This is a genomic window from Brevundimonas sp., assembly GCF_965227765.1.
GTDB lineage: Bacteria > Pseudomonadota > Alphaproteobacteria > Caulobacterales > Caulobacteraceae > Brevundimonas.
This window is the reverse complement of record NZ_OZ245778.1, coordinates 2,896,019-3,277,500: the sequence shown is the minus strand read 5'-3', so window position 1 is coordinate 3,277,500 and position 381,482 is coordinate 2,896,019. Positions and strand designations below refer to the sequence as shown.

The window sequence follows — 381,482 nt, the reverse complement described above, 5'->3', positions numbered from 1 at the left end:
AAGGGGAGTGAAACAGATCCTGAAATCGGAAGCCTACAAGCAGTCGGAGCCCCCAAGCGGGGTGACGGCGTACCTTTTGTATAATGGGTCAGCGACTTCATGTGTCGAGCAAGCTTAAGCCGTTAGGTGTAGGCGCAGCGAAAGCGAGTCTGAATAGGGCGCTAAGTTCGACGTATGACGACCCGAAACTAGGTGATCTATCCATGAGCAGGTTGAAGGTAAGGTAACACTTACTGGAGGACCGAACCCGTGAATGTTGAAAAATTCTGGGATGACTTGTGGATAGGGGTGAAAGGCCAATCAAACCTAGACATAGCTGGTTCTCCGCGAAATCTATTTAGGTAGAGCGTCCGACGAATTCCTTAGGGGGTAGAGCACTGGATGGTTGCGGGCTGCGCGAGCGGTACCAATACTAACCAAACTCCGAATACCTAAGAGAAATATCGGGCAGACACACGGCGGGTGCTAACGTCCGTCGTGAAAAGGGAAACAACCCTAACCATCGTCTAAGGCCCCCAAGTACTGGCTAAGTGGGAAACGATGTGGGATTGCTTTGACAATCAGGAGGTTGGCTTAGAAGCAGCCATCCTTTAAAGAAAGCGTAACAGCTCACTGATCAAGCGATCCTGCGCGGAAAATGTAACGGGGCTCAAGCCAGTCGCCGAAGACATGGGTTTGCACTTTGTGCAAGCGGTAGCGGAGCGTTCCGTAAGCCGGTGAAGGTCAGGCGTGAGCCTGGCTGGAGGTATCGGAAGTGAGAATGCTGACATGAGTAACGATAGGAGTGTGAGAGACACTCCCGCCGAAAGACCAAGGGTTCCTGCGTAAAGCTAATCTGCGCAGGGTTAGTCGGCCCCTAAGGCGAGGCTGAAAAGCGTAGTCGATGGGAAGCAGGTAAATATTCCTGCACCAGCTGGAAGTGACGGATGGCGTAACTCGTCAGGGCTTATTGGATTGCTCCTGGCGGGGAAGTTGTCCCTGGAAATAACTCCAGCAGAGACCGTACCCGAAACCGACACAGGTGGTCAGGTAGAGTATACCAAGGCGTTTGAGAGAACTGTGCTGAAGGAACTCGGCAAATTGCACGCGTAACTTCGGAATAAGCGTGACTCTCCTTGCGCAAGCAGGTGAGAGTGGCACAAGCCAGGGGGTAGCGACTGTTTAGCAAAAACACAGGGCTCTGCGAAGCAGCAATGCGACGTATAGGGTCTGACGCCTGCCCGGTGCCTGAAGGTTAAAGGGAGTTGTGAAAGCGACGAACTGAAGCCCAGGTAAACGGCGGCCGTAACTATAACGGTCCTAAGGTAGCGAAATTCCTTGTCGGGTAAGTTCCGACCTGCACGAATGGCGTAACGACTTCCCCACTGTCTCCAGCACAGGCTCAGTGAAATTGAATTCCCCGTGAAGATGCGGGGTTCCCGCGGTCAGACGGAAAGACCCTATGAACCTTTACTATAGCTTCGCCTTGGCGTTAGCGACCGTATGTGTAGGATAGGTGGGAGGCTATGAAACCGGGGCGCCAGCTCTGGTGGAGCCATCCTTGAAATACCACCCTTACTGTCGTTGACGTCTAACCGAGGGCCGTTATCCGGTCCCGGGACATGGCGTGGTGGGTAGTTTGACTGGGGCGGTCGCCTCCTAAAGTGTAACGGAGGCGCGCGATGGTGGGCTCAGACCGGTCGGAAATCGGTCGTCGAGTGCAATGGCATAAGCCCGCCTGACTGCGAGACTGACAAGTCGAGCAGAGACGAAAGTCGGCCATAGTGATCCGGTGGTCCCGAGTGGAAGGGCCATCGCTCAACGGATAAAAGGTACTCTAGGGATAACAGGCTGATTTTGCCCAAGAGTCCATATCGACGGCAAAGTTTGGCACCTCGATGTCGGCTCATCACATCCTGGGGCTGGAGCAGGTCCCAAGGGTTCGGCTGTTCGCCGATTAAAGTGGTACGTGAGCTGGGTTCAGAACGTCGTGAGACAGTTTGGTCCCTATCTGCCGTGGGTGTTCGAAGCTTGAGAGGATCTGTCCCTAGTACGAGAGGACCGGGATGGACATACCTCTGGTGGACCTGTCATGGCGCCAGCTGTGCAGCAGGGTAGCTAAGTATGGAATAGATAACCGCTGAAAGCATCTAAGCGGGAAACTAACCTCAAAACAAGGCTTCGCTGAGGATCGTGGAAGACTACCACGTTGATAGGCCAGGTGTGGAAGTGGGGCGACCCATGAAGCTTACTGGTACTAATAATCCGATCGGCTTGATCGTTTCTCAGCAAAACTCATTCGATTTTCGAATACGACAATGTCTTCTCTCATTACAGTCTGATATCCGCCTGGTTGACCCGGTGGTTATGTCGGAGGTTCCCCACCCGATCCCATCCCGAACTCGGTCGTTAAGCCCTCCAGAGCCAATGGTACTATGTCTCAAGGCATGGGAGAGTAGGTCGCCGCCGGGTCTACCAGCCGGATATCTCACTGTAATGTCTCTCGAACATCTTCCTTCACACTACCGTTTGCCGCGGGATGGAGCAGCCCGGTAGCTCGTCAGGCTCATAACCTGAAGGTCGTAGGTTCAAATCCTACTCCCGCACCCAAGATTCTAACCCGCTATCCTCAAGGATAGCGGGTTTTTCTTTGACCAAATTCCAGACCCAAATCCCCCGCTGGAAGCCTCGGGGAAGCGGCCGGGCCTCAAACCCAGGCTGGGAGGGCCCAGATCACGTCTGCGAGAGGGCGTTACCAGCGCCGCCCCGCCCGCGACATTGCCGCTGGTCCGTCTCGGATACTCAGCTCACCTCAACGGCAATCAGCGGTTGCTCGAAGTGGGGCTTTTGTTGCTGAGCCTCCGTTCTCTGGTGCTCAATTCCAACAAAACAAGGATCGTTGGCGATGCTGTCGGGCCAACGCTAACTCTTCTCCTCTGGGGTCAAAGGGCCTGAACGGGCTGCTCCTGGCCATATGACCAAGCCAGGCAGCCAGTCGATCCGGCGAGGGTTTGGCTGACAGAGCCGGTGTGATCGGTTCTCCACAGGTCCCACGTCTTGAGAGAAGCTGCGCGGCGCCAAGTCGCTCTCGTCGTCGCCCGGACCTAAGATCGGGGCAGACGGAGGAAATATGGTCAGCCCATTCGAAGACGCGGCGCAACGCCTGAGAAACGCCTACAATGGCGAAACCATCGAGCCTCTGAGGACCGTACTGGCTAGCGACGACGTCGATGGCGCCTACAGCATTCAGGCCATCAACACCCGGATATGGTTGGGCGAAGGCCGGCGGATCGTGGGGCGAAAGGTCGGCCTGACCAATCCCGCCGTACAGAAGCAGTTGGGCGTCGATCAGCCCGATTTCGGCGTTCTGTTCGAAGACATGCAACTGGATCCCGACAGCACGCTGGATCCGGGCAAGCTCATCCAGCCCAAGGTCGAGGCCGAGATCGCGCTGATCCTGGGCGCCGACCTGCTTGACCCGCAATCGGTGGAGGATGTCGCCGAGGCGACATCGGGGGCCATGGCTGCGCTGGAGATCGTCGACAGCCGGATCGCCGACTGGCGGATCACCTTCGCCGACACGGTGGCGGACAATGGCTCGTCGGCCTTCTTCGTCCTGTCCGGCGATCAGCGGCCCCTGTCGGACCTCGACCTGACCGGTTGTCGGATGCGCATGACCATCAACGGAGAGGTCGCATCGGAGGGAAGCGGGGCGGCGTGTCTCGGCAACCCACTCAACGCCGCGCTCTGGCTGGCGCGCACGCTTGCGGATCAGGGCGAACCGCTCCGCAAGGGCGATATCGTCATGACCGGCGCCCTTGGGCCGATGGTGGTGCTCACGCCCGGCGCCGTCGTGCGGGCCGAGATCGACGGGCTGGGTTCCGTCGGCTTCGAGGTGGGGCAGACCCATGAAGGCTAAGGTCGCCATCATCGGGTCGGGCAATATCGGCACCGACCTTCTGATCAAGATCAAGCGGCTGTCCGAGGTTCTCGAGATCGTCGCCATGGTCGGGATCGACCCAGAATCCGACGGCCTCCAGCGTGCGGCCCGCCTGGGCGTCGTCGCCATCCCCAACGGGATCGATGGTCTGATCGCCATGCCCGGATTTGAGGATATCGAGATCGTGTTCGACGCCACATCCGCCGGCGCGCATCGGCGCCATGATGAGGTGCTGCAGTCCTACGGCAAGACCGTGATCGACCTGACGCCCGCCGCCATCGGGCCGTTCGTGGTTCCGAGCGTGAACCTGGACGATCACCTAGCGTCGACCAACCTCAACATGGTCACCTGCGGGGGGCAGGCGACCATCCCCATGGTGGCGGCGATCAGCCGGGTGGCCCCCGTTCATTACGCCGAGATCATCGCCTCGATCGCCTCGCGATCTGCGGGCCCCGGCACGCGGGCCAATATCGACGAGTTCACCGAGACGACGTCACGCGCCATCGAAATCCTGGGCAAGGCGCGCAAGGGCAAGGCGATCATCGTCCTCAATCCCGCAGAGCCGCCGCTGATCATGCGCGACACGGTCTACTGCCTGTGTGACGACACGGACCGGGATGCGATCCGGGCGTCCGTCGCCGCCATGGTGGAAGAGGTCCAGGCCTATGTTTCCGGCTACCGGCTCAAGCAGGCCGTCCAGTTCGAGACCATCGGCGACAATGATCCGGTGCATATCCCCGAGGTGGGCCGAGCCATGACCGGGCTGAAGGTCACTGTCTTCCTCGAGGTGGAGGGGGCTGCCCACTACCTGCCGGCTTATGCCGGAAACCTCGACATCATGACCTCTGCGGCCGTGCGGACGGCCGAGCGGGTCGTCCAGGCCAAACGTTTGAAAGAGGCCGCCTGATGGGTTCGCAGCCGGCGCAACGCCTCTACATCCAGGACGTCACCCTGCGTGATGGCATGCACGCCATTCGCCATCGTTACGGGCTGGACCATATCCGCGAGATCGCCCGCGCCCTGGACGAGGCGGGCGTCGACGCCATCGAGATCGCCCACGGCGACGGGTTGTCGGGCTCCAGCTTCAACTACGGCTTTGGCGCCTGCACGGACTGGGAATGGATCGAGGCCGCGGCGGATGTGGTGCGTCGCGCCCGTCTGACCACCCTGCTTCTTCCCGGCATCGGCACGGTCCACGACCTGAAACGCGCCCACGATCTGGGGATACGTTCGGTCCGCATCGCCACCCACTGCACCGAGGCCGACGTTTCGCGCCAGCATATCGAGGCGGCCCGCGCCCTCGACATGGACGTGTCGGGCTTTCTGATGATGAGCCACATGGCGCCGCCGGATGTGCTGGCGGGTCAGGCCCTGCTGATGGAATCCTATGGCGCCCACTGCGTCTATGTTACGGATTCCGGTGGGGCCATGACCATGGACGACGTGGCCGCCCGTCTGGCGGCCTATGATCGAGTGCTCAAGCCCGAGACCGAACGCGGCATCCACGCCCACCACAATCTCTCGCTCGGCGTCGCCAACTCCATCGCGGCTGTTCAGAACGGATGCACGCGGATCGACGCCTCCCTGGCGGGGATGGGGGCGGGGGCCGGCAACGCGCCGCTGGAGGTCTTCATCGCCGTGGCCGACCGCTATGGCTGGGAGCACGGCTCCGACCTGTTCAGGCTGATGGACGCGGCCGACGATCTGGTTCGCCCGTTGCAGGACCGACCTGTTCGGGTCGACCGTGAGACGCTGAGCCTGGGCTATGCAGGGGTCTATTCCAGCTTCCTGCGCCATGCGGAAAAGGCGGCGGTGGATCACGGCCTGGATGTCCGGCAGATCCTGTTGGAGCTGGGACGCAGGCGCATGGTGGGCGGACAGGAAGACATGATCGTCGACGTCGCACTGGATCTGGCCAAGGCGAATACGCAAGCGGCGCCGCTCGGCGCCTGAGAGAGGACTGGACGATAATGGGTCGGTTGATCGCTTTGCTCGGGGTCGCGGCCTCGATTTTCGTCCCGGCTCTGGCGCAGGCGCAACCGGCGCCTAGCCCGCTCGCCGATCCCGTCGCCGCCTGCACAGCGCTTGTGCAGCTTGATCTGACGCGCGACCCCGAGGCTCCGGCGACCGTAACGAGCGCGTCGGTGGTCGAGGCTGCGTCGGGCCAGGAGGCCTATTGCCGTGTGATCGGGGTCATCCTGCCGCAGATCCAGTTCGAGGTGCGCCTGCCGACAACAACCTGGAACGGCCGATATTTCCAGACGGGTTGCGGCGGGTTCTGCGGCATGACCCCCATCGACAGCTGCGCGGACGCCCAGGCCAAGGGCTTTGCGGTTGCCGCCCAGAACATGGGTCATGTCGGCTCGATGCTGAAAGATCCTCTATGGGGCGCGAGCCCGGAGATGCGGCGCGACTATGGGCGACGCTCGACCCATGTGACGGCGGTGACAGCCAAGCGCCTGGTCCGGGCCTTCTACGGCCGTGAAGCAGACCGCAGCTATTTCCGGGGCTGCTCGACCGGCGGACGCGAGGCCCTGGGCGTCGCCCAATTTTACCCCGAAGATTTTGACGGCGTCATCGCCGGTGATCCTGCATTCCCCTCACGTCAGGGGGCCATCGCCAACCTCTGGGACACCCGTCAGCTTCTGCGCCGAGACGGCACGGAGGTTCTGCCGCACGCCGCCGTAAGTCTTCTGCATCAGGCGGTCATGGCGGAATGCGACGGATTGGACGGCGTGGTCGACGGCATTCTGATGGATCCACGGCGTTGCGCGTTCGACGTCGGCGCTCTCGCGTGCGGCGCTGCCCCGGCCGGCGATTGCCTGACCGACGAACAGGTCGGCGCCGTGCGCCGTCTCTACGACGGCCCCAGAAACAGCCGCGGCGAACGGCTGGCCCCGAGCGGCCGGATGCTGGGCAGCGAGCTGTCTTGGGAAGCCGGAACCCGCGCGGGCCTGGCGGAAGGGTTCGTGCGCTTCCTGGCCTTCGAAGAGAATCCGCAGCCGGACTATACGATCTGGGATTTCGACTTCGACCGGGATGTCGAACGTCTCGAGGCCTGGGCCGCCGTCTATGATCCCGTCGCGCCACATGCGGCGCCCGATCTGCGGGCCTTCGAGGCGCGCGGCGGCAAGCTCATCATCTATCACGGCTTTGCGGATGCCACCGTCTCACCAGTCAATATGATCGACTTCCACGCCCAGGTTCTTCATCGCCAGGGCGGCCTGGATAAGGTTTCGACCTGGGCGCGACTGTTCCTTGTGCCGGGGATGTTCCATTGCCGCGGAGGCGACGCTCCGAACCAGTTCGACATGCTCGAACCGATGGTCGCCTGGGTCGAGACCGGCGTCGCTCCGGATCGGATCATTGCCAGACAAAGCGTCGATGGCGCGGTGACGCGGACCCGCCCGCTGGTCCCCTATCCGATGATAGCCACCTACTCAGGCGAGGGCGACGTGAACGCGGCCGAGAACTGGAACGGGGTCAGGCCGGACGCTCTGGCTGACGACCGGGTGGACTGGATCTGGGCTCCGCTGAACTAGGCGTTGCGGAGACTGGGCTTGCCGCTCGCCGAAGGCTTCGGTGGAGGGCGCAAGCAGGGACTGGCCGACGTTGTAAGGACTGGCCGACACTGTGCGGCAACCCCCGGGGCGACTGTCCCGGGGGTTTTTCTCGCCAGGATCCCGGTTCTTCTCAGCCTTTGGGCCCCGCCTCGTCCCGGGCGGCGATCTGTCTTGCGTACCGGTTGGCCAGGCTGGCGCAGACCAGAAGCTGGATCTGGTGGAAGATCATCACCGGCAGGATGATGAAGCCGGCCTGGGCGGCCGGAAACAGGGCGCTGGCGATCGGGACGCCGGAGGCCAAACTCTTCTTTGAGCCGCAGAAGACGATGGCGATCTCGTCCTCGGTCGACATGCCCGCGCGCCGCGCCGCCCAGGTGGTCAGCGCCATGACGAAGGCCAGAAGGACGCTGGAGAAGGCCAGCAAAAGCCCCAGCTGAAGCAGCGAGACCTGGGCCCACAGCCCTTCCACCACCGAGGCGCTGAAGGCGCTGAAGACGACCAGCAGGATCGAGCCGCGATCCACCTGAGTGACCAGAGGTTTATGCGACCTGATCCAGTCTCCGACGAAGGGCTGGGCCAGTTGGCCGAGCACGAAGGGCGCCAGCAGCTGCAGCAGGATCTTCCAGATCGCCTCCAGAGAAACGCCGACGGCGTCGCCGCCCGACATGAACAGGGCGACGAGGGCGGGGGTCAGGAAGACGCCCAGGATGTTGGACACCGAGGCCGCAACGACGGCCGCCGGGACATTGCCGCCGGCGATGGCCGTGAAGGCGATCGAGGACTGAACCGTCGAGGGCAGCAGGGTCAGGAACAGAAGGCCTGCGGCCAGCGATCCGCCGAGCAGGACGCTCGCCAGGGGATGCAGCGCCAGTCCGGCGATAGGAAACAGCACGAAGGTGATCCCCAGCACCATCAGGTGCAGCCGCCAATGGGTGAAGCCGGAGATCACGGCCTGACGCGGCAGCTTGGCCCCATGCAGGAAGAAGAGCAGGGCGATGGCGGCTGCGGTGAGAACGGCGAGCCATTCCGCCACGACCCCTCGGGCCGGCAGAAACGACGCCAGCACGACCATGCCCAGCAGGGCCAGGCTGTAGCGATCAATCTTCGAAATGATGCCCCGCATCACAGTCTCCTCATTGTCGTCAAACGTATTATTGTCATACAAAGATAGGATCAACAGTCTTCGAGGCGGCGATGTTCACGACCAGGCCCGATATCTACGGCACCTTCGGCGTCGCTTCGACGACTCACTGGATCGCCTCCCAGACCGCGATGGCCATGCTGGAAAGAGGGGGCAACGCGTTTGACGGCGCCGTCGCCGCCGCCTTCGTGCTTCTGGTGGTCGAGCCTCATCTGTGCGGGCCAGCCGGCGAAGCGCCGATCCTGTTTCGAAAGGCGGGCGAGGACGAGCCTCAGGTCCTGTGCGGCCAGGGCGTCGCCCCCCAGTCCGCCAGCATCGCTGCGTTCCAGGCGCTCGACCTGGACCTCGTCCCCGGTTCGGGGCTTATCGCCGCCGTGGTGCCCGGCGCCTTCGACGCCTGGATGACACTGTTGCGCGATCACGGCACGATGGAGCCGCAGGCGGTCCTCGAGCCCGCCAGGCGTTACGCGCGTGACGGCTTTCCGATCAGCGCCGGCGCAGCGGCCGCCATCGCCGATGTGGCCGAGGTCCTGAACAGCCACTGGACCACCTCCGCCCAGGTCTGGCTTCCGGGAGGAGAGGCGCCGATCGCCGGCTCCTGGTTCCGAAACCCGCTGCTTGCCGACACCTGGGAGAAGCTCCTGGCGGCGCAGGGGCAGGGCGGGAGAGAGGTGCGGATCGACGCCATCCGGCGCGCCTGGCGAAGCGGCTTCATCGCCGAGGCCATCGACCGCTTTTCGACCGCCGAGCCATTGATGGACGCCAGCGGAAGGCCTCATCGCGGCTTCCTGACCGGGCAGGACATGGCCCAATGGGAGGCGCGTTACGAGCGGCCCGTGTCGATCGAATACGCCGGCTGGCGGTTCTACAAGACCGGACCGTGGGGGCAGGGGCCGGTGCTGTTGCAGACCCTGTCCATCCTCAAGGCCTTTGATCTGGACGCGCTCGACCTCGAATCCGTAGAGGGCGTCCATCTGGTGCTGGAGGCGCTGAAACTGGCCTTTGCGGATCGGGAAGCCTTCTATGGCGATCCGGACTTCGTGGACGTGCCGATGGATGTGCTGCTGTCCGACGCCTATGGCGCCAAACGCGCGGCGATGATCGAAGCGACGGCGTCCAAGGCGATCCGTCCCGGCCAAATCCCGGGTTTCGAGGCCCAGGCCCTGCGCTCCCTCGGACAGGTTCGCGAAGCCGGCGATCTAAGCGCGGGCATCGGCATCGGCGAGCCGACCATGATGCACCTGCGCCCGACCCGGAAGCCTGGCGATACCGTCCACCTCGACGTGATCGACCGGTGGGGCAATGTCGTCAGCGCCACCCCTTCGGGCGGTTGGCCGCAGTCCTCACCGATGGTCCCGGGTCTTGGCTTCGCCCTCAATACGCGGGCGCAGATGTTCTGGCTCGAACCCGGCGCCCCCGCCTCGCTGGAGCCCGGCAAGCGGCCGCGCACCACCCTGACGCCGACCCTGGCGCGCGGACCCGACGGCCAGTGGCTGAGCTGCGGCACGCCCGGAGGCGACCAGCAGGATCAATGGCAGGTTCCGCTGATCCTGCGTCATCTGCATGGCGGCCGGTCCCTGCAGCAGGCCATCGACATGCCGCTGTTCCACAGCCTGCATTTCCCGTCCTCCTTCTTTCCACGCGAGGCCCTGCCGGGGATGGCGGTGGTCGAGGAAAGCTTTGGCCCCGACATCATCGCCGGCCTTCGCCGCCGGGGTCACGATTTGCAGGAAGCGCCCGCATGGTCGGCGGGTCGCCTCACCGCCGCCCTGCGCGAGCCGAACGGCCTGTTGCGAGCGGCGGCGACGCCGCGGCTGATGCAGGCCTATGCGGTGGGACGCTGAGCGGCGGTTCTCAGCGCTTGCGGGTAAAGATCGCGCCGTCCTCGATCACCACGGGATAGGTGCGCAGTCCCTGTTTGCAGGGCAGGGCCAAAGCCTTGCCGCTGCGGATATCAAAGCTGCCGCCATGAAGCGGGCAGAAGACGGTGTGTCCATCCAGCCTGCCTTCGGACAGAGAGGCGATGGCGTGGGTGCATTCGTCCTCGACCAGGTGGAAGGCCTCGCCGCTGTTGCACAGCAAGAGGGGATCGAACCCGTCGAGCTCGAACAGGCGCATTTCCCCCGGGACGAGATCCTCGACGGCACACAGACGAATGAGGTCGCTCACGCTCGAAATCTCCAAAAGTTTGTCATACAGTAATATAAACTTGGAGGGTGATTGCAATGCGTTTGGTGGTGATCGACGCCGGCGGGACCATCAGCGCTTCCGACTTGGGGCGGGGATATGAGGGTGCAGGCCTGACAGCGGACATGCTGGAACCGCTCCGCTCGATCTGGTCGCGGGGGGCGATCGAGGTGCGACGCGCCTATGCAGGTCTCAGCGAGGCGATGGGCTTTGACGACGCGGTCGCGATCGTCGATGCGATCCGGCAGGCGTGCGATGATCCCTCGGTCGGGGCGGTGGTGATCGCCCATGGCACCGATGCGATGGAAGAGGTGGCCTGGCTCTGCGATCTGCTGATCCAGACGACCAAGCCGGTCGTGTTCACCGGGGCGCAACGGACGCCGGACGCCGCCGACTTTGACGGCTGGCGCAATCTTGGCGACGCGGTGCGGGTCGCCGCCCGGTCCATGTCGGCGGGTGTTCTGATCGTGTTCGGCGGCCTGGTCCTGACGGCCGTGCGGGCGCGCAAGGTTCACGCCCAGGCCCTGAGGGCTTTCGGGCCAGACGCGGCGGTGGTGGGGCGGGTCGATGACGGCGGGGTTCGAATGTCGAACACGCCGCCTCGGGTTCAGGGCCTGGAGTGTCGCCGTCCTTGCCCCTCCATCGAGATGGTCGCCCTGGGCATGGGGACGGGTTCTGTCCTGTTGGACGCGGCCATCGCGCCGCCGACGCGGGGTCTGATCCTGCAGGCGATGGGCTGCGGCAACGCCTCGGCCGGGGTGGTGGCGGCGGTCGCTCGGGCGACGGACGCTGGTCTTCTGGTCGGCGTCGTCACGGGATGTTTCGAGGGGCAGGCGGTCGCCGTCTATGAATCCGGCCTTCGCCTGGCCGAGGCGGGGGCCGTCGCCATGGATGATCTGGATGCGCGACGCGCGCGCATCCTCATGGCCTGCGCCCTGGGGGATGATCGCGGCGCGGACGAAGCGGCCATGCGGCTGCGCCAGGCGCTGACCCAGCTCAGGCGCGCAGGCTGAACCGCTCGGATCGGATGGCCCGCGCCGGCACGTCGTGCTGTCGCAGAAAGGACTGAGCCGCCGTCACCATCATTGGGGGGCCGCACAGGTGGACGGCGCAGCCCGCTTCGAGATCCTCTGGGCGCAGAAGGTCGACCGCCGTTCCTTTGGCGATGCCATCGACCTCGCCCGACATCACCGCGATGCGCACCTCAAGGTCCGTTCGAGCGGCCTGGAGCGCTCTCAGGGTCTCGATGTGAAAGAGGTCTGTGGGGGTCGAGCACCCGAAACACAACAGCCGCCGACCGGTGGAGGCGTCGCTGGCCTGGATCATCGACAGCAGCGGGGCGAGGCCTGTCCCGCCGCCGATGAAGATTTGGCGGTCGCTGCGATCATCTCTGGCGAACCCGCCCAGCGGAGCCTGCAGGCGCACGACCTGGCCTGGGGCGGCGCTGGCTTCGAGCCATCCCGAGACCGCGCCACCCGGAACGTGGCGGATCAGCAGTTCGATCGAGGGCAGGTCCGCTGGGGTGCTGGAGATGGAATAGGGGCGGGCCACCCTCAGGCCGGGCGGACGCAGGCGGACGTACTGCCCCGGCGCAAACCAGAGATCGTCGGCGTCAGACAAAAGCAGCCTGAGCCGCGACGTCGTCCCATTGAGCTGGTCCACGGCTGTGACCGTCGCGTCGTATCGATTGGCGGCGGTTGGCGCCGGCGTCAGCGGATAGTCCAGTTCGAAGGCGGCGTTCGAGGCGAGGCGGGTCTGGCATGTCAGCGCCAGCCCCTCGCGGCGCTCTTCCTGTGTCAGCAGTTCCGTCGGGTCGCTTTCGATATCGCCGGACGTGTGCCGGGCGATACAGGCGCCGCATTCCCCCGACAGGCAGTCCTGACGCGTGGGGAGGTCCAGGCGCTGGGCCGCCTCCGCCAGGGTTTCGTCGGCGTTGACTGCGACGTCGAGCACGCCCCCGTCCTGAAAGACCAGTCTCGCTTCGAACATAACAGACCTCCGACACTTGTCAGATTGTCATACAATCATATAGCGTCGTGGCAAGCCGACTGCCGCAACATCGCGGCGCCGGAGCTATCGAGGGCATGCGATGAGTGGGGATTCCGTCGTCAACAGCGAAGTCGCGGACATGGTCGGCGATTGGAAGGGCTATGTCGAAGCCAAGCTTGGCTTTCGAAATCACTGGTATCCGGTGCGCTTTTCCAACGAACTGACCGAGGGCCAGCTCCAGGTCGTGGAGATCTTGGGGGAGCGGCTTCTGGTCAAGCGGATCGACGGCAAGGTCTACGCCATGCGTGACCGCTGCCTGCACCGCGGTGTGCCGCTGTCACAGAAGCCCGACTGCTTCACCAAGGACACCATCACCTGCTGGTACCACGGCTATACCTATCGCTTCCAAACGGGCGACCTGGTCAACATTCTGGCCGTGCCCGACAGCCGTCTGATCGGACGACGCAAGATCGTCACCTATCCGGTGGAAGAGGCCAAGGGGCTGATCTTCATCTTCCTGGGCGACGAGGAGATGATCCATCCCCTGCATCGCGATGTGCCGCCCGGCTTCCTCGATGACAACCTGATGGTTCTCGGCAAGCACCGGGTGGTCGAGTCGAACTGGCGGCTCGGCGCCGAGAACGGCTTCGATGGGCTGCACATCTTCATCCACAAGGACACGACCCTTCGGCATTACCGCACCTTCAACTTCCCCATCGGCCACACCCCGCGCGCGGGCGCGGTGCAGACGGTCGAGGACGAGGACGGCCCCAAGGGCGTCACGGACGACTTCAGCCAGCACGACCCGGTTTGGGACGGCGTCATCGATGGCAAGGTGGTCATCAGCGGACCGCGCTCGGCTCAGGTCCACGGCACGTCGGCCTCGGTCGGCACGTCGATCTGGATGCCGGGCGTGCTCAAGGTCGACAGCTTCCCCAACCCCGGCCTGACGCAGTTCGAATGGTATGTCCCCCTGGACGCCAAACGCCATCTCTATGTCCAGACCATCGGCAAGCCGGTCGAGACCGACGAAGACCGCGCGACCTTCGCCAGTGACTTCGAGGCCGTCTGGAAGCCGCATGGCCTGGACGGGTTCAACGCCGACGACATCTGGGCGCGGGAAGTCACCGAGCCCTTCTATGCCGACGATTACGGCTGGGTCGACGAGATGCTGTGCGAACCGGACAGCACCCTGGTGGAATGGCGCAAGCTCGCCAGCCGCCACGGCCGGGGCATCCAGACGCCGTCACATCTGCGCTAGGGGCCAGGATCATGGAAATCCAGTCGAACTTCGTCGACGCCGGCGGCGTGCGGACCCACTATCTCGAAGCCGGCCAGGGCAGGCCTCTGGTCCTGGTCCATGGCGGCGGCGCCGGCGCGGACAGCCGCGGCAACTGGGCGGAGACCATCGCTCATTTCGCGCGCGACCGACGCGTGATCGCGCCGGACATGATCGGCTTTGGTCTGACCGACAAGCCCGACCCGGCGGTCTATCTCTATGATCAGCCGGGACGCACGACGCACCTTGTCGATTTCCTCGACGCCCTGGGCCTGTCGGATGTGGACATGGTCGGAAACTCCATGGGTGGGGCCACCGCGATCGGCGTGGCGCTGAACCGTCCCGAACTGATCCGCCGGCTGGTGCTGATGGGCAGCGCGGGCCTGCCGATTCCGGAACGGCCGTCGCCGCAGCTTCTGCACAATCTGCAGTACGACTTCACGGTCGAGGGGATGCGGCGGGTCATCGCCGGGCTGACGGCGCCTGGGTTCGCACCCACGGAGAGCCTGGTAAAATACCGGTTCGACATCGTCGATGATCCGGCGTCCCGCGCGGCCCTGTCGGCGATCAATGCAGAGACCCGCAAGGGCACGCTGAACTACGACGAGGATCTGCTTCGCGGCATCCAGCACCCGGTTCTGGTCGTCAACGGCAAGGAGGACGGTGTCTCGATCCTGCCGCGCGCCTACCGCTTCCTGGAACTGTTCCCGAACAGCTGGGGCTATATCGTCCCTCATTGCGGTCACTGGGCGATGATCGAGGCCCCGGACGACTTCAATCAGGCCGTGGCGCTGTTCCTCGACCGAGCCCTGTGATGGCGACGGCGGAGACCCCCAGCGCCGTTCACGATCTGATCGAGCACCTGGTGGCGACGCCCGCCGACCGGGCGCTGATCCGCACCGACCTGGACGGCCTGTTGCAGCGGTTCGAGGTCCCCGAAGCGCATCGCGCCGTGATGCGCGAGGGCCAGCGCGACGACCTGGCCCGCCTCGGCATCCACGGCAACTATGTGATCAAATGGCTTATCTGGTCGGGACGGCCCTCCATGCCCTTCTTCCCGATCAGCCATTATTTCGACAGGAGGCATTGATGGGGCGCATCGTCGGCGGGTTCGCCATGTCTCATGTTCTGGGCGCGCCTGCGGGCGTTGAAGCCCAGTCCGAGATCGTCTTCGCGGGCATGAAGGAGATCGGCGCGCGCATCCGCGCTCTGGCCCCTGACGTGCTGGTCGTCGTGTCCAGCGATCACCTCAACAACTTCAGGCTGGGCCAGCCTGTTCCGGTGGGCGTCGCGGTCGACGCGGTCCTGACGCCGCTGGGCGACATGGGGCTGCCTAGGGATCCCATCCGGGGGCACGCGGCCTTCACGACGGGATTTGCGTCGTTTGCCCGGAAAGGCGCCTGCGCCGAGGTCGTTCCGCTGGAGGGCGTACAGCCAGACCACGGCATTATGATCCCGCTGGGGATTGTCGATCCCGAACGGCAGTTCGCGGTGGCGCCCGTCTATGTGAACACCGTGTTCGACGATGCGCCAGAACCCGCGCAGTCCTATGCGCTGGGCGGACGGCTCAAGACCTATATCGAAACCGTTCGTCCGGCCGACGAGCGGGTCGTGATCCTGGCGGGCGGCGGACTGTCCCATTGGCTGGGCGTTCCAGAAGAGGGACGCGTCAACGTCGATTGGGACAATGCCTTCGTCGATCTCATGATCGGTGGCGATCATGCCGCGCTCGCAGAGATGACGAACCTGGAAATCGGCCAGGAGGCCGGCAATGGCGGCCTGGAGGTCAACGCGTGGATCGTGCTGGCGGGAGCCATGCCCGGCAATCGCGGAGAGCTGGTCTTCTACGAACCCATCCCACAGTGGGCCAGCGGCATGGGTGGTCTGGCCTTGTCGCCTGACATCTGATCACTCAGGCGCCGGCGCGGCGCAGGCCTCTGCGCCGCTGGGGCTCAGGGTCACGGGCAGGCGCGCCAGGGTGTCTGCCGCGGCCTTGAGGCTGGCCAGCTGCCGCGCCTGGGTTCGGGCATCGAAGCGTCTGCGCTCGCCCGACACCGAGATCGCCGCCCAGATCAGGCCCGACGGATCGGTCACGGGCGTCGCCAGGCAGGCTAGGCCGGGCACCACTTCGCCATCCTCCATCGCCCATCCGTTCGTCCGGACGAGAGCCAGTTCGGTTCGCAATCTGTCGGGATCGATGATGGTGTTCGGCGTCAGGGCCACCAGACTGCCGCCGGCCAGATAGCGGCCCAGCTCGTCATCGGCCATTGCGGCCAGGAGAACCTTGCCGATGCCCGAGCAGTAGGCTTCGAGCTGCATCCCTTCGCGGGTGAAGAGCGGCGTGCATTCCGCGCTCGCCTTGCACAGATAGGTCACCATCTGGTCCTCGAGCACGCCCAGATGCGCCGTCATGCCGAGATTGCGCGACAGGGTCATCAGCACCGGTCGCGCCATGGCCACGAAGACGGACCGACGCGGCATCCCCTCCGCCATCTCCAGCAGGGCCGGTCCGGGCAGATACCGGCCGGCTTTTTGTCGGACGATCAGCTGGCGGCTTTCAAACACGGCGCCAAAGCGACGCGCTGTCGAAAAGGGGATGCCGACCGTCTCGGCGATGTCGGCGAAGGACTGGCGACCTCCATCGACGCCAAGCGCGATCAGGAGATCGAGCGCCTTGTCCAATGTTCTCGAGTTTGGCTTGGACATCGTCCGCTCTCAGCTGATGAGAAGTTCTGCGACTATAATGTTGCCCTAATGTGAAACTCGTGACTACCTAGGAAGGTCATATCGTCAGACAAACTTAGAGTGAGTGTCCGGCAGTCAGTCGGTCTTGGTCTGTGTCTGTTGCGTGGACGGAAGCAACCGGCGCCCAAGTGGTGTCAAATACAAGCAAGCTCAAACGAGACTTCGGTGCCGTCAAACTAAGAATAGAATTCAAGCTGCAATAAAAACTACGATTGACGCCGACGACTGGTTTCGCTTTTCGCATGGGGATGCATAGTGGATACGAAGCGTAGAACCGTTTTTTTGACTGCCTGTTCGGCCTTGGCTTTGGCCGCCTACGCGGCGCCTGCGATGGCCCAGACATCGGAGCCTGAGGGTCAGGCGGCCTCCGTTCTTGAAGACGTCGTGGTCACGTCGACGCGGCGATCATCGACCACCAAGGATACGCCTGCCGGCGTCGCGGCCGTGGGGGGCGAAGCGATCGAGGAGGCCCAGGCTTTCAGCTTTGAAGCCTTCGCCCGGTTGAACCCGTCGGTTCAGACCAACAGCCGGGGCATCGGCGACAACCAGATCATCGTTCGGGGCATTTCCTCGTCGGGCAAGCCCACGGTCGGCCTCTATTTCGACGAGACCATTCTGACCGGCATCGGTCTGGACGGCGGCAGCGACAACCAGCCGAACATCCAACTTCACGACGTCGCACGCGTCGAGATTCTCAAGGGACCGCAGGGCACGCTGTTCGGCGCCAGCTCGATGTCGGGAACCGTGCGCATCATCACCAACAAGCCGGACCTCGACACGCTGAGCGGAGGCTTCACCGCCTCGACCGCTTCGGTGTCGGACGGCAACGCCTTTCACCAGGGTGAAGCCTACGTCAATCTTCCGCTCATCGAGGACCGGCTGGCGGTCAGGGCGGTCGCATGGGCCGACAGCGGAGGCGGCTATATCGACCGCGTCGGCCCCATCGCGGCCGAGAACGTCAACGACCAGACCGTGACGGGCGGGCGCATCATCGCCCAGGCCCGCCTGACGGACCGGATCAGCGTCACGGGCACCATCCTGCGCCAGGATCAGGAGGTCGAAGGGCCGCAGTATTTCGAGTTCGATCAGGGCGCCTATCGCACCACATCGCCGACCGTCGAGAATTTCGAGGACTCCAGCAATATCTACAGCCTGGTCGCCGACATCGATCTGGACTTCGGCACGCTGACGGCCTCCACCTCGCTGCTCAAGCGCGACATGACCCTGCTGCGCGACAGCACCCCGACGGCCCGGCGGTTCGGCATTCCCGGCGTTCTGGCCTATAGTCAGGGTCAGGAACTGAGCAACTGGTCCAGCGAACTGCGCCTGGCCTCCACGCTGAACGGGCCGTTGCAGTACGTCGTCGGCGGGTTCTACAGCAAGCAGGATTCGGACACCTACACCCTGGCGGTTCTGGCCGACCCCGCGACGGGCCTCGCCCCTTGCTTCACGGCTGCCGACTGCCGCGCCAATGGGTTCGCCACGTCCGACATCAACTCGTCCTTTGGTTCGACGGCGATCGAGCAGTACGCCGTGTTCGGAGAGGCGGTCTATGACCTGACGCCGCGGCTGAAAGCTACTGCCGGCCTGCGTTACTATAACGCCGACATCCTCGATTATCGCGTGACGACCCAGCGTCTGAGGTTCCCGACCTCGCCGGTGCAGACCGTCGACCAGGTCGCACTCGACGCGGCGACCACAGAGGACAGCGTGAGCTACAACTTCGCGCTCGCCTATGCGGCCTCGGCCGACACCACCCTGTACGCGCGTGCGGCCTCCGGCTTCCGCCCCGGCGGCGTCAACGACGCGGACGGCGCCGCCCAGTTCGGCGTGGTGGTGCCCGAAGGCTATAGTTCCGATGAGCTGTGGAACTATGAAGTCGGGGTGAAGTCCTACTTCGGCGATCGCAGATACTATGTCGAACTGTCGGCCTATCGCATCGACTGGACGGATCAGCAGATCGCGGTCACCGATCCGGGCGGCACCTTCGTCTATATCGCCAACGCCGGCGAGAGCGTGGTCAACGGCCTGGAGGCCCAGATCACGGCGCGGCCGATCGATGGCCTGTTCATCAACTTCGGCGCCACCTACACCGACGCCAAGCTGACCGCCGATCTGCCCTCGACGGCTTCGGCTGCGGGCAGCGACGGCGACCGGATCCCATACTCTCCGGAATGGTCGTATGCCGGCCAGATCTCGTACGAGGCTCCGCTCGGCGCCGAGGCGACCTGGAAGGTGGGCGCGAACTTCAACTATCGCGGAGAATCCTTCACCGGGTTCAATGACCAGGATCCCAACCAGGCGCGCCTGGACGACTATTTCCTGGTCAATGCTACGGTGGGTTTGAACTATCGCGACTGGTTGGGAACCGTCTTCATCGACAATGTGACCGATACGGTTCCCGAGATCGGCCTGCGGGTCACCGGGGATGGCTACCGGGTCTATACGGTGCGTCCGCGCACCGTGGGCGTGCGGCTCAGCCGAAGCTTCTGATTGCCGGCGGGGGCGGCGCGGCCGCCCCCTTTTTCCTGTCGGCGGCGTCCCCGCCCGATGACCGAAACCCATAGTAGCCATGACCGCTGACGCGCTTTCCTCCCGTCCCTTTGTTCGCGGCTGGCTTGTCGTCGGCGTGGCATTGTTCGGCATCTCGACAGGCCCGGCGGCCTTCGGGCTGGCCTCCATGGGGCTGGTCAGTTCACCGCTTGCGGCCGAGTTCGGCTGGAGCATGTCGCAGATCAGCGGCGCCGTTTCCCTGATGATGCTGGCCACCGCAGCCTGCATGCCGATCGCGGGAAAGATGGTCGACAAATGGGGTCCGCGCCGCGTCCTTCTGCCGTCCATCCTGGTCCTGGCGGCGACCTTCCTGCTGGCCCCCTTCATTCGCAACTACGCCCAGTTCCTGGCCTTCTACATCGCCATCGGCACGGTGGCCGTCGGCACCAACAGCGTCGCCTATATGCGGATCCTGTCCTCTTGGTTCGACCGGCGGCGGGGTCTGGCGATCGGTGTCGCCGGCAGTGGAACCGGGCTCGGCTTTGCCTATGTGCCCCTGCTCAGCGCCGCGCTTGTGGCCCAGTTCGGCTGGCGGGGATGCTACATCGGACTGGGCTGCATCCTGCTGTTCGTGACCCTGCCGCTGGTCTTCTTCATCATGAAGGAGACGCCCCAGGATGTCGGACTGGCCGTCGACGGCGGGATCCCGTCCGAGACAGCGCAGCCTGCCCTGGGCGGCTCCTCCTTGTCGGAGGCGCTGCGTTCGCGCGACTTCTGGGTTCTGCTGGCGGTTTTCGTCGGCCTGGCGTTCGCCCTCTATGGTCTGATGCCGCACCTGGTTCCCCTGCTGGCGTCGCGGGGGATGGGGGAGGCCGCCGCCGCCTCGATCGCGTCCCTGTTCGGGCTGGCCGCCTTTGGCGGGCGTCTGCTGATCGGCTTCCTGCTGGACAAGTTCGACGCGCGGCGGATCGCCCTGATCTTCTTCTCGCTGTCTGCGATCGGGCTGTTCGCCCTGACCCTGTCGCTGCCCTACTGGGCCTTCGTCGTGGCCGCGATCCTGCTTGGGGGCAGTCTGGGCGCCGAGGTGGATATGCTGGCCTATCTGATCAGCCGCTATTTCGGTCTCAAGGCCTTTTCGCAGATCTTTTCGGTGATGTTCTCGGCCGTGCTGATGGCCATGGGCACGGCGCCGCTGATCTTCGGCATCGTGTTTGACCGGACGGGGTCCTATTCGTCCATTCTGGCGCTGTGCGCGCCCATCTGCCTGGTCGCCATCGGCCTGGTCCTGCTGCTGCGGCCCTATGGCGCCAAGGCCCGCGGCGCGGCCCTGTCGTCGACCTGACAAGCAAAAGCCCCCGCTGCGGATCGCAGCGGGGGCTCTGGTCGTTCGCCGCTCAGACTAGGGTCTGATCGCCGTCCTCGATCTGGACCCGATAGCCCGAACGGACCTGCGGGAAGTAGTCCCAGATCGCCAGGTGCTGGGTGCAGCGGTTGTCCCAGAAGGCGACCGAATGCGGCTCCCAGCGGAAGCGAACCTGGAAGTATTCGTTGGCGCAGTGGTCGAACAGGAATTTCAGAACGGCCTCGCTCTCGGCCGGCGCCAGTTCGTTGATCCGGGCCGTGAAGCCGCGGTTGACGTAGAGCGCCTTGCGGCCGGTGATCGGATGGGTCCTGATCACAGGATGGACGGCCGTGGGAAACTGACCGGACGGGTCAAACCGTCCAAAGGCCAGACGGCCGTCATGAAAGGCGGTCAGGCCTTCGAGGTAGGTCTTCATGCGGTCCGACAGGGCGTCATAGGCCGCGTACATCGAGGAGAAGGCGGTGTCTCCACCCGAGTCGGGCAGGGTGTGCAGGTACAGGATGCTGCCCATGGGAGGGACGGCGGCGCACGACATGTCGGTATGCCATTCTTCGCCAGCGACGTGCTTGGACGTGGCGTCCGCGTGAAGCTTGCGCACCTCCGGATGGTCGGGAAGGCCCTTCAGCGCATGGATCTGCAGGGGACCAAAGCGCTGGCCGACCGCCTTGAGCGTCGCCGGATCCAGGGGCTGGTCGCGGAAGAAGATCACCTGATGCTCGGCCATGGCGCGACGGACCTCGTCGAACTGAACCTCGTCCATGTTCTTCAGGTCCACGCCGCCGATGATCGCTCCGATCCGTGGCGTGAGTTGGTCGATGGTGATGGTCTGATACGTCATCGAAGCCTCTGGTGATGTGGTTCGCCAAGGCGACTGCCATGGGATACTGTATACCGTATTCTGCGCGTGGAATCTGCGCCATGCTCGCGGCGTGGCAGAGGCGTCATCGACTCTCATAATCTGATAGAAGCTGGAAATCCGACATGCCCCCGGTCCGACCCATCATGCCGGCGCTCAGATTGCGCGATCAGGTCTATGATCGAATTCGCGCCGATCTGGAGGAGGGGCGGCTGGCCGCGGACCAGCGGTTCGTCGAACTGGACCTGGCCGCGCGCTACGGCGTGTCGCGCACGCCCGTCCGCGAGGCCCTGCTTCAGCTCTCTCGTGAAGGCGTGCTCGAACGGCTGGACCGGGGGTATTCGGTGCAGACGGCCGATCTCAAACAGGTGTTGGACCGCCTTGAAGTAAGGCGGATACTGGACGTGCAGATCGCCAGAAAAGCTGCCGATCATGCGTCGGCCGCCCAAATCCGCGCTGCCGAAGTCGCCCTGGCCAAGGCGCGTTCGGCCCATGAGCGAGGCCGGCATCGGGAGTTCGCCTCGGCGCAACAGCAGGTCCGTGATGTGCTGCGCGAGGCCTGCGACAACGACACGCTCGGCCGGTGCTCCGCCCTGGTGGATGACAGTTTCCGGTTCGTGCGGACCCGCCTGTTCGAGAATGCGGAGAACCGGCGACAAACACTCGACGGCATGGAGTCGGTGCTGAAGGCCGTGGCTGCAGGCTCGCCCGACGCGGCCGGCGCGGCAGCGAACCTGTTTGTCGATACGCTTTCGGCGTTCCACCGGAAAGCTATGGGAGGTTGAATGCGGAGTGTAGGACCGTCATACAAAGATCATGACGCAACCTACCTCTACTGCGCGGCGCATGGCCCTGATCGGTCACGGCGCCATTGGCTCGGAAATCACCGCCTGTCTGGATCGGCTCGGAGAAGCGTACAGTCTGAGCGCTGTTCTGGTGCGGCCAGGGCGGACGGCCCCGGCTGCGGTTCATGACCTCGACGCCCTGATCCGCACGGCCCCGGATGTCGTTCTGGAGTGCGCCGGACATGCGGCGGCGCTGGAGCACTGCGCGCCCCTGCTGCGGGCCGGGATCGACGTCGTCCTGTCATCCGTCGGCATTCTCGCCGACGGGCAGGTGATGGCGGACATGGTTGAAGCCGAAGCGGCGGGGGGCGGTCGATTGCTGTTGGCCGCCGGAGCGGTCGCGGGCCTGGACGGCCTGACCGCAGCGGCGCTCGCGGGGGTCGAGGCGGTGACCTATGTGTCCTACAAGCCGCCGGCCGCCTGGCGCGGCACGCCGGCGCAACAGATCATTGACCTGGATCACACCGAGGAGGAGGTGGTCTTCTTCGAGGGAACAGCAAGGGACGCCGCGCGCGACTATCCCAAGAACGCCAACGTCGCCATCTCTGTCGCCCTGTGCGCTCTGGGGGCGGATCGGACGCGGGTCAGGCTGGTCTCATCCCGCCGGGTGGATGACCCCCTGGGCGTGATCGAGGCGCACGGGCCATTCGGGCGTTTCCACTTCGATATTCTGGCGCTCGCGGCGGCCAGCAATCCCAAGACATCGGCCCTGACCGCATACAGTCTTTTACAGTGCGCAAGATTGGACGCGGGCCTGCCGATCCTGCTACTTCCGGGTGCAAAAGCGGGTTTCGCCACAACGCGAGCCTGACAAGAAGAAGGCGGCGGGTGCGCGGCCGAGGAAACGGTTGAGGACAATCCATGCAAGCCGAAGACATGCTTATCGTCGAAGCGCCGACGCTCGTGCGCGAGCATGCTGCGAGAAAGCTGCGGGACGCGATTGCGGCCGGCCTCTACAAGCCGGGCGCTCGCCTGGTCGAGCGTGAACTGTGCGAGGCGCTGGGCGTCAGCCGCACCTCGGTTCGCGAGGCCATGCGCCAGCTGCAGGCCGAGAATCTGATCAACGTCGGGCCGCGACGCAATATCAGCGTGACGGTTCTGACCGCAGAAGACGCCTCGGACATCTATCATCTGCGCGAGGCCGTCGAGCCCGAGGCGCTTCGACGCTTCGTCGCCAGCGCCAACGCCCAGGCCATGAAACATGTGGCGACCACCTGGGCTGTCATGCGCAAGGCGTCCGACAAGAATGATATGGTCGGTCTGGCGAGGGAGGCGACCGGCCTCTACGAGCATTTTCTGACCCACTGCGGCAGCCAGGTCTACAAGGACAGCGGCCAGCAATTGCTGAACCGCGTCAGCTATTTGCGTCTGACTGCCATGTCGACGCCGGGGCGTCTTGATCGCGGAATGGAAGAATGGCGCGCCATCGTCGAGGCGGTTCAGCGCCGCGATGCCCAGGGCGCGGCCAAGGCGCTCGCAGTCCATATCCGCAATGCGCGCAAGGCGATCGAGGGCAATCTGAAACTCGGCTAAAAGTCTTGTCGTATTTTATGATTGTCATACAAACTTGCCGCCTCTAGTCTTTCCTCGATAGAGGAGACGCGCGCATGTCGGCTGAAGATCGGGTTCTTGTCGTCGGCGCCGGGCCCGTCGGGGCCGTTCTCGCTCTGGCGCTCAGGCAGGCGGGCATTCCCGTCGTCCTGATCGAAAAGCTGGCCCAGCCCGAGCACGATTGCCGCGCAGCCAGTTGCCACCCGCCGACAATCGCCATGCTGGAACGGCTCGGCCTGCTCGAAGCCGGTCTGGATCAGGGGCTGGTGTCGCCGGCCTTCCACTATCTCGACCGCATCACCGGAAAGCTGGTGGGCCGGTTTGACCTGGAGGCGATGCGCGAGCCGCCGGCCCACGCCTACGTCCTGCAGTGGGAGCAGTGGAAGATCGCCGAGACCGTCCTGGCGCGGCTGGAGAATGACGAGGGCGCCGAGATTCTGATGGGGCGTTCTCTCGAAGGCTTCACCCAGGACGACGGCGGCGTCACGATCCAGATCCGGTGCGAACAGGGCGAGCAGACCGAACTGCGGGGGCGTTATCTGGTCGGCTGCGACGGGGGACGCAGCACGGTTCGCAAGATTGCGGGCGTCGATTTCGAGGGCTTCACCTGGCCGGAGCGGTTCATCAAGATCGACACGCGACAGGATTTCTCGGCCCTGGGCGCGCACATCTCAAATCGCAATTACTTCTCTGCGCCGAACGACTGGATGAACGTCTTCAAGGCGCGCGGCGAGGACGGCGAGGGCATGTGGCGCGCCGTCAGCCCGGCTCCGCTCGACCAGACCGACGAGGAGGTCACGGCGCCCGAAGCCGTCGAAGCCCGGCTGCAGAGGTTCTGTCCCAGGCCCGAGCCCTATGATGTGGTGACCACCGCCATCTACCGCGTGCACCAGCGCGTGGCGGCGACGTTCAATCTGGGGCGGGTGCTACTGGCCGGCGACGCCGCCCACGTCAACAATCCGGTGGGCGGCATGGGCATGAACGGGGGCATCCACGACGCGGTGAACCTGGCCGACAAGCTGGCGATGATCTGGTTCGATGGGGCGGACGCCGACGCCCTACTGGATCGATACACGCGCCAGCGCCGCAAGGCCCAGATCGACGGCGTCCAGGCCCAGAGCATCGCCAACAAGCAGTTGCTGGACGAACAGGACCCCGCCGCCCGCGCCATCAAGCTGGACGGCATCCGCAAGGCCGCCGCCGACCCCGTGTTGCATGACGCCTTCATCCGCCGCGCCTGCATGATCGACAGCTTCGCCGCAGCCGAAGCCACGCTTTAAGGACCTTCAAATGACGAACGTCGCTCGCCACGCCCGACCCGCCGACCTCATCGACGCCTCGCTCGAAGACATCATGGCGCGCTATGTGAAGCGCTTCAGCGAAACCGTCGCCGACTGGAACGCCTTTTCGGACGCCAGCATCGAGGGTTACCACAGGGCGCAGCACCGCTTCGTCGGCGCCGGAGCCTCGGGCAAGCATGGGGAGGGCTCCGCCATTCCCCCCGGCGGCTTCACCCTGTCGATCATGAACGTCCCCCCGGGCCAGGGGAACGCGCCCCATACCCATGAGGTCGAGGAGGTCTTCTTCGTCCTGCAGGGCGAGTGTGTCGTCTTCATCGAGGACGAGGACGGTCGCCGCCTCTCCCAGACCCTCACGCCATGGGAGATGATCGCCTGCCCGCCCGGCGTGATCCACGGCTATGTCAACGAGGCCGCCGAGCCGTGCTTCCTGCAGGTCATGCTGGGCAAGGGGCGTCCGGAAACGGCCGGCTTCGCGGACAGCGCTTTGTTTAGCCGCCGAGATGACCACCTGGCTTGAACTATCGGCGAGTGGTGCTGTCAGGTTCAGCCCGTTGCGACCTCTTTTCTGTCTGCCCTGGCCGATCCCACCTCCGCCGCTAGGCGTCTTGACGCCGAGCAGATCGCCGGGAAACGACCGCGTAATGTGCGGCGCCAGCGCAGCATCTCGTGATAGGCGTCCGCCAATTCCAGAAGTTGGGCGTCCGTCAGTTGGTCGCCCAGGCCGATGAAGCTCTGGCGGATGACGGAAAAGTCGGCTGCGCTCACAGGATCGGGCGTAATCATCTGGTCCTCATTCAGGGAAAACAAGAGGCGGGCCGTCGCAGAGGCGCCTCGGTCCGTCGCGCTTGCGGTCAGAACCGCCAGCCGACGCCGGCATTGCCGCCGATGTGGTCCTGGGTGTCAAAGGTGGCGCCCGCACGGAACACCATGCTGCCGTCGCCCAGAGCCCGCGAGAAACCGACCGCCATGGCGGATTCGCCCTCATAGGTGCCTACGCCGAGCGACATCATCGACTGACCGCGCTCTGAAATCAGAGGCATTCCGGCGGCCGCCAGGGCGCCTGCCGTGCCGGCGTAGGCCAGCTTGCGAACTTCCCTCAACGAGTAGTTCATCACCGCCAGCCGCACGTCGGTGTAGGCGTTGGCCTGCTGGACCGCGCCCGCAAGCCCCTCGCGCAGTTGCTGGACGTTGACCGCGTCGCCGGCCTCGACCCCAGCAGCCAGGTTGCTGACGGTGACGGCAGGACCGCCGGCGCGGCCGAGCACCACACGACTGCGATCGGCAGACGAATACTGGATCGAGTTCTGACCCAGGGTCAGGGCCTCGTCCGCCGTGGACTGGGCGGTGACGACCGCGCGGTTGGTGTCGAACAGCTGGGATCCGTTGATCGCCTGGGTCGAGGTGGCGGTCACCGCGCCGTTGGCGACATTGTTCAAGGTGACGGGCGCCGAGGCGTCGCCGCCCTGAAGGGTCACTGTGTTGGTGCGATCCCCTGCAGCATTGGTGTCATACTGGATGGCGTTCACAGAGGCCGAGGCCAGAGCATAGACCTGGCCGCCATTGACGGCGTCGGTAGATCCGGCGGCGATCCGGCCGTCGGCGACATTGTGCAGACCGACTGCGCCGCCGCTGACGCCGACCAGGGTCAGGTCGTCGGTGCGCGTACCGCCGTTGGGGACCTCGGGGGCGGCCGGATCGCTGTAGCGGACCGGACCCAGGCTGCCATTGGCGACATTGTCGGCCAGATCGGCGATTGCGGCGGTATTGGCGGCGACATTGGTATTGGTTGCGAACAGTTGTGCGCCGTTCACGGCGTCGGTCGAAGTGGCGCTGAGCTGGCCATTTGCAAGGTTGGTCACGGTGGTGCCGTTCGTCCCGGCCAGGGTCAGAACGGCGCCCGAAGTATCGTCGTACAGCACCGCGCGGTCGGCCACGGCGTCAACCCGGTCAGACACGCCCTGGAGTTGGCCGACGTTCACGGCGTCGGTTGCGGCCGAACCGGCGGCGACATTGGTCAGTTGGCGCTCCTGTCCGGCGCTGCCGAAAGAGACGCTGCCGACCGAGGATTGCGGCGCGCTCAGGCCCAGGGCGACATAGGCGGCCTGGGGCGCGCGATTGGCGAGCGCGCCTGCGCCGATGGCCACGCTGTTGGCGGCGTCGGCCTGAGCATCGGGTCCAATGGCGACGCCGTCCAGTCCGACGGCCGAGGCGGGGGCTCCGGCCGAGTTGACAGCCAGGTAGGCGGCGCCGCCGCCGGCTGCGCCCGAGACGGCGTTCAATGCCGCCTGGACACTGTCATAGCTGACGCCCTGATAGGTCAGATCCGCAGTGACAGCGCCCGTTGCCGCGTCATAGACGGCGTCGGGTCCGAAGGCCTCGGCCACGCCGGTTCCCAAGTCGAACATCTGGCCGCCGTTCACCGCGTCTGTCGAGGCCGCACCGACCAGGCCGCTCGCCAGATTATGCAGCACGACAGGGCCGTTGAGGGCGCCGACAAGGACCAGGTCATTGGTGGGCACGCCGCCGTTTGGCGTGTTGGGCGTTGCGGCGTCGGAATACTGGACGACGCCTATGCCGCCGCTGTTCAGGTCATTGGTGATGTTGGTGATGGCCGTGGTGTTGGTGACGATGTCGCCCGAGTTTGTCGTGACCTGGGCATTGGTGGCGAAGAGCTGTGATCCGTTGACGGCTTCATTGGACGTGGCGCTGAGCTCGCCGTCCGCGACATTGGCGATCACGGTGCCGCCTACGCCTTGCAGGGTCAAAGTCGCCGAGGTTGCATCGTCATAGGTCACGGCCAGGGCCGAGGTCGCGGCGATATCGGCGATAGCGTCGGTGTTGGTGGTGACCTGGGTGTTGGTGGCGAACAGCTGCGATCCGTTCACCGCTTCGGTGGAGGTCGCGCTCAGCTCTCCGGCGGCCAGGTTGTCGATGACGGTGCCGGTGACGCCCGCCAGAGTGACGCGCCCGGCCAGCAGGTCGTCGTATTGGACAGCTGTGTCGGAGAGGTCGCCGAGGTCGGTGGAGATGTCGGCGATGGCGTCGGTGTTGGTGGTGACCTGGGTGTTGGTGGCGAACAGCTGCGATCCGTTGACGGCCTCGGTCGAGGTGGCGCTCAGTTCTCCGGCGGCTAGGTTGTCGATGACGGTGCCGGTGACGCCCGCCAGGGTGACGCGCCCGGCCAGCAGGTCGTCGTACTGGACAGCTGTGTCGGAGAGGTCGCCGAGGTCGGTGGAGATGTCGGCGATGGCGTCGGTGTTTGTGGTGACCTGGGCGTTGGTGGCGAACAGCTGAGCGCCGTTGACGGCCTCGGTCGAGGTGGCGCTCAGTTCTCCGGCGGCCAGGTTGTCGATGACGGTGCCAGTGACGCCCGCCAGGGTGACACGTCCGGCCAGCAGGTCGTCGTACTGAACCGCCGTGTCGGAGAGGTCGCCAAGGTCGGTGGAGATATCGGCGATAGCGTCGGTGTTGGTGGTCACCTGGGTGTTGGTGGCGAACAGCTGCGATCCGTTCACCGCTTCGGTGGAGGTGGCGCTCAGCTCTCCGGCCGCCAGGTTGCCGATGACGGTGCCGGTGACGCCCGCCAGGGTGACGCGTCCGGCCAACAGGTCGTCGTACTGAACCGCCGTGTCGGACAGGTCGCCAAGGTCGGTGGAGATGTCGGCGATGGCGTCGGTGTTGGTGGTGACCTGGGTGTTGGTGGCGAACAGCTGCGATCCGTTCACCGCTTCGGTGGAGGTCGCGCTCAGCTGGCCGGCGGCGAGGTTGTCGATGACGGTGCCGGTGACCCCCGCCAGGGTGACGCGCCCGGCCAGCAGGTCGTCGTACTGGACAGCTGTGTCGGAGAGGTCGCCAAGGTCGGTGGAGATGTCGGCGATGGCGTCGGTGTTGGTGGTGACCTGGGTATTGGTCGCGAACAGCTGGGAGCCGTTGACCGCCTCGGTCGAGGTCGCGCTCAGCTGGCCGGCGGCGAGGTTGTCGATGACGGTGCCGGTGACCCCCGCCAGGGTGACGCGCCCAGCCAGCAGGTCGTCGTACTGGACCGCCGTGTCGGACAGGTCGCCGAGGTCGGTGGAGATGTCGGCGATGGCGTCGGTGTTGGTGGTGACCTGGGTATTGGTCGCGAACAGCTGGGAGCCGTTGACCGCCTCGGTCGAGGTCGCGCTCAGCTGGCCGGCGGCGAGGTTGTCGATGACGGTGCCGGTGACCCCCGCCAGGGTGACGCGCCCAGCCAGCAGGTCGTCGTACTGGACCGCCGTGTCGGACAGGTCGCCGAGGTCGGTGGAGATGTCGGCGATAGCGTCGGTGTTGGTGGTCACCTGGGTGTTGGTGGCGAACAGCTGGGCGCCGTTGACGGCCTCGGTAGAGGTCGCGCTCAGCGCGCCGGCGGCCAGGTTGTCGATAACGGTGCCGGTGACGCCGGAAAGGCTCAGGCTTGCCGCTGTGGGGTCGTTGTAGATGACCGCGAGGTCAGCCAGATCCGCCAGGTCGTCGGCGACGCCGGTCAACTGGCCGACGTTGACCGCGTCGGTGGGGGCGGCGCCGGCTGCGACATGGGTCAGCTGTCGCTCGAGCCCGGCGGCGCCGAAGGCGACCTCGCCCGCGGAGGACTGAAGCGTGTCGAGACCCATGGCGGCGTAGTTGGCCTGGGCGCCCCGGACAGCGGAACTGTCGGCGCCCAGGGCCAGGCTGTTGGCGACAGAAACTGTCGCGTCGGCGCCCAGGGCGACTGATCCGATCGCGCCGGGCAGGATGCGGCTGTCGCGACCCAGGGCGATGGCGTCGGCCGCAGTGCCAGCGGTCGTGGCGCCATTGCCGAAGGCGATGGAGTTGAACTCGCCCGCAACGGCGATGTCGCCTCCGGTTCCCAGTCCAGTGATCTGGTTGCCTCCGATGGCGATGCCGGCTTCTTCGGCCAGGGTGAAGCCGTCGGCCTGGTTCACGCAACCGTCCTCGGGGGCGACGATTTCGCCGTCGAGGTCCAGGACGTTCAGGGTGATGGGATCGCCGTTGGCCGCCGACGTCAAAAGGCTGGTGGCGTTGAGGGCCAGGTTCGGAAACACAGCGCCGACGAGCGGGATGATTTTGACCACGCCCAGGATCGAGTTGACGCTGGATTCGATCGGGCTGGCTATGCCCGTGATCACCGGCTTCATGATGTCGGTCACGACGGATCGAGGAAGGCTGACACCGGAACAGGCGCTGACAACCGGAATGGATTGGGCCGCCGTAGCGCTGGGGGACAAGAGTGGCAATAGCGCCAGGATCGCCGCCAGGACGTTCCCCACGACACGGCCCAGAGCGCTTCTCAGCGCGCAGGCCGGGATGGGATTGCGGCGAATATTCCTCACTCCAGATCTCCAGACTTCTGCGGTCACGCCGGAGCGCCGCAGCGGGAAGAACATCGGTTATCGGCTCGCGGCACATCCGGGAGTTGCCTTGGTAGGATACGCATCACGCCGTAAGGGTTTTGCTAACCATATCAATCGCTGGGAGGGCCAAGGATGCCCAAAAGGCCGCTGAGGGATGGCCGGTCTGACCGGCCCTACCACCTAAAACGCGCGGTATGGCTGATCTCGGCGGGAAGCGGCTTGAGTAAGGGGTGTCCCTTATATGGCTGGAATTAAAGGTGTAATACTTAGAAACCTGTGGAATATACCTATGCAGACTGCGCGGTTAGGCTATCGTCGAAGCGCGGTGATGGAGGATCGAGTTGGCGTCTTTCAAGCGCGGACAGCAATCCGATGGAATGCCTCTGTGGGTTCGACGAGGCGATGGATTCGACGTGAATTGGGCCGATACGGCGATGGGGCCGCGCTCGGCTTGGCCCGAGGAACTGGATCAGGTCTGGGCTCTGATCCTGCACGCGCGCCAACCCATGGTAGTGGCCTGGGGAAGCCAGCGGGCCATGCTCTACAATCAGGCCTTTGCGCCGATCGCGGAGGGCAAGCCACTCGCCCTCGGCCAGCCCATGGGCGACATCTTCTTCGAGGCCTGGGAGTCTGTCGCCGACTTCTTCATGGCCGCTGAGGCGGGCGATAGCGTCTATGTCGAAGACCACAAGGTTCCGCTCCTGCGCCACGGCAGCGTCGAGAACTCGTGGTGGACCCTGTCCTACTCGCCTGTGCATCTGCAGTCGGGAGAGATAGGCGGCGTCCTTTGCATCATGCACGAGACGACCCGAGCCCATGTCGCAGAACAGAAGGAAGCCGCACTGCGCCGCGAGCTGAGCCTGGTCACCGACCTGGTGCCCAGCCTGTTATGGAGGGCGGACAGGTTCGGTCGCCCAAACTGGCAGAACGGTCGACTGCGGACCCTGTCCAGCGCCAGCGGCGGCTGCGAGGTCGGGAACCTGTGGAAGCATCTGGTGCATCCCGAAGATCTGCCGGTCGTCGTCTCCGGGCTGGCCGAGGCCAAGATCGACCGCAAGCCCTTCGCCCGTCCGGTGCGAATCCGCGATATCGATGGCTCCTATCGCTGGCATCTGGCGCGTTCCCAGCCGACCTTCGACGACACCGGCTCCATCGCGGGATGGTATGGCGTGGCCACCGACATCCACGACGCTCAGGACGCCATAAGGACGCTGGACGAACGCGAGGCCCTGTTCGCCAAGTTCGCGGCCAACTCCGCCAGTCTTCTCTGGACCGTCGATTTCGCCACCTGGGACCTGAAGCGGCTCAGTCCCAACTTCGGCGAGGTCTGGCCCGGCCTGGATGAACGGACTGACTGGGGCTGGCGGGACTTCCTCGGTTCGATCCATGACCTGGATCGGTCGGCGGTCGAGGCGGGTTTCTCGCGCGTCCGTCTGGGCGAGGCGGCGAGCGGGCGGTTCCGGGTTCGGGTCAATGGCGACGGCCTGCGACTGCTGGATGCAAACACCTTCCCCATCTTCGACGCCGCTGGGCGGGTGCAGGGGATGGGCGGATCCCTCAAGGACATCACCCCGATCAACCGATCCTACATCCATGTCATCGACGCAGACGCCGCCCGCCAGAACGGTCTGTCGCACGCCCTGCGAAAGCGCGGCTTCACCGTCCGTGTCTTCGACAGCGTCAACGACTTCGTCAGCGTCGCGGGCGCCCTGCGGCCGGCGCCCGTGCTCTACCGCTTCGATGGCGCAGAACCTCTGGATCAGTTGTCAGGCTTTCTGAGCACGGCCCTGCCGGAGTCTCCATGGATGGTCATACTCCCAGGCGATCCCACGCCCGGCCTGGCGGTCCAGATCATGAAGCGCGGCGCATCCGATGTGCTGGAGGCAGGTGCGGAAACGGACGAAATCTGCCTGGCGATCGGCGCCGTCTGCCTGGGCAAGGAAGCCATTGACGGCGCGCCTCTGCCGACGGAGCAGGCGATCCATCGCCTAACCCTGCGCGAGCGACAGGTGCTGGACGGGTTGATCACCGGCGGCACCAACAAGACCATCGCCGCCCGCCTGGCCCTCAGCCCGCGAACGGTCGAGGCGCATCGCAGTCGCTTGATGGAGAAGCTGGGCGCCCGCACCCTGGCCGAACTGGTCGCCCGGGCCACCAGTCCTGACTTCCGGACAGCTCAGGCGCGGGCCTAGAGGCGCCAAAGCTTTGGAGCGGGCGGCGGGAATCGAACCCGCACGAAAAGCTTGGGAAGCTTTCAGGCTACCACTACATCACGCCCGCGGAAGCGAGGCGCAAACTAGCGATAAAGGCGCGGGGCTCAAGTGCTGATTGCAGCCCGGCGCAGGAGCGCAGACACTGAGCCGCCGCCGCGGGCACTGTTGCCGATTTCACTCGGTGAACGCGGGTTTGAAAGCTTGGCCGTCGCGGAGGTCTTGATCCGGCAAAGTGACGAATGATACCGGCGTTCAACTAAGATATTGGGCGCTCTGATGATTTTCAAACTATCGGCCAGCGTTATCGCGCTTACGGCGGCACTGGCGGCCTCGAACGCGTCGGCTCAGGACGCTGAGTATGCGGCCCAATGGGGCCTCGGCCTGATCAACGCCCAGGCGGCGTACGATCTGGGCTTCACGGGCCAAGGCGTCGTCATCGGTGAACTGGATAGCGGCGTCGACATCCAGCATCCCGAGCTGGCGGGCCAGCTGGCGGGCACGTCCTGGGACACGATCACCGACGGCGTGCTGACCCAGGACTACGACGGTCACGGCACCCATGTCGCCGGGATCATGGTGGCGGCGCGCAACGGCTTGGGTATGCACGGCGTAGCCTATGATGCGGGGCTGACGGTCTTCGCCCTCAACGCCTCGAACCCGACCACGGTCAACGAGTCTGTCGGCCTGTCCTATGCCTTGGCGCTGGAACAGGGCGTGCGGGTGTTCAACAATTCCTGGGGGCAGGATTTCTACGTCGGCAGCCCCGCCGGCCAGCTGCATTTCGAGACCCAGATGGATGGCCAGATCGCCGCCTTCCGCGCCGCCGCTGCGCTGGATTCGGTCATCGTCGTTTCGACCGGAAACGAGTATCAGGCCCAGCCCAACGTCCAGGCCGGACTGCCTTTCTATGTGCCGGAGCTGCAGTCGAATTGGCTGGCGGTGACGGCGGCGACGATCACGGGTGCGCTGCCCGACTACGCCAACCGCTGCGGTCTGGCGGCGGCATGGTGTCTGGCCGCGCCCGGCGGCGACGGTGACGAGCACCAGATCAACTCGACCCTGCCGCCCGGTCACGAAGACGACGTGGACGGGGATGGGTTTGGCCCGTCTTCCGGAACCTCCATGGCCGCGCCCCATGTGACGGCTTCGGTCGCTATCGCCAGGCAGATGTTTCCCAACGCCTCGGGCGCCGAACTGACCCGCTTGGTCCTCGCTACGGCCACCGATATGGGCGTGGCGGGTATTGACGCAGAGTATGGCTGGGGCCTGCTGAACCTGGGCAACATGGCCGCCGCGCGCAGCGGCCTGGGCGCAGAACTGTTCAGCAACGCCGTCTGGGCTGCTGATCGGGGCCAGGCGGTGCTGATCGAGGGGCTGGACACGCGGCTGCGCGGTCGGGCCGGAAACGGGAAGGGCGCCTGGGGCGCTGCCCTGGGCGGTTGGAGCCGCCACGATGAGACGGCGACGGCGAACGAGGCCGAGGCCGACAGCGTGGGTCTGGTCGGGGGTTATGATTTCGTCGCCGGCGAAGGCGCGCTGTTCGGCGCGGCCCTGTCCTGGGTCACGACGGACCTGGATGAACCCGGACTGTCCAACTCGGCAGAGGTCGAGGCGATCGCCCTGGCTGTCTATGGCGCGGTGACGCGCGGCGCAGTCTTCTTCGAGGGCTCGGCCGGCGGCGACCGGCGCGACTATGACTTCACGCGCGGAAGCCTCGCCGGTGGGGCGGGCACCGTGCTGGAGGGTGTCGGCACGACGGGACGGGCCGAAACGGACGGATACGGTCTTTTCGCCGACGGACGCATCGGCATGAGCTTCATGGCCGGGATCGGCGAGATCCGGCCCTTCCTTCACGCCCGGGTCTCGCACCAGGCGTTCGACGGTTTCACTGAGACGGGCGCCGACGTGTTCAGCCTGACGGTCGCCGACATGGACCAGACCCGCTACGAAGCAGGACCGGGGCTGGAGATCGCCTTCCCGTCGCGCGCGATGGGTTCGGCTGTGGTCTCGGGCGATGTGGGGGTGCGCTATGACGCCAGCTGGGGCGACGAGGACTACGAGGTCCGCTCGGTGATGCTGGGTTCGAGCCTGTCGGGCCGTCTGGGCGAACTGGACGATCCGGTGACTCTGTCCGGCGGGTTGTCGGCCGACTGGGGCCGGGTGCAGGGGTCGTTGCGCGGCTTCTACGCCCGGGCCGACGATCAGGATGCAGGCGGGTTGAGCCTGGGGATGCGCCTGACCTTCTAGGGTTTGCCGTCAGGCTGGAATTTCAAAGGGCGGGGCGTGCAGGCGCCCCGCCCTTTTCAGTAGGCGAAGTCGCGGTACATGCGGCTGACGTCGCCCTGCCATTCGCCGTGATACAGGGCCAGCAGACGGTCAGCGGGGGTGAGCCCCGAGTCCGCGATCTCTTCCAGCTCAACCAGATAGCCGCGCTCGTCCACCATGCCGCCGGACAGGCGGTTGCGGTTCTTCAGGCCTTCTGACGCGATGGCCACCATGTCGACGGCGATGTCGCGCACCGAGCGACCCGCCACCTCGGCCTTCAGGCCCAGACGGGTCACGTCGCGGCGCAGGCGTTCGTGGTCGGCGATGTCCCAGTCCTTGCACAGGTCCCAGGCGGCGGCCAGCGAAGGGGCGTCGTAGAAGATGCCGGTCCACAGGGCGGGCAGGGCGCAGATGCGGCTCCACGGGCCGCCATCGGCGCCGCGCATTTCCAGGTATGACTTCAGCCGCACCTCGGGGAAGAGGGTGGTCAGGTGGTCGTTCCAGTCCTTGATCGTCGGCAGTTCGCCGGGCAGGGCGGGCAGATCACCCTTCAGAAAGTCGCGGAAGGACTGGCCCGAGGCGTCGATATATTTGCCGTCGCGCTTGGCGAAATACATCGGGGTGTCCAGCGCATAGTCGGCATAACGTTCGAACCCGAAGCCGTCCTCGAAGACGAAGCCGATCATGCCGGTGCGGTCGGGATCGGTGTCGGTCCAGACATTGGCGCGCGCCGAAAGGAAGCCCGAGGGCTTGCCCTCGACGAAGGGCGAACAGGCGAACAGGGCCGTGGCGATGGGCTGCAGGGCCAGGGAGGTGCGGAACTTCATCACCATGTCGGCTTCGTCGGAGAAGTCGAGATTGGCCTGGATGGTGCAGGTGCGCAGCATCATGTCGAGGCCCAGCTTGCCCTTTTTGGGCATGTAGGCGCGCATGATGTCGTAGCGGCCCTTGGGCATGACGGGCACGTCCTCGCGCGTCCATTTCGGGTCGAAACCGGCGCCCAGGAAGCCCAGGTTGATCTGGTCGGCGACCTGTTTGACCTCCATCAGATGCTGGCCGGTCTCGTTGCAGATGTCGTGCATCGTCAACAGAGGCGCGCCCGACAGCTCGAACTGACCGCCCGGCTCCAGCGACACCGAGGCGGTGAAACCCTCGGCGTTCTTGCGCTCCAGGGCGATGACGTGGCCGCCTTCCTCGACGGGGCTCCAGCCGAAGCGTTGCAGGCCGGTCAGCATGGCGTGGATGCCGCTGGGGCCGTCATAGCCGGGGCGGCGCAGGGTGGAGCGGTCGAAGCCGAATTTCTCGTGCTCGGCGCCGACCCGCCACTGGTCCTTGGGCTTGGCGCCGTCGGCCATGACGGCGATGAGCTGGTCTTTGGTCAGCGTGTCTTTGGCGGCCATGCGTCGGTCTTCCCTGTCCGACGAACGTCGGCCTGTCGCGGCTAGATGGGCGGGAATGTGGCGAGGCTCAAGGGGGAGATCACCGTTTCCTTGATCGGCTTAGCGCTCCCAGTCGCCGACGGCGGCCTGCCACAGGGTCATGGCGGCGATGGCGGCGGTGTCGGCGCGCAGGATGCGGGGGCCCAGAGACACGGCGGTGGTGAAGGGCAGGGCGCGCAGGCGCTCGCCTTCCTCGGGCGAGAACCCGCCCTCTGGGCCGATCAGGATGGCCCATTTTCCGGCGCCCGAAAGACCCAGCGCCCCGATGGCGGGGGCGCCGCCGGTTTCGTCGCAGAACATCAGTCGGCGCCCCGATATCGGATCTGCGTCCCAGCCGTCGAGTATGGCCTCCAGTTTCACCGGATCATCGACCGGGGGCACGTCCAGACGCCCGGTCTGTTCGGCGGCTTCTTCGGCGATGGCGTCGAGGCGGTCGAGGCGGACCTTTTCGACATTGGTGCGGCGTGTGATGGCCAGCCGCACGCGCGCGGCGCCCAGTTCGGCGGCCTTTTCGACGATGGTCTCGACGCGGGCCTTCTTGACCAGGGCGACGATCAGTTCGAGGTCGGGGCCGGTGGTCTGCTCGCGCGTCCGCTCTTCGCATTTCAGAATGACGCCGCGCTTGTGCACCTCGGCTAGGGAGGCGCGCCATTCGCCGTCGCGGCCGTTGAAGACCAGCAGGTCGTCGCCCAGGCCCAGGCGCATGACATTGGTCAGATAGCGCGACTGGTCCAGCGTCGGCGCCACGGCGGCGTTGGCGGACAGGTCGTTGGTGACGTGAAGTCGGATCATGGCCCTGCATATCCCATCCGGCGGTCCGAACGGAACAGGGGGCAGGCTTGGCCGTTGTCTGGGTGATGTTCGGGGCCCTTATCGTTGCTGCGCGTGACCGCAAACGCCTTGCCGAGATCGGCGGGGTGGCGACGCGGTTCGGCCTGGATTCCCTGCTCGCACGGTTGGGTCTGGGAGGCGGCGGGGGCGGCGAGGCGGCCGAGCCCCTGTCGCGACGGACGCGGCTGGCGCTGGAGGCCCTGGGGCCGACCTTCGTCAAGCTGGGCCAGATCCTGTCGACCCGCTCGGACCTTCTGCCGCCCGACTGGATCGCCGAGCTGGAACAGCTTCAGAGCGCGGCGCCGACGCTGGATTTCGAGATTCTGAGGCCGGCGGTCGAGGCGGCGCTGGGCGGCCGGCCGGAAGACGTCTTCGCCGAGTTCGAGGTCATGCCCCTGGCTGCGGCCTCCATCGCCCAGGTGCACCGCGCGACCCTGCAATCGGGCGCCCAGGTGGTGGTCAAGATCCGCCGCCCCGGCATCCGGCCGCAGATGGAGGCGGACCTGCGCCTGATCGGCGAACTGGTCCGCACCGCTGAACGCTCAAGCGCCGAGGTGCGCCGCTATCGGCCGCAGGAACTGGTGCGGCAGCTGACCGAGGCGGTCCTGGCCGAGCTGGACTTCACGGCCGAGGGCAGGAACGCCGAGCGGTTCGCGGCCAACTTCGCAAAACGCCCCGCGGTGGTCATCCCGGCCATCTACTGGGACTTCACCTCCGAGACCGTGCTGGTTCAGGACTATCTGGATGGGGTCGCCCCCACCGAGGCGCGCGCCCTGATCGAGGCCGGACTGTCGCCGCGCGACCTGGCCGAGGTGGGCGCCAAGGCCGTGCTGGACATGATCCTGGTCCACGGGCTGTTTCACGCCGATCCGCATCCCGGAAACCTGCGCGCCATGCCGGGCGGCCGACTTGGGCTGCTGGACTTCGGCATGGTCGGTCAGGTCAGTCCGCGCCGCCGCACCGAACTGGTCGGGTTCGTGCAGTCGCTCGTCTCGGGCGACGCCCAGAGGATGGGCGAGATCCTGGCGACCTGGACCGAGGGCGCCGACGTCTCGACCGAGCGCATCACCCAGGGCGCAGAGCGGTTGATCGGACGCCACGGCCAGGGCGAGATCGACCTGCCGGCCATCGTCGCCGACATGATGGCCCTGATGCGCCAGGAGCGTGTCGCCGCGCCGCCGGATCTGGTGCTGATCCTCAAGGCCCTGGTCACGATCGAGGGGGTGCTGTCGCGCGTCGATCCGGACTTCGATCTGGTCAGCGCCATGAGTGGAGCGTGGAAATCCGCCCTGTTCGCGGGCGCCTCGCCCGACGCGGTGCGCGACCGGCTGATCGGCCTGTTACTGGATCTGTCGGCGCTCAGGGACGACCTGCCGCGGCTGGTCCGAGCGGCGTCGAAGCGATTGACCTCTCCCGAGGCCGAACCGCCCCGCGACCTGGCGACGGCAGCGGCCGTCCGGTCGGCGGGGATGTGGATCGCTGGCGGACTGGTGCTGGCCAGCCTGATCCTCGGCGGCGTTATCTGGCTCACCGCATCAGCCGTTTAGATCGCGACCTTTGTCATCCCCGACGAAGCGAAGCGAAGATCGGGGACGACAACGCAACCTTGACCACTCCCGGACAACCCGCAAGGGTTGAGCCGGGAGGCCGGTCATGCAGAAACCTTCTATGTCTATCTGCTCGCGAGCGGCCCGTTCGGCTGGCTCTACGTCGGTGTGACCAATGACCTTGTGAGGCGGGTGGCTGAACATAAGCAGGGGCTGGTCCCCGGCTATACCGCCGAACACGGGATCGATCAGTTGGTCTGGTACGAGAGCCACGCCTACATCAACAACGCCATCCTCAGGGAGAAGCGGATCAAGCGCTGGCGTCGGGAATGGAAGTTCGCTCTCGTCGAGCAGGATAATCCGAGGTGGCTCGACCTCTATGGCGAGTTGCGGGCGCGGCAGCCTGGGCCCGGTTCGGCAGAGCCGACCGGGCCTGTGGGTTAGCGGCGAGGCGTCCCCGATCTTCGCTTCGCTGCGTCGGGGATGACAAGGCGTTCTTCCCGCTCCGATGGGGATGAGAAGAGCGGCTGAGAGGCCCCTCAAAGGCTGCGCGCGATCAGCACCTTCATGATCTCGTTGGTGCCGCCGTAGATGCGCTGGACGCGGGCGTCCTTGTAGAGCTGGGCGATCGGATATTCGTTCATATAGCCATAGCCGCCGTGCAGCTGGAGCATCTCGTCCAGCACCTCGCCCTGGATGTCCGTGACCCAGTATTTGGCCATTGAGGCGGTCGTCGCGTCCAGCTGACCCTTGAGGTGCAGGCCGATGCAGTGGTCGACGAAGACGCGGGCGACGGTCAGCTTGGTCTTGACCTCGGCCAGCTTGAACTGGGTGTTCTGGAACTCGAGGATCGACTTGCCGAAGGCCTTGCGCTGCTTGACGTATTCCAGGGTCTGTTCCAGGCCGCGCTCGGCGGCCGCGACGCCCTGCACGGCGATGTTCAGCCGTTCCTGAGGCAGTTGCTGCATCAGCTGGATGAAGCCCTGGCCCTCGACGCCGCCGATGATGTTGTCGCCGGGGACCTGAACGTCATTGAAGAAGAGCTCGGAGGTGTCGTTGCCCTCCATGCCGATCTTGTGGAGGTTGCGGCCGCGCTCGAAGCCATCTGCGCCATCGGTCTCGACCACGATCAGCGACGTGCCCTTGGCGCCCGAGGCCGGGTCGGTCTTGGCCACGACGATGATCAGGTTGGCCAGCTGGCCATTGGTGATGAAGGTCTTTGAGCCGTTCACGACATAGCCGTTGCCGGACTTGATCGCGGTGGTCTTCACCCCCTGCAGGTCCGATCCGGCGCCCGGCTCGGTCATGGCGATGCAGCCGACCAGTTCACCCGAGGCCAGCCGCGGCAGCCAGCGCTTCTTCTGCTCTTCGGTGCCGTAGTGCCAGATGTAGGGGGCGACGATGGCGTTGTGCAGGCTGATGCCGAAATGGTCGGCGCCCTTCCAGCCCAGCTGACGCATCAGCACGACCTCGTGGCGATAGTCGCCGCCCATGCCGCCGTCTTCCTCGGGCATGGACAGGCCCAGCAGACCGGCCTCGCCGGCCTGGTTCCACAGTTCGCGCGGGACCGACGAGTTGGCGATCCAGCCCTGCACGGCTTCGGGGGGCGCGTGCTCATCGATCCATTTGCCGACGCTGTCGGAGAACATGACGATGTCCTCTTCCAGCATGAAATCGGGGGAGGGGGTCGTGATGACGTTCATGGCAGCAACTCCGGCGTTCTTTCCCTCCCCCGCGGGGGAGGGTGGCCGCGTAGCGGCCGGGTGGGGACGGCAAGGCCATACGGCGCTGAGCGGAACGGGCCGGATCGGAGTGTGGCTCGCCTTGCCCGCCCCACCCGGTCTCCGCTTCGCTTCGACCACCCTCCCCCGCAGGGGGAGGGAAAGGTCAGTGCGTCTTCAGAACGCCTCGACCGGCATCTGCATCAGAACATCCGCGCCGGACTTCAGCTTGATCAGGTGGGCGCCGGCGTCGGGCAGGATGCGCTCGACGAAATACTGGCCGGTCTGAAGCTTGGTCACATAGAAGGGATCGTCCGAGCCGGCGTCGATCTTGGCCTGGGCGGCCTTGGCCATCTGGGCCCAGAGATAGGCCAGGGCCGTGACGCCGAAGATGTTCAGGTAATCGGTCGAGGCGGCGCCCGCGTTGTCGGGGTTGGCCATGCCGTTCTGCATCAGCCACATGGTGGCCTCCTGCAGCTTCTTCTTGGCGTCGGCCAGGCCGTCGACGAAGGGCTTGATCGGACCTTCCGCACCGTTCTCGGCGACGAAGGCGTCGATGTCGGCGAACCAGCTCATGATGGCGCGGCCGCCGGCAGCGGGCAGTTTACGGCCCACCAGATCCAGCGCCTGGATGCCGTTGGTGCCTTCATAGATCATGGTGATCCGGGCATCGCGCAGATACTGGGACGCCTGGAAATGTTCGGTATAGCCGCTGCCGCCGTGGACCTGCATCCCCAGCGACGCGACGTGGAAACCCTTGTCGGTCAGATAGGCTTTGAGGACCGGGGTCAGCAGACCCATGTAGTCGTGGGCCTTCTGCGCCGTCGCCTCGTCGGCGGATTTCTGCAGGTCGGCCTGAAGCGCGGTCCACAGGATGAAGGCCTGGCCGCCTTCGACAAACGCCTTGGATTCCAGCAGCATGCGGCGCACGTCGGGGTGGACCATGATGCTGTCCGCCGGGCCGTCGGGGTTCTTCGGCCCCGTCAGGGAACGGCCCTGGACGCGGTCCTTGGCGAACTCCAGCGCGGCCTGATAGGCGGCGGCGCCGATGGCCAGGCCTTGCAGGCCGGTGCCGAGGCGGGCCTCGTTCATGACCACGAACATGTTGTTCATGCCCCGGCCTTCCTCGCCGATCAGCCAGCCGGTGGCGCCGTCGTACTGCATGACAGCGGTGGCGTTGCCGTGGATGCCCATCTTGTGCTCGAGACCGGCGCACATCAGCGAATTGCGCTTGCCCAGGCTGCCGTCGTCATTGACCATCACCTTGGGCACCAGGAACAGGGACAGGCCCTTGATGCCCGCCGGAGCGCCTTCGACGCGGGCCAGGACGGTGTGGATGATGTTGTCGGTGAAGTCGTGCTCACCGGCCGAGATCCAGATCTTCTGGCCGGTGATCTTGTAGGTGCCGTCGCCCTGAGGCACGGCCTTGGTGCGCACCATGCCCAGGTCGGTGCCGCACTGGGGCTCCGTCAGGTTCATGGTCCCGCCCCACTCGCCGGTGGTCATCTTGGGCAGGTACTTGTCCTTGAGTTCCTGCGAGGCGTTGGCGTGGATGCCCGCGTGGGCGCCCGCCGTCAGGCCGGGATACATCGAGAAGGCCGCCGAGGCGCCGGCGGTGAACTGGCCGAACGCCATGCCGACGACCGAGGGCATGCCCTGGCCGCCGTATGCGGGGTCCGCCGACAGAGCGGGCCAGCCCGCCGCTACCATGGCCTGATAGGCCTCTTTCCAGCCCTTGGGTCCGGTGACGACGCCATTGTCCCAATGGCAGCCTTCCTTGTCGCCCGAGTGGTTGATCGGGGCGATGACCTCTTCGGCGAACTTGGCGCCTTCTTCCAGGATCTGCTGCACCAGGTCCGAGGAGATGTCCTCGAACCCGGCCTGGTTGGAATAGCGGTCGATCTCCAGAACTTCGTTCAGGATGAAGGTCAGGTCGCGGACGGGCGCCTTGTAGGCCATGGGGTCAGGCTCTCAGCTTGAACGGGTGATGGGCGTGTTGGTCGAGGTGTTCGCGCAGCACCGAGGCATATTCCTCGGCCCCTGGCAGAAGGTCTGGCCGCATCTCGGTCAGACGGACCTCCATGGCGGCGCAGGCGTCCTCGGCGGTGGTGATGGCGGCGTCGAGATCATCGCGCTGCTGCTTCAGGGCCTCGATCTGCGCGCGGTGGCGGCGCAGGGCGATGGCCATCTGATGAACATTACCGTCCTTGTTGTCATACAGATCCAGCATGTCCTGGATCTCCTGCAGGGTGAAGCCGATGCGGCGCCCCCTCAGGATCAGCTTCAGCCTGGCGCGGTCGCGGGCGTCATAGACGCGCGTCTGGCCTTTGCGAGCGGGGGTCAGAAGACCCTTGTCCTCGTAGAATCGCAGGGCGCGCGCCGTCGCCCCGAACTCGCGGCAGAGCTGGCGGATCGAATAGGTGCGGTGATCGTCGGCTGTCGACATGCAGTCTATGTATCGCGAACTTGACGCGGACGTAAAGGGAAGCTTTTACGGGGGCCGCAGTTCGACTGCACAGGGAGCGTTCGGCCTGGCCCGAAAACACGTCAATGACGCCGGAACGGACAAGCGGGACCTGCCGCAGAAGACCTGCGTCTGCTGCGGACGACCCTTCTCGTGGCGCAAGAAATGGGCGCGGGACTGGGATCAGGTCAGGTTCTGCTCGGACCGCTGTCGCTCGGTCGGCGAGGCCGGCGAGGTTTAGGCGCGGCGGCCCAGCAGGATCGGAACCGTGATGGCGATCAGGAAGATGTTGACCAGGGACAGGCCCAGATCGAGGCCGATCACATGAACGCCCAGCATCAGGGTCTCGATGGCCAGAAGACCGGTCGCCGCCGCCAGCAGGACGGGGCGGCCGATCTTCCATGACAGAAGGGGCGCCAGCACGCCCAGAGCCAGCAGCAGTTCGGCGACGCCAAGGCCGCGCACCAGGGGCTCGGCGACCAGAGCCGGCCAGGTCATCAGGGCGGCCAGATTGTCCATCGACTCGGTCATCTTGCCGTAGCCGGCGGCGATGAAGAACATCGCCAGCCAGCCCTGGAAGGTCCAGAGGGCCAGGTTGCGATAGTTGGCGTGCAGACGCGCGCGCGGGTTCGACCCGGAAGAAAGGGTAGCGGCCATGTGGGGCTCTGGTCAGGACGCCGGGGAGGGCGTGGGATGAACTGCAACAGTCACGGATATTGTAAGCCCGTCGGCTGTCTGCAAGACCCTTTATGGCACAGCTGACATATTTTGTCATCAATTGATGACATCAGTTGATGACTTAGCGGCGATAACCTGCCCGATTTCGCAGCAAGCGATTGAATTCAGAGTTCTATTTTATACGCCGTGCGCGCCGCTTCGAGGCGGTTCAGCTTATCGGTGAGAGGCGTCCAATCATCGGAAACGGCGATGGCCGCCCACAGGGTCTCGACCTCCTCGATCAGCATTTCTTCGGGTTCGGGGGCGGCGAAGACGGGTGATTCCAGTCGTTCGGGACGGTCAGGTTCGTGCTCGAACACGGCGAAGCGGAAGGCGTCGAAGGCCTCGCCCTGATAGACGGCGCTGCGCAGGCCGCTGAGGGCACGAGCCGACGAGGCGAAGCCGCCGAACCAGTCAAAGAACAGGGGCTCCCACCGCAACCGCTCGCCGCCCTCGCGCAGCAGGGCCAGGGTGGCGTCCAGCAGCCTCTGATCCGCCGCCTCGCCCAGGGACCGAACGCCCAGCCGGGCCAGGAAGGCGGCGCGCAACTCGCGGATATAGGCGGGGCCGAACCCGTTCAGCGCGTCGGTCAGGGGCTGGGCGTCGGCGACCAGTTTCAGGCAACCGGCCAGCTGGGTCAGGTTCCAGAACACCGCCTCGGGCTGGCGGGCGAAGGCATAGAGGCCGGTCTGGTCGAAATAGGCGGCGGTGAAGCCGGGCTCGTAGGCGGGCAGGAAGCGCCAGGGGCCATAGTCGAAGCTCTCGCCCGTGACGTTCAGATTGTCGGTGTTCAGCACCCCGTGGACAAAGCCCGCCGCCACCCAGCGCGCCGTCAGCTTGGCCGAGGCGGCGACGATGGCGGCCAGCAGACCGGGGGCGTCTCCGGCAGCGACCTGGGGGTGATAGAGTTGGCGGACATGCTCGACCAGGGTCTCGATCATGTCGGCCCGCTGGAAGAAGGCGGCGCGCTGGAAGGTGCCGAACCGGACATGGCTGTGCTGCAACCGGACCAGGACGGCGGATCGGGTCGGCGAGGGCTCGTCGCCGCGCTCGAGTTCCTCGCCCGTCTCGATCAGGGACAGGGCGCGGCTGGTCGGGACGCCGAGGGCCTCCAGCAGCGTCGCCGCCAGGATCTCGCGGACCCCGCCCTTCAGTGTCAGTCGTCCGTCGCCCGAGCGCGACCACGGCGTCGTGCCCGAACCCTTTGTGCCGAGATCCAGAAGGCGATTGTCGTCGGCTCTCAGTTGCGCCGCCAGGAAGCCGCGCCCGTCGCCGAGGTCGGGGTTGTAGTTGCGAAACTGATGCCCGTGATAGCGCATGGCGACCGGGCCGGGCTGGCCGGGCAGGGGTTCGAACCGGCCGAAATGGGCGATCCATTCGGCGTCGCTCAGCGTGTCCAGCCCGACGGTCGCCGCGGCCCTCTGGTTACGATAGCGCAGGAGGGTCTGCGGGAAGTCCGCGGCGCGCACGGCGTCGCCATATTCGTCGCCCAGGTCGAAGAAGCGCGGGTCGGGATGGTAGTCGGCAGAGACGGGCATGGGCGTCAGATGCGGTGGCGAAGGCCGCAAAGCAATGACGCCAACGAGATCCTTCTCCGAAAGAAGACTTCTGCGGGCGCACGGGTTTCGGTTGAAACCTTTGCCAGGCGGGGTATCCTGATCCGCAGAGATCAGGCCTCTCGGGGCCAGGCTGGCGCTCCCTTCGCGGGACGAATCCGGTCCGGCGCCCGTCGATAACCGGGCGTCACGGAAACAACCTTCCAGATCGGAGGCCGCCGTGGCGCGCACACTGACCCTAGACTTTCTGAAGACCGAGACCGCATCGGCCGCCGCCCTCGGTGCGGCGGCGCTGGCGGCGCTGATCGTGGCCAACTCGCCTCTGGCCGGCGATTACTTCACCTGGCTGAAAAGCGTGCACGTCCTGCAGATCGGACCTCTGCGGATGGAGGAGACGATCTCGGAATGGATCAAGGAAGGCCTGATGGCGGTCTTCTTTCTCGTGGTGGGGCTTGAGATCAAATACGAGATCCTCAGGGGCGAACTCAGCGATCCGCGAAAGCTGGCGACGCCCGTTCTGGCGGCCCTGGGCGGGATGGTCGGCCCGGCCCTGGTCTATCTGGTGGTGGCCGGATCGCTGGGCGGGCCGCACGCTGGCTGGCCTGTGCCCCTGGCCACCGACATTGCATTCGCCCTGGCGGTCTTCGGTCTGGTGGGCAAGGGATTGCCATCGTCGCTGCGCGTCTTCCTTCTGACCCTGGCCATCGTCGATGACCTGGGCGCCATCGCCCTGATCGCCGTCCTGTTCAGTTCGGGCGTGGCCCTGATGCCGCTGTTGGGCGTCGCGGTCCTGCTTGTGGCGGGGGCGATCTGGGGTAGGACGATGCGCGTGCCGGCGCCTTTCTGGGTCCTGGGGTTCGCCCTCGTCTGGTGGCTGACGGTCGAGGCGGGGCTCAGCACCTCCCTGACCGCCGTGGCTTTCGCCGCCATCGTGCCGATCGCGCCACGCAGCGAGGACGGCCAGTCCCCGCTCAAGGAGGCGATGCACGACCTGCACCCCTATGTCGCCTGGCTGGTGCTGCCGCTGTTCGCCTTCGCCAAGGCCGGGGTGTCGTTTGCAGGTCTTTCGCTGGATCAGGCCTTCGCGCCCCTGGTGCTGGGGATCGCGCTCGGCCTGTTCGTCGGCAAGCAGATCGGCGTCTTCGGCGCGGCCTGGCTGGCCTCGGCGCTGAAGATCGGCGCCCGGCCCAGCGGCGCGACCTGGCGACAGGTCTATGGCGTCAGTCTGTTGTGCGGCGTCGGTTTCACGATGAGCCTGTTCATCGGAACTCTGGCCTTTCCCGGCGCCGTCGATTCGCCCGAGCAAATCGAGGTCAAGCTGGGGGTGCTCGGCGGGTCACTTCTATCAGCGATCGCGGCGGCGCTGGTCTTCGCAACTGCGAAAAACGATGCAGGGAACGCCGAGTAACTTACGCGTTACTGACAAAACCCGCCGAATATTGACCTAGGGTCATCGGTTTCTGTCGCTTTTGCGCCACACAGTTTGCCGGGTGGGGCGGAAATGGGGCGGCGGCCCCCGCGGCTGCTTGTCGCGTGTAACGGCTTGCCCTACGCCTTTGGAACTGAGACCCGCAGTCACAGAAGATGACGCGGGCTAGGGAATACAGGAACGCCGCGATCGCCGTTCAGGTGGTCGGGCCATGAGCCGGGAGCCGTCCATGCGTCTTACTCGAATTCTCCGTAACACCGCCTCGGTTGCGGTCGTCAGCGCCGCGGCCTTCGGCTTCGCCGGCGTCGCCGCTGCACAGGACGCGCCGTCCAGCGTCGACGACATCATCGTCACCGCCCAGAAGCGCGAGCAGAGCCTTCAGGATGTGCCGATCGTGGTCACGACCCTGAATGAGGCCGCCCTGAACGGTGCGGGCGTTCGCGACATCAAGGATCTGCAGATCCTGACCCCCGGCCTGATCGTCACCTCGACGACCAGTGAATCGGTGACCACCGCCCGGATCCGCGGCGTCGGCACGGTCGCCGACAACCCCGGCATCGAAAGCTCGGTCGGCATCGTCATCGACGGCGTCTATCGCTCGCGCAACGGCGTCGGCTTCGGCGACCTGGGCGAGCTCAGCCGCATCGAGGTCCTGAAGGGACCCCAGGGCACCCTGTTCGGCAAGAACACCTCGGCCGGCGTTATCAACATCATCTCGGAACAGCCCTCGTTCACTCCGGGCGCAGAAGTCGAGATCACCGGCGGCAACTTCAACGCCTGGGGCGCTTCGGCCTCGGTGACCGGACCGCTCAGCGAGCAGATCGCGGGTCGCTTCTACATCGCCAAGCGCGAGCGCGACGGCTTCTACGACGTCAACGTCGTGAACGGCCCGCGCACCGAGACCGATGACCAGAACCAGAACTTCTGGACCGCTCGCGGCCAGCTTCTGATCCTGCCCTCCGACACGGCCTCGATCCGTCTGATCGCCGACTATTCGAAGCGCGAAGAATACTGCTGCGTCGCCAGCCAGGTCGTCACCGGCCCGACCGGCGCGATCGTCAACCTGGTGACCCCGGGCGGGGAGGGCATCCGTGGCCCCATCTCCCCCAACTACGCCAACCGCAATGAACTGCCCTTCTCTCGCGATGTCTTCGCCAACCGCGAGACGAGCCAGGAAATCGAGGACATGGGCATCTCGGCGGAAGCCAATATCGACATCACCAGCTGGAACGCCTCGCTGACGTCGATCACGGCCTTCCGCTCGTGGGAGACGGTGAACGGTTCCGACATCGACTTTACCGGCGCCGACCTCTTCTACCGCCTGCCGAACGGCGACTTCAGCTTCGGCCTGGATCAGATGAGCCAGGAGTTCCGCCTGGCCGGTACGACTGACCGGTTCGACTGGCTGGTCGGCGTCATCGGTTCGAAGGAGGACCTGCAGCGCAACGACAGCTTCATCTTCGGCGCGGCCTGGAACCCCTATCTGTCGGGCCTGCTGGCCAGCCAGCTCGCCCCGGCGATCGCCGGCGCCCTGGGCGACCCCTCGCTGGCGCCGTCGCTGATCCCGGTCATCGCGCCCAACGTCCTGTCCTGCCTGACCGCGCCCTTCCCGGCCAACGTCCTTTGCGGCGCACCGCCGACCTCGGGCGGAAACTTCTTCCTGGGCGGGCCGCCCATCGCGCCCGGCACCGGCTATGCCGCCGGATCGGGCTATGTGGACCGCTACGGCCAGGACTCGGACTCGATCGCGCTGTTCACCAACAACACCTGGCGCGCGACCGAACAGCTGCAGGTCACCCTGGGTCTGCGCTATACGCGTGAGAGCAAGACCCTCAACACGGCTCAGGACAACATCGGCGGCAATGGCGCCGTCTGCGCCGCCGCGCGTCAGAACCCGCTTCTGGCCGCCGGATCTCCGTTCAACGCCTTCCTGGGCGGCGGGCTCTGCATCAACCAGACCAACCCGGACTTCGACGGTCGCGCCTATACCCAGAAGTGGGACGACGACGATCTGTCGGGCAAGCTGGCGGTCCAGTACCGCTTCAGCCCCAGCCTGATGGTCTATGGTTCGGCCGCTCGCGGCTTCAAGGCCGGCGGCTTCAACCTGGAACGGTCTTCGGCTCCGACTTCGGCGACCAACAGCAACCCGACGCCGGTCGACGACACCTCCTTCGCCTCGGAAACCGTCGACAGCTATGAACTGGGCTTCAAGAGCACCCTGTTCGACCGTTCGCTGCTGTTCAACGTGACGGCCTATCAGCAGGACTTCCACGACTTCCAGCTGAACACCTTCGCCGGCATCGCCTTCATCGTCGAAACCATTCCCGAGCTGAACTCCAAGGGCGTGGACATGGACTTCGTCTGGTTCACCCCCATCGAGGGCCTGAGCCTGTCCGGCGGCGCCACCTATACCGACAGCACCTATGGCGAGTTCGGCGCGTCCGATCTGCAGGTTCCGTCGCGGTTCCCGGCTCTCAGCCTGCTGCCGGGCAATACCGTCTCGTTCGCGCCGGAATACACCGCGTCGGCGTCGATCGCCTTTGATCGCTCGATCGGCATGGGCCTGCGCGCGGGCTTCAACCTGTCGGCCAAGTACACGACCGAATACAACACGGGCTCGGACCTGCTGCCGGCCAAGATGCAGGACGCCTTCACCCTCCTCAACGGTCGCGTCACCATCGGCTCCGAAGGCGGCGGCTGGGCTCTGGATGTCTGGGGTCAAAACCTGACGGACGAGGAGTATTACCAGGTCGTGTTCAACGGTCCGCTGCAAGGCAGCCCGTTCTCGGCGACGCAACAGACGGACGGCAGCTTCTACAATCCGGCCGCCGACACCACGACCTACAACGCCTTCCTGGGCGCGCCCCGCACGTTCGGCGCGACCCTTCGCCTCAAATACTGATCACCCGCCAAGGGTGACGACTTCAGCCGGCCGGGGGAAACCCCGGCCGGCTTTTTATTGTGCGCAGGGAAGTCTCAGGCGCCTGGGCGGCGCCTTCAGGCCTCAGCCCCCGGCGAGGCCTGGGCCGAAGATGGCGATGGCTGCGACCACGCCGCCGATGACGGCAGCAGCGGCGCCGGCCACGAAGGCCATGGCGGTGCGATTGCGGCGACGACGCATTCCGCCGGTCTTGACCGAGCGGATAATGACGGACGGCGTCCGGTTGAAGGCTTCCGAACCGCTGATGTTGTGCTGGGACATTTACGCGCTCCCCGACTGATGGCCCGCCCCGGACGTGGGACAGCCCTTCAAGGGACGCGAGGTGGGGCCAAACAAAGGCGAACAGCGCTCACCGACGAATCCGTGATCGGACGGATATCAGCCGCAATAGACCAATCGCCCGCTATAGGCCCGGTAATAGCCGCTTTGCGGGTCATAGGACCGATAGGCCGACCGGCACCATTCGATGCGGCCCTGATTGCGATTGCCGTAGCCGCCGTGCCCGTAACCCTGGCCATGACCCCCATAGGACGGGCCATAGCCGCCGGTCGGAACGGCATAGACTACATCAGGCTGGCCATAGGCTCCGTAATAGGTCGTGCCCCGTCCGTAGCCTCGACCCGACTGGCTGGAATAATAGTTGCGGCCGGCCTGGTTCCCATCGCCGCCACGGCCATAGCTCGCGTTGTAGCCATAGCCGTAACCACGCTGGTCTCGCCAAGAAGCGTTGCAGTCGTTGCGTCCGCGATCCCAATAGGCATCGCAGCGATAGTCGCCGGGCACGTCGCGCTGACCCCCGTAGCTGTAGTCGTAGCCGCCGCTGTAGGCGCCGCCATAATAGCCGCCCTGACCGTAACGGCCGTAATCCTGCTGGCCGCCACTCTGGTAGGCATAGGACTGCTGGTTCCCGTAACCCTGAGAGCCATAGCCCTGAGCTCCATGACCCTGGGACCCGTAATAGGCCTGGTTTGCGTAATGGTCCTGGGCGCCCGCCGTCGCCGGCAGGGGTGACAGCAGGACAGGAAGGGCGGCGAACGCGGCGATGGCTTTCATGGTTAACGCCTCCTGGCGGCCGATGTCCGGACCGCGATGTGAACGACGAAACGCCTACTGATTACGCGGACTGTGTTGGCCTACATATTGACGGTGATGACCCGGCCGCCGCGCGTCTCGATACGACGCATCAGCACGATCCGGTCGCCGCCGGCGCTGACCGGAGCGATCAGAAACCAGCCGCCGTCAGGCAGGCCCGAGAACGAGAACCGGCCATCGGCGCAGGTCGAAGAGCGGACGAAGGAGCGGTAGTCGGCATTGGGATCGGCGACGGTGCGGGCGCGCACGATGGCCTCGGGGATGGCGGCGCGCTCGGTCGAGCCATACAGGCTCTGGAACCGGGCACGGGTATATGGGGTGTCGGGCGTCAGCGCCACCGAGCCGGTGCAGCCATAGTCGACGCCCTCGCGCGAAAAGGCCACGCGGCCATCAATGCCGCCGCCGCCCGGACGCGCGGACCAGCCAAAGGCCTCGGTGCTGAAGGCCGACGACATGGGACCAGACGAGAAGGTCGCCGGCGCAGTCGCGCAGGCCGACAGGGCGCCCGCAACAAGGGCGATGGCGAGAAGGGGGCGGGTCGACATGGGCGTTTCCTTGGCGAACTCGGTGTGTCCGATGGTTTAGGCTTCGGGCGCAGATCTGGACCGGACTCGCGTCCGGGGCGATTCCGACTAACGCCTAACGCATCGCCCAAGGTCAAGGTTGCCGCTTGTCGCGCCCGGCGCCACAAGCGGGACAAATGCGTGCGCGGGACGGGTCCCGACGCCGCTCTCAGGCGCCGGGACAACGGCGCGACAGGAAGGCTCCATGACCGTCGTTTTCGCCGATATCCAGGCCGCCCAGGCGCGCATCGCCGGCCAGGTGGACCGCACGCCCGTGCGCCATTCGCGCCGCCTGTCCAAGCTGACCGGCGCCGAGGTCTGGGTGAAATACGACAACCTGCATTTCACCGGCAGCTTCAAGGAGCGGGGCGCCCTGAACCGGCTGATGCAGCTGACCGAGGCGGAAAAGGCGCGCGGCGTCGTCGCGGCCTCGGCCGGAAACCACGCCCAGGCCCTGGCCTATCACGGCGGACGGCTGGGCGTGCCCGTGACCATCGTCATGCCCGAGGGCACGCCCTTCACCAAGGTGGACGGCACCCGCAGCCACGGCGCCAATGTGGTCATCAAGGGCGCCGACTTCACCGGCTCGACGACCGAGGCCCATCGGCTGAGGGACGAGGAGGGCCTGATCTTCATCTCGGCCTTCGACGACGAGGGCGTGGTGGCGGGCCAGGGCGTCTGCGCCATCGAGTTCCTTGAGGACGCGCCCGATCTGGATGTGCTGATCATCCCCATCGGCGGCGGCGGTCTGATCGCCGGCTGTTCGGTGGCGGCCAAGGCCATCAAGCCGGACATCCGCATCTTCGGCGTCGAGGCGGCCATGTATCCGTCGTTTTCCGCACGCCGGAACGGGACCGAAGCGCGGTGCGGCGGCGCGACCATCGCCGAGGGGATCGCGGTCAAGGACGTGGGCGACATCCCCTTCGCTTTGGCCGATCCCCTGGTCGAGGATGTGCTGGTCTGCGCCGAGGAGGATTTCGAAAAGGCCGTGGCCTTCTACGCCACCTATGAAAAGACGGTGGCCGAAGGGGCGGGCGCCGGGGGGCTGGCGGCCCTGCTGGCCTATCCCGACACGTTCAGGGGCCTGAAGGTCGGGCTGGTGCTGTGCGGCGGCAATATCGATGCGCGGATGCTGGCCGTGGTGCTGAACCGCGAGATGGTGCGCGAGCGTCGGCTGATCGTCTATCGCATCCTGGGCGACGACCGGCCGGGGATGCTGTCGGCCATGGCGGCGGTGATCGGCGGCCTGGGCGGCAATATCATCGATGTGGTCCACAACCGCCTGGCTCTCGACGTCCCGGCCAAGGGCGCCGAGTTCGACATCATGGTCGAAACGCGCGATAGCGCCCACGCCGACGAGATCGGGCAGGCGTTGAAGGACAAGGGTTATGCGCTTCGGATGGGTTAGTGTTCTGAGTGTCGGGGTTCTGGCCTTGGCCGGATGTGGCCGCAGCGCCGTGTCGTCCGCCGACCTGGAACAGAACGCCCGCGCCGCCGCCTTCTTCATGGAGGCGAACGCCAAGGAAGAGGGCGTACAGACCCTGGCCAGCGGCCTGCAATACAAGGTCGTCCAGTCCGGTCCGTCCGGCGCGGCCAGCCCCGATTCCAACGATCTGGTGCGGGTCGATTACGAGGGCGCTCTGACCGACGGCACGGTGTTCGACAGCTCCTTCGCCAAGGGCCAGCCCTTCGTCACCTCGCCCGAACAGGTCGTGCCCGGCTGGACCGAGGCGCTGCAACGGATGAAGGCCGGCGACGAATGGCTGCTCTATGTGCCGCCGGCCCTGGGCTATGGCGAGCGCGGCGGGGGGACCAAGATCCCCGGCAATGCGGTGCTGGTGTTCCGCATCAAGCTGCTGGATGTCGCTCCGGTGCCAGGCGGCAACCGGGGCGTCGGCGTCGCGATGGGCTAGGGTTTCAGGTCTCCTCCCCGTTGCGCTACGCGACAGGGAGAGGGACCGGGTCTTCGCGGGGGAGGGTTCTTGACGCGGCCTCAGACTGCGCCTGCTTCAAGAACCCCTCCGTCTCGTCGCCAAGAGGCTCCGAGCCACCTCCCCATCGCTACGCGACAGGGAGGAGACCTTGTCGCCATTCGTTCTTTACGTCCTGATCCGTTTCGCTCGCCAGCCGCGCGGTTCTGAGGGCGGCGAACCCCTTCGCCTGCATCAGACGCGACGCCGCCCAGACCGCCGCGCCGCGCACCAGGGGCGAGGCGTCGTCCAGCAACCGCACAGCCGTCGCGACCAGGGCCTCGTCCCCGCTGTTGCCTACGGCGTACAGCACGTTGCGCACGAACCGATCGCGGCCGATCCGCTTGATCGGGCTTTTCGAGAACAGCGCCCGGAACGCCGCGTCATCCAGCGCCGCCAGGTCGGCCAGCCGGGGCGAGACCGAGGCCTCGCGCGCCTGCAACCGCGTCTCTTTCGAGGCGGCGGCGAACTTGTTCCAGGGGCAGACGGCCAGGCAGTCGTCGCAGCCATAGATGCGCGAGCCGGTCAGGGCGCGGAACTCCACCGGCCACGGCCCCGGATATTCGATGGTCAGATAGGACAGGCAGCGTCGGGCATCGAGCTGGAACGGCTGGGGAAAGGCCTTGGTCGGGCAGGCGTCGAGGCAGGCGGTGCAACTGCCGCAATGCTCGATCTCGGCCGGGTCCGGCTCATAGTCGGCGGCGCTAAGGATGACGCCCAGGAACAGCCAGTTGCCGTGCGTTCGACTGAGCAGGTTGGTGTGCTTGCCCTGCCAGCCCAGGCCGGCGCGCTGGGCCAGGGGTTTTTCCATCAGGGGAGCGGTATCGACGAAGACCTTGACCTCGGCGCCGGTCCGAGCCGCGACCTGGCCGGCCAGTTGCTTCAGCCGGCCCTTGATCAGCTCGTGATAGTCGTCGCCCCGCGCATAGACCGAGACATAGCCCGCCGAACGGTCGGCCATCTCGGGCAGGGGGTCGTGCTCGGGACCATAGTTGAGGCCCAGGACGATGGCGGTGCGGGCCTCCGACCACATGGCCGTGGGGTGGGCGCGGCGCTCCAGCGTCGTCTCCATCCAGCCCATGTCGCCGTGCCGCCCGGCCTCGACGAAATAGGCCAGCCGCTCGCCCGCGCTCCACGGCTCGGCGGCCGAGGCGAAGCGGCAGACGTCGAAGCCGAGGTCTGAGGCGGTCTTGCGGATGTGATCGCGGGGATCGGCGGGCATGAAAGCCTCATAGCCAATCCTCCCCCCTTGGGGGAGGTGGCGCGACGCCTCTTGGCGGCGTGACGGAGGGGGCTTCCCCTCGGCGACGGTGTTCCCGGTGGCCCCCTCCACCCCCGCGCAAGCGCGCGGCGGTCCCCCTCCCCCGATGGGGGAGGATTAAAAGTCCAAATCCGCGTAGTGGGGGGCGGCGGCCAGACCCTGGAATTTGTCGGCCAGCAGAGGGCGGAAACAGGGGCGCGACTTCAGCTTCATGTACCAGAGCTTCAGCGACGGATAGGACCGCCAACTGATCTCGCCGAAGTAATCCAGCACCGAGACGTGGGCCGCCGCGACCAGATCGGCCTGGCTGAGGCGGCGTCCGGCCAGCCATTCGCGCGAGGCGGCCAGGGGCTCCAGCATGGCCAGGTGATCCTTCAGCGCCGCGCGTCCGTCTCGCAGGGCCTTGGCCTCGGGCGGGCCGAGCCGCAGCAGGGGCTTCTCCAGCCGCTCATGCAGCAGGACGGCGTTGACCTCGTCGGTGAAGCGGCGGTCGAACCAGGCGGTCAGGCGCCGGGCCTCGCCCCGTTCCGCATGGTCGGTCGACAGCAGAAGCGGTGTCTTCTGCTTGTCCTCGATCCAGCCCAGGATGGCGGGGGCCTCGCACAGGGTCAGGGGCTTGCCCGCCTCGGTGGTCTGCAACACGGGCGGCATTCCGGACGGGTTCAGTCCCGCGACCGGACAGTCGGGCTCCCACGGGCGGACCACGATCTCCTCGTGGGCGATCTTGGCCTCTCCCAGCGCCAGACGCGCGGAGCGGGAACCGGGATCGAAGGGGAAATGATACAGGACTGCGGCCGACATGGCCGATCCTTGCGCGCAACGACGTTAAATCCGCGTTTACTGCGTCGCGATGACGCGCGGAATCAGGCCCATGGCCCCTTGGGCGTCGTGACCGGTTCCGACGGCTCGCCGGGGGCGTCGCGAGGGGTCTCGGCGGCGGCTGTTACGGCCTCGGCGGCGGACCAGTCCACGGCGCCGCGCGGGTCGGGATGGATCAGGATGTCGGCACGCGGGATGGCGGCGCGGATGCGATCCTCGGCCGCCGTGACGATGGCATGGGCGTCGGCCAGGCTGAGGCTAGGCTCCAGATCGATATGCATCTGGATCATGGTCACCGGCCCGACGCTGCGGGTCCTCAGGGCGTGGACGCCGCCGATGCGGGTGTCTGACAGGACCGCCGTGGTGATGGCGCTGCGCTCAGTATCTCCGACCGAACGATCCAGCAGGGGATCGGCGGCGCTGCGCAACAGGCCGAACGCGCCCCAGAACAGCCAGACCGCCACCACCAGACCGGCGGCTGCGTCCAGACCGGGCGCGCCCAGCCAGGCGCCGGAGATGACGCCGATCAGGACCACGATCCCGGCGGCCATGTCGGCGGCGTAGTGGCTGCGGTCGCCTGCGACAGCTAGGGAGCCGGTCGCCTTGACCGCCCGGTCCTGCATCCAGATCAGGCCGCCGGTCACCAGGATGGAGATGACGATCACCCCCACGGCCCAGCCGCCCGCCTCGACCGGGCGAGGATCGAACATCCGCTGGACGGCCTCCAGCCCGATGAAGACGGCCGAGGCCAGGATCAGCCCGGCCTGGACCAGGGCCGCCATGGCCTCGCCCTTGCCGTGACCGAAGCGGTGCTCCTCGTCCGGCGGGGCGGCGGCCCAGCGCACGGCGAAGAAGGTCACCAGCGAGGCCGCGAGGTCCAGGGAACTGTCGGCCAGAGAGGCCAGGATCGACACCGACCCCGAAGCCCCCAGGGCGAAGGCCTTAAGCGCGATCAGCACCACGGCGGTGGCGACCGACAGGGTGGTGATGCGCCGCGTAATGGCATCGGCTTCGGCGGCGGTCGGGACGTTGGAGGTCATCGAGACCCTTGTCGCCGAATCGCCCGCCCTTGCCAATGCCGGGCTGCTGGGCAAGGGTGGCTTGACGGTAAGCTTGACGTTGGCGACCGGCCACGAAAACGCCTCACGACGGGCGCGGACTGCGTGTCCAGGCCGGGTTGCGAGGACGCCGACGAGGCCGGGAATTGGGACGCGGGGGCGCATGACCAAGACCGAACGCTGGATCGCGCGCGACGAGGCCCTGTCGCGTCTGCGGATCAAGACCCAGACGCTCTATGCCTATGTCAGTCGGGGTCGGATCGCCGCCCGGCCCGATCCGGCCAATCCGCGCCGCAGCCTGTACGCCGTCGAGGACGTGCAGAGGCTGATCAGTGGCGAGGCCTCGTCGCCGTCCGCCGACATCCTGCCGTTCGAGGGACCGCCGCTGCGGGGTGAGGCCCTGGTGCAGTCATCGTTGACGGTCATCGCCGGGGGCAATCTGTTCTATCGCGGTCGCGACGCCGTCGATCTGTCCGAAACGGCCACGGCCGAGGAAACAGCCGCTCTGTTGTGGGATCTGCCGCAAGCCCAGATGTTCGCCGGCATCGCCCCGCGCCTGACCAATGCCGGGGGCGTCACCGCCCGGATGCGGCTGTTCTCGGCCCTGGCCCGGCGCGCCGAAGAGGATGCGCCCGCGACGGGCCGGTCGCTTGACGCGTTGAAGGCCGAGGCGGCGGCTGTCCTGAACGAGGCCGTCGACGCCATCGCCGGGCCGGGCCCGAGGCTCTATTTCCACCAGCGCCTGGGTCGGGGCTGGAAGGTGGTCGAGCGCGACAATCCGCTGATCCGCCGCGCCCTGGTCCTGGCCGCCGACGAGGCGGTCGATCCCTGCGTGGTCGCCACCCGCGCTGCTGCCGGGGGCGGAGCCTCGCCAGCCGCCGCGGCCTTCGCAGGTCTGGCGACATTCTCGGCCTCGCCGCTGTACGCCTCCGTCGCCCGCGCCGCGGTCTTCGTGCAGGAGGCGCGGCGTGAGCCCGCAGCCGTCATCGCCCGCCGCATCGCGCGCGACGGCGTCCTGCCCGGCTTCACCGACGACACCTGGCCCTCGGCCGACCCCCGCGCCGAGGCCCTGCTGCTGGCCGCCGACCTGCCTGCCGATCTCAGCGCGGTGTTGCAGCAGGGCGAGGCGATCTCCGGCAATCCGCCGGGGTTCGACCTGGCCCTGGCCCTGCTGGCGCGGCGACTGGACCTGCCCAGAGACGGCGCCTGCGACCTTTTGCTTGTCGGTCGATTGATCGGATTGCTGGGTCATGCCCTGGATCAGGTCAGTGACGGGTCGCCAATCGCCGCAAGGTTGCGCTATGTCGGCCCTCGACCCGGCGCCGGCTGACATTCATCCGACGGCGCCCATCCACCGAGGAACGGCATGACGGACTGGCTTGCGGCGATCATCCTGGGCCTCGTCGAGGGGCTGACCGAGTTCATCCCCGTGTCCTCGACCGGTCACCTGCTGCTGACCCAGCATCTGCTGGGCCTGACGGACGGCCGCTGGAGTTCATTCGTCGTTCTGATCCAGCTGGGGGCGATCCTGGCGGTCGTCGCTCTGTATTTCCAGCGACTATGGGGCGTGCTGATCCGCCTGCCGACCGATCCCACGGCGCGCCATTTCGCCATCAGCATCGCGGTGGCCTTCCTGCCGTCGCTTCTGGCCGGCGCCTTTCTCTATGACTTCATCAAGCAGTATCTGTTCGAGAGCCTGGTCACGATCTGCGTCTCGCTGATCGTCGGCGGCTTTCTGTTGCTGGCGCTGGAGCGCTGGGCCCCCAAGCCGACCAGTGACGACGCCATGACCGTCAGCTGGAAGAAGTCGCTGCTGATCGGCCTGTTCCAGTGCCTGTCGCTGGTGCCGGGCGTATCCCGCTCGGGGGCCACGATCTCGGGCGGGCTGGTGCTGGGCCTGCAAAAGCCCGCCGCCGCCGAGTTCTCGTTTTTCCTGGCCATCCCGACCATGGTCGGCGCCTTCACCTATGATCTGATCAAGGACGGGGCGGGGATCGACCCCGATTTCGCCTGGCTGATCGCCATCGGCTTCGTCACATCCTTCGTCAGCGGCCTGATCGTCATCCGTTGGATGCTGAACGTGGTGGCCAAGCATGGCTTCACGCCCTTCGCCTGGTGGCGGATCGCGGCGGGGAGCGCTGGCCTGGCGATGATCTGGGGCGGGCTGCTGGGCTAGGGCCTCAGGCCGGGAGCGGAAGCTCGCCGCTGGCCGACGGGTTCTCGGCGAACTGGCCGCCCTGGCGATAGCGCCACAGATAGGACGGGGCGATGGCCTCCAGTCCGGTGGGTTCGATGCCGAGTTCAGCCAGGCCCTCGGCGCTCTCGGCGACGACATTGTCGCTCTGCAGCAGCACCACCTGATCGCGCGTCAGGACGGGCGGGATGCCCACGATCGCGGTCAGTTGCGCGAACCCGCCGATGATCTTGGCGAGGAAGAAGGGCAGGGGCGCCAGCATCCGCTGTTCGCGGCGCGTCTCGCGCAGGATGTATTTCAGGATGGCCTCGAACGACCAGACCGCCGGTCCGCCCAGCTCGAAGGTGCGGCCGCCCACGTCGGCGCGGCCTGTGGCGCGCGCGATGGCCTCGGCGACATCGCCGACATAGACGGGCTGGAATTTGGTCTGGCCGCCGCCGATCAGGGGCAGGGCCGGGGCCATCGTCGCCATCTTGGCGAAGCGGTTGAGGAAGCCGTCGCCCTTGCCGAAGATGATGGAGGGCCGCAGCACCACCGCGTCGGGCTTGACCTCGCGCACGGCCATTTCGGCGGCGGCCTTGGTGCGGGCGTAGTCGCTGTCGCTCTCGGGATTGGCGCCGATGGCCGAGACCTGGACCAGCCGGTCGACGCGCAGGGCGGCGCAGGCCTCGGCGATGTTGCGCGAGCCCTCGACGTGCAGGCGTTCGAAGCTGCGTTTGCCGCCTTCGTGCAGGATGCCGACCAGGTTTACGGCCGCATTCGCGCCCCTCAGCGCCGACGCCACGTCCGCCGGATCAGTGATGTCGCAGCGCACCGGCTGGATCTGGCCCACGTCGCCCTGAGGCTTGAGTGCATAGGCCAGGGTGGGCTTTCTGACGGCGACGCGCACGCGCCAGCCGTCGCGGGCCAGGGCGCGAACGGCCTGGGCGCCGACGAAGCCCGATCCGCCGAACACGGTGACCAGGCCGGGACCGAAGGCCGCAGGGCTGGTGGTGCGGGTGTCAGTCATCGGGGCGGCTCTCTCGAAAAATAAATTGCGGGCGCGAGAAGCCCGTCCTGCGGGGGATAGACGATGCGCCGACGCCTCGCAACGCGCCCGCGAGACCCTGTCCGTGAAGCTGTCTTCGAAAGAGTGTCATCAAGCTGTTGACCGGCCCGGATCACTGCCTTAAGGGTCCGCGCCTTCCCGACGGAAACGGCTTTCAAGCCCGCTCCGCAGGAGGCCCAGGTGGCGGAATTGGTAGACGCGCTGGCTTCAGGTGCCAGTGATCGAAAGGTCGTGGAGGTTCGAGTCCTCTCCTGGGCACCAATTCTCAAAGGCGTCGTGTCGCAAGACACGGCGCCTTTTGTGTTTTCGGGCATTTTTGCTTGGAGAAGGCGCCTATCGCTTCGGCCGCGGGCCTCCGCTACTTGAGGCCTGATCCAGTCGTGCGGGTTGTTTTGGCCGCGCTCGACTGCATGTGTATGCTCACCCGATGAAAGCCTTCCGCCCATGACCGTCCATTTCCACGAGGGTGACCTGCCCGACGGCCTCGACCTGGGGCCGGAAGTCGCCGTCGATTCCGAGACCATGGGCCTGCGTTATGGCCGCGACCCCCTGTGCGTAGTGCAGTTGTCGTCCGGCGACGGCGACGCCCACGTCGTGCGGCTGAACCGGCCCGCCTATGACTGCCCCAACCTGAAGCGGCTGATGGCCGATCCGGACGTGCTGAAGATCTTCCACTTCGGCCGCTTCGACATCGCCATGATGCAGCTGCACCTGGGGGTCGAGACCCGCCCGGTCTATTGCACCAAGATCGCCTCCAAGCTGGCCCGCACCTATACCGACCGGCATGGCCTGAAGGACGTGGCGCGCGAGATGGCCGGGGTCGACCTGTCCAAGGCCCAGCAGTCGTCCGACTGGGGCGCCGCCGTCCTGTCGCAGGCCCAGCTGGAATATGCGGCCTCGGACGTTCTGTATCTGCACGCCATCAAGACCCGGCTGGACATGATGCTGGAGCGCGAGGGGCGGTTCGAGCTGTCGCGCAAATGTTTCGACTTCCTGCCGACGCGGTCGCAGCTCGATCTGGCGGGCTGGGACGAAATCGACATCTTCGCGCATAGCTAAGGGCCGATGACCGAGGGCTTCCCCGATCCTGGCGAGGACCGCCGCCGCGCCGACGAAGCCCGCCTGTCCGAGGCGGCCGATAAATGGCGTGCGCGCTCGCGGCGGGTGCGGCTGTATCGCCGGCTGCTGCCCATCCTGATCGTGGTTCTGGCCGGCGGCGCCCTGACCTGGACAGTGTTCCGCACGGTGATGTCGGGGGTCGAGCGCAAGGCCAGCGAAAGCCGTGAAATCCGCCTCGACAACCCCATGTTCCACGGCCAGGACGCGCAAGGGCGCTCGTTCGTCATCGGCGCCCAGGGCGCGATCCGCGATCCTGCGACCGGGCGGTTCCGTCTGGTCGGCCCTCTGCTCAGGCTGAACCTGGGCGGGCGCAAGGTGACGGAGATTTCGGCCGATGGCGGCGTCTATGACGAGACCAAGCGCGCGGTCACGGTCGGTCCCAATGTGAAGATTTCGGACGGGGGGTCCGGTTTCACGTTGCTGACGCCAGAGGCCGTGATCGACACCACGACCGGCGTCATCACCGGATCCAAGGGCATCGAGGGGCGCGGACCCCTTGGAACCATTTCGGCTTCGTCCTATGCCATCTATGATCAGGGCGAGCGCGTCACCTTCAACGGCGCGGGCGAGACCAAGATCCGGGGCGTGTTCAACGCAGCGGGTTCCTGACGGATGAAACGGGCATGACGACCATGAAGCCATCAATCTTCGCGAGCATCGCCGTCGTCGCCCTGGCGGCAATCGGCGGCGTCGCCACCGCGCAAAGCCGCCAGGCGGTCAGCGACCAGCCCGTCATGGTGGGCGCCGACGGCGGCGAACTGACCGAGACCGGCTTCGCCCTGACCGGACGGGCCGAGGTGACACAGGGGGAAAACCGGATGCGCGCCGACGCCATCACCGGCGTGCGCTCCAACGGCGCGGTGACCCGCGTCACCGCCAACGGCAATGTCTATTACGTCACCCCGACCGAGACGATCCGGGGCGACCGAGCCGAATACAATGTCGCGACCGCCACCATCGTCATCTCGGGCGATGTCATTCTGACCCAGGGCCGCAACGTCCTGACGGGGGCGCGCCTGACATACAACACCGACACGGGGTCGGCGAACATGGACGGCGGTTCCAACAACCGCATCCAGGGCGTCTTCTATCCGCAAGGCCGCGCGAACTAGCCCCCGGGCCGGTCCGCCAGATTCCGCGTGGCGCGCAAGGAACTCTCCGCTCTGAACCTGGACGACGCCCCGGCGTCGACGGTTCCCGTTGCGTCACAGCCGGTCGCCGAAAAAGGCCTGCGCGTGCGCAACATCGCCCGCAGCTTCGGCCAGCGGCAGGTGGTGCGCGACGTCTCCCTGACCGTCCAGCGCGGCGAGGTCGCCGGCCTTCTGGGGCCGAACGGAGCGGGCAAGACCACCTGTTTCTACATGATCACCGGCCTGATCCCGGCGGATTCGGGCTCAATCTGGCTGGACGGCGAGGATGTCACCGCCCAGCCCATGTACCAGCGCGCCCGCATGGGCCTGGGCTATCTGGCGCAGGAAGCTTCGATCTTTCGCGGCATGACGGTCGAGCAGAACATCAAGGCGGTGGTCGAGCTGCGCGAGAGCGGCAAGGCCATCGAGGTCGAGACCACCCGCCTGCTGGAAGAACTGCATATCGACCACCTGCGCCACGCCCCGGCGCAAGGTCTGTCGGGCGGTGAGCGGCGCCGGGTCGAGATCGCCCGGTCCCTGGCGGGCAAGCCCAGCTTCATGCTGCTTGACGAGCCCTTCGCCGGCATCGACCCCCTGGCCATCGCCGACATCCGCCAGGTCATCCGCTATCTGGCGGGCGAGGGGATCGGCGTGCTGATCACCGACCACAATGTGCGCGAGACGCTGGATATCATCGACCGGGCCGCGATCATGGCGGGCGGAACGGTGCTGTTCGAAGGCACGCCTGACGAGATCATCCATGATCCCGAGGTGCGGCGCGTCTATCTGGGCGACCTCTACGGGTGATAGCCCCACAGACGTCGGTCGGCCCGACCGCTTAGACCGGCGTTAACCCCTTGGCGGCATTGTCGCCCTTAGCAAGTTCCGGGCCATGTCGGCCGGCGTGCTTAAGGGGTTGGGCGACGTGGTCGGGCAGAGGCTGGAAATCAGGCAGGGGCAGGGGCTCGTCATCACGCCCCAGCTGCAGCAGGCGATCAAGCTGCTGCAACTGTCGAACCAGGAACTGGACGAATACGTCGAGAGCGAACTCGAGAAGAACCCCCTTCTGTCGCGCGACGAGAGCGACGGCGCGTCCGACCGCGAAGGCGGCGATGCGGCCCGCGAGACGCCGGTCTCGACCCTGACGGAAAGTTCCGAACTCAGCTTCGGCGACAACGACGCGGCCGAACGCGGCGCCAGCGTGGATGTCGGCGACAGTGATCTTTATGGCGACGCTTCGCCGGGCGAGCGCGGCGCCGACCGGATGGGCGACGAGGCCCAGCCAGGCCTGTCCGACTGGTCCCAGGCCGGCAAGGGCGGATCCTTTTCCGACGGCGAGGGCGGCGAGCGGCCTGACCATCGCCAGGCGACCCTATGGGAGCATCTTCAGGCCCAGGCGTCCTCCGCCGGCTTCAGCGCCGCCGACCACGCCATCGCGCTCAGCCTGATCGACGGGGTGGACGAGGGCGGATACCTGCGCGGCGAACTGGCCGAGATCGCCGACCGCCTGGGCTGCGGCCTCGACCGCGTCGAGGCGGTGCTGGGCGCCTGTCACGGTTTCGAGCCGACCGGCGTCATGGCCCGGTCGGTGCCCGAATGCCTGAAGCTGCAACTGGTCGAGCGCAACCGCTTCGACCCGGCCATGGCGGCCCTGCTGGACAATCTGGACCTGCTGGCCAAACGCGACCTGTCGGGCCTGCGTCAGGTCTGCGGCGTCGACGGCGAGGACCTGGCCGAAATGATCGCGGAGCTGAAGGGTCTGACGCCGCGTCCGGGCGCCGGCTTCGGCGGCGAGACGGCCCAGACGGTCATCCCCGACGTCCATGTCCGCCCCGATCCGGCCGGCGGCTGGAAGGTCGAGCTGAACGCCGACACGCTGCCGCGTCTTCTGATGGACAAGCGCTATCACGCCACCATCGCGGCGGGGGCTCGCAGCGACACTGAGAAGACCTTCGTCGCCGAATGCGCCGCCCAGGCCAGTTGGCTGGTCAAGTCGCTGGACCAGAGGGCCAAGACCATCCTCAAGGTCGGGTCCGAGATCGTGCGCCAACAGGACGCTTTCCTGGCCTTCGGCGTCGAGTTCCTGAGACCGCTGAACCTGAAGACGGTCGCGGACGCCATCGGCATGCATGAATCGACCGTGTCGCGCGTCACATCGAACAAATACGTCTCGACCCCGCGCGGGGTGTTCGAGCTGAAATTCTTCTTCACGGCCTCTATCAACGCGACCGGAGACGGCGCGGCCCACTCCGCCGAGGCGGTCCGTCATCGCATCAAGTCGATGATCGATCACGAAGGTCGTGATGGCGACGTTTTGTCCGACGACCGGATTGTCGAACTTCTGAACGAGGCGGGCATCGATATCGCCCGACGCACCGTGGCGAAGTACCGGGAAGCGCTCAGGATTCCGTCCTCGGTCCAGCGCCGGCGGATGCTCAAGACGGCCTGACGCACACTTAAGCGTGACCGCAAATTCGATGATCTCCGTTGACACCAAAAGCGGACGGTCGCGTTCTACTCACATGCAAGTTCAAGTGAGCGGCAAGCACGTGGATGTCGGCGAAGCGTTAGGCTCGCGCATCTCCCAGGAACTCGAAGAGGGCGTCGGAAAATACTTCGAACGCGGCGGTGAAAACGCCGAGGTCGTGGTGTCCAAGGACGGCTTCGGCTTCAAGGTGGACTGTTGGGTCCGCCTGGCGTCGGGGCAGACCCTGGTCACGACGGGGAGCGGCGGCGACGCCCATTCCGCCTTCACGGAAAGTCTCGACAAACTCGAGAAGAGGGTGCGTCGCTACAAGCGTCGGCTGAAGGATCACCACACCGGTCCCAAGGGCTTGTCGCCCGAGAAAACCGAAATGGCGGCCGCAGCCGTCGCGCGCAGCATCGTGTTCCGCGATCCCGACACCGTCGAGGATGAAGACTTCGGCGATGCTGGAGCGGACGGCCCGCCGCCCGTCGGCATGGTCATCGCCGAAACCCAGTCCGAGATCCGCACCATCACGGTGGGACGGGCGGTGCTTGAGTTGGATATGACCGGCTATCCGGTCGTGCTGTTCCGCAATGCGGCCCATGGCGGCCTGTCGGTCGTCTATCGTCGTCCCGACGGAAATGTGGGCTGGATTGATCCAGAGCGCACGGTGACGAACGGCGCGGCCAACGGCGCCGACAAGGCCAATGGGCACAGTTCAGTAAGCGCTTAGGGCGCATAAGGCTTTCCCGCGACGGGCGAAACGTCTAAACGGCGCGCGCCCGTCCGGGATGGCCGAATGCCGCTGGAGGCGAAGCGTAGTTTCGGGGTTTGCTATGGATATTGGTGAATTGCTGGCGAAGGACGGCATCGTCCTGCGTGGCGGAGCCTCGTCTAAGCGCCAGGCTCTGCATGTCGTGGCCGAGGCTGCGGCCCAGGCTCTCGGCGTTCCCGAGGCTCAGGTGCTGGACGCCCTGATGGAGCGCGAAGCCCTGGGTTCCACCGGTCTGGGTTCGGGCGTGGCCGTGCCTCACGCCAGAATTCCTGGTCTATCCCAGGTTGTGGCCGTCTTCGTCCGACTGGATACGCCAGTGGCTTATGGTTCCGTGGATGATCGTCCGGTGGACCTGATGCTGGCCTTGTTCGCCCCGCCGCGCGATGGCGCGGCCCATCTGAGGGCGCTGGCGGCTGTGTCGCGCGCCATGCGTTCGCCCGAACTGCGCGAGCAACTTCGCCAGGCCCGCACCCCCGACGCCGTGCGCGCCCTGTTCGTGCGTGATCAGCAGCCCGCCACGGCGGCCTGAGGGCACCTCGCCAGGCCGACTTGGGTCAGGCCAAGTCCGTCAGGCCAAGTCTGGCGCCTGGATTCTTTCGCAACCTGCTTGAAGTGCGTCCCGGCTCGGTCAGTGCACCGAAACAGGCGCCAGTTCGTGCGCCACGGCGGCGGCAAAGGCCGTTTCGCGGTCCAGCATGACGGCCAGCCGCTCGCCGTCCGCGCTGTGGACGGCATAGAGGGTCTGCTCTGGATCGATCTCGACGCCATGGGCGTCGGTCTGCACATCCAGCAGGACATCGGCGGCCGTGATTTCGCGGACATAGACCAGGTCGGGAGCCCCCAGTCCGGCAAAGTCTTCCTTGGTCATTCTCGTGGGCGTCATGCGACCGCCTCCTTATATTCAGGTAACGCCCCAGATCAGGAGCGGTTCGGCGCCGATCCGGCGGCCGCGAAAGTCTGTCGTGGCGTCACCCCGCGCGGATCGGGATCCGTCGCACCGCCTCGGTGTGCTCTGGCCGCTTCAGGTCGACGTGCAGCAGGCCGTGGTCCAACGAGGCGTCCTCGACCTCGAGCCCATCGGCCAGGACGAAACTGCGCACGAAACCGCGCGCCGCGATGCCCCGATGCAGATAGGCCTGGGCTTCGCCGCCCTTGGCGTCCTCGCGCTTGCCCGCGATGGTCAGTTGCCGACCCTCCAGGCTGATCGCCAGGTCATCGGCGGTGAAGCCGGCCACCGCCAGGGTGATGCGGACCTCGCGCTCGCTCAGTTGCTCGACATTATAGGGGGGATAGCTTTCGGCCGCGGCCTTGGCGGCGCGGTCGATCAGGGCGCGTGTCTGATCGAACCCGAGCAGAAAGGGGCTGTCAAACAGCAGGGTGCGTGTCGTCATCGTCAGTCCTCGAAAAGCGACTGCGACACCGGCCATCCCCCTGAAGCGGCAAGACCCGGCGTCGTCCATAGGGATATGGTATTTGCAGGGGATCGCATCAAGCGGGCAGTGGAGCGGGCCTGTGAGTCGAGCGCCGGATTCCAGCCGCTTGATCCCCGGCGACCTTTCCGCTATAGCCGCGCCTCTTCAGATTTCCGCGCTGTGGACCCACGTCCGCGGCGCTTTTTGTCTCATAGGTTTTTCGATGGCCAACAACGCCGGCGCCCGCAAGGCGATCCGCAAGATCGCCGCCCGCACCGAAGTGAACAAGGCGCGCCGCACGCGTGTCCGCACCTTCCTGCGCAAGTTCCAGGAAGCCGTGACCGGCGGCGACGCCGGTGCAGCCAAGACCGCCTTCATCGAAGCGCAGTCCGAACTGATGCGCGCCGTCTCCAAGGGCGTGGTTCACAAGAACACCGGCTCGCGCAAGGTGAGCCGTCTGGCCGCCCAGCTGAAGAAGCTGTCGACCGCCGCCTAAGCGACGGGTTCGGCGCTTTGTCGGCTGACTAACTTAAGGCCGAGGCGTCTCGGCCACAGTTGTGCCGATACGAGAAAATGCAGCGATTACAACGGCGAGAGGGCATCTGCTCTCTCGCCGTTTTGCCGTCTGCGGATAAGTTGGCGTTGGACGAACCGTGCTCGCCTCGGTGGCGAATATCGTGGTTAGCGACATTTTCCCAAGCCGCGTCTGCCTTTAGCGGAGTCAACGAATTTAACTGCAAATCGATTCGCGAATCAGCGTTGACCCGACCCGTCCCGAGGCTAAGTTTTGGGCTCTAGCGCACCTGCATCCCACGGATGAGGACGGCGCGGGGATCACACCCCGCGACGGCGCGAGACGTCAGAATGTGAGGCCTCTCAGGCTCGGCAAAGCGCAGGCTTTTCCGAGACAGGAGAACGCGTCCCTGCTGACGTCCGCTGCGTGAAGGTCGTCGGTCATCGTGACCGAGGGCGGGCGACCCGGTTCAGGGTCTGGAACGGGTCTAGGGACGATGCAGATGACTGGGGGGCAAATGGCTGGCGGGCTGGCGATGGCGAACACCACGGATCTGAATCAGATCTGGACCGAGGCCTCCGTGCGTCTGCGCGCCGAGATCGGCGACGGACCGTTCAGCTCCTACATCGCCCCGTCGTCGGTTCGGGCCGATGGCGCCGGCCAACTGATCCTGGTCACCCCCACCGCCTATGCCCGCGATTGGGTGCGCAAGAACGCCCTGCGCCGCATGAACGAACTTTGGCTGGGCCTGGACGGCCTGTCGCGTCGCCTGGATGTCCGCTGCCGCGCCGAGGTGGGTTCGCCCCCGCCGGCGACCGCCACGGGCGTCGAGCCTTCGGCCATGGCGTCCATGGCGTTCGCTGCTCCCTCCGCCACCGTGCCGCCCGTCACCGATGGCGCTCGCGCCGTTCGCGCTGCTGGCCTGCAGGAACGCCTGACCTTCGACAGCTTCGTCGAAGGCCAGGGCAACGCCTTCGCCCTGGCGGTCGCCAAACAGACGGCTGCGTGGGCCGACGGCCATTTCAACCCGATCTTCTTCTGCGGCCCCTATGGCTACGGCAAGACCCACCTGCTGAACGCCATCGCCTGGGAGGCGCAGCGCCTGCGTCCCGACGCCAAGGTGGTCTATCTGACCGCTGAACGCTTCCTGTCGACCTTCGTGCGGGCCATGCAGGACCGTTCGACCGCCGCCTTCAAGGAAAGCCTGCGCTCGGCCGACATGCTGCTGCTGGACGATGTCCAGTTCGTCGGCGGCAAGGCGAGCACCCAGGAAGAACTGCTCTCGACCCTGACCGCCCTGATCGAGGACGGTAAACGCATCATCCTCTCGGCGGATCGCGCGCCGATGGCCCTGACCGAGGTCGAGCCCCGCCTGCGCAGCCATCTGTCCGCCGGCCTGACCTGCCCGGTCGAGCCTGCCGACCGGGCTCTCAAGATCGCCGTGGCCCAGAACCGCCTGGCCGCCTTCGCCCGCATGGGCATCGTCACCGGCGAGGCGCCGCGTGAGGTGCTGGAACAACTGGTCGACCGCACGCCCGGTTCGGTCCGCGAGCTGGAAGGCGCCGTCAACACCCTGGCCGCCGCCGCCGGGACGCGTCTGGCCTCGCTGGGCGTGGACGAGGCCGCCAGCCTGCTGGGCGCCGCCCTGCGTGGCGGCCCCGAGCGCCGCATCACCGTCGATGAGATCCAGAAGACGGTCGCCGAGCATTTCCAGATGAAACAGGCCGATCTGCTGAGCGAGCGCCGCACCCGCGCCATCGCCCGTCCGCGTCAGATCGCCATGTACCTGTGCAAGCAGCACACGACCCGCTCCTATCCCGACATCGGCCGTCGCTTCGGCGGGCGCGACCACACGACCGTTCTGCACGGCGTGCGCAAGATCGAGGAACTGCTGACCCAGGACGATCAGATCGCCCGCGACGTCGAGGCCCTGACGCGCAAGCTGCGGGGCTAGGCCGCCGCCGTCTCCCGCCTCGAAGGGGAGGGAGAAGTCTGTGGAACATTGCCCGCTTCCTTGCCCCATCGCGTCAATTCGCTAGTGTCCGAAGTCATTCTATCGCGCGGGGCCGATTCCGCCGCGCCGGACTTTGAGACGATATGCAACTGACCATCGAACGTTCCGCGCTTCTGAAGGCGCTCGGCCACGTCCAGAGCGTCGTCGAACGCCGGAACACCATCCCCATCCTGTCCAACGTCCTGCTGTCGGCGGGCCGCGACACCCTGAGCTTCGCCGCCACCGACCTGGATATGGAAATGGTCGACCAGGCCGACGCGGTGGTTCAGGTCGAGGGCCAGATCACGGCCCCCGCCCACACCCTGTACGAGATCATCAGGAAGCTGCCCGACGGCGCCGAGGTCTCATTGACCTACAACGGCGACGATCCGCGCCTGACGGTCTCGGCGGGCCGCTCCAAGTTCAACCTTCCGGTCCTTCCTGCAGGCGACTTCCCCGTCATGTCGACCGACAGCGGCGGCACGCGCTTCACCCTGCCCAAGGAAGACCTGACCCGGCTGATCGACAAGACCCGCTTCGCCGTTTCGACCGAGGAGACGCGCTACTATCTGAACGGCCTTTACCTGCACACGGTCGCCGAGGGCGGCATTCCCCTGCTGCGCGCCGTGGCCACCGACGGTCACCGTCTGGCCCTGGCCGAGACGCCTGCGCCCGAAGGCGCGGCGGGCGGCCCCGGCGTCATCGTGCCCAGGAAGACCATCGACCAGGTGCGCCGTCTGCTGGACGACGGTTCCGGCCAGGTCGAGGTCCAGGTCTCGCCCCAGAAGATCCGCTTCGAGTTCGGCCAGGCGTCCTTGACGTCGAAGGTCATCGACGGCGCCTTCCCCGACTATATGCGCGTCATCCCCAAGGGGAACGACAAGCAGGCCGACATCGACAACTCGGTCTTCGCCTCGGCGGTGGATCGCGTCGCCACCATCTCGGCCGAGAAGAGCCGGTCGGTGAAGCTGGCGTTCGAGTTGGACCGCGTCACCCTGACGGTGCGCAACATGGAGGCCGGGCAGGGGGTCGAGGAGGTCGAGATCGGCTATTCCGAAGAGCCCTTCGAGATCGGCTTCAACGCCCGCTATCTGCTGGACGTCGCCGGCCAGATCACGGGCGAGAACGCCACCTTCATGTTCGCCGATCCCGCCAGCCCGACCCTGGTGCTCGATCCGGGCGATCCGGGCGTGCAGTACGTGCTGATGCCGCTGCGCGTTTAAGAACCCCGCTCATCCCGGCGAAGGCCGGGACCCAGTGCTTTTGCGAGTTCCGGGAGGTCGAGTTGGCGTTCTTCACCTACATCGTCGCCAGTCAGCGGAACGGGACGCTCTACACGGGCTCTACCGACGATCTGATCAAGCGGACTGGCGAACATCGCGAAGGTTTGCGTCACGGGTTCACCGCCAAGTACGGTGTCCACCTCCTGGTCTGGTATGAGTTGCACGATACTCGGCACGCCGCCTTCCGTCGCGAGCGCCAGATCAAGGAATGGAAGCGGGCCTGGAAGCTGGAACTGATCGAGAAATCGAACCCCGCCTGGGCCGATCTGTGGGATGGGTTCTGGACGGTCGACGGCGTCTGAGCAAAAGGACTGGGTCCCGGCTTTCGCCGGGATGAGCGGAAGAATTTGATCGCCTCTCTCACCCTCACCGACTTCCGGTCCTATGCGTCCGCGACCCTGCCTGTTGGCGCGGGGGGCGTGGTGCTGCATGGGCCGAACGGGGCGGGAAAGACCAACCTGCTGGAGGCGCTCAGCCTGTTCACGCCGGGCAAGGGTCTGCGCTCTGCGACGGCGCAGGAGATGGGGCGCAGGGAGCCGGGCGAGGCGGTCGGCCGGGCCTGGGCCGTGGCTCTGACGCTCGACGGCGGTGATGGCGACGAAATCCGCCTCGGCACGGGAACGCAGAGCCCCGGCGCCTCGCGACGCATCGTCCGTATCGACGGCGAGACGGCTCAACCGGGCCGGTTCCTCGACTATCTGCGGCCGGTCTGGGCGACGCCGGAACAGGACCGGCTGTTCTCGGACGCGCGGGTCGAGCGGCTGAAGTTCTTCGACCGTCTGGTGTTCGCCGCCGACCCCGGCCATGCGGCCTCGGTCTCGGGCTATGACAAGGCCCTGCGCGAGCGGCTGCGGCTGCTGAGCGACAGCGCCGAGCAGAACCGCGCGCCCGACGCCCTGTGGCTGGACGCGCTGGAACTGCGGCTGGGCGAGGCCGGGGCGCGCGCCGCCATCGCCCGCGCCGCCGCGCTCAGCGCCCTGCAATCGGGCATCGACGCGCGCGGCGACCGGCCCTTTCCCCAGGCCGACCTCGGCCTGACCGGCGAGGCCGAGGCCATGGCGCTGGAGGGCCTTGAGGCAGACGACATCGCCGCCCGCATCCGCGAGGGCATGGCCGGCTCCCGCGCCCGCGACGCCGCCGCCGGGCGGTCGCTGTTCGGGCCGCACCGCTCGGACTTGACGGCGCTCCATCGCGAGAAGAACCGCCCCGCCGCCGAGGGGTCTTCCGGCGAGCAGAAGGCCCTGGTCCTGAACCTGATCCTGGCCCAGGTGACGCGGCTGAAGGACGAGGATGGCGCCGCGCCCGTCCTGCTGCTGGACGAGGCCCCCGCCCACCTTGACGCGCGCCGCCGCGCCGCCCTGTTCGACGAGATCGAGGCGCTTGGCCTTCAGGCTTTCATGACCGGCACGGAGGCCGTGCTGTTCGAAGAACTGAAGGGCCGCGCGCGCTTCGTCCGGGTCGAGGGCGGAACCCTGGCGGCGGAGGCCTGAGACCGCCGCTTTCCCTCGCTTTTCGTGGGGGAATTCCTATATAAACGTGACATCGAATCCGCCTGAATCGGCGGGTCTCGCCAAGCTCATACCAGCGGGCCGGGTCGCGTTCATCAGACCCCTCAGCCGCCCGCGTCTCCGGACGATTGAATGACCGACCAGAACGAAAACGCCCGCCACGAAGACACCGCCGAAGAAGCGGCCTATGGCGCGGAATCCATCAAGGTTCTCAAGGGTCTGGACGCCGTTCGCAAACGGCCCGGCATGTATATCGGCGATACCGACGACGGCTCGGGCCTGCACCACATGGTCTATGAAGTCGTCGACAACGCCATCGACGAGGCCCTGGCCGGCCACGCCGATCTGGTCGAGGTCATCTTGAACGCCGACGGTTCCGTCACCGTCACCGACAACGGCCGCGGCATCCCCGTCGACATCCACGCCGAAGAAGGCGTCTCGGCGGCCGAGGTCATCATGACCCAGCTGCACGCCGGCGGTAAGTTTGACCAGAACTCCTATAAGGTCTCCGGCGGTCTGCATGGCGTGGGCGTCTCGGTCGTCAACGCTCTGTCGGACTGGCTGAAACTGGTCATCTTCAGGAACGGCAAGCGCCATGAGATGAAGTTTGAGCGTGGCGACACGGTCGAGAGCCTGGTCGTCACCGGCGATGCGCCCCTGCGCGACAACGGCAAGGTCCTGTCGGGCACCCAGGTCACCTTCTATCCCTCGGTCACGACCTTCAGCCACATCGACTTCGACCTGAAGACCCTGGAACACCGCCTGCGCGAGCTGGCCTTCCTGAACTCGGGCGTGGTCATCAAGCTGCAGGATCATCGCGGCGCCGAACCGGTCGATATCCTGCTGCATTACGAGGGCGGCGTGGAGGCCTTCGTGCGCCACCTCGACAAGTCCAAGTCGCCGATCCTGAAGGACGTCATCGTCATTCGCGGCAAGAAGGACAATATCGAGATCGACCTCGCCCTGTGGTGGAACGACTCCTACCACGAGACGATGTTGTGCTTCACCAACAACATCCCCCAGCGCGACGGGGGCACCCACCTGTCGGCCTTCCGCACCAGCCTGACCCGCGTGATGAGTTCCTACATGGAAAGCTCGGGCGCGCTGAAGAAGGAGAAGGTCGCGCCGTCCGGCGAGGACGCCCGCGAGGGCCTGACCTGCGTCCTGTCGGTCAAGGTGCCGGACCCGAAATTCAGCTCACAGACCAAGGACAAGCTGGTCTCGTCAGAGGTCCGCCCGGCCGTCGAGGGCCTGTGCACCGAGGGTCTGGCCCAGTGGTTCGAGGAACACCCGGTCGAGGCCAAGCTGGTCGTCTCCAAGATCATCGAGGCGGCGTCGGCCCGTGAAGCGGCCCGCAAGGCGCGCGACCTGACGCGGCGCAAGTCGGCGCTGGATATCTCCAGCCTGCCCGGCAAGCTGGCCGACTGCCAGGAACGCGATCCCGCCAAGTCCGAACTCTTCATCGTCGAGGGCGACAGCGCCGGCGGCTCGGCCAAGCAGGCGCGTAACCGCGAGAACCAGGCCGTCCTGCCCCTGCGCGGCAAGATCCTGAACGTCGAGCGCGCGCGTTTCGACCGGATGCTGTCTTCGGAACTAATCGGGACCCTGATCCTGGCCCTGGGCACCGGCATCGGTCGAGACGACTTCAACGCCGACAAGCTGCGCTATCACAAGATCATTCTGATGGCCGACGCCGACGTCGACGGCGCCCACATCCGCACGCTTCTGCTGACCTTCTTCTATCGCCAGATGCCCGAGCTGATCGAACGCGGGCACGTGTATATCGCCCAGCCGCCGCTCTATAAGGTCTCGAAGGGCAAGAGTTTCCGCTACCTGAAGGATCAGGCGGAAATGGACGCCTATCTGATCGAGGAAGGCTCGTCAGAGGCCTCGCTTGACCTGCCGGGCGGCGAGCGTCGCAGCGGCCAGGACCTGCAGGCCCTGGTGCGCGAGGCCAAGGCCTTCAAGGCCGGCGTCGATCGCCTGAGCCAGCGCGCCCCGATGTTCGCCATCGAGCAGGCGGCCCTGGCCGGTCTGTTCGCCGATGACGGTGCCCCCCTGGCCGACAAGGCTGCAAAGGCGGCGACCCGCTTCGACCTCTATGCCGAAGAAGGCGACGGCGGCTGGGCCGGCGAGCCGGGCGAACAGGGCGCGGTGGTGTTCAACCGCACCAAGCGCGCCGTGCTGGAAAAGGTCGTGCTGGAAGAGGCCCTGATCCGCTCGCTGGACGCGCGCCGTCTGGCCGATCGGGCCCTGGCTTTCGAGGGGCTGTTCGACGCCCCGGCCGTCTATCGCCGCAAGGACAAGGCGACCACGGTGCGCGGTCCCATGGACCTGCTGAACGCCGTGCTGGACGCGGGCAAGAAGGGCCTGGCCATCCAGCGCTACAAGGGTCTGGGCGAGATGAACCCCGAGCAGCTGTGGGAGACGACGCTGGACGTCAACGCCCGCACCCTGTTGCAGGTCAAGGTCAACCACGCCGACGACGCCGACGACCTGTTCGCCAAGCTGATGGGTGACGTGGTCGAGCCCCGCCGCGAGTTCATCCAGGCAAACGCCCTGGACGCCGCCGTCGACGTCTAGGGACGAAGGTTAGGGGGTAGAGGTGGCGACGCCTCTAGTCCTGGCGTGATCTCAGTCCGGACTCGGCGCTGTCGCGGATGGGGCCGGAGACGCGGACGACGCAACGCAGGGGCGGGGCGCGGAACTGGCCGACCGCGACATTGGCCTGACCGCCGACGCAGACGCGCGGGCTGACGCTATTGTAGGGTTCGACGCCCAGGCTCTCGGTGCCGACGCTGAAGCAATTGGGCGGCGAGTCGAGGCGGAAGACATAGCCCTGACGCGTCGAGACATAGGCTGTCTGGCGGTCCCGCACGTTGAAGTTATTGACGTCCTGGCCAAAGAAACAGGTGCTCGGCCCCTGGGGGCCCAAGACCTGCGTCATGCCTCCGCCATAGCCGCCGGAGTTAGGGGCGGTACAGCCGGTCGCCGCCAGGGCCGCCAGGGCCGCCAGAACCATTGGTGATTTTGTCATCGAACCCTCCATGCCCCCTGATGACCAAGACGCGAACGGGGGTTCGGTTGCCTTGTGAGCCTTCCAAGGGATCATGACGCGGATCGCTGGCGGCGCAAAGGCGAAGCTTGCCGGCGTTATTTCGGAAAAGGCCGGCTGAGGTAGGGTGAGCCGCGAAGGCCGAACCGCCAGGGCGTCTCCACCCCCTTGGTGATGCCGATCCTGGGGCCGACGATGATGTCGGCGGCGTTGCCCGGCCTTAGCGCGAAGGGCTCAAACGTCAAATCCGCGCCGTTCAGGTCGCCTGTGACGGCCAGGGCCTGGGCCAGCTTGCCGGGGCCGGAACACAGGCTGCGGACGCCTGCCAGGCCGCGCCGCTCGACCATGGTTTCGATGCCGACCGTGGGCTCCAACGCGCGGATCAGGACAGCGCTGCCCCTCGCGTCGGCGTCACAGACGACGTTCAGGCACCAGTGCAGGCCATAGATTCGATATACATAGGCGCGGCCCACCGGTCCGAACATGACCGCGTTGCGCTGGGTCGGCCCCGGAAAGCTGTGGGAGGCCGGGTCGCCGAGATCATAGGCCTCGGTCTCGACGATCCGCCCGCCAACGCCGTTTACGGTCAGCTCGACGCCGATCAGGGCGCGGGCGACAGCCTCGGCCGGACCGTCGAAGACAGAACGACCGAGGCGCATCAATCGCTCAGAGCGCGATCGTGTGGCGCCAGTTATGGCGGTCGTCGCGCGAACCGCGCTGGATGCCGGTCAGCTCGTCGCGCAGGGCGGTGGTGACGGGGCCTTCGACGCCGCCTCCGACCAGTTGCTCTCCGCCGTTCCAGCGGATTTCACCCACGGCTGCGACCACGGCGGCGGTGCCGCAGGCGAAGGCCTCCTTCAGGCGGCCGCTGGCGGCGTCGGCCTTCCAGCTGTCGATGTCATAGGGGGCCTGCTCGACCTTCAGGCCCTGTTCGGCGGCCAGGGTCAGGATCGACTCGCGGGTGATGCCCGGCAGGATGGTGCCCAGGGGCGGGGTGCGCAGGGTGTTGTCGTCGAAGACGAAGAACATGTTCATGCCGCCCAGTTCCTCGACCCAGCGGTGTTCGGCGGCGTCCAGGAAGACGACCTGGTCGCAGCCCTTGGCCACGGCCTGCTGCTGGGCGACCAGGCTGGCGGCGTAGTTGCCACCGCATTTGGCCGCGCCCGTGCCGCCGGGCGCCGCGCGGGTGTAGTCGTCCGACACCCACAGCTTCACCGGCTTTGCGCCGCCCTTGAAATAGGCGCCGGCGGGCGAGGCGATGACGCAGAACATGTATTCGGTCGCGGCCCGGACGCCGAGGAAGGACTCATTGGCGAACATGAAGGGGCGCAGGTAGAGGGTCGCGCCCTCCTGTTCCGGGATCCAGTCGACATCGGTGCGAACCAGGGCCTCGACGGCGGCGATGAACAGGTCGTCGGGCAGGACCGGCATGGCCAGACGCTCGGCCGAGCGGGCGAAGCGGGCCGAGTTCTCCAGCGGCCGGAACAGGGTCACGGCGTTGCCCGAACGATAGGCCTTCATGCCCTCGAAGATTTCCTGGGCGTAGTGAAGCACGCTGGCGGCGGGGTCGATCTGGAAGGGTTGGCGCGGCCCGATCTGGGCGTCGTGCCAGCCCTGTCCCTCGCTCCAGCGGATGGTCACCATATGGTCGGTGAACACCTTGCCGAAGCCGGGATCGAGCATGCGCTTGGCGCGCTCGTCGGCGGAGGTCGGGTTGGGGTGTTTCACGATCTGCAAGGCGAACTCTCCTCAGGGTCGATGCGCGATCCGCGCATGCGCGGACCCCTTTAGCGCGTCTTTCCGCATTGGCACACCATCCTCCGACGGTTTCGCAGCGAGAAACTGCCTTGTCCCCGGAGCCTGGACCTGCGTCAGGCGCGGCGACTGAGCGGCTCGCTTGCGGCGGTGGCGCCGAGGCCGATCAGGGGCTCGAACAGGCAGTCCGCCAGATGCCGCACAACCGGCACGACCACCCCGTCGCCGGTCAGGTGATAGGCCTGGGAATAGCGCCGCGGCAGGACATAGGTATCGGGCAGGCCCATCAGCCGGGCGGTCTCGCGCGCCGAGATCAGGCGTGAGCGGACCGACTGGCCCTCGACCACCATGATGGTCTGGCGGCTGGACCCGCCGCCCGGTGTGCGCAGGCAGCCGGCGACATCGTCGAAGCGGACCTCTGCGCGCTGATGCTTCTTGCCATCGGCGTCGGTGCGGGTGCGGCGATAGACGCCTCCGACCATCCGGCGACCCGCGCGCATGGCGGCCGAGACCTTGGCGCGGTTGACCGGGGTCATCATGGCCAGAAGCCGCGTCGTCTCCTCGGGCGTGTGCCAGGCGGGTTCGCCGGTTTCCGAGCCTGCGGGCGTGTCCTCGACCAGATCGGCGAAGACGGTCGCGCGGCGCTCGGGCGTCGGCAGGTTCCACCAGATCATGGAGGCGCGGATCGCATCGGGCAGGCGGTCCACCGCGCGGCGCAGACCCGGCGTATGGAAGGGCTCCAGCGGCTCGGGCGAGGTCAGGGCGGGGTCTATCGCCACCCGCTCGTGCACGCCGATGATGAAAAGGCGCGGACGGGACTGGGGCGTGAACAGTTCGGCGTTGATGACCAGGGCGCCGCAGCGATAGCCGGCCTCGGCATAGGTCCCGCAGATGGCCTCGAAATCGGCCCCGCCGCGCGAGGTCAGGGCGCCGCAGACATTCTCGACGGCGACGATGGCCGGGGCGCGGTCCTCCTCGGCCAGGGCGCGGATCAGGTCCCAGAAGGGATAGAAACTGCCTGATCGGTCGCTGGCCAGACCCTTGCCGGCCCCCGCCTGCGACAGGTCCTGACAGGGAAAGGAGCCCCAGACCAGGTCGGCGACGCCGGGCAGTTGGGCGGCCGTGACCTTTCGCACATCCCCGACATGAAGCTCGCCCCCGAGCCCCCAGTTGGCCTGATAGGACAGGCCCTTTCGCGCGTCGAAATCATTGGCGAACAGGCAGCGCCAGCCCTCGCCCAGCCCGGCGCGGACCATGCCGCCGCCGGCGAAGAACTCGTAGAAGGCGGGGGATTCGCGCATTCCGGCAGGGTGAACTGCGTCAAGCGCCGGGTCCAGTTGGGGAGTAGGCGTTAGGGAGTAGGGATTAGGGGAAGGCAAGCAACGCAATCAGCGCCCTAATCCCTACTGCCTACTCCCTAACCCCGCCGGTTCAGCGCCCCTTGAACACCGGCTTCCGCTTCTCGACGAAGGCGGCCATGCCTTCCTTCTGGTCCTCGAAGGCGAACAGGGAGTGGAACAGGCGGCGCTCGAACTGGATACCTTGCGTCAGGGTGGTCTCCAGGGCGGCGTTGACCATTTCCTTGTTGGCCATGATGGCCAGCGGGCTCTGGAAGGCGATCTTGGCGGCGATCTTGCGGGTATCTTCCAGCAGGGTTTCGTGGGGCACGACGCGCGACGCCAGACCGGCGCGCTCGGCCTCGGCGGCGTCCATCATGCGGGCGGTCAGGACCATATCCATGGCCTTGGACTTGCCGACCAGACGGGTCAGGCGCTGCGAGCCGCCGATGCCGGGGGCGACGCCCAGGTTGATCTCGGGCTGACCGAACCTGGCCTTGTCCGAGGCGACGATGAAGTCGCACAGCATGGCCAGCTCGCAACCGCCGCCCAGGGCGAAGCCGTTGACCGCCGCGATGATCGGCTTCCTAAACCGGGTGATGCGGTCGTGGCCCAGGGCGAAATAGTTGCCCGCATACATCTGGGCATAGGACTGGTCCGCCATCTCCTTGATGTCGGCGCCGGCGGCGAAGGCCTTCTCGCCCGAGCCGGTCAGGATCAGGCAGCGCACCGTGTCGTCATGCTCGACCGCGTCGAGGAAGTCGGCCAGGTCCTTGAACAGGGCCGCGTTCAGCGCATTCAGCGCCTCGGGCCGGTTCAGGGTGACCACGGCGTATCCGTCGGCGTGGCGCTCGATCAGCAGGTTGTCATAGGTGTCGGACATCGGCGGGCTCCCTTGATATGGCGTCTGCTTACAAAGCCCGGCCCGGCGGCGAAACCCGCTTTGATGCAGGGCGGGGCGGCGATTATGCCGGAGCCGCCTCTAGCGGCGGGGGATCAGCGCCAGGGTGAAGGCGGCCCGCGCCAGTTCGGCGACCACCACCATGGCCAGAAGGGCGTTGGCGGCGATGACCGGCAGGTTGGGCGAAGTCAGCGACGGCGACCATCCGAACAGGCCCGCGATCGACAGGCCGGCCGCCGAGATCAGCACCAGGGCGACCAGGATCATCAGGGCGACGTGGCTGGCCTTGAGCGCCGCCTGAAGCGTGGGGCCGTCGTCCAGCTGGCGGGTCCGCCAGCGGAACAGCCAGGCGATCAGGCCGGTCGCTGCGGTCTCGACGATGACCATGACGACCAGCGCGCCCACGAACCACCAGACCAGGCCGCCGACGTCTCCGGCCCCAAGCGCGCGCACCACATGGGTGAAATAGGCGCCCCAGACGCACAGGCCGACGACCAGGCTGATCCACAGATGGGTCTTGCGATAGGTCATGCCGCTATGTCCGCTCCGACCATTTCCGCCAGTTTCAGCACTGTGTTCCAGTTGCGGCCCGTGCCCATGCCCAGCATCTTCGGCGTCGCCTTCTTGAAGACGTCGGAGCCGCCCTGGCCGTTGGGGAACCAGAAATAGAGCACGCCGGACGTCCACGCGATCGCCTCGCCGTCGCGACACAGGGCCTGGACGGCGGACAGGCCGCCGGTCGCGATGCCGTCCTTCATCACCATGGCCACGACCTTGGCCGGATGCGCCCTGGCCTCATCCTGAAACGGATTGGCGGCGATCAGGTCGGCCCATTGCTCGGGCGTCCGCGCCATGGCGACGATCTTCAGATCGAAGCGGTGGGACATCTCGGTCTCGACGGCGGCTTCCAGCGCAGCCGTGGCCATGTCCGTCTCGACCACCAGGTTGCCGCTGGCCTGCAGGGTGCGCGGGTTCTTCAGTCCCATGGCCTCGGCCATCGTCCGCTGCTCGCCGACCGGCGCGCGCACGCCGCCGGTGTTCATGCCGCGAAACAGGATGATGCGCTGGTCGTTCACCGTCTGCGCCTCATCGCTTCTGGCAGGAGGGGCAATAGAAGGTCGAGCGCCCGCCCTGGACGATGCGCTTGACCACGCCGGTGCAGTCATCGGCGTTGCAGGGCTGGCCCTCACGGCCATAGACGTCGAAGCGGTGCTGGAAATAGCCCTGGCCGCCCTCGACATTGGCGAAGTCCTTCAGCGTCGAGCCTCCGGCCAGGATGGCGTCGTTCAGCACGTCGCGCACCACGGCGGCCAGGGTCTCGAGCCGGGGCCTGGACACCTTGCCCGCTGCGAGCAGGGGCGAGATCCGGGCGCGGTACAGGGCCTCGCAGACATAGATATTGCCCAGGCCCGCCACGGTCCGCTGATCCAGCAGGCTGACCTTCACATTCTGCGTCTTGCCCGCCCAGGCCTGCGCCAGGTGGGCGCCGGAGAAACCGTTGCCGAGCGGTTCGGGACCCAGGGCGGCGAACCAGGGATGGGCCTCGACCAGATCCGTGGCGATCAGTCCCATGAAGCCGAAGCGGCGCGCATCGGCATAGCCCACCCGCGTCGTGGCGCCGTTTCGCGTGGCGCACAGGCTCATGTGCTCGTGCTTGCCGGCGATGGGGGCGGGCTCCTCGAACTCGCCCAGCTGGGCGCCGTCCAGGGTGAAGCGGCCGGTCATGCCCAGGTGGGTGACCCAGGTCTCGCCGGTGTCGAGCGCCGCCAGCAGGTATTTGGCGCGCCGGTCGATCCGCTGCACGGTCGCGCCCTCCAGCCGCTCGACGAAGCGGTCGGGAAACGGAAAGCGCAGGTCGGGGCGGTTCTGGCGCACGCGGGTCAGCCTGGCGCCGACCAGGACGGGCTCCAGTCCGCGTCGGACGGTCTCGACCTCGGGCAGTTCGGGCATCTAGAGCCAGCCCTTGCGGCGGAACCAGATCAGGGGCGACAGGCCCGAGATCAGCATGGCCAGGATGGCCAGGGGGTAGCCCTCGATCCAGCGCAGCTCGGGCATGTGCTCGAAATTCATGCCGTAGATGGCTCCGATCAGGGTCGGCGGCATCAGGCAGACGGTGACCAGCGAGAAGACCTTCACGATCGAGGACTGCTCGATATTGATCAGGCCCAGCGCCGCCGACAGCTGGAAATTGATCCCCGCCGCCACGGCCTGGTTGTGGGCGATCAGCGAGGCGGCGTCGCTGCTGAGCGACTTCAGATGTTCGCGCGCGTCGGGCACATGGTCGATCCGCTCGTCCGAGGCGACATAGACGAAGATGCGGGCCAGGCCCGACAGGCTCTGTTCGATCCGGGCGTTGACGATATGGGCGCGCCCCAGCTTGGTGATCAACTTCTGGAAGCCGACCGTCTTGCCTTCGGAAAAGACGTGATTGGCCACGGCCTCGACCCGCGCCGCATTGACCGACAGGATGTCCGAGGCGCGGTCGACTACCGCCTCCATCAGCTGCAGGAACAGGTCGGCCCCGGTGGTGCACAGGTTGGGCTGTCGCTCCAGCTTCTCGATCAGCATGGCGAAGGGCTTGGGATCGAAATAGCGGATCGTCACCAAAGGCCCGGACGTCAGGACGAAGGTGACGGGATCGACGCTGGGCAGGTCGGCGTCGCCGTTATGGATGATGTCCGAGGTGACGTAGGTCGCCCCGTCCTCGCGGTACAGACGGCTGGAGGCTTCCAGCTCGGCCATCTCTTCGCGGGTGGGGATGGACAGGCCGAGCGCAGTCTCTACGGCGCTGTCCTCGTCCGGGACGGGATCGACCAGGTCGATCCAGATCACGTCGGGGGGCAGGGTCCAGGTCGCCAGGTCGGCGGTCACGCGTTCGAACGTCGTCGCGCCGCTGCGATAGATGCGGATCATCGGCGGAAAGGCTCCGCCGCCGTCAGGACAGTGTTACTGGTGACGTGACCCCCGTTTCTCATCCAGCCATAACGAGAGTCCTTTGGTGATCTGAACTGGTGTTGGCGGGGTTGGCAATAGGCCGGTCTGAGCAGCCATCAACCAGCGCAGCAGACCGGCCGCTGTGTCCGGTGAGCGCCTGTGCGTAGGCCTTGGGCGTCAGCCATCCCAGCTTCGAGTGCGGCCGGGTTTCGTTGTAATCGCGCCGCCAGGCTTCGAGCACGACACGGGCGTGCGGCAGGGAGCGGAACAGCGTCTCGTTCAACAGTTCGTCGCGCAGCCGACCATTGAAGCTCTCGTTGAAGCCGTTCTGCTGGGGCTTGCCGGGCGCGATGTAGTGCCAGCCCACCCCGGTGTCGTCGGCCCAGGCGAGGATGGCGGTGGACGTATATTCCGTGCCGTTGTCGCTGATGATCGTGTCCGGCCGTCCCCGCCCCAAGATGATGGCGTCGAGCTCGCGCGCCACCCGTCGGCCCGACAGAGACGTGTCGGCGACGAGCCCGAGGCATTCGCGGGTGCAGTTGTCGATCACCGTCAGGATGCGGAAGCGCCGCCCGTCCGTCATCTGGTCGGAGACGAAGTCCAGCGACCAGCGCTGGTTCGCGACCAGAGGAATCTCCAGCGGACGCCGCGTGCCCATGGCGCGTTTGCGCCCGCCGCGCCGGCGCACCGTCAGATTCTCCTCGCGGTAGATCCGCTGGACCCGCTTCCTGTTGACCGCATGCCCCTCGCGCCGAAGCATCACATGCAGACGGCGATAACCGAACCGGCGGCGCTCCTGGGCGAGGGCCTTCAGCCGATCCCGCAGGGCGCCGTCGTCCGCTCGTGTCGCCTGATAGCGCACGCTCGTCCGATCCACGCCCAGCACCCGACAAGCCCGCCGCTCGCTCATCGCGTAGGCTGATTGCAGGTGCGCCGCCGCCGCTCGATGCGCAGCGGGCGTCACCACTTTTTTCCCAGCAGATCCTTCAGCGCGACGTTGTCCAGCATCGAGTCCGCCAGCATCCGCTTCAACTTGGCGTTCTCCTCTTCCAACGCCTTCAGACGTCGGGCCTCCGACACGTCCATGCCGCCATACTTAGCCTTCCACTTGTAGAAGGTCGGCGAGCTCAGCCCGTGCTTCCTGCACAAGTCTGCCACCGGAACACCGGCCTCCTGCTCGCGCAAGATTCCGATGATCTGCTCTTCCGTGAACCGTGATCGCTTCATTCTGTCCGTCCTTTCGAGGGGCGGACTCTAGCTATTCCTGGAGGAGTTTCAGGGGGTCACGTCACTGGCTGCCGCCGCTGGAGGTGTTCGCAGCCATCTGGCGGCCGCCCTCGAACGCGTCGCGAGCGCCGTTATAGATGAAGCCATAGGTCGGATAAACGGTCGTGCCCAGGTCATGGATCGGGCTGTACCACACCTTGACCTGGCTCCAATCGCCCGCGCCGGAAACGTCGACGACGGTGACGTTTTCCTCGACCTTGCCGCGGCTGCCGCCCCAGTTGGCGTGGGTCACCTGGATGACGCGGTCGGTCAGGATTTGAGAGACGACGGCGACGTGGCCACGGCTCATGCGGCCTTCGGGGCGGAAGACCAGGACCGAGCCGGTCTCGGGCGCGCCGCCGGTGCGGAAGCGGTCCGTGGCCTGATTCCACCAGGTCCAGGCGTCACCGAAGATGTTGATGCCCGAGAACATCCGGGCAAACGTCACGCACTGCCAGTAGGGAGCGTCCGCTGAAGCCGGCGCGGTTCCCACCGCGAAAAAGGCCAGGGTCGCTGCAACCGCAGCGGCTGTGACGCGTTTCTTCATGCTGAATATTTCTGACTGTTACGCCCGGCCTTCAGCCCTAAAGCATATCGCTCTCGGGTTGAAGCACCCTTTTCAGGCGAGTTGCTGGGCCGGTTGGGCAGGCTTTTTCGCAGCGGAACGGCGAGTGCGCCAACCCCTCAAAGCCTTGCGGGCGGGGTATTCCACCAGATGGTACGAGACCGCCGCTACGATCGGCAGGCCGGCCATGATCGCCAACCACACGAAAAGTTGAAGTTGCTTGTCGGGCGCATCCGTCAGCTTGGCCGCAAGGTTAACGGCCAGCAGCTTCCACGGAACCACGACCATATAGACCGAGTAGCTGATCTCTCCGAGATAGACGGCGGGCTTGGACGCCAGCAGGCCGGCGCGGGCGTTGGACAGGGAGGCCAGGCTCAGGATCAGACCGCCGGACAGGGCGACGATGATGGCGTCTGAAACCTGCCAGGATGCTGCAATGATGATCAGGACGGCCAGACCGGCAGCCAGCAGGCCCGCTCGGGGCAGGGGGGCGCGACGGAACAGGAGATACAGGGCGCAGCCATAGGCGAAGCAGGGCACGATCCTGAGAGCGCCCCAGCGGATGGTGGCCTCCGTCAGGGGAAAGCCGGCCAGTCGCTCGAACCCGGCATAGAGGGCGGTCATGAAGACGATGGCGCCAATGACGGCCGCGACCGGGCGATGGCGCAGCTTCCAGGCCACGAAGGCGAAGGCGGGGAAGCAGAGATAGGCGAACCACTCGGCCGAGATCGACCAGGAGGGGTGGTTCCAACCGGCCTCGGGCGCCAGGCCCCAGGCATGGACCATGAAGATGTTGGCGGGCAGGGACGACCAGCTCAGCACGTTGGAATCGATGGCCATGCCGGCCATGGTCGCGCCCAGGCCCAGCACGCCGACCCCGATCAGGGTGGCGATATGCAGGGGGTAGACCCGAGCGACGCGCGCCCACAGGAAGTCCTTGTAGCTAAAGCGTTTCTCGCCGTGCGCCGCCAGATAGACGTGGCACAGGATGAAGCCGGACAGGACGAAGAAAAGCTCGACCCCCAGATAGCCCTTGCCTACTAGGCCCGGCATGGTGGGAAGGCCCAGGCTGGCCACGTCCAGGTTCGGCCAGAAGGCGAACAGGGCCACCCACATCGCCGCCAGGAAGCGCAGAGAGGTCAGGGGGCGCAGGTCTGCGGGCGCGGCTTCGTGCGGCATGGGCGCAAGGCCGTTATGGGCTGGAAGTCCATTCTGGACGGGGGAGGCACCTTGGGTCATGCCGCAATCCTTAGGATCGCTTCGCTTTTGGAACCGTTAAGGCCCGACCATGAATCGCAACATCGACACGCCGATTTCCATCGAGGCCCTGATCGCGCAAGCGGCCGAGGGCGCGGGTCTGGACCTGGATCAGGCGCGCGCCGCCCTGGTCGGGGCGCTGGGTCTGCTGGACAAGCACGCCCAGACCGGCCCCCGAGACGCCTTCTACGCCGCCGTGCCGGGCGCTGAGGCCCTGGCGGGGTCCGACGAGGCCAAGCCTCGGGCGGGGGGATTGTTCGGCGGGCTGATGAAGAGCACGGGCGGCCTGTCTGGCGCCGCCATCGCCGACGCCATGGGCCTGCTGGATCGGCTGAAGCGTCAGGGCGTCGACAAGCCCGAACTGAAGCGGGTGTTGCCTGCCGCAAGGGAGCGGGTGCGCGCCGCGACGGGCCAAGATCTGCTGGGCGATGCGGTCAAAAGCATTCCCGGCGTCGGCGCCCTGCTGGGCGCCGACTGAAGCAAAAACCTAGGGCGCAGCGAAACTCAGGGCGCGGGCGCGGTCATCAGGAAGGCTTCGCTGGCGGCGCAGCCGTTGCGGGTGTCCTTGCCGATCTCGACCTTGGCGGTCAGGGGATAGACCCGGTCGCTCATGCCGTCCGAACATTCTGTGGCGATTAGGGTCACGACCATGACGACCCCGCCCTGGGTCGCAGCCGTATAGACGGCCGTGGTGCCCTGAATGACGGGGTCGGGAGCCGATGCGCGCTGATCCGGCTGGTCGATGCCGGTATAGATCATGTTTTCGCCGCTGATCTCGACGCCCCAGAAGGGCTCGGTCCCCACGGCCCGAACGGGCTGATTCAGGTCCACACCGCCCAGAACCGCAGCCGGTTTGGGGCCGGGCGGAGGCGCGGCCTTTTCGATCGGCTCGGAACAGGCTGCCAGGATCAGCACCGGCAGCAGGATGGCGGACGGAAGGATTGCTGAAACAAGACGCATGGCGGGCTTCCTCAAAGGCGAATGCGACAGCCTAATACAGAAACCCGGCCTCGTCGCGGTCAGCGCTCGCGGTGCTCCGGCGCTGGATCATCGCGGGCATCCACCTGAGCATCCCAGCCCTCGCTGTCCGAGCGGAAGGCCAGAGCCATGAGCACCCAGGCCAGGGCGACCGTCCCGAACAGGCCCAGACCCAGGGCGATCCAGCCGTGAATCGACATCGCCCCGCCGCCGATGGCGGTCCAGACCCAGTTCAGGCCGAATGTCGCCGCCGTCGCCAGCAGGCCGGCCAGCACGGCCGACCTCATCAGTTTGCCGATCCGGCCCGCCATGGCTCAGCCGCCTAGCGACGAACCCATTGGCCCGAGGCGTTGCGGTACCACTGGCCCGACGAGATGCGCGGCAGAAGCTGGGTCTCGAACATCCGGGCGCCGGCCACGTCGGCGGTCGTACCCGCCTGAGAGGCGCTGGCGGCATAGACGCTGCGGCGCGCGGCGTTGGTGGTGGTCACCGCCGCCTGCAGGGCTGTGTCCGAAGACGGGGTGTGAAAGCCCAGATAGCCGTCGGCCTGTTCGCCCACGACGCCCTCGGACTTGGCGGTGTCGATCAGCGCCTTCTGTGCGGCGGATTGAGCCCAGGAGGCGGTGGGAACGGCGGCGGCGGCGGCGACGCCCAGGGCCATGATCGCGGCCCCGGCGACGAAAAGCTTGCGCAAGGTCATGACGGTTTTCCTTAGAACAGGTTGGGGTTTTCGCGCAGCAGATCCTGCAGTTCCTGGTCCAGCTTGATGCGCACGTCGGCGTCGAGCTTGGCGTAGATCTGGATCGGATCGACCTGGAGGCGAATGGTCGGGGTGCAGGCGGCCAGCGCGCCGCCCATCAGCGCGGCGCTAAGCCCGGCCAGAGCCAGCCGTCGTGCGATCGCTGGTGAGGTTCCGATCTGGTTCATGGGCGGTCCTTCGGCAGGGCGAGATCAATGGTGAGGCTTGAATGCGACTTAGACAGTGAACGAGGGCTGAACGCTAGGGAGCCGCAGGCGATGCACCCTGAATGGCGGAATCCTCAGCCGGTGGGGGCGTCGGCTCGACCACTGGGCTGACGGCCGGAGCGGCGTCCGCCTCGCCGGCGCGGGCGCGGTTGACGGCCAGGAGGTCGCTGATCACCTGGTTCAGGTTCAGGTTGGTGTCCAGCGTCAGGTCGATCCCCGTCCCCGACGGCAGGGGCAGGGGCCGGTTCAGGAAGTCGCGGCTGATCAGTTCGGGGATGGTCAGGCGCAGCTCCTGGCGCTGGGGCGGATCGTGGCGGCCCTTGATGTGGAACAGCACCCCGATCCGGCCTTGGTCCAGACTGTTGAGCTCGGCGCTCAGGGTGTCGAACGACAGGTTCTCCATCGCCTGATAGGCCAGGTCCTCGACGGTGTTTGGCGGGATGGCCCCGCCGCCGCCGGCATCCAGATCGGCCAGAGCCTCGCGCGGGATCGACAGCCGCCCCGACTGCACCGCCCCCAGCGTCCCGCCGATCACCTTCGCCCCGGTCGCGAGGTCATAGGTGAAGGGGATACGGCCCGAGACCACAGCGTCCAGCTGAAGCTTGTCGCCCAGCCCGGCGCCCTTGACCACCTCGCCAAGCTGGATCCGGTCCAGCACGATCACGCCCACGGTGGGCTGGGCCGGGTCCAGGGGCACGAAGAAGGGCTCGACGCTGACTGTGCCGCCCGCCGCGCGGATGGCGCCGCCATCGACCCGGATCGCCGATGCGTCGATGTCGAAGACCACGTCGAGGTCAGTCAGGGGGGTGACCGTCTCCAGCCCGTCGATATGCAGGGCCTGATCCGGCGCGGTCAGCAGGGGCGCCAGGCTGGTGAAATCCACGGTCCCTTTGAGACCACGGACAGGGCCGGCGGGGCTGGTGAAGTCGATGCCGGGGATGACCAGGCGGCCCTGGCTGGAGCCTTCGGGCAGGGCGGGGTCCCAGGCGAACCGGCCGGTGAACCGCGCCGAGCCCGAGACCGGCGCCTGGACGATGTCATCGACCAGCGGCGTCAGGTCCGAGGGTTGCAGGCCGCTGGGCGCGAACATCAGGTCGCGGGTGTCGAGGTCGATGCCGCCGATGCCGGTCAGTCCGTTGTGGGCCAGGGTCATCCGGGCCAGCGGGTGGCCGCCCGCCACGATATCGAAGCCGCCGCTCCAGTTCTCGTCGGCCAGGGCGACCTCGCCCGACGCCGTGAGGGGATGGAAGCGGACGGGGTCGGTCGCGTCGAGGATGCGGGCCGAGGCGACGCGCGCCTGAAGCCCCAGGCCCACCGGGCCGCCGGTGACGCCGAAAGGCGCCTCCACATCGGCGAACTTCATCTCCAGGAAGGGGGCGGAGGCCGACAGGCCGCGCACGATCCCGTCCGCGCGCCAGCGACCGTCGCGCACCGTGACCAGGGGCCGGTCGGTCGGGCAGGCCCGGCCCGCCACATCGACTACGTCGTTCTCGTCCAGATCCAGGGTCTCGACCGTGAAGGGAATGCAGTCCGAGGCCGCATAGGTCAGCACCCCGGTATCCGACGTCAGCAGACCGGCGGTGCTCAGTTTCAGCCCTCGCGCCAGCCCGAAGTCGAGCGCGGCGCGCGCGTCCAGCCGGGCCGTGAATCCGCCGGGCGTCAGCCGCCACTCGGGCACGGCGACCGTGGCCTCGGGCAGACCCCTGCCGCGCGTGGCGGTCAGGGCCAGGGCGCCGCCGCCAAGCTGGCCCGGCTCGGCGACATAGATAGGGCGGGACACCGGATTGATGGTCAGCACCCCGCCGTTGGCGGGCGTCAGGCGCGCAGGGCGCGTCAGTTCGACCTGGGTTCCGGGGCTGCCGCTGGTCAGGTGGAAGCCGGGGACTTCCAGCGCGAAATCGCCCAGGGCGCGTTTCATTTCGGCCAGTTCTGGCACGTCGTCTGCGGTGACCGGACCGAACAGGGGCCAGGCGCCGCGCGGCGAACGCAGCGCGCCGGTGGCCTCGATCAGGGTCGCCCCCTGGTGGGTCACGTCCAGGTCCGCCGTGCCTGTAACGTCGTTCAGCACCAGATCGCCGAACGCGAACCGGCCGGTTGTCAGGGTCACGGGGCCGGATGCCTCGAACGACCCGCCCCGCCCGCCGGCGGAAAAGGCGTTTGAGCGCGCGGCGACGGTGGTCAGGGTCATGCCGATGGCCTCGGCCTGGGCGGCCCGCACCGTCAGCGGACCGTTCACGCTCCAGCCCAGGCCGCGATCACCCCGGTTCAGGTCAAGCCGGCCATTGTCGATCCGCGCGTTGAGGCTGCGGGCGCCGAGGCCCGGCCCGGCCACGCTTTCGGCTGTGAGCGCGCCCGTGGCGCCGCCCGCGATGCGGAAGGTCTCGATCCAGCCGGTCGTGGTTCCGTCAAAGGCCACGGTGGTCGCCAGGCCGCGCAGGCGCGTGTCTCCGGCCGTCAGCCCGGCCGCCTTCATCGCCAGGTTCAGCGCCGCCCGGCCATCGCCGCCGCGCGCAGAGGCGTCTGCGCGCGCCTTCAGGTCGGGATAGGGCAGGTCGCCGCGAGCGCTGAAACTGGCCGTCTCGCCCGACACGCCCGTGGCTGCGAACCGCTCGGCGGCCAGGTCGACGGCCAGGGCGACGCGGTCGCCGGTGGTGGTCAGGTCGATGGTCCCGCCCAGGCCGCGCGCCTCGACATCGCCGCTCTTGAGAGAGGCCGCCGGCATCTGGGCCGCCAGCCGCATCAGCTTGCCGTCGTCCATCCGGGCGTCGGCCAGGACCTGAAGCGGGCCGTATTCCGTGTCCAGCCGCGCCACGCCGCGCTCGACGATGACCAGGGGGCTGCGGCTGTCGGGCCGGGGCGGCTTGCCGGTGAACTCCTCGACCAGCGGGTCCAGCGAGCCGAGCGAAAGCTTGCCGTCCTTCCAACTGGCGCGCAGCACCGGCCGCACCAGGCGGATGCGCCGCGCCGTCAGGCCCAGGCCGTTCGAGGACCAGGGCGCGGCGATGGCGTAGTCCACCTCGGCCCGTTCGACGGTCAGGTCGGGATTGTTGGGATCGCCGATGCGGATGCGGCCGACGAAGCCGTCCAACTCCAGCCGTTCGATGGTGACGTCGGCTTCGATGCCGCGCTGGTCCAGCCAGCCGATCAGCACCTCACGCGCCGCTGCCCGGCGATTCAGGTAGAGGGCCGCCGCCAGAAGGGCGAGGACGACCAGCAGGATCAGCAGAACAAGGCCTGTGCGCCGGGCGACTTTGGCGGCTCTATCTCTGCGCCTGACCTTGGAGGGTTTGCGCGGTTCGCCTGTCTCGAAATGGGGCGCGTCGGGCGCCGTGTCGGCCCCGCTCATGGACGCAGAGCCCCGGATCGGTCGGCTTCAGCACAGGTCGAATTGTGGCTGAATATCGGCACGGCAAACGGCACGGCTAGAGCCGTTGCTTTCAGGCAACTTTCAGTGGCGCCAAAGACACCTTGAGTCATGTGGTCTGCATACGCCGTCGAACACGCGAAATCGTGGACATGTCTTTGGTTATAGACTGTTCCGCCCAACCCCCAACAATGGCTTTACAGGCGAGGTTATCAGCCATTTCGAGCACGATTAACGGTTTGTAACAGGATGCTTCCCAATCTTGGACTCGCGAGCTATAGGTTTTAGCTCGTGTCCCGGAAGCGGGGCGCGTTCCTTGCATACCAGTGGCTTGGCGCCGACCGGCGTCGTTATTCCTCGGGGACCGATGGCTCAGTTCGATCCACGCCGCCAACCGACGCGCTTTGCGCCGCACCTGCTGACCGCTGTCGCGGCTCTGTCGGTGGCGCTGCTCGCCGGTCGGGTCTATCAACCCGCCATCGCGTCGGAAGTTCCCGAACTGACATCACAACAGGTCGCTGCGCTCGAAGCGCGCGCCTTCGCCGCCGCCGCCGCTCCCGAAGGTCTGATGAGCCCAGAGGCCGTCGACGTTCAGATCCGCAAGGGCGAAACCTTCGAACAGGCCGTGCGCCGCACCGGCATCGGCGCCGATGACGCCCAGGCCCTGGTCGCTACCCTGGCCAACGCCCTCGACACCTCGGCCATGCGGGCCGGCCAGAAGTTCGAGACCGCCGTCTCGCGTCCGCGCGGCGGACGGGGCGACGCCCGCCTGATCGGCCTGACGATGCGCACCGGCCCGGCCAGCCAGCTGACCGTCTCGCGCAGCTTCGACGGCGCCCTGCGCCTGCGCGCGCTCGAGGAAAAAGTCACCCACGAGACCGTCGTCCTCAAGGGCGACGTGCGCGGCTCGCTCAGCGCCACCGCCGCCCGCCTGGGCGCCACCGACAGCGTGCGCCGCAAGGCCGGCCAGCTGTTCGCCCACAAGTTCGACATGGACCGCGATATCCGCGCCTCGGACCTGTTCACCCTGGTGTTCGATCGCTCGGTGACCGAACAGGGCCGCACCATCGCCAGCGGCGAGCTGTTGTTCGCCGAACTGAAGGGCGTGGTCTTCTATCGCTTCAAGCCCGCCGGCGCCCGCGAGGCCATGTATTTCGACGCCACCGGCAAGAACATGCGTTCGGGCATGATGCGGACCCCGCTGGACCGCGCCACCCGCATCAGCTCCAATTTCGGTTTCCGCCGTCACCCCATCGCCGGCTATCGCAAGATGCACCAGGGCATGGACTTCGCCGCCGGAACCGGCACCCCGGTCGTGGCGCCCGCCGACGGCGTGGTGGTCGAGGCCCGTCGCTGGGGCGGCTACGGCAACTGGCTGCGCATCCGTCACTCGAATGGCCTCGAGACCGGCTATGGCCACCTGTCGCGCTATGGTTCGGGCATCCGCGCGGGCCAGCGCGTCTCTCAGGGTCAGGTCGTCGCCTATGTCGGTTCGACCGGCGCCTCCACCGGCCCGCACCTGCATTATGAAATCTGGCGCAATGGTCAGCGGATCAATCCCGCCGGCATCCGCACGGATCTGAGCACCACTCTGGCCGGTTCGGACCTGGCCGCTTTCCGCGCCGAAAAAGCCCGGATCGACCGCATCATCGCTGCGGGTGGCGAGCGTCGCCAGGCCGCGCCCCAGATCGCCCTCGCCGATGGCCTGCGTCCGGCACAGGGCTAAAGACACCCCTCGCCGCGCGAAGGCGTGGGGAGGACAGATTACGCTGCAATCAAAGGGGCGACGCGGTGATGCCGGGTCGCCCCTTTTTCATTTCCGCATCGCCTCGACCGTATTGATCATCCGGCGCAGATCGGCGGGCGTGGACAGGCGGTGGTCTCCACCCTCGACCAGGTCCAGCAGCACGTCGCCGCCCTTCAGCCGTTCGACCAGGGCCATGGCATGGCTCCAGGGCACCACGTCGTCGGCCCGGCCCTGCAACACATGAACGGGGACGGGAATGCGGATGTCTGAATCCAGCAACATCCAGGCTTTCGCCTCCTCGAACATGGCGCGCGTCAGGGCATAGGCGCCCAAGCCCTCTTCGACCACGGTGGTTTCGCCGTCGCGCAGGATGGCCTGGCGCTGATGATCGGCCAGGCCAGGCCACATCAGCCGCTCGGTGAAGTCCGTCGCTGGATTGATCAGCACGACGCCCGCTATCTTGTCCGGTCGGGCGACGGCGGCGAGCAGGGCGACCCAGCCGCCCATCGACGACCCGACCGGAATGACCGGACCGTCCAGGCTGTCGATCATGGCCAGAGCATCCTCGCGCCACCGGCCGATGGTGGCGGACTTCCAGTCGCCCGAGGACAGGCCGTGGGCGAAATGGTCGTAGCGAAGGTAGGACCAGCCCCGCGCCTGCGCCGCCTCTTCCAGCGCCAGGGCCTTGGTCCCCTCCATGTCCGAACGGAACCCGCCGACCCAGACCACGGTGGGGCCTGCGCCCTCGACCTTGCGAAAGGCCAGGGTCTCGCCGTCCGGCCGGGTCAATCGCTGCACGTCGTCCAGCGTCGTCGTTTGGGTGTTCATCGGCTCGCCTCTCGCGTCTGACCTGTCCGCCTGATAGCTAGCGGATACACCAGAGCGAAGGCCATCCCGCGCGTGACGACCGACAAAATCCTGTTCATCTCCCCCAACCGCATCGGCGACAGCACCATCGCCTCGGGCGTGGTGCGCGAGCTGGGCCGCCAGTTTCCGGGCGTGCCGATCACCGTGGTGACCAGCGGTCCGACCGCCGCCTTCTTTCGTTCGGCGCCCGGCGTCGAGCGGATCATTCCGATCAACAAGAAGAAGAACAAGAGCCACTGGCCCGAGATGTGGCAACAGGTCGTCGGCACGTCCTGGCGGCTGGTGGTCGACACGCGCGGCTCGACCATCCCCTTCCTGATCCGAGCCAAGGAGCGTCGGGTCTATTCGCGGCGGTTCGAGACCGGCCAGAACAAGGTCGAGGTCATCACCGCCCTATTGCGCGCCGATCATCCGTTGGAGCCGGAGCTTTACATCGACGACCGCGCCCGCGCCGAGGCGGCGGCGGTGATCGATCCGCAGCTGGCGACGCCGCCCGGACAGCCCCGCCCGCCCATCATCGCCCTGGCCCCAATCGCCGTGCAGCCGGGCAAGAGCTGGCCCGCGGATCGCTGGGGCCAACTGGTCGAGCGGCTGAAGGCCGAGCCCCGCTTCGACGGCTGGCGCTTCATGGCCGTGGGCGGACCCGGCGACGACGCGCCCAGTGCGCCCGCTCTGGCCGCCGCCGGCCCGCGCGGCATCGACTTCGTCGGCAAGGGCGACATCCTGGCCTCGGCCGCCGCCATCCAGTCGGCGACGCTGTTCGTCGGCAATGATTCCGGCCTGATGCACGTCTCGGCGGCGGCGGGGACGCCGACGCTGGGCCTGTTCGGTCCGACCCAGTGGTGGCTGTACGGCCCGCGCGGACCGCGCACCCGGACCCTGGCGGCCAACAGAGAGATCAACAAATACGCGCCGATCGAGGACCTGAGCGTCGATCAGGTGTTCGAGGCCGTGCTCGACCTGCACGACGCCTACGTCGGGCAGGCCTCTGGAGACGGGGCAGCCTGATGGCCGAGCGCCCGCAGGTCCTGTTCATCAACGGCGACCGGATCGGCGACTGCGTGATGATGTCCGCCGCCCTGCCGATCCTGCGTCGGCAGTTTCCGGGCTGCGCCATCACCATGGCCTGCGGACCCCATGCCGCCCCCCTGTTCCGCGCCGCGCCGGGCGTCGAGCGCGTCATTCCCCTGCCCAAGAAGAAGGGCGGGATGCACTGGCTGGACCTCTATCGTCAGGTCGCCGGAACCCACTGGGATCTTGTCGTGGACATCCGCGGCTCCAGCATCGCCTGGCTGCTGAGGGCGCGCGAGCGGCGGGTCTATAACCGCGCGTGGGAGACGGGCCAGCACAAGGTCGAGATGGTCTCGCGCATGATGGGGGCCGACCATACCGCCGACCCCGAGATCGTCATCGACGCCGCGGCCCAGGCGCGAGCGGATCAGATCATCGGCGCCGACACCCGCCCGATCATCGCCCTGGCGCCCATCGCCTCCCTGCCGATCCGCAGCTGGCCGCTGGATCGTTGGGCGGGTCTGGTGGAGGGACTGAAGGCCGAGCCGCGCTTCGATGGCTGGCGCATCATGATGGTCGGCGGGCCGGGCGACCGGGACGCTGCGGCGCCGTCACTGGCCGCAGCGGGCGACAGAGGCATCGACTGCGTGGGCCAGAGCGACATCCTGGCCTCGGCCGCCGCGATCCGCCGCGCCGCCCTGTTCGTGGGCAATGATTCCGGCTTGATGCACGTCTCGGCCGCCGTGGGCACGCCGACGCTGGGCGTCTTCGGTCCCAGCGAGTGGTGGCACAAGGCGCCGTGGGGCGAGCGGGGCCGGATCGTCGCCGCCGCGCCCGAACGCGGGACCTTCGCCCCGATCGAGGTCCTGGGCGTCGATCAGGTCCTGGCGGCCACACTTGCCCTGCACGACGCCTTCATCCCCGCGAGACAGCACCCCGTACCTTGATAAACGGGGCTTTCCGGCTCATATAGGCCCCTTGCAGGAAACGCGGCGCACGTCCGCGCGCCTAGCCCTGCAGCAAGAACCGACTTTTCGAACACATAAGGAAACGACGCACATTCGCCGTCCGATGAACCAGCCGCCCGTCAAGGATGGGCCGCCCATGAACCAGGATATCCGCGCGCCGCGCGTTCTGTTGATCGATCAGAACGGCGAGAAGCAGGGCGTCATGCCCACGTCCGCCGCGCTGGAAGCCGCCGAAGAGGCCGGCATGGACCTGGTTCAGATCGTGTCCACCTCCGAGCCGCCGGTGGCCAAGATCCTCGACTACGGCAAGTTCCGTTTCCAGGAGCAGAAGAAGAAGGCCGAGGCCCGCAAGCGCCAGAAGGTCGTCGAGCTCAAGGAAATCAAGCTGCGTCCCAATATCGACGTCCACGACTATGACGTGAAGGCCAAGGCCATGACGCGCTTCTTCGACGAAGGCGACAAGGTCAAGGTGACCCTGCGCTTCCGTGGTCGCGAGATGGCGCACCCGGAATTGGGCATGAAACTGCTCAACAAGGTCCAGGCCGACTTTGACGAGGTCGCCAAGGTCGAATACGCGCCGCGTATGGAAGGCCGCCAGATGATCATGATCCTGGCGCCGCGCTAAGCCGACCGGATCACCATCCATCGACACAGACGCCCCGGTTCGCCGGGGCGTTTTGCGTTTCCCAGGGCTTTGTGTTTCCCGGGGTTTTGCGATTCGGCCGGGCGAGGCTAAGCGAAAGCCATGACCCAGCCGGCGACCGCTTCCCCCAACCCCCGTCGTCAGGCCCCGGTCCTGGCCGTGCTGTTTCTGGTGGTGTTCATCAACCTGGTCGGGTTCGGCCTGGTCGTGCCGCTCCTACCCTTCTTCGCGCAAAGCCTGGATGCGCAGGCCTGGCAGATCACCCTGATGTTCTCGGCCTATTCGCTGGGCCAGTTCTTCGCCGAACCCTTCTGGGGGCGGCTGTCGGACCGGATCGGGCGCAAGCCTGTGCTGCTGATCACCCTGGCGGCCAATGCGCTCGGCTATCTGGTCCTGGCCTTCGTGCCGAACATCTGGCTGGCCATCGGGGTGCGACTGTTCACCGGCCTGGGCGCTGGCAATATCTCGACGGTCCAGGGCTATATCGCCGACGTCACGCCTCCGGCCGAGCGGGCAGGGCGGATGGGGATGATCGGCGCCGCCTTTGGCCTGGGCTTCATCGTCGGGCCGGGTCTGGGCGGTCTGCTGGCCCAGCCGCAGATGGGGCACATCGGCTATCAGTTGCCGATCTTCGTCGCCGCCGCCCTGGCCGCTCTGGCTGCTGTGGGGGTCTCCGTCTTCCTGAAGGAAAGTCGCGCAAAGGCAGATCCAGCCGCGCCACGGCCGGCCTTCCTCGCCGGGTTGAAGGACGCCCGCGCCAACCCCGTCGTGTCGCGCGTCCTGCTGGTGACCCTGATCTACATGGCCGGCTTTTCGGCGATGGAGAGCGTGTTCGGCCTGTGGGCCGAGGACCGTTACGCCTGGGGCGCGCGCGAGGTGGGCTTGAGCTTTATGGTCGTGGGCATCGTCTCGGCCCTGAACCAGGGCGTGTTCACCGGCAAGCTGGCCAGGCGTTTCGGCGAAACGCGGGTGCTGACGACCGGGATGCTGATGTTCGGCGCCTCCCTGCTGCTCCAGGTCGCCGCCCCTGTCGCCTGGTTCCCCGCCCTGACCCTGGACCTGGGCGTCTTCACCCTGCCTATCGTGCAGGGATGGATCATCCCCATCGTCATGGCCTTCGGAGCCTGCGGCATGTCGATGGCCATGCCCAATATCTCGGCCATGATCAGCAGGACGACGCCGCCGGATCGGCAGGGCGCGATGCTGGGGCTCAACATGGCTTCTGGCTCCATCGCCCGCATCTTCGGGCCCATGCTGGCGGGGGCGCTGTTCTCGGGCCTTGGCCACGACTGGCCCTTCATCGTCGGCGCCGCCCTGATGATCCCCGCCGCGATCATGGCGATCAACGCCGGTCGGGCGATGCGGCGAGGACAGGCGGCATAAACGCCGGTCCAGACCCGCGATCGAATATCGTCGGAAACTACTTGAGATTGCGTGGCCGGTCATAGAAGGTTGAAGCCTTACTGTATGAGGCGGGGGTCTCCTTTCTATGCGTTCTGTTTTTCATAGCGGCCTTGCGGCCGTGTTCGCGGCTGCGTGCGCCGTAAGCCTGGTCTCGGCATCGCCAGCGAGCGCGCAAGCTGCGGCCGAGCCGGCGCCCATCGCCGCCTACGGCGCCCTGCCGTCCATGGAGTTGGTCAAGCTGTCGCCATCGGGCAGCAAGATCGCCTTCGTTACCGTTTCCGGCGAGGACCGGTTGCTGGTCCTGTTGGATCTGACCACCCGCGCACAGATCGGCGGCGTCGGGGTCGGCCGCGCCAAGGTGCGCGATCTGGAATGGATCGGCGAGGAGCGCGTCCTTGTCACCACCACCAAGACCGAGACCATCCCGCAACTGGGCATGGTCAATGGGGAACTGGCGACCGGCCAGATCTATGATCCGGGCAAGAACCGGCTGGTGACCATGCTGGACAACACGCGCGATCTGTTTCCGGCTCTGTTCAGCGACGTCGGTGTAGTCGACAACAATGGGCCGCAGGTGCTGGTCCGGGCCTATGCCTTCGGTAATCCGGAGCGGCTCGACCTGTTCAGGGTGAACCTGGAAACGGGCCGTGCGGCTCTTGCCGAGGTCATGGGCCTGAATGTGACCGACTTCATCCTGGATCCGACGGGGCAGTCCATCGCGCGAAGCGAGTACGAATCCCGCTCGCAGGTCTGGAGCCTCTACCTGCGTCAAGGAAACGGCTTCCGGCGGGCCTGGGACACGACGGCCCCCATCGACACGCCCAACCTGCTGGGCCTGGGCATGACGGGTCAAAGCGTGATCGTCGCCGCCGACCGCCCCGACCTCAGCCAGCCTGGCCGCGAGGACGCCGAGTTCTTCGACGTCAACATGACGACCGGCGCCTGGCGCGCTGTCCGGTTCGAGTTCATGCCGGACGCCCTCTATTTCCACCCTGTCACTCGCCGGATGATCGGTGCGAGGCGGAGCTCGGACAGTGGTCCAATCTACGCCTTTGCAGATGAGCAGGCCCGCGCCCTGTACGACAGCATTCAGCAGACTTTCGCGGGTCAGGGCGCCGAGGTCGTCAGCTGGAGCGACAACTTCCGTCAGGCGGTCGTCTATACTGGCGGGGATCAGGATTCGGGCACCTACAGGGTGCTGAACCTCGACACGGCGACGGTTACACCCGTTGGTGGGGCCTATGAGGCCGTGACGTCGGACAGGGTCGCGTCCGTGGAGCCGGTCAGGTATCCGGCCGCAGACGGGCTGGAAATCCATGGCTATCTGACGCTTCCGCCCGGCATGCAGAATGCGCGGGGCCTGCCCTTGGTCGTTCTGCCGCACGGCGGCCCTCAGTCACGAGACGTGATGACTTTCGACTATTGGGCTCAGGCCCTGGCCTCGCGCGGCTATGCGGTGTTGCAGCCGAACTTCCGCGGCTCGACAGGCCGTGGCGATGCCTTCGTCGAGGCGGGCTATGGCGAGTGGGGCAAGAAGATGCAGACCGATCTGTCCGATGGCGTCCGCTATCTGGCCGCGCAGGGAACGATCGACCCGGCGCGCGTCTGTATCGTCGGCGCCAGCTATGGCGGATATGCGGCCCTGGCCGGGCCGACCCTGGACCCCGGCGTCTATCGCTGCGCCGTGTCGGTCGCAGGTGTGTCGGATCTGCGGATCATGGTCGATGACGAGGCGTCCCGTGGCGCGCGGCGCGAGAACCAGACGACCCGCTACTGGAACCGTTTCATGGGCGCTGATCGTCTGGGCGACCGGTCGTTGGACGAGCGGTCGCCGGCGCGACTGGCGGACCGGGTGACGGCGCCGATCCTGCTTATCCACGGTCGCGACGACTCGGTCGTGCCGATCGAGCAGAGCCGCCTGATGGAACGCGCCCTGCGCCGGGCCGGAAAGCCTGTCGAGTTCGTCGAACTGACGGGCGAGGACCACTGGCTCTCGCGCGGCGAAACGCGGACGCGGATGCTGACCGAGACGCTGCGGTTCCTGGAAGCCCACAACCCCGCAAACTAGACTCAGCTTGCTTTGAAGGCGCGGTTCGCTTACTAGCCGCGCCTTCGCGTACGGACCGCCGGGCGAACAGGCATGCCTGGGCGGTTCTGAATCCAGCGGCGACCATTCCTCGGGCTCAAGCAGCTCGGAGAGCGGTAGCCCACAAAAAGGGAACCAAAATGCCGAAGCTTAAGACGAAGTCGGGCGCCAAAAAGCGCTTCTCTTTCACTGCGACGGGCAAGGTGAAGTCCGGCGTTGCGGGCAAGCGTCACCGCTTGATCAGCCACAACTCCAAATACATTCGCCAGAACCGCGGCACCAAGGTCATGGCCGATGCCGACGCCAAGAAGATCAAGTCCTACATGCCCTACGCCTGATCGGCGTCCGCTCAGACTGATCTTCCGTCACACTGAATTTGAAAGGATTGCGACATGGCTCGCGTCAAACGGGGCGTAACGTCCCACGCAAAACACAAGAAGGTTCTCGAACAGGCCAAGGGCTTTTCGGGTCGCCGCAAGAACACCATCCGCACGGCCAAGGCCGCCGTCGACCGCGCCGGGCAATACGCCTATCGCGACCGTCGCACGAACAAGCGCAACTTCCGCGCCCTGTGGATCCAGCGCATCAACGCCGCCGCCCGTATGGAAGGCTTCACCTACAGCCAGTTCATCCACGGCCTGGGCAAGGCCGGCATCGAGCTTGACCGCAAGGTCCTGGCCGCGATCGCCGCCGATGAAACGGGCTTCAAGGCCATCGCCGACAAGGTCCGCGCCGCTCTGGCCTAAGGCCGGTACCGACGCCTGAACGATCAAAGGCCCTCCGGTTCGCGCCGGGGGGCTTTTTGCTTTGCCCCCGAACCGCTAGACGACACCCCACATGACCGACCTAGCCCAACTCGAACTCGACCTGATCAACGCCATCGGCTCTGCGACCACGGTCGCCGAGGTCGAGGCCGTGCGCGTCTCCGCCCTTGGCAAGACGGGCGTCATCTCCGGCCTGCTGAAGGGGATGGGGGCCATGAGCCCCGACGAACGCCGCGAACAGGGGCCGATCATCAACGGCCTGCGGGACCGCGTCGGCTCGGCCCTGGCCGCCAAGAAGGCCGAGCTGGAAGCCGCCGAGCTGGATGCCCGCCTGTTGTCGGAGAAGGTCGACCTCAGCCTGCCCAGCCGCCCGCGTCGCAAGGGCGGGGTGCATCCGACCATGCAGGTGATGGACGAGATGGTCGCCATCTTCGCCGACATGGGCTTCGCCGTCGCCGAAGGTCCCGACATCGAGGACGACTTCCACAACTTCACGGCCCTGAACTTCCCGCCCAAGCATCCGGCGCGCGAGATGCACGACACCTTCTTCCTGAGGCCCGACCCGGAAACGGGCGAGCGCAAGGTGCTGCGGACCCACACCAGTCCGGTGCAGGTCCGCACGATGATGTCGCAACAGCCGCCGATCCGCATCATCGCGCCGGGCCGCACCTTCCGTAAGGATTCGGACGCCACCCACACGCCGATGTTCCATCAGGTCGAGGGTCTGGTGATCGACCGCGACATCCACATGGGGCATCTGAAGACGACGCTTGAGACCTTCATCGCCCGGTTCTTCGAACTGGACGCGGTGGATGCGCGGTTCAGGCCGCACCACTTCCCCTTCACCGAGCCCTCGGCCGAGATGGACATCCGCTGCGACCGCTCGGGCGGCGCCCTGAAGTTCAACGAGGGGACCGACTGGCTCGAGATCCTGGGCTGCGGGATGGTGCATCCCAATGTGCTCAGAAACTGCGGCATCGACCCGGATGAGTATCAGGGCTTCGCCTTCGGCATGGGGGTCGATCGCCTGGCCATGCTGAAATACGGGATGAGCGACCTGCGCCCCATGTTCGACGCCGACACCCGATGGCTGGCCCACTACGGCTTCTCCGCCTTCGCCGCCCCTAACGCCGCCAGCGGACTGTCCTGATGAAATTCACCCTTTCCTGGCTCAAGGATCACCTCGAGACCGAGGCCGACGCCGCGCGTGTCGCCGAGGCCATGACCATGGCCGGGCTGGAGGTCGAGCACGTCACCGACCCCACCATCGCCCTGGCGCCCTTCACCGTGGCCAGGATCATCTCGGCGGCCCAGCACCCCAACGCCGACCGGCTGCAGGTCTGTCAGGTCGAGACCGTCGACGGCATGAAGGAGATCGTCTGCGGCGCGCCGAACGCGCGGGCGGGCCTGACCACCATCTATGCCCCCATCGGCGCCTATGTGCCCGGCCTGGGCGTCACCCTGGTCGAGAAGCCGGTGCGCGGCGTCGTGTCCAACGGCATGCTGTGCTCGGCCTCCGAGCTGCAACTGGCCGACGAGTCTGACGGCATCCAGGAACTGCCGCCCGAGATCCCGGTCGGCACCCCGGTCGCCAAGCTGTTCGGCGCCGAGCCCGTCATCGACTTCGAGGTCACCCCCAACCGGCCCGACTGGCTGGGCGTCATGGGCATCGCCCGCGACCTGGCCGCCGCCGGCGTCGGCAAGCTGAAGCATTTCGACATCGCCATGGTGCGGGGCGCCTTCCCGTGTCCGATCACCGTGCGGCTCGATGCGCCGGAACAGTGCCCGGTCTTCGCTGGCCGCCTGATCCGCGGCGTCAAGAACGGGCCTTCGCCGGCCTGGCTGCAGACCCGGCTCCAGGCCATCGGCCTGCGCTCGATCAACAGGCTGGTCGATGTCACCAACCTGATCGCCTACGACCGCGCCCGGCCGCTGCACGTCTATGACGCCGCCAAGCTGGTCGGAACCGAGATCGTGGTGCGCGCCGGTCAGATCTCGGCCGCGACGCCAGGCCACGAGGGGGGCGAGCACGAGCATCTGATCGCCCTGGACGGCAAGACCTATACGGTTGATCCGTCGATGAGCGTCGTCGCCGATGCGGGCGGCGAGCGCCCCATCGGCCTGGGCGGCGTCATGGGCGGCGAGAGCACCGGCTGTTCGGACGAGACGACCGACGTCTTCCTGGAAAGCGCCTGGTTCGACCCCATCGTCACGGCCCAGACCGGCCGCGCCCTGACCATCAGTTCGGACGCCCAGTACCGGTTCGCGCGCGGCGTGGATCCGGCCTCGGTCGTGCCCGGCCTGGAACTGGCCACCCGGCTGATCCTGGACCTGTGCGGCGGCGAGCCGTCAGAGATCGTCCTGGCGGGCGAACATCCGGCCAATCCCGAGGCCTTCAACTTCGATCCGGCCTATGTGAAGCGGCTGTCGGGCCTGGACCTGCCCGACGACCGGATCGGCACCATCCTGGGCCAGCTCGGCTTCCTGATCACGACGGGCGAGCCCTGGACCGTGACCCCGCCGTCGTGGCGCCGCGACGTGGACGGCCCGGCCGATCTGGTCGAGGAAGTCGCCCGCATCGAGGGCTTCGACGCCCTGCCCGATACGCCCCTGCCGATCCTGAACCGGTCGTCCAAGGGCGTGCTGAGCCCGCGTCAGGCCCGCGTCCGCACCGCCCGCCGGGCGCTGGCCGCCATGGGCTATGCCGAGGCCGTCACCTGGTCCTTCACCAGCCAGTCCATCGCCGCGATGTTCGGCGGAGGGGATGACCGTCTGGTGCTGGAAAATCCCATCGCCTCCGACCTGGACTGCATGCGGCCTTCCGCCCTGCCCAACCTTATCCAGGCGGCGGCCAGGAACGCCGCGCGGGGTCGTCCCGACGCCGCCCTGTTCGAGATCGGCCCCATCTATCTGGACGACCAGCCGAATGGGCAGCGCACGGTGATCGCCGGACTGATCGCGCCCCACGCCGCGCGTCACTGGACGGGAACCGCCGACGACGCCCTGTTCGGGCTCAAAGGCGACCTGATGGCTTTGCTGGAGGAGATCGGCGCGCCGGTCGGCTCGCTGCAACTGGCCCAGGGCCAGAACCGCGACTGGTGGCACCCCGGCCGCTCGGCCCGGCTGCAACTGGGCCCCAAGACCGTCATCGCCGAGTTCGGCGCGGTCCATCCGCGCGTGCTGAAAAGCCTGGACGCCGACGGCCCCATGCTGGCCTTCGAGATCGTGCTGGACAGCGTCCCCGACCCCAAGTCGAAATCCAAGACGCGCGGCTCGGCCAACCTGTCGGCCCTGATGCCCCTGACCCGCGACTTCGCCTTCGTGGTCGAGGACAGCCGGGCGGCGGGCGATCTGATCAAGGCCGCATCGGGCGCCGACAAGGCCCTGATCGAAGAGGTCCGGGTGTTCGACGTCTATCGTGGCCAGGGCGTGCCCGAAGGCCACAAGTCGGTGGCCCTGGAAGTCGTGATCCAGCCGCGCGAGGCGACCCTGGCCGAGGCCGAGATCGAGGCCGTCTCGGCCAGGATCGTGGCGGCGGTCGAGAAACTGGGCGGCAGGCTGAGGGGCTGAACATGGGTCTGAAACCGAAACTCGAGACCGCGTTCGAACGCCTGCTGTTCCAGTCGCGATGGTTGATGGCCCCCTTCTATGTGGGGCTGGCCATTGCTCTGTTCATGCTGATGATCGTCTTCCTGCGAGAGCTGGCCTACTATGTGCCGCAGGCCTTCGCGGCCGGGCACGGCATGAGCTCGAACGACGCCATCCTGGCCGTCCTGTCCCTGGTGGACCTGTCGCTGGCGGGAAATCTGCTGCTGATCGTGATGTTCTCCGGCTATGAGAATTTCGTCTCCAAGCTGGATCTCGATGGGGAAACCGACCGCCCGCCGTGGATGGGCACCGTCGATTTTTCGGGCCTGAAGATGAAGCTGATCGCCTCCATCGTGGCGATCTCGGGCATCCAACTGCTCAAGTTCTTCATGAATATCGGCAAGGACGGGGCTCCGGTCGATCAGGCCGAGGCCATGTGGGGCGTGCTGATCCACCTGACCTTCGTCACTTCCGGCGTGCTGCTGGCGCTGATGGATTGGCTGTCGAGCAAGACCGACAAGCATTAGGTTTGGGGCGCTTCGCGCCGGGCGGACACCGCAAGCCGGCGCTCAAGCAGCGCCCAAACGGGTTTCAGTAAGCTCCGGTTAACCTTGCCGCCGCAAGGCTGACGCAAAGCCCGGCGACGCTGCGACAGGCCCGCGCGTCGGGTGACTCCCAGTTTCGGAACCATCGCCATGCACCGTCGCCACCTGATCCAGACCGGTTTCGCCGCCGCCGCCACCACCGCCCTGGGCGCCTGCGCCAGCAGCGCGCGTCAGGCCAATGATCCGGCCTACCCGATCGCCTCGGACAGCCGGGCGCCGGCCTATACCTCCGACGAACTGGTCGCCGCAGGGTCGCGCGAACTGGGCATCGCCGCCGAGGCCATGGGCGCCGCCATCGAGCGCATCTTCGCCGACCAGGGCGACCGTCCCACCGCCTATATCGCGGGCGAAGAGGGCGCCGGCGCTGTCGGCCTGGGCCTGCGCTATGGCCGGGGCGCCCTGCACATGAAGGACCAGTCGGTCTCGCAGGAGGTGTTCTGGCAGGGCATCTCGATCGGTTGGGACGTGGGCGGGAATGCTTCGCGCGTCTTCACCCTGGTTTATGGCCTCTACAACGCCGACGCCATCTATCGCCGCTATCCGGGGGTCGAGGGTTCGGCCTATCTGATCGGCGGCCTGGGCGTGAACTATCAGCGCGCCGACGGCATCGTCCTGGCGCCCGTCCGCACCGGCGTCGGCCTGCGCCTGGGCGCCAACGTCGGCACCATGGCCTACAGCCGCCAGCGGAACATCGTGCCCTTCTAAGCGGGGGCGCTAACGCTCGGCTCGCGGAGCCTCGCTGCTTGAGCGCAGAGGCGTCTCGGATGTGGGCCGCCAACCCGCGCTCAAGCAGAGAGCGACCGCGTCGCGGGCGGTAGCGCGCTAAAGGATGGCTTCCAGCCCCTCGCGCCAGGTCGGATAGAGCGGGCGCCACCCCAGTTCGGCCTTGGCCCGCGCGTTCGAGATGCGCTTTGAATCCAGATAGAAGCGCCGGCTCGCATCCGAGACCGAGGGATCATAGAGATCGACCTCGGGCGGCGTGGGCAGGCCCAGCCGCTGCGCCGCCCAGTTCATGACGGTCTCGGCCGGGGCGGGCGCGTCGTCGGTAAGGTTGTAGATGCCACCCGGGCGGGGGCGCGCCATCGAGGCGAACAGGCCCCCGACCACATCCTCCACATGGACCCGGTTGAACACCTGTCCGGGCTTTCTGATCGTGCGCGCAGAGCCGTCGCGCAGCCTGTCCAGCACCGAGCGTCCGGGGCCATAGATGCCCGGCAGGCGGAACACCTGCACCGTCAGCCCCATGCCCGGGCCGCCGCTGAGCCAGTCGGCCTCGGCCCGCACCCGGCGCGCGCCCTCCAGGGTGGCGGCGTTCAGGGCGTCGTCCTCGAACACCCAGCCGCCCGCCCGGTCGCCATAGACGGAGGTGGACGAGATATAGCCGATCCAGTCGGGCCAGGCCGCCGACGCCGCCTGGGTGCTGCCCAGAGATCTCAGGCCGGGGCATCCCTTGGCGTCGGGCGCGGCGGTGACCAGGACGGTCGTCGCCTCGGCCAGGGCCGACGACAGGGCGTCGGCGTCGTTGGGGTCGATGGCGGTGATCCCCTCGGCCTGAAGCGAGGTGCGGCGATCCGCATCGCGCGAGGTGGCGGTCACCCGCCAGCCGCGGCGCAGGGCCTCCGCCGCCGCGGCCCGGCCGACATAGCCGCCGCCGAAGACCAGCAGGGCGGTCAGGCGACTACCGCCCGGATTGGGGTCACGTCGGCGGTTCGGGCGGGCGCGGCGGGCTTCGCGGCCTCGACCGCCTCGGCCCGTTTGGCGTTCCAGGCCGAGACGCAGGCGATCTTGCTGAGGTCGGCGCGGTCGGCATAGCGGCGGGCGATGCCGGTCACATCTTGCATCAGGCCCTCGGCCAGGGTGATGGGGCTCAGGCCCAGGTCGCGGAACTGGTCGTTGGCGACGACCAGTTCGTTCTCGTCGGCCTCCTGACGCGGATTGGCGACGGTCTCGACCACGGCGCCCGTCATCTGGGCCACCATGGCGGCCAGGTCGCGGACCCGGCGGCTTTCGGTCATCTGGTTCAGGATCTTGACCCGGTCGCCGGGGGCGGGCGGGTTATTCAGGGCCAGTTCGATGCAGCGCACCGTGTCCTGGATATGGATGAAGGCCCGCGTCTGGCCCCCCGTGCCGTGCACCGTCAGGGAGTATCCGACCGCCGCCTGCATCAGGAACCGGTTGAGCACGGTGCCATAGTCGCCATCATAGTCGAAGCGGTTGATCAGCCGCTCGTCCTTGCGGGTTTCCTCGGTCTGGGCGCCCCAGACGATGCCCTGGTGCAGGTCGGTGATCCGCACGCCGTCGTTCCGGGCGTAGAACTGGAACAGCAGGGCGTCCTGGGTCTTGGTCATGTGATAGATCGACCCCGGATTGGCCGGGAACAGGATTTCCTGACGACAGGGTCCGTTGTCGGTGTCCACCGTGACGGTCAGATAGCCCTCGGGGATCTTGAGGCCGGCGGTGCCGTAGCCATAGACCCCCATGGTGCCCAGGTGGGCCAGGTGGGCGTCCGATCCGCTCTCGACCATGGCGGCCAGCAGGTGGTGGGTGGCGTTCAGGTTGTTGTCGACGGTGTAGAGCTTGTGCCGCGCCGACTTCATCGAATAGGGGGCGGCCCGCTGTTCGGCGAAATGGACGATGCTGTCGGGGCGTTCGTCCTTCAGCAGGGAGACCAGGCGATCGAACTCCTTGCCGACCGTCATGTTGACGAAGCCGATTGTGCGGCCGGTCAGTTCCTGCCAAGCGGCGATGCGCTCGCCCATGGTGCGGATCGGCGTCAGGGACTGGATTTCCAGCTCGTTGTCGATGTTCCTGCGGCTCAGGTTGTCGACGATCGTGACGTCCCAGCCCCTGGCCGACAGATGCAGGGCCGTCGGCCAGCCGCAGAAGCCGTCGCCGCCCAGAACCAGAACCTTCATGTCACGCCACCCTGGTGATGCTGCAAATCCCCGACACCCTGCCTAGACCATGACGATGACAGGGGCAAAGCGGAGCGGTGGCTTAGAACGGGCGGGACGCCTATATCCCCGCCATGTCCGAAGACACCGCGCCAGCCGAACCCGCTTTCAACCTCGATGTTCCCGGCGCGACGCGTGAGCGCCCCCTGACCGACGCCGCCCGGCGCGCGCTGGAAGAGGCGGCGGCCCGGCGCGATCAGGCCGAAACCGAGATGGCGACGGAACACGGCGGACCCTCGGGACCTGAACCCACCCGCTATGGCGACTGGGAAAAGAAGGGCCTCGCGGTCGACTTCTGAGAAGGCTTTGCGCACGCACTGGTCTTTTGGCGCCATCCCCTGTAAGAGGCGCCGCTTCTTCCCCGATCTGCGCCCGTTTTCAGCGGCACGGCCTTTCCGTGACCGAACACAGTCCGCCCGAGCCCTAAATGAACCTTCGTAACGTCGCCATCATCGCCCACGTTGACCACGGCAAGACCACCCTGGTGGATCAGTTGCTTGCCCAGTCCGGCGTCTTCCGAGCCAACGAGGCCACGACCGAACGGGCGATGGACTCCAACGACCAGGAAAAAGAGCGCGGGATCACCATCCTGGCCAAATGCACCTCGGTCCTGTGGAACGGCGAAGCGGGCGAAACCCGCATCAACATCATCGACACCCCCGGCCACGCCGACTTCGGCGGCGAAGTCGAGCGCATCCTGGGCATGGTGGACGGCTGCGTCATCCTGGTCGACGCCGAAGAGGGCGTCATGCCCCAGACCAAGTTCGTTCTGACCAAGGCCCTGAAGATGGGCCTGCGTCCCATCCTCTGCATCAACAAGGTCGACCGCGCCCACGCCGATCCCGACCGCGTCCACAACGAAGCCTTCGACCTGTTCGCCGCCATCGGCGCGACGGACGAACAACTGGACTTCCCCCACATCTACGCCTCGGGCCGCGCCGGTTGGGCCACGATGGACCTGTCCAAGCCCAACGACACCCTGGCCCCCCTGTTCGACCTGATCGTCAAGCACGTTCCGGCGCCCAAGGTTCAGGAGAACAAGGACAAGCCCTTCCGCATGCTGAGCGTGCTGATCGAATCCGACCCCTTCCTGGGCCGCATTCTGACCGGCCGTATCGAGAGCGGCAAAGCCGTCCCCGGCATGGCGATCCACGCCCTGGACCGTGAAGGCAAGGAAATCGAGCGCGGCCGGATCACCAAGGTGCTGGCCTTCCGTGGCCTGAAGCGTCAGGCGCTGGACGAGGGTTCGGAAGCGGGCGACATCGTCGCCATCGCCGGCCTGTCCAAGGCGACCGTGGCCGACACCCTGTGCGCCATGGAAGTCGTCGACGCGCTTCCCGCCCAACCGATCGACCCGCCGACCATCTCCATGACCGTCTCGGTCAACGACAGCCCGCTGGCCGGTCGCGAAGGCGACAAGGTCCAGTCGCGCGTCATCCGTGACCGTCTGCTGAAGGAAGCCGAAGCCAACGTCGCCATCCGCGTCACCACCACCGAAGGCGGCGACGCCTACGAAGTCGCCGGCCGTGGCGAACTGCAACTGGGCGTTCTGATCGAAAACATGCGCCGCGAGGGCTTCGAGGTCTCGATCTCGCGTCCGCGCGTGGTCTTCCAGACCGGCGAGAACGGCGAGAAGATGGAGCCCATCGAAGACGTCATGATCGACGTGGACGACGAGTTCTCGGGCATCGTCATCGAGAAGCTGTCGGCCCGTAAGGCCGAAATGACCGACATGGGCCCGTCGGGCGCCGGCAAGACCCGCATCAGCCTGAAATGCCCGTCGCGCTCGCTGATCGGCTATCAGGGCGAGTTCCTGACCGACACGCGCGGTTCGGGCGTCCTGAACCGCGTGTTCAGCCACTATGAAGCCTACAAGGGCGAGATCGCCGGTCGCCTGCGCGGCGTGCTGATCTCCAACTCGGACGGTGAGACGGCGGCCTTCGCCCTGTGGAACCTGGAAGATCGCGGCGTCATGTTCGTCGGCGCCGGCGAGAAGACCTACGAAGGCATGATCATCGGCGAGAACGCCCGTTGGGACGACCTCGACGTCAACCCGATCAAGGGCAAGCAACTGACCAACGTGCGCGCCTCCGGCAAGGATGAGGCCGTTCGCCTGACCCCGCCGCGCCAGATGTCTCTGGAACAGGCCATCGCCTACATCGGCGACGACGAACTGGTGGAAGTGACGCCCAAGTCCATCCGTCTGCGCAAGCAGATCCTGAACCCGTCGTTCCGCAAGAAGCGCGCTCGCCCGGAATAGGGTTCGAACGGATGCTGAGATCAGGGGCGGGCCGAAAGGTCCGCCCCTTTTTCGTTCAGCGGCGCCCCTTGCCGATCCCCAGCAACCCGCGCCAGCCGCCGCTGGTCAGCAGGGCCACGTCCAGCAGGGCCATGGCCAGGGGCGTGGAGGGCGGCGCTGCGATAAAGCGCGGGCGCCATTCGGGGGCGAATTTCGACTTGAAGGCGCGCAGGCCCTGGAAGCCGTACAGGGCGCCGCCCTCCTCGAACACCAGGGCGCCGACGCGGGCGAAGATCGGGGCCAGCCGCCGATCCTCCAGCCCCGCCAGGGGCGCCATGCCCAGGTCCAGCCCCTGATAGCCTTCACGCCCCGCCCACTGGATGGCGCGGATGAACAGATAGTCCATGACCCCCGGGGGGGCGTCGGGCCGATGCCGCATCAGGTCGATGGCCAGGTCGCGCGGCTGGCCGGCTCCGGGCAGCAGATTGGCGAAGGCGACGATCCGCCCCCGGTCCCCTGATGCAGCGCCTAATGCAGCGCCGGGCGTCGCGACATCGACCTGGCGAACCACGGCCAGGGGTGTCAGATCTAGATAGGCGGCGTCGAACCGGCCCAGAGAGAAGGTCTTCTCGGTCCCGTTGTGATGGTCCAGCCAGGCGTCCGACACCGATTTCAGCTCGGCCGCCAGCGCGCTGGCGGATCCGGGCGGCAGGATCTCGAAGGTGGCGCCCTCGCGCTCGGCGCGGCTGACGGCGGTGCGCAGGTTCTGCTTGGACTTGCCTTCCAGCGAGAAGGCGGCGACGGGCACCACCGCGGTTTCGCCGACCTTGCGCATCGCCATGCCCATGGTGGCCAGATCGGCCAGCAAATCCTCGCCCACCGAATAGAAGACCGCTGCGGCGCCGTAGGAATCGGCCTGTTCGGCAAAGCTCCACAACAGTTCGCGCCGTTCCGAGCGCAGGCCGGCGGGCTCGCCCATCGCAATCCAGCGACGGCCCCTGACCCGATAGGCCAGGACGCTGCGGCCCGACTGGCTGAACATCAGGGTTTTGTCGCCCAGAGCGGCCAGCCAGGCCTCGGGCGTGGCGCGGTCAGCCTGGGCCAGGGCTGCCAGGGCCAGGGCGTGATCCTCGGCGTTGCCCAGGCGTCGGCGGCCCGAACCCGGCGCCGAGACCAACGACACCACGGCGATGGCCAGGGTCAGGATCGACAGGACGGCGGCAGCGCGGATGAAGCCGGAAGCCTGGCGGTTGGTCAGCAGCTCCCACCACAGGCCGTCGGTATAGGCGACGTCGCGATAGGCGAAGAAGCCCAGCCACAACACGGCCAGCACGGAGCCGACCAGCAAGGCCAGCCAACCAGGCCGCAAGGGCTCGAGCAGGCGCGAGCGGCGATTGAAGGCGGTCTTGCAGGGAAACAGCAGGGCGGCCACGACCATCAGGATGGCGGCTTCTTCCCAGTCCAGCCCCTTGAGCAATGAGAAGACCGCGCCTGCGACCAGGGCGGCCAGGGTGGTCCAGTAGGCGCCGCGCCTGCGCCGCCACAGGCCGGCGGACAGCAGCAGCAGGAACAGTCCGATCACGCTGGAAGCGAAATGGGACAGGTCGATCAGGCGGGGCGACACGGCGCCCGACAGGGCGCGCAGCCGGTCGGCGAACTCGGGCGTCACCGCCGAGACCAGTGTCAGGGCCCCGCCGGCGAAGACGGCCACGGCGAACATCTGCGGCGTGGCCTCTCCCGCCAAGGCGAGCAGGCGGCGGACGACGCCTTTTCGAGGATCGGTCGATGCGGTCATGCGTGAAGGCTCATGAAGCAACGATATCGTGAATCGCGGGATCTGAAGCGCGCACGGCCTGTAGACACGAAAAAGGGGCGGCCCCGGCGGGACCGCCCCTTCTGTCTTGGCGTGTCGCTTCGTCTTAGCGGCGCTTGACCAGTCCCAACAGGAACAGAAGCAGCACGGCGCCGCCGAATGCGACCAGCAGGGTCACAAGATTGAAGCCGCCGACGGGGATGCCGAGCAGGTTCTGAGCAATGAAACCGCCGATCAGGGCGCCGACGACGCCGACGATCAGATTGGTGACCAGGCCGTGGTTACGACCCATGACTTTTTCAGCCAGCCAGCCGGCGACGATGCCGATGACGATCCAGCCGATGATACCGAGACCCATGATGTAATCCTTCCAAGCTAAGCTGCTTGCTCCGATAATGCTCGGCTGCGGCGTAGGTTGCGTCCTGTTGTCGCTGCAATCTGAAAACCTGTGTTCAGCCACATTCCCCGCTGGGGCGAAACCGGCACGTCCCTTGCGCCGATCAAGGCGAGCCGTTCCGTTTCGGGACAGTCCGCTGACAAGGGGTTTGGGGCCATGGCCACCGATATCGATCTTCACCTGGGACGCCGTCTGCGTCGTCGTCGTCGCCTGCTGGGGCTGACCCAGCAACAACTTGCGCTGCAAGTCGGCATCCGCTTCCAGCAGATCCAGAAGTATGAATGCGGCGCCAATCGCATCTCGGCCGCCCGCCTGTGGCAGTTGTCCGAAGCGCTGGAGGCGCCGGTCAACTATTTCTACGACGGCCTGTCCGAGGCCATGGAACGCAAGGAGGCGGCCGGCGCGAACGGCGGCGAGATGTTTTCCCGCAAGGAAACCCTCGACCTGATCCAGGCCTACTACCAGTTGGGCGAGCGTCCGCGTCGTCGCCTGCTGGACCTGGCCAAGTCGCTGCACGCCGAAGAGCCGGCGGTCGTCTGAAGCTTTGATGTCGTGACTTGCCGGCGGGGCTTGGGGTATGCCCGCCGGTGATGACCGAATTTGAATCCTTCGCCGTCGAGCTGGCCCGTGAAGCGGCGGGCGTGACCTTGCCCTTCTTCCGGGGCGACTATGCTCAGGAAAACAAGGCAGGACCGGGGGCCTTCGATCCGGTTACCCAGGCGGACAAGGAGGCCGAGGCCGCCATCCGCCGGCTGATCGCCGCCCGCTATCCCGATCATGGCGTCATCGGCGAGGAGTACGGCGAGGACCGCCCCGACGCCGAGCACGTCTGGGTGCTGGACCCCATCGACGGCACCCGCGCCTTCATCGCCGGCCTGCCGCTGTGGACCACCCTGATCGCGCTGCGCACCGCCGGAACGCCCAGCGTCGGCGTCATCGCCCAGCCCTATCTGGACGAGATCTTCCTGGGCGGACCGTCCGGCGCCATCCTGATCCGCGACGGGGCCTCGACGCCCCTGGCCGTGCGGTCGTGCGAGAAGCTGACCGACGCCCTGATCGCCACCACCGATCCCGACATCTTCACCGGCTCGGAACTGGGCGCCTGGACCCAGGTGCGCGCCGCCGCCCGCCTGGCCCGGTACGGCTGCGACGCCTATGCCTACGCCATGGTCGCGGCGGGGCGAATCGACCTGGTCGCCGAAAGCGGCCTGAACGTCTGGGACTGGTCGGCGCTCCAGCCCGTGGTCGAGGCCGCGGGCGGTCAGGTCACCGACTGGCGCGGCGGCCCCCCGAACGGCAATGGCCAGATCATCGCCGTGGGCGACGCGCGGGTGCGCGAACAGGCCCTGGTCGCCTTCAAACGCGCGGCGCTGTGACGCCTTTCTGATCGGCGGGTGACACCCCGGAACGGATCGGGCACAACCCGCCTCATGCTCGCCGATTCAGCCGACCTCGACGCCGCGCGCGCGACCCTGAATCGCGTCTGGGGCCACACCGACTTTCGCGGGCGTCAGGCCGAGGTGATCACCGAGGTCCTGGCCGGGCGCGATGTCCTGGCCGTGCTGCCGACCGGCGGCGGCAAGAGCGTCTGCTATCAGATCCCCGCCATCCTGCGTTCCGGCCTGGCCCTGGTCGTCTCGCCTCTGATCGCCCTGATGACCGATCAGGTGGAGGCGCTGAAGCAGCAGGGCGTAGCCGCCGCCCGGCTGGATTCCGGCGTGTCGATGGACGACCGCTCGGCCATCTGGCGTCAGGCCAACGCCGGCGAACTGGACCTGCTCTATGTTTCGCCCGAAGGCCTGGCCCAGCCGCATCTGATCGACCGGCTGCAACACCTGCCCCTGTCGCTGATCGCCATCGACGAGGCCCACTGTGTGTCTCAGTGGGGCCACGACTTCCGCCCTGACTATCGCACCCTGGGGCGGCTGGCCGAGATGTTCCCCGGCGTGCCCCGCATCGCCGTCACCGCCACGGCCGACGCGCGGACGCGCGACGACATCCTGAAGTCCCTGCGGCTGGACGGCGCCCGCGTCGTCGTCGACAGCTTCGCGCGGCCCAATCTGCAGCTCTCGGCCGAGCGCAAGGAATCCTCGTCGCGCGCCAAGACCGACGCCCATGTCATCGACCTGGTGCGCCAGCGAAAGGGCAAGTCGGGGGTGGTCTATTGCGGTTCGCGCGACGGCTGTGACCGGGTGGCCCAGGCCCTGCGCGACGCCGGGACCAACGCCATCGCCTATCACGCGGGCATGGGGACCGACGACCGCGACCGGCGGCTGGCCCGCTTCCTGGCCGAGGAGGGCGCGGTCATGGTCGCGACCATCGCCTTCGGCATGGGGGTGGACAAGGCCGACGTGCGTTTCGTCATCCACGCCGATCCGCCGGGGTCGCTGGAGGCCTATTGGCAGGAGATCGGCCGGGCGGGGCGCGACGGCGAACCGGCCGAGGGCATCACCCTGTATGGCCCCTCCGACATCGCCTGGACCCTGCGTCGCCTCGACAGTCGACCGATGGCCGAAGAGGTCAAACAGGTCCAGACCCAGAAGGCGCGGCGCCTGTTCGCCATGCTGGACGGCGCCGTCTGTCGGCCCCAGGCCGTGCGCCGTTATTTCGGCGAAACCGACGCCGACCCCTGCGGCGTCTGCGACATCTGCTCGGACCCGCCCGCCCTCTATGACGCCACGGTCCAGGCCCAGAAGGCCCTGGCGGCCGTGCAGCGGCTGGGCGGCCGGTTCGGGCGCGGCCGGGTGGTGGACCACCTGCTGGGCAAGACCAAGGAGGTCCAGCCTTGGGAGGCCGCCCTGTCCACCTGGGGCATCGGCAAGGACACCGCCATCAGCGGCTGGCGCGACATCATCGACCATCTGCTGTTCGAAGGCCTGCTGCTGGAAGACCCCAACGACGGCAAGCCCCTGGTCGGGCTGGGCGAGGCCGAGGCCGTGCGCGCGGTCTATAAGGGCGAGCGACCCATCGAGGTGCGCCGCGCCCCGCCGGGCTTTGACGTCGCCAGCCGCGCGGGCGCGCCGCGCAACCGCGTCCGCAATGACAGGAACGCCGCCGTCGAGGCCCTGAGCGACGATGTCCGCGCCCGGTTCGAGACCCTGCGGGCGTGGCGTCGGGAACGGGCCGGCGAGCAGCACGTCCCGCCCTATGTCATCTTCCAGGACAAGACCCTGCTGGAGATCGCCCTGGCCGAGCCGGGTTCGCTGGATGCCCTGGGCGCCATATCCGGCGTCGGCCAGTCCAAGCTGGATCGCTATGGCAAGGGCGTGCTGGACGCCCTGGCCGCCGTCTAGGGGGCCAGAAAGCGGTTCAGGACTTCCATGAACCGCGCCGGCTGGTCGATCATGACCATGTGCTCGGCGCCCTCGACCGGCTCGAACCGGGCGGGGGTTCTCAGCGAGCGATAGCCGGCGCGAAACAGGCCGTCGATGTGGGCGCGGGGCGAGGCGTCGTCGCGGCTCCAGCCATAGACCACGGTGACGGGGGCGCGCACGTCGGGCAGGCGCGAGCGCAGGTCGGTGGTCATGACCTCGTACAGGCTCTGGGCCAGGGTCGCGCGGTCGCCGCCCTGCCAGCCCATGGCCCCGAACAGACTGTCCGACGCCCCGCCCAGTTGAAAGCCCATGGCGGTCCCTTGCGTCCTCAACACCTCGTCGCCCAGGAACATCAGGGCCTGATAGCCGATGCGGGCGATGGGCTCGATGTCGCCGACCGTGGCGCCGGGGCTGATCAGGGAAGGAAAGAAGGGCGAGGCGTCCACCGCCATGACCCGGCCGACGCTGGCGCCGCCGCCCGCAGCCACCCTCAGGGCGATCAGTCCGCCCATCGAATGGCCGACGATGGCCGGGCGATCCAGCCGCTGGGAGGTGATGTAGCGCCGCACCTCGGCGGCGACGGGGGCCAGCACCGCGCCCTGTCCATTGGCGCCGACGGGGATGTCGCCAAAGCCCCGGATACTGACCAGGTGCACGCGGTAGCGGTCGTCCAGCCGGTCGGCGGTGCGTCGCCAGACCTCGGCGGTCGAGGCCAGGCCGGGGATCAGGATCACGTCGGGGCCGCTGCCCTGGGCGGTGACCACGATACGGTCGGACTGGAAAGCCGGAATGGGAGCAAAAGCCGAGGCGGCCTGTTCCCTGGCCTGGGCAGGCAGGGCTGCAAGCGGTGCGAACAACAGCATCAGCAGAAAAAGACGGCGCATCATCACCCCCTAACGCGCGATCATGGCCGAAGTCGCGCCTGACTTGCCAAGCTTGAGTGGCGCGCGGATGATGTTCGCATTCGGAGTTTGAACTGTTCTGGGGAGGACGCAGATGAAGCCGAAGATGACGATGCTCGCCCTGATTCTGGCCAGCGCCGGTGGCGTAGCGGGGGCCGCGACGGCGCAACAGGACTCACCACAGACGGTCCCGTCCGCCTCGCCAGCGGCCGCACCGGCCGAGGCGGCCGGCTGGGTTCCGCTCTCGCGCAGTTCGCAGCGGGTCTATCTGATAGATCCGTCCAAGATCCGCCGCGAGGGCGATGTGACCACGGTGGCCGTGGCGCGGACCCGGCTCGAACGTCTCGCGCCCGACGACTATTCCTATGATGTCGATGAGCTGGAGCTGCGCTGCGCCTCCGGCCAGTCGCGGGCGACGACCAGTATCGCCTACGGCTCTGACGGCGTCGAAACCGACCGCTACGACGATCCTTCGCCCTGGAGTGGGATTGCGCCCGACACCTTGGACGCCTTCGCCAGCAGCGTGGCCTGCGAAGGTCATGAACTGAGCCCGACCCGCTGGGCCACCATCCGGGCTTTCATGGAGGCAGGCCAGCCCTGAGCGGCGGCCGGCGCCGGACGTGGGATTCCGATCACGGTCACCCGGCAATAGGCTGAGATCGCACGATATTTGTGCTTCTGGATGGCGCGATTTCCGAGCTTGCGCATTCAGGTGGCATGACACCAACAATCGCTTTTGTCGGCGCGGGGCCGACCACCATCTACACCTTGGCCGCCCTTCTGGCCCACACGCCCCGCGACTTCGCCATCACCGTGTTCGAGGCCCAGCCGACGGCGGGGCTGGGCACGCCCTATCGGCCCGGTTGGAACGACCCGGCCATGCTGTCCAACATCGCCAGCATCGAGATCCCGCCCCTGGGTGAAACCCTGCTGGCCTGGCTGGAACGCCAGTCGCCGGACCAGCTCGCCTCGATGGGGGTCGAACAATCGGCGCTGGACGAACGCGCCTTCTATCCCCGCGTGGTGCTGGGCCGATATTTCCGCGACCAGTTCGACGCCCTTGTCGCCCAGGCTCAGGCCGAGGGCGTGCAGATCGAAGTCCGTTCCAGATGCCGGGTCATGGACGTGGCCCATGTCGAGGCGGGCATGCTGCTGACGGTCGCTCCGCGCAAGGGCATCGTGGACCGGATCCTGTTCGACCACGTCGTCTTGGCCACGGGCCATCAGTGGCCGGCGGAGCAACAGGTTCGCCCCGGCTATTTTCTCAGCCCCTGGCCGGCGGAGGCCCTGGCCGGGATCGGGCCGGTCGAGGTCGGTATTCGCGGGTCGTCCCTGACCGCGATCGACGCCGCCGTCGCCCTGGCCGGGAGCCACGGTGTGTTCGTCCGGCGCGGCGAGGAACTGGTCTATCAGGCCCGGCCCGGAGCCGAGGGGTTTTCCCTGACAATGATGTCGCGCAAGGGCCTGTTGCCCGAGGCGGACTTCTTCTTTCCCCTGCCGCACACGCCTCTGTCCATCTGCACCGTCGAAGCCGTCGACGCCCTGATTCAGGCTGACGCCGAGGACCTGCTGGATGCGGCCTTCGACCTGTTCCGGCGCGAACTGATGCAGGAGGATCCGGCCTATGCCGAGGCGGCGGGCCTGGCCGATGCGACGCCCGAAAGCTTCTGCGACGCCTATTTCGCCGAACGCGCCGCCGCCGATCCGTTTCAGTGGGCCAGGGACAATCTGGCCGAGGCCCGGCGCAACCACGCCGACCGGGTGACCGTGGCCTGGCGCTACGCCATTCTGCGGATGCACGAGGTTCTGGCCGTGATCGTGCCGCATCTGGACGACCGCGAGTTCGAGCGCTTCAACCGCACGCTCAAGCCCGTCTTCGTCGACGACTATGGCGCCGTGCCCCATGAATCCATCGAGCGCATGCTGGCCCTGCATGAGGCCGGAAAGCTCGAGGTTCTGGCGCTGGGCGACGGCTACCGCATCGACACCCATCGGCCCGAAGGCGGGGTCGTGGTCCAGATGGGCGATCGCACCCGCCATTTCCCCGTCTTCATCGAGGCGACGGGCCAGCGTCCCCTGTCGGCGATCCAGTTCCCCTTCCTGTCGTTGCTGGAGCAGGGCGTCGTCCGCGACGAACCGGCCAATGACGGGGCGACGAGCCGGGGCGTGGCCATAGACGAGGTGTTCCGCGTGGTCGCCGACGGCATTCCATCCGACCGGCTGTTCTGTCTCAGCCTGCCCTTCCTGATGGGCCGCCACCCCTTCGTGCAAGGCATCACCAGCTCGCATGAGATGGGCCAGATCGTCGGCAACGCATTGGCTGCGGCCGTGTCCAAACCCCACGCAGCCGAGGCCGCATGATGATGAAACTGTTTGCGATCTACATCGGCGGCGAGCACCCGGGCGCCAATATCGAGGTCCACGACATGAGGTTCGTCGTCGCCCCTTCGATCGAGGAGACCTACGACACCCTGCTGCGCGAATGGTGGGGCAAGCCCGGTAGCCTGCATCTCGACTGCTGGTCTGAGATCAGCCACGCCGACGGCTATGAGGTGACCCTGAAACCCGAACCCTTCGAGGGAGCGGAACAGCTCTATTACGTCAACCTGGGCGGCTATGACGGTCGCGACTTCGCCGAGAAGCACCGCAACGTCTTCGTCGTCGCCGACACTGTGGCCAAGGCCAAGTCGCGGGCCATCAAACTAGCCAAGGGCTGGGATGCGCCGCACCGCGACGAGATGTACGAGGCCGAACAGGCCTTTGCCCTGGATGCGCCGGTCTCGGCCCAACGCCTGCACATTCACCTGACGCCCAAACTGTTGTCCGGCGACCCGCCCTTCACCTGCGAATACCGCCCTCTGAAATAGGGGCGGCCGGGCCGGGCGTCAGTGGTCCGATTTGTCGGGAGCTGCGGCCTGGGCGTCCATCTGCGCCTGCATCTGGGCTTCGATCTGGCGTTGGGCGCTGTCGACCTGCAGTTCCTCGCGGCGCTGTTCGGCGGTGACTGGCGCGGTGGGCGCAGGCTCGGCGGCCGGGGCGGGCGCAGGCGCGGGCTCTTGCTGGCAGGCGGCCAGGCCGGTCAGCAGAGCTGCAGCGGAGATGACGGGAGCGGCGATTTTCATGTCAGCTTTACCTTACAATCAGTCGGCGGCGTCGGCGAAGGCGACCCGGCCGGCGCCCAGCAGGGCGGCGTGCTTGTGCAGGATCACGTTCGTCGGGATGGAGGCCATATAGTCCTGGAAGCGTCCCTTGCGCTCGAACCGTTCCCGGAAAGGACTGGCCTTGAGGAAGGGAAGGATGCGGGGCGCTATGCCGCCGGCGATGAAGACCCCGCCGCGCGAGCCCGTGGTCAGGGCGATGTCACCGGCCACGGCGCCCAGGATGGCGCAGAACCGGGCCAGGGTCGCGCCGCAATGGCTGTTCATGTCCTCCAGCGCCTCGGTGGTGATCTGGGCCGGGTCCTCGATATGGCTCTCGCGCCCGTCGATCTCGGCCAGGGCGCGGTGCATGTTCAACAGGCCCGGCCCGCAGATCAGCCGCTCGATGGAAACGCGGTCATAGCGTTTCCTCAGGATACGGAGGATTTCGTCCTCGATCGGATCGCCGGGCGCGAAACAGGCGTGGCCGCCCTCGGACGGCATGGCGATCTCGGTCCCGTGGACGTCGCGGGCCAGGGCCGAGACGCCGAACCCGGTGCCAGGGCCAAGCACCGAGATGGCCGCGTGTTCTTCGCCCTCGTCCGGGCCGCCGAGCGAGGCGAGTTGGTCCCTGGGCACCACGGGCGCGCCCCAGGCCAGGGCCTCGAAGTCGTTGATCAGGCGCACGGGGTTGAGGCCAAGCGTGCCGAGTTCCGCCTCGGACACGCGCCAGGGCGAGTTGGTCAGGTCGATCTCGCCGTCCGTGACTGGGCCGGCCACGGCGATGATGCCGCCGGTCGGCTTGACCTCGCAGCCGTCGATGAAGGCCTTGACCCCGCCCAGGAAGGTCGGGTGTTCGGCCGCCGGGAAGCTTTCGTGGTGTTCCAGCGTCAGCACGCCGTCGATGACGCGGGCGATGGCGAAGCGGGCGTTGGTGCCGCCGACATCCCCGACCAGCAGGGTCTTGTCGCTGGGCGCCATACGCTTGGACAGTGCGGCCATCAGTGGGCTTCCTTGACGAAACAGACCGAGGCGCCTTCTTCGGCGGTGGTCACCAGGGCGCGGAAGGCGCCGAACATCTCACGGCCATAGCCCCAGGCGCTGGCGTCGGTATTGGCCTGCGACCGGCGGGCGCGCTCGCGCGTGTCAAGCGAACCTTCCATGTCGGAAAGCTCCAGCGTGCCCGTTTCGGGGTCGAGGCGGATGATGTCGCCGTCCTGCACATAGGCCAGCGGACCGCCCTCGATGGCTTCGGGCGAGACGTGGATGGCGGCGGGGGTCTTGCCCGAGGCGCCCGACATGCGGCCGTCGGTGACCAGGGCGACGCGGAAGCCGCGATCCCACAGGACGGACATCAGGGGCGACAGGGAATGCAGTTCGGGCATGCCGTTGGCCTTGGGGCCCTGGAAGCGCAGGACGATGACGACATCCCGGTCCAGCTCGCCGGCCTTGAAGGCGGCCGAGACGGCTTCCTGGGTCTCGAACACGGCGGCGGGCGCCTCGACGATGCGGTGCTCGGGCTTGACCGCCGAGATCTTGATGACCGCGCGGCCCAGGTTGCCGGCGACCAGACGCAGGCCGCCCTCCTTGTCGAAGGGATCGGAGGCGGGGCGCAGGATGTCGAGGTCGAGGCTTTCTGAGACCCCGTCGCGCCAGACCAGCTCGCCGTCGATCATCGACGGTTCCTGGAAATAGTGATGGATGCCCACGCCCATGATGGTGGTCACGTCCGAGTGGATATGGCCGGCCTGGGCCAGTTCGCGGGCGATGTAGGCCACGCCCCCGGCGGCCTGGAAGGCGTTCACGTCGGCCGAGCCGTTGGGATAGACCCGCGCCAGCAGCGGCGTGACGGACGACAGATTGTCCATGTCGGTCCAGTCGATGATGACCCCCGCCGAGCGGGCCATGGCGACCAGGTGGATGGCGTGGTTGGTCGATCCGCCGGTGGCCAGCAAGGCCACGATCATGTTGACGATGGACTTCTCGTCGATGACGTCGGCCATGCGGCTTTCGCCCGAGACGGCCAGTTCGACGGCGCGCTTGGCCGCCGCCGCCGTCAGGGCGTCGCGCAGGCCGGTCTCGGGGTGGACGAAGGCGGTCGAGGGCATGTGCAGCCCGCCCAGCTCCATCATCATCTGGTTGGAGTTGGCCGTGCCGTAGAAGGTGCAGGTGCCGGGCGAGTGATACGACCCGACCTCGCTTTCCAGCAGGGTCTGGCGGTCCACCTTGCCTTGCGCATACTCGGCGCGGACGCGGGCCTTTTCGGCGTTGGGAATGCCCGAGGGCATCGGCCCGGCGGGGGCGAAGATCACCGGCAGGTGGCCGAACGCCAGTGAGCCCATGAACAGGCCGGGCACGATCTTGTCGCAGACGCCCAGGCAGACGGCGGCGTCGAAGGCGTCGTGGGTCAGGGCGACGCCGGTCGACATGGCGATGACGTCGCGGCTGAACAGGCTCAACTCCATGCCGGGGCGGCCCTGCGTGACGCCGTCGCACATGGCGGGCACGCCGCCGGCGACCTGGGCCGTGGCGCCCAGTTCACGCACGGCCTCGCGGATGATGTGGGGGAAGCGCTCGAACGGCTGGTGGGCCGAGAGCATGTCGTTGTAGGCGGTGACCACGCCGACATTGGGGGTCTTGCCGCCCATGGCCGTCAGCTTGTCGGCGATGGTCTGGCCGGCGAAGGCGTGGGCCCAGTTGGCGCAGCTCAGCTTGGCGCGTCCGACGCCGCTGTCGCGCGCGGCGTCCATGCGGCGCAGATAGTCGGCGCGGGTCTCTTTCGAGCGTTCGATGATGCGGGCGGTGACTTCCGCGACCTTGGGGTGAAGGGCCATCAGTTCGCCTCCGTCCAGATGACTTCGAGCGGGACATTGGCCGCCAGCATGGCCGCGATGGGCTGGATCTTGGGGGCGCCCAGGGCCTCGCGCTCATAGACCTCGCGCTTGGCCGCGCCCTTGAGGCCCAGGATCACGCGCCCGGCCTGGATCAGATAGGGCAGGTTGATCGACAGCCGTTCCAGCGTCGGCGCCGCCCCGTCGCGGCCATGGGGCACGCCCAGAACTGTGGGCTTCAGGTCGGGGGTCAAAAGGGTCTTCAGGGTCGGGCTGTTGGGGAACATGGAACAGATATGGCCATCCTCGCCCATGCCCAAAAGGACCGCGTCGAAACGGCCGGCCCCTTGCTTGGCGGCGTCGGCGAAGGCGTGCGAGGCGCGGGCGGCGGCGCGGTCGACCGTCACCTCGGAATGATACATGGGCACGAAGGTTGCGGCGGCGGCCTTGCCCGTCAGCAGCACGTCCTTGATCAGCCGGGTGTTCGAGTCCGGTGAGGTCTCGGGGACATAGCGTTCGTCCACCAGGGTGACGGCGACCTTGGACCAGTCGATGTCGGCCTGGGCCATGCGGGCATAGACCGGCGAGGGGGTCGAGCCGCCCGGCCCGGCGAAGAAGGCGTGGCCATTGGCGATGACGGCGGCGGCCAGGCTCTCTTCCAGCCGACCGGCGATGGCGGCGGCCCACGAGTCCACGTCAGGGAAGGATTCGATGCGATCAGACATCGGCCGTGTTCCATTCGCGGCCGGTGCGGGCCATCAGCATTTCCGACGCGCCCGGACCCCAGGTCCCGGCCGTATAGGTCTCTGGCTTAATGTCGCCGTCGGACCAGGCCTGGGACACCTCGTCGATCCAGCGCCAGGCCTGTTCGGCCTCGTCGCGCCGCACGAACAGCGTCGAGTCGCCGTTCATGGCGTCCAGCAGCAGCCGCTCATAGGCGATGCGGCGGCGCGGCGGCTTGGTGGTCTTGGCCGCGCCCGCATCTGCGACACCCCATGACAGGGACATCTTGATCGGCTGCAACTGCATGCGCTGATCCAGGCCCGGCCGCTTGTTCATCACCGTCAGGGAGATGTCCTCCTCGGGCTGAAGCTCGATGACCATGCGGTTTGCGGGCGGCTCGCCCTCGTCGGAATCGAAGATCGAGTGGGGCACCGGCTTGAACTGGATGACGATCTCGGTGCGCTTTTCCGGCAGGCGCTTGCCGGTGCGCATGAAGAAGGGCACCCCGGCCCAGCGCCAATTGTCGATGTCGGCGCGGATGGCGACGAAGGTCTCGGTGTCGGAATCGGCGCCGCGCTCTTCGTCATAGCCCTTGGCCGGCTGGCCATCGACGCTGCCGGCCACGTATTGGCCGCGCACCGTGGTGCGTTCGGCCTCTTCGTAGGTGATGCGGCGAAGCGAGCGCAGGACCTTGACCTTCTCGTTGCGCACCGAGTCGGGATCCAGGTCGCTGGGCGGCTCCATGGCCACCAGGCACAACAGCTGGAGCATGTGGTTCTGCACCATGTCCCTGAGCGCGCCGTACTCGTCGTAATAGGGCCAGCGGTCGCCGACGCCCACCGTCTCGCCGATGGTGATCTGGACGTGGTCGACCGACAGGTTGTTCCACAGCGGCTCGAAGATGGTGTTGCCGAACCGCATGGCGATCAGGTTCTGCACCGTCTCCTTGCCCAGGTAGTGGTCGATGCGGAACACCTGGTTTTCCGAGAAGGCGTGGCCCACCGCGTCGTCGATCTCGAGGAAGGATTTCAGGTCGCGCCCGACCGGCTTTTCCAGCACGATCCGGTCGTCGGAACCGGCCAGGCCGGCTTCCTTCATCGCCGTGACGATGCCGGCGTAGAGGGACGGCGACACGGCCAGGAAGGATGTCACCACCCCGTCGCCGGCCTTTTCGCGCAGGGGCTTGAGGCTTTCGGCGTTGGTCGCGTCGACCGCCAGATAGTCGAGCCGGTCGGCCATGCGCGACCAGATGGCCTCGTCCCAGGCGTCGTCGGCCTTGGCCTTGCCCTCGACGCTGTCGCGGACCTTGGCGATATATTCCTCGCGGCTCTCGGCCGAGCGGGCGGCGCCGATGATCTTCAGCCCGTTGGCCAGCAGGCCGTCATGCTCCAGGAAATACAGCGAGGGCAGCAGCATACGCATGGCCAGGTCGCCGCCGCCGCCGAACAGCACGAGTGCCGCCATCTGCTCTCCTCCCCCGTATCCGGGTCAACCATGGGACCAATAGGCCCTTCTTACGGTGTGTCTTTGGCCGGTTGGGCGCGCTGAGCCAACACGTCGAGCACGTCCTGAAACACCATGTGACGCGCCCGTAACAGGACCAGCAGGTGATAGATCAGGTCCGCCGCCTCGCTGGCCAGTTCCTCGTCCGGCCCGGCGACGCCGGCCAGCGCCGTCTCGACCCCCTCTTCGCCGACCTTCTGGGCCAGGCGTTTGGGCCCTTCGGCCATCATGCGGGCCGTGTAGCTGACCGACGGATCCTGGGACGCGCGCTCGGCGATGGTGCGTTCCAGGGCGGCGATACGTCCCAGGCCCGGCGCGTCCTCGGCGCCGAAACAGCTGGTCGTCCCCAGATGGCAGGCCGGACCCATGGGCCGCACGCCCAGCACGAGGGAGTCGGCGTCGCAGTCGGCGGTGATCGAGACGACCGTCTGGCGATTGCCCGAGGTCTCGCCCTTCCTCCACCGCCCGCCGCGCGAGCGCGAGAAGAAGGTGGCCTCCTTGGACGCGATCGTCTCGTCCAGGGCGGCGCGGTCCATATAGGCCAGGGTCAGGACCTGCAGGGTGTCGGCGTCCTGCACGACGACCGGGATCAGGCCGTCGCCCTTGGCGAAGTCGAGAGTGTTGGGGTCGATCATTTAATCCTCCCCCGCCGGGGGAGGGGGACCCCGAAGGGGTGGAGGGGGCTAACCTCACACACCTGCATTTGGGGCGAGACCCCTCCACCGCGAAGACGCGGTTCCCCTCCCCCGATGGGGGAGGATTTCAGTGCAACGATCATAATCTCACCTCTACACCCGCCGCCGCCAGCGAGGCCTTCAGGTCGGGGATGGCGATGGCGCCGGTGTGAAAGACGCTGGCGGCCAGGGCGCCGGACACGTCGGCCTTGTTGAACACGTCGAGGAAATCGGCTGTCGATCCGGCCCCGCCCGAGGCGATCAGGGGGATGGTCAGGCGCGCGCGGGCGTCGGCCAGCTGGGCCACGTCATAGCCGCGCCGGACCCCGTCCTGATCGATGCAGTTCAGCACGATCTCGCCGGCGCCGAGCGTCTGCGCCTCGACGATCCAGTCCATGGTGCGACGGCCGGCCAGGCGGCGGCTGTCGGGATCGCCCGTGTATTTGTGCACGACATATTCGCCGGCTTCTCGCCGGGAATCGACGCCGACGACGACGCACTGGCTGCCCAGGCGGGCGGCCATCTCGCCGATCAGGTTGGGGCGTTCCAGGGCGGGCGAATTGATCGACACCTTGTCGGCGCCATGATCCAGACAGGCGGCGGCCTGATCCACCGTGCGGATGCCGCCGGCGACGCAGAAGGGGATGTCCAGCAGCCGCGCGATCGACTTGACCCAGCCATAGTCCAGGGTGCGACCCTCCGGGCTGGCGGTGATGTCGTAGAAGACCAGTTCGTCGGCGCCCTCGTCGCGATAGCGGGCGGCCAGTTCGGCCGCGTCGCCCATGTCGACGTGGCCCTCGAAGCGCACGCCCTTGACCACGCGGCCGTCCTTGACGTCGAGACAGGGGACGATGCGTCGAGCCGTCATTTGACGGCTCGCTTTTTCATCGAAGAGGGGGCCGTCATTTGATGGCTCGCTTTTTCATCGAAGAGGGGGCCGTCATGCGACGGCCCGAATGGCCTGGCCGGCGGTGAAGCGGCCTTCGTAGATGGCGCGGCCGACGATGGCGCCGTCGCAGCCGATGGCGGCGCAGGCGGTCAGGTCGTCCAGCGAGGAGACGCCGCCGGACGCCTGGACCTTCAGGTCGGGCCGGGCCAGGCGGATGTCGGCCAGCAGGTCCAGATTGGGTCCGGTCAGGGCGCCGTCGCGGCCCACGTCGGTGACCAGGACGTGGCGCACGGTCCCGGCGGTATAGCGATCCAGCGCCGCCCACAGGTCGAAGTCCGCCGCCTGGGTCCAGCCCTTCAGCGAGGGGGTCGGCACGCCCCGCTCGTCGACGCGCACGTCGAAGGCCAGGGTCAGTTTCTCGGGGCCGAACCGCTCCAGCCACAGGGCGACCTCGTGCGGGCGGGTGACGGCCAGGGACCCGACCACGACCCGGTCCACCCCGGCGGCCAGCAGGCGTTCGACATCCTCGACCGTGCGGACGCCGCCGCCGGACTGGATCTTGACCTCGATGCTCTTGGCCAGTTGTCCGATCAGGTCGTGCTGGACCGCGCGGCCGGCCTCGGCGCCGTCCAGATCGACAATATGGACCCACTCGGCGCCCTCAGCGACGAAGCCGGCCAGCCGGGCGGGGGGCGACGCATCATACTCGGTCACCTGGTCGAACCGGCCGTGCATCAGGCGCACGCAGACGCCGTGGCGCAGGTCGATGGCGGGATAGATCAGCATGGAAGGCTCAGGAAGTTTTGCAGGATGCGGGCGCCGGTCTTGGCCGAGCGCTCGGGGTGGAACTGGCAGCCCCAGCGGTTGCCGCTGCGGACCACGGCGGGCACGCGCAGGCCATAGTCGGCGGCGACCAGGGTCGCGGGACCGTCGGGGCAGACGAAACCGTGGACGAAATAGGCGTATTCCTCGTCGGCCACGCCCTCGATCAGCGGGTCGGCCTTGAGGCGCTCCAGCTTGGTCCAGCCCATGTGCGGCACGGGCAGGCGGGGCGGCAGGTCGAAGGCGGTGACCACGCCGGGGATGAACCCCAGCATATCCACGCCGCCACCTTCCTCGCTGCGTTCATAGAGAAGCTGCTGGCCCAGGCAGACGCCCAGAAGCGGGCCGGCGAAGGCCTTCAGCGGCTCGATCAGGCCCAGGGCGTCAAGCCGTTCCATGGCGTAGCCCGCCGCGCCGACGCCCGGCAGGATGACCCGTTCGGCGGAGGCGATGACCTGGGGATCGGCGGTGATGACGGGCTCGCAGCCCAGCCGCTCCAGCGCGAACTGGACCGAGGCGGTGTTGCCCGCGCCGTAACCGATGATGGCGACCGCAGTCATAGGACGCCCTTGGTGCTCGGCACGGCGTCGCCCTCGATGCGGATGGCCTGACGCAGGGCGCGGCCGAAGGCCTTGTAGACGGCTTCGGTCTTGTGGTGGTCGTCGTCGCCGGTGACCTTGACGTGGACGGCGGCGCCCATGGCCTCGGCCAGGGAGCGGAAGACGTGGGCCGTCAGGTCGGTGCGATATTCGCCGATGAAGGGGGTCGCGAATGTCCCTTCGAACAGCGGATAGGGACGGCCCGACAGGTCGATGGCGATGTGGGCCTCAGCCTCGTCCATGGCCAGGACGAAGCCGTAGCGGGCGATGCCGCGGCGCTCGCCAAGCGCCTGTTTCAACGCCTGGCCCAGGGCGATGGCGCTGTCCTCGATGGTGTGGTGCGGATCGGTGTGCAGGTCGCCTTCGCAGGACAGGCGCAGCGAGAATCCGCCGTGGGCCGCGATCTGCTCCAGCATGTGGTCGAAGAAGCCGACGCCGGTGTGGATGGTGATGGGGCCGGGCGAATCCAGATCGACGGCGCAGACGATGCGCGTCTCCTTGGTGTCGCGAACGGCCTGGCCGATGCGGGCCGGACGCGAGCGGGGCGGGGTCAGGCCCAGGGCGGCCAGCAGCCGGTCGTTGACCTCGGGCTTGAGCGACACGGGCAGGCGCAGCCGATCGCCGGAGCGGTCGGCGGCGACGCCGTATTTGGACAGCTCGGCCAGGGTCGCGGCGATGTCGTCCGGGCGGGCCATGAGGATGGGGCCGACGCCGGCGTCGACGGTCATCAGCCGGCCGATCTCGCGGGCGAGGCGGGCGCGCTCACGCTTCACGCCGCCGATACGCTCGGCCGTCTCCAGCATCCGCGACGGATCCAGCGCCTGTTGCGCCAGACGGACCAGGGGCTCGGGCAGGGCGTAGGGTTCGAGCACGCTGGCCAGGCGGGCCAGGGTCTGGGGCTGGGCGATGGCGGCGCCGACGCGGGCGCCCGCCAGACCATAGGCCAGGGACAGGCTGCGCAGGACCACCAGATTGGCGTGGTCGGCGACGAGGGCGGCGGCGGATGCAGCGTCGGCGAATTCGATCAGGCCCTCGTCCACGACCAGCAGGGCGGGGGCGACGCGTTCGGCCATCTCGGCGACCGCTTCGGGCGAGCCGAGCGCGCGGATGACGATGGCGGCGGGCTCGGATTTCGACGCCGGATAGATGGCGGCCAGGTCGCTATAGGGGCTGGCGTCGGGCGCCTGGACCGAGCGGCCTTCGCGGGCGGCGAGACGCCAGACCAGCTCCAGCCCATGGGTCAGGCCGCGCACCGGCAGGACCTGATCCACGGCCACGCCATAGATCTGGGCCATGCGGGCGCCGAGCGCCGAGGGGTCGGCCGGATAGCGATCCAGGCCCTCGCCGCCGGACACCAGCGGGGCATAGGGGGCGGGCAGGGTCATTGTGATCCTCCCCCGTCGGGGGAGGTGGCGCGGCGCGTCTTCGCGGCGTGACGGAGGGGGCTAGACGCGAACAGGGCGCGTGGGGCTGGCCCCCTCCACCACTTCGTGGTTCCCCTCCCCCGACGGGGGAGGATTTGTGCGGTCGAGATCATTCTCCGCTCCTCAAATCGGCGGCGCGGGCGTGGGCTTCGAGGCCTTCCAGCCGGGCGAGGCGGGCGGCGACGGGGGCCAGGACGCGGGCGCCTTCGTCCGAAACGGTCTGGACCGACATCGAGGTCATGAAGCTGGCGGTGGTGATGCCGCCCAGGGTCCGCGCGCCGCCGTCGGTCGGCAGGACGTGGGACGGGCCGGCGGCGTAGTCGCCCAGGGTCTCGGCGGCGTTCCTGCCGACGAAGACGGCGCCGGCGGCGGTGATCGAGGCGACCAGACGCTCGGCCTCCTCGGTCTGGATGGCCAGGTGTTCGGGGCCGTACAGGTTGGCGACCTCGCAGGCGGTCTCGATGTCCTTGACCTTGATGGCGCGGGCCTCGGCCAGGGAGGCGCGGGCGATGTCGGCGCGGGGCAGGGTTTGCAGCTGTTCCTCGACGGCTTCGAGGATGGCGTTGATCGTGGCGGTCGAGTCCGAGACCAGGATGACCTGGGCGTCGGCGTCGTGCTCGGCCTGGCTCAGCAGGTCGGCGGCGGCGATCTCCGGATCGGCGGAGCCATCGGCGATGACCAGCAGTTCGGACGGACCGGCGGGCATGTCGGCCGAGGGACCGCCGGGCAGGGCCGAGGCGTAACGCTTGGCCTCTGCGACCCAGGCGTTGCCGGGGCCGAACAGCTTGTCGACCGGGGCGATCTCGCCGTCGTCCAGCACGCAGCCGAAGGTCAATGCGGCGATGGCCTGGGCGCCGCCCAGCAGCCACAGGGCGTCCAGACCGGCCTCGGATGCGGCCAGGATCATGGCGGGGTGTGCCGAGCCGTCTTTGGATGGCGGGGTTACGGCGATCCGCTGACCCACGCCCGCGACGGCGGCGGGAATGGCCAGCATCAGCAGGGACGAGAACAGGGGCGCGGTGCCGCCGGGTACATAGAGGCCGGCCGCCCGGATGGGCCGCCAGACCAGCCTGGATTTCACGCCGGGCGTGGTCTCGATCCAGACCGTGTCGGCGGGCCGGGTCATTTCGTGGAAGACGCGGATATTCTCGGCCGCGATGCGGATCGAGCGCGCGTCTGCGGGCGCCAGGGCGTTCCTCGCCTCAGCCACCGCATCGGGGGTGATGGCGATGCGGCGCGGCGGGGCCTTGTCCAGCTTCACCGCCCAGTCGGTCACGGCCTGACCGCCGCGCGCCTGCACGTCGTCGAAGATTTCGCGCACCACGTCGGTGACGCGCGCCTCGGTCCTCTGACGCGGACGCGCCAGGGCGGCCTTGCGGCCTGCGGCGTCCAGGGATGCCCAGTCCAACCTTTTCATCACATCATCTTCTCGATGGGCAGGACCAGGATGGCCGAGGCGCCGGCCGCCTTAAGCTTCTCCAGCGTTTCCCAGAAGACCGCTTCCTGACAGACGGCGTGGACGGCGACCGCGTCGTCGCGACCCATCAGGGGCATGACGGTGGGCGCGCCGGCGCCGGGCAGGATGGCGGTGATCTGATCCAGGGCCGAGCGCGGCGCGTTCAGCATGACGTATTTGGCCCCTTGCGAGGACACCACGCCCGCCATCCGCTCGACGATGGATTCCAGCAGGTGGGCCAGTTCAGGCTCAGGCCCGGCGGGCGAGCGGATCAGCACGGCCTGGCTTTCGAACACCGTCTCCTTGGCGATCAGGCCGTTGGCCTCCAGCGTGGCCCCGGTCGAAACCAGGTCGCAGATGGCCGAGGCCAGCTTGAGCCGCGGGGCCACCTCGACGGCGCCGCGCATGACGATGATGTCGGCAGCGACGCCCTGTGAATCGAGATAGCGCCGCAGGATCTTGGGATAGGAGGTGGCGATCCGCTTGCCGTCCAGCGAGCCCGGCCCGGCATAGTCCAGGGTCGGGGGCACGGCCAGTTTCAGGGTGCAGCGGCCAAAGCCCAGGGGCATGACGATCTCGGCGTTGGGGCCGCCGTTGCGCCCCTCCTCCAAAACGTTCTCGCCGACGATGCCCAGGTCGCACACGCCGTCGGCGACGAAGGTGGGAATGTCGTCGTCGCGCACCCGCAGCAGGTCGATGGGATAGTTCTCGACCCGGTACAGCAGGTCGTTGTTGCCCTTGACCACGCGCAGGCCCGCATCCCTCACGAGGTCGAGGCTGCGGTCGGCCAGGCGGCCGGATTTCTGGACGGCGATGCGAAGCCGCCCCTGGACAGTGCTCATTGGAAACTCAGGCTTTCGTCTTCAGCCGGTCCAGGGCGATGCGATATCCCTGCTGCGGCATGTCTTTGAGATACCGGGCGACGCGCACGACGGTGGTCGGGCTGGCGTGCGCCTCGGCGGCGATTTCACGGTATGACTTTCCGCCGGCGTCCAGCAGGCGCGCGACCTGCCAGCGCTCGGCGAAGGCGCGCAGTTCGGCAGGCGTGCACAGATCGGCCAGAAAGGCCTCGACCTCCTCGGCCGTCTTCAGCGAGAGCAGGGCGTCGACCAGTGCGGCGTTGGCGGGCGGGGCGTTCATGCGCGTTCCACTAAGATGTTACAGTGGAACGGTCAAGGCTTGGGTTGAGAAAAGAGGGCGCGGGTCTCTTGAATCGGTCGTCCGGGTTCGGCGGTAGGCTTGGAAGGGGCCTAGCGCTTCAGGCGGCGACGATCTGTTCTGGCTCTGCCGGTTCCGCCAGGCGTTCGACAAGGTCCGCCAGGGCGACGGGTTTGCCGATCAGGTATCCCTGGGCGATATCGCAACCCATGCCGCGCAGCAGGGCCAGGGCCGTAGGGGTCTCGACGCCTTCGGCGACGACCTTGAGACCAAGGCTGTGGGCCAGGTCGATGGTGGATTTCACCAGCAGCGCATCGCGCGAAGATTCGTCCAGCGACAGCACGAAGGCCTTGTCGATCTTCAGTTCGTCGGCCCTGATCCGCTTCAGATAGGCCAGGGACGACAGGCCCGAACCATAGTCGTCGATAGAGACGCAAATGCCGGCTTCGGCGAAGCGGTCGATGACGCCAAGAGCGATCTCGGGGTTGTCGATGACGGCCGTCTCGGTGATTTCGAAACACAGGTCGGCGCCGGAGGTGACCACCTCGTTCAGGGCGAAGGCGGCGAAGTCCTCGTCCGAAAGCAAACGGCCCGAGATGTTGACCGAAACCGTCAGGGCGTGCCCGGCCGCAGCGAGCAGTCTCTGGTCCTGAATGGCCTGGCGGATGACCCATTCGGTCAGCGGACGGATATGGCCAGTCTCTTCCGCCATGCCGATGAACAGGTCGGGCGAGACGAAGCCCCGGCGCGGATGACGCCAGCGCATCAAGGCCTCGCAGCCGTTGATGCGGTCGGCGCGCAGATCGTATTTGGGCTGATAGGCCAGCCAGACCTCGCCGTTCTGAACGGCTGTCATCAGTTCAGAAATCAGCGACAGGTTGCCGCCCGGATCGCCATAGGCCGGGGCGTCGAACATACCGCAACGTCGCCGGGCGGCGCGCGTCTGGTCCAGGGCGATGGCGGCGCGATCTACGGCGGAATCGACGCTGGACAGGCTCTGACCCGCACGCGCCAGACCGGCGCTGAGGGAGACGTCGACCGTGGCGCCGTTCAACCGGACCGGCTGTTCGGCGGCCTCGCAGATTTCGGCGATGATCTCGAGCGCTTCGGCATCCTCGCCGGCCTCGAACACAAGACCCAGGGCGCCGGCGCCGACGCGGGCGATTGCGGCTCCGGGCGTCAGGTCGGCTAGGCGCGCGCCCAGGGCGGCCAGAAGTTGGGCCATGGAGTCATAGCCGATGGCGTTGCGCACGATCTCGAAGCGGTCCACGCCGATCAGGGCGACATAGCCGCCCGGCGTATTGCCCGCGCCACGCTCCAGCGAGCGACGGTTGGGCAGGCCTGTCTCCTGGTCGTGCATGGCCATGTGGGTCAGACGCGCTTCGCGGTCACGGATGTCGCCGGCCATGGCGTTGAAGCTGGAGGCCAGACGGCCGATCTCGTCGGTGGACCGCACCTCGACCTCGGCGTGCTCACCCTGTTGCAGGCGGTGGACGGCGTCGTCCAGCGCGCTGATCGGCCGCGTCAGTCCGCGCGCCAACATCCAGGTGCCGAGCATCAGCATGCCAAGACCGGCCAGACCGATCAGGGCCAGGGCCAGGAACAGGGATTCATAAGGCTTCATGGCTCGATTAAGCGGATAGTCGAGCACAAGCACGGCGGCCGAGGCTTCGTCGAAACTGGGCAGGGGGCGGGCCAGGAGCATGGCGGGCCCCTCGGGCATGGCGGCCGTGACCGGGCGGGGATCGTCAGCCTTGGCCTGGCTTTCGATGGTATCGCCGAGCGGCGTTGTGGAGCCGCCCATGTCGCGCCACCCGGCCTGGGAGCGGGTCATCACCGTCGCCGACAGGGGGATGGCCGACAGGCTTTCCAGGGTCTGCATCTGCGTCTGGTCGAGGCGTTCGACAAACACGACCCAGCCGATCAGCACCGGGGCCATGATCGGGGCGGCCACGACCTGGTACGGCTGTCCGCCGATGCCCAGAACCCCCGCGTCCCGATCGCCGGATTGCAGGCCCCGGAACAGGGTGTCGATGGAGGCTTCGTCGGGATTCAGCCCGGCGGCGGTGACATAGCCGTCGACCCCGACGATCATGGCGCCGTTGACCTTCTGGCGGACACGCAGATTGTCGAGGGCCGAGCGGACCGTGGCCTCGTCGTTCGTGGCGACGGCTTCACGGAATCCGTAGTCCTGGGCCAGGACGGCGGCGCCCTGTCGAAGCTGTCCCGAGCGCGCGGCCCAGATCTGGTTGTAGACCTGCCCCGAGGCCCTGAGTTCGCCGCGCACAACCGTCTGGGCGCTGCGGGTCACGGCGGTGACCACGGCGATCGCGACCAGCACCAGCGCCACGCCGAACAGCCCCATGTAGAGGACCGTCAGCCGGGTTTGCAGGCGGTTGAAGCGGATCATCTCAGCGGACCGAGGCCCGGCCGCTGAAGTCGCCGGTAATGAACTGCCGGCTTGGACCCGCAGCCATTGTGAAGACAGTGGCGATCTCGTTGCCGCGGTTGGTCAGACGTGGATGCCAGACCCGCAGGGTCGCGCCGCCCGCCGGGATGCCGGTCACGACCACATCGCCAGTCGGCCCGGTGCGGGCCGCCCAGGGGGTATCGACCACCTTCACATAGGCCAGCATCTGGTCGTGGATATTGCAGCCCAGGGCCGCGACGCCCGGCGCCGTGAAGACATGGCTGCGCGTCTGGTCGCGACCATAGAGTTCGATCTCGAAACGGTTGCCGCGAGAGAAGGAATAGACGTGGTGGCGCACCCGATCCAGATTCGGAAAGCTGACGGTCCCGCCCACCGGGACGATCAGCACATAGGGATTGAACTGCAGATCCTCCTGGCTGATCCGCAGGGGCCACGGGAAGCGGATCGGTCCTGCCGGCACGCCGCTGTTGGGATGGACGGTGATGACCGCATCTCGGACAGGTTGCCCTGATCCATCCCTTACCTGGACTGTCAGGTCCCCGGCGAAGGCCGGAGTACTGAATATTAGGGCGATGATCAGCGATGTGAGAAGGCGCATTCTCTATAGCTAGCTCAAAGCTATAAAATTTGAGTAAATCATCACACAACTTTGGGTTGTGCGCCCTCAAGGTGTCAAAACTACTTAAGTAGTCTGTAGCTTTATTTGATATTAACGTTGATTCGGTTTGTTTCCGATCTCTCCTTCAGCGTCGAGATCCTATGGGCCGCTCTTTCGTAACCGTCGCCGTCGTATCCATCGTGGCCCTAAGCGCCATCGCCGGGTCGGCCGCCGCGCAATCGCGCTGGATCCCCGAGAGTCGCGCAGGCGGCAAGCTTCTGCTGACGGGCGGGGTCTCGACCATCGAAGGTTCGGGCGGCGGCGGACTGGCGACCTGGGCCCTGACGTCCGGTTATGGCGCCGAGGACGGCGTCGGCGCCAATCTTCACGCCACCTACGTCAACCTGCCCGACTATGAGTTTCGCTCGGTCGGGGCGGCTGTCGGCCTGTGGGACCGGGTCGAACTGTCGGTCGCCCGCCAGGAGTTCGACACCGGCGACACGGGCGCCCTGCTGGGCCTGGGCAAGGACTTCACCTTCACCCAGGACGTGGTGGGGGTGAAGATCAAGGTGCTGGGCGACGCCGTCTACGGCCAGGATACCTGGCTGCCCCAGATCGCCGTGGGGGCGCAGTACAAATCCAACGACCAGGGCGCGATCATCTCGGCGGTCGGCGGGAACGACGACGAGGGCGTGGACTATTATGTCGCCGCGACCAAGCTGTTCCTGGCTGAGAGCCTGCTGGTCAACGGCACGGTGCGCTGGACCAACGCCAACCAGACCGGTCTTCTGGGTTATGGCGGCGATCGCAACGACGACCTGGAGCCGCAGTTCGAGGGTTCTGTCGGGTATCTGCTGAGCCCCAGACTGGTCGTCGGCGCCGAATACAGGACCAAGCCGGACAACCTGGGCTTCGCCAAGGAAGACGACTGGTACGACATCTACGCCGCCTATGCGCTGAACAAGCATGTCTCCGTCACGGCCGCCTATACGGACCTGGGCTCGATCGCCACGTTCGAGGACCAGCGCGGCCTCTATCTCTCGCTCCAGGTTGGGTTCTGAAAAGATGATCCGTTCGCTGCTTCTGGCCGCCTGTCTGGTCGGCGTTTCCGCCCCCGCCCTGGCGCAGGAGGCCGAGGATGATTTCGCGCCGCCGCCCATCGTCATGTCGAGCGAACATCCCGACGAGGAGGCTGTCGAACCCTATGAGCGATCGAACGCCCATGCCGGGGCTACGCCCTTCGAGGGGGCGGCCATGTTCGAGGCTTTCCACGGCGCCGAGGGCGTCAGCCGCATCGTCGACGACATGGTCGCGCGCAGCATCGCCGATCCGCGCATATCGCCCATCTTTGCGGCGTCGGACCTGGTGCGTCTGCGTCGCACGCTGAAAGAGCAGTTCTGCTACATGCTGGGCGGGGGCTGCGACTATTCCGGCATGGCCATGGCTTCGTCCCACGCGGACCTTGGATTGCAGAGCGCCGACATGGGGGCTCTGGTCGAGAACCTGCAGCACGCGATGGCTGCCGAGGGTGTGCCGTTTGCGACCCAGAATCGCTTCCTGGGCAAGCTTGCGCCCATGAAGGGCGACGTCGTCACACGCTGACCGTCTAATCGACGCTGCGCTGCAACATTTCTGTTGCGCGGAACCTCTGGTGCGGCTCAACCTTATGCCAGACGCCAAAAGTTCGGGCGCCAAAAGTTCGGGCGCCGAAGTCGGCGCTGAAGGTTTGGCCAAGGCAAGGGGAGCAGGGCCACGTTCGACGAGATGTCAGGCACAGGCGGATCCGGTGAGGTCCGCGCATGTTATCGGACCCTGGCCCGGTGGCTGGACGCCGCGCCGCCAGACCTGTTGCAGTCGCGATCTCGTCAGGCGGAGCTGTTCTTCCGTCGCATGGGGGTGACCTTCGCCGTCTATGGCGACGTGGAATCCAACGAACGGCTGATCCCCTTCGACGTCGTGCCCCGCATCATCGGCGCCAAGGAATGGACCGATCTCGAAAAGGGCCTGAAGCAGCGCGTCTCGGCCATCAACGCCTTTCTGAAGGACATCTACGGCCCTCAGGAATGTATTCGCGCCGGCGTCGTCCCCGCCGACCTGATCCTGACCAATCCCCACTATCGGCCCGAGATGCAGGGCCGCCGTCCGCCTGGCGACATCTGGACCCATATCTGCGGCGTCGACCTGGTCCGCACGGGCGAGGACGGCTTCGTGGTGCTGGAGGACAACTGCCGCACGCCATCGGGCGTCTCCTACATGCTGGAGAACCGCGAGATGATGATGCGGTTGTTCCCCGACCTGTTCGCCGAACACCGCATCCGGCCGGTCGAGACCTATACGGATATGCTGCTGGCCAGCCTGGTCGCCTCGGCGCCGGCCCACGCGGGGGGCGATCCGAACATCGTCGTCCTGACGCCAGGCCCGTATAATTCCGCCTACTACGAACACTCGTTCCTGGCCGACAAGCTGGGGGTCGAACTGGTCGAGGGCGGCGATCTGCTGGTCAACGACGACATCGTCTATATGCGCACGACCCAGGGGCTGAAGCGGGTCGATGTCATCTATCGCCGGGTCGACGACGACTGGCTGGACCCCCTGACCTTCCGCCCGGATTCTGCGGTCGGCATTCCCGGCCTGATGGCGGCCTATGTCGCAGGAAACGTCACCCTGTCGAACGCAGTCGGCACAGGCGTGGCCGACGACAAGGCGGTCTATACCTATATGCCCGAGATCATCCGCTTCTTCTCGGGCGGGGATCCGATCCTGGGCAATGTCCCGACCTGGCGCTGTCGCGAGCCGGACGCCCTGAAAGAGGTGCTCGACAAGCTGCCCGAGCTGGTCGTCAAGGAGGTCGGCGGATCAGGCGGTTACGGGATGCTGGTCGGACCGGCCTCGACCAAGGCCGAGATCGAGGCTTTCCGCGCCAAGCTGATCGCCGACCCCGACGACTTCATCGCCCAACCGACCCTGGCCCTGTCGACGGCGCCGACGCTGGACGGCGGGACCCTGTCGCCGCGCCACGTCGATCTGCGGCCTTTCGTGCTGTCCAGCCCCGCAGGCGTCCGCGTCGCGCCGGGCGGACTGACGCGGGTGGCGCTGAAACAGGGCTCGCTGGTGGTGAACTCCAGCCAGGGCGGCGGGACCAAGGACACCTGGGTGCTGGATGACTAATGCTTAGCCGGACCGCCGACAGCCTCTACTGGACTGGCCGCTACATGGAGCGGGCGGACTTTCTCGCGCGCATTCTTGAAGCCGCAGTGCGTCTGGCCGCGCTTCCGGCCAAGGACGGCGCCGCGGCGACCGCCTGGGCCAGCGCCATCGCCTCGGCCGGGGTGTCGCGGGCCTTCGCCGCCTCGGGCCGGACCCCGAACGAGAAGTCGGTGCGGGAATATCTGGCGTTCGCCCCGGACAACACCTCGTCGATCCGCGCCTGTATCACCGCCGCCCGGACCAATGCGCGCTCGGTGCGCACGGCTCTGACCATCGAGCTGTGGGAAGCGATCAACGGCGCCTGGAACGGGTTGAACGAACTGGGCGAGCCGACCAAGCGCGACGACTTCGTGCGCTTTCTGGAATGGGTCAAGAACACCTCGCTGAACGTCGAGGGCGCCTCGTCGCGGACCATGTTGAGGAACGACGCCTACTGGTTCCTGCGGCTGGGCATGGCGATCGAGCGGGCCGACAACACCGCCCGGCTGCTGGACGTGAAATACCATCTGCTGCTGCCCGCAGACGAAAGGGTGGGCGGACAGCTCGACTATTTCCAGTGGACCACCCTGCTGCGCGAGGTCTCGGCCCTGACCGCCTATCGCTGGGTCTATCGCGAAAGCGTGCGGCCCTGGCTGGTCGCCGACCTGATGGTGCTGAACCGCCAGATGCCGCGGTCCCTGGCGTCCTGCCAGGGCATGATCGTCAGCTATCTCGAGCGTCTGGCCACCGACTATGGACGTCGCGGTCCGGCGCAGCGACTGGCCTCGGCCCGTCTTGCCCAGTTCAACGAGGCAAAGATCGAGGACATCTTCCAGTCTGGCCTGCACGAATACATCCTGGGCTTCCTGTCCGAGAACAATGCGCTGGCGGGCGCCATCCACGACCAGTACCTGGTCTGATCCATGCGTATCCTGATCGACTACGAAAGCCGCTATTCCTATTCCCGCGCCGCGCGTTTCATCGTCCAGGCCCTGCGCCTGACGCCGCGCTCGACCGAGGCGCAGCAGGTTCGCGACTGGCGGATAGAAACCGATGTGGACACGCGGCTGAGGCGCTCGGAGGACGCCTTCGGCAACATCGTCCATACCCTCTATACCGAGCGGCCGACCGACAGCCTGACCGTCCGGGTGACGGGAGAGGTTGCGACCAGCGACACCGGAGGCGTGCTGAAGGGGCTGCCTGAGCGGCTGCCGCCTATCGTCTATCTGCGTGACAGCGACCTGACCCATGCCGATCCGGCCCTGCGCGCCTTTGCCGATACGGTGGGTTCGGGCGACGACCTGTCACGACTGCACCGACTGAACGCGATGATCCACGACGAGGTCGCCTTCATGGTCGGCTCGACCACGGCCGACCACACCGCCGCCGACGCCTTCGCCCAGAAACAGGGCGTCTGTCAGGATCACGCCCAGGTCTTCATCGCCTGCGCCCGGCGTCTCGGCATTCCGGCCCGCTACATCTCGGGCCATCTGCATCGCACGGATGGCGCGATCGACCAGGACGCGGCCCACGCCTGGGCCGAGGGCTGGGTCCAGGGCCTGGGCTGGGTCGGGTTCGATCCGGCCAACGGCATCTGCCCGACCGAACACTATGTGCGGGTCGCCTCGGGCCTTGACGCCCTGGGCGCCTCGCCGATCCGGGGGACCAGCTACGGCGGCGGCAAGGAGACGCTGAGCGTCAATGTGCGTGTGCGCCAGATGCAACAGGGTCAGCAACAACAACAGCAGCAGCAGAGCCAGGACCAGGGTTCGGCCCCATCGTGATGGGCGCGCCGTTCGAATCTGTTAGGCTGAGCCGTTGCTTTGCGAGCGAGGCCCGACTGGCGTCATGACTTACTGCGTTGGAATGATGGTGGAGGACGGTCTCGCCATGATCGCCGATACCCGCACGAATGCAGGCGTGGACAATATCTCGTCCTACAAGAAGCTGCACGTCACCGAGATCGCGGGCGACCGGGTCATCTCCATCGCCACCGCCGGCAACCTGTCTGTGACCCAGACGGCCCTGGCCATGGTCGCAGAGGGCATCAAGATGCCTGGCCACGACGACATCGAGACCCTGGCCAACGTCCCCTCCATGTTCCGCGCGGCCCAACTGGTCGGCCATGCGATGCAGCAGGTGAGGAAAGAGATCGCGCCGTCTCTGGAGGCCGACAGCCTGAAGGTCAGCGCCTCCATGCTGTTGGGCGGTCAGATCAAGGGCGGCAAGATGAGCCTTTACCTGATCTACGCTCAGGGCAATTTCATCGAGTGCAGTTCGGACACCCCCTATCTGCAGATCGGCGAGCTGAAGTACGGCAAGCCCATCCTGGACCGGGCCTTGCGTCCCGACACGCCGATGGGCGAGGCGGTCAAGCTGGGGCTGATCTCATTCGATTCCACCATCCGCTCCAATATCGCGGTGGGTCCGCCGTTCGACATGATCGTCATTGCGCGCGACAGCCTGCATGGCGAACAGCGCCGGATCGAGGCGGACGATCCCTATTTCAAGGACTTGGGTCGTCGCTGGTCCGAAGCCTTGGCCAATGCGCACCGCGCCATGCCGCCGCCGCCCTGGCTGGAGCCTGAGGCGGACGCGCGACCGAACATAGCGGTCGCCAGCTAGAAAGCCGTCTGGCGCGGGAGTGAGGCTGACGATGGCCTCGCTTCTCAGATCCCACAGCTGATTGGTCTCCTCGATAACGAGGCCTGTAATTCTTCAGGCCTCTTCTCCGGAGCGGGGATTCGCGCACCATCAAGATGACAATCGTCACAACATAACGCGAAGCATTCGCAATTAAGGTTGAACTTGGGCGAGTCAGTGGTATTGCGAGCGCTTCGCACTACCAACTATCTGGATCATCTCCCCATGTCCGACACCCGTTCCGCAGCCGTCCTGCGGGCCCTTCTGTTCGCGTCCACTGCAGCGGGCATGCTGGGCGGGGCGCCCGCATTCGCCGCGACCCTTTCCGGCGACATCACGAGCGCGACCGACGAGGCCGATCCGGATCCGGTGACTGTCGGAGACGTCGATGTGAACGGCCATCGCATCAACCGCGAACCGGCTTCCCCGCAGTTTGTCGCCGCCCTGGTCGATACGCCGCGCGCCGTGACCGTCATTCCCCAGCGGATCATCGAACAGACCGCAGCCACATCGCTGCAGGACATTCTGCGAACCTCGCCGGGCATCACCTTCGGCGCGGGCGAGGGGGGGCAGCCATTGGCCGACCGGCCCTTCATCCGCGGCCAGGCTTCGGGCAACAACATCTTCGTCGACGGCATCCGCGACACCGGCGGCCAGCAGCGCGAGGTCTTCAACCTGGAGCAGGTCGAAGTCATCAAGGGGCCGGACTCGGTCTATTCGGGCCGTGGATCGGGCGGGGGCAGCATCAACCTCGGCAGCAAGGCTCCCCGCCTTGAGACCTTTGTCCATGGCTCGCTCGGCGGCGGAACCGACGACTACGCCCGCGGCACGGTGGACGCCAACTGGCAGGTCAGCCCGACCGCCGCGATGCGCCTGAACCTGATGGCCTCTCAGGGGGACGTCGCCGGGCGCGACGCCGTCAACTTCGACAAATGGGGCGTCGCCGCCTCGGTGGCCGCTGGTATCGGCACGCGGACCACCGTCACCGCCAGCTACTATCACCTCGATAGCGAGCAACTTCCCGACTACGGCATTCCCCTGTTCACGAAGATCGGCGTCCGCACGACCGACAGCGGCGTCCTGGATGTGCCCTACGACAGCTTCTACGGCCTGAAAGCGCGCGACTATCTGGACAACACGGTCGACAGCCTGACCCTGGATTTCGAACATCGGCTTAGCGACACCCTGACGCTGCGGAACGTCACGCGATACTCGCAGTCGCTGAACGACTATGTCGTCACCAATCCCGGGGATGGCGGCAGCGTCACCTCCACGCCGGTCCCCGGCGCGGCGCTTGTCGACGGCGTCTGGTGGATGAAGCGCGGAACCAAATCACGCTGGAATCCGACCGACACCCTGGCCAATGTCACCGACCTGCACGGATCCTTCCTGACGGGCTCGATCAAGCATAGTTTCGATATCGGGCTCGAGCTGTCGCGTGAGAAGAACCGCAACGCCAGCTACAGCGTGGCCACTCTGTCAGGCACGGCCTGCCCGGCGCCGCTGGTCGGCTTCGACTGCACCCCGGTCTATGATCCGAATCCGAATGATCCCTGGACAGGCACGATCACGCGCGGAAACGTCAGCCACAACCGGACCGACACGATCGGCGTCTATGCCTTCGATTCGATCGCCTTCGGTGAAAAGTGGATCCTGAATCTGGGCCTGCGCTGGGACGATTATTCGGTCCAGGGCGCCGACTGGGTCAACGTCGGCACGCCTGCAGTCGCGACCCTGGTCCCGCGCAGCGGCGACTGGGACTTCGTCAACTATCAGGTCGGGCTGGTCTACAAGCCCACGGCCAGCAGCAGCATCTACGCCTCCTACGCCACCTCCTCGACGCCGCCGACCATTTCGGCCGGCGACCAGAACAGCGGCAACGGCCTGGGTACGGGCAACCTGGCCACCGAACTGCTGGACCCGGAAGAGACCCAAAGCTTCGAGATCGGCGCCAAGGCCAACCTGTTCAACGATCGCCTTGCCGTCAGCGGCGCTCTGTTCCACCTGGTCCGCAAGGACGCGCAGATCCAGATATCCGACGGTGTCTACGAGCAGGCCGGCGAGACTGAGGTTCAGGGTCTGGAACTGGGCGTCTCGGGCAATGTCACGGACAAGTGGCAGGTCTTCGGCGGCTATACCTGGATGGATTCCGAGCTGGTCAGCGGCGCCTTCAACAGCGTCAACCTCGGCGAGGCCCTGGCCAATACGCCCGAGCACACCGCCAGCCTGTTCACCACCTACCGCGTCATGCCCAGGCTCAGCCTCGGCGGCGGCGTCTATTATGTGTCCAAGTCGTTCGGCGGCAACCAGGGCGGTGCGGGCGGCGGCGCCAACCGCGTCTATGCGCCAGAATATACGCGCGTCGATCTGTTCGCCTCGTATGAGATCAACGACCGCGCGGCGCTGCAACTGAACGTCCAGAACGCCGGGGACGAGGACTACATCATGCGAACCAACGGCGTTCACCACGCCGATGTCGCGCCCGGCCGCTCGGCCATCCTGACGCTGAACGTCCGCTACTAAGGCGCCCTCTACTGGGCAGCCGCGTTTCGCGCCATCATGCAAAGGCCCCGTCGCTCTTCAGAGCGGCGGGGTCGATGCGTTGTCGGACGATGAGGAAGAGCCATGCTGCTGCACGTCCCTGAAGTCTTCACCAAGGCCGAGGTCACGGCCCTGCGCCGGACCCTGGACGCGGGGCCATGGACCGACGGCAACGTCACCTCCGGCCATCAGTCGGCGACCGCCAAGCGCAACATGCAACTGCCCGAAGGCTGCGCCCCGTCCCTGGAGGTCGGGCGGCTGGTGACCCAGGCGCTGGAGGCCAATCCGGTCTTCGTCTCGGCGGCCCTGCCGCACACGATCTATCCGCCGTTGTTCAACCGCTATGAGGGCGGACAGGCGTTCGGGGTCCATGTCGACAACGCCATCCGCCGCCAGGGCCGCGACGGCCTGCGCATCCGCAGCGACCTGTCGGTGACCCTGTTCCTGTCGGAACCCGAGGATTACGACGGCGGCGAACTGATCATCGAGGAGATGTACGGCTCGCAATCGGTCAAGCTGCCGGCCGGCGACTTGGTCCTCTATCCATCCAAGAGCCTGCACCGGGTGATGCCGGTGACGCGCGGCGCGCGGGTGGCCAGCTTCTTCTGGCTGCAGAGCCTGGTGCGCGACGACGCCGACCGCGAAAGCCTGTTCAAGCTGGATGTCGCGACCCAGAGGGTGAACCTGGACAAGGGGCCGAGCGACCCGGCGGTGATCGAACTGACCGCGCTGTATCATAACCTGCTGCGGCGCTGGGCCGAGGTCTGACCGGACCGGGGTCTCTAATAGACGTCGCGGCGATAGCGGCCGGTCTCGACCAGATCGACCACCCACTCGGCGCCCAGCACGCTCTCCAGCGCGGCCTGAACGCCAGACGCCATGCCTTCAAGACTGCCGCAGACATAGACGACGGCGCCGCGTTCGATCCAGGCGGCGACCTCGGCCCCCTGTTCGGTGATCAGTTGCTGGACGTAGCGGCCGTCGCCGGCGTCGCGCGAGAAGCAGCGGTCGAGCCGGGTCAGGGAGCCGTCGACCAGGGCGGCCTGAAGCTCGGCGTCATGGAAGGCGTCATGGGCCGCGGTCCGCTCTCCGAACAGCAGCCATGTTCCTGCATTGGCGCCCTGTCTGGCCTGCAGATGGGCGCGCAGCCCGGCCAGGCCCGTGCCATTGCCGATCAGGATCATCGGCGTAGCCGGATCGGGGCCGTGGAAGCTGCGGTTGGTGCGCACCCGCATCGAAACCGCGTCGCCGACGACGGCGGTTCCGGTCAGCCAGCCCGAGGCCAGGCCCGGCGTGCCATCGGGGCGGGTCATGAGCCTGACCAGAAGCTCAAGCCGTCCGTCCGCGGGCAGGGAGGCGATGGAGTATTCGCGCGCAGCAGGGGCCTGCGCCCCGTCGCGCGCCGGGACGCCGATCTCGACGATGTCGCCGGCCTGCCAGTCCGCAGCATGGTCCATCGGTTCGAAGGCGAGGTGATAGGCCTCGCCCCCAGGACTGCCGGGGTTGAGCAGCCGCCGCTCGACCAGTCGCCAGGCGTCATAGGCGGGCGGCGTCCAGTCGGGCGCGGCGGTCGACCCGGTGATCTGGTTCAACTGATTCTGCCAGTGGCGGATGGCGGCCGGGTCGGCGTCGTCCACCTCGACCAGATCGAACAGGGCGGTCGCGCCGCTGCGCCTCAGCCAGCCGTCGACCGCGTGGCCAAAGCCGCAGAAGTCCCGGTACTCGCGGTCGCCGAGAGCCAGCATCCCATAGGAAAGGCGCGGCAGATCGCCTTCCGTCCCCAGGACCTGGCGCAGCGCGCGGGTGGCGCTGTCGGGGGCGTCGCCCTCGCCCGTCGTGGCGACCACGAAGAGGGCGCGGCGGGCCTGTTTAAGCAGATCAATGTCGAGGTCGGCGAAGGAGACGACGCGGGCGCCCACGCCCCCGGCGTTCAGAGCCTGGGCGGTCATAAGGGCCAGTTCCTCGCCGAACCCGGTCTGGCTGGCGAAGGCGACCAGAACAGCATCCTCGCCCGCAGCCTCAGCCTGGGCCCTGGCCTGCGCCCGCTCGCGGCGTCGGGACAGATAGGCGGACAGATAGACTCCCGCCGTGAAGACGAGCCACAGGGCGACGGCGGCGGCCGCCCAGATCAGCCGCGTCGGATCGGCGGTCACGCTTCGTCTTCGTCCATCATGGCGGTCCAGGCGGGGGTCATCCGCTCGACCGGACCCTGATCGGTCTTCATGATGAAGTGGGCGGCCAGTCCCATGGCCTCGGCGAACTCGGGGCCTTCGTCGGGCCCCAGCACGGTCAGGGCGGTGGCGTAGGCGTCGGCCTTCATGGCCGAGGCGTGCAGTACGGTCACCGAGGCCAGGCCGTTGTCGACAGGGGCTCCGGTTGCGCCGTCCAGCGTGTGCGACCGCAGCCGACCTTCGGCCACGTAATAGCGGCGATAGTCGCCCGAGGTGGCCACGGCCAGTCCGTAGAGAGCGACGACGGTTGGGGGCGCCTTGCCGCCGATGGCGTCCATGAAGGGCGGCTGTTCGATCTCGACCCACCAGGGTTGGGCGTCGGGCTTGACCCCCTCGCCGCGCAGTTCGCCGCCGATCTCGACCAGGTGAGAGGTCGCGCCCATGGCGGTCAGGCGTTCGGAGACACGGTCCACGGCGTGGCCCTTGGCGATGCCTGAGAAGTCCAGCCTCATGCCGCCGACCTGCATGGCGGCGCGCGCCTCGCGATTGAGACGGAGCTTCTGCCAGCCCGAGACGGTCAGGGCGGCTGCGATCTCGTCATCGTTGGGGATCGTGCCGATCGGGCGCGGGCCTGGCGGGCCAAAGCCCCACAGGTCGACCAGGGCGCCGAGCGTCGGATCGACCGCCCCATTGGTGTCGTCGGCGATGTCCATGGCCGCATCCAGCAGCGACCACAGCGGCGAGGACAGGGCCCAGACGCCTGCGGGCGCGGCGTTGAAGCGGCTGATCTCGCTGCCTGGCTCCCACGGACTGAAGACCGCGACGACGGCGTCCAACTCCTGCTGAACGGCGGCCTCGAAGACGGCCTGATCCGCGTGCGGCGGAGCCACCATCCGCACCGACCAGGTGGTTCCCATGGTCTGGCCGTCCAGCGACCACAGGGCGTCGCCTGCAGGCAGTGGCGGGGCCTGGTGCATGACGGGAATCAGGACGCGGTGATCCGCCCGGTCCTCACCGGCCTCGGCGTCGCCGCCGATGAGGAAGGGCGGCGGCGCGCCTCGTGAGCCTCGCTGGCTCAGGGCAGGACTTCCACGCTGCCGTTATAGGCCGAGGATGAGGCGAGTTGATCGCCCGCCGCCTCGGTCCTGACATTGGCGCCGATCCAGTACATCCCGGCTTCCGGCCATGTGACGGTAAAGGTGCCATCGGCGTCGGTGGTCACGGTCATGTCGTCGGTGGCGTTGCGATAGCGGACGCCGCCGCGCGCGATGGTGACCGTCAGGTTGGCGGCAGGCTGGCCGTCGTTCACCAGCTTGAAGGTGGCGGGTTCGTCCACGACCAGATCGGTCGGGTGGGTGACCGGGACCAGTTCCAGACCCTTGCCCGTGGGGGCCAGGGCGGTGGTGTTGGGCGCGCCCAGGGTGACGAAGGTCTCGGTCCGGCCGCTGTTCATGGAGGGGCGAACATCGGTCGCGCCGGCGGGCAGGGCGGCGGGGAAGTCGGCGGCGGCGCCGCGCCAGCGCTTCTGTTCGCCGTCCAGGGTGTAGCTGGCCATCATGCCGCTGCTGACATTGGCGATCCGGTAGGTGCCGGCCTGGGTCAGGTGCAGGTCGAAGGTCGAACGATAGCGGGCCTCCAGCGCGTTCTCGGCCGTGGCCGCCGTGCCGTCGGGGGCGGTGATGGTCAGGCCGGCCAGGCGCATCCCGTTATGATCGGGCACGAAGACGCCGTTGGACGAGCCGCCGTCGAACGACACCCAACCGTCATCCCCCGACAGGCTGGTGAAGGCGGGCATCAGCCACTGGCGGTGGGCCTGGGCCGACAGGGGGGCGGCCAGGGCGGCGGCCAGGGCGACGAGGGCGAGGGTCTTCTTCATGGGATGATCCTTACGAAAAATCAGCGCGAGACGGCGACGGAGACGGCGCCCAGTTCGGTCGCGCCCGTGACGCGACCCGTGTTGGCGGCGCCCCAGCGGAAGGGCACGCGGACCGCCTCGCGGCCGCCCAGTTCGCGGGCCGCCTCGACGACGATATTGTACTGGCCCGGCTGCAGTCCGGCCAGGCGGGCAGCGGGGATGGTGATGGTCTGGCGGCCAGGCGCGCGCGTGGCGCCCGAGACGCCGTCGGCGGGCATGGTCATGGCGCGGCCGCCCTTGCGCCACCAGGTGCGCAGGTCCTTCAGCCAGTCCTTGCCGTCGCCCTCGTTGTTGCGGGTCTGCTGATACCAGATGGCCAGGGTGCGGACCGCCGTCTGGTCCGTTGTCTCGATCCAGACCGCGACATAGGGGCGGTGATAGGAGGCGACCGGGATGCTGGGCAGTTCGACCGTGACGGTGAGGTCGGCGGCCATGGCGGGGACAGCGACGGTCGAGATCGCGGCGGCGGTCAGGGCAAGAGTGCGGCTACGCATGGCGGACAACTCGATCAGTGAATGAAGATCAGGGCGATGACGACGGGGATCAGCAGACCCAGACCGACCAACGGCCAGGTCAGGGGACGGCTGCGCGCGTGCAGCCACAGAAGGGTCAGGCCGGTCAGGGCGAAGACCAGGCAGGCGACGGCGAAGATGTCGATGAACCAGAACCAGGCCTTTCCGGCGTTGCGACCCTTGTGCAGGTCGTTGAGGTAGGCGACCCAGCCGCGCGTGGTGGTCTCGTGCAGGGCCTCGCCGTTTGAACGGTCGATGGTCAGCCATCCGTCGCCGCCGGGCGAGGGCAGGGCGATATAGATTTCGTCGGCGGTGGTTTCGGTCGGCTTGCCAGCGATGGAGACCTTGAAGGCGTCGGCGGCCCAGCGGGCGACGGCCTCGGGCGCGGGGTCGGTGGTTTCGTCGGGGAAGGCGCCCAGCCGCTCCAGCAGGGGGGCGGGCAGGGTTGCGGTCTGCTCGGCGGTGACCGGCGTCGCGGGGATCTGCGCGGCGTGGTTCAGGGTGATGCCGGTGACCGCAAACAGGATCAGACCGACCAGGCTGACGGCGGCCGAGATCCAGTGCCAGTGATGCAGTTGTTTCAGCCAGAAGCCACGCGCCGCGTTGATGCCCGGCGACTTGCGCGCGGGCGTCGTCTGTTGCGGGGCCTTGGCAGGCTGCGAGGCGGGGGCGTCAGTCACGGATCGCCTTTGCCATGGATTGCGAACGACTTGCAATAGAAGCTTCGGTGACTACCCGCCAATGCGACATCTCGCCCGTCAGTAGCGGTGTCGTCAGAGCCGCGTCAGCAGATCCTGCGCGAACTCCGAGAGGGTGTCGTCGCGGGCGCCCATGACGATGATCCGGTCGCCGGGGCGCGCCAGTTCGACCAGCCGCTCGCCGCAGGCCGGACGGTCGGCCAGGGCCTGCGCCTGTCGGCCCGCGCCACGGACCCCGGCGGCGATGTCCTGCGACCCAACGCTGCGATCCGTTGTGCCGCCGAAATAGACCGGCTCGGGCATCAGCAGGATATCGTCGGGACGCATCAGGCCGGCGAAGCCGTCGATGAACTCGGCCTTCATCAGCTTCAGCGGGCCAAAGCCGTGCGGCTGGAACAGGATCAGCAACCGCCCGTCAAAGGCGTGCAGGGTCTTCAGGGTGGCGGCGATCTTGTCGGGGTTGTGGGCGAAGTCGTCGATGACGGTGACGCCATTCTTCGTACCCACCACCTCCATCCGTCGCTTGATGCCGGCAAAGGTCTCCAGCGCCGCGACCGCCTCGGACAGGGACACGCCCAGGGCCCGAACGGCGCCCAGGGCGGCCAGGGCGTTGGCGACATTGTGGGCGCCGGGGACGTTCAGCCTGACGGCGACGCGGGCGCCGCTCGACCGCTCTGCCAGGTCGAAGGTCATGCCGGTCGGCAGGGGTTGAAGGTCATGCGCCGCCAGGTCGGCCTCGTCATTGCCCAGGGCGAAGGTGAGCACGGCCTCGGCGCGTCCGTCATCGACCATGGATTGGGCCAGGGCGGCCGTCTCGAGGTTGTCGAGGTTGAGCACCGCCTTCTGCGCCCGGCCGGTGAAGCCGCCGAACAGGTCGCGCAGCTCCTCCATCGACTTGTGGTCCAGCGAGATGTTGGACACCACCGCCACCGTCGGATCATAGCGGGCGATGGAGCCGTCGCTCTCGTCCACCTCGGCGACGAACAGGTCGCGTTCTCCGATCAGGGCGCTGGCGAAGGGGTGGTCGGCGTCGGCGAAATTCTTCATCACCGCTCCGTTCATGACAGTCGGTTTGCGACCCGCCTGATCCAGAATCCAGGCGACCATGCCGGTGATTGTGGACTTGCCGCTGGTGCCCGCCACGCCGATGGATGTGGGCGCCGCATTGAACAGCTGGCTCAGCAGTTGGGGCCGGGTGACGATGGTCGCCCCCGCCCGCCTGGCCGCGCCGATGTCGGGCACCGTATCCTCGACCGCGCCGGTGGCGACGACGATCTGTTCCGGCCGCGTCACGCCCGACCCGTCCTGGGGGTGCAGGGTCACGCCATGCGCCCGCAGCCAGTCGAATTTGGCCGGGGTGCGCCCCTGATCCAGCGCCCGGTCGGAGCCCTCGATCCGCGCCCCTTGCGCCTGCACGATCATGGCGAGCGGCAGCATGCCGGACCCGCCGATGCCGCAGAAGAAGTAGTCTTTGTTGGCGCTCATTCAGCCTGAGTAGCGAGGCGGGCCCGGCAGGGAAAGACGTGCTGGCGGCGATTGCGGCGAAGAAGCCTTTGCAGGTCGCCCGCCGCCACCTAGGTTGGGGCGATCTACTATGGTTCTGCTCATGATGCCTTCGCCCCGTGAAAGCCTGAAGGATCGGATGCTGGACGCCATGTTCGGCAGGCGCTTCACGCCCGAGGAGCTGGTGTTCGCGAAGGCTGCCGAGCCGCCCGAGTACATGCGCCGAATCTACCATGTCATAATGATTGGTTCTGTCTGCGCGTTAGTGGTCATCTTGCTTTGGTCATGGGGATGGCTGTCTTTTCTCAACTCGCGAATAGATTGGCGCCTGACGTCTTGGGTCGTCGTCCCGAACGTTGTCGTCAGACTGGTGTGGGAAGAATGGATCATCAAACACTATAAGCGCCGCGCGAAAGCCACTCGAGCCAGCCTGTATGACCGCCACCTTCAAGATCGGAATCGTCGCCGTCAGTTCGCGCTTCGCCAGAGAGCGCGCCGACGCCGTCAACGCGTGGGTGGCGGCGCATTATCCTGACGGCTCGGTCTCGGTGGTCTTCCATCCGGCCAGCTTCGCCAAGCACGGCCACTTCTCGGGCGACGACGCGTCGCGCGCCAACGCCTTTGTCGAGTTCGCCAACGATCCCCGGTTGGACGCCGTCTGGTTCGCACGGGGCGGATACGGCTCCTGCCGCGTCGCCGAAGCCATCCTGCCGCGCCTGACCGAGGTGGCGAAGAAGAAGCGGTATCTGGGCTATTCCGACGCGGGCAGCATCCTGGCCCTGCTCTACAAGGCCGGATTTCCTCATGTCGCCCACGGGCCGATGGCCTCGGATTCGGTGCGTCGTGACGCGGCGGCGTTTCGCGCCATCAACTGGCTGAGGACGGGCGACGCGACCTCGTGGGAGCCGTCGCTGGCGACCGATCCGCGCCCGGCGGTCGCCTTCAACCTGTCGATCATAGACGCCCTGGTCGGCACGGTGCTGGAGCCCGACCTGAGCGGCCATGTCCTGATGCTGGAGGACGTCTCCGAGCCGCTCTACCGCATCGACCGGATGATGTTCCACCTGACGGGGCAGGCCTCGATCCGCCGGGTGGCGGGCATTCGCATGGGGCGGGTGTCGGCTGTCGTCGAGAACGACCCGGACTTCGGCCTGACCGCCGACGAGATCTGCCGCTACTGGTGCGCCCGCTCCGGCATCCCCTATCTGGGCGTCGCCGACATCGGCCACGACACCGACAACAAGGTGGTCCCCTTCGGCCCGCGAGGTTGAGCCAGAGGCCTTTCGCCTGGCGGGTGAGGATTAACCAGGGCCGCCGTCTTGTGGCGGGAGAATGATGCACAGCGGCCACGGCGGGTTAACAACTTCTTAACAGGGGGTCGACTCCAGCTTGGCCGTGAGGCCAGATGCGGGGGATGGAGCCCTACGGCTCGGCCGCGGCGGCGACGGGGGTACCGGGGGGTGCCGCCGCAGCGTGCTGGAGCCGGAGCTTCATCACCAGCGACGGGGCCCGCCTTCATGATCGGGAGGCGGGCCCTTCGCTGGGCGACCCGAAGACGCACCGGCCCGTGACGTTTCGCTGGCCGCCGTTTTCGGGCACAGGGGCGCGATGGCGACCTCCACCCAGATATTCGACTGCCTGATCGTCGGCGCCGGCGCCGCGGGCATGATGTGCGCTATCGAGGCCGGGCGGCGAGGACGCCGTGTTCTGGTGGTCGATCACGCCCGCGCGCCGGGCGAAAAGATCCGCATCTCGGGCGGCGGGCGCTGCAACTTCACCAATACGGGGACCAGCCCGGCCAACTTCCTTGGCCGCAATCCGCGCTTCGCCGCCTCGGCCCTGAAACGATACAGCCAGCACGACTTCATCAAGCGGGTCGATCAGGCGGGCATCGCCTACCACGAAAAGACCCTCGGCCAGCTGTTCTGCGACGACAGCGCCAAGCAGATCATCCGTATGCTGACGGATGACATGAGGGCGGCGGGCGTGACCCTGCGGCTGGGTACCGGCGTGACGTCGGTCGAGCGGGTCGGCGAGGGGTTCGAGGCGGTGCTGTCCGACGGAACGATGGTTCGCGCGGCCTCGGTGGTCATCGCCACCGGCGGCAAGTCCATCCCCAAGATGGGGGCGACCGGCTGGGGCTATGACACGGCGCGGCGCTTCGGCCTGGCCATCACCGAGACCCGTCCGGCCCTGGTGCCCCTGACCTTCGAGGCCGGGTTGCTGGAACAGCTTTCATCCCTGTCGGGCGTGGCCCTGGACGTGGTGGCCAAGGCGCAAGGCCGCGATGCGCCCCCGTTCGCCGAGGCCATGCTGTTCACCCATCGCGGCCTGTCCGGCCCGGCCATCCTGCAGATCAGCTCCTACTGGCGCGAGGGCGAGGCCATCACCCTGGACATGGCGCCCGGCGTTCCGGTGTTCGAGCGGCTGCGTGAGGCCAAGATCGCCAATGGCAAACAGGCCACCCACACGGCGCTCGGCCATATCGTGCCGCGCCGGCTGGCCGAGGCGGTGGTCGCGCGCCACGGCATGGGCATGAAGCTGGCCGAACTGGCCGACGCCAAGCTGAGGACCCTGGCCGCCGACATCGGCGCCTGGACGGTCAAGCCGGTCGGATCCGAGGGCTATCGCACCGCCGAGGTCACTCTGGGCGGCGTCGATACGGACGGGCTGGACCAGCAGACGATGCAGGCGAAATCGGTCCCGGGCCTCTATCTGATCGGCGAGGTGGTGGATGTGACCGGCTGGCTGGGCGGCTATAATTTCCAGTGGGCCTGGTCGTCGGGATGGGCGGCCGGTCAGTCCTGTTAGGCATCGGTGCTGAGGGTCTGGTGGGGCTCAATCCCGATCTCTCAAGGGTGCGTCATGTCGCCTCGTTGTCCCTGGGACAAGCGCGCTTAGGTTCGTAGGGCGGGACGGGCCCCTCTGGCGCGACGACCCGGCCAGGACGGCTTCCCCCCGATGATTGTCCCGGCCAGTCGCAGCGTGATGTCGGACCGCATCGGGTGCGCCCGGTCGTGGCCTGTCCTTGCGACGGACTTCTGCCGGGCGGCCCGATATCCATTCAGATAATCAGAGGATGGGCCGATGCCCCTGTTGATGTGCCCGAACGACGACGCCGCCATGCAGACGCTGGAACGCGGCGGTGTTCAGTTCGATATGTGCCCCACCTGCCGAGGCGTCTGGCTGGACCGGGGCGAGCTTGAAAAGCTGATGGAGTCCGCCACCGCGGAGGGTCGCGCCTCAGTTCCGCAGGCCGCGCCGCAACCCGCCTACACCACCCCGCCGCAGCAGCCGCCGCAACAGCCTTGGGGCCAGCAACCGGCCTATCGCGACGACCGCTACCGGCGCGACGAAGACTATCGCTACAAGAAAAAGAAGCGCGACAGCATCTTCGACATCTTCGACTGACGGACTCAAGCAGCGCGGACGCGCGGTAGGCCAAGGTCGAGGCCTCAAGCAGCGCGGACGCGCGTTAGGCCAAAGTGAAGCCCTCAAGCCGCGCGGACGCGCCTTAAGCTGACAGGACGGTCAGGCCGCCAGTCCGACCGCCTGCATCAGACCCTTCAACTCGACCAGACCCTCGGGTTGGGCGGACAGGGTGGCGCGGGCATCGGGCGCGCGGAAGAGGCGGATAGCCTCGGCCTTGGCGCGGTCGGCCGCCGGGCCGGTCGGCGCGCCTTCTCCTGCGGCGAGGCGCAGCAGGGCGGACAGTTTCTGCACCAGGGGCGCGGGCGCGCGGGCCAGTTGCGCGGTCAGCTTGGCCTCGGCCTCCACCACCCCGCCGACGACGCCGATGGCGCCGACGATCTGGGTCTCGTCATGTTCGGCCAGGGCGCAGCTGCGCACCGATCTCTGAAGCGCGGAGAGAACCACCAGCTTCTGGCTGGCGCGGACGGGCGATGTCCGCATCTCGCTTTCAAACCGCAGAGACGTGACGCAGGCGCTGAGCCAGCGCGCTGCGGCCCGCTTGTTGGCGGCCCCCGTGACGTTCTCGCACAGCCTGGCCAGCATCTCGGCCTCGCACAGGACCGTGTCGCAGCCTGTCACATACGACGCCACGAAATCGGCGGTGACCAGGCTCTTGGAACGCTCGATAAAGGCGTTCTGCACCTCGTCCAGGGTCAGCAACCGCCCCGCCGTGGCGGTCAGGGACATGGCCAGGACGCGCAGGATGTCGATCTCGCCGACCGCTTCGGTCGGGCGCAGCCGGCGCGGGCCCATCAGCTCGCGCAGCACCATCCGCGCCAGAGAGGCGGCCAGAATGGGGAAGTCCCCCGCGGCCAGACGCTCGCCCAGCTTGGCGGCCGGGCCTTCGACCGCAGGCATCAGGATGGCCATGCGCACGTCGTTGCGCATCAGGGCGTCGATCTCGCGCGGGGCGACCATACGGACCACGGCCGCCAGGCTGCCGCCCTGATCGAGCGACGGCCCCAGGATGTCGGCCAGACTGGTGCGCGCGCCTAGCAGTTCGCACAGCAGCTGTTCCAGCGCGACCATGACCAGCTGGCGCGGCGGCCCGCTTTCCGGCGCCGCAGCGGCCAGCTCCATCAGCTTGCCCAGACGCGCCCGCGCGCCCTTCACCCCGACCAGGGCGCGACACAGGACGCCGCCGATGACGAACGCCCGGTCGGGCGCTCCGGCCAGTTTCGCGGCGATCTCGGCCAGCGGCCGTTTGGCGACGTCGGGGAACAGGTCGCGGCGACCTGCGCCGATGACGCGTTCCATCGCCTTGTCCGCCAGGGCTTGGTAATGGCGGATCAGCTCATGCGTCGCTTGGCCGGTGGACTGGCTTTCGGGGATGGAAATCTTCTGGATGGCGTGCTGCACCTCGACGCCAGAGGCCTCCAGCTTCTCGACCAGGTCGGGCCGGTGAAGCAGCTCGAAGGCGGTCGCGCTATTGCGCATCAGCCAGTCTTCCAGCACCCGACCCAGCAGTTCGCGGGCGTGCGGGGCATAGAGGTCCTGGGGTTGGGCGCAGTTGGGGGCGGCGTTGTCTGGATCGACCAGCCGCTTCTTCGGCGGCTCCGGCGCGCCTCGTGTCAGGACGGTGACGGAGTTGAACTCCATCGTGTCGGGATCGAGGGTTTCCTTGGTCACCCGCACGGCGACGGCCCGTTGATCCTTCAAAAGCTCTTCGGCCGTCTCGATCGCGTGCTTGCGATCTTCGCTCGCCATCATCAGAGACCACGGCGATGGCGCCGTTTTGCGTATGTAAACTTCGTAATGAACTGGTCCGGCCATGCGACCAACCTGGCCTACGAGGGTTTAAGGCGAGGTTGCGTCCGGTTTTGTTTCCCTTGATATTTTTGGCGAGCCGATCTGGGGTTCTCAGTCCTTGGCTACGGCGGGCTGTGGCCCTAATGTCACCACAGGACGATTGAACGGTGACGCTTGCGGCGCGTTCAGGGTTTCGAGCGCGACGCGGTTTGCGCAGAACGTCTTTTAGGAGCGCCTCTTTGGCCAACATCACCCTGGTCGACGACGACGAGAACATCGTCGCCTCTGTTTCGCTGGCGCTGGAAAGCCACGGGCACAAGATTACGGCCTATCACGACGGCGCAGCGGGGCTTGAGGCCCTGGAGGCGACGCCGCCCGACCTGGCCATTCTGGACGTCAAGATGCCCCGCATGGACGGTATGGAGGTGCTGCGCCGCCTGCGTCAGACCTCGCAGATCCCGGTCATCATGCTGACGTCCAAGGACGAGGAGATCGACGAAATCCTCGGCTTCAACCTCGGCGCCGACGACTATATCCACAAGCCCTTCAGCCAGCGTCTGCTGATCGAGCGGGTCAAGGCCCTGCTGCGCCGGACCGGCGCCGACGGCGGAGAGCCGGAGCCTTCGGCCGAGATTTCGGGCAAGGCGATCAAGCGCGGTCCCCTGGTCATGGACCCGGCCCGCCACGAGAGCACCTGGAACGGCAAGCCGGTCAAGCTGACGGTGACCGAGTTCCTGCTGTTGCAGGCCCTGGCCCAGCGTCCCGGCTTCGTGAAGAGCCGCGACAACCTGATGGACGCCGCCTACGACGATCAGGTCTATGTCGACGACCGCACCATCGACAGCCACGTCAAGCGGATGCGCAAGAAGTTCCGGGTGGTCGATCCCGAGTTCGACGCGATCGAGACCCTGTATGGCGTCGGTTACCGATACCGCGAAGCCTGATCCCGCCGGCGGCGGAACCGAGGACGAGACGACCCCCCGACGCGTAAGACGCTTCGGGGGTTCGCGTCTTGGCGGGCTGATTTTCGTCCTCAACCTGATCAGCCTGCTGATCCTGCTGGGCGGGGCCCTGGCGCTGAACGAATGGCGGCGCGGCCTGGTCGAGGCGCGTCAGGAATCCCTGACCGTCCAGGCTGAACTTCTGGCCAACGTCCTGGGCCAGTTGGGCATCACGCGCGGCGAGCCCGAGCCGATGCTGGACCCCTTCGCCGCCAACCAGTGGCTGGTCGACAACTTCATCCCCAGCGGCCAGCGAGCCCGGCTCTACGACATCGACGGCCTGCTGGTCAGCGACAGCTATGCTGTGTCGGAAAAGATTCCCGGCGCGCCCCTGCCGGCCGCCCGCCCGGCGGGGACGCCCCTGCCCGATACGCGCGAAGCGGATCAGAAACGCTCGGCTGCCGCCGAACGGGCCAGCGAAGCCCTGTTGTCCGAGGTCGAACTGGCCCTGGACGGCGAACCCCAGGCCAATGTGCGCCGCTCGGAGGATGGCGACCGCGTGGTCTCGGTGTCCATCCCCGTGCGCCATGTGCAGCAGGTGCTGGGCGTGCTGACGCTGGAGGCCGGCGACGTCGACGAGATCCTGGGCGCCCAACGGCGCGCCCTGACCCCCTTCGCCCTGGTGGCCCTGGCGGTGAACCTGCTGGCGTCCCTGTTGCTGCACCTGTTCGTGGCCCGGCCAGTGCTGCGTCTGTCGGCGGCGGCGGACGAGGTCAAACAGGGTCGGGCGCGCGCCATCTCCCTGCCCGATCTGGAGGGCCGCAAGGACGAGATCGGCGATCTGGCGCGGTCGCTGGAATCCATGACCGAGACCCTGTCGGACCGAATGGACGCCATCGAGCGCTTCGCCGCCGACGTCAGTCACGAGATCAAGAACCCCCTGACCTCGATCCGTTCGGCGCTGGAGACGCTCGACCTGGTCAAGGACAAGGCGCAGCGGGACCGGTTGACGACCCTGTTGCAGAATGACGTGCGTCGGCTGGACCGGCTGATCACCGACATTTCCAACGCCTCGCGACTGGATGCGGAACTGTCGCGCGACCGGCCGCGCGCCATCGAGCTGGACGGGCTGCTGCGCGATATCGTCGGGGTCTATGAGCATTCGGTTCGCCCCGGCGAGGCCACGGTGGCCTTGGCGCCGATCACGGCGGCGGCTTCGGGCGCAGCGGCTCGGGTCATGGGGCGCGACGGGCCGCTGGGCCAGGTCTTCCGCAACCTGATCGACAACGCCCGCTCCTTCAGCCCGGCAGGCGGCGAAGTCAGGGTGTCCCTGGCGCGCGACGAGGCCGATCCGACGCGCATCCTGCGGATCACGGTCGAGGACGACGGGCCGGGCATCCCTCCCGACAACCTGGAGACCGTATTCGAGCGCTTCTACACCTCGCGGCCCAAGGGCACCGCCTTCGGCGCCAACTCGGGCCTGGGCCTGTCGATCGTGAAACAGATCGTCGAGGCGCACGGCGGGCGGGTCGAGGCGCACAACCGCATGGGCGCGGACGGCCAGATACTGGGCGCGCAGTTCTCGGTCTTCCTGCCCGCAGCCTCCGGGGCGGTGAGCGGACGCCGGACGTGAGCCCGATCCACGCGACCAGCGTGGCCCGGCGCACCCCGGACGGCTGGCGCGGCGTCCTGCTGACGGGGCCTTCCGGGGCGGGCAAGAGCGATATGGCGCTGCGGCTGATCGGCCGGGGCTGGCGGCTGGTGGCCGACGACTACAGCCTGGTCTGGCGCTCGGCAGACGCCCTGTACGCCGCCGCGCCGCCGGCCATCGCCGGGCGGATAGAGGCGAGGGGCATAGGCATCGTGCCCGCACCCTGCATCGGACTGGCGCGCATGGTCCTGCTGGTTGAATGCGGACATGAGCCCGTCGAGCGTATGCCTGAGTTTCGCACCGTGACGATCGCAGGCGTGGTCCTGCCCAGCATGCGCCTGGACATCCGGTCTGCGTCGGCGGTGGAGACCGTGTTGGCCCGGCTGGATTCGGGTCTGGGCGCGCCTTGATGTCGCGGTGCTTTAAACCCGCGTCGGTTTCCTCTATCTAGGCCGGCTTGCGGTCCAAGCCGGGGTCTTTATCCGGTGGATGGTGGCCGAGGGGGCGTTGAGTGGTGAAGCCTTCATGATTGGGCTGGTGATCGTCACCCACGGAGGTCTGGCCTCCGAATTCCTGTCGGCGATGGAGCATGTCGTGGGGCCTCAAAGAGGCGTCGCGGCCATCTGTATTGGGCCGGAGGACGACATGGAGCGACGCCGTCGCGACATCGTCGACGCCGCCGCCGCCGTCGATGACGGCTCGGGCGTCATCCTGCTGACCGATATGTTCGGCGGCACCCCGTCCAACCTGGCCATCTCGGTGATGGAACAGACTCACGCCGAGGTCATCGCCGGGCTGAACCTGCCCATGCTGATCAAGCTGGCCAGCGTGCGGGGCCGCGAGACGCTGGAATCCTGCGTGGCCCACGCTCAGGACGCCGGGCGCAAATATATCTCGGTCGCCTCCTGGGTGCTGGCGGGGGAAAAATGAGCCAGGCGGTCACGGCCACGGTCGGCATCTGCAACACCCGCGGCCTGCACGCCCGCGCCTCGGCCAAGTTCGTGAAACTGGCCTCCAGCTTCGAATCCGAGGTCCAGGTCATCCGCGACGGCACGACCGTGGACGCCCGCTCGATCATGGGCCTGTTGATGCTGGGCGCCGGGAACGGCTCGTCCATCGACATCTCGGCCGAGGGGCCGGATGCGGCCGAGGCCATCGAGGCCCTGTCCGATCTGGTCGCGCGCAAGTTCGACGAAGACGCCTAGGCCTTTGTCGCCTTGGCTCCCCGGGGCCTGATCCAGCGCAGGGCCGCCAGGGCCGCGAACCCGACCACCAGACCCCAGAAGGCCGAGCCGATCCCGAACAGGGCCAGGCCCGAGCCCGTGGCCGCAAAGGCCAGGACCGCCGCCTCGCGCTCGTCAGGCACGGCCAGCATGGTGGTCATCGAGTTGCTCAGCGTCGCCACCAGGGCCAGGCCGGTGATCATGGCCAGGGCGGCGGGCGGCATGGCGATGAAGATCCCGGCCGTCGGCGCGGCGAACAGGCCGACCAACAGATACAGGGCGCTGTAGATGACGCCGACGATCCAGCGCTTGTCCGGGTCGGGATGGGCTTCCGGTCCGGTGCAGATCGCCGCCGTGATGGCCGCCAGGTTGATCCCGTGGGCCCCAAAGGGCGCCATGAGCAGGGTGCTGATCCCCGTGGTCAGGATCAGCCGGTTGGCCGGCGGCTGGTAACCGGCGGCCCTCAGCACCACCAGACCCGGCAGGTTCTGCGAGGCCAGGGTCACCAGAAACAGCGGAAAGCCCAGGCTGACCGCGATCTTCCAGTCGAAGGCGGGCATGACCGGTTCCAGCCGTCCGAACAGGCCGGTCCCCTGGGGCAGGCCCAGGTCGCCCTGCAGGGCCATGACGCCGATGGCGACCAGCAGCACGACGGGAATGGCCCAGGTGGCCCACAGCCGGCGCATGACGATGAAGACGGCCAGCAGCATCAGCCCCAGCACCAGGGCCGACGGCATGACGCTGAACAGTTTCAGCACGAAGGGCAGCAGCACCCCCGCCAGCATGGCCGAGGCGACCGAGGCCGGGATCCGCTGCGCCAGCCGTCCTAGCACGGGCAGCAGGCCGGTCAGGGTCATCAGGGCGCCCGCCACCACAAAGGCCCCGACCGCATTGGTCCAGCCCAGGCCCAGGGTCGAGGCTGCCAGCAGCGCCGCGCCCGGCGTGGACCAGGCGAAGACGACGGGTATCTTCAGCCGCCAACTCAGCAGGACGCCGGGCACGCCGATGCCGATGCACAGGGCCGTCACCATGGAGGTGATCTGGGCCGGCGATCCGCCCATGGCCTGACCGGCCTGGACGATCAGGGCGACGACGCCGCCAAAGCCGATGACGATGGCGACCGCGGCCGAGGAAAAGGCCGAGGGGATGAACAGTCTGGTCGATGAACTCACGATGGGTCGCCGATGCGTCGAGCCGGTTGCGGGCGGCGCCGGGCCGCCCGCGTCATTGCTTGGGTTGGATGGGGCCTCAGGCCTCTTCGTCGCCCGACAGGCCCATCATGTGGAAGCCGGCGTCGACGTGGACGACCTCGCCCGTGGTCGACAGGCCCAGGTCCGAGCACAGCCACAGGGCGGCGCCGGCGACGCCCTCCATCGAGGTGTCCTCCTTCATCGCCGACATGGCGCGGCCTTGGGCGATCATGCCCCGGCCGCCCGAGATGCCGGCCAGCGACAGGGTGCGCATGGCGCCCGCCGAGATGGCGTTGACGCGGATGCCCTTGGGACCCAGGTCGCGGGCGATGTAGCGGGTCGCGGCCTCAAGCGCGGCCTTGGCCACGCCCATGGTGTTGTAGTTGGGGATGGCGCGTTCCGAGCCGAGGTAGGTCAGGGTGATCATCGACCCGCCGTTCGGCATCAGCTTCGAGGCGCGGCGCGCCACGTCGACGAAGCTGAAGGCCGAGATGTTCATGGCCAGCAGGAAGCTGTCGCGCGAGGTGTTGTCCACGAACGAGCCCTTCAGCTCGTCCTTGTTGGCGAAGGCGATGGCGTGGACGACGAAGTCGATCGTGCCGAACTCCTTTTCCAGCTCGGCGAAGGCGGCGTCCATCGAGGCGTCGTCGGTGACGTCGGCCTGGATCAGCAGCTTGGCGCCGACGCTTTCGGCAAGGGGACGCACGCGGCGCTCAAGACCCTCGCCCAGATAGGTGAAGGCCAGCTCGGCGCCTTGCGCGGCCAGTTGCGAAGCGATGCCCCAGGCGATGGAGTTGGCGTTCGCCACCCCCATGACCAGGCCCTTCTTGCCCTTCATCAGTTCGCCGGTCGGCATGTTCCAGGCGGATTCAGCGGCCATGGGAAATCTCCTCGTGATTTGCGAGGAGGGTTAGCAGGGGCGGCGCAACGACGAAACCCTCTCCCAGCGGGAGAGGGCGTGACTGCCTAGGCCTTGGCCAGAATCAGCGTGCCGTTGGTGCCGCCGAAGCCGAACGAGTTGGACATGACCGTCGTCAGCTCTGCATCCTTGCGCGCGCGCAGGATGGGCATGCCTTCGAAGGCCGGATCGAGGTTTTCGATATGGGCGCTTTCGGCGGCGAAGCCGGCCTGCATCATCAACAGGCAGTAGATGGCTTCCTGAGCCCCGGCGGCGCCCAGCGAGTGGCCCGTCAGCGACTTGGTCGAGGAGATCATCGGCATGTCGTCGCCGAACACGGCGCGGACGGCTTCCATTTCCTTGGAATCCCCCACCGGCGTCGAGGTGCCGTGCGGGTTCAGGTAGTCGATCTTGCGATTGCCGGCCTGGGCCATGGCGATCTTCATGCAGCGCTGGGCGCCTTCGCCCGAGGGGGCGACCATGTCGTAACCGTCCGAGTTGGCGCCGTAGCCGACGATCTCGGCATAGATCTTGGCGCCGCGAGCGACTGCGCGCTCGTACTCCTCGACCACCACGATGCCGGCGCCGCCGGCGATGACGAAGCCGTCGCGGGCCGCGTCATAGGCGCGGCTGGCGACCGAGGGGTTGTCGTTGAAGTCCGAGGACATGGCGCCCATGGCGTCGAACATGTTGGACATGGACCAGTCGATGTCCTCGCAGCCGCCGGCGAAGACCACGTCCTGCTTGCCCAACTGGATCTGTTCCGCCGCCGCCCCGATGCAGTGGGCCGAGGTCGCGCAGGCCGAGGAGATGGAATAGTTGACGCCGCGCATCTGGAACCAGGTCGACAGCACGGCCGAAGGCCCCGACGCCATGGCCTTGGGCACGGCGAACGGGCCGATGCGCTTGGGCGAGGTCTTTTCGATGGTGGTCTGGGCGGCCTGCAGGATGATCTGGGTCGAGGGGCCGCCCTCGCCGACGATCACGCCGATGCGGTCGTCGCGGATTTCCTCGGGGCTCATGCCCGAATCCTTCAGGGCTTCCTCGAAGGCGATGTGGGCCCAGGCCGTGCCGTTGGCCAGGAAACGCGACGCGCGGCGGTCGACCCGACCGGCCCAGTCCTCGCCGGTCGAGCCCATCGAGGGCGGCGCCCAGACCTGCGAACGGAAGCCGTATTTGATGTGATCGGGCGCAGCGATAACGCCCGACTTCGCCAGACGCAGCGATTCGGTGACCTCTGCGGCGCCGTCGCCGATGGAGGAGACGATGCCCAGCCCAGTAACGACCACTCGCCGCATTGCTGTTTCCTTCTTGTCCTTGTCCCTCAGATGGGGACTGTCGCGTTCGCCGCGACTTTGTTCTGTCAGTCGGCCCTTGTGGGCTTTTGTCTATACCTAGGCGGCGGCCGGAGCGGCAGTCTCATTTGTCGCACCAAACAGGCCGACCCGCATATCCGTCGCCGTATAGATAACCACGCCGTCGGCTTCCAGAACCCCGTCGGCGATGCCCATGACCAGCTTGCGATTGATCACTCGCTTCAGATTGATCTTGTAGACCACCTTCTTGACGTCGGGCGTGACCTGACCGGTGAACTTGACCTCGCCGACGCCGAGCGCGCGGCCCTTGCCGGGGCCGCCGATCCAGCCAAGGTAGAAGCCGACCAACTGCCACATGGCGTCCAGGCCCAGGCAGCCGGGCATGACGGGGTCGCCGATGAAGTGGCACTGGAAGAACCAGAGCGACGGGTCGATGTCGAGTTCGGCCTCGATATAGCCCTTGCCGTGCTCGCCGCCGTCATCGTTGATGGTGGTGATGCGGTCGAACATCAGCATCGGCGGGGCCGGCAGTTGGGCGTTGCCCGGTCCGAACAGCTCGCCGCGGCCCGAGGCCAGCAGGGCGGCATGATCGAAGGACGAGGGGTACTGGCTCACAGGCGCGTCTCTCTTATGGCGCGTTCCGTCTAAAGGAACGGCGGGTTGCGCGGGGTTACACGAGCCGGGCGGGCGGCTCAACCAGCAGCGTTACCGTGAAGGTCTGGCGGCGGGCGGCGCAAGACCGGCCGGACGGGACGCGTCGCACAGGGCGCGGGTTTCGCCGCCGAACACCCCGGCCTGGGGCGTCCAGCCGCGCAGACGACGGGCGCGAACCTCGCACCAGCCGTCTTCACAATCGTTTACGGCCACGATGGAGCGGGGCGCGAGGCGGGCGCGCAGGGGGGCGGTATCGGACTTCCCGGCCCGGATGGGCAGTTCGTGATTCGAGGTGTTGAACACGGCGCGGCGGCTGGACACCACGCTGCGATGGACCCAGGCGACAGCGCCGTCGGGGTCGCAGATCTTGCGCCATTCGCGGGTCTCGGCGATCACCTGCACCGGCACTCCGGCGGGGCCATAGATCCAGAGAATTCGGTAATCCAGGCCCGGCCCCATCCGCGCCCGCGCCTCCGACGACTTCAGCGTCAGCCAGCGTGGAACAGGCTGGCGCGTGGGGGTCGGGCGGCCGTCCGGCATGGCCGAGGCTGCGCCGACCACCAGGGCCATGCCGACCACGGCGAGGGTCACGCCAACGGGGCGACGCGACAGACTGCGCAACAGCCTTTGGAAGAGGGCGACAGCTTTGCTAGACACCGAAGGCTCGTTTCCGACGCGTCTGTGAAATCCAAGGTCCCCATGTCCACCCGCAAGCTTAAGGTCGTATTAACCAGACGCCTGCCGGACGCGGTCGAGACGCGGATGCGCGAGCTGTTCGACGCAGAACTGAACCTCAAGGACGTGGCCATGGACCGCGCTGCCCTGGAGGCCGCCGTGCAGCGGGCCGAGGTCCTGGTCCCCACCATCACTGACACCATCGACGCCGACCTGATCAACGGGGCGGGCGAGCAGTTGAAGATGATCGCCAACTTCGGGGCGGGCGTGGATCATATCGACATCGACGCGGCGGTGGCGCGCGGCATCATCGTCACCAACACCCCCGGCGTCCTGACCGAGGACACGGCCGACCTGGCCATGGGCCTGATCCTGGCCGTCAGCCGACGCATGATCGAGGGCGCACAGGTCGTGGCGGCGGGCCAGTTCGAGGGCTGGACCCCCACCTGGATGTCGGGCCGCAAACTGTACGGCAAGCGTCTGGGCATCGTCGGCATGGGCCGGATCGGCCAGGCCCTGGCGCGTCGGGCCAAGGCCTGCGGCATGCAGGTCCATTATCATAACAGGAAGCCCATCAGCCCCCGCATCGAGGAGGAACTGGGCGCCACCTACTGGGACGATCTGGACGAGATGATCGCCCGCATGGATCTGGTGTCGCTGAACTGCCCGGCGACCAAGGAGACCCACCACCTGATGTCGGCCGAGCGGCTGGCGCGGATGCCCGCCCACGCCATCCTGATCAACACCGCGCGCGGCGAGCTGATCGACGAAGCCGCCCTGGCCGAGGTTGTGGCGCGGCGCGGTCTGGCGGGCGTCGGCTTGGACGTGTTCGAACACGAACCGGCGATCCATCCCGGTCTGGTCGGCCAGCCCAATGTGGTGCTTCTGCCCCATCTGGGTTCGGCGACGCTGGAGACCCGTCAGGACATGGGCGACCGCGTCATCCTCAATGTCATGACCTTCCAGAATCAGCACCGTCCGCCCGACCGGGTCATCCCGGCGATGCTGTAGGGCGCAGCGAGGCCGCTGTGACCGCGATTTAACTCGCGGGTTTTCAGAGATGTCCGTAAAGCCCAATCCTCTGGTGGGGGTAGGGCGGCATGAATCTTAGTTCGATCGCGGCGGTGCTGTCGTTGGCCAGTCTGTCGCTGGCCAGTCTTTGCGCAACGTCCGCCCACGCCCACGTCCAGACCAATGCCCAGGCCGTCGCGCCGCTCCCCTTCGCTGAGCGGTTGGCGCAGGCGGGATCTCCGCTGACCGTCCGGCCGGAGGGCCTGTCCGGTCCGGGCGCCGCCATCCTGTCAGACGCCGTCGAGGCCAGCCGATACGTCCTCATCGGCGAAAGCCATATGTCGCGCGAGATCCCTGCGTTTACGACGAACATCTGTCGTTTGATGGCGCCCGGAGGCCTGACGGCCATGGCCGTCGAGGTCGGACCCGAGGGCGCAGGGGCGGTCAACGCCCGGCTGAGAGCGCCGGATCAGGAACAGCAGATGTCCGACTTCCTGAGCGCCCACCCCTCCGTCATCGCCTTCCTCAACGGCCGCGACGAGGCTCAGACGGCCGCCGACTGCGCCGCCGCCGCGGGGCCGGACTTCACGCTGTGGGGGCTGGACCAGGAGTTCCTCGGCGCGAGCGGCTATCTGTTCGAACAGATGCTGGCGGCCGATCCAGGGCCTCTGGCCCGCGCCCAGATCGAAGCCCTGGCCGAACAGGATCGCGTGGCGACCCAGGCTGCGCTGGCCTCCGGCTCGCCCTTTGACCTGTTCCTGCTTTCGGCGACCGACGCGATGCTGGACCCGGCGGGGGCGGCCATCGAGCAGGACGGCGGCGACCGGGCGAGGGCCTTGTTCGCCGCCTTGCGCGAGACCCGCGCCATCTATCAGGCCTCACAGGCCCGCAGCGGCGACCCGAACGGGCGCAGGGCGCGGCTGATGAAGCGGACGCTGGCGGCGCATTTCGCGCAGGCGCCACAGGCCCGGGTGCTGATGAAGTTCGGCGCCTATCATCTCTACACCGGCTTCAATCCGCTGGGTCAGCGCGACTTAGGCAACTTCGTCGCCGAACACGCCGACGCTGAGGGCGTGAAGGCGCTGAACATGATCGTCGTCGGCGCGCGCGGCATGCAGGCCAGCTTCAACGGCGTCGGCCGTCAGGTGAAGGTGAGCCCGTTCGACGTCATGACGGACGAGGAAGCCGATTGGAGCCGGGATGTGATGCTGGCTCGCCCATCGGATATGGCGCCGGACGACTGGTTCCTGGTGGATCTTCGCCAGCTGCGCAGCGCCGATCTGGAAGCCCTGACGCCGGAATGGCGCGAGATCATCCGCGGCTATGACCTGGCGGTCGTGGCGCCGGAACTGTCTGCCTCCACTGTGTTGGGGGTTCGCGACGCCCCTTAGCGGGCAGCGGCCTTCAGTGACCGATCAGGCGTCGCCGCAGACGGGGCAGGCCGGGTCCGCCACGACCTTCACGGTTCGCGCCGTCGCCGCCAGGCCGTCGTAAAGCATCAGCCGGCCGGTCAGAGGCTGGCCCGCCCCGGTGATCAGCTTGATGGCCTCCAGCGCAGCCATGGCGCCGACGACGCCGGCCAGGGCGCCGATCACGCCGACGCGGGCGCAGGTCTCGGCGTCGGGCGGGGCTTCCGGGACCAGGCACTGGTAGCAGGGCTTGCCGGCGAAGACGCAGACCTGGCCGGTCCAGCGTCCCAGCGCCCCGGACACCAGGGGTATGCCCGCCGCCACGCAGGCCGTGTTGACAGCGAAGCGGACAGCGAAATCGTCTGTGCCGTCCAGCACCAGGTCGTGGCCGGCGATCAGGTCGGCGGCGTTCTCGGCCGTCAGGGCGCGGGCGTGGGTCTCGACCCGGATGTGGGGGTTGAGGGCGCTAAGCCGCTCTGACGCAGCGCCCACCTTGGAGCGGTCGATGTCCTCGACCGAAAACTGGATCTGGCGCTGCAGGTTGGACAGAGCCACGTCGTCAGGGTCGATCAGGCCCAGCATGCCGACGCCCGCCGCCGCCAGATAGAGCGCCGCCGGGCCGCCGACGCCGCCCATGCCGACGATCAGCACCCGCGCGCGGGCCAGCCTCTGCTGACCGGGGCCGCCGATCTCGGCAAGCACCAGATGGCGGGCGTAGCGTTCGACCTCGTCGTCGGAGAAGGACATGGGGCGGGTCTAGAGCCAAACCGCGCGCCCGCGAAGGGGGATGGGCGTTAAGCCGCCATTCCCGACTGGATGACGCCCGTCGTGAACAGGGCCTCGGCGTCGGACAGGGACAGGGCGTCAAGCATCCGGTCGCCCAGGATGTCGGCGACGGCGCCCTCGACCGGGACCTGGGCCATAGGCGCGCTGCCGAACCGGCGATCGTGCGCCGAACCGTCGAGCAGCATGCGTATATTGCCGTGACGGACATCGGCCCGCAGTCGTTTCATCAGGCGGTCGATATCCACGCGCGCGCCCTCGATCACCTGCATGAACTGGCCGCGATGATAGATCAGCATCCCGGTCACGTGGTCGCGGCGATTGTTCGCATCGGACGCGCCAAGGATCAGGGCCATCGACAGAATCGTCGACCCTTGCGCCCCTGCGGCGTCACTGACGTAGATCGCGCGCTGGAGCACTGCGAGGGTTTTCCTGATCCAATTCGATGGAGAATGCCGGTGATACCGCTCACAAGGGGCGAAACTATGGCTAGCACCCGTTTTTCGACAAGATTCTTGCTAGGCTTGATCCGCATCCGCAGGAACGCCATCTGTTTTGCATGAACAATTCGCATGATCCCCGCGCCGATACGGCATCTCCCGGCTGGCACGGCACCACCATCCTGGCGGTCCGCAAGGACGGCCGCACCGTCATCGCCGGCGACGGTCAGGTCTCGATGGGCCCGACCATCGTCAAGGGTGCGGCGCGCAAGGTGCGGGTGCTTGCGGGCGGCAAGGTACTGGCGGGTTTTGCGGGCGCGACGGCCGACGCCTTCACCCTGATCGAGCGCCTGGAAGCCAAGCTGGAGCAGTACCCGGACCAATTGGCCCGCGCCTGTGTCGACCTGGCCAAGGACTGGCGAACGGACCGCTATCTGCGCCGGCTGGAGGCCATGCTGCTGGTCGCCGACGCCTCGTCCATCTTCACCGTGACCGGGGTCGGCGACGTGCTGGAACCTGAACACGGCGTGGCGGCGGTGGGATCGGGCGGCAACTACGCCTTGTCGGCCGCCCTGGCCCTGCTGGAGAACTCCGACCTCGACGCCGAGGCCATCGCGCGCAAGTCGATGGCCATCGCGGCCAGCATCTGCGTCTACACCAACGGAAACCTGACGGTGGAAACGCTTGCCTAGAAACCCGCTATCGCTCGCGGCGTGAGCGTCATCGGAGTTTGGTTCAGCCGCCGCCGAAATCCAGGTCCTTGCGGGCCGCGATGATGGTGACGATGAAGCCGGCCAGGACGTCCAGCATGACCATGGTCACGATCAGGAAGAAGGTCGAGGTGGCGAAGCCGCGGATCAACAGGAACTCGACCAGGCAGACCACGAAGACGATCAGCGACAGGGCGTGATTGACGATGGCGACCTTCTGGCTCGAGGTTGATTTCAGCAGTTCGAAGAACAGCAGGATCAGCGACAGAAACAGGATCAGGTCGCCGACCCCGACGCTCCAATTCGCGCCCGAGGTCATCGGGATCGAGAACAGCGGATCGCGCAGAATGGCGTCGGCCTCGGCCATGCCGCCGCCGCCGGTCGCGCCAAACAGAATGACGATATTGTAGAGCACCACCGGGATCAGCAGCAGGGGGAGGGCGATCAGCATGGGCCAAATCCTGACAAAGACGGCATCCTGAAACGAAGGCCTCGGCGCGGTCTCGATGCAACGGCCGCGCTTGTTAACGATGCATAGCCCGGTTCGCTCCTTATCGCTACGTTCACTCGCCTGACAGGCGAGCGGGGCGAGCCCCGTCAGACCGCTAGCATGCAAAGCCTGCCGTGTTAGGAAGGTGAAATGTCGCCGCGCCCGAATCTGGATCGATACATCGCCGGTTGGCGAGGGCCGGCTCTCGCGGCTCTGCTAGCGCTGGTCGCAGGCCTGCCGGGTCTTCTGCTGCTGCCGCCGCTGGACCGTGACGAAAGCCGCCACGCCCAGGCTTCGGCCCAGATGCTGGAAAGCCGCGACTTCATCGACATCCGCTTCCAGAACGAGCCGCGCTGGAACAAGCCGGTCGGGGCCTATTGGATGCAGGCGGCCTCGGTCGCCCTGACATCCGGAGTCGAGAACCGCGACATCGCCGCCTATCGCCTGCCGTCGCTGCTGGCGGCCATGCTGGCTGCGGCGGCCTGCGCCTGGGGCGGGGCCGCCCTGTTCGGTCAGAGGGCGGGTTTCCTGGCCGGCGCCATGCTGGGGACGACCTTCCTGCTGTCGACCGAGGCGGGCATCGCCAAGACAGACGCCATCCTGTGCGCCGCCGTGACGATCGCCATGGTCGCCTTGGCCCGAATCTATATGGCCGCTCGGGCCGGAGAGGCGCCTCGAGATCCGCGTCTGCGACCGCTCAAGCTGGTGTTCTGGCTGGCCGTCGGCATCGCGATTCTGGTCCGGGGGGCTGCGGGCCTGGTGGTCATCATTCCAGCCGTGGTCGCCCTGTCGGCCTGGGACAGGGACGTGCGCTGGCTGAAGAGGCTGGGGTGGGGCTGGGGCCTGTCGGTTGTCGCCCTGATCGTCGGTCCCTGGGCCATCGCCATCACCGTCGCAACGGATGGAAACGTCTGGCGTCACGCCCTGGACGGTGGATGGTTCGCCGGCCCCCTGGGCGCCGAGGGGCGGCGCGCGGCACTGGGGGCCCACACCCTGACCAGTCCTCTGTTGCTGTTTCCCATGACCCTGCTGGCCCCGGCCGCCCTGGCGACCGGCTGGACGCGGCGGAGCGAACCGGCGGTGCGGTTCCTGCTGTGCTGGCTGGTTCCTGCGTGGCTGATCCTGGAGATCGCGCCGGCCCAACCGTGGTCGTCGGTCCTGCCCCTGTTCGGCGCCCTAGCCCTCCTGGCCAGTGCGGCGGTGGTCCAGCCGATCGGTGACTGGCCGCGTCGCATCGGTTCCGGCCTGGCCATCGTCGCCGCCGCCGCCATCTGTCTGTTCACCGTCTATGGCCTGACCATCCATGGCGATCAAAGCGCGCGTATCTGGGTCTCGGTGACAGTCGTCTGCGCCGCCGTGGCCGGGGCGGGCGGAGCCTTCCTGTTGATGAACAGGGCGGCGGTTTCGGCGGTAGTCGCGTCGATCGTGTTCGGCCTGTTCGCCCATACGGCTCTTGTCGGCGCGCTAAGCCATTTCCGCCCTCTGTCCGTCGCGCCCAAGTTGATGCGGACGCTGGAGGAGGCGGGTCTTGCCCCGCAACAGGGCCTGACCCCTGGCCCGGTCGCCATTACCGGCTTCCACGAGCCCAGCTTCGTCTTCCTGAGCGGCACCGATACCCAGCTGACCGATGCCCAGGGCGCCGCGCGCGCGGTGGGCGAGGGGCGCCCCGCCATCGTCGAGGCTCGCGACCTTGCCGCCTTCCAGGCCGCCACCGCGGCATTGGGCGCGGCGCCGCGCGCCGTGGGCACGGTCAGGGGCTTCAACTATTCGCGCGGCGAGGACGTCAATCTGGTCGTCTACGCCCCGTCTGGCGCGCCCGTCGCCGAAGATCCTTCCGACCGCCGCCGAGAGACACCTGCCCTATGAGTCGCCCTATCCAGATCGTCGAAGTCGGTCCCCGCGACGGCCTGCAGAACGAGAAAACCATCCTCGATCCGTCGGTACGCGTCGAACTGGTTCACCGCCTGGAAGCCGCCGGCGCCCGGCGGATCGAGGCGGTCAGTTTCGTCCATCCCAAATATGTGCCCCAGATGGCCGGCGCCGAAGAGGTGATGGCGGCTCTGCCCCGTGCCGAGGGCCGCAGCCGCATCGGACTGGTCCTGAACGGCAAGGGCTATGACCGCGCCCTGGGCACGGCGGTGGACGAGGTCAACATCGCCATGTCCGCCACCGACGGCTTCGGGCTGAAGAACCAGGGCCTGTCGGTGCGCGACCAGGTCGGGATGCTGTCCGACATCATCGCCGGACGCCGCAATGCAGAAGGCGAGCCCGGCGCGACGCCGGCCCTTTCGGCCACGATCAGCTGTGTCTGGGGCTGTCCGTTCGACGGGGAGGTCTCGGCGGATCAGGTCGCCGATCTGGTCGGCGAGATCGCGGCCCTGGGCGTCGCCGAAATCGCCCTGGCCGACACCATCGGCGCGGGCGATCCCTGGGCAGTGACGAAGAAGGTCGAGGCGGCGCGCAAGGTCTCGGGCGACGCGATCCTGCGCCTGCATTTCCACGACACCCGCAACACCGGCGTCGCCAACGCCTATGCGGCGGTCGAGGCGGGGATCGACGTGCTGGACGCCTCGGTCGGCGGCATCGGCGGCTGTCCCTTCGCCCCCGGCGCCACCGGCAACGTGGCGACAGAGGACCTGGTCTATATGCTGGAGAGGGCGGGCTATTCGACCGGCTATGACCTCGACGCCCTGATCGCCACCGCCCGCTGGGTCGGCGAAAAGATCGGCCGCCCGGCCCCCAGCGCCCTCAGCCGCGCCGGAGGCTGGCCGAAAAGCTGAGGGCAAGATGACCTCGAATTAAGGCGGGATCGCCGGAAAGTCTTGTTACCCAAGGTCCGAAGTCAGAGGACCCCGCATGACGGCAGCTGAAATCCAGGTCATCCCGACCGCGTCTGCAACGCCCAAGGCCCGCATCCAGGCCTTGGACCTGATCCGGGGGCTGGCGATCCTGGGGATCCTCGCCGTCAACGCCGACGGGTTCGCCGCGACCATCTCGGCCTCGCTCCGACCCGAGACCTGGCCCTTCCCCAACGAGGGCTGGACGGCGATCTCGTTCTGGATCGTGAAGACCTTCTTCCACGAGAAATTCCTGACCATCTTCTCGATGCTGTTCGGGGTGTCGCTGTTCCTGGTCGGAGGCGAGCGGGCGGACAGGGCGCGCGGCCGGGTGCTGTGGCGCAGGCTGGCGGTTCTGTTCGGTCTCGCCATGCTGCACGGCTTCGGCATCTGGTGGGGCGATATCCTGTCCCTTTACGCCGTGACCGGGATGATCATGCTGTTCTGCCGCTCGTGGCGGCCCCGGACCCTGCTGATCGTCGGCATCGCCCTGTACGCCGCCATGGGGATCAGGGATCTGCCGCCCGCTGTCCTGTCCTTCGGCTCGCATGAAGTCGTGGCGACGACCCAGCCGGTCGATCAGGCGGCGCAGCAGGCCACCAGCGAGCGCCGCAAGGCTTCGGCCGCAGCCGACATCGCCGAGGCCCGCAGTTCCTGGAGCGCGGCCTATGCCGCCAACACGAAATCCTATCTGCGGCTGCTGTCGGGCTATCTCCACATCTGGCCCTCGACCCTGGGGCTGATGATGATCGGCCTGGGGCTGTTCAAGTCCGGCTTCCTGGCAGGCCGGTCGAGCGCGCGCGTCTATGGCGCCGCCATCGGCGTGGGCGCGGTCGCCCTGACGGTCGTCGGCTGGCTGGCCTGGCGCAGCGTGATCCTGGAGAGCCCGGTTCTGGCCAGCCACAGCCTGGACTATACCCTCGCCCCGCTGATCTCTCTGGGCTACGTCGGCGCCCTGATCCTGTTGTGGAGAGCGGGAGCGGCCCTGGCGCCTCTGGCCGCCGCCGGGCGCATGGCCTTCACCAACTACCTGACCCAGTCCCTGATCATGACGACCATCTTCTACGGCGGTCGCGGCGGGTTGATGGGCGAGATCGACCGACCGGGCCTGTGGGCCATCGTCATCGGCATCTGGACCCTGCAACTCATCTGGTCGCCGCTGTGGCTGTCGCGCTTCGAGATGGGGCCGCTGGAATGGGTGTGGCGCTGCCTGACGGTTGGCCGTCGCGTGCCCTTGCGCAAGCAGGCCTGACGGACCGAAGTCCGCCAGGCCTGCTGGACCGGCTAGAGGTTCAGCAACGCCGGGTCGCCGCCCTGGGCCGAGATGTTGTTGCTGATCGCCTTTTCCGACGCATAGCGGATCAGGGAGTTGGGGCCGCCCGCCTTGGGGCCGGTGCCCGACAGGCCCTCGCCGCCGAACGGCTGCACGCCCACGACCGCGCCGGTGATCGAGCGGTTGATATAGACGTTGCCGGCAGGGACCAGACGCACGACCTCCTCGGCGAAGGCCTCGATGCGGGAATGCACGCCGAGCGTCAGGCCATAGCCGCGCGCGGCCAGTTTCCCGGCGACGCTCTTCAGGTCCTTGGGGTCATAGCGATAGACGTGCAGGATCGGGCCGAAGACCTCGCGTTCGAGGAAGTCGGGCGTCGGGATCTCGGCGATGGTCGGGGCGAACAGGTGGCCTTTGGACGCGCCCTCGGGCGTGGCGGCGCGGGCGATGATCCTGGCCTCTTTCGACAGGCGTTCGACGTGGGCTTCCAGCGCGGCATGGCTCTCGGCGTCGATGACCGGGCCGATGTCGGTGGCGGGATCGGTCGGGTCGGCGACGACCTGGACGGCCAGGGCGCCTTTCAGGCCCTCGATCAGGCTGTCGGCCGAGTCCTTGGGTGCATAGAGGATGCGCAGGGCCGAGCAGCGCTGGCCGGCGCTGCCAAAGGCCGACAGGATGACGTCGTCGATGACCTGTTCGCGCAGGGCCGTGGTGTCCACGAACATGGCGTTCAGGCCGCCCGTCTCTGCGATGAAGGGGATGATGGCGCCGGGCCGGGCCGCCAGCGCGCGGTTGATGCTGGACGCCGTGTCCGTGCCGCCGGTGAAGGCGACGCCGTCGATGCCGGGGTGGCTGACCAGCTTGGCGCCCACCGTCTCGCCGCGTCCGGGGACCAGGGCCAGGAGGTCGGGGTTGAGTCCGGCCTTGTGATACAGGCGCACGGCCTCGGCGGCGATCAGGGGCGTCTGTTCGGCGGGCTTGGCCAGCACAGCGTTGCCGGCGGCCAGGGCCGCTGCGATCTGACCCGTGAAGATGGCCAGGGGGAAGTTCCACGGGCTGATGCAGGCGAAGACGCCGCGTCCGTGCAGGATCAGCTGGTTCACCTCTCCGACCGGACCTTTCAGCGTCTCGGCGCCGCCGAAATCACGCTCGGCCAACAGGGCGTAGTAGCGGCAGAAGTCGGCGGCCTCGCGCACCTCGGCGACGCCGTCGTTCAGGGTCTTGCCCGCCTCGCGGCTGAGCAGGGCGACCAGACGATCCATGTCGGCTTCGAGCGCATCGGCCATGGCGCGCAGGGTCACGGCGCGCTTGGCGCCGCCCTTACGGTCCCAGCCGATCTGGGCGCGGGCGGCCAGGTCGACGGCGGTGTCGATGTCGGCCTCGGAGGCTTCGGACACATGGCCCAGCACCTGGGTGGTGTCGAAAGGATTGGTCACGTCGGCGGCGTCTACGCCCGCCTTCAGCTTGCCGCCGACGATGGGGCCGGCGGTCAGTTTTTCGGAATCGACCTTCTTGAGCGCAGCCGCGTGGCGGTCGCGGTCGGCGAGCTGGCTGTAATCGCGCCCGAGGGAGTTCTGGCGGTCCATGTACATCTCCTGAGGCGTGGGAATCTTGGCGTGACGGTCGGGGTGGGCCTCGACCGAGGCGATGGGGTCTGCGGCGACGGCGGAGGCCGGCACCCGCTCGTCCAGCAGGGCGTGGACGAAGGATGAGTTGGCGCCGTTTTCCAGCAGGCGGCGCACCAGATAGGGCAGCAGGTCCTCATGGCCGCCGACGGGGGCGTAGGCGCGGACCGTGACGGGACCGAAGGTTTCGCCCGCCGCGTCGTATAGGGCCTCGCCCATGCCGTGCAGGCGCTGGAACTCGATCTTGACGCCTGCGCCCCTGCGGGCCTCGCGCGCCATGCGGTGGACGGCGGCCAGGGAATGGGCGTTGTGGGTGGCGAACTGCGAATAGAGATAGGGCGCAGCCTCGATCATGGCCCTGGCGCAGACCAGGTAGTTGAGGTCGGTCGCCGCCTTGGTCGTGAAGACCGGATAGTCGGTGCGGCCCATGACCTGGGCCCGCTTGATCTCGGTGTCCCAATAGGCGCCCTTGACCAGGCGCACCATCAGGCGACGGCCAGAGGTCTTGGCCAGGTCGGCGACACGGGCGATCACCTCGGGCGCGCGCTTCTGATAGGCCTGAACCGCCAGTCCCAGCCCGGTCCAGGTCTTCAACTCGGCCTCGTTGGCCAGCCGGTCCAGCAGCTTCAGCGACAGGGCCAGACGGTCGGCCTCTTCGGCGTCCATCGTGAAGTTGATGTCGTATTTGGCCGCGATCAGGGCCAGCCGCTTGATGCGCGGATAGAGCTCGGCCCAGACGCCGTCCTCGTGCGTCGCCTCATAGCGGGGCGACAGGGCCGACAGCTTGACCGAGACGCCGTGCCCGGATTCCGGGCCCTGGCCCTTGGCCGTCTTGCCCACGGCCGTGATGGCGTCGGCGTAGATCTTTTCATAGCGCTCGGCGTCGGCCTGGGTGCGCGCGCCCTCGCCCAGCATGTCGAAGCTGCAGAGCCAACCCTCCTTGTTCGACCGCTTCAGCGCCGCCTCGATGGTGCGGCCCACGACGAACTGCTCGCCCATGATGCGGACGGCGGCGGCGACGGCCTCGCGGATCACCGGCTCGCCCAGTCGCCCGACGATGCGCTTGAGGAAGCCGGGCAGGTCGGTCCTGGCCTCGTCGTCCACATCGACCAGCTTGCCGGTCAGCATCAGGCCCCAGGTCGAGGCGTTCACGAACAGGCTGTCGGACTGGCCGATGTGCGAGGTCCAGTCGGCCGAGCCGATCTTCTCGGCGATCAGGCGGTCGCGGGTGTCCTCGTCTGGCGTGCGCAGCAGGGCCTCGGCCAGGCACATCAGGGCCAGACCCTCGCGGGTGCCGAGGCTGAATTCCTGCAGGAAGCTTTCGACCACGCCCTGCTTCTTCTGGCTGCGGCGGGCGTGCTCGACCAGGGCCACGGCCTCATCGACGACGGCGACGCGCTGGGCCGCGTCCAGGGGCGAGCGGCTCAGCAGGCCCTGAACCGTGCGGGTCTCGTCGGCGAACTTGCCGTGATCCAGCGTGTCCCAGTTCTGGGTGGTCAAGGCGGCGAAACCGGCAGCGGAGGAGGGCGTCGTCATGCTGGGTTCTCGATTGTTCGGCTGCGCGCCGTATGTCCTGTTGGATATTGCCTATATGGCGGACCTGGCCGAATGTGCATCGTATCATTGGCATCCCGGCCGATGATCCTTCGGAGAAAGACCGTCTTGGCCGTTGAAAATCTGGACCCTGTCGATCGCCGCCTGCTGAAGGCGCTTCAGGAGGACGGACGTCTGTCCAACGCGGAGCTGGCCCGGCGGTGCAATCTGTCGCCCGCCGCCTGTTTCGAGCGGGTCAAACGCCTGCGCGAACGCAAGGTCATCACCGGATACGCCGCCCTGATCGACCCGGCCAAGGTGGGGCGGGGACTGATGATCTTCGTCGAGGTGCTGCTGGACCGGACCACGGGCGACCAGTTCGAGGCCTTCGCCGACATGGTGCGCCGCCAGCCCGAGGTGCTGGAATGCCATATGGTCGCCGGCGGCTTCGACTATCTGATCAAGGCCAGGGTGGGCGACATGGACGCCTACCGCGCCTTTCTGGGCGATGTTCTGGTGAAGATGCCTGGGGTGCGCGAGACCCGGACCTACGCCGTTCTGGAAGAGGTGAAGTCCACCACCGCCCTGCCGTTGTAGGTTGGCGCCGTGAAGCTGTTCACACTGTCTCGCCATCGTCGCGCGAACGGGCTAAGGGTTCCGGCTTCAAAACGGCAGGCTGATCTCTTCTAGATGCGCATCGTTCTGGCCACCGACGCCTGGGAACCCCAGGTCAATGGCGTCGTCCGCACCCTGACCCGCACCGTGGCGGAATGCCGGGGCATGGGCCACGAGGTCGATGTCATCGAACCCAGCCAGTTCAAGACCATTCCCTGCCCGACCTATCCCGAGATCAGGCTGGCCCTGGGCGCCGAGGAAGAGATTCGCGAACGCCTGCGCGCCTTCGAGCCCGAGGCGGTCCACATCGCCACCGAAGGCCCCATCGGCATCGCCACGCGGCGGATCTGCGTCGAGTGGAAGCTGCCCTTCACGACCAGCTACCACACCAAATTCCCCGAATATGTCTCGGCCCGGTTCCCGATCCCGGTCCAGGTCGGCTATGCCTACATGAAGTGGTTCCACAAGCCGTCGGGCCGGCTGATGGTGGCGACGCCCACCCTGCGCGACGAACTGGTGGCCCACGGGTTCAAGAACGTCTCGCCCTGGACGCGCGGCGTGGACACCGAACAGTTCAACCCCGACCTCGAACGCATCTTCGACTCTATGGGCGGGAAGGACTGGCCGCGCCCGTTCTGGCTCAACGTCGGCCGGGTGGCGGTCGAGAAGAATATCGAGACCTTCCTCGAAACCGACCTGCCGGGGACCAAGATCGTCGTCGGCGACGGCCCGGCTCGGGCCGACCTCGAGGAACGCTATCCTGAGGCGAAATTCCTCGGCGCCCGCTTCGGCGAGGATCTGGCGCGCTGCTTCCGCGACGCCGACGTCTTCGTCTTCCCAAGCTGGACCGACACCTTCGGCCTGGTGATCCTGGAAGCCATGGCCACGGGCACCCCGGTCGCCGCCTTCCCGGCGCACGGCCCCATCGACATCATCCCCGGCTCGAACGCCGGGGCCATCGACGAAAACCTGAAGACGGCCTGCCTCCAGGCGCTGGACTGCGACCGGGCGACGGTTCGGGCCTATGCCGAGAAGTTCAGCTGGCGCGCGTCTGCGGAAGAGTTCGTCGCCAATCTGGAGCCCTATCCGGAGCCCCAGCGCGGCCGCTTCTGGCGCCGGCTGCGTCGCATCGCGCGGGTCCGGCGCAAGGCGGCCTGATCACCCTTCTCCCGCAAGGGGAACGGCTGCCAGCCGTTGATAAGAGGGTGAATGTGCAGCAAAAACAACGCGAATGGGTCCAGCGATCTGCGGGGCGTTAGAGCAGGAAGAATCCTAAACCACCGCTCACGCCACCTCCGGGTTAGAGGCGCGCCCACCGACGTGATGGGCCTCATGTAGCTACCACAAACCAACTGCGACGGTCGAGACGGGGGGGTGATGCCGAGCAGGGGAGCCGAGGCACAGCATCTGCACCGCCCGGAGGCGTGCTTGAGGTCTGCGTTAGATGTCCACTTTGCCGGGCCCGGTGAAAACCGGGTAGCACATGCCCCGCGCTTCTAATGAGTAGCGGGCGGGGGTTTCGCCCCCGAGGCCCACGACCGGGCCACGCCAGCGAAGAAGCCCTCTTGATTGATCCCAGCCGTATCGCCCCTGCGAGGCCAGAAGATGAACGCGGTGTTCTCGCCCAGCCAGCTATCGATGTCGGCGCAAACCGCATCGGCGGAAGGGTGATCACTGCCTAAAGCGGGGTCGTGACCGAGGAACAACGCCACGCCCAGCCGAAGATCGGACCCGGCGCTTGATCCGTACAGATGGTGACGCACCGCGTCGCTCAGGCTTTCGACCTGGGCCAGTCCCAGCAAAGGGGTACCAGCGGGCAGGCAGATAACCTCCGCGTCGTATGGGCTTTGGATGCGAAACTCGCTGCGCAGAACGACAGCGAATGCGCCGGGCCCCGGCGGGACCACAGCCATGTCGTCCTGAAGGCAACTAGTGTGATAGCTGTAGACGGGCTTGCGTGGGCTCTGGGGCATGCTCACGCCCTGCCGCGTCCAGCGCGCTTCGGGCGCCGCATTGTATAGTGCTGGCCCTCGAAGGCCTTATGTTCGCGGCGGATCGTCCGGGCCTCCCGTGTGTTGGAGGCCATCTTCGAAGCCATATAGGCCAAGAGGTCCGACAACTGGTAGCGCGGGTCCCGGCCGAGCCCGGCGGAGTAGATCGGACCCTTGCCGCTCAGACGCCACTTGGACAGCGTGCCCACCTCGACGCCGAGGTATCTCGCCGCCTCCACCGGCGGGAGCCACCGGTCTTCCAGCGGGGACAGTTTGGGCACGTCACGTTCTTGGGTCTGCATGGCTTTCTCCTTGGTTCGTTGCACATCTCCTGTGGGTCAGTGCGGGGTGAGTAACAGGTTCATCAAATCTTAACCGAGTCGATTAGTCAAGTTAATTTCAGCGCTATATCGCTGACTTGCTTGATTAATTCAGTATTAAGGTAACGATCATCTTCATGATTACATTCCGACACCCTAAGCGGCGTCACCCCGCAAAGCTGCGGAAGCGCCGTTCCAGGAAGTCGGCTATCACCTGCCAGGGGCTGTTGGGGCGCGGGTCCCGCGCCGCCTTCTGCCGGACCTCGACCAGCAGCGCTTCGCGCTCCACGTAAGCGGCGACGGCCTGATACTTTGCCCTGCGGGCGGGGGGGCCCTTCAGGCTCAGCGACCGGATGTCCGCAAGGCACCGGTTGCCCTTCAGCTTGTTGGCGTGGTCGCTGATGACCCGGACGTTGCCGGGGATGTAGCCTTGCACGGGATCGATACGGTCGAGGGAGGGCGAGGCCGGCGAGCGGCTCTGCCCGGTCCGCAGCGAAATCCCAAGCACCGGGCAGCGGGCCGGCAGCGAGATGTCCTGCCGGCGCAGCGAGTAAGGAAGGCCTTGCCGCCGGGCCCGCTTGCGCGCCCGCTCCAAGATCGTCTTGTGGGGGCGGGTCTGGCGAATCTTGCGCAAGTAACCGCGCATATAGGCGGCGTTGCATGCCGGACATGCCTCGCGCTTCGTCGGCTTTCCATGGGCCGGACAAACCGGCGGATCGAGTTTAAAGTCGTTCATCTGCACCTCCTCTGCCCCGACGGAGCGAATGGTGCTATCTTGCAGATATGGTGCTATGTGTCAATCATGAATTCCGACAGCGAGCACGACCACGCCGTCGCCACCGTCACCGGCGCCCAACTGCGGGCGGCTAGGGGGCTGCTGAACATGTCAGTCTCTGACCTCTCTGAGAGGACCGGCTTGGCGGTCAATACGATCCGCAAAGCCGAAAAGACCAACGGCCCGGCAGAGGTCACCACCGCCAGCGCCAGGCTTCTTATCGGCACCCTTGAGTCCGCCGGTGTTCTCTTCATCGCTGCCGACCGGCACGGCGCCGGCGTCAGATTGGAATCGCCAGATCAGGAACCGCTACGCCGGCGGCGAGACAAGCCACAAACATGACCGACGCTTTTGCCGTTCTGGTGCGGGTTGAGCCGGCATCCAGGTAGCGAGCGGCGGCGTGAGATACGCAGGCGGTTCGGTGCGAAAACGGGATATTGTCGAGCCAATCAGGCACACGAACGCCCCCCTACAGCCCTAGCGGTGGGGCGGCTGGCGTCGGCCAGCCACAGATAGAGCAGCGACGCGGCGATGCAGACGCCACCGTAGATGGCGTAGTGCGACCGGCGGCGCTGTGGCGTCCTATTCGCCTCCAACTACACAGCACGCCGAACATCTGCCCGCAGCTTCGATGGTGATGCGATCAACGGAATAGCCGAGCCGGTTTGCAGCCCCGCTCAATGAAGCCGGCTCAGGCGCAGCGATTTCGCGGCACAAGCCGCAGCAATCGCAGATCAGGAAGGCCGCCGGGTGGGCAGCCATGCCGAGGGTGCAGGCCACATAGCATTTCGACGATGAAAGCCGGTGGACCAGACCCAACTTCCCCAGGAACTCCAGGGCTCGATAGATAGTGGCGGGTGTCGCGACCCGTCCGGCAGCGTGGTAGGCGGCGACGAGATCATACGCCTTCACTGGTCGACCCGACTTCAGAAGCAGTTCCAGCACCCGACGTCTGGGGGTAGTCATTCGTTGGTTGGCGGAGACAATGCGCTCGTGAGCAGCATCAAGCGCAAGACTGACCGATGTGGCCGTCGGCGGTTCCGTTTCCTGACCGTGAGGACAGGCTGCTGTCATGCTGATGACGTCCTTGTGGTCCCGTCTTTGTAGGCAAGCAGCCGAAGGGCATTGAACACGACCAGGAGCGTCGAGCCCTCGTGCATCGCCACGGCCGGCCCGATGCCGAGGCCGAGGATGGTCGCAGGCACGAGGAAGGCGACGACGCCGAGGCTGACGATCAGGTTCTGCAGGATGATGCGACGGGTTCCGCGGCTCAGACCCACGGCGAACGGAAGCTGCGCGAGATCGTCGGACATCAGCGCGACGTCGGCCGTCTCCAGCGCAACATCGGAACCGGCCGCTCCCATGGCGATGCCCACGGTTGCCGTGGCCATGGCCGGGGCGTCGTTGACCCCGTCCCCGACCATGGCGATCTTGCCTTCGGCGCGCAGCCGCTTGATGGCGTTGACCTTGTCCTCGGGCATCAGATCGCCCCAGGCCTCGGAAAGGCCGACCTGGCTCGCGATCGCCTGGGCCGCCTTCTGGTGGTCCCCCGAGATCATGATCATCCGAGACACGCCGAGGGCGCGCAGGGCCTCAAGCGTGGCGCGCGCGGCTGCTCGCGGCGTGTCCAGCAGGCCGATCACGCCGAGATCGCGTTCGCCCTGGCGCACAACCATCAGGGTGCGTCCTTCCTCTCGGAGTCGAGACACAGCCGCCTCCGCCTCCCGACCCAAGGGAGCGACGCCGTCGCCGCCGAACATCTCGGGCTTGCCGATCAGGACCGTCGCGCCCTCAAGCTGAGCGGTTACGCCCTTCCCGGTCAGACTCTTCAGGCCCGACGCCGCAGCAATCGCTTTGCCGCCGAGACGTTCCGACCCGTCGCGGGCGATGGCCTCGGCCAGCGGGTGGTCGCTCAGCCGTTCCACGGCGACGGCGGTCATCAGCAGATCAGTTTCGCTCGCACCGCCCACGGGCACGATGTCCGTGATGCGTGGCCGCCCTTCTGTCAGAGTGCCGGTCTTGTCGAAGGCGATGGCGTTGAGCGAGCCTAGGTTCTCAAGCGGCGCGCCGCCCTTGATCAGCACACCGGCCCGGGCCGCCCGCGCAACGCCAGACAGGACGGCGCTCGGCGTCGCGATGGCGAGGGCGCAGGGGCTGGCCGCCACCAGAACCGCCATGGCCCGGTAGAAGCTGTCGCGGAACGGCTCGTCGACCACCACCCAGGCGAAGAGCAGGATGAAGGCGAGGCCGAGGACGACGGGGACGAAGATCCGTTCGAAACGGTCGGTGAACCGCTGGGTCGCGGACTTCTGAGTCTCCGCCTCGCTGACCATGCGGACGACCTTGGCCAAGGTCGTGTCGTTCGATTTGCGGGTCGTCTCGATCTCGATCGAGCCCGCTCCGTTGATCGTGCCGGCGAAGACGATGGAGGCAGAACCGATCTGGGCGGGCCGCTCCCGGGCCGCAGCGGGGTCGGGGACCGGCTGTTTATCGACCGGCATGCTCTCGCCGGTCACCGGGGCCTGATTGATGCTTGTCGCGCCGGAGACGACAAACCCGTCCGCCGGGAGTCGTTCGTTGGGCCGCACCACGACCGTGTCGCCCACCTCGACGTCCTCGACCGAAACCTCGACGACCTGGTCGCCGCGACGCACATGGGCCGTGCGGGGCGCGAGGTCGGCCAGGGCTTCGATCGCGCGTTTTGCGCGGCCCATGGCGTAGTTTTCCAGCGCGTGGCCGATGCTGAACAGGAACAGAAGCAGCGCGCCCTCGGCCCAGGCCCCCAGAGCCGCCGCACCGGCGGCGGCCACGAGCATCAGGGTATCGATCTCGAACCGCTTGTTGCGGAGGTTTTCGAAAGCCTCGCGGACGGTGAAGAAGCCGCCGAAGCCATAGGCAATCAGATACAGACCGAGCGGCAGCCAGGCCGGAACCCCGGGTGCCAGCTTGTCCAGTCCAAAGCCCAGCGCCAGCGCCACGCCGCTCGATGCTGCGAAGATCACTTCCGTGTTCGATCCGAACACACCGCCATGGGCGTGCGGATCGCCTCCCGCCTTCTCTTCGGTGTGGTGGTGGCCGTTTCCGGCCGGGTGGGCGGTCTTGGGCGAACTCATCGAACCGCCTCCTGTTTGTGATCGTTGTGAGCGGCGTTGAGAGCCAGGACTACCGGGAGCGTTCGTCGTTTCCGGCGGTGCTCAGGACTGGGGGCGGTCAATCCTCGATCCCTTCATCCTTGCGATGTTTGACCGCCCGGGCCGCGAAGGTCGGCAGGACGAGCAGGGTCAGGATGGTCGCCGTCAGCAGGCCGCCGATAACCACCGTCGCCAAGGGCTTCTGAACCTCCGCTCCCGCACCATGTGCCAGCGCCATCGGGATGAAGCCGACGATGGCGACGAGGGCGGTGGTCAGAACGGCTCGAAGACGGCTGGAAGCGCCTTCGATGGCGGCGTCGTAGGGCGTCAGACCGGCCGTCAGTCGTTCACGGATCGCCTGCATCAGCACGAGGCCGTTAAGGGTCGCCACACCGGAAACGGCGATGAAGCCGACCGCTGCAGAGACCGAGAAGGGCATGCCGCGCAGCAGCAGCGCCAGCGCGCCACCGACCAGCGCCAGGGGGACGCAGGCGAAGACCAGACCGGCCTCCGCGAACGATCCCAGCGCCAGGAAGAGCAGCACGCCGATCAGGACGAAGACAACCGGAATGACGAGGCCGAAGCGTTGCTCGGCGCGCTTCAGGTTTTCGAACTGGCCGCCCCAATCCAGATAGACCCCGGCCGGAAGTTCGATCTCTGCCACCTGGTTCTGGGCGTCAGCGACAAACCCGCCCAGATCGCGGCCGCGAACATTGGCCTGCACCACCATGCGGCGGCTGCCGTTCTCGCGGCTGATCTGGTTCGGGCCCTCGCCGGTCTGGATGCGCGCCACCGAGGACAGCGGCACGATCACCCCGGTGTCGGAGACGACGGGCAGCGCCGCCAGGGCCGCCGGATCGTTGCGGGCGTCGTCAGGCAGACGGACGACGACGTCGAAGCGCCGGTCGCCCTCAAAGATGCGCCCGGCCTCGGCGCCGCCGATGCCGACCGAAACCGCCTCGCTGACGTCTGCGGCGGACAGGCCGTAGCTGGCGGCGGCGATGCGATCGACGCTGACGGTCAGGGTGGGCAGGCCGGAGGCCTGCTCGACCCGCACGTCCGCCGAGCCGGTGGTCTCCCGCAGCGAGGTCGCGACCTGATCGGCCACCCGCTGGAGCGTGTCGAAGTCGTCGCCATAGACCATGACGGCGAGGTCCGTGCGGACGCCCGAGATCAGTTCGTTGAAGCGCAGTTCGATAGGCTGGCTGAACTCGAAGTTGTTGCCGATCTGCTGACCCGCGACCTCCTCCAGCCGTTCGATCAGCGCCTCCTTCTCCAAGCCCGGATCGGACCAGTCCTTTCGGTCCTTCAGCACGATCACGCTGTCGGAGATGTTCGGCGGCATCGGGTCCACCGCCGCCTCGGCAGTGCCGGTGCGCGAGAACATGGTCTCCACTTCCGGCTGGGCCGTGATGGCGCGCTCCAGGGCCATCTGCATTGCGAGAGACTGTTCGAGCGAGGCCGACGGCACGCGCAATGCCTGCATGGCGATGTCGCCTTCATCGAGCGTCGGGATGAACTCGCGCCCAAGGGACATGAAGGAGACGGTGCCGATGACTAGGGTCGCCACCGCCGAGATCAGCACGATCTTGGGCCGTGCGACCGCCGCCTTGATGGCGGGCTGGATGAACCGGCGCGCGAACCGCAGGATGCGGGTCTCGTGTTCGACGGCCTGGCCGTCAGGACCAACGTGAATGGACTTGGGATCACGCACCAGCAAGGCGGTCATGGCGGGCACGAAGGTGAAGGAGAAGATGAAGGCCCCGACCAGAGCCAGCATGACGGTCGCGCCCATGGGCTGGAACGTCTTGCCCTCAACCCCTTCCAGCATCAGCAGGGGGGCGAACACCAGAAGGATGATCAACTGGCCGAAGGCGGCGGGCTTGACCATCTGACGGGCGGATTGAACGGCGACGTCCAGTCGCTCGTGGCGGGTCAGCATCCGTCCCGCAGCGGCCCGGTGCCGGGTGAGCATCAGCAGGGTGTTCTCGATCACCACCACCGCGCCATCGACCATCAGACCGAAGTCGAGAGCGCCCAGGCTCATCAGGTTACCGCTGATGCCGAACCGGTTCATGCCGATGACGGCGAACAGGAAGGACAGCGGGATCATCAGGGCAGTGATCGTCGCGGCGCGGATATTCCCGAGCAGCAGGAACAGAACCAGGATGACCAGCAGCGCGCCCTCGGTGAGGTTCCGGGCGACGGTCGAAATGGTCGAGTTGACCAGTTCGCTGCGGTTCAGGACCGGCGTCGCGACGACGCCGGGTGGCAGGCTGTCGTCCACGACCGCCAGTCTGTCGGCGGCGGCCTGGGCGACGGTGCGGCTGTTGCCGCCTGCGATCATCAAGGCCGTGCCAAGCACCGCCTCATGTCCGTCGCGGCTGGCGCCGCCCAGGCGCGGAGCCTGACCGATCTCGACCGTGGCGACGTCGGCGACCCGGACGACCAGACCACCGCGATTGACTACCGGGGCTTGAGCCAGATCATCGACGGTCAGGGCCAGGGCGTCGGTGCGCACGACCAGGGCCTCGCCCGCCCGCTGAATGTAGCCGGCGCCCGCCTGGGTGTTGGCCCGCTCGACCGCCTCAACCAAGTCCCCGAGGCCGAGGCCGTAGGCGGCAAGCTGCGAGGCATTGGGCCGGACGGCGTATTCCTTAACGTAGCCGCCGACGGTATCGACCCCGGCGAGGCCGGGGGCGGTGCGCATCTGGGGTGCGATGATCCAGTCCTGAACCGTGCGCAGATAGGTCGCCTGTTGTTCCGGCGTGGTCAGCCGTTGACCTTCGGGCGTCAGATAGACCCGTCCGGCCTGCCAGCCGGGCTGGCCCGGCGCGGACAGGTTCCGGCTGTTGAAGGGGATGTAGTCGACCGTCCACATCAGCACCTCGCCGAGGCCAGTGGTGATGGGCGACAGGCCCGGCTCCACGCCGTCGGGAAGCCCCTCGGACGCGGCGGCGAGCCGTTCGGCGACCTGCTGACGAGCGAAATAGATGTCGGTCTGGTCGGTGAAGATCGCGGTGATCTGGCTGAAGCCGTTGCGCGACAGCGACCGGGTGCTGGTCAGGCCGGGGATGCCGGCCAGGGCCGTCTCCAGTGGATAGGTGACCTGACGCTCGATCTGCTCGGGCGCGAGGGCGGGGGCAACCGTGGTGATCTGCACCTGACGGTTGGTGATGTCGGGGACCGCGTCGATCGGCAGCTTGGTCAGTTCGAACAGACCGAGCGCCGCCACGAGGCTGACGGCGATCACGACGAACCAGCGGAACCGGACCGACGCTTCAATGATGGCTTTAAACATGATTGGCGCCTCTAGTGCCCGTGCTCGGCCTCGCCCTTGGCGAGTTCGGCTTTGAGGAGGAAGGCGTTGGCCCCGGCGATGCGTTCAGCCCCGGTCAGACCGCTGAGGATTTCCGTCCGGTCGTCGGCCTGACGGCCGACCAGAACCGGCGCAACGCGGAAGCCTGTCGCGGTTCGGACGAAGACGACGCTTGCGCCCTCGATGGTCTGCACGGCTTCGGACGGCACGGTGAAGCCGCCGGCCGTCCCACCCGTGACGATGCTTCCGGTGACCGCCGATCCGGCGGGCGGCAGGCTGGAGCCTGTCGGCCGCGCGCGAATGACGGTCGCCCCGCTCCCACCCCCGGCGCCGGCGGCGACGCCGGTGACGACGGCGTCGAACTCGCCCGCCGGGCCTTGCACGCGCATGGATGATCCGGCGCGGACCTGGGCCGCAAGCGTCGGCGGAGCATTGAAGACGATCTCCACCCGCGCGGGGTTGGTGACCTCGGCGATGACCCCGCCCTGGGCTGCGAAGCCGCCCGGACCGACCTGAACGCTGGTGACCACGCCCGAGATCGGACTCGTCACGCTGAGCCGACCCGATGCGTTGGGGGAGCCAGCGGCGGACGCGCGGGCGCGCGCGGCGCGTGCCGACGCCTGCGCGCTGAGCGCCTGCGCATGGGCGACCTCGGCATCGCGACGCGCCACAACGCCCTGGTCGGCGAGGCTCTCCTCGCGACTGTGTGCTTGCTCGGCAGCGACGGCGTTGGCCTGGGCCGCGTCCGCATCGGCGCGAAGGGTGGCGGCGTCGCCGCTGACCAGAATGGCGAGGGGCTGTCCGGCGCGCACCGACTGGCCCGGCGCCACCAGAACTCGCTCGACGCGGCCTCCGACCGACGCGGCCACGGCGGCTCTGGCGTCGATCATGGGTTCGACGCGGCCCGACAGTCGGGTTTCGCCTCCGCCGCCGCCTGTGACGCCGACGATCGAGATGTCGGCGGCTTCGATCTGCGCCGCCGAGAGAACCAGGACGCCGTCTCCAGCCTCGGCTTCCTCGGCGTGACCCTCCTCGCCTTCGGCATGATCAGCCTCGGCTGACGCCGGGGCCTCGGACGGTGAGCGGGTCATCGCGTAGATGCCCGCGCCGCCCAGAACGACGACGGCGGCGACCCCGGCCATCAGCCAGGTCTTGTTGATCGGAGATGTGGATTTCATTGGGATGTTCCAAACGGGGCGCGGCCTTGCAGGCGCGCGAGGTCGATCTCCGCCCGGACCCGCGCGAGGCGGGCGTCCACGGCGGCGTTGCGGGCGTTGATCAGGGCGGCGCGGGAAGACCGCAGTTCCAGTTGCGAGATGCGTCCCGCCTCGAAGCCGACCCTGGACAGGCGGTAGGCCTCCTCGGCTGCCGTAACCCCGGCGTCGGTCGCGGACACGCGGCTGGCCGAAGCCCGCAGGCGTGCCTCGGCCGCGTTTCGGTCGGCCTCCGCCTCCTGACGCGCGCCCATCAGCCGCGCCTCGGCGGCTCGGAACTCCGCCCGGGCGGCGTCTATATTGCCCCGGTTCCGATCGAACAGCGGCAGGGGCATGCTGACGCCGAAACTCAGAGCCGTGGCGTCCTCGGCTTCGTAGCGACGAACGCCAACCGAGGCTCGAACATCCGGCCGGGCGCGGACCCGCTCGACCTCGATCCGGCTTCCGGCGGCGGCGCGTTCGGCCTCCGCCACCCGCACCTCCGGCGTGGTTCCGGCGATTGCGGCGACCCCCGCCGGGGTTCTGTCCAGCAGACCGGTCTCGATTGACGTGACCGGCGTGGGCAGCATGGCCACGGCGGTCAGACGGGCGAAGGCCGCATCGCGCTCGGCGTGGGCCTCGTCCAGGTTCGCACGGGCGGCGGCGGCTTCCGTCTCCCCCTGGATGCCGCGCAGAAGCGGTTCGCGGCCTTCTTCCACGAGGATCAGGGCGGCACGAGTGTCGGCGATGGTGACCGCCAACGCCTCCTCCGCCAGCAGGAAACGCCGCTCGGCAGCCTCGGCCTCGGCATAGACCAGGGCCAGACGGTTCGCCGCCTCCACGCTGGCCAGATCGCGTCGCAGGACAGCGGCGCCGGCTTCGGCCCTCGCCACCTCCACCCGTGCGCCGCGACGGCCCCACAGTTCCAGGTCCTGGCTCAGCGACAGGGTGGTCTCGGCGTTGTCGTAGCCCGAGAAGGGGCCGGTGCCGAAAGCGTTCTCCGCCTCCAGTCCCAGCTCCGGGTTGGGTCGGACCTGCGCCTGACCCACCCGGGCCTCGGCCGCGTCGAGAAGCGCATCAGCCTCCAAGGTCGTCGGCGTGAGCCCTATGCGTCCAAGCAGCGCCTCGAACGAAGGCGCGGGGTCAGCCCATGCAGGGCCGGTAACCGCCGTCGTCATCGCGACCACGGCGCAGCCGATCGCCCAGGGCGACCGACCAGATTTCAAGGGTGGCATGTTCCATGTCCCAGCAGTTCAAGACGATTGACGCGCGCACGAAGGCGCAGGGCATCGTCAGGCTCTGGGAGGGCGCTTCGGACCGCTGGGGACGCGGGACTTCAGATCGTCAGAAGACGGCCGCACCGGGCTTGCCGCACCGGGCGAGTTCACCGCGAACTGTTGAGGCGAGGACGGCAGCGTTGTGCCGCCATGGTGGCAGTGGCCGTGCGAACAGATGGCGTGGCCGTCGGCATCGGTCGGCTGGTCGTTACCGTCATTATCGACCGAAGCCGCTGCATGCGTGGGTTCGAGTTCGATGGCACAGGCCGCCGCGTCGACGGTCGGTATCAGGACGAAGATGGCGACGAACAGCGCAAAGAGCGCCGCCATCAATCCAAATCTGCCGTTCTGCTGAACCATTCGGGGCGTGTAACACATGATGAGGGTGGAAGCCCATGTCCGAGGTCCGAACACAGCGGAGATAAAGCGACCAACGCCCACAACAGCCCGTGTGACTTGCCGCCGCGAAATCAGGACGACTCTGGGCGGGCGCTCCAAGCGTCAGCTTTTGGTCCTGAAGCGGGCATTCACGTTCGCCGCCTTGCTACTGCTTCCGACCCGTAACGGCGGTTTGCTCCCAACTGGCGCCGGGAAATAGCCTCCTGAGGCGCGGCTACGCGAATGTGTCGGCGTATCCCGATGCTAAGTGCTGGGCTTGCTCGTCAGATTTAAATTGGTATCGCCGCAGCCGCACCTCAGCGCTTCTTTTGCCCCTCGGGATGGTGTGACGTGAAACATCCCCTTGCATACCGGGCAGGAGTATTGCTCAACCAAGGCCTTATAGGCGGCCGCAACCGGCATGAAGTCCGCCTTAGAGAGGTCAGCCCAAGGGTTGTAGTGGACGGCGGCATTAAGCTGCCACTGGTCGGCATTGGCCGACTGATGGGCGGCAGCGAATACGGCTTCGCGCTGCACGACTGTGTCGATGATGTCTTTCTGGCTCCATGAATTGGCTGCGGCCTTGGCCTTTTTCAAACCTTCGCCCATGGCGGATAGGGCGCCTGGTAGCAGATCCCCCAGCATGAACTGCCCGTCGCCACGGTATTCGACCCTGCCCCGCAGACGGTGGCTGGCCTCGCCGGCGAAATATTCGAGGTAGCGACGAAGCGTGCCGGACGCGCCGGACACATTGTTGTCCGCCAGTTGCGCGTCGATCTCGTCCCAGACGGTGTCGTGCGTCCATTCGGTCGGCCCGGTGTCCACGCTCCAAGTCTTGAAATGGGCGACATTCTTATCGGTGATGATGCCTTCCGACCGCATGTGCCGGAGCCAGACGTCGTCGTGGGTCGTGAAGATGAACTGGGTTTTCGGGAAGCTGGCCTTCAGAAGGGCGCAGACCTCCCGTCGATGCCCCTTGTCCACCGACATCAGCACATCGTCGAGAACGGCGATCGTGAAGCCGTCGCCCAGCAGATGGCTCATCAGCGCCAGATAGAGGCACAGACCCATTCCGTCCTGATGGCCTTCGCTGTGATAGGCACCGGGCGGGAACTGGCCGCGCCCATAGAAGTCGACATCGAAGCCCAGTTTGCCCAAGGACGGGATCAGCTTGGCCGTGAAGGCGCTTTCGTCGTCCTTGTTGAGTTCGCGGTAGAATTCGGAGAACCGGTCCTGGACCTGGGTGTAAATCGCCTCCAGCGCCTTGGTCGTCTCCGCGTTGAAGACGGCGTGGACCCGAGCCGCCTTCGTCGACTTTTCCTTGCCCACCGCATGGGCCTGGCGCGCGGCCCGAAGCTGGATCAGCCGTTCCTCGGCGATGGTGAGGAACTGACGCGCGGCGTCTTGGGCCGTCGGCTCAGGCAAGGCGTTGATGGCGTCGCCCAGCGCGTCGAGTGTCGGCGTCAGAGTCGCCACCTCATAGGTGACGGCGAGGACGGCTCTTGTGTCCTCAAGCGGCACGAGCGCCTGCAGTTGCTGGTAGCGCCCCACCAAGACCTGCTTAAAATCGGCCAAAGGTTTGCTGTCCACGGGCGGCTGCAACTGCGCGCCATAGGGGATGATGGTTGCGAGGCTAGTCCCGGCTGCATGGATGGCGGTCAGGAGAGGCTCCATATCCTTGGTCAGGGTCGCCCGCTGGTCGGCGACATCCTTCAGATGCGCCAGCTTCTCCTTCAGATGCGAGACGAACGCGTCGGGCCCATATGGCGTGTCGCACGTCGGGCACTGCTCGCCATCATAGAGGTCGAGGGCGTTCCTCAGCAGCGCTTCGCGCTTGACGCCGGCTGCGGCGGCCGGATCGGCCGCCAGCGCTTCTAGCCTGGGGATCAGCCCGGCCGCCGTTGCGACGAACGGATCGACGGCCAATGCCGCCAAGGCCGCCTTGGCGGCGGTGAGGTCGCTGGCCGCTTGGGCCTTTGGCAACGGTTGCGACGTAGCGCCAGAACCAGTGGTGGCGAGACCGTCGGTCAGGGGCGTCGCCGGTGTCAGATCGGTGAAGGGCGCCAGTCCAAGCGCTTGGCGATGCGGATTCACAACCTCCAGTACGGCCGCCTTCGTCAACTGCGTGACGCCCAGCGCCGTTGTCAGTTGTTTGGTCGCCTCGGTCTCGGCGCGCTCCAGCGGCGCCAACGCGTTGCGGCAGGCATTGTCGATCTTCTGGAGCACGCCCCGGAGTTTGCCCACATCACTCAGTCGCAAAAGCGCCTGGACTTCAGTGGCCCGGTCGCCCGGCTCTGAAATTACGTAGCGGATCAGTTCGCGCCGGGAGAGAACGAACTCGGGGTGACGCTTCGCCGTCTCCAAGGCCGCCAGCACGTCGGCGTCGGCTGGCGTTACTGTTGGCGCGTTCACCCCCTTCACCGTCCGGCGGATGACGGCCTTCTTACCCCCGAGGCTTGGTATCGAGACGGTCAGTTCGACCCAGGCTTCGCCGGGCTTGTCCCGAAAGTCGACGTGGGGACCATGCTTGGCGACGGACAGGTCGCCGGTGCCCTTTCCTGACAGGCGCGAAATCTTGCCCGTCAGGCCGAACTCAATGGCGTCGACGATGCCGCTCTTGCCGGTCCCATTGGGTCCGCAGGCCGCGAAATTGGTTCCGTTCGGCTTCAACTCGAGGTCTCGGATTCCCCGAAACTCGTGGATCGTGATGGCGTCGATCTTGATCATGAGGCGTCCGGAAACATCACGGTTCGGATCGCTGGTTCGGCGAACACACCGTCGTCCAGAACCAGTTTCCTCAGGTCGGCGGCCAAGTCAGCGAGATCGTCTTCCTTGGCCAAAGCGTCGAAGAAGGACCCGAGAACGGAGGAGGTCACGGTCGGCAACACTGGAGATTCGGCGTCAGCGCCGTCCTGTTGATCCATGGGTCACCCACCTTTCGAACAACTCTTAAGAACGTGCCGGCTAGCCTGCTTTGACGAGATGGCCTTCAATAGTCTCGACGAAAGCAAGTTCAGCGGGGTCAAGCTGACCATCCGCGTCCACGATGCGCCGCAGCGAACGCCTAAGGAGACGGCCGTCTTCCGATCTTACGCGTGACAGCGACCGGAAGAAGCTAGCGTGATCGGGCGTCAGAAGAGAGAGGCGTCCCCGCAACAGGGTCTCATCCAAGGCACCGTCTTCGTAGCGGTCGAACACGTGAACCAGAAGCTGGTCCTGTTCATCGGGGTCAAACCTACCGTCGGCAGCGCCGACAACGGTCAAAATCGTCAGATCATCGGAGCACAGGCGGAAGGCCCTGTCCTCGTGGCTCTCGGCGACCATCAGCAGCGGATGGTTGAGGAAGAAGGCGACCGGATCGCGGTAAACCTCTCCGGTCGAAACGTCGAACACCTCTACAACCCGGTCCAGGGAGAACCGACGCGCACGCTGTCGAAGGTGACAGAAACACAGCAGCATCGGACCCGAGCGACCCGTCTCGACCTTCCGGACGGTGACGATCCGCTGCGACACGTTGCCGGCTGTGTCCTCATAGACCAGGTGAAAGACGATCGGCGCTGTATCCGCCGCGTCGTCCGCGTCCGCCATCTCGACGCTGTCCTCGGCTTGGGCAGTAGACGTCTTCCCGCCCACATCCAAGAACCGCGCTGCGGCGGCCTGCGCGCCGAGCGCGGCCTTCACGGCCACAAAGTGATCCAACCCCAGCCAGCTCATGCCGCAGCCTTTCGCACGATCAGGTCGCCTTTGGCCGTTACGGCCCCGCTCGCCTCCAAACGACCGATCCCCGCATGGAGAACCTCGCGTAGCTGTGCGCTGGTCGCGGCGAAGCCGAACGCGCGTGATGCCGCCTGCAAGAGGTCATCACGACCGGCCCCGAAGTTGGCGTCGACGATGGTCAGCAGCGTGTGATCGATCTCGTCGGGCGGCAGCGCCTCTGGCTTTCGGAGAGTCAGCGACCCGACCAGGGAGCGGTCCCTGGTGACCACCGCCTGCTCCGGCGTCGAATAGAATGGGCCACCAACGATCAGGCCATGCTGCGCCGCCGCCTTGGCCGCCCGCTCCACAGCCGCGCGAATTCGCGAGCCCGCGCGACCGAGACCCCAAAGGATGCGAATGCGGGCGGTGATCTCGTCCAGATGGACCGGCCCCTCGGCCTCGACGACCTTCACGACGTAGGCCGCCATCTGGGCCATGGGCGTCAGGTGAGGTTCGACGGACCGGTTGACCGGGAAGTCCGCTTCCACATAGCGGTTGCCGTCAGACGCAAAGGCGGAGCCGGCTTCCATCACGGCCGTAACGACATCGAGGTCGTCGCCGACCCGTTCGGCCTCGAACGACACCGGCACGGCCCGGGCGGGCTTGTAGCCGTCCTCGTCGCGCGCGGCCCACTCCGCTCTGGCCGCCGCGACGGCGTCCTCAATCTTCTTCAATTCGGCCTGCGGGCGAAGATACCAATCGGCGCTCCAGACCCGATGTATGATCCAGCCATGGGCTTCCAGCACCTGCTGTCGAAGCCTGTCGCGGTCCCGGGCGGACCGTGACGAATGGAACTGTGCGCCGTCGCACTCGATGCCGAGGGTGAACCGGCCGGGCTTGGCGGGGTCGGAGATAGCCAGATCGACGCGGAAGCCCGAGGCGCCGATCTGGCGCTTCACGTCGTAGCCCAAGGCCTGGAGCCGCTCGCAGACTTGGATTTCGAACTCGCTGTCGAAATCCTCGCCGGTGACTTCGCCCAAGCCGAAATTGCCGGTCTCGGCGAAGGTCAGGAACAGCTTCAAGGCGGTGACGCCTCTGGCCCTGGACCGTTCGAGATCGATGTCGGCGCCCGTGAAGTTGCAGAAGACTTCGCACCGCAGCTTGGCTCGCGAAATCAGAACGTTCAGCCGCCGCTCGCCGCCTTCACCGCTGAGGGGGCCGAAGGCGTGGGCGAGATACCCCGTCTCGGTCTTGCCGTAGCCAACCGAAATGAAGATGACGTCGCGCTCGTCGCCCTGGATGTTCTCCAGGTTCTTGACGAAGAACGGCTCGTTCGAAGCCGCGCTGAAGAAGTCTTCGACGTCGGGATGGGCTCGGCGCAGCAGTTCCAGTTCCTTCAGAACCGCCTGACGCTGCGCCACCGAGAACGTCGCGACACCCAGGGTCTGATCGGGGCTGGTCCGGGCGTGATGGATCACAGCCTCTGCGATCGCCTTGGCTTCCTTGGGGTTGGTTCGCGTGCCGCCCCGGTCGTAGGCGGTGTCCTTCATCAGGTTGAACTTCAAACCCATGCCGGCGACGGCGTCGTAGGGACTGGGCACGATGAACAGCTTGTTCTCGTAGAACTCCCGGTTCGAGACCGCGATCAACGACTGGTGCTTCGAGCGGTAGTGCCAACTCAGCATGCGGTGGGGCAGACCCTTCGCCAGGCAGAGTTCGAGAATGCTCTCGGCGTCCTTGGCCTGAATGGTGATGCCGTCGTCGGTCTCTTCAGGGTCGTCTTCGCCGGTCAGCTTCTTGAAGAAGGCAGTTGGCGGTAGCTGACGCTCGTCGCCGACGACAACAATCTGGTTGACGCGGGCGATGGCGCCCAGCGAGTCCACCGGCTCGATCTGGCTGGCTTCGTCCATGACCAGAAGGTCGAACTGCGTGCCCCCGGGTTTCAGGAATTGGGCGACGGACAGCGGGCTCATCATGAAGACTGGCTTCAATTGCTGGATCGCCGGCCCGGCCTTTTCGAGAAGGACGCGGATAGGCAGATGGCTCCGCTTCTTGGCCATTTCGGCGTTCAGAATGCCGAGCGGTCCAATGCCGCTGGCTCCACGCGGGCGACCGTCCGCATGAGCCGCGACGATCTGCTCCTGGGCCAGACCGATGCGGGCCTTGTCGAGTTGCCGAAACAGGGCGACCTGGTTGTTGTGGCCGTCGCCGTCGAAGGCCCGCAATTCTGGCCACGCCGTGAACAGGGTGACGCGCAGAACCTCGGCGTAGGCACGCTCGAAAGCGGGGCCGAGCGTCTTGTGATCCAAGCTGCCTTCATGAAGGCCATCAACCAAGGCTCCCGCGCCCAGTTCCGACAGGGCCCTGGCCCGCGAGGCGAATGCGATGAAGCGGCTGAGGCCCTCCAGGTCGGCGAGCCATTCTTCCAGACGGGCGTCGAGAGCATCAAGCGGGATCGCCGGCACAGCGGAGACGCCGAAGGCTCGCTTCAGGTCGAGATCGAGTTCAGCGACCACGGCGTCGAGCCGTGCTTCGAAATCCGGCAAGGCCTTGGCGAGACCGGACCGCGCGTTCTCGATCAGCGCCGTGTCGCCGGTCTCGGACAGGCGTGACCAGACGGTCGGCGGCAAGTCGCCGTGGGAGCGGCGCCAGGCGAGGATGGCTTCAAGTTGATCCCAGTCGGATCGTTCGCTTTTCCAGGATGCCCCGAATGCGGAGCCGGCAGGTTCGGCGGCGACGAAGGCGGCCTTGGCGGCCTGGGCGGTGATCATCCTGTCGACCAGGGCCACACGTTCCGGCGGCGTCTTCGGTAGCGGGTCCATCACATATGAACGAAGCAGTGCGATCTGGGCGCGATAGTCGCCATCCAGGAATCGAAACACGTTCGACCCCTTGGTCACGATCGCCGCGCGAACTGGTCCATAGTCGGCGGTCCGGCCCGCTGCGTTGAAGGCCGCTTCGGCGCCTGTCCAAGCATCAACATAGCCGCGACCGGCTTCGATCAGGCGTTGAAGGTCGTCGAGATCACTCCACGCTGCCGAGGTCAGTGCGGACCGGTCGAGGCCGGTCGGAAGCGGCGTCAACGACAGGAAGGCCAGCGATCGGTGCAATTCGGCGCCGGTCTTTGGCGAGGCGGCGCCGAGCGCGTCCGTTGCCACGCGCGCGTGCCGCTCGGCGTCGGCCTTCGCGGCGGCCAATGCCTGGATACGGTCACCCAGCGCCTGACGCTCGACCGGATCAAGAGCGTCACGGCGGACGCCGCGCCACACGTTGACCGGCACAGGCCCCAGCGCCCTCGATCGCTCGGCGACATCGACGATCACGGAACGTCGCGTAGCAACGGCTTCGCGGTCCCATTGATCGGCGTCGGGAAGCAGGTACCCCGAGGGGGCGGTCGATTCCTGCGATCGCGCCAGAAGGCCCAGGATCGCTTGCGGCGTCAGGCCGCTGGGCTTCAGCGGCTCATGCAGGCGTTTGGCGAAGGTATTGAGAAAGCCGCTGGTCTCACCCAGCTTTTCGATGACGCTCAGGTCGCCGCGCGTCGGCCGGTGCTGGGCGTCACGGGTGCGCTTCAGTTCTTCCAGAACCGTTCGCTTGTTAACCTTGTTCGAGTGCAGTTCCAGCGTCAGGGGGCCGAGTCCGACCTGACGCAGACGCCGGTGGACGACATCCAGCGCCGCCATCTTTTCGGCGACGAACAGGACCTTCTTTCCGCGCGCGACGGCGGCGGCGATGATGTTGGTGATCGTCTGGGACTTGCCGGTGCCGGGCGGCCCCTTGACCACCAGCGACCGCCCGCCGGCGGCCTCCGCGATGACGACCGTCTGGGAACTGTCAGCGTCGACGACGTGATGGAGTTCGATTGGCCGAATGACGTCATCGATGGCGTCATGCTCGCCGACGAGAGGATCGCTTTCTGGAAAGCCGTCGCGCAACAGGGCCCCGATCATCTCGCGCGTGTCGATGCCCGCTTCCTTGGGCCAGTTGTCGGGATCGAGGTCCCGATACATCAGGAACTTCGAGAAGGAGAAGAACCCCAGCACCATGGAGTCGGGCAGCACCTCCCACCGCTTGTTGTTGGAGATGGTTTCGGCGACCCGGGCGCAATAGCCCGCCAGATCGACCTCGTCCTCGTCCTTGAAGTCCTCGATGGTCAGCGCGAACTCGGCCTTCATCTTGGCTTGCAGCGTCAGGTTCGGCGATGGCGGTTCGTCGCGCCAGCGCAGCTTGAACTTGTCGGCGGCACTGGTGCGTTCCAGCTTCACGGGCAGCAGAACCAGCGGGGCATGCCGCGCAACGTCAGACGTGTCGCTGTCGAACCAGCGCAGCAGGCCGATCGCCAGATAAAGGATGTTGACCCCCTGTTCCTGCTCCAAGGTCTGGGCGTCGTACCAGACGTCGAAGAGCCGCTTCTGGAGGCCCTCGGACGTCAGGCGTGTCTGTAGTCGGGTGTCGGCATGTCTGGACGCCACACCTCGCTGATCAACAGCGTCATCACCCGGCTGGGGAATGCCGCCGGTGATGTCGTCGTCTGGTTCGAGTTCGGCGCGGTCGGCCTCGCTCAACTGGACGCCCGGGACGAAGCTGAGCGCCTTGTTCGAGGTCAGGAGCCTGAAGACCTCGACAGCCTTTTCATCGACGATTTCGATGGCTCGGTTGTTCTTCGTCCGAAGAGGCGTGTTCAGCAGGCGGTTGCGGGTGGAAAGGTCAAGAAGGGCGTTGCGCTCCTTGAGCAGTCGGTCGCGAATCGAGACGCCATCCACGCCGTCAGCCATGCCCATGCCCCCAAGAGTTGTAGCGAACAAACCTTACCGTTATTCCCGAGCACTACGCGAGTCCGACATTCACCGCGTCAACACAGCGCACTATCCAATACCGGATGCCAACACCGCTCATTTTATATGCCGCCTGTGTGATTGGCGCTGACAGAAAGTGTGCACGTAAGCGGTTCAGATTGGACACCCACCTCCAGCTTTGTTGACACTCTACAAGACCACCTACCGACCGCGAGACAGTTCGATCGACACTCCGCAGTTCGCGCCGCACCGCATCGGAACGTAGACACGCACCGGAGGGGGCGCGGTGGGGAGCGGCACCGAAGATCCAGCCCGCCGTCTGGGCCCCTTGAGCCAGCCATCGCTTTCCGAGGAGGCCTGACGCTGTCCCGAGGCGGTCCGTTAGCTAGCGGACCGCCTCGGCACTGCTTAATCCCTCAATCCCTCCACGCTGGACAGCAGCTGGATTACCTAGCGATCAAGGTCGGTGAAGAGCGCTGGCACGTCGACTTGGCAAATCCGGACCACCTCGGCACTCCATGCTTCCTGAGCACGGCGAATGTCCGGTTCGTAGTCGTGGACGTCGTACAAGGTGTCCATGCCGGACTTCTGATGGTGGTTGATCACGAGTTCGGCCACATCGCGGCTGTAGCCCAGTTTGTGGACGATCTGGGTCCGACCATATCGACGGCAGTCGTAGACGTTGATGTCATCGTCTTCGAGCACCTTCTCTTCGAGCAACCGCTTGCGCAGAACGAACCAGTAGTTGCCCATGGAAGTTTCCAGCATATGCCCGTCAGCGCCGCGCCTCTGCTTCGGGAAAAGCCATTCGCTATCCGATCGAGCCATGGCGATCGAAATCAGTTTGCACGCCAGGTCCGAGAGAGGGACGAAATAGTCGGTGCCAGTTTTCGTGTCGGTCGGGCGCCAGGTCCGGGTGGTCAGGTTGATTTCGGATCGACGGGCCCGAGCGATGTCAACGGGCCGCTGTATTGTGGTGATATAGATCAGGAGCGCGAGCGGAGCGACCGAGTGAGGGCTTCGATAAACCCCCTCGACCAATTGATCCCACATCAAGCGAAAGCGGGGATCGTCCATCCGACCACGACGCTTGACCGGCGTGTCCTCTGCACACTTGAAGGCGGCAGGGTTGCGTGTCGTCAACTCTTTCGCGAGGGCGTACTTGTACACGCGCTTGATCGCCTTATGGCAGCCCACGGAGGTTGTGCGTCCATCGTCGGCGGCGGCATGGCCGCGCCGAATAACACCTAACTCGATGTCCTCCAGAGCCTCCTCGATCATCGACTGATTGATCTTGTCTACATCGATGGAGCCGATCAGCGGGTAGATGAGGCGCTGAAGCAGATCGACTTCGGCAAGCTTGCGAGTTTTGCCCTTCGCTTCACGCACCTTCAGCTTCCGGGCGAGGTATGCGTCTGCGACACCTTTGAAGGTGGTGTCGACCTTCTCCGCCTTGGCAGCCGCCCGGCTGGCGCGGCGCGCCTCGACGGGATCGACTCCGTTCAGCAACCAAGCCGACATATGCTCCTTACAGGCCCCGCGCGCCGCGTCAGCAGACAGGTAATCAGCCGAGCCTATGGCGAAGTCCCCATCGTTGCCGTTGGCCTTCGTGTACCGCATCACGTAGCTGGGCGAGCCGGTGGCGCTGAACTGCAAGAACAATGGGGAATATTCAGCGTCCCAGTAGCGGCGGGAGCGCTTTTCAGCGGGCAGCTTCAGCAGGGAGTCGACGAATTTATTCGTCAACCTGACTTTCTTCGTTGAACTGTCAGACATCATCGTTGGCCTTCTCATGGTTAAAAACCACAGAGGCGGCGCAAGTCTGGAACCACCGCTCAAGCCAGCCCGGGTGGTCATAATTGACCCCAGGCTGTCCCAATTGGTCTGCACGGCAACCCAGCGCTAAAGCGCTGAAATCTGTGCCGAAATGGCTAAAGCCATTGAAGTTTCGTGTCTTTTTGATACGCCCTAGTATTTGCCAGAACAGCAGTACCTTCTCCCGCAAGGGGAGAAGGGCTCTTTCATCCTACTTACCGAACAGCTTGGCCCAGCGGCGCTTGTCGCGGGTCTTCCAGCCTGCGCGGTGCCAGGCGTCCGAGGCGATCAGGGGCACCACGGTCGTGGCCTCGGCGAAGACCATCTGTTCGTGCGTCGTCTGGACCTTACCCCATGACGCGGCTTCTTTCAGCGTCGAGGAAGAGCAGGCCCCGTCGCGCACGTCGGCGACCGTGATTTGGACCGCATAGCGGTGCATCTCGGCCTCGACGCCGAGGATCTCGGCGCAGACCACCGTGTCCTGGGCGAAATTCTTGGGTACGCCGCCGCCGACCATGAACAGGCCGGTGACGCCCGCCGCGATCTTGATGTCGGTCAGCTCGCGGAAGTCGGCGACCGCGTCGATCATCAGGTAGGGCTGCTTGGCCGCGATCCGCTCCTTCTGGTGCTTGACCAGACCAAAGCCCGCCGAAGAATCCACGAACGCCGGGCAGAAAATCGGCACGCCTTCTTCATAGGCGGTCTGGATCAGAGAGCCGGGCTTCTTGGCGTTGCCCTCGCTCAGCCACTTGCCCATTTCCCAGATGAACTCGCGGCTGGAATAGGCGCGCGGCTCCAGCCGATTGCAGATCTCCAGGATGGTGTGATCGCAGTTCTGGAGCTCTTCCTCGTCGATATAGGTGTCGTAGATCCGGTCGATGTAGTTTTCGCGCAGGACGTTGTCGTCCACCTCGCCGGCCGCCTGATAGTGTTTGAAGCCCAGGGCCTCGAAGAAATCCATGTCGACGATCGAGGCGCCCGTGGCGACCACGGCGTCGATCATGCCGAACTTCACCATGTCGCGGTAAACGTCCATGCAGCCGCCGGCCGAGGTCGAGCCGGCCAGGACCAGCCAGGGCGAGCACTCCGCGTCCTCGATGGCCATGGAAAAGATGTCGGCGGCGCGGGCCGTGTCGCGGCTCGAGAACGACATCTTGCGCATGGAGTCGATGATCGGACGCGCGTCGAAGGACGTGATGTCGATATGCTCGACCACGTTCTGGAGCAGCTGGGCCTTGGTGTTGGAGGGGGCGGGAGCGTTCATTTCACGGATATCCCTTGGATTGAGCGCCCGTCGTGAAGAGACCGCGAACCGGGACGGAGCGACCGACCCGCGGACAGGCTTTCAGCGACCGAGCAGCCCCGGAGGATGCCCGCTTATTCGCTGCCTTCGCGCTCGACAACCAGAATGCGCGCCTCGCCCACCGGATGGGCGACGTGGGCGTCCCCGGCCTCGGCGAAACAGGCGTCGCCGGCGTTGAGGCGTTCGATCATTTCGACCCCGTCCTTGCGCCAGTGCATGTCCACCGCCCCCGTCAGGACGATGAAGGTCTCAGGCCCGTCGTTGACGTGCCAGCGATAGGGCTGATCGGTCCAGTGCAGGCGAACGGTGGCGCCGTCGACCTTGCCGACATCCAACGCTCCCCAGGCCCGGTCCGCGCGAAACGTGGTCAGGCCGCCGATGAACTTCATGGGCTAGCGGCGAGCCTTCTTGCGTTGGCCGGCCTTGCCCTTGGGACGCGACAGACGAACCACCTTGCGTGCGGCCTCTTCCGCCGTGGTGCGCACGGTGGGGATGGAGCGCGGGGCCAGTCCGTACAGCGAGGCCATCGGGGCGTCCTCGACCGCAGCGAGATCGTGCTCGCCATAGCCGTTAAAGCCCGTCGACATGGCCACGCCGTAAGCGCCCAGCATGCCGATCTCGATGAAGTCGCCTTCACGGATGTCGGCCGGCAGCCAGAACGGACCGGGCATGTGGTCGATGGAATCGCAGGTCGGGCCGTAGAACTGGAACGGCTTCATATCGCCCGAGCTTTCCGCGTCGCGGACCAGCTTGGTCGGGAAGGGCCAGCGCGAGTGGGTCGCGTCGAACAGCGAGCCATAGGAGCCGTCGTTCAGATACAGGGCGTCGCCCTTGCGCAGCTCGACCTTGCACAGGACCGAGGACGACTCGGCGACCAGCGCACGGCCGGGCTCGCACCACAGCTCGGTCGTTTCCGAAACGGGCATCTCGTTGAAGCCGCGATGGATGGCGTCGGCGTATTCGCTCATGTCCGGCGGGACCATGCCCGGATAGACCGAGGGGAAGCCGCCGCCGACATCGACGATATCCACGATCACGCCGGCACGGCTGATCGAACGCCCGACCTGGGCCATGGCGGCCTGGTAGGCGGTCGGACGCATGCATTGCGAACCGACGTGGAAGCTGACGCCCATCAGGCCGTCGACCACCGCCTGGCGCGTGGCCAGCAACAGGGCCGGAGCCTGGTCCGGCGAGACGCCGAACTTGCCCGACAGGGTATAGGCCGCGCCCTCGGCCGAGACGGCCATGCGCACGATCAGGTTCAGATCCTGAGCCCCGCCCGTGGCGTCGAGGATCTTCTGCAACTCGTCTTCGCAGTCGAGCGAGAAGGTCCGCACGCCATGGTCGAAGTAGGCGCGGGTGATCGCATTCCGGCTCTTGACCGGATGCATGAAGGCCAGGCGCGCGTCGGCGGACACCGAACGCACCAGCTCGATCTCGGCCAGAGACGCGACGTCGAAGCCGTTCACGCCCGAGGCGACGAGAGTTTCGATGACCCAGCGTGAAGGGTTCGCCTTCACAGCGTAGAAGACATCAGCCTTTAGATTGTCCTGGAACCAGCGCGCCGCTACGGATACTGCCGCCGGCCGCACGAGTGCGACAGGACGTTCAGGGGACCGCTCGCGGACCAGGTCCAGGGGGAAATGATACGTGCGCAATTCACGTAAACCCCTGTAATTGTTAAACCCAGACCGGCGTTAGCAGCGCAACGTTAGACCTACGGGGTCCGCCGGAAGCAGCGCATTTAGGGTCACGCCGCTGTCATGTAAAGCGGTTTTTTCGCGGCAGGCGCTGGCTTTGGCTGCGTTTCCTCCGGGTTCTGAACGCTATTGCCTGCGGGTGTGGCCTGGCGATGCGCCGCACTGGACGCCGTTGCGCCACGCGTGCCATTAAGCGTTATCGCCGTCTCTCCCGTATCGACCCCCTATTCTGGGCCGTATCGCCAATTCTCCAGCGAATCCCAACGCGCTTCCCCGCGAGACCATGAGTTCATCCGCAGTCGTCGATGCGTCCGTGCCCATCGGCGCATCTCCCTCCCCATCCGGCGCCGCCCTTCTGGTCGCGCGCGAGGTGTCCAAGACATTCGGAACCCGCAAGGCGCTGGACTGTGTCTCGGTCACCGTCGCCGCCGGAGAGATGGTCGCCCTGATCGGCCCCTCGGGCTCGGGCAAGTCCACCCTGCTGCGCGCCATCACCGGCCTGGCCCCCATCGATGCGGGCGCAGGCGTGATCGAGGTCTTTGGCGACACGGTCCAGGCCAATGGCCGGGTGACCGGGGCGGTGCGCCGTGCGCGCGGCCGGCTGGGCATGATCTTCCAGCAGTTCAACCTGGTCGGGCGGCTGTCGCTGTTCACCAACGTCATGCTGGGCGCCCTGGGTCGTCTGCCGGCCTGGCGTGGGATGCTGGGTTTGTGGCCGGCTCAGGACAAGGCCCTGGCCATGGCCGCCCTGCACCGCGTGGGCGTCAGCGACTATGCCGCCCAGCGCTCGAACACCCTGTCCGGCGGTCAACAGCAGCGCGGCGCCATCGCCCGCGCCATCGTCCAGGGCGCCAGCGGCATCCTGGCCGACGAGCCGGTCGCCTCGCTGGACCCCGTCTCCGCCCGCAAGGTGATGGAGCAGCTGGTCGAACTGAACCAGCGCGACGGGCTCAGCGTCATCGTCACCCTGCACCAGGTCGACTACGCCATCCGCTATTGCGACCGGGTCATCGCCCTGAAGTCCGGCAGGATCGTCTATGACGGCCCGACCACCGGCCTGGACCACAAGACCCTGATCGACATCTACGGGCCCGAGTTCGAGGACGCCTTCTGGGAAACCAAGGCGTGACCCAGACCGGCCTGACGCGGCGGCTCGGCGCCGGCGTCCTGGTCGCCGCTGCGCTCGGCCTGACAGCGCTGGGCGTAGTCGCTTGCCGCCAGCCCCAGGGCCTGCGTCCTCAGGGCGGCGGCGACATCGCCTTCGCCATCCTGTCGGCACAGGGACAGGCCTCGGCCGCCCCCTTGTGGAGCCCTCTGCTGGAGGACCTGTCGGCGGCGGTCGGCCGGCCCGTCACGCCGCGCTTCACGACCGACTACGCCTCCTTGCTGGACGATTTGAAACAGGGGCGGGCCCAGGCCGCCTGGCTGTCGGCCCGCCCGGCGGTCGAGGCCCTGGACGCAGGCGGGGTCGAGATGATCGCCCGCACCGTCAGCGGCGAGGGCGAGACCAGCTACCGCTCCACCCTGATCGTGCGACGCGGATCCGGCGTGACGCTGGACGACGTCCTGGCCTGTGGGCGGACCTTGAGCTTCGGCTCGGGCGATGCGCAGTCCACCTCGGCCACCCTGGCCCCGGCCGCCTTCCTGTTCAATCCGCGGGACATCCGGCCCCAGACCTGTTTCAAGTCCGTGCGCGCCGCCAATCACGAGACCAACGCCTATGAGGTCGCCTCCGGCATCCTCGATGTGGCTGCGTCCAACACCGCCACCTATGCCGCGATAGCGCGGCAAAACCCCACCATAGCCGCCGAGATCGAGACGATCTGGCAGTCGCCGCCTATTCCGGAGGGTGGCGTCGTCGTGCGTGAGGATCTGGATCCCGCGGTGAAGGAAAAGCTGCGCGGTCTGCTGCTGAGCTATGGTCGCGGCGACGGCGTGGTCGCCGAACGTCAGCGCCGGGTTCTGGCCGGGCTCAACTATTCGCGCTTCATCGCCGCCGATGACGACTATCTGAACCCGGTGCGCGAACTGATCGCCGACCAGGCCCTGACCGCCGCCCGAGCCTCTGGCGACCGCGCGGCGGCGACCCGGGCGGAGCGGACGCTGGAGCGCCTGCGCGCCAGCCGCGAGGTCCAGCCATGATCCCCTCGAATCCGCTTAAAATCTTCCCCTTCGGCCTGCATCAGGCCGCGCTTCAGGATATCCGGGCATGAGCCGCCTTCGTCTTCTCGCCGCCGGCCTCATGGCGTTCTTCGCCCTGTCGTTCGTCGCAGCCCCCGTTGTTGCGCAGTCGCAGGGCGAGCCAGCCCGCCCGGCCAAGCTCGTCTTTTCCATCCAGTCCTCGGAAGGCCAGGCCTCGTCCGGGCCGATCTGGCAGCCCCTGCTGAACGACCTGCAACGCGAACTGGGTATTCCTGTCGAGCCCATCTTCGGCTCCAACTATTCCGTGCTCGTCGAGGCCATGCGGGCCAATCAGTCCCAGGTCGCCTGGTTCTCGGCTTTGCCTGCGGTTCAGGCCGTCGACCGCGCCCAGGCCGAAGTCATCGCCCGTACCGTCGATAGCGAAGGCAAGGATTCCTATGTCTCCTCCCTGATCGTCAAAAAGGGCTCCGGCATCACCCTGGCGGATGTCGAGCGCTGCGACCGCTCGCTGACCTTCGGCCTCGGCGACGCCCAGTCCCTGTCCGGCACGCTTGCGCCCCTGACCTATTTCTTCGGTCCTCGCGGCCTCGATCCGACGCGCTGCTTCTCCACCGTCCGCTCGGCCAACCACCAGGCCAACTCGTTTTCCATCGCCAACGGCCTGGTCGATGTCGCGACCTCCAACTCGGTCAACACCGTCTTCCTGCGCCGCGAGAACGCTCGCGTGGCGGATCAGATCGAGACCATCTGGGAATCTCCGCCCATCCCCGAGTCGAGCATCCTGGTGCGGGGCACCCTGCCGGACAGCCTCAAGGCTCAGATCCGCGAGTTCTTCATCAACTACGGCCAAGGCTTCGGCCCCGAGGCCGACCGCCAGCGCAAGGTCATGCAGGGGCTGAACTATTCCCAGTTCCGCGAGGCCGACAACTCCTACCTGGCCCCCATTCGCGAGATGAAGGCCGACCAGGCCAAGCGTGAGCGGACCAAGGCCCAGGCTCTGCCGGACAGCGTCGCCCCGGCGTCCCGCTTCAAACAGGTCGCCCCCTTCGCCCTGATCGGCCTGCTGGTCCTCTACGCCATCGCCATGAACCTGATGCGCCGCCGCACGGCTGTGGCCGTGGCCGAGGGCAGGGTCCCGGCGCCGCCCGAAAAATCCGCCGCCGCCTGGTCGCTGGACATCCTGCTGTGGGGCGGGTTCGCCATCATCCTGATCGCCAGCTTCACCCGCGTGGAACTGCCCAATGTCCTGAACCTGTTCACCAACTCCGAAAACATGCGGAACTACGGCAAGGACTTCCTCAACCCCGACTTCAGCAAGTGGCAGTCGCTGGTCGGCCAGATGTGGCTGACGGTGCAGATCGCGCTGTGGGGCACCTTCCTGGCTGTGTTCCTGGCCGTGCCGCTCAGTCTGATGGCGTCGCGCAACCTGTCGCCGGCCTGGCTGGTCTGGCCGGTGCGACGGGTCATGGACATCCTGCGTTCCATCCCCGACCTGGTGATCGGCACCCTGTTCATCGTCGCGGTGGGCCTGGGACCGCTGGCCGGGGTCCTGGCCATCGCCCTGAACACCGCGGGCGTCCTGGCCAAGCTGTTCTCCGAAGCGGTCGAGTCGATCGACAAGGGCCCCATCGAGGGCGTCAAGGCGACCGGCGCGGGCCAGTTGCACGAGATCGGCTGGGGCGTGCTGCCCCAGGTCGCGCCGCTGTGGACCAGCTTCGCCCTGTACCGTTTCGAATCCAACAGCCGCGCGGCCACGGTGCTGGGCCTGATCGGGGCGGGCGGCATTGGTCAGGTGTTGTTCGAAAGCCTGCAGGCCTTCGACTATCGGACCGTATCGACCATCGCCATCATCATCGTCGTGGCCGTGACCCTGATCGACATGCTGTCACAGGCGATGCGCAAACGCTTGCTGTGACCGTCACAAACCCTCAGCGGAACTGTCACATTCGAGTGGTCTAAGCGTCACGAACGACGTTTGGAGACTCCTCGTCATGCATCGCATCCTTTTGACCGCCGCCTCGACCCTGGCCCTCGCCGCTCTCGCCGCCTGCGGCTCGGGTGACGGCGCGGCAGGCCAGGCCCAGCGCTCGGGCGTCTGGGCCGCCGGTTCGTCGACTGTCTTCCCCTTCGCCACCCGCGTGGCCGAGAATTTCGGGCGCAACAATCCGGGCGGCGCCGCCCCCCGCGTCGAGGCTCTGGGCACCGGCGGCGGCATCCAGGCCTTCTGCCAGGGTCTCGGCCCGTCCACGCCGGACATCGCCAACGCCTCGCGCCAGATGAAGAAGTCCGAGTTCGAGATGTGCCAGAAGAACGGCGTCACCGAGATCGTCGAGCTGAAGATCGGCTATGACGGCATCGTCATCGCCACGGCGCGCACGGGCAACAGCTTTAACTTCGAACTGAACGACCTCTACGAGGGCCTGGCCAAGGAAGTCCCCGGCGCTGGCGGCGCCTTCGTCGCCAACCCGGCCACGACCTGGAACCAGGTCAATGCGGGCCTGCCCAACCAGCGCATCCAGGTCTATGGCCCGCCGCCCACCTCGGGCACGCGCGACGCCTTCCTCGAACTGGGCATGGCGCCCGGCGGCAAGCTGGTCCCGGCGGTCAACGCCCTGGCCGGCGACAAGGATCGCTTCGAGGCCCTGACCCATACCCTGCGCGAGGACGGCGCCTGGATCGACTCGGGCGAGAACGACAACGCCATCGTCCAGACCCTGACCCGCACCCCCGGCTCGCTGGGCGTGTTCGGCTTCTCCTTCCTTGAGCAGAACATGGACACGGTGAAGGCCGAGACCATCGACGGCGTCTCCCCCTCGCCCGAGACCATCGCCGACGGCACCTATCCCCTGGCCCGCAGCCTCTACATCTACGTCAAGAAGCAGCACATCGGCGTCACGCCCAACCTGCAGGCCTTCGTGTCGGAGTTCATGTCGGAATCGGCGGCGGCGCGGGGCGGCTATCTGCAGGATCGCGGCCTTGTGCCCCTGCCGGAAGCCGAGCTTGCGGCCCAGCGCGCCATCGCCGCCGCCATGACGCCGATGGCGGCCCCGGCGAAGTAGCGCCTTCCCTTTTTCCCGCAAGGGAAGGCGGAAAAGCAGAAGGGGCCGCGAGCGATCGCGGCCCCTTCCTTTTTCGGTGGGGATCGAACCTCAGCCTTCGCTGATCTCTCGCACGGCCTTCATCAAGGCTTCGACCACCTTGGCGGTCTCGGGTTCGGACCAGCCGCCGGGCTTCATCTGCACCGCCTGACGCAGGGTATGGAAGGCCTCGCGCACCACCTCTGGGGTCTGTTCGCCAGAGACGAACTTGGCCGCCAGGGCCATGCGCTGCATGACGCCGTCAACCGCGGTGCGGTTCTCCTCCAGCCAGGTCACGCCGGTCTCGGTGACGGTGAAGACCCGCTTGCCGGTCGCGTCCTCGACCCCCGCGATCAGGCCCTCGTCGGCCAGCAGGGACAGGGTCGGATAGACCACGCCGGGGGAGGGGGCGTAACCGCCGCCGAACGCCGCCTCAATGGCCTTGATCAGGTCATAGCCGTGGCGCGGCTCCTGCTCGACCAGGGCCAGCAGGACCAGCTTCAGGTCGCCGGGACCGAACATTCTGCGGCCTCGACCGGGACCTCGACCGTGACCGCCGCGACCTTCGCCGCCGCCTCGGCCCTCGCTGCCCCGACCTTCGCCACCGCGCCCCCAGGGGCCGCGGCCCCGGCCTTCGCCGTCATGCGATGGGCCACAGTGGTGACGGCCGTGATGGCCGCCGTGATGACGCCCGTGGCGGCCCCTGCCGCCGTCTCTGTCTTCGTGAAATCCAAACATGGATGGGTTCTCCTTCATTTTCATAGCGCAAAGATATATCTTAAACTGCCTTACGCAAGGGTCTTGAGATATATCTTTTGTTCGGGCGGAACCGCGCGGCCGGGCGGGCTTTGAATCCCTAAGCCAGGCAGGAGACCACCATGACCGACCCCACCAAGGCCGAAGACACGCCCCAGACCTCGGACGCCCGAGAAGCCGACGACATCGGCGAACGCCCTGATCGTGGCCGCACGCCCGACAGTATCGTGGAACGGCTGACCGGCACCGACACGGGCTCGGACACCCGCGCGGGTTCCCTGCAGGGCGGCGTGGCCACGGGCTCGGACAATGATCCGGACCAGGACGAAATCAACGAGACCCTCGCCAGCGAAGGCATGGCCGCCAGAGACAGGGCCAGAGACAGGGCGACCGAAGGCGATGCTGAGCCCGACCCTGGCTAAGCGTCGCGGCGATAACAGCCAAGCTGTTCCACCTTGCCGCCTTGCCCCCGCCATTCTGATGCGCCACGGTGCGGCTTGCGTTTGGATTTCAAGGACCTGCCCCGGATGAAGTTCAGTATGGCGGCGACCCTCGTCGTCGCGATGGCCGGTTTGGCCGCGTGCGATGGTCCCAGGGTTCCAGCCGAAAAGCCCGCCTCAGCGCCTGAGTTGACGGCGCCGCCTGCAGAGACGGCCCCCGCTCAAATGACGGCGACGCCCGCTTCGGCGGCTTCTGTTTCGGCGCCGGTCGCGCCGGGCGCCCCTGCCTTCGCGGCTGTCTATCCCGGCGGCGAGATCGAGGGAGATCCGACCCTGGCGGCTGGGCCTGCCGGGCCGGGCGGCCTGATCACCTTCAAGACCGACGCCGCGCCGGAGCAGGTCGTGGCCTTCTATCGCCAGCGCGCCGAGGCCGAGGGCATGGCGCCGGTCATGGAGATGAACCAGGGTGCGGCGCGCGCCTATGGGGCCGCCAAGGAAGCCAGCGGCGCCAATGTCCAGGTCGTGGCCTCTCCGACCGAGAACGACGAGACCTCGGTGCAACTGAGCTGGAGCGCCGGCGAGTGAGACCTTCGGCGGATCGCTGGATAGCGTTCGCCGGTCTCGCGGCCCTGTTGGCGTCGACGTCGGGCTGCGCCGCCTATGGAACTGGCGGCGGCCCCGGATCCAGCGGCGACACGGAATTGCCTGGCTATCTCACGCCCGCCGCCCTGTCGCGCATAGCCGCCCTGGTTCCGCCGCCCGCAGCAGAGGGTTCGCCCGAGCAGGCGGCAGACCGCGCCCTGTCGGACCGCTACCGCGCGCTGGAGGGGGCCGACCGCTGGCTATTGGCCACCGCCCATGCCGAACTGTCGCCCGGCCTGGCCCTGCAGCATTTCGACTGCACCCTTGGAATCCGATCCGCCGGTGGGCCCACGCCCCGGCTGGTCGTGATCTTCGAACGGGTCATGGCCGACGCCGATGCGGTCACCGAACGGGTCAAGGCGCGCGATCCGCGCCCCCGCCCGGTCGCCGTCGATCCCTCGCGCCCCGCTTGCCAGCGGCTGAGCGCGGCCAGTCGCGCCAGCCCTTCCTATCCGTCCGGCAGCGCGGCGGTCGGCGCGGCCTATGCCGGGGTTCTGGCGGCCGCCCAGCCTGATCGCGCCGAGGCCGTGCGCGAAATCGGCCATCAGATCGCGCTCAGCCGCGTGGTCTGCGCCATGCACTACCCGGCCGACGCGGCGGAAGGAGAAGCCGTGGGCCGCGCGACCTTCGACGCCATCGCCGCCACCCCGGCCTTCCAGGCTGATCTGTTGGTCGCACGGACCGAGATCGCGGCCGTCCGGGCGACCGGCCTGACCCATCCGGGATGCGCCGCTGAACGCGCCGCCCTGGCCCTGCCGACGCCCTGATGCTGGGCCTGGCGCTGGCCACTCTGTTGGGAACCGGCCCGGTGGACCTGCCCGCCGACCGGGCCTGTACGCCTGCCGAGATCACGGCCCTGACCGCCGCCCCCGACGGAAGGGACGCCCCCTATCGCCTGACCTGTCGCGCGACCCTGAACGGACGGGCCGTCACGCGCCGGGTGCTGGTGGAGGGCGCGGAGGCTTCGGGCGCAGGCATCGACTGCGGCGGCGGCGTGATCGGCCGCCCCGGCGTGGCCCGCACCAGTCGCGCCCCGACCCTGGCCATCTGGTCGCGTCGCACCGGAGACGCCTTCAGCCGCCCGACCGACATCGCCATCCGCAACTGCACCGTCCACGGCTCGGTCCGCATCTGGGGCATGGGCGCGGGGCGCAGCATGGCCGATCTGCGCGAGTCCTCGCGCACCGCCGGCCATACCCAGGCGGCCCAGGCGGCGGCGCCGACGCGGGTGGCCCTGAACGGGGTCACCTTCGCCGCCAATGGCTCGATCCCCCTCTATGTCGGGCCGGGCGTGACACAGACCAAGGTCACCGGCGGGCGGTTCATCGGGCGCTCGGATTCGGTGGCCGTCTATCTGGACGCCGAAAGCCGTCAGGCCGAGATCACGGGGGTCCGCTTCGACGTTCGCACCGCGCGCGAGATCATCGCCGTCGACGGCTCGGCCGCAAACACCATCATGGCCAACCGCTTCGCCCTGAACGGCCAGGGCGGCGTCTTCCTGTACCGGAACTGCGGCGAGGACGGCGTGATCCGGCACCAGACCCCGTCCGATAATGTGGTGTCCGACAACACCTTTTCCGGCGCCTCCTGGCTCAGGCCGCGGCTGGTGGTGGTCGGGTCGCGCGAGGGCGGACGGCGATACTGCGCAGACGATCGCGGCTATCCGTTCGGCTCCAGCCTGGACGACGGCGACCACGCCACGGGCAATGTCGTCTATCGCAATCGCCGACTGAGCTAGTCGGCTAGGCTGTCAGAGCCTTTGGTGTTGGAGATTGTCATGACTAACGCAGACCGATTTCTCGCATACGTCCGACAGTTTCCCGGGCGCGACGACGACCAAGCCTCAGCCGATCTCAACATACGACCGAGGCAACAGATCAATCAGATCGCAAACCGTCTGCTCGCTCAAAACGAGATTAAGCGCCGTATCGGGCCGAGCGGGAAGTTGTCCAACTATCCCGCTTAGCTAGGTCTCGCAGAGGCCAGCGCACCGTACAGGTCCGTGCGCCGGTCGCGGAAGAAGCCCCAGGCGGCGCGGTAGCGGTCGACGTGATCCAGATCGAAGCTGTGCACCAGCGCGCCCTCGTCCTCGGCGCCGAAGCTTTCGACCAGGTCGCCGCGATGATCGGCGATGAAGGAGTGGCCGTAGAAGTCCTGGCCCTGGGGCGTCACCTGCTCATGGCCGATGCGGTTGGCGGCGACGACCGGGATGACGTTGGACACGGCGTGGCCCTGCATGGCCCGTCGCCACGGCTCGGCGGTGTCCAGGTCGGCGTCATGCGGCTCCGAGCCGATAGCGGTCGGATACATCAGCACGTCGGCGCCCAGCAGCGCCATGGCCCGCGCCGTCTCGGGGAACCATTGGTCCCAGCAGATGCCGACCCCGACCTTGCCGAAGCGGGTCGACCAGACCTTGAAGCCGGTGTCGCCGGGCCGGAAATAGTATTTCTCCTGATAGCCGGGGCCGTCGGGGATGTGGCTCTTGCGATAGACGCCCAGCGGCGATCCGTCCGCGTCCAGCATGACCAGAGAATTGTAATAATGCGGCCCCTCGCGCTCGAAGATCGAGACGGGGATGGCGACGCCCAGCTCCTTGGCGACCTCGGCCATGGCGATGACGGCGGGATGTTCGCGCCACGGATAGGCGGTGGCGAACCAGTGCTCCTCCTGGCTGACGCAGAAATACGGCCCTTGGAACAGTTCGGACGGCAGGATCACTTGCGCCCCTTTGGACGCGGCCTGCCTGACCAGACCGGCGGTCTTGTTGATGTTCGCCGTCATGTCCTCGCCGTAGGAGGTCTGAAGCGCGGCGACTGAAATCGTGCGTGCCATTACGCAGGCTCCTGCTGGGAGATGCAGTGGAAGGACCCGCCGCCGGTCAGGATGGCGTTGGAGGGCAGGGGGATGATCTCTCGGTCGGGGAAGACGGTGGCCAGGGCCTCGCAGGCCAGGCGCGCGGCCATGTCATTGCCATAGGTCGGAACCACGACCGCGCCGTTGGCGATCAGGAAGTTCATATGGCTGGCCGGGATCGGGCGCTGGTCCTCGTCCAGCACCATGCCAGGCGAGGGGATGGGCAGGATGGTCAGGGGATTGCCGTCCGCATCGGTCGCCGCGCGGATGGCGTCGGCGGCGGCGTGATAGGCCTCGGCGTTGGGGTCCTTGGCGCCAAACGGGATGGGCAGGGCGACCACGCCCGGGGCCACGAAACGGGCCAGGTTGTCGATATGGCCGTCGGTGTGGTCGTTCAGCAGACCCTCGCCCAGCCACACCACCTTGCGCGCGCCCAGGGCCTCGGCCAGGGCGGCCTCTGCGGCGGATGCGGTCCAACCGGCGTTACGGTTCTTGTTCAGCAGGCACTGGCCGGTGGTCAGGATGGTGCCGATCCCGTCGTGATCCAAGGCGCCGCCTTCCAGGATGAAGTCGTTGCGGGTCGGCGTGACCCCGGCGGCGGCGGCGATCTGGTCGGCGACCGCATCATCGCCCGGCATGTCGTACTTGCCGCCCCAGCCGTTGAAGCTGAAGGCGGCGGCCGTTTTCGACCCTGCGCCGAAGATCGGGCCGGTGTCGCGCAGCCAGACATCGCCGAACCGTCCGGCGACGACCTCGACATTGGCCACGCCCGCGAAGCGCGCCTGGGCGTCGGGCAGGGCCTCGTCATTGCCGACCATCAGCTTGACGTTCTCGCGGCCCGGACCGGCCAGGGCGTGAACCAGGGCCTCGACCTCGTCCTTGGCGGCGGCCAGTTCGTCGAACCACCATTCCGCATGGCTGGGCCAGCCCACCCACATCGCGCGGTGCGGAGCCCATTCGGCGGGGATCGGATGGGTCATGGGCGAAGAGGTTCCTTGGACAGGCGCGAGGGCAGCCCGCGCAGATAGCCATGCACGGGCCCAGGTTCAACCGGCGCGGTCCTCCGACCGGGTGGACGCCGGACATGAAAAGGGGCGGCCCGTCGCCGGACCGCCCCTGATCGTCTCGTCAGCTGTTCGCGATCAGAAGGTGTAGCGAACGCCGAACTTCACCTGCCAGACCGAGGCCGAGGTGGCCGGCGACGGGTTGGCCGCGCTGAAGCGCGTGAAGCTGTAATAGTTGCCCGTGCCGGACGGGCAGCCCGACGACGTGCGGTTGCAGTTTACGGCGTCGACGTTGGCCGAGGAGGCGTAAGGCGAGTTGTACTGCTGGATCACGCCCCACTCGTCGTTGAGCAGGTTGCCGAGGTTTTCGACGTCGGCATAGATTTCCAGACGGGCGCCGCCGGGGAAGAAGGCGGGGATTTCCTGGGCGATATGCAGGTCGAAGGTGGTCACGTCCGGCGCGCGGAAGGCGTTCCGGGGTGCGATCTGACCGGCGTATTTGATCAGGCCCGTGTTCTGCAGGAAGTCGTTGAAGCCTGCCAGGTCGAACGGGGTGGTGACGCCGCCCGAGGTGACCGAACCGAACTGGACCAGCGGGTCGCTGGTCGGGGTGACCAGGCCGTTGGAGTCCACCTGCGGAACGTACAGCAGCTGGTTGCGGGTGCTGTAGGCCGAGGTCACGCCGAACATGCTGTTGGTGCTCGAGTTGAACACATAGCTGAAGGGCAGGCCCGAACGCTTCTGACCGAACAGGTTCAGGCGCGTGCGGTAGTCGCCGAAGAAGGCGCGCTGATACGACAGGTTCAGCTTCCAGGCTTCCTGGATCTCGAACGACGAGGTCAGCACGAAGGCGCTGTTCGGGTCGGACGTGACCGTGTTCTGGAAGCTGGACGAGGCGGTCGACGAGCCGGGCGACGAGGATTCCGTCGAGTCCAGGTAGGTGTAGCTGAGGTTGGCGCCCAGGCCTTCGGCCCAGCCATCACGCCAGTCCTTGCCGATCGAGACGGCGAACTGGTCGGTCTGGCCTCCTTCGAAGTTGGTCAGCAGCAGGACGCGCTGGCTGGAGTTCGAGGGGTTGGGATCGAAGGTCGGACGACCGTCGGGGGCCGTGCCGTTCTGGGTCTCGACCATGCTCAGGTCGATCCAGCCCACGGCCGTGTCCTGTTCGGAGTGAACATACTCGCCGGTCACGGTCCAGTCGTCGCCCATGCCCCAGCGGCTCAGGTCGAAGCCGTAGGTGGCGCCCAGCGAGGTCTTCCAGATGGACGGCGTCTTGAAGGACGGGTCGATCGGGTTGATGTCGCCCGTGCCGCGGTTTGCGCTGTTGGTCACGCCGGTCTGCAGGCCGGTGCTGGGCTGGGTCGCATTGACGTCCGTCAGGGCATCGGTGGGGCAGACCTGAAGGAAGGCGTTGCTCTGGGTGGGCGAGGTGTAGCCCGGCGCGCGGCAGCTGTAGAGGCCGGCCAGGTTGCCGGTGTTGCTGAAGGCGTTGGAGATCCACACGTTGGGCGAACCGCCCTGGTAACGACCGAAGCCGCCGTAGATCGAAAGGCTGTCGGCAGCGCGCCAGTTGAAGCCGAAGCGCGGCTGGACCTGGAAGATGCCGTCCAGGTTCTCGTTGTTCTTGAAGCCGTAACGAGCTTCGAACGCAGGGTTCTCCAGCGGACGGTCATCCTGCTCGTACCAGTCCAGGCGGATGCCGGCGGTCAGGGTCAGGTTCTCGATACCGCGCCAGGTATCCTGCACGAACAGGGTGTTCTGGGCGTAGGAGAAGGCGGCGCCGGCGTCGGCCTTCACGTTGCTGGCGGCGTTCTGATAGACGACCGACGAGGCTTGGCCGGCGGCCAGATCGGCGACCGAGGCGAACTCGTAGGTGCCGTTGGCGTTCTGGACGAAGACGTTGAAGATGTCCTGTTCTTCGCGCTCAAAGCCGAAGGTCAGGCGGTGGTCGTCAGGCAGGTCCCAGTTGGCGACTGCGCGATAGAAGGTGGTGTCGACGGCCAGTTCGTTGGCCTGGCGCGAAATGTCCGGGCCGAGGCGAATGGCGCGGCGCGTGCCCGTGCTTGCCGGGTCATCCAGATAGACCAGGAACTGGGCCGTATCGTTGTCGACGAAGTTCTGGCTCAGGGATTCGACCGACTTCTTGGCGACCGAGAACTCGGTCGAGAAGGTGTCCGTCCAGTCCGAGAAGATCTGGCCCTTAATGGACTCCAGCGTCTGGCTGTAGAGGTAGCCCGACGACAGCAGGCCCAGAACAGGCGTGCTGTTCGAGGTCGAGGAGGAGCCGACGCGGAAGTCGCCGGTTTCGACGCTCTGGTACGACAGGACGGCGCGGTGGCGGTCGTTGATGTTCCAGTCCAGCTTGGCGAACCACTTCTCGTCGTTGACGGTCAGGGCGTCGGCCTGCCAGTCCAGCGGGTCATAGCCGTAGCGGGTCTGGACGGCGCTGCGCACGGCGTCGACGTCGGCCTGGGTGATGCCGGGGACGGGGTTGGCGGCGTCCGAGCCGGTTGGGCCGGTCAGGACCGGTTGGGTCGATTCAAAGTTCTCGTAGTTCACCAGGAAGAACAGGCGATCCTTGATGATCGGGCCGCTCAGGGTCGCGCCCCAGGTTTCTTCCTCGAAGGTGCCGCCCAGTTCGCGGTTGTCGACGACGCCGTTCTGGAAGTTCTCGAAGCTGAAGGTGTTGCCCTGCAGACCGTCGTTGGTCCACTCCTTGAAGACTTCACCGTGGAACTCGTTGCCGCCCGACTTGGTGACCGAGTTGATCACGCCGCCGGTAAAGCTGCCGTACTGGACGTCGTAGGGCGAGACCGAGACGCTGACCGCCTCGATGACCGACAGCGAGATCGGGGTGCCGACGGTGGGATAGCCATTCGAGTTCAGGCCGAAGTCGTCGCCCTGGCGCACGCCATCGACGAGGAAGGCGTTGTAGCGGGTGTTCTGGCCGCCGATCGACAGGGCGCCCGAGTTGGAGGGATCGACCGTGGCGAACGGAGAGGTCCGAACGATGTCCTTGATGTCGCGGCTGATGGAGGGGAGCGTCTCGACATCGCTGAGGTTGAAGTTGCTCGTCGGCGAGGTGTTGCGCGTCGAACGGGCTCCGGTGACCACCACGTCGCTGAGCGAGAAGGCGTCATCGCTGGCGGCGCCGACGAGGGTCAGGTCCAGGGTGTAGGGCGAGCCGATGCCGATGGCGGCGACATTGGCCGCAGCTTCGCCTTCGGCCGAGCTGACGCGGACCGCGTAGGGGCCGCCGACGCGCAGGTTGCGGGCGCCGAAGTTGCCGTTCGGACCCGACAGCGTCGTGACGCTGGTGCCCGAAGGAATGTGGGTCACGACGACGGTGGCGCCGACTACGGGCGCGCCCGCTGCGTCATAGACGCCGCCGACGATGCCGCCGGTCGTTTCCTGGGCGTGGACCGCGGTGGCGGAAAGCAGAAGCGCAGCGGCGGACGCGCCGTACGCGAGGTTGCGAAGCAGCATTCAGAGTATCCCCTCTCTGGACCGCGCGCTGCCCGGGAGGAGCGATGCCGACGCGCGATGATGACTGAGTAGGGGCTCCCTCTAGGGGAGATTGAACGCCGTGTGGCGACAAGTATGTGACAGCTGCACGAGAGGAGGGAACTGTGATCGCAGTGCAACATTTTCCAAGCGTCGCAGTAAGGTTAACCGCCCCACACCTGTCGCAGACGGGCGGACCGACCGCAGAATCTTGTGTATCCGCCATAGCGGGTGGGGTTTCTGACGGCGAAATCCTGATGATAGGCCTCGGCGGGCCAGAATCTGGCGGAGTCCCGAACGGGCGTGACAAATCTGTGCTGCCCAAGAGCCTGCACCGCCGCCTGACGGGACGCCTCAGCTGCCGGACGCTGGGCCGCAGAGGCGAAGACGGCCGTGGCGTAGGACGGACCCTTGTCACAGAACTGGCCGTCAGGATCGGTCGGGTCGATCGTGCGCCAGAACCGGTCGACGAGCTGGCGGTAGCTGATGCGAGCCGGGTCGAATGTGACCTGTACCGCCTCGACATGGCCGGTGCCGCCGCGCACCACCTGTTCGTAGCTGGGGTTGGCGACGCGACCGCCGGCGAACCCGGACACCGCCGACACAACGCCCGGCATATGTTCGAAATTGGCTTCGGTGGACCAGAAGCAGCCGCCGGCGAAGACCGCGACCTCGCGGCGACCGCTGTCTGCGGCCTGGGGAGGGGCGCCAGCCTTTGCGGGCGTCTCAGCCTGGGAACAGGCGGCGACCAGCACCAGAGTGGCGGTGAGGCGGACGAGGGTGCGGATCGACATGACGGCTCCGACAGTCTGTGGCGGACAGGCCCGCTCTTCACATACGACCGACAGAGCCCAGCGGTTTCAAAGATCCCCGCGTCGCCCCTCGAACACCTCGGCCAGGGCTTGGGCCGTGGGCTGTTGCGCCTGGGGCCCGTGGAAATTGCCATTGATCTGGCTGCGCGCGATCACATGGGCGCGGAAGCGGGTGAACAGGGCCTCGTCCGGCGCCTGGGGAGCGTTCCAGAAGTCGCCCAGGTCCTGCTGATCGGTCAGGCCTTCGAAGTTGAAGAAGGCTTCTCCCAGAACCTTGACCGGGGTGTGGAAACCCAGGGCCGACAGGGCGGCGCTCGAGTTGTTGACCACCATGCCCCGCGACGCCCGGCACAGGTGGGCCAGATTGCCGCCGTCGATGAAGTCGACCCGGTCGGCCAGCCCATGTTCGTCGGCCAGTATGCGCGTCACCTTGCCCAGGTCCAGCAGGCCGGGATCCAGGGGGTGGTTCTTGACCACCAGCCGCGCGTCCTTGGGGGCATGGGCGGTGAAACTGGACATCAGCTCGTTGAGGAAGGCGGTGTTGTCGGCCAGCCGCGAATATCGCAGCAACTGCGCGTCGCCTTCGCGTTGCAGGCAGACTACGAAAAAGGGGCCGCGGGCGGCGATGGTCGCGGTCTCGCAGCGCGACTTGGGTTGGAAGGCCAGGCCGATATAGCGACGGATATGGCCTGCGCACTGCAGCCACGGCGGCTGGGTGAAGGGCGCGACATAGTTCGGATACAGCAGCCGGCCCGGCAACTGGATCAGGTGATACCAGCTGATGTTGATGACGTGGTGCGGAAGGATGCGTCCCACGGGTCGTGTCATCGGCGTCTTGGGGCTGGGCCCGGCGTAGGCGGACGGCGCCCGCGGCAGGGCGCTTGAGGCGTTTACCCCGTTCCGCTCCAGGGTGACCCAGTCGGGGCGGAAATAGCCGTTCTCCAGAACCCAGACGCGGGCCTCCAGTCTTGCGGTGTTGCGAAGCACGGCCTGATTGAAGCCGCCGCCTTCGCCGAAGACCAGGATATCGGAATAGTCACCCGCCATTCGCAGCAGTCGCTGCTCCCAGGTGTTGGGCGGCTGCTTGAAGCGGATTGCGCCGGGGCCGCGCCAGTAGAACTCGTCGCCCGCGTTGAACAGCATCCGGTCGACCTGTGCGCCCGGACGCCGCAACTCCTGCGCAAGGATGCGCCCGAAGGGACCGAAGGGCGCGGTTACGACCAGGAAGCGACGACCGGCCAGACGCTCAGTCTCAGGTTGTCCGGCGCCATAAGCGGCGGCTTCGGGATTATGGGGATCGCAGGTGGCGAGCAAGGCTGGGGATTCTCTCGTGGCCGCACGCCGGCCCGTCTTCCTAGGACGCTCAATCACCCGATGGCAAGTTGAGTTGTGAGCCGGGCGACTGGATTTCGGCCGTTGGGTCAAGACTCCGACCTTGGTCTTATGGCCAGCGGTCGGCTGCCATTTTCGACGCCCCTGCGGTTGGGCGCCAGGGATCTGGCGATCGGCGTGGCCGTGGCATTGGCGACTGTGGCACGTCCGACTGTGGCGCCTGCGGCCCCAAACGCGAAACCGCCGGTTCGGCTTTCGCTGAACCGGCGGTTCCTAGTCATTATCGTCTTGGCTTCGAAGAGCCTGTCGGGGTCCGGCCTGAGCCGGACCCCTTCAGTCTTAGAAGTTGATGCCGATGGTGGCGCGACGGTTCAGAGGCTCACGCACGCCGTCGGCGGTGGCGCGGGCCAGCTGGGTTTCGCCCTTGCCGTCCAGCGAGATCACGCCGCCGGCGACGCCTTGAGCGACCAGGGCGTCAGCCGTGGTGCGGGCGCGGCGGTTCGACAGACCGACGTTGTAGGCGGCCGAGCCGGAGGTGTCGGCGTGACCGACGACCAGCACGCGGGTCGGTTGGCCCGACTTGGCGTAGTTGGCGGCCTGGGTGATGACCGAACGGGCTTCGGCAGTCAGGTCCGAGCGATCCCAGTCGAAGTACACCACGAACTCACGCGCGGTCGGAGCCGGAGGCGGCGGCGGCGGCGGGGGAGGAGGCGGCGGGGGAGGCGGCGGAGGCGGGGGCGGCGGAGGCGGCGGTGCGACTTCGTCAGCGCCGAAGGCGTAACGCAGACCCACGGTCACCGTGTGGCTCTCATCGTAGTCGCCCGACAGCGAACCGAGGTTCGGAGCGACGAAGTCGGCTTCCATTTCGCCGGTCAGGTAGCGGTAGGTCACGTCGATGTTGGCGCGATCCGAGACGGCGAACGCAACGCCGGCCAGAGCCTGAGCAGCGAACTTGGTCGAGGTGTCGTCGATCGAGGCCAGGCTCGAACGGTCGTCACGGAACGAACCGATGACGTCGGTCGTGACGTGGTTCACACCGACGCCGGCGCCGACGAACGGACGCAGACCCCAGTATTCGAAGCCGAAGTCATAAATGACATTGGCCATGACGGTGAAGGAGTCGATGTCGCCTTCGGGCGAGAAGCAAGGACCGGTCGTCGGGTCGAAGTTACAGATGCCCGAGGTCAGAACGCCGGGGTTCGGCGAACGAACGGTGCCGACGTCGCCCGAGCGGTAGCCGCCTTCGAGTTCAACGCGCCAGTTGGGGTTGAAGCGGTAGCCGACGCGAGCGAAAGCGGCCCAGCCGTTGTTCGTGTCGAACTTCAGGTGGTTGCCGTTGTCCGAACGCTCGAGGTTAATGTCGTTGTCGGCGATGTGGTAGCCGGCATCAACGGCGCCGTACCAGCCATCGGGCTCGGCCGACGCGGCGCCAGCCGACAGGGCCAGAGCCGCCGCCGCGCTAGAGGCCAGGAAAATAGTCTTAACACGCATGGGTGTGAGCCCTCCGCCATGAATAGGATATGCGGCGGTCTCACCGCCAAAGCGCGTCATAACAGCGTTGCCGAATGAGGTCGAGGTCATAACTCTGCCGCAACCGGCGTATTTCTCGAAGCGTGGCGTTGAAGCTACACGGAAAAATCTGCCTGCCGCCCTTTTTCAGGCGGATCCTGTCGAGCCGCCGTGTGCGCACTCAGCCGAACCGCAAGGTTCATGGCTGTCCCGCCCGGCAACCTGGAGGCGAATCATGCCCCCTTCTGGTGAGGCCTATCCCCAAACTTTCCAGTCGACGCCAAAGCGGCGTCGGTTCCTTTCGGCTGGGCCTGGGATAGGGTCAACTGCAGAAAGGCCACCATGATGTGGTAGAGTGAACTGGCGGGCGCCGGCTCATCCACAAAGCCCTTGTCGGCAGATGCGCCGTCATACTGGTCGCGCCACAGACCCTCGGGCGTCAGGTAACGGAACAGACTGCCCAAAGCCTGACGCGCCTCGCGAAGTCGGGTTTCGCGCGCTTCGGATCCGGCCTCGTCATCTTCGGCCAGGATGAGCGCGGCCTTCAGCCATTCGGTCTGGGGCCACAGTCGCGATCCGGGCCGGCGCACCGAGCCGTCTTCCTCAAGCGCGTCCATGACCAGCCCAGAAGTCGCTGAAACTCCGGTCAGGCCAACGTCATAGAGCCGCCGCGCCGCATCGAGCGCTGCGGGCGATCTGCGGGCGCGGCCGTACAGGGTCAGCAGCCAGACCCACTCGAACTGGTGCCCCGGCTCGACCAACCGACCGTCCGTGCCCGGAGCGGGCGACCAGTCGGCGGTGAAAAACTCGCGCAGGAACCCGCCCTCGGCGTCGATGAAATGGGTCAGGGCGAGGTCGACGATCTGGTCGGACAGCCGTGCCCAGCCCGCGTCGCCCCCTGCGGATTCCCACGCCAGGCAGGCTTCCAGCAGATGCATATGAGCGTTCGCCTGGTAGGGCTGGTCACCGGATTCCGGCACGCCGCCGTGGGGCGAGGGGCGGGCCAGCAGGCCCTCTCGGATCGCCACGGCCCATGCCTCGTGCGAGGGGTCGGTCAGTCCGGCTCGCTTGGCAGTCGCCAGGGCCAGAAGGGCGAAGGCCTGGTCATAGACCATGACCGTCTCGTCCAGCGGCGCGCCGTCTTCGGAGACCAGAGTGCGGCACAGGCCATCGGGCCGAGCGAAATCCCTTCTCAGGACATCCAGCCCGCGACTGGCGGCCTCTCGCCAGGGGCCTTGCCAGCCCAGCAACCCGGCCTGGGCATAGACATAGGCCTGACGCGTCTGGACGCGGCCCCGGCGGGGGCGGATCACGGGTTGACCGTCCAGGGTCAGGGCCTCGCGAAAGACGCCGGCTTGCGTCTGTCCCGCCGCCGCCCAGGTCGGCAGCGCGTGCAGCGCCAGCCAATCGGCGAACTGGCCGGTCAGATCGGTCAGGGAGAAGGCTTGAGTGCTCGGCATGGCGACAGTGTCTAGCCGATATCGCGCGGCAATATCACGTCTGGCGACCCGGTCATGCCCGTCACATCGTGTGAACGGACGTGATCACCCGCCGCCGGTTCGCCCCACGGCCTTGCCGGTGCCCTCGCAGACCGGACAAGTCTCGCCGGATGTCAGGCTGCCGCTGCCCTGGCACTCGGGGCACAGGGTCGGATCCAGCGGCGGAGTCTGGCTGGGATCCTGAGGCGTCAGGCCCCTGTCGTCGATCTCATGTTCGTTCATTCCCTCCCAACGGTTCAGCGGCAAGGGGGGTTTCATCGTGACAGGGACGGCCATCGCCGCTATCAGCCCGCGCGTGATGGACGTGACCGAAAAACATACCGACGAACTGGCGCGCGAGCAGGACGAGGCGCGCGGCTGGGCCACGGCCAAGACCCTGGCCGAGGCCCTGCCCTATATCCAGATCTATGACCGCGAGACCGTGGTCATCAAATACGGCGGCCACGCCATGGGCGAAACCGCCGTCGCCCGCCAGTTCGCCGCCGACGTGGTGCTGCTGAAACTGATGGGCGTGAACCCGGTCGTGGTGCACGGCGGCGGACCCCAGATCAGCGCCATGCTGACCAAGGCGGGCGTGAAGTCCGAGTTCATCGACGGCCTGCGCGTCACCGACAAGGACACCATGGCCGTCGCCGAGATGGTCCTGTCCGGCGCCGTGAACAAGGAAATCGCCCACTGGATCACCGTCGCGGGCCGAGAGGCGGACGTGCGCGGCATCGGCCTGTCGGGCAAGGACGCCGGCCTGCTGACCGTCGAAAAGACCACCCGGACCCGCAAGGACCCGGATTCGATGATCGAGCACGAGGTCGATCTGGGCTTCGTCGGCGAACCGACCAAGGTCGATCCCAAACTGATCGCAGGTTTGATCGCGTCCGAGACCGACGACTGGGTGCCCGTCATCGCCCCCATCGGCGTCGCCGCCGATGGCCAGACCTATAACGTCAACGCCGACACGGTCGCCGGGGCCATCGCCGGCTCCCTGTCGGCCAAGCGGATGCTGCTGCTGACCGACGTGGCGGGCGTGCTGGACGGCGAGGGCAATATCATCCGCCAGATGACGGTCGCCGAGGCGCGCGGCCTGATCGCCGACGGCGTGGCCACCGGCGGCATGATCCCCAAGCTGGAAACCGCCATCGCCTCGGTCGAGGCGGGCGTCGAGGCCGTGGTCATCCTGGACGGTCGTCGCCCCCACGCCATGCTGGTCGAGCTGTTCACCGAGCACGGCGCGGGAACCCTGGTGAAGGCGAAGTGATGCAGGACAGGCTGGACCTGTCGCACATCGACGCCTGGGTCTTCGATCTGGACGACACCCTCTATCCGCCCGAGCAGGGGGTGATGGCCCTGGTCCAGGCGCGCATCAACGCCTTCATGGTGGATGCGGTCGGCCTGCCCGCCGATCAGGCGTTGGTTTTGCAGAAGTCGTTCCTGAACGAGCACGGCACCACCCTGGCCGGGCTGATGGCCAACTATTCGGTCGATCCCGACAAGTTCCTGCGCGAGGTCCACGACGTGCCGCTGGACTCGCTGGAGCCCAGCCCGCGCATGGTCGAGGTCGTCGCCGGCCTGCCGGGGCGCAAATACGTCCTGACCAATGGCGCCCGCTATCACGCCCAGCGGGTTCTGGCGCGGATCGGCCTGAACGACATGGACGGCGTCTTCTGCATCGAGGACATGGACCTGACGCCCAAGCCGGCGCCCTCGACCTATCGCCGCTTTCTGGATCGGTTCGACATCGACCCGTCGCGCGCCATCTTCTTTGAGGACACGCCGCGCAACCTGAAGCCCGCCAAGGCCCTGGGCATGACCACCGTCCTGATCGGGGATGGTCGCGGCCTGGAGGTCGGCGACTGGATCGACGCCCGCGCCGACACCCTGCTGGATTTCCTGACACCCTATTCGATGAAGGCCGCCGCATGACCGCTCTGGATCGCACCCAACTGGAATCCGTGATCGAGGCGGCCTGGGAAGACCGCGCCAACGTCTCGACCGCGACCAAGGGCGACACCCGCAAGGCCGTCGAGCAGGCCCTGGCCCTGCTGGATTCTGGTCAGGCCCGCGTCGCCTCGCGTGGCGAGGACGGCGTCTGGACCACGCATCAGTGGCTCAAGAAGGCGGTGCTGCTGTCCTTCCGCCTGAACCCCAACGTCCGCATGGGCGCGCCCATTGGCGCGAGCATGGGTGTCAGCGATGCGACCCCCGGTCCCTACTGGGACAAGGTTCCGACCAAGTGGGCCCACTGGACCGATTCCGATTTCGAGAAGGCCGGCTTCCGCGCCGTGCCCGGCGCCGTGGCGCGTCAGGGCGCCTACATCGCCAGGAATGTCGTCCTGATGCCGTCCTTCGTGAACATCGGCGCCTTTGTCGATGAGGGCTCGATGGTGGACGCCTGGGCCACGGTCGGGTCCTGCGCCCAGATCGGCAAGAACGTCCACTTGTCGGGCGGCGCGGGCATCGGCGGCGTGCTGGAGCCGCTTCAGGCCAATCCGACCATCATCGAGGACGGCTGTTTCATCGGCGCCCGCGCCGAGGTCGCCGAGGGCGTGATCGTACGCGAGGGCGCGGTCCTGGCCATGGGCGTCTATCTGTCGGGCTCGACCAAGATCGTCGACCGGGCCACCGGCGAGGTCTTCCGCGGCGAGGTCCCGGCCTATTCGGTCGTGGTGCCCGGCGCCATGCCCGATCCGAACGGCGGCCCGTCGCTCTATTGCGCCGTCATCGTCAAGCGGGTGGACGCCCAAACCCGCGCCAAGACCGGCGTCAACGAACTGCTGCGCGACTAGGGGTCGGATCGGGGGGCGCAGACCCGCCCCCTGTTTCGCAGTCATCTGGCGACTTTCGTCCCCGATGGGCTGGTGCTACGCCTGCGCAACAGTTCCAGAAGGACACCAACCCATGCGTCACCGCGTCAAACTTTCGGGGGCGTGCGCTGCGCTCGCCCTGCTCGCTGCCGGACCTCTGCAAGCCCAGACCGCCGCCCAGATCAGCCCGATCACCGCGCCCGAGCCGGCGCCCGCCGCGCCCGCTGTCGCCGACGCCTTCACCTATCAGGACATGATCTCGGCCAACCGGCTGGGCGATCCCCAGGTGTCGCCGGACGGCAAGTGGGTGGTCTATTCGGTCACGACCACCGACGTCGATCAGAACAAGCGCACCGGGAGTCTTTGGATCAAGGACCTGTCGGCGGATGTCGAGGCGCGTCGTCTGGCGATTTCGGATGATGGCGCCAACACCGCCCGCTGGGGCTCGGACGGCAAGCTGTATTTCCTGTCGGGCCGTTCGGGTTCGAGCCAGGTCTGGCGCACCGACGCCGACGGCCGCACGGCGACCCAGGTCACGCGGCTGGCGCTGGACGTGAACGCCTATCGCCTGAGCCCCGACGCTTCGAAGGTCGCGGTGTCGCTGTCCGTCTATCCCGACTGCGCCAGCCTCGACTGCACCGTCGACCGCATGAGGACTGAGGCCGAGCGTAAATCATCAGGCCAGGTCTATGACCGGATGTTCGTGCGCCACTGGGACACCTGGCAGGACGGCACGCAGAACCATCTGTTCGTCGTGCCGACGGCGGGCGGCGACCCCGTTTGGGTCACGCATGGCTTTGACGGCGACACCCCCTCCAAGCCCTTCGGCGACGAGAGCGAGTTCGTCTTCACGCCCGAGGGCGACGCCATCGTCTTCTCGGCCCGGCTGGCGGGCCAGACCGAGCCCTGGAGCACCAATTTCGACCTGTGGAAGACCAATGGCCTGTCGGGTGACGGCACGTTCGAGAACCTGACCGACGCCAACGACGCCTGGGACACCGGCCCGGTCTTCTCGCCGGACGGCAAGACCCTGGCCTATCGCGCCATGTCGCGGCCGGGCTTCGAGGCCGACCGCTACGACATCTTCCTGAGGGATGTGGCGACCGGCCAGACGCGCCAGATCGCCGCCAACTGGGATCGCTCCGCCGACACCCTGCAATGGTCGGCCAACGGCCAGACCCTCTACACCACGGCCGGCGACGTGGGTCAGACGCGGCTGTTCTCGATCAATGTCGCCAATGGTTCGGTCGTGCCCCTGACGGGCAATGGCCACGTCTCGGCCTTCGGCCAGACGCCTTCGGGCTTCGTCTACGCCCAGGACAGCCTGAGCCGTCCCAGCGAGCTCTATGTGAAGACCTTCATGGGTCGCGAGATGCCGCGCCGCATCACCGACGTGAACCCGCAGCTGGACGCCAAGGTGTTCGGCGAGGCCGAGCAGTTCAGCTTCGCCGGCTGGAACGGCGAAGAGGTCCACGGCTATGTCATCAAGCCCGCCGGCTATGTCGAAGGCCGCAAATATCCGGTCGCCTTCCTGATCCACGGCGGCCCGCAAGGCTCGTTCGGCGACAGCTGGTCATATCGCTGGAACCCCTCGACCTATGCCGGCGCCGGCTATGCGGTGGTGATGATCGATTTCCACGGCTCGACCGGCTACGGCCAGGAATTCACCGACGCCATCAGCCAGCATTGGGGCGACCGCCCGCTGGAGGATCTGCAAAAGGGCTGGGCGGCGGCGCAGGGGAAATACCCCTTCCTTGATCGCAACAACGCCTGCGCCCTGGGCGCCTCCTACGGCGGCTATATGATCAACTGGATCGCCGGCAAGTGGCCCGACGCGTTCAAATGCCTGGTCAACCACGACGGCGTCTTCGACACCTTCGGCATGGGCTATTCGACCGAGGAGCTGTGGTTCACCGAGTGGGAGAACGGCGGCACGCCCTGGGAAAATCCGCGCGGCTATCAGGAGTTCAACCCGGCCAACCACGTCGGCGACTGGAAGACCCCGATGATGGTGATCCAGGGCGACCAGGACTTCCGCATCCCGACCGCCCAGGGCCTGTCGACCTTCACCGCGCTTCAGCGTCGCGGCATCGACAGCCGCTTGGTGGTCTTCCCCGAGGAGAACCACTGGGTCCTGCGGCCGGCCAACAGCCTGCAATGGCATAACGAGGTGTTCGGCTGGCTGGATCGGCACCTTACACCGGCGCGTTGATCTAGGCTGAAATCCTGCAAGGGGCGTCGCTGCGAGGCGGCGCCCCTTTTTGCTGTCGGGGCCGCCGGTCTGTTCGGTGAATGGCGCCATCCGGGCCTTCGTGCGTTGTCTGGGTTCATGTCCGAGCGCGAACCCCTGCACAACCGTCTGTTTTCCCGTCTGAACTGGACGCGGATGCACGAACGCGTCGTGGCGCCGGCCGGGGTTCGAGCGGGTCAGTGGCGCGACTGGGTCAAGGCCAACGACCCGGTCTATCAGTCTTTTCGCCACCCGGGCCGGACCGAGAAGATCGCCGCCTCGGTGGTTCTGCTGCTGATCGCGGCCATCGTCATCTTTCTTCTGCTGTTCGACTGGAACTGGCTGAGAGGCCCCATCGGCCGCTGGGCCTCGGCCAAATACGACCGCGAGATCGCGTTGCAGGGCGACTTGGACGTCAACCTGTTCAGCTGGACCCCCTCGGTCATCGTCCGGGACCTGAAGTTCGGCGGGCCCCAGTGGGCCAAGGATACAGATACCGCCGACATCGCCCGCATCGAGGCCTCGGTGCGGTTGAGGAAGCTTCTGGGCGGCCAGATCGAGATGCCGCTGCTGTCCTTCACGCAGCCGGTCGTCACCCTGATCTCGACCGAGGACGGCAAGCAGAGCTGGGACCTGACCCCCGACAAGCCCGACGACGGCAAGGGCATGAAACTGCCCGTGATTCAGCAACTCATCATCCAGAACGGGCGTATCTCGCTGGATATGCAGCAGCGCGACCTGACGCTGGACGCCTCGGTCAATGCGCGAGAGGCGGCCAATGACGGCGACGCGGGCTTCCTGCTGGAGGGCGACGGCAGCATCAACGGCTCGCCCCTGACGCTGCGGATCCAGGGCGGACCCTTCGTCAATATCCGCCGCGACAGACCCTATCCGTTCGAGGCTGTGCTGGCCGGGGCGGGGTCGCGGCTGACGGCCGACGGATCGGTGACGCGACCGTTTGATCTGGGCCAGTTGCAGGCGACGTTGAGCCTTCAGGGGCAAAACCTGAACGACCTCTATCTGCTGACCGGCATCACCCTGCCCAATACGCCGCCGTACCGCCTGTCCGGCGCCCTGACGCGGGACGACGCCATCTGGACCTTCAATGATTTCACAGGCCGGGTCGGGGCGTCCGACCTGTCCGGCGACGTGCGGGTCAACGCCGCCGAGCGTTTGAGGGTGGACGCGGAACTGGCGTCCCAACGGCTGGACATCAACGACCTGACCGCCATCCTGGGCGCCAAGACCCAGACCAATGCCGCGGGCACCGAGACAACGACGGTGAGCTCGGGCCGGGCCGGCAAGCTGCTGCCCGACGCCACGCTGCAGGTCGAGCGGCTGCGGACCATGGACGGGAGCCTGACCTATCGCGCCGCCTCGGTGAAGGCCAACGACATGGACATCCGCGCCGTGCGGCTGGGCGCCAAGCTGGAGGCCGGGGTGCTGGACCTCGATCCGGTCGCCTTCACCTTCAATCGCGGCACGCTGAACGGCACGGCCAAGATCAACGCCACCCGGGACACGCCCTACAGCGCCGTGGATTTCCGCCTGGCCGGCTATCCGCTGGAGTCCATCGTGCCGGCCGCCAACGGCTCGACGCCGATCACGGGCCGCGCCCTGGGCCGCGCCCGGCTGGAAGGACCGGGCGCCTCGATCGCCTCGTTCGCCGGCTCGTCCAAAGGGTCGATCAGCCTGATCGTGCCCAATGGCGAGATGCGGGCGGCCTTCGCCGAACTGCTGGGCATCAACGCCTCGGCGGGGCTGCTCAAGCTGCTCAGCGGCGACCAGTCCAAGACCGACATCCGCTGCGCCGTCGCCGACTTCAACGTCTCGAACGGCATCGCCACGGCCCAGACCTTCGTCATCGACACAGATGTCGTCCTGGCCAAGGGCTCGGGCGCGATCAGCCTGAAGGACGAGACCCTGGACCTGAAGATCGACGGCGAATCCAAAAAGCCGCGCCTGCTGCGCCTGTGGACGCCCATCCATGTGCGCGGGCCGCTGACCGCGCCGCGCATCGGCGTCGAGACCGGCCAGCTGATCGCCCAGGGCGGGCTGGCGGCGGTGGTCGGGGCGGTGGCGGCGCCGCTTGCAGCCCTGTTCGCCTTCGTCGAGCCGGGCCTGGCCGAGGACGCCAACTGCGGCGCCCTGATCGCCAATGCACGCTGAAACCTGTCGGAGCGCTTGAGCCGAAAAGCGACTTCGTGCGTATCTGGTTCGACGCTTTCCTGATCCGCGAGACCTGATGACCCGTAGAGGCCTGCTTGCCCCCGCCCTCGGCGCACTCGCCGCCGCCTGTTCGCCCCTGGCCGTCCTGAACACCCTGGGGCCGCGCGATCGGGGCGTCAGCCGTCTGGCGCGGGACCTGTCCTATGGCGATGACCCGCGCCAGAAGTTCGACCTCTATGGCCCGGCGTGGCGCGAAGGCGAGCCCCTGTCGCCGGTGGTGGTCTTCTTCTATGGCGGCGGGTGGGATTCGGGGTCGCGCAACCTCTATGGCTGGGCGGCGCAAGCGCTCGCGGCCAAGGGGTTTCTGGTGGCCCTGCCCGACTACCGGATCGTGCCCGAGGTGGTCTTCCCGGCCTTTGTCGAGGACGCGGCGGCGGCGACCGCGGCCGTGGCCCATGTCGTCGGACGCTATGGCGGCGACCCGGCGCGGCTGGGCGTCGCGGGCCATTCGGCGGGCGCGCACCTGGCCATGATGATCACGCTCGACCGCCGCTATATGGCCGGCGTCGGCCAGCCAAGTCTGATCAAGGCTGCTGCGGGATTGGCCGGGCCTTATGAGTTCCTCCCCTTCGATGTGCCCGCCTCGATCAACGCCTTTGGCCGCGCGCCCGACCCGACCCTGACCCAGCCCGTCACCTTCGTGCGCGCCGACGCCCCGCCGCTGTGGCTGGGCCACGGCACGGCCGACACCGTGGTCCACGACGACGACACCATCATCCTGAACGACCGGATGCGCGCGGTCGGCGGCCGCAGCGAGGCCAAGCTTTATCCGGGGCTCAGCCACGCCGACATGATCGCGACCTTCTCGCCCCTGTTCAGGAAGAAGGCGCCTGTGCTGGATGACCTGGCGGCCTTCTTCCACCGCGAACTGGGCTGACACCGCGCGGCGCATCAGCGCCCCACAACATGCCTGTCTCGCTAAGGTCACGATCATCCGCTAGAGGAAGTCATGACAGAACATATGACAGCACAGGCGGCGCTGGACCGCCTCGAAACCCTCTACTCACAATCCGTCGCCACCCTGCGCGACGCCGTAAAGACCTACATCGCCACCGGCGAACGTCCCGACGCGGACGCACGGGCCAAGGGCCTGTTTTCCTATCCCGCCTTGAAGGTCAGCTGGTTTGGGGACCGTCCGCCCAATCTGGAAGCCCGCGCCTATGCCCGGATGTCGCGTCAGGGCGTCTATGCGACGACCGTCACCCGGCCTGACCTGTTTCGCCCCTACCTGAGCGAACAGCTTCGTCTGCTGGAACAGGACTATGGCGCGACCTTCGAGGTCGAACCCTCCGATCAGGAAATCCCCTTCCCCTATGTGCTGGATGGGTCGGACGTGGTGCTGGACGCCACCATGACCGCCGCCATCGCCCGCTGGTTCCCGACCACGGACCTGGCCCATATCGGCGACGAGATTTCGGACGGCCTGTTCGATCCGGGCGAGGATTTTCCGCTGTCGCAGTTCGACGGCCTGCGCACCGACTTCTCGCTGGCGCGGCTGAAGCACTACACGGGCACGCCGGTCGAGGACGTCCAGTCCTATATCCTGTTCACCAACTACAACCGCTACGTCGACGATTTCGTGCGCTGGGCCTGCGAGCAACTGCGCGATCCGAACAGCCCCTATGAGACCCTGTCGTGCGCCGGCGGCGTCGTCATCACGCGCGACACGCCCGACCCCGAGGCGGCGGTCATGGATGCGGCCTGGAAGAAGCACCAGATGCCCGCCTATCACCTGACGGCGCCCGGCTCGAACGGGGTGACCCTGGTCAACATCGGCGTCGGGCCGTCCAACGCCAAGACCATCTGCGACCACCTGGCCGTCACCCGGCCGCACGTCTGGCTGATGATCGGTCACTGTGGGGGCTTGAGGCCGTCCCAGACCATCGGCGACTATGTCCTGGCCCACGCCTATCTGCGCGACGACCATGTGCTGGATGCGGTGCTGCCGCCGGACATCCCCATCCCCTCGATCGCCGAGGTCCAGCGCGCCCTCTATGACGCGGCCAAGCTGGTGTCCGGCGCGCCCGGCGAAGAGGTCAAGCGGCGGCTGAGAACCGGCACCGTGGTCACTACTGACGACCGCAACTGGGAGCTTCGCTTCACCAAGTCGGCCCTGCGCTTCAACCAGAGCCGGGCGGTGGCCATCGACATGGAGAGCGCCACCATAGCCGCGCAAGGCTATCGCTTCCGCGTACCCTACGGCACCCTGCTGTGCGTGTCGGACAAGCCGCTGCACGGCGAGATCAAGCTGCCGGGCCAAGCCAACCGCTTCTACGAGGGTTCGATCTCTGAACATTTGCAGATCGGCATCAAGGCGCTGGACCTCCTGAGGGACGAAGGCGCGCGCCTGCATTCGCGCAAGCTGCGGGCCTTTGACGAGCCTCCGTTCAGATAGGTCGACAAAGCACTTTACAAAGCAAAGTAGATAGGCGATGAAGCTCCCAACAGAGGGAGTTTCCTTATGACCCGCGACCAGATCCAGAACGTCCACGACGACATCGCCTATATGCGCGCCATGGCCCATGAGGGTCGCAATGCACCCCTGCTGAGCGGCCCCGTCATGGTCGTCGCCGGCATCGTCTTCAGCCTGGCCAGCCTGGTTCATTGGACGATCATAACCGGCCTGGTGAATGTCTCGCCTTCGGCTCAGCTGTGGGTCTGGGTGACGGCGGCGGTAATCTTCACCATCGGCCTAGTCGTCGTCCTGCGTCGTCAAGCGCACCGACCCGGCGCGGGATCAGCGGGAAACCGGGCGTCCAACGCCGCCTGGTCGGGCGTTGGCTATGGCATCTTCGCCAGTTGGGTCGCGCTGATGGCCGCCGGGATGACGACGGGGGACTGGGCCTTGATGCGGGTCATGCCGATCATCGTCGTGGTCGCCTATGGATCAGCCTGGTTCGTCGCCGGCGCCATGGCCAGGCTGCGATGGATGAAGGGCGTGGCCCTGCTGTCCTATGCCGGCGCCGCCGTGCTCGGAGCCTTCATCGGCAGCCCGACCATCCTGCTCGTCTATGCGGCCCTGCTGGTGCTGGTCGCCCTGTTGCCGGGGCTGGCGCTGATGCGCCAGGAACCCGCCGAGGTGGTCTGATCATGGCGGATGATTTCGACATCAACCGCATCGACGAGGTGATCCACGGCCGCGTCCGGCTGGGGATCATGGCCTTCCTGTCGGGCGTCGAGGCGGCGCAGTTCAACGAGCTGAAGGCCAAGCTGCAGGTGACGGACGGCAATCTGTCGGTTCATCTGCGCAAGCTGGAGGAGGCGGGCTTCATCGTCGTCACCAAACGCTTCGAGGGCAAGAAGCCCCTGACCGAGGTCAGCATGACGCCGCCGGGCCGGGCCGCCTTCATCGCCTATCTGGACGCCATGGCGCGGCTGGTGGCGAGCTAGATCGAGGGCTCGGATCGGGGGCATGGCCGAAGGCGTGGCGGTCGGGCTAAGAAGCGCCATGACCTCGCGCCTTCACCGTTTCGACAAGCTGGATAATTTCCGCGACTACGGCGACTACGCCACGGCGGCGGCCGGTCGGGTGCGTCCTGGCCGGCTGTTCCGTTCAGCCCACCATGCCGATGCGACCGACGCCGATCTGGAGAGGATCGCAGCCCTGGGCATCGGCGCCGTGGTCGATCTGCGCCGTCCCGACGAGCGGCGTCGCCAGCCGTCCCGCCGACATTCCGCCTTTGACGGCATGGTGGTCGAGAACGACATCGACGGCGGCGAAGCGCCCCACATGACCTTCCTCAAGAGCGGCGACCTGACCAACGAGTCCGGGCGGCGGTTCATGATGGACACCTATCGCGGCCTGCCTTTCGAACCGGCCCACGTCGATCTGTTCAGCCGCTATTTCGCCCTGCTGGCCGAGGGCGACCGGCCGGTGCTGATCCACTGTGCGGCGGGCAAGGACCGGACCGGAACCTTGGCCGCCCTGACCCATCATGTCCTGGGCGTCGGGCGCGACGACATGCTGGAAGACTATCTGCTGACCAATACGGCGGTGGACCTGGCCGGGCGCGCGCCCCACATCGCCGCCTTCCTCAAGAAGGCCACCGGGCGAGAGCCGTCGCACGACGCCGTGGTCGCCTTCCTGGGCGTGGAGGAGGCCTATCTGGCGGCCGCCTTCGACGCCATCCAGGCCCGGCACGGCTCGATCGACGCCTATATGGAGCGGGTTCTGGGCGTTGACGGCGACCGCCGCGATCGGATTCGGGAGCGGCTGTCGGCGTGACGATGGCCAAGCCCCGCGTCGGTCAGACCCGTGATCTGGCCTGGGTCGATCCCCTGCGCGTGGCCGCTGGCCTGGCCCACCGGGAAGGCGCCCTGTGCCTGTTGTCGGACGCGGCCATCTCCGGCGCCCGGTCCTTCATAGCCGCCGACCCGGACCAGACCTGGGTCGGCGCGGTCGAGGCGGGACGACTGTTCGCGGCCCTGGGTGACGCGGCCTCGGGCTTCGGCCCCGGGACCATCGGCCTGGCCAGTTACGACGCGGGCGCACGCGAGGCGACGGGGCTGCGCGAACAGATTTGGCCCGACCTTATGCTGGCCCGCTATCCGGCCATGCTGGTCTTCGATCACGACAGCGGGCGGTTGATCGCCTTTGGCTGGGGGAAAGACCGGGAGGCCGCCGAGGCCGCCTGCGATCTGGCTCAGACCTGGCTCGACGAGGCTGCGACCATCTTGCCGTCCGACGTCGCGCCCGCATCCGTCTTCGCCGCCGAAGCCCCGCCGCAGGCCTATCGCGATCACGTCGCCGATGTCGTCGCCCGCATTGAGGCCGGCGACCTGTTTCAGGCCAATATCGCCCAGGCCTGGGGCGGCGTCCTGGCTGCCGACGCCGATCCCTTCGATGTCTTCCTGAGGCTGACCGCCAAGCCGTCTGCCTATGGCGCCTTCTGGCGGTTGGGGGATCGGGCCCTGGTGTCCAACTCGCCAGAGCTGTTTGTGGCCTGCGACTTCGCCACCCGCCGCATCGAGACCCGCCCGATCAAGGGCACCCGCTCACGCCGCGCCGATCCGTTTCAGGACGCGGCGGAGGCGCAGGCCCTGTTGGCCAGCGCCAAGGACCGGGCCGAGAACCTGATGATCGTCGATCTGATGCGCAACGACCTGTCGCGGGTCTGCACGCCCGGCTCGGTCGCCGTGGATCGGCTGTTCAGCATCGAGAGCCTGCCCACCGTCCACCATCTGGTCTCGACCGTAACCGGGCGGATGGCGGACGGTGTCGGCCCCGCCGACGTGCTGGCGGCGACCTTCCCGCCCGGCTCGATCACCGGGGCGCCAAAGCATCAGGCCATGAAGGTGATCGCCGAACTGGAGGCGCCGCGTGGGGCCTGGTGCGGGTCCCTGTTCGTCATCGATCCGGCGGGCGGCCTGACGGCCTCGGTGCTGATCCGCACGGCCAGTTTCGAGCGGGCCGATGGCGTCTGGACCTTTCGCGCCCTGGCCGGGGCCGGCATCGTCGCCGACAGCGACCCCGAGGCGGAACGGGTCGAGACCGAGGTCAAGATCAGCGCGTTGCGGACGGCCTTGGCTGGCGACTTCTGATCAGCAGTCGCTACAGCCGACCGTGTCCACTCGGCGGGGCCGCAGATAGAAGGTGCTGGACAGGGTGGTCGCCTTCTTGACCACGTATTTGACCGGGGATTCATAGACGACGCTGGTTTCCACCATCACCAGGCTCTCGCCATTTACGATCGTGTCGGCGGGCACGGCGATGACGGCATGTTTGGCCCACGCCGTCGCTCCGGGGCCATGGGCGACGCTCCAGTCCGCCTTGGCGGAGCCGTTGGCGTCGCGGGTCACGCTCGTGATCTTGGTCGTCAGGGTCGCCGCCGAAAAGGGCTTCATGATCCATGGGCCGATAGCGGTGATGTCGGCCAGTTGGTCCTTGGTCAGGACATCGGCCTGGGCCACCATGTCGGCGACGGCCGAGGCGACGTGGGACATCCGCCTCTGGGCCATATAGGCCTGACACAGCTCGGCCAGGCCGAAATAGAACAGGATCATAACCGGGGCGATCAGCGCGAACTCGACCGCCGACACGCCGCGGCGGTCGCCATGGAACCGCTTCACCAGGCCGGCCAGGGCGATCATCATTGGTCCCACGGCTCGTTTCTGAACGTCATGGTGGCCGTCAGCACCGAGTCCCCGTCGCCCAGCTTGGACAGCGCCTGGCTCAGGAAGGGCGTGAACATGGGTTGTTTGTACCAGATCCGGACCAGCACCAGACTGCCCGGCTGGCCGTTGGTATAGTCGAGGTCTCTGGTGTCGAACGTCTTGCCCGACATCGGATCCGGCGGCGTGGGCGTTGGGTTGCGGTACTGGGGCACGACGCGGACATCGACCGTGGTCCGACCTTCGCAGCCTGAGCTGAAGACGTTCATCCGGTTACACAGCGAGGTCTTGAACTGCGCCGGCGTCATGCTGGCTTGGGCGGCCTCTCCGGTGCGGATCAGCCGACTGGTTTCCATCACCGAGTTTTCCAGCAGGGCGTCTGTGATGAAGACCAGGCCGATTTCCAGGATGGCGAACAGCATGAAGAAGAAGGGGAGGGCGACCATGGCGAATTCGATCGCGGCCGAGCCTTCATTGTGGCCGCGACGACGGCGCAGGCGCTGTATCAGATGGGGTCTGGACGGGGCGCGAACGGCCATGGGTTCAGCGTCCCTGAAATCGCTTCGTCATCCGGTTCGACGCGGTCAGGGGGTCGGGGCGCCGGCGCCGGCGGCCTCGATGCCGGACAGGCGCACGCTGGGCGAGCAGGAGGAGGCGCAGGCCATCTCCGTGGCCGTCGCGCCGCGCCAGACCCGGACCGAGCCGGTCTGGCCGCCGGTGACGATGACCTGGTTCTGGAACAGGGTGCGGCCGATGGCGTCGACGGCGACGATCTCGGTGACGCCATATCCCTTGCCGGTGACAAACAGGGTGTTGGCGTCCACCACCGTGACGTCCGCGATCAGCGGATTGCCGACGATCACTGAATCAGCCGCCCCCCGCAACGCGATGCGCTGAGAGCGATCGACCTGCAGCGTCAGCGCGCCGGAGTTCGCGCTCTGAGCCGAGGCGGCCTGGGGCAGGGCGGTGGCCGCCATTCCCATCAGGGCGGCGGCAAGCAGGGGCAGGGTGTGTCGGCGACGGGGCATGACGTCCACTTCGGATTCGGGGCGCGCGCGAGCGCCGCGCGAGCAAACTGGCGTGGAAATCTCAATAAAGTCTGAAATGGCTCTGTGGCGGCAAAAAACACAGTAAACAAAGCAGTAACCATGTATTCAATAAGTCGTACTTATAGGCTTTACTTGGATTTAAGGATCGAGGTCTAGTTTTGGCTCGTAGGCGGATTTCAACGGGCGACCGGGGTTTCCGCAAGGAAGTCACAACAGGATCACAGCCATGACCAAGTTCATCTCCAAGTTCGTTCAGGACGAATCCGGCGCGACCGCCATCGAGTACGGCCTGATCGCCGCTCTGATCGCCGTCGTCATCATCTCGGCCGTCACGGCCCTGGGCACCTCGATCACCGCCAAGTTCACCGAGATCGTGACCGCCATGGGCGGCACCGTCGCCTAACACAGGCGACCACAGGTCTTGAAACCGGCGAGGGCCGGGGCGGAAACGCCCCGGCCCTTTGCTTTTGCGGCCCTCCCGGCCTTGGCCTGAGTATCCGGTCTAGCGCCGGATCGCGTCGCCTGCGTTTACGCGCATCTCTTGCTGCATATTTGCAATGCATGAACGCTGTTGTCGGTGCTAGACCCCGGGCCAACAACAAGAACCCGCTCAGGCCAAGCCAATCAGGGAGTTCGCCCATGCGCGACATCAATCACTTCATCGGCGGTGAATCCTTCACCGGCGCCTCGGGCCGTTTCTCGGACGTGTTCAACCCCAATACCGGCGAGGTCCAGGCCCGCGTCCAGCTGGCCACCGACAGCGAGATGGATCGCGCGATCCAGTCGTCGCAGGTCGCGTTCGAAAGCTGGTCGCAGGTCAACCCGCAGCGGCGCGCCCGCGTCATGTTCGAATACAAGCGCCTGATCGAAGCCAATATGCAGGAGCTGGCCGAGATGCTGTCGGCCGAGCACGGCAAGGTCGTCGCCGACTCCAAGGGCGACATCCAGCGCGGTCTGGAAGTGGTCGAGTTCGCCTGCGGCATCCCCCACGTCCTGAAGGGTGAATACACCTGGGGCGCCGGTCCCGGCATCGACGTCTATTCGATGCGCCAGCCCCTGGGCGTCGTGGCGGGCATCACCCCGTTCAACTTCCCGGCCATGATCCCGATGTGGATGTTCGGCATGGCCATCGCCGTCGGCAACACCTTCATCCTGAAGCCGTCCGAGCGCGATCCGTCGGTGCCGGTGCGTCTGGCCGAACTGATGATGGAAGCGGGCGCTCCCGCCGGCGTGCTGAACGTCGTGCATGGCGACAAGTCCGCCGTCGACGCCATCCTGACCCACCCGCAGGTCCACGCCGTCAGCTTCGTCGGCTCGTCCGACATCGCCAACTATGTCTATCAACTGGGCGCCGCCAATGGGAAGCGCGTCCAGGCCATGGGCGGCGCCAAGAACCACGGCATCGTCCTGCCCGACGCCGACCTGGACCAGGTGGTCAAGGATCTGTCGGGCGCCGCCTTCGGCTCGGCCGGCGAGCGCTGCATGGCCCTGCCGGTCGTGGTGCCGGTCGGCAAGAAGACCGCCGACGAACTGCGTGAACGCATGGTCGCCGAGATGGCCACGCTTCAGGTCGGCGTCTCGACCGACGCCGCCGCCCATTACGGCCCCGTCGTCACCGCCGCTCACAAGGCGCGCGTCGAAGGCTGGATCGACCAGGGCGTCAAGGAAGGCGCCGAGCTGGTCGTCGATGGTCGCGGCTTTACGCTGCAAGGCCACGAGAACGGCTTCTTCGTCGGCCCGTCGCTGTTCGACAAGGTCACGCCGGACATGGAATCCTACAAGGAAGAGATCTTCGGCCCCGTGCTGCAGATCGTCCGTGCCGCCAGCTTCGAGGAAGCCCTGGAGCTGCCCTCCAAGCACCAGTACGGCAACGGCGTCGCCATCTTCACCCAGAACGGCCGCGCGGCCCGCGACTTCGCCGCCCGCGTCAATGTCGGCATGGTCGGCATCAACGTGCCCATCCCGGTGCCGGTGGCCTATCACTCGTTCGGCGGCTGGAAGCGTTCGGCATTCGGCGACACCAACCAGTACGGCATGGAGGGCCTGAAGTTCTGGACCAAGGTCAAGACCGTCACCGCCCGCTGGCCCGATAGCGACCTGGAGCACGTCGACAGCTCCTTCGTCATTCCGACGATGGCCTGACCTCAATACGCCGTTACCCTCGGGCTTGACCCGAGGGCCGGACTGTCCGCCTGCTCGTGCGAAGATTTCGACGCACGGCTCGCTCAACGTCCGATCCTCGGGTCAAGCCCGAGGATGACGGCGAGGGCGGTTGGCGCTTCAAGGAGCCCCCATGGATTTCGCACTCAACGACGACCAGCGCGCCATTCAGGACGCCGCCCGCGCCTTTGCCGACGCCGAACTGGCGCCTCATTCGGCCCACTGGGACGAGCACAAGATCTTCCCGGTCGACACCATGCGCGCCGCCGCCGAGATGGGCTTCTGCGGCATCTATACGGGTGAGGAACACGGCGGCATGGCCCTGGGCCGGGTCGAGGCGGCGGTGATCTTCGAGGAGCTGTCGCGCGGCGACGTGGCCACGGCGGCCTTCATCTCGATCCACAACATGGCCACCTGGATGGTCGACAAGTTCGGCTCCGACGACTTGCGCGCCCGCTATGTGCCGTCGCTGGTGTCGATGCAGATGATCGCCTCCTACTGCCTGACCGAGCCCGGCTCCGGCTCCGACGCCGCCTCGATGCGGACCAGCGCAAAGCGTGATGGCGACCATTGGGTGCTGAACGGCTCCAAGGCCTTCATCTCGGGCGCAGGGACATCCGACGTCTATGTCGTCATGGCCCGCACGGGCGGGGAGGGGCCCAAGGGGGTCTCGACCTTCGTGGTCGAAAAGGATGCGCCGGGCCTGTCGTTCGGGGCGCAGGAAAAGAAGATGGGCTGGAACGCCCAGCCGACCGCGATCGTCCAGTTCGACGACTGCCGCATCCCGGCGGCCAACCTGCTGGGCCAGGAAGGCGACGGCTTCAAATACGCAATGATGGGCCTGGACGGCGGGCGTCTGAACATCGCCGCCTGCTCGCTGGGCGGGGCTCGCCTGGCGCTGGAAACGGCGCAGGACTACGTCAAGACGCGCAAACAGTTCGGCAAGCCCCTGGCCGAGCTTCAGGCCCTGCAGTTCAAGCTGGCCGACATGGCGACGGACCTTGAGGCCGCCCGCCTGATGGTGCTGCGCGGCGCCTGGGCGCTGGATACGGGCCATCCGGAGAAGACCAAATGGTGCGCCATGGCCAAGCGGTTCGCCACCGACGCCTGTTTCCAGATCGCCGACGAGGCCCTGCAACTGCACGGCGGCTATGGCTATCTGAAGGACTATCCGCTGGAGCGGATCGTGCGCGACCTGCGGGTCCACCGCATCCTGGAAGGCACCAACGAGATCATGCGGGTCATCACCGCGCGCGAAATGCTTCGTCAGTAGGCAGCGACATTTACAGGGAAGAACGACCATGAAGATCGCATTCATCGGCCTGGGCAACATGGGCGGCGGCATGGCCGCGAACCAGGCCAAGGCGGGCCACCAGGTCCTGGCCTTCGACCTGTCCCAGGCTGCGCTGAACAAGGCCAAGGCCGCCGGCTGCACCCCCGTCGGCTCGGTCGCCGAGGCGGTCAAGGACGCCGAGGTCGTCATCACCATGCTGCCCGCCGGGCCGCACGTCCTGTCGGTCTATTCCGAACAGATCATCGGCGCGGCCCCGACCAGCGCCCTGTTGCTCGACTGCTCGACCATCGACGTGGACACGGCGAGGAAGGTCGCCGGTCTGGCCGGAGAGGCGGGTTATGTCTTCGCCGACGCCCCGGTCTCGGGCGGCATCATGGCGGCCGAAGCGGGCACCCTGGCCTTCATGGTCGGCTGCGACGAGGCCCAGTTCGCCCGCATTGAAACGGCGCTCGAGCCCATGAGCCGCGTCACCATGCGCGCGGGCGACCACGGCACGGGTCAGGCGGCCAAGATCTGCAACAACATGATCCTGGGCATCAACATGATCGCCACCTGCGAGGGGATCGCCCTGGCCGAGAAGCTGGGTCTGGACCCGGTCAAGTTCTTCGACATCGCGTCCAAGTCCTCGGGCCAGAGCTGGAGCGTGACCACCTATTACCCCTGGCCCGGACCGGTGCCGACGGCGCCCTCGAACCGCGACTATGACGGCGGTTTCGCCACGGCCATGATGCTGAAGGACCTGAAACTGGCCCAGGACGCGGCGGCCAGGTCCGGCGCCTCCACCCCCCTGGGCGCCCAGTCCGAGGCCCTGTTCCAGCTGTTCGAACGCCAGGGCTTCGGCGGCCGCGACTTCAGCGCCATCCTGCAGATGCTGCGCGGCCAGATGGGCGATCTGAAACAGGGCTAGAGGCCCTACAAGGGCGTTTCCGGGCGCCTCACGGCCCCGCTCAGGGATAGTGGGGCGCCGCGCCCTCGGGCAGTCCGGCCTCGCCGCGCCAGTCGTCGCGGTGCAGGCGGATGATCTCGTAGTCGATGCTTTCCAGGTCCCGCATCTGACCGGCGGAGTCCCACCATTCCTGAGGGGGGGGGGCGGCCCGCGCCCAGGGCCGATCCGTCGCCCGTTCGCGATCCGCCGCCGCCGTCTCGGCCCCCAGGTGTTCGGCGCGCCAGGCCAGGACGAAGCCCAGATGCCAGACCGGCAGGTCCTCCCACGGCCCGCCCTTCATCGCCGCCCACAGGTCCAGCGCAAGCTCCCGCTCGGTCTGCAATCGCCGCTGAAACTGATCCAGCGTCTTCTGGGCATGGCGCTGCCAGCCCTCGACCGGCTCGGGCGTGGGGTCCTCCACCTTGACCCGTTCCCAGCTTTCCGACGCCCGACGCCGCCACAGGTTGGCCAGCCCGACGTCGTTACGCCGCGCCAGCGACGCCCCCGTCTCGCCCCGCTCCCACCCGCGCCGGATCTCGGCCCAGGTCTCGTCGTCGCGCAGTTTCGCCTGGTTCCAGCCGACCATCCCGGCCTCAGACCGGCGTCTGCTGCAGGATGGCCAGCATCCGTTCGGCCCTGGCCTTCAGCCGCCGGCTGGCCCGCCCCTCGGGCATGTCCACCGCCGTCTTGACCAGCGTCGCGATGCGATAGATGGCCTCGGCGCGCCGACTGACCCGCCCGTACACATCCTCATCCTTGGAGCGCCGTGGCGCCGTCTCCCCCTCCGCCATCTCGGCCCTCCTGTTGCAGAGGAAAGTGGTAAACCGGCGGTGCGTCAGAAGCGGTCGGTGACGGGGCTGCGAAGGAAGGGCAAGGCGGAGCGCCTCGTTCACACCGAGATGCTCTCAGGTTCGCCGATACGTCCCTCGCCCGTTGAACTTCAGCCAACCGCGCCGTCATCGCGCAATAGACGCCGTTGACCAGCTTGCGGTCGATGTGGCCCTTGGTGGCCTTGAGTTCGTATTCCTCGGCGCAGACGCCGCAATGGAAGTCCGCCACCGGCGCGTTGGCCGCGAAGGCGGTCAGGGGCTCGGCGCCGCAGTTGGAACAGAAGGCGTTGGCTCCGATCCAGCCTTCGCTCAACACGCGGGCGTTCTGTGTCGCGCCCTTGAAGACGGCCCCATCTTCGGCGAAGCCGAGATTGCTCCAGGGGATGTCGTCTTCGGCCATGCGGGCAGAATGGTGGTGCGCTGGTTAGTCAGCCCTTACCGTAGAAGGTCGGTCCGATTTCTTCGAAGTCGGCGTCGCGGGGCACGATGCGGGCGACGTCGTTTAACCCGACCCCAGCCGAGGCTTGGGCTCCCGTGCGTAGGCGTTAGGGCTTACGTCTCGCGAGTTTCCGAAGTCGTCTCCGGAGCCGTGGGTCTCGCTCAAACGTACAATAATCTGCCAAGTAGGACGCGACAGCCGTCGGCGAGAGGCCTACATTCCCAGCACCGGCAAGGCGCGCGATAAGAAACATGAAATGGAAATTTTTCCCGGCGACAAACTGTACTCCGGATAGCTTTTTAGTAGACACGTTTTTGATCACTGCAGCTTTTGCCAGTCTGTAGCGATTGCTTGTAACGGACGCCCGTATGGCTTTGATAACTTCAAATGTTCGAATCCGACATTTGTATGGATCAACGCCAATGTTTTTATTGTTTATGGTAACCGCTATGCTTGCTGGTTGAAACGCAAACACCCCTCCCCGCAATTTCAAGCGCCTGGCTATGCCGAGAGCTAAAAAGTATCTGCTGGCATGCCGATCCAATGATTCAACTAGGTCGTCCCAGTCGAGGGCGGCATCCGCCGTTGCAGGTGATGCGCCTGGCATAGCGAACCGCGCCAAACGAACCGCTGAGTCTTTCTCGAACAATAAGTTTTCGACCGAATATACGTTCAGTCTAAACAAGTGAGGCGAAGACGGCATAGATCTCTTCGCTATCAAATCTAAATCACCATCGACAATGTAAAGTCGCGGTCTTCCGGAATTATTATTATCGTTCGAAGCCGCGCGAACGACATCTTCGCGTGTGCCTAACGGGATGACTTTCTGAACTTTACCCAAGTCTCCAAGCGCGCGACTTATCAATCGCTCGTAAGCGCCACAAAGTCGGGAATCTTCTACAAAAATGTCGATGTCGTTATAGGGCCGCATCAGTCGCGCGATTGCCAGCCGTGATGACTTTCCATAGCCGTTCATGAAAGATCCACGCAAAACTCTTCGTTCGAATTGATAATGGACGGACTGTGGGTCGCCAATATCAGCTGAGTCTGAGGGTTCGCGCTTTGGAGAGACGATACAAACATCTCTTGCCATTTCATATGAAGGGATAATTCAGGCTCATCAATAATTACAACGTTCGCTTGTTTATTGTCATTGTTGAACATCAAGTTCGTTATAAGAACAAAAAGTTGTCGTTCACCAGACGATAAATAGTGAACTGTTCCTTCAGCGTCTGACGGGAGAGAGATTTGGAGGTCGCCATCATCGCTGAAGCTGAGGTGCTTCTTCGAATCACCAAGGAAATCGTTCATAATTCCTTCGTAGCGTCGTATAGAATAAAATACCTCAAGCTCTTCTCTATTGAACGCCTGTACCATGTTCTCAACGCTGGATATAAGCGTCAAGCGCGGCGTGGCGTTTAGCCAGTCTATATAGCCTGTAGATGCAATGTCCTTCTCCTTGAATATTTGATCATTAGAGGAGAACTTGGAAAGTTTGTTCACTAACCCGAATAGGTCTGAGAAAAACGGATCTATCACACGAGACGCATTTCTTTCAGGTATTCCCAATATACTGAACGCTGCTTTTAGCGATTTTCGTGTTTGCTCCAGGCGGCGAAGGTCGGATTTTCTAGGGAGATCCGAATAGTTATCAGCCTTGAGTTCGGAGAAGAGGCTCAAAAGTATGGCCTCCCTAAGACGCGCTGCCCGTCGGGTGCGTTCTAAGTTTGCAGACCGCGCCGCAAACACTGCAAGCCGCTCGGCTTGGCTGACGCTTTCATCAAGGAAAGTCCTCAAGGTGGCGTGTGGTCGACGAGACCGAGTTGCTCTACGGTTTGGATCGCGTGTCGATCCCAGAGTCGTTCTGTCGAGCCCCAAAAATATCGGCGTAGGTATGTCCTTGATGAACATTAGCGTAGGAATATTCGACGGAATATCTATCCGGTTTTCGCGAAGAACAATCGGTTGTCCTTCATCGTCAAACGCGAATTCTTCTCCCATGCGAGTGTGCTTCGCGATTAGCTCAGCGGAGATGGAGCAAGAAACATCGACATCATCGCGCCGAAAACGAACTACAGCAACTCCTTCAAAATTGGCGGCCGAGATTTGTACGAGTTCACCTTCAAGCTCTACATCCAACGAGATGTTTGAGTACGTAGCCGAGCTCAGCCAAGAGAGATCGGGGCCCAACAGGGCCATGATCGAGCGGAGAACGCTGGTTTTACCGCTTCCGTTGATTCCGATCAGGAAGCTGAGATTATTGCTCAGGTCGAGGTCGAACTCGAGGTAGCCATTTAGCCCTTCGGATCTGAATCTTAGCAATCTCATTGGCGTCCTCCCCTTCGGTATAACCTACCCGAGAATCGCAGGTGCGCTAGCCCTAACGATTTGGAGTGCCGGCCGAAGGCGTGATGGAACGAGTGAAATTATCCGAAGAGGGTGCTGGTTGCCCCCCTACAGTCGCCCCTTCCTGAACGCCTCCGCCTTCTCAGCCGCCGCTTCCGCGCGCCACTTCTTCGGCGCTGACTTGTCGACCGTCTCGCCGTCGGCCGTCATCAGGTCGTTGGCGAACTCCAGGTCCAGCAGCTTCATCTTCTTGATCTCGTCGCGCAGGCGGGCGGCTTCCTCGAACTCCAGGTTGCTGGCGGCCTCGCGCATGCGGCCTTCCAGGTCCTTGAGGGCGGTCTGGAAATTGGCGCCGGTGAAGGGGCGGGCCTCTTCCTTGACGCCGGTGGGGATCAGGACGCGGTCCTTCTCATAGGGGCTGTCGAGGATTTCCTTGATGTCGCGCTTGACGCTTTCGGGCGTGATGCCGTGTTCGGCGTTGTAGGCCTCCTGACGCTCGCGCCGGCGGTCGGTCTCGGCGATGGCCCGCTCCATCGAGCCGGTCATGCGGTCGGCATAGAGGATGACGCGGCCGTCGACGTTGCGGGCCGCGCGGCCGATGGTCTGGATCAGGGAGGTCTCGGAGCGCAGGAAGCCCTCCTTGTCCGCATCCAGGATGGCGACCAGGCCGCACTCGGGGATGTCGAGCCCCTCGCGCAGCAGGTTGATGCCGATCAGGACGTCGAAGGTCCCCAGGCGCAGGTCGCGGATGATCTCGATCCGCTCCAGGGTGTCGACGTCGGAGTGCATGTAGCGGACGCGCACCCCCTGTTCGTGCATGTATTCGGTCAGGTCCTCGGCCATCTTCTTGGTCAGGACGGTGACGAGGCTGCGATAGCCGGCGCGGGCCACCGCCTTGACCTCGTCGATGACGTCGTCGACCTGGTTGCGGGTCTGGCCGGAGACAGGGCGGATCTCGACCGGCGGGTCGATCAGGCCGGTGGGGCGGATAACCTGTTCGACGAAGACGCCGCCCGTCTGTTCCATCTCCCACGGGCCGGGGGTGGCCGAGACGTGGACCGTCTGGGGCCGCATCGCCTCCCATTCGTCGAACTTGAGCGGGCGGTTGTCGATGCAGGAGGGCAGGCGGAAGCCGTATTCGGCCAGGGTCGTCTTGCGGCGGTAGTCGCCCCGGAACATGCCGTTGATCTGGCCCACGGTGACGTGGCTCTCGTCCACGAACAGCAGGGCGTTCTCGGGGATGTATTCGAAGAAGGTCGGCGGCGGCTCGCCCGGCGCGCGGCCGGTCAGCCAGCGGGAATAGTTCTCGATCCCGGCGCAGGAGCCGGTGGCCTCCATCATCTCCAGATCGAAGCGCACGCGTTGCTCCAGGCGTTGCGCCTCCAGCAGCTTGCCGTTCTCATTCATCCAGTCGAGCGTCTCCTTCAGCTCGGCCTTGATGCCCCCCAGGGCCTGGTTGAGCGTGGGGCGGGGCGTGACGTAGTGGCTGGCGGCATAGACGGTGACCTCGTCCAGATCGGCGGTCTTTCGGCCGGTCAGGGGGTCGAACTCGTGGATCGCCTCGATCTCGTCGCCGAACAGGCTGACGCGCCAGGCGCGGTCCTCCTGGTGGACCGGGAAGATCTCGATGGTGTCGCCGCGCTTACGGAACATGCCGCGGTCGAAATGGACATCGTTGCGCTTATATTGCAGGGCGATCAGGTCGGCCCGCAGCTTGGACTCGTCGATCTGGTCCCCGACCTTCAGGTTGAAGGTCATGGCGGTATAGGTCTCCACCGACCCGATGCCGTAGATGCAGGATACCGAGGCCACGACGATGACGTCGTCCCGCTCCAGTATCGACCGTGTCGCCGAGTGGCGCATCCGGTCGATCTGCTCGTTTATACTTGAATCTTTTTCAATATATGTATCAGTTCTAGGTACATATGCTTCCGGTTGATAATAGTCGTAATAGCTTACGAAGTATTCAACCGCATTGTCGGGGAAGAAGGCTTTGAACTCGGAGTAGAGTTGCGCGGCCAGGGTCTTGTTGGGGGCCAGGATCAGGGCCGGGCGCTGGGTCTGTTCGATGACCTTGGCCATGGTGAAGGTCTTGCCCGAGCCGGTGACGCCCAGCAGGACCTGATCGCGGTCGCCCGCACCGGCCTGGGCGACCAGTTCCTTGATGGCGGCGGGCTGGTCGCCGGCGGGAGTGTAGCGGGTCTCGAGCCGGAAGGGATTGTTCTTGCGGCCGACGGCGGACTTGGTCGGGCGGTCGGGACGGTGCGGGCGCCAGTCGTCGGGTTTGCCGGGCGCCTCCTCGGGCGTCAGGCGGGGGCCGGTGACGGGGGCGAACATCGGCATCTTCGTCATCGCCTTGGGCAGGGGCGCGTCCCCATCCCGCAGGAAGGCGGCGGGCGCTTCCTGCATGCCCGAACCGGGGACGTGCACCGGCTTCTTGATGACGGGCGCAGAGCCTTTTGGCGTGGAAGAACGGTTCATGAACGGAACTTAGTGCGAGAGGGGGCTTGTCGCCAGTCAACGCGTATCGGGGGCGAACGGATGCTGACAGCAGGGTGTCAGCAGGAAAGGCGTTTGCGGCGGCGCTTCGGCCATGGGCGATCCTGCCTTAGCCTGACCCGATGCAGCACGAAGCGATTCGAAATGGTCGAACCCGGACAGGTGTCGGCCTCGTGCTGGCAGGGCTGGTGTCCCTGGCGGGGTGTGGCCGGATGATCCCCGATGCGCCGCAGAATGTCGGCCCCGGCCCGAGGCCCTATCTGCCGACCCAGACGCCGGCGCCTTCGGGCGACAACCTGATCGACCGGCCCATCGGCGCGGGGACGTTCGGGGCGCTTCAGAGGGCGACGGCGGATATCGAGACCTGCGCGGCGGTGCTGGGGGCGGCGCGGGTGACCTTCAGCCCGACGGCGGACCGGGTGAATAGCCCGACCTGCGGCCTGACCCAGGCGGGCGTGCTGGGCCCGGACTACGGCACCCGGGCGCGGATGTCGCCCAATGCGCCGACGACGACCTGCGCCCTGGCGGCGGCGATCAGCGTCTGGCGGCGGCAGTCGGTGGAGCCGGCGGCGCGCGAGATCCTGGGCACCGGGGTCGATCAGATCGACCACATGGGGGTCTATGCCTGTCGTCCGGTGAACAGCCAGGCAGGCAACCGTCCCAGCGCCCATTCGCGGGCGGCGGCGCTGGATTTCGCCGGGGTGCGGCTGACAGACGGGCGCAGGATCACCGTCACGAACAACTGGAACACGACGACGCCCGAGGGCCGGTTCCTGCACCGCATCCGCGACGACGCCTGCCAGGTGTTCGGCACGACCCTGAGCCCCGACTACAACAGCTTCCACCACGACCACCTGCACCTGGAAGCCGAAAGTGGAAGACTGTGTCGATAGAGGACTAGCGGCGGGCGTTGCGGACTCGCTGCTCCAACTCTCCCAGGCGGCGGGTCAGATAGCTGCTCTCGTCGCTGTTCAGACCGTCGGCGGAATAGGCGGCGTCGAGACGGGTCAGGTCGCCAAGTTCGGTGCGCAGCCGGTCGGTTTCGCTGCGGCTGACACCGGACCGTTCAGCTGAGGCGATGCCGGCCTCGATCGACGAGAGACGGCCCTGATTGCCGTATCCGCCGCCGCCGCCACCGCCATAGCTTCCGCCGACGCGGCGTTGGAGATCAGCGAGCCGGTATTGCAGATCGGCGCGTTCGTTGGCGTTCAGGCCGTCGCGGCTGTAGCTGGCCTCCAACTGGATCAGGGCCTGATAGTCGGAGCGCAGGCGATAGCCCTCGTCCCGGCTGATGTAGCGGTCGCGGACCGAGGCGTCGATGCGCGCCTCGAAGGCGGCGCGACCGTTGGCGATGGTGTCGCCATACCCCCCGCCATTCCCGCCGCCTGTGGCGTCATCGAGCTGGTCGGTCAGGCGGCGATAGCGTTCGGCCAGGTCGGCGCGTTCCTGGGTCGTGATGCGACCATCCGAGGCGTAGCGGGCCTCGAGCTGGACCAGGGCGTCATAGCGTTCATTGATCCTGGCTGCGCGGTTGCTGGACAGGTTTCCGCGACGAACCTCGGCATCGACCTGAGAGCGGAACTGCGCGCGCTGGGTGTTGAGCGGGCGGCGGCCCCGGCTCCATTGCGATTCCAGCGAGCTTGAGGCGCCGAACTGATCGCCGAACAGGGCGCCGAGGATGGCGGTCAGAGCGTCGGCGGGCTGGCTCTGGCCGTATTGCCCCTGGTTGTACGGATCCTGCCCGTACTGGGTTTGCCCATATTGGGTCTGGCCATAGGTGGTTGCCGGATAGGTCGGCTGCGGGGCTGAGCCTGACGGATAATAGGGCGTCTGGGCTGCGGCCGCGCCAGCCGTGAGCACGATGGTTCCAGCGATCAGGGCGCCGAGCGAGATGGACCGTTTCATGGATGTTCTTCCGTAGGTTCCGATGCCGGAAGAACGGCGTTCAACAGTTAAGGTTGCCAGGCGCGATGATCCGGGCGGCGGCGAACGCCGCCCGGTCGGGTCGATAGGGATCAGCGGCGAATGCGGGCTTCCAGTTCGCCGATGCGACGGGTCAGATAGGCGGTGTCGTCGCTGGTGGCGCTCAGGCGGCGATAGGCGGCTTCCAGTCTGTCCAGGTCGCCCAGCTCGACCCGGATGTCTGCGGCGTCGGCGCGACTGACAGCGCCGGAGCGCTCGGCCGTGGTCACCGCGCCGTCGAGCGCATTCAGCCGGGTGCGGTTATCGAGCGGGGCCGTCGGCGTGGTCGGGGTCGTGCCGGTCGGGCCGTCGCCGACGCGGACATCCAGAGCGTCCAGCCGCGCGTCAAGGTCGGCGCGCTCGCTCGTGCTGAGGGCGCCGTCAGCCAGATAGTTGGTCTCGATCTGCACCACCGACTGATAGTCGGATTTCAGCTGGGTCGCCTGGGTGCGGGTCAGGCGACGGGCGTTGACCGAGGCGTCGACACGAGCGTCGAAGGCCGCGCGGCCCTCGGCCACCGCAGCGGTTTCGCCATAGCCAGAGGCGCCCGAATCCAGCGTCTGGACCAGGGCGTTATAGCGGCTGTTCAGATCGGCCCGCTCCTGGGTCGAGAACCCTCCGGCCGAATATTGGGTCTCCAGCGTGACCAGGGCCTGGTAGTCTGTCTTCAGCCGGGCAGCGGCCGAGGACGAGATGGAACCGGAGCGCTGGCTAGTGTCGACGCGGGTTGAGAAGGTCGCCTGTCCTTCGCTCAGCGGACGGGTTCCCCGCAGCCATCCCTGATCCAGTTGCGAGATGCCGAGCCGATCCCCGAGCAAGGCGCCGGCGATGGCGCCCAGGGTGTCGCGCGTGGTCGGCTGGGTCTGCGTGGTCGTCTGGCCATAGGGCGTCTGGGCGGCGGCGGCGCCCGCGACGAGGGTCAGGGCGGCGCTTGCGGCGGCGAGGGCGAGTTGGGGCTTGGTCATGCGAATGTCTTTCCGGCTGTGGCCATGAGTCGAAAGGAACGGGGGCGGGAGGGTATGGTTGCCCGGCGAGGGACGTGTGAGCGAGCGGGCGTCCGAAAACCGCGAGACAGCCGAGGGGCGCGGGCGCAGGATCGCGCCATGTTGTCAGAGCCTCTCACCCTGTCCTCAATCGACAGCCCGATCGGGCCGCTGGCGTTCGCCTGCGACGCCTCGGGCGCGGTGCGCGGGGTGTCGTTCGCCGATGGGATCGAGCGATCCATGCGGCGCGAGTATCCGGGCGTGAGCTCTAGGGCCGGCGCGGCGCCGACTGCCGTGGAGCAGGCTTTGGCGGATTACTTCGCCGGAGACCGCGTTGCACTGGATCGGATCGTCTGGTCGCTGGATGGGGCGGTATCGGACGGCGGGTTTCAGTCACGGGTTTGGCGGGCCCTGGTTCAGGTGCCGGCCGGGACCACGATTTCCTACGGCGAGATGGCCGTGCGGGCGGGCGAGCCCGGCGCGGCCCAGGCGGCGGGGGTGGCGCTGAACCGCAATCCCATCCCGCTGATCCTGGCCTGCCACCGCATCGTCGGCGCCGACGGGGCCATGGTCGGCTTCGGCGGCGGGCTGGAGCGCAAGACCTGGCTGCTGCGCCACGAGGGCGCGTTGCTGATCTGAGCCTCTATCGCCCTAAGGCGCCCAGGTCGGCTGGGCGTGAGCGGGGCCGTGGAAGATGGCGTTGGCCAGGAGCGGCTCCAGCCCTGACATATAGCCCCGGAAGGTCGGATCCTGAACGAAGGCGATGATGACGCCGCGACCCTGTTCATTGACCATGACGGCGGGCTTGTAGGCCAGCTGGCGGCGGTTCTCGGCCCAGAGCTGACCCGAGGCCAAGAGGTCGTCGGCCGAGCCGAAGCGGGCGACGTTGCGACCCTCGCCGCGCTTGAGCGGGCCATAGATGTCCGAGCCCTTGACCAGCACATTGACCACGGGGGCGACGCCCGCCGACAGCCAGTGTTCGGGATCCATCTCGGCGCGGGCCAGGACGCCGGCGACGCTATCGGGACCGCGCTCGGTATTCTCGATCAGGCTCTCGTAGTCGGATTCCGAGCGGATGACGGGACCGGCGGCGGCCTCCTCTTCCTTGGCGTCGCCCTCGACTTCGGAGGCGTTCTCGCGGCGGGCGGCTAGCATCTTGCTGTCGGGATCGGTCAGCAGACGGGTCGCCGTGCCCAGGCCGATCAGGGTGCCGCCGTTCTCGACCCACTCGCGCAGATGGGTGACGCCGGCGGCGCCGAGGCGGCCCTGATAGTTGCGGCCTTCGGGCAGGACGATGACCTGGAAGCGGGACAGGTCGCCGTCGGCCAGGGAGTCGACGCGGACCACGGTGACCGGATAGCCCAGCTCGCGCTCGATGACATAGCGGGCGGCGCCGGAACCGGTGGTGTCTGCCGGTGAATCCCAGGCCAGGGCGACGCGGGGCGCGCGGATCAGGAAGGCGTCGGACGAGCCGAAGCTGGGACCGTCTGAGACCCAGGAATCGCGGGCGCCGACGACCTCGGCCCCCGTCGTTGCGGCCCAGGCGACCACCTTCGTGGTCAGGTCGGCGGGGTTTCCTGCGCGCGCGATGACCAGCGTGCCCGAGGGCCAGCGACGACCGGCGTGGGTGAAGGGCTTGTCCATCGCGCGGACGGAAATCCCGGCCTGAAGCGCGGCGGACAGCAGGCGTCCGGCGGGCAGGCCGGGCGCGACCAGATAGCCGTAGGCGGCGTCGGGCTCGGCGATCACGGCGGGCTGGACCAGGTCGCCGGTCGCGGCGGCGACGCTGACATTGGGCGCGCGATCGCAGCGGTCGGACGGGGTGTTCATCACCAGGGGCAGGGACCAGGCGGTGACGTCATAGATCTCGTCCGACAGGCCGCGCGCGCGGCGTCGCTCCTGCTCGGCCAGGAAGTCGGCCGGGATGGCCACGTCGCGGGTCAGCAGCACCTCGGCCATGCGGCGCTGGGGCTGGCTGAGGTTCACGACGTAGGAGCCGGCCGGATAGGATTTGCCGCAGGCGGTGAAGCTGGCCGTCGCGCGGCCCACTTCGACGCCCGAGCGAACCAGAAGGCCGGCTAGACGATCGGCCTGGGCGGGGTCCCAGGCGGCGCGCGACAGCACATAGGCGCCGCGTCCGGCCACGCCGTCCGCGGCGTAGTCGTAGAAGTTCCGCAGCAGCCGCTCGCGGTTGTCGGCGGACGACTCGATGGTCGACAGGGTGGCGATCAGGTGGTTCCGCACCGTGTCGCGATAGGTCAGGATCTCGCCCGACGAGCGCCGCGCGATCAGGCCGCGCGAGCTGCCCTGTTCATAGGTCATGGACACCGCGCCCAGGTAGCCGGGCCAGCCGTCGCCATAGCCGGGATAGAAGGCGTCATAGACCTGGCGGGTGAAGTAGGGCACGCCCGCCGCGTCGAAATTTCGGGCGTTGTTCATGCCGATCATCTCACGGCTTTCCAGCGTCGAGGGCTTGATCCAGGGATTGAGCGGTTGGGCCTCGGGCGGGAAGAAGAAGGTCTCGTCGGTGCCCATCTCGTGGGAATCGACCAGGACCTGGGGCCGCCAGTCGCGGATCTGCAGCGCATGGCCGCGCGTCTCGGGCTGGGTCTGGATGAACCAGTCGCGGTTCAGGTCGAACAGGTCGTGGTTGTAGCGGCCCGAGGGCCAGGGCTCGTCACGCTCGGCCGACATCGGATCGGGATTGGGCGTGGCGCCGAACCCGGCGTTGAAGGTGGACAGGAAGCGCTCGCGCCCGTCCGGGTTCTGGGTCGGGACGAAGACGACGACGGCGTTGGCCATCCAGCCCTGCACCGCCGGATCGAGCGAGGCCAGCAGGTGGCGGGCGGCGGCCATGGAGGCGTCGGCGGGGCTGATCTCGTTGCCGTGGACCGAATACATCATCCAGACGATGACCGGCATGTCGGCGATGATGGCGTCGGCCTGGGCGCGCGAGGTGCGGCGCGGATCGGCCAGGGCGCGGCTGTCAGCCTTGATCTGGTCCAGGCGGGCGATGTTGCGGGCCGAGCCGACGGCGGCCCAGAAGGTCGGGCGACCCTCATGGGTGCGGGCGTATTCCCCGATCACCACCCGGTCGGGCGCCGCCGTCCGCAAGGCCTCGAAATAGCGCCGCACGTCGGCGGACGGGGTGATGACCGCGCCGCTCTCATGGCCCAGCACCTGGGCGACGGTGGGGACCGAGGCGTCATCGGTCGCGCCCTCCAGCAGTTCCTGGGCATGAGCCCCCGCCGGAACAGAGACGAGCGCGGCGAGGCCGAGAAGGGCCGCGCAAGCGGTGGACAGGCAGCGTCTGAACATGAACATCCCCGAGGTCTGCTTCCCGTTTATAGGTTCAGGCGTTGCTGTCCACGGGCGGCGGGCGCGCGGCTGGCCCGGGCATCAGGCGAGGCGAGACATGATGGATGAAATGCGGGCCGCAGTGGTCATCGGCGCCTCGGGCGGGATCGGCGCCGCCATCGCCGACGGGCTGCAGGCGTCGGGCCGGTTCGACACCGTGCACCGGCTGTCACGCTCGGGCACGGGCCTCGATCTGGAGGACGAAGCCAGCATCGCCAAAGCCGCCGAGCAGGTCGCCCGCGGCCCGTCTGTGGGCCTGGTGTTCGTCGCCACTGGGGTGCTGCATTCCGGCGAAACGCCCGAGCGATCCTACCGTGCGCTTAACGCCGAGCACATGCTGCGGGACTACCAGATCAATGCGGTCGGCCCGGCCCTGGTGGCCAAGCATTTTGCGCCTCTGCTGCCTCGCCAGGGCAGGTCGGTGTTCGCGGCCCTGTCGGCGCGGGTCGGCTCGATCGGCGACAACCGGCTGGGCGGGTGGCACAGCTATCGTGCCTCCAAGGCGGCGCTCAACATGACGCTGCGAAACCTGGCCATCGAACTGGGCCGGACGCACCGCGATCTGGTCGTCGCGGGTCTGCATCCCGGCACGGTCGCCACCGACCTGAGCGCGCCGTTCCAGAGCGGCGTAGCCGAAGGCAAGCTGTTCACGCCCGCGCAGTCGGCCCGGCATCTGCTCAGCGTCATCGACGGCCTGACCCCGGCCGACAGCGGCGGCGTCTTCGCCTGGGACGGGGCGCGGATCGCGGACTGAAGCCGACCGCTGCCTCCGAAATACCCAAGGTATTGACTCCGTCGCACAGTATGTCGCATACACTGTGTGTCACACACTATGTGACGCAATGTTGAGGCAGGCCAGGCCATGTCGGTCGATCCCGAACTGTTTGAAAGCATGCGGCTGGAACTGCGGCGCGGGTCGCTGGTTCTGGCCGTGCTCGCCCGGCTGAGGGAGGAGCGCTACGGCTATACGCTGCGCCAGGCCCTGGCCGCCGACGGGCTGGAGATGGAGGAATCCACCCTCTATCCGCTGCTGCGCCGGCTGGAGAGCCAGGGGCTGCTGGCCTCGGAATGGCGCGAGGAAGACAAGCGCAAGAAGCGCTTCTACCGCCTGTCGCCCATGGGCGCGGCGATGCTGACGGCGCTGGCCGCCGAATGGCGGGGCATCAACGCCTCGCTCGACAAGATTCTCTGAACATTCAAGGGCAAGGGGAGATCATCATGACCCTGAAGGAACGCTATCTGAAGGCCGTCGCGGCCCAGCTGTCGCGGGATGCGCGCGACGACATCATCGCCGAATTGGACGACGCCATCATGACCCGGATGGAGGCCCGCGAGGCCGAGCTGGGCCGGCCTCTGACCGAGGCGGACGAGGAGGCGGTGCTGCGCGAGACCGGCCATCCGCTGAACGTCGCGGCGCAGTATGGCTCGGGACCGCTGCACGCTGTCGGGCCGGAAATCTATCCTTGGTGGCTGTTCGGGGTGAAGGTCGGGCTGCTGGCCCTGATCCTCATCAACGCCGTCAGCGCCCTGATCCAGATGCTGGTGGGCAATGTCGAGGTGGGCCAGGGCATAGGCCAGGCCCTGGGCGGCATCGTCAGCGGGGGCCTGACCATCGTCGGCATGGCGACCATCGCCGCCTTCATCATCGAGCGGCAGGCGGTCAAGCCGGCCTTCCTGCGGGAATGGCGGATCAAGGACCTGGCCCTGTTCGAACTGGCCAACTTCGACGTGACGCGCCTGTCGCGCGAGACGCGGACGGCCGAGCGGACGACCTGGCGAATGTCGCCCACGGCCAAGGCCATCGCCGGGGCGGCGGGCTGGGCCGTCATCACCCTGGCCTGGGCGGGGGTCATCCACGTCGGCATCGACATCGAGGCCCTGTCGCGCACGGCGCCCGAAGCGGGCGGCGTGGATTACAACGGCCTGCTGATCCAGACGTGGCGGCTGCTCTACTGGCCTGGCGTCATCTATGGCGTGACGCGGGTGCTGTTCGAGGGCTCCAAGGCGTTCCAGCCGGTCGGCGTGCGCGCCGGCGCCCTGACCGAGGTCGCCTTCGCCGTGGCGCGGACCGTGGGCTATGTCTGGATCTGGATCGCCTCGCCCCTGGCGCCCCATATACGGCCGGAGGGTCTGGACGACTTCATCGCCCGCGCCCGGTCGATCCCCTGGGAAACGCCCGACGCCCTCGCCGACCTGATGATGGTGATGGTTGCAGCGGCCGTGGTCATCTCGATCTGGGAAGGGCTGGGCCACCTGATCCGCGTCTTCACCGGCAAGCCGCGCAAGGGCTGCTGAGGTCGGGAGGCGCTACTCCACCGCCTTGCGAGCATAGGGCCATAGCCTGCGCTCAAGTCGTGAGGCTCCGCGAGCCGAGCATAGCGCCCCAAGGGCGATGTCCGAAAACCGCGAGACATGGGGGCCGTGCGCCCCCATGTTGGCGTCATGGAAACGACCGCACAATCGCTGGATCAGGAGGCCTGCTATCGCGCCGTGCTGACGCGCGATGCGCGGTTCGACGGGCGGTTCTTTGGCGGGGTGACCTCGACCGGGATCTATTGCCGGCCCGTCTGCCCGGCGCGGACGCCCAGGCGCGAGAACATGATCTTCTATCCGTCAGCGGCGGCGGCGGAGGAGGCGGGGTTTCGTGCCTGTCTGCGCTGCCGGCCCGAGACGGCGCCTGACATGGGGGCGTGGCGCGGAACCTCGAACACCGTCAGCCGTGCGCTGAGCCTGATCGAGGCGGGGGCTCTCGACACGGCGGATGTGGAAACCCTGGCCGGACGGCTGGGCGTCGGCGAGCGGCAGTTGCGACGCCTGTTCCGCCAGCATCTGGGCGCCGCACCCGTCAGCGTGGCCCAGACCCGGCGGGTGCTGCTGGCCAAGGCCCTGATCCACGAGACCGACCTGTCGATGGCCCAGGTCGCGCTGGCGTCCGGCTTCGGCAGCGTGCGGCGCTTCAACGAGACCTTCCAGCACCTGTACGGGCGACCTCCGTCGGCCCTGCGGCGTCATAGCGAAAGGGTGGCGGGCGAGGCGGCGGTCCGGCTCAGCCTGGCCTACCGCCCGCCCTATGATTGGCCAGCGATGCTGGCGGCGCTGCAGGCGCGGGGCGATGCGGTCGAGGCCGGTCTCTGGTCGCGTCGGCTGGAGATGACGAGCGACGCGGCCGAGGGGCTTGTCACCGTCGGGGCGGGTAAGGCGGGACGGCTGGACGTGCGGGTCGAGACGTCTGACCTGAAGGCCCTGCCTGGCATCCTGGCGCGGGTACGGCGGGTGTTCGACCTGTCGGCGGACCCCGAAGCCATCGCGCGCGATCTGTCGGCAGACGTCGCGCTGAAGCCGTTGGTGGCGGCGCGGCCGGGACTGAGGCTGCCGGGCGACTGGATCGGCGATGGCGACGCGGCGCCCAGCGACCGGCTGCCGGATGATTTCGATGCGCGGCTGATCGGCCGGGCGGAACACTGGCGGCCCTGGCGCGCCTATGGAGCCTTACACCTGCGGACGGCGGGGATCGGGGCGGATGAACTGATGGAGTTGGCGGATGACCAGCAAGCGGCCTGAAACATTGATCCTGGATCGCATCGCCACGCCGCTGGGCGAGGTGCTGCTGGTGGTGGACGCGGACGGCGCGGTGCGGGCGCTGGATTTCCATGACTATGAGCCGCGCATGATGCGCCTGCTGGCCCGGCATTACGGCCCGGCGACCTTGCAGGCGGGGCGCGCGCCCCAGGCCGTACGAACGGCGGTCGAGGCCTATTTCGGCGGGGATGCGACGGCGCTGGACGGGCTGGCCATCGCCACCGGCGGGACCGATTTCCAGCGCCAGATCTGGGCGGCCTTGCGCGCCATTCCTGCGGGCGAGACCCGCACCTATGGTCAGTTGGCGACATCCATCGGGCGACCCAAGGCGGTGCGGGCGGCGGGCCTGGCCAACGGCCAGAACCCCATCGCCATCATCGTGCCCTGCCACCGGGTGGTCGGCGCCAACGGGACCCTGACCGGCTATGCGGGCGGGCTGGATCGCAAGCGCTGGCTTCTGGGCCACGAGGCCGCAGGGCCAGTGTCAGACGCGGCCGCCTGAGGCCCTGGGCCGGGGCTCCGTGGCGGTATGAATATACAGCCGCGTCAGTTACAAACATCGCATGACGACGGGGCGCGCCAGTGTGAACCAGGTTGCGATTGCACGCGACATCGCCGCTGTCGCTGGCATCGACGCCGTTTCCAACATCCTGGACGTGGTTTGCCGCATCACGGGCATGGGTTTCGCCGCCGTCGCCCGTGTGGACGAGGTCAGCTGGACCGCCTGCGCGGTTCGTGACGAGATCGGCTTTGGCCTGCTGCCCGGCGGGCAACTGCCGCTGAAAACCACCTTGTGCGACGAGATCCGCAATCACCGGACCCCCATCGTCTTCAACGACGTGGTCGAAGACCCGCTGTATCGTGACCACCACACCCCGGCGACCTACGGGTTGAGGAGCTACATCTCCTATCCGATCATCCGCGCGAACGGAGAGATGTTCGGCACCCTGTGCGCCATCGATCCGAACCCGCACGTCGTCGATACGCCCGAGATCACCTCGACCTTCAAGCTGTTCGCCGAACTGATCGCCTTCCACTTGGATGCGGCCGACACGGTTGCGGCGTCGCAGGCGGCCCTGATCGACGCCGATGAAGCGGCGGTGCTGCGCGACCAGTTCATCGCCGTTCTGGGCCACGACCTGCGCAACCCGCTGGCGGCGGTGCAGGCAGGGCTGACCCTGCTCAAAGCCACGCCTCTGAACGATCGGGCGACGGTGGTCGTCGGACAGATGGAGGCCAGCGCCACCCGTATGGAGCGTCTGATCGCCGACGTGCTGGACTTCGCCCGTGGGCGGCTGGGCGGCGGGGTGCCTCTGGCGCGCCTGGCCGAGGCCCGCGTCCATGAGGTGATCGAGCAGGTGGTTCAGGAACTGCGCGCTGCCTGGCCGAACCGTATCATCACCACCGATATCGCCGTCAGCCGTCCGGTCGCCTGCGACCCCGAGCGTGTCGGCCAGTTGCTGTCGAACCTGATCTCCAACGCCCTGACCCACGGCGCGCCAGACGGGGTGGTCGAGGTTCATGCCCTCTGCCAGAGCGAGTTCTTCGAACTGTCGGTGATCAATGCTGGCGACCCGATCCCCGACCATGCGATCCCGCAACTGTTCCAGCCGTTCAAGCGCCGTGTGACGGACCAGCCGCAGGCCGGTCTGGGGTTGGGCCTCTACATCGCCTCCCAGATCGCCAAGGGGCATGCGGGGGCGCTGGACGCGGATTCCAACGCCGAGCGGACGCGGTTCCGGTTCGTCATGCCGGCCTGGGCCGCGATCGAGGAAACGGGGCATGCCGACAACTGAGGCTGCTTTCGAAATCCGGATCGGCGACCTGAGCGACCCGCGCATCATCGCCCTTTTGGAAACCCATCTTGAAGGGGCGCGGGCCAACTCGCCGGCCTGCAGCGTCCATGCCCTGGACCTGAACGGGCTTCAGGGCCCGTCGATGACCTTCTGGGCTATGTGGGACGGCGAGACCGTGGTCGGCATGGGGGCGCTGAAACAGCTCGACCCCGCCCACGGCGAGGTCAAGTCGATGCACACTCTGAAGGCCGTGCGCGGTCGAGGCGCGGCGACGCACATGCTGGCTCACATCATCACCGAGGCCCGGGCGCGGGGGTATCGCCGGCTGAGTCTGGAGACTGGGATTCCGGCCTATTTCCACCCGGCCCACGCCTTGTACCGGCGACATGGATTCGAGGTCTGCCCGCCGTTCGGCCCCTATGTCGCGGACGGCTTCAGCCTCTGCATGACGCGGGATATGGAAGCCTAGATACCGTCGAGGAACAGGCGGCTGGCCGGGTTGTCGGTCTCGTCCACATAGGGATAGCCCAGGGCGTCGAGCGCGGCGGTCAGTTCGTCCCTCTGCTCCGGCGCGACGGAGACGCCCGCCAGCACCCGGCCCACGTCGTCGCCGTGGTTGCGATAGTGGAACAGGGTCAGGGACCAGGCCGGTTGCAGCGCATTCAGGAACCGCAGGAAGGCGCCCGGTCGTTCGGGAAACTGGAAGCGCAGGATGCGTTCGTCGGCCAGGCCCGCGACCCGGCCGCCGACCATGTGGCGGACGTGCAGCTTGGCCGTCTCGTTGTCGCTCATGTCCTCGACCGAATAGCCGTCGGCGCGCAGGGCGGCGATCAAGGCGTCCTTCTCGTCCGCGCCCTCTTTCAGGCCGACGCCGACGAAGAAATGGGCGGTGCCCAGCGGGCTCCAGCGATAGTTGAACTCGGTCACCGACCGGCCGTCCAGCGACCGCAGGAAGCGGGTGTAGGCGTCGCGGTCGTCGGGCAGGGCGACGGCCAGAAGCGCCTCTGCGCCCTCGCCGATCTCGGCCCGTTCCGCGACATGACGCAGACGGTCGAAGTTCAGGTTGGCGCCCGAGTTGATGGCCACCAGGGCGCCGGACCCCGGATGGGCCGCCGACCAGACTTTCATCCCCGCCAGGGCGAGGGCCCCCGCCGGCTCGGCGACGGCGCGCACGTCGTCGAAGATGTCCTTTACCGCCGCGCAGATGGCGTCGGTGTCGACCAGCACGATCTCGTCCAGCAGGTCCTGGCACAGGCGGAAGGTGTGGTCGCCCGCGCGGCGCACGGCGACCCCGTCGGCGAACAGACCGACCTGATCCAGGGTCACGACATGGCCTGCGTCGATGGAGGCCTTCATCGTCGGGGCGTCCACCGGCTCGACGCCGATGATCTTCGTCTCGGGCCGCAGGAAGCGGACGATGGCCGCCACCCCCGCCGCCAATCCGCCGCCGCCGATGGGCACGAAGACGGCGTCGATGGGGTCGGGGTGCTGGCGCAGGATCTCCAGCCCGACCGTGCCCTGGCCCGCGATCACGTCGGGGTCGTCGAAGGGGTGGACGAAGGTGGCGCCGGTTCTGGCCTCGATCTCGCGGGCGTGGGCATAGGCGTCGTCGAAGCCGTCGCCGAACAAGACGACCTCGCCACCGCGCGCGCGGACGGCGGCGACCTTGATGGCCGGGGTGGTCACCGGCATGACGATGGTGGCCTTGGCGTTGCGGGTCGCCGCCGCCAGGGCGACGCCCTGGGCATGATTGCCGGCCGAGGCGCAGATGACGCCGCGCGCCAGTTCGGCTTCGCTCAGGTTGGCGATCTTGTTGTAGGCGCCGCGGATCTTGAACGAGAAGACCGGCTGCAGGTCCTCGCGCTTCAGCAGGACCGGTCGGTTCAGGCGCGCCGACAGCCGCGCCAGGGGATCCAGCGCGGTCTCTTCGGCCACGTCATAGACGCGCGCCGTCAGGATGCGGCGGATGGTGTCTTGCATCGTCGGTGGCCAATCGCGCGGTCGCGCTGCTTGAGGCGGGAAGGAGGAGATGAGGTCGAAGCCTGTCCTTTAGCCAATCCTGCGGGGTTGGCGCACGATTTTTCCCACATTGGGCCATCAGTCCTGCTGAAGACGCACGGATCATCCGCGCGGCAAGCATTCCTGTGATCCGCGCGGCGCCGAATTCGCGCTGTCTCTCTTGCGTTCATCTCCCATGGGACTACATTGTTCCTGCTTATGCTAACTTTGAGCATAAGTGGTGAGGCGACGTAGGGCGCCGGAGGATTAGGACATGGCCGACGGCCAGTACGCAAAACAGTTCAACCTGTCGGCCTCGACGGCGCGTGAGACCGAAGCCGTCTGGGACAAGGTCAAGAACCACGTCACCCCCATCGAATGGCCGACGCAAGCCGAGCTGATCGTCGAGATCAACCGGCTGAAAAAGGAACGCGACGCCGTCATCCTAGCCCACAACTACATGACGCCCGACATCTTCCACGGCGTGGGCGACTATGTCGGCGACAGCCTGGGCCTGGCCAAGGAAGCCGCGCGGTCCAGCGCCAAGGTGATCGTCCAGGCGGGCGTCCACTTCATGGCCGAGACCTCCAAGATCCTGTCTCCCGACAAGACCGTGCTGATCCCCGACCTCAAGGCCGGCTGCTCGCTGGCCGAGGCGATCACGGGCGCCGACGTGCGCCTGATCAAGCAGCGCTATCCGGGCCTGCCGGTGGTCACCTATGTCAACACCACGGCCGACGTGAAGGCCGAGACCGACATCTGCTGCACATCCGCCAACGCCGTTCAGGTGGTGGAGTGGGCGGCCAAGGAATGGGGCGTCGACAAGGTCATCCTGATCCCCGACGAGTTCCTGGCGCGCAACGTGGCGGCCCAGACCAACATCGGCATCATCGCCTGGAAGGGCCGCTGCATCGTGCATGAGCGCTTCACCAGCGCCGACATCGCCGAGATGCGCGAGGCCTATCCCGGCGCGGAAATCCTGGCCCACCCCGAATGCCCCGAGGACGTGCTGTCGGCGGCGGACTTCGCCGGATCGACGGCGGCGATGACCGACTATGTCATGGCCAGAAAGCCCAAGCAGGTGGTGCTGATCACCGAATGCTCGATGGCCGCCAACATCCAGGGCGACGTGCCGAGCGTGGACTTCATCGGCCCGTGCAACATGTGCCCCTATATGAAGCGGATCACGCTGGAGAATATCCGCGACTGCCTGCTGCACATGCAGTTCGAGGTCACGGTGCCCGAGGACATGATCGAGAAGGCGGCCCTGGCTGTTCAGCGCATGATCGACCTGCCACCGCCGGCCAAGCCCGCCCGCTATGACCTGGTGAAGGCTAAGCACCATGTCGCGGTGGAGCTGATCTGATGAGCGCGCCCAACGGGCCGTGGGGTTCGCGAGACGGCGCGGTTTCGATCCCGCCGACGGCGGTTTCCGAAGCGCCAAGCCCGCCCCAAGCCCTCGACAAGGGCCAGCATCCGGCCTGGGCGCTGATCTCGACCCTGTTGCTGGGCGGGTTCATCTGGTTCGTCAGCGGCAGCTGGGTGGTGGCGGTCGCCGCCCTGTGGGGCCTGCTCGTGCATGAGTATGGCCATGTGCTGGCGATGAACCGCTACGGCATGGGGCCGGCCAAGATCTATATCGTGCCCTTCCTGGGCGGCATGGCGCGCAGCCAGCGCCTGCCGTCGAGCGAGTGGGACGGGGTCAAGGTGTCCCTGGCCGGGCCGGCGTTCGGCCTCTTTGCCGCCATTCCCTTCTTTGCGGGCTTCTTCATCGTCGGCGGCAGCGCCTGGCTGGTCGGCGCCTTCGCCATCGCCATGATCAACCTGATCAACCTGGCCCCCGCGCCGCCACTGGACGGGTCCAAGGCGCTCGGCCCCGTCCTGGCCCGCGTTCACCCGATGCTGGAGAAGGCCGCCATGGTCGCGGTCGGCGTCGTGGTCGTGGCCTGGGGCGTGTCGAACGGCAGCTATATCCTGGCCGCCTTCCTCAGCCTGGCCCTGATCGGCCATCTGCGGCGCGGCGCCTGGCGACCCGAGGGGCGGACCCTGACGGCGCGTGAGGCGAGCATGAGCGTCGGTCTGTTCGTGGTCACGGCTCTTGCCTGCGCAGGCGTGGCTCTTGCGGCCCTGCTGCCGCTGGCGGGATCGCTGGAGGGGGCTATGGCTCACGGCGCCAACTTCCTGAGGTTCGGCCGGTGAAGCGGATCCAGCACAACGGCCCGCTGGTGATCGGCGGCGGCCTGGCCGGTCTGTCGGCGGCGCTGGAAGCGGCCCCGGCGCCGGTTCTGGTCGTCAGTCCCGCCCCTCTGCTTCAGGCCGCATCCAGCGCCTGGGCGCAAGGCGGCGTAGCGGCGGCCCTGTCGCCTGCGGATGCTCCGGCCCTGCATCTGAAGGACACCGAAATCGCCGGCGCGGGTCTGGTCGACCGCAATGCGGCCCAGGCCCTGACCGACGACGGTCGGGCGACGGTGGAGTGGCTGGCCTCGCTGGGCGCGCCCTTTGATCGCGAGGCGGACGGCGGCTTTTCCGTCTCGCGTGAGGCGGCCCACTCCATGGCGCGGGTGGCGCGGGTCGGGGGCGACGGCGCAGGCCGCGCCATCCTGTCCGCCCTGATCGCCACGGCGCGCGCCGCCGACCACATCACCGTCTGGGAAGACGGGCGCCTGGTCGGCCTGTTGCAGGACGAGACGGGTCGCGTGCGCGGCGCCGTCATCGAGCGCGCCGATGGCCCGGTCGAGGTCGAGGCGAGCGCGGTGGTGCTGGCCACCGGCGGCGCGGGCGGCCTGTTCGGCGCCACCACCACGCCTGCGGCCCTGCTGGGCGAGGGTCTGGCCCTGGCGTATCTGGCAGGGGCGGAAATCCGCGATCCCGAGTTCGTGCAGTTCCATCCCACGGCCATCGACGTCGGCCTGGACCCCATGCCGCTGGCGACTGAAGCCCTGCGCGGCGAGGGGGCGCGGCTGATCGACCGCCATGGCGAGTTCCTGCTGGGGCCAGCCGCTGACGCCGATCTGGCGCCGCGCGACGTGGTGGCGCGGGCGGTGCATCAGGCGCGAGCGGACGGGCGCGGCGCCTTCCTCGACGCCCGAACCGCCATCCATCATTTCGAGACGGAGTTTCCCGCCGTCTTCGCCTCCTGCATGGCGGCGGGACTGGACCCTCGCGTGGAGCCCATCCCGGTGGCGGCGGCGGCTCATTATCACATGGGCGGGATCGCGGCGGACCCCGAGGGGCGCACCACGGTCGCGGGCCTGTATGCCGTCGGCGAATGCGCGGCGACGGGCGTGCATGGCGCCAACCGCCTGGCCTCCAACTCCCTGCTGGAAGCCGCAGCCTTTGGGCGGCGGACGGGCAGGGCGGCGGCTGGCGATGTCGGCGGCTCGGGCGATTCAAAACGGACGACGCCGGTCGTCGGCCATCTGTCTGCAGAGGACCTGCTAACCCTGCGCCGGGCCATGAGCGCCGAGGCCGGAGTGGTGCGTGATGCAGCGGGCCTGACGCGGCTGCTGGCCCTGATCGCCCGGCTCGAGGCGTCGGAGGGGTCCGCCCTGCCGCTGGTCACCGCACGGCTGATCGCGGAGGCGGCCCTTGCCCGTCACGAGAGCCGGGGCGGTCATTATCGCTCGGACTATCCGGAAACGGCGTCCAAGGCCGTGCATACGCGGCTGCGTCGCCGCGCCCTGGCCATGGCGGCGCAATGACCATCCGACAGCTTCCCGAACTCCTCATCGAGCCCATCGTCCGCATGGCCCTGGCCGAGGATCTGGGCCGGGCCGGCGACGTAACGGCCCAGGCCTGTATCCCGCAAGGCGCGCGCATGAAGGCGGTGTTTGCGGCCAGAAAGCCCGGCGTGCTGGCAGGCGTTGACTGCGTGCGGCTGGCAGTGCTGGCCATGGACCCGCAGGCGAAGATCGACGTGCGTCGGCGCGACGGCGAGTCGTTCCAGGCCGGCGCGGTGCTGGTCGAGGTCGAGGGCGATGCGCGCGCCCTGTTGTCCGCCGAGCGGACGGCGCTGAACCTGCTGGGGCGGCTGTGCGGCGTGGCGACCATGACGCGCGACTATGTGCAGGCGGTGTCTGGGACGAAGGCGCGGATCGCGGATACGCGCAAGACCACGCCGGGCCTGAGGGCGCTGGAGAAACATGCGGTCGTCTGTGGGGGCGGGATCAACCACCGCTTCGGCCTGGATGACGCCATCCTGATCAAGGACAACCACGTCGCCGTCTGCGGCGGGGTCGAGCCGGCCATGCGCGCGGCGCGGGCCATGGCCGGGCATCTGATGAAGGTCGAGCTGGAAGTCGACGGCCTGGATCAGCTGGATCAGGCCCTGGCCCTGATCGAACAGGGCGTGGCGCCCGACGTCATCATGCTGGACAACTTCACCAACGACATGTTGCGCCAGGCTGTGGCGCGCGTCGCCGCGCGGGCGCCGGGACGGGTGGTGCTGGAGGCCTCGGGCGGAGTCAATCTGGGCACGGTCCGGGGCATAGCCGAGACGGGCGTCGACGTGATCTCGGTTGGGGCCCTGACGCATTCGGTCTCGGTGCTGGACATCGGCCTGGACGCCGTCTGACCAAGACAGCGACCGCTGATAGGGGAACATGCCGGGGCGCGGAGGGTTAATCCCTGCGAAGAGCCCAAGGAGTTTCCCATGACCAAGTCACTGAAAGTCCCCAAGGAACAGCGCAGCTTCGCCGACCACGGCGGCCAATCGGTCGATGACGCAGCGATGTCGGACGACCGGCGCGATCTGGCGACCGGAGCCCAGTCCAACCAGCCCGGCGACGCCGATGTGAACCTGGGTCAGCAGGGTCGGTTCGGCAATATCCGCCAGAACATGACTACCCAGTGGAAGACGCAGGAGCGCTGAGAAGCCGGAATCAGGTGGCGGGCGTCGATGTCTTGATCACGGCGGAGGCGACGACGGCCGGGGCGGCGGCGGGCGCTGCAGGAGCGGGAGCGGCAGCAACGGGCGCAGGGGACGCCGGGCGGGCAGTCTCACGCGGAGCGACAGCCGTCTCGCGCGAAGCTTCGCGAGCCTCGGCGTGGTTGTCGACGGCATGGGCGATGCCTTCTTGAGCCAGTACGAGCGTATAGGCCACGGCCTGGCCGGCCTGACGGACGGGCAGGGTCGGGTCGAGACTGGCCTGAAGCAGTTGCGGCTGGGTGTCGCTGGCGGTCGACGGCCGCGCCGCATAGCTGAAGGCGCCGCCGGATCCGGCGCGACCACCGAAGCGATAGAAGACGTGCTGGCCGACCTGACCGACCTGGATCAACGAGTTGCGCCAGCCGGGCGAGACGTTGGTCGTGTGGAAATGGGTGGCGTTGCCGACGCGGGCATAGACGGCTCCGGCCAGGGCGCGCGAGGCCACGTCGCGGGCCCGGCCCCAGGCAGCGCGATTGACGGGCGCGCGCATCGAGCCGTCGCAGGTGAAGCTGAACTGGCAGCCGACGCGGCGACCGGCGCCTTGGAAGACGACGCCGCATACGGTGCTGGGGAAGGCGGAGTGGCGGGCGCGGTTCAGGACGACCTGGGCGACGGCAGCCATGCCGTCGCGGCCTTCGCCGCGCGCTTCGTAATAGGCGGCCTGGGTCAGGCATTCGAGGTCGCGCGAGGCGTCCAGGGCGTTGGCCAGGCGGAAAGGCCGGGCGGCGTCGACGACGGTGTTGAGGCTGGCGTGGCGCAGGCCCGAGGCCATGCCGCCACGCGGATCACCGCGCAGTTGTTCCAGACGGGCCGTCAAAAGCTCGGCTTGTCGGTCGCGCTGGGCGGATCCAGCGACGGTATAGGGGTCGTGGCGGCGCGCGATGCTCAAGGCGCTGCCATCGAGGCCGCCGGCGGCGGCGGCCAGGGCTTCCTCGGTGAAGCCGGCGGATGTCGCGCCCTTCAACCGTTCAGCCTGGGCGCGGACCGTCGTCGCCTTGGCGGCCGATCCTCCCAGATAGGCGCAGCCGATCGCCAGACCCAGCACTCCGCCAAACATCGCCGCCGCCGTCATGGGCCGAATCCGGGCCACACGATCTGCGGGCGCTGTCGCGCGGGGTTGCGAGGAATGGAACAAAGGCGTCGTCCTGTTCGGCAGGGCGAGAAACGCAGCCCCCGGGGTAGATCACGCGGCTGACGACGATCATCGATCATCGTTCGGCTCGCGGGAAAATCGTCGGTCGGCGAACGGCCGGCCGGCGAAGTCGGGCCTTAAGCCACCCGTTTATGGCCTCAATGTGTTTGATTCGCAAGATTCGAGTGCAGTGCACCAATTTCCGGTGGGCGGAAAACAAGGGCAGCTTATCATATGTGTCTATGTAGATTATAGACGGCAGTCAGTCGCATTTTTACTGTCGTTAACCGACCGATATCAACTCAACGATGGTCATCGCATGGTTAGGCTGCATTCAACGGAGATATTTCTATTGTCTTCGATGGGCATTCGAGAAGATCAGACACTTGACCGCCCGTAGGGTGGAACCCGGCAGGGCAGGCCACGTTCAAGCTTCGCCATTAATCAATTGCACCCCAATCGCTTGAGGAACCCGCCATGACCCGTTCTGTCGCCGCTGTCTGCCTGATCGCTTCCGCCCTGGCGCTCGCCGCCTGCGGTCACTCCGTCGAACAGAGAGCCGCAACCGGAGCCATCGCCGGGGCCGTTGTCGCCGGGCCGGTGGGAGCCGCCGTTGGCGGCGCTGCAGGCGCCGTGGTCGGCCAGGCCGATCGTCCTCGCTGACTTCTGGACCGGGCATGGGATCCAGGGTTGGCCGCCGCCTTGGAATCGACAACTCCATGCTTATGTTGCGGCCTCATCGCACCCGGGAGTGTGGCGCCGCTGTGCGCCTGACGCCGAAAGCGATGGCTTTGCGCCCGCTTTTGCGCCGTGAACCTTGATTTCCGGGCCGGATTGGGCTTTGCCACCGGCCCGGAGATCGACGCCTGATACTCCCTCTCGCGACCCGCCGTCGGCGTCGTCGCGTTTCGCACCCGATCAAGGACGACCGACCCTACGCATGAGAGACCTGAAACAGACCGGCTTCAACGACCGTATCACGGCCCAGCAGGACGCCAAGAAGGCGCTGCTGGCCAAGTTCAAGCCCAAGGCCGCCGCCCCCGATCCCGAATTCGAGCGTCTTGCTGAAAAGCGCGCCGCCGAAAAAGAGGCCATTCGTCAACAGCACGAACTGGCCAAGGCCGAGGCTCGTCGCGAGAAGGCCGACAGCGAAGCCGCCCGCATGGCCGTCCAGCGCGAGCTGGAGGAAGCCGCCGAGGCCGAGAAGCGCGCCGCCCGCAAGGAGCGCAAGCAACTCACCAAGGAAGAGCAGAAGGCCGCTCGCGACGCCCGCTACGCGGCCCGCAAGAGCCGCCAGCGCTAGAAACGCCTATTCGTCGAGCGGCAGCACCTCGCCCAGAGCGCGGCGCAGCTGTTCGGCGGAGTAGGGCTTTCTGAGGATCGACCAGGGCGCGTCACTGAGCGCCTCGTCCACGTCGTCGCCTGCATAGCCCGATGTCAGCAGTATCCTCAGATCCGGGTAGTCGACGGCGCATTGCCGCGCCAGCTCGATGCCCGTCATGCCGCCTGGCATGACCACGTCCGACAACATCACGTCGAACCGTCCGGAGCCGAGAACCCTCAGCGCCTCGGGGCCGGTTTCGGCCGCCACCACGTCCAGTCCCATCTCTTCCAGCAGTTCCATGGCCACCGCCGCCACGCCCGTGTCGTCCTCGACCAGCAGCAGGCGGCGGCCGGACGGCAGGATATCATCCAGCGCGGCGTCGGGTTTTGGCTCAACAGCCGCGTCTCTGGCCAGGGGCGGCAGATACAGCCTGATCTCGGCGCCTTCGCCGACGCCAGAGCGGATACGCACGCCGCCGCCGCTCTGGCGAGCGAAACCATAAACCTGGCTCAGGCCCAGGCCTGTGCCCTTGCCGACCGACTTGGTGGTGAAGAAGGGTTCGAACACCCGAGCCATGGTCGCTGCATCCATGCCCGCGCCGTTGTCAGTGACCGAAACACAGACATAGGTCCCGGCGGCCAGTTCGGCGACCTCGCCCGCCTCGACCTCGCAGGCCTGGGTTTCGATCAGGATGCTGCCGGCCTTGGCCGATCCTCCTTCCGCGATCGCATCGCGGGCGTTGACGATCAGGTTAAGCAGGGCGGCCTCGAACTGAGACGGATCGACGCTGACCCGCACGCCGCCGCGCTTCAGCTTGATCTTGAACGACACTGTTTCGTCCACGGCCCGGCGCAGAAGGGGCTCGCTCTCGCGGATCAGGGTGTTCAGGTCGACGAGTTCGGGCCTCAGGGCCTGGCGCCGCGAAAAGGCCAGCAGCTGGTGGGTCAGACCTTCTCCACGCCGTGCCGCTGCCAGAGCCGCCTCGCCCAGTTTCTTGCGCCGGGCGGCGTCGTCGGGCGAGCGCAGGATCATGTCCAGGGCGCCGATGACCACGGTGAGCAGGTTGTTGAAGTCGTGGGCCACCCCGCCCGTCAGCCGACCCACGGCCTCCATGCGCTGGGCGTGCATCAGGTCCGCTTCGGCCTTGGCCTTTTCCGCCAGGGCCTCTCCGACACGGTCTTCGAGCAGTTCGTTGATGCGTTTCAGGTCGGTCTCGGCGCGCTTGGCGTCGGTCACGTCGAACGCGACCCCGACAAAGCCCGCCACCTCGCCGTCCGAGGCCAGGCGCGGGCGCGAGAAGGATTTCAGCCAGCGGTATTCCCCGGCGCTGTTCTTATAGCGGGCCTCCAGCGAAAAGGGCTCGCCCGTGGCTTCGCCGGCCTGGGACGATCGCGCCATTTGCTCCTGGTCGTCCGGGTGGATGAATGTGCGCCAGTCAGCCGTACGGACGCTCTCGTAGTCCCCGCCCATGAAGGCGACGTAGGCCTGATTGACGAAGGCGCGCTGGCGATTCTGCTGGGTGACCCAGATCAGCACCGGCGCGGTGTCGGCGATGGCGCGGAACCGGGCCTCGCTTTCGGCCACCTCGGCCTGGGCGCGGGTCCGCTCGACCTCGCTCCAGGCCCGCTCGGCCGTCTCGTCCAGCAGGCCGATTTCCTCGGCGGTCCAGACGCGCGGCGTGGCGCTGTGGACGTTCATGAAGGCGCGAAGACGCCCGCCGCGCATCAGCGGGATGGACACGAAGGACCGTACCGAAATGCCCAGATAGGCCTGTTTCGCTGCAGCCGTGCGTGGATCGGCGGCGACATCCTCGACGATGACAGGCATCCCGCGAGCCAGTTCGGCGTCCACCTCGCCGCCAAAGGTCTCGATCGGCCAGTCGCCTTCGCTGGACGGCACGCCGTCGGTCCAGTCGCGATAGAGGCGGTAGAAGCCCGCATCGCGATCCAGTTCGCCAAAGCCCGCACGGACCACGCCGAGGTCCTCGCCCACCAGCCGGTTGACGTGATCCATCACCGCGCGCGGGTCGCTGAGATCGCGAAGCCCGTCGGCCATCTGCAGCAGGAAGCGCTGACGCCGATCCTGCCGGGCCAGGGCGTCCAGCGCCTCGTGGCTCTCGGTCACGTCGAAGGACAGTCCGACATAGCCACGGAACTGTCGTTCCCCATCGAAGCGCGGATTGACCGAGACATTCATCCAGCGCCAGGCTCCGTCGTGGCGGGCGAAGCGGCATTCGAACGCATAGGGTTCGTGCTTGGGACGATGCTGGGCCTGGACGGCGGCGACCCCGGCCTGGTCGTCGGGATGTATGGCCATCTTCCAGACGTGGCCGAGAATGTCGTCGGCGGGGCGGCCGTAGAATTCGACCAGGGCCGCGTTGACGAACTGGACCTCGCCTTCCTCGTTGGTCAGCCAGACGGGCGAGGGCGCCGTATCCGCCATCAGCCGGAACCGTTCCTCGCTTTCGCGCAGGGCGGCTTCGGCGGTCTTTGTATCGGTAATATCGACCACGACAGCGATATAGCCGGCCGGATCGCCGTTCTCGTCGGTAAGGGCGCCCAGACTGGTCAGGCCCCAGACCACGCGGCCATCGGGACGCATGTAGCGTTTCTCGATCTGTCCGGCGGGGCCGCCGGCGATGACCTGCTGCAAGAGTTTCAGCGTCGGCTCGACATCCTCGGGGTGGCTGGCGGCGCGGGTGTTGATGCCGATGGCGGTCTCGGTCGTGTAGCCGAGGATGTCTGCAAACCTCTGGTTGGCGCTGACGACCTGGCCGTCCAGGCTGACCCGGGCGATGCCGGCCGAAGCCTGGTCGATCATGGCCTCCAACTGGGTGTCGCTGCGTCGCAGGGCGGCGGCGGCCGTACGGGCGTCGCGCTGCGCCGCGTCCAGCCGGCCCAGGGTCTTTCTCAACGACGCGGCGATGATCACCACGAACGTCCCGACGACCAAGAAGTTGAAGGAGCCGACGCGGTTGAGGTCGGTGAACAGGCTCACGCCCGATCCGGTCAGGTGGACGACCATCCATCCGCCGATCAGGCAGGTGACCAGGCTGGCAAGGCCCGCCGCGCGCCCGGCCGACAACGCCGCGAGGATCACGCCGGGCAACAGGATCATGAAGCCCGTGATGTCGCCATAGAAGGTCGAGGCGGCGGCGCGCACGCTGAGCACGGCGGCGGCCCAGGCGAATCCGACCAGCAGATTGCGCCACAGCGGCATCGGCGGGGTGCGGGCCAGCCGCAGAAGCCCGGCATCGGTGTCCGCCACCTTTCTGAAGAACGCGACAGCGCCCATTCGTTCCCCGTTTCAGCCTGGCCGCCGCGCATTGCTACGCTTGTCGGCAACGCCTACCTCTAGTGTGCGTTCCCTCTGATTGAGGGGAAGCGGGCCTTGGCAGGCTTCGGCTCAATGCCCAACTGAACGCAACGCCCAACGATATTCTTATTCTGGAGACAGTATGACCGCCAAGATCGATACCGGCCTTTCGAAAGCCGAACGCACGGATGTTGTCGGACAGCTGACCAAGGTCTTGGCCGACAGCTATGCCGTCTATCTGAAGACCCACGGCTATCACTGGAACGTGCGGGGCGCAGAGTTCTTCTCGATCCATTCGCTGCTGGAACAGCAGTACCGCGAAATCTGGGAGGCGCTGGACACCATCGCCGAGCGCATCCGCGCCCTGGGCGAGTTCGCGCCCCAGGGTTACGCCACCTTCGCCAACCTGACCTCCATCGGCGACGGCGATCCCGAGCAGGATTCCAGCGCCATGCTGGCGGAACTGATCAAGGACCACGCAACGGTCATCGCCACCATGCGGACGGCGCTTAAGACGGCGGAGGAAGCCGGCGACGACGTGTCGGTCGATCTGATGACCCAGCGCCTGGCTGCACATGAGAAGACGACCTGGATGCTGCGATCTACGCTGGGCTCGCGCTAGAGTCTCACCGAACGGTAATCCGTGGTCCGAAAAGCGCCGCGATGGGGGGTTAGACGCCCTGCCTTCCGGCGTTTCTCGGCGCCTCCGACGGAAACATGATGATCGCGATCGACTGGATCAGGGTGAAACGACAGGGCCGCAGGATTGCGGCCGCAGCGCCCGCCATGCTGGCTGCGCTGGGCGTCGCCATGGCCGCCAGTTCGACCCCGCGTCCGGCTGTGGATCTGACGGCCGAGGCCGTCGCGCGTGCGACCCGTGGCGATCTGACCGATGTCGGTCTGGCCGCCATGCGCGCCCGGCTTGATCCCTCGCAGTTGGCCATCGCCATTCGCCATGATCCGAACGCTCGCGAGGCCGAACTCTATGGCCTGACGCCCGGTTGGGAGAGTTTGACCCTGGCCGGGAAGCCGTCGCTGGACCTCGGCGCCAACGGCCTGGACGCCCAGCGGATGAACGCCGCCATGCCGGCGGCCAACGGCGCGCTGCGGCCCGCCCTGCCGTTCGTGTTCAAGGCGGCGACGGAGGCCGACCGCCGCCGCGCCGTCCGCTGTCTGACGCAGGGTGTCTATTACGAAGCGGCGCTGGAAAGCACCGAGGGCCAGGAGGGCGTGGCCCAGGTGATCCTGAACCGCGTCCGCGATCCCAACTATCCGAACTCCATCTGCGGCGTGGTGTTCGAGGGCGCCGAGCGGAACACCGGCTGCCAGTTCAGCTTCACCTGCGATGGGGCCTTGTCTCAGGCGCCGGTCGATTGGGCCTGGCGTCGCGCCGCCAGCGTGGCCGAGCGAGCCCTGGCTGGTCATGTGGCGGCAAAGGTCGGAACGGCGACCCATTACCACGCCGACTATGTGCATCCCTGGTGGTCGCCGACCCTGGCCAAGATCACTCAGATCGGCGCGCATATCTTCTATCGCTGGAAGGGCGTCTATGGCGAAACAGCCGCCTTCAATCAGCGCTACGCCACCCATGAGCCGGTGATCGACGAGGCCCGGTTCGCGCGGCCCCGGCTGATCGTGGCCAGCGGCGATCCCGCGGTGGCGGCCGACGGGTCTGCGGCGACCGCGCCCGGCCTGAAGACCGTCGAGATCAACGGCCAGACCCGCGTCGTCGGAGTCGCCAGCCTGGGCGGGCGTCGCGTCGCCACCAGTGATGAGATCGCCGCCATCAACGCCCGGCTGCGTGCCTTCGAAGCGCCCGCCGTCACGCCTGCGCCTGCCCCGGCCGGCGTCACCACCATGGATGTCGAGGAGGTCGGCAAGCCCGCTGCCTGACATCCGGCTAAGATTGCAACGGCGCCGCTTCCCGCGCATTTACTCAGCAAGATGGCGCCAGTCGCCTGTGAAACGGCGTGTGTCCTCTGTCTCTGTCCACTATCAATGACCAATGGCCCAATGGCTGGAGCGAGCGGGACCGGATCGCGGCCCTGCGCGCCTATGGGGTGCTACACACCGCGCCCGAGAACGATTTCGACGATATCGTCGCCTTGGCCGCGCGAATTTGCGATGCGCCGACCGCGCTGATCAGTCTGGTCGACAGCGACACCCAGTGGTTCAAGGCTCGCATCGGGCTGGACGCCTGCGAGACCGGCCGGGACGTGTCCTTCTGCGACTACGCCATGCGCGAGCATGAGGTCATGGTGGTGCGCGACGCGACCCAGGATCCTCGGTTCGCCAACAATGCTCTGGTCACCGGGGCCCTGGGCATCCGGTTCTACGCCGGCGCGCCTCTGGTCAGCGCCGACGGCCTGCCGGTGGGGTCCTTGTGCATCATCGACTATCGGCCCCGGCCCGAGGGGCTGACGGATCTCCAGGCCCAGGCGCTCAGCGTTCTGGCCCGCCAGGTCATCAGCCAGATGGAACTGCGCAAGGCCCTGGCCCAGCGCAAGGAAAGCGAAGAGACGGCGCGTCGGGCGGTGCTGGCTTCGGAATATGTCGGCGCCTGGGACTGGGATATTGTCAACGACCGGGTCGTTGCCGACGAACGCTTCGCGCGGATGTACGGGGTCGACCTTCAGACGGTCGAGCAGGGCGCGCCGCTGACCACCTTCATGGCCCACATGCATCCAGAGGATGTCGACCGTGTCGCCGCCGAGATCCAGCAGGCGATGGAGGGCGACGGGGTCTTCGTCAGCGAATACCGGCTTCAGGCGCCCGGCGCCGCGACGCGGTGGGTCGTGGCCCGAGGCCAGATCTATTTCGCCGCCGATGGCTCTCCCGAGCATTTTCCAGGCATCTCGGTCGATATCTCCGAGCGCAAGGCTCTCGACGCCAGCCTGGCCCAGGTCGCCGCCGCCCTGTCCGAGAGCGAGGCCAAGTTCCGCGCCATCGCCGATTCCATGCCGCAGATGGTCTGGTCCACTCAGCCCGACGGCCTGCACGACTATTATAACGCCCGCTGGTACGAGTTTACGGGCGTGGCCGAGGGCTCGACGGACGGAGAGGGGTGGGCCGCCATCTTCCACCCCGAGGATCAGCCGAGGGCCTGGGAGGCCTGGCGTCATTCGCTGGCGACGGGCGACCTGTACGAGATCGAATATCGGCTCAGGCGCCATGACGGGGTCTATCGCTGGACCCTGGGGCGCGCCGTGCCGATCCGAAACGAGGCCAGCGAGATCGTTCGCTGGTTCGGCACCTGCACCGACATCGACGATCTGAAGCGGGTCGAGCAGAACAAGGAACTGCTCAGCCAGGAACTGAGCCACCGGATCAAGAATATCTTCGCCGTGGTCTCGGCCCTGATCGCCTTGTCGGCCCGTCAGCATCCCGAGGCCAAGGCCTTCGCCTCTGCCGTGCGCAACCGCATCGGCGCCCTGGCGCGGGCGCATGAGTTCGTTCGCCCGCACAGCGAGGTCTCGCGCCCGACAGTGGGCGACATGACGCTGCACGCCTTTCTTGAGGCCCTGTTCAAGCCCTACGCCGACGATGACGGCGCGACGCGGGTGGTTATCGAGGGCGACGACGCGGTGTTCGACGATCAGGCGGCCACGTCCGTCGCGCTGCTGTTCCACGAACTGGCGACCAACGCCGCCAAATACGGCGCCCTGTCCGTCGTTGGCGGTCGCGTCATCCTGAGGACCGAGATGCGTGACGATCGCTTCGTCCTGATCTGGACGGAGACGGGCGGTCCGGCTGTGACGGGGGAGCCGACGCGCGAGGGCTTCGGCACCTCTCTGGCCACGCTTTCGGTTCAGGGCCAGCTGGGCGGACGGCTGGAACGAATCTGGCGACCCGAAGGTTTGAAGGTCGTGGCGGATCTTCCCGCCACCGCGCTGTCACGACGTCGGGCTGCAGAAAAGTCCGCTAACCGACACTAGGCGTGAAACCATCAAGGGTAGTCCGCGTTATCCGCGGGTATCGATCAAACAAGCCGGGATCATGACTGCGCGTATTCTGATCATCGAGGACGAGGCCCTGGTGGCCATGGAGCTCCGCTTCGTTCTGGAAGACCTCGGATATGACGTGGTCGCGACCGCTGCAGACGCGCGCACGGCGCGTAACTTGGTCAGGGAGATGGAGGTCGATCTGGCCCTGGTCGACATCCATCTGTCGGATGGGCCGACCGGCGTCGAGCTGGGACGTGACCTGGCTCAGGAAAAGGGCGTGACCGTCCTCTACATGACCGCCAATCCGGGCATGGTCCGCAACGGCGTGGCCGGCGCCATCGGCGTTCTGTCCAAGCCGACGGATGAGCGCGCGGTCCAGAAGTCGGTCGAATACGCGCTCGGACGCCGCAACGGGCAACCCGTCCAGTATGCCCCGCCAGAGCTTCAGCTGTTCGCCAACTGATCTGGACGGCGCCTACCAGACGCCGATCTTTTCCGCCTCGTGATGAGTGATCGGCTGGTTGGCGCGGGCGTGATCCTCTTCCGCCAGGAAGCGCACGGCGTCCAGCGCCGCCATACAGCCCATGCCTGCGGCGGTCACGGCCTGGCGATAGATGTCGTCGGTGACGTCTCCGGCGGCATAGACGCCCTCGATATTGGTCGCCGTCGAGCCGGGTTTGACCACCAGATAGCCGCCGGTCTTGGTCTCCAACTGGCCCTGGAACAGCTCGGATGACGGGGCGTGGCCGATGGCGATGAAGACGCCGTCGGCGCTGACCTCCTGGGTCTGGCCTGACTTGACGTTGATCAGCCGCACGCCGGTCACGTTGGACGCGATCCCGTCCGTCTGGCCCAGGATTTCTTCGACCGCGTGGTCCCAGATGACTTTGACCTTGGGGTTGGCGAACAGCCGGTCCTGCAGGATCTTCTCGGCGCGGAACTCGTCCTTGCGGTGGACCACGGTCACCTTGGCGGCGAAGTTGGTCAGGAACAGCGCTTCCTCGACCGCGGTGTTGCCGCCGCCGACCACGATCACGTTCTTGCCGCGATAGAAGAAGCCGTCGCAGGTGGCGCAGGCCGAGACGCCGAAGCCCTGATACTTTTGCTCGCTGTCCAGCCCCAGCCATTTGGCCTGGGCGCCGGTCGAGATGATGACCGTCTCGGCCAGCATCTCTGCGCCCGAATCCAGCTTCAGCCGGAAGGGACGCTGCGACAGGTCTGCTGAGACCACGATGTCCTCGATGATCTCGGTCCCGACGTGTTCGGCCTGGGCGCGCATCTGTTCCATCAACCAGGGGCCCTGGATGACCTCGGCGAAGCCCGGATAGTTCTCCACGTCGGTGGTGATGGTCAGTTGTCCGCCCGGCTGGATGCCGGCGATGATCACGGGATTCAGCAGGGCGCGCGCCGCATAGATGGCGGCGGTCCAGCCGGCGGGGCCGGAGCCGATGATGGCGAGGCGAACGGAGCGGGGCGCGGAGCTGATCTGGGTCATGAGCCCCTATTTAAGGGCTGATTCCGTCCGGCGCGATGGTAGGTTGCGGCGATATTCTCTGGAGGCAGGCGCATGAGTGGTCGCAGCAGCATGGGTGTCGGCGTCGCTCTTGGGATCGCCATCGGCGCCGGCCTGGGCATCGCCATGGACAATCTGGCTCTGGGCCTGGGCCTGGGTGTCGCCATCGGGGTGGCTGTCGGAGCCGGTATGGACGCCCAGGCGAGAAAGAAGGCGAACGGCGCCGGCGACGGTGGTTCGCCCGTCGCCGACGTTTCCGACGGCAAGTCCAAAGGTGTCGGCCACAATGAGGACGGTGGGTCGGACGGCGGCGATGGCGGCGGCGGCGACTGAGGTCTAGCGCGCGGCCATGGCGTCCAGGATGGCGCGGGCGGCGCGGTCGGTCTCGGCCAGGGGCTCATAGGCCCAGGTGTCCAGCCTGCCGTCGAATGGGCGGGCGGCGCCATGCCCCTCAAGCTCGGCGTGCAGGCGGGCGAACTTGCCGGGCCGTTTCAGAGGCGCCATCGGCAGGATATGGACAGGCTTGCCGGTCGAGGCGGCCTCGGCGGCCATGTTGGCGCTGTCCTCGGTGACCAGGATATGGTCGGCGGCGTGCAGGAAGGCGAACAGCGGATTGTCGCCCGCTCCGTCCCAGATCATGCCCGGCAGAGCCGACAGTCGCTGCGTCATGACCGCCTTGGCCGCCTCTGGCGTGCGTCGCGAAAAGGTCAGCAGAAGCGAACCGGCTGCCGACTGGATGGCGGCGGCGATGTCGTCGGCCAGGGACGCCGCATGGGCAGGCGTCAGGTCAAACGCCTTGGAGCGCCCGCCGATCAGGACGGCGACGCGCGGTCGGGGCAGGGGGTCGATGCGTTCGGCGAAGGCTGGCGCCGCCTCGGCGATGCGCTGCGGCGTGATCCGGTGGGGCGAGCCGATGATCTCGAAGACATTGTCGCCCTCCAGTTCGTCGTGGGCGGGCGCCACCACCATGTCGAACCGTGACGGCGACAGACGCGGGTCCTGGGTCTGGACGACAAAGGTTCTACCGCCGCTCAGGCGACTGGCCGCCAGCGACAGGGGCAGGGTGGCGCGGCCCGTCGCGATCCACAGGTCGGGCCAGGTGCGGCCTCGGCGCGGAAACGGCGCGTCGGCCTTGGGGTCCAGCATGGCCGGGGTCTTCAGCGCGACCGGAAGCTTGTCGAACAGGGGCCGCCAGCGGACGCGTTTGACGGCGATCCGCGCAGGCGTGAGGCGAGCGACCGCCTCGGCCAGGCCCAGGCCCTGATTCTCGATCCCGGCGCGACCATCCGAGACGACCTGAATACGCAGAAGAGCGGTCACCGACCTCCCGCGCCCCACAGGGGGCGCGAGACGCCACGTGCGCGTGTGGCTATTTCCACTCGACCTTGAGGATCTCGTAGGCCTTCACGCCGCCGGGCGTGTTGACCTCGACCACGTCGCCGACCTCCTTGGAGATCATGGCGCGAGCGATGGGTGACGAGATGGAGATCTTGCCCTGTTTCACGTCGGCCTCATGCTCGCCGACGATCTGGTAGCGGCCCTCTTCCTCGGTGTCCTCGTCGACCACGGTGACCGTGGCGCCAAACTTCACCTGGGCGCCGGACAGCTTGGACACGTCGATCACCTGGGCGCGCGACAGCTTGTCCTCGATGTCGGCGATCGAGCCTTCGATCCAGCCCTGGCGCTCTTTGGCGGCGTGGTACTCGGCGTTTTCGGACAGGTCGCCATGATCGCGAGCCTCGGAGATGGCCGCGATGACGCTTGGGCGTTCCACCGACTTCAATTGCTTGAGTTGATCGTCGAGGGCGCGGTAGCCCTCGCCCGTCATGGGGACTTTTTCCATATGTATCAGGAGTTTCTTGTTTCGCCCGGTAAACCGGAGGGAGGACGGAAAGAAAATCGAACGGATTGGCGGTGGCCGCTGGGCGCGTGCGACCGGCCAAAGAGACTAGGGCGCCTGACGCCCAAACTCAAGGTCTCGCCCGCCACGCGCCAACCTCAGGTGGTCGGGGCGATATCCCGAGCGGCGCGAGAGCTCAGCACCCGCTTGGCGACACTATAGACCAGCCAGGCCAGCGCCAGGGCGCCGATCAGGGCGAAGACGAACGACAGCACCGCGATGCCCGCCGAGATGAAGGCGATGACGAAGGCAATGGCGGCCAGAAGGCTGGCGACGATCTGAAGGGTCTGGAGGCGCATGGTTCGTTAACGTCCCCGACCGGCCAGGGTTGCGTCGGTCGCCATCAAGCGTAGGCGTAGGGGCCGCCCCGTTCCAACGCCCGCTGATAGGCCGGACGGGCATGGATCGTCTTCAGGAAGCGGGTGATGTGCGGCTTGTCGCCATAGGGCGCGCGCGACCCGGCGGCCTCCAGCGGGAAGCTCATCATGATGTCGGCGGCGGAGAAGGCATCGCCCGCAAACCAGGGCGCCTTGGCCAGTTCGGCCTCCCAATAGGCGGTGTGGGCGGCGATCTGCGGGTCGATGAAGCTGTCCTGGGCCTTCTTCGACACGCCCCTGACCAGCGGCTTCATCAGGCCCGGCGCGCGGTTGGGCAGTTGACCGAAGATCAGTTTCAGCAGCAGGGGCGTCATCGCCGATCCCTCGGCATAGTGCAGCCAGTAGGTGTAGCGCCGCGCCGCCTCGGTCCCTGCGGCCGGCTTCAGCGGCGAGCCCGGATGGGCGTCCATCAGGTATTCGATGACGGCGCCCGTCTCCGCCACCCGGATCGGGCCGTCGTCCAGCACCGGCGACTTGCCCAGCGGGTGGATGGCGCGCAGTTCAGGCGGGGCCAGCATGGTGCGGGCGTCACGCTCATAGCGAACCACCTCGTACGGAAGCCCCATCTCCTCCAGCAGCCAGAGCACCCGCTGGGAGCGGGAGTTGTTCAGGTGGTGGACGGTGATCATGGCGCGCTTCCCAATGGGTCTGTCACCTTACGGCGGTTTCCGCAGGGGAGGGCAAGAGGGGTGATCGCCGCATCAGACCCGGCGGCCGCTCCAGCGGGTGCGGCTTTGCGGGCGAGGCGGCGGGGCTGGATTGGGGGCTGCGCCCGCCGCCTGGGGCGTGGCGCAGTTGCGATGCTGCTGCCACAGCTCGAAGGCGAGGGTGGCGAGGGCCAGCTTGCCGGCATGGCGACCGGCGAAGCGGCGGCCGCCCTTGGACAGCAGCAGACCGCCGACGGCGGTGGCGATACGGGACAGGGCCATGACGAGTTTCTCCGGGGTGGGCCGGAAGAACGGTCAGGCTTCGGATCGGTTCACTTCGGCTCGGAAACAGGCGCTGCCGCCGTCGCGGCCGGGGCCGTAATCGCCGGGGCCGTGATCGCAACGGCCTCTGGCGGGGCAGGGTCGGGCGCGCGCACAGTCGCCGTTCGACCCGCAGGGGCCGCCAAGACGGCGGTCAGGGGCGAGACGCCGGTTTCGCCAAAGGCCTCGACGGCGAAATGATAGTCGACGCCGAGGTTCAGGGCGCGGATCAGCACAGCGCCGCCGCCCGCCGCCAACTCGTCCGCCCAGACCTGATAGGTCGAATGCAGCCGGTCGGGCGCTACGCCCCAGCGGATATTGTAGCCCAAGACGCCGGGGACGGGCTGGAAGCGCAGCAGGGCGTCGCGCTGGTCGCTCTGGCGCGCCAGGCTGAAACCCTGCGGCGCCGCCGGGGCCTCGCCCTCCGCATTGCCGAACACCCGCAGGTCCGAGATGGCCAGATGATCGCCCGGAACCTCGCCGTGGTTGTAGCGGACGTAGCGGGCGCGGACCGGACGTTCTGGCGTCAAATAGGCGTTGGGGCTGTCGCGCTCGGCCGTCATGCGGCTGGCGAACACGAACCAGCTCTGGCCGTCGACCGACCACTGGATGCGGAAGCGAGCGCGCTGATTGGCCTCGTCACCATAGACGCCGGATTTGTAGTCGGCGAAATTGACCTGCACGGCGTTGACCGTCTTCACCGCGCCGAGGTCCAGCGTCAGCAGTTGGCCGGGCGTATTGGTCCCGGCGACCCAGAAGGTGCGGGGGTCCTCGTCCGTGGCGCGGTCGGCGCTGAAGGCGTCCAGCGTCGATGTCGCCGTGGCGCGGGCGCGGTACGACAGCGGCATCCAGCCGGTGAACAGGCTGTCGGGATCGGTGATCGGGCCGTCCACGGCTTTCTGCGGGAAGTCGCCGAACCGGCTGGAGAACCACAGTTGGCCATCCGCATGGACGCCGCCGGGCATCAGCGAGACCCGGCGCTCGAAGCTCCAGTTCAGCCCGACCCAGGACGTGCTCATGTTCCACCAGTTGCCGTAGCGGTCCTGGAAGGTCGAGCCGTGGCCCGCGCCCTGGACGAAGCCGCCGGGCTTGTAGCTGACGGGGCTGTAGGGGGCGTAGGTGAAGGGACCCAGGGGCGAGCGCCCGACATAGGTCCCGGTGGCGTAGGCGTTGTATTCCGTGCCGGGCGCCGAATACTGCAGATAGTAGCGGTCGCCGATCCGGTTCATCCGGGCGCCGTCGATGAAGGGCCGGACCGGGGTCCCGTTGGGCAGGGCCCCGGAATGGTTCAGGCCGAACCGCTCCCAGCCGTGGCGGGCGGGGTTGAGGCCGAACATGGCGGTGGGGGTGTCGACCCACTCCATCGGCGGGGTCGGGCTGATCTCCGAGCCGTACAGGGGAAAGACGTCGGACGACCCCCAATAGACGTACCACTTGCCATCCGTGTCGATGAAGACATCGGGCGCCCAGGGGCCGGCGGGCAGGCGGTCGTTCGGGCCGGGCATGGGATCGCGTCCGCGCACGGCGCCAGGGATGGCGGGCATCAGCCGCGAGTGAAAGCCGAACCGGCCGGTCTCTGGCTTGTCGCTGGACAGCATGGGCGTGGGGTCGGCGGCGGACTGCATCAGATACAGCCGGTCGCCGTCCGACACGGCGGCGGGACCGACGCTGCCTTCCAGCGGCCAGCGGCTGGGCGTGACGAAGGTCCAGTCGACCAGGTTCTGCGAGGTCCAGTACCCATCGGCCTGGGTCAGGAACATATAGTAGCGGTCCTGGTGCAGCACGACCGACGGATCGGCGCCGGTGCGATAGGCGATGCCCTCGTGCGTCTGGTCGAAGCCGTAGCGGTAATCCAGATCGACGGGATTGGCCCAGGTCGTGTCGCGATGCTGGGCCGCTGACGGCGAGGCGAGGGCGACGAAGGTCCCGGACAGACAGACGGCGGCGGCGAGGAGGAGGGATCGCATTCCGCCACGCTAACACGCTGTGATCGCCAGAACATCACCGGACGCGCAGGCGGCGAAACCGGCTTCAAAAACACGTCCTCCGACACGCAAATCCAGTGGCGCGGGGGGCGGTCCGCGCATAGCGTGGCCGGATGAACCAATCGCGCAACTCCGGCTCCCGCTTTGGCCGCCTCCTGTCCTCGCTGAGCGTCAGGGTCGTCATCGCCTTGATCCTGGGGCTGGGCGTCGGGGCCGCGGTCCAGGCCTGGGGCGGTCAGGGCGGCGCGTCGGGCGTCGAGACGGTCGAGGCCCTGGGCGGGGTCTGGCTGAACGCGCTGAAGATCACCGTCATTCCCCTGATTTTCGCCCTGCTGGTCAATGGCGTGGCCTCCATCGCCGATGCGGCCCAGACCGGGCGGCTGGCGATGCGGGCCATGGTCGTGTTCGGCATCATGATCGTGGTCGCCACGGTCTATGCCATCGCCGCGGGCGTCGGGATCCTGAGCCTGTGGCCGATCGACCCCGAGGGCGGCCGCGCCGTGCTGGCCAGTCTGCAGCCCGATGGCGCGGCGGCGGTCGGCGAGGCGGTCCAGACCGACGGCTTCCGCGCCTTCCTGAACAGCCTGGCTCCGTCGAACCTGGTCAAGGCGGCGGGCGACGACGGGGTTCTGGGGGTGGTGCTTTTCGCCTTGGTCTTCGGCTTTGCTGTCACGCGGCTGGAAGACAGGCTCAGGGCGCCCATCGCCACCTTCTTCGAGGCCGTCGCAGAGGCGATGATCGTGATGGTTCACTGGATCCTGATGGCGGCGCCGTTCGGGGTCTTCGCCCTGGCGCTGGGCGTGGGGCTGCGGGCCGGGCTCGGCGCGGTCGGCGTGCTGGGCCACTATGTCTCGTTCGTCAGCCTGAGCCAGATCGGGATCATCCTCCTGACCTATCTCATCGTCGTCGTGTTCGGCCGCATCGGTCTGGCGCGGTTCGCCCAGGCCGTCGCCCCGGCCCAGGCGGTGGCCTTCAGCACCCAGTCGTCCCTGGCCAGCCTGCCGGCCATGGTGGAGCAGGCGCGCGTCGGCCTGGGCGCATCGCGGGCCGTCTCCGGCCTGGTGCTGCCCCTGGCCGTGGCCGTGTTTCGCATCACCAGTCCGGTAGCCAACCTGGCGGTCTGTCTCTATGTCGCCCAGCTGTATGGCGTGCCGCTGGCGCCGGGGATGCTGATCGCCGGCGGCCTGACCGCCATCGCCGCCAGCATCGCCGCCGTCGGCCTGCCGGGACAGGTAAGCTTCTTCCTGAGCATCGGCCCGATCTGCCTGGCCATGGGCCTGCCGCTCGGCGCCCTTCCGCTGCTGCTGGCCGTCGAGGTCATCCCCGACATCTTCCGCACCGTCGGCAACGTCACCGCCGACCTCGCCGCGACCCGGATCGTCCAGGTGCAGGAAGGCGAAGAGCTGGAGGCGGCGGGGGAAGCGGTTTGAACCTGTATGGCTGAGGCCGGAAAGCGGACTCTCGGAAGGTCGGCTAAGGGTGGGAAGCGGACCCCGCGACTAGCGGATTTTCCCGGTCGCTACGCGCTTAAGGCCTTCGAAAAGTTCAAAGTTCTGGCCAGATACCAGAAGTTCCAAAGGCGCGGTGTCCATTAAAAATCTAACCTCAGCCATCCACTTGTAGGGCCCTGTGGCATCGACCTTCTCGACCACTAGAGACCACGCTTCGCTAGGCGGCCATGCTTCACCAGAACCTATAAATCTGGCTATTGTCGAATATCGCGGGGAGCCTTCGCCCAGTGGGGGCTTCGATCTTCCGCCGTCTTCAGGTCGAACCCACTCGATTTCCGCCAGCATAGCCCTCTCCGCTCAGCCCAGCTTAGCTACTGGGATAGAATGTCCGCAACGGGTCGATTTGCGACATCAACGCCTGGCCGGAAACCGGACGTTGCGGTCCTCCAGCAACTATGGCCAACTTGGCCATGCCCTCGATTATCATTTCGCCCAAAGCGAGCGAGCAGGACCATCAATTCCTCCTAGAGCGTCTAGTCTCATTCAATGATGAGATCGGCGGGGCGTCCGGATACGAACCCGTGGCGATCCTCATAAAGGCCGATGATGGCGAGCCCATCGGAGGGCTCTGGGGCAAGATTTCCTATGACTGGCTCTTCGTTGATATCCTCATCGTGCCGAAGGAGCTGAGAGGAAGCGGCTTCGGCGCACAGCTGATGGAGGCGGCAGAGCGGGCTGCGCGTAACGTTGGATGCGTCGGCGTGTGGCTCGACACCCATGGCTTCCAGGCCCCCGAATTCTACAGGAAGTTGGGATACGAGACCTTCGGCGAGTTGCCCGATCACCCTCGCGGAACGAGCCGACACTTCTTCCGGAAGCTTCTCGCCTAGATCGAAGGCGGCGCCCGACTTGGGTCGATAGCCGCCATTTTCACCAGACCGCTTAGCAGGCACTCTTCGTTCGTCATCCTCGCGACGATCCGCGCCGGAGGATGACGAACGAAACAGGCTTCAGTGGGCGTAGTCCTGGATCGGGCGCACATCCAGCTCGTCGCCCTGAAGGACGCCGATGGCCTGGGCCGCCGCGAGGGCTGCGGGCGTGGTGGTGTAATAGGGGATCTTCATCATCAGGGCGGTGCGGCGTAGCGAGAAACTGTCCTGCAGCGACTGCTTGCCTGAAGTGGTGTTGAAGACCAGCTGGATCTCGCCGTTCTTCATGGCGTCGACGATGTTGGGACGACCTTCCAGCACCTTCTTGACCCGCTCGACCGCCAGTCCCTGTTCGACCAGATAGTCGCAGGTGCCGCCGGTGGCGACGACGCTGAAGCCCTGTTTCAGCAACAGGTCCACGGCGCCGGCGATGAAGGGCTTGTCGTCGTCCTTGACGCTGACGAAGACCCGGCCGGCCGTCGGCAGGATGGTGCCGCCGCCGATCTGGGATTTCGCAAAGGCGCGGGCGAAGGCGGGGGCCATGTCGGCCTCGCCCTCACGCTTCCAGTCCAGGCCCATGACCTCGCCGGTCGAGCGCATTTCCGGGCCCAGGATGGTGTCGACCCCGGCGAAGCGGGCGAAGGGGAAGACGGCTTCCTTGACCGCGATATGGTCATACGGCTTGTCGGTGAGGCCGAAGGATTTCAGCGGCACGCCGGCCATGACCTTGGCGGCGATGGAGGCGATCGGCTGGCCGATGGTCTTGGCCACGAAGGGCGCGGTACGCGACGCGCGCGGGTTCACTTCCAGCACGAAGATGCGCGGGTTCTCGCTGTGGGGCTCCTCGATGGCGAACTGCACGTTCATCAGGCCGCGCACCTTGAGCGCCCGCGCCATGGCCTCGGTCTGGCGCTTCAGCTCGGCGACAGTCTCGGCCGACAGCGAATAGGGCGGCATGGAACAGGCGCTGTCGCCCGAGTGGACCCCGGCTTCCTCGATATGCTCCAGGACCCCGGCGACGAAGACGGTCTCGTCGTCGCACAGGGCGTCGACGTCCACCTCGGTGGCGCGGTTCAGATAGTGGTCGATCAGGACGGGGTCCGAACCCGACACCCGCATGGCCTCGCCGACGTAGCGGTCCAGCTGTTCGCGGTCGTGGACGATCATCATGCCGCGTCCGCCCAGGACGTAGGAGGGACGCAGGACGACGGGATAGCCGACCTCTTCGGCCTTCTGCGCGGCCTCCTCGGCGCTGCGGGCCAGGCCGTTGGGCGGCTGCATCAGGCCGATGTCGTTCAGCATGACCTGGAACCGCTCACGGTCCTCGGCCAGGTCGATGGAGTCGACGGATGTGCCCAGGATGGGGATGCCGTCTTCCTGCAGGGCATGGGCCAGCTTCAGCGGGGTCTGGCCGCCGAACTGGACGACGACGCCGATCAGGTCGCCCTTGGAGCGTTCGACCTCGATCAGCTCCAGCACGTCCTCGGCCGTCAGGGGCTCGAAATAGAGGCGGTCGGAGGTGTCGTAGTCGGTGGAGACCGTCTCGGGGTTGCAGTTGACCATGATCGACTCGACGCCGATGTCGGCGAAGGCGAAGGCCGCGTGACAGCAGCAGTAGTCGAACTCGATGCCCTGGCCGATCCGGTTCGGACCGCCGCCCAGGATGATGGCCTTCTTCTTGTCGGTGGGCTCGCTCTCGCACTCGGGGACCTGGCCCAGGGCGCCGGTCTCATAGGTCGAATACATATAGGCGGTGGCCGAGGCGAACTCGGCGGCGCAGGTGTCGATGCGCTTGAACACCGGGCGGACGTTCAGCGACCGGCGGGCGGTGCGGACGGCCTTCTCGGTCGAGCCGACCAGTTGGGCCAGACGGGCATCGGAGAAGCCCTTGGCCTTCAGCTTGCGGAAGTCGATCTCGGTCGTGGGCAGGCCCTGGACGCGGACATGGCCTTCGGTGCGGACGATGTCGGCGATCTGGCGCAGGAACCAGGGCTCGTAGGAGCAGGCGGCGTTGACCTCCTCGACCGACAGGCCGTGGCGGAAGGCCTGGGCGATGACGCGGATGCGGTCGGGCGTCGGCTGGCCCAGAGCACGCATGACGGCGGCGCGGGCCGAGGCGTCGTCCTCGACATCCGCCGTGCCCTCGATCTCGATCTCGTCGAAGCCCGACAGGCCGGTCTCCAGGCCGCGCAGGGCCTTCTGCATGGATTCCTGGAAGGTCCGGCCGATGGCCATGACCTCGCCGACCGACTTCATGGCCGTGGTCAGCAGGGGCTCGGAGCCCGGGTATTTCTCGAAGGCGAAGCGGGGGATCTTGGTGACGACATAGTCGATCGACGGCTCGAAGCTGGCCGGGGTCACCATGGTGATGTCGTTGGTCAGCTCGTCCAGCGTGTAGCCGACGGCCAGACGCGCGGCGACCTTGGCGATGGGGAAGCCTGTGGCCTTGGACGCCAGGGCGGAGGAGCGCGACACGCGCGGGTTCATCTCGATCACGACCATGCGGCCGTCGGCGGGGTTGATGGCCCACTGGACGTTCGATCCGCCCGTCTCGACGCCGATCTCGCGCAGGACGTTGATCGAGCCGGTCCGCATCCGCTGATATTCCTTGTCGGTCAGCGTCAGGGCGGGGGCCACGGTGATGGAGTCGCCCGTGTGGACCCCCATCGGGTCGATGTTCTCGATGGAGCAGATGATGATGCAGTTGTCGGCCGTGTCGCGGACGACCTCCATCTCGTATTCCTTCCAGCCCAGCACCGATTCCTCGATCAGCACCTCGGTGGTCGGCGACAGGTCCAGGCCGCGAAGCACGATCTCCTCGAACTCCTCGCGGTTATAGGCGATGCCGCCGCCGGTGCCGGCCAGGGTGAAGGACGGGCGGATGATGGCGGGCAGGCCGACGAACTCCAGCCCCTCCAGGGCCTCTTCCATCGAGTGCGCCGCCTTGGACTTGGGCGATTCCAGACCCAGCTTGTCCATGGCGTCGCGGAATTTCTGGCGATCTTCGGCCTTGTCGATGACCTCGGCCTTGGCCCCGATCATCTCGACGCCGTACTTCTTGAGCGCGCCCGAGGCATCCAGCGACAGAGCGGTGTTCAGCGCCGTCTGGCCGCCCATGGTCGGCAAGAGCGCGTCGGGGCGCTCCTTGGCGATGATCTTCTCGACCATCTCGGGCGTGATCGGCTCGATATAGGTGGCGTCGGCGACCTCCGGGTCGGTCATGATCGTGGCCGGGTTCGAGTTGACCAGGATGACCCGGTACCCCTCGGCCTTCAGCGCCTTACAGGCCTGGACGCCGGAATAGTCGAACTCGCACGCCTGGCCGATGACGATGGGGCCGGCGCCGATGATCAGGATCGACTGGATGTCTGTGCGTTTGGGCATGGGTGCTGTTTCTTGGTCTTAGTTCGTCACGACCGCGCACTCCCAGCCGTCGTAATCGAGCTGGAAGGCCGCGGCCCAGGATTGCATCATGGCGGAAATCGGCGCGAAGGAGGCTTCGTCCACCGGGATCGTCGTTTCGATAATGGTCACGTCATCCTGGCCACGCGTGACGAAGCCGGCGCGTCGGGCCACCTCGTTCAGGTCGTCGTGGTCACCCTCGCCATAGAAATAGAACAGGGTGTGTCGCGGCGTGACGCCCGTATCGCCATGCGTGGCGAGAGCGGCGCGAACGGCGGCGTCCCTCTCGTCATGCTCTGACATCGGCTGAATCCATGGCGCGCGAACGACCGGCGGCGCGGGAAGCGTGGCCGGTTGCGTTCAGGTTGTCGGTTAAGCGGTCCGTTTAGAGAGGGAGTCGGCTGCGTGCAAGGAAGGCCGCGTCAGTCCTCTGTCATAAAGCTAAGCTTTCGGGTCCGTGCACTTGCCGGAGATTATGGCAAAGGCATTCAGGCTTTATGACATGTTCGTGTTCAAGTTAGGTCTGAATTGGTCAGGAGCGGGAATCTCGTGCTTTAAGCAAGAAAGATAAAATTTCCTGTGGCGGCAATTCTCTAATGGCAAAGCTTGCTGCTTAATCCATTCTCGTGGAGATCGCTTTGTTTAAGGTCAAGCTTCTTGGAACGACCGTGCTTGCTGCCATCAGCGTGGCAAGCTTTGCTGCTGCGCAGGAGGTCCCAGACGTCGCAGAGGTTGAAGAGGTCGTCGTCACCGGGTCGCGAATTCCGCGACCGAACCTGGAGCAGCCCACGCCGGTGGCGACTGTCTCTCAGGAAGCGATACTGACGTCCGGCACACAGGACCTTGGCGCCATTCTGGCCGAACTTCCGGGCCTCAGCTCCAACAGCACAGTTCGCGGCAACTCAGACAGCTTCGGCGATTCCGGCGGGCTGAACTTCCCTGACCTTCGGTCGCTTGGTGCGTCGCGGACGCTGACCTTGATCGACGGCAAGCGCCACGTCGGCGGTGACGCGGGCAACGCCGCCGTTGACCTCAGCTCGATCCCGGCCGGCCTGGTCGATCGCATCGAGGTCATCACCGGCGGCGCATCGGCCATCTATGGGTCCGACGCCGTTTCCGGGGTCGTCAACATTATCCTGAAGAACGATTTCGAAGGCGGCGAGATCACGGTTCAGGGGGGGGGAGCCGAATCCGGCGCCGGCAAGACCTACTCCGCCAATGGGGTCTATGGCCGCAACTTCGCAGGCGGGCGAGGCAACGCGACCGTCAGCCTGTTCTACGACCACTCGGACCAGGTCCTGGCGACGGACATCTCGGCTCTGAGAAATATCGGCACCATCGTGAACCCCCTGAACACGGGGCCAAACGACGGCATCCCGGACAGAATTCTGGTGCCCAATGTCCTGAGCGATTATCTGGACGAGAATGGCGTCATCCTGGACGCGAACACCTTCGACATCATCACGGCGATCAACGACGCCGGAGCGCCCACGCCGCAATCGCCGCGCCTGGGGACCAACAGCTTTGCGTTCGGCCAGTTTGAAGACTGCCCGACCTGCGTGGCGCTCGAAGACTATGTCGTGCTTCAGCCGGAGACCGATCGCTACGGCGCCAACATCCGCCTCAAGTATGACATCACACCCAATGTGACGGCCTATGTCGACGCCAAGTATGTCCGGTCTGAAATCCTGGACTTCGTGCAGCCGTCCTTCACCTTCGGCGACTACTTCATCGAGCCAGACAACGCCTTCATCACCCCCGAGCTTGCTGCGGTGATCGGGGGCAGAGACATTACCGTGGGCCGGTTCAACGGCGATATCGGTCCTCGCTACAACGACATCACGCGCGAGACCTATCGCGTAGTGGCCGGCATCAAGGGCAACTTCGAAACCGGGTTGGCCGACTTCGGATGGGATCTGTCCTACAACTATGGCCAGACGCAGAACGAGTTCATTGGCAGCGGCTCGCTGATCCCGGGAAATTACGCCGCAGCGATCGATTCCATCGTCGGCCCAGGCGGGACGATCGTCTGCCGCAGCCAGGTCCCGGGTCCGGATCAGACCGACGAAACCTGCGTCCCCTACAATCCGTTCATTCGTCAGAACACGCCTGAGGCGATCGACTACGTCAGCCATGACTCCGTGCGTACGCACAAGATCACGCAAGAGGTTGTGACGGGGGTGTTCAACTTCGACACATCCAAGTTCTTCTCCTTGCAGGGCGGGCCCTTGGCGTTCGCTGGCGGGTTCGAATACCGCAAGGAAACCAGCGAGAACATAAACGATGAGTTCGTGAAGTCGGGTCTGTCCGAAACGGCGCCTCAACCCGATGCCTTCGGCGAGTTCGACGTCCTGGAAGGCTTCGTCGAGTTCAACGCGCCCCTTCTTGCCGATGCGCCGTTCGCCTATCGCCTGTCCGTTGACGCCGCATATCGCTATGCCGACTACTCCACGGTCGGGGGGGCTGAGGCTTGGAAGGTCGGGGCTCTGTACGCGCCTGTTCGGGACATCTCGTTCCGCGGCACCTACTCGCGGGCCGTCAGGGCGCCGAACATCACCGAAGCCTTCCTGCCGGCCACGGCTGGCTTCGCATCGGTCAGCGATCCCTGCGACGTCGACAACATCGACAGCGATCCCGACCGCGCCGCCAACTGCGCTGCCGACGGCATTCCGGTGGGCTTCGTCGCCAACACCAACGTGTCGATCGACAGCATTTCGAGCGGCAACGCCAACCTGAATGCGGAAGAGGCCGAAAGCTTCACCTACGGGGTTGTGATTCAACCGCGCTGGGTGCCCGGCCTCAGCTTCACCGCCGACTACTATGACATTCAGATCGACGACGCGATCGCCCTGATCGGATCCCAGGACATCATCGACAACTGCTATGACGCGTCGGGTGGTCTGGACCCGAACTTCTGCTCTCTCTTCACTCGCGGCCCCGACAACAACCTCGCCACCGTGACGACGACCTATGTCAACGCCGCCGCCCTGACGACCAAGGGTTGGGATTTCGAGCTGAACTATGTGCGGAATCTGGACGCTCTGGCTGAGCAGTATCCGTCCATGTTCGGCGGCCTTCGGGGGCGTATCAGCGGTACGCTGACTGCGAACTATCTGAAGGAGCTGGACTTCTTCGCCTTTGCGGATCGCCCTGATGAAATCGACAACGAAAAGGGCGAGGTCGGCGATCCGGAGTGGTCCTACAAGACGCGTCTGACCTGGGACAGCGGCCCCTTGGCGATCACCTGGGAGACCCGTTTCGAAGACCGGGTGACCCGGTATGACGTGACGCCGACGCCGGGCGTAAACAATGCCGAGTCGATCTTCCCCAACGAGGTCAAGGAGCAGTGGTATCACGACGTGATCGTGCGCTACCGGATCGAAGATGGCTTTGCTTCGATGAACAATGTCGAGTTGTTCGCCGGGGTCAACAACCTGACCGATGAGCAGATTCCATACGGATTGACCGGCAACGGTACGTCGTCATCGTATGAACTCTACGGCCGCTCATTCTTCGGGGGCATCCGGGCGCGCTTCTAGAGGCGGCTGCGAGATAGCGGCGGATGCAGGGCACCCGCCGCGTCTTTGCGTCCACCGCTCAATCACTGCTTGTCGTCGTTCGGCGATTGACGCTCAGTCGCAGATCGTTTCCTGTGACGCTTGAGGGGCCCCGTGTTTGGCGGCCTGGATGGAGGGCGTTGCCTTGGAAGATTTTCTGGAAGCCGTGAAGAAGTACGCGCAGTTCACCGGGCGGGCTGACCGCAAGGAGTTCTGGTACTTCGTCCTGCTCTACATCGGCCTGGCGGTCGTCGCCGGGATCCTGGACAGCATCATCGGTGGCGGCAGCGGCGGTTTTTCACCCGTCGGCACGCTGGTCGCGCTGGGCCTGTTCATCCCCTCGCTGGCGGTGGCGTTCCGACGCCTGCATGATATCAACAAGTCGGCCTGGTGGGTGCTTCTGGGCCTGATCCCGATCATCGGCACGATCATCCTGATCGTCTTCTACGCCAAGAAGGGTGATCCGGCCGAGAACCAGTATGGCCCTGCTCCTGACGGCAGCGCCGCCTAACGACCCTATCGGCACGTCTGCGGGCGTCCTGACACACCATAAAGCGGCGGCGTTGACCGGGAGATCGCATCTCTTTATCGACGCCGCCGTTTGCTTGCCGGGATTCGGTGTAAGGAGCGGGCCATGACGACACAGCTTCTACCCGGCGCCACTGGCGTTCTCGCACTTGCCGATGGCACCATCCTTCAGGGGATCGGCGTCGGCGCGGTTGGATCGGCCCTGGGCGAGGTGGTCTTCAACACCGCCATGACCGGCTATCAGGAAATCCTGACCGACCCTTCGTATATGAGCCAGATCCTGGCCTTCACCTTCCCGCACGTCGGCAACACCGGCGTAAACGTCGAAGACATCGAGCAGATGGGCGGCGGGTCGGACACTTCCGCCGTGGGCGCGATCTTCCGAGACCTGCCGACCGATCCGGCTAACTGGCGCAGTGAAGGCGACCTCGACGCCTGGATGAAGCGGCGCAACGTCGTCGGCCTGTCGGGCGTGGACACCCGCGCCCTGACCCGCGTGATCCGTGACAAGGGCGCGCCCCACGCCGTCATCGCCCATGACCCGGACGGTAACTTCGACCTGGACGCTATGGTGGCCAAGGCCAAGGCCTGGACCGGTCTGGTCGGCCTGGACCTGGCCAAGCCCGCCTCCACCCTGCAGGCGTTCGAGTGGGACGAAGGCCTGTGGGAATGGCCTGAAGGTCATCCGAAGACGCAGGGCCGCAAGTCGGTCGTGGTCATCGACTATGGCGTGAAGCGCAACATCCTGCGGGCCCTGGCGTCAACTGGCGCCAAGATCACCGTGGTCCCGGCGACGACGACGGCGGAAGAGGTTCTGGCCCGCAACCCGGATGGCGTGGTCCTGTCGAACGGGCCGGGCGATCCGGCCGCGACCGGCGCCTATGCGGTGCCGGAAATCAGGAAGCTGGTCGAAAGCGGCAAGCCCGTGTTCGGCATCTGCCTGGGTCACCAGATGCTGGCCCTGGCCCTGGGCGCCTCGACCGTGAAGATGGATCAGGGCCACCACGGCGCCAATCACCCGGTCAAGGATCTGACCACGGGCAAGGTCGAGATCGTGTCGATGAACCACGGCTTTGCGGTGGATCGCGACAGCCTGCCCGATGCGGTGATGGAGACGCACGTTTCGCTGTTCGACGGCACCAACTGCGGAATCCAGCTGAAGGACCGTCCGGTGTTCAGCGTCCAACACCACCCCGAAGCCTCGCCCGGCCCGACCGACAGCCTGTATCTGTTCGATCGCTTCAGCGAGATGATGGGCTAGCGCTCAAGCAGCGAACGACCGCGTCGTTCGCGTTAGCGCTCTTAAGGTGGCTAGCGCTCAAGCAGCGAACGACCGCGTCGTTCGCGTTAGCGCGTCGCGTCAGCGACCAAACTCAAGGCAGGGCCGCGAAGCTCTTGTCCTCGCAGCGCAGTTCGCAGGCCTTGCGGACGGCGACGGGGGCGGCGCTGAACCAGTAGCCGGCGTCGTCGTCGCGGTGCGCCTGTTTGCGCTCGAGGCCGCGCAGGCGGCGCAGGGCGGCGTTCTGCAGCAGTCGGGCGTGCAGGGCGCGGGGCGACAGTTCGTGGATCGTCGGCGCGCCGGGCACGGCGACGGCGTCGGGTCCGACGGGATGGACGGCAGGCTGGGTAATCGAGATGAACATGGGCAGCACTCGGACGACGTTTCGAGATTGCGACGCCGATCGCGCCCTGGCCTCGTGACCCGCCGGCTTCCGGGCGGGAGATATGGTTAATCCACAGCCTCTGTGGACAGTTCCGTTCTCGGATAAAAATATGTGCGTATTCAGGCGTTTATTGCCGCGCTTTGGACGTAGTGGTTAATGAAAGATGAAGATCGGGGACGAACCTTGCTCAGGCGCATCCGTTGATGGCGCGCGGGGCGAGGCGGCGTTAAGGGTTGGCCGTGCGTTTCGATGATCGCTTCCTTGAAGAGTTGAAGGCCCGCCTTCGCCCGTCCGACGTGATCGGCCGGTCGGTGAAACTCAAGCGTCAGGGACGGGAGTGGGTCGGCCTGAGCCCCTTCTCGAAAGAGAAGTCGCCGTCGTTCTTCGTCAACGACGACAAGGGCTTCTTCCACGACTTCAGCTCCGGCAAACACGGCGACGTCATCTCGTTCCTGCAGGAGACCGAACGGCTGTCCTTCCCCGAGGCGGTCGAGCGGCTGGCCGCCGAGGCCGGGATGCAGATGCCGGTCGAGGATCCCCAGGCCGCTGAGCGCGAGCAGAAGCGCCAGGGTCTGTCGGACTGGATGGACCTGGCCCAGAAATGGTTCGCCGCCAATCTGCGCCGGTCGGCCGGCAAGGCGGCGCGGGACTATCTGGAAAAGCGCGGACTGCCCGAGGATCAGTGGGAGCGGTTCGGCCTCGGCTATGCCCCCAACGATCGTGAAGGCTTGAAGGCGGCCCTGGTCCAGCGCGGCGCCAAGCCGGGCGATCTGGTCGAGATGGGGATGCTGATCTCGCCCGAAGGCGGCGGCGCGCCCTATGACCGTTTCCGCGACCGGCTGATGTTCCCGATCCTGGATGCGCGCGGGCGGATCGTCAGCTTTGGCGGCCGGGCGATGAACCCCGACGACCGGGCCAAATACCTGAACGGGCCGGAGAGCCCGCTGTTTCACAAGGGGGCGACCCTGTACGGCCTGCCCGAGGCGCGGCGCATTCTGGGGGCCGAGTCCAAGGGCAAGCAGGCGATCATCGTCGTCGAAGGCTATATGGACGTCATCGCCTGCCAGCGCGCGGGCCTGCCAGCCGTGGCGCCCATGGGCACGGCCCTGACCGAGGAACAGATGGCCCTGCTGTGGCGGGTGTCGTCAGAGCCGATCCTGTGTTTCGACGGGGACGGGGCAGGGCAGCGAGCCGCTTTCAGGGCCATCGAACGCGCCCTGCCGCTGCTGAAACCCGGCCGGTCCTTCCGCTTCGCCCTGCTGGAGGGTGGTCAGGATCCCGACGACCTGCTGCGCGACAAGGGGGCGCCGGCCCTGCGTCAGGCGATGAACGAGACCCGCGCCTTCGCCGACATGCTGTTCCGTCGCGAGGTCGAGGTCGAGCCGCTGGACACGCCAGAGCGTCTGGCCGGCTTGAAGGCCCGGCTGCGCCAAGCCACAGCGCTAATCCAAGATAAAGACTTAGCGGAACAGTACAGACGAAATTTATTCGACCGTTTTGACGAGCTCTTCAAAAAGCCCGTAGCACCACGTCGCTCTTTCCGCGGCCCGCGTCAGGCTGGAGGTTGGCTGGATGAAATGCAGGCCCTGCCGGGGCAAACCACGGAAGGTGCTCAAGCTGAGAAGTCCTTAACCCGCTCGGTAGATCCGATTGCGGCGGCTCTGGCCCACGGCGCCATCGAGGATCCGGAGCGGATGGACGACCATCTGGAGGCCATCTCGGCCCACGGCTTCGGCGATCCGTCGCTGGAGGGCTTGGCCCACGAACTGGTGCGGTTGCGGTTCAGCGACGCGGCGATGGACAGCGCCAGGCTGCGCCGCCACCTGTCCGCCTCGGGCCTGGATGATCTGGTTCACGAGATCGAGAAGGCGGCGGCCAAGTCGGGCGCGCCCTTCCTGGATGCGGGCGTCCCCCTGGCCGAGGCCCGCCTGCGCTGGGCTCAGGGCTTCGGCGCGCTCACCCACTTGGCCGCGTTGGAACAGGCTCTGGCTGCGGCCAAGTCGGGCGTGGATCAGGGTTTCGACACCGCAGCCTTCAGCCGCCTGAAGGCCGAACGCGACGCCCTGCGCCGCGCCATCCGCAGCCGTGAAATCTGGGATGCGGCGTCCTGACGCCTGACCCGGGGGAGGCGGATCGCGCCCGCGGCCTTGACAGACTGGCCCCCGCTAGCCATTTGGCGCATTCGAGCCATGTTGTTTTCGTACGCGAGGTCGAGAAGGCGACGGCAATGCCCGAGCGCCTTTCCAGGCCGCAAATGCGCCCCTCGCCGAGGCAAGGGCTTGAATGTCGCGAAGAAGACCTCCGGGTCTTCATCGCCTCTGTCTCCGGCGTCGCTGGAGGGAGAACGCGAACGGTTGCGGCAAAACATCCTGGCCACGGCGATTTGAAGCGAGCGGACGACTTTCGTAACAAACGAAGGGTCGGGGCGTTATGTTTTTCAGATGCGTTGTATTTTTGCCGACCGCTTCGACGAAGCCCGGCACTTTATAAGTCTGGAGCGATCCCTTTCGGGGTCGAGCCGGGCGCGGAGAACCGAGACTAGATGACCGATACGCAGGAAGCCGCTGAGACCACGTCCGACGGACCGTTGCTGGACCTGACCGACGCCGGCGTGAAGAAATTCATCAAGCAGGCCAAGGCGCGCGGCTATGTCACGATGGAGGAGCTGAACAAGGTCCTGCCGTCGGAAGAGGTTACCCCCGACGCGATTGAAGACACTCTGGCGATGCTGTCCGAGATGGGCGTCAACGTCGTCGAGGCCGAGGAGGACGCAGCCGAATCCGGTGGTGACGTCGCCACCCGCGCCGAGACCGAGATCTCCAGCGAGAACGCCAAGCCTACATACGACCGCACCGACGACCCCGTGCGCATGTATCTGCGCGAAATGGGCTCGGTCGAACTGCTGAGCCGCGAGGGCGAGATCGCCATCGCCAAGCGGATCGAGGCGGGTCGCGATGCGATGATCTCGGGTCTGTGCGAAAGCGCCCTGACGTTCGAAGCCATCATGGTGTGGCGCGACGAACTGGCCAACAACCGCATCCTGCTGCGTGAAGTGATCGACCTAGACGCCACCTATGGCGTGCTGAACCCGTCGTCCCTGCCGCATAACCAGCCGCCCCAGCCCATCCCCGGCCAGCCTCTTCCCGCCAAGACCCCCGAAGAGATCGAGAAGGCGGAAAAGGCCGAGGAAGACGAAGAGGACGAAGACTTCGACGACGGCGGCGGGATGTCCATCTCGGCGCTGGAAGCCGAGCTGCGCGACGGCGTCATGGAGACGCTGGACGCCATCGCCGGCGACTTCGACGCCTTCCGCAAGCTTCAGGAGCGGCTGGTCGACACGCGCCTGAAGGGCGAGGACCTGAACGCCAAGGACCGTAAGGCCTATGAGACCCTGTCGGTCGGGATCTCGGACCGGCTGAAGACGGTCAAGCTGAACAACAACCGTATCGAGGCCCTGGTCGAGCAGCTCTATGCGATCAACAAGCGGCTGATCGGTCTGGAAGGCCGGCTGCTGCGCATGGCGGACAGCTACGGCATCTCGCGTCCCGAGTTCCTCAAGGCCTATTTCTCCAAGGAACTGGATCCGAACTGGTCGGAGAACGTCAAGGAAATGGGCGTACGCTGGACCAAGTTCAGCGACAATGAATCCGCCCAGATCGCCAAGATTCGGGCTGACGTCGCCGCCGTGGCCATCGAGGCCGGCCTGCCGATCGACGACTATCGCCGCATCGTGCAGACGGTCCAGAAGGGTGAACGCGAAGCCCGTCAGGCCAAGAAGGAAATGGTCGAGGCCAACCTGCGCCTCGTCATCTCCATCGCCAAGAAATACACCAACCGTGGCCTGCAGTTCCTGGACCTGATCCAGGAGGGCAACATCGGTCTGATGAAGGCGGTCGACAAGTTCGAATACCGCCGCGGCTACAAGTTCTCGACCTACGCCACATGGTGGATTCGTCAGGCCATCACCCGCTCGATCGCCGACCAGGCGCGGACTATCCGCATCCCGGTGCACATGATCGAGACGATCAACAAGATCGTGCGCACCTCGCGCCAGATGCTGCACGAGATCGGCCGCGAACCGACCCCGGAAGAACTGGCCGAGAAACTGGCCATGCCGCTGGAGAAGGTCCGCAAGGTCCTGAAGATCGCCAAGGAACCGATCTCGCTCGAAACCCCCATCGGCGACGAGGAAGACAGCCACCTGGGCGACTTCATCGAGGACAAGAACGCCATCCTGCCCATCGATGCGGCCATCCAGTCCAACCTGCGCGAGACCACGACCCGCGTGCTGGCGTCCCTGACGCCGCGCGAGGAGCGCGTCCTGCGGATGCGCTTCGGCATCGGCATGAACACCGACCACACCCTGGAAGAAGTCGGCCAGCAGTTCTCGGTCACCCGCGAACGCATCCGTCAGATCGAGGCCAAGGCGCTGAGAAAGCTGAAACACCCCAGCCGGTCGCGCAAGCTGCGAAGCTTCCTGGACAGCTGATACAGACGACGAAAGGGCGGTCCGCAGGGGCCGCCCTTTTTCGTTTCAGTGTCCTAGATCTTGATGTCGAGAAGCGCGCCCATCATGTCGTCGGCGGTGCGCAGGACGGCGACGTTGGCGGCGACGACGGTCTTGGCCTGCATCCGTTCGACGGTTTCCTCGGCCAGATTGTCCAGCGGGTTTCGCGCCGTGCGCTGGGCGCTGGCTTCGAAGCGGACGAGGGCCGTGCTGACGCCGGCCGAGGCGATGGCGGAGGCTTGCATGGAGCCGCCTTAAGACCATCGCGCTTAACCGCCGGTTCGCAAGGGTGGTGAATGGCCCTCAGTCGCTGGTCGGTCGATAGACACGGACATAGTCGACCTCCATCCGCTGCGGAAACGCGGCCTCGTCCACGCCCTCGGCTCCGCCCCAGTCGCCGCCGACCGCGATGTTCAGGATCAGGGCGAAGGCCTTGTCGAAGGGCCAGGTCGCCGCGTCGCCCCGCCCGTCGTTGTCGAAGCGATAGAAGGGTTGGTCGTCGATGGAGAAGACCGTGGCCTGGGCCGTCCAGTTCAACTGATAGCGGTGAAAGGCTTCGCAGGCGTCCGGTACGGCGACCTCGCTGCCCTTCTCGGTGCCGGCGACATGGTTGTAGGCGCCTGTGTGCACCGTGCCGTGGACCACGCCGGGGCGATGGCCGACGTGTTCCATGATGTCGATCTCGCCGCCCGTAGGCCAGGCGCCTCTTGTCTCGGGCAGCATCCAGATGGCCGGCCACGTCCCGCGAGCGCAGGGCAGGCGGGCGCGGATCTCATAGAGGCCATAGGTCGTGGCTCGACGGCTGATCATGCGGGCCGAGGTGAAGGTCTGACCGCCGCTGTCGGCAGCATCCAGGCTTTCGCGCCGCGCCTCGATGATCAGATGGCCATCCTCGACCCGCGCGTTCTCGGGCCGGTCGGCGGCGTAGTACTGAAGCTCGTTGTTGTACCAGCCGGTGCTGTTGGCGTGGGTGTCGTAGCGCCACAGGGCGGGATCGGGCGCGCCGTCGCTGTCGAACTCGTCGGCCCAGGCCAAATGGTAGCCTGCCAGAGCATCCGGGGCCGGCGCCTCCTGGGCGTGGCCGTTCGTGGCGACGGCTGCGAGAGAGAGAGCGGTCAGGATGAAGCGCATGACCGGCAGGCTAGACCGGGCGCCGCCGTCTGTCTTGCGTCAAGCGTGATCTGGATGCAGCCTGGGATCATGAGCATCCAGCCCGCACCCGGTGAACGCTACGCCTCGTTCGAGGCCTTCTATCCCTACTACATCCACGAACACTCGAACCGGATGTGCCGGCGGATCCATGTCGTCGGGACGGGGCTGGTGATCACGGCCTTCGTCGCCTTCCTGATGACGGGCGACGCCTGGTGGCTGCTGGCCATGCCGGTGGTCGGCTATGGCTTCGCCTGGGTCGGGCATTTCGCGTTCGAGAAGAACCGGCCAGCCACCTTCAAATACCCGCTGTGGAGCCTGATGGGGGACTTTCGCCTGTTCTTCGAGACGGTCAGCGGCCGGCGTAAATTCTAGCCCAGACTAGTTGGACGCCATCTGCATGTTTGCGGCGGGCGTCGCGTCCCAGGCGGGGGGGCAGCCGTCGAAACGACCGGCGTCGGCGATGGTCAGGGTGCGCATATTCAGGCGCATGGCCTGTTGCATCGAGCCGCGGCCGTGGCCGGTATAGAGGTCGATCTTCTGGCCCTTGATCGCGCCGCCTGTGTCGGAGGCGTACCAGTAACCGTCATGGCGGGTGCCGTCGGCCAGGCGCAGGCCCACCGTCTCGCGGATGAACAGGCGGGTGCGGCGGGGAATGACGCGCGGATCGACCGCGACGGTGCGCATGGCGATCGGGCGGCAACCGAGCGAATCATTGCCCGTCGCTCCACCACCACCAGCGTGATAGAGGCGCGCCGAGGCGCTCCAGTCGGGATCCCCGGCCATCAGCTCGGCCTGTTCGGTGGTCAGCGCGGCGTCCGCAGTCGCAGCATCGGAACCCTCTGTCACATCAGCCGTTTCCGAAACTGCAGCATCGCGAGCGATGGCGGCTTGGTAGCTGACGGGTTCACCCATAGCCGGATAGGCGAGGGCGCACAGGGCGGCGAAGGCTGCGAAAGCAAAACGCATGGGGCGACTCATGGTGACGCCGACCCCGTACCGTGGCGGCATAGGCTGTCTCGTTGTCTCCTGTGTCGAGAATGTGGCGCCTCAGCAAACCGCCCTGTCTTGTCCACAGTCGGGATGGATTAGCCGCCCTTATCGATAGTCCTTCGATTCTGAGGTATGGCATCGCTTGAGATCGCGATATCAGTATTCGACGGGGTTGATATCTTTAGGGGGCGGCGATGCTGACTGTGTATGGCGATATTCGCTCGGGCAACTGCTTGAAGGTCAAGTGGTTGCTCGATTGGCAAGGGATGGATTATCGCTGGATTGAAGTTGATATCATGTCGGGCGGCAGTCGAACGCCGGAATTCCTGGCTTTGAACCCCGCTGGCCAGGCGCCGACAGTGGTGCTGGCCGATGGGCGGCCCCTGGCCCAGTCCAACGCCATCCTGCTGCACCTGGCGCAGACCAGCCCGCTGATCCCCTCCGACGCCTATGACCGGGCGCGGATGCTGGAATGGCTGTTCTGGGAACAATACAGCCACGAACCCTATGTCGCGGTCGCCCGGTTCCAGCGCCTGTATCTCGGCAAGACGGCGGGCGAGGTCGAGGCGCGGGTCATGGAGCGCGAGGACGCGGCTCTGAACCGGCTGGAAGCGGGACTGGCGGATCGGGACTGGCTGGCGGGCGAGGCCTTCAGCCTGGCCGACATCGCCCTGGTCGCCTACAGCCGGATGGCCGCAGACGGCGGGTTCGACCTGTCCGGGCGGCCCCGGCTCAGAGCCTGGATCGCAAGGGTCGAGGCGGCGCTGGGCCTCGACCCCTACGATTGAAGGATGCGCCTCAGCGGACGCCGAGTTCGGCGACCAGGCCGTCCATGCCATAGACATCGCGCAGGGCGGTGGTCACCGCGCCCGTGGTGACGATGACGCTGCGGTTGACCTTGCGGTCATAGCCATAGGCGTTGCGCTGGCTGAGCACGGTGGAGTCGAAATTGGCCCCCAGGATCTCACCGGCGGCGGTGACCACGGGCGAGCCGGACGAACCGCCGATGGTGTCGGACGAGACCGTCATGTTCAGTACGGTGTCGGCGTCGATGCGGTCCTTGGCGGCCAACAGCTTGGGCGCGACATCGAAGGGAGCGGCCCCGGTCGCCCGGTCCCACAGGCCGGCGAAGGTGGTGAAGGGCCCCCAGCGCTGGCCGGGCACGTCCGAGCCCTCGATCGTGCCGTATGACAGGCGCAGGGTGCCGGTCGCGTCGGGATAGACGGTGTCGCCATAGGCGGCGAAGCGGGCGGTGGCCAGCTGCTCCGAGGCGCGGTCGGTCGGGGCCTGGACTCGCTCCTCCCACTCGGTGCGGATGGCGCGGGTCGGCTCCTGGATCGTCAGCAGATACTGGATCAGGGGATCGTCGGACGCCGCGATGGCGGCAAGACCGCCTTCCCACAGGGCGCGGCGCACGGCGGGGTCCGCCAGCCGGGTGCCCTCGATCAGGCGCGCCGACTTCTGTTCGGGCGATTCAGAGCCCAGCAGGGCGCGGGCATAGGGGCTGTCGACCGTCAGCCATTCGCGGGTCTTGGACAGCCACCACTCCACGCGCACCTGTTCCAGCCCCGGATAGACGGGGCGTTCGGCGAACAGGCCGCTCTGCACCGCCGCCAGACGGGCGTCGCCGTATTCGGCCAGCCGCTCGGCCGAGGGCTTGGCCCGCTCCTGGGCGCCCCGCACCAGGGTCCTGGCCCACGAGAACAGTTGCGAGCCGCCGGCGACCGAGGTGGTGCCGATGCCGGTGCCGCCTTCCAGCAGGGCGTAGGCGGGATAGAGTTCGCGCAGGGTCGGCTGGACCTGCTGCAGATCGCTCCACGGGTCCGACGCCGAGGCGCCCGTATTGGCGGCGGCATAGCGCTGGCGGAAGTCCGCCTCGGCCGCTGCGCGCGCGGTCAGGAAGTCGGTGTCGGTCAGGGCGCGCATCCGGCCCAGGCCGCGCTTGTAGGTGTTCTCGACCCCGACGATCGGGTCCATGGCGATGAAGGCGTTCTGCTCGCTCTCTTCCGAAAACCGGATCAGCCGTCCGCGCAGTTCGGAGGCGATCAGTTGGTCCATCGGCAGAACCACGTCGCGGACCGAGGCCAGTTGGTCCTGGGTCAGCAGGCGCTGGGTGGCGCCGGGGCTGCCGGTGACGAAGACGGGCGTGCCCTCGACCGGGGTTGAGGCGTTCCAAGCGAAATGGGTCGGGGTCTGGGCCGGGGCGTCGTTCTCGTACAGGCGGATGAAGGCGGCATCGATGGCGAAGCGGGGGAAGCTGAAGTTGTCCAGATCGCCGCCGAAGGTCGCGGCCCGGTCCTCGGGCGCGAAGGCCAGGCGCACGTCGGTGTATTTCTTGTAGGTGTAGAGCTTGAACTGGCCGCCCCGATACAGGGTCACGACCTGACAGCGCTTGTCCGCTGCGTCGCCACAGGCCTCGGATTCGATCCGCCCGGCCTCGGCGTCGCGAGCGCGGGTGAAGGCGGATCCCGTCAGGCCTTCGCCCGCCTTGTGCATCCGCTCGGTGACGTCGGTGATCTCGGTCAGGATTTCGGCCGAGCCGCCGGGGCATTTGATCTCTTCCTCGCGCGTCTTGGGCGTGAAGCCGGTCTCGGCGTAGTTGACGGCTTCGGTCGACAGGTTGGCGACGCAGGTGGCGACACAGTGATTGTTGGTCATCACCAGGCCGGCGTCCGACACCAGCCCCGCCGAACAGCCGCCGAACTTCACCGAAGACAGCCGCACCCGGTCCAGGAAGGGCTGGTCGATGGCCGTTCCCAGCGTGGCGTTGGCGCGGGCGATGGGGAAGTTGTCGAAGGTCCACATCCCCTCTTCGGCCCAAGCCTTGCCAGGCAGGGCCGAAGAGGCGGCGGCGAAGCCGAGGACGGCGACCGACGCCGAGAGCACGAGATTACGCATGATACTGGACCTTTTCAGGGAAATGACTGTCGGCGGCGCCTTGGCTCAGCGCTGGCCTGCAACAGGGCGTCCGCCCTCGACCCAGGCGGGGGTGATGTCGCCGTCCGCCAGGGCGCGCAGCGGTTCGACCAGGGACTGGATGGCGGCGGTCATGAAGGGGATGTCGAGCGAGGCGATATTGTCCTCGGGCGAGTGATAGGTCGGGATGGTGGCCCAGCCCGAGATGGTGTGGGCGACGATGCCCTGAAGCGCCAGCGAGTAGTTGTCCGAGCGCTGGAAGAAGTTCTGCTCGGGATAGGGGTCGGGCGCGACCAGGGCGCCGCGCGCCTTCAGCAGCGGGCCGAAGTCGGACCGTTCGAACCCGGTCATCATCATCACGCCGGCGGGCATGGTCGGGTCCTGCTGGCCGATCATTTCGATCTCCAGATTGGCGACGATGGAGGCCAGCGGGATCGGCGGATGTTCGGCGAAATATTTCGAACCCAGCAGGCCCAATTCCTCGGCCCCATAGGCGACGAACAGGATGCTGCGCTTGGGCTGGGCCCCGGCGCCCAGGGCGTGGGCCAGTTCCAGCACCGCCGCCGTGCCCGAGGCGTCGTCGTTGGCGCCGGGATAGATGACGCCGTCGACCACGCCCAGGTGATCCAGGTGGGCCGAGATCATGATGACCCCGGCGGACGGGTCGGACCCCTGAAGCCAGCCGATGGCGTTGGTGGTGGCGGCCGTCTCGGTGGTCGATGCGCCGGGTTGCAGGGTAGCGGTCGATCCGGCGCCGACGGCGGCTTTCAGCCGGTCATAGGCCTCGGCCGAGACGACGATGAAGTCGGGCGATGCCTCGCCTTCGTCCTCGCCGCCGCTGGGCAGCTCATAGCCGGGGCGACCGGCGCGGGCGGATGCGGCCTTCAGCGCCTCGGTCTGGCGCAGGACCACCACCTTGGCGCCCTGGCGCATGGCGGCGCCGATCCAGGGTCGCATTCCCGGTCCCTCGGGCGGGGCGACCAGGACGATGTCGGCTGCCGGCACGGACTCCAGGGTTTCGCCCGCCACGGCGACGCTGCCGGTGACGACGCTGTTGGAGGACGACAGCACGGCCAGCCCTCCGGCCTCATCCACGGTGACGCCACCCAGGGTCAGGCTGGCGCCGGGGCCGGGGATGGTCTTCACCAGTTCGACCGTCTGCAGATAGCCGGCCGAGCCGGGCACGGGCGTCAGGCCGTAGCGTTCGAACACCGAGGCGACGTAGGTGGCGGCGACCAGTTCGTCATTGGTCGCGCCGCCGCGTCCGCGCAGGGCGGGCGAGGCCAGGAAGTTCTCGTGGGCGCTGACCCAGGCGGGCTTCACGGTCCAGGCGTCCTGGGCCCAGGCTGGCCCCGTCAGAACCGCACTGATCAGGCCTGCAACGAGAAGTCCGCGACGATATGACATGACCTGTCCTCAATCTGTGATGCCATGGGGGTAAGGGGCGCGGACACAGGGCGTCAAGCTCGGACCCGATCAGAAACCCCTCGACGCCGCGCCGAGGGGGATTTAACCGCCGGATGCCCCGCCCTTGTCGCCCGCCTTACTTTGTCGCCTGCCTTACGGAGACCGCCGCAGATGAAACCCTCGATGAAGCGTATTTCGCTCGCCGCCGTCGTCCTGGTCGCCGTCGCCGGGGCCGCCGTCCAGGTGTCGGCCTGGGGCTCGACCGGCCACCGCATGGTCGGGGTCGCTGCCGTTCGCGCCCTGCCTGACGACCTGCCCGCCTTCATGCGCACGCCCGGCGCCGTCGCCGACGTGGGCGAGTTCGCGCGCGAGCCCGACCGCTGGAAAGGCGCGGGCCAGCCGCACGACCGTGAGCGCGACACCGCTCATTTCGTCGACCTGACCGACGACGGCCATGTGCTGTCGCCCGCAGCCATGACCCTGGATCAACTGCCCGAGCTGAAGTCGCAGTATGACGCCCAGCTTCAGGCGGCGGGCGTGGACGTCAACGACGCCGGATACCTGCCCTATGCGATCATGGACGGCTGGCAGCAGCTGGTCCGCGACCTGGCCTACTGGCGCGTGCTGAACGCGGCCGAGGCGCGCGAGACCGATCCCGGCCGCCGCGCCTGGTACCGGGCCGACCGCCAGCGGCGCGAGGCCCTGACCCTGCGCGACCTGGGCGTCCTGGGCCACTATGTCGGGGATGCGTCCCAGCCCCACCACGTCTCGATCCATTACAATGGCTGGGGCGACTATCCGAACCCGCAGGGCTTCACCAACTCGCGCCGCACCCATGGTGATTTCGAGAACGGTTTCGTCGGTCGCACGACGCGGCTGGATGCGGTCGAGGCGGCGATGCGCGCTCCGGCCCTGGACGATGTCGCGCTGAAGCCGCGCGTCGTGGCCTATCTGAAGGACAGCCTGACCTATGTCGTGCCCTTCTACGAGCTGGAGAAGGCGGGCGGGTTCCGCGACCGTGATGCGCGCGGCGCCGCCTTCGCCACGGGCCGGCTGGCCGTCGCCGCCTCTGAACTGCGCGACCTGACCATCCTGGCCTGGCGCGCCTCGGGCGAGGCCTCCATCGGCTGGCCCGCCATCAAGGTCGCCGAGGTCGAGGCCGGATCGATCGATCCCTGGCTGTCGATGATCGGCGACGACTGAGCCTCCGCGCCCAAAGTTCCGGGCCCCGCTTTCGCGAGAAGGAGCGGAGGGGTAGTGCGTGGGTCATGACTGAGCCCGTTCCTCCCGTCGTCATCCTCGACCGGCCGCAGATGGCCGAGAACATCGGCGCCGTGGCGCGGGTGATGGCCAATTTCGGCCTCGACCGCCTGCGTCTGGTCAGCCCGCGCGACGGCTGGCCCCAGGAGAGGGCTTGGGCCACCGCATCCGGCGCCGACTGGGTGCTGGACGGGATCGAGGTCTTCGACAGCGTGGCGGCGGCCATCGCCGACCTGAACACCGTCTTCGCCACCACGGCCCGCCCGCGCGAAACCCGCCAGCCGGTCCGCACCCCGCGCGAGGCCGCCCGTGTCCTGTACGACGACACCGCCTCGGGGCTGAAGGTCGGCCTGTTGTTCGGCGCCGAGCGGGCGGGGCTCGAGACCACCGACATCGCCCTGAGCCACGGCATCGTCACCATCCCCATCGACCCCCGTCACCAGAGCCTGAACCTGGCCCAGGCCGTGTCGATCAACGCCTATGAGTGGCGGACCCTGGTGCTGGACGCCCCGCCGCCCAACTTCCGCGAGGGCGAGGCGCCGGCGTCGGGCGAACTGCTTTTGGGGATGTACGAGCATCTGGAGCGCGAGCTGGATGCGGCGGGCTTCTTCCATCCGCCCGAGAAGTTCCGCTCGATGAGCCAGAACCTGCGCGTCATGCTGGGGCGCGCCGCCTTCTCGGCGCAGGAGGCGGCGACCTTCCGGGGCGTCATCACCGCCCTGTCGAAAGGCCGCGGACGGGTGCTGGAACGGTTGGCGCGAGAGAAGGCGGCCAAGCCCGGCGAGCCCCCGTGCTGAACCGCGCCTATTCCATCGCCGATCTCAGGGGCCAGGCGCGGCGCCGCCTGCCCAGGCCGATCTTCGACTATATCGACGGGGGCGCAGACGACGAACTCGCCCTCGCCAACAACACCGGGGCCTTCGGGCGCTATGAGATCGTGCCGGATGTTCTGAACGACGTTTCGACCATCCGCACGGCCTCGACCCTGTTTGGCCAAGCCGTCAGCACGCCGCTGATGCTGGCCCCGACGGGACTGACGCGGATGTTTCATCCCGGCGCCGAGGACGCCGTGGCGCGCGCCGCCGCCCGCCACGGCCTGGCCTATGCCCTGTCCACCATGGGCACGACCCGCATCGAGGACTGGGCCTCGGCCTTCGCGGGGCCTCGGATCTTCCAGATCTATGTCTTCCGGGATCGCGGCCTGACGAGCGAATTCATTCAGCGCTGCAAGGCGGCGGGCGTGCACGGTCTGGCCCTGACCGTCGACACGCCTGTGGCCGGCAATCGCGAGCGGGATCACCGCAACGGCCTGTCCCTGCCGCCCCGGCTGACCCTGGCAAGTCTGGCCCATTTCGCCATGCATCCGGGTTGGTCCCTGCCGGCGCTGACCGGACGCAAATTCGACCTCGCCAATGTCAGCCATCGCGTGGACGCCCTGTCGCGCCGTTCGATGAGCCTGTTCGACTATATCGGGTCTCAGTTCGACCGATCGGTGACCTGGAAGGATGTCGAGTGGCTGGCGGCCGAGTGGGGCGGTCCCCTGTCGATCAAGGGCGTCATGACGCCCGAGGACGCGCGCCGGGCGGTGGACTGCGGCGCATCGGGCGTCATGCTGTCCAATCACGGCGGGCGTCAGCTCGACGACGCGCCTGCGCCCGTGGACCAGATCGCGGCGGTGCGAGATCGCCTGGGCGACGGACCCGAGATCATCTGCGATGGCGGCGTGCGGCGGGGTTCGGATCTGTTCAAGGCCCTGGCCCTGGGCGCGAACGGCGTGTCGATCGGGCGGCCCTATCTCTATGGCCTGGCCGCGGGGGGAGAGGCGGGCGTCGACCGGGCGCTGAGCCTGTTGCTGGCCGAGTTCGAGCGCACCCTGACCCTGGCCGGCGTCAACGACATCGCCGCGATCAGCCCTCGCCATGTGCGGGCGGCGCCCGCAGGGCGGCCGGCGTGAAAGCCCTGTGGATCTACCCCCTGGCGGCCCTGGCCGAGATCGGCGGCTGCTTCGCCTTCTGGGCCTGGCTGAAGCTGGATCGCTCGCCGCTGTGGCTGGCGCCGGGAGTGATCTGTCTGATCGCCTTCGCCTGGCTGCTGACCCTGGTGCCGTCCGAGGCGGCGGGGAGGGCGTTCGCGGCCTATGGCGGGGTCTATATCGTGGCGTCTCTGGTCTGGATGGGGCTGGTCGAAAAGGCGACGCCGGACCGCTGGGACCTGATCGGCGGGGCGGTCTGCCTGGCCGGGGCGGCGATCATCCTGTTCGCGCCGAGGGGCTAGAGCGCCCCAAAGAACTCCGGCACCGCCTCGGTCGCCGGGCCATAGACCCCCTCGTCGAACATCGACCGGCCTGCCGTTGGCTCCAGGTTGATCTCCACCGTGCGCGCGCCCGCCATCCTCGCCAGCTGCACGAAGCCCGCCGCCGGATAGACGGCCCCCGAGGTGCCGATGGAGACGAACAGGTCGCACCGCGCCAGCGCCACGTCGATCCGCTCCATCCGCAGCGGCATCTCGCCGAACCAGACGATGTGCGGACGTATCCGGCCTTCGGGGTGATCGGGGGAGGGCTCGTCGGGGGCCATGTCGCCGGGCCAGTCGCTGACCAGGCCCGAACGGGTGCAGCGCCCCTTCAAAAGTTCGCCGTGCATATGGATCAGCTCGAACCCCGGTGCGGGCGTGATCGCCTCATGCGCCCGATCGTGCAGGTCGTCGACGTTCTGGGTCACCAGCAGGAAATCGCCCTCCCACCGCGCCGCCAACTCGGCCAGGGCGTGGTGGGCGGCGTTGGGCTGGACCTCGGCCAGCTGACGCCGACGCTGGTTGTAGAAGTCCTGAACCAGGGCCGGATCGGCGGCATAGCCTTCCGGCGTCGCCACCTCTTCCACCCGATGCCCGCACCACAGCCCGTCCGAGGCCCGGAAGGTCGGCACGCCGCTCTCGGCCGAGATGCCGGCGCCGGTCAGGATGACGAGATTTCTGCGGGTCATGCAGTTCCATACCATCCCGTCTTCGGCCTAAGAACATCACACGCCATTCTCAGGAGCCCGCCCCATGAAAACCCGCGCCGCCGTCGCCTTCGAGGCCAAACGTCCGCTGGAGATCGTCGAGGTCGATCTGGAAGGGCCGCGCGCGGGCGAGGTCCTGGTCGAGATCAAGGCCACCGGCATCTGCCACACCGACGCCTATACGCTGGACGGTTTGGACTCCGAAGGCATCTTCCCGAGCATCCTGGGCCACGAGGGCGCGGGCGTGGTGGTCGAGGTGGGCGCTGGCGTCACCTCGCTGGCCGTCGGCGATCACGTCATCCCGCTCTACACGCCCGAATGTCGCCAGTGTAAGTCCTGCCTCAGCCGCAAGACCAACCTGTGCACCTCGATCCGCGCCACCCAGGGCAAGGGTCTGATGCCCGACGGCACCAGCCGCTTTTCCTACAAGGGTCAGGCCATCGCCCACTACATGGGCTGCTCGACCTTCTCGAACTATACGGTCCTGCCCGAGATCGCCCTGGCCAAGATCCGCAAGGACGCGCCCTTCGACAAGGCCTGCTACATCGGCTGCGGCGTCACGACGGGCGTGGGGGCGGTGGTCAACACGGCCAAGGTCGAGCCGGGCGCCAACGCGGTGGTCTTCGGCCTGGGCGGCATCGGCCTGAACGTCATCCAGGGCCTCAAGATGGTCGGCGCCGACATGATCATCGGCGTGGACATCAACGACACCAAGGAAGAATGGGGCCGCCGCTTCGGCATGACCCACTTCGTCAATCCCAAGAACGTCTCGGACGTGGTGGCCCATCTGGTCGAGATGACGGGCGGCGGCGCCGACTACACCTTCGACTGCACCGGCAACACCGTGGTCATGCGTCAGGCGCTGGAAGCCTGCCACCGCGGCTGGGGCGAAAGCATCGTCATCGGCGTGGCCGAGGCCGGCAAGGAGATCGCCACTCGTCCGTTCCAGCTGGTCACCGGCCGGGTCTGGCGCGGGTCGGCCTTTGGCGGCGCGCGCGGTCGCACCGACACCCCGCGCATCGTCGACTGGTACATGGACGGCAAGATCGAGATCGACCCCATGATCACCCACACCCTGCCGCTGGAACGCATCAACGAGGCCTTCGACCTGATGCACGCCGGCGAGAGCATCCGCAGCGTCGTGGTGTTCTAAAGGCGAGTTGCCAAAAGAAACTTAGTAAGCCTAGATTGGGCCCGTCTGGCGAAGCGGCCGGACGGATCGGGAGGAAAGACCATGTTCACGCACGTCACGCTCGGCGCCAATGATCTCGACGCATCGCGCAAATTCTATGACGCGGCGCTCGGCGCCCTGGGCCACCAGCCCGGCACGGCCAGCGATCTGCCTCTGCCGGGGGTCTGGTACATGACGCCGCGCGGTATGCTGGGCGTGGTCAAGCCACGCGACGGCCAGGCCGCCTGTCACGCCAATGGCGGCACCCTGGGATTTGCAGCGGCCAGCCCCGAGGCCGTCGTCGCCTTTGCCGAGGCCGGCGTCGCTGCGGGCGGCACGGCGATCGAGGATCCGGCCGGCCCGCGCACCACTGCCTTTGGCGTCATGCATCTGGCCTATCTGCGTGACCCATCGGGCAACAAGGTCTGCGCCATGTTCCGTCCGAAATAGAGTGCGGCTCGACCGTCCCTGACCTCAAGCGCCCTGCGCGGAAGACTGCCCGATGCAAACCACCAAGACCCACGCCGTCCATGGCGGCGTGCTGCGCTATCTGAAGCACGACAGCGTCAGCACAGGCACGCCTATGACCCTGTCGGTGTTCACGCCTCCCGGCGACGGTCCGTTCCCCGTGCTGTTCTGGCTGTCGGGGCTGACCTGCACCGAGGATAATTTCACCACCAAGGCCGGGGCCTATGCCGCCGCCGCCGAACATGGCCTCATCATCGTCGCGCCCGACACCTCGCCGCGCGGCCCCGATCTGAAGGGTGAAGCTGTCGCCGATGACGAGGCCTATGACCTGGGCCAGGGCGCAGGCTTCTATGTCGACGCGACGCAAGCGCCCTGGGCGCCGCATTTCCGCATGGAGACCTATGTCGTCGAAGAGTTGACGGCCCTGATCGACGCGCAGTTTCCGACCACCGGCGTGCGCGGCGTGTCGGGCCACTCGATGGGCGGGCATGGCGCCCTGACCCTGGCCCTGCGCCATCCCGATGTCTTCACCAGCGTCTCGGCATTTGCGCCCATCTGTTCGCCGACGCGCTGCGCCTGGGGAGAAAAGGCCTTCACCGCCTATCTGGGCCAGGACCGCAGCCTGTGGGACGCCCACGACGCCGCCCGGCTGATCGAAGCCGGGGCAGCTAAGGATCGCTTCGACGACATCCTGGTGGACCAGGGCGAGGCCGACAGCTTCCTGGTCGATCAGCTGAAGCCCGAACTGCTGGTGGCGGCGGGCAAGGCGACGGGGCAGGGGATCACCCTGCGGATGCAGCCCGGCTATGACCATTCCTATTTCTTCATGGCCAGCTTAATCGCCGACCACGTCGCCTTCCACGCGGAACGGCTGAAAGACGCTCAATGACCCCGGATGACACCTACGAAGCCCTGTTCGCCGCGCTCTGCACCGAGCTGGGCCTGTGCCTTCACGCCAAGGGGCAAAAGCGCGTCATCGCCGCCCTGCCGGATGGGCTGGATGCCGCGGTAAAGGCTGTGCTGGCTGCCGATGGCGTTGATGTCCTGACCGCCTCGGGCGATCTGAAACGCCAGGTGCGCGACTGCCTGAAGGTCAATCTGCCGTCGGCCTGAGGCGAGGGGGAGACGGGCGCGAGACTAGAAGGGAAAGGCGGGACTACCGCCGGTGCACAGTCGTTCCTCGACACGCTGGTGGACCCGTCCCCGCATCTGGCGGCGCAGGCGCAGGGTGTCGTGCAGGGCGTCGGCGACGCAGAGAATCTGGTCGTCGCCCATGTGGTCGGCGGCTTCAAGGATCTGTTCGCACAGGGCGTCGAGCGCAGCCTGGCTGAGTTTCGGCGGCGTAAGGGTCGATCCGTGGTCCATCTGTCTACCTCCCTTCGACCCATCAAGGGTTGTGCGTCCGAGTCCGTTCCCGGCAATCGTGATTAACGAGAGGATGAGGCGCGCCAGCGAACGAAATCGCCCACCTTGCCTTGGGATCGGCGCCTCGGTCTCCTAAATGAGGCTCCTTGATCATCTTCTTTGGAAGGAGCCTCCCATGGCCTTCACCCTGCCGCCCTTGCCCTACGCCTATGACGCGCTGGAGCCTGCGATCGACCAGGAGACGATGACCTTCCACCACGACAAGCACCACCAGGCCTATGTCGACAACCTGAACAAGGCCGTGGACGCCGATGCGGCCCTGCAGGGCAAGTCGCTGGAAGAGCTGTTCGCCGACATCTCCAAGGCGCCCAAGGCCGTCCGCAACAACGGCGGCGGTCACTGGAACCACAGCCTGTTCTGGGAACTGCTGGCCCCCGTCGGTTCGACCGGCGAGCCCTCGGCCGAACTGGCCGCCGCGATCGAAAGCGATCTGGGCGGCATGGACAAGTTCAAGGAAGACTTCAACGCCGCCGGCGCCGGCCAGTTCGGCTCGGGCTGGGCCTGGCTGATCGTCCAGGACGGCAAGCTGAAGGTGACCTCGACCCCCAACCAGGACAACCCTCTGATGGACGTCGCCGAGCAGAAGGGCGCCGTCGTCCTGGCCGCCGACGTGTGGGAACACGCCTATTATCTGAAATACCAGAACCGTCGTCCCGAATACCTCAAGGCCTTCTGGACCATCGTGAACTGGAACAAGGCCAACGAGCTGTACGCCGCCGCCCTCAAGGGCTGATCCGGCCAAGGGCTGACGCCTGCAAACATTGACTCCGGAAGGGCGGGCCGTCATAAGCCCGCCTTTCTCGTGTTCGGCCATCGGCTGGACGCGCGAACTGACTACGGACGATGCGTGGACCGCCGTTGAGATCGCATTCCCACTTTCGGGGAGGCCGGGCCGCATCTTGAAGAAGAGAAGTTCATGTCGAAGCGCCACAGCGCCAAGTACAAAATCGACCGCGCCATGGGTGAAAACCTTTGGGGCCGCGCCAAGAGCCCGGTCAACAAGCGTTCCTACGGCCCCGGCCAGCACGGCCAGCGCCGCAAGTCCAAGGTCTCCGACTTCGGCCTGCAGCTGAAGGCCAAGCAGAAGCTCAAGGGCTACTACGGCAACCTGACCGAAAAGCAGTTCCGCAAGACCTATGACGAAGCTGCCCGTCGTAAGGGCAACACCTCGGAAAACCTGATCGGCCTGCTGGAAGCGCGCCTGGATGCGATCGTCTATCGCGCCAAGTTCGTCCCGACCGTCTGGGCTGCCCGTCAGTTCGTCAACCACGGCCACGTCACGGTCAACGGCAAGAAGGTCAACATCGCCTCCTACCGCGTGAAGCCGGACGACGTCGTCGCCGTCAAGGAAGTCTCGCGCAACATGGCTCTGGTGCTCGAAGCCCAGCAGTCGTCGGAACGCGACGTGCCTGACTACATCGAACAGGGCGACCGTGGTTTCTCGGTCCGCTTCGTCCGTCAGCCCGAACTGGCCGACGTGCCGTTCGCGGTGAAGATGGAGCCCAACCTGGTCGTCGAATACTACGCGTCCTGATCGCTTCGCGATCCTGACGCTTATCTTTTGGCGCTAACGCCCTTCGGGCTGCTTGAGCGCCGAACGATTGAAAGGCCCCGGAGCGATCCGGGGCCTTTTTCTTTGCATGCTTATGGGGGTGCGCGGACAGGCGAATTGGGCGATAAGGTCGGCAACGGCTGGAAAAGGGGAGCGGGCATGGGGCCTATCCGAACCATCACCGCATTGATGCTGGCGGCCAGCCTGTGCGGATGCGCGCAGATCGGTCTCTCCCGGCCCGGCGCACGCGCCGCTGCGGTCGATATGCCCGGCCAGCTGGAATCCATCCACGCCGCCGCCTTCACCAAGGATCTGGCCGTATTCTGGGTCAGCTCGAACGGTTGCACCGGCAAGGACGATCTTCAGCCCGTGGTCGTGAACCACCGCGGCGACGCCTCGGTCATCACCCTGCGCCGCATCTCCGAGGATCGTTGCCAGACCCCACTGGACGATGGCGTCGAGATCATCTGGTCGTTCGAGGAACTTGGCATCAAACCCGGCGCCCAGGTCTCGGTCGATAACCCCTACCAGATGCCTCAGACCTAGAGGTCAGTCGGCCCTAGAGGTCAGTCGGCTGCGCGCGCCTTGGCGTAGCCTGGCCAGGTCGATTTGTCCGCCCGCTCATACTGTTTCGGCATCTGCTCGGCCTGACCCAGGGCGACGGCGGCGTGATGACCCCAGTTGGGATCATCCAGCACCGTGCGGGCGATGGCGACCATGTCCGCCTGACCAGAGGCGATGATCTGCTCGGCCTGGTGAGGGTCCACGATCATGCCCACGGCGATGACGGTCGCATCCGGCACGGCGGCCTTGACGGCGGCGGCGAAGGGGACCTGGTAGCCGGGCTGGTCGCCGGGGATCCTGGCCGTGGCGACATTGCCGCCGCTGGTCAGGTGCAGATAGTCGTAGCCCATGGCGTGCAGGGCGGCGCCAAAGGCCGAGGCCTCGTCCGGCGTGATCCCGCCGTCGGTCCAGTCCGAGCCGTTGAGGCGCACGCCCAGCGCCTTGGTCCGAGGCCAGGCGTCCCGCACCGCCTGGGCCACCCGCAGCGGGAACCGCATCCGGTTCTCCAGCGAGCCGCCGAACTCATCCGTGCGGTGGTTCGACAGGGGCGACAGGAACTGTGTCAGCAGATAGCCGTGGGCCGCGTGCAGTTCGACCAGGTCGAACCCGGCGCGTTCGGCGCGGCGGGTGGCGTCGACGAAGGCTTCGACCACCCGGTCCATCCCCGCCTGATCCAGAGCGACGGGGGTGTGCCAGTCATCCTTGAACGGGACGGCCGAGGCCGATGATGTGGTCCAGGCCTTGTCGGGACCGGCCGGGCCGCCGCGTTCGATCCACGGCGGATTGGTCGAGGCCTTGCGGCCTGCGTGGGCCAACTGGATGCCGATGGGGGTGTCGGAATAGGTGCGGATGTCGCGTAGCAGGGCGGCGAAGGCGGCTTCCTGTTCGTCGTTCCACAGGCCGGTGTCGGCCCAGGAAATGCGACCCTCGGCCTCCACCCCCGTCGCCTCGACGATGACCAGGCCGGCGCCGGACAGGGCCAGCTTGCCCAGATGCTGGGCGTGCCACGGCTGGATCACGCCATCGACGGCGGAATACTGGCACATCGGCGCGATGGCGATGCGGTTCTTCAAGGTCAGGGGACCGACGGCGCGGGGCGAGAACAGCAGGCTCATTGGGGCGTATCCGGGGAGGAGAGGCCCTGTAACTATGTCGGTTGCGGTCGTCCGCAAGGCCGTCGCCGAAAATGCGTCAGCGCGCCTCGAACGTCGGCAGCATATCGGCGGGGATACGGTGCGGCCGAAGCGTGGACGCGTCGACCAGGCACCATTCCGACAGCCCTTGCGCGCACAGCCGCCCCTGGCCGTCCTCGATACGGACATAGCGGGCGAAGCGAGGGCCCTGCGGATCGCCCACCCAGGTGCGGGCCACGGCGACGTCGTCGGGCTGGAGCGCGCGCAGGTAATCGATTTCGTGGCGCAGGGCGACCCAGGACCACCTAGCCCGTGTCTCCGCGTCAAAGCGGGCGTTCCAGTGGGCGGTGCCTGCCTCCTGCAGCCAGCCGACATAGACGACGTTGTTGACGTGGCCGTTGTCGTCGATGTGCTCGGGACGGATTGCCAGAGGCACGACGAAGACCTCGCGGTCCTCGCGCGGCTCCAGCACCGCCCTGGCCATCAGGCTTGGCCCAAGCCTTCATCACCCAGGGTGACGCCCTTTTCGGCCATCAGGGCGTGCAGTTCGCCGGCCTGGAACATCTCGCGCACGATGTCCGATCCGCCCACGAACTCGCCCTTCACATAGAGCTGCGGGATGGTGGGCCAGTCGGTAAAGGCCTTGATGCCGTCGCGCAGGCTCTCGTCCTGAAGCACGTCGACGCCGACGAAGGGGGCTCCCACCTGATCGAGGATCTGGACTGCCAAGGAGGAGAAGCCACAGCGAGGCTGGTCCGGGGTGCCCTTCATGAACAGCACGACCTCATGGTCGGCCACCGTCTGGGCGATGAAGGCGTGGACGGGGTCGGTGTTCGCCGTTGCGGTCTGGGTCGCCTGGTCGGTCACGATGCAGTCTCCGGTCAAGGGCGTCAGCTAGGGACGATGACCCCCAGGGTCAAGGCGAAGGGACATCACGACACGGCGACAACGGGCCGAAAGCGGCCCGGGAGCGAACTTGGGATCAGGCCGCCTTTGCGCCCGAGACGCGCGCCATCTCGATCTGGGCGGACAGGCCCGGCGGCATATCGCGGTCGGGAATCAGGGCCAGGCGTGACAGGCGTTCGGCGTCGCGCGACTTGACCATGACGCTGCACACCGACGGATCGGTCAGAACGTGGGCCAGACAGATGGCCTCGGCGTCCCAGTTCGGCGTCTGGTGCAGGAAGGCGAATGTGCCGGCGCCGGCCAGCGGGTCGTCTTTGCTGCGTCCGCCAGAACCGGAGCCGAAGCCGAAGAAGCCCTTCTTCGGCTCATGCACCGCGGCGGCCTTCTTGGCGCTGTTCAGACTGTCGGGGAAATAGTCATAGGCCAGGACGGCCATGTCCTGGGCCTTGGCGTCGCGAATGCGCGAGCGGATCTGCCACGGGGAATCGACATTATAGGGCGTGGCCAGCACGTCGAAGGCGCCGGTCGAGACATAGGCGTCCATGACCGCGTCCTCGCCCGAGACCCCCAGGAAGCGGACCCGTTCGGTCTGGCGCAGCGCCTTGAGCGCGTTCAGTGAGCTTTGCGGCAGTTCGTTCTCGCCGGGCTGTTCCAACAGGGCCATGTCGATCCAGCCGAGGCCCGAGATGTGCAGGGCGCGGTCGATGGCGCCGGTCATGCCCTCGGCCGAGAAGTCGCGCTCGCCGCCCCTGCGTCCGTCACCGCGACCCAGAGCCAGGCTGACGTTCAGAAGCTTTCGGTCCACGGTCGACAGGGCGTGTCCGACCAGTTCGGCCAGGACCGGATCGGCGGTCTCCAGCCGGTAGGAGTTGATGCCGGCTTCCAGCGCCGCATAGATCAGGTCGTGCGCCACCTCTGGCCCGCGTGCGGCGATGTCGAGGCCGACGCTGAAGGTCAGGTTCGAGATCGAGGCGCCCGTGGCGCCGAAGGGGCGGTAACGCATGGATCAGTCTCCGGCGGCGGGAGCGGATGTTTCGAGGGCCAGGGCGTGCAACTCTCCGCCCATCTGGCCCTTGAGCGCGGCATAGACGAGTTGGTGCTGGCGAACCCGCGACAGGCCGGCGAAGGCGGTCGAGACGATGCGGGCGCGGTAGTGGTCGCCGTCGCCGGCCAGATCGTCGATGGCGATCACGGCGTCGGGGAAGGCCTCGGCCAGATGGGCGTGCAGCGTTTCGACGGGCATGGGCATAGGGCAGGGCGCCTTGAAGGTGTTTCACCGACAGGGTGAGCGAAAAACCTTAATGTCCGGCATACGCGCCGATCACGCGTCCGCAAGCCGCTCCAGCATGATGGACGGCCGGTCGTGGTAGGTCGCCTGGGCATAGGGCCGATAGCCGACCCGCTGCGCCAGCTTCAGCGACGGGGCGTTGCCGGGACTGATCAGGCAGACGGTGCGCGGCGCCCGCAAGGCGGTGTCGGTCCAGGCCAGGACGGCGTCCAGCCCTTCCCGCGCCAGCCCCTGGCCCTGGAAGGCGACGCCTACCCCCCAGCCCAGTTCGGGCGCGTCGATCGGCGGGCTGCAGTCGCGCCGATAGTCCAGCACCCCCACGCTGCCGACATAGGCGCCGCCCGCTTTCAGGCGCATGGCCCAGTTGCCGTAGCCCAGAACCTGCCAGTGGCCCAGGTCGCGCAGCAGCCGGAACCAGACCTCCTCCTCGCTCATCGGACCTCGGTCCATGATGGCGCCGACGAAATCGGCATCACGCCACAGGGCCAGCACGTCGTCGAAGTCGGACACGGCGACGGGGCTCAGTATCAGCCGTTCGGTGGTCAGGATCGGACCGGTCACATCAACCCCAACTGCTTGAAACTGGCCACCCCGTGGCGGCCGACCACCAGATGGTCATGGACCTCGACGTTCAAGGATCGTCCGGCGGCGATGATCTGTTTGGTCATGTCCACGTCGGCGCGGCTGGGCGTCGGATCGCCCGACGGATGGTTGTGCACCAGGATGATGTTGGCCGACGACAGCTCCAGCGCCCGGCGGATGACCTCGCGCGGATAGACGGGGGCGTGATCGACCGTGCCCCGGTTCTGGATTTCGTCCAGGATCAGCTGGTTCTTCTTGTCCAGGTAAAGCACCCGGAACTGCTCGCGCGGCTCGTGCTGAAGGGCGACGCGGACATAGGCCAGCAGCGCCGTCCATGAGGCGATGACCGGACGCTTCGACGCCGGCTCTCGCGCCACCCTGCGCGCCACGTCGAAGATCAGCTGCAGGTCCAGTGCGGCCGCGCGCGAGGCGGCGCCGCGTGCATAGCCCAGCGACTGTGCGACCTGATCGTCCACCGCCTCGTGGCTGGCGGCGCCTATGCCCTCCAGCCCGCCGAACCGGGCCAGCAGGTCCTTGGCCAGGGCCTTGGTGTCCTTGTAGGGGATGGAGCGGAACAGCAGCAGTTCCAGCAGTTCGTAGTCCGGCAGGGCGTCGATCCCCCCCTTGGCCGCCCGCACGCGCAGCCGTTCGCGATGGCCGCTGTGACGAGGCGGCGCCTTCTTGGGTTTCGCGGCGTCTGGCGGAATGTCGCTCATGGGTTGTGCGGACGGTAGCGCTTCGCCGCCGTCGATCAAGGGCGTAGAAGGCGGCCATGACCCTGAGCGCACCATCCCCCACCGCCGCCGTCCTGATCATCGGCGACGAAATCCTGTCGGGCCGGACGGCGGACACCAACCTGAACACCATCGCCAGGTTCCTGGCGGCCCTGGGCATCGACCTGAAGGAGGCGCGCACGGTGGGCGATGTCCCCGCCCAGATCGTCTCGGCCCTGAATGCGCTGCGGGCGACGCATGACTATGTCTTCACCACCGGCGGGATCGGCCCGACGCACGACGACATCACCGCCGATTGCGTGGCCGAGGCCTTCGGCGTGCCGCTGCTGGAGCATCCCGAGGCCGTGGCCATACTGGAGCGGCGCTATGCCGACGGCGACTTCAACGCCGCGCGCCGTCGCATGACGCGGGTGCCGCAGGGCGGAACCCTGATCGCCAATCCGGTGTCGGACGCGCCGGGCTTTCAGGTCGAGAACGTCTTCGTCATGGCGGGGGTGCCCAAGATCATGACGGCCATGCTGGAGGATGTGGCGCCCCGCCTGAGAACCGGCGCGGTGGTCCATTCGCGAGCCCTGCGCGTCGTCGGCGTGGGCGAGGGGGCGGTCGCCGCGACCCTGACCGCAGCCGCCCGGGCCGACCGCGACCTGAGTTTCGGCAGTTATCCGTTCGGCGTCGGATCGGACGGCGAGATCGGGACCAACCTGGTGGTGCGCGGTCGTGACGCCGTCTCGCTGGACGGGGCCGTGGCGCGGCTGAAGGCGGCGCTGGCGGCCGAGGGGATCGAGACGCGGGACGCCTGACAGCAAAACGGCGGGCCCCGCATGAGGCCCGCCGTTCCGAGGTTCAGTCTGTCAGGCCATCAGCCCTTGGCGGCATAGCCCTTGCCGCCGTTCGACGGGCGACGGCCGCGCGGGCGGCGCGTGAACTCGCCATCCGGCTTGGCGGGCGCTTCGGTGCGCGGCGACTGCGGGCGGTTGGCGTTCGCGGCCGAGCGGGCGCGGTCGGCGGCCAGGGGATCGAACGGCTGGGTTGAGGCCAGAGGACGATCGCCACGGTCCGAATGGTGCGTGCGATCGCGTTGCTGACCGCCATTGCCGTCACGACCGGCGGCGTCACGTCCGCCAGGACCCGGCTTGCGCTGGCGATGGGGCTGGCCGCCGTGAGCCGGCTTGACGCCGTCACGACGCGGGTTGCGCGCGCCACGGCCTTCGCCACGGGGACGCTCTTCGCGGTCAGGCATGGTCGCCTTGGTGCCGACGCCGGCGGCCATGATCGACTGATCCAGCAGACCCAGCGACTTGTCGTTGCGACGGTCGGACGCCGGGATCTTCTGGCGCGTGACCTTTTCGATGTCGCGCAGCAGCTTCATCTCGTCGCCAGCGACGAACGAAACGGCCGAGCCGTCCTTGCCCGCGCGGGCCGTACGGCCGATGCGGTGGACATAGGCTTCGGGCACGAAGGGCAGTTCGAAGTTCACGACGTGCGAGACGCCGTCCACGTCGATGCCGCGCGCGGCGATGTCGGTGGCGACCAGGACGCGCAGCTTGCCGGCCTTGAAGGCGGCCAGGGTGCGTTCACGCTGGGGCTGGGACTTGTTGCCATGGATGGCGCCCGCCTGGACGCCGCCGGCTTCCAGATAGGCCGCAACCTTGTCGGCGCCGTGCTTGGTCTTCGTGAAGACCAGGCAGCGGGTGTAGTTGTCGTCGGCGAACATCTCGGTCAGCAGGGCACGCTTGCGGCCTTGCTCGATGTGGATGACCGACTGGTTGATGCGCTCGACCGTGGTCGATTGCGGCGTGACCTGAACCTTGACGGGCTCTTTCAGCAGTTCGCCGGCCAGCTTGCCGATTTCGGTCGGCATGGTGGCGGAGAAGAACAGGTTCTGGCGCTTGGCCGGGATGCGGCTGACGATCTGGCGAATCGGCTTGACGAAGCCGAGGTCCAGCATCTGGTCGGCCTCGTCCAGGACGAAGATTTCGGTCGAGGACAGGTCCAGGGTCTTCTGCTGCATATGGTCCAGCAGGCGGCCGGGGGTGGCGACCAGGACGTCGAGGCCGGCCTGGATGGCGCGTTCCTGCGGCCCGTACTTCACGCCGCCGAAGACCACGGCGACCTTGAAGCCCAGGTGCTTGCCATAGGATTTGAAGCTCTCGGCGATCTGGCTGGCCAGTTCACGCGTGGGCGACAGGATCAGGCAGCGCGTGGTGCGCGGCGCAGGCGAGACGCGGTTCTCGGCCAGGCGATGCAGGATCGGCAGGGCGAAGGCGGCGGTCTTGCCGGTGCCGGTCTGGGCGATGCCCAGCAGGTCCTTGCCTTCCATGACCGAAGGAATGGCCTGGGCCTGGATCGGCGTCGGCGACGTATAGCCCGAGGTGGTCAGGGCCTGGAGGATGGCCTTGTTCAGGCCAAAGGATTCAAAGGTGATGTTGCTCACTTAAAGCGGTTCTTTCGCGTATGTGGCGACGCGCAACAGCCATGGCTCAACGCCGAAAAGGCCGCGCACCGCCAGTCCCGAACGAGCCTCAGAGTGAGGCCGGCGGGGTGGATCGGGCGCCGCCCCGCGTGTCCGGGCAGCGAATGAATCTTGAGGGTCCGGCGACGGCTACCAGTCAGGTCTTCAATGGGGAGAGAAGACCCACACGCGCTGGAGGCGCCGGGGATCGCAATTGTGCGACGCAGCGCAAATGGGCGCAAACTGCGGTGAAGTCAAGGCAACCGGCTCAGTTGCCGATCAGGCTGATGGCGAAGTTGACGCCCAGGGCGACGATGACGGTGTTGAAGACAAAGGCCGTGACGCTGTGGATCGAACCGATCCGGCGCAGGCGTCGCGAGGACATCTGTATGTCGGCCGTCTGGCTGGCCACTCCGATGATCAGCGAGAAATGCAGGAAATCCCAGTAGTCGGGATCGTCCTCGCCGGGAAAGATCAGCCCGCCCTGATCGCCGTCGCCCTTGTTCGAGGGCGCGTAGAACTCGTGGGCGTAGTGCTGCGAGAACATCAGGTGGATGAAGCTCCACGACAGGACCAGGGTCAGCATGACCAGGGCGGCAGAGCCCGCGGCGGCGGATGCTGGGGCCGAGATCGCCTCGCTGATGACGATGGCCACGCTGGCGGCTGCGGCAAGCAGGCTGAGCGGAAGCACGGCTGATCCCGCATCGTCCAGTTCGGCGGCGCGCTGGCGGATCTGATCGGTAGAGCGGGCGCGTGTCAGTCGGGCGATGGTGATGAGCAGGAACAGGGCGACCCCTGCGTCCCAGCCGACCGCCGCGCGCGTGGCCCAGCGCCAGTCTGCGGGTGTCAGCAGCCCGACCGCGACGACGACGGCCAGGGCCACCAGCAGTGTCCAGTGTAGACGGATGAGGCGGGCGGGCGACGGCATCATGCAGGGATAGGCCATGCCTGTGCTTTCGTCATCCTCCGGCGAGCGAAGCGAGACCGGGGGACCCAGCGGCGCCGAAGGCGATCTGTTCAGTCGAGATGTCGAAACACCGTGTTCGAGACAGGGTCGCGCTGTCGCGCGCCGCTGGGTCCCCCGGTCTGCGCCGCGAAGGCGCGGCTTGCCGGAGGATGACGAAAGGAAAATCTGAATGTTCTCGACTTCCCTTGCGTGATCACGGAATGTTACAGCCTCTCCTCCAGACGACGTCGAGATGGACCCATGACTGCCTATGAGACCCGCGCCGGACTGTCGGTTGCGCCTGAACTGGCGCGCTTCATCGAGGATGAGGTGCTGCCGGGCCTGGGCCTGGGCGCCGACGCCTTCTGGACCGGCGCGGCGGATGTCTTCGGCCGTTTCGCGCCCGAGAACCGCGCCCTGCTGGCGACCCGCGATGCGCTTCAGGCCCGGATCGACGACTGGTATCGCGGACGGCGCGGCCAGCCGAACGACCCGGCGGCGACAGAGGCGTTTCTGAGGGAGATCGGCTATCTGGTCGACGAGCCCGCGCCGTTCCAGATCACGACGACGGACGTGGACGACGAACTGGCGACCCTGGCCGGTCCGCAGCTGGTGGTGCCGATCCTGAATGCCCGCTTCCTGCTGAACGCCGCCAATGCGCGCTGGGGCAGTCTGTACGACGCCCTCTATGGCACTGATGCGTTGGGCGAGGCCCCCGTCTCCGGCCCCTATGACAAGGCGCGCGGCGCTAAGGTCGTGGCCAAGGCCAAGGCGTTTCTGGACGAGGCGGTTCCGCTGGCCGACGGGTCCTATGCGGATGTCGCCGGCTTCTCGGTCGTGGACGGCAAGCTGTCGCCCGCGCTGAAGGATGCGGGCCAGTTCGTCGGCTTCCTGGGCGAGGCCTCGGCGCCCACCTCTATCCTGCTGAAGAACAACGGCATCCACATCGAACTGGTCATCGACCGGTCCAGCGCCATCGGCGCCGAGGATGCGGCAGGCCTGTCGGACGTGGTGCTGGAAAGCGCCCTGTCGACAATCTGCGATCTGGAAGATTCCATCGCGGCGGTGGATGCCCAGGACAAGGTCGAGGCCTATCGCAACTGGCTGGGCCTGATGAAGGGCAATCTGTCCGCGACCTTCAAGAAGGGCGGCGAGACCCTGACCCGCGCGCTGGAGCCGGACCGGACCTTCGTCGCGCCCACCGGCGGCGCCGTCACCCTGCGCGGTCGCTCGCTGCTGTTCGTGAGGAACGTCGGCCACCTGATGACCAATCCGGCCATCCTGCTGGCCGACGGAGGCGAGGCGCCCGAGGGCATCCTCGACGCCATCGTGACCTCGCTGATCGCCATGTACGACCTGAAGGGTCTGGGTGGGTTCACGAACTCGGCGGCGGGGTCGGTCTATATCGTCAAGCCGAAGATGCACGGGCCGGACGAAGCCGGCTTCACGAACCGCCTGTTCGACGCGGTCGAGGGCCTGCTGGGTCTGGCGCGGCACACCATCAAGGTCGGGGTGATGGACGAGGAGCGCCGCACCTCGGCTAACCTGGCCGCCTGTATCCATGCGGTGAAGGACCGGATCGTCTTCATCAACACCGGCTTCCTCGATCGCACCGGCGACGAGATCCACACGGCCATGCAGGCGGGTCCGATGATCAGGAAGGCCGAGGTCAAGGGTTCGGCCTGGATTGCGGCCTATGAGGCGAGGAACGTCGTTATCGGCCTAGCCTGCGGTCTGTCGGGGCGGGCCCAGATCGGCAAGGGCATGTGGGCGGCGCCCGACCGCATGGCCGACATGCTGGAGCAGAAGATCGGCCACCCCAAGACCGGCGCCAACACCGCCTGGACGCCGTCGCCGACCGCCGCGACCCTGCACGCGATGCACTATCACGCCGTCGATGTGTTTGCGGTCCAGAAGGATGTGGCGGCTCGCCCGACGCCGGGGCTGAGCGATCTGCTGACCCCGCCGCTGGCGGATGGAGCTAACTGGTCCGAGCAGGACGTGGCCGACGAACTGGACAATAACGCGCAAGGGATCCTGGGCTACGTCGTGCGCTGGATCGATCAGGGCGTGGGCTGTTCCAAGGTGCCGGACATCCACGACATCGGCCTGATGGAAGACCGGGCGACGCTGCGGATTTCGTCGCAGCACATGGCCAACTGGCTGCTGCACGGGGTCTGCACCGCCGAACAGGTGGACGCCGCCTTCCTGCGCATGGCCAAGAAGGTGGACGCCCAGAACGCCGGCGATCCCCTGTATCGCCTGATGGCGACGAACACGGACGGCTTCGCCTATCAGGCCGCGCGCGCCCTGGTGTTCGAGGGGCTGGTCCAGCCGAACGGCTATACCGAGCCGCTGCTGCATGCCTTCCGGCAGAAGGTGAAAGCCAACTAATTTTCCCGCTCATCCCGGCGTAAGCCGGGACCCAGTGCTTTCGTTCGCCAGTGCGCTGGATCATGAGCGTGCCAAAACACACGCGCTGATCGCCCAAAGGTCTGGGTCCCGGCTTACGCCGGGATGAGCGGATTTTGAGTTACCCCCTGAACCCCTTCACCGCCGCCAGCGCGGCCTCGGGCGTGCCCTCGATCAGGGTCAGGCGCTCGGGGCGGTCGCCCAGCTCGCGGATGACGCGCGGCGGCTCGGGGTCGAAGCCGAGAACCGGGGCGACATCCTTGCCGAACTTGGCGGCGTGGGCGGTGGACAGGGCGATGACCGGCCCGTCCGAGGCGTCCACCCGGCGCGCGGCGGCTAGGGCCACGGCGGTGTGGGGGCAGACCACCTTGTTCCAGGTCGTATAGGCGTGGGCGATCTGATCGCGCGTCTCGCCCTCGTCGATGGAGACGGCCGAGACCTCCTTGCGGATGCCGTTCAGCAGGTCCGACGGGATGGTCACTTCGCCGTCGCGGGCGAAGCTTTCGAACAGGGCGCGGGTGCGCTCGGCGTCGCGGCCCGAGGCCTCGAACACCAGCCGTTCGAAGTTCGAGGGCGCCTGCACGTCCATGGAGACCGAGGCCGTCTCGACGGCGGTGCGGCGGGCGTAATGGCCGGTGTTGATGGCGCGGGCCAGGGCGTCGTTCTGGTTCACGGCGGCGACGAAGCCGCGCACCGGCAGGCCCATCTTGGAGGCCGCGATGCCCGCGAAGGCGTCGCCGAAATTGCCGGTCGGAACGACGAAGGTGGGGCTGCGATGCTCGCCCGCCGCCGCCAGTTGCGACACGGCCGAGACGTAATAGGGAATCTGGCCCGCCAGCCGCGCCCAGTTGATCGAGTTGACCGAGCTGAACCGTCCGCCGTCGCGCAGGGATTCGTCGGCCAGCAGGCCTTTCACCAGACGCTGGCAGTCGTCGAAATCGCCGCGCACGGCCAGGTTCAGGACGTTGTCGGCCTCGACCGTCGTCATCTGGCGGCGCTGCACGGGCGAGACCCGGTCCAGCGGGTGCAGCACGATCAGGTCGATGCCGGCCTTGTTGGCGAAGGCGTTGACGGCGGCGGCGCCCGTGTCGCCGCTTGTCGCCGTGACCAGGGTCAGCCGCTCGCCCGACACCGCCAGGGCCTCGGCGGACAGGGAGGCGGCCAACTGCATGGCCAGGTCCTTGAAGGCGGCGGTCGGGCCGTGGAACAGCTCCAGCATCCACAGGCTGTCGTCCAGCTGGACCAGGGGCGTCACGTCGGGATGGTCGAACCCGGCGACCAGCCTGGCCAGCGACCGTTCCAGCGCACCTTCGGGCAGGGCGGCGCCGATGTAGGGGGCCATGGCGGCGGCGGCCATGGCGGCATAGGTCTGGCCGGGCGCGGCGGCGTCCTTGGCCAGGGTCGGCCAGGCCGAGGGCATGTAGAGGCCGCCGTCCGGCGCCATGCCGCGCAGCAGGGCCTCGGCGAAGTCTGTCGCCGGCGCATCGCCGCGGGTCGAAACATAGGCGGCGGCGGAGGAAGCAGGGCTCTGGCTCATGGCGGGTTTCCTAGCCAGCCGAAGCGGCGCCGTCACCCGATTTTGCCTTCAAGCGACCGCCAGTTTCCCAAGCCTGCGACATGAGGACCGCATCGGGCGATGAACAGGGATGGCGTCGCGGCGTTCGAGGCCTCATGTCTTCTTGCATGAAACGTCGCGATTTGCTGATCCGGCTGGGGCTGCTGGGCGCAGGCGTCGGCGGGGCCTGGTGGCTGAGGGACCGGGTCATCTGGCGCGAGCCCGATGTGACCTTCGGCGCGCCCGAATGGCTGGATTTCGCCGAGCCGCGCGCCAATGTGCCGACCGTCATGGCCACGGTGAACGGGCGCGAGGTGCGGGCCCTGATCGACAGCGGCGCCCAGTTCTCGGTCATCGACCGGGGCCTCTACGAACAGATGGGTGCGCCCAAGACCATCGACATGCCCATCGTGGCCTATGGCGTCGGCGGCCAGCCCCAGCTGGGCAAGGGGGTCACGCTGGACGTCACGGTCGGCCAGACGCGCGCGCCCGCCCTGCGCGCCGCCATCCTGGGCCTGGGGCCGCTGGCCTCCGAGGACGGCCTGGGCGCGCCCCTGATTCTGGGGCAGGACGTTCTGGCTCAGATGCTGCTGGACATCGACGTGGTCGGTCGGCGTCTGCGGTTCCTGGCGCCGGGTTCGCCCCTGCCGCCCGGCGTGTCCGAGATCGCCGTGCGGCGCGAGGGCCGGGCGCTGCGGTCGCAGATTTCGGTCGAGGGGGCGACGGTGGATGCGGTGATCGACACCGGCGCATCATCCCTGCTGTCGCTGACCCGAGAGGCGGCGCAAGGGGCCGGGCTGCTGGACGGAAGAGCGCAGAGTTCCGGCTCCAGCATCGTGCTGGGCGGCGCCATGCAGTCGGTCATCGTCCGTGCACGGACGGTGACCTTCGGCGATCAGCTTTATGAGGATGTCGAGACCCCGATCTATGCCGATGTGGTCATCCCCGGATACCCCGACGCCCTGATCGGCATGGCCGCCTTCGTCGATCGGCGCGTGGTCATGGACATGGGCGCGGGGCGGCTGCACGTGTCGCAACCGATGGATATTACAATCCTTTCCGGGCGGCGGCGTTAGGGTCTCGTCTGCCCCGTACCGCGCACGACGTACTTGTAGCTGGTCAGCTGTTCCGCACCGACCGGCCCGCGCGCGTGCAGGCGCGAGGTCGAGATGCCGATCTCGCCGCCGAAGCCGAACTCGCCGCCGTCGGCGAACTGGGTCGAGGCGTTCCAGACCACGATGGCGCTGTCCACGGCGTTGAGGAAGGCGGCGGCGGCCTCGGCGTCGTCGGCGATGATGGCCTCGGTGTGGCCCGAGCCGTGGCTGCGGATATGCTCGACCGCCGCATCCAGATCATCGACCACGGCGACCGCCAGGATGGGGGCCAGATATTCGGTGGTCCAGTCGGCTTCGACCGCCGCCGTCATCTGAGGAACCAGGGCGCGGGCGCGGTCGTCGCCCCTTAGTTCGCAACCGGCCGCGATCAGGGCGGCGGCGACGGGGGGCAGCAGGCGCTCGGCGGCGGCGGCGTCCACCAGCAGGGTCTCGGTCGCGCCACAGACCGAGACGCGGCGCATCTTGGCGTTGACGACGATGGCCTGGGCCATGTCCAGATCGGCCGAGGCGTGCAGATAGGTGTGGCACAGGCCCTCCAGGTGACCCAGGACCGGCACGCGGGCCTCGGCCTGCACGCGGGCGACCAGGCTCTTGCCGCCGCGCGGGATCAGCAGGTCGACATTGCCGTCCAGCCCGGTCAGCAGAGCGCCCACGGCGGCGCGGTCGGGGGTGGAAACCAACTGGACGCAATCGGCGGGCAGGCCGGCGGCGGTCAGGCCCTCGACCACGGCCTCATGCACGGCCAGCGAACTGTCGAGGCAGTCCGAGCCGCAGCGCAGGATGGCGACATTGCCCGAACGGATGCACAGGGCCGCGGCGTCGGCGGTGACGTTGGGGCGGCTCTCGTAGATGATGGCCAGCACGCCCAGGGGGGTGCGGACCCGGGCCATGTCCAGCCCGTTCGGACGGGTCCAGCGCGCCGTCTCGACACCCAGGGGGTCGGGCAGGGCGGCGATCTCGTCCACGGCGGAGGCGACCGCCTCGATCCGGCCGGGCGTCAGGGCCAGCCGGTCGATCAGCGCCTCGGAGACGCCGTTCGTCCGTGCACGGAGAATGTCGCTATGGTTCGCGGCCAGGATGGCGTCTGCGCGGCGGCGAACCGCCTCGGCGACCGCCTTCAGGGCGGCGGTGCGAACCTCCGGCCCGGCCAGTCGCAGGGCGTCGGCGCTGGCGCGGGCGCGGCGGCCCATGTCGGCCATGACGGACGCTATGTCTTGGGGGGCGATATCGGTGGCGGTCTCGATGGGTTGGGCGGTCATTGTGCGGGATCCAGTACCAGGTCGTCACGATGGATGGCGACGCCCGGGCCCTTATAGCCGACCAGGCCCTCGATCTCGCCGGAGTGCTTGCCGCGGATGCGGTCCATTTCGTCTGCAGCGTAGGCGGCCAGGCCCACGCCCAGGGATCCGCCATCCAGCCCGACCACGCGCACGCAGTCGCCCCGGTCGAACCGCCCGTCGATACGCTGCACGCCCGAGGCCAGCAGGCTGCGTCCGCCCGCCAATGCGGTGGCTGCGCCCGCGTCGATGGCCAAAGCGCCGGCGGGCTCCAGACTGCCCGCGATCCACGACTTGTAGGCCTGCAGGGGCGAGGCGGGGGCTGTGATCAATGTGGCTCGGTCGCCGTCCAGCAGTCCCTGCAACGGATGGGCGTTCAGCCCCGAGACGATCAGGGTGGCGCACCCGGCCGAGCGGGCGATGCGCGCGGCCTCCAGCTTGGTCGCCATGCCGCCGGTGCCGACGTCGGCCTGGGTGTTGGCGCCTCCGGCGGCGGCCAGGATGTCGGGCGTCAGGGCCTCGATCAGCGGCAGGTGTTCGGCCTCAGGATCGCGGCGCGGGTCGGCGGTGTAGAGGCCGTCCACGTCGGAAAGCAGGATCAGAAGATCGGCCCGCACCAACTGCGCGGTCCGCGCGGCCAGCCGGTCGTTGTCGCCATAGCGGATCTCTTCGGTCGCGACCGTGTCGTTCTCGTTGACCACAGGCACGGCGCCGAGCTTCAGCAAGGCTTCCAGCGTGGCGCGGGCGTTCAGCCAGCGGCGGCGCCGCTCGGTGTCGTCGCGGGTCAACAGCACCTGGGCCGGCACCAGTTCGGCGGGCCGGAAAGCGGTCTCCCAGGCCTGCATCAACAGCGACTGGCCCACGGCGGCGGCGGCCTGTTTCTCGTCCAGTCGGGCGTTGCGGGTCAGGCCCAGACGCCCGCGCCCCAGTGCCACGGCGCCCGACGACACCACGATGACCTGCCGCCCCTCGGCGCGCAGCCGCGCCAGGTCCTCGGCCAGGGCGTTCAGCCAGGCGGCGGCGGGCGCGCGCGTGGCCGCATCCACGACCAGGGACGAGCCGATCTTGACGACGATGCGGCGGGCCTTGCGCAGGGCTTCAGGCGGGGTCTTGGGGGCGGATTTCGACACGCGCGGGACCATGCCGCCAAGGTTGCGGCGCAGCAAGGGAGAAGAGGGGTTAGGGAGTAGGTTGCAGGGCGTAGGGCGAGGTCGACCCGGCCATCCCTACTCCCTAACCCCTACGACCTACTCCCTAGAGCTGGGCGAAGGTGTCACAGACGGCCGGATCGCCCGACTGATACCCGCGCTGCAGCCATTCGACCCGCTGGGCCGACGATCCGTGGGTGAAGCTCTCGGGCGACACCTTGCCGCCGCCGCGACGTTGCAGGGTGTCGTCGCCGATGGCGTTGGCCGTCTTCAGGCCCTCTTCCAGGTCGCCTGCCTCGACGGCGACCTGACCGTTGGAGGCCGCCGACGCATTGGCGGCCCAGACCCCTGCGTAGCAGTCGGCCTGAAGCTCCAGGGCGACGGAATAGCGATTGCCCTCGCCCTCGCTGCGGGCGGCGCGCTGTCCCTGCTCGGCGCGCTGCGAGTCGCCGGTCAGGGACTGGACGTGGTGGCCGAACTCGTGGGCGATGACATAGGCGCGGGCGAAGTCGGCCCCCGATGCGCCCAACTGGCTCTCCATCTCCTGCCAGAAGGCCAGGTCGAGATAGACGGTGGAATCCGACGGGCAATAGAAGGGGCCCATGGCCGCCTGGCCGTAACCGCAGCCGGTCGAGGTGCCCTGAGTGTAGAGGACGACCTTGGGACGCTCATAGCCGTCCAGCTTTGATGTCCAGACGTCGTTGATATTGCCGCCTACCACGTCGACGAACTGGCCGGCCTGGTCCTCGGGCGTGCCCTGTTCTCCCTGCTGAGCCGCGCCCGCGCCGCCGAACTGGCTGGCCAGCTGGGTCGTGGTGGCCGGGTCGATGCCGAAGACGAAATAGCCGATCAGGCCCAAGACCGCGACGCCGATGCCGCCGCCCGCGACCATGCCGCCGCCGCCTCCGCGCCGATCCTCGATGCCGCCGCCGCCGCGATTACCGCCCTGCCAACGCATATCCGTCTCTCCCCTTCGAGCCCCAAGCTATGCCGGAACGCATCTGGGGAGGAAAGGGATGCGCGCGATTATGGATCCGCACGACGCGGCGCGCGGTCCAGCCAGGAATCGATCTGGCCGACGCCCCGGATCGTGGTCTCCGACTGGATCGCAACGGCGTCGCGCATGGCCCGTTGCACCTCTGGCGAGCGAGGGCCGGTGATGGGCGCGGAATAGGGGGTGACGTCCGGCGCGGGCTGACGGCGGGCCTGAAGCTCCATCAGCGTCAGGCGGGTGTCGAGCCGCTGCTGGCGGGCCAGGGCGTCCTGCTGATCGCTACGGGCGCGCAGACGATCCATCTCGTAGCGATGCTGCTCGCCCACGCTCGCGCCGGGATAGGCGCCGCCAAAGGGATGGGGCGGCACCACCTGCGCCATGGTCGGGGCGGCCAGTCCGCCGAGGCCGACAGCAAGCGCGGCTGCGAGGGATTTGGTGTCCATAGGGAAGAGATGGCGCCAACGCGCCGAACCGCAAGCGTGGCCGCTTGCCGTATGCACCTAGTGCTGGCTCTGCGGCAGGCGGACGATCAGACCGTCCAGTTCGGGTGTGACCGGAATCTGGCAAGACAGGCGCGAGTTCGGCTCGACGCCCTCGGCGAAGTCGAGCATCGACTCCTCCATCGCGGCGGCCTTGCCGGTCTTCTCCAGCCAGTCGGGATCGACATAGACATGGCAGGTGGCGCAGGCGCAGGCCCCGCCACAGTCGGCGTCGATGCCGGGGACATTGTTACGCACCGCACCCTCCATCACCGACAGGCCGGGCTTCACCTCGACGACATGGGTCTCGCCCGAATGCTGGATATAGGTGACGGTGACCATGGGCGGCCTTTTCTTAGGATGGCGAAGAGTCGGGGAGAGGGCGGGTTGTGTGGCGGGCGTCTAGGCCAGGGTGACCACGGCGACGCCCTTGATGACCAGATCGCGCTCGACCGCGCGCAGCCAGATGTCGCAGGTCGCCTGTCCGTCCGCGATCGCGGTCACGGTTCCGCCGGCCGAGACATCGTCGCCCTCGAAGACATTGTCGACATAGCGGACGTCGAGCGAGCGGATCGCGCCGCCCGGGAACGCCGCCCTCAGCATGTTGATCACATAGGCCAGGTTGGCCGGGCCCTGGTTGATGACGAGGTCGCCCAGTCCCTTGGCGGCGACGGCTTCGCGGTCCAGGTGGATGGCGTTGGGGTCGTGAAGGGCGACGGCCCAGGTCTTCATCGCCTCGGGATCTACCGCAGGGATGCGGAAGGGGGGCAGGGTGTCACCGACGTTCATGCCATCAACTCCCGGCGCGGCAGGGCCCAGCTGTTGCGCGACGCGACCACCGGCGTTCCGTCCGGCAGGCTGAGGCGAAGCTCGTAGTTCAGCAGGTCCATGACCCCGAAGGCGCGGCTGGGCTTGCGCGTCAGGTCCAGGATCTGGCCGGTGACGACATAGGGCTGGCCCGTCATCAGCGGGCGCTCGAAGGTGACCGAGGACTGGCCCATCATGGGGCCTTGCTCGATGTCGAAGTCGCAGATCTCGCACATGCCTGCGACTGTCACCCCCATGCCGACCTGGGTGGCGATGTAATAATAGATCGGGTGGGCCTGGCCGTTTGCATCAGGCTCCACGCCGGTCGAGCGGCACAGGGCGGCGTTTTCCTCGGCCGAGATCACATAAGGCTCGGCTCCCGACAGGGAGGCGCCGGCGACATCGGGCGGGGGCGGAAATGAAGGGGCTTCGGTCATGGTCGGATGGGCCTCGAACTGTCGTTCAGTGATGTCGGCTCATGACATTACTGTCAACCGTTTGGTCAAAACATGACGGGTTGGGGCTTGTGCCCACTCGCCCCCGTCATCCTCGGGCTTGTCCCGAGGATCCAGATTCACGGTTCATCCGCAGAGCGCGATCTGGCCGCCTCTAAATCCAACGCCGCGTGCCATGCCAACTGGCTGCGTGTCTGGATCCTAGGCATAAGGCCTAGGATGACGGCGACTCCTGATCCTTATGAGATCAGCCCGCCCGGGTCTGGCCGCTGCCCGCGCCGCTGGCGGTCATCAGGGTGGTGGACAGGCCGCCGTCGGCCAGCAGATCGACGCCCGTCACGTTGCGGGCGAAGTCGCTGAGCAGGAACAGGATGGCGTCGGCGATCTCCTCGGGCGCGCCCAGGCGACGCAGGGGCAGGCCGGCCTCGCGGTTCCGGCGCCGCTCTTCGTCGGCATAGCCGCCGGCGGTCATGGGCGTCAGGGTCGGGCCGGGCGAGACGGTGTTGCAGCGGATGCCGTCCGGTCCCCATTCGTTGGCCATCTGTTTCATCAGCATGAGCAGGGCGGCCTTGCTGGTCGAATAGGCGCCCAGCGGCGGGGTCGGCTGGCTGGCCGAGATCGAGCCGGTCGCCACGATCGAACCGCCGCCCGCCGCGACCAGATGCGGATGGATGGCCTTGGCGATCAGCCAGGTCGAGCGGGTGTTGATGGCGATCATCCGGTCGAAGTCGGCGACCTGCATCGTCGCCAGGGGCGCGCCGGCGATGATGCCCGCATTGCTGGCCAGGCCGTCGATCCCGCCCATGGCGTCCACGGCCGCCGAGGCGATGGCCTCGCCGCAGTCAGGGTCGGCCAGATCGGCGACGAAGGGTGAAACGGCCTGACCGAGTTCGGCGGCGATGCGGGCCAGTCCCTCGGCGTCGCGATCCACCAGAAGCAGGCGATGCGGCCCCGGCATGAGACGGCCTGCGACCAGTCCCCTGGCCACGGCGGCGCCGATCCCGCTGGCGGCTCCGGTCACGATCACGCGCATGGCGAACTCCCTTTTTTGACTTGCATTGAGCCTACACCGCCTGCCAATTAGCTGCCAACCGTTCGTTTGGTAAAAAACAGCGCGCCGGACCTGTCGCAAGACAGGCGACGCCGAAGCGAGGACCATCATGGCAGAGGCCTATATCTACGACCATGTGCGCACGCCGCGCGGCAAGGGGCGTCCCGACGGCGCCCTGCACGAGGTGACCTCGGTCGAACTGCTGAGCCAGGTTCTGCGCTCGCTGCGCGACCGCAACGGCCTGGATACGGCCCTGCTGGACGACGTGGTCATCGGCTGCGCCCAGCCGGTGGGCGAGCAGGGCGGCGTCATCGCCCGCGCCGCCGTGGTCAATGCGGGCTATGCCCAAAGCGTGGCCGGCCAGCAGATCCACCGCTTCTGCGCCTCGGGCCTGGAAGCCGTGAACAACGTCACCGCACAGGTCATGTCGGGCATGGCCCAGGCCGGCGTCGGCGGCGGCGTCGAGGCCATGAGCCGCACCTTCATGGGAGCCGACAGCGGCGCCTGGTCGGCCGACCCGCGCGTGGCATTCAACAACTATTTCGCGCCCCAGGGCATCGGCGCCGACCTGATCGCGACGCTTGACGGCTTCAGCCGCGAGGACGTCGACACCTACGCCGCAGAGAGCCAGCGCCGGGCCGCCAAATCCTGGGCCGAGGGCAATTTCGCCAAGTCCATCGTGCCGGTGACGGACGTGATGGGCGAGGTGCTGCTGGCCCATGACGAGCATATGCGGCCTGAGACCACGGTCGAGAGCCTGGGCAAGCTGAAGCCCGCCTTCCCAGCCATGGGGGGCATGGGCTTCGACGCCGTCGCCGCCGCCCGCTATCCCGAGATCGAGGCCCTGAACTATGTCCACACGGGCGGCAACTCGTCCGGCATCGTCGATGGATCGGGCGCCGTCCTGATCGGATCCAAGGCGTTCGGCGAGGCGTCCGGCCTGAAGCCGCGCGCCCGTATCCGCGGCTTCGCCTCCATCGGCTCCGAGCCCACCATCATGCTGACCGCGCCCGCCGCCGTCAGCGACAAGGCCCTGAAGAACGTCGGCATGAGCCGGTCCGACATCGACCTGTGGGAGCTGAACGAGGCCTTCGCCAGCGTCGTGCTGCGTTACCGCGAGATCATGGGCATGGACCCCGAGACCCTGAACGTCGCGGGCGGCGCCATCGCCATGGGCCACCCCCTGGGCGCCACCGGCGCCATGATCATGGGCACCGTGCTGGACGAGCTGGAACGCCGCGACCTGTCCACCGCCCTCGTGACCCTTTGCGCCGGCAACGGCCTGGGTTCCGCCACTGTCATCGAACGCGTCTGAGGCCTGACCATGCGCCATATCTCGATCAAGACCGACGCTGATGGCGTCGCCATCGTCACGCTGAACAATGCGGACGAATCCATGAACCTGGCCTCGGGCGAGTTCCTCGCCGAGATGACCCAGGCCATCGCCCAGGTCGCCGCCGACGAGGCCGTGACCGGCGTCGTCCTGACCTCGGGCAAGCCCGCCTTCATGGCCGGCGCCGACCTGAAGGAGCTGGTCGACGGCTTCGGCAAGCTGACCAAGCCTGAGGCCTATCAGTTCAGCCAGCGCGCCACGGCGGTTCACCGCGCTATGGAAACCAGCGGCAAGCCCTGGGTCGCGGCCCTGAACGGCCTGGCCCTGGGCGGCGGGTTCGAGCTGGCCCTGGCCTGCCACTACCGCGTCCTGTCCGATGACCCCAAGGCCGTCGTCGGCCTGCCGGAAGTCAATGTCGGCCTGCTGCCCGGATCGGGCGGCACCCAGCGGCTGGTGCGGATCGCCGGCGCCAAGGTGGCGATCGACCTGCTGCTATCCGGTCGTGCGGTGAAGCCCGCCGAGGCGGTCAAGCTGAAGATCGTCGATGAGGTCGCGCCCGCCGCCGAGCTGATCGACCGGGCCAAGGCCTGGCTGGCGACCGGCCCCAGCGCCGTGAAGCCCTGGGATGTGAAGGGCTATGCCGCCGCCGAACAGCGCGGCCTGCTGAACCCCGACACCGCCTCGATGTTCACGGTCGCCACGGCCAATGTCGCGGCCAAGGGCTACAACACCCCCGCCGCCGCCGCGATCCTGTCGTGCGTGTTCGAGGGGGTGCAGCTTCCGTTCGACAAGGCCCTGTCGGTCGAGAGCAAGTATTTCGCCAACCTGCTGACCAGCCCGGTGGCGCGCAACATCATCCGCACCACCTTCATCTCCAAGGCCGCCGCCGAGAAGGGCGCGCGTCGTCCGGCGGATGAGCCCAAGTCCAAGGTCGAGAAGCTGGGCGTCATCGGCGCCGGCATGATGGGTGCGGGCATCGCCCTGGTCTCGGCCCAGGCCGGGATCAACGTGGTCCTGATCGACCGCGACGTCGCCTCGGCCGAGAAGGGCAAATCCTATTCGACCAAGGTGCTGGGCAAGGCGGTCGAACGCGGCCAGCGCACCCAGGACAGCGCCGACGCCATCGTGGCCCGCATCACGGCGACCGACGACTTCGCCCTGCTGGACGGCTGCGACCTGGTGGTCGAGGCGGTGTTCGAAGACACGGCCATCAAGGCTGAGACGACGATGAAGGCCGAGGCCGTCATTCCCGCCGGCGCCGTCTATGCGTCCAACACCTCGACCCTGCCGATCACGCAGCTGGCCCAGGCTTCCGCTCGCCCGGACCAGTTCATCGGCCTGCACTTCTTCTCGCCGGTCGACCGGATGGGACTGGTCGAGGTCATCATGGGCAAACAGACCAGCAAGGCGACCCTGGCCAAGAGCCTGGACTTCATCGCCCAGCTGAGAAAGACGCCGATCGTCGTCAACGACAGCCGCGGCTTCTACACCAGCCGTGTTTTCCAGACCCTGATCCACGAAGGGGCCAGCCTGCTGGCCGACGGCGTGCCGGCGGCGGTGATCGAGAATGCGGCCAAGGCGGTCGGCCTGCCGGTCGGGCCCCTGGCCCTGCTGGACGAGGTGACCCTGGACCTGCCGCTGAAGATCGTCGACCAGACCATCGCCGAAGAAGGCGACGCCTATCAGGTCCCCGGCGGCGTGCCGACCCTGCGCAAGATGCGCGACGACCTGGGCCGTGCGGGCCGCAAGTCGGGCGGCGGCTTCTACGACTATCCCGAGGGCGGCAAGAAACACCTGTGGGCTGGGCTGGCCGAACACTTCCCGACCAAGGCCGGCTGGGATGTCGAGGACGTCAAGAAGCGCTTCCTCTACGTCCAGGCCATGGAGACAGCGCGTTGCCTCGAAGAGGGCGTGCTGGAAACGCCTCAGGACGCCGATCTGGGCGCCGTCTATGGCTGGGGCTTCCCGGCCTGGACCGGCGGCACGCTCAGCTACATCGACACCGTGGGCATCGCCGAGTTCGTGCGCGAGGCCGACCGTCTGGCGCAACTGTATGGCGCGCGGTTCGCCCCGTCCGCCTGGCTGCGCGCCAAGGCCGCCCGCAACGAGGGCTTCTATGACGCGGGGGCCGAGCAATCATGCGCCGCCTGATCTTCGAACCCGAGCACGAACAGTTCCGTGACAGCGCGCGGCGCTTCTTCCAGCAGGAGGTGGCGCCGCACGGCGAACGCTGGCGCGAGCAGGGCTTCGTCGACCGCGAGATCTACCAGAAGGCGGGGGCCCAAGGCCTGCTGCTGACCTGGGCCGACGAGCAGTACGGCGGCCTGGCCCTGGACGATTTCCGCTTCGAACAGATCATCATCGAAGAGAACATCGCCCACGGTGAAATCGGCTTCTACATCAACCTGCACTCGGCCCTGGTCGCGCCCTATATCGCCGGGCTGGGCTCGGACGAGCAGAAGGCGCGCTGGCTGCCCGGATGCATCTCGGGCGACAAGATCCTGGCCGTCGCCATGACCGAGCCGGGCGCGGGCAGCGACCTGGCGGGCATGCGCGCCACTGCGGTGGACAAGGGCGATCACTGGCTGCTGAACGGGTCCAAGACCTATATCTCGAACGGCCAGCTGGCCGACCTGATCATCGTCGCGGCCCGCACCGATCCTGAGTCCAAGCATGGTCTGGGGCTGTTCGTGATCGAGGACGGCATGCCCGGCTTCGAGCGCGGCAAGCGGCTGAAGAAGATGGGTCTGGCGGCCCAGGACACGTCCGAGCTGTTCTTCAACGACGTGAAGGTGCCCAAGGAGAACGTGCTGGGCGAAGCGACCCAGGGGTTCCGATATCTGTCGCGCTTCCTGGCCGGCGAGCGGCTGGTGGCGGCGATCGGGTCGATGGCTGCGGCCCAGACCGCCTTCGACATCACCCTGGAGTTCGTCAAGGAACGCCGCGCCTTCGGCAAGCCCATCGGCGCCTTCCAGAACAGCCGCTTCGTGCTGGCGGGCCTGCGCGCCGAACTGGACGCGGCCCAGACCTTCATCGACCAGTGCACCCTGCTGTTAAACGCCAAGGCGCTGGAGGCCGACGACGCCGCCGCCGCCAAGCTGATCTCGTCCGAGCTCGAGGGCCGGGTGGTGGACGCTTGCGTCCAGCTGCACGGCGGGGCGGGCTATATGGAGGAGTACCGGATCAGCCGGCTCTATTCCGACGCCCGCATCAGCCGCATCTTCGCCGGCACCTCCGAGATCATGAAGGAGATCATCGGTCGCGGCCTGGGCCTGGACGAACGCAAGATCGGCTAGGCGCGGCAACCGCCGTCATCCTCGGGCTTGTCCCGAGGATCCAGACTCCTGGTGGAGGACGTTGCGCGCGGTGGCGGGCGATCGGCGCCCCAGACCCACGCCAGACGACGGTGTGTCTGGATCCTAGGCACAAGGCCTAGGATGACGGTTGTGGGAGAGGACTTGGCCTACCGACAGCCGGTGATGCCGCCATCGACGGGGATTTCCGCGCCGGTGACATAGCTGCCCGCGCGCGAGGACAGGAAGACCACCAGGCCCGCGATGTCGTCGGGACGGCCCATGCGGTTCAGCGGGATATGATTGTCCAGCATGCCCGACGGCGCGCCGTCGGCGTCGCGCAGGTGGGCCGTCATCGAGGTGGGGAAGAAGCCCGGCAGGATGGCGTTGACCGTGATGTTGCGGCTGGCCAGGTCGGTGGCCAGCTGGCGGCTGAGCTGATGGATCGCGGCCTTGGACGCCGAATAGGAATAGGCCTGAAGCGGCTCGATCACCTTGCCCGCGACCGAGCCGATGTTGATGACCCGCGACGGGTCGCCGCCGGCGCCGCTTGCCGTCAGTTCGGGCAGAAGCTCCTGCACCATCTTGAACGGCGTCTGGACGTTGACGGCCATGACGCCGGGCCAGGCGCGGTCGGGGAAGGTCTCGATGGCCTCGCCCCAGGTCTTGCCCGCATTGTTGACCAGGATGTCCAGACCATCCGTATGGGCGCGGTATCGGGCGACCAGATCGACGGCGGCCTCTGGCGTGGACAGGTCGGCGACGAAGGGGGTGCAGGACCCCAGAACCGACATCTCTTCAGCCGCCTGTTCGACGATCTGGGCCTTGCGCGAGGTGATGGCCACCTGGGCGCCGGCGCGCAGCAGACCCTCGGCGATCATCCGCCCCAGGCCCTGGGCGCCGCCGGTGATCAGGGCGCGCTTGCCGGTCAGGTCGAACAGGGTGCTGGTCATAAGGGTCAGTCCGCGATGTCGATGACGACCTTGCCGAAGGCGTGGTTGTCTTCGAGGTGATGCAGGGCCTCGACCGCCTGGTCGATGGGGAAGCGACGGTCGATGGTGGGCACAATGGCCTTTTCCGACACGAAGGCCAGGGCGGCTTCCAGCTCGGCGCGATTGCCGACATTGGTGCCGATCAGGCGGATGTTCTTCAAGAACAGCTCAGGCGCATTGACCTGGAAGGCCATGCCGCCGGTCGAGCCATAGACCACGACGCGGGCGCCCAGGTTTAGCGAGCGTCCATAGGCCGGATAGCCACTGGCCGGCGCGCCGTCGAACACCACGTCGATGCCGCCGGAGGTCTTGCCCAGGGCCTTCTTCCAGGCGTCGTCCTTGTAGTTGAAGCCGGCCTTGGCGCCGAGCTCGACGGCCTTGGCGATGGTCTCGTCCGAGCCCGAGGTGACATAGACCTCGGCGCCCATGGCCACGGCCAGTTGCAGGGCCGCCAGGGCGACGCCGCCGCCGACGCCGGTGATCAGGACCTTCTCGCCCGCCTGAAGCTCGGCCTTGGTGACCAGGCCGCGCCATGCCGTCAGGACAGCCAGGGGCAGGGCGGCGGCCTGGGCGAAGTCCAGATGGGCGGGCTTGGTCAGCACGTCCTCTGCGGCCAGGACGATAGCGTCGGCCACCGTGCCCGGACCGGGCATGCCCAGAAGCGCGAAGGCGGGCGCCGGCCAGCGCGGATCCTCGCCCCAGTTCATGCCGGGATAGCAGACGACCTCGCGCCCGATCAGGCCCGCGTCCACGCCGTCGCCCACCGCATCGACCACGCCTGCGCCGTCGCAGCCCATGGTCGCGGGCAGGGTCATGCCCGGATACATGCCCTTGGCGATCCACAGTTCGCGGTGGTTCAGGGCCGCCGCCTTCAGCGCCACCCGGACCTGGCCGGGGCCGGGCTCAGGGGTCTGGACGGTGTCCAGCTTGGCCGCGCCGAGGCCGTCGGCGGTGGTCAGGGTGAGTGCGCGCATATGGGTATCCGATCAGATCAGAAGGCCGACGGTCAGGTCAGAAGGAGCGGGGCAGGCCGAGGCTTTCGGCGATGCCGTTGCGGACCATCTCGTTGGTGATCGGCCCGATCCGCCACAGGCGGCTGTCGCGCCAGTAGCGCTGCATGTCGGTCTCGGCCGAATAGCCCATGCCGCCCAGGATCTGGATGCCCAGGTCGGCCGCCTTGTTGGCGTTCTCCGACGCGACCAGCTTGACCATGTTGGATTCCAGGCCGCAGTCCTGGCCCGTCGTCATCTTCCAGGCCGCATAGTTGACCAGCAGTTCGGTGGTCGTGCGCCAGGTGGCGATGTCGGCGACATAGTGCTGCAGCGCCTGGAACTGGCCGATCGGTTTTCCGAAGGCCTTGCGCTCCTTCATGTAGTCGATGGCGTCTTCCAGCACGCCATCCATGACGCCCAGGCAGAAGGAGCCGACCATGATCCGCTCGTTGTTCAGCGTCGGCAGCAGGGTGTACCAGGCCTTGTCCGGCGTCCCCATCACGTCCTCGTCGGCGCAGAAGGCGTCCTCGAAGTGGATCGAGCACGACCCCATCGAGCGCATGCCCAGCTTGGCCAGGGGGGTGATCTTCACGCCCGGCGTCTTGGCGTCGACCCAGAACAGGCTGAGGCCCTGATGCTTCTTCTCGCCGGCCTCGGTGGTGCGGGCCAGGACCAGCAGACGGTCGGCGACGTGGGCCGATGAACTCCAGATCTTCTCGCCGCTGATCTTCCAGCCGCCATCGACCTTGACGGCCTTGGTGGTCATGCCGCCCAGCAGGTCGGTGCCGCCGCCGGGCTCGGTGAAGGCGATGGCCGCCTTCAGCTGGCCGGTCGCGATCAGGGGCAGGTACTTCTTCTTCTGCTCGTCGGTGCCGTACAGGCCCAGCGACTTGGAGCCGGCGAAGGAGGTGATGCCCCAGATCCAGGCCAGTCCGCCCAGCGACCGGGCCAGCTCGCGCGCCAGGATCATCTGCATCAGGACGTCGCCGCCCTGACCGTCATAGTCCTCGGAGATGCCGACGCCGTGGAAACCGGCCTCGGTGAACTTCTCCCACAGCGCGTGGGGGTAGTTGTGTTCGTCCTTTTCAAGCTCGCGCGCCCAGCTCTTGGGGATCTCCGCGTCGACCCACCGCTTCACGGTTTCCTGAAAGGCGCGGTGTTCTTCTGAGTGTCCGAAATCCATGGTCGTTTCCTGGGTGCGCTATCCAACGCGTCGTTGTTCACGCCGCGATCATGCGATCCTTCTGAAAGTTTGCAATCGATTTATCAACCTATCGTTTGGCAGATGTAAGCAGATTTCTTCTGGCGGCTTTGGCCAAAACCGGTGCAAGTCGGAGCCGCAGCAACCGAATGCGAGGATCCATGACCCAATCCGCAGGCCCCCTTTCCGGCGTCCGTATCGTCGAGATGGACGGCATTGGGCCGGTTCCGCTGGCGGCCATGATTCTGGCCGACCTGGGCTGCGAGATCGTGCGTATCGCCCGGGCGCCCAACTCGGGCCAGGCCTGGGACGACACCGGCGGATCGGTGCTCCACCGCAACCGCAAGCACGTCCATCTGGACCTGAAGTCGCCCCAGGACCGCGACCGCGCCCTGGCCCTGATCGACCAGGCGGACGCCGTGATCGAGGGCTTTCGTCCCGGCGTGATGGAGCGGCTGGGGCTGGGGCCGGAGGTCTGTCTGGAGCGCAATCCGCGCCTCGTGTTCGCGCGCATGACCGGTTGGGGCCAGGTCGGACCGCTGGCGCCCCGCGCCGGGCACGACATCAACTACATCGCCATCACCGGCGCCCTGCACGCCATGGGCAGCCCCGATGTTCCCCCGATCCCGCCGCTCAATCTGGTCGGCGACTATGGCGGCGGCGCCATGTTCGCCATCGTCGGCATGCTGTCGGCCATCATCAGCGCGCGCTCGACCGGCCTGGGCCAGGTGGTCGATGTGGCCATGACCGACGGCACAGCCGCCCTGACCAGCTTCTTCCACGCCTTCACCGCCAGCGGCCTGTGGAGCGACCAGCGCGGCGCCAATCTGCTGGACGGGTCCAAGCCCTTCTATCGCTGCTACGCCTGCGCCGACGGCGGCCATGTGGCGGTGGGGCCATTGGAGCCGCAGTTCTTCGCCCAACTGCTGAAGGGGCTGGAGATCGCGCCGGATCGGTTCGTCCAGTACGACCCCGCCGGCTGGCCCGAAATGGAGGCCGCCTTCGCCGCCGCCTTCATGACCCGCACGCGCGATCAGTGGGACGAGGTCTTCCGCGACACCGACGCCTGCGTCTCGCCGGTGCTGAGCTTCAGCGAGGCGGCCGACCATCCGCACAATCGCGGACGCGAGACCCTGGTCAGCAACGACGGCGTGACCCAGCCCGCGCCCGCGCCGCGCTTTTCCCAGACCGTGACCGGCATCGATGCAGGGCGTCGTGGCCTGTTGTCGATCGACGACGCCCTGGGCCGCTGGGGCGGCTAGGCCGGCGCCAGATAGAGCGGCATCAGCATCCGGTCGGCGCCGCCGTCCACCATCAGGTCCACGCCCGACACGAAGCTCGCCTCGGGCCTGAGCAGGAAATGGATCACCTCGGCGATGTCCTCGGGCGCGCCCAGGCGGCGCAGCGGAATGCGGGCTGCGCGTGAATCGCGGTTGGCCGGGTCGGCGTAGATATGGTCGTTGATCCCGGTCATCACCGTGCCGGGCGAGACGCAGTTGCTGCGGATGCCGTCCGGTCCCCATTCTAGGGCCAGCTGGGCCATCAGCATGGCCAGGGCCGCCTTGCTGGCGCTGTAGGACCCCAGGGTCGGCGAGGCGTTGCGGCCCGCCAGGGATCCCGTGGCGATGATGGCGCCGCGCGAGGCCTTCAGGTGCGGATAGGCGGCCTGGGCCAGGCGGAAGGTGGCGTGGACATTGACGGTGAAGCCGCGCTCGAAATCCTCGAACGCCATGTCGGCCAGGGCGCCGGGATAGATGGCCCCGGCGTTCGAGACCACGCCGTCCACGCCGCCCATCTCCGCGACGGCGGCGTCGATGATGGTCTGGGCCGCGGCCGGATCGGACAGGTCCGCGACGACGGAAACGGCGCCCGGCGCCTCGGCCGCCGCCGCCTCAAGCCGGGCCGCGTCTCGCCCGACCAGCACCATCCGGGCGCCGGGATTGCGCTCGGGGATCAGTCGCGCCAGCGCCAGGCCGATGCCGCTGGAGGCTCCCGTGATGACGACCCGCATGGTCATGCTGCACCGAACAGGGCGTCATGGGTGTCGAGCCGCTTGACCGCAGCGTTGAAGCGCAAAGCCTCCATCTCGCAGACCTCGGCCGGCTGCATGGTCGGGGGCACGACGTTCCAGACCAGGCCGTACATGGCGTGGCGGCGATAGCTGAGCCAGGCTTCGTCCCACGACGGCGCGGCGACGCCCTGGGCGCTCAGGGCCTTCAGATAGTGGGCGACCAGATCGCGCTCGTGGGCCGCGCATTCCTCGGCATCCATGCTGCCGATCAGGAAGTAGCTGACGTCGTGGGCCCAGTCCGACTGCATGAAGCGCTGCCAGTCCAGGAAGCCCGGCGTGCCGTCGTGTTCGAAGAACAGATTGCCGGGGTGGGCGTCGCCGTGAACCATGCACAGATGCTGTGACGCCCGGTCCAGCGCCCACAGCCGCTCCATGCCGGCCTCGGCCGCCGCATAGGTGTGGAAGGCCTGGGGCAGGGCGGCGGCGACCGGGGCGGTCATGGATTTCTCCCACGCGCCGTCACGCATGATCCGAAGGACGATGCCGTCGGTGGCCAGGGATCCGCCGACCTCGCCCAGACGGTGGAGGTCTGGCGCATTCCAGCGATGGGCGTGCAGGCGGGCGAGCTGGTTCAGGGCCTCGGTGGCGGCGGCGACGGAGACCGGCTTGCGCGCGTCGCCGAAGCTGGCGTTCCGAACCAGCAGATCCTCGATCAGCTGAACGCCAAAGCCGCTGTCGTCATCGACGCTGGCGAAATAGCACTTCGGTGCGTTGACCAGACCCAGCGGTTCGATCTCGGCGTAGAATAGGCTTTCGCGAGCGTGAGAGGTGCGGACGTGGTCCGAATGCGCCTCGTATCCGCCCTTGAACCACATCGTCGCAGGCAGGCGATGGCGGTGGCCTGCGTCATTGTATTCCAGCAACATCCGCAGCTTGGTGCCGGTGGCGCGAACCGCCGTTCCGAAGGTGACGGTACGCACCTCGACGCCGGGGAATCTCTGGCCCAGAGCCGCCGTCAGCCAGGCCGCGTCGACCTCTTCCAGGGTGCGGGGCAGGTGGAAATGAGGGTTCGTCATGACGCTTTCCTGGGTGCGGCTCTTGCCGTTCAAGCCTCGGTGATAGGTCGACTGCGGCAAAAAATCTACCAACTGGACGATAGGATTACATCTTCCGGCTTGCCAAAGTTCCGAAACCCCATCAAACCTAATCCACCAAACGATGGGTCAAAGCCACGTAGTTTTGACCACGTTCCAGGGAAGGGAAAAACGAACATGACCAGAAAGTCCCAGTTGATGCTGGCCTCCGGGCTTGCGGCTGTCGCCATGTCGATGGCCGCTGCGCCGACCATGGCCCAGACCACCACCGACGCCGGCCAGGACTCCGTGTCGCGACTCGACGACATCGTCGTGGTGTCGCGCAAGCGCGCCTCGGGCGAGGCCCTGCAGGACACGCCCATCGCCGCCACCGCATTCGGCGCCCAGCAGCTTGAAGAAGCCGGCGTCAAGGATCTGACCGACGTTGGCCGGATGGCTCCCAGTGTTTCGCTTCAGCCGTCGTCGCAGAAGGGCGTGCAGAACTTCGCCATTCGCGGCATGGGCGTCTCGGGCTCGACCCCGTCGGACGAACCCGCCGTCGGCATCTTCCAGGACGGCATCTACTGGGGCTCCAACTACGGCGCCCTGAACGAACTGTTCGACATGGAAGGCGTGGAAATCCTGCGCGGTCCGCAAGGCACCCTGTTCGGCCGCAACGTCACCGGCGGCGCCGTCTCGGTCCGCAGCGCCCGCCCCAGCTTCAACCCCAGCGGTGAAGGCACGATCGGCATCGGCAACTACGGCGCCAAGGAAGCCTCGGGCGTCATCACCGGCCCCCTGATCGGCGACAAGCTGGCCGGTCGTCTGGCCGTGCAGACCCGCCGCCTGGACGGCTATTTCACCAACACCGTCACGGGCAGCGACTATGGCGAGAGCGATTCCTACATCGTCCGCCCCAGCCTGACCTGGCAAGCCTCGCCGACCTTCTCGGTCACAGCCCTGGCGGAATGGTATTCCGACACGGGCGACCCCACCGTCTCGCGCGGCATCGCGCCCTGCACCATCCCTGGATGCACGCCCAACCTGCCGACGACCGAAGGCTTCGTGACCTCGGACGACTTCTATGAGGTGGCCTACAACGAGCCCGGCTCGAACGACGTCGACGTCTTCCTCGGCGTGATCGAGGCCAACTGGGATGTCTTCGGCGGCGTCCTGACCTCGGTCACCGGCGTGCGCAACGTCTCGACCCGCGTTGTCACCGACTATGACGGCACGCCCAGCGCCGGCTTCCTGCAGCAGATCGCCCAGGATCAGGAGCAGTTCAGCACCGAACTGCGCTTCGCCGCCGATGTGAACAACTTCCTCAGCTATACGGTCGGCCTCTACTACTTCGACCAGAAGTTCGACTTCCGCGAACGCCGCAGCCTGAACAACGACCTGACGAACATCGCCACCCGGTCGCACTTGGACAACGACAGCTTCGCCGCCTTCGTCGACGCCGACTTCAACATCACCGACAAGCTGACGGTGACGGCGGGCGTTCGCTACACCGAAGAAACCAAGACCGCCTCGGCGGCGGCCTTCGGCGCCTGTTCCTTGGACTGGGAAACCTGCACCTTCACCGGCCCGCTGACCACGAAGGACGACAACATCTCGCCGCGCATCAGCGTCGGCTATGACATCGACGACAACCAGCTGGTCTATGCGTCGGCGACGCGCGGCTTCCGCAGCGGCGGCTTCTCGCTGCGCGGCACCGCCCTGATCGAGCCCTACCGGGCCGAAGAGGTCACGGCCTATGAAATCGGGTACAAGGGCGACCTGTTCGACCGCCGCCTGCGCGTAAACCTGGCCGCCTACCAGAACACCTATGACGACCTGCAACGCACCGTCCTGGGCGTCAGCGAGTCGGCCGGTGTCGTCCAGTCCGTGTTCAACGCCGCCGCCGCCACCGTCACCGGCGCCGAGGTCGAGGTCACGGCCATCGTCACCAACGGCTTCGAACTGACGGCCGCCTATGGCTACACCGACGCTCAATACGACGAGTTCCTGGGCGTCATCGATCCCGGCTCGCGCAAGTTCGTGCGGATCCCGGAGAACACCGGAACCATCGCCGCACGTTATGAGCACAACATGGAAGACGGCGCCCAGCTGGTCGCCCGCGCCGCCGCCCAGTACACCGGCGATTACTTCTATGACGACACCAACCTGCTGCAGCAGGACGCCTACACCCTGGTGGACGCCAGCGTGGCCTACACCAACCCGACCGGCGTCTGGACCGTCACTGTCTGGGGCAAGAACCTGACCGAGGAAGAATATTCGCCCTGGGGTTCGACCCTCGGCTTCCTGGGTGAGAACCGCTTCCCCGCCGCACCGCGCACCTTCGGCATCCGCCTGCAAGCGCGCTACTAGACCCCCGGCACTCCTCTCCGAAACTCAGGGCGCGACGGCTTCGGCTGTCGCGCCTTTTCTTTGTCTGGCGGTTGGGCGGAGGCGGGGGTGGGATTGTCCACCACACCCTCCGTCATCCTCGGGCCTGTCCCGAGGATCCAGACCCACGGTTTGTCCTTTGACTTTGCATCGGGAAGCCCAGGGCGGCTGACGCGCTACGGCAGATGCCTGATCGACCGACTGGCCCCAACCGCGGGCGCCGGAAGTCTGGATCCTCGGGACAGGTCCGAGGATGGGGAAGGCTCCCCCGTCTCAAACGAAAAGGCGCGCCGGCGGATGCCGGCGCGCCTCATGGTCACGCACGCAAAGAGTGGGTGCGGATCAGGTCGAGGCCTGCTGCGCCGCCAGCCGGGCCGTCTCGGCTTCTTCGGCCTCCAGGGCCTTTCTGAAGTGGGGCAGGGCGCCCCAGCCCAGCCAGGCGGCAAGCGCGGCACTGACGGCGCAGACGATGGCCAGGGACTGGTTCACGTGCGCCGGATCGCGGAACACGAAGTCTGTCAGCAGGGCCACCAGGGTCGGCGCCACCCCCAGGCCGAAGCCTGACAGGATGAAGGTGTAGATCGAGGTCACCACGCCGCGCATCCGGTTGGGCGTCGCCACCTGCAGGGCCGAGGCCGACATGGCCTGGGGGAAGCTGTAGAAGAAGGTGGCCAGGGCCGCGACGGCCATGATCGCCGCATAGCTGGGTGCGAACGGGATCATGGCGGTGATCGGAACCAGGGCCACCGCCGCAATCACCACGCAGATGATGACCGAGCTCTTGTGGCCCCGCTTGCGGATCAGGGCGCCGACCACAGGGCCGCTCAGCACGCCCAGCGATCCCATCAGCAGCACCAGGGCGCCGAAGACCAGGCCGACGTTGCCGGCGTCGGCGCCATAGTTGCGGATCAGCACCGAGGGCATCCAGGCGGGCAGGGCGTAGAGGACCACCGTCACCAGGGCCATGGCCGCAAAGAAGCGCAGATAGAAGGCGCGGCGCTCCCAGATGAAGGCGGCGGCCTCGCCCAGCGAGAACTGACGATCGTCCAGAGCCGCGCCCGCTGTGGCCTGACGCGGCGGTTCGCGCATGATCAGCATGGCCAGGCCCAGCACGATGCCGGGCGCGCCGACGAAGATGAAGGTCAGCTGCCAGGCCGAGAAGTTCGACAGGGCCGGCACCGTCTGGGACAACACCGTCGCCGAGCCGATGACCAGGCCGCCGAAGATCAGCGCCAGCCCGCCGCCCAGATAGGGTCCCATGAGGAAGACGCTCATGGCGCGGGGCAGCTTCTCCTTGGTGAAATAGTCCGAGATGATCGACCAGGCCGCCGGCCCCAGGGCCGCCTCTGCGGCGCCGACGCCCGCCCGCCCGAAGAACAGGGTCTCCAGGTTGGTCGAAAAGCCGCACAGGATGGTGAAGGCGCTCCAGGTCACCACCCCGAACACCACCAGATTGCGCCGGTTTCGCGTGTCGGCCAGGCGCCCGAAGATGGGGATGAAGGCGATATAGGCGATGATGAAGGCCAGGCCTTGCAGCAGGCTCATCTGGGTGTCGGTGGCGCCCAGGTCCATCTTGATCGGGTCGATCAGCAGGTTCAGTACCTGCCGGTCGATGAAGGAAACGGTATAGGCGGCGGTCAGCATGACCAGCACCGCCCAGGCGTAGCCGCCATTCATGGGGGTGGGTTTGACCGCCGCGCCGGCCGTCGGTTCAGGCACGCTCATGTCTCACTCTCCCGATGTTCAATCTGCCGAGGTCTTCACTCTGGCGCTGACAGGTCCGCGCGGACGACGGCGATGACCGCGCCCGATTTGACGGCGTCGCCGACGCCGACGTGCAGGGCTTCCAGCACCCCCGCGTGCGGGGCGGACAGGACGACCTCCATCTTCATGGCCTCGAGCACCAGAACGGCGGCGCCCTTGGCGACCCGGTCGCCGACGGCGACGGGCGTGTGCGCCACGGCCGCGTCCATGGGGGCCAGGATGTCTGGGCCGCCCGAGCCGCCCGACGCGCTGCGCCGATCCAGCTGGGTTCCGGCGACGGCTGAGGCGCTGCGCGCGGTGCGGACGCCGAACACCGAGACGTCGACCAGCTGACCACCCCAGGGGGCGCTGACGATGCGTTCGGAAATCGAGGCGGAAGGGGCTGCGTCGGCCGGGGGCGTGGCGGCGATGACGGGCGCGGGCCGGTCATCCTCGACGGGCAGCCAGTCACGCTCGACCGAGCCCGTGTCGTGGGTCGCGGCGGCGAAGTCGGGCGTGTCCAGCAACTGGCGCAGATAGGGGGCGGTGGTGACAGGGCCGGCCACGACCAGGGCGTCCAGCGCCTGGGCCAGGCGCGCGCGCGCCTCTTCCCGCGTGCGGCCCCAGGCCTGCACCTTGCCGAACATGGAATCGTAGAAGTTGGGGATGTTGTCGCCGGTCTCGACGCCGAAGTCGGTCCTCAGCCAGGGACCGCCGGGCAGACGCAGGTCGTCGATCCGCGCGGGGGCGGGGCGGAAGTTCTCCCACGGGTCCTCGGCCGAGATCCGGGCCTGGATGGCGCAGCCGTTGGTCGCCACATCGGCCTGCTGGATGCCGAGGGGCGCGCCGCCCGCGACGCGGATCTGGGCGGTGACGATGTCGATGCCGGTGACCAGTTCGGTCACCCCGTGCTCGACCTGCAGCCGGGTGTTCATCTCCAGGAAATAGAAGGCGTCATTGGCCACGTCGGCCAGGAACTCGACCGTGCCGGCGCTTTCGTAACCGACGCTTTTGGCCAGGGTGACGGCGGCGTCCAGGATGCGGGCGCGCAAGGCCTCGGACAGGGCCGGGGCGGGGGCCTCCTCGATCAGTTTCTGGTGGCGGCGCTGCACCGAACAGTCGCGGTCGCCCAGATGGATCAGGGCGCCATGGCCGTCGCCCAGCACCTGGACCTCGACGTGACGCGGGCGGACCAGATAGCGCTCCAGATAGATCTCGCCGCGCCCGAAGGCGGCCGAGGCCTCGCGCGTCGCCTGTTCCAGCGCCGCCTTCAGATCGTCTTCGCCATGGGCCACGCGCATGCCGCGTCCGCCGCCGCCGAAGCTGGCCTTGACCGCGATGGGCCAGCCGATCCGGCGGGCGTGGACGATGGCGTCGTCGAAGCCTTCGACCACGCCGTCAGAACCGGGCAGGACAGGCAGGCCGGCGGCCACGGCGGCTTTGCGGGCCTCGACCTTGTCGCCCATGGTGGCGATGACCTGGGCCGAGGGGCCGACGAAACGCAGGCCCGCATCGACCACGGCGGCCGCGAACTCGGGGCTTTCGCTGAGCAGGCCATAGCCGGGGTGCACGGCGTCCGCGCCGGTCGATTTGGCCGCCGCGATCAGGCCCTCGATGTTCAGATAGGAATCGCGCGCGGGCGCCGGGCCGATGTTCACGGCCTCGTCGGCCAGACGGGTCCACAGGGCGCCGGCGTCGGCCTCGCTGTGCACGGCGATGGCGCGCACGCCCAGCTCCCGGCAGGCGCGGATGATGCGGACGGCGATCTCGCCTCGGTTGGCGACCAGAACGGATGTGATCGTCAAAGCAGCACCTCAAGCGTGGTCTTGTCGAAGGGCCGCAACGCATCGAGGCGGCCCTCCTTGATCTTGCTCGCCCATTCGGGGTCGCTGAGCAGCGCCCGTCCGACGGCGACGATGTCGAACTCTCCGGCCGCGACCCGGTCGGCCAGCGGCCCCAGATCGGTGGAGATTTTGGCCTCTTCATTCAGGTCGCGCACCGACATGGCTCCTGCCAGGCCGACGCTGCCGACCGTGATCACGGGCTTGCCTGTCAGCCGCTTGACCCATCCGGCGCCGTTCATGGCCGAGCTCTCGAACTCGGGCTCCCACCAGCGGCGTTGCGAGACGTGGAAGATGTCCACGCCGGCTTCGGAAATGGGTTTCAGGATGGCGCCGAACAGTTCGGGCGTGTCGGCCAGGCGGGCCGAATAGTCCTGCTGCTTCCATTGCGACACGCGCAGGATCAGGGGGAAGTCGGGGCCGATGGCGGCGCGGATGGCGGCGATGATCTCGACCGCGAAACGGGTCCGCGCGACGGCGTCGCCGCCGTATTCGTCGTCGCGCTGGTTCAGCGCGTCCCACAGGAACTGATCCAGCAGATAGCCGTGGGCGCCATGCACCTCGACGGCGTCGAAGCCGATGGCGCGGGCGCTCTCGGCGGCGCGGGCATAGCTGTCGGCGATGTCGCGGATCTCGGCTTTCGTCAGAGACGGCGCCACGGTCTTGCCACCCGCCTTGTAGAGGCCGGAGGGCGAGGCGCTGGGCAGGTGGGCGTTGGGATAGTCGTCGCCGGGACTGCGCATGACGCCGACGTGCCAGATCTGGGGCGCGATCTTGCCGCCCGCCTCGTGCACCTGATCGACCACGCGGCGCCAGCCGTCCAGCGCCGCGCCGTGAAAGGCGGGGATGCGCTCGGAGTGGGACGATACCGGATGATCCAGGGTCGTGCCCTCGGTGATGATCAGGCCGACGTCGTGTTCCGCGCGGCGACGATAATAGGCCGCGACGTCCGGACCCGGCGTCTGCTCCGGCGATTTCCAGCGCGTCATCGGCGCCATGGCGATGCGGTTCTTCAGCTTCAGGCCGCCGCCCTCGAACGGCGCGAACAGGGCGGACAGGTCGCTCATTTCGCGGCGACCCCGCGTTGCAGGTCCAGTCGGTTGCGGATGATCCGGCCCGAGACGACGGCGCCGTTCTCGACATGGACGATGCCCGCCATATGCAGCTCGACCGCCTTGCCGACATCGGCCGGGGTCGGGGCGAAGTCGGCCGAAAGGCCGCCCTTCTGCGTCGCGTGGAAGGCGACATGGGCGCCGCATGAGAAGAGGTCGTTGATGGCGATCTCGGTCTGATCGACCGCGGCCTCGACCTCGGCGCCCGTCCAGGCGTCGTCGCACAGGACGCCGGGCGTGCGGGCCAGATCGCCGGCTTCGAGCCAGGCGCGGACCACGGCTTCTGCGCTCGCGTCAGGGGCCTCGGCAGGGGTGTCCCAGGGCGCGATGGCGGGGCCTTCGACCGGGTTGGGCACGCGGGTCTTCATCTGGCGGGCGCGCGAGAAATAGTCCTGCTCGACCGAGTTGGCGACCAGCCGGTCGCCGTTCCAGCGATAGAGGCCAATGCCGCCCCAGGCGGTCAGGGCCCCGTCGTGGCGGTTCGAGGCGCCGTGTTCGGAAAAGCGCATCATCAGCCGCTCGCCCGAGGTCCAGACCTCATGCACAGTCAGGCCCAGGCCGGGGAACTGGTCCATCTGCTTGCGGGTGGCGGCGTGATAGGCGGTGTCGCGCCCGACCACGTCATAGGGGCCCATGCGCAGGTGGTAGTCGGGCTCTATGATCTTGGCGGTTTCGGCCTGATCGTGGCTGTTGGTGTAGTCCACGACGTAGTGCTTCATCAGCCGCAGGAAGGCGGGGCCGTCGGCGACGGACAGGGTGCGGGTCATGCGATCAGCCCTTGCTGCTGGACACACGGGGACGCTCGCCCCAGGCGAAGTTCAGCGCCTGGATCAGCTTGCTGCGGGTCTGGCCCGGCTCGATCACGTCGTCGATCGACAGGTGGGCGGCGGCTTCCCAGGGTTCGGACTCGGCGGTCCATTCGACCTCGAGGGACTCGGCCAGGGCGTCGCGCGCCGCGATGCCGCCGCGCTCGAACTCCTCTTCCAGCTTGCGGCGATAGATGGTGCGCACGCCGGTCTCGGGGGCCATGAAGCCCAGTTCGGCGCTGGGCCAGGCGAACAGGAAGTCGGGGTGGGTCGGGCGTCCGCCCATGGCGAAGTGGCCGCCGCCGTAGGCCTTGCGGATGACCACGCCCAGCTTGGGCACGGTCGCGGTCGAGATGCGCAGGGCCAGCTTTTCATAGACCTTGAGGATGCCGCTGCGCTCGGCCTCGCTGCCGACCATCAGACCGGGCACGTCGTGCAGGAAGATGATGGGCAGGTTGAAGGTGTCGCACAGGTCGACGAAATCCAGCTCCTTGGACAGGGCGTGGGCGTCCAGGGCGCCGGCCTTGACCACCGGCTGGTTGGCGATGATGCCAACCGGATTGCCGTCCAGCCGCGCCAGGCAGGTCAGCAGGGACGCGCCCCATTCGTCGGCCCAGGGCAGGACGCTGTCGGCGTCGGCGATGGCCTCGATCACCCGGCGCATGTCGTAGCCCGACTTCTTGCCCAGGGGCACGATGTGCTCCAGCTCGGCCGGGTCAGTGCGGGGCGCGCGGGCGGGAGCGACCGGCGCCGGCAGGTTGGAGTTGGCCGGCAGGAAGGACAGGAAGGCGGCCAGGGCGTTCATGGCGTCGGCCTCGGTCTCGACCGCCATGTGGGCGTTGCCGATGGCCAGGGCCTTGTCCGGTCCGCCCAGATCCGTGTCGGTCAGGACCTCGCCGGTCGCCTGTTCGACGATCGACGGGCCGACCAGGGCCAGGGAGCTGGACCGCGTCATGCAGACGAAATGGGCGGTCGAGGCGTGCAGGGCGCTGTCGCCATAGGAGGGGCCAAGCACCGCCGCCGCGCGCGGCACGATGGGGCCGCCGTCGGTCGGCTTCAGGAAGGTCTTGAAGTCCAGCGGCAGGTGGCTGAAGCGCCAGCCCATGACGTCGGGAATGCGCCCGCCGTCGGCGTCGCACAGCAGGACGATGGGATAGCCGTTCTTCTGGGCGATCTCGATCAGGCGGCCCTGCTTGCGCATCGAGGTCGGCGCCGTGGTGCCGGCCAGAACCGAGGAATCGATGCCGATGACGCCGATGTTGCGGCCGTCCAGGGTGGCGAAGCCGGTCACCGCCGCGTCGCCCGGAACGTGCTTGGCCGTGCGCAGTTCGGGCAGGCCCAGGGCGCCGATCTCGAACCAGCTGCCCTCGTCGATCAGCATCTCGACCCGCTCGCGCACCGGCAGGCGGCCCGAGGCGCGGTGCTTGGCCAGGCCGACCTCGCCGCCCATTTCCAGGGCGCGCGACTGGCGCTGACGCAGTTCGGTGATGCGGTCCTGCATCGTGGGGGTGCTGGTGTCGGTCATGATGTCAGGCCTTTTCGCCGCCGAAGCGGGGTGCGCGGCGTTCGACGAAGGCGGTGACGCCCTCGGCCCGGTCGTCCGAGCATTGCAGCATGGTGATGGCCTCGACCGAGTAGTCGAAGGCGGTCTGGTCGATCTGGCGGTTCATCAGGCGCTTGCCGACCGACAGGGCGTAGGGGGATTGGGCGGCGACACGGGCGGCCAGGGCGCGGGCCTCGTTCATCAGGGCGGAGGGCGCGACCACCGACTGGACCAGGCCGACCTCCAGCGCACGCTGGGCCGAGATGCGGGCGCCGGTGGCGACCATGTATTTGGCCATCGGGCGGCCGATGACTTCAGGGGCGCGGATGGCGCCGAAACCGGGGATCAGGCCGAGCGCCGCCTCGGGCATGCCAAAGGTCGCGGTCTCGGACGCGATGGCGAAATCGCAGGCCAGGGTCAGTTCGCAGCCGCCGCCCAGCGCATATCCGTTGACCGCCGCGATCACCGTCAGGGGCGAGCGCTCGATGGCGCCGAAGCCGGCCATGGCGTCCAGCTGGAAGGCGCGCATCTGCGTCTGGCCGCCGTCCATGTCGGCGAAACCGGCGATGTCGCCGCCGGCGCTGAAGGCCTTCTCGCCCGCGCCGGTCAGGATCACGACGCGCGTCTGGCCGTCCGTCTCGACCAGGGTCAGGGCCGCGCGCAGGTCGGCCCAGAAGGCGTTGGTCAGGGCGTTCAGCTTGGTCGGGCGGTCGATGGTCAGGACGGCGATGCCGTCCGCGCGCTCGATATTCAGATCGCCAATTCGATGCGGCGTCATGACGGCCCTTCCCTGCTCGACGTTCGTTGCTATACGTCGTTCCAGCATTTCTACCGTTTGTTAGAATCATCGGCAAGGGATGATCGCACAAAAACAAACGGTCGGTAGAATGGCGTGAGAGCGTTGCCCGTGGGAGGGTCAACCGGCGGCTCCATCCGTGATCCTCGGGCTTGTCCCGAGGATACAGACTCCCCGTGCCGACGCTGGGACGCGATGTGGCCGCGTTCCGACAGCCGCGCATACCGTGCAGAGCGGTGTTTCTGGATCCTGGGCACAAGGCCCAGGATGACGCGGTATTCTGTTCAGTGCGACTTCATCAGAGGCCCTAACCGGCCGGATAGACCCGTTGCAGGAAGGCCAGGGCCAGGGGCGCATAGGCGTCGTTGGCGTCGCCGGTCAGCATATGGCCGATGCCGGGGGCGACATGGGCCTCGACGTGGGGCGCGATCGACAGGAAGTGGTCGACATGCTCCTGGCGCACCACGGTGCTGAGCCCGGCGCGGATCATCAGCGTCGGCGTGGTCAGTTCGGCCGCGCTGGTTTCCAGCAGGCCCAGCTGAGCCTCGTCCCGGACGAAACGGTCCTCGACGAAACGCGGGTCCCAGCGCCAGAAGAAGCGGCCGTCCTGCTCCAGCATATTGCCGCGCAGCCGTTCCGGCTCGGGCGGGCGGCCGTGCGCGGCCAGCGAGGCCAGGGTCGCCGCCGCCGCTTCCAGACTGTCGAACCCTTCGGCCGAGGCGTGGAAGAAGACCCGCATTTCGTCGGCGACATTCTCGTCCATGCGCGGGGTCACGTCGGCCAGGACGATGGCGGCGACCTTCTCGGGATGGGTGGTGGCCATCAGCAGAGACGCCCGTCCGCCCAGAGAGGCGCCGATCAGGGCCGCGCGTCCGCCGACTTGCGCGATGACGGCCGCCAGATCGCGCACATAGGCGTTGAAGCTATAGTCGCCGTCGGGCGCCCAGTCGCTGGCGCCATGGCCGCGCAGGTCCAGCGACACGGCGTAATATCCCGCCTGGGCCATGATGCGGGCGGTGGCGCCCCAAGCACTGCGGCTCTGTCCGCCGCCATGGGCGAAGACCACGGCGGGCGCAGACGGGTCGCCCCAGGCGTCGGCGACCAGGGTCAGGCCGTCGCCCTGAAGCCGCAGGGTTGTTGGTTTCGCTGTCAGCGACATCCGCTGATCCCTCCATCGACGGGGATTTCGGCGCCGGTGATATAGGCGGCGGCCGGCGAGGCCAGGAAGACGGCGACCGCCCCGATCTCGGCCGCCGTGCCGAACCGGCTGAACGGGATCTTCTTCAGAGTGGCGGCGGTCTTGTCGGCGTCGGCGCGCACCTCGGCGGTCATGTCGGTGGGAAACCAGCCGGGCACGATGATGTTGGCGGCGACGTGGCGTCGGGCTAAGTCGGACGCCAGTTCGCGGGTCAGGTGGTGCAGCGCCGCCTTGCTGGCCGTGTAGGCATAGGCCGACAGCCGGTGCACCGAGTTTCCGGCGATGGAGCCGATGTTCAGGATGCGGGCGGGATCGCTGGCCGTGCCCGCCGCCTCCAGCACCGGCAGCAGGTCGCGCACCAGGGTGAAGGGGACCTGGACGTTGATCGGCATGACCGCGTCCCAGGCCTCATCCGGATAGGCGTCGAGCGGCGCGCCCCAGGTCCGGCCCGCGTTGTTGACCAGGATGTTCAGGGTCTCGACCCGCGCCTTGACCGCATCGGCCAGGGCGACGGCGCTGGCGGGGCTGGACAGGTCGGCGTCGATGCCGTCGCAGTCGCCCATGGCGCGCATCTCGGCGGCGGCGAGGGCGGCGTTGTTTCGTGAGGTGATGATGACGCGGGCGCCGGCCTGCAATAAGGCTTCGGCGATCATCCGGCCCAGACCATGGGCGCCGCCGGTCACGAGCGCGGTGCGCCCGTCCAGTCTGAAGAGTGCGGACATGACGGCCCTCAGGCCGGCTGGCGCTTGGCGGTCCTGGCCTTCGTGGGGGCCTTGGGTGCGGCTTTCGACGCCGCCTTGGCTACGGGTTCGGCAGCGGCCACGACCGGCGCCTTGGCCGCGCGTTTCTTGGGCTTGGGCTTGGCGACGACGGCGTGTCTCAGGCCGGCGACGATGGTCGCGGCCACCTGTTCGCCGATGGTCTCCAGCGCGGTCGGGCCGTCGGGGCGATACCATTCGTGGGTCACGGAGGTGGAGCCCAGGATGGCGAAGGCCGCGACCTTGGAGTTGATCGACGGGTCGATCAGGCCCGCAGCCTTGCCTTCCTCGATCAGGCGGAAGGCGGCGCGTTCGTACATGTCGCGCTCGGCGATGATCTTTTCCTGCTGGGCCGCCGGCACGAAATGGAAGTCGCGCAGGAAGATCCGCAGCCGGTCGCGATGCTCGCCGGCATAGATGGTCAGGCGGCGCAGATAGCTGGTCAGTTCGCCCAGGGGATCGGCGGAATCGAAGGCGATGTCCTCGATGATCTGGACCCCGCCCAGGTGCAGGTCGCGCAGCACCTCGAACAGCAGCTCCTCTTTGGAGGACACGTAATAGTAGAGGCTGCCCTTGAGCAGGCCGACCTCGTCGCTGACGATCTGCATCGAGGTGCCGGCGAAGCCGTTCTGCTTGAACAGACGGGTGGCGACCTCGAGGATCTGCTGCCAGCGTTCCTGGGACAACTGACTACCGGCGCGCGCCCGGCGGGGCGGCTTTCCATGGTCTACGGGCGGTTTGGCTGCGGCCAAAAACTCTAGCTCCTGCTTCACGCCGAGGGTCCGAGAATCACGTTCAACGGGCCCATCGAGCGCATGTAGAGGGCTCGGAAGCTAGGGGGTTCGGCCGAAGGGTCCAAGTGCAAATTCGGGAATCGTTCAATAATTTGCTTGGTCGCCTCCATCATCTCGGTTCGCGCCAAGGATGAACCGACGCAGGATCGGGTCCCGCGAGCAAAGGCCAGGTGGCCGGTCGGCTCGGGCCGTTCCAGATCGACCTCGGCGGGGCAGGGGAAGCGTTCGGGGTCGCGATTGGCCGCCGCGTGCAGAAGGATGATCATCTCGCCCTTCTTCACCGTGGTGTCGCCCACCTCGGTGTCCTGCATGCAGAAGCGGTGGCGGAATTGGACCACGCTCATCAGCCGCAGGGATTCCTCGACCACGGCGGACAGGGCGGCCTCGCTGTCGCGGGCCGCAGCCATGACCTTGGGATCGGCCAGCACCAGATAGAGGGCGTTGGCGATGCCGTGCACGGTCGTGTCCGACCCGGCGAAGAACAGCTCGCGGCAGATGCCCAGGGCGCCCGCCTCGTCCAGGTCGATGCCGAAATCGGGCGCTTCGCGCCAGACGCGGCTGATGAAGTCGTCGGCCGGATTTTCCCGCCGCGCCCGGATGAAGGGCAGCAGCATCTCGTTCAGCCGGTGCGACGCCGCTAGGGCCTTTTCCTTCAGGTCCAGGTCGCGATAGCCCGAGGCGATGAAGGCCACGATGGCGTCGTTGCAGGCCAGGATTTCGGCGACCATGGCGTCGTCGTCGGTCGGCATGCCCAGCAGCGAACAGATGACCCGCGCCGGGATGATGGCGGCGTAGTCGGCGGCCAGCTCGGCGGTTTCCCTGCCGTCCAGCCGCGCCAGAGAGGCGGCCAGGACCGGGGCGATATGGTTCTGGCGATAGCTCTCGATATTGGCGGCGCTCAGCAGCTTGAAGTGGAAGCGGCGCAGTTTGACGTGGTCGCCGTCGCGGCTCAGCGTGATGTTGGCGCCGCCGCCCTTGATCTCTTTCACCGTGTCGTCGGCGAAGACATAGGCGTTGGCGAAACGGCTCTCGTCGCGCTCGGCGGCCAGGCACTGGTCGAAGTCATGCACCAGCCAGGCCTTGGCCTGTTCGTCCCAGATCGGCGATCCGGCCTCGCGTAGCTGCTCATAGAAGCCGAAGGGATCGCGGTCGGCGAAGCCCACGACGCTTTCGCCCATGGGGCAGGTGCGGGTGCGTTCCTGGGTCATGCTCATCTTGCGTCTCCTCGCGCGGATCTTAGAGTCCGCCGTGTATGTCGATGGTCTCGCCGGTGACGTAGGTTGATCGGCTTCCGGCGAGGAAGGTGATGACGTCGGCGACTTCGTGGGCCCTCGCGGCGCGTTTCAGCGGCGTCTGTTCCAGGAAGGCCTGACGGGCGCGGGGGTCGATGTTGGGCCCCATCCCGGCGTCCACCAGGGCCGGGGCCACGGCGTTGATGCGGATGTTGAACGGGGCCAGGACGCGAGCCAGGGTCGTGGTCAGGTTGATGACCGCCGCCTTGGACGCCCCATAGTCTACCTGGCTGGACCCGCGCCGGCCGGCGATGGAGGCGACGTTGACGATGGTCCCGCCGCCGTTGTCGCGCATTGCCAGGCCGACCTGTTGGCACAGATACAGGGGGGCGGCGACATTGACCGCCAGGGTCCGCGCCACCTGCTCCATGGACAGGTCGAAGAAGGAGGCCGAGCGGTAATAGGCGGCGTTGTTGACCAGCACCGCCGGGACGCCGACCTCGGCGATCACCGCATCCAGCATGGCGCGTACGGCCGCGAAATCGGTAAGGTCGCAGACGTAAGAGGCGACCAGTTCGGGCGCTTCGACGGGCTGAAGATCGACGCCGACGACGCGATATCCCTCCGCCGCCAAGCTCTGGACGATGGCCTGGCCCAGGCCGCCGGCCGCGCCCGTCACCAGGGCGACGCCGCGTTCGGATGCGAAGGCGGCGGGGCGGCTCATGCTGTTTCGACCAGGTCGGCGGGCAGATACTCCGGCAGGCGGAACTTCTGCACCTTTGTGGTTCCCATCGGCCAGTCGGTGACGAAGATGACGTGCCGGGGCACCTTCCAGTTGGCCAGCTCGCCCTTGCAGGCGGCGATGACATCCGCCTCGGTGATCTGCGAGCCCGGATCGCGCTCGACGAAGGCGACAGGCACCTCGCTGAGCCGCTTGTGCGGGATGCCGATGATCTGGACGATCTTCACCCCGGGCAGGCCCTGGATGAAGGCCTCGATCTCGGCGGCGGCGACGTTCTCGCCACCGACCTTGAGCATATCCTTGATGCGACCCAGGAAGGTCAGGGCGCCGTCGGGGTCCATCTGGCCCCGGTCGCCGGTCTTGACCCAGCCGCCCGGCAGGATGGAGGCCGCCGTGGCCTCCGGGTCCTTATAGTAGGATTTGAAGGCGCCGCCGCCGCGGAACTGGATTTCGCCGGATGCACCGGGTGGGACCTCGATATTGGTCTCCGGGTCACAGACGCGGACCTGGGTGTTCTCGGGCGGATAGCCGCTGGAGACCGCGCGCACGTCCAGCGGCGCGTCCCAGCGGGCGAAGGTGACGATGCCCGAACCCTCGGTCATGCCGAACAGGTTCAACAGCACGGCGTGGTCGGGCAGGGCGGCCTGAAGGCGGCGCTGCAGGGCCTCGGGCCCGACGTTCAGCATCGAGCGGACGAAGCTGAAGCTCTCCTTGTTGAAGCGCGGGTGTTCGATGACCGTGATCGAAAGCGGCGGGAAGCCGGAATAGAGGTGGGCGATCCGGTGTTTCTCGATCAGCTCGACCGCCTCTTCGGCCTGGTAGTGGGGCTGGGTCATGAAGGACGCGCCCGTGGCGAGGATCGTCGTCATCGGGCCGACGCCGCCCGTGTGATAGAAGGGCATGGGCATCCACACCGTCTCGTCAGGCCGCAGGCTGACGGTGTTGGCGAAGGTGGACCAACTGGCCTGGATGCCCAGGTGCGTCAGTTCGCAGCCCTTGGGCGTCGAGGTGGTGCCCGAGGTGTAGATGATGGTCGAGGTGTCCTCGACGCGGCGCTGGGCGCGGGCGTCGTCGACATCGGCGTCGGATACGCCGTCGCCCAAGGCAATCAGGGCGTCCGTCGAGAGGAAGGGCGACTGGCGGCCCTTGCCCATCAGCACCATGGCCGTCAGGGCGGGCGTGTTCGGCAGCCGCAGAGCGGCCGGGTCGGTCTGGTCGTTCAGGCCCTCGATCGAGTCGCGGATCAGGGGGACGAAATCGACATGGTCGGCGATCAGGTCGGTGGTCAGCAGGACGCGGCAGTCGCTGTGCTTCAGCGCATAGCCCAGCTCCTGACGCTTGTAGCGGGCGTTCAGGGCGACGACGACGGCGCCGGCCATCAGGCCGGCGAAATAGGCCAACACCCAGTCGGCGCAATTGGGCATCAGGGTGGCGATATGGTCGCCTGGACGCACGCCCAACTTGATCAGGCCCTTGGCCATGGCGCGGGCGCGTTCGTTGACCTGGCCGTAGGTCAGGGTCACGCCGGGGAAGATTGCGAACAGGGCGTCGGGCTGTTTGGCCGCCTGTTCGGTCAACAGGATGTCGACGGTCTTGGTCGGTGCGCCGTGAAGAATTGCAGTGTCGGCCATACGCCTGGGTCGCCCTTGTGTTCGTTTCCTCTCCACGTCGTGCGTGGACGGGCGCGTTGGATCGAGCCTCTAACAAATGGTAGGTCAGCTATGGCCGGGCATCAAGAGAAGAACGCGGCGAAACCCTCGATTTATTTGCCAACCGATTGGTTGAATATCGGTGTGGGATTCTGGGCGGTCAGCCTGTTTATCTGGGTGTCGCAGGACGCAGAGCAATGGATGCTCGCAGACGAGGCCGTAGGGCGTGGGGCTTTGTCGCAGGCGCGGACAGGACGGGCCGAACCCTTCAGCCGACCTCTTCGACCGGCCGCAAGGCGATCACCTCGGCGCCGCCTTCCGGAACGGCGGGGCGGACCAGGGCGACGACCGGAAGGCGCACGGTGACTGCGGCGCCCTCGCCAAGGGTCGAGTCGATGGTCATCCGCCCGCCGTGCAGTTCGGCCAGGGCGCGCACCAGCGACAGGCCAAGCCCGGTGCCCTGCGCCCTCTGGGCATTGGCGCCTGCCTGTTCGAACGGGCGGCCCAGGCGACGCAGATCCTCGGGCGCGATGCCCACGCCGGTGTCGGCGACGACGATCTCCAGATACGGCCCGATGGCGTCCAGGGTCACGGTCACCGACCCGCCGCCGGGCGTGAATTTGATGGCGTTGGACAACAGGTTCAGGCTGATCTGCTTCAGCGCCCGGCGGTCCGCATCCACCGACAGGGGTTCGTTGGGCAGGACGCTGGCCAGTTCGACGCCCTTGTCGTTGGCCGACAGCCGGACCAGGGCGATGGCGGCCGAAACCACTTCGCGCGCGTCCAGCCGCTCCAGCGACAGTTCGTAACGCTCAGCCTCGATCTTGGACATGTCGAGCACGTCATTGATCAGGTCTAGCAGGTGGCCGCCCGCCTGGTGGATGGACTCGGCGTAGTCGGCGTATTTGTCGGGCAGGGGCCCGAACAGCCGCTGGCGCATGATGTCGGAAAAGCCCAGCACGGCGTTCAGCGGGGTGCGCAGCTCATGGCTCATATTGGCCAGGAAGCGGGACTTGCCGGCGTTCTGCGCCTCGGCCTCGACGCGGGCGGTCTCCAGTCCGGCCTCGCGGGCGAACTGGGCTGTGCCGTCGAAGGCCTGGGCGATCAGGCGCGGCGTCTCGCCCGCATCGTCCAGCCGCCGGACCACCAGGCTGACGCGGCGATCCAGGGCGGTGCGGGGCGCAAAGACGGCCTGACCGTCCGCACCCGCCAGAGCCTGATCCATGGCGGCGCGCACCCCCGCCCGGTCGGGCGCGTGGATGGCGGCGATCAGTCCCTGTTCGTAGAGGGCCTCGACATCCACGGCGGGCGGCGGATGGCCATAGGCCCCCAGGACGCGGCCCGTGCGCTCGATCACCAGGGTCAGTGCGGGCTGGCCGGACAACAGATACTGGATCGCGTCGTTAGCTTCCGGGGCTGAGGCCTGGGCTGCGGCGTCTGATCCGCCAGACGCGCGCGCAGAAACGGCGACGCCGGCGGCGAGGGCGGCCAACACCGTCGATGCAGCGGCCAGTCCGGCGAACTCCGCCGCCGGCCCGCTGAGCAGCAGGGATCCGAGCCCGATCAATGCGGTCAGGGCCACGGCGCCCGCGCCCGCGATGGCCAGGCTTCGTCCTCCCAGCAGGATGCCGACGATCAGGGGCATGAAGGCGAACCCGGCCAGGGAACCGCTCAACCCGCCGGAAAGCGCGCTGCTCGACACTGTCGCCAGAGCCCAGACGCCCAGGAGCAGGGCGCGCGGGCCGGGACCGTCGCCGCGCAGCAGGGCCACGCCCGCCAGGCCGGGAATGATCATCACGGCGACGCCGGTGACCACCGACACCTCGACGCCCGACCACAGCCAGACCGTTGCGGCCGCCAGCAGCGTCGTGGCCACGGCCCAGCCGAGATGCCAGGCCACCACGGTCCGCAGGCCGGTGGCGCCGCCTTCTGCAGGGGTGGAAGGGTCGAGGCTCAAGCAGAATCCAGATCAGGGTTCAGGCGGGGTGCGCAGCCTTCCAGACTAGACGCACGACATGACCGGCGCGAGGTCGCTCCCGTGTCAGGCGACTTGTTAAGGGGGACGGCGCGCAATCTGTTGGGGACGGACGGTCCTGTCGTGCTTAACGGCGCGCTTGAGTCGGGTCCGACTGTCCTGGATGCGATTGTTCTCGGCGGCCGGGCGGCCTATCTGGCGGCCATGACGGATACGCCCAGCAGCATCGACGCCACCTTCGCCGAACTGGTCGATGATTTCGACCTGCTCGAGGACTGGGAACAGCGCATCGGCTATGTCATCGACCTGGGCCGGACCCTTGCGCCCCTGGCCGAGGCCGACCGGATCGAGGCCAACAAGGTGCCGGGCTGCGCCGCCCAGGTCTGGCTGGCCAGCGACCGCGAAGGCGACCGGCTGGTCTTCCACGCCGATTCCGACAGCGCGATTTCAAAGGGCAACGTCGCCCTGCTTCTGGCCCTCTATTCCGGTCGCACGCCTGCCGAGATCCTAGCCTTCGACGCCCGCGCGGCGCTGGACCGGCTGGGCCTGCCCCAGGCCCTGACACCGCAGCGCGCCAACGGCCTGAACAGCATGGTGGGGCGCATCCGTCAGGAAGCGCTCGCGGCGGCTTAGCCTTCTTCGTTCCAGGGCGGCGGAAGCTGGCCGGCCTTGAACAGGATGGTCGGGTTCTCGTCGTAGTCGCCCATCTCGGTGTCGGCCGAGACGGAGAAGGCGACCACGCCCAGACGCAAGGGGGCAAGCCGTTCGGCCTTGCGGCGCGCGTCCTCGGCGGTCTTGCAGCCGACCTGCTGTTCGGCCTTCAGGCCCTTGCCGCGACCCTGAACATAGGCCTGGACGATGTGCACGGTTTCAATGGCCATGGCGTCTCAGAGGCGGTTCGCGGCCCAAGGTCAAGGCCGGGCGCCAGCGACCGTCGTTACTGGTCTCGCCGCTTCACCCGATGCCGTAGTGCTCGGCCAGCGCCTCCAGCCCCTGTTTCAGCAGGGTGCGGCCCTGGCGTTTGCGCAGGCCCATGGTCTGTTCGGCCAGTTGCAGGCTGGAGCCGACCAGGCAGATCTGCACCACGAAGGGCCTCACCCTCGGGCTGATCGAGGCCAGGGCCGCATCGACGCGGGCCGAGGCCGACAGGGCGCGGTCGCCGGGCTCGACGCGCGAGGCCGAGCCGCCGCCCGCACGGGGCAGGGCGTCCCAGCGCATGGTCACCGAGGCGCCGGTCGAGGCCAGTTCGGCGTCCAGACGCAGGCGTTCGCCGGCCATGATCTCGGCCGGGGTCAGCCAGGGGCGGCCCGACTGGTCCTTGCGTCGCGCCAGCCAGGCGATTGGGCTTTCGCCGAGGTTTGCACGTATGACGCCCATGCGCCCGTCCGGCAGCATGAGGGTGCGCTGGCCCTCGACAAAGCCGGGGCGACCGGGCGCCGGGGCTTCGTCTGCCTGGCCCTTGCCCCGACGCGCGACCCAGCCGCCTCCGGCTCGACCGCTCAGGCCGGGGTCGGCGATCAGGCTGCGAAAGCCCGGCTCGTCCAGTGTCAGATTGACCCGCATCCGCCGGTCGGCGCCCAGCCGGACCAGATAGGCCTGGCCCGAGGCTTCGATCCAGGCGCCCGGTCGGGCCAGCAGACGACGGGCCCGCTCGACCATGGGCGTCATGCCGCCAGATCCAGTTTCGGCGCCTCGCACAGCTCGCGCAGTTGCCGCTCCAGCCGGTCCAGCAGGGCGTCGATGGCCGGGTCGTCGCGGGCGTCCTCGGACCAGCGGCACCCGGCGCTGGCGGTCGCGCGATTGACCCCGAAGGCGTACCCGACCCGGTCCAGCGGCCAGCCATAGCCGACGTGGGCCAGATACATGGCCAGCCAGCGCGCCCGGCAGGCCTTGAGCCCCAGCCGCGTGCCCGCCGTCATCTGATCCAGCGTCATCTCGAACGACAGGCCGATCATATCCGTGGCCAGCGCCGCCCGGATGCGGTCCCGTTCGGCGACCGGCGCCCGAAATCCCTTTTCCATTCCCCTGATGCTCCCTTCGAGGTGATCGACGCCCTGATCCTAGGATTGATTTGAGCGCGCATAGGAATGTTGTCCTATCTGACGACAGGATCGGTCGTGTCGCCAGGCGGGCTGCGGGATCGCGTTGCGCGGGATCGGAGGGCGGGCGCGATCGGGCGTCACATCACCCGCTCCGTCAGGCGGTGACTGGGGCCTGTGCTGGGCGACCGGAAATATTCGAATCCTTGACTCATCAGGCTCGACGCCGATTCGCAAATCAGCCTACGATTCGCCTCAATGGGGTGGCGTTAACTGTTCTTAAGGTTTTGAGCGGTTAACTCTCGAACAAGGTTACCCGGACGTGAGCGGTCACGGTCATCGGGACATATGGTCAAGCTTTTGCCTGGAGGGGCGTCAATGCGCGTTCTGCTTATCGAAGACGATCACGCGACGGCGCAAAGCATCGAGCTGATGCTGAAGTCGGAAGGCTTCAATGTCTACACGACGGACCTCGGCGAAGAAGGCATCGATCTGGGCAAGATCTATGACTACGACCTGATCCTTCTTGACCTCAACCTGCCCGACATGAGCGGCCTTGAGGTTCTGCGCCAGCTGCGCGTCGGCAAGGTCAATACCCCGGTCATGATCCTGTCGGGTTCGACCGAGATCGAAACCAAGGTCAAGACCTTCGGCGGCGGCGCCGACGACTACATGACCAAGCCCTTCCACAAGGACGAGCTGATCGCGCGCACCCACGCCGTGGTCCGTCGCTCCAAGGGCCACGCCCAGGCCATCATCCACACTGGCGAGATCGCCGTGAACCTGGATGGCAAGACGGTCGAGGTGCACGGTCACCGCGTCCACCTGACGGGCAAGGAATACCAGATGCTGGAGCTGCTCTCGCTCCGCAAGGGCACCACCCTGACCAAGGAAATGTTCCTGAACCACCTGTACGGCGGCATGGACGAGCCCGAGCTGAAGATCATCGACGTCTTCATCTGCAAGCTGCGCAAGAAGCTGGCGACGGCGGCGGGCGGCAAGCACTACATCGAAACCGTCTGGGGCCGGGGCTATGTCCTGCGCGACCCGTCGGAAAACGCCGCGCCCATTCAAGAGAGCGCCGCCGCCTAAGACGCCTACAGGGAAGAAACGACCCAACGCCCGCCGGAGCGATCCGGCGGGCGTTTTCGTTTGGGCGATGCCTTCGTCTTTCGTCATCCTCCGGCGAGCGCAGCGAGACCGGGGGACCCAGCGGCGCCGAAGGCGATCTGTTCACGCGCGATCTCGACCGCCTGTCTCCGCAACAGGGTCCCGCTCGCGCGGGCCGCTGGGTCCCCCGGTCTGCGCGACTGCGTCGCTTGCCGGAGGATGACGAAAGGCTCCAAAATTGGGCCTGGGGCTAAAGGCTGTCCTTCATTCGTTGTAACTCAGTCCCAGAAATCATCCGTGCGATTCTGGGCTGGTTCACGGCTAATTCGAGGAAGCCATCACAAGAACCGCCGGGCGTATTTTCGGTCAACTCAGTGACGGCGTTTCCAGATATGTCGATCCGGATTTCGTTCGACCGGCACGGCCCCTGAGTGAAAGCTACAACCTTATTGGCCGACCACTCCCGCACCTCATAAACGTCGTGACGACTCGTCAGGAAGGTGCCGACACTCTTGAATGTCATGATCTCAGCGCGCGTCACCTCGCAGTAACCGGGAGGCGCAGCATCCTCCCGATGACATTCGATAGTCGTCAAGTTAATCGGTGCCGCGATTTTGTCCGGCCCGTCGAGCGTCATGACCCCCTCTGTCCGCAAATATCCGTTGTTTTCGTAGACGCTGATTTTTTCACCAGCACCCGTATGTACGCGGATGAACCGTTCAGGATTATCGCCGAAACGATCACAACCGGCGAGTAACAGCGCCATTGCTGCAGCAGGGGTCAAGAGCTTCAGAGGTGTCATCTGACAACTCTGCGTCTTACAGTTAAGGTCTGCAATGTTGATCGCGTATCGGCGCTGACCCGCTAACCGCGTCCCGCTAACCCCGCCCGAACGCCGCCGCCAGGGCCGCCGCCATCGGGTTGGGCAGGCCGTTCTCGTCGAAGGGCAGGGGCTTGTCCTTGCCGTCGTCCTTGGCGTCCTTGCGGTACCAGCTGTCGGTGTCTCGCAGGCCCCAGGCGGTGAAGGCGAAGCGCTGGGCGGCGGGCAGGGCCATGAAGGCCTCGGCCAGTTCGGTGACGCGGGCGGTCTGCATGGCCAGCCGCTCGGACTGGGAGCGGAAGTCCAGCGGCCCCTTGTCGGTGCGCAGGGTGACGTCCAGTTCCGACACGTGGATGGGCAGGCCGAACTGAGCCAACTCGCCGATGGAGCGGGCGATGGCGCCGTCCTCGATGTCGATCCACAGGTGGGACTGGGTGCCAATGCCCTGTAGCGGACAGCCCGCCTTCAACAGCCGCTCGACCAGCCGCATGAAGGTCGCGCCTTTGCGCGGGATGCCTTCCAGATTGTATTCGTTCAGGAATAGGATGGCGTCGGGGTCGGCCTCGCGGGCCTTTTCGAAGGCGCGCAGGATATAGCCGTCCTGGCCATAGCGTTGCGACCAGTGGCAGTCGCGCAGCCCTGAGCCATCGTCCAGGATCGGCTCGTTGACCACGTCCCAGCTGCGGACCTTTCCGCGATAGCGCCCGGCGACCGTGGCGATATAGCCGTCGAAGGCGCGGTCGAAGGCGGCGTTGTCGAGGCCTCGAAACGCCTCTGCGCCTTGCGAATACCAGATCAGGGTGTGGCCATGCAGGGCCATGGCGTTGTCGCGCGCCCAGTCCGCGATGCGGTCGGGGCGGTCGAAGCGGGGACGATCCAGGCCGTCGGCCAGGATGTACTCCATCTTCATCTCCCACTCGGGCGTGAGCTGAGAGACTTGAGTCAGGGCCAGCTCGCGCCAGGCCGTGTCGTCGATGTTGGCGACCTGGGCCGCCGTGCCGAAGGCGAAGGGGGCGACCGACTTCAGCGGCGGAATCTGGATTGCGGGGGTCTCGGCGGCAGCGAAGCGTTCGCAGGCCGCTAGCGCCGGAGACATGGCCAACGGCGCCGCGAGGACGGCCCGGCGGCTGAAATCAGCCGGCACGACGCCTCAGGCCCATTTCGTCGAAGGCGGCGGTTTCACGCTTGGCGGCGGCGATGATGGCGTTGAGGCGGGTGGTTTCGGCGACGTGCTCGAACTTCTTCAACTCTTCAAAGGCGCCGGTCAGGGCGTCGCGGGCGCCCTCTTCCTCGGCGTCCAGGGCGACCAGATCGCCTTCGGCTGCGCCCTTGCGGGCCTTCCAGCCGGCCATATAGGCGCCCAGCAGCATTGAGGCCTGGGTGTCGGCGCGGGCGCGCTCGCGTTCGATCTCGACCTCGGCGTCCAGCACGGCCAAGCGCATCTCGGCAGAGGCCTTGCGGCCGGTGATCTCGGCCAGGCGTTTCTGCAGCGTCTCGACCTCGTAGTTCGAGATGCGGATCAGCGAATGGGCCCAGGCGGTCATGCGGCGTTACTCCGAGGGATACAGATGGTCACTGAACCATGCCCTGGTTCAGGATTGCCTCCAGCCGGGTAAAGGAATCGGAAAGACGCGTGGTGTCGTCCTTGTCCTGTCCCAGGAAGGCTTCGAGTGCGGGGTTCAGGGCGATGGCGCGGTCCACGATGGGGTCGGCGCCGGCGCGATAGGCGCCGATCTTGATCAGCTCCTCCATGTTGGCATAGGCCGACAGGCACTGGCGGGCGCGCTTGTTCAGGTCGCGCTCGGCCGGGGTCTGGTTGCCGGGCATGGTGCGGCTGACGGACTTCAGCACGTCGATGGCGGGAAAGCGCCCGCGCTCTGCGATCTTGCGATCCATGACGATATGGCCGTCCAGAATACCGCGCACGGCGTCGGCGATGGGCTCGTCATGGTCGCCGCCGTCCACCAGCACGGTGAACAGGGCGGTGATCGGCCCCGCCGTGGTGCCGTCAGGTCGCTCAGGCCCCGGCCCGGCCCGCTCCAGCAGCTTGGGCAGTTCGGTGAAGACGGTGGGGGTGTATCCCTTGGTCGTGGGCGGTTCGCCCGCCGCCAGACCGATCTCGCGCTGGGCCATGGCGAAGCGGGTGACGCTGTCCATCAGGCACAGGACCCCGAGATCCTGGTCGCGCAGGAACTCGGCGATGGCCATGGTCATATAGGCCGACTGGCGGCGTTTCAGGGCCGGTTCGTCACTGGTGGCGACCACGACGATGGCGCGCTTCAGCCCCTCTTCGCCCAGGGTCTCCTCGATGAACTCGCGGACCTCGCGGCCCCGCTCGCCGATCAGGCCGACGACCACGGCGTCGCAGGTCGCCTCCTTGGCCAGCATGGACAAAAGCACCGACTTGCCCACGCCCGATCCGGCGAAGATGCCCAGGCGCTGGCCCCGGCAGGTGGTGGTGAAGACGTCCATCGACCGCACGCCCAGGTCCAGCCGCTCGCCCACCCGACCGCGCGAATGGGCCGGCGGCGGCGAGGCGCGCAGGGGATAGTGGGCCGGACCCTGGGGCAGAGGGCCCTTGCCGTCGATGGGATTGCCAAAGGCGTCGATGATGCGGCCCAGCCAGGCGGTGGTCGGTCGCACGCTGGCCTGCTGGCCGATGATGCGGATGTCGGCGCCGGGGGCCACGCCCTCGACGGGGCCAAAGGGCATCAGCAGGGCCTTGGAATCGCGAAAGCCCACGACCTCGGCGGGCAGGGGCGTCGTGCCGCGCCGCCCGATCTCGGCTCGCGCGCCCACGGCCAGACGCGACAGGCCGCCGCGCGCCTCGATCAGCAGCCCGCTGACGCCCGCGACCTTGCCGGTCACGACCAGCGGGTCGATCGCTTCGACGGCGGCGACGAGATTGTGCAAGCTGACACCTTGAAAACAGGCGTTAACGAATGCGCCATCGTGGTTAACGGGGGGTGAAGGGGGGCGGGCCGGGGGCTAGTTTGCGGTCGGCACCGGGGCGTCCATCGGGCTCTGGCGCTCGGTGGTCAGGATGGCGCCGACCGAGGCGATGACGATGCAGCCGATGGCCAACCATTGCAGGCTGCTGAGCAGTTCGTGCAGCAGGATCAGCCCCGCGATGGCGCCGATGGCGGGCTCCGCCGACAGCAGGACGCCGAAGGTGCGCTTGGGGATGTGGCGCAGGGCGATCATCTCCAGCGAATAGGGCAGGGCGCTGGACGCCACGGCGACGCACAGGCCCAGCAGCAGGACGGGCGGGGACAGCAGGCCCAGCCCGGCGCCGGCCACGCCGAAGGGCAGGATGACGAGGGCGGCGGTGCTCATCCCCAGGGCGACCGACTGACCCGCGTGCATGTGCGACAGGCGTTTGCCGAAGACGATGTACAGGGCCCAGAACACCCCGGCGGCGGCGGCGAAGGCGACGCCGACCGGGTCGAGCGCGTGGTCGCCGCTCCAGATCGGCAGCAGCATGCCCAGCCCTGCCACGGCGCAGGCGATCCAGACAAAATGGATCAACTTGCGCGCATGCATCAGCGCCAGAACCAGGGGGCCGGAAAACTCGATGGCGATGGCCAGGCCCAGGGGGATCGTCCGCAGGGACATGTAGAAGCACAGGTTCATCAGCCCCAGGACCACGCCGTAAAGCATGACCTTGCCGGCGTCGGCGCGGGTCAGGCGAAACCGCCAGGGCCGCCAGATGGCGATCAGCACCAGGGCGGACAGCCCGACCCTGAGCGTCGATGTGCCTTCTGCGCCGATGACCGGGAACAGGAGCTTGGCGTAGGAGGTGCCGATGGCCAGCGACACCATGCCCGCCAGCAGGCCCAGATAGGGCAGCAGCGGGGCTACGGCGGGTGAGGACAGGGAGCGGCGCACGGCGATCATCGACATGGCCGGAACATAGCGATTTCGCGATTGCGCTTCCCGGCGATTTCAGGCTCCAACATGACTGAAATCGTCACAGGATGACTAGTAATGACGGATTCGTCACCTTGGACGCCTTTGACCACAGGCTGCTGGAGCGGGTCAGGCGCAACAACCTGGAACCGGCGCGTGTCCTAGCCGATGCGGTCGGGCTTTCGGAATCGGCGGTGCTGAGACGACTACGTCGTCTTCGTGCCGAGGGCGTCATCGTCGCCGATGTGGCCATGGTCGATCCGGCACGGGTCGAGCCGCGCATGGTCCTGCATGTCCTTGTCGAGATGGACACCCAGGAACGCCGCCACACCGACGCGTTCAAGGCGGCGATGCAGGCCAGTCCCGAGGTTCAGGGCTGCTGGGATGTGACGGGCGCCACCGACTTCCTGCTCAATGTCTCGGTGCGGTCGATGATCGAATACGAAGCCTTCTGTCAGCGTGAGCTGAGCGAAGATGCCCGCGTCAGGGCCTTTCAGAGCATGATCACGATCCGCGAGGTGGTGGGTTTCGATCCTGCGCGGGCGGTGCTGAAGCCGACCTCGGCCTAGGCAGGCAGAACGATCTTCTCGGGCAGGGGGAACAGGGTGGCGAAGCGTTCGGCGACGGCGCGGTCGCCTTCGACCTGAAGGGCGCCCGCCGCGACCATGGCGTCCAGCGGCTGGCCGCCGTGGACGAAGCCGGCGACGGCGCGGGGCGAGCCGGTCAGGATCACGTCGGCGTCCTCGATGTCGCGCCCGGCGGGCGTCCTGTCGGCGATCATGGTCCCGTCCTCGAACCGGGCGAAGAAGGCCTGGTCGTCCATCCGCAGGCCGACCAGGGCGTTGAAACCGGCGGCGCGCGTCGGCTCGAACATGGTGCGGAACGACAGGATGGTGGAGGTGGCGCTGATCTGCATGGTCGGGTCGTGGCCGGGCGAGCGGGCGGCCCAGCGGCCCATGGACTTGACGAAGGTCTCGGCCTCCAGCCCCCAGGGCGTCAGCTCATAGACCTGGGCCGGGGCGGGCGGCGGCAGGCGGCGCCGCGTCAGGATGCCGGTCGCCTCAAGCCCCTCGAGGCGCTGTGTCAGGACGTTGGCGCTCAGCCCTGGCAGGTCGGCGCGCAGGTCGCTGAACCGCTTTGGCCCCAGCATCAGTTCGCGCACGATCAGCAGGGCCCAGCGCTCGCCGACCAGTTCCAGGGCGTGGGCCGTGCCGCAGGCGTCCTCGTACCGGCGCTTCGGACCCCCATCTGACTGCGTAGTTATCTTTTCTAACTTCATTGTTGACATATGTAACTCATGGCGCCAGAAATTCAATCGGAAACGCCAAGGAGAGCCTGACATGGCCAAGCTGATTTTCGTCAATCTGCCCGTCGCCGACCTGGAGGCGTCCATCGCCTTCTATGAGGCCGCAGGGGCGGTGAAGAACCCGCAGTTCTCGGACGAGACCGCCGCCTGCATGGTGTTCTCGGACACCATCCACGTCATGGTTCTGACCCACGCCAAGTTCTCGCACTTCACCACGCGACCCATCGCCGACGCGCACAAGACGGCGCAGATGATGCTGTGCATCTCGGCCGACAGCCGCGATGCGGTGGACGCCCAGGTCGATACCGCGGCGGCGGCGGGCGGTCAGGCCGACCCCAATCCGCAGCAGGACTATGGCTTCATGTACAGCCGCAGCGTCGCCGACCCGGACGGCCATATATGGGAGGTCATGTTCATGGACTTGGCCGCAGCCTCCGAACACTACGCGGCCTAAACCGCACGACCTGAATACTCCTCCCCGAGACCCTGCCCTGATCGTCAAATCCCCAAACGGAGACACGTCATGAGCTACATCGATGGATTCCTGATCGCCGTGCCTGAAGCCAACAAGGCCGCCTATCTGAAGATGGCCGAACAGACCGCCGTCCTGTTCAAGGAGTACGGCGCAGTCCGGGTCGTCGAGGCCTGGGGCGACGACGTTCGCGACGGCAAGGTCACCGACTTCAAGATGGCGGTGAAGGCCGAACCCGGCGAGACGGTGGTCTTTTCCTGGGTCGAGTGGCCGGACAAGGCGACGCGCGACAAGGGCCATGAGATCATGATGGCCGACGAACGGATGATGGCGCTGGGCGAGGCGCCGTTCGACGGCAAGCGCATGGTCATCGGCGGCTTCGCCACCCTGCTGGATGAATGAGGAGGCGGGGATGAAGCTGTTCCCCTCGCTCTGGTATATCGACAAGGCAGAAGAGGCCGCGCGGTTCTACTGTTCGGTGTTGCCGGACTCGCGCATCGACGACATCTGGACCCTAGCGGCGGAATCGCCGTCAGGCCCGCCCGGATCGGTCGTCCTGGTCGAGTTCACCCTGATGGGGATGGCCTTCACCGCCATGTCGGCGGGGCCGCTCGATCCCTTCAATCACGCTGTATCTTTCACCGTCGAATGCGACACCCAGGACGAGATCGACCGGGTGTGGAGCGCGCTGGGCGAGGGCGGGTCTTATGAGCCCTGCGGCTGGCTGAAGGATCGCTATGGCCTGTCATGGCAGATCGCGCCCCGCATGCTGCCAAAGGCGATGAAGGACCCGGACCGGGTCCGCGCCGGACGGGTCGCCAAGGCCATGATGGCGATGGGCAAGCTGGACATCGCCCAGCTTCAAGCCGCCTACGATGGCTGAGCCGGAGGGCCTGCCGGTGCGCCCCACGATCACGGTTTTCGAGGCGTCGCCCGACCGGGGACGAGGGCTGGCGCGCGACATGCGGGTGCGCTGGGCGCTGGAAGAAGTCGGCCTGGTCTATGATGTTCGGCGGGTGTCGTTCGAGGCCATGAAGGAACCGGCGCATCTGGCGCTGAACCCCTTTGGTCAGATCCCGACCTATGAGGAGGGGTCGTTGGCCCTGTTCGAGACGGGGTCCATCATCCTGCATATCGCCCAGAACCATGCGGGCCTGCTGCCATCCGATGCGGACGGTCGGGCGCGGGCGATCACCTGGATGTTCGCGGCGGTCAGCACGGTGGAGCCGCCGATTGTCGAATGGGCGTCCTTCTTCCTGTTCGAGCGGGATCAGTCGGGATATGCGGCGCGGCTGCCGATGCTGCTGGATCGCATCCGGGTCCGGCTGGGTCAGCTTTCCAGCCACATGGGCGAGGCCGACTGGTTGGACGGCGGGTTTAGCGCAGCTGACATCATGATGGTCCATGTGCTGCGCCGACTGGGCAGTTCCGGCCTGCTGGACGAATACCCCGGCCTGGCCGCCTATATCGCCCGGGCCGAGGCGCGGCCGGCCTATCAAAGGGCGTTCGCCGACCAGTTGGCGGTGTTCGTCGACAGTCAGTCCTGAGAAGACCCTCAAAAGCGGAGACGGCGTGATGGCGAAGCTTGTGTACGGCCTGAACCAGTCGCTGGACGGCTATGTCGACCACGATGCCTTTGCGCCCGATCCCAGCCTGTTTCGGCACTTCATCGAGCGTGTCGAGCAGACCTCGGCCAGCCTGTACGGCCGCAGGACCTATGAGATCATGCGCTACTGGGACGAGGATCAAGCCGACTGGGGCGCCGAGGAACAGGCCTTCGCCATGGCCTGGCGCGCCCAGACCAAATGGGTGGTGTCGCGGTCGCTGAAGGCCGTCGGGCCGAACGCCTTTCTGGTCGGCCCGGGCCTGGAAGGCGAAATCCGCCGGCTGAAGGCCCAGCCGGGGCCGGATATCGAGATGGCCGGGCCGAACCTGGCGGGCAGCCTGACCGCGCTGGGGCTGATCGACGAGTACCAGCTGTATCTGCACCCGGTGGTGCTGGGGAAGGGGACGCCCTTCTTCGCCGGACCCCGCCCGCCGCTGCGACTGATCGCCAGCGAGCGCATGGGCGAGAGCGCGATCCGGCTGACCTATGCGCCGGCCTGAGGATTCACCGCCGCTGCACCGCGCCAGCAGAAATCATCGCACGACGGCCCTTGCGATCCGGCGATAAGGCTTATCTGTCAGACGACCCGACAGGAGAGCCACGATGACCGCCATCTACGACGCCGCCAACCGCGCCACCAAGGGCCGGGGCAAGGTCTATCCCTCCATCATCGACACGATCGGCGACACGCCCATCGTCGGCCTGCCGCGTCTGTCGGCCGAATACGCGCCAAAAGCCCGCGTGCTGGCCAAGCTGGAGTTCTTCAACCCCATCGCCTCGGTCAAGGACCGGATCGGCGTGGCCATGGTCGAGGCGCTGGAAGCGGCGGGCAAGATCAATGCCGACACCGTCCTGGTCGAGCCGACCAGCGGCAACACCGGCATCGCCCTGGCCTTTGTCGCCGCGGCCAAGGGTTACAAACTGATCCTGGTCATGCCGGAATCCATGTCGATCGAGCGGCGCAAGATGCTGGCCCTGCTGGGCGCCCAGCTGGAATTGACCCCGGCCGAGAAGGGCATGAAGGGCGCCATCGCCCGCGCCCAGGAACTGCTGGAAACCACGCCCAACGCCGTCAGCCCCTCGCAGTTCGACAACCTGGCCAACCCCGCCATTCACAAGGCGACGACCGCCGAGGAAATCTGGAACGACACCGAGGGCTCGGTCGACATCGTCGTCTCGGGCGTCGGCACCGGCGGCACCATCACCGGCGTCGGCCAGGCCCTGAAGGCCAAAAAGCCGTCCGTCCGCATGATCGCGGTCGAGCCGACGGCCTCGCCGGTCCTGTCGGGCGGCGCGCCCGGCCCGCACAAGATTCAGGGCATCGGCGCGGGCTTCATCCCCTCCATCATCGACCGCGACGTCATCGACGGCGTCGAACAGGTGTCGAACGAGGACAGTTTCGACATGGCGAGAAAGGTGGCCCGGATCGAGGGCATCCCGGTGGGCATCAGCTCGGGCGCCGCCCTGACCGCCGCCTTCCGTCTGGCCGCGCTGGACGAGAATGCGGGCAAGACCATCGTGGTCATCATCCCCAGCTTCGCCGAACGCTACCTGTCGACGGCCCTGTTCGACGGGCTGTGATCCAAAGCTGACATCCGCCTGACACGTCCTGGCCCTAGGCTGTCAGGTACGGGACGGTACGACCTCTCGATTGGATTTCCACGAGGGGCGGGATGAACAGACTTATTGCCAGCGCGGCCACGGCCGTGATGCTGATGTCGGCGGGCGCGGCCTTTGCTCAGGTGCAGGCGGCGCCCGATCCCGATCCGCCGCCGCCGCCCGCCCACTGGGCCAACGGACGCTTTGAGGCCAAGGGCTGGCCGCAGCGGATCGTGCTGTCGCCCGGCGCCGACGCCGCGCGCGAGATGGCCGTGGCCTGGCGCACCGACGCGCGCCAGACGACGGCTGAGGCGCAGATCGCTCTGGATATCGACGGACCTCTGCTGGATTTCGGCGCCCAGACGGTTGCGGGCGAGACCCGGGCCATCGCCAATGAGAACGGCGACGCCCTGTATCATCAGGCCCGGTTCACCGGCCTGAACCCGGCCTCGCGCTATGTCTATCGGGTCAAGGGCGCCGATGGATGGAGCGAGTGGCTGCCGTTCACGACCGCCGCCGCCGAGTTTCAGCCATTTCGCTTCATCTATCTGGGCGACACCCAGAACGACATCCTGAGCATCGGCTCGCGGGTCATCCGCTCGGCCTTCCAGCACGCCGGGCCGGTCGCGCTGACGCTTCATGCGGGCGACCTGATCGCCCAGCGCGAGACCAAGGTCCACGACGACGAATGGGGCGAATGGACCGAGGCCGGCGGCCACCATTTCGCAATGATCCCGCAGGCCCCGGCGACCGGGAACCACGAATACATCGACCGTGAGCTGCCGGATGGCGAGGAGTCCCGCGAACTGGGGCCGCACTGGCCCTTGCAGTTCGCCCTGCCGGACAACGGGGCCGAGGGCGCGCGCGAGACCAGCTATTTCTTCGACTATCAGGGCGTGCGGTTCATCGTGCTGGACGGAACGGCGGCGATCGACCTGGGCGCGCTGGAGACACAGGCGGCCTGGATGGACGCGGCCCTGGCCTCGAACCCCGGACGGTGGAGCGTCGCGGTCTTCCATCAGCCCATCTATACCTGCGCCCGCCCCAACGACACCGCCAAGCTGAAGGCGGCGTGGAAGCCCATCCTTGAGAACCGCCGGGTCGATCTGGTGCTGCAGGGCCACGACCATTGCTATGGTCGGGTGTCGAACGAGCGGGGTCGCGACGAGGCGCGTCGGGCCAGCGCGGCGGGCGAGGTCCAGGGGCCGGTCTATGTCGTGTCGGTGGTCGGGTCCAAGATGTACGGCCTTAACGACCGCGCCGACAGCCAGCCGGTGCGCTCGGCCGAGAACACCGAACTCTATCAACTGGTCGACGTCGAGGCCGACAGCATCCGGTTCCGGGCCTACACCGCGACCGGCGGCCTGTACGACGACTTCACCCTGGTGCGGGGACCGGACGGGCTGAACCGGCTGACCGAGGGCGAGGTGAGCATGGCAGAGCGTCGCTGCGACGGTGCGGCGGGGCCGGACGACCGGCCCTGTACGGCCGAGATCAAGGACTGAGCCGTCCCTCGCGCATTCGGCTCCATACATGAGCGGTTAACTGCGCAGCCCTAGATTTCCCGGATGACCGAGGCTGCGCCCGATCAAGCTCTGGATGCCGAAGGAGCGTCGTCGCCGACGCCCCAGCCGACGATGCGCGCGCGCCATGCCCTGTTGAAGCGGCTGGCCGATGTGGTGTCGCTGCCAGCCAGCCGGGTCAACGCCTTCGAACGTTCGGTGACCGGCGACCTGCTGGTGGAGATGCTGCGGCTGGCGGCGCCGGCGGAGCGCAAGCGGGTGGCGGCGCGCCTGGCGCCCCTGGCCGAACTGCCCAACAGCCTGGCGCGGATGCTGCTGCGCGACGAGCCCGAGATTGCGGGACTGCTGATCGAACAATGCGCCTCGCTGAACGACGCCGATCTGATCGCCTGTGCGCGGGATGCGACGGTCGAGCACCGCTTCCTGCTGGCCAGCCGACGCGGCCTGTCCGAGGTGGTCACCGAAACCCTGATCGCGTTCGGCGAGGACGCCGTGATCGAGGCCCTGCTGCGTAACGTCACGGCCCGACTGTCGCAGAACGGCATCGAGCAGGTCGTCGCCCTGAGCCGCCGCAACGCCAACCTTTGCAGCCTGCTGCTGCGCCGATCCGAGCTTCGTCCGTCTGGCGCCTATGTGATGTTCTGGTGGTGCGGGGGCGAAGATCGCAAGACCATTCTGCAACGGTTCGCCGTGTCGCGCGAAGTCATGCAGGAGATGGTCGAGGACGTCTTCGCCATGGCGGCAGCCGAGGGCTGGGCCGATCCTGTGGCGCGCAAGGCCCTGCAGTTCATCGAGCGTCGCCAGCGCAACCGCGCCGCCATCGCCAAGTCGCCCTATACCAGCCTGGAACACGCCATATCCGACGCCGCCGAGGGTGGGCTGAAGCGCGAAGTGGCGTCCGAGATCGCCTATCTGGCCGGGATCAAACCCCTGACGGGCGCCAAGATCATGGGCGATATCGGGGGCGAGCCCCTGGCCATCCTGTGCAAGGCGACCGGGTTGTCGCGGTTGGACCTGCAGAACCTGTGGCGGTCGATGCGCCGGCCCGAGTCCACGGCGGATGGACGACAGCATCCGGACTGGGAACGGGTCTGTATCACCTATGAGATGCTGGCCGTCGACCGGGCCCAGACGGTGCTGCGTTACTGGAACTGGTCTCTGTCATCTGCACTGACGCCGGCTCTGCTTCAGGCCATCCGTGATGGAGACGGCGATCTGGAGGGTGAATATTCAGCGCCCGAGCGTGCGGCCATGATGGCGCTGGCGGAAAACTTCGGTCGCTGAAGCCTTATACGCCAGACGACAATAATGCGACGGCATGACAGCGTATTGCCCCCGAGTTGCTTTCCAGTTCGAACCTGATTATTGGGCGAATTAGAAGACGGCTGCGCGCCGCAAGTCACAACGGAAAACAACTGTGGAAACCACCACCCTGGACGATCGCTCCGAACTTCTGGAAATGACGGCGGACATCGTGTCGGCCTATGTCGGCAACAACAGTGTCTCGGCGACGGATCTGCCGGCCCTGATCGCCAATATTCACGCGGCGCTGTCGCAAGTGACCGGCGGTGTCGTCGAAGTCGAGCCCGAGCCCAAGGAACCCGCCGTTCCCGTTCGCAAGTCGATCAGCCCCGATTTCCTGATCTGCCTTGAAGACGGCCGCAAGTTCAAGTCGCTGAAGCGCCATCTGCGCACCAAGTACGACATGAGCCCCGAAGAATACCGGGCCAAGTGGAACCTGCCCAAGGACTATCCCATGGTCGCCCCGAACTACGCCAAGGCGCGTTCGGAACTGGCCAAGCAGATGGGCCTGGGCCAGGGCGGTCGCAAACCCGCCCGCGCCGCCCGCGCCAAGAAGTAGAGATCAAGAAATCCTCCCTCGCGACGCGGGGGAGGATTTTTTATGCGGCCTGAACGCCGCGTCGCATCCGCCAGAAGCGCAGGGTGCGAAGGGCCTGTTCGCGGGTCAGGACGCCGTACAGGGTGGCGTAGTCGTGCGCCTTGCCCATGGCGTCGCCATCCTTGCCCATGATGATGACGGCGAAGGTCAGGAACAGGGCCCGGTCCAGATCGGCGCCCTTGCAGACCACGGCCAGGGCGTCGAGCTCGCGGCGTTCCACGATCTGTCGTGCGGTGTGGAAGTCGATGTCGGCCAGCTGCGCCAGGGAGATCAGGAAGGGCGTCATCGAGCCCGAACGCAGGAAGCGCGCCAGAACCTGGGGCGACAGCTGGTTGGCGGCCTTCATCTCCTGAACATAGGCCTCGCTCTCGGCATAGTCGGCCGGCAGGGCGCCGTCGCGCGCGCCCAGACGGGTGCGGCCGGCGGCCAGGGCGTTCTCCAGCAGGACCGGGTCCATGGAGGCGTTCTGTTCCAGGATATGCTGGCGCAGCCGGGCCTCGACCACGAAGTACATTTCGTTCAGCAGGTCGGGCGGCAGGGCGCTGCGTTCGACGGCTGCGGCGTGCAGGGCGGGATTGGCCTTGGCCCGGTCGATGGCGGTCTCGGACGCCGCGCGTGACAGCCGGGCGCCGTCGTTGCGCAGCAGGGCGTTCAGGGTCTCGTCGTCGGCGCGGGCCATGATGGCGTCGGACAGGGTCTCGGACACCGCCTCGCGGTTAGAGATGGCGCGCAGGTGATCCTGGCCCCGGACACGGGCGACATCCATCAGATCCTGGTCTGTCAGCACCGGCGACTGGCGCAAAACCTCGCCGGCGACCTCGGCTTCCTGGTCGGCGGCCAGGCGGCGGATCAGGCCGCGCGGTGCGTCGGAGCGGGCGGCGAATCTCAGACCCAGTTCGGCGCGGACGGCGGTCTCCATCTCGGCCGACAGGTCGGACAGGACCGATCCGTAAAGCTGGTCCTCGGCGTCGGACCGGACGGTGGTGCCGAAGAAGTGGTCTGTCAGTTCGCGCAGCAGGGCGCGACGGCTCTCGCTGGAGGATTCGTGGGCGAGGGCGATCAGTTCAGGCAGACGCGAGCCGGTCGAGGTGTCCGGCATGGCGACGGAGGCGGCGTCGCTCATGGCAGGCTCGGGTCCTCGTTGGGGATGATATTGCGCGCGCGGCCATTGACGGTGCGGGCCGGAAGGACGGTCTCTGGCGGCTCGGCCAGGTCGACCGGGGCCGTGTCGAGATAGACGGAGACCGGCATAACGGTGGCGTCCGGCTGATGCCCGGCGGCGCGATGCACAGAGTAGTATCGGGCGCCCTGACGTGCGGGCTCGTTGGCGGCATAGGCGGTCGGGGCGGCCTGAGCGGGAGCCTGGCTGGGGACTTGGTTGGCTGCGGCGTCGGCGGTGGGGACGACGGTGGTCGCAGCCTGAATGGCGCTGGACTGGGGCGCGGCCTGAAGCGGAGCGGGCTCGGCGCGGCCCATGTTGAAGATCAGGGCGTCGCGGCGCGGGGCCATGGGATCGAAGGCCGCCTCGAAGCCGGGCTGGGGCGCCTGGAGGGATGGCACGGGTGCGTCCGCATAGGCCGACATCGGCGCATCGGCGGGGGCGGTGGTGACGAGGGCGTCTGGCCGCGGGGCGGGACGCGGCATGGGGGCAGGCGCGGGCGCAGAGGCCGGGATCGGCATGGGGGCGGGGGCGTAGGCGCTCTCGGTGTAGGGCGTCGCCTCAGGCGCGGGATTGTACGGGGGTGGGCTGTAGGCGGCTGCGGGCGCGTTCGTCCAGGCGCTGGCCGGGGTCAGGCGGTTGCCGCCATAGCGCGAGGCGGGCGCAGTGCTGGCGATGCGGACCGGAGCCGGGGCCATGGCGATGGAGGCGGCGGACTGGCGCGGGATCAGGCCGGGATAGCGGGTCTGGCCTTGCGTGGGGGCGGGCTGACCGGCGGCGGGCATCTCGGCCTTGCCTGACCAGGACAGATAGCGGGCTGGGACGGGCGAGGGCGCAGCCTGTTGAGCCATTGCAGGCATGGCGATGACGAGCGCGCCTAAGACCGCGAGCAGGGCGCCGGAAACGCCGGCGACGGATGGATAGGACTGACGCAATTGGGGCTCCCGTCCGCACGGAACGTCGCCGAACCTAGGCCTTGGCGCATTAACCCCGGACTAACGGCAAGGCCGATCAGCGATGGTGGCGGCGCAGCATCAGGCGGGCCAGGGCGGCGATGGCCAGGTTGAGGCCCAGACCCATCAGGGTCAGCCAGGCCAGGGCGGCCAGAAGCTCGGCCGTTCTCAGCCGGTTGCCCGCTTCGAGCAGTCGCCAGGCCAGACCCTGGGAGGCGCCCGAGCCCGAGACGAACTCGGCCACCACCGCGCCGATGACGGCGAACCCGGCGGCGACCCGCAAACCCTCCAGCGCATAGGGCAGGGCGGTCGGCAGACGCAGCCGGGCCAGCCGCTGCACCCGCCCGGCGCCATAGAGGTCGAACAGGCGTTCCAGATCCGGGTCGGCGGACTTCAGCCCCGTCAGGACGCCGGAGAAGATGGGGAAAAAGGCGACCGCTGCGGCCAGGGCGACGACGGCGGTGTCGGCATGGTCCAGCCCGGCCCAGATCAACACCAGGGGGGCGATGGCGACGATGGGGGTGACCTGAAGCGCGATGGCCAGGGGGCGGACGGCGCGCTCGGCCGCGGTGTTCAGCGAGACCAGAACGGCCAGGCCGCCTCCGATCACGACCGAGACGATCAGGGCCTGAATCGCCATCCAGAAGGTGACCAGGGCCGAGGCCGCCAGCACGGGCGCACGCTCGACCAGGGCCATGGCCACGGCGCTGGGTGGGGGCAGGAAATAGCTGGGTACGGCCAGCAGGCGACAGGCGATCTCCCAGCCCGCCAGCAGCAGCAGGATCAGGATCGCCGGCGGAGCGATGGCGAGCAGGCGCTTCACGCCGCTCTCTCCATGGATGCCGCCAGAGCGTCTGCGACGGCCTCGACGGCCGTCCGATAGGCCGGGTCCAGTCGCCATCCGGCGGGGCGGGGCAGGGCTCCCGGCGTCGGCAGATCGGCGACGGGCCGGCCGTCACGCGCCGCAAGGATGACGACGCGGTCGCCGAAATAGACCGCCTCCTCGACATCATGGGTGACGAAGACGATGGCGAAGCGGCGCTCGGCCCACAGGCGATGCAGGTCCTGGATCAAGCTCCGGCGGGTGACGGAATCCAGCGCCGCGAATGGCTCGTCCAGCAGCAGCAGGTCGGGCTGGGTTACCAGGGCGCGGGCCAGGGAGACCCTCATGGCCATGCCGCCCGACAGCTCATGCGGCAAGGCGGTGGCGCGGTCGCCGAGACCCACCGCAGCCAGGGACTGGGTTGCGCGCTCGCGGATATGGGCGCGGTCGCGACTGGGTTTGGCCAGGTCGAGAGGCAGGGAGACATTGGCCAGGGCGTCGGCCCAGGGCATCAGGGTCGGGCTCTGGAACACCAGGCCGGTGCGGCCCGAAGCGACCGCAGCCTGACCCTCAGAGGGCTGCTCCAGGCCGGCGAGCAGCCGCAAGGCCGTCGATTTGCCGGCCCCCGACGCCCCGACCAGGGCGATGATCTCGCCCGGCGCGATCTTCAGATCGATAGGGCCGATGGCGTGGGCGGGAGTGGGGTGCCGGACGACGGCGCCGCGCAGCTCCGCGATGGGCGCCTCGGCTATCGGATCAG

The 381,482-nt window shown here is 67.0% G+C and carries 356 protein-coding genes, 3 tRNA genes, 2 rRNA genes and 3 pseudogenes (3 of these 364 only partly in view); 177 read left to right on the top strand and 187 right to left on the bottom strand.

The window, feature by feature from the left end; all coding sequences use genetic code 11:
- The 7 genes from ACO05L_RS15700 to ACO05L_RS15670 all read left to right on the top strand — a co-directional run.
- Positions 1–2,261: ribosomal RNA gene (locus ACO05L_RS15700) — 23S ribosomal RNA — on the top strand (it extends 524 nt beyond the left edge of the window).
- A 75-nt stretch (positions 2,262–2,336) separates the two neighbouring features.
- A 5S ribosomal RNA gene (rrf, locus tag ACO05L_RS15695) occupies positions 2,337–2,451 on the top strand.
- A gap of 61 nt (positions 2,452–2,512) precedes the next feature.
- Positions 2,513–2,589 (top strand) — tRNA-Met (locus ACO05L_RS15690).
- Positions 2,590–3,109: 520 nt separating this feature from the next.
- On the top strand, positions 3,110–3,898 hold the full coding sequence (locus ACO05L_RS15685) for a 2-keto-4-pentenoate hydratase (protein WP_421730097.1): 789 nt from the start codon (positions 3,110–3,112) through the stop codon (positions 3,896–3,898).
- Positions 3,888–4,826, top strand: coding sequence for an acetaldehyde dehydrogenase (acetylating) (locus ACO05L_RS15680; protein ID WP_421730096.1), 939 nt, complete (start codon positions 3,888–3,890; stop codon positions 4,824–4,826). Before ACO05L_RS15685 ends, ACO05L_RS15680 begins: the two co-directional genes overlap by 11 nt.
- Positions 4,826–5,872, top strand: a complete 1,047-nt coding sequence (gene dmpG, locus ACO05L_RS15675) for a 4-hydroxy-2-oxovalerate aldolase (protein ID WP_421730095.1) — start codon at positions 4,826–4,828, stop codon at positions 5,870–5,872. Before ACO05L_RS15680 ends, dmpG begins: the two co-directional genes overlap by 1 nt.
- Positions 5,873–5,889: 17 nt before the next feature.
- Positions 5,890–7,461 carry a tannase/feruloyl esterase family alpha/beta hydrolase gene (locus ACO05L_RS15670; protein ID WP_421730094.1) on the top strand — a complete coding sequence of 524 codons (1,572 nt, stop codon included), beginning with the start codon at positions 5,890–5,892 and terminating at the stop codon, positions 7,459–7,461.
- A gap of 151 nt (positions 7,462–7,612) precedes the next feature.
- Here ACO05L_RS15670 and ACO05L_RS15665 read toward each other — a convergent pair whose 3' ends face one another.
- Positions 7,613–8,605 carry a bile acid:sodium symporter family protein gene (locus ACO05L_RS15665; protein WP_421730093.1) on the bottom strand — a complete coding sequence of 331 codons (993 nt, stop codon included), beginning with the start codon at positions 8,603–8,605 and terminating at the stop codon, positions 7,613–7,615.
- A 71-nt stretch (positions 8,606–8,676) separates the two neighbouring features.
- Here ACO05L_RS15665 and ACO05L_RS15660 point away from each other — a divergent pair, with 71 nt between their 5' ends.
- Positions 8,677–10,467 (top strand): gamma-glutamyltransferase family protein, encoded by a 1,791-nt coding sequence (locus ACO05L_RS15660; RefSeq protein ID WP_421730092.1) that lies wholly within the window; start codon positions 8,677–8,679, stop codon positions 10,465–10,467.
- 10 nt (positions 10,468–10,477) lie between these two features.
- On the opposite strand, the gene ACO05L_RS15655 is transcribed toward ACO05L_RS15660, so the two are convergent.
- Positions 10,478–10,792, bottom strand: a complete 315-nt coding sequence (locus ACO05L_RS15655) for a non-heme iron oxygenase ferredoxin subunit (RefSeq protein ID WP_421730091.1) — start codon at positions 10,790–10,792, stop codon at positions 10,478–10,480.
- Between the two features lie 56 nt (positions 10,793–10,848).
- Between ACO05L_RS15655 and ACO05L_RS15650 the strand changes: the two genes are divergently transcribed.
- Positions 10,849–11,823, top strand: coding sequence for an asparaginase (locus ACO05L_RS15650; RefSeq protein ID WP_421730090.1), 975 nt, complete (start codon positions 10,849–10,851; stop codon positions 11,821–11,823).
- Here the strand turns inward: ACO05L_RS15650 and ACO05L_RS15645 are convergent.
- Positions 11,807–12,799 (bottom strand): 2Fe-2S iron-sulfur cluster binding domain-containing protein, encoded by a 993-nt coding sequence (locus ACO05L_RS15645; RefSeq protein WP_421730089.1) that lies wholly within the window; start codon positions 12,797–12,799, stop codon positions 11,807–11,809. The two genes, ACO05L_RS15650 and ACO05L_RS15645, sit on opposite strands and share 17 nt — an antisense overlap.
- Before the next feature lie 100 nt (positions 12,800–12,899).
- Between ACO05L_RS15645 and ACO05L_RS15640 the strand changes: the two genes are divergently transcribed.
- The 4 genes from ACO05L_RS15640 to ACO05L_RS15625 are packed head-to-tail and all read left to right on the top strand — an operon-like array spanning position 12,900 to position 15,986.
- Complete coding sequence (locus ACO05L_RS15640) at positions 12,900–14,060, top strand: Rieske 2Fe-2S domain-containing protein (protein WP_421730088.1); 1,161 nt, start codon at positions 12,900–12,902, stop codon at positions 14,058–14,060.
- An 11-nt stretch (positions 14,061–14,071) separates the two neighbouring features.
- Positions 14,072–14,893, top strand: a complete 822-nt coding sequence (locus ACO05L_RS15635; RefSeq protein ID WP_421730087.1) for an alpha/beta fold hydrolase — start codon at positions 14,072–14,074, stop codon at positions 14,891–14,893.
- Entirely contained in the window at positions 14,893–15,168 is a 276-nt protein-coding gene (locus tag ACO05L_RS15630) for a hypothetical protein (RefSeq protein WP_421730086.1), read from the top strand. The genes ACO05L_RS15635 and ACO05L_RS15630 overlap by 1 nt, the downstream gene beginning before the upstream one ends.
- The gene (locus ACO05L_RS15625) at positions 15,168–15,986 is read left to right on the top strand and encodes a hypothetical protein (protein WP_421730085.1); all 819 of its coding nucleotides are present in this window, start codon (positions 15,168–15,170) and stop codon (positions 15,984–15,986) included. Before ACO05L_RS15630 ends, ACO05L_RS15625 begins: the two co-directional genes overlap by 1 nt.
- Here ACO05L_RS15625 and ACO05L_RS15620 read toward each other — a convergent pair whose 3' ends face one another.
- Positions 15,987–16,784, bottom strand: a complete 798-nt coding sequence (locus tag ACO05L_RS15620) for an IclR family transcriptional regulator (protein WP_421730084.1) — start codon at positions 16,782–16,784, stop codon at positions 15,987–15,989.
- A gap of 369 nt (positions 16,785–17,153) precedes the next feature.
- Between ACO05L_RS15620 and ACO05L_RS15615 the strand changes: the two genes are divergently transcribed.
- The gene (locus ACO05L_RS15615) at positions 17,154–19,316 is read left to right on the top strand and encodes a TonB-dependent receptor (RefSeq protein WP_421730083.1); all 2,163 of its coding nucleotides are present in this window, start codon (positions 17,154–17,156) and stop codon (positions 19,314–19,316) included.
- A 79-nt stretch (positions 19,317–19,395) separates the two neighbouring features.
- Positions 19,396–20,658 carry an MFS transporter gene (locus ACO05L_RS15610; protein WP_421730082.1) on the top strand — a complete coding sequence of 421 codons (1,263 nt, stop codon included), beginning with the start codon at positions 19,396–19,398 and terminating at the stop codon, positions 20,656–20,658.
- A 52-nt stretch (positions 20,659–20,710) separates the two neighbouring features.
- Here the strand turns inward: ACO05L_RS15610 and ACO05L_RS15605 are convergent, their stop codons facing one another.
- Positions 20,711–21,517 (bottom strand): TauD/TfdA dioxygenase family protein, encoded by an 807-nt coding sequence (locus tag ACO05L_RS15605; protein WP_421730081.1) that lies wholly within the window; start codon positions 21,515–21,517, stop codon positions 20,711–20,713.
- Positions 21,518–21,696: 179 nt separating this feature from the next.
- Between ACO05L_RS15605 and ACO05L_RS15600 the strand changes: the two genes are divergently transcribed.
- The 5 genes from ACO05L_RS15600 to ACO05L_RS15580 all read left to right on the top strand — a co-directional run bounded on the left by ACO05L_RS15600 (position 21,697) and on the right by ACO05L_RS15580 (position 25,749).
- Positions 21,697–22,320, top strand: a complete 624-nt coding sequence (locus ACO05L_RS15600) for a GntR family transcriptional regulator (RefSeq protein WP_421730080.1) — start codon at positions 21,697–21,699, stop codon at positions 22,318–22,320.
- 31 nt (positions 22,321–22,351) lie between these two features.
- Positions 22,352–23,191: an aspartate dehydrogenase gene (locus ACO05L_RS15595; RefSeq protein WP_421730079.1), complete on the top strand. Its 840-nt coding sequence runs from the start codon at positions 22,352–22,354 to the stop codon at positions 23,189–23,191.
- A gap of 50 nt (positions 23,192–23,241) precedes the next feature.
- Positions 23,242–23,913: a GntR family transcriptional regulator gene (locus ACO05L_RS15590; protein WP_421730078.1), complete on the top strand. Its 672-nt coding sequence runs from the start codon at positions 23,242–23,244 to the stop codon at positions 23,911–23,913.
- Positions 23,914–23,987: 74 nt separating this feature from the next.
- On the top strand, positions 23,988–25,211 hold the full coding sequence (locus ACO05L_RS15585; RefSeq protein WP_421730077.1) for an FAD-dependent oxidoreductase: 1,224 nt from the start codon (positions 23,988–23,990) through the stop codon (positions 25,209–25,211).
- Positions 25,212–25,221: 10 nt separating this feature from the next.
- Positions 25,222–25,749 (top strand): cupin domain-containing protein, encoded by a 528-nt coding sequence (locus ACO05L_RS15580; protein WP_421730076.1) that lies wholly within the window; start codon positions 25,222–25,224, stop codon positions 25,747–25,749.
- Between the two features lie 26 nt (positions 25,750–25,775).
- Here ACO05L_RS15580 and ACO05L_RS15575 read toward each other — a convergent pair whose 3' ends face one another.
- Together ACO05L_RS15575 and ACO05L_RS15570 are read right to left on the bottom strand one after the other, a co-directional pair.
- A complete protein-coding gene (locus ACO05L_RS15575) occupies positions 25,776–26,015 on the bottom strand; it encodes a hypothetical protein (RefSeq protein ID WP_421730075.1) in 240 nt (79 codons plus the stop codon).
- 68 nt (positions 26,016–26,083) lie between these two features.
- Positions 26,084–30,583, bottom strand: coding sequence for a YadA-like family protein (locus ACO05L_RS15570; protein WP_421730074.1), 4,500 nt, complete (start codon positions 30,581–30,583; stop codon positions 26,084–26,086).
- A 434-nt stretch (positions 30,584–31,017) separates the two neighbouring features.
- Between ACO05L_RS15570 and ACO05L_RS15565 the strand changes: the two genes are divergently transcribed.
- Complete coding sequence (locus ACO05L_RS15565) at positions 31,018–32,796, top strand: LuxR C-terminal-related transcriptional regulator (protein WP_421730073.1); 1,779 nt, start codon at positions 31,018–31,020, stop codon at positions 32,794–32,796.
- 14 nt (positions 32,797–32,810) lie between these two features.
- On the opposite strand, the gene ACO05L_RS15560 is transcribed toward ACO05L_RS15565, so the two are convergent.
- Positions 32,811–32,884, bottom strand: a tRNA-Gly gene (locus tag ACO05L_RS15560).
- 209 nt (positions 32,885–33,093) lie between these two features.
- Between ACO05L_RS15560 and ACO05L_RS15555 the strand changes: the two genes are divergently transcribed.
- Positions 33,094–35,064, top strand: coding sequence for a S8 family peptidase (locus ACO05L_RS15555; protein WP_421730072.1), 1,971 nt, complete (start codon positions 33,094–33,096; stop codon positions 35,062–35,064).
- A 56-nt stretch (positions 35,065–35,120) separates the two neighbouring features.
- On the opposite strand, the gene ACO05L_RS15550 is transcribed toward ACO05L_RS15555, so the two are convergent.
- Together ACO05L_RS15550 and ACO05L_RS15545 are read right to left on the bottom strand one after the other, a co-directional pair.
- Positions 35,121–36,482, bottom strand: a complete 1,362-nt coding sequence (locus ACO05L_RS15550; protein WP_421730071.1) for a glutamate--cysteine ligase — start codon at positions 36,480–36,482, stop codon at positions 35,121–35,123.
- A 99-nt stretch (positions 36,483–36,581) separates the two neighbouring features.
- A complete protein-coding gene (locus tag ACO05L_RS15545; RefSeq protein ID WP_421730070.1) occupies positions 36,582–37,313 on the bottom strand; it encodes a 16S rRNA (uracil(1498)-N(3))-methyltransferase in 732 nt (243 codons plus the stop codon).
- A gap of 47 nt (positions 37,314–37,360) precedes the next feature.
- Between ACO05L_RS15545 and ACO05L_RS15540 the strand changes: the two genes are divergently transcribed.
- The gene (locus ACO05L_RS15540) at positions 37,361–38,899 is read left to right on the top strand and encodes an ABC1 kinase family protein (RefSeq protein ID WP_421730069.1); all 1,539 of its coding nucleotides are present in this window, start codon (positions 37,361–37,363) and stop codon (positions 38,897–38,899) included.
- 87 nt (positions 38,900–38,986) lie between these two features.
- Complete coding sequence (locus tag ACO05L_RS15535) at positions 38,987–39,343, top strand: GIY-YIG nuclease family protein (protein ID WP_421730068.1); 357 nt, start codon at positions 38,987–38,989, stop codon at positions 39,341–39,343.
- 95 nt (positions 39,344–39,438) lie between these two features.
- Here ACO05L_RS15535 and ACO05L_RS15530 read toward each other — a convergent pair whose 3' ends face one another.
- From ACO05L_RS15530 to ACO05L_RS15520, 3 genes are all read right to left on the bottom strand, one after another.
- The gene (locus ACO05L_RS15530; RefSeq protein WP_421730067.1) at positions 39,439–40,602 is read right to left on the bottom strand and encodes an acyl-CoA dehydrogenase family protein; all 1,164 of its coding nucleotides are present in this window, start codon (positions 40,600–40,602) and stop codon (positions 39,439–39,441) included.
- Positions 40,603–40,797: 195 nt separating this feature from the next.
- Positions 40,798–42,579 (bottom strand): acyl-CoA dehydrogenase C-terminal domain-containing protein, encoded by a 1,782-nt coding sequence (locus ACO05L_RS15525; RefSeq protein WP_421730066.1) that lies wholly within the window; start codon positions 42,577–42,579, stop codon positions 40,798–40,800.
- A 4-nt stretch (positions 42,580–42,583) separates the two neighbouring features.
- The gene (locus tag ACO05L_RS15520; RefSeq protein ID WP_421730065.1) at positions 42,584–43,066 is read right to left on the bottom strand and encodes a MerR family transcriptional regulator; all 483 of its coding nucleotides are present in this window, start codon (positions 43,064–43,066) and stop codon (positions 42,584–42,586) included.
- Here ACO05L_RS15520 and ACO05L_RS15515 point away from each other — a divergent pair.
- Positions 43,065–43,325, top strand: coding sequence for a DUF2256 domain-containing protein (locus ACO05L_RS15515; RefSeq protein WP_421730064.1), 261 nt, complete (start codon positions 43,065–43,067; stop codon positions 43,323–43,325). The genes ACO05L_RS15520 and ACO05L_RS15515 overlap by 2 nt on opposite strands.
- On the opposite strand, the gene ACO05L_RS15510 is transcribed toward ACO05L_RS15515, so the two are convergent.
- Positions 43,322–43,741, bottom strand: coding sequence for a DoxX family protein (locus ACO05L_RS15510; protein WP_421730063.1), 420 nt, complete (start codon positions 43,739–43,741; stop codon positions 43,322–43,324). The genes ACO05L_RS15515 and ACO05L_RS15510 overlap by 4 nt on opposite strands.
- A 185-nt stretch (positions 43,742–43,926) precedes the next feature.
- Positions 43,927–45,339 carry a protein adenylyltransferase SelO gene (locus tag ACO05L_RS15505; protein ID WP_421730062.1) on the bottom strand — a complete coding sequence of 471 codons (1,413 nt, stop codon included), beginning with the start codon at positions 45,337–45,339 and terminating at the stop codon, positions 43,927–43,929.
- A 238-nt stretch (positions 45,340–45,577) separates the two neighbouring features.
- On the opposite strand from ACO05L_RS15505, the gene nhaA reads away from it, so the two are divergent.
- Together nhaA and ACO05L_RS15495 are read left to right on the top strand one after the other, a co-directional pair.
- Positions 45,578–46,765 (top strand): Na+/H+ antiporter NhaA, encoded by a 1,188-nt coding sequence (gene nhaA / locus ACO05L_RS15500; RefSeq protein ID WP_421730061.1) that lies wholly within the window; start codon positions 45,578–45,580, stop codon positions 46,763–46,765.
- 250 nt (positions 46,766–47,015) lie between these two features.
- A complete protein-coding gene (locus ACO05L_RS15495) occupies positions 47,016–49,688 on the top strand; it encodes a TonB-dependent receptor (protein WP_421730060.1) in 2,673 nt (890 codons plus the stop codon).
- A gap of 102 nt (positions 49,689–49,790) precedes the next feature.
- Here ACO05L_RS15495 and ACO05L_RS15490 read toward each other — a convergent pair whose 3' ends face one another.
- The 3 genes from ACO05L_RS15490 to ACO05L_RS15480 all read right to left on the bottom strand — a co-directional run bounded on the left by ACO05L_RS15490 (position 49,791) and on the right by ACO05L_RS15480 (position 51,364).
- Positions 49,791–49,988 (bottom strand): hypothetical protein, encoded by a 198-nt coding sequence (locus tag ACO05L_RS15490; protein WP_421730059.1) that lies wholly within the window; start codon positions 49,986–49,988, stop codon positions 49,791–49,793.
- Positions 49,989–50,105: 117 nt separating this feature from the next.
- Positions 50,106–50,780 (bottom strand): hypothetical protein, encoded by a 675-nt coding sequence (locus ACO05L_RS15485; protein ID WP_421730058.1) that lies wholly within the window; start codon positions 50,778–50,780, stop codon positions 50,106–50,108.
- A gap of 80 nt (positions 50,781–50,860) precedes the next feature.
- A complete protein-coding gene (locus ACO05L_RS15480; protein ID WP_421730057.1) occupies positions 50,861–51,364 on the bottom strand; it encodes a hypothetical protein in 504 nt (167 codons plus the stop codon).
- 223 nt (positions 51,365–51,587) lie between these two features.
- Between ACO05L_RS15480 and ACO05L_RS15475 the strand changes: the two genes are divergently transcribed.
- Positions 51,588–52,790, top strand: a complete 1,203-nt coding sequence (locus tag ACO05L_RS15475) for a threonine ammonia-lyase (protein WP_421730056.1) — start codon at positions 51,588–51,590, stop codon at positions 52,788–52,790.
- Positions 52,771–53,295 (top strand): FKBP-type peptidyl-prolyl cis-trans isomerase, encoded by a 525-nt coding sequence (locus ACO05L_RS15470; RefSeq protein ID WP_421730055.1) that lies wholly within the window; start codon positions 52,771–52,773, stop codon positions 53,293–53,295. The genes ACO05L_RS15475 and ACO05L_RS15470 overlap by 20 nt, the downstream gene beginning before the upstream one ends.
- A 148-nt stretch (positions 53,296–53,443) precedes the next feature.
- Here ACO05L_RS15470 and queG read toward each other — a convergent pair whose 3' ends face one another.
- From queG to ACO05L_RS15455, 3 genes are all read right to left on the bottom strand, one after another.
- Positions 53,444–54,574 (bottom strand): tRNA epoxyqueuosine(34) reductase QueG, encoded by a 1,131-nt coding sequence (gene queG, locus ACO05L_RS15465; RefSeq protein WP_421730054.1) that lies wholly within the window; start codon positions 54,572–54,574, stop codon positions 53,444–53,446.
- 156 nt (positions 54,575–54,730) lie between these two features.
- Positions 54,731–55,414, bottom strand: coding sequence for a glutathione S-transferase family protein (locus ACO05L_RS15460; protein ID WP_421730053.1), 684 nt, complete (start codon positions 55,412–55,414; stop codon positions 54,731–54,733).
- A 62-nt stretch (positions 55,415–55,476) separates the two neighbouring features.
- A complete protein-coding gene (locus tag ACO05L_RS15455) occupies positions 55,477–56,472 on the bottom strand; it encodes a cation diffusion facilitator family transporter (protein ID WP_421730052.1) in 996 nt (331 codons plus the stop codon).
- A gap of 181 nt (positions 56,473–56,653) precedes the next feature.
- Between ACO05L_RS15455 and ACO05L_RS15450 the strand changes: the two genes are divergently transcribed.
- Together ACO05L_RS15450 and ACO05L_RS15445 are read left to right on the top strand one after the other, a co-directional pair.
- Entirely contained in the window at positions 56,654–57,820 is a 1,167-nt protein-coding gene (locus ACO05L_RS15450; RefSeq protein WP_421730051.1) for a citrate/2-methylcitrate synthase, read from the top strand.
- Between the two features lie 36 nt (positions 57,821–57,856).
- Positions 57,857–58,666, top strand: a complete 810-nt coding sequence (locus tag ACO05L_RS15445) for an undecaprenyl-diphosphate phosphatase (RefSeq protein ID WP_421730050.1) — start codon at positions 57,857–57,859, stop codon at positions 58,664–58,666.
- A gap of 4 nt (positions 58,667–58,670) precedes the next feature.
- Here the strand turns inward: ACO05L_RS15445 and ACO05L_RS15440 are convergent, their stop codons facing one another.
- Positions 58,671–59,693, bottom strand: coding sequence for a complex I NDUFA9 subunit family protein (locus tag ACO05L_RS15440; protein WP_421730049.1), 1,023 nt, complete (start codon positions 59,691–59,693; stop codon positions 58,671–58,673).
- Between the two features lie 213 nt (positions 59,694–59,906).
- On the opposite strand from ACO05L_RS15440, the gene ACO05L_RS15435 reads away from it, so the two are divergent.
- The 8 genes from ACO05L_RS15435 (at position 59,907) to ACO05L_RS15400 (ending at position 65,752) form a co-directional block, all read left to right on the top strand.
- Positions 59,907–59,993 (top strand) — tRNA-Leu (locus tag ACO05L_RS15435).
- 183 nt (positions 59,994–60,176) lie between these two features.
- Positions 60,177–60,791 (top strand): ribonuclease D, encoded by a 615-nt coding sequence (locus tag ACO05L_RS15430; protein ID WP_421730048.1) that lies wholly within the window; start codon positions 60,177–60,179, stop codon positions 60,789–60,791.
- A gap of 6 nt (positions 60,792–60,797) precedes the next feature.
- Positions 60,798–61,460: an LPS export ABC transporter periplasmic protein LptC gene (gene lptC, locus ACO05L_RS15425; protein ID WP_421730047.1), complete on the top strand. Its 663-nt coding sequence runs from the start codon at positions 60,798–60,800 to the stop codon at positions 61,458–61,460.
- A gap of 14 nt (positions 61,461–61,474) precedes the next feature.
- A complete protein-coding gene (locus tag ACO05L_RS15420; RefSeq protein ID WP_421730046.1) occupies positions 61,475–61,963 on the top strand; it encodes an LptA/OstA family protein in 489 nt (162 codons plus the stop codon).
- A gap of 27 nt (positions 61,964–61,990) precedes the next feature.
- Positions 61,991–62,788: an LPS export ABC transporter ATP-binding protein gene (gene lptB / locus ACO05L_RS15415; protein ID WP_421730045.1), complete on the top strand. Its 798-nt coding sequence runs from the start codon at positions 61,991–61,993 to the stop codon at positions 62,786–62,788.
- Positions 62,789–62,873: 85 nt separating this feature from the next.
- Positions 62,874–64,430 carry an RNA polymerase factor sigma-54 gene (gene rpoN / locus ACO05L_RS15410; RefSeq protein WP_421730044.1) on the top strand — a complete coding sequence of 519 codons (1,557 nt, stop codon included), beginning with the start codon at positions 62,874–62,876 and terminating at the stop codon, positions 64,428–64,430.
- A 73-nt stretch (positions 64,431–64,503) separates the two neighbouring features.
- Positions 64,504–65,181, top strand: coding sequence for a ribosome hibernation-promoting factor, HPF/YfiA family (hpf, locus tag ACO05L_RS15405; RefSeq protein WP_421731708.1), 678 nt, complete (start codon positions 64,504–64,506; stop codon positions 65,179–65,181).
- A 103-nt stretch (positions 65,182–65,284) separates the two neighbouring features.
- Positions 65,285–65,752 (top strand): PTS sugar transporter subunit IIA, encoded by a 468-nt coding sequence (locus tag ACO05L_RS15400; RefSeq protein ID WP_421730043.1) that lies wholly within the window; start codon positions 65,285–65,287, stop codon positions 65,750–65,752.
- A gap of 99 nt (positions 65,753–65,851) precedes the next feature.
- Here ACO05L_RS15400 and ACO05L_RS15395 read toward each other — a convergent pair whose 3' ends face one another.
- Complete coding sequence (locus ACO05L_RS15395) at positions 65,852–66,106, bottom strand: DUF1150 family protein (protein ID WP_421730042.1); 255 nt, start codon at positions 66,104–66,106, stop codon at positions 65,852–65,854.
- An 85-nt stretch (positions 66,107–66,191) separates the two neighbouring features.
- Positions 66,192–66,614: an Hsp20 family protein gene (locus ACO05L_RS15390; protein WP_421730041.1), complete on the bottom strand. Its 423-nt coding sequence runs from the start codon at positions 66,612–66,614 to the stop codon at positions 66,192–66,194.
- A gap of 244 nt (positions 66,615–66,858) precedes the next feature.
- On the opposite strand from ACO05L_RS15390, the gene rpsT reads away from it, so the two are divergent.
- The 6 genes from rpsT (at position 66,859) to gyrB (ending at position 74,516) form a co-directional block, all read left to right on the top strand.
- Positions 66,859–67,131, top strand: coding sequence for a 30S ribosomal protein S20 (rpsT, locus tag ACO05L_RS15385; protein ID WP_421730040.1), 273 nt, complete (start codon positions 66,859–66,861; stop codon positions 67,129–67,131).
- A 514-nt stretch (positions 67,132–67,645) separates the two neighbouring features.
- Positions 67,646–69,103 (top strand): chromosomal replication initiator protein DnaA, encoded by a 1,458-nt coding sequence (gene dnaA, locus ACO05L_RS15380; protein WP_421730039.1) that lies wholly within the window; start codon positions 67,646–67,648, stop codon positions 69,101–69,103.
- A gap of 143 nt (positions 69,104–69,246) precedes the next feature.
- Positions 69,247–70,365, top strand: a complete 1,119-nt coding sequence (dnaN, locus tag ACO05L_RS15375) for a DNA polymerase III subunit beta (protein WP_421730038.1) — start codon at positions 69,247–69,249, stop codon at positions 70,363–70,365.
- 62 nt (positions 70,366–70,427) lie between these two features.
- Positions 70,428–70,727, top strand: a complete 300-nt coding sequence (locus ACO05L_RS15370) for a GIY-YIG nuclease family protein (RefSeq protein WP_421730037.1) — start codon at positions 70,428–70,430, stop codon at positions 70,725–70,727.
- A gap of 45 nt (positions 70,728–70,772) precedes the next feature.
- Positions 70,773–71,915 carry a DNA replication/repair protein RecF gene (gene recF / locus ACO05L_RS15365; RefSeq protein WP_421730036.1) on the top strand — a complete coding sequence of 381 codons (1,143 nt, stop codon included), beginning with the start codon at positions 70,773–70,775 and terminating at the stop codon, positions 71,913–71,915.
- Between the two features lie 150 nt (positions 71,916–72,065).
- Complete coding sequence (gene gyrB / locus ACO05L_RS15360) at positions 72,066–74,516, top strand: DNA topoisomerase (ATP-hydrolyzing) subunit B (RefSeq protein ID WP_421730035.1); 2,451 nt, start codon at positions 72,066–72,068, stop codon at positions 74,514–74,516.
- A gap of 34 nt (positions 74,517–74,550) precedes the next feature.
- Here the strand turns inward: gyrB and ACO05L_RS15355 are convergent, their stop codons facing one another.
- From ACO05L_RS15355 to ACO05L_RS15300, 12 genes are all read right to left on the bottom strand, one after another.
- The gene (locus tag ACO05L_RS15355; RefSeq protein ID WP_421730034.1) at positions 74,551–74,970 is read right to left on the bottom strand and encodes a hypothetical protein; all 420 of its coding nucleotides are present in this window, start codon (positions 74,968–74,970) and stop codon (positions 74,551–74,553) included.
- Between the two features lie 116 nt (positions 74,971–75,086).
- Complete coding sequence (locus ACO05L_RS15350; RefSeq protein WP_421730033.1) at positions 75,087–75,647, bottom strand: DNA-3-methyladenine glycosylase; 561 nt, start codon at positions 75,645–75,647, stop codon at positions 75,087–75,089.
- 7 nt (positions 75,648–75,654) lie between these two features.
- Entirely contained in the window at positions 75,655–76,716 is a 1,062-nt protein-coding gene (locus ACO05L_RS15345; protein ID WP_421731707.1) for a branched-chain amino acid aminotransferase, read from the bottom strand.
- A 143-nt stretch (positions 76,717–76,859) separates the two neighbouring features.
- A complete protein-coding gene (locus ACO05L_RS15340) occupies positions 76,860–78,044 on the bottom strand; it encodes a DNA cytosine methyltransferase (protein WP_421730032.1) in 1,185 nt (394 codons plus the stop codon).
- A gap of 130 nt (positions 78,045–78,174) precedes the next feature.
- Positions 78,175–78,963, bottom strand: a complete 789-nt coding sequence (locus ACO05L_RS15335) for an enoyl-CoA hydratase-related protein (protein WP_421730031.1) — start codon at positions 78,961–78,963, stop codon at positions 78,175–78,177.
- A gap of 99 nt (positions 78,964–79,062) precedes the next feature.
- A complete protein-coding gene (locus ACO05L_RS15330) occupies positions 79,063–79,512 on the bottom strand; it encodes a hypothetical protein (protein ID WP_421730030.1) in 450 nt (149 codons plus the stop codon).
- On the bottom strand, positions 79,509–80,057 hold the full coding sequence (locus tag ACO05L_RS15325) for a DUF1697 domain-containing protein (RefSeq protein ID WP_421730029.1): 549 nt from the start codon (positions 80,055–80,057) through the stop codon (positions 79,509–79,511). Before ACO05L_RS15325 ends, ACO05L_RS15330 begins: the two co-directional genes overlap by 4 nt.
- Positions 80,058–80,067: 10 nt before the next feature.
- Positions 80,068–80,931 (bottom strand): bifunctional DNA-formamidopyrimidine glycosylase/DNA-(apurinic or apyrimidinic site) lyase, encoded by an 864-nt coding sequence (mutM, locus tag ACO05L_RS15320; protein WP_421730028.1) that lies wholly within the window; start codon positions 80,929–80,931, stop codon positions 80,068–80,070.
- A complete protein-coding gene (locus tag ACO05L_RS15315; RefSeq protein WP_421730027.1) occupies positions 80,932–81,894 on the bottom strand; it encodes a magnesium transporter CorA family protein in 963 nt (320 codons plus the stop codon).
- Positions 81,895–81,952: 58 nt separating this feature from the next.
- A protein-coding gene (locus ACO05L_RS15310; RefSeq protein WP_421729385.1) for an IS3 family transposase occupies positions 81,953–83,142 on the bottom strand; the annotation gives its coding sequence in 2 pieces (ribosomal slippage) (positions 81,953–82,890 and positions 82,890–83,142; 1,191 coding nt in all).
- A 61-nt stretch (positions 83,143–83,203) separates the two neighbouring features.
- Entirely contained in the window at positions 83,204–83,728 is a 525-nt protein-coding gene (locus ACO05L_RS15305) for a CHAP domain-containing protein (RefSeq protein WP_421730026.1), read from the bottom strand.
- Between the two features lie 72 nt (positions 83,729–83,800).
- Entirely contained in the window at positions 83,801–84,925 is a 1,125-nt protein-coding gene (locus tag ACO05L_RS15300; protein ID WP_421731706.1) for an acyltransferase family protein, read from the bottom strand.
- Positions 84,926–85,034: 109 nt separating this feature from the next.
- On the opposite strand from ACO05L_RS15300, the gene ACO05L_RS15295 reads away from it, so the two are divergent.
- On the top strand, positions 85,035–85,481 hold the full coding sequence (locus ACO05L_RS15295; RefSeq protein WP_421730025.1) for a hypothetical protein: 447 nt from the start codon (positions 85,035–85,037) through the stop codon (positions 85,479–85,481).
- 26 nt (positions 85,482–85,507) lie between these two features.
- Here ACO05L_RS15295 and ACO05L_RS15290 read toward each other — a convergent pair whose 3' ends face one another.
- The 5 genes from ACO05L_RS15290 to ACO05L_RS15270 form a co-directional block, all read right to left on the bottom strand.
- On the bottom strand, positions 85,508–85,963 hold the full coding sequence (locus tag ACO05L_RS15290; RefSeq protein ID WP_421730024.1) for a COG3650 family protein: 456 nt from the start codon (positions 85,961–85,963) through the stop codon (positions 85,508–85,510).
- A gap of 59 nt (positions 85,964–86,022) precedes the next feature.
- Positions 86,023–86,292, bottom strand: coding sequence for a hypothetical protein (locus tag ACO05L_RS15285; RefSeq protein ID WP_421730023.1), 270 nt, complete (start codon positions 86,290–86,292; stop codon positions 86,023–86,025).
- 11 nt (positions 86,293–86,303) lie between these two features.
- The gene (locus ACO05L_RS15280; RefSeq protein WP_421730022.1) at positions 86,304–86,681 is read right to left on the bottom strand and encodes a YdbL family protein; all 378 of its coding nucleotides are present in this window, start codon (positions 86,679–86,681) and stop codon (positions 86,304–86,306) included.
- Between the two features lie 11 nt (positions 86,682–86,692).
- Entirely contained in the window at positions 86,693–86,908 is a 216-nt protein-coding gene (locus ACO05L_RS15275) for a YnbE family lipoprotein (protein WP_421730021.1), read from the bottom strand.
- A gap of 73 nt (positions 86,909–86,981) precedes the next feature.
- On the bottom strand, positions 86,982–90,293 hold the full coding sequence (locus ACO05L_RS15270; RefSeq protein ID WP_421730020.1) for an intermembrane phospholipid transport protein YdbH family protein: 3,312 nt from the start codon (positions 90,291–90,293) through the stop codon (positions 86,982–86,984).
- Between the two features lie 385 nt (positions 90,294–90,678).
- Between ACO05L_RS15270 and ACO05L_RS15265 the strand changes: the two genes are divergently transcribed.
- Complete coding sequence (locus ACO05L_RS15265) at positions 90,679–92,037, top strand: M23 family metallopeptidase (protein ID WP_421730019.1); 1,359 nt, start codon at positions 90,679–90,681, stop codon at positions 92,035–92,037.
- 87 nt (positions 92,038–92,124) lie between these two features.
- Here ACO05L_RS15265 and ACO05L_RS15260 read toward each other — a convergent pair whose 3' ends face one another.
- Positions 92,125–92,886, bottom strand: coding sequence for an alpha/beta fold hydrolase (locus ACO05L_RS15260; RefSeq protein ID WP_421730018.1), 762 nt, complete (start codon positions 92,884–92,886; stop codon positions 92,125–92,127).
- A gap of 72 nt (positions 92,887–92,958) precedes the next feature.
- On the opposite strand from ACO05L_RS15260, the gene ACO05L_RS15255 reads away from it, so the two are divergent.
- The 11 genes from ACO05L_RS15255 to ACO05L_RS15205 all read left to right on the top strand — a co-directional run bounded on the left by ACO05L_RS15255 (position 92,959) and on the right by ACO05L_RS15205 (position 104,699).
- A complete protein-coding gene (locus ACO05L_RS15255; protein WP_421730017.1) occupies positions 92,959–93,933 on the top strand; it encodes a glycosyltransferase family 9 protein in 975 nt (324 codons plus the stop codon).
- Positions 93,933–94,883 carry a glycosyltransferase family 9 protein gene (locus ACO05L_RS15250; protein ID WP_421730016.1) on the top strand — a complete coding sequence of 317 codons (951 nt, stop codon included), beginning with the start codon at positions 93,933–93,935 and terminating at the stop codon, positions 94,881–94,883. The genes ACO05L_RS15255 and ACO05L_RS15250 overlap by 1 nt, the downstream gene beginning before the upstream one ends.
- A gap of 124 nt (positions 94,884–95,007) precedes the next feature.
- A complete protein-coding gene (infC, locus tag ACO05L_RS15245; protein WP_421730015.1) occupies positions 95,008–95,529 on the top strand; it encodes a translation initiation factor IF-3 in 522 nt (173 codons plus the stop codon).
- 120 nt (positions 95,530–95,649) lie between these two features.
- Positions 95,650–96,930 (top strand): MFS transporter, encoded by a 1,281-nt coding sequence (locus ACO05L_RS15240; protein ID WP_421730014.1) that lies wholly within the window; start codon positions 95,650–95,652, stop codon positions 96,928–96,930.
- A 139-nt stretch (positions 96,931–97,069) separates the two neighbouring features.
- A complete protein-coding gene (locus ACO05L_RS15235) occupies positions 97,070–99,019 on the top strand; it encodes an alpha/beta hydrolase family protein (protein ID WP_421730013.1) in 1,950 nt (649 codons plus the stop codon).
- Between the two features lie 158 nt (positions 99,020–99,177).
- Entirely contained in the window at positions 99,178–99,375 is a 198-nt protein-coding gene (gene rpmI / locus ACO05L_RS15230) for a 50S ribosomal protein L35 (protein ID WP_131250811.1), read from the top strand.
- A gap of 54 nt (positions 99,376–99,429) precedes the next feature.
- The gene (gene rplT / locus ACO05L_RS15225) at positions 99,430–99,783 is read left to right on the top strand and encodes a 50S ribosomal protein L20 (RefSeq protein ID WP_421730012.1); all 354 of its coding nucleotides are present in this window, start codon (positions 99,430–99,432) and stop codon (positions 99,781–99,783) included.
- A gap of 91 nt (positions 99,784–99,874) precedes the next feature.
- Entirely contained in the window at positions 99,875–100,951 is a 1,077-nt protein-coding gene (gene pheS / locus ACO05L_RS15220; RefSeq protein WP_421730011.1) for a phenylalanine--tRNA ligase subunit alpha, read from the top strand.
- On the top strand, positions 100,951–103,371 hold the full coding sequence (gene pheT / locus ACO05L_RS15215; RefSeq protein WP_421730010.1) for a phenylalanine--tRNA ligase subunit beta: 2,421 nt from the start codon (positions 100,951–100,953) through the stop codon (positions 103,369–103,371). Before pheS ends, pheT begins: the two co-directional genes overlap by 1 nt.
- Before the next feature lie 2 nt (positions 103,372–103,373).
- Positions 103,374–103,916 carry a TIGR00645 family protein gene (locus tag ACO05L_RS15210; RefSeq protein ID WP_421730009.1) on the top strand — a complete coding sequence of 181 codons (543 nt, stop codon included), beginning with the start codon at positions 103,374–103,376 and terminating at the stop codon, positions 103,914–103,916.
- 168 nt (positions 103,917–104,084) lie between these two features.
- The gene (locus tag ACO05L_RS15205) at positions 104,085–104,699 is read left to right on the top strand and encodes a DUF1134 domain-containing protein (RefSeq protein ID WP_421730008.1); all 615 of its coding nucleotides are present in this window, start codon (positions 104,085–104,087) and stop codon (positions 104,697–104,699) included.
- Positions 104,700–104,816: 117 nt separating this feature from the next.
- On the opposite strand, the gene ACO05L_RS15200 is transcribed toward ACO05L_RS15205, so the two are convergent.
- Both ACO05L_RS15200 and ACO05L_RS15195 read right to left on the bottom strand, forming a co-directional pair.
- Positions 104,817–105,668 (bottom strand): SDR family oxidoreductase, encoded by an 852-nt coding sequence (locus ACO05L_RS15200; protein ID WP_421731705.1) that lies wholly within the window; start codon positions 105,666–105,668, stop codon positions 104,817–104,819.
- Positions 105,665–106,909 (bottom strand): NAD-dependent epimerase/dehydratase family protein, encoded by a 1,245-nt coding sequence (locus ACO05L_RS15195; RefSeq protein ID WP_421730007.1) that lies wholly within the window; start codon positions 106,907–106,909, stop codon positions 105,665–105,667. Before ACO05L_RS15195 ends, ACO05L_RS15200 begins: the two co-directional genes overlap by 4 nt.
- 113 nt (positions 106,910–107,022) lie before the next feature.
- On the opposite strand from ACO05L_RS15195, the gene ACO05L_RS15190 reads away from it, so the two are divergent.
- Positions 107,023–107,247 carry a DUF1674 domain-containing protein gene (locus tag ACO05L_RS15190; RefSeq protein ID WP_421730006.1) on the top strand — a complete coding sequence of 75 codons (225 nt, stop codon included), beginning with the start codon at positions 107,023–107,025 and terminating at the stop codon, positions 107,245–107,247.
- A gap of 128 nt (positions 107,248–107,375) precedes the next feature.
- On the top strand, positions 107,376–109,208 hold the full coding sequence (gene typA / locus ACO05L_RS15185; RefSeq protein ID WP_421730005.1) for a translational GTPase TypA: 1,833 nt from the start codon (positions 107,376–107,378) through the stop codon (positions 109,206–109,208).
- A 55-nt stretch (positions 109,209–109,263) separates the two neighbouring features.
- Here typA and ACO05L_RS15180 read toward each other — a convergent pair whose 3' ends face one another.
- Together ACO05L_RS15180 and ACO05L_RS15175 are read right to left on the bottom strand one after the other, a co-directional pair.
- Positions 109,264–110,982 carry a phosphatidylglycerol lysyltransferase domain-containing protein gene (locus ACO05L_RS15180; RefSeq protein WP_421730004.1) on the bottom strand — a complete coding sequence of 573 codons (1,719 nt, stop codon included), beginning with the start codon at positions 110,980–110,982 and terminating at the stop codon, positions 109,264–109,266.
- 124 nt (positions 110,983–111,106) lie between these two features.
- Positions 111,107–111,358, bottom strand: a complete 252-nt coding sequence (locus tag ACO05L_RS15175) for a GlsB/YeaQ/YmgE family stress response membrane protein (RefSeq protein WP_421730003.1) — start codon at positions 111,356–111,358, stop codon at positions 111,107–111,109.
- Positions 111,359–111,553: 195 nt separating this feature from the next.
- Here ACO05L_RS15175 and ACO05L_RS15170 point away from each other — a divergent pair, with 195 nt between their 5' ends.
- The 3 genes from ACO05L_RS15170 to recQ are packed head-to-tail and all read left to right on the top strand — an operon-like array spanning position 111,554 to position 114,690.
- On the top strand, positions 111,554–111,937 hold the full coding sequence (locus ACO05L_RS15170; protein WP_421730002.1) for a helix-turn-helix domain-containing protein: 384 nt from the start codon (positions 111,554–111,556) through the stop codon (positions 111,935–111,937).
- Between the two features lie 50 nt (positions 111,938–111,987).
- Positions 111,988–112,773: a histidinol-phosphatase gene (gene hisN / locus ACO05L_RS15165; RefSeq protein WP_421730001.1), complete on the top strand. Its 786-nt coding sequence runs from the start codon at positions 111,988–111,990 to the stop codon at positions 112,771–112,773.
- A gap of 54 nt (positions 112,774–112,827) precedes the next feature.
- Positions 112,828–114,690 (top strand): DNA helicase RecQ, encoded by a 1,863-nt coding sequence (gene recQ / locus ACO05L_RS15160; RefSeq protein WP_421730000.1) that lies wholly within the window; start codon positions 112,828–112,830, stop codon positions 114,688–114,690.
- Here recQ and ACO05L_RS15155 read toward each other — a convergent pair.
- The gene (locus tag ACO05L_RS15155) at positions 114,687–115,598 is read right to left on the bottom strand and encodes an alpha/beta fold hydrolase (protein ID WP_421729999.1); all 912 of its coding nucleotides are present in this window, start codon (positions 115,596–115,598) and stop codon (positions 114,687–114,689) included. The genes recQ and ACO05L_RS15155 overlap by 4 nt on opposite strands.
- Before the next feature lie 109 nt (positions 115,599–115,707).
- Here ACO05L_RS15155 and ACO05L_RS15150 point away from each other — a divergent pair, with 109 nt between their 5' ends.
- The 3 genes from ACO05L_RS15150 (at position 115,708) to ACO05L_RS15140 (ending at position 118,480) form a co-directional block, all read left to right on the top strand.
- Positions 115,708–116,214: a surface-adhesin E family protein gene (locus ACO05L_RS15150; RefSeq protein WP_421729998.1), complete on the top strand. Its 507-nt coding sequence runs from the start codon at positions 115,708–115,710 to the stop codon at positions 116,212–116,214.
- 116 nt (positions 116,215–116,330) lie between these two features.
- Positions 116,331–117,974: an FAD/NAD(P)-binding protein gene (locus tag ACO05L_RS15145; RefSeq protein WP_421729997.1), complete on the top strand. Its 1,644-nt coding sequence runs from the start codon at positions 116,331–116,333 to the stop codon at positions 117,972–117,974.
- Positions 117,971–118,480, top strand: coding sequence for a DUF1543 domain-containing protein (locus tag ACO05L_RS15140; protein ID WP_421729996.1), 510 nt, complete (start codon positions 117,971–117,973; stop codon positions 118,478–118,480). The genes ACO05L_RS15145 and ACO05L_RS15140 overlap by 4 nt, the downstream gene beginning before the upstream one ends.
- Before the next feature lie 18 nt (positions 118,481–118,498).
- Here the strand turns inward: ACO05L_RS15140 and ACO05L_RS15135 are convergent, their stop codons facing one another.
- Genes ACO05L_RS15135 through hisIE form a run of 6 tightly spaced genes read right to left on the bottom strand, consistent with a single transcriptional unit; the run spans position 118,499 to position 124,442 of the window.
- A complete protein-coding gene (locus ACO05L_RS15135; protein WP_421729995.1) occupies positions 118,499–118,735 on the bottom strand; it encodes a hypothetical protein in 237 nt (78 codons plus the stop codon).
- Positions 118,736–118,753: 18 nt separating this feature from the next.
- Positions 118,754–119,752, bottom strand: coding sequence for a glucokinase (gene glk, locus ACO05L_RS15130; RefSeq protein ID WP_421729994.1), 999 nt, complete (start codon positions 119,750–119,752; stop codon positions 118,754–118,756).
- Positions 119,752–121,584, bottom strand: coding sequence for a phosphogluconate dehydratase (edd, locus tag ACO05L_RS15125; protein ID WP_421729993.1), 1,833 nt, complete (start codon positions 121,582–121,584; stop codon positions 119,752–119,754). Before edd ends, glk begins: the two co-directional genes overlap by 1 nt.
- Positions 121,584–122,306 (bottom strand): 6-phosphogluconolactonase, encoded by a 723-nt coding sequence (gene pgl / locus ACO05L_RS15120; protein ID WP_421729992.1) that lies wholly within the window; start codon positions 122,304–122,306, stop codon positions 121,584–121,586. The genes edd and pgl overlap by 1 nt, the downstream gene beginning before the upstream one ends.
- Complete coding sequence (gene zwf, locus ACO05L_RS15115; RefSeq protein ID WP_421729991.1) at positions 122,299–123,768, bottom strand: glucose-6-phosphate dehydrogenase; 1,470 nt, start codon at positions 123,766–123,768, stop codon at positions 122,299–122,301. The genes pgl and zwf overlap by 8 nt, the downstream gene beginning before the upstream one ends.
- Before the next feature lie 50 nt (positions 123,769–123,818).
- Complete coding sequence (gene hisIE / locus ACO05L_RS15110; RefSeq protein WP_421729990.1) at positions 123,819–124,442, bottom strand: bifunctional phosphoribosyl-AMP cyclohydrolase/phosphoribosyl-ATP diphosphatase HisIE; 624 nt, start codon at positions 124,440–124,442, stop codon at positions 123,819–123,821.
- A 79-nt stretch (positions 124,443–124,521) separates the two neighbouring features.
- Here hisIE and ACO05L_RS15105 point away from each other — a divergent pair.
- Positions 124,522–124,587 (top strand): annotated as a pseudogene (locus ACO05L_RS15105) (hypothetical protein); the annotation flags it as partial.
- Here the strand turns inward: ACO05L_RS15105 and hisF are convergent.
- The 9 genes from hisF to ACO05L_RS15060 form a co-directional block, all read right to left on the bottom strand.
- Entirely contained in the window at positions 124,582–125,349 is a 768-nt protein-coding gene (gene hisF / locus ACO05L_RS15100; RefSeq protein ID WP_421729989.1) for an imidazole glycerol phosphate synthase subunit HisF, read from the bottom strand. The pseudogene ACO05L_RS15105 and the gene hisF sit on opposite strands and share 6 nt — an antisense overlap.
- A 72-nt stretch (positions 125,350–125,421) precedes the next feature.
- Entirely contained in the window at positions 125,422–126,156 is a 735-nt protein-coding gene (locus ACO05L_RS15095) for a HisA/HisF-related TIM barrel protein (protein WP_421729988.1), read from the bottom strand.
- Complete coding sequence (gene hisH, locus ACO05L_RS15090; protein WP_421729987.1) at positions 126,150–126,752, bottom strand: imidazole glycerol phosphate synthase subunit HisH; 603 nt, start codon at positions 126,750–126,752, stop codon at positions 126,150–126,152. The genes ACO05L_RS15095 and hisH overlap by 7 nt, the downstream gene beginning before the upstream one ends.
- Positions 126,749–128,176, bottom strand: a complete 1,428-nt coding sequence (gene hisB, locus ACO05L_RS15085) for an imidazoleglycerol-phosphate dehydratase HisB (RefSeq protein WP_421729986.1) — start codon at positions 128,174–128,176, stop codon at positions 126,749–126,751. The genes hisH and hisB overlap by 4 nt, the downstream gene beginning before the upstream one ends.
- A gap of 148 nt (positions 128,177–128,324) precedes the next feature.
- Positions 128,325–129,632: a histidinol dehydrogenase gene (gene hisD, locus ACO05L_RS15080; RefSeq protein ID WP_421729985.1), complete on the bottom strand. Its 1,308-nt coding sequence runs from the start codon at positions 129,630–129,632 to the stop codon at positions 128,325–128,327.
- Positions 129,632–130,513, bottom strand: a complete 882-nt coding sequence (gene hisG / locus ACO05L_RS15075; RefSeq protein ID WP_421729984.1) for an ATP phosphoribosyltransferase — start codon at positions 130,511–130,513, stop codon at positions 129,632–129,634. Before hisG ends, hisD begins: the two co-directional genes overlap by 1 nt.
- A gap of 7 nt (positions 130,514–130,520) precedes the next feature.
- The gene (locus ACO05L_RS15070; protein ID WP_421729983.1) at positions 130,521–130,811 is read right to left on the bottom strand and encodes a YerC/YecD family TrpR-related protein; all 291 of its coding nucleotides are present in this window, start codon (positions 130,809–130,811) and stop codon (positions 130,521–130,523) included.
- 118 nt (positions 130,812–130,929) lie between these two features.
- A complete protein-coding gene (locus tag ACO05L_RS15065) occupies positions 130,930–133,239 on the bottom strand; it encodes a putative bifunctional diguanylate cyclase/phosphodiesterase (RefSeq protein ID WP_421729982.1) in 2,310 nt (769 codons plus the stop codon).
- A gap of 1 nt (position 133,240) precedes the next feature.
- Positions 133,241–133,858: a methylamine utilization protein gene (locus tag ACO05L_RS15060; RefSeq protein ID WP_421729981.1), complete on the bottom strand. Its 618-nt coding sequence runs from the start codon at positions 133,856–133,858 to the stop codon at positions 133,241–133,243.
- 161 nt (positions 133,859–134,019) lie between these two features.
- On the opposite strand from ACO05L_RS15060, the gene ACO05L_RS15055 reads away from it, so the two are divergent.
- From ACO05L_RS15055 to ACO05L_RS15020, 8 genes are all read left to right on the top strand, one after another.
- Positions 134,020–134,919 (top strand): DUF3034 family protein, encoded by a 900-nt coding sequence (locus ACO05L_RS15055; protein ID WP_421729980.1) that lies wholly within the window; start codon positions 134,020–134,022, stop codon positions 134,917–134,919.
- Positions 134,920–134,923: 4 nt separating this feature from the next.
- Positions 134,924–135,460 (top strand): group I truncated hemoglobin, encoded by a 537-nt coding sequence (locus ACO05L_RS15050; protein WP_421729979.1) that lies wholly within the window; start codon positions 134,924–134,926, stop codon positions 135,458–135,460.
- A gap of 162 nt (positions 135,461–135,622) precedes the next feature.
- Positions 135,623–137,026 (top strand): circularly permuted type 2 ATP-grasp protein, encoded by a 1,404-nt coding sequence (locus ACO05L_RS15045; RefSeq protein ID WP_421729978.1) that lies wholly within the window; start codon positions 135,623–135,625, stop codon positions 137,024–137,026.
- The gene (locus tag ACO05L_RS15040; RefSeq protein ID WP_421729977.1) at positions 137,026–137,964 is read left to right on the top strand and encodes an alpha-E domain-containing protein; all 939 of its coding nucleotides are present in this window, start codon (positions 137,026–137,028) and stop codon (positions 137,962–137,964) included. The genes ACO05L_RS15045 and ACO05L_RS15040 overlap by 1 nt, the downstream gene beginning before the upstream one ends.
- A 3-nt stretch (positions 137,965–137,967) precedes the next feature.
- Entirely contained in the window at positions 137,968–138,828 is an 861-nt protein-coding gene (locus tag ACO05L_RS15035) for a transglutaminase family protein (protein WP_421729976.1), read from the top strand.
- 106 nt (positions 138,829–138,934) lie between these two features.
- Positions 138,935–139,669, top strand: coding sequence for a peptidase (locus ACO05L_RS15030; protein ID WP_421729975.1), 735 nt, complete (start codon positions 138,935–138,937; stop codon positions 139,667–139,669).
- Positions 139,670–139,912: 243 nt separating this feature from the next.
- A complete protein-coding gene (locus tag ACO05L_RS15025) occupies positions 139,913–142,210 on the top strand; it encodes a TonB-dependent receptor (RefSeq protein WP_421729974.1) in 2,298 nt (765 codons plus the stop codon).
- A 102-nt stretch (positions 142,211–142,312) separates the two neighbouring features.
- Positions 142,313–142,996: a Fe2+-dependent dioxygenase gene (locus ACO05L_RS15020; RefSeq protein WP_421729973.1), complete on the top strand. Its 684-nt coding sequence runs from the start codon at positions 142,313–142,315 to the stop codon at positions 142,994–142,996.
- Positions 142,997–143,010: 14 nt separating this feature from the next.
- Here ACO05L_RS15020 and ACO05L_RS15015 read toward each other — a convergent pair whose 3' ends face one another.
- The 6 genes from ACO05L_RS15015 to ACO05L_RS14990 all read right to left on the bottom strand — a co-directional run bounded on the left by ACO05L_RS15015 (position 143,011) and on the right by ACO05L_RS14990 (position 149,009).
- Positions 143,011–144,381 carry a sulfite reductase subunit alpha gene (locus tag ACO05L_RS15015; RefSeq protein ID WP_421729972.1) on the bottom strand — a complete coding sequence of 457 codons (1,371 nt, stop codon included), beginning with the start codon at positions 144,379–144,381 and terminating at the stop codon, positions 143,011–143,013.
- On the bottom strand, positions 144,378–145,376 hold the full coding sequence (locus ACO05L_RS15010; protein ID WP_421729971.1) for an FAD:protein FMN transferase: 999 nt from the start codon (positions 145,374–145,376) through the stop codon (positions 144,378–144,380). Before ACO05L_RS15010 ends, ACO05L_RS15015 begins: the two co-directional genes overlap by 4 nt.
- A gap of 98 nt (positions 145,377–145,474) precedes the next feature.
- A complete protein-coding gene (locus ACO05L_RS15005) occupies positions 145,475–146,275 on the bottom strand; it encodes a DUF4198 domain-containing protein (protein ID WP_421729970.1) in 801 nt (266 codons plus the stop codon).
- 20 nt (positions 146,276–146,295) lie between these two features.
- Positions 146,296–146,808: a DUF2271 domain-containing protein gene (locus ACO05L_RS15000; RefSeq protein WP_421729969.1), complete on the bottom strand. Its 513-nt coding sequence runs from the start codon at positions 146,806–146,808 to the stop codon at positions 146,296–146,298.
- Positions 146,809–146,822: 14 nt separating this feature from the next.
- The gene (locus tag ACO05L_RS14995; protein WP_421729968.1) at positions 146,823–147,506 is read right to left on the bottom strand and encodes a PepSY-associated TM helix domain-containing protein; all 684 of its coding nucleotides are present in this window, start codon (positions 147,504–147,506) and stop codon (positions 146,823–146,825) included.
- A 93-nt stretch (positions 147,507–147,599) separates the two neighbouring features.
- The gene (locus tag ACO05L_RS14990) at positions 147,600–149,009 is read right to left on the bottom strand and encodes a UDP-N-acetylmuramate--L-alanine ligase (protein WP_421729967.1); all 1,410 of its coding nucleotides are present in this window, start codon (positions 149,007–149,009) and stop codon (positions 147,600–147,602) included.
- A gap of 452 nt (positions 149,010–149,461) precedes the next feature.
- Here ACO05L_RS14990 and ACO05L_RS14985 point away from each other — a divergent pair, with 452 nt between their 5' ends.
- The 3 genes from ACO05L_RS14985 (at position 149,462) to ACO05L_RS14975 (ending at position 152,438) form a co-directional block, all read left to right on the top strand.
- A complete protein-coding gene (locus tag ACO05L_RS14985) occupies positions 149,462–150,298 on the top strand; it encodes an LD-carboxypeptidase (protein WP_421729966.1) in 837 nt (278 codons plus the stop codon).
- A gap of 337 nt (positions 150,299–150,635) precedes the next feature.
- Positions 150,636–151,838, top strand: coding sequence for an NAD(P)/FAD-dependent oxidoreductase (locus ACO05L_RS14980; RefSeq protein WP_421729965.1), 1,203 nt, complete (start codon positions 150,636–150,638; stop codon positions 151,836–151,838).
- Positions 151,839–152,114: 276 nt separating this feature from the next.
- Entirely contained in the window at positions 152,115–152,438 is a 324-nt protein-coding gene (locus ACO05L_RS14975; protein WP_421729964.1) for a zf-TFIIB domain-containing protein, read from the top strand.
- 120 nt (positions 152,439–152,558) lie between these two features.
- Here ACO05L_RS14975 and ACO05L_RS14970 read toward each other — a convergent pair whose 3' ends face one another.
- Positions 152,559–154,208: a hypothetical protein gene (locus ACO05L_RS14970; RefSeq protein WP_421729963.1), complete on the bottom strand. Its 1,650-nt coding sequence runs from the start codon at positions 154,206–154,208 to the stop codon at positions 152,559–152,561.
- Positions 154,209–154,486: 278 nt separating this feature from the next.
- On the opposite strand from ACO05L_RS14970, the gene ACO05L_RS14965 reads away from it, so the two are divergent.
- The 5 genes from ACO05L_RS14965 (at position 154,487) to ACO05L_RS14945 (ending at position 158,044) form a co-directional block, all read left to right on the top strand.
- Positions 154,487–155,191, top strand: coding sequence for a response regulator transcription factor (locus ACO05L_RS14965; protein ID WP_421729962.1), 705 nt, complete (start codon positions 154,487–154,489; stop codon positions 155,189–155,191).
- Complete coding sequence (locus ACO05L_RS14960; protein WP_421729961.1) at positions 155,160–156,821, top strand: ATP-binding protein; 1,662 nt, start codon at positions 155,160–155,162, stop codon at positions 156,819–156,821. Before ACO05L_RS14965 ends, ACO05L_RS14960 begins: the two co-directional genes overlap by 32 nt.
- Complete coding sequence (locus ACO05L_RS14955; RefSeq protein ID WP_421729960.1) at positions 156,818–157,249, top strand: HPr kinase/phosphorylase; 432 nt, start codon at positions 156,818–156,820, stop codon at positions 157,247–157,249. Before ACO05L_RS14960 ends, ACO05L_RS14955 begins: the two co-directional genes overlap by 4 nt.
- 115 nt (positions 157,250–157,364) lie before the next feature.
- The gene (locus tag ACO05L_RS14950) at positions 157,365–157,769 is read left to right on the top strand and encodes a PTS sugar transporter subunit IIA (protein ID WP_421729959.1); all 405 of its coding nucleotides are present in this window, start codon (positions 157,365–157,367) and stop codon (positions 157,767–157,769) included.
- Entirely contained in the window at positions 157,766–158,044 is a 279-nt protein-coding gene (locus ACO05L_RS14945; protein WP_421729958.1) for an HPr family phosphocarrier protein, read from the top strand. Before ACO05L_RS14950 ends, ACO05L_RS14945 begins: the two co-directional genes overlap by 4 nt.
- Here the strand turns inward: ACO05L_RS14945 and ACO05L_RS14940 are convergent.
- The 5 genes from ACO05L_RS14940 to ACO05L_RS14920 form a co-directional block, all read right to left on the bottom strand.
- Positions 158,041–159,234: a benzoate/H(+) symporter BenE family transporter gene (locus ACO05L_RS14940; protein WP_421729957.1), complete on the bottom strand. Its 1,194-nt coding sequence runs from the start codon at positions 159,232–159,234 to the stop codon at positions 158,041–158,043. The two genes, ACO05L_RS14945 and ACO05L_RS14940, sit on opposite strands and share 4 nt — an antisense overlap.
- Positions 159,235–159,310: 76 nt before the next feature.
- Positions 159,311–160,108, bottom strand: coding sequence for an enoyl-ACP reductase FabI (locus ACO05L_RS14935; protein ID WP_421731704.1), 798 nt, complete (start codon positions 160,106–160,108; stop codon positions 159,311–159,313).
- A gap of 110 nt (positions 160,109–160,218) precedes the next feature.
- Complete coding sequence (gene fabB, locus ACO05L_RS14930; RefSeq protein WP_421729956.1) at positions 160,219–161,448, bottom strand: beta-ketoacyl-ACP synthase I; 1,230 nt, start codon at positions 161,446–161,448, stop codon at positions 160,219–160,221.
- Positions 161,449–161,544: 96 nt separating this feature from the next.
- Entirely contained in the window at positions 161,545–162,081 is a 537-nt protein-coding gene (gene fabA / locus ACO05L_RS14925; RefSeq protein ID WP_421729955.1) for a 3-hydroxyacyl-[acyl-carrier-protein] dehydratase FabA, read from the bottom strand.
- Between the two features lie 90 nt (positions 162,082–162,171).
- A complete protein-coding gene (locus ACO05L_RS14920; protein ID WP_421729954.1) occupies positions 162,172–162,777 on the bottom strand; it encodes an SH3 domain-containing protein in 606 nt (201 codons plus the stop codon).
- Positions 162,778–162,819: 42 nt separating this feature from the next.
- On the opposite strand from ACO05L_RS14920, the gene ACO05L_RS14915 reads away from it, so the two are divergent.
- Positions 162,820–163,806, top strand: coding sequence for a 2-hydroxyacid dehydrogenase (locus ACO05L_RS14915; RefSeq protein WP_421729953.1), 987 nt, complete (start codon positions 162,820–162,822; stop codon positions 163,804–163,806).
- Positions 163,807–163,895: 89 nt separating this feature from the next.
- Positions 163,896–165,197 carry a hypothetical protein gene (locus ACO05L_RS14910; protein WP_421729952.1) on the top strand — a complete coding sequence of 434 codons (1,302 nt, stop codon included), beginning with the start codon at positions 163,896–163,898 and terminating at the stop codon, positions 165,195–165,197.
- Between the two features lie 24 nt (positions 165,198–165,221).
- Here the strand turns inward: ACO05L_RS14910 and ACO05L_RS14905 are convergent, their stop codons facing one another.
- Positions 165,222–165,962 (bottom strand): HesA/MoeB/ThiF family protein, encoded by a 741-nt coding sequence (locus ACO05L_RS14905; RefSeq protein ID WP_421729951.1) that lies wholly within the window; start codon positions 165,960–165,962, stop codon positions 165,222–165,224.
- 47 nt (positions 165,963–166,009) lie between these two features.
- Entirely contained in the window at positions 166,010–166,417 is a 408-nt protein-coding gene (locus ACO05L_RS14900; RefSeq protein WP_421729950.1) for a BLUF domain-containing protein, read from the bottom strand.
- A gap of 140 nt (positions 166,418–166,557) precedes the next feature.
- Here ACO05L_RS14900 and hslV point away from each other — a divergent pair, with 140 nt between their 5' ends.
- Positions 166,558–167,130 carry an ATP-dependent protease subunit HslV gene (gene hslV / locus ACO05L_RS14895; RefSeq protein ID WP_421729949.1) on the top strand — a complete coding sequence of 191 codons (573 nt, stop codon included), beginning with the start codon at positions 166,558–166,560 and terminating at the stop codon, positions 167,128–167,130.
- A gap of 43 nt (positions 167,131–167,173) precedes the next feature.
- On the opposite strand, the gene ACO05L_RS14890 is transcribed toward hslV, so the two are convergent.
- On the bottom strand, positions 167,174–167,599 hold the full coding sequence (locus ACO05L_RS14890) for a hypothetical protein (RefSeq protein ID WP_421729948.1): 426 nt from the start codon (positions 167,597–167,599) through the stop codon (positions 167,174–167,176).
- A gap of 189 nt (positions 167,600–167,788) precedes the next feature.
- On the opposite strand from ACO05L_RS14890, the gene ACO05L_RS14885 reads away from it, so the two are divergent.
- The 3 genes from ACO05L_RS14885 (at position 167,789) to ACO05L_RS14875 (ending at position 171,727) form a co-directional block, all read left to right on the top strand.
- Complete coding sequence (locus ACO05L_RS14885; RefSeq protein WP_421729947.1) at positions 167,789–169,504, top strand: ArnT family glycosyltransferase; 1,716 nt, start codon at positions 167,789–167,791, stop codon at positions 169,502–169,504.
- Positions 169,501–170,418 (top strand): hydroxymethylglutaryl-CoA lyase, encoded by a 918-nt coding sequence (locus tag ACO05L_RS14880; RefSeq protein WP_421729946.1) that lies wholly within the window; start codon positions 169,501–169,503, stop codon positions 170,416–170,418. Before ACO05L_RS14885 ends, ACO05L_RS14880 begins: the two co-directional genes overlap by 4 nt.
- Before the next feature lie 76 nt (positions 170,419–170,494).
- Entirely contained in the window at positions 170,495–171,727 is a 1,233-nt protein-coding gene (locus ACO05L_RS14875) for a DUF418 domain-containing protein (RefSeq protein WP_421729945.1), read from the top strand.
- Between the two features lie 32 nt (positions 171,728–171,759).
- On the opposite strand, the gene putA is transcribed toward ACO05L_RS14875, so the two are convergent.
- Positions 171,760–174,909: a bifunctional proline dehydrogenase/L-glutamate gamma-semialdehyde dehydrogenase PutA gene (putA, locus tag ACO05L_RS14870; protein WP_421729944.1), complete on the bottom strand. Its 3,150-nt coding sequence runs from the start codon at positions 174,907–174,909 to the stop codon at positions 171,760–171,762.
- A 126-nt stretch (positions 174,910–175,035) separates the two neighbouring features.
- Between putA and ACO05L_RS14865 the strand changes: the two genes are divergently transcribed.
- Both ACO05L_RS14865 and ACO05L_RS14860 read left to right on the top strand, forming a co-directional pair.
- Positions 175,036–175,503, top strand: a complete 468-nt coding sequence (locus tag ACO05L_RS14865) for an Lrp/AsnC ligand binding domain-containing protein (protein ID WP_421729943.1) — start codon at positions 175,036–175,038, stop codon at positions 175,501–175,503.
- 93 nt (positions 175,504–175,596) lie between these two features.
- Positions 175,597–176,679, top strand: coding sequence for a glycosyltransferase family 4 protein (locus ACO05L_RS14860; protein WP_421729942.1), 1,083 nt, complete (start codon positions 175,597–175,599; stop codon positions 176,677–176,679).
- A 338-nt stretch (positions 176,680–177,017) separates the two neighbouring features.
- On the opposite strand, the gene ACO05L_RS14855 is transcribed toward ACO05L_RS14860, so the two are convergent.
- The 3 genes from ACO05L_RS14855 to ACO05L_RS14845 all read right to left on the bottom strand — a co-directional run bounded on the left by ACO05L_RS14855 (position 177,018) and on the right by ACO05L_RS14845 (position 178,568).
- Positions 177,018–177,500 carry a hypothetical protein gene (locus ACO05L_RS14855; protein ID WP_421729941.1) on the bottom strand — a complete coding sequence of 161 codons (483 nt, stop codon included), beginning with the start codon at positions 177,498–177,500 and terminating at the stop codon, positions 177,018–177,020.
- Positions 177,497–177,814, bottom strand: coding sequence for a helix-turn-helix domain-containing protein (locus ACO05L_RS14850; protein WP_421729940.1), 318 nt, complete (start codon positions 177,812–177,814; stop codon positions 177,497–177,499). The genes ACO05L_RS14855 and ACO05L_RS14850 overlap by 4 nt, the downstream gene beginning before the upstream one ends.
- Positions 177,815–177,998: 184 nt before the next feature.
- Positions 177,999–178,568 (bottom strand): hypothetical protein, encoded by a 570-nt coding sequence (locus tag ACO05L_RS14845; RefSeq protein ID WP_421729939.1) that lies wholly within the window; start codon positions 178,566–178,568, stop codon positions 177,999–178,001.
- 66 nt (positions 178,569–178,634) lie between these two features.
- Here ACO05L_RS14845 and ACO05L_RS14840 point away from each other — a divergent pair, with 66 nt between their 5' ends.
- Entirely contained in the window at positions 178,635–178,949 is a 315-nt protein-coding gene (locus tag ACO05L_RS14840; protein ID WP_421729938.1) for an XRE family transcriptional regulator, read from the top strand.
- A gap of 240 nt (positions 178,950–179,189) precedes the next feature.
- Here ACO05L_RS14840 and ACO05L_RS14835 read toward each other — a convergent pair whose 3' ends face one another.
- The 14 genes from ACO05L_RS14835 to ACO05L_RS14770 form a co-directional block, all read right to left on the bottom strand.
- Complete coding sequence (locus tag ACO05L_RS14835; RefSeq protein WP_421729937.1) at positions 179,190–179,681, bottom strand: Fur family transcriptional regulator; 492 nt, start codon at positions 179,679–179,681, stop codon at positions 179,190–179,192.
- Complete coding sequence (locus ACO05L_RS14830) at positions 179,678–181,720, bottom strand: heavy metal translocating P-type ATPase (protein ID WP_421729936.1); 2,043 nt, start codon at positions 181,718–181,720, stop codon at positions 179,678–179,680. The genes ACO05L_RS14835 and ACO05L_RS14830 overlap by 4 nt, the downstream gene beginning before the upstream one ends.
- Before the next feature lie 97 nt (positions 181,721–181,817).
- Positions 181,818–185,039 carry an efflux RND transporter permease subunit gene (locus ACO05L_RS14825; protein WP_421729935.1) on the bottom strand — a complete coding sequence of 1,074 codons (3,222 nt, stop codon included), beginning with the start codon at positions 185,037–185,039 and terminating at the stop codon, positions 181,818–181,820.
- A gap of 11 nt (positions 185,040–185,050) precedes the next feature.
- The gene (locus tag ACO05L_RS14820; RefSeq protein WP_421729934.1) at positions 185,051–186,235 is read right to left on the bottom strand and encodes an efflux RND transporter periplasmic adaptor subunit; all 1,185 of its coding nucleotides are present in this window, start codon (positions 186,233–186,235) and stop codon (positions 185,051–185,053) included.
- Positions 186,232–187,485, bottom strand: coding sequence for a TolC family protein (locus ACO05L_RS14815; protein WP_421729933.1), 1,254 nt, complete (start codon positions 187,483–187,485; stop codon positions 186,232–186,234). Before ACO05L_RS14815 ends, ACO05L_RS14820 begins: the two co-directional genes overlap by 4 nt.
- Before the next feature lie 57 nt (positions 187,486–187,542).
- A complete protein-coding gene (locus ACO05L_RS14810) occupies positions 187,543–187,857 on the bottom strand; it encodes a hypothetical protein (RefSeq protein ID WP_421729932.1) in 315 nt (104 codons plus the stop codon).
- A 312-nt stretch (positions 187,858–188,169) separates the two neighbouring features.
- Entirely contained in the window at positions 188,170–190,632 is a 2,463-nt protein-coding gene (locus tag ACO05L_RS14805) for an ATP-binding protein (protein ID WP_421729931.1), read from the bottom strand.
- Positions 190,629–190,829 carry a hypothetical protein gene (locus tag ACO05L_RS14800; RefSeq protein ID WP_421729930.1) on the bottom strand — a complete coding sequence of 67 codons (201 nt, stop codon included), beginning with the start codon at positions 190,827–190,829 and terminating at the stop codon, positions 190,629–190,631. Before ACO05L_RS14800 ends, ACO05L_RS14805 begins: the two co-directional genes overlap by 4 nt.
- A 40-nt stretch (positions 190,830–190,869) precedes the next feature.
- The gene (locus ACO05L_RS14795) at positions 190,870–191,619 is read right to left on the bottom strand and encodes a TerB family tellurite resistance protein (protein ID WP_421729929.1); all 750 of its coding nucleotides are present in this window, start codon (positions 191,617–191,619) and stop codon (positions 190,870–190,872) included.
- On the bottom strand, positions 191,616–196,376 hold the full coding sequence (locus ACO05L_RS14790; protein WP_421729928.1) for a DUF3320 domain-containing protein: 4,761 nt from the start codon (positions 196,374–196,376) through the stop codon (positions 191,616–191,618). The genes ACO05L_RS14795 and ACO05L_RS14790 overlap by 4 nt, the downstream gene beginning before the upstream one ends.
- Before the next feature lie 471 nt (positions 196,377–196,847).
- Positions 196,848–198,143, bottom strand: a complete 1,296-nt coding sequence (locus tag ACO05L_RS14785) for a tyrosine-type recombinase/integrase (protein ID WP_421729927.1) — start codon at positions 198,141–198,143, stop codon at positions 196,848–196,850.
- Between the two features lie 280 nt (positions 198,144–198,423).
- Positions 198,424–199,476, bottom strand: a complete 1,053-nt coding sequence (locus ACO05L_RS14780) for a 1,9-bis(guanidino)-5-aza-nonane synthase (RefSeq protein WP_421729926.1) — start codon at positions 199,474–199,476, stop codon at positions 198,424–198,426.
- Positions 199,477–199,589: 113 nt separating this feature from the next.
- Positions 199,590–199,904 carry a cupin gene (locus ACO05L_RS14775; protein ID WP_421729925.1) on the bottom strand — a complete coding sequence of 105 codons (315 nt, stop codon included), beginning with the start codon at positions 199,902–199,904 and terminating at the stop codon, positions 199,590–199,592.
- Between the two features lie 3 nt (positions 199,905–199,907).
- Positions 199,908–201,173, bottom strand: coding sequence for a type III PLP-dependent enzyme (locus ACO05L_RS14770; RefSeq protein ID WP_421729924.1), 1,266 nt, complete (start codon positions 201,171–201,173; stop codon positions 199,908–199,910).
- 325 nt (positions 201,174–201,498) lie between these two features.
- Here ACO05L_RS14770 and phnC point away from each other — a divergent pair, with 325 nt between their 5' ends.
- From phnC to ACO05L_RS14745, 5 genes and pseudogenes are all read left to right on the top strand, one after another.
- Positions 201,499–202,344, top strand: coding sequence for a phosphonate ABC transporter ATP-binding protein (gene phnC, locus ACO05L_RS14765; RefSeq protein WP_421729923.1), 846 nt, complete (start codon positions 201,499–201,501; stop codon positions 202,342–202,344).
- A complete protein-coding gene (gene phnD, locus ACO05L_RS14760; protein WP_421729922.1) occupies positions 202,341–203,357 on the top strand; it encodes a phosphate/phosphite/phosphonate ABC transporter substrate-binding protein in 1,017 nt (338 codons plus the stop codon). The genes phnC and phnD (ACO05L_RS14760) overlap by 4 nt, the downstream gene beginning before the upstream one ends.
- Before the next feature lie 67 nt (positions 203,358–203,424).
- Positions 203,425–204,228, top strand: a pseudogene (phnD, locus tag ACO05L_RS14755) (phosphate/phosphite/phosphonate ABC transporter substrate-binding protein); the annotation flags it as partial.
- A 222-nt stretch (positions 204,229–204,450) separates the two neighbouring features.
- On the top strand, positions 204,451–205,272 hold the full coding sequence (gene phnE, locus ACO05L_RS14750) for a phosphonate ABC transporter, permease protein PhnE (RefSeq protein ID WP_421731703.1): 822 nt from the start codon (positions 204,451–204,453) through the stop codon (positions 205,270–205,272).
- A 76-nt stretch (positions 205,273–205,348) separates the two neighbouring features.
- Positions 205,349–206,416 (top strand): substrate-binding domain-containing protein, encoded by a 1,068-nt coding sequence (locus tag ACO05L_RS14745; RefSeq protein WP_421729921.1) that lies wholly within the window; start codon positions 205,349–205,351, stop codon positions 206,414–206,416.
- A 90-nt stretch (positions 206,417–206,506) separates the two neighbouring features.
- On the opposite strand, the gene ACO05L_RS14740 is transcribed toward ACO05L_RS14745, so the two are convergent.
- Together ACO05L_RS14740 and ACO05L_RS14735 are read right to left on the bottom strand one after the other, a co-directional pair.
- Positions 206,507–206,956, bottom strand: a complete 450-nt coding sequence (locus tag ACO05L_RS14740) for a PadR family transcriptional regulator (protein ID WP_421729920.1) — start codon at positions 206,954–206,956, stop codon at positions 206,507–206,509.
- A complete protein-coding gene (locus ACO05L_RS14735) occupies positions 206,935–207,168 on the bottom strand; it encodes a hypothetical protein (protein WP_421729919.1) in 234 nt (77 codons plus the stop codon). Before ACO05L_RS14735 ends, ACO05L_RS14740 begins: the two co-directional genes overlap by 22 nt.
- Positions 207,169–207,312: 144 nt before the next feature.
- Between ACO05L_RS14735 and ACO05L_RS14730 the strand changes: the two genes are divergently transcribed.
- From ACO05L_RS14730 to ACO05L_RS14715, 4 genes are all read left to right on the top strand, one after another.
- Complete coding sequence (locus tag ACO05L_RS14730) at positions 207,313–207,612, top strand: ribonuclease (RefSeq protein WP_421729918.1); 300 nt, start codon at positions 207,313–207,315, stop codon at positions 207,610–207,612.
- 105 nt (positions 207,613–207,717) lie between these two features.
- Positions 207,718–208,215 carry a hypothetical protein gene (locus tag ACO05L_RS14725; RefSeq protein WP_421729917.1) on the top strand — a complete coding sequence of 166 codons (498 nt, stop codon included), beginning with the start codon at positions 207,718–207,720 and terminating at the stop codon, positions 208,213–208,215.
- Positions 208,216–208,331: 116 nt separating this feature from the next.
- Positions 208,332–209,039 (top strand): phosphatase PAP2 family protein, encoded by a 708-nt coding sequence (locus ACO05L_RS14720; protein WP_421729916.1) that lies wholly within the window; start codon positions 208,332–208,334, stop codon positions 209,037–209,039.
- Positions 209,039–210,010 carry a right-handed parallel beta-helix repeat-containing protein gene (locus ACO05L_RS14715; RefSeq protein WP_421729915.1) on the top strand — a complete coding sequence of 324 codons (972 nt, stop codon included), beginning with the start codon at positions 209,039–209,041 and terminating at the stop codon, positions 210,008–210,010. The genes ACO05L_RS14720 and ACO05L_RS14715 overlap by 1 nt, the downstream gene beginning before the upstream one ends.
- A 224-nt stretch (positions 210,011–210,234) precedes the next feature.
- Here ACO05L_RS14715 and aguB read toward each other — a convergent pair whose 3' ends face one another.
- From aguB to ACO05L_RS14675, 8 genes are all read right to left on the bottom strand, one after another.
- Complete coding sequence (aguB, locus tag ACO05L_RS14710; RefSeq protein WP_421729914.1) at positions 210,235–211,104, bottom strand: N-carbamoylputrescine amidase; 870 nt, start codon at positions 211,102–211,104, stop codon at positions 210,235–210,237.
- Positions 211,104–212,105, bottom strand: coding sequence for an agmatine deiminase family protein (locus tag ACO05L_RS14705; RefSeq protein ID WP_421729913.1), 1,002 nt, complete (start codon positions 212,103–212,105; stop codon positions 211,104–211,106). The genes aguB and ACO05L_RS14705 overlap by 1 nt, the downstream gene beginning before the upstream one ends.
- A gap of 162 nt (positions 212,106–212,267) precedes the next feature.
- On the bottom strand, positions 212,268–215,615 hold the full coding sequence (locus ACO05L_RS14700; protein WP_421729912.1) for a TonB-dependent receptor: 3,348 nt from the start codon (positions 215,613–215,615) through the stop codon (positions 212,268–212,270).
- 182 nt (positions 215,616–215,797) lie between these two features.
- Positions 215,798–216,427, bottom strand: coding sequence for a peptide-methionine (S)-S-oxide reductase MsrA (gene msrA / locus ACO05L_RS14695; protein ID WP_421729911.1), 630 nt, complete (start codon positions 216,425–216,427; stop codon positions 215,798–215,800).
- 66 nt (positions 216,428–216,493) lie between these two features.
- Positions 216,494–217,759, bottom strand: a complete 1,266-nt coding sequence (locus ACO05L_RS14690) for a capsular biosynthesis protein (protein WP_421729910.1) — start codon at positions 217,757–217,759, stop codon at positions 216,494–216,496.
- 357 nt (positions 217,760–218,116) lie between these two features.
- Positions 218,117–219,268, bottom strand: coding sequence for an OmpA family protein (locus ACO05L_RS14685; protein ID WP_421729909.1), 1,152 nt, complete (start codon positions 219,266–219,268; stop codon positions 218,117–218,119).
- A 251-nt stretch (positions 219,269–219,519) separates the two neighbouring features.
- Positions 219,520–220,746, bottom strand: coding sequence for an AGE family epimerase/isomerase (locus tag ACO05L_RS14680; RefSeq protein WP_421729908.1), 1,227 nt, complete (start codon positions 220,744–220,746; stop codon positions 219,520–219,522).
- An 84-nt stretch (positions 220,747–220,830) separates the two neighbouring features.
- Positions 220,831–221,007, bottom strand: a complete 177-nt coding sequence (locus ACO05L_RS14675; RefSeq protein WP_421729907.1) for a hypothetical protein — start codon at positions 221,005–221,007, stop codon at positions 220,831–220,833.
- A gap of 76 nt (positions 221,008–221,083) precedes the next feature.
- Here ACO05L_RS14675 and argB point away from each other — a divergent pair, with 76 nt between their 5' ends.
- From argB to ACO05L_RS14620, 11 genes are all read left to right on the top strand, one after another.
- Positions 221,084–222,037, top strand: a complete 954-nt coding sequence (gene argB / locus ACO05L_RS14670) for an acetylglutamate kinase (protein ID WP_421731702.1) — start codon at positions 221,084–221,086, stop codon at positions 222,035–222,037.
- Positions 222,037–222,702 carry a pyrimidine 5'-nucleotidase gene (locus ACO05L_RS14665; protein ID WP_421729906.1) on the top strand — a complete coding sequence of 222 codons (666 nt, stop codon included), beginning with the start codon at positions 222,037–222,039 and terminating at the stop codon, positions 222,700–222,702. The genes argB and ACO05L_RS14665 overlap by 1 nt, the downstream gene beginning before the upstream one ends.
- Positions 222,699–223,565: a 2,3,4,5-tetrahydropyridine-2,6-dicarboxylate N-succinyltransferase gene (gene dapD, locus ACO05L_RS14660; RefSeq protein ID WP_421729905.1), complete on the top strand. Its 867-nt coding sequence runs from the start codon at positions 222,699–222,701 to the stop codon at positions 223,563–223,565. Before ACO05L_RS14665 ends, dapD begins: the two co-directional genes overlap by 4 nt.
- A 112-nt stretch (positions 223,566–223,677) precedes the next feature.
- A complete protein-coding gene (locus ACO05L_RS14655; RefSeq protein ID WP_421729904.1) occupies positions 223,678–225,795 on the top strand; it encodes a prolyl oligopeptidase family serine peptidase in 2,118 nt (705 codons plus the stop codon).
- Between the two features lie 117 nt (positions 225,796–225,912).
- A complete protein-coding gene (locus tag ACO05L_RS14650) occupies positions 225,913–227,982 on the top strand; it encodes an AsmA family protein (protein WP_421729903.1) in 2,070 nt (689 codons plus the stop codon).
- Positions 227,983–228,058: 76 nt separating this feature from the next.
- Entirely contained in the window at positions 228,059–228,919 is an 861-nt protein-coding gene (locus tag ACO05L_RS14645; protein ID WP_421729902.1) for an alpha/beta hydrolase, read from the top strand.
- Positions 228,920–228,991: 72 nt separating this feature from the next.
- On the top strand, positions 228,992–230,437 hold the full coding sequence (locus ACO05L_RS14640) for an AMP nucleosidase (RefSeq protein ID WP_421729901.1): 1,446 nt from the start codon (positions 228,992–228,994) through the stop codon (positions 230,435–230,437).
- 66 nt (positions 230,438–230,503) lie between these two features.
- The gene (locus tag ACO05L_RS14635; protein WP_421729900.1) at positions 230,504–231,130 is read left to right on the top strand and encodes a hypothetical protein; all 627 of its coding nucleotides are present in this window, start codon (positions 230,504–230,506) and stop codon (positions 231,128–231,130) included.
- Positions 231,131–231,132: 2 nt separating this feature from the next.
- Positions 231,133–231,432, top strand: coding sequence for a winged helix-turn-helix domain-containing protein (locus ACO05L_RS14630; protein ID WP_421729899.1), 300 nt, complete (start codon positions 231,133–231,135; stop codon positions 231,430–231,432).
- A 58-nt stretch (positions 231,433–231,490) separates the two neighbouring features.
- On the top strand, positions 231,491–232,267 hold the full coding sequence (locus ACO05L_RS14625) for a tyrosine-protein phosphatase (RefSeq protein ID WP_421729898.1): 777 nt from the start codon (positions 231,491–231,493) through the stop codon (positions 232,265–232,267).
- A 2-nt stretch (positions 232,268–232,269) separates the two neighbouring features.
- Entirely contained in the window at positions 232,270–233,583 is a 1,314-nt protein-coding gene (locus ACO05L_RS14620; protein WP_421729897.1) for an anthranilate synthase component I family protein, read from the top strand.
- On the opposite strand, the gene ACO05L_RS14615 is transcribed toward ACO05L_RS14620, so the two are convergent.
- Genes ACO05L_RS14615 through ACO05L_RS14605 form a run of 3 tightly spaced genes read right to left on the bottom strand, consistent with a single transcriptional unit; the run spans position 233,584 to position 235,181 of the window.
- Complete coding sequence (locus tag ACO05L_RS14615; RefSeq protein ID WP_421729896.1) at positions 233,584–234,135, bottom strand: TadE/TadG family type IV pilus assembly protein; 552 nt, start codon at positions 234,133–234,135, stop codon at positions 233,584–233,586.
- A complete protein-coding gene (locus tag ACO05L_RS14610; RefSeq protein ID WP_421729895.1) occupies positions 234,132–234,692 on the bottom strand; it encodes a TadE/TadG family type IV pilus assembly protein in 561 nt (186 codons plus the stop codon). Before ACO05L_RS14610 ends, ACO05L_RS14615 begins: the two co-directional genes overlap by 4 nt.
- Positions 234,693–234,737: 45 nt before the next feature.
- Complete coding sequence (locus ACO05L_RS14605) at positions 234,738–235,181, bottom strand: pilus assembly protein N-terminal domain-containing protein (protein WP_421729894.1); 444 nt, start codon at positions 235,179–235,181, stop codon at positions 234,738–234,740.
- Positions 235,182–235,428: 247 nt separating this feature from the next.
- On the opposite strand from ACO05L_RS14605, the gene ACO05L_RS14600 reads away from it, so the two are divergent.
- The 4 genes from ACO05L_RS14600 (at position 235,429) to mmsB (ending at position 239,563) form a co-directional block, all read left to right on the top strand.
- Positions 235,429–235,605: a Flp family type IVb pilin gene (locus ACO05L_RS14600; protein ID WP_421729893.1), complete on the top strand. Its 177-nt coding sequence runs from the start codon at positions 235,429–235,431 to the stop codon at positions 235,603–235,605.
- Positions 235,606–235,841: 236 nt separating this feature from the next.
- Positions 235,842–237,344 (top strand): CoA-acylating methylmalonate-semialdehyde dehydrogenase, encoded by a 1,503-nt coding sequence (locus ACO05L_RS14595; RefSeq protein WP_421729892.1) that lies wholly within the window; start codon positions 235,842–235,844, stop codon positions 237,342–237,344.
- A gap of 151 nt (positions 237,345–237,495) precedes the next feature.
- Positions 237,496–238,635: an isobutyryl-CoA dehydrogenase gene (locus tag ACO05L_RS14590; protein ID WP_421729891.1), complete on the top strand. Its 1,140-nt coding sequence runs from the start codon at positions 237,496–237,498 to the stop codon at positions 238,633–238,635.
- 28 nt (positions 238,636–238,663) lie between these two features.
- The gene (gene mmsB / locus ACO05L_RS14585) at positions 238,664–239,563 is read left to right on the top strand and encodes a 3-hydroxyisobutyrate dehydrogenase (RefSeq protein ID WP_421729890.1); all 900 of its coding nucleotides are present in this window, start codon (positions 238,664–238,666) and stop codon (positions 239,561–239,563) included.
- Positions 239,564–239,603: 40 nt separating this feature from the next.
- Here the strand turns inward: mmsB and ACO05L_RS14580 are convergent, their stop codons facing one another.
- From ACO05L_RS14580 to uvrB, 6 genes are all read right to left on the bottom strand, one after another.
- Entirely contained in the window at positions 239,604–240,167 is a 564-nt protein-coding gene (locus ACO05L_RS14580) for a hypothetical protein (protein WP_421729889.1), read from the bottom strand.
- A 7-nt stretch (positions 240,168–240,174) separates the two neighbouring features.
- A complete protein-coding gene (locus ACO05L_RS14575) occupies positions 240,175–240,327 on the bottom strand; it encodes a hypothetical protein (RefSeq protein WP_421729888.1) in 153 nt (50 codons plus the stop codon).
- 4 nt (positions 240,328–240,331) lie between these two features.
- Positions 240,332–240,811, bottom strand: coding sequence for a DpnI domain-containing protein (locus tag ACO05L_RS14570; RefSeq protein ID WP_421729887.1), 480 nt, complete (start codon positions 240,809–240,811; stop codon positions 240,332–240,334).
- 145 nt (positions 240,812–240,956) lie between these two features.
- Positions 240,957–241,826 (bottom strand): DUF4435 domain-containing protein, encoded by an 870-nt coding sequence (locus tag ACO05L_RS14565; RefSeq protein ID WP_421729886.1) that lies wholly within the window; start codon positions 241,824–241,826, stop codon positions 240,957–240,959.
- The gene (locus tag ACO05L_RS14560) at positions 241,823–243,178 is read right to left on the bottom strand and encodes an AAA family ATPase (RefSeq protein WP_421729885.1); all 1,356 of its coding nucleotides are present in this window, start codon (positions 243,176–243,178) and stop codon (positions 241,823–241,825) included. Before ACO05L_RS14560 ends, ACO05L_RS14565 begins: the two co-directional genes overlap by 4 nt.
- Before the next feature lie 126 nt (positions 243,179–243,304).
- Positions 243,305–245,539 (bottom strand): excinuclease ABC subunit UvrB, encoded by a 2,235-nt coding sequence (gene uvrB / locus ACO05L_RS14555; protein WP_421731701.1) that lies wholly within the window; start codon positions 245,537–245,539, stop codon positions 243,305–243,307.
- 329 nt (positions 245,540–245,868) lie between these two features.
- Here uvrB and ACO05L_RS14550 point away from each other — a divergent pair, with 329 nt between their 5' ends.
- Complete coding sequence (locus tag ACO05L_RS14550; protein ID WP_421729884.1) at positions 245,869–246,588, top strand: extensin family protein; 720 nt, start codon at positions 245,869–245,871, stop codon at positions 246,586–246,588.
- Between the two features lie 4 nt (positions 246,589–246,592).
- Here the strand turns inward: ACO05L_RS14550 and ACO05L_RS14545 are convergent, their stop codons facing one another.
- Positions 246,593–247,600 carry a hypothetical protein gene (locus ACO05L_RS14545; RefSeq protein ID WP_421729883.1) on the bottom strand — a complete coding sequence of 336 codons (1,008 nt, stop codon included), beginning with the start codon at positions 247,598–247,600 and terminating at the stop codon, positions 246,593–246,595.
- Positions 247,601–247,710: 110 nt separating this feature from the next.
- On the bottom strand, positions 247,711–248,622 hold the full coding sequence (locus tag ACO05L_RS14540) for a hypothetical protein (RefSeq protein WP_421729882.1): 912 nt from the start codon (positions 248,620–248,622) through the stop codon (positions 247,711–247,713).
- A gap of 138 nt (positions 248,623–248,760) precedes the next feature.
- Here ACO05L_RS14540 and ACO05L_RS14535 point away from each other — a divergent pair, with 138 nt between their 5' ends.
- Positions 248,761–249,279, top strand: coding sequence for a methylated-DNA--[protein]-cysteine S-methyltransferase (locus ACO05L_RS14535; RefSeq protein ID WP_421729881.1), 519 nt, complete (start codon positions 248,761–248,763; stop codon positions 249,277–249,279).
- A 12-nt stretch (positions 249,280–249,291) separates the two neighbouring features.
- On the opposite strand, the gene ACO05L_RS14530 is transcribed toward ACO05L_RS14535, so the two are convergent.
- Positions 249,292–251,958 (bottom strand): M14 family metallopeptidase, encoded by a 2,667-nt coding sequence (locus ACO05L_RS14530; protein ID WP_421729880.1) that lies wholly within the window; start codon positions 251,956–251,958, stop codon positions 249,292–249,294.
- 97 nt (positions 251,959–252,055) lie between these two features.
- Between ACO05L_RS14530 and ACO05L_RS14525 the strand changes: the two genes are divergently transcribed.
- The 7 genes from ACO05L_RS14525 (at position 252,056) to ACO05L_RS14495 (ending at position 257,841) form a co-directional block, all read left to right on the top strand.
- On the top strand, positions 252,056–252,751 hold the full coding sequence (locus tag ACO05L_RS14525; RefSeq protein WP_421729879.1) for an SDR family NAD(P)-dependent oxidoreductase: 696 nt from the start codon (positions 252,056–252,058) through the stop codon (positions 252,749–252,751).
- A 108-nt stretch (positions 252,752–252,859) separates the two neighbouring features.
- Positions 252,860–253,189: a PadR family transcriptional regulator gene (locus ACO05L_RS14520; RefSeq protein ID WP_421729878.1), complete on the top strand. Its 330-nt coding sequence runs from the start codon at positions 252,860–252,862 to the stop codon at positions 253,187–253,189.
- 26 nt (positions 253,190–253,215) lie between these two features.
- A complete protein-coding gene (locus ACO05L_RS14515) occupies positions 253,216–254,292 on the top strand; it encodes a hypothetical protein (RefSeq protein WP_421729877.1) in 1,077 nt (358 codons plus the stop codon).
- A 126-nt stretch (positions 254,293–254,418) separates the two neighbouring features.
- Complete coding sequence (locus ACO05L_RS14510; RefSeq protein WP_421729876.1) at positions 254,419–255,558, top strand: bifunctional transcriptional activator/DNA repair enzyme AdaA; 1,140 nt, start codon at positions 254,419–254,421, stop codon at positions 255,556–255,558.
- Complete coding sequence (locus ACO05L_RS14505; protein ID WP_421729875.1) at positions 255,539–256,078, top strand: methylated-DNA--[protein]-cysteine S-methyltransferase; 540 nt, start codon at positions 255,539–255,541, stop codon at positions 256,076–256,078. The genes ACO05L_RS14510 and ACO05L_RS14505 overlap by 20 nt, the downstream gene beginning before the upstream one ends.
- Positions 256,079–256,139: 61 nt before the next feature.
- On the top strand, positions 256,140–257,372 hold the full coding sequence (locus ACO05L_RS14500; RefSeq protein WP_421729874.1) for a GAF domain-containing sensor histidine kinase: 1,233 nt from the start codon (positions 256,140–256,142) through the stop codon (positions 257,370–257,372).
- Positions 257,359–257,841 (top strand): GNAT family N-acetyltransferase, encoded by a 483-nt coding sequence (locus ACO05L_RS14495; RefSeq protein WP_421729873.1) that lies wholly within the window; start codon positions 257,359–257,361, stop codon positions 257,839–257,841. The genes ACO05L_RS14500 and ACO05L_RS14495 overlap by 14 nt, the downstream gene beginning before the upstream one ends.
- Here the strand turns inward: ACO05L_RS14495 and ilvA are convergent.
- A complete protein-coding gene (ilvA, locus tag ACO05L_RS14490) occupies positions 257,838–259,352 on the bottom strand; it encodes a threonine ammonia-lyase, biosynthetic (RefSeq protein ID WP_421729872.1) in 1,515 nt (504 codons plus the stop codon). The two genes, ACO05L_RS14495 and ilvA, sit on opposite strands and share 4 nt — an antisense overlap.
- A 292-nt stretch (positions 259,353–259,644) precedes the next feature.
- On the opposite strand from ilvA, the gene nadA reads away from it, so the two are divergent.
- The 5 genes from nadA to ACO05L_RS14465 all read left to right on the top strand — a co-directional run bounded on the left by nadA (position 259,645) and on the right by ACO05L_RS14465 (position 264,240).
- Positions 259,645–260,736 (top strand): quinolinate synthase NadA, encoded by a 1,092-nt coding sequence (gene nadA, locus ACO05L_RS14485; protein ID WP_421729871.1) that lies wholly within the window; start codon positions 259,645–259,647, stop codon positions 260,734–260,736.
- A complete protein-coding gene (locus ACO05L_RS14480) occupies positions 260,736–261,569 on the top strand; it encodes a metalloprotease (protein WP_421729870.1) in 834 nt (277 codons plus the stop codon). The genes nadA and ACO05L_RS14480 overlap by 1 nt, the downstream gene beginning before the upstream one ends.
- Complete coding sequence (locus ACO05L_RS14475) at positions 261,566–263,071, top strand: L-aspartate oxidase (RefSeq protein ID WP_421729869.1); 1,506 nt, start codon at positions 261,566–261,568, stop codon at positions 263,069–263,071. Before ACO05L_RS14480 ends, ACO05L_RS14475 begins: the two co-directional genes overlap by 4 nt.
- Positions 263,068–263,943, top strand: a complete 876-nt coding sequence (nadC, locus tag ACO05L_RS14470; protein WP_421729868.1) for a carboxylating nicotinate-nucleotide diphosphorylase — start codon at positions 263,068–263,070, stop codon at positions 263,941–263,943. Before ACO05L_RS14475 ends, nadC begins: the two co-directional genes overlap by 4 nt.
- A gap of 78 nt (positions 263,944–264,021) precedes the next feature.
- Complete coding sequence (locus ACO05L_RS14465; RefSeq protein WP_421729867.1) at positions 264,022–264,240, top strand: hypothetical protein; 219 nt, start codon at positions 264,022–264,024, stop codon at positions 264,238–264,240.
- Positions 264,241–264,250: 10 nt separating this feature from the next.
- Here the strand turns inward: ACO05L_RS14465 and ACO05L_RS14460 are convergent, their stop codons facing one another.
- Positions 264,251–265,369: a cell wall hydrolase gene (locus ACO05L_RS14460; RefSeq protein ID WP_421729866.1), complete on the bottom strand. Its 1,119-nt coding sequence runs from the start codon at positions 265,367–265,369 to the stop codon at positions 264,251–264,253.
- A 537-nt stretch (positions 265,370–265,906) separates the two neighbouring features.
- On the opposite strand from ACO05L_RS14460, the gene ACO05L_RS14455 reads away from it, so the two are divergent.
- On the top strand, positions 265,907–266,092 hold the full coding sequence (locus ACO05L_RS14455; protein ID WP_421729865.1) for a hypothetical protein: 186 nt from the start codon (positions 265,907–265,909) through the stop codon (positions 266,090–266,092).
- A gap of 277 nt (positions 266,093–266,369) precedes the next feature.
- On the top strand, positions 266,370–266,732 hold the full coding sequence (locus ACO05L_RS14450) for a DUF6481 family protein (RefSeq protein ID WP_421729864.1): 363 nt from the start codon (positions 266,370–266,372) through the stop codon (positions 266,730–266,732).
- 6 nt (positions 266,733–266,738) lie between these two features.
- On the opposite strand, the gene ACO05L_RS14445 is transcribed toward ACO05L_RS14450, so the two are convergent.
- Positions 266,739–270,047, bottom strand: a complete 3,309-nt coding sequence (locus ACO05L_RS14445) for a PAS domain S-box protein (RefSeq protein ID WP_421729863.1) — start codon at positions 270,045–270,047, stop codon at positions 266,739–266,741.
- 163 nt (positions 270,048–270,210) lie between these two features.
- Between ACO05L_RS14445 and ACO05L_RS14440 the strand changes: the two genes are divergently transcribed.
- The 4 genes from ACO05L_RS14440 (at position 270,211) to ACO05L_RS14425 (ending at position 274,475) form a co-directional block, all read left to right on the top strand.
- Complete coding sequence (locus ACO05L_RS14440) at positions 270,211–270,690, top strand: Dps family protein (RefSeq protein WP_421729862.1); 480 nt, start codon at positions 270,211–270,213, stop codon at positions 270,688–270,690.
- A 95-nt stretch (positions 270,691–270,785) separates the two neighbouring features.
- A complete protein-coding gene (locus tag ACO05L_RS14435; protein WP_421729861.1) occupies positions 270,786–271,961 on the top strand; it encodes a cell wall hydrolase in 1,176 nt (391 codons plus the stop codon).
- Between the two features lie 77 nt (positions 271,962–272,038).
- Positions 272,039–274,003: a PAS domain-containing protein gene (locus tag ACO05L_RS14430; RefSeq protein WP_421729860.1), complete on the top strand. Its 1,965-nt coding sequence runs from the start codon at positions 272,039–272,041 to the stop codon at positions 274,001–274,003.
- Positions 274,004–274,064: 61 nt separating this feature from the next.
- The gene (locus ACO05L_RS14425; RefSeq protein WP_421729859.1) at positions 274,065–274,475 is read left to right on the top strand and encodes a response regulator; all 411 of its coding nucleotides are present in this window, start codon (positions 274,065–274,067) and stop codon (positions 274,473–274,475) included.
- Positions 274,476–274,487: 12 nt separating this feature from the next.
- Here ACO05L_RS14425 and trxB read toward each other — a convergent pair whose 3' ends face one another.
- Positions 274,488–275,507 (bottom strand): thioredoxin-disulfide reductase, encoded by a 1,020-nt coding sequence (trxB, locus tag ACO05L_RS14420; protein ID WP_421729858.1) that lies wholly within the window; start codon positions 275,505–275,507, stop codon positions 274,488–274,490.
- Between the two features lie 72 nt (positions 275,508–275,579).
- Here trxB and ACO05L_RS14415 point away from each other — a divergent pair, with 72 nt between their 5' ends.
- Positions 275,580–275,858 carry a hypothetical protein gene (locus ACO05L_RS14415; RefSeq protein WP_421729857.1) on the top strand — a complete coding sequence of 93 codons (279 nt, stop codon included), beginning with the start codon at positions 275,580–275,582 and terminating at the stop codon, positions 275,856–275,858.
- Between the two features lie 3 nt (positions 275,859–275,861).
- Here the strand turns inward: ACO05L_RS14415 and ACO05L_RS14410 are convergent, their stop codons facing one another.
- The 6 genes from ACO05L_RS14410 to ACO05L_RS14385 all read right to left on the bottom strand — a co-directional run bounded on the left by ACO05L_RS14410 (position 275,862) and on the right by ACO05L_RS14385 (position 280,737).
- Positions 275,862–276,845, bottom strand: coding sequence for a mitochondrial fission ELM1 family protein (locus tag ACO05L_RS14410; RefSeq protein ID WP_421729856.1), 984 nt, complete (start codon positions 276,843–276,845; stop codon positions 275,862–275,864).
- Between the two features lie 49 nt (positions 276,846–276,894).
- Positions 276,895–277,368 (bottom strand): transcription elongation factor GreA, encoded by a 474-nt coding sequence (gene greA, locus ACO05L_RS14405; RefSeq protein WP_421729855.1) that lies wholly within the window; start codon positions 277,366–277,368, stop codon positions 276,895–276,897.
- Between the two features lie 155 nt (positions 277,369–277,523).
- Positions 277,524–277,724: a hypothetical protein gene (locus ACO05L_RS14400; protein WP_421729854.1), complete on the bottom strand. Its 201-nt coding sequence runs from the start codon at positions 277,722–277,724 to the stop codon at positions 277,524–277,526.
- Between the two features lie 44 nt (positions 277,725–277,768).
- Entirely contained in the window at positions 277,769–278,431 is a 663-nt protein-coding gene (locus ACO05L_RS14395; RefSeq protein WP_421729853.1) for a glutathione S-transferase, read from the bottom strand.
- 72 nt (positions 278,432–278,503) lie between these two features.
- Positions 278,504–278,731, bottom strand: coding sequence for a cysteine protease (locus ACO05L_RS14390; protein ID WP_421729852.1), 228 nt, complete (start codon positions 278,729–278,731; stop codon positions 278,504–278,506).
- A gap of 50 nt (positions 278,732–278,781) precedes the next feature.
- Positions 278,782–280,737 (bottom strand): family 43 glycosylhydrolase, encoded by a 1,956-nt coding sequence (locus tag ACO05L_RS14385; protein ID WP_421729851.1) that lies wholly within the window; start codon positions 280,735–280,737, stop codon positions 278,782–278,784.
- A 131-nt stretch (positions 280,738–280,868) separates the two neighbouring features.
- Here ACO05L_RS14385 and ACO05L_RS14380 point away from each other — a divergent pair, with 131 nt between their 5' ends.
- Both ACO05L_RS14380 and ACO05L_RS14375 read left to right on the top strand, forming a co-directional pair.
- On the top strand, positions 280,869–282,185 hold the full coding sequence (locus ACO05L_RS14380) for a dicarboxylate/amino acid:cation symporter (protein WP_421729850.1): 1,317 nt from the start codon (positions 280,869–280,871) through the stop codon (positions 282,183–282,185).
- 491 nt (positions 282,186–282,676) lie between these two features.
- A complete protein-coding gene (locus ACO05L_RS14375) occupies positions 282,677–283,096 on the top strand; it encodes a GNAT family N-acetyltransferase (RefSeq protein ID WP_421729849.1) in 420 nt (139 codons plus the stop codon).
- A gap of 120 nt (positions 283,097–283,216) precedes the next feature.
- Here the strand turns inward: ACO05L_RS14375 and carB are convergent, their stop codons facing one another.
- Both carB and ACO05L_RS14365 read right to left on the bottom strand, forming a co-directional pair.
- Positions 283,217–286,519: a carbamoyl-phosphate synthase large subunit gene (gene carB / locus ACO05L_RS14370; protein WP_421729848.1), complete on the bottom strand. Its 3,303-nt coding sequence runs from the start codon at positions 286,517–286,519 to the stop codon at positions 283,217–283,219.
- A gap of 18 nt (positions 286,520–286,537) precedes the next feature.
- Positions 286,538–286,840 carry a hypothetical protein gene (locus tag ACO05L_RS14365; RefSeq protein WP_421729847.1) on the bottom strand — a complete coding sequence of 101 codons (303 nt, stop codon included), beginning with the start codon at positions 286,838–286,840 and terminating at the stop codon, positions 286,538–286,540.
- A gap of 365 nt (positions 286,841–287,205) precedes the next feature.
- Here ACO05L_RS14365 and ACO05L_RS14360 point away from each other — a divergent pair, with 365 nt between their 5' ends.
- The 3 genes from ACO05L_RS14360 to carA all read left to right on the top strand — a co-directional run bounded on the left by ACO05L_RS14360 (position 287,206) and on the right by carA (position 291,883).
- Entirely contained in the window at positions 287,206–290,076 is a 2,871-nt protein-coding gene (locus tag ACO05L_RS14360) for a TonB-dependent receptor domain-containing protein (RefSeq protein WP_421729846.1), read from the top strand.
- 136 nt (positions 290,077–290,212) lie between these two features.
- The gene (locus tag ACO05L_RS14355; protein WP_421729845.1) at positions 290,213–290,605 is read left to right on the top strand and encodes a DUF805 domain-containing protein; all 393 of its coding nucleotides are present in this window, start codon (positions 290,213–290,215) and stop codon (positions 290,603–290,605) included.
- Positions 290,606–290,728: 123 nt separating this feature from the next.
- Positions 290,729–291,883, top strand: coding sequence for a glutamine-hydrolyzing carbamoyl-phosphate synthase small subunit (gene carA, locus ACO05L_RS14350; protein ID WP_421729844.1), 1,155 nt, complete (start codon positions 290,729–290,731; stop codon positions 291,881–291,883).
- A 112-nt stretch (positions 291,884–291,995) separates the two neighbouring features.
- Here the strand turns inward: carA and ACO05L_RS14345 are convergent, their stop codons facing one another.
- Positions 291,996–292,265, bottom strand: coding sequence for a hypothetical protein (locus ACO05L_RS14345; RefSeq protein WP_421729843.1), 270 nt, complete (start codon positions 292,263–292,265; stop codon positions 291,996–291,998).
- Positions 292,266–292,525: 260 nt separating this feature from the next.
- On the opposite strand from ACO05L_RS14345, the gene dnaG reads away from it, so the two are divergent.
- Together dnaG and rpoD are read left to right on the top strand one after the other, a co-directional pair.
- Entirely contained in the window at positions 292,526–294,397 is a 1,872-nt protein-coding gene (gene dnaG, locus ACO05L_RS14340) for a DNA primase (protein ID WP_421729842.1), read from the top strand.
- Positions 294,398–294,828: 431 nt separating this feature from the next.
- The gene (gene rpoD, locus ACO05L_RS14335) at positions 294,829–296,775 is read left to right on the top strand and encodes an RNA polymerase sigma factor RpoD (RefSeq protein WP_421729841.1); all 1,947 of its coding nucleotides are present in this window, start codon (positions 294,829–294,831) and stop codon (positions 296,773–296,775) included.
- A 53-nt stretch (positions 296,776–296,828) separates the two neighbouring features.
- Here rpoD and ACO05L_RS14330 read toward each other — a convergent pair whose 3' ends face one another.
- Both ACO05L_RS14330 and ACO05L_RS14325 read right to left on the bottom strand, forming a co-directional pair.
- Positions 296,829–297,038, bottom strand: coding sequence for a flagellar hook protein FlgE (locus ACO05L_RS14330; protein WP_421729840.1), 210 nt, complete (start codon positions 297,036–297,038; stop codon positions 296,829–296,831).
- 58 nt (positions 297,039–297,096) lie between these two features.
- Positions 297,097–297,924: a glycoside hydrolase family 16 protein gene (locus tag ACO05L_RS14325; protein ID WP_421729839.1), complete on the bottom strand. Its 828-nt coding sequence runs from the start codon at positions 297,922–297,924 to the stop codon at positions 297,097–297,099.
- Positions 297,925–297,993: 69 nt separating this feature from the next.
- On the opposite strand from ACO05L_RS14325, the gene ACO05L_RS14320 reads away from it, so the two are divergent.
- On the top strand, positions 297,994–298,317 hold the full coding sequence (locus tag ACO05L_RS14320) for an Mpo1-like protein (protein WP_421729838.1): 324 nt from the start codon (positions 297,994–297,996) through the stop codon (positions 298,315–298,317).
- Between the two features lie 6 nt (positions 298,318–298,323).
- Here ACO05L_RS14320 and ACO05L_RS14315 read toward each other — a convergent pair whose 3' ends face one another.
- Positions 298,324–298,911 carry a 3D domain-containing protein gene (locus tag ACO05L_RS14315; RefSeq protein ID WP_421729837.1) on the bottom strand — a complete coding sequence of 196 codons (588 nt, stop codon included), beginning with the start codon at positions 298,909–298,911 and terminating at the stop codon, positions 298,324–298,326.
- A 218-nt stretch (positions 298,912–299,129) separates the two neighbouring features.
- Here ACO05L_RS14315 and ACO05L_RS14310 point away from each other — a divergent pair, with 218 nt between their 5' ends.
- Positions 299,130–299,723, top strand: coding sequence for a glutathione S-transferase family protein (locus ACO05L_RS14310; protein ID WP_421729836.1), 594 nt, complete (start codon positions 299,130–299,132; stop codon positions 299,721–299,723).
- 10 nt (positions 299,724–299,733) lie between these two features.
- Here the strand turns inward: ACO05L_RS14310 and ACO05L_RS14305 are convergent, their stop codons facing one another.
- Positions 299,734–301,833, bottom strand: coding sequence for a S46 family peptidase (locus tag ACO05L_RS14305; RefSeq protein WP_421729835.1), 2,100 nt, complete (start codon positions 301,831–301,833; stop codon positions 299,734–299,736).
- Positions 301,834–301,878: 45 nt separating this feature from the next.
- Positions 301,879–303,258 carry a M28 family peptidase gene (locus tag ACO05L_RS14300; RefSeq protein WP_421729834.1) on the bottom strand — a complete coding sequence of 460 codons (1,380 nt, stop codon included), beginning with the start codon at positions 303,256–303,258 and terminating at the stop codon, positions 301,879–301,881.
- Positions 303,259–303,441: 183 nt separating this feature from the next.
- On the opposite strand from ACO05L_RS14300, the gene ACO05L_RS14295 reads away from it, so the two are divergent.
- The 4 genes from ACO05L_RS14295 (at position 303,442) to ACO05L_RS14280 (ending at position 306,792) form a co-directional block, all read left to right on the top strand.
- Entirely contained in the window at positions 303,442–304,461 is a 1,020-nt protein-coding gene (locus tag ACO05L_RS14295; RefSeq protein ID WP_421729833.1) for a S1/P1 Nuclease, read from the top strand.
- A 65-nt stretch (positions 304,462–304,526) separates the two neighbouring features.
- Positions 304,527–305,315: an RNA methyltransferase gene (locus ACO05L_RS14290; RefSeq protein WP_421729832.1), complete on the top strand. Its 789-nt coding sequence runs from the start codon at positions 304,527–304,529 to the stop codon at positions 305,313–305,315.
- Positions 305,309–306,472 carry an alpha-hydroxy acid oxidase gene (locus tag ACO05L_RS14285; RefSeq protein ID WP_421729831.1) on the top strand — a complete coding sequence of 388 codons (1,164 nt, stop codon included), beginning with the start codon at positions 305,309–305,311 and terminating at the stop codon, positions 306,470–306,472. The genes ACO05L_RS14290 and ACO05L_RS14285 overlap by 7 nt, the downstream gene beginning before the upstream one ends.
- The gene (locus ACO05L_RS14280) at positions 306,469–306,792 is read left to right on the top strand and encodes a YnfA family protein (RefSeq protein WP_421729830.1); all 324 of its coding nucleotides are present in this window, start codon (positions 306,469–306,471) and stop codon (positions 306,790–306,792) included. The genes ACO05L_RS14285 and ACO05L_RS14280 overlap by 4 nt, the downstream gene beginning before the upstream one ends.
- Here the strand turns inward: ACO05L_RS14280 and ACO05L_RS14275 are convergent.
- Positions 306,789–307,499 (bottom strand): NAD-dependent deacylase, encoded by a 711-nt coding sequence (locus ACO05L_RS14275; protein ID WP_421729829.1) that lies wholly within the window; start codon positions 307,497–307,499, stop codon positions 306,789–306,791. The genes ACO05L_RS14280 and ACO05L_RS14275 overlap by 4 nt on opposite strands.
- A 64-nt stretch (positions 307,500–307,563) precedes the next feature.
- Here ACO05L_RS14275 and ACO05L_RS14270 point away from each other — a divergent pair, with 64 nt between their 5' ends.
- The 4 genes from ACO05L_RS14270 (at position 307,564) to ACO05L_RS14255 (ending at position 310,269) form a co-directional block, all read left to right on the top strand.
- Complete coding sequence (locus tag ACO05L_RS14270; protein WP_421729828.1) at positions 307,564–308,670, top strand: S-(hydroxymethyl)glutathione dehydrogenase/class III alcohol dehydrogenase; 1,107 nt, start codon at positions 307,564–307,566, stop codon at positions 308,668–308,670.
- An 81-nt stretch (positions 308,671–308,751) separates the two neighbouring features.
- Positions 308,752–309,138 (top strand): VOC family protein, encoded by a 387-nt coding sequence (locus ACO05L_RS14265; protein WP_421729827.1) that lies wholly within the window; start codon positions 308,752–308,754, stop codon positions 309,136–309,138.
- Between the two features lie 52 nt (positions 309,139–309,190).
- Positions 309,191–310,045, top strand: a complete 855-nt coding sequence (gene fghA, locus ACO05L_RS14260) for an S-formylglutathione hydrolase (protein WP_421729826.1) — start codon at positions 309,191–309,193, stop codon at positions 310,043–310,045.
- Entirely contained in the window at positions 310,042–310,269 is a 228-nt protein-coding gene (locus ACO05L_RS14255; protein ID WP_421729825.1) for a hypothetical protein, read from the top strand. Before fghA ends, ACO05L_RS14255 begins: the two co-directional genes overlap by 4 nt.
- A gap of 24 nt (positions 310,270–310,293) precedes the next feature.
- On the opposite strand, the gene ACO05L_RS14250 is transcribed toward ACO05L_RS14255, so the two are convergent.
- On the bottom strand, positions 310,294–310,521 hold the full coding sequence (locus ACO05L_RS14250; protein ID WP_421729824.1) for a hypothetical protein: 228 nt from the start codon (positions 310,519–310,521) through the stop codon (positions 310,294–310,296).
- 175 nt (positions 310,522–310,696) lie between these two features.
- Between ACO05L_RS14250 and ACO05L_RS14245 the strand changes: the two genes are divergently transcribed.
- The 3 genes from ACO05L_RS14245 to ACO05L_RS14235 all read left to right on the top strand — a co-directional run bounded on the left by ACO05L_RS14245 (position 310,697) and on the right by ACO05L_RS14235 (position 312,679).
- Positions 310,697–311,314, top strand: coding sequence for a superoxide dismutase (locus ACO05L_RS14245; RefSeq protein WP_421729823.1), 618 nt, complete (start codon positions 310,697–310,699; stop codon positions 311,312–311,314).
- A 183-nt stretch (positions 311,315–311,497) separates the two neighbouring features.
- Positions 311,498–312,115, top strand: a complete 618-nt coding sequence (gene rpsD, locus ACO05L_RS14240; RefSeq protein WP_421729822.1) for a 30S ribosomal protein S4 — start codon at positions 311,498–311,500, stop codon at positions 312,113–312,115.
- Between the two features lie 177 nt (positions 312,116–312,292).
- A complete protein-coding gene (locus ACO05L_RS14235) occupies positions 312,293–312,679 on the top strand; it encodes a hypothetical protein (protein ID WP_421729821.1) in 387 nt (128 codons plus the stop codon).
- Positions 312,680–312,699: 20 nt separating this feature from the next.
- On the opposite strand, the gene ACO05L_RS14230 is transcribed toward ACO05L_RS14235, so the two are convergent.
- From ACO05L_RS14230 to radC, 7 genes are all read right to left on the bottom strand, one after another.
- The gene (locus ACO05L_RS14230; RefSeq protein WP_421729820.1) at positions 312,700–313,812 is read right to left on the bottom strand and encodes an NADH:flavin oxidoreductase/NADH oxidase; all 1,113 of its coding nucleotides are present in this window, start codon (positions 313,810–313,812) and stop codon (positions 312,700–312,702) included.
- Positions 313,813–313,888: 76 nt separating this feature from the next.
- On the bottom strand, positions 313,889–314,314 hold the full coding sequence (locus ACO05L_RS14225) for an acyl-CoA thioesterase (protein WP_421729819.1): 426 nt from the start codon (positions 314,312–314,314) through the stop codon (positions 313,889–313,891).
- Positions 314,314–314,697: a Grx4 family monothiol glutaredoxin gene (gene grxD / locus ACO05L_RS14220; RefSeq protein WP_421729818.1), complete on the bottom strand. Its 384-nt coding sequence runs from the start codon at positions 314,695–314,697 to the stop codon at positions 314,314–314,316. The genes ACO05L_RS14225 and grxD overlap by 1 nt, the downstream gene beginning before the upstream one ends.
- 115 nt (positions 314,698–314,812) lie before the next feature.
- On the bottom strand, positions 314,813–315,739 hold the full coding sequence (locus ACO05L_RS14215; protein ID WP_421729817.1) for an oxidoreductase: 927 nt from the start codon (positions 315,737–315,739) through the stop codon (positions 314,813–314,815).
- A gap of 3 nt (positions 315,740–315,742) precedes the next feature.
- The gene (locus ACO05L_RS14210; RefSeq protein ID WP_421729816.1) at positions 315,743–315,985 is read right to left on the bottom strand and encodes a BolA/IbaG family iron-sulfur metabolism protein; all 243 of its coding nucleotides are present in this window, start codon (positions 315,983–315,985) and stop codon (positions 315,743–315,745) included.
- Between the two features lie 72 nt (positions 315,986–316,057).
- Positions 316,058–316,585, bottom strand: coding sequence for a GNAT family N-acetyltransferase (locus ACO05L_RS14205; RefSeq protein WP_421729815.1), 528 nt, complete (start codon positions 316,583–316,585; stop codon positions 316,058–316,060).
- Positions 316,582–317,322, bottom strand: coding sequence for a RadC family protein (gene radC, locus ACO05L_RS14200; protein WP_421729814.1), 741 nt, complete (start codon positions 317,320–317,322; stop codon positions 316,582–316,584). The genes ACO05L_RS14205 and radC overlap by 4 nt, the downstream gene beginning before the upstream one ends.
- 56 nt (positions 317,323–317,378) lie before the next feature.
- Here radC and ACO05L_RS14195 point away from each other — a divergent pair, with 56 nt between their 5' ends.
- Positions 317,379–318,140 carry a competence/damage-inducible protein A gene (locus ACO05L_RS14195; protein WP_421729813.1) on the top strand — a complete coding sequence of 254 codons (762 nt, stop codon included), beginning with the start codon at positions 317,379–317,381 and terminating at the stop codon, positions 318,138–318,140.
- 59 nt (positions 318,141–318,199) lie between these two features.
- Here the strand turns inward: ACO05L_RS14195 and ACO05L_RS14190 are convergent, their stop codons facing one another.
- Together ACO05L_RS14190 and ACO05L_RS14185 are read right to left on the bottom strand one after the other, a co-directional pair.
- Positions 318,200–319,774 carry a DEAD/DEAH box helicase gene (locus tag ACO05L_RS14190; protein WP_421729812.1) on the bottom strand — a complete coding sequence of 525 codons (1,575 nt, stop codon included), beginning with the start codon at positions 319,772–319,774 and terminating at the stop codon, positions 318,200–318,202.
- Between the two features lie 286 nt (positions 319,775–320,060).
- The gene (locus ACO05L_RS14185; protein ID WP_421729811.1) at positions 320,061–320,738 is read right to left on the bottom strand and encodes a DUF1345 domain-containing protein; all 678 of its coding nucleotides are present in this window, start codon (positions 320,736–320,738) and stop codon (positions 320,061–320,063) included.
- 261 nt (positions 320,739–320,999) lie between these two features.
- Between ACO05L_RS14185 and ACO05L_RS14180 the strand changes: the two genes are divergently transcribed.
- Positions 321,000–323,132 (top strand): malate synthase G, encoded by a 2,133-nt coding sequence (locus ACO05L_RS14180; RefSeq protein ID WP_421729810.1) that lies wholly within the window; start codon positions 321,000–321,002, stop codon positions 323,130–323,132.
- Between the two features lie 139 nt (positions 323,133–323,271).
- Here ACO05L_RS14180 and thrC read toward each other — a convergent pair whose 3' ends face one another.
- A complete protein-coding gene (thrC, locus tag ACO05L_RS14175; RefSeq protein WP_421729809.1) occupies positions 323,272–324,687 on the bottom strand; it encodes a threonine synthase in 1,416 nt (471 codons plus the stop codon).
- Between the two features lie 146 nt (positions 324,688–324,833).
- Between thrC and ACO05L_RS14170 the strand changes: the two genes are divergently transcribed.
- Positions 324,834–325,781, top strand: a complete 948-nt coding sequence (locus tag ACO05L_RS14170) for an aspartyl protease family protein (protein WP_421729808.1) — start codon at positions 324,834–324,836, stop codon at positions 325,779–325,781.
- Here ACO05L_RS14170 and ACO05L_RS14165 read toward each other — a convergent pair.
- From ACO05L_RS14165 to ACO05L_RS14130, 8 genes are all read right to left on the bottom strand, one after another.
- Positions 325,778–327,079 carry a glutamate-5-semialdehyde dehydrogenase gene (locus ACO05L_RS14165; protein WP_421729807.1) on the bottom strand — a complete coding sequence of 434 codons (1,302 nt, stop codon included), beginning with the start codon at positions 327,077–327,079 and terminating at the stop codon, positions 325,778–325,780. The two genes, ACO05L_RS14170 and ACO05L_RS14165, sit on opposite strands and share 4 nt — an antisense overlap.
- Positions 327,076–328,227, bottom strand: a complete 1,152-nt coding sequence (gene proB / locus ACO05L_RS14160; protein WP_421729806.1) for a glutamate 5-kinase — start codon at positions 328,225–328,227, stop codon at positions 327,076–327,078. The genes ACO05L_RS14165 and proB overlap by 4 nt, the downstream gene beginning before the upstream one ends.
- Before the next feature lie 124 nt (positions 328,228–328,351).
- Positions 328,352–329,203 (bottom strand): neutral zinc metallopeptidase, encoded by an 852-nt coding sequence (locus tag ACO05L_RS14155; protein WP_421729805.1) that lies wholly within the window; start codon positions 329,201–329,203, stop codon positions 328,352–328,354.
- A gap of 68 nt (positions 329,204–329,271) precedes the next feature.
- Positions 329,272–329,682, bottom strand: coding sequence for a hypothetical protein (locus ACO05L_RS14150; RefSeq protein ID WP_421729804.1), 411 nt, complete (start codon positions 329,680–329,682; stop codon positions 329,272–329,274).
- A 57-nt stretch (positions 329,683–329,739) separates the two neighbouring features.
- Positions 329,740–330,060, bottom strand: a complete 321-nt coding sequence (locus ACO05L_RS14145) for a 2Fe-2S iron-sulfur cluster-binding protein (RefSeq protein WP_421729803.1) — start codon at positions 330,058–330,060, stop codon at positions 329,740–329,742.
- A gap of 60 nt (positions 330,061–330,120) precedes the next feature.
- On the bottom strand, positions 330,121–330,507 hold the full coding sequence (locus ACO05L_RS14140; RefSeq protein WP_421729802.1) for a MaoC family dehydratase: 387 nt from the start codon (positions 330,505–330,507) through the stop codon (positions 330,121–330,123).
- The gene (locus tag ACO05L_RS14135; RefSeq protein ID WP_421729801.1) at positions 330,504–330,962 is read right to left on the bottom strand and encodes a hypothetical protein; all 459 of its coding nucleotides are present in this window, start codon (positions 330,960–330,962) and stop codon (positions 330,504–330,506) included. The genes ACO05L_RS14140 and ACO05L_RS14135 overlap by 4 nt, the downstream gene beginning before the upstream one ends.
- 265 nt (positions 330,963–331,227) lie before the next feature.
- The gene (locus tag ACO05L_RS14130) at positions 331,228–332,013 is read right to left on the bottom strand and encodes an SDR family NAD(P)-dependent oxidoreductase (protein ID WP_421729800.1); all 786 of its coding nucleotides are present in this window, start codon (positions 332,011–332,013) and stop codon (positions 331,228–331,230) included.
- Positions 332,014–332,137: 124 nt separating this feature from the next.
- Here ACO05L_RS14130 and ACO05L_RS14125 point away from each other — a divergent pair, with 124 nt between their 5' ends.
- The 3 genes from ACO05L_RS14125 to ACO05L_RS14115 are packed head-to-tail and all read left to right on the top strand — an operon-like array spanning position 332,138 to position 336,660.
- Entirely contained in the window at positions 332,138–333,346 is a 1,209-nt protein-coding gene (locus ACO05L_RS14125; RefSeq protein WP_421731700.1) for an acetyl-CoA C-acetyltransferase, read from the top strand.
- A 9-nt stretch (positions 333,347–333,355) separates the two neighbouring features.
- The gene (locus ACO05L_RS14120; RefSeq protein WP_421729799.1) at positions 333,356–335,515 is read left to right on the top strand and encodes a 3-hydroxyacyl-CoA dehydrogenase NAD-binding domain-containing protein; all 2,160 of its coding nucleotides are present in this window, start codon (positions 333,356–333,358) and stop codon (positions 335,513–335,515) included.
- Positions 335,503–336,660, top strand: coding sequence for an acyl-CoA dehydrogenase family protein (locus tag ACO05L_RS14115; protein WP_421729798.1), 1,158 nt, complete (start codon positions 335,503–335,505; stop codon positions 336,658–336,660). Before ACO05L_RS14120 ends, ACO05L_RS14115 begins: the two co-directional genes overlap by 13 nt.
- A gap of 167 nt (positions 336,661–336,827) precedes the next feature.
- On the opposite strand, the gene ACO05L_RS14110 is transcribed toward ACO05L_RS14115, so the two are convergent.
- From ACO05L_RS14110 to ACO05L_RS14100, 3 genes are read right to left on the bottom strand one after another with little or no spacing between them, the layout of a single operon-like run.
- The gene (locus ACO05L_RS14110) at positions 336,828–337,610 is read right to left on the bottom strand and encodes an SDR family oxidoreductase (protein WP_421729797.1); all 783 of its coding nucleotides are present in this window, start codon (positions 337,608–337,610) and stop codon (positions 336,828–336,830) included.
- Positions 337,611–337,615: 5 nt separating this feature from the next.
- Positions 337,616–338,623, bottom strand: a complete 1,008-nt coding sequence (locus ACO05L_RS14105) for a zinc-binding dehydrogenase (protein ID WP_421729796.1) — start codon at positions 338,621–338,623, stop codon at positions 337,616–337,618.
- Positions 338,624–338,660: 37 nt separating this feature from the next.
- Entirely contained in the window at positions 338,661–339,824 is a 1,164-nt protein-coding gene (locus tag ACO05L_RS14100; RefSeq protein WP_421729795.1) for an acyl-CoA dehydrogenase family protein, read from the bottom strand.
- A 179-nt stretch (positions 339,825–340,003) separates the two neighbouring features.
- Here ACO05L_RS14100 and ACO05L_RS14095 point away from each other — a divergent pair, with 179 nt between their 5' ends.
- The gene (locus ACO05L_RS14095; protein WP_421729794.1) at positions 340,004–341,104 is read left to right on the top strand and encodes a CaiB/BaiF CoA transferase family protein; all 1,101 of its coding nucleotides are present in this window, start codon (positions 340,004–340,006) and stop codon (positions 341,102–341,104) included.
- On the opposite strand, the gene ACO05L_RS14090 is transcribed toward ACO05L_RS14095, so the two are convergent.
- Together ACO05L_RS14090 and ACO05L_RS14085 are read right to left on the bottom strand one after the other, a co-directional pair.
- Positions 341,101–341,859, bottom strand: coding sequence for an SDR family NAD(P)-dependent oxidoreductase (locus ACO05L_RS14090; protein ID WP_421729793.1), 759 nt, complete (start codon positions 341,857–341,859; stop codon positions 341,101–341,103). The genes ACO05L_RS14095 and ACO05L_RS14090 overlap by 4 nt on opposite strands.
- Positions 341,856–342,929: a phosphotransferase gene (locus ACO05L_RS14085; RefSeq protein ID WP_421729792.1), complete on the bottom strand. Its 1,074-nt coding sequence runs from the start codon at positions 342,927–342,929 to the stop codon at positions 341,856–341,858. The genes ACO05L_RS14090 and ACO05L_RS14085 overlap by 4 nt, the downstream gene beginning before the upstream one ends.
- A gap of 195 nt (positions 342,930–343,124) precedes the next feature.
- Here ACO05L_RS14085 and ACO05L_RS14080 point away from each other — a divergent pair, with 195 nt between their 5' ends.
- On the top strand, positions 343,125–345,296 hold the full coding sequence (locus tag ACO05L_RS14080; RefSeq protein ID WP_421729791.1) for a TonB-dependent receptor: 2,172 nt from the start codon (positions 343,125–343,127) through the stop codon (positions 345,294–345,296).
- Positions 345,297–345,656: 360 nt separating this feature from the next.
- Here the strand turns inward: ACO05L_RS14080 and ACO05L_RS14075 are convergent, their stop codons facing one another.
- The 13 genes and pseudogenes from ACO05L_RS14075 to ACO05L_RS14015 all read right to left on the bottom strand — a co-directional run bounded on the left by ACO05L_RS14075 (position 345,657) and on the right by ACO05L_RS14015 (position 361,485).
- Positions 345,657–347,039: an MFS transporter gene (locus ACO05L_RS14075; RefSeq protein ID WP_421729790.1), complete on the bottom strand. Its 1,383-nt coding sequence runs from the start codon at positions 347,037–347,039 to the stop codon at positions 345,657–345,659.
- Positions 347,040–347,074: 35 nt separating this feature from the next.
- Positions 347,075–348,862, bottom strand: a complete 1,788-nt coding sequence (locus tag ACO05L_RS14070) for an acetyl/propionyl/methylcrotonyl-CoA carboxylase subunit alpha (RefSeq protein WP_421729789.1) — start codon at positions 348,860–348,862, stop codon at positions 347,075–347,077.
- Positions 348,859–349,965, bottom strand: a complete 1,107-nt coding sequence (locus ACO05L_RS14065; protein WP_421729788.1) for an NADH:flavin oxidoreductase — start codon at positions 349,963–349,965, stop codon at positions 348,859–348,861. Before ACO05L_RS14065 ends, ACO05L_RS14070 begins: the two co-directional genes overlap by 4 nt.
- Complete coding sequence (locus tag ACO05L_RS14060; RefSeq protein WP_421729787.1) at positions 349,962–350,777, bottom strand: nuclear transport factor 2 family protein; 816 nt, start codon at positions 350,775–350,777, stop codon at positions 349,962–349,964. The genes ACO05L_RS14065 and ACO05L_RS14060 overlap by 4 nt, the downstream gene beginning before the upstream one ends.
- Before the next feature lie 4 nt (positions 350,778–350,781).
- On the bottom strand, positions 350,782–352,341 hold the full coding sequence (locus ACO05L_RS14055) for an acyl-CoA carboxylase subunit beta (protein WP_421729786.1): 1,560 nt from the start codon (positions 352,339–352,341) through the stop codon (positions 350,782–350,784).
- A 4-nt stretch (positions 352,342–352,345) separates the two neighbouring features.
- Positions 352,346–353,137, bottom strand: a complete 792-nt coding sequence (locus tag ACO05L_RS14050) for an enoyl-CoA hydratase/isomerase family protein (RefSeq protein WP_421729785.1) — start codon at positions 353,135–353,137, stop codon at positions 352,346–352,348.
- Positions 353,138–353,462: 325 nt separating this feature from the next.
- Positions 353,463–354,338 (bottom strand): annotated as a pseudogene (locus ACO05L_RS14045) (alpha/beta fold hydrolase); the annotation flags it as partial.
- Positions 354,305–355,006 (bottom strand): SDR family oxidoreductase, encoded by a 702-nt coding sequence (locus tag ACO05L_RS14040; RefSeq protein ID WP_421731699.1) that lies wholly within the window; start codon positions 355,004–355,006, stop codon positions 354,305–354,307. The gene ACO05L_RS14040 and the pseudogene ACO05L_RS14045, both read right to left, overlap by 34 nt.
- A gap of 77 nt (positions 355,007–355,083) precedes the next feature.
- A complete protein-coding gene (locus tag ACO05L_RS14035) occupies positions 355,084–355,797 on the bottom strand; it encodes a TetR/AcrR family transcriptional regulator (protein ID WP_421729784.1) in 714 nt (237 codons plus the stop codon).
- Between the two features lie 83 nt (positions 355,798–355,880).
- The gene (locus tag ACO05L_RS14030) at positions 355,881–357,119 is read right to left on the bottom strand and encodes a cytochrome P450 (RefSeq protein WP_421729783.1); all 1,239 of its coding nucleotides are present in this window, start codon (positions 357,117–357,119) and stop codon (positions 355,881–355,883) included.
- 22 nt (positions 357,120–357,141) lie between these two features.
- Positions 357,142–357,861 (bottom strand): SDR family NAD(P)-dependent oxidoreductase, encoded by a 720-nt coding sequence (locus tag ACO05L_RS14025; protein WP_421729782.1) that lies wholly within the window; start codon positions 357,859–357,861, stop codon positions 357,142–357,144.
- The gene (locus ACO05L_RS14020; protein ID WP_421729781.1) at positions 357,858–359,510 is read right to left on the bottom strand and encodes a class I adenylate-forming enzyme family protein; all 1,653 of its coding nucleotides are present in this window, start codon (positions 359,508–359,510) and stop codon (positions 357,858–357,860) included. Before ACO05L_RS14020 ends, ACO05L_RS14025 begins: the two co-directional genes overlap by 4 nt.
- A 286-nt stretch (positions 359,511–359,796) precedes the next feature.
- Positions 359,797–361,485 carry a sensor histidine kinase gene (locus ACO05L_RS14015; RefSeq protein WP_421729780.1) on the bottom strand — a complete coding sequence of 563 codons (1,689 nt, stop codon included), beginning with the start codon at positions 361,483–361,485 and terminating at the stop codon, positions 359,797–359,799.
- A 222-nt stretch (positions 361,486–361,707) separates the two neighbouring features.
- Between ACO05L_RS14015 and ACO05L_RS14010 the strand changes: the two genes are divergently transcribed.
- Positions 361,708–362,136 carry a SufE family protein gene (locus ACO05L_RS14010; RefSeq protein ID WP_421731698.1) on the top strand — a complete coding sequence of 143 codons (429 nt, stop codon included), beginning with the start codon at positions 361,708–361,710 and terminating at the stop codon, positions 362,134–362,136.
- On the opposite strand, the gene ACO05L_RS14005 is transcribed toward ACO05L_RS14010, so the two are convergent.
- The 3 genes from ACO05L_RS14005 to ACO05L_RS13995 form a co-directional block, all read right to left on the bottom strand.
- Positions 362,133–362,384, bottom strand: coding sequence for a hypothetical protein (locus ACO05L_RS14005; RefSeq protein WP_421729779.1), 252 nt, complete (start codon positions 362,382–362,384; stop codon positions 362,133–362,135). The two genes, ACO05L_RS14010 and ACO05L_RS14005, sit on opposite strands and share 4 nt — an antisense overlap.
- A gap of 73 nt (positions 362,385–362,457) precedes the next feature.
- Positions 362,458–363,171, bottom strand: coding sequence for a DUF6456 domain-containing protein (locus ACO05L_RS14000; RefSeq protein WP_421729778.1), 714 nt, complete (start codon positions 363,169–363,171; stop codon positions 362,458–362,460).
- The gene (locus ACO05L_RS13995) at positions 363,168–363,524 is read right to left on the bottom strand and encodes a chromosomal replication initiator DnaA (protein WP_421729777.1); all 357 of its coding nucleotides are present in this window, start codon (positions 363,522–363,524) and stop codon (positions 363,168–363,170) included. The genes ACO05L_RS14000 and ACO05L_RS13995 overlap by 4 nt, the downstream gene beginning before the upstream one ends.
- A 396-nt stretch (positions 363,525–363,920) precedes the next feature.
- On the opposite strand from ACO05L_RS13995, the gene ctrA reads away from it, so the two are divergent.
- Positions 363,921–364,634: a response regulator transcription factor CtrA gene (gene ctrA, locus ACO05L_RS13990; protein WP_421729776.1), complete on the top strand. Its 714-nt coding sequence runs from the start codon at positions 363,921–363,923 to the stop codon at positions 364,632–364,634.
- A 268-nt stretch (positions 364,635–364,902) separates the two neighbouring features.
- On the opposite strand, the gene ACO05L_RS13985 is transcribed toward ctrA, so the two are convergent.
- The 5 genes from ACO05L_RS13985 to ACO05L_RS13965 form a co-directional block, all read right to left on the bottom strand.
- Entirely contained in the window at positions 364,903–365,454 is a 552-nt protein-coding gene (locus tag ACO05L_RS13985; RefSeq protein WP_421729775.1) for a hypothetical protein, read from the bottom strand.
- A 76-nt stretch (positions 365,455–365,530) separates the two neighbouring features.
- Entirely contained in the window at positions 365,531–366,568 is a 1,038-nt protein-coding gene (locus tag ACO05L_RS13980; protein WP_421729774.1) for an endo-1,4-beta-xylanase, read from the bottom strand.
- Between the two features lie 37 nt (positions 366,569–366,605).
- Entirely contained in the window at positions 366,606–367,016 is a 411-nt protein-coding gene (locus ACO05L_RS13975) for a flagellar export protein FliJ (protein ID WP_421729773.1), read from the bottom strand.
- A 28-nt stretch (positions 367,017–367,044) separates the two neighbouring features.
- Positions 367,045–368,385 carry a flagellar protein export ATPase FliI gene (gene fliI, locus ACO05L_RS13970; RefSeq protein ID WP_421729772.1) on the bottom strand — a complete coding sequence of 447 codons (1,341 nt, stop codon included), beginning with the start codon at positions 368,383–368,385 and terminating at the stop codon, positions 367,045–367,047.
- 75 nt (positions 368,386–368,460) lie between these two features.
- On the bottom strand, positions 368,461–369,375 hold the full coding sequence (locus tag ACO05L_RS13965; RefSeq protein WP_421729771.1) for an EamA family transporter: 915 nt from the start codon (positions 369,373–369,375) through the stop codon (positions 368,461–368,463).
- Between the two features lie 74 nt (positions 369,376–369,449).
- Between ACO05L_RS13965 and ACO05L_RS13960 the strand changes: the two genes are divergently transcribed.
- Positions 369,450–369,950 carry an Lrp/AsnC family transcriptional regulator gene (locus ACO05L_RS13960; protein WP_421729770.1) on the top strand — a complete coding sequence of 167 codons (501 nt, stop codon included), beginning with the start codon at positions 369,450–369,452 and terminating at the stop codon, positions 369,948–369,950.
- Here the strand turns inward: ACO05L_RS13960 and ACO05L_RS13955 are convergent.
- On the bottom strand, positions 369,947–370,660 hold the full coding sequence (locus tag ACO05L_RS13955) for a winged helix-turn-helix transcriptional regulator (RefSeq protein WP_421729769.1): 714 nt from the start codon (positions 370,658–370,660) through the stop codon (positions 369,947–369,949). The two genes, ACO05L_RS13960 and ACO05L_RS13955, sit on opposite strands and share 4 nt — an antisense overlap.
- A 61-nt stretch (positions 370,661–370,721) precedes the next feature.
- On the opposite strand from ACO05L_RS13955, the gene ACO05L_RS13950 reads away from it, so the two are divergent.
- The 9 genes from ACO05L_RS13950 (at position 370,722) to ACO05L_RS13910 (ending at position 377,748) form a co-directional block, all read left to right on the top strand.
- Positions 370,722–371,141, top strand: a complete 420-nt coding sequence (locus ACO05L_RS13950) for a VOC family protein (protein WP_421729768.1) — start codon at positions 370,722–370,724, stop codon at positions 371,139–371,141.
- A gap of 69 nt (positions 371,142–371,210) precedes the next feature.
- A complete protein-coding gene (locus ACO05L_RS13945; RefSeq protein ID WP_421729767.1) occupies positions 371,211–371,561 on the top strand; it encodes a DUF1428 domain-containing protein in 351 nt (116 codons plus the stop codon).
- Between the two features lie 10 nt (positions 371,562–371,571).
- Positions 371,572–372,042 carry a VOC family protein gene (locus ACO05L_RS13940; RefSeq protein WP_421729766.1) on the top strand — a complete coding sequence of 157 codons (471 nt, stop codon included), beginning with the start codon at positions 371,572–371,574 and terminating at the stop codon, positions 372,040–372,042.
- The gene (locus tag ACO05L_RS13935; protein WP_421729765.1) at positions 372,035–372,706 is read left to right on the top strand and encodes a glutathione S-transferase family protein; all 672 of its coding nucleotides are present in this window, start codon (positions 372,035–372,037) and stop codon (positions 372,704–372,706) included. The genes ACO05L_RS13940 and ACO05L_RS13935 overlap by 8 nt, the downstream gene beginning before the upstream one ends.
- 28 nt (positions 372,707–372,734) lie before the next feature.
- Positions 372,735–373,265, top strand: coding sequence for a dihydrofolate reductase family protein (locus ACO05L_RS13930; protein ID WP_421729764.1), 531 nt, complete (start codon positions 372,735–372,737; stop codon positions 373,263–373,265).
- 103 nt (positions 373,266–373,368) lie between these two features.
- A complete protein-coding gene (gene cysK / locus ACO05L_RS13925; protein WP_421729763.1) occupies positions 373,369–374,346 on the top strand; it encodes a cysteine synthase A in 978 nt (325 codons plus the stop codon).
- Positions 374,347–374,438: 92 nt separating this feature from the next.
- Complete coding sequence (locus tag ACO05L_RS13920; protein WP_421729762.1) at positions 374,439–375,869, top strand: fibronectin type III domain-containing protein; 1,431 nt, start codon at positions 374,439–374,441, stop codon at positions 375,867–375,869.
- 63 nt (positions 375,870–375,932) lie between these two features.
- The gene (locus ACO05L_RS13915; protein WP_421729761.1) at positions 375,933–377,171 is read left to right on the top strand and encodes a DUF2336 domain-containing protein; all 1,239 of its coding nucleotides are present in this window, start codon (positions 375,933–375,935) and stop codon (positions 377,169–377,171) included.
- Positions 377,172–377,319: 148 nt separating this feature from the next.
- Entirely contained in the window at positions 377,320–377,748 is a 429-nt protein-coding gene (locus ACO05L_RS13910; protein WP_421731697.1) for a MucR family transcriptional regulator, read from the top strand.
- Positions 377,749–377,788: 40 nt separating this feature from the next.
- On the opposite strand, the gene ACO05L_RS13905 is transcribed toward ACO05L_RS13910, so the two are convergent.
- On the bottom strand, positions 377,789–378,910 hold the full coding sequence (locus ACO05L_RS13905; RefSeq protein WP_421729760.1) for a DUF2336 domain-containing protein: 1,122 nt from the start codon (positions 378,908–378,910) through the stop codon (positions 377,789–377,791).
- On the bottom strand, positions 378,907–379,881 hold the full coding sequence (locus ACO05L_RS13900) for a hypothetical protein (protein WP_421729759.1): 975 nt from the start codon (positions 379,879–379,881) through the stop codon (positions 378,907–378,909). The genes ACO05L_RS13905 and ACO05L_RS13900 overlap by 4 nt, the downstream gene beginning before the upstream one ends.
- 76 nt (positions 379,882–379,957) lie before the next feature.
- Positions 379,958–380,722: an ABC transporter permease gene (locus ACO05L_RS13895; protein WP_421729758.1), complete on the bottom strand. Its 765-nt coding sequence runs from the start codon at positions 380,720–380,722 to the stop codon at positions 379,958–379,960.
- Positions 380,719–381,482, bottom strand: the 3' portion of a protein-coding gene (locus tag ACO05L_RS13890) for an ABC transporter ATP-binding protein (protein ID WP_421729757.1). 4 nt of this gene lie beyond the right edge of the window; the window shows 764 of its 768 coding nt (coding positions 5–768); the start codon falls outside the window, past its right edge; the stop codon is at positions 380,719–380,721. Before ACO05L_RS13890 ends, ACO05L_RS13895 begins: the two co-directional genes overlap by 4 nt.
- Positions 381,479–381,482: the 3' end of an ABC transporter substrate-binding protein gene (locus ACO05L_RS13885; protein ID WP_421729756.1), read on the bottom strand. The gene runs 1,034 nt beyond the window's last position; only the last 4 of its 1,038 coding nucleotides appear in the window; its start codon lies off the right edge, out of view; it ends in the stop codon at positions 381,479–381,481. The genes ACO05L_RS13890 and ACO05L_RS13885 overlap by 8 nt, the downstream gene beginning before the upstream one ends.

What these genes read in the sequence shown, in the direction of transcription:
- ACO05L_RS14050 (WP_421729785.1), bottom strand. Translation starts at nt 353,137, where the DNA reads ATGACGCCGCATCGAATTGGCGATCTGAATATCGAGCGCGCGGACGGC.
- ACO05L_RS13965 (WP_421729771.1), bottom strand. Translation starts at nt 369,375, where the DNA reads ATGTCGATGATCGCCGTGCGCCGCTCCCTGTCCTCACCCGCCGTAGCC.
- ACO05L_RS14540 (WP_421729882.1), bottom strand. Translation starts at nt 248,622, where the DNA reads ATGACCAAGCCCCAACTCGCCCTCGCCGCCGCAAGCGCCGCCCTGACC.
- ACO05L_RS15265 (WP_421730019.1), top strand. Translation starts at nt 90,679, where the DNA reads ATGGCTCAGTTCGATCCACGCCGCCAACCGACGCGCTTTGCGCCGCAC.
- rpsD (WP_421729822.1), top strand. Translation starts at nt 311,498, where the DNA reads ATGTCGAAGCGCCACAGCGCCAAGTACAAAATCGACCGCGCCATGGGT.
- ACO05L_RS14395 (WP_421729853.1), bottom strand. Translation starts at nt 278,431, where the DNA reads ATGATCACCGTCCACCACCTGAACAACTCCCGCTCCCAGCGGGTGCTC.
- ACO05L_RS15630 (WP_421730086.1), top strand. Translation starts at nt 14,893, where the DNA reads ATGGCGACGGCGGAGACCCCCAGCGCCGTTCACGATCTGATCGAGCAC.
- ACO05L_RS14375 (WP_421729849.1), top strand. Translation starts at nt 282,677, where the DNA reads ATGCCCTCGATTATCATTTCGCCCAAAGCGAGCGAGCAGGACCATCAA.
- ACO05L_RS14105 (WP_421729796.1), bottom strand. Translation starts at nt 338,623, where the DNA reads ATGCGCGCACTCACCCTGACCACCGCCGACGGCCTCGGCGCGGCCAAG.
- ACO05L_RS15140 (WP_421729996.1), top strand. Translation starts at nt 117,971, where the DNA reads ATGATGATGAAACTGTTTGCGATCTACATCGGCGGCGAGCACCCGGGC.
- ACO05L_RS14215 (WP_421729817.1), bottom strand. Translation starts at nt 315,739, where the DNA reads ATGCGTTACCGCCCCTTCGGCGCCACGGGCGCCTCGATCTCGAACCTG.
- ACO05L_RS14960 (WP_421729961.1), top strand. Translation starts at nt 155,160, where the DNA reads ATGGCGTCGGTTACCGATACCGCGAAGCCTGATCCCGCCGGCGGCGGA.
- ACO05L_RS15455 (WP_421730052.1), bottom strand. Translation starts at nt 56,472, where the DNA reads ATGACCTCCAACGTCCCGACCGCCGCCGAAGCCGATGCCATTACGCGG.
- ACO05L_RS15450 (WP_421730051.1), top strand. Translation starts at nt 56,654, where the DNA reads ATGACCAAGACCGAACGCTGGATCGCGCGCGACGAGGCCCTGTCGCGT.
- ACO05L_RS15685 (WP_421730097.1), top strand. Translation starts at nt 3,110, where the DNA reads ATGGTCAGCCCATTCGAAGACGCGGCGCAACGCCTGAGAAACGCCTAC.
- ACO05L_RS14385 (WP_421729851.1), bottom strand. Translation starts at nt 280,737, where the DNA reads ATGCGATCCCTCCTCCTCGCCGCCGCCGTCTGTCTGTCCGGGACCTTC.
- ACO05L_RS14275 (WP_421729829.1), bottom strand. Translation starts at nt 307,499, where the DNA reads ATGACCCGCAGAAATCTCGTCATCCTGACCGGCGCCGGCATCTCGGCC.
- ACO05L_RS15590 (WP_421730078.1), top strand. Translation starts at nt 23,242, where the DNA reads ATGCAAGCCGAAGACATGCTTATCGTCGAAGCGCCGACGCTCGTGCGC.
- ACO05L_RS14100 (WP_421729795.1), bottom strand. Translation starts at nt 339,824, where the DNA reads ATGGATTTCGGACACTCAGAAGAACACCGCGCCTTTCAGGAAACCGTG.
- ACO05L_RS15495 (WP_421730060.1), top strand. Translation starts at nt 47,016, where the DNA reads ATGCGTCTTACTCGAATTCTCCGTAACACCGCCTCGGTTGCGGTCGTC.
- pgl (WP_421729992.1), bottom strand. Translation starts at nt 122,306, where the DNA reads ATGTCTGATCGCATCGAATCCTTCCCTGACGTGGACTCGTGGGCCGCC.
- ACO05L_RS14665 (WP_421729906.1), top strand. Translation starts at nt 222,037, where the DNA reads ATGCAGGACAGGCTGGACCTGTCGCACATCGACGCCTGGGTCTTCGAT.
- ACO05L_RS14030 (WP_421729783.1), bottom strand. Translation starts at nt 357,119, where the DNA reads ATGAGCATGACCCAGGAACGCACCCGCACCTGCCCCATGGGCGAAAGC.
- ACO05L_RS15530 (WP_421730067.1), bottom strand. Translation starts at nt 40,602, where the DNA reads ATGAACGTCATCACGACCCCCTCCCCCGATTTCATGCTGGAAGAGGAC.
- ACO05L_RS14810 (WP_421729932.1), bottom strand. Translation starts at nt 187,857, where the DNA reads ATGGCGGCGCTCTTTGCGCTGTTCGTCGCCATCTTCGTCCTGATACCG.
- aguB (WP_421729914.1), bottom strand. Translation starts at nt 211,104, where the DNA reads ATGGCACGCACGATTTCAGTCGCCGCGCTTCAGACCTCCTACGGCGAG.
- ACO05L_RS15030 (WP_421729975.1), top strand. Translation starts at nt 138,935, where the DNA reads ATGATCGCCGATACCCGCACGAATGCAGGCGTGGACAATATCTCGTCC.
- hisH (WP_421729987.1), bottom strand. Translation starts at nt 126,752, where the DNA reads ATGACTGCGGTCGCCATCATCGGTTACGGCGCGGGCAACACCGCCTCG.
- ACO05L_RS14600 (WP_421729893.1), top strand. Translation starts at nt 235,429, where the DNA reads ATGACCAAGTTCATCTCCAAGTTCGTTCAGGACGAATCCGGCGCGACC.
- ACO05L_RS13940 (WP_421729766.1), top strand. Translation starts at nt 371,572, where the DNA reads ATGAAGCTGTTCCCCTCGCTCTGGTATATCGACAAGGCAGAAGAGGCC.
- ACO05L_RS14290 (WP_421729832.1), top strand. Translation starts at nt 304,527, where the DNA reads ATGACTGAGCCCGTTCCTCCCGTCGTCATCCTCGACCGGCCGCAGATG.
- ACO05L_RS14145 (WP_421729803.1), bottom strand. Translation starts at nt 330,060, where the DNA reads ATGGTCACCGTCACCTATATCCAGCATTCGGGCGAGACCCATGTCGTC.
- ACO05L_RS14945 (WP_421729958.1), top strand. Translation starts at nt 157,766, where the DNA reads ATGAGCCAGGCGGTCACGGCCACGGTCGGCATCTGCAACACCCGCGGC.
- hisD (WP_421729985.1), bottom strand. Translation starts at nt 129,632, where the DNA reads ATGAAAAGGTTGGACTGGGCATCCCTGGACGCCGCAGGCCGCAAGGCC.
- ACO05L_RS13950 (WP_421729768.1), top strand. Translation starts at nt 370,722, where the DNA reads ATGGCCAAGCTGATTTTCGTCAATCTGCCCGTCGCCGACCTGGAGGCG.
- ACO05L_RS14605 (WP_421729894.1), bottom strand. Translation starts at nt 235,181, where the DNA reads ATGCCCCGTCGCCGACACACCCTGCCCCTGCTTGCCGCCGCCCTGATG.
- ACO05L_RS14935 (WP_421731704.1), bottom strand. Translation starts at nt 160,108, where the DNA reads ATGCCGACCGGCGAACTGATGAAGGGCAAGAAGGGCCTGGTCATGGGG.
- ACO05L_RS14630 (WP_421729899.1), top strand. Translation starts at nt 231,133, where the DNA reads ATGGCGGATGATTTCGACATCAACCGCATCGACGAGGTGATCCACGGC.
- ACO05L_RS14230 (WP_421729820.1), bottom strand. Translation starts at nt 313,812, where the DNA reads ATGAGCCTGCTGTTCTCGCCCCGCGCCGTCGGTCCCCTGACCTTGAAG.
- ACO05L_RS14850 (WP_421729940.1), bottom strand. Translation starts at nt 177,814, where the DNA reads ATGCAGACCCAAGAACGTGACGTGCCCAAACTGTCCCCGCTGGAAGAC.
- ACO05L_RS14790 (WP_421729928.1), bottom strand. Translation starts at nt 196,376, where the DNA reads ATGGCTGACGGCGTGGATGGCGTCTCGATTCGCGACCGACTGCTCAAG.
- rpoN (WP_421730044.1), top strand. Translation starts at nt 62,874, where the DNA reads ATGTCGGCCGGCGTGCTTAAGGGGTTGGGCGACGTGGTCGGGCAGAGG.
- rpsT (WP_421730040.1), top strand. Translation starts at nt 66,859, where the DNA reads ATGGCCAACAACGCCGGCGCCCGCAAGGCGATCCGCAAGATCGCCGCC.
- ACO05L_RS15660 (WP_421730092.1), top strand. Translation starts at nt 8,677, where the DNA reads ATGTTCACGACCAGGCCCGATATCTACGGCACCTTCGGCGTCGCTTCG.
- ACO05L_RS15615 (WP_421730083.1), top strand. Translation starts at nt 17,154, where the DNA reads ATGGCCCAGACATCGGAGCCTGAGGGTCAGGCGGCCTCCGTTCTTGAA.
- ACO05L_RS15270 (WP_421730020.1), bottom strand. Translation starts at nt 90,293, where the DNA reads ATGAGCGGGGCCGACACGGCGCCCGACGCGCCCCATTTCGAGACAGGC.
- ACO05L_RS14060 (WP_421729787.1), bottom strand. Translation starts at nt 350,777, where the DNA reads ATGACCCGCACCCTGTCCGTCGCCGACGGCCCCGCCTTCCTGCGGCTG.
- ACO05L_RS14740 (WP_421729920.1), bottom strand. Translation starts at nt 206,956, where the DNA reads ATGTTCGGTCCCGGCGACCTGAAGCTGGTCCTGCTGGCCCTGGTCGAG.
- ACO05L_RS14390 (WP_421729852.1), bottom strand. Translation starts at nt 278,731, where the DNA reads ATGGCCCTGTCCCGTATCGCCACCGCCGTCGGCGGTCTGCTGCTGTCC.
- ACO05L_RS14300 (WP_421729834.1), bottom strand. Translation starts at nt 303,258, where the DNA reads ATGTCATATCGTCGCGGACTTCTCGTTGCAGGCCTGATCAGTGCGGTT.
- ACO05L_RS15680 (WP_421730096.1), top strand. Translation starts at nt 3,888, where the DNA reads ATGAAGGCTAAGGTCGCCATCATCGGGTCGGGCAATATCGGCACCGAC.
- ACO05L_RS13930 (WP_421729764.1), top strand. Translation starts at nt 372,735, where the DNA reads ATGGCGAAGCTTGTGTACGGCCTGAACCAGTCGCTGGACGGCTATGTC.
- ACO05L_RS15275 (WP_421730021.1), bottom strand. Translation starts at nt 86,908, where the DNA reads ATGAACCAGATCGGAACCTCACCAGCGATCGCACGACGGCTGGCTCTG.
- ACO05L_RS14075 (WP_421729790.1), bottom strand. Translation starts at nt 347,039, where the DNA reads ATGAGCGTGCCTGAACCGACGGCCGGCGCGGCGGTCAAACCCACCCCC.
- ACO05L_RS15295 (WP_421730025.1), top strand. Translation starts at nt 85,035, where the DNA reads ATGAATCGCAACATCGACACGCCGATTTCCATCGAGGCCCTGATCGCG.
- ACO05L_RS14675 (WP_421729907.1), bottom strand. Translation starts at nt 221,007, where the DNA reads ATGAACGAACATGAGATCGACGACAGGGGCCTGACGCCTCAGGATCCC.
- ACO05L_RS14805 (WP_421729931.1), bottom strand. Translation starts at nt 190,632, where the DNA reads ATGATCAAGATCGACGCCATCACGATCCACGAGTTTCGGGGAATCCGA.
- ACO05L_RS15250 (WP_421730016.1), top strand. Translation starts at nt 93,933, where the DNA reads ATGGCCGAGCGCCCGCAGGTCCTGTTCATCAACGGCGACCGGATCGGC.
- ACO05L_RS15510 (WP_421730063.1), bottom strand. Translation starts at nt 43,741, where the DNA reads ATGGCCGCTACCCTTTCTTCCGGGTCGAACCCGCGCGCGCGTCTGCAC.
- ACO05L_RS14915 (WP_421729953.1), top strand. Translation starts at nt 162,820, where the DNA reads ATGTCCACCCGCAAGCTTAAGGTCGTATTAACCAGACGCCTGCCGGAC.
- ACO05L_RS14170 (WP_421729808.1), top strand. Translation starts at nt 324,834, where the DNA reads ATGAAACGTCGCGATTTGCTGATCCGGCTGGGGCTGCTGGGCGCAGGC.
- ACO05L_RS14560 (WP_421729885.1), bottom strand. Translation starts at nt 243,178, where the DNA reads ATGAGATTGCTAAGATTCAGATCCGAAGGGCTAAATGGCTACCTCGAG.
- ACO05L_RS15190 (WP_421730006.1), top strand. Translation starts at nt 107,023, where the DNA reads ATGTCCGAAGACACCGCGCCAGCCGAACCCGCTTTCAACCTCGATGTT.
- queG (WP_421730054.1), bottom strand. Translation starts at nt 54,574, where the DNA reads ATGCCCGCCGATCCCCGCGATCACATCCGCAAGACCGCCTCAGACCTC.
- ACO05L_RS14245 (WP_421729823.1), top strand. Translation starts at nt 310,697, where the DNA reads ATGGCCTTCACCCTGCCGCCCTTGCCCTACGCCTATGACGCGCTGGAG.
- ACO05L_RS14970 (WP_421729963.1), bottom strand. Translation starts at nt 154,208, where the DNA reads ATGATGGCGAGCGAAGATCGCAAGCACGCGATCGAGACGGCCGAAGAG.
- ACO05L_RS14140 (WP_421729802.1), bottom strand. Translation starts at nt 330,507, where the DNA reads ATGAACGTCGGTGACACCCTGCCCCCCTTCCGCATCCCTGCGGTAGAT.
- trxB (WP_421729858.1), bottom strand. Translation starts at nt 275,507, where the DNA reads ATGACCCAGATCAGCTCCGCGCCCCGCTCCGTTCGCCTCGCCATCATC.
- ACO05L_RS14795 (WP_421729929.1), bottom strand. Translation starts at nt 191,619, where the DNA reads ATGAGCTGGCTGGGGTTGGATCACTTTGTGGCCGTGAAGGCCGCGCTC.
- greA (WP_421729855.1), bottom strand. Translation starts at nt 277,368, where the DNA reads ATGGAAAAAGTCCCCATGACGGGCGAGGGCTACCGCGCCCTCGACGAT.
- ACO05L_RS14640 (WP_421729901.1), top strand. Translation starts at nt 228,992, where the DNA reads ATGACAGAACATATGACAGCACAGGCGGCGCTGGACCGCCTCGAAACC.
- ACO05L_RS15050 (WP_421729979.1), top strand. Translation starts at nt 134,924, where the DNA reads ATGATCCGTTCGCTGCTTCTGGCCGCCTGTCTGGTCGGCGTTTCCGCC.
- ACO05L_RS14305 (WP_421729835.1), bottom strand. Translation starts at nt 301,833, where the DNA reads ATGCGTAATCTCGTGCTCTCGGCGTCGGTCGCCGTCCTCGGCTTCGCC.
- ACO05L_RS14345 (WP_421729843.1), bottom strand. Translation starts at nt 292,265, where the DNA reads ATGTTCATCTCGATTACCCAGCCTGCCGTCCATCCCGTCGGACCCGAC.
- gyrB (WP_421730035.1), top strand. Translation starts at nt 72,066, where the DNA reads ATGACCGACCAGAACGAAAACGCCCGCCACGAAGACACCGCCGAAGAA.
- ACO05L_RS14725 (WP_421729917.1), top strand. Translation starts at nt 207,718, where the DNA reads ATGAAGTTCAGTATGGCGGCGACCCTCGTCGTCGCGATGGCCGGTTTG.
- ACO05L_RS14655 (WP_421729904.1), top strand. Translation starts at nt 223,678, where the DNA reads ATGCGTCACCGCGTCAAACTTTCGGGGGCGTGCGCTGCGCTCGCCCTG.
- ACO05L_RS14495 (WP_421729873.1), top strand. Translation starts at nt 257,359, where the DNA reads ATGCCGACAACTGAGGCTGCTTTCGAAATCCGGATCGGCGACCTGAGC.
- ACO05L_RS14325 (WP_421729839.1), bottom strand. Translation starts at nt 297,924, where the DNA reads ATGCGCTTCATCCTGACCGCTCTCTCTCTCGCAGCCGTCGCCACGAAC.
- ACO05L_RS14005 (WP_421729779.1), bottom strand. Translation starts at nt 362,384, where the DNA reads ATGGCCATTGAAACCGTGCACATCGTCCAGGCCTATGTTCAGGGTCGC.
- ACO05L_RS15315 (WP_421730027.1), bottom strand. Translation starts at nt 81,894, where the DNA reads ATGATCCGCATCTATCGCAGCGGCGCGACGACGTTCGAACGCGTGACC.
- ACO05L_RS15605 (WP_421730081.1), bottom strand. Translation starts at nt 21,517, where the DNA reads ATGACGTATCAGACCATCACCATCGACCAACTCACGCCACGGATCGGA.
- ACO05L_RS14635 (WP_421729900.1), top strand. Translation starts at nt 230,504, where the DNA reads ATGACCCGCGACCAGATCCAGAACGTCCACGACGACATCGCCTATATG.
- ACO05L_RS15400 (WP_421730043.1), top strand. Translation starts at nt 65,285, where the DNA reads ATGGATATTGGTGAATTGCTGGCGAAGGACGGCATCGTCCTGCGTGGC.
- ACO05L_RS14595 (WP_421729892.1), top strand. Translation starts at nt 235,842, where the DNA reads ATGCGCGACATCAATCACTTCATCGGCGGTGAATCCTTCACCGGCGCC.
- ACO05L_RS14705 (WP_421729913.1), bottom strand. Translation starts at nt 212,105, where the DNA reads ATGACCCATCCGATCCCCGCCGAATGGGCTCCGCACCGCGCGATGTGG.
- ilvA (WP_421729872.1), bottom strand. Translation starts at nt 259,352, where the DNA reads ATGCAAGACACCATCCGCCGCATCCTGACGGCGCGCGTCTATGACGTG.
- ACO05L_RS14255 (WP_421729825.1), top strand. Translation starts at nt 310,042, where the DNA reads ATGACCCCGGATGACACCTACGAAGCCCTGTTCGCCGCGCTCTGCACC.
- recQ (WP_421730000.1), top strand. Translation starts at nt 112,828, where the DNA reads ATGCTCGCCGATTCAGCCGACCTCGACGCCGCGCGCGCGACCCTGAAT.
- ACO05L_RS15670 (WP_421730094.1), top strand. Translation starts at nt 5,890, where the DNA reads ATGGGTCGGTTGATCGCTTTGCTCGGGGTCGCGGCCTCGATTTTCGTC.
- ACO05L_RS14780 (WP_421729926.1), bottom strand. Translation starts at nt 199,476, where the DNA reads ATGAACGCTCCCGCCCCCTCCAACACCAAGGCCCAGCTGCTCCAGAAC.
- ACO05L_RS15440 (WP_421730049.1), bottom strand. Translation starts at nt 59,693, where the DNA reads ATGACTGACACCCGCACCACCAGCCCTGCGGCCTTCGGTCCCGGCCTG.
- cysK (WP_421729763.1), top strand. Translation starts at nt 373,369, where the DNA reads ATGACCGCCATCTACGACGCCGCCAACCGCGCCACCAAGGGCCGGGGC.
- ACO05L_RS14270 (WP_421729828.1), top strand. Translation starts at nt 307,564, where the DNA reads ATGAAAACCCGCGCCGCCGTCGCCTTCGAGGCCAAACGTCCGCTGGAG.
- mmsB (WP_421729890.1), top strand. Translation starts at nt 238,664, where the DNA reads ATGAAGATCGCATTCATCGGCCTGGGCAACATGGGCGGCGGCATGGCC.
- hpf (WP_421731708.1), top strand. Translation starts at nt 64,504, where the DNA reads ATGCAAGTTCAAGTGAGCGGCAAGCACGTGGATGTCGGCGAAGCGTTA.
- infC (WP_421730015.1), top strand. Translation starts at nt 95,008, where the DNA reads ATGAACCAGCCGCCCGTCAAGGATGGGCCGCCCATGAACCAGGATATC.
- ACO05L_RS14085 (WP_421729792.1), bottom strand. Translation starts at nt 342,929, where the DNA reads ATGACGAACCCTCATTTCCACCTGCCCCGCACCCTGGAAGAGGTCGAC.
- ACO05L_RS15445 (WP_421730050.1), top strand. Translation starts at nt 57,857, where the DNA reads ATGACGGACTGGCTTGCGGCGATCATCCTGGGCCTCGTCGAGGGGCTG.
- ACO05L_RS14480 (WP_421729870.1), top strand. Translation starts at nt 260,736, where the DNA reads ATGAGCGCGCCCAACGGGCCGTGGGGTTCGCGAGACGGCGCGGTTTCG.
- ACO05L_RS14975 (WP_421729964.1), top strand. Translation starts at nt 152,115, where the DNA reads ATGCCCCTGTTGATGTGCCCGAACGACGACGCCGCCATGCAGACGCTG.
- ACO05L_RS14435 (WP_421729861.1), top strand. Translation starts at nt 270,786, where the DNA reads ATGATGATCGCGATCGACTGGATCAGGGTGAAACGACAGGGCCGCAGG.
- ACO05L_RS14835 (WP_421729937.1), bottom strand. Translation starts at nt 179,681, where the DNA reads ATGACAGCAGCCTGTCCTCACGGTCAGGAAACGGAACCGCCGACGGCC.
- rplT (WP_421730012.1), top strand. Translation starts at nt 99,430, where the DNA reads ATGGCTCGCGTCAAACGGGGCGTAACGTCCCACGCAAAACACAAGAAG.
- ACO05L_RS14120 (WP_421729799.1), top strand. Translation starts at nt 333,356, where the DNA reads ATGCGCCATATCTCGATCAAGACCGACGCTGATGGCGTCGCCATCGTC.
- pheS (WP_421730011.1), top strand. Translation starts at nt 99,875, where the DNA reads ATGACCGACCTAGCCCAACTCGAACTCGACCTGATCAACGCCATCGGC.
- ACO05L_RS14840 (WP_421729938.1), top strand. Translation starts at nt 178,635, where the DNA reads ATGAATTCCGACAGCGAGCACGACCACGCCGTCGCCACCGTCACCGGC.
- ACO05L_RS15665 (WP_421730093.1), bottom strand. Translation starts at nt 8,605, where the DNA reads ATGCGGGGCATCATTTCGAAGATTGATCGCTACAGCCTGGCCCTGCTG.
- ACO05L_RS14330 (WP_421729840.1), bottom strand. Translation starts at nt 297,038, where the DNA reads ATGCAAGCCTCCGCCATCGCCTCGGCCGGCGTCAGCACGGCCCTCGTC.
- dmpG (WP_421730095.1), top strand. Translation starts at nt 4,826, where the DNA reads ATGGGTTCGCAGCCGGCGCAACGCCTCTACATCCAGGACGTCACCCTG.
- ACO05L_RS15055 (WP_421729980.1), top strand. Translation starts at nt 134,020, where the DNA reads ATGGGCCGCTCTTTCGTAACCGTCGCCGTCGTATCCATCGTGGCCCTA.
- msrA (WP_421729911.1), bottom strand. Translation starts at nt 216,427, where the DNA reads ATGTCGATCCGCACCCTCGTCCGCCTCACCGCCACTCTGGTGCTGGTC.
- ACO05L_RS14845 (WP_421729939.1), bottom strand. Translation starts at nt 178,568, where the DNA reads ATGAACGACTTTAAACTCGATCCGCCGGTTTGTCCGGCCCATGGAAAG.
- typA (WP_421730005.1), top strand. Translation starts at nt 107,376, where the DNA reads ATGAACCTTCGTAACGTCGCCATCATCGCCCACGTTGACCACGGCAAG.
- ACO05L_RS15025 (WP_421729974.1), top strand. Translation starts at nt 139,913, where the DNA reads ATGTCCGACACCCGTTCCGCAGCCGTCCTGCGGGCCCTTCTGTTCGCG.
- ACO05L_RS14515 (WP_421729877.1), top strand. Translation starts at nt 253,216, where the DNA reads ATGACCCTGAAGGAACGCTATCTGAAGGCCGTCGCGGCCCAGCTGTCG.
- ACO05L_RS13975 (WP_421729773.1), bottom strand. Translation starts at nt 367,016, where the DNA reads ATGACCGCCTGGGCCCATTCGCTGATCCGCATCTCGAACTACGAGGTC.
- ACO05L_RS13945 (WP_421729767.1), top strand. Translation starts at nt 371,211, where the DNA reads ATGAGCTACATCGATGGATTCCTGATCGCCGTGCCTGAAGCCAACAAG.
- ACO05L_RS14265 (WP_421729827.1), top strand. Translation starts at nt 308,752, where the DNA reads ATGTTCACGCACGTCACGCTCGGCGCCAATGATCTCGACGCATCGCGC.
- ACO05L_RS15060 (WP_421729981.1), bottom strand. Translation starts at nt 133,858, where the DNA reads ATGCGCCTTCTCACATCGCTGATCATCGCCCTAATATTCAGTACTCCG.
- ACO05L_RS14525 (WP_421729879.1), top strand. Translation starts at nt 252,056, where the DNA reads ATGATGGATGAAATGCGGGCCGCAGTGGTCATCGGCGCCTCGGGCGGG.
- hisN (WP_421730001.1), top strand. Translation starts at nt 111,988, where the DNA reads ATGACCGAATTTGAATCCTTCGCCGTCGAGCTGGCCCGTGAAGCGGCG.
- ACO05L_RS15040 (WP_421729977.1), top strand. Translation starts at nt 137,026, where the DNA reads ATGCTTAGCCGGACCGCCGACAGCCTCTACTGGACTGGCCGCTACATG.
- ACO05L_RS15460 (WP_421730053.1), bottom strand. Translation starts at nt 55,414, where the DNA reads ATGTCGGCCGCAGTCCTGTATCATTTCCCCTTCGATCCCGGTTCCCGC.
- ACO05L_RS15280 (WP_421730022.1), bottom strand. Translation starts at nt 86,681, where the DNA reads ATGACCTTGCGCAAGCTTTTCGTCGCCGGGGCCGCGATCATGGCCCTG.
- ACO05L_RS14715 (WP_421729915.1), top strand. Translation starts at nt 209,039, where the DNA reads ATGCTGGGCCTGGCGCTGGCCACTCTGTTGGGAACCGGCCCGGTGGAC.
- ACO05L_RS14440 (WP_421729862.1), top strand. Translation starts at nt 270,211, where the DNA reads ATGACCGCCAAGATCGATACCGGCCTTTCGAAAGCCGAACGCACGGAT.
- ACO05L_RS15550 (WP_421730071.1), bottom strand. Translation starts at nt 36,482, where the DNA reads ATGGCCGCCAAAGACACGCTGACCAAAGACCAGCTCATCGCCGTCATG.
- ACO05L_RS14530 (WP_421729880.1), bottom strand. Translation starts at nt 251,958, where the DNA reads ATGTTCAGACGCTGCCTGTCCACCGCTTGCGCGGCCCTTCTCGGCCTC.
- ACO05L_RS15585 (WP_421730077.1), top strand. Translation starts at nt 23,988, where the DNA reads ATGTCGGCTGAAGATCGGGTTCTTGTCGTCGGCGCCGGGCCCGTCGGG.
- fghA (WP_421729826.1), top strand. Translation starts at nt 309,191, where the DNA reads ATGCAAACCACCAAGACCCACGCCGTCCATGGCGGCGTGCTGCGCTAT.
- phnE (WP_421731703.1), top strand. Translation starts at nt 204,451, where the DNA reads ATGCGCCGCCGCACGGCTGTGGCCGTGGCCGAGGGCAGGGTCCCGGCG.
- ACO05L_RS13955 (WP_421729769.1), bottom strand. Translation starts at nt 370,660, where the DNA reads ATGAAGTTAGAAAAGATAACTACGCAGTCAGATGGGGGTCCGAAGCGC.
- ACO05L_RS15210 (WP_421730009.1), top strand. Translation starts at nt 103,374, where the DNA reads ATGGGTCTGAAACCGAAACTCGAGACCGCGTTCGAACGCCTGCTGTTC.
- radC (WP_421729814.1), bottom strand. Translation starts at nt 317,322, where the DNA reads ATGAGCGACATTCCGCCAGACGCCGCGAAACCCAAGAAGGCGCCGCCT.
- ACO05L_RS15205 (WP_421730008.1), top strand. Translation starts at nt 104,085, where the DNA reads ATGCACCGTCGCCACCTGATCCAGACCGGTTTCGCCGCCGCCGCCACC.
- ACO05L_RS14040 (WP_421731699.1), bottom strand. Translation starts at nt 355,006, where the DNA reads ATGATCGCCGAAGCCTTATTGCAGGCCGGCGCCCGCGTCATCATCACC.
- ACO05L_RS13995 (WP_421729777.1), bottom strand. Translation starts at nt 363,524, where the DNA reads ATGGAAAAGGGATTTCGGGCGCCGGTCGCCGAACGGGACCGCATCCGG.
- ACO05L_RS14800 (WP_421729930.1), bottom strand. Translation starts at nt 190,829, where the DNA reads ATGGATCAACAGGACGGCGCTGACGCCGAATCTCCAGTGTTGCCGACC.
- argB (WP_421731702.1), top strand. Translation starts at nt 221,084, where the DNA reads ATGGACGTGACCGAAAAACATACCGACGAACTGGCGCGCGAGCAGGAC.
- nadC (WP_421729868.1), top strand. Translation starts at nt 263,068, where the DNA reads ATGACCATCCGACAGCTTCCCGAACTCCTCATCGAGCCCATCGTCCGC.
- ACO05L_RS14620 (WP_421729897.1), top strand. Translation starts at nt 232,270, where the DNA reads ATGGCCAAGCCCCGCGTCGGTCAGACCCGTGATCTGGCCTGGGTCGAT.
- ACO05L_RS14860 (WP_421729942.1), top strand. Translation starts at nt 175,597, where the DNA reads ATGCGCATCGTTCTGGCCACCGACGCCTGGGAACCCCAGGTCAATGGC.
- hisG (WP_421729984.1), bottom strand. Translation starts at nt 130,513, where the DNA reads ATGAGCACTGTCCAGGGGCGGCTTCGCATCGCCGTCCAGAAATCCGGC.
- ACO05L_RS15285 (WP_421730023.1), bottom strand. Translation starts at nt 86,292, where the DNA reads ATGGCGGGCCGGATCGGCAAACTGATGAGGTCGGCCGTGCTGGCCGGC.
- ACO05L_RS15005 (WP_421729970.1), bottom strand. Translation starts at nt 146,275, where the DNA reads ATGAAGAAGACCCTCGCCCTCGTCGCCCTGGCCGCCGCCCTGGCCGCC.
- ACO05L_RS14985 (WP_421729966.1), top strand. Translation starts at nt 149,462, where the DNA reads ATGACCGCCACCTTCAAGATCGGAATCGTCGCCGTCAGTTCGCGCTTC.
- ACO05L_RS14235 (WP_421729821.1), top strand. Translation starts at nt 312,293, where the DNA reads ATGGGGCCTATCCGAACCATCACCGCATTGATGCTGGCGGCCAGCCTG.
- ACO05L_RS15145 (WP_421729997.1), top strand. Translation starts at nt 116,331, where the DNA reads ATGACACCAACAATCGCTTTTGTCGGCGCGGGGCCGACCACCATCTAC.
- ACO05L_RS14315 (WP_421729837.1), bottom strand. Translation starts at nt 298,911, where the DNA reads ATGCGTTTTGCTTTCGCAGCCTTCGCCGCCCTGTGCGCCCTCGCCTAT.
- ACO05L_RS15340 (WP_421730032.1), bottom strand. Translation starts at nt 78,044, where the DNA reads ATGCGCGAATCCCCCGCCTTCTACGAGTTCTTCGCCGGCGGCGGCATG.
- ACO05L_RS14400 (WP_421729854.1), bottom strand. Translation starts at nt 277,724, where the DNA reads ATGCGCCTCCAGACCCTTCAGATCGTCGCCAGCCTTCTGGCCGCCATT.
- ACO05L_RS15330 (WP_421730030.1), bottom strand. Translation starts at nt 79,512, where the DNA reads ATGACCTATCGCAAGACCCATCTGTGGATCAGCCTGGTCGTCGGCCTG.
- hisB (WP_421729986.1), bottom strand. Translation starts at nt 128,176, where the DNA reads ATGACCCTGCCCGCCCCCTATGCCCCGCTGGTGTCCGGCGGCGAGGGC.
- ACO05L_RS14250 (WP_421729824.1), bottom strand. Translation starts at nt 310,521, where the DNA reads ATGGACCACGGATCGACCCTTACGCCGCCGAAACTCAGCCAGGCTGCG.
- ACO05L_RS14700 (WP_421729912.1), bottom strand. Translation starts at nt 215,615, where the DNA reads ATGCTGCTTCGCAACCTCGCGTACGGCGCGTCCGCCGCTGCGCTTCTG.
- ACO05L_RS15645 (WP_421730089.1), bottom strand. Translation starts at nt 12,799, where the DNA reads ATGTTCGAAGCGAGACTGGTCTTTCAGGACGGGGGCGTGCTCGACGTC.
- ACO05L_RS14020 (WP_421729781.1), bottom strand. Translation starts at nt 359,510, where the DNA reads ATGGCCGACACTGCAATTCTTCACGGCGCACCGACCAAGACCGTCGAC.
- glk (WP_421729994.1), bottom strand. Translation starts at nt 119,752, where the DNA reads ATGGCCGCACTGTCCAAGCGTATGGCGCCCAGCGACAAGACCCTGCTG.
- ACO05L_RS14025 (WP_421729782.1), bottom strand. Translation starts at nt 357,861, where the DNA reads ATGAGCCGCCCCGCCGCCTTCGCATCCGAACGCGGCGTCGCCCTGGTG.
- ACO05L_RS14580 (WP_421729889.1), bottom strand. Translation starts at nt 240,167, where the DNA reads ATGGTCGGCTGGAACCAGGCGAAACTGCGCGACGACGAGACCTGGGCC.
- ACO05L_RS15490 (WP_421730059.1), bottom strand. Translation starts at nt 49,988, where the DNA reads ATGTCCCAGCACAACATCAGCGGTTCGGAAGCCTTCAACCGGACGCCG.
- ACO05L_RS14320 (WP_421729838.1), top strand. Translation starts at nt 297,994, where the DNA reads ATGAGCATCCAGCCCGCACCCGGTGAACGCTACGCCTCGTTCGAGGCC.
- ACO05L_RS13905 (WP_421729760.1), bottom strand. Translation starts at nt 378,910, where the DNA reads ATGAGCGACGCCGCCTCCGTCGCCATGCCGGACACCTCGACCGGCTCG.
- ACO05L_RS15520 (WP_421730065.1), bottom strand. Translation starts at nt 43,066, where the DNA reads ATGTCGACAGCCGACGATCACCGCACCTATTCGATCCGCCAGCTCTGC.
- ACO05L_RS14180 (WP_421729810.1), top strand. Translation starts at nt 321,000, where the DNA reads ATGACTGCCTATGAGACCCGCGCCGGACTGTCGGTTGCGCCTGAACTG.
- ACO05L_RS14115 (WP_421729798.1), top strand. Translation starts at nt 335,503, where the DNA reads ATGCGCCGCCTGATCTTCGAACCCGAGCACGAACAGTTCCGTGACAGC.
- ACO05L_RS15555 (WP_421730072.1), top strand. Translation starts at nt 33,094, where the DNA reads ATGATTTTCAAACTATCGGCCAGCGTTATCGCGCTTACGGCGGCACTG.
- nadA (WP_421729871.1), top strand. Translation starts at nt 259,645, where the DNA reads ATGGCCGACGGCCAGTACGCAAAACAGTTCAACCTGTCGGCCTCGACG.
- ACO05L_RS14455 (WP_421729865.1), top strand. Translation starts at nt 265,907, where the DNA reads ATGACCCGTTCTGTCGCCGCTGTCTGCCTGATCGCTTCCGCCCTGGCG.
- ACO05L_RS14090 (WP_421729793.1), bottom strand. Translation starts at nt 341,859, where the DNA reads ATGACCATGCGGGTCGTCATCACGGGAGCCTCCAGCGGCATCGGCCTG.
- ACO05L_RS15650 (WP_421730090.1), top strand. Translation starts at nt 10,849, where the DNA reads ATGCGTTTGGTGGTGATCGACGCCGGCGGGACCATCAGCGCTTCCGAC.
- ACO05L_RS14990 (WP_421729967.1), bottom strand. Translation starts at nt 149,009, where the DNA reads ATGAGCGCCAACAAAGACTACTTCTTCTGCGGCATCGGCGGGTCCGGC.
- ACO05L_RS14110 (WP_421729797.1), bottom strand. Translation starts at nt 337,610, where the DNA reads ATGACCAGCACCCTGTTCGACCTGACCGGCAAGCGCGCCCTGATCACC.
- ACO05L_RS15620 (WP_421730084.1), bottom strand. Translation starts at nt 16,784, where the DNA reads ATGTCCAAGCCAAACTCGAGAACATTGGACAAGGCGCTCGATCTCCTG.
- ACO05L_RS13935 (WP_421729765.1), top strand. Translation starts at nt 372,035, where the DNA reads ATGGCTGAGCCGGAGGGCCTGCCGGTGCGCCCCACGATCACGGTTTTC.
- hisIE (WP_421729990.1), bottom strand. Translation starts at nt 124,442, where the DNA reads ATGATCGACCCCAACACTCTCGACTTCGCCAAGGGCGACGGCCTGATC.
- ACO05L_RS14815 (WP_421729933.1), bottom strand. Translation starts at nt 187,485, where the DNA reads ATGCCACCCTTGAAATCTGGTCGGTCGCCCTGGGCGATCGGCTGCGCC.
- ACO05L_RS14425 (WP_421729859.1), top strand. Translation starts at nt 274,065, where the DNA reads ATGACTGCGCGTATTCTGATCATCGAGGACGAGGCCCTGGTGGCCATG.
- ACO05L_RS15580 (WP_421730076.1), top strand. Translation starts at nt 25,222, where the DNA reads ATGACGAACGTCGCTCGCCACGCCCGACCCGCCGACCTCATCGACGCC.
- ACO05L_RS14445 (WP_421729863.1), bottom strand. Translation starts at nt 270,047, where the DNA reads ATGGGCGCTGTCGCGTTCTTCAGAAAGGTGGCGGACACCGATGCCGGG.
- pheT (WP_421730010.1), top strand. Translation starts at nt 100,951, where the DNA reads ATGAAATTCACCCTTTCCTGGCTCAAGGATCACCTCGAGACCGAGGCC.
- ACO05L_RS14415 (WP_421729857.1), top strand. Translation starts at nt 275,580, where the DNA reads ATGAGTGGTCGCAGCAGCATGGGTGTCGGCGTCGCTCTTGGGATCGCC.
- ACO05L_RS15070 (WP_421729983.1), bottom strand. Translation starts at nt 130,811, where the DNA reads ATGAACGCCCCGCCCGCCAACGCCGCACTGGTCGACGCCCTGCTCTCG.
- ACO05L_RS14065 (WP_421729788.1), bottom strand. Translation starts at nt 349,965, where the DNA reads ATGAGCGACCTGTCCGCCCTGTTCGCGCCGTTCGAGGGCGGCGGCCTG.
- ACO05L_RS14880 (WP_421729946.1), top strand. Translation starts at nt 169,501, where the DNA reads ATGAGTCGCCCTATCCAGATCGTCGAAGTCGGTCCCCGCGACGGCCTG.
- ACO05L_RS15350 (WP_421730033.1), bottom strand. Translation starts at nt 75,647, where the DNA reads ATGCGCCTCGGTCGTTCTGTCTTCGACGGTCCGGCCGAGGCTGTCGCC.
- ACO05L_RS14890 (WP_421729948.1), bottom strand. Translation starts at nt 167,599, where the DNA reads ATGCTGATCGCCCTCCCCCTGCTGCTGATCCCGGTGGTGCTCTACAAT.
- ACO05L_RS15430 (WP_421730048.1), top strand. Translation starts at nt 60,177, where the DNA reads ATGACCGTCCATTTCCACGAGGGTGACCTGCCCGACGGCCTCGACCTG.
- ACO05L_RS15525 (WP_421730066.1), bottom strand. Translation starts at nt 42,579, where the DNA reads ATGGCCTACAAGGCGCCCGTCCGCGACCTGACCTTCATCCTGAACGAA.
- ACO05L_RS14775 (WP_421729925.1), bottom strand. Translation starts at nt 199,904, where the DNA reads ATGAAGTTCATCGGCGGCCTGACCACGTTTCGCGCGGACCGGGCCTGG.
- ACO05L_RS15095 (WP_421729988.1), bottom strand. Translation starts at nt 126,156, where the DNA reads ATGCTGATCTATCCCGCCATCGACCTGCGCCACGGCGTCTGCGTGCGC.
- carB (WP_421729848.1), bottom strand. Translation starts at nt 286,519, where the DNA reads ATGCCCAAACGCACAGACATCCAGTCGATCCTGATCATCGGCGCCGGC.
- ACO05L_RS14615 (WP_421729896.1), bottom strand. Translation starts at nt 234,135, where the DNA reads ATGATGATCGCCCTGGCCGGCCTGGTGAAGCGGTTCCATGGCGACCGC.
- ACO05L_RS14095 (WP_421729794.1), top strand. Translation starts at nt 340,004, where the DNA reads ATGACCCAATCCGCAGGCCCCCTTTCCGGCGTCCGTATCGTCGAGATG.
- ACO05L_RS14380 (WP_421729850.1), top strand. Translation starts at nt 280,869, where the DNA reads ATGAACCAATCGCGCAACTCCGGCTCCCGCTTTGGCCGCCTCCTGTCC.
- ACO05L_RS15155 (WP_421729999.1), bottom strand. Translation starts at nt 115,598, where the DNA reads ATGATGCGCCGTCTTTTTCTGCTGATGCTGTTGTTCGCACCGCTTGCA.
- ACO05L_RS15635 (WP_421730087.1), top strand. Translation starts at nt 14,072, where the DNA reads ATGGAAATCCAGTCGAACTTCGTCGACGCCGGCGGCGTGCGGACCCAC.
- ACO05L_RS13980 (WP_421729774.1), bottom strand. Translation starts at nt 366,568, where the DNA reads ATGTCTCCGGCGCTAGCGGCCTGCGAACGCTTCGCTGCCGCCGAGACC.
- ACO05L_RS13920 (WP_421729762.1), top strand. Translation starts at nt 374,439, where the DNA reads ATGAACAGACTTATTGCCAGCGCGGCCACGGCCGTGATGCTGATGTCG.
- ACO05L_RS15035 (WP_421729976.1), top strand. Translation starts at nt 137,968, where the DNA reads ATGCGTATCCTGATCGACTACGAAAGCCGCTATTCCTATTCCCGCGCC.
- ACO05L_RS14685 (WP_421729909.1), bottom strand. Translation starts at nt 219,268, where the DNA reads ATGCGTGTTAAGACTATTTTCCTGGCCTCTAGCGCGGCGGCGGCTCTG.
- fabB (WP_421729956.1), bottom strand. Translation starts at nt 161,448, where the DNA reads ATGCGGCGAGTGGTCGTTACTGGGCTGGGCATCGTCTCCTCCATCGGC.
- ACO05L_RS15010 (WP_421729971.1), bottom strand. Translation starts at nt 145,376, where the DNA reads ATGCACCAGGCCCCGCCACTGCCTGCAGGCGACGCCCTGTGGTCGCTG.
- ACO05L_RS15395 (WP_421730042.1), bottom strand. Translation starts at nt 66,106, where the DNA reads ATGACGCCCACGAGAATGACCAAGGAAGACTTTGCCGGACTGGGGGCT.
- ACO05L_RS14830 (WP_421729936.1), bottom strand. Translation starts at nt 181,720, where the DNA reads ATGAGTTCGCCCAAGACCGCCCACCCGGCCGGAAACGGCCACCACCAC.
- rpoD (WP_421729841.1), top strand. Translation starts at nt 294,829, where the DNA reads ATGACCGATACGCAGGAAGCCGCTGAGACCACGTCCGACGGACCGTTG.
- ACO05L_RS14500 (WP_421729874.1), top strand. Translation starts at nt 256,140, where the DNA reads ATGACGACGGGGCGCGCCAGTGTGAACCAGGTTGCGATTGCACGCGAC.
- ACO05L_RS14520 (WP_421729878.1), top strand. Translation starts at nt 252,860, where the DNA reads ATGTCGGTCGATCCCGAACTGTTTGAAAGCATGCGGCTGGAACTGCGG.
- ACO05L_RS15170 (WP_421730002.1), top strand. Translation starts at nt 111,554, where the DNA reads ATGGCCACCGATATCGATCTTCACCTGGGACGCCGTCTGCGTCGTCGT.
- ACO05L_RS15480 (WP_421730057.1), bottom strand. Translation starts at nt 51,364, where the DNA reads ATGTCGACCCGCCCCCTTCTCGCCATCGCCCTTGTTGCGGGCGCCCTG.
- ACO05L_RS14195 (WP_421729813.1), top strand. Translation starts at nt 317,379, where the DNA reads ATGACCCTGAGCGCACCATCCCCCACCGCCGCCGTCCTGATCATCGGC.
- ACO05L_RS15135 (WP_421729995.1), bottom strand. Translation starts at nt 118,735, where the DNA reads ATGAAAATCGCCGCTCCCGTCATCTCCGCTGCAGCTCTGCTGACCGGC.
- ACO05L_RS14365 (WP_421729847.1), bottom strand. Translation starts at nt 286,840, where the DNA reads ATGTCAGAGCATGACGAGAGGGACGCCGCCGTTCGCGCCGCTCTCGCC.
- hisF (WP_421729989.1), bottom strand. Translation starts at nt 125,349, where the DNA reads ATGACGGCTCGACGCATCGTCCCCTGTCTCGACGTCAAGGACGGCCGC.
- ACO05L_RS14295 (WP_421729833.1), top strand. Translation starts at nt 303,442, where the DNA reads ATGAAGCGTATTTCGCTCGCCGCCGTCGTCCTGGTCGCCGTCGCCGGG.
- ACO05L_RS15065 (WP_421729982.1), bottom strand. Translation starts at nt 133,239, where the DNA reads ATGATCCGCTTCAACCGCCTGCAAACCCGGCTGACGGTCCTCTACATG.
- ACO05L_RS13915 (WP_421729761.1), top strand. Translation starts at nt 375,933, where the DNA reads ATGACCGAGGCTGCGCCCGATCAAGCTCTGGATGCCGAAGGAGCGTCG.
- hslV (WP_421729949.1), top strand. Translation starts at nt 166,558, where the DNA reads ATGAACAATTCGCATGATCCCCGCGCCGATACGGCATCTCCCGGCTGG.
- ACO05L_RS15390 (WP_421730041.1), bottom strand. Translation starts at nt 66,614, where the DNA reads ATGACGACACGCACCCTGCTGTTTGACAGCCCCTTTCTGCTCGGGTTC.
- ACO05L_RS14950 (WP_421729959.1), top strand. Translation starts at nt 157,365, where the DNA reads ATGATTGGGCTGGTGATCGTCACCCACGGAGGTCTGGCCTCCGAATTC.
- ACO05L_RS14155 (WP_421729805.1), bottom strand. Translation starts at nt 329,203, where the DNA reads ATGCGTTGGCAGGGCGGTAATCGCGGCGGCGGCGGCATCGAGGATCGG.
- thrC (WP_421729809.1), bottom strand. Translation starts at nt 324,687, where the DNA reads ATGAGCCAGAGCCCTGCTTCCTCCGCCGCCGCCTATGTTTCGACCCGC.
- edd (WP_421729993.1), bottom strand. Translation starts at nt 121,584, where the DNA reads ATGGCCCTTCACCCCAAGGTCGCGGAAGTCACCGCCCGCATCATCGAA.
- rpmI (WP_131250811.1), top strand. Translation starts at nt 99,178, where the DNA reads ATGCCGAAGCTTAAGACGAAGTCGGGCGCCAAAAAGCGCTTCTCTTTC.
- ACO05L_RS15595 (WP_421730079.1), top strand. Translation starts at nt 22,352, where the DNA reads ATGACGCAACCTACCTCTACTGCGCGGCGCATGGCCCTGATCGGTCAC.
- ACO05L_RS14980 (WP_421729965.1), top strand. Translation starts at nt 150,636, where the DNA reads ATGGCGACCTCCACCCAGATATTCGACTGCCTGATCGTCGGCGCCGGC.
- ACO05L_RS15020 (WP_421729973.1), top strand. Translation starts at nt 142,313, where the DNA reads ATGCTGCTGCACGTCCCTGAAGTCTTCACCAAGGCCGAGGTCACGGCC.
- ACO05L_RS14465 (WP_421729867.1), top strand. Translation starts at nt 264,022, where the DNA reads ATGACCAAGTCACTGAAAGTCCCCAAGGAACAGCGCAGCTTCGCCGAC.
- ACO05L_RS14645 (WP_421729902.1), top strand. Translation starts at nt 228,059, where the DNA reads ATGACCCGTAGAGGCCTGCTTGCCCCCGCCCTCGGCGCACTCGCCGCC.
- ACO05L_RS14905 (WP_421729951.1), bottom strand. Translation starts at nt 165,962, where the DNA reads ATGTCCTTCTCCGACGACGAGGTCGAACGCTACGCCCGCCATCTGGTG.
- ACO05L_RS15505 (WP_421730062.1), bottom strand. Translation starts at nt 45,339, where the DNA reads ATGCCCGTCTCTGCCGACTACCATCCCGACCCGCGCTTCTTCGACCTG.
- ACO05L_RS14185 (WP_421729811.1), bottom strand. Translation starts at nt 320,738, where the DNA reads ATGGCCTATCCCTGCATGATGCCGTCGCCCGCCCGCCTCATCCGTCTA.
- ACO05L_RS14910 (WP_421729952.1), top strand. Translation starts at nt 163,896, where the DNA reads ATGAATCTTAGTTCGATCGCGGCGGTGCTGTCGTTGGCCAGTCTGTCG.
- ACO05L_RS14135 (WP_421729801.1), bottom strand. Translation starts at nt 330,962, where the DNA reads ATGACCGAAGCCCCTTCATTTCCGCCCCCGCCCGATGTCGCCGGCGCC.
- dnaA (WP_421730039.1), top strand. Translation starts at nt 67,646, where the DNA reads ATGCAGATGACTGGGGGGCAAATGGCTGGCGGGCTGGCGATGGCGAAC.
- carA (WP_421729844.1), top strand. Translation starts at nt 290,729, where the DNA reads ATGACGACACAGCTTCTACCCGGCGCCACTGGCGTTCTCGCACTTGCC.
- ACO05L_RS14000 (WP_421729778.1), bottom strand. Translation starts at nt 363,171, where the DNA reads ATGACGCCCATGGTCGAGCGGGCCCGTCGTCTGCTGGCCCGACCGGGC.
- ACO05L_RS14825 (WP_421729935.1), bottom strand. Translation starts at nt 185,039, where the DNA reads ATGTTTAAAGCCATCATTGAAGCGTCGGTCCGGTTCCGCTGGTTCGTC.
- mutM (WP_421730028.1), bottom strand. Translation starts at nt 80,931, where the DNA reads ATGCCCGAACTGCCCGAGGTCGAGACCGTCCGACGCGGACTGGAGCCC.
- ACO05L_RS14535 (WP_421729881.1), top strand. Translation starts at nt 248,761, where the DNA reads ATGTTGTCAGAGCCTCTCACCCTGTCCTCAATCGACAGCCCGATCGGG.
- ACO05L_RS14505 (WP_421729875.1), top strand. Translation starts at nt 255,539, where the DNA reads ATGACCAGCAAGCGGCCTGAAACATTGATCCTGGATCGCATCGCCACG.
- ACO05L_RS14565 (WP_421729886.1), bottom strand. Translation starts at nt 241,826, where the DNA reads ATGAACGGCTATGGAAAGTCATCACGGCTGGCAATCGCGCGACTGATG.
- ACO05L_RS15575 (WP_421730075.1), bottom strand. Translation starts at nt 26,015, where the DNA reads ATGATTACGCCCGATCCTGTGAGCGCAGCCGACTTTTCCGTCATCCGC.
- ACO05L_RS15150 (WP_421729998.1), top strand. Translation starts at nt 115,708, where the DNA reads ATGAAGCCGAAGATGACGATGCTCGCCCTGATTCTGGCCAGCGCCGGT.
- ACO05L_RS15195 (WP_421730007.1), bottom strand. Translation starts at nt 106,909, where the DNA reads ATGAAGGTTCTGGTTCTGGGCGGCGACGGCTTCTGCGGCTGGCCGACG.
- putA (WP_421729944.1), bottom strand. Translation starts at nt 174,909, where the DNA reads ATGACGACGCCCTCCTCCGCTGCCGGTTTCGCCGCCTTGACCACCCAG.
- ACO05L_RS15175 (WP_421730003.1), bottom strand. Translation starts at nt 111,358, where the DNA reads ATGGGTCTCGGTATCATCGGCTGGATCGTCATCGGCATCGTCGCCGGC.
- ACO05L_RS15475 (WP_421730056.1), top strand. Translation starts at nt 51,588, where the DNA reads ATGACCGTCGTTTTCGCCGATATCCAGGCCGCCCAGGCGCGCATCGCC.
- ACO05L_RS14130 (WP_421729800.1), bottom strand. Translation starts at nt 332,013, where the DNA reads ATGCGCGTGATCGTGACCGGAGCCGCCAGCGGGATCGGCGCCGCCGTG.
- ACO05L_RS14820 (WP_421729934.1), bottom strand. Translation starts at nt 186,235, where the DNA reads ATGAAATCCACATCTCCGATCAACAAGACCTGGCTGATGGCCGGGGTC.
- ACO05L_RS15610 (WP_421730082.1), top strand. Translation starts at nt 19,396, where the DNA reads ATGACCGCTGACGCGCTTTCCTCCCGTCCCTTTGTTCGCGGCTGGCTT.
- zwf (WP_421729991.1), bottom strand. Translation starts at nt 123,768, where the DNA reads ATGGCGGCACTCGTGCTGTTCGGCGGCGGCGGCGACCTGGCCATGCGT.
- ACO05L_RS15485 (WP_421730058.1), bottom strand. Translation starts at nt 50,780, where the DNA reads ATGAAAGCCATCGCCGCGTTCGCCGCCCTTCCTGTCCTGCTGTCACCC.
- dnaN (WP_421730038.1), top strand. Translation starts at nt 69,247, where the DNA reads ATGCAACTGACCATCGAACGTTCCGCGCTTCTGAAGGCGCTCGGCCAC.
- ACO05L_RS14745 (WP_421729921.1), top strand. Translation starts at nt 205,349, where the DNA reads ATGCATCGCATCCTTTTGACCGCCGCCTCGACCCTGGCCCTCGCCGCT.
- lptC (WP_421730047.1), top strand. Translation starts at nt 60,798, where the DNA reads ATGACCGAGGGCTTCCCCGATCCTGGCGAGGACCGCCGCCGCGCCGAC.
- ACO05L_RS14875 (WP_421729945.1), top strand. Translation starts at nt 170,495, where the DNA reads ATGACGGCAGCTGAAATCCAGGTCATCCCGACCGCGTCTGCAACGCCC.
- dapD (WP_421729905.1), top strand. Translation starts at nt 222,699, where the DNA reads ATGACCGCTCTGGATCGCACCCAACTGGAATCCGTGATCGAGGCGGCC.
- ACO05L_RS14570 (WP_421729887.1), bottom strand. Translation starts at nt 240,811, where the DNA reads ATGGCCGAAGACGACATCCCCTGGAGCAATCTCGGCTTCGCCGAAGAT.
- ACO05L_RS15260 (WP_421730018.1), bottom strand. Translation starts at nt 92,886, where the DNA reads ATGAACACCCAAACGACGACGCTGGACGACGTGCAGCGATTGACCCGG.
- ACO05L_RS15470 (WP_421730055.1), top strand. Translation starts at nt 52,771, where the DNA reads ATGCGCTTCGGATGGGTTAGTGTTCTGAGTGTCGGGGTTCTGGCCTTG.
- ACO05L_RS15545 (WP_421730070.1), bottom strand. Translation starts at nt 37,313, where the DNA reads ATGATCCGACTTCACGTCACCAACGACCTGTCCGCCAACGCCGCCGTG.
- ACO05L_RS14165 (WP_421729807.1), bottom strand. Translation starts at nt 327,079, where the DNA reads ATGACCGCCCAACCCATCGAGACCGCCACCGATATCGCCCCCCAAGAC.
- ACO05L_RS14590 (WP_421729891.1), top strand. Translation starts at nt 237,496, where the DNA reads ATGGATTTCGCACTCAACGACGACCAGCGCGCCATTCAGGACGCCGCC.
- ACO05L_RS14625 (WP_421729898.1), top strand. Translation starts at nt 231,491, where the DNA reads ATGACCTCGCGCCTTCACCGTTTCGACAAGCTGGATAATTTCCGCGAC.
- ACO05L_RS15640 (WP_421730088.1), top strand. Translation starts at nt 12,900, where the DNA reads ATGAGTGGGGATTCCGTCGTCAACAGCGAAGTCGCGGACATGGTCGGC.
- ACO05L_RS14210 (WP_421729816.1), bottom strand. Translation starts at nt 315,985, where the DNA reads ATGCCCATGCCCGTCGAAACGCTGCACGCCCATCTGGCCGAGGCCTTC.
- ACO05L_RS15305 (WP_421730026.1), bottom strand. Translation starts at nt 83,728, where the DNA reads ATGAAGAAACGCGTCACAGCCGCTGCGGTTGCAGCGACCCTGGCCTTT.
- ACO05L_RS15000 (WP_421729969.1), bottom strand. Translation starts at nt 146,808, where the DNA reads ATGCGTAGCCGCACTCTTGCCCTGACCGCCGCCGCGATCTCGACCGTC.
- ACO05L_RS13985 (WP_421729775.1), bottom strand. Translation starts at nt 365,454, where the DNA reads ATGACACCTCTGAAGCTCTTGACCCCTGCTGCAGCAATGGCGCTGTTA.
- ACO05L_RS14055 (WP_421729786.1), bottom strand. Translation starts at nt 352,341, where the DNA reads ATGACCGACACCAGCACCCCCACGATGCAGGACCGCATCACCGAACTG.
- ACO05L_RS14730 (WP_421729918.1), top strand. Translation starts at nt 207,313, where the DNA reads ATGACCGACCCCACCAAGGCCGAAGACACGCCCCAGACCTCGGACGCC.
- ACO05L_RS15335 (WP_421730031.1), bottom strand. Translation starts at nt 78,963, where the DNA reads ATGTCCGACACCTATGACAACCTGCTGATCGAGCGCCACGCCGACGGA.
- ACO05L_RS14450 (WP_421729864.1), top strand. Translation starts at nt 266,370, where the DNA reads ATGAGAGACCTGAAACAGACCGGCTTCAACGACCGTATCACGGCCCAG.
- ACO05L_RS15045 (WP_421729978.1), top strand. Translation starts at nt 135,623, where the DNA reads ATGTCAGGCACAGGCGGATCCGGTGAGGTCCGCGCATGTTATCGGACC.
- ctrA (WP_421729776.1), top strand. Translation starts at nt 363,921, where the DNA reads ATGCGCGTTCTGCTTATCGAAGACGATCACGCGACGGCGCAAAGCATC.
- ACO05L_RS14650 (WP_421729903.1), top strand. Translation starts at nt 225,913, where the DNA reads ATGTCCGAGCGCGAACCCCTGCACAACCGTCTGTTTTCCCGTCTGAAC.
- ACO05L_RS14310 (WP_421729836.1), top strand. Translation starts at nt 299,130, where the DNA reads ATGCTGACTGTGTATGGCGATATTCGCTCGGGCAACTGCTTGAAGGTC.
- ACO05L_RS14545 (WP_421729883.1), bottom strand. Translation starts at nt 247,600, where the DNA reads ATGAAACGGTCCATCTCGCTCGGCGCCCTGATCGCTGGAACCATCGTG.
- ACO05L_RS13960 (WP_421729770.1), top strand. Translation starts at nt 369,450, where the DNA reads ATGACTAGTAATGACGGATTCGTCACCTTGGACGCCTTTGACCACAGG.
- ACO05L_RS15515 (WP_421730064.1), top strand. Translation starts at nt 43,065, where the DNA reads ATGCAGTCTATGTATCGCGAACTTGACGCGGACGTAAAGGGAAGCTTT.
- ACO05L_RS15355 (WP_421730034.1), bottom strand. Translation starts at nt 74,970, where the DNA reads ATGACAAAATCACCAATGGTTCTGGCGGCCCTGGCGGCCCTGGCGGCG.
- ACO05L_RS15290 (WP_421730024.1), bottom strand. Translation starts at nt 85,963, where the DNA reads ATGCGTCTTGTTTCAGCAATCCTTCCGTCCGCCATCCTGCTGCCGGTG.
- ACO05L_RS14610 (WP_421729895.1), bottom strand. Translation starts at nt 234,692, where the DNA reads ATGGCCGTTCGCGCCCCGTCCAGACCCCATCTGATACAGCGCCTGCGC.
- ACO05L_RS14010 (WP_421731698.1), top strand. Translation starts at nt 361,708, where the DNA reads ATGACGGATACGCCCAGCAGCATCGACGCCACCTTCGCCGAACTGGTC.
- ACO05L_RS15420 (WP_421730046.1), top strand. Translation starts at nt 61,475, where the DNA reads ATGACGACCATGAAGCCATCAATCTTCGCGAGCATCGCCGTCGTCGCC.
- ACO05L_RS14080 (WP_421729791.1), top strand. Translation starts at nt 343,125, where the DNA reads ATGACCAGAAAGTCCCAGTTGATGCTGGCCTCCGGGCTTGCGGCTGTC.
- ACO05L_RS14680 (WP_421729908.1), bottom strand. Translation starts at nt 220,746, where the DNA reads ATGCCGAGCACTCAAGCCTTCTCCCTGACCGATCTGACCGGCCAGTTC.
- ACO05L_RS14885 (WP_421729947.1), top strand. Translation starts at nt 167,789, where the DNA reads ATGTCGCCGCGCCCGAATCTGGATCGATACATCGCCGGTTGGCGAGGG.
- phnC (WP_421729923.1), top strand. Translation starts at nt 201,499, where the DNA reads ATGAGTTCATCCGCAGTCGTCGATGCGTCCGTGCCCATCGGCGCATCT.
- ACO05L_RS15625 (WP_421730085.1), top strand. Translation starts at nt 15,168, where the DNA reads ATGGGGCGCATCGTCGGCGGGTTCGCCATGTCTCATGTTCTGGGCGCG.
- ACO05L_RS14460 (WP_421729866.1), bottom strand. Translation starts at nt 265,369, where the DNA reads ATGACGGCGGCGGCGATGTTTGGCGGAGTGCTGGGTCTGGCGATCGGC.
- ACO05L_RS15240 (WP_421730014.1), top strand. Translation starts at nt 95,650, where the DNA reads ATGACCCAGCCGGCGACCGCTTCCCCCAACCCCCGTCGTCAGGCCCCG.
- ACO05L_RS15300 (WP_421731706.1), bottom strand. Translation starts at nt 84,925, where the DNA reads ATGCCGCACGAAGCCGCGCCCGCAGACCTGCGCCCCCTGACCTCTCTG.
- ACO05L_RS14225 (WP_421729819.1), bottom strand. Translation starts at nt 314,314, where the DNA reads ATGGCCAGGGCGGTGCTGGAGCCGCGCGAGGACCGCGAGGTCTTCGTC.
- ACO05L_RS15180 (WP_421730004.1), bottom strand. Translation starts at nt 110,982, where the DNA reads ATGACCGCATCGACCGATCCTCGAAAAGGCGTCGTCCGCCGCCTGCTC.
- ACO05L_RS14150 (WP_421729804.1), bottom strand. Translation starts at nt 329,682, where the DNA reads ATGGACACCAAATCCCTCGCAGCCGCGCTTGCTGTCGGCCTCGGCGGA.
- uvrB (WP_421731701.1), bottom strand. Translation starts at nt 245,539, where the DNA reads ATGCCGATGTTCGCCCCCGTCACCGGCCCCCGCCTGACGCCCGAGGAG.